The following is a 358,354-nucleotide window of genomic DNA, read 5'->3' as shown; positions in this document are numbered from 1 at the left end:
ATTATTCGATAATTTTAGCGACGACGCCAGCACCAACGGTACGGCCGCCTTCACGGATAGCGAAGCGCAGACCTTCGTCCATTGCAATCGGTGCAATCAACTGAACTGTCAGGTTCACGTTATCACCCGGCATAACCATCTCTGTACCGGAAGGAAGCTCAACATTACCTGTCACATCAGTTGTACGGAAGTAGAACTGTGGACGGTAATTCGCAAAGAACGGCGTGTGACGGCCACCCTCTTCTTTTGTCAGAATGTATGTCTCTGCAGTGAACTTCGTGTGCGGTGTGATTGAACCAGTGTGCGCCAGAACCTGACCACGCTCAATCTCTTCACGACCAACACCACGTAGCAATGCGCCAATGTTATCGCCTGCTTCACCTTGATCGAGAAGCTTACGGAACATTTCAACACCAGTTACTGTTGTTTTCGCAGTTTCCTTGATGCCAACGATTTCAATCTCTTCGCCAACTTTCACGATACCACGCTCAACACGGCCAGTAGCCACTGTACCACGACCAGAGATAGAGAACACGTCCTCTACAGGCATCAGGAACGCACCGTCAACAGCACGGTCCGGCTGTGGGATGTACTCATCAACAGCAGCCATCAGCTCAAGGATTTTCTCAGCGCCGATGTTTGCGTCACGACCTTCAAGAGCCGCAAGTGCTGAACCAGCAATGATTGGAATATCATCACCAGGGAAATCATACTCGCTTAGAAGCTCGCGAATTTCCATCTCAACAAGCTCTAGAAGCTCTTCGTCGTCTACCTGGTCAACTTTGTTCATGAAAACAACAAGTGCCGGCACACCAACCTGACGCGCAAGCAGGATGTGCTCGCGTGTTTGTGGCATTGGGCCATCTGCTGCGTTCACAACAAGGATACCACCGTCCATCTGTGCCGCACCAGTGATCATGTTCTTCACATAGTCAGCGTGACCCGGGCAATCAACGTGTGCATAGTGACGTGCTGCTGTTTCATACTCAACGTGAGCCGTTGAAATAGTGATACCGCGCTCGCGCTCCTCTGGAGCTTTGTCGATGTTCGCAAAATCTACAGCTTCACCGCCGCTTGATTCCGCCAATACTTTCGTAATCGCTGCCGTCAATGTCGTCTTACCATGGTCAACGTGACCAATCGTTCCAACATTACAGTGCGGCTTATTACGTTCAAACTTCTCTTTTGCCATTGCCCGTTTTTCCTTGCAAGCAATACGCCCCGCTAGCTGTCTCACGAAAAGAGAAGCGCGCGTGGGCGAACATTTAAGTTAACCCGGCAGCTATCCAATACGGACATCTGCGTGACATTTGCCCGAGAGGGACTGATTGGAGCGGGTGAAGGGAATCGAACCCTCGTCGTAAGCTTGGAAGGCTTCTGCTCTACCATTGAGCTACACCCGCATAAGATCAAGCCGCTCTCTCGAACACAAAGAAACCTTCCCGGTACGCAACATCGGGGAAGATCTATGGTGGAGGGGACAGGATTCGAACCTGTGTACTCATACGAGGCCAGATTTACAGTCTGGTGCCTTTAACCGCTCGGCCACCCCTCCATCGAACACACCCGAAAGCAAGGGCGCGACAGTGAGGCCGCAATATGCCCATATCTTATCCCTTGTCAACACCAACTTTTTCCAGCTAAGCACTTTTTTAAAAGTGTTTTAAATTAACGCAAACATTGCGGCACAGCCTTTATACGCAGGGAACCCAAAAAATGAAACGCCAACATAAAAATGCTGCCCATCCCAGCAAAGGTAAACCGAGCCACAAACCTCGTGGAAATAACCAACCCTCTGATCGACGAAGAAACGAGGCTACAGCCAGCTCAACCAACACTTCTCCGAGAGAAAACGCATTTAAATTTGCACGAAAAGATAGCTACCTGCTTTATGGACGCAACTCGGTTGAAGCGGCTCTCGCTAACCCAGAAAGAGAATGCCTGCGCCTGTTCGCAACAAAGAAAGCGCTGACAAATCTATCAGGCATAAAGTCTGTGCATAACACCCCCACGCACGAGATTAACGATACTCAGGCATTTGAGCACATCATTCCTTCAGATTCTCCCCATCAAGGTATCTTTCTTGAAACAAGACCTTTGCCAGGATGTGCGATCGAAGATTTGATTCCCATCTCAGAAGAGAAGAATATTATTCTTATGCTGGATCAAGTGACCGACCCACATAATGTAGGGGCATGTTTACGCTCTGCTGCAGCTTTTGGTGCTCGCGCAGTCATAACACAAGATCGCAATAGCCCAGGAGAGAGTGGTGTTTTGGCCCGCGCATCAGCCGGAGGCTTAGAAACAGTACCCTGGGTTCGAGCAGCGAATCTCTCCCAAGCTCTAGATACCCTGCGATCTATGGGATACTGGCACATTGGTTTGGACGGGAATACTGACATGGCCATCAAAGACGCAGATATAGGCAACAATGTTGTTGTGGTAATGGGGTCAGAAGGCAGCGGCCTGCGCCCACTCGTACGCAAAAACTGCGATTTGATTACAAAAATACCTATGTCTGGAAAAGTCGAGAGCTTGAATGTGTCAAATGCCGCAGCAATAGCGTTGTATCAATTATCAAATTGAAAATTCGCATAGTTAAAAAGTAACAAAGGGAAAAGCACCATGGCAAACCATCTTATTTTTTGGCCGATGATTGGACAGGTAGTACTGACAATCGCCCTCTATTTTATACTAGCCTACAGGAAGAAAACGGCTAGCGCAGAGGGTCGTGTAGATCAAGAGCGACGAGGGCTGTATGATGATGCGTGGCCCACAGACGTAATCCAAGTAAACAATTGTATTCGCAACCAATTTGAAGTGCCTATTCTATTCTATGTAGTCATACTGATGCTATGGTCACTCAATGGCATAACTATCGCTACTCACATTTTTTCATGGATATTTTTAATCAGTAGAATAGTACATGTTTATGTTCATATAGGAACGAACTATGTACCCTTAAGGCGCTCAGCCTTTACAGTTGGTGCATTACTAACAGCTTTATTATCGGTGAATGTAATATACATTCTTGCCATTCAGTAAAATCATATGAACAGCGTTTCAATTTAAACCGTTTGTACGTCAGCAAGGAAACCTTCAACATCGGTTTTCAGCTGCTGCAACACACCGCCTAGATCGCTTGTTACCTCCAGGACCTTGCCGGCGGCCCCTTGCGTCTGACTACTGCCCTGACTGACATCTGCGATATTCTCGGTTACCAAATGTGTGCCGCGCGCTACCTCGCGCACATTCTCAGACATCCGATTGGTTTGCTCTGCCTGCTCATCAACGGTTATGCCAATCACTTCAGATAACTCGCCAACCTTCTTGATAACACCAGCAACGTCATGCATTGAAGATACTGTTTCCTGTGTTGTGGACCGCATGGTCGCAATACGTTCAGCAATTTCATCTGTGGCACTAGAAGTTTGACTGGCCAAATTCTTGACCTCAGAAGCAACGACAGCAAATCCACGCCCCGCTTCGCCAGCTCTGGCCGCTTCTATTGTTGCGTTTAAGGCAAGCAGGTTTGTTTGATTTGAAATATCGGTAATTAGCTGCACAATGTTGGCAATATCTTCAGTAGACTTTGCGAGTAAGTTAACGTGCTCCGTGCCGCGCTCAGACTTGTTAACCGCTTCATCAGAGATGGTTCTGCTTTCCATAATTTTTTCACGTACATCCAGCGCAGAGGCAGATAAATGCTCGGCAGCCTCCGCCACGGCATCAACACTGGAGTTGGTTTCCTCAGCTGTCATGGCAACAATGGAAGATTGCTGAGACGCCTCATCTGCAGTTGATAGCATGAAACGCGATTGCTCATTCATTGTCATAGATGCATCACTGATCTTCGCCATTGTTTCTGCCATTTGCTGTCCAAATGCTGAAACTAGCGCGTGCAACTTTTCAGCGCGTGCTTCCTTTGCTTGAATATCAGCTTGTTCTCGCTCACGTTCTACTCTGGCACGTTGTTCTTCACGCTCACGTGCCGCGGCCTCTTCTTCTTTCTTAAGCTCTTCAGCGTGGTGGGCCTCGGTTTCCAGCTTTTCACGCTCCACAGCATTCTGCTTAAAAACAAGCAAGCCGGACGCCATTTTACCAACCTCGTCACCCCGTCCACTGTAGGGAATATGAGCATTCACATCGCCTTGAGCCAAACGATTAATAGCATCAGTAATAAAGTTAAGAGGTCTCATCACAACAACCTCGGTCAGAAAAATCATTGCGCCGCCAATAATGAGTGAAACCAGCAAAATCATTAATGCTAGCTGTTTTGCACTTCCAGCTTGATTGGCAACGATATCTGCCGAATCTTTTGCCTGTTCGCGTGCTTGTTCAATACGCCGATCAAGAACAGCGCCAATGGCTGTGATCAATGCGCGCACCTGCGTCATTTGCGTGTCGCCCTGGTCACGATTTTCCATCGCATACTCTTCCAGCGCAAATAACGAAAGCTCACTGATCTCTTTTATTTTGCCCTCAAAGTCATTGACCTCATCAGCGCTGAGAGCGAGAGGTTTCTCAAGCAAAACCAAAAGCGCGTCTCTGCTAGCACCAGCCTGCATTTCCGACTCTTCCGATAAAGAGTTTGCAAGATCAGTGTACCAATAGCTCATACTACTGAAGGTTTTTGAAAAATTCTGAAGGTATGCCAGTCGCTCTAGCGCACCAGATTGGTCTTCAATTGCTACAGCAACACTTTTTGTGGCGTTCTGCAAAAACAGCATTCCAACCGACACAGTAACAACAAGTGACAACAGCATTGCATACTGTTTCACTCGAACTGATAGGTCAGATATCTTCATTTGCGCCCCCAATATATGCTGCTTAACCTTGTTCGAGTATCAAGAAGAAAACTTCAACAATACCTTCACACCTTCAGGCTCGGTGCCTTTGCTCTCAATAATACCAACGGCACCAGGTTCACGCTTAATTAGACGTAGAAGAATGCTGTCAGACCCCACTGCCCTTGGCGGTGTATCACCTGTTGTTTGCTTCAAACGTGCCCAATGAGCACCGTGTTCGGTGTCAGTCATCATCAGGATTGAGCCCAATAACGCAGTATGCGCGGTGTTGCTTGCTTTCCGTGCAAAAGGAATCGCTGTCGTGCCGCCCGGCCAATTTTTCGCTGTCTTCAAATATACACGGCGCAACATGGCTTTCAGCTCGTCTTCACCGGCATTAAAGTTGTTTTCCGTATTAACAACCACATAATAATCAGCGGCATTGATCGCACTCGCACTGAGTATCGATACAGTTAGCATGGAGCCAAAACCGGCAATAAGTGCACTAAAGAGTTTTATTTTCTTATTCATGCCAGCCTCCTAAAACGAGTATGTTGAAGACAATTGATACAGCTGCGCATCAGCTTCACCAAAGCCGCCAATACCACTATCAAAATGACGGAAAGTAGCTGTGCTTCGAATACGGACATTTGGAATTGGGTTAAATGCAAGACCGAAAGCGTGCTCACGCCGATCGCCTCTTATAGTACCGTCGTCCAAATAATCGTATCTGTAGAAAGCTGTCCATTTGTCATTTATTCGCCAAGCAGGCTGTGAATAAAATGCTAGACGATCTTCACCGAGGTCTTCATCAGTCTTGAAAAATTCAGTTTTCCAAAGAATTGGGCCTTTATCATACAACAGGTCTGCACCAAACAATCTATATTCGGAATCACCCACTTCGGCCCGGCGTCCAAACGCGCCGTTCAACCCCACAGTAACGCCTGATTGGCCAAATGTATAACCAACCCGCCCACCAACGTTGAAGTTGTCTTGGTTGCCGCCAAAGTTACCAACGTAAAAGGCATAATTCAGCTCATTTTCGCCGCTTGCTCCAAGAAACTGTCGGCCATGAACCTGCACACCCGTTTGGAAGTTGGCAAAAATAGTTTGCCCACCAAAAGGCCTTAAAAATTGAGGCTGCTCTGTATCAAGTAAAATAGCGGGGAAATGTTCAATATTAATAATACCGTGGGGAGCAACCCATTTACCTACACGCACATTAAATGCATCGTTTAGGCGATAATTTGCCCAAGCAATCGGTGTCGGTGAACCGGTCCCCAAATTGAAATCAGGGCTCCGTCGCCCGGCCGGATCAGTAAATATAGGTGATGCTTCGCGTGTGAAAGCCTGTGCAACAAAGAAGGTGAAATCATCGGAAAGTTTTCCGTTGATTAAAAGTTCGAATACTTGACGATTAAAACTTGTGGTGCTGCCATCTTCACCGTTCACATGCGTGAGTGTTGATAACAAAAACCCACCAATATCCAAACGTTCTGCATCAAAGACATTGGCAACTGCACGCGATCCAATGCGGTCTTCCACGTCCACCACAACGCCTTCAATTTCGTCAAGCCGCTCAGTAACTTCACTCATTTGACGCTGAACAACCTGTACAGTTTCCAAGTCATCGGAGTTACTGTTTTCAGCTTTTGCCGATTTCAACAGCTTTATCTCGCTCGACAATTGCTGAATAAGCGCCATCGCTTGATCAAGCCTGTTGGAAAGCTCTGCAACCTTACTGTCTTCATCCGCTGACTGCGCAATAGCTGGCGCACTAATAAGAGCGCTGGTCATCATCAAGCTTGTAATTAATGGACGATAAGTTTTCTTATTGTTGTTGATCAATTTCATTCGCAACTACCTTTGTGTGTCAATGTTCAACTTAAAATTGATTGAACACTTTCATAATCAGAGTTGAAGACAACAATGATTAAAAAGGTTTAATTTTGAATTAAGATAGTAAGCTCAATTATTTTGATATAAATTGTTATACATCAAATAGTTAAGGTTAATTAATTAAGGATTTATTCATATTTACTTATCACAAAATGAGAGGGATGCCTGAACATACATGCTGCACAGAAAAACCCATACGCTCACGCCAGCAATGTGATGCCTGCAATGAAACAAACCTGAAAACTACTTGTAGTTATTGTAGGCTAATAACGTATGGGCAATAGTGGTGTCTTACGTTTTTTTCGTGCTAAAGCCCAAGCATCTTTAACCCAAAGCCTCTTGTAACTGGAATGCTGGCCAACCAGTAACTCCCAAGTCCGCTCGACAGGGCTTGTTCGCTTTTCTTCCTCGGGCCATGCGCTGGCCCAGTCTTTACCTTCAGCCGTCCACGTGAAATCATCAAAGAGTATAAGTCCACCATCAACCAACAGTTTATCGACCAAAAAGAATGCAAACCCTGTGTCACCCCAATTGTGTCCGCCATCAAGGTAACAGAAATCAAACTTGCGCCCTTCTTCTATAAACTTCATCAATCGCCACAAGTATGTGCGTTCTTCGAAAATAGCTTCAATACGACTGCTTAGGCCCAGCTCCTCGGCAAGTTGATTGATGTTAGGGTTGTTTTCTTTTGCTATAATTTTATCGATGGTTGTTATAGAGCGGTTACCGCCTAGTTCATCAAGGGTCGCTGCCATATACATGGTAGATACGCCGTGATAAAATCCCAATTCAAGCAGGTTCTTGCAATCATACTTTGTGATTATCTTCTTGAGCTTTTGTGCTTGCGTCAAACGCATGTACGGGAGTGCGCCTACATGCTCTGCGACCGTTTCCAATTTCATTACTAAAACTCGCTCATTTTATTACATCGTATGATTGAAATCTGAGTGTTACTGCGGCACCATTAGCGACAGTATAGGCATTCTGCAACAAATACATGGGCATGACACATGCAAAGCAAGCAAGATATTATCCGCACTTTAGCGTTAGAGCCACATCCGGAAGGCGGTTACTACCGACGCACATATAAAAATCAGGACGGGCCATTAACCGAAGGTGGCACCAGCCGCGGATACGCAACAGCTATCTATTATCTGGCAGAAGGTGATAGATTCAGTCGCTGGCATAGAACTGATGGTGACGAACTTTGGTTCTGGCATGCTGGCGCGCCCCTTACACTTGAGATCAAAGGCGATGACGATACGGTCACTCAAAAACAGCTTGGAGACAATTACTCCGTAGGCGAATTACCTCAACAACTAGCCCCTAAAAACCAATGGCAACGTGCAAAAAGCGCTGGTGAATGGACTTTGGTTAGTTGCTCGGTAAGCCCAGGGTTTCTTTTTGAAACGTTTGAAATGCTTGAAGACTAACGCTTCAACATTAAACCTGTCACGGCAAGTGCGCCCATTTTCTATTATTGATTAACACATTGGCTAACCTCGGTTTCAAAGTTACTGCCCAATGCCTTGAGCGTTACTAAGCCTAATCGGGGTAAGCTTTCATCTTTATCAGAGATTAGCGCATACCGGCCGACGATTGCGCGTGCTGGTTGTTGCAAAAAGCATAAAAGAACGCCGAGTCCATCATGGGCCTCAACCGTATCGAAAATTACAGCACCGACGGCATAAAACGGTGCATCAAAACTACCCGATAATCCTATGTTATTCACGACATCATAGGCCGTCATATTTGGGTTTTCATAAAGATAAACAAGAGCCATCTCCAACAAGTCAAAATTTTGCTGAATACGCCTTGCGTTTTTTTGGATACTTTGCTGGCTTTTAACCGTGTAACTACCGTCACTTTCAAGATCGGAAAAGTCGGCTATTGCTGTTGCACTGCCTTCTCGCATCATCGCAGACAGCAACCTTCCCAATGGGTCATTTGCTACTGACGCAGGCATGAACTTCTCTTGTATGCCGTGATAGCTCTCGTGAGCGAATAAATATTGCAAACCAGGTTGATCTCCAGCAATGCATGGCAAATCGACATAAAAATCATCACCTGAAGACCAACCACCGCAAGACGGTGTACCGACAGCAATAGTCGCCCGCCCCTCATACTCAATGCCCTTAGGCGTGTAAGCTGACAACATAGAGGTAAGTTTACCTGAATAACCTTTCTGGTTACTCTTCATCGCGTTTACCTCGGCAACCAATCGCTCCTTATTATCGATAACATCATTAAACCGGAAGATATCCCGATCTGATTTTTCGCAATTTGCCGCGGTTTGCCTTGCATTGATATAAGCGTCCATCGTGAAGTAGTCACGAAACTGACTAAAATGAGAAAGCATGCCCTTAACCGCGGTTGATGCCTGTATTGACTTTTCATCAATCAACGCGCCTGAGCAAACATCTGTCAGGACACTCTCGGCAAAGCCTGTATCCAGTGAAACATTAATATCCGCCTTGGCCGGTGCTGCAATGACAAGGAAAGCATAAATAATGGGAAACTTGATTTTCATGATATTCTCGCTCTTCAAAATAATGGTTAACAACTATTTTGGATAATAAAAAGCCGCCCTCAATATATGGAGCGGCTTTTCTTTCGACAACATGATTGGGAGTACATGGTCGGTTGTTTAAGTAGCCCGTTTCCGCATTTCGGTAGCTCCAAAGAAGAAACCTACTGCGATGATTGTGCCGAACCAGAAGCTACCGCTTGTTAGCGTGTAGCTAAGAGCTTCGCCCTGCCAACCACTCGTCATCATACGGAATAACTCTTGTGGTCCGTCAATATCGACATCTCGACCAAATCCATCGAAAGCGAACTCTTGCCAGCCACCCATATGAATAGCAATCCAACGCACAAGTTCGGTTGTCTCAAAGAACATAGCTTCGATCGCAATCAATACTGCTGGTGTCAACAAAGCCCACAAGAAAGGCATACGATTAGCGAATGAAGACACAAACAACAACCAGGCGAACAATGGTAAAGCCCATACCGCTAAAATCAAGTAGTGCATGAACGCTGTAAACCAGCCAACAATCATCAACCCAACAGGCCATAGTTCAAGTACAGGGCCACCCTGGAACAAAGTTACCACGCTGATAATCAATGCAATCGTCAACTGGGCAGCAATCGTCACAGCCAAGAAAGTAGCAGGCGCGATAAACACTGGTGCCAACAACTTAGCGAGCACTTCCTGCCAATCATCAACCGGCATAGACTTCCAGAACAAGATAGACCGGTCACGGCGCTCTTCGTAAAGCGAACCCAGAAGTGAGAAAAACACAACAAACGGAAACGCCATCCAGGTAATCATGCTCAGTGCCCAGTAACCAACTGTCACAGCAGCAGGTAGCTCGTCACCCTCTTCCTGTTGTGCCAATGAGAGAGCATCGCCAAAGTTTTCAACTTCATGGTGATCCATTGAGTTAACAAAGTTCAACTCACCGACACCAAGCATTGCCAAAATAACAAGTGAGATGGTGATGCCTGCTAGAATTACTGGAACACGAATATAGCCATTTTGGTTTTCCAATACTTCGCGTTTCATAAGGGTCAAGAATATATTCATTGTCCCTCTCCTGTCATTGTCGCCACGAATATATCAGCAAGCCCAAGGCGGCGCGTTTCGCCTAATTTAGCCAGTGTTTCGCGATCTTTATTTTTGTATACGCACGTTGATTTTCCAAAGCTTACACCTTTGTATATTGGTCCCAGTGCCATTGCCTCTTCTTCATTGTCTTTGGCAACCATCACTTCAATATATTGCTGTGTAAGGGTTTCCATATCTTCATCAACAACGATGTCACCATCTTTGATAAAGATCACATCAGTCAAAATATGCTCGATTTCTTCAACCTGGTGTGTGGTCACAACAATCGTACGGTCTTCATCGAAATACTCTTCGATAAGGCTTGCGTAGAACTGCTTTCGGAAAATGATATCAAGACCAAGCGTTGGTTCATCAAGTACCAGTAACTTTGCATCTATTGACATAACAACAGCCAAGTGCAGTTGCACTGTCATGCCTTTCGACAACGCCCTTACCTTACGGTCCAGCGGCACCTTTGTGCGGCCAAGGTATGACATGGCTTTAGAGCGATTAAATTTTGGATGTACGCCTTCGACGTAATCCAGAACTTCTGCAACTTTCATCCATTTTGGCAAAGTTGCAACATCTGCAATGAAGCAAACTTCTTGCATCAATTTACCGCGCTCTTTGGAAGGGTCCAGGCCCATAACACTTAATTCGCCGTCAAAGCTCATTAAGCCCAAAACTGCGTTTAACATTGTAGTTTTACCCGCACCATTTGCGCCGATAACACCGACAATCCGACCAAGCGGCACCTTGAAATCAACAGGCTTGAGAGCCTGAAAATCACCGTACGCTTTTGAGAGGCCGCGCGCTTCGATAACATAATCAGTCATTGTACAGCCCCCTAGTTAGTCGTGCTGTTTTTCAACAGCTCTTTTGTGTCTAAACCAAGCCTACGAATAGTTTCAACTACACGTGGCCACTCTTCATTTAAGAAACGATCACGCTCTGCTTCCATCAATTTGGAACGTGCGCCCTCGATCACGAACATGCCAAGTCCGCGTTTCTTTTCAACTAAACCGTCCATAACCAGCTCCTGATAGGCTTTTGAGGCAGTGATTGGATTAATCTGCATATCCACAGCAACATTTCTAACTGATGGCAGGGCTTCGCCTTCGCGCAGTGACCCTTCCATTATCGCTGAGACTACCTTGTCCTTCAGTTGCCGGTAGATCGGCTGGTCTTCCGTCCAATCCGGCGTCATACTTCCTCCCTCCGCTTACGCAAAAATTGCTGTGTGGGAACCCACGCCAGCAACACTGCGAAACGTGTTAGTGAGTGCCTGTGTATCGCGTGCAACACGGCGGCTCCTACGAACATTACGTTTAGTTTTTTGATAAACACGGGTTGTCATCGGTTTTCTCCTCGCTTTTGGCCTGTTTTCAGGCTCTGTTATCTGACCTTTTCGGCCTATTTTAGTTTTACTGTCGTTCGTTTTTTTATTTTTAAATAAGGGGGCCGGCTTTTGCCGGTTCCCCCTTTAGTTCCTCGCTCATGCGGCCAATTACTGGCTCTTTTATAATCTCGTGTCGTACTCGGGCCGTTTTGTTTTTTTATTACCCTTTACCGGCCTTACCTCGCTGCGCTTGCCTGCTTATTGCTGTGTACCTTTTGGTATCTGCTTGGGCGCTCTATCGTTCCGGTGTATTAGTTATGTAGTACACCATATCAAACATGACAAGAGAAAAGTTAAAGGAATTATAGAAATTATACTTAAGTATTTATAATTATTACATAATAATATGATCTATTCATAGCGAGAATGATGAAAAGGGTGTTATACTAGGTGTAATACACTACCGATATGAAGCATACATAGGTAGTAAGATTCGGTATTACGCAGCAGTCACACCTAAACGGAGTTCGCCCTTCAGTTGGCTTATGCTTATTGGCCAACCTTTACTTTTGACCAAACATAACGATGGTCACTTGAGATTGATTTACTATCACCCCTTCCAACACGGGGATCATTAAACAACAAACGACCCTCTGCGCCTTCTGGTTGCCAGTATGTACCTGCATCAATAACTTCCAGGTCCGAGGACGGTACAGAATAGTCAACCCTACTTCCAAACACTGCTGAGCGAATTTCAGGGTAAGGATGAATTCCCGACCAAGAGCTTGCAGGATTTAGGGCTTCTGCTGCCCCTTGACTGTTGGGGGCAAACTTCCCTGTTGCTTGACTAACAGAATGATTAACTCTTTTGTTATTCATCAACTTGCGAATTCCGTTATAACCAGCCTGAGACCCGGTTCCCTGTATTGCATCAGCGTTCAAATCGCCCATGATTACAAAGCTTTTTCCAGAGAACCCGCCATACTTTCCCTCGTCGTCATAGATAAATTCGGAGCCCTCGATGTAACGAAGCCAGAACTCAATTTCCTGACTATTGCGGAGCTTGTTGTTGTCAGATGCTTTGTCAAAACCTGACGGCGTAGGATGTGATAGGAGCACGTTGATAGTCTTTGTACCATACTTTGTTGGGATCAAAATTGGGGCATCAACATGGTTTTTTGAAGATAACCGAACCTCTTTCCACTCTTCTTCTGAGTACCAAGTCTCACCGCACCTCACAGCATACTTGCTTTCAATTTCTGAGCATGTTTGAGCATCGTTAATAGGAGATACAGTTGGGTTTTTCGCCCCTTCAAAGTCGGATCGCTTGAATGTTTGGAATGTACGTGTATTTGCAGTATCGATCTCATATCTTGACATCAACGCAAATGCGTAATGCCCATGATAATAACCAAACCCATGGGCATCATCTGGGTCAGTATCTTCAGCTGTAACGTTGTTTGCCAAGTCATGACCAGAGAACAATCCAGTATTCGTTGGGTAATTCTGCACAAATGGGTAGGAGATCGCTTCCAGCAAGTCACCACCATCAACACTATTCATACTTTGGGGGTGCGCTAGATAGTTAACTTGAAAACCAACCAGTGCTTCATAGCTTTCTGCTACGCCGTCATTGTTAAACTCCGTCAACAACAGCACATCTGGGCGTTGCTTTTGAATGATTGCTGCAATATTGCGAATCTGAATTACACGCTCAGCTAGCTTTAACTCAGAACCCTCCAGATTTCCTGTTCTCCATACTTCAAGCAACTCTTCCTGTCTCTCCACAGACAGCTTCATGAACATAACCCACTGTGCAAAGGTCTCGGCCGTATCGTTATCATGCGCAAAAGATACGTTAAAAGAAGCGAATGTTACTTCAGATGGAGCAAGCGGCATATCATCACTCTGCTCACAACTAGTAACAATCAAAGCAGTCACTAATCCTGCCAACAATTTCTTTTTCATTATTCACCTTAATAATGTGGTTAGTCGCAGATATTAGAACATTATAGAATCTATAAAAGCTCCGTATTATGCAGTAGTCACACCTAAACAGAGTTCGCATTGCAATCTGCTGCGGCATGAAGAAGAAAGGGTCCCTAGTAATTGGTTTATGCTACATCATTTAAGCAAGAAGGCTAGCCATTTACTCACCCTCGTTACGGCGTTTAAAATCTGCGATAATTTCTGCTTCGCGCTCCGTATTTAAAGGCCCATATGTAAATTGAAAGCTATCATCAGGGTAGCGGTCCCGATAACCAGCGATCTGATCCGAAATCAACTGGGTAAGTGAGCGGTTTACAAGCCCCGCGCTCTTGGCCCGGGAGACGTCAAAACGATAGGCTCCCGCTGGGTTTGGGCGCCATAAAGGCATGGTTCGATACGGCTTTACTTTATAATAGGCGAGAGTCTGGGGGTCCATGGGTACATATATCACTTGGGGGTTAAGAACCTTCTCGGCTTGCTGTAGATAATCGCTGAACCGAAAAGGGCTGTAAGCGACATTGAAAGGCCCAGTCTTGCCTGTCTCGCCGCAATGAACCATAAAAGAGGCTAGCGACTTGATATCCGTCACCTGGGCAAAATGATCAGCGGCATCAGGAATAATCACTTCGCCACCGCGCATAAGTCTTACTGGCCAATAGGCTTCATAAATGGGATCGTCCTGGTGATATGCCCGCATTCCGTGGGAACGAAATAAGACATGGTTTTTAGGATAATGCTCTCTGACGGCAGCCTCACCAAGCGTTTTACGTATTGCGTACCGGTATTCCATGGATCGATCGAAGGATCCAGCGCTTAGGTCTTTTATGGGATAGTTCTCAGAAATACCGACCTTATTCCAGTCGCGGTAAACGGAGATAGTCGAAACATAGTGATAAAAGGGGATATAATGACTTAGGAGCCGGGCTGTATCACGCACCGCAGCTGGGTGCTTTTGCCAAGTATCAACCACCCAGTCGAATTTTTCCAGCTTCACTCTCTCCAATAGTGCCGCCAAACCGATCGCTTGATCTTGTTCCCTGTCACACCATACATAAGAAAGTTCAGGAAAGAGATGCGGGTTGGTAATTCCACGATTGCTTATCGTCACCTCATGACCAGCCGCAATCAAGGCTCGGACCATATATGGCCCCGCATACAAGCGACCACCCAAAAACAGTACCTTTTTGGGTGTCTGTAAGTGGCTACGCGCTGGAAGGCTGGCAGCAGCTGACAGACCAGCTGCGCAAGATACCGTCTTTATAAAATCCCGTCTATTCATCGTCCTCTCCCTAATAAAGAGGTGATGTTCTGGGTGTTGAAAACCCCAGTTAAAAGAGCAATGGGACGAGTGTCGTCACTTCAGTGGCGAATGTCGCTTTAGTAAATTTAAGCGTGATATTGACGCCAGGTTGCCAGCTTGTCAGCAAGGTCTGTGGCATAGGTTCTACCGACATTGAGATGGACGCCAGTGGTTAGCTTCACATGTTTGCTGTGCCTACTGTATGGTTCGACAGCTTCCAAAAATGCCGAATTGACAATAACGGATCGACTGACACGAACAAAACCCATACCGATCAAACGTTCTTCAAACTTTTTCAGTGTATCTCTTACGAGCAGACTACGCGAGGTCGTATTGACGGTGACATAGTTTCCCTCAGCTAAGATGTGTGTCACTTCTGACGCCTTCAGCCAATAGTGTGCACGACCATCACGTATCTCGATAGTCGCTTCGTGCCCATCAGAATTAGAAGTAAAGGCTGAAGCATGAATGTTTCTAAAGAAATGCCATAGTGCAAAGGCATATAAAAGATGCTGAAACCACCTTTTATCGAAAAGATATAGCCATTCTGCGATCAAACCTTCACTTGGCGGCGCAAAAGGCACGTAGATCAAGGACGACAAAATAATCTGGCATGGACCAGCGAGGATAACGATAAGCATTAGGAAGGTAATTCGATGCCAGCCCTCTAATGATCGAACAATGGGGCTTATTTTTGAATAAACCAAACCCATAAAGAGAAACCAGACGGTCCAATCGACGCTAGACCACAGCAATGACTCGCTAGCAGATCGATCAAAGTAAAGATAAAAGTGTAAGAATTGCAGAAAGATAGCAGTGACCAGCGCAAGTATAGTCAGGCGAACAGTGCGATGGTTCGTGAGTGTTGCGATTTTCATCGAACGCAGGCCTTTCTATCCGTTAGGGCTTTTCACGGTTTCAGTACCGCCTGTCATAGCAAGTGGCACTAGGTCAAATCAATGCTGATAACCCAACAGAACAGAATAACGAGCAGTAATTGCTGGCTGCTTTAGGTGTGAAGGCCACATAATACCGTACACAAACGATAAGACTCGGTTTCCCAGACGCTTTAGTTAGAGAATTCTTCATCTAAACTATCCAAAGCCTTTGCGATAGAAGATAACGCATCAGCGCCAACAGCTTTTTCGATTCTGGCATTAATCGAAGCAAAAGGTTCTGCAATACGCCCCAAAACTTCATTACCAGCCTTCGTCAAGCTCAGCACCCAGGCACGTTTATCGACCACAGACCGAGAACGTTCAAGGTAACCGATCGCCATTAAGCGAGTGACCATTGCAACCACAGCAGACTCGTTTAACCCTAATTGATGGGCAACCAACCTTTGTGTTGTGCCCGCTTGCTTGGCCACAACCACCAACACAGCGGCCTGAGCAGTGGTAATATCAGCCACCGCCAGCAATTCTTTATCGGCTGCTTTCTTCAGCAAATGCGCACTGCGTTGCAGGCGCGAGTATATTTTAAGTGTTGATGCATCCATCATATGATCATTGCATATTGCCATATGTTCTCAACTTCTATATTACTTCACTAATGAAGTATATGGAGCTGTTACATGAAAATAATCGATGTGTGGGGACAAATTACGACTGACCGTATGGCCCGTGAACCCTGGATGGAAACTCTGCTTAGGTGGACTGGTAGATCCGGAGATTTTTCAATCCCGACTGTTGAGACAACACTCGCAGAAATGGATGCCGCTGGCGTTGACATTACATTGTTGTCGGCGTGGCATGGTCCAAATGGTTCCCTTATTAGTAACGAAGAGGTTTCCAATTACATTGATGCAGCGCCAGAACGTTTTCGCGGGCTGGCGACAGTTGATCTAACCAACCCGATGCAAGCCGTTCGTGATATACGAAGATGGGTAGACGGGAAAAAATTTGTTGGCGTGCGTGTAGTACCCTGGCTTTGGGACCTGCCGCCCAATCACCGGCTCTATTATCCAGTATATGCGGCATGCATCGAAGCAAACGTTCCCTTTTGCACGCAAGTTGGTCATACCGGGCCACTCAAGCGTTCAGAAACCGGACGCCCAATACCATATCTGGAAGATGTACTGCTGGATTTCCCGGAGCTTGTTGTAGTGGGCGGCCATGTAGGCTTCCCCTGGGTAGATGAGCTTGTTTCGCTTACAGTCAAATTTCCAAACTTTTACCTCGACACATCAGCATACGCTTTGCACCGTTTACCTTCAAATTTCGTAGATTACATGAAAGGGCCCGGCAGGAACCGCGTTATGTTCGGGACAAATTGGCCAATGCTGTCACCATCATTGTGCTTAAAAGGCCTCGCAGAGCTTGGGCTTGATAAAGAAGATGAAGCTGGGTTTCTATATAGAAACGCTACTAAGATTTTTGATTTAGATAGATAGCTAAAAGAATGAAGGAATACTCGAATCCGCGCTTAAGTCTTGCTCTCTATGGTACAATTCCGCCAGCACCATAGACCATAGAACAGCACTTCTTTCGTCGCCTTCCAACCTCAATTTGTTTATATGGTGGTCAACAAATTGAACAGCGTTTGCTCCTCGCTCTTTGATAACTTGGTCAGAAAGAACAAAAACATCTTGATGCGTGATAGGCATGCGTAAAGCCTCCTTTATAACACGACCACCACTTCGTATCATTTCAAGGGCAACAATTTAACTACTCTAGCGTATACATTAATAACCAAAAGTAAAAATTTTATACTATTATAAAAATACTACTTCTTGTTGATAGAAATAAACTTAACGTAACAAACTTATTAATTTTCATACAACCAGAACAATATTTCACTAGACGAGAAGCGCAATCATGGTCGCACTATTGGATGGCTTGCAAGAACGCAAACACTCGGCCCCATGCTGTATCCATTTCTACACCGGTAGACGATTTTAAAAGCATCCGCGAGCCATGCACGCCGTCCTTGACCTCAATGTAAGGTAACCTTTTTGCTCTGAATAACTTTGCTTGCTCAATGACACTGCCATACTCCATCTCAATGGACGGGCGAAATGTTAACAAAGGCACGGTTAACTGATCTAAAAATGCATCCGGTCTGCAAGCTGCCATTGGACCACCGGACGCAGGTGAGAACGCAAGCGCCGCAACAACATCATCTCCATTTTTTGCAATTAACTGTATGCCAAGTGTTGCGCTGTAACTGCTACCCCATACAATAACGGCACCCAAGTTTTTATTTTTTACCCAATCCAAACTAGCCTCCAAGTCAGGATATGTATCACAATAGGGAATATCAACATTGCCCAAACGTTGCATTGTTTGATTAGGTGCTCCGAGGCGATCACCACCGCCGCGCAGATCCACCGCTAAAGTATTAAACCCTTCCGCATTCAATATAGGTGCTATTTCAGCATACTCTCCGCGTGCAGAAGCACCACCCATATGAAATAGAATTATGGTTGGGGTTTCATGACCAGCATTCACCTGCTGCCAGTATCCAGTGATAATCGTGCCATCACTCGAATCGAAGTTTACTACTTCCCCAATGTCTTGCGCTTTTAGCCCGACTGCACAAAACGATAGAAAAACCCATGCTGTAAATCGAAGGACGAATCTATTTTTCATGGAAAATTCCTACTTTGCTAAACGACCACAAGTGATACTATATAACATACACTGTATTTTCTGCCTAGAATAACTTTTTTGTTACGTTCAAGGCCACAAATTGGAAAATAAACTCTGAAAACCAATGCCAACCACTAACATTGGTCACGCAAGTTTCATTTCGTGTTTATTATTTCATTTACCTTTCTCCCTTTATCTTATCGGTTCCAATTTGAACGGCACTGTATCTATTTTCGGGGCAAAGGGGCTTCTCATGGACTTCATCAAAAACGCAAAAATTAACACGCGTCTAATCTCAGGTTTCAGTATTGTTCTGTTACTGATGGTCGTTCTCACTTTTATTGGCATCCGCCAAGTAAGTATTATCAATGATGAACTCACGCTGATTAACGATGTAAACAGCGTGAAACAGCGATACGCAATTAATTTTCGCGGTAGTGTTCATGACAGAGCCATTGCCGTGCGCGATATGGTTATTTTAACAGCAGCTGACGATGTTCATGCTACACGGGCGGAAATCAACCAGTTATCTCAGGATTATATCGACTCTGCTGAATTAATGGACGACATCTTTGCGACACGCGATGACATTGAACCTCAAGAACGCCGTATTCTGGAAAGCATTAAAGAAATTGAAGCCCAAACACTTCCACTTATAAAAGCCATCCTCCAGCACGAAGCTAACGGCGAGCGTGAACCAGCAACACAGATATTAGTTAATGATGCACGCCCTGCCTTTGTTACCTGGCTAGCCCGCATTAATCAGTTTATCGACCTTCAAGAAGAAAAAAACAGGATGGAAACATCTATGACACGTGACATCACTGGAAATTTCGAATTTCAGATGATTACATTCACTATTTTCGCAATTCTCATTGGTGCCATTGGTGCTGCATGGACAATTGTGACTATCAGGCCTTTGTCTTCGCTGACTAAAAACATACTCGCTTTGGCAGACGGCAATCTCGACATCAGCATCCCCGAAACACACAGGCAGGATGAAGTCAGTATTATTACTGGGGCAACACGCGTGTTTAGAGACAATGCTATCGAAGCAAAACGCCTGCAGGCAGAAGCATCAGCACGTGAAATAAATGAACGCGAAGAGCAGGAAAAACGACGGGAGGAAAGAACACGCCTCGAAGAAGAGCGCCGCACTCAGCGGCAGGAAGCAGACGACCGAGCGCGGGAACAACGCCGGGCAGAGATGTTAGACCTTGCCAACAAATTTGAAGCATCAGTTATGGCTCTTGTGGAAGAATTAGCTAGCGCCGCAAACGAGATGGAAGCATCCGCTAGTCACATGACCGCCAATGCCGAAAGCACCATAGAAAATGCGCAGACCGTCGACACGGCAGCCAGTGTCGCCAGTGAAAATGCACAAATGGTTGCGACAGCCGCACAAGAATTATCCAGTTCTGTTCGCGAGATTACAACCCAAACAAACCAGTCTTCCGGTGCTGCACGCGAGGCAGTCGATCAAACCGAACAAGCTGGTAACGACATTGTGGAACTTGAAGGCGCAGCACAAAAAATTGGTGATGTTGTTAAACTAATCAGTGACATCGCTGAACAAACGAACTTGCTGGCTCTTAATGCCACAATCGAAGCGGCGCGTGCCGGTGATGCAGGTAAAGGCTTTGCTGTTGTGGCAAGCGAAGTGAAGTCCCTTGCTAATCAAACAGCGACTGCCACGCAGGAAATCAGTGAGCAAGTCAGCGGGATGCAAACAGCAACCAAAACAGCAGTTAGTGCAGTCAATCAGGTAAAAAGTAAGATCCGTCAGATCGGGGATACAACAGTATCCATCGCATCAGCCGTTGAAGAACAAGACGCATCAACACAGGAAATCGCAAGGAACATTAACGAAGTATCCAGCGGCACAAATGACGTAACCAGAAACATAAGTAGCGTAAGTAGTGGTGCCGCGGACACAGGAAATACAGCACGCGACGTTCTTGAGGCGGCAAAGATGTTAAGTGCCAAATCCCAGGAAGTGCGTGAAAATGTCCAGTCTTTCCTCGCAACGGTTAGAGCAGAATAAACCTGAAGGGCAATCACTAATCAATTCCACTTCAACCTTTGCAATTGACTTGAGCGCCTATGTCTAGTTTTGTCGTGAAAACAAAACTTAACCAATATGGCGGTATTCGTGCTTTCTCATTTAATCACCAAAGGTAAAAAACCGACCGCTTTGGACCGTGACCTGTCTGCTGCTTATGTGGCACTTGGTATTCGCGACGCAAACACAGTGGCAGAAGCCGGTTTAGCACGTAAAACTTTAATTGATATCTTGACCCGTCATGCAGACCTTCTCAATCAACAAGGTGAATCAATAAAAGCTGGCGGTTTGTTTTCATTGGCGATCCAGCTCGCAGACGAAAGCTATATTGATGAGTTAGCAAGCGAAAACGAAGAAGCTTCCGTTGCCGAACGAGGACAGGCCTTAATGCGTCGCGGCCATTTTGTCCTCGCCATTAAACTTCTTGAAAAAGTCGTTCAGGCAACACCTGAAGACGGAAATGCACAAAAAAACCTAGCGGCCCTTTATCACCGCGTTGGTGAAGGTGATCGTGCGCGAACATCGCTAACAAAATATTATGCAGACTACCCATTGGAAGTTGGCAATCTAGCAGATGAATCAGCGCCAGCAATCTTATGTATGTATGGGTATGATAAAACCCAGATTAAACTCGGACTTAAGGATGAAAGCGGGTTTCGCAGGTATCGGTCTGGCGGGCATTTCATGCTGCAACATCTGCTCGATCAGTCTGCATACAACTTATTTCGCTACACAATTGCTGCTGATAACATCAACGATAAACTGCCACCAACAGACCATGCTATAATGATCAACAGCATTGCAGACGCAGATACAGAGTATAACTCGTTAAAATCGCTGGAAGTATATCTAGCGAACCATCCCGAAATAAAAGTTATTAATGACCCTACGTCTGTTCTTGCAACAACTCGAGATGATAACTACGAAAAACTTAATGCCCTTCCCGGTTTCAGGTTTCCTAAAACACAACGCTTTTCAACCGAGAATACTAGCCCTCAAGCTGTAGCTGACACCATTGAAAAGGCAGGTTTTACGTTCCCCTTTATCATCAGGGAAACCGGCACGCATACTGCTGTTTCAACAGTTTTGCTGAACAGCCGTTTTGACCTTGAGGAATATCTAACCATGGCCTCTCGTGGCACCGTGTATGCAATCGAATTTATAGAGAATGCGACGGTCGAAGGCTATTATTCCAAAATTCGCTTTTTTAGTATTGATGGGCAACTCTACCCCGTGGTTTACCACACAGATCAAGTCTGGAATGTACACGGCGGCAACCGCAAAACATTTATGGCCAGCCATGAATGGATGATTGAACGTGAGCAAAAATTCCTGAACAATCCTGCTTCAATCATAGGGGAAGAAGTATATAGACGATTACAAGAGTTGCCTGAATTAATTGGTCTGGATTTCTTCGGATTCGATTTTACATTGCTGGAAAGTGGTGAAATTTTAATCTTTGAATTAAATCCAGCAATGCGTCACAGCTTCAAACACGGAAAAACATTCCCCTATATGATGCCTCACTTAGAGGCTATTTCCGAAGCCTTCGATACCATGGTAAGAAAACGTATTGAGATAACGCAAAAGTAAACCCTATGGCCCTATTTATAACTGCGCCAGAATTTCACACCCCTTCTCGAATGTTTCATCAGTTGCACAGGTAATCATGCGCACAGACTGTGCACAAGACGGCCCGTAAACAAACCCTGGAATGGTCGCCAGTTTACACTCTTCCATAAGGTATTGTGCAACGGCTGCTCCAATACCATCGGCATGTAAGCGATATTTAGGCGCCAACTGCTCACCAAACGACGCAACATTTGGAAATGCAAACATGCTGCCGTGTGGCCGTCGCGGCCAATCAAACCCTTTTTCAGGCGTTAACAAATCCTGCAAACGCTTGGATCGCTGCTCGAGCATGCGCGCAGTTTCATCCATCCAATTATCTGCATCCTTGTCCATTATCATGCGCAAAGCGAACCGTTCAGCAAGCATATTAACACCCAAATACATATAATCATGCAGTTTTGCCGCTAGGTCAATTGCATCGGCTGGGCCACATAACCAACCAATCCGTAAACCCGGAACACCGTATTTTTTTGAAAAACTATTGATCATTAATGTACGGTCGCGCAGCGCTTCATTTTTTCGCGCTGGAATATGCGGCCGGTCAAAAACCATACTGTCATAAACTTCGTCGTGAATAACCCATGTATTGTTATCTTCTGCAGCCTTGGCTACCGCAGTCCAGTCATCATCATCAATCACATAACCGCTTGGGTTTTCAGGTGAATTTACCAACAAAGAGCGAACATTTGACAGGCACCTTTTTGCATCAGCAAACATACCAGCATATTCACTTCCGCCCTCAGGTCTTGTCAGGCAAACAGGCTGTCGCCCAAGCGTGCGAAAAGCACGTTGGTACAACATATAAGTTGGATCAGTAATCGCGATACGATCACCCGGCTCAGTCGTGATAAGAGCCGCAAGGTTAATGGCTTCAACACCGCCGTGCGTAATTAAAACCTCCCTTTCAGGATCAACATGTAAATTGTATCTGCGCCTGTAATAATCAGCCACGCCTTCACGCAATTCAAGCATACCTCTATTTTGCTCATAGGTTTTGCTTGTATGGTAAAAAGCGTCCCAAGTGAGATCTTGGTCAAGTATCGTTGCCTTAGATGTGTCTGGTGGTCCGAATGCTGGCTCACCGAAGGCCAAATTCACAACACCCGGTATTTCCCGCGCACGTGCAGCCATCGCTTTTGTCGCATAACCATCCAGAGAAAGAAGATCAGCACTCAATGGGGGGGTGGCCATGAAATTATCCTTGTCTCTGAAAGATTGCGTTGCATTTACAGCAATAAGCTTAAAGTCACTTTGACTTACAACATGCATTGATGCAATAAATCTATGCCCCATAATTATGTGAAGAATGCAAAATCAGAATGCCAAAAGACCATTCAAAATCAGGTACATATACAGCACCGCCAATAACAGGGCATTTACCGTTGGCGACACAGCTACGCCATATCATCTGTGGACCTGAAACCGGTTTTTTGATGGAGGCACACAATGCATTGTCCGCACGTATTGCTGAAAATGCCGGCTTTAAGGCGCTATGGGCTTCAAGCCTTACCATCTCAGCATCTATGGGGCTTCGTGATGCCAATGAACTGACGTGGACTCAAAGCCTGGATTTGATTTCAGGGATGATTGATGCAGTGGGCATTCCTATATTAATGGACGCTGACAGTGGTTACGGTGACTTCAATATCTTTTCACGGTTCGTACGCAAGGCAGGTGAGCGCGGCGTAGCAGGAGTATGCATTGAAGACAAGCTGTTCCCCAAAATCAATTCTTTTGCCAAAACTGAACAACATCTCGCATCAGTAAATGATTTTTGCGCCAAAATACGCGCAGCAAAAGACAATCAAATTCACCCCGACTTCATGCTGGTTGCCCGCACTGAAGCCTTAGTTGTTGGTGCTGATCTTGAAGAAACACTAGTGCGGGCAGAAGCATATTATGAAGCAGGCGCAGACGCTATTCTTGTTCACTCCAAATCAAACACTGCACACGAGATATTAGCCTTTGCGGATAAGTGGAGTAACAAAGCACCAATTGTCGTTGTGCCAACCACATATGCAGATACACCGACAGACACCTTAACAAATGCAGGTGTGTCCACACTGATCTGGGCCAATCATAGCCTGCGCGCAGCCATTCGCTCTATGGAAGACATAACCGCACGCATATTCAAACAACAATCCCTGAATGGTATTGATGCAGATGTTACGTCAATTGAAGATGTCTTTTCATTAACTGATATGAGCGAGTTGATTGCAGCAACCAAACGCTACCAAGGTCACTCCTAGACATGTTAGATGGGCACGCGTTTAACCAAGCCCTATCCAACGCCGGTATAGATTTCTACTCAGGCGTTCCTTGTTCTCTATTGGGCGCGGCTATGCAAGACGCGGCACAGCAACAAACATATGTCGGCGCCGCAAGCGAGGGTGAAGCTTTAGCCATCGCAGCGGGCGCATGGCTCGCAGGCTGCACACCAGCTGTGTTTTTGCAAAATTCAGGCCTCGGCAACCTCGTTAACCCGCTTACATCGCTTAACAATCCTTTTGGAATACCTTGTCTTTTAGTTATTGGCTGGCGCGGGATGCCCGGCAAACTTGATGAACCACAACATGAAGTCATGGGGGCCATAACATCAGCGCTATTGGACCTAATGGGCATTGCCCATCATGTACTGCCAGAAAATTTACCCGAAGCAACCAGTGTTATACAAACATCTGTACAACAAATGCACGAAACACGGATGCCCGTTGCTTTACTTGTGCGGTCTGGCACGTTCAAAAATGCTGTTGACAGCCATGACATTAAAGTCAGGTCCTTCAATGAACTAAGCTCTTGTAATCAAATACCACAAACTGGAAAACTGCCGACACGTTTCGAGGTTTTGCAGACCTTTGTTGATAATACGCCCGACAACGCAGCTGTCGTTGCAACAACAGGCAAATGCGGACGCGAGTTGTACACAATCAAAGACAGTTCTCAGCATTTATATATGGTAGGGGCAATGGGCTCCGCAAGCGCTGTCGGGCTCGGTATCGCACTAAAAAAAGAAAGCCCCGTCATCGTGCTTGACGGTGATGGTGCTGCACTCATGCGGCTCGGCACCTTCGCAACAATTGGCCGCGAGGCACCAAGCAATCTCGTTCATATTATGCTTGATAATGCCGCTCACGATTCAACTGGTGGGCAACCAACAGGGTCCGAGCATATGAACTTTTGCAGCATTGCTGCAGCGTGCGGGTATTTAACATACACACGCCCTATCGCCATAAACGATTTCAAAACCGCACTTTCTGTCTCACTAAGTACAAAAGGCCCTCACTTCATACATGTACCGATTGAAACTGGTTCAAAGGCAGACCTTGCACGCCCAAATATTCTACCGCGTGATGTGGCTACACGACTTGCCTCTTTCTTGAAAAATATACCATAAAAACAATACTTAAAGGCCGAAGTACTGAACACCACTACATGGTTTTCATAATTGAAAAGTGGCCTTCAATTATGATTATAGGTGATGTTTTTATTATATGATAACATATACCTTCACGACATATTATGGAGGAAAGTCTGTGTTAAAAAAAATCCTGATAATGATTAGCATTTCAATGTGTTCATATACCGCATACGCTGACGAAGCATCTGATAAAGCTGCAATTGAAGCCGCCGTTTACGATTATTTCCACGGCCAGGGCGAAGCAAGCCACGAACGGTTGTTCCGTGCCTTTGCGGCTGAACACACCACAATGGTCGGTGTCACTAAAGGCGATGATGGCCAGGACAACATCAGATCATGGAAAGATATGACGACCGTACTAAATGCTTGGGCTTCAAATGAAAATCCAGCAGGCGGTGACCGTGACGGCGAAATTATCAGCATGAATATGGTTGATGGCCGCTTGGCTGTGGTCCTCTTTCGTTCAACTAACCGTTTCTTTGACGCATTGACATTATCAAAGATTAACGATGAATGGAAAATCGTCGGTAAGGCTTTCGTCCTACAATAAAGACGAACTATATATTATGCCTCGCAGACGTTTTGCGAGGCATATGTGCTTACTTAAACGCTGGCTAATTCAACCAATTTTTCTTCTGCCTCTGAAACAGCCCGTTGGCGTTGCCACATTGCATAATATGTGCCTTCTGCTTCCATAAGTACCTTATGAGTACCGCGTTCAATAATACGGCCTTGCTCCATCACTAGAATTTCATCGGCATTCACAACCGTTGAAAGCCGGTGTGCGATCACAAGCGTTGTTCGACCTGTTGAAATTTCTTCAAACGCACTCTGAATTTCTTGCTCGGTTTGGCTATCCAGTGCCGATGTTGCTTCATCCAACAATAAAATAGCAGGGTTCTTCAAGATCGTACGCGCAATAGCGACACGTTGTTTTTCACCGCCAGACAATTTCAGGCCGCGCTCACCTACTTCGGCATCATATCCTTCAGGCAAGCTTTCAATGAAATCATGAATTTGTGCCAAACGAGCTGCCTCGAAAACCTCATCATCGGTTGCATCAGGCCGACCGTAACGGATGTTATAGAGAATGGTATCATTGAACAGCACTGTGTCTTGCGGCACAACGCCGATACAGGCTCGCAAGCTTTTTTGTGTCACCCCTCGTATGTCTTGTCCGTCTATCGTTACACTGCCATCGCTTATGTCGTAAAATCGGAACAGTATCCGAGAAATTGTTGACTTACCTGCACCGCTTGCTCCGACAATCGCAGTGGTGGTGCCGGCAGGCACTTCAAAACTTACATCGTGTAATATTTGTCTGTTTTCGTTATAGAAAAACGCCACATTATTGAACGCGACCGCACCACCTTCAGCAACAAGTGGTTCAGCGCCGGGCCTATCCAGCACATCAGGGTTTGTCGCCACTACTTCAAACATTTTCTCCATATCAGTTAGAGACTGTTTGATTTCACGGTACACAAACCCAAGGAAGTTCAGCGGCATATATATCTGGATCAACAGGCTGTTGATCAAAACAAACTCACCAATGGTAAACCTGCCTTCTGCAACACCGCTTCCGCCCATCCATAAAACGATCACGAGACCCAGAGAGATAATCAACCCCTGTCCCACATTGAGCATCGTCAGCGATAACTGGCTGCGAACCGCCGCACTTTCATATGCAGCAAGCGCACTATCGTAGCGGTTACTTTCATATGTTTCGTTGGTGAAATATTTAACTGTTTCAAAATTCAATAAGCTATCAATAGCTTTAGTGTTTGCCTTGGTGTCCTGATTATTCATCTCACGTCTGAACTTAAGGCGCCAGTCGGTCACGCTTGCGGTAAAATAAATGTAACTGACAAGACATACTAACGTAACAGCCGCATATGTAAGGCCAAACTTCACCCAGAAAATACCGGTAATAAGTGCGATTTCCAGCAGTGTTGGTAAAATGTTGAACAACATGAACCGCAGCAGAAAATCGATGCCGCGCGTACCGCGCTCAATTATGCGGCTAAGACCACCTGTTTTTCGCTCAAGATGATACTTCAACGATAGATTATGCAGATGTCTAAATGTAGAAAGCGCAATTTGGCGCAGTGCATGCTGCCCCACTTTTACAAAAACAGCATCGCGTAATTCACCGAACAATAGTGTAAGCACACGTGCAATGCCGTAGCCAACAATCAAACCGGTTGGCACAGCAAGTGCAATTGCTGAAACGGACGGCGCACCAGTAACAGGTGTTAAAGCATCCACCGCGTCTTTGAACAAAAACGGCACATAAACACCGATGAATTTCGCGAGCACGAGCAGCAACAACGAAATAATAACGCGTATACGCAAATCCCAGCGCCCCGGCGCCCACAAATAGGGCAGCAAGGACTTTACAGTCTGCCAATGATTGCTGTCGCCAGCTTTGTCTGGGTCTTCGTATTCTTGAGCTGGTCTCACGTTTACGCTTTCTTGATTATCAGAGGGCAGCAATAAGTGCGCCTCAATTGTTCATTTTTCAAGCCCGCAAGCAAGCTTATTCACTAACCACATACACAATACAGCCCAATTGCATAAACGATTGCTACTGCTATAGTCCCTTCACGGTTGTGGGGGCAATTAATGTTGGGGGATGTCAAAATGGCGAGCGCTACAAATGTATCCGGCACAGGGTGTTGGCAAAGTGGCTAAACGCAAACAAAATGCCCCCAGGAAATCAGGAAAGCTAAAGCACTCACGTTTTTTCTTTTACTACGCTGTCGCATCGTTAGCTGTTGTAATTGCAGGATTTGCTAGCCGTGCCATTGTACTGCCTGACTTGCTGCCACCTATAACGCCGACAATTGTATTTCACATCATACTTATGCTGGCATGGTACAGCCTTGTTATTGTGCAGGCTCAATGGATTGCAAAAAAGAATGCTGCATTCCATAAACAGGTTGGCAAGCTAAGTCCGCTCTTGGTTGCTGCAATCCTTATCACTGGTACACTCGTAACGTTGGAGACATACGCTCGCCGCATAGCTGCTGACGCATACGCACCGGAATTTGCTGTGTATCTTTCGTTTTCAAGTTTGTTGGGCTTCGTTATTTTATATGCACTCGCATATATCAACCGCGCCTCAGGTGATGATCACAAACGCTATATTGTCATGGCTGGTACCGCCATGATACTAGCCGCAACATTTCGGCTTGCTGCCGCTTTTGGTGCACCACAGCCAATCCCGATGGGCATTGTTATTCAGTTTGGCTTCTTAACGGCCTTGATGTTTTACGATCTTAAAAAGTTTGAGCGCATGCATGTTGCAACCATGTTAGGCATGTTAGTGCACCTCATTATAACAGCAGGCATCTTCACGCTTGGCGCTTCATCCATGTGGGCAGGCTTTATAAAAGAAGTTTTAACACCATAAGACGTAAATGGCATGAAACACTGACAATTTGCTATCGGCACGCCGCAAGTTAAGATAGCCAGCGAACAAATAGACTGGGGAGAGAAAATGAATAAGTACGTAAAAATTGCCGCCGCCTCTTTGCTGACCCTTGGCGCTACACTGGGCACTCATGCTAAAAACGGTGACCTCGGCGATGTATTAATGGACAACAATGAAGGCTGCATGACAGGCCCGGTTGAACAGTTTGGCCGTTACATCGGTGACTGGGACATAGCCGATCAAGGTCTTCAACAAGACGGTACAACTTGGCTACCAGGCAACGGTGCCCGATGGAATTTTACCTGCGTTGGCAATGGCATTGCCGTGCAGGATTTCTGGATGCCTAACGGTCCTGAAGGCGGACCACCACCCGGTGTTGGAACCAACCTGCGCATTTATGATTCGAAGGCAGAGCAATGGGAAATCGCATGGACAGCTACCAACGCGCCTGGATTTACTCATATACGCGCAAAGCAAAACGAAGACGGCAATATCGTCATGCATTTTGTTTCACCTGAACAAAACCCATCACGCCGCATTACATTTTTCACCCCCACTGATGAGGGTTGGGACTGGCTGATGGAAATGTCATTTGATGGCGGTGAAAACTGGACAGCCGTATACAAGATTAAAGCCACCCCACGCAAATGATCTTGCGAAAGATATATAGAAACATCCCTGCCCGCCAGTCACTTATCTCAGCGCTAATGATGCTATCGCTGGCCGCATGCGCAGAAAATACACCTGAAACGTCGCCTTCATTCTGCGCGGAAATTCCGCGCATTGATTGGGCAGCCTATGAAAAGCAGACAATCAGCAATGAATGGTTTCACGTTTATCGATTAAGTAAAAAGCTTTACGCTATTACCGAACCTTTCCAATGGCAGGAAGTAATCAGTTATCTGATAACCGGTGAAGAGAAAGCACTGTTGTTCGATAGCGGCAATGGCTTGGGTGACATAAGAGCCATCGTTGACAAAATCACCACACTGCCAGTTACCGTGCTCGCAAGCCACAGCCATATCGACCATGTGGGCGGTCACTGGCAGTTTGATACCGTGCTGGCACCAGACACCCCTTTCACCAACAATCGTGCGAAAGGTAAAAACAATGCTTTTGTCCGCGAAGAAGCGAGCAGCATTGCCTTGTGCAAAGGCTTACCCACAGGTGTCACTGTGGACAATCATCATACCAAACCTTTCACACCAACTATGCGCGTTGAGGATGGCAGTCAAATAGACCTTGGTGGCGTCACCCTAGAGGTTTTAGCTATACCCGGCCACACACCTGACAGCATCGCGTTGCTTGACCACAAAAGCGGCAGGCTTTTCACTGGAGACAGCTATTACAAGGGTCCTATCTGGCTTTATGCGGACGAAACTGACCTCGCCGCATACCGTTCATCAATTGCACGACTGGCTGCACTAGTACCCAACCTCAATGCCGTTCACGGCGCACATAATGTGCCCTTCAGCAATCCAGATGAATTGGTGAAAGTACGAGACGGATTTGAAGCCGTGTACACCGGCCATAAAACCTCTGACGAGAAAACAAAAACACAGGCTCGCTACCACTTCAAAAGTTTTGGTTTCATCTTGCAAGCAAATCATGAGGTAACACAATGATCCTGCGCCGTATGGCGGATGCAATCCGCACCCAGAACTGGTTTACGGTCATCATCGAATTTTTACTGGTGATCACAGGCGTGCTTGTTGCCCTGCAGGTTGATACCTGGAACAACGAGCGGCAAAACCGCGTTGAGGAACGCCGCCTTGCGTCTCAATTACTCAGTGAGTTAACGACCACGATTGAGACTAAAAACGCATGGATTGAGGAAATTGATACGCAGCGCAAAGCGCTCGAAGGTGCAATCTTTGTGGTGCAGGATACTGATCCAAATGCGCATATGAGCGACGAGCAATGCACCGCTGCATGGGCATCGCACATTATTGTTTTTACCACCTCACAGCTTGCAACGCTTGACGAAATCCTGTCTACAGGCGGGGTCCGCACCCTGAAAGATAAAAACCTACGAGACACGTTGCTGGCATTCAGTGACACCAGAAAAAGAGCCGCCGCAAACTTGGCTCTCATTCGTATTGACTTTGCCAATTTGATCGACAACTACCCAGACGCCTTCCCGCGCACCTTAACCCGTACCTCACCAGACACTTCCAACAATAGCAATCTATCTATTAGTTCTGAAGTGGTGTGTGATCTTTCGCTTATCCGTGCAACTCCTGCCATTCGAAACAAGTTGATAAGCAATCTTGGGCGCACAACAGGCGCCATAGATACGGCACGCGAGGAAGTGGTCGCCATGGAAAACCTGAAGATACGTCTGTCGGAGACAAGCCAATGATCCTGAGGAAACTGGCAGACGCGATCCGCGAACAAAACTGGTTTACGGTGATTGTTGAAATTTTCATCGTGGTGATCGGTATTTTCCTCGGCTTGCAAGTCACTGAATGGAATGAAAGCCGTAAAGACGGTGCACTTGAACAGAAGTACCTCACAAGGCTTCACAGTGAAATTGAAGACCTGATTCAAGCTGGTCATAATGCATCAGGCAACTTAGGTATCGGCGTTATCACAAACGAATTGTCCCGGTATGAACGGCTTCAAGAAGTGGGGCAATTTCTCATTGGCGAAGACACTGCAAAGCCAATGGAACAAAGACATTGCAGAGCGCTTTATAGGTCGCATATTTATTTCAGTGATACTGTGCCCATGCCAACCATCGATGAAATGTTGTCGACCGGTCGCATTCTTCTGATTGGCGATGACGAATTGAGAACCAAAATAATTCGGTTTAGTCAGGCAGGCATGGAATCATCGCTGTTGATGGATAATATTAGAAATGACCGATTGTTATTATCACGCATTCATCCTGAGCTTATCCAGTTGAAAGCAAACGACGCTGCTGGCAGTGATGCCTTCTGTGACTTTGAAGCGATGCGTGGCAAACGCTCCTTCATTAACGATTTTGCTGATAATCTGGGACGTTACCGTGCATACTCAGAGTTGATTTTAAAGCCACAACTAAGCAGGCAACAAACCCTTCATGAAAGGTTGGATACTGCACTTAATCTGGTTCATTAAACAGGCTTTCAAGCGCATGGGTGGGCATATCTTTGTTAGCGGCGAGATATGAGTTTAACTCACTAATTTTGTGCATTTTCACCAGCTTATTCGGGTCCAAACCATGACGTTTTGTTAGATCCTCATAAACTTTAGGGTCAAATACAGTATACTGATTACGCCCATTCATCATCAGCTCATATCGCTTTTGAACCGAAGCATCTTCAATACGCACAATAGATTTATTTTCAAAACCTTGCGTGGTCAGTATCTGGCATTGAATGGAATTTGTCCCACATGTTACCAGACCATCACTTGCAATAGCTTCGTCAAGACTAACGGCAGCAAGATCAGTCCCGGCTATTCCATACAAATAATATTCAGCAACAGCTAATGACTTAATCCAGTGAAATGCATCTTCACGTTCAGGCGTCCTATCCACTGGAAACAGCAACGCATGCTGATTAAGTTCCGTGCGCCTGTACGCGGCTGACCAAGGCAATAATGTTATTTTATGGTTTAACTGCCGGCCTTTCATGTACTCGCTGACAACAGAAACAAGTGTGCCGCTAACCTTATTGTCTGGCTCAGGTTGTGCGTAAGGTGGTACAAATGCCGTATATACATCAAAGGTAAATTCGAGAGACTGTGCGTTTGATCTGCTTGTAAGAGAGAGCTGTGTCATACCGATAACAATAGACAACCCTATTGCAATTACCTTGTAACGTGGTTTCAAATCTGTACTCATTTTCAATTTCCGTATCACCCCAAAATCAAACATATCATTAACACTAAATGTAAAAATTTCTTAAAGAACAAAAGCCTTTGCCTATAGAGGACACATATTATGCCCCTTCCTCACAAGCACACATGACAATTAAGATCATATCCGCTAGGGTTTTCCAAAGTCAGGGGAGAGACTAATGAGCGATGCAGAAACAACACCTATAGAGACCAAAGGTTTAAAGCCCTTTCTAAGGTTTTTAATTCCATCTGTTATCGGGATTATTCTGTTTCTTGCCCCCTTCCCCACAGACGACGGCGTGACCATTTTGTTTGGCATCTACTCTTCATGGATGCAGGAAACCTTTGGCTTCATCCTTCTTGATATTGTTGTCTGGGTTACCATTATCGCAGCCATTGGTAGTGCTTATGCGCTTGTGGTTAAGCCTGACTGGCAAGAAAAACATCCGGTATTGTATGCCATTTGCGACACGTCTATTGGATGGTTTGTGTTCCGTGTGATCGGTGCTGCCATTGGTGTGATGGTTCTGTACAATGTCGGTCCTGAAGTATTCCGCCTTGATGACACTGGTATTGCCATGTTCAACGATGTGGGCATTGGTTTTGCAATTGTCCTGTTTCCTGCATGTTTCCTTATGCCACTACTCACAGAGTTTGGTGCAATGGAGTTTTTCGGTACGTTCGTTGCGCCTGCATTCAGATCACTGTTCAAGCTACCGGGCCGCTCGGCGGTTGATGCAACTGCATCTTTTATCTCATCATCCAACATCGGTGTATTGGTGACCGGACAACAATACCGCCGCGGGTTTTACACAGGCCGCGAAGCCGTTACTGTTGCGACAAACTTCTCTGTTGTTTCATTGCCGTTTGCGCTCGTGATTGCTGATGTCAGCAAGATCGGTCATATGTTTTTCCCGTGGTATTTGACCGCTATTGTTGTGTGTATTGCCTGCGCCGTTATAACGCCGCGTATACCCCCTATTTCGAGCATTGCTCATACCTATAAAGACGGCATTGATAATTCTCATTCCCACGATGCATCCGAAGATAAGTCTCTTCTTTCACGCTGTATGGACAGTGCCCTCATTTCTGCCGCTAAAGCGCCGAACCCGCGCAAACTTGCCCGTGACGGTAGCCTGATGTTTATGGAACAGTTATTTGGTGTTTTAGGTCCAATGATGGCGCTTGCCACATTGTCTGCAATTGTTGCCTTCCATTCGCCGCTGGGCGAAATAATCACAACACCCATTGCATGGGCTTTGTCACTATTTGATGTTGCCGAAGCGCCGCGTGTCGCAATCGGCTTTTTGTTTGGCTACATGGATCAATTTATACCTGCAGTAATCGCTGGCGACCTTGCAAGCGAACCAATGCGGTTCATACTGGCGGGCTTGTCGTTAAGTCAGCTCATTTACATGTCGGAAACCGGCCTTGTGATGATGCGTGTTGGATTGCCAATTACCGTGTTCCAGCTATTTCAGGTATTTGTCATTCGCACCCTTGTTTCCATACCAGTTCTTGTTGGTGCGGCCATCATCCTGTTTTAGCGGAAGCAAGCGCAAAATGGCGTCAAGTGACACAGTAATCCGCAACGGCAAAATATGGCTGTTACTAAAGTTTTTACTGCCAACACTTATTGGCATACTGCTTTTTCTGACGCCTATAACATATGGCGGCAAGCAAACCATTTTGATGGCAATTATTACTGATTTTCTGCGTGCACCACTGGAGCCAATTTTGTTGGGTTTCATTGTAAGTGTTGTGGCACTCGGTGCAGTTGGCAGCGGCATATATGTTATATTCAAACCAAACTGGCAGGAAGAACAACCATCACTATATGCTGCGTTTCACGCAACTCCCGCATGGCTTTTCATTCGCACTTTAGGTGCGGTTATCGGCTTGATGGTTTACTTCCAGATTGGCCCTGAATTCGTTTGGAGCATAGCCACCGGCCAGACGGTTTTCATCGAGATTGGCGCGGCAGTATTTTTCATCTTGCTGGTTGCCTGCATGCTGATGCCTTTCCTTACCGATTACGGATTCATGGAATTTGTAGGTGTATTACTGCGCAAACCCTTTTCGATGTTGTTCAACTTGCCCGGGCGTGCCGCCATTGATGCCACCGCATCGTTGGTGTCTGCTGCGTCAGTTGGTATGCTGATCACTATAAACCAATATGAGAAAGGCTTTTATTCCGCACGGCAGTCAGCGTCCGTTGCCACCAATTTCTCTATTGTATCTATCCCTTTCAGTCTGGCTATCGCTGAAGTTGCAGGCTTGGGTCATTTGTTTTTCACATGGTATCTTGTTGTTATTGCAGCCTGCCTGATTTGTGCTGTTATCACGGTGCGCATACCGCCGCTTGCGCGCATTCCTGACACATATAATGGCAGTGTTGGCAAGCAAATTCATGAAGACACAATGCCCGAAGCGTCCCTGTTCACGACCAGTCTTCAAAACGCAATGCGGCGTGCTGAAAACGCCCCGGGGCCAATCCAGTTCATCAAGAATGGCTGGTATGCAAGCTTGGATGTTGTCTTCGGCGTTATTGGGCCTGCAATGGCGATTACCACAATTGCCACTATTCTGGCGGTTCACACCGAAATTTTCAGTACGCTCAGTTTGCCAATTTACTACATACTGGATGCTATCAATTTACCGGAAGCTCAAACTGCTGCACCCGGTTTCATTGTCGGGTTTCTCGATCAATTCATGCCGGCTTTGGTGGCAAAAGACATTGATAGCGAACTGACGCGGTTTGTCCTTGCTGGCCTGTCTGTCACTCAACTTATTTACATGGCTGAAATCGGTGTCATAATTCTACGCTCTAGCTTACCGCTGAATTTTGGGCATTTGGCCATTATATTTACGCTTAGAACAATCATTGTTTTTCCAGTGTTCCTGGCAGCAGGCTTTTGGCTTTTATAAAACACAATACGATCATTGATACGGAGAATGCACCGTGAATAAATTACTATTATCAGCCATAATAATAAGCACAGCGACGGTCGCGGCCTATTCGGAAAATATAGATGATGCGAGGCCAGAAGGTGTTACGGGAGCCACATGGCAATTTGGCCCATTAAACCGCTGGGCTTATACCCATATTCGTGAAATTTTGCCTACCAAGGACATTCCTAACGACAGTCTCAATATAAGACCCATGACGGGTATTGAAACGGCTGAAACTGACCTGAAGATCGAGCTTGATGGCAAAACAACGGCTTTGTCTGAAGCAATGAAAAAGCAATATATTGATGGCATTGTTGTCATGAAGAGCGGGCGTGTCATCGCAGAGTTATATGATGGCACACTCACACCTGAGCGAACGCATCTGATGTGGTCAACCAGCAAAACGGTGACAGGGTTAACGGCCGCCAGTGTTGAAGCCAGTGGTTTGATTGACCTAAGCAAAACCGTAGCAGATTATGTGCCGGAACTCGCGAAAACCGGTTGGGGCGACAATAGCCTGCGCACCCTGCTTGACATGCGGGACACATCAGACTGGAACGAGGATTACAGTGCGCCCGATAGCACGGTAAGACGGCAAGACTGTGCTGACGGATTACTTACTGGACCAAACTGCGCCGACACGCCTGTTGTTGGTAACTACAACTTTCTGCCAAATGTAGGGCGTGACGATAGTAGGTATGATCGTTTCAACTATAAATCCGGCACAACAGATGTCATTGCATGGGTTTTGGAAGCTGCAACAGGAAAGCGTTTTGCAGACTTGGTTTCTGAGCGACTATGGAAACCACTGGGCGCAGAGCGTAGTGCATATATTACCGTTGATGTATCAGGTTTCACACTAGCAAGCGGCGGCATGACGTCAACACTTCGAGACTATGCCCGCATCGGACAATTGATGCTTGATCGTGGCAAAGTCGGGGATCGGCAAGTTATCCCAGCACAGTGGATCGAGGATATCTTCAATCAACCTGGCGACCCTACATGGAACGGATACAAAGCAGACGGTACAAACCCGTATTACCGGTCATTTGTATGGGGTATCGGGGACGGCGAAGGCACTGTTCAGGCCCGCGGTGTACATGGTCAGGTAATTGACATTTCACCGTCCACAAATACCGTTGTTGCGGTGTTTTCATCGTGGCCTGACGCAGGTGGAGGTGCCCCCGGTGTTGGCGGCGAAGGTTTGGGCAAAATTATAAATGCTATTAAAAATGCAATTAAATAGGTTGTTTTCATCAGTTTTTAGTCGAAAATAACAACAAAACGAGGGGGAATTATCATGCGTTCGGTTCTTTTGAGCTTAATAGTAGCAGTTTTCACACTGTCAATCACAGCGCGAGCAGATCAATCTGGGCAATCAGATACGCTTGATACATTGCTAGGTCTCACCATCGTTCGCGATGCTTATATCGCGCCGGACGGTAAACATGTAGCGTTTATAACTTTTGAGAATGACTTTAAAAACAATAAAGACATGAGCCAATTATGGGTTGTTGGTACCGATGGCGGCGAGCCGGTGCAATTAACCCACGGAGAAGAGTCTGTTGGTGAGATTGAATGGTCCGCAGACAGTCAGTGGATCGCCTTTATGCGCAAAGGCAAGCTTGGCTTTATGCGTGCATCTGGCGGCGAAGCCAAAATGGCTGCCCTGGACATCAAAGGCATTAGCTCGCTGCGGTTCGCGCCTAATGGCCGCACGCTTTATTTCACCGCTGGCCCTGACAATAAAGACCTGATGAAAGCCCGCAAAGAACGCTACGGCGACTATAATGTCGTGCGCGAAGATGGCGGATACCAGCATATATGGCGCGTTGGCATAACGGCAGATATGGGAATTGACGGTGAACCAGAACAACTCACCGATGGACGGGACTTCTCTGTTACTGGATACGCAATTTCGCCGAACGGAAAACAACTAGCTTTCGCTACATGGCCCAGCCCACACCTTGCTGATCTTCTCAAGGGCCGCATGTATGTGATGGACACTACTGGTGGTGAACCTATACTGATTGATGATGCATACGGCGTAAAATCACGCCCAGTATGGCACCAAGGCGGCAACAAGCTTGCATATACCAACGCAACCGGTTTTCCCACGCTCAGCGATATCGTTATTCGCGATGCCAACGGACGGAACGCTAAAACCATCGAGATGCAGACTTATGACCCCTTCATCGTAAGGTTCGACGGCGACACCATCATGTTCAGCGCTAGTGAGCGCACAGATCTGGCTCTATTTCAAATCAACACCAAATCCGAAAATGTTAACCGTGTTAGCTCGCCGGATAATTTTTCATATGGTTTCAGCATATCTTATGATGGCAACGCCACTGCTTTTCTCAACGCTGCCAGCAACGGCATTACAGAAGTCACAACAGCCCAAGGGTTAACAATTACAAAGCTAACCAACTTCTCGGCCCAAACTGTCGAGTTGGAAAAACCAACCAGAGAGCTTATCACCTGGGTGTCTGATGAAGGCCTTGAGATTGAGGCTGTATTGACAAAACCCGTGGGATACGAAACCGGCAAACGGTACCCATTGTATGTGCGTACGCACGGCGGGCCAACCGGTACTGACAGACCCTGGATGGGAAGCGCTGCACGTTCCATATACCACCCTGACGTACTGGCCGCAGAAAATGGCGGCGCACTGGTCTTACAAACCAACTACCGCGGCAGTGCAGGTTATGGTGAAGCATTCCAAAGCAGCAACCTCAAAAACCTTGGTATCGGCCCTGCCCGCGATATTATCGCAGGCGTCAAGATGTTAACTGAAAACGGTATGGTTGACCCAGACCGTGTTGCCTGCCTGGGCTGGAGCCAAGGTGGTCATATCTCAGCAATGCTCGCAACATACTCTGACATCTGTACAGCAGCTATCATGGGAGCTGGTATCAGTGATTGGCGGACATATTATTACAATACCGACATTACCCAGTTCACGACCGAATATTTCGGCGCGACGCCACTGGCTGATGACGCTGTGTACGCAAAAACATCACCGGTGACATACATCGAGAACGCCCAAACACCCGTGTTAATTCAACACGGTGAGAATGATCAACGTGTACCTATAGCTAATGGTTACCAGTTTCGCCAACTACTGCTTGATAAAGGAGTAGACGCACGAATGGTTGTATACGGCGGCATGCAACATGGCCCCTCAAAGCCGCGAACACGGCGTGCAATCACTGAACACGCTTTAGCTTGGCTTCGAGAGCAGATGTTTGACAAGGAAAAGGCAAACTTTGTTACGCCAGTTTCTAAAACGGAAACAGATGAACAATAGCAATCGGAAACCGGGATCAACCCTCGCCTAAGCTAGCTAAATGTAACGCTTTTAAGCCATGAAGTTAATGAGTTAGGATTACAGAGAGAGGCGTTATGGATAACCTTGAAGCTACATTGGCAACAAAAACACAGGGTATCTATAACCGCCACGGTCAGCAATTTGATACCGAAAGGTCCAAATCACTATTTGAGCGAAAATGGCTAAAACGTTTCGAAGCCTTGATCAAGCCAAAGGCTCATATATTGGATGCTGGTTGCGGTGCAGGTGAGCCAATTGCTCAGTATTTTATTGAGAAAGGTCATGAGCTTACAGGCGTCGATTTCTCAAATACGATGATCAACATAGCTAAACAACGCTTCCCGCAGAATGACTGGCACATTTTGGATATGCGGGAGCTACAATTTGATAAGCGATTTGACGGTATTATTGGGTGGCATAGCTTTTTTCACCTAACAGCCAATGATCAACGCACGACGCTCAATCGGTTTGCCGTGCATTTGGTTAACGGCGGGGCCCTTATGTTAACTGTTGGTCCAAAATCCGGTGAAGAGGTTGGGCACGTATGCGGGGACCAAATATATCACGCAAGCCTTTCACCAAAGGAATACAGCGACATTTTACAAACGCATAACATGCAAATTGTTGAATTTGTAGCTGAAGACCCAGAATGTGACTATGCAACGGTTTTACTTGCGCAAAAAAGCAACACTTAACCCATTTTTACAAGACATGGTTACAGCAAGAGTTAAACCTCGAAACGTATGATTGTTGCAAACAAACCATAGTTAGTGTGACTGAATCAGCGCATTTCAGCTAAATAATGTCACCTGTCAATATACGTTTGTCCCAATCGACATTGATATACCGCCCCGTAAAGGTGTTTGTATGTGTAGGTTTCTATTTGATATCGATTGGGTGATGGCATGAAATTAACACGCCAAAGTATAGATAATCCGGCCGCTGTTGCAATTGTTGCCGCTGTAATAATGCTGCTTGGAATTGCATCCATATTCCAATTACCTGCCCAGCTGCTACCCCAAATCCAGAAACCGATAATTTCTGTGATAAATACCTGGCCTGGCGCCTCTCCTTCAGAATTAGAGAGCGAGATCACCGTACCTGTTGAAGAGGTACTTCAAGGCACACCAGGCATGACAGAGATGATGTCGTGGAATATGCCGAATTTTGGCTTCATGCAGCTTGAATTTGCTATCGAAACAGATATGACACGTGCGCTGATAGACATCATCAGTCGTCTCAATCGCCTGCGCCCCCTGCCTGCCAATGCAGAACAACCGCAAGTCATGATGGGTGAGTGGGGCGATGCAAACGATCAACTTATTGAATATTATGTGCAACAAATACCAGGTACGGAACAGCGCACATCAGAAAACATCAAATATCTACGTGACGTAATCAAACCAGAACTACAGTCTCTGTACGGTGTATCTGAGATCCAGTTTGACGATGGAAACGGCGGGCTCGGCGAACAACTTCAGATCATTTTTGATCCTTACCGCGCTGCAGAACTAGGCATAGACATCGCCCGTATTCCAGCACGTATTGGGCGTTCAGCTGACATATCCAGCGGCATGGTTGATGTTGGACGCAGGCAGTATACTGTTAGGTATGAAGGACGCTACGATGCAGATGAACTTGCAGACCTGATCCTCGAATGGCGCGACGGTCTCCCTATAAAATTGGGTGATATAGCACGCATTGAAATTGGACCTGGTCGTGCTGATGGATTTATCTACCAAAATGGTAACCGTGCCTTCAGGCTCGGCGTGTCGAAAACCAATGACGCAAATGTTTTGGAAGCATTAGCCACAGTCAAAGCCAGAGTTGATGAACTTAATGCTAATGAATTCAAGGAACGCGGCCTTGTTGCGCAATATAGTTTTGACCCCGGTCTATACATTGACCGTTCCATTAACCTGCTTGGTAGTAACTTGTTGATCGGTATGTTGCTTGCCATCACGGTTTTATGGCTTTTTTTACGCCAATGGCGTGCGACCCTACTAATAGCAATAGCAATTCCATTATCGTTACTGGCAACTTTTGTTGTTCTCAATCTAACTGGTCGAACACTTAATGTAATCTCGCTTGCAGGCCTTGCGTTCGCGACAGGCATGGTTCTGGATGCAGCCATAGTGGTCCTCGAAAACATTGTCAGGCTGCGTGAACGCGGCGAAACACCTAAAGAAGCGAGCAACCTCGGCACCACTCAGGTTTGGGGAGCACTGCTTGCCTCCACGGCAACAACCGTAGCTGTTTTTATTCCTATTATGTTTCTAAAAGACGCTATTGGGCAGATGTTTGCTGATCTGGCCCTAACAATCGCTATCGGCGTTGGCGTTTCGCTTTTGGTAGCCATTACCGTGTTACCTACGATGGCCCGCTTCTGGATGCGCAAACTTCCCGACACCAGCGATCGCAAAACCGTGTGGGAGAGCATGTCGGATAGATTAATGTCCCTCACAAACAGCACAGTAAAGCGGATGGCATGGATAATTAGTCTAGTCGGGGCATCTTTCACTCTATTTTTCCTGTTAATGCCGCAGCTGGATTACATGCCGCCTGTAAAAAGGGACACTGTAGACAGTTTCTTATTTTTCCCGCCCGGCACCAATGTCGAGACAGCGGATACGGAAATCGCTCAAGTTCTGGATGAACGAATTCAGCCATATTTAAATGGCGCAAAAGAGCCTAAGGTAAGGGACTATTTCCTTTGGTCTTTCCCAGGCGCAACGGGCGGCTGGCTTGCGCTAAACGCGGAAGATGGAACGCAAATAGAGACATTGCAAAATATCGTTCAAACCGAAATCATTACAGGCATTCCGGACATGTTTGGCTTCACACTAAGGCGCAGTCTGTTTGGCGGCTTTGGTGATGAAAACAGTGTAGAGCTGCGCATCAGTGCTCCAGACTTGGAGGCTGCAAGAAATGCTGCCATGCAAGGCATGGGCATGGTTATGTCGCAAATACCCGGCGCATCTGCAAATCCGCAACCTGATCCTTTTGCCGAGACAACAGAGTTACGGTTTGAACCAAATGACGTAAGGCTTGCCGAGGTAGGCTGGAACCGTGCTGACTTAACGCAGGTTATTCTCGAATTGGGTCAAGGGTCATGGCTTGGGGAATATTTTGATGGCACAGAGCGGCTAGATATTTATCTAAAATCTGAACGCTTCGATACACCAGAAAAAATATCAGCGTTGCCAGTACAAACCCCGCTTGGTGGTATAGTACCTTTGGGAGAGCTCGCAAATATCAGATCGGCACTCGGTCCAAATGCGATTGTGCGTGTTGATAGGGTACGAACATACAGTCTGTTGGTTAACCCACCAGAAGGTATGTCACTTGATACCTTGATTTCCGAGCTTAGAACAAAAATTGAACCAGGGCTTCTTGCAAGCTTACCGCCGAATGCCTCTATTAAATACGCAGGCAGTGCCGATGATCTTGCACAAGCACTCATTATACTGGGTAAGAACTTTGGCGTTGCTCTTGTTTTGCTGATGCTGATACTCGCCGGTCTATTCCGCTCTGTATCAGATGCCTTCATGGTTGTGATCACCATCATTACAGCAGTTGCAGGCGGCATGATTGGCATATTTGTTATCAACATGATCAAGTACCAATCCCTGGACCTATTAGGCATGATCGGTTTCATTATCCTGCTAGGACTGGTTGTTAACAACGCAATTTTGTTGGTTGCCCAAACGCGCAAAGCACAAACACGGGGAATGAACCGGCAAGAAGCTGTTCATGAAGCCTTACGTCTGCGCCTAAGGCCTATTTTCATGAGCACGTTGACGAGTTTGTTTGGTATGCTGCCACTTCTTCTGTTTCCCGGAGCCGGCAGTGAAATATACCGCGGAATGGCAGCCGCCATTGTTGGCGGTATGAGTGTCTCGACCATTTTCACGCTTGTATTGCTGCCAAGTCTGCTGCAATTAGCGAGCGGAAACATTAAAACTACACATTTAGGTGTGAACCAACCAACAGCGGCTGAATAAATAATAACATCAAAAAAACAGTGATAACCGATATGCGAAACCGTTCACCATTTCTTCTTAATTCTGCTGTTTTGGCAGCTGCAATTCTTGTGTCACTTAACGGCGCAAATGCGCAGCCACCGGAAATGCCACCCGCGCAAGTGGAGGTTGCTTTAGCGGAAGAACGGATCATGGCACCATTGATGGATGTCACGGGCACAGTTGTCAGCTTGAATGATAGCCAGATAGCTGCTGAGGTTGAAGGCGTATTAACCAGCATTGCAAATGTTGGCGCTCAAGTAGAACAAGGCGATATTATCGCTACCATCGACAGTCGCTTGCTGGATATTGCACTACGCCGCGCAACTGCTGCACTGGCCAGACTTGAAGCAGACATGGTTTTTCGCCGACAAGACGTAGAACGGTTTCAGGACCTTGCTGCCCGCGATAATGCATCACGGTCACGCCTGCAGGAAGTAATTGCACAGCGGGATATGATAGAACAAGATATCGCTGATGCTCGCGCTCGTGTTGAACAAACACAAGGCGACAAAAACCGTGCTCAAATTCGCGCACCATTTTCAGGCACTATTGCTGCACGCATCGCCAATAAAGGCGAATATGTGCGTATCGGTGCAAATGTTGTGCGATTGGTTGACACAAAAAACATCGAAGTTGCGATGCCTGCCCCTATCAGCATCATGCCTTACCTCATGGTTGGTAACAGTGTTGATGTAAGCACTGGTGAACAAATTACATCTTTACCAATCAGAACCGTTGTACCAGTCGGCGACAATGTTTCGCGCATGGTTGAAGTACGCCTGTCTGCGGCAAGCTCAGGATGGGTCACAGGCATGCCCGTTAAAGTAAGCTTACCGCGCGGTGAGGCACATACAAGCATTGCTGTACCTCGTGACGCTGTGGTGCTTAAAAGCGGTGCCATGTATGTATACAAAGTGACCGATAACATGACCGCAGAGCGTGTTAACACCGATTTACGGAACGCTATTGGTCTTTGGGTGCCAGTAACATCCGGCGTTTCAGCGGGGGACCGCATTGTCATACGCGGTGCAGAACGGCTTAACCCTGGCCAAAGTGTCGTTATTTCACAACCAGGCCGCTAACCCGCAGTACATTAAAATATTGTAGTCAGCCAAAGTGATGTTTGCTGGCTTGCCTGTTTTATCTACCTACCCTGAAAGCCTGCACGATATGTGCCTGCCTCTCGTATTGTAACTTGCCAACACACCACGAGCCGTAAAGATAGGTACAATATAGAAACCTAAAGAAATTAACATTCCCCCAACCATCTGCGACATTTGCCCTCATATATGATTGTTCTGGATTCGCCTTACAACTCTTCAGATAGCAAAGTAAGGACACCATAATCATGAATATATTTCTGATGTCGGCAGCCGCCATATGTACAGCAACAACTTTCATTCATTGTTATTTAGGGGGTAAAACCATTGCAGCGCCTTTGCTTCGAGCCAATGATATTAACGATGTCGCTAAATACACAAATTATTACTGTTGGCATCTAGTCTCAGCGACACTCGCAATGATGAGCGCTGCTTTTCTCTGGGCTGCTGTTAATCCGTCGGCATTTGAAGCAGCGATAATAGCCGAAATACTCGCTATCATCTTTCTGGTTTGGAATATCGGTTTAATTATCTGGAAAGGGCAAAGCTTTACCGGGATGCCACAATGGATTTTATTTGGGGTAATTTCCGTAACAGGCGGCATAGGCCTTTTTTCTTAAAGCTATAATTTAGGCTTTAAAAACTATCTAGATACATGAACCTTTTAAAACACGTCGCCATTATTATCTAAGATAAGGGTAATAATGGAATGCACGGGGCATAAAGTGGAAGATTTTACAGAAGACGATAAAAATAACATCCAGGAAACAGCCCTTAAATTTCCAACTCATACGCAATTATCTGTCGCTAAGATATGTGAGCAAAGCGTGCATTTCTACGGCACATGTGTCACCGGTAGCAAAACGACAGAACCAACAGATAACGCGCAGTGCCTGTTTGAAATAGGCTCAATCACAAAGGTTTTCACATCACACCTGTTGGCACAGTTGGTAACAGAAGATAAAGTAAACCTTGATGATCCTATTGATAAATACCTTGGGTATTCACTGAACAAGAATGCTGTCATCACGCTGAGAGAGCTTTCAAACCATACTGCCGGATTGCCCCGTTTGCCACTAGGCATGTTCTGGGAAGCCTTGTTTAAAAACAGACACAACCCTTATAAAGATTTCAGTACAGAACGGCTGGAACACTATCTAAAGCACGCATTAAAGCAAAAAAAGCGAGGCAAAAGCCGTTATTCAAACCTTGGTGCCGGCTTGCTTGGTTTTACACTCAGCAAAATAACCAACACTAATTATGAAACCATGTTGAAAAACCGTATATTCTTACCCTTGAATATGCACCAAAGCAGTACTCAAAGAGATACGCTTCAGGGGCAAATCGTTAAGGGCCGCAACAAAAAAGGATTAGAGACAAGCCACTGGGATTTAGCCTCACTGGAAGGGGCCGGCGCCATTCTATCGTCTGTGTCAGACCTGGCAAAATTTGTACAAGCCGGCTTTAACAAAAATAACAAGGCACACGCTCTGCAACACCGCCCCACCGTTAAGTTGAATGACTTTGAACAAATGGGGTTGGGCTGGGTTATCCGTAAACACAAAATAACTGAAAACAGATCATTACATTGGCACAACGGCGGCACGGGAGGATACTACTCTATCATGGTCACAGATATAGAGCACAAAACAGGCGTTGTTATCCTTTCGAATGTTTCAGGTTTGTTTTTAATGAAAGCCGAAAACATCGCACATCTTGCCTTCAATATATTGAAAGACATGTAACAAACCAAAAATCAGGGACAACTATTAAAACCCAAGATTAGGCCTTAGCCAGCGTTCAGCCGTTTCAATCGGTACACCTCGCCTTTCGGCATAATCTTCAAGTTGATCCTGATTGATTTTACCAACGCCAAAATAGTGAGAGTCTGGATGCGCAAAATAATATCCAGAAACTGCCGCCGTTGGCAGCATGGCGTAACTATTGGTAAGTGTGACCCCCACCGCTTCGGCTCCATTCAGGATACGAAACAGCTCTGTCTTCTCCGAATGATCGGGACATGCCGGATAACCAGGGGCCGGACGAATGCCCTGATACCGTTCCTTAATAATATCTTCGCTAGACAATGCTTCATTTGGTGCATAACCCCACAACTCTTTACGTACGCGTTCATGCATACGCTCAGCAAAGGCTTCTGCTAGTCGGTCTGCCAACGCCTTCAGCAATATCTCATTGTAATCATCGTGTGCAGCTTTGTAGCGCTGCACATGCTGATCAATACCGTGTCCGGCAGTTACGATAAAACCACCCATCCAGTCATCCGGGCCATGGGCTTCAGCTATAAGGTCAGCGAGGCAATCATTGGCACGCCCAGCCCGTTTCGTCACTTGTTGACGAAGAAAATGAACCTTCGATAAAGGCGTTTTACCATCCTGATCAAACAATAGAACATTATCACCGCACCGTTCCGCTCTCCAGAACCCAACTACACCTTTAGCGGTTAGCCATTTTTCATCAACGATGCGTCTTAGCATGGCCTGTGCATCCGCAAACAAATCACGAGCACTTTCCCCAACTACTGCATCGTTAAGGATTGCCGGATAGTTACCAGCCAGCTCCCACGTACGGAAAAACGGTGTCCAATCAATGCAGTCCACAAGATCATCAAGCGGGTAATCATCAAACACCTTGGTGCCGATAAAACTTGGCTCGGTCGGTGTATAATCAGCAAAGGAAACAGGCGCCGCATTTGCGCGAGCAACCTCAAGGCTTACCAGTCTGTCTACTTTGGGCTTCGCCAGTCTTTTTTCACGTATATCATCATAATCTGCGCGCACTTCATCAACATAAGCGGCCTTTTGATCATCCGAAATCAGCTTACTGGCCACGCCAACTGCGCGCGATGCGTCCAGCACGTGAACAACAGGTCCAGAATACTGCGGTGCAATCTTAACGGCGGTATGAACACGACTTGTTGTCGCGCCACCGATCAAAAGCGGCATGGTAAAACCAGACCGTTCCATTTCAGCGGCAACCGTTACCATTTCATCAAGTGAAGGTGTAATAAGTCCGGACAATCCAATCATATCGGCATCATGTTCTTTGGCAGCCTTGAGAATGTCTTGCCAAGGCACCATCACGCCCAGATCAATTACTTCAAAGTTATTGCATTGCAGCACAACACCAACAATGTTCTTGCCGATATCATGAACATCACCTTTCACGGTCGCCATAACAATCTTGCCCTTGGCTTTGGCGCCTTCTTCTTTTTCGTCTTCGATAAATGGCTGCAGATAGTTAACAGCCTGCTTCATCACACGGGCAGATTTCACCACTTGCGGCAGGAACATTTCACCAGCGCCGAACAAATCACCAACGACATTCATGCCGTCCATCAATGGCCCTTCGATCACTTGAATAGGACGATCAAACTGTTGCCGGGCCTCTTCAGCGTCTTCTTCAACAAAATCTGAAATGCCTTTAACCAGCGCATGTTCAAGGCGTTTCTCGATTGATCCTTCGCGCCACGATAGATCTTCGACGCGCTTTGCACCGCCTTGCCCTTTAAATTCTTCAGCAACATCAAGCAAACGCTCGGTTGCGTCAGGGCGACGATTAAGAATTACATCTTCAACGGCTTCCTTCAGGTTGGGAGGGATATCAGAATAAACCGTGAGCTGCCCAGCATTGACAATACCCATGTCCATACCCGCACGGACGGCATGATACAAAAATACACTATGCATGGCTTCGCGTACTGGGTTATTGCCGCGAAATGAGAAAGAAACGTTTGATACACCGCCAGATACCTTTGCATAAGGTAAATGCGTTTTAATCAAGCGCGTCGCTTCAATGAAATCCACGCCGTAGTTGTTATGTTCTTCGATACCAGTTGCGACAGCAAAAATATTCGGATCAAAGATAATATCTTCGGCTGGAAAACCAATTTCATTTACGAGGATGTTATATGAGCGCTTACAAATCTCAAACTTGCGCTCGACAGTGTCGGCCTGACCATCTTCGTCAAACGCCATAACCACAACAGCAGCGCCGTATCTCATGACCCGTTTGGCCTGTTGCACAAAGGGCTCGCGCCCCTCTTTCAAACTGATCGAGTTTACGATCGCTTTACCTTGCACACACTTCAAGCCAGCTTCAATAACTGACCATTTAGAACTGTCAACCATCACCGGCACACGTGCGATATCTGGCTCTGCCGCGATACGGTTCAAATATTTAACCATCGCATCTTCTGCATCCAGCATCGCATCGTCCATATTGATGTCGATGATCTGCGCGCCGCCTTCCACCTGGTGACGAGCAACCGATACTGCTTCTTCATAGTCATCTTCAAAGATTAGCTTTTTGAATCTGGCTGATCCTGCAACATTGGTGCGTTCACCAACGTTAATAAACTGCGCGATTGGCTTGCTCATAATGTTTGCTCAATTGGCTCAATAGCGGCGATTTGCACAGGGTCAATACCAGATAGTCGCATGATGGATTCCGATGTAGGCACTAACCGTGGCGGCATGTTCGAGACAGCGCCCGCAATCGCAGCTATATGATCAGGTGTTGTGCCACAACAACCACCCACAATATTCAGCAGGCTTTCCTCTGCCCATTCTTTTAACAGGCCAGATGTTACTTCGGGAGTTTCATCGTATTCACCCATCTCATTCGGCAATCCTGCATTTGGATAGACACAAATCCGCGTATCAGCAATACCTGCAATTGTTACCGCATGAGGGCGCAGAAGTTCAGCGCCAAATGCACAATTTAGGCCGACAGCAAACGGTTTTACATGCCGCACACTATGCCAAAACGCTTCAATGGTTTGGCCAGAAAGATTGCGCCCTGACATATCGGTAATGGTGCAGGACATAATAACCGGTAAGGTAATTTCCTGTTCTTCAAATACATCCTGAGCAGCAAAAATAGCCGCTTTTGCATTTAAGGTATCAAACACTGTTTCGATAAGAATGATATCAACGCCGCCTTCTATCAGCCCTTCGATTTGCTCTTTGTAAGCAGCAGAGACCTGATCAAAACTGACAGACCGAAAACCAGGATTATCCACATCCGGCGAAACTGAAAGTGATTGATTCATGGGGCCGATTGCTCCAGCAACAAAACGTGGTTTTTCAGGTGTTTTCGCAGTCCATTCGTCTGCTATTCGACGCGCAATTTTCGCACCTTCAACGTTAATTTCACGTGCCAGTTCCTGCATGCCGTAATCAGCCATCGAAATTCGCGTTGCGTTAAACGTGTCCGTTTCAATGATGTCTGCCCCTGCTTCAAGAAAATCGTTATGGATTTTCGTGATGATGTCCGGCTTTGTTAACACCAAAAGGTCATTGTTACCTTTAACATCGGACGGCCAATCCACAAACCGCGCGCCACGATAATCGGCTTCAGCAAGCCCTTCGCGTTGAATCATAGTGCCCATAGCACCGTCCATTATAAGGATGCGCTTTTTAGCTAGCTCGGATAATTGCTCGGTGACAGACGTCATCAACCTTGCTCCCCACTTTGAGCTCGCTCAGGGCGATGCCCCAGCATGTGACATACAGCAAAAGTAAGATCAGCACGGTTTAATGTGTAGAAATGGAAGTCTTTAACACCGCCCGCATAGAGCTTACGACACATCTCACCAGCAATCGTTGCTGCTACAAGGCTGCGCGTTTCAGGGCGATCATCAAGACCTTCAAACAGATGCCCAAGCCAATCAGGTACACTGGCACCTGTAGAAGCGGCAAAGGCTTTAAGGGTTTTAAAGTTAGAAACAGGCAAAATACCTGGCACAATTGGCACATCAATGCCGTATGATTGGCAGTGATCAAGGAAGCGGAAGTACTTGTCAGTTTCAAAGAAAAACTGTGTGATAGCCCGATTAGCACCGGCATCAATTTTACGCTTCAGATTATCAAGGTCTGCCGCCAAATTCGGGCTGTCAGGATGAATTTCTGGATATGCAGCGATTGAAATATCAAAATCGCCGATCCGCCTTATACCAGCCACCAACTCAGCAGCATTTTCATACCCGCCTGGGTACGGTGTGTAAGTGTCGGCACCGTCCGGCGCATCACCACGCAGAGCAACAATACTGCGCACACCCGCTGCTTTGTAGTCTCTGATCACATCGTCGACCTCATCACGTGTTGCTCCAACACATGTAAGGTGCGCTGCAGGCGACAGGCTTGTCTCATCGATCAGCCTTTTAACTGTGTTGTGCGTGCGTTCACGCGTTGAGCCACCTGCCCCGTATGTTACCGATACAAAAGACGGATTGAGGCTCTCAAGCTTTTTTATTGATGTCCATAGAGTGTCTTCCATTTTCGGCGTTTTAGGTGGGAAAAACTCAAACGAGATATTGGCGTCAGCAATCGGGGACGCAAAAAGCGATCCTGACCTCGCTGTCGTATCATTAAATGGAGACATAACTCTATACCTTACTCTTAACAAACTTCCAGATCGAAACGCGCAAATCACCACCGTCAAGATGTGTCACAGATACCGCTGCAAGGCCTGCAGCATCGCCCCACGCATTTACTTCATTATCAGCAAAACCAAGCCTGCGGTGTGCGTGTTCATCACGCAAAAACTCTTGCGCATGAGGGGCGAAATCAGCAACCAACAACACACCATCAACCGCCAATGCGTGTGCCGCTTCTGCGATAGCGGCTGATGGTTTATCTGCAAAATGCAGTACCTGATGAAAAACTATTAAATCCTGAGTGCCAGCAGGAACACCCATGTCGTACATATCACCGAGGCGAACCTGACAATGACTGAGATTTTGTGCAGCCAGTTGCGATCTAGCAATTGCAAGCATTTCGCGGGACACATCAATACCTAATGCTTGATCCGCAAGCGGTGCAAACAACTCAAGCATGCGCCCTGTACCAGTACCAACATCAATCATTGCCTTGATGCGCCTGTTGCCCAGTAAATCTAATAACGCTGATTCAACTTGTTCTTCAGCAACATAAAGAGACCTAATCTTGTCCCAGTCCGCTGCATTCGCCCGAAAATAATCTTGTGCACGCGCACTGCGCTCTACACGAATAGCATCAAGTGCAAAAAAATCTTGCAACAGATCACTGTCTTCACTGTCAATCAATGGGACAACAGCAGCATTCAACGCCCCGCCAACACCTGTTGGCGCTAAACGGTAAAACACCTGCGTGCCTTCCTGAAAACGGTCTAAAAGGCCAGAATCGCACATAAGTTTTAAGTGGCGCGACACACGTGGCTGACTTTGGTTCAATATTTGAACCAATTCCCCTACTGTCAACTCCCCTTTAGAAAGCAAGGCAATGATGCGCAGTCGGGTTGTTTCACCTGCGGCTCGTAATGATGTTAAGAGTGATTCCATGGTGTCCTCTATCGCTATCTCTCAACTATATAAAGAAATCTTTATATAAGTAAAGATCATTTTAAGAGTGACTCGTTATTGATTTGAACTATGTTTCAGTAAATTGTGAACCAATGCCCTCTATTGTTATGCGAAGTTTCTTGATACACGCAGGGCATAACACCGTTCGTATATGGCCAACATACGCGCGCTTTAATAACAGAGATATGTATGAAACTTTATTCCATTACGAAATTCAGCGCACTTGTGCCTCTCTTATTCTTGATCACAGCTTGCGCCACCAATCACCAGAGTGCTGAAAACAATCTGGATACAAGCGTTAATGACCCTTACGAGGAAATGAACCGCAAGATATTTGCTTTCAACCAATCTTTTGATCGGGCAATTTTACGCCCCATCTCGTCAGGTTATAAAGCGGTCCTTCCCAAGCCGGCGCAAGACGGTGTGAGTAACGCCATGCGCAACTTGCGTGAGCCCTGGGTTTTTGTGAATGATATTTTGCAATTTAAATTCAAGCGCGCCGCAACAACCTTGACACGGTTTGTTATGAATACAACCGTAGGACTGGCTGGGCTTTTCAAAGCGTCTGACGGCATTGGCATTCCTTATCATTCCGAAGACTTAGGGCAGACACTAGCTGTTTGGGGTATCGGTGATGGTGCTTACTGGGTTGTACCATTTTTAGGGCCATCCAATGGTCGGGATTTTGCAGGCCTTGGTGCCAGCTTCTTTCTTGATCCCGTTACTTATACGCTGGGTCAGGAAAACGAAACCACGCTGAACTACATTCGCACTGGCGTTGATGTTCTTGATGCACGTGTCCGTGTACACGAGGCATTAGACGGCTTATATGCAGAAGATGACCCTTATGTGGTTTTCAGATCGCTTTATCTTCAAAACCGCCGTTTTGAGATTCATGATGGCAACCCTCCCGCGAACCAAGAAGAAGAAGACTTCTTCGACTCGCTTGAAGATGACGATTTGAATTGATAGTCATATAAATAAAAAGGGACCTAACGGTCCCTTTTTATTGCCTGCCCGTATTGTTCATAAAGCATATTCGACCCAATTTAAGTCGGAACATTAACGCTGGACGGCAATATCTCGCTGGACTAGCTTATGATCATGACGTCCTAGAGTACACTTATTCACATTGCCAAGTCAGCACTCGGTATTGCGGCGGGGAAATAAAATATCATATGCTATTCAATTCTTATGAGTTCATTTTCTTCTTCTTACCAACCACTCTTCTTATTTTCTTTTACATAGGTCAAAAATTTAGTGGAAGAATCGCGTTAGCTAGCCTTGTTACGGCTTCGCTATTTTTTTATGCATGGTGGAACGCCATTTATGTGGCCCTACTGATAGCTTCAATCTTGGCTAACTACGGTATTGGCACTTTAATGGGTGAGCACGGGCCGCGAAAAAAAACATTCCTAACAACAGGGATAATATTCAATCTGTCCCTATTGGGTTATTTTAAATACGCTAACTTCTTCATTGAAAATGCGTCGTTCGTTTTTGGCGGCGAAGCATCAGTAACACCAATAATATTACCTTTGGCGATTTCATTCTTCACATTTCAACAAATAGCTTATCTGGTCGATGTTTATAAGGGAAAAACGCCGGGTTATAGCATTATCGAATATACATTGTTTGTAGCTTTTTTCCCCCAATTAATTGCCGGACCAATAGTCCATCACAAGCAAGTTATGCCCCAGTTTCTCAAGCAGTCTTTCGCCAAAGTTAATACTGCCAATTTTGCAATGGGAAGCTCAGTTTTTGCGATTGGGTTGTTTAAAAAGGTCGTTTTGGCAGATGGAATTGCAATTTATGCAAACACTGCCTTCTCCAACGCTGCAAATGGCGTATCTCTGGATTTTCTAGCTGCATGGGGCGGAGCCTTGTCCTACACTTTTCAGCTTTACTTCGACTTTTCAGGGTATTCGGATATGGCCATAGGTATCGCTTTATTATTTGGTATCCAATTACCTGTTAATTTCTATTCTCCGTACAAGGCAAGATCAATAGTCGACTTTTGGCGGCGGTGGCATATTACATTGTCCTCATTCCTACGAGATTATGTTTACATTCCACTAGGCGGCAACCGATCAGGTCAACACCGAAGATACATAAATCTATTCGCAACCATGGTATTAGGTGGCCTTTGGCACGGAGCTGCGTGGACTTTCGTATTTTGGGGGGCGTTACACGGCACATATTTAATGATAAACCATTGCTGGCGATGGGCTGTAAGCTATACAGCAATTGTAAAATTAACGCCTCAATTTATCGGAAATTTTCTATCTTGGGCTCTTACTTTTATTGCAGTTGTATTAGGTTGGGTATTTTTCAGGGCTGAAACCTTTGAAACAGCTATAACTGTTATCGAAGGCATGACTGGCAACAATGGATTAGCCATTCCACAGGCATTAGCTAGAAACTTAGCATATCTTATACCCGCATTTCAGGAAGTGTTTAACGTCGACATATATTTAGGCGGCGGTTCAAACTTTCTCTATATGTGGATGTGGATCATAATATTAGCGATCATAGCATTTTTCGCATCTAATACAGTTCAACTAATGGCGAAGTATAGTGATGCGTTTGCGAATATAATTACCTCGTTGGATGGAAAAAAGCCTGGCACCAAAGAATACTTTACTACAATGCGTTGGAAACCAAATACCATATGGGCATTATCGATAGGAATTGCTTTTGCCGTAGCAATTTTAAACCTTAACAGTGCTTCCGAATTCCTCTATTTTCAGTTTTGAATTTATGATTAATTTCACCAACTATATCAAAAAAATGCTGAGCATCACAATTGCTTTGGTAGTTTTAACCAGCGGTTTCAATATTATAATTGACCCTCATCGTTTATTCGACACGCCACTTATCAAAGGCATTAATGCCTATAGACCTGAAGCTATTAACGCAGCAGCACGCTCAAAAAAGTACAATGTTTTACGCCGAAAACCTCACACTGTTATTATTGGAAATTCCAGACCTGAAATGGGCTTGTCGCCAGAAAATATATGCTGGCCTAATAGCAAAAAACCCGTTTTCAATTCAGCCTTCAGTGGGGCAACGCTCTCTAGCCAGATCATAGCATTACAAAATGCCTACAAAAATAAAAATGTACGTTACGTTTTAATGGCCCTGGATTACACAGACTTTGTTCATCTAGACACATCAAGTAATGCTAAATACATTTTTCAAGACATAGAAAAAAGATACAGCGATAGCGCTATAACAACCTCCCCTGATTTTTCAACTGAGTATATGGCAGACTTTCTAGAATCTGCCATATCCTTCGACACATTTTTGGCAAGTGTGCAGACAGTTATCCGTCAAGGGCAAGAGGACACATCCTCCATAGCCATAAACGGTTTTCACAATGCAAGCCTATTGTATCGTCAATTAATTGCGGATGAAGGTCACCAAGCGATATTAACTCAAAAAACCATAGCAATAGACCAAAGTTTCAGAAACCTAATTAAACGAACCGAGCGTGCTGAAGATATTTCTGACGTGTCATACAAATTGATATCGTCGCTAATTAAACACAACAAAAACCAAGATATAAGAACTGTCTTTTTTATTAATCCATACCACGTTCAATATCTTAGTTTGATGAAAAAAGCCGGTATGTGGCAAGCCTTCAACAAATGGAAGAAGCGTTTAGCTGCACTGGCTAAAATAGAGAAAGTCGATCTTTGGGATTTTAGTGATATAGGCATATATTCAATACAGCCCATCGGCAAAACAAACAAGATGGCGCATGCTGTTGATTGGTTTTGGGAGCCGTCCCATTATAGTAAAGAGCTGGGTGACATAGTGTTAGAAACAATCCATCATGGTAGCTGTCCTAAGAACAATAGAATACAGCAAGATAGCTGGGGTAAGCTTATCAGTGCTTTATCGCCAAGTAAGCTTAATGAGTACCTTATCAAACAAACCAATGCTCTAATTGCATATGAAAATGACAGAAAAAGGTGATGCAACGCATTTAAAATGCATCACCTTTTATAGCATTCATCAAGTCACATAAATTGAACACTTACACAGAAAACTAGCGCGCGAACTTGCGGTATTTAATCCGGTGTGGCTGCGTTGCGTCAGCACCCAAGCGTCTTTTCTTGTCTTCTTCGTAAGCCTCAAAGTTACCTTCGAACCACTCAACATGGCTATTGCCTTCGAACGCGAGGATATGTGTCGCGATACGGTCAAGGAAGAATCGATCGTGACTGATGACCACAGCGCATCCAGCAAAATTCTCAAGCGCCTCTTCCAGTGCTGCTAGAGTTTCGGTATCCAAATCATTTGTTGGCTCATCGAGCAGAAGAACATTGCCGCCTTCTTTGAGCATTTTTGCCAAATGCACACGGTTGCGTTCACCACCAGACAGTAATCCAACCTTCTTCTGTTGATCACCACCCTTAAAGTTAAAGGCGCCCACATAAGCGCGTGTGCTTAACTCGCGTTTACCAAAAGTGAAAATGTCATGACCGCCGGAAATCTCTTCCCATACATTTTTGTTGTCATCAAGTGCATCGCGGCTTTGGTCAACATAACCAAGATTAACAGTGTCACCGATTGTAATAGAACCACTATCAGGTTCTTCCTGTCCGGTAATCAATTTAAACAGTGTTGTTTTACCAGCACCGTTTGCACCAATAATGCCTACAATACCGCCAGGAGGCAGACTAAAGGTAAGGTCTTCAAACAACAGCTTGTCACCAAATGCTTTAGTTAGACCATCAGCTTCAATAACTTTCCCGCCCAAGCGTGCTGGCGGTTGAATTTTAATTTGTGCTGGGCCACTAACGCGGTCTTCCTGCGTTTTAAGCATTTCATCATAAGCTTTAATCCGCGCTTTAGATTTTGCCTGACGCGCTTTCGGGCTTTGCCTAATCCACTCGAGCTCATCATTCATGGCTTTTTTGCGCGCAACATCAGCGCGCTCATCTTGCGCCATACGCTTGGTTTTCATTTCAAGCCACGCACTATAATTACCCTCGAACGGAATACCTTGGCCGCGATCAAGCTCAAGCACCCAGCCAACTACATTATCCAAGAAATAGCGATCGTGCGTTACCAGAATTACACAGCCTTTATAGTTTTGCAGATGGTTTTCCAGCCATGCAACAGTCTCGGCATCCAAATGGTTTGTCGGCTCATCAAGCAAAAGAATGTCCGGTTTTTCCAATAGAAGCTTGCACAGTGCAACCCGGCGTTTTTCACCGCCAGACAAGTTATCAATCTTCCAGTCATTTGGCGGACAACACAGTGCATCCATCGCCACTTCAGCTTCAGACTGCAGGTCCCATGCGTCTGCCGCATCAACCTTTTCCTGTAACTCACCCATCTGGGCAAGCAGGTCCATGTTTTCTGGGTCTTCGCCGTACGCCATGGCCACAGCATTGAACTCGTCAACCAATGCTTGGGTTTCGGCCATGCCATCCATAACATTGCCGAGCACATCCTTGGAGGAGTCAAGGTCTGGTTCCTGTGACAGGTAACCAACCTTAATACCTTCCGCGGCCCATGCCTCGCCGCCGAACTCTTGTTCCTGACCCGCGATAATACGCATCAGTGTTGATTTACCGGCACCGTTTTGACCAATAATAGCAATTTTGGCATCAGGCAGGAAATTAAGGCTAATACCCTTCAATACCTCTTTGCCACCAGGATATTTCTTGGTGAGCTTTTGCATTTGATAAACATACTGATATGCGGCCATGGAGCGTGATTCCTTAAATAGGTAATATTCATGCTTCTGTTAGCGCAGAATGCGCGCAGGAACAAGCGCGTTTGCCCGAAAACTAAAAGGAGAACTAATCGTCTTTAGCGAGCTTCATGCGCTTGGGTAAGTTGTCATCAAGATTCAACCAAGGCTGCTGGGTTTTCACATAGACATGACCTTGTGGTTCAAACATACCTGCATCATCAAGGAGCACCAAATGCAAGTGAATTTCACCTGGCCATGCTTCCCCTTCAAAAGACACTGCACTACCACAATTGCTACAAAACCGCCGCGTAACTCCGGGGCTCGAGCGGAATGTTTTTAATGTATCGCCGTTTATACGTACAGTTTCGGCCAGAAAACCAGCGTATGTTGCAAACGCTGCGCCCACCGCCTTCTGACAGCTTGGGCAATGACAATGACCCGCCCACCGTGGTTCACCGCTCGCTTCAATGGAAACGTTACCGCACAGGCAGTGACCCTTATGTAGATTAGGCGCCGCCATCAAGGCTTTCCACCAAAGAATTTGTCAAAAGACGCGTCAGCCCGAGCCTTACTGTCTTTGTACAAGTCTGTTCCTGTAACATGGTTCCAGTATGCTGACAGATTTGGATACCCGCCAAAACCATTAACACCAAACTCAGGCATCAATCGCTCAAACCAATAAAAGTGTGTCATCAAAGCAGCATCAGCATGGCTCCAGCTGTCCCCAACAGCATATTCACTGCCATTTATCAGTTTTTCAAGATATCCGAGTGCAGCTGGAATATCTATATCTCTGGCCTTGGCAAGCTCGTCATCTGTTGCGCTGCCACCAAATGCCACACGCCCCATTGGACCAATCGCATTGGTGTAATATATATCAAGCACACGACTGATCTGGCTTGCAGTTGCAGCGGCAAACGGATCTGTCGGTATTACTTTACGGCCATCCAACACGGCATCAAGGTATTCAACGATAACCTGACTTTCTGTTAATGATTGCCCATCATCAAGCAACAAGAACGGAATTTTACCTAAAGGATGATAAGTAAAATGCTCATCAGATTTGAAACCGCCCGGTACATCAGATAGAACAACGGCATCCGCGATGCCTTTCATCTCCAGCACAATCAAAATACGTTCCACATACGGTGAAACGCTATGTCCACAAAGTTGCACGATGATCCCCTTTTGTAACCTGTGTTTAAGGTAGTTTCAGATTATGTCTATTTCAACATTGCTCCGTAGTCTTTCAATGAAATAATGCTGCTCAATATAAGGTCAACAGCTATACGGCATCAATGTGAAGATAGCTGAAACATAACCAAATTAGCTGCAACCAGCAGCATGATGGCAGCTATGATGCTATCAAGTATGCGCCACGTTAGGGGCTTACTGAATAAAGGTGCTGCTTTTTGCGCACCGAATGCAAGGCCGTAAAACCAAACACATGATGCAATAACCGCACCCAGCAAAAACATTAAACGCAAAGCATCTGTTTCATAACGAACACTAACACCGCCGATCAGCACCATCGTATCCATATATACCCAAGGGTTTAATAATGAGAATGCCGCAGCATGCATCATAGCGACACGCACTCCGCCTCCCGCTGCATCACCCGCAGATTGCTCAATACTATCACCATCAAGACCTTCAGCACGGATAGCCGAACGAATACTTTTAGCGGCAAACCAAAGCAAGAAAACAACGCCACCCCAACCAAGCCACAAGGAAAATGTTGGACTCTCCGCGATCAAACGCCCTACCCCAATGACGCCCAGCGTTATGAGTATGGCATCAGCGACAAAACAAACTGATGCAACAGGCAGAGCATGGCGTCCGCGAATACCTTGGCGCAGCACATAGGCGTTCTGCGGTCCAATCGCGACTATCAAGCCGATTGAAATTATAAAACCTTCAACAAGAGTTATGATTGAGGACATAGAACTCGCTATCACTTATTCACTTTATGCCAGTATACATCATCGATTTTTTGTACACGGTCGCTTAAAGACGGATTTGGCAATTCATATAGCTTTCTATCACCTTTATCCACATATTGCAGTGCCTCTCTGATCAATAGGTTAGTATTGAACAACTCCATAAACTCACCGGATTTATATAAGTTTATCAGTCCCTGCTTCAGAATTTGAGCTCCCTCCACATCACCTTTTGAAACGTAGAAAAAAACATCAAATGGATAATGAAGCATTATGGTTTGTTCTGGAGCCAAACCGTCAGCATTCAGTTTATCTGCAAAACGTTTCACTTCAGCACTTATTTCAAGCACACTTCGAGGGTAAGCGTTAAATCTTCCTCTCGCAAGCATGTGCCACAAGTTACCATGTAATCCCTTCAAAACACGAAAACCGGCATTTTCAAGAATATCTGTATCAGGCCAACTAGAGCCAGACCCCATGGTTGTGCGGCTAATCAAATCGTCCAACGCCGAGATGTTATCAAACATAGGTTGGTTTTCACGGAGAATGGCAAATACGCGGTAGCCAAACAGGCCGCGTGTTAACGGAATGTCAATCTGATGGAAGTCCTTTTCTCGCTCGGGTGTATGCCCGGTAAACGTGACGTATGAAACCTCATCCGTACTGTGCATACTGCGCAACGTTCTGTTTTGAGGGTTGCCACCTTCACTCGGTAAATCTGTTAAAACATGAGAGCCATCCGCAGCCTCCAGGGCCGCCTTCAGAAGGTTCGCATAATAATCCGGGTCATTAGGGCTATGGATAAAAACAAACTCTTTTGCGCTCAGTCCACAAAACGAGGAAACAAACAGAAGAAATACAAACACGCTTGTCTTTAGAGCATACTTAATTCGTAATTTTTTCACTTACTCAGCACTCACCCAGTTACCACCCGGGACATATTCATGAGAGTTATTTGCAACAATACAACTATTTTTTTGCTAAATTTAACAGCTAATAAAACGTGTATAAATAACCATTTATATCATGATAAAACAACTCGTCAGAAATGCCTGCCAAGCCACTCAGTAAGTGCGGTATTTACATCATCTGCACGTTCATGCTGTGTCCAATGACTACACCCGGTATAATCAATACGCTCATATGGTTCGCATAACGCTTCCATCCCGTCAGCCAAACGAGGCGGGCACGGTAAATCAAGGTCTGCAGTAAACATCAAACACGGCTTTTCAATCTTGGGCAACATGCCATCAACCAGAAACCGTTTCTGCACTTCCCAGTTTGCACGCATATTTCGGTACCAATGCAATGGTCCGGTAAAACCGTTACGCGCGTAGGCCTTCATATAAACTTGCTTGTTCTCAGGGCTTAACAGCGCGCTTCCGCTCCACAAATCTTCGCCTGCTTCAAACATGGTAATTAGATCAAGGCTTTTGATCGCACTAGCAAATTCAGGTGTTATTGCACTACGTTCAAGGCGTTTACCGTGTGGCCCGCGATGGAAAAATTCAAATGTTTCCGCCAAATCGTGTTCCAGAATTGGCTCACATGCACCTTCTTCCTGAAAGCGCACAATATACATGTTCTTGCCGAGGTGTTTTTCAAACAGCGTAACCGGGTCTACTGGGTAATGCGGCATATGTGGTACATTCATACCAGCACATCCCTTAACGCGGTCTCCGATGTAAAAAGGCGTTTGCCACAAAACAATTGCCCCCCAATCATGGCCAACAAGCACGGCGTCTTTCATACCAAAATGATCTTGAACAGCGACAATATCGCTGGTGAGCTTTTCCATAGTATAGTTTTCGACACCCTCGGGCGCGTCCGACCACCCGTACCCTCTGCCATCAGCGGCAAAAACAGGGTAGCCAGCGCTCGCAAGCGCTTCCATCTGAGAACGCCAACTATAAGCAATATCAGGCCAGCCATGCAGAAATATTACCGCAGGCTTGTCTGTGTCATCCGGCACAGGACCACCACGATAGACCGCAAGCTTTACACCAGCATTGTCAACATAATCCGGGTTATTAAAGTCTATCATGTTTCTCTCTTATTCAAGCGATGGCCCTCAGCCTAAAATAGCCGATACCAACAAGGCAACCACTGCTACAGGCACCACATACCGAACGGCAAAATACCAGATAGTAAATAGCGCTCCATTATGCATTGGCAAGGATGCTTGAATACGGTCCCGCGGCAATGCCCACCCTACCATCAAAACAAAAGCAAGCCCCGCCATTGGCAAGAAGATGTTATTAACGCCGTCCTTGATGAGCTGGAACCATGTCAGGCCATCAAGCCCAATTGCTGCCAATGGGTAAAATTCACGCCATTCAGCAAATGACTTAATCGTTAATATGCTTAAGGTAAAAACAAGCAGGGCAACTAACGTAGCGGCAACTGGCCGCGAAACACCGCGCTGCTGCAGCTTTGCAGTTGTTGGCGCCATCAAAATAATCGACGATGTCAACGCGGCAAATGTCAACAGCAGGAAGAACACAAAAGCAACCAATGCACCAGCTGGAATGTCTGTAAACACCAATGGCAGCGTTACAAAAATCAAACCGGGTCCAACGCCTGGTTCTACGCCACCAGCAAACAACAATGGAAAGATGGCAAGTCCGGCCATTAACGCGACCGCTAAGTCCATCAAAATTATCCATAAACTGGCACGCGGCAAGTCTATTTCTTCGCCCATATAAGCGCCCATAACCATAACTGCGCACACACCAACAGATATAGTGAAAAATGCCTGTCCAACTGCGTCCAGAAACAAACCAGAAGTAAAAGTCTGATCATTGAAGCCAAATAAAAAATCTACTGCTCGGGCAAATTCGCCAGTAAATGCCGCATATATAACAAGACCGATAAGTATCAGGAAAAGAGCAGGCATCATCAATTTGCTGGCGCGTTCAATGCCTGTTTTCACATCAAAACCAACAATAAAAGCAGTGGCGGCACAAAAAACGGCGGTCCAAAACATGGGCATAATTGCATGCGCTTTAAACGCAGCGTCATATTCCCGAACTTGTTCATTGCTCCATCCAGCAAATCCACCTCGCAGCGCTTCAAATCCATACGCCATGATTTGGCCTGCAATAACACTATAGAAGCTAAGAATAAGCACCGTTCCAGCAAGCCCTGCCCAAGCAACCCACTGCCAAGGCAACCGGCTACCTACGCTACGTTGCAAACGCTTGAGAGAAGAAACGGGGTCATTTCCCCCCATACGGCCCAGTAGCAATTCAGCGATAAAAACCGGAGCAGCAATAAATGCTAGTGCCAACAGGTAAACCAGCATAAAGCCACCACCGCCGTTTTTTCCAGCAACATAGGTGAAGCTCCAGATGTTTCCGAGGCCAACAGCACCGCCAGCTGTTGCAATGATAAAACCAAAACGGCTTGAAAACTTTTGCGTGTTTGTGCCTGGTCTTTGCGCCATCTTTGTCCCCTTATCACCGAGCTACTTTATAGAAGCGTTCATTGATGAACACCGATAACAGCACACCACAGACGATCATGCAAAACATCAGTGTTGGAAGCATGCCCGTGATACGATATGAAGGATACGCACCGGGGAGGGTTTACATATGATTTTCAAGCAAATATCTACCGCAGTTATAGCCATTACACTTGGCTTCTCGCTTTCAACAACCGCCATGCAAGACAAGCGTCCTGCTGTTGGAGAAGAACGCGCACAGAACATAAAAAAGTTACCCACAATCGCTAGTCCGCGTGAAGAGCGTATCAGCGCTGGCCCCTACAAACGAATGGTTATTCGCGGCGCCACAATGGTCGATGGCACTGGTGCACCGCCAATCGGGCCTGTGGACATCGTTGTCGAAAACAATCGCATCGCGGCGATCAGGTTGGTTGGCAATCCGGGTGTGCCAATCAACGAAGCTGGTCGTCCAGCAAAAGGGGATCATGAAATTGATGCATCCGGCGCCTACATCTTACCCGGTTTAATCGACAGTCATAGCCATATGGGAAATGCGCTCTGGGGCTTAACCGGTGATATGCCGTCGATGGATTACGTCTTTAAACTGTGGATGGGCCACGGCATCACAACTAGCCGCGAAGTAGGTTGCGGCTTGGGTGCTGGTTATACCATTAGCGAAAAGCGCCGATCGGATCGCAACGAAATAACAGCACCTCGTATGATTGTACATTGTGGCTTCCCCACTGATTTCTCGGAAGCCAAACAAGCACGTGGCTGGGTAAAAGCACTTAAAAAACGCGGCGCTGATGGTATCAAGTTTTTTGGTGGCAATCCGCGCGTATTGGAAGCCGCATTTGATGAAGCAAAGAAACAGGGACTGCGCACTGCTTTCCATCATGCGCAGCTTTCAGTTAGCCGTGTGAACGTTCTTGATAGCGCCCGTTGGGGCCTAAACTCCATGGAACATTGGTACGGCTTGCCCGAAGCCTTGTTTGATGACCGTATCGTTCAGGACTATCCGCTCGATTATAATTATGCCAACGAGCAAGATCGCTTTGGGGAAGCTGGTCGTTTGTGGCGGCAAGCAGCGAAACCAGGCAGTAACAAATGGAATGCTGTGATGGATGAACTGCTCTCACTTGATTTCACACTGGACCCAACCTTTACAATTTATGAAGCCAACCGCGATGTCATGCGTGCACGCACCGCAGATTGGCACGACGAGTACACACTGCCGTCCGTATGGCGCTTCTTCCAACCAAACCGCATTCTACATGGCTCCTATCACTTTGATTGGACCACACAGGACGAAATTGACTGGAAAAACAATTTCGATATGTGGATGACATTCGTCAACGAATACAAAAACCGTGGTGGACGCGTAACTGCTGGTTCTGATAGCGGCTTTATCTTCAAATTATTCGGTTTTGACTATATCCGTGAGCTTGAATTGTTGCAGGAAGCTGGCTTCCACCCGCTTGAGGTTATTCAGTCCGCAACCATAAACGGTGCAGAGCTTATCGGTCGCGAAAAAGACTTGGGCAGCATTGAAGTGGGTAAACTGGCAGACATGATCATTGTCGATGAAAACCCGATCCATAACCTTAAAGTACTATACGGCACAGGGCATATGCGCCTTAATGATACGTCAGGTAAAGTGGAGCGTGTCGGTGGCATTAAATGGACAATTAAGGACGGCATCGTATACGACGCGAAGGCCATGCGCGCAGATATTCGTAAAATGGTGCAAGATGCAAAAGACGCGGAGCAAAACTGATAAACTGATTAACAAATAAACTAAAGCATGAGGCCCATATTGTCAGAACAAACACCCGTATCTATCACTTTTATGCTGTTTGACGGCATCACTCAGCTTGACCTTATGGGGCCGGCACAAGTTCTCTCGCGGCTTGGAAACACAACGGTTCACCTAGTGGCAAAGGACGTACGGCCGGTTTCGACAGATTCTGGATTTCCGCTTATGCCAACAGCATCAATGAATGAAGTTAAAAGCACTGATATTCTCTGCATTCCCGGCGGTTTTGGCACGCTTGAGGTCATGAAAGATACGCAGTCGCTGGACTGGGTTAAAGAAATTGCTGAAACAGCCACATGGATTACAAGCGTTTGTACAGGTTCACTTATTTTGGGCGCGGCCGGGCTGCTTAAGGGGTATAAAGCAGCCTGCCATTGGGCATCACGTGATCAGCTGTCATACTTTGGTGCCATTCCAACAGCAGAACGCATTGTCTTTGATCGCAACCGGGCCTCTGGTGGCGGCGTTACGTCAGGCATAGATTTTGGTTTGGCATTGGCAGCAAAAATTCGCGGTGAAGATTATGCCAAATTCATTCAATTAAGCCTCGAGTATGATCCAGCGCCGCCCTTTACTTCCGGATCACCAGACAAAGCATCTGAAGCAACGTTGAAGCAATATCAAGACATGGTGAACAAGTTTGCACCTGACAGAGATCAGACCGTACAAAAAATCGCGCAAGACTTGGGGTTTGATTAAAGCAATGCTTCAACCGCCTTGTGGCGTATCAATTTGACTATAAATTTAATGGACAGGTCTTAGTATTAAATATTTTCTCTTAAATTTATGAGAAAAGATGTTGATAGGCTGACAAAGTTGCCAATATCTTTTAAAAAGATACAACTATTTGTGCTCTCACATTACTGAACAGGTTAATCGCTAATGAAAAGCTTTTTCATCATCATACTTATTAGTATTTGCAGCTTACCAGCCTTCTCGAATGAGACGCTTTATACCGCACTAGGAGAGCACACCGGTATTCAAGCAATTATCCAAAGAGCGGTAAATCTTGCTGCCGAGGATGTCCGAACAGCTCAACAACTTAGACATACCAATAAAGAGCGCTTAGCGCGTTTAATAGCCGAACAAACGTGCGAATTATCTGGTGGCCCCTGCAAATACAAAGGCCTTACGATGAAGAAAGCACATTACAAACTATATATCACATCCTCTCAGTTCGACGCATTTGCCGAACATCTTCAGCAATCCATGCAAGAAGCTGACTTGGACATTACAATACAAAGTCAATTGCTGGCTGTCCTCGCACCTTTGAAAAAAGATATTATCAATCAATGATACGCATCATGTTGTTGGTAAAAACTATAGCAATACTTCAATTGAGCGTCGGATGGATGCTGGCGTATCTGTTGGTGCGAAACGCTTCACTACTTTACCGTCTTTACCGATAAGGAATTTAGTGAAATTCCATTTAATACGCTGACTACCAAGCAAACCTGGCTTCTCGGCTTTCAGGTACTTGTAAAGCGGATCAGCCTTCGGGCCATTAACATCTATCTTTGAAAACATCGGGAAACTAACGCCGTAATTAAGTTGGCAAAATTCACCAATCTCATCATTACTACCCGGGTCTTGACTACCAAACTGATTGCAAGGGAAACCAAGGATCATCAGCCCTTTGTCTTTTAAGTCTGCAAACAGCTTTTCCAAACCTTCAAACTGCGGTGTAAAACCACATTTAGACGCCGTGTTAACAACGAGCAGAACTTTACCTTTATAATCAGCCAGCGATTGTTCTTTGCCAGTTAATAGTGGTGCTTTAAAATCATAAACTACGGTCATGGCAAAGGCCTTTCAGGCTGAGTTAATCTGTTCCTTCACTCAAAGTAGCATTTTTGTCCCTGATGGCAAGTTCAACCCGTGTGATCGCACGCACTGACGATGCTCTGTTCATCTCCATCCATGTCCATAATTCAAGCCCGATCAGGATAATTCCCGACAGCACGGCCCAAACACCCCAGAATATCTGGTCCTCAACAGTTGCTGCCGTCCAAAAACGCCAAACGTCATAGATCAACCCGACAAAAACAATACCAGCTAAAACCAAAACAATGCGAACCGCCATGCCCATGTTACCCTTCAGCGCATTCTGCAACATCTTGGGCGCACCACCTTGTTCGCCGATAATTTCATCAAGCTCCAGGTTTTCATCCTCCAGTGCCTTTTTTATCCGTTCATCTATACTGTTCATGTTTTTCTCCAATCATTTACTGTCGCACTTCCGGCGTTATTCTTCAGCATTATCAACCGGCTCAATTTCAACCTTTAAACGTGCCCTCGCTCTCGAAAGACGTGACTTTACTGTACCCATTGGCACCCGCTGGATAAGTGCAACTTCTGCCACATTTAACTCTTCAAGATAGAAAAGATAAACGGCCTCACCTTCATCGACGGGCAGCTTAGCCAACAAGCTTTTCATCTGGTCAGATGTTGCCCATCTCTCCAAGGTCTCATCTGCAATCGTTTCTTCATTTAATTCCTCATGTGCGCGAGCACCGCGCCGAATGTAATCCAGCGTGCGCCAGCGTACGGCTTTAAAAACGCGTGCCCGAAAACTCGACACAGGAAACGCGCTCGACATGGATCGCAGTGTTTGCAACCACGCATCCTGTACGGCATCAACAGCGACGGTGTGGTCCCTACATATTCGAAAAGAAAACCGTAATAATGAAGGCTGATAGAGGTTATAAAGCACACCGAAGGCACGCACATCGCCTGCCTGTGCCTTAAGGATCAATCGTTCCTCTTTTGCTCTAACATCAACCAAGGACTATTCACATTCGCCGTATCATTTGCCTGCTATACTAACGCAAACAAATGATATTTGGTTCGCAGATTACCGCTTTTTTTCTGCAAGAACGGCAACCGCTAGCTCTAGCCGCTTAATTTCACGCATTAAAGAAGCTCTGTTCATCTCCATCCATTGCCATTGCTTCAGTGCTACCTGTGCCATGGCGCTAGCGATAAACCATACACCCCAAAAAATGCGCATATCTGAATTTTCAGCGCTGTAGAATTCAAATCCGCACCACACCATAACAGCCGTTGCAATTACAGTTACAACAGAAGTAACCCAAACCCAGCGCCGCATACTTCCCTTAAATGCTGCAGCAACCATGTCTGGCATACCACCATCATCACCTTCCAGCAGCGCATCAATTGCCGCTGTATCTTTTTCTAACTCCGCCTTAATACGGCTATCAATATCTGACATTATTCTTCTCCTGTCATTTGCTGTCGCAACTGGGACCGTGCGCGGCTTAGCCGCGATTTTACCGTACCAATTGGTATTTCAAGGATGCTTGCGATCTCGACTGTCTTTAGCTCTTCCAAATAAAACAGCGTGATAATCTGCCTGTCTTGGGGAGAAAGCCTCGCGAGTTGCGTTGAAAGCTGATCACTGGTCGCAGCCACTTCATTGTAACTGTCATACTCGCACTGCTCATCGCTAACTGCTATGACGGCTTTGTTTTCTTTGCTTTGCTTTCGCAGTAAATCATAAACACGCCAGCGCACAGTTTTATATGTCCAGCTTCTAAAGCTACGCGGATCATTGAGTTTGCGCAATGAAGCAGACAACGTTATCCACGCGTCCTGCACTGCGTCAAAGGCGAGTTGATCATCTGCACATATACGGTAAGCAAAGCGCGCCAACGGTATACGATGAAAACGATAAAGAGCCTCAAATGCTTGCCGGTTACCCTTTTGGGCGGCGATGACCAACAAATCTTCTTCTGCGCGTTTCATACTTTAGCATCCTCTTAGTACCCTTAGGACGCAAGTAATGATGAAAAGGTTCAGGTGATTTACTGTATAGGCACCGAAAGCTGCCCATACAGTACTTGTACAGCCTGACCACTGATGAGAATACGTTCATCTTTAACTTCCAGCCATAGATCGCCGCCACGCGGTGATATTTGCCGTGCAAATAAGTCCGCCTTACCCAACTTCGAAGCCCAATACGGTCCCGACACACAATGAGCAGAACCGGTTACAGGGTCTTCCCCAATACCATGATTGGGGAAAAAACAACGAGACACGAAATCAACATCAGAACGCGTGTCCTTAATGTTTTCAGATGCAGTCGCGATAAAACCGTAGGGAGCAAAAGCTTTCAAAGCTTCAAAGTTAGGTGTCAAAGTCTCAACTACTTCAATATCATTATACACCAACAGCAAATCCCTATCGCCGGTTTCACTCTTCAATACAGCATCTGGTTCTGCACCCATTGCTGCGCCTAAACCATCAGGTTTGTTATATGGCAAGGGCTTTAGGGCAGGAAAATCCATCTGATACCGATCACCGTTTCGCATAACGGTCAAAATGCCAGATAAAGTCTGAAACCGAACCCGCTCTATGTTTTGCTGTAAGTGGTTGAAAACGACATGAGCAGATGCGAGTGTTGCATGTCCGCATAGTGCCACTTCAACACCAGGTGTAAACCAACGCAGATGGTAGTCTGCACCCTCTTCATCATGCGGCACTAAAAATGCCGTCTCGGACAAGTTGTTTTCTAACGCAATTGATTGAAGCAAAGCGTCATCAAAGATTTTTTCCAGTACACACACTGCCGCCGGATTGCCGCCAAATGCATGGTCAGTAAACGCATCAACCTGATATATCGGAATTTCCTGCATGTGCTTTAATTTTTGAGCCATTCAGCGATACCAGTTTGGTCCTTAGCTGCGAAACCCAAACGGTACTCTCCGCCTTGTTGCCAAACCGGGCGCTTCACCAATGCATCATTAGCAACCATCAGGTCAATTGCCTTGCTTTCATTCATGTTCGCCTTTTCAGCGTCATCAAGCTTGCGCCATGTTGTACCACGTGTATTTAGCAATGCTTCCCAGCCGAGCGCATTGGAAAAAGCAGAAAGCATTTTGGCATCAATACCGTCTTTTCTGTAATCATGAAACTCATAAGCAATGCTTTCAGCATCTAGCCATTTCATGGCTTTTTTCATCGTATCGCAATTTTTGATGCCATAAAGTGTAAGCATGTTCATTCCTTTTTATGCTGAGTATCAATAGATAATTCTGCTTGCGTCAATTCGGTCGAAAGGTCACTCACCGGGTCCACATGAATAAGTATTTCCGCATCTGGGAATTGTTCACCAAGCGTTGCTTCAACCTCATCGCCAATCAGGTGCGCCGCTTTAACTGTTAGCGTGCCGTCAACTTCAATATGCATCTGGATAAACTTGTCGCGGCCTGCTGCGCGTGTTTTCAGGTCATGCAAGCCAAGCACACCAGCACTTTCCATCACGGTATTGAAAATGGTCTCGCGTTCGCTGTTAGAGAATTCTCTATCCATAAGCATATCTGTAGCTGGTCGGCTAATGCCGTACGCACCCCAGAGAATATACAAACCAATCATCAAGCCTATTGCCCCATCAGCATAGATGTAACCAACCCCCGCACCGTATGCCGCCACGACAACACCCAAATTCAGCAAGAGGTCACCCTTGTAATGCAGGTGGTCGCCTGAAACAGCCAATGAGCCCGTTTTTCTAATCACGTAGGATTGAAAAATGACAAGTAACAACGACATGGCTATTGCCAGAATTGATACCTGTATTACTTGATCAGATGCAGTTACCGGTGCAGGCGCCCATATACGCTCAATGGCATGCAGTACTATAAATACAGCAGAACCCGCCATGATCGCAGCTTGAAACAATCCAGCCAGAGCTTCCGCTTTACCGTGGCCAAAGCGATGCGCATCATCCGGTGGTGTGATGGCTGTGCGTATTGCTAACAGCGTCACAACAGATGCGGCCAGATCCAGTGCTGAATCGGCTGCAGAGCCTAGCATGGCTGCCGAGCTTGAAATAAACCACACATAGGCTTTAACAACCACCAACGTAACCGCGACCGAAACCGAAGCATAAGTCGCGCGCTTCATTAATATATCTGCCTGTGCTCTATTCATAGCACGGCGCACCTTGAGTATTCATTATTCAACGCGGCGACCTTCAGGCCCTGAATAAGCACGCTCAACCTTGGCAACACGCAATTCATAATGCTCGTACCATTGCTCGATACCCCGCTTTTGGGCAACCATATGCTGCGCAGATTTTTTCCATGCACTGATACTTTTTTCATCCTGCCAGTATGAGACAGTAATGCCTAGCCCTTGACTATCACGGCAGCTTTCAACACCTAAACAGCCTGGTTGTTCCAGTGCCATTTTAAACATAGCATTACCCATTTCTTCATAGCCTTGGTCGTTATCGCTAAGTTGATTGGTAAAAATAACAGCATAATACGGTGGTGGCGGCGCATTCATATACATCGCATTCACTCCCAAACAGTCATAAGGACATCAAGCTAAAATTCTCAATGCATACTTGTCGTGTCAAGTAAGTCTACTGACCCTCGTCACCTTAACAAAGTATGCTGCTGCACACACAATGTCCATTACACACAGCACAAAAAAAGCGCTCTTAAAGAGCGCTTTTCAAATTTGCATTTTCGAACTGTGTCTGGAATTAATGAAGTTTAGACTCGACTTCCTTAATCGCATCATTCACTAGCGCCGTTCCTGCCTTGCCTTTCATGGCATCAGTCAAAACAGAACTTGCAGCAGCAACAGCAACATCAACGGCAGCAGCGCGAACTTCTTTAATCGCGTTAGCTTCCGCCTGCGCAATCTTCTCAGCTGCCGCGCGTTCACGGCGCACCATCATGGCATCAAGGTCTGCTTTAGCTGCTTTCGCCATCAGCTTGGCATCTTCTTTAGCCTGTTCAACCATCTCAACAGCTTCTTTTTCAGCGTCACGTTGCTTGCGCTGATAGTCGATCAACATGTTTTCAGCTTCAGCACGCAGAGCTTTGGCTTCTTCTATCTGCTCTGCGATACCGTCAGCGCGTGCATCAAGCATCGCACCGATTGTTTTGTGTGTTTTGGCGTAAAGAAGACCCGCAACAAAAACAAAGAAGGCAACACCAACCCAAAATGTAGGGTTCTGGTAGAAAGGTTCTGCTTCAACCATCTTACGCTCCCTTCGCTGTTATTGCAGTTGCAACAGCTTTTTTCACATCAGCAGCAGATGGATCAGCACCAGACAGTTTGGCAATCATATCTGCAGCAACATCGGTAGCAATTTCATCAAGGCTTGCTAGCGCATCAGTTTTAGCCGCATCAATACGTGCTTCTGCTTCAGCAGAGTTAGCAGCTATCTTAGCATCCAACTTAGCTTGTGCTTTCGCAATATCTGCTTGAGCAGCATCTTTTGCCTTCTGGATTGTCTCCTGAGCACCGGCACGCGCCTGAGCAATTGCTTTCTCATAGCTTGCTCGGACTTCTTCGGCTTCTTTCTGCAAACGCGCCGCATCATCAAGATCACCGGCAATCTTCTCTTCGCGTTCACCCATGACATCTGTCACCTTAGGGACAATCATGCGTGAAACAACGATATAGAGAAGCGCAAACGTTAACACCAACCAGGCAATCTGGTTCGTGTATGTGCCGTCTTCAATTACATTCAACTGCGGTAAACCGCCTGCGTCCTGTTCAACAATTCCAGTAGTGGCGTCAGCCATCACAAACCTCTGTCGCTTTGTGTTCTCATGCTCGGCGCACCTAATAGCGCCGAACTATTCATCTAAGCGCTAAGCGCCGATAATCTTGTTCTTAAGTGAACAGGATCAAGAATGCGATAACCAGTGCGAACAGACCAGTTGCTTCTGTCAGTGCGAAAGCAATCAGCAAATTCGTGAACTGCTTAGGTGCAGCAGAAGGGTTGCGCAGCGCGCCAGAAAGGTAACTACCGAAGATGTTACCAAGACCAATACCGATACCCGCGAGAGCAAGCGTTGCAATGCCCGCACCGATCATTTTTGCAGCTTCGAGTTCCATGTTAAGTTCCTTTTATCAAGTGTCAGAAATAAGTTGTTTAAAAAGTTTAGTATTTGCTCGTATCTATCAGTGGCCTAGTGGCCCGGGTGCATAGCATCGTTCAGGTAGATACAAGTCAAAATCGTGAATACAAACGCTTGCAAGCAAGCAACCAAAATCTCAAGGCCTGTCAGCAAAACTGTTACAGCGAATGGTGCTACAGCGCCTAAAACACCAAATGCACCAAGCGCGCTAAGACTGATAATAAAGCCTGCGAAAACCTTCATCATAATATGGCCAGCAAGCATGTTAGCAAACAAACGTACAGCAAGGCTGATAGGGCGCGTACAGTATGAAATAATTTCAATTAAAACAATCAACGGCAGTAACCAACCTGGCACACCTGAAGGCACAAACAGTCTAAGGTATCCTGCACCGTTTTTAACAAAGCCAATCACAGTAACAGCCAAAAATACAAACAATGCCATGGCAAAGTTAACAGCGATGTGGCTGGTTACAGTGAATGAGCCAGGGATCATGCCTGCCAGGTTGCTACCTAGCACAAACATAAACAGTGTAAAGATAAACGGGAAGTAGCTCTTGCCTTCCTTGCCGACATTGTCACGTACCATGCCAGCAACAAACTCGTAAGCAAGTTCAACCATTGACTGCCAGCGGCCCGGTACTACTGAACTGCGGCGCATGCCGCCAATAAGAAATACTGACACCAAACCGAGCACAATAACCATCCACAAAGAACTATTAGTGAAGGATACATCAATACCAGCAAGCTGGAATTCTGCGATTGGTTTAACTTTAAACTGGTCAATAGGACTATGAGCCACGGCACTTGTCTCTTTTAACTTATGCAAAACGCGCCCTGCGCTTCGCCATCAATTTCCATTCGCCTTGTCAATCAGCGTTATCGTCCTGCATCTTATTTGCTTCACGAATAACGTTTCTGATCCCGCTGGCAAAACCCAAGATCAACAGCACGATAAGAAATACCGGCTTAGTATCAAACCACCGATCGAACCAGAAACCGATAAAGGCACCTACGCCACTACCAACAACAAGTTCGATTCCCATTTTGAAAGCGATCCCCATCGGAGACCCGGATTTATCTTCCGCATTCTCAAACGATGGCTTGTCGTCCGCTTTCTTCTGGGCACGATCCAAACGCTCATCAAACGATGGCTCTTCAGGGTTTTTTCTCGTGTCACCCATCAGAAACTATCTCCTGAATTGCGCTTTAACCGGGTCACAATGACACTCAATCAAAGCTCTGCCTAAGGCACGCGCAACATAGTGAAGCCCCTACCCTGTGTCAAGGAACAATAAAAATATGTTAACTCTTTGTTATTGTTATATTTTTAATGATTTACAGATTAACTTGCATCACGCAGGGCCTCGGCACGCTCTAGGTCAACGGAAACAAGCGTAGAGATTCCTCGTTCAGCCATCGTAACACCGAACAAACGCTTCATTCGCGCCATACTCACGGCATTATGCGTAACAATCAGAAAGCGTGTATCCGTACGGTCCATCATCTCATCAAGCAAATTACAGAATCGCTCCACATTCGCATCATCAAGGGGGGCATCTACCTCATCCAAAACACAGATAGGAGCAGGATTGGTAATAAACACTGCGAAAATTAACGAAAGTGCAGTTAATGCCTGTTCTCCACCTGATAGCAATGACAGTGCTTGTAGCCTTTTGCCCGGCGGACTGGCATATATTTCCAAGCCCGCATCCAGCGGGTCATCTGACTCTGTAAGTTTCAGATGCGCTTCACCACCGCCAAACAAGCTTTTGAAAAGCTCACCAAAGTGATTGTTAACAATATCAAAAGCCGCCAACAAACGCTCGCGCCCCTCTCTGTTAAGACTGCCGATAGCTTGGCGTAATCGAGCAATTGCGGTTTCAAGGTCATTACGTTCAGATGCCAGATGGTCCATCTGTTCCTGAATTTCATTCAATTCTTCGTCTGCACGTAAGTTGACAGCTCCCATACCGTCACGCTCACGTTTCAGCTTCTCAAGTTTGTGCTCAAGCACGCTTGCATCAGGCAGGCTATCACTAGACTCGAGTTCGACTTTTTCCAGTAACTGCGTAGGAGCACATTCAAACCGCTCCCCAATATGCGCCGCAATATCTTTCCGTCGTGATGTCGCATTTTCAACAGCAGCTTCCGCACGGATTTGCAGCTCTCTGGTGTTTGCTTGCGCTTCCTGGATATCTTTCAGAGCTTTGTCTTTTTCAGCTAACTCAGCTTCAGCGCGCATCAGGGTATCGCTACTTTCTGCACGCGCGGCTTCTGCTTTACCTATCTGGTCCAGCAAAGCATCACGTTGGCGAATCAAATCATCTGGTCCCGCTTCAACAGCAGCCAATTGTTGTTTCGCAGAAGTTTCACGTTCGTCAAGCTGCGCCAATTGCTTGACAGCACTGGAAACCCGCAGTTCCCACGCACCACTTTCTGTCGTAATGGCTGTCAGGCGGTCATTACGCGCGTCAGCTTCACGGCGTAATCCGTCATAGCGTGAGCGGGCCGATGACAAATCAGCACGCAACGATTCTACCTTGGCGCGCGCAGCCTGTAACTGCTCTTCAAGATCATCCATAGCAGGCAAGCTTTCAATGCTCTCAGCAATATCGGCCAGACGCGTGTCTACTTCTGACGTTTCACTTGCCAAACGAGCCATGGTTTCTTTCAGTATGGATGCTTTGCTTGTGCGCCGGCTTGCCTCTTGCTCTGCGGCGACAAATGCGCGTCGTGCTTCTGCAACAGCACGTTCAGCGTCTTGCCTCAATTGTCTTTGAGCTTGCTCGGCTTCTCTCGCCGCGGTGTGCGCTTGTTCTGCAGCTTGTGCCGCAATCACCATGTCATTTGCCCGTGCTTCTGCCTTTTTTAGGTCTTTCGACAAGCCTGCTAAGCGGTTTTTTTGTTCAAGCTTTAGTGCCGCTTGCGTTGGTGCATCTGCTCTGGCGGTGTACCCATCCCAGCGCCACAATGAGCCACTAAGGCTTACCAAACTTTGCCCGGGTGAGAGCTGGGGCGCCAAAGCGTCCCCTTGGGCATCACTTTCAACAACAGCGGTAGCGGCAAAAACACGACCAAGCGCATCAGGAGCATCAATATGATCCGATAATGGTTGAACATTATCAGGCCAGGTTATCTGCCCAAGCTTACCCAAGTCTTTCCAAAACCGGGTTGCGGCTTCGTCCAGACTTGCTTCTGCGTCCTCACCAAGTACAGCACCAACTGCTTTTTCAAAACCACGTTTCGCGCTTAATTGATCTGAGACAGGTCGGCCTTGTTCATCCTGGCCAGCTTCCAACATCGACTTGAGGCTCTCAACCTCAGCAAAAATAGCTTTAACGTGACCGTTTAATTCTGCTTGTGCAGCATCGGCCTCATTCCGGCGTGACCGTGCATCAACAGTAGCTTTTTCTGCTGCCTCTAGTGAAGCGACTGTAGTTTCCAGCCGATTTTCTTCCTCAGCCACTGTTTTTTCGGCCCGTTGCAAAGCAGCCAAACTGTCATCGCTCTGCATCAACGCATTCAACTCACTTTCCAGCCGCACTTTCTCGGAAGCTAATTGTTCAGCGCGTCTTGCAATAGCAAGTTTGTCGCTTTCCAAGCTTGATCTGCGTGCACGCGCACCTGCTGACTGCTCACTCACTTGATCAAACGTTGCTTCGGCTTCACCCGCAGCATTAACTGCCGCATCAAGGGCTTCGCGCGCTTCAATTTCCGCAGACTTTTCGGCATTTTGCGCCGCAACAAGCCTATCCTTCTCGGTATTCAAACGCTCAAGAGCAGCGCTCGCATCGGTTTTTATTTCAAGTTCGCGGCCTCGGTCACCAGTGATTTGCTCTAAAGATGCGCGCAATGCCAAAGCTGTTTCTTTGCGCCGCTCAGCCTCTGCTTCAAGGTTTTCACGCGCTATTGTTAACCGCTGCAATGTCGCAGCAGCGCCCACATCTATATCCCGCAGTGGCGGTAATTTGGCCGCTATTTCAGCCTGCATGGCAGAAAGCCGGGTAACCTGCTCAACAACCCCACCAGCCAGCTTTTCAGCATCACGCAAACCGCTTTCAAGGCGAATTACTTCTTCCGAAGCCAGTTTCCAGCGCAGATAAAGCAAACTCGCTTCAGCTTTACGAATATCACCAGAAATATTGCGGTACCTAACGGCTTGGCGCGCCTGACGTTTCAAGCTTGCGATCTGGCTTTCCATGCCCTGGATAACATCCTGAACGCGTACGAGATTATTTTCCGCACCGCGTAACCGGCTCTCAGCCTCTTTGCGTCTCGTGTGCAATCCAGAAATGCCCGCAGCTTCTTCAAGAATGGCGCGTCGGTCCTGTGGCTTAGCATTAATCAGACTACCAATACGCCCCTGGCTAACCAGCGCCGGTGAATGCGCACCTGTTGCAGCATCAGCGAATAAAAGCTGCACATCCTTTTGACGCACATCTTTGCCATTAATACGATATGCAGAGCCAGACTCGCGCTCTATGCGGCGCGTAACTTCAATCAGGTCATTTTCATTATAATCGGCAGGAGCGGTACGGTCGAAATTATCAATAACGAGAGTAACTTCAGCCATATTACGCGCAGGACGCCGATCTGTACCCGCAAAGATGACATCATCCATACCAGAGCCACGCAAGGACTTAGCGCGGTTTTCGCCCATAACCCAACGGATCGCTTCAAGGAGGTTTGATTTTCCGCAGCCGTTTGGGCCAACGACGCCAGTTAGTCCGGGCTCGATGTGTAACTCGGTTGGATCAACAAAAGATTTGAAGCCCGAAAGCCGCAACCGCGAAAACCGCATAAAGCCTTTTAACTCCCCCTAGATGCCCAGCTTTCTATTTCTTACATGTGGCTTATCCCCATAAGCCACACTATCACTGGACAAATCCCATTATTATTGCGCAAACAACGCTTCTTATTGCTCAGCTTCAATCAATGTTTGAAGATTTTCCAAGCCATAATTATCAACTTTATCACCGTTTAAAATAATAGTTGGTGTCGCATTAACTTTGTAGCGTGTTGAACCATCTTGCGTCATTTTAACCAGATGTTTCTGCATATCCTGATCAGAGACACAGCGATCAAACTGAGTCCGGCTTATACCACCAGCACGGCGCGCGAGAGCAGCCAATGCACCAGCCGGATCTTCCGAACGCGCCCAGTTATTTTGCTGTGCAAAAAACACAGACATCAAACGCTTTGCTATTTCTGGCGATTTACAGCGCGCCACAACAGAAGCAGCCATGTCGTACTTATTCATAATGAAGTTGCGGTATACAAACTTTACCTTGCCTGTATCGATGTAAGATTCTTTGATCTTAGGGAAGATCTGTGTCGCAAAACTAGCACAATGCGGGCAAGTTAAAGAGGCATATTCTATAATTTCAACTGGCGCATTTGGATCACCGTAAACGATATCCCCCCACGTGCCTTCAGCATTTGATACGCCTTCAGGGATTTCCGTCCCCGTGTCAGCTGATAACGTGCCGGTATCGCTAGATCCATTGTTAGCGGCATCGTCACCACCACTACATGCAGACAAAACCGCAAAGACAGCAGCCAACGCTGCAAACTTCATACTCTGAAAATAATTCTGGTAGCTCATTGAACCCTCACATACTAGATATTGTGTTTAACCCGATTGAAACAGGGATACGAGTCATTTTTTGATAATGACAGTTTTACCGCGTATTGCGCCTATTGATAGCCAAGCAATGGTTTATTGTTCAATTTTCGCAATCGCTTGGTTTATGCGCTCCTTAAGTGCATCGTATCCGTTAAATCCAAACGATGTACCGTTTAGAACCAATGTGGGAATACCCTTGATATCATATAGCTTTGCGCCGTTTTGAGTCATTTCCACAATATGTTTACGGACGCTCTGTTCTGACAAGCAACTGCTAAATTCTTCTTGGTCCAATCCTTCTCGTCCTGCAATTTCTGCAATTGCCGCAAAAGGGTTTTGTGCCTGCAACCAATCTTGCTGTTCAGCAAATAGTGCTTTCAAAGTGCGTTTTGTTGCGTCCTCCGATGACAAACAACGACTCGCAACAGCAGCAGCCAGATCGTAACGGTCTCGCACAAAATTCCGGAAAACAAATCGTAGCTTACCGTTTTTGATAAAATCTTCCTGCAGGCGAGGTAATACCTCGGCAGAGAAACTGGCACAATGCGGGCATGTTAAAGAACCATATTCGATAAGCTCAACACGGGCTGACGGGTCACCGTATACAATATCACCCCACACACCTTCGCGGTCAGGGATTGTTTCAGGTGTTGATAGTTGCTGTGCATGCGCGGCAACCGCAAGCGTAACAGCAACCACAGAGAAGCATATAAGCACAATCGCCTGTCTACAGGCTGCAAATATTCTCATGACCATTCCTTTATCTATTTGTTCTTATCGTTCTTTTGATTTGGCGACATTACATATTCACCCAAACTCTTTACAGCAAGCTGCAAGGGGCTAAGGTCATTGGTACCCACTATGCCATCAAGTGTTTTTTTAGCCCGCGGCTCAAGCGGTTTCTTTTCTTTTTGTTTCGGCAATACGGCAATATTAAGAGGGCCTTGCTTAACCTGAATACGTTCCACAGCACCGTAACCAAAATACCGATTTACCAACTCAATAATAAAATTGGTGCGTTGTTGCAGTATTGGCGCAAACGCTGATTCAGCTCTAACATGCAATGTGGCGCCTGCACGCTTACCACGCGGAAAGGCAAGGCGCAGCGGTATAGTTGTCCTCGCCAGATCAGGGCCAACAATACGTGCCCATTTAGTCACCACTTCTGCTTCAGCAAAACCTTTTGCACGCATCGCTGGTGAAATAAGCGCCGTAGCACTACGCGCAAGCTTGGTCGTACGACCTTTTCGCTTTGATGGAGCAGTGCTTTTTTTGGCTGGTGCCTTGGCCATTTGATGCCTTTTTTCCCTAAAGTCTGTATTCTTGCTAATGTAATGTAAGCAACACCGCAACCGCAAAGACTGCCTTTCAATAGCTTGTGATCAAACACGCCATGTAGCATAAATATATATATTAAATACAAGGTTGATACTTGACCCTCTCTCTTGACTAGTGTTCATGAACCAGATGCAGGAAATTTCACAACATCTTTTGAACTGGTATGACACAGAGCGGCGGCACCTTCCATGGCGTGCAGCCCCCGGTACGACTGCAAATTCATACCATGTCTGGTTGTCAGAAATCATGTTGCAACAAACCACGGTTGCCACGGTGAAAGCATACTTTGAAAAATTCACAAAACTATGGCCAACTCTTGAAGCATTAGCGGCAGCGCCTGTTGAAGAAGTACTCAAAGAATGGGCGGGGCTTGGTTATTATGCCCGAGCACGCAACTTACATAAATGCGCCAATGTTGTAGCGACAGAGTTCGCTGGAGAATTCCCTGCTGACGAGAACACACTGCGTAAACTGCCAGGTATAGGAGACTATACCGCAGCAGCGATTGCCTCCATTGCCTTTGGTCAACGCGCTGTCGTTGTGGACGGTAATATTGAACGCGTCGTTTCACGACTAAATCGCATCGAAGCGTTTTTACCACAGGCTAAAAAGCCCATCAAAGCAGCAACAGACTTGATCACCCCAACAGAACGCGCAGGCGACTTTGCCCAAGCAATGATGGATTTGGGGGCGATGATATGTACACCAAAATCACCAAAATGCTTGCTATGCCCAATACAGAAGTTTTGCAGTGCAGCCAAAACTGGCGATATGGAAGCGTATCCACGGAAAAAACCAAAGAAGGCCCTGCCAACACGGCGAGCTGTCAGCTTTTGGCTCATGTACAACGGTGACATTCTGCTTGAACGCAGACCAAACAAAGGCTTGCTAGGCGGAATGCCTGGTTTGTTTTCAACGCCTTGGGTAGAACGCAATAACTTCCCTCAACCCGATGAATGGCCAGAACATAGCCCTACAACCATTGAATGGAATTTGATAGAAGATGTGACCACGCATACTTTCACGCATTTCCGGCTCGAAACACAAATCGTAGTTGCGACAGTTAGCGATAAGTTAAATATTGAAAATGGCTTTTGGCATCCTGCCAAAAGTATAAACAGCGTCGGCTTACCGACCGTTTTCAGCAAAATGGTAAAATTGATTACCTAAGCGTACCCTTAATGCATTGAACGCGTCACATAAGACACTGGCTACCACCTGGCGCGATATTTAAAGCAATCACCTTAGCTGGTTTCGGCTGTTCAGCATCAGGATCAATAGAACCATCCTGCCCAATGGCATCCAATGAAGAATTCGCGATGTAATAAAGACACCCTTTATGCACAAACCCCGTTGTTGGCACGCGAAACTCAGGCCTGTCCACATCAAATGCTTTCACATCGCTGGTTTTCGGTGCTTCTGAAATATCCAGTGTTAACACCTTGAGAATACCCAGGTAGTTTTGCACGCCAACCAGTGTTTCATTGCTTAAATACAGGCCATCGATTCCACCGAAAGACACCCCTTTAGCGCTAATCAAACGTTGATGATTAACAGGGTTCTCTTTCTTCAAAGTGCTCACACCGCGAGAATCGGATACAAAGATTGTGTCTGTACCTTCATCACATGCAATACCATTAGGATAGTTTATATCTGTGTCTGCATAGAAGAGTGCCAGAACATCACTATTTACACTGCCTTTATATATCTTACTGGCGGTACTATCCGTGATATAAACATTCTCTCTGGTAAAACACAGGTCATTGAGCTCAACCGGCTGTTCACCTGATGTTTTATAGGTTTTAACGGCTTGGCCGTCATCGTTCAGAACGGTCAAGGCACCACGTAGCAGCGCACCATCTCGCCGGTTATGCAGAACCCAAAGCTCACGCCGTTCATCATGGTATTTCATACCATAAATGACGCCCCAGTTAACATTGTCTGCCAACGGCATATCGTCATTCATTGACGCATTATTCATGTGCACGCGCACAATGCGCGGCTCAACAAGACTGCCTGCGTAAAGCACGCCTTTTTCACTGTCATAAGCAATATTCTCAGGAACAAGCATCGGGTCGTCTATGCGCATCGCGTGTGACACCATACCTGTATCTGACTGCGGAATTCTTGTCGCATTCAATGCTTTAACCAGTGTTTGTATTTCAGATAATACCGATGTGTCTGATGTTAGGTGCTTAGCTGTAAAATCAGGCGCATCAATGCCCATCTTCCAATCAGATTTCTGGAGGACGGACAACCATTTTACTGTCTCAGAATATTGTTCAAGCGCAAAAGTAATCCGCGCCAAATGGTAGGCAATAGCAAGATCTTGAGTTTGCTCATAACTGTTGGTCAGCCGTTCAACAAGGCCACCATTTTGCGCGACAACAACAGTATGCAAGGTAAGGGTAAAGGTTATAATCAGTGCTATTTTTTTCAACATGATACTTACCTCCAATTACCCACACTCAATTCACGTCACGCACTTCATAGTGCACAGCGTGTTCATCCCACCGCTTCAGAACTTTTTGCGCTACACCTGGCACGTGAGCGCGCGTGTAATCATCACCTTGAAAAGCGATTACGTTTTCAAGAGAGTTAAATGTCATGATTGTTATGAATGCGACTTCACCTTGAACAGGGTCTGCCACACGCAGTAACTCAATACCTTGATATCCTGATATATTACTTGCCGCAATAGAAGGTGCGACATGCTCACGCAGCGTTTGCTCGTAAAGGTCAGCATTTTCTAAGGTGGTCCACCCATGCCAAACACGCTTTATCGCCATTCTTCTACTCCCCAAATACCTAAGCTACTTTAATCAGGTATATGGGGTTGTTTTTCAAGTAGAATGAGGCCCATTATCTCACGCTTTTATGAGGCGCTGAGGGACCGATACAATTCTGTACCTTCCTGAGCAAATTCGTTGGCACTCTGTACAGCGCTGGAAACAGAGCCTAAATTGGTGTTGATTGCATCGACCGCTGAGGTAGCCGCTTGCATGCTCGTTGTAATTTCCTGAGAAGTCGCCACTTGTTCTTCCACCGCGCTGGCAACAGTTGTCACACTTTCTTCAACCGACGCAACAGCGCCTTTAATGCTTTTCAGGCCAGACACAACTTGGCTGCTGATGTCTTGCATACCATTAATCTCTGTCGAGATTTGAGTTGTTGCACTTGCCACTTGATTAGCGAGTGACTTAACCTCGCTGGCTACTACGGCAAAACCTTTACCAGCTTCCCCCGCTCTTGCACTTTCGATTGTGGCATTCAGCGCAAGCAGGTTAATCTGACCCGCAATATCATTGATAACCTCCACGATGTTATTCATAGCGAGTGCCGCATCTGACAATTGCTGTGTTGACTGATCTGCTTCAGTCGCTTCTTCCATGGCCCGACCTACATCAAGGCGTGAAGATTCCATGCTCCGAGCGATCTCTTGCGCAGAGGACTGAAACTCCTCTGCCGCAGCAGCCACTGATTGGACTGTTTGCAGCGTTTGTCCCGACGCTGACGATGCACCATCCGTTTGTTGACCCGCTTCATTTACTGCAGTCAGAATTGCTTCCAGCTTTTCGTCGATCTATGCGCCGACTCGACTTGCCTTTTCACGAGCCACAACTTGTGCAGTAATATCCGTTGCATACTTTACAACCTTGAACGGCTTGCCATCAGGATCAAAGATCGGATTATAGGATGCTTGTATCCATATTTCATCACCATTTTTCCTAATGCGCTTGTATTCAGCAGCATCGAACTCACCGTGCCCAAGCTTTTCCCAGAAATTCTTATACTCGGCGCTGTTGGCATAGTTACCGTCAACAAACATACGGTGATGTTGCCCTTTGATCTCACTCAAAGAATAACCCACCGCATTCAGAAAGTTCTCGTTGGCGTTCATAATTGTACCATCCAGCTCAAACTCGATAACTGCCTGCGCTTTTCCAATAGCTGAAATCTGACCACTGAAATCAGCAGTTTGAATTATCTGTTCCGTAATATCCGTTGCATATTTTACGATCTTAAATGGCTTACCACTTGGATCAAAGATTGGGTTATAGGATGCTTGTATCCATACTTCACGACCACCTTTGCCAAGGCGTTTATACTGCGCCGCCTGGAATTTTCCTATGGCCAAGTCTTGCCAAAATTTAGCATATTCTTGACTGGCTGCAAGTTCAGGCTCAACAAACATACGATGATGTTGGCCTTTAATTTCACCCAAAGAATAACCCACCGTATTCAGGAAGTTCTCATTAGCGTTCAAAATCGTACCGTCTAATTCAAATTCGATAATAGCCTGCACTTTATTAATAGCTTTTATTTGGCCATCAAAATCCGCATTCTCCAATACCTGCTGAGTTATATCAGTGGCAAATTTAATGATCTTAATAACATTGCCATTTTTATCCAAAATGGGGTTGTAAGAAGCTCGTATCCATACTTCTTTATTACCTTTACCGATACGCTTGTATCTGGCTGCCTGAAATTCACCTTTTCTCAGTGTTGCCCAGAAATCCTTATATTCATTGCTACTTTCATAACCTTGCTCAACAAACATGCTATGATGGTTTCCAACAACTTCTGTCAACGTGTAACCAAGGGTTTGCAAGAAGTTTTCATTTGCATTCAGAATGTTACCGTTAACGTCAAATTGGATAACTGCCTGTGATTTATCAAGAGCCGCTAGAATAAGCTCCATCTCAGTAGAGTTAAATCGACTTCCTCTACTGGCACCACGGCTGATTTTTTCTGAGTTACTTGGTAAGCGCTGTAAAAACGAGTCAAACACAACTGAAACCTTTCCATTTGACCCCCACAATCAAAATGCACTAATTTAGTTAATAACCAGTTAGCGAAAAGACCAATCTATAGTTGTGTTAGTACACTAATTTACGATAGGCTTACTTACACAAAAAAGGCGCCCCTCTCGGGCAAGAGGAGCGCCAACGGAGGAGCCTAAAACTAACGCTTCAGGCTCTTGGAATTGTCTTAATGCATTTCTGCCCTTACTTGCTGGCGAAACACATCAATTGGTACAAGCTGACCTTTGGTCTCAATATGCCAGAAAGTCCATCCGTTACAGGCTGGCGCACCTTGAACACTGGCACCAACCTGATGAATAGAACCCTTACCTTCACCAGCTATAAGCGTGCCATCAGTACGTACACGCGCTGCATGGTTGCGGCGACTATCATACAGTGTTGTACCGGGCTGAATCATACCGCGCTCAACAATGGTGCCAAATGGCACGCGCGGCGCACTACGTTTACTTTCTGTGTAACCAAGTGCTTCGTTATCCAGCTCTTCAACAGCAGCAATACGCTCCCTCGCCACCTTGATGTACGCACCTTCACGTTCGATACCAATGTAATTACGACCAAGCTTTTTAGCGACAGCGCCTGTCGTGCCTGTACCAAAGAATGGATCAAGAACAACATCCCCCGGTTTGGTAGAAGACATCAACACTCTGTACAGTAGCGATTCAGGTTTTTGTGTAGCATGTGCTTTTTTGTCACCTGACTTCAAACGCTCATGACCTGAGCATATTGGCAATGTCCAGTCAGAACGCATTTGCGTATCTTCATTCATTGCCTTCATGGCATTGTAGTTAAACGTATAGCCGCCTTTGTCTGCCGATTTAGCCGCCCAAATCAGTGTTTCGTGCGCATTGGTAAAACGCGTGCCACGGAAGTTTGGCATCGGGTTTGTCTTACGCCAGATAACATCGTTCAACACCCAGTACTCAAGGTTTTGAAGCGCTGTACCAACACGGAAAATGTTATGGTAAGAGCCGATCACCCAAATAGTGCCTGTATCTTTCAGAACACGCTTGGCAGCAGTGAGCCATTTATATGTAAACTCATCGTAGGCATTAAAACTGGCAAATTTATCCCAAGCATCATGCACGCCATCGACCTTGCTGTTGTCAGGCCGCGCCAAAGTATCCTTCAGCTGCATGTTGTATGGTGGGTCTGCAAAAATCACATCAACTGATTTTTCCGGCAGCGCATTCATTACCTCGATGCTGTCACCTTGAATAATGCGATTTAGTTTGTTTTTAAGTGTGCCCGTTGCTGCTGATTTCACAGCAGATTTCGCACGGCTTTTAGCCGCCGGCTTCGACGCTTTTACCATTAATTCTCTCCGTCCCTATGCACCGGAATGGCCTCTTTTGAAGCCTGATTTTAAAGATATTTCCGGTTAATTCGGATAGAATCATGAGTCGAAATCGAATCGAGGTCAAGCGATTCTTTTCTATGAATCAATAAGTTGTGCTTTATTCTTCATCTAAAATATCTCGAATCGGCTTAAATGATCGGCGATGATGAACGCTAACACCTACAAGCTTTAGTGCATCCAAATGTTTGGGGACACCATATCCTGCGTTTTGCACCCATCCGTAAGCAGGTTCTATTCTATCCAATCCAGCCATCAAACGATCACGAAAAACTTTTGCGATAATGCTCGCCGCAGCAATGGAAAGAGACTTTGCATCTCCTTTAACAAGTGTTTTGGTTCGCAAATCACCCAAATCAGGGTCACGGTTACCATCCACCAAAGCACCTTGTGGTTTTATGCTCAAACCATCAACAGCACGCCGCATCGCAAGCATGGATGCTTGCAATATGTTGATTTCATCAATTTCGGAAACTGAGGCTTCCGCAATACATACTGCAATTGCATGCTCATGGATAATATCAAACAAAGCTTCACGGCGTTTTTGAGTTAGCTTTTTACTGTCATTCAAACCGTCGGGTATATTTTCTGGGTCCAGAATAACGGCGGCAGCAACGACAGGGCCAGCTAATGGTCCTCGCCCAACCTCATCAACACCGCAAACCATTGATGTTTCGACATCACCAAGGTGTTCTCCAATCTCAATTTTTAGCGCCTGCTCATATTCGTAATTAGGTAACATTGGACCCGCACTATTTGCCATTTTCACATATCCATTATCGTAAAATACCGCGATATACTTGCAAGACTCACCAGTTTGTGAAAGAGCATGAACTTAAAATATAAGCCATGATGACCCATTTAGGTTATGGTGGCGACTTGGTTTTACGAGATAACATCATTTATGGGCTAACATTTTAATGTCATCTGAACCGGTAAAATTGATGCACGATCAACTCGGGCCTGCCTTAAGGCGGTTGGCGCCGAATGCCACATGGCATATGTCAGGGCCAATTGGTCGTGCACGTAAATGCAATATTTTCAAAATTACCAATAATCAAGACACACATACTTTAGCGCTTAAAGTTTACCGCGACGGCAAAACCAACGCGCGTGGTCCGCAAAATCAGTATGAAGCGCTACAACAGTTAGAAAGAACAAGTGGCAGTGCCGCGATTAATGCGCCGCGTGCGCATGCTTTCTTGCCAGATGTTAATGCTATCGTAATGGACTGGGTAGACGCACCACCACTGCGAAATGCCTTGTGGCGCAGTGCTTTTTCAAGCGAGGACAAGCTGGCGTATGTTAAGTCTGCCGCACAGTGGTTGCGCCGTTTTCATGAAAATAGCGGTATCGAGAACAAGCCATTTGATGCCACAGCGCTTTGCAACCAAATAGAAAACAGGCTTGAACAAAGTCCTGCAAGTGCTGTGGATATGAGAGATAGCGCCTTATTCAAAAGCGCTTATGAACGCCTTAAAACCATCGCCAGTACAAACTCGGTATTAGCGCCGCACGCCAAACTTCACGGCGACTTCACTCCCACCAACATACTCATTAAAGATAACGACGCTGTTGGCATTGATATATGGGGGGTTCGGTATGGCACAATATATGAAGATGTTGCGCGAATACTGACATATCTGGGCATCAATTCACCGTTTGCATTGAAGCGTTCAGTACTAATGAATGAAGACGACCCTACACCACTGTTTCATACATTTGCGCAAGGTTACGGTGCAGACTATATGCGCTGCGACGCATCAGCTCTATGGTTCTCATTACTCTATCAGCAATTGCGACGCTGGTTGGTGTTTCTGGATTGGAAAAAACAAGGACGATCTGCGATCAAGGCCAAACTTGAAATTGAACGCGTAAAACGCCTTGTTATACAATCGCTCAGGCAAATTGAAAAACTTGATTAACCTTCAGTAACCGCCCGACTTTTTTGCTTTGTCAGTCAGTCGCTTTTTACGTTCGGCTTCAATCGCTTCATATTTAGCATTGCTTGCTGCTACATCCAGTAAGTGACCTTGCTTTTGCAGGCATTCGTTAACACTTGCACGGTAATCAGGTCGTGGCCCAACAAACGATTTATGCGCATCATAACAAGCGTCTAAATCATCATTGAACGAACCTTTTATATCACCAACAGTAATCGGTACATACTCACCAGGTGCATAACCAGATGCACATGCGGTTACCAAAAACATAAAACAAATCGCCATTACATGTTTCATGAACAACCCTCAATTGCTGAATTGTTCATTATGATACTGACATTGCAGTATTAAGCAAATGTGGCTGCCATGGTTAAGCAATTTCAAGGCTAACCTTTAGTTAAAGTTTTCATCTTATTTTAGCTATTCGAATCACAAAGGGTGGAATATGGACGACACTATAAAATGGCTCACCACCATGTTTAATGCTGGCGGAACGGACATGGCGATTGCCATTGCAATCATGGTTGTTTCAGGCTTATTGCTAATAAGCTGGCTTCTGTTGCCGTTCGCTGTGTTCGGTATTAAATCGCGTATAGGTGCCTTAACCCGTGCCACTAACTACAACACTGCTGAAGTGCGTGCGCTTAGGAACGACAACGCCAAAGCGGCAAAGCGCAACCTCCGCGCGGAAGTTATGCGCTAATAAGTTACCGTTTACAGTTTTTAACTGAAGAGTTTTCTAACACCAGAAAACAGGCCCATACTCGTGCGAGCTTGAGGTGCTGAATAATATTCCCGTTGTCTGCGCACTTCTGCTTTAGTTACACCGTACGGGACTGGTTTATTGCTGCTGTCGTTCATTTTTATTATCCTCTTCGCATTTTTGCGATTTTATTATGTAATTAATGTAGGTACTTTCTCAGCGTATACAAGCCTTCCTCTTATAAATAATTGTGTTTAGTTTAAAAAATAAAATCAACGATTATTACAACAACAAAACCCCCGCGCAACAAGAGGCATTCATGTTTACATGCATTGTTAAGTACACAGTAATCCCTGAAAGATTGGATGATTTCAAAGAATATGGAACAGCATGGATTGCACTCGTAAAAAAATACGGTGGTATTCATCACGGATATTTCTACCCACCAGTAAAAAGTGAAAAAGCGAAGATACCTAGTGCCAGTTTTAGTTTTGGTGGATTAGGAATAGAAGGTGAAGCAAACACAGCTTTCGCGATTTTCAGCTTTGAGACCGAACAGACGTACGACGAATACCGCGACACCGTCGCAGATGACCCTGATTGCATATCGATCACAGCAAAATTTGAAAAAGCACCAAGCTATTCATCATATGATCGATGGTTTTTAACGCCGCAGTTCAAATAAGATAAACGTTAATACGCTAAAAGGCATCCTTGGGAGGGATGCCTTTTGCTTGGGTGGTTCATCGAAATCCCCTTGGGAGAAGGGACATACTCAGTACTACACAGATAGGCACTTTCTTTGATGGGGTACCTACCCGATTCTTCTGTAGCGGCGTTCTTGTATCCATGAAACATGAACGTTTTATGGCAGCAGCCGCTATGATTTTCACTTCGTTACGCCTAACCAAAACTATTATGTTCTTCAGGCGGTGGTTAATAAGAAGGCCGGGCCACATGCGGACACTAGGGGCTAGGGTCAGGGGCGTGGTTCACACATAAACCCGGCCAGAATCTGCAATCGTTATAGGGCTATAAGAGTTAAGCCGAGGCTTATCGTGCGAGTGCAGACCCAAACTGAATTTATGCCGCGATCAAATGGCGACGGCTGCGTTCTGCCCGACGGCGATGGCGCCGTGACCGTGCAGTTGGCTTACTGACATGCCTATCTGCTTCAGGTAGGTCAGCGGTGCCCGTTGCGGCACCATCAATAAAATTGGTAAACATTTTTCTGTCCTCGCATTTTGAACCCACATTTTATTTTTGTTTAAAGGTTCGGTTACTGTCGTTTGGTTTTATCTCGCTTTGTAGCCGCTGCTTGTTTTCAAGCTTATTTCGTTGCTACACCCTTAATTTAGGGAGTGCCCTCAATGAGTTCAATAGCACCCAGCGCATTTCACGCACGCTTCGCCGCAAAGACTGTCAAAAAGCTGCCACAATTGAATTTTGAAAATTCAGGAAATACGCCGGAAGTTATCTGTCGACCCCAGCCTGAGTTACTACTCAAGCAGTTCATTGGCAGCGCTGTCTTCAATTTCGTCAACAGTTTTAAGGGCACGCAGCATAACGTTTTTCCGCGTCTCCAGTTTATCGATATGATTTTCGAGCGCTTTAACATTTTTACCCATAAGGTTGATTTGTTCACCGTATTTCCCAAACTCACTTTTCACAGCGCCCAGCACTTTCCATACTTCCGCTGCATGCTCCTGCATTGCCATTTGCTGATATCCCATTCGGAATGTGGTCAATAACACCTGAAAATTTGTAGGCCCTGTGACAGTGATGTTAAAATCACGCTGTAAATTCTCAACAAAACCTGGGCTACGAAGCAACTCGGCATACAAACCTTCTGTCGGTAAAAACAGAATTGCCGTTGTTGTCGTGTATGGAGGATTGATATATTTTGTCGAAATATCTTTTGCAAAACCACGTATGCGGTTCATTAACGTTTTTTGCGTGGTGGCGATAGCATCAACATCTCCGGCCTCGACAGCTGACAGCAATCGCTCATAATCTTCAGTAGGAAACTTCGCATCTATTGGCAGATATACTTCACCTTCAGTGCCTGGCATACGAATGCCGTATTCAACGCGCTGCTGACCAGACGGTTTACCACAATCATAATTTTCTACATATTGGTTCGGCGTCAATACATCCTGAATAAGAAGGTCTAGCTGAACCTCCCCAAACGTACCGCGTGATTTCACATTGGTTAGAACCCGCTTCAGGTCGCCAACACCCGTTGCAAGGTTTTGCATTTCGCCGAGTCCGCGTTGCACAGCCTCTAGCCGTTCAGACACCGTTTTGAAACTTTCGCTCAAACGGCGCTCAAGCGTCGTCTGCAGTTTTTCGTCAACAGTCTTGCGCATCTCATCCAGCTTTTGACTGTTTTCTGCGCGAAGTTCCTTCATCTTCTCATCAAGTTTGGTGCGAAATTGCTCCTGCTGATTAGCTTGATCATGGCCCAACTTGCGTACCGTATCGGATAAGTGATTGATAGACTTGGCTACCTCTTCGCGGTTGTCTTTAAACTCGCTGCGTATCGTCTTTTCCCGTTCATCTGCTTGGCGGGAGAAGTGTGAGAGCAATGTTTGGATTTCAACCAGTCTTTGATCAACCTCTGAGCCGTTCATATTGCGCGATAGGCCTGCCAGTCGGAACAGAACAACTAGGCTAATCAACAACGCAACCGCGATACCGCCGATAACGATATATTCAAACAAAGACACTGGGACAAACCTCCATCACACAATCAATCATATGAGTAACCCGCTCCCGCGGCGACAGCAAGGCTTGACCGATCATTTATGCTATGATTGATTATTCGCATCAAAGGTTTGCCTTAATCAACCTCCGTCAGACAAACGTCTAATCGGCGGGCAACCTTTCGGAGATCACCATGATACCCCGTTTTAATGCTACTGCTTTCAGCGGTTTAACAACGGAAATGCACAAAGCCTTCACTACAAACGGTGTCTTGGTTTTGGACGAGCTGGTTAGCCACCAAGACTGCGACAGACTAAGACTACATATGAACACCATGATGCAGTCTTTTGATGCATCTGAACACAGCACCGTGTTTTCAACAAAGAGCGAAGCACATGCACAAGACGATTATTTCTTATCATCAGGCCACCAAACACGCTTCTTTTTCGAAGAAGAAGCCTTTGATAACAATGGTCAACTCACGCGCCCACTGCCAGAGGCAATTAACAAAGTTGGGCATGCAATGCATGACACCGATGACATTTTTGCGGGCTTTGCACGGCAACCTGCCTTTAAGACCATTGCTACAGAACTTGGTCTTGTTGACCCAAGACTTGCGCAGTCCATGTATATATTCAAGCAACCCGAGATTGGCGGTGAAGTTGGCTGCCATCAGGACGCAACATTTATTCGCACAGAACCAAATTCATGTCTTGGCTTTTGGGTAGCCCTTGAGGATGCAACAGAAGAAAATGGTTGTCTCTGGGGGATACCAGGAGGGCATTTAGGCGATCAACCCAAGTCACTCTTCATTCGTGAAGGCACACAAACGCGAACAGAAGTATTGGATGATACGCCGTATGAAGAGGACAAGTGTGTTCCCCTTCTCGCCCCTAAAGGAACTGTATTGGTATTTGGTGGATTGTTACCGCACATGTCGCGGGCCAATAGGTCAAGCAAGTCAAGACACGCCTATACACTACATGTGATAGACGGTGCGGCGCACTACCCTGAAAACAACTGGCTACAACGCCCTGCATCCATGCCATTTGGACGCTTTTAAAACAAAACGGCCACCCGAGGGCAGCCGTTTACATTCTAGATCAATCAGTACCTGAAACAGGGCTTACTGAAGCGCTTTGTCAATTGCAGCGCGAAGCTCAGGTGATTCCGGCGTTACATCGCTCGGGAAATAAGCAACAGGCTTACCATCAGGGCCGATCAGGTATTTGTGGAAGTTCCACTTCGGGCGCGATTCTTCACCTAACTCTTGAGCCAAGTAATCATATACCGGCGCATTTTTTTCGCCGCCTTTAACAACCATTTTCTTGGTCATCGGGAAATCAACCTGAAAGTTCACTTTACAGAAGTTTTTAATATTGCCTTCATTACCTGGCTCCTGATCACCAAAATCATTGGCAGGAACACCAAGAACAACAAGACCTTTGTCCTTATACTCGCCCCAGAGCGCCTGCAAGCCTTCATATTGCGGTGTGTAACCACAATATGATGCAGTATTCACCATCAACACGGCCTTACCTTCATAAGAAGACATTGGCAGATCAGTGTAGTCGATCGATTGAACTGTAAAATCATGGACAGACTTTTCATCAGCCGCTTGTGCAGCTGTAGCCCAAACTGCAGCAACAGCAATAGTCAGAAATTTCTTCAAAATCATTGGCTATACTCCCTAACGCCAAATTAAGTGGTAACCCAGCCAGTTCCACAAATTGATACGCTTATATATCACGTTTGGTTTCGAAAAATAGAGACATAACTCTAACGTGATCACTTGAAACATGGAAACTGTGACCTAGCTATCTGTGCTACGCAATGCCTCGCAGCATTGAGCACAATACAAGGATTATCATGTCACAGTCTGCTTTATTTCAACCTTTTCAATTAGGCCAACTTGAACTCAAAAACAGAGTGGTTATGGCTCCGATGACACGGTCTTTTTCACCGGGCAATATACCAAATGACAAAAACATCGCTTACTATAAGCGCCGCGCGGCTGGCGGTGTAGGCCTCATCGTGACTGAAGGCACCTGTGTTGGGCATAAAGCCGCCAATGGTTATCCAAATGTGCCATATATATACGGTAAAGAAGCACTTGAAGGCTGGCGCAAAGTAGTTGAAGCCGTGCACAGCGAAGGCGGTAAAATTATGCCGCAGCTATGGCACGTCGGTTCACTAAGGCGCGAAGGCATGGAACCAGAGCCAGAAGTACCGGGCTTTGGCCCATCAGGTCTTGTAAAGCCCGGCAAGAAACGCTGCCATGAAATGACCGAAAGTGACATTGCTGATGTGATTGCTGCATTTGCAAAAGCTGCCGCTGATTCTAAAGCAATAGGTTTTGACGGCGTCGAAATTCACGGAGCACATGGCTATCTGATTGATCAATTCTTCTGGGCTGATTTAAACGAACGGACAGACAAATGGGGCGGTGACCTTTTTAGCCGCACTCGGTTTGCAACTGAAATTATAAAAGCTATCCGCGCCGAAGTCGGACCTGACTTCCCAGTGATGCTTCGTTGGTCACAATGGAAACAACAGGAATATAGCGCTCGCCTTGCAACGTCACCGCAAGAACTTGAAGCGTTTACAACGCCGTTAGTGGATGCTGGCTTAGATATATTCCATTGCTCTACCCGCCGTTTTTGGGAGCCTGAATTTGAAGAAAGTGATCTCAATCTCGCAGGATGGGTTAAAAAGATTACCGGCAAGCCAACAATTACAGTTGGTAGCGTGGGTCTTGATGCCGCATTTGCAGAGGAAGGCCAAAGTGGCTTTTCAGAAGCAAAGCCAGCAAGCCTGGACAATCTCATTAGCCGTCTAGAAAACAATGAATTTGATCTTGTAGCAGTTGGCCGCGCACTTATCGCCAACCCAGATTGGGCTAACCAGATTGCTGCAGGCGATAACGTAGCCTTGCAATCCTACACTAAAGAGATGCTTACATCACTTGTATAAGAACGATAAGCTCCGAATATATTATGGGCTTTGCATACGGTATGCAGAGCCCTTTCTTTTATGTGGCAGACTTTTATGTAGCAGGCGTGAAATCAAATCCAAACTGCCCTCCCTGACCAACAGGTGGAATAAATAAATCAGTACGCAGTTTCATATGCCTCTCGTTCAAACGAAGGCGTGCACAGAGCTTTTGAAAGCGCAATTTCATCAAATCAGCCTCCACACCTTTGCCCTTCATGCGGTGTTTGAAGCGTGGGTCATTAAAACGCCCACCCCGCATTGCCACCAGTCTGTTTAAAACACGTGATTTACGGTCAGGGTAATGAACGCTCAGCCACTCCTCGAACAAATTAACAAGCTCGAGCGGCAACCGAAGTAAGATAAAAGCGGCTTCCCGCGCGCCAGCATGAGCAGCGGCAGCCAAAACTGCCTCCATCTCATGATCATTGATCGCGGGAATCACCGGTGCGAACATCATGCCCACGGGTACGCCTGCGTCTGCCATTAGCTTAATAGCATCTAGGCGCCTTTGTGGCATCGCAGCACGCGGCTCCAGTTTTCGGCAAAGGCCCCGATCAAGCGTAGTTACAGAAAGCGCCACCTTAACCAAACCCTTTTCAGCCATGGGCACAATGATATCCATATCACGTACAATCAGGCGTGATTTGGTCAGTATAGTCACGGGGTGGTTATGAGCTGCAAGTACCTCCAGTATCTGACGCGTAATTTCTCGCTGCTTTTCAATTGGCTGATACGGATCAGTATTCGTTCCCATAGCGATGGGAGCTACTTTATAATTTGGACGAGAAAGTTCTTCCTTAAGTAATTTTGCCGCATTTGGTTTAGCAAATAGCTTACTTTCAAAATCCAGCCCCGGAGAAAGCCCCATAAAACTGTGGCTAGGACGAGCAAAACAATAGACACAACCATGTTCACACCCACGGTATGGGTTAATCGAACGATCAAAGGGAATATCAGGAGACGAGTTTCGAGCAATGATGGTTTTAGCTTGTTCGTCAGTGACGCTCGTTTTCAAGCGTGGTTTTTCCATATCTGTCTCTGAAGACCATCCGTCACGGAAAGTACCGCGCTGCAATGTTTCAAACCGGCCGCTCCGGTTTGAAATTGTACCACGGCCCTTCTGCGGTTTATCTTCCCTCACCAACCATGGGGAGTGTTCGACCTGATCGGAATTTACCGAGGTATGCTTTGTAGAAAAATGTTCCATAATCGGGATAATATCATAAGAACAAAACAAGAACAATAGTAATGCAACAGACCTCTTGACGCCGTAACGTAACACTATTACATTCTCCTCCGCAGAAAGAGTGCTTGAAGCTTAAAGGCTATTTCCGGCACAATTTGGGGTTTCGCAGAAGTAATAACGATGAAAAATGCGTTTTGGTTATTCAAACTGGTAGGTATCTGTGCCTTTTTATGGGTGCAAGGCCTTCAGCTTGACCATAACGCTGATCAGTCACTAGACAATCAACATACCAATTGCCTCGTATGTAAAAGCGCTGGTGACCCAATGGCATCTGCTGATGCCGTGTTCATTGCAGAAAACATTGTCTATAATTCCAGACAAGCTCGCCTCTTAAGCCACGTAGCACCAGCAAATGCACCCGACCGTAGCCTGTTAACGCACGGCCCACCTGCCCTCATCTAAACTAACTACGCCTAAACAGAACATTCCTGTCCCGCGTAATACACACATTAATATGAATATAATCACATGCTTAGCGCCCTAAGGTGCTGCATGTGTATGTTAGTTTACACTAGGGTATCATCATGACTACTACGTCTGCATTTAAAAACACATATCGATTTAAAGCGCTTCTTTTGACAACAGTATTGGCCTCACAAAACGCATATGCCGCCGAGTTAGGGGCTCCGCCACATGAAAATGAGCTGGAAGAGATTATCGTTTCAGGCGCTTTCGAAGGCCGTAAAGTTGGCGAAACCATTCTTGGTTCAACCGTGCTGCGGCAGGAAGAGATTCTACGCCAACTAAGCGGCTCCATCGGCGAAACACTACGCCGTCAACCAGGTATTTCATCAACATTCTTCGGACCCGGTGCTTCACGGCCTATTATCAGGGGACTAGGCGGGGACCGCATTCGCGTTCTGGATAACGGTATTGGCTCTATTGATGCGTCATCAACAAGTCCTGACCACGCTGTTGCAGTAGAACCTGCACTTGCTGAGCGTATTGAAATTCTGCGTGGTACAGCCATGCTTGTTTATGGTAGCTCAGCGGCCGGCGGTGTTGTCAATGTGATCGACAATCGTATTCCAAACAGCGTACCCGAAGACGGTTTTGAAGGCGCAGTAAGATACGGCTACACAACTGTTGATGAAGGACACGAGCTATCTGGCTCATTCAATGCACTTATTGCTGATACAGGCAGCGCTCAAGTAGTACTGCACGGTGATATTTCATACCGCGACACAAATGATTACGACATCCCGGGCTTTGCAGAAAGTGCCCGTTTGCGTGCACTTGAAGAAGCTGAAGGCGGTGAAGAAGAGGAAGGCGAAGAAGAGGCGTTTGGCACTGTTGAAAACAGTGCTACAGAAACAACAGCCGGCTCTGGCGGTGTTGGCTTTATCTTCGAAAACGGCTTCTTTGGTTTTAATATTAGACAACTAGACAGCCTTTACGGCGTTCCAGGTGCTCATCACCATGAAGAAGGTGAAGAGGAGGAAGAAGGCGAAGAGGAAGAAGAAGTAGTTCGTATCGATCTCGATCAAACACGCTATGATTTTAACGGTGAACTGCGCGGCGACTTCGGCTTATTCTCGAAAGCTAAATTCCGGTTCGGCTACTCTGACTATACGCACACAGAACTTGAAGGTGACGAGGTAGGCACTGTTTTCTCTAACGAAGGCTACGAAGCACGTGCAGATTTTGTTGAAAACCACTCCGGCAACTGGGGTGGCTCTACAGGCTTTCAACTTCGTAGTCGTGATTTTTCGGCTATCGGCGCAGAAGCTTTTGTTCCACCGACAGACAGCACACAATTTGGTATTTATACTGTAAAAGAATACACATCAGGTCCATGGTTATATGAATTTGGCGGCCGGTATGAAAACACGTCTTATGACGTTACTAATCAAAATGTAGAACGCTCGTTCGATGGCTTTAGCGCCAGCGTCGGTGCCGGGTATGATATTAGTGAAGAGTCTTTCTTTGGTGTCACTTTGTTCAGAACTGAACGTGCGCCTTCTACAGAAGAACTATTCTCAAATGGCCCACACTTGGCAACGAACGCCTTCGAGGTCGGCGATCCAAATCTGGGTCTTGAAACTGCTCTCGGCCTTGAAGCAACATTCTCGCATTCAACTGACGACTTCAGCTTCATCGCCAATGTGTATTACACGAGCTATGATGACTTCATTTATGAAGTGGCGACAAGCGGTGAAGAAGATGGTCTTCCTATCTTTGAGTTCCGCGCCAACGATGCACAGATCTATGGTTTTGAAGCAAAAACAGAGCTCAAAATTGGAACATACGACACCGAGATGTTTGATGACGTCGATATCCACATCGACGGTCAAATTGACCTGATCAAGGCAGACCTGGATCGAGGCGGTAATGACAATATCCCACGTTTACCTCCGCTAACGTTCCTTGTTGGCCTTGAGGCAAATGCTTCATTGTTTGACTTCAGAACAGAACTGGAATTTGCAGGTAGTCAGAATAATGTTTCTGATGTTGAGTTACCGACAGATAGTTATGCATTCTGGAATGTGTATTTGACTTTCCATCCATTCGAAAATTCAAATTACTCGTTTGAGCTACGTGGTAGTAATCTTAATGATGCAACAGGGCGGCAACACGCAAGCTTCCTGAAAGATGTTGCACCACTACCAGGCCGGAATATCAGAGCATCTTTCCGCGCACAATTTTAGGCGACAACGCCTCTAAATAAAGAGAAAATGAGCTGCATACTGTGGCTCATTTTCTACTCTCAGGATTTTTTGCTGTCGTTTTTTGTTTCGACCTATAATGTTAAAGCATTCTGAAACAACAAACTGGTGGGGCAAAATGGAAATCATTGAATTTGGTCTTGAGCGTATTCAATCACTCTATGAAAACACTGTTGAATATAATTTATCAGACAGTGGTGTTCACCCATACTCTCTCAGGGAGTTTCTAACACCTGATCAGATTGAAGAAATGCTTGATCTGGAAATCGGATATGGCTGGACTAATGGCACCGTTGAGCTTCGCAATTCCATTGCGCGCCTCTACAAAGGTAGAAATCAAGACAATGTCATTGTGACAAATGGTTCTGCTGAAGCTAACTTTTTGATGGTTATGTCACTCCTTAATCCTGGTGATGAATTGATCGTTTTTGTTCCCAACTATTTGCAAATTTGGGGTTGGGCAAAGTCATTAGGTATCAAAGTTGTAGAGGTTGAGCTGCGTGAAGACCAGAGCTGGCAACCAGATCTGGACGAACTTGCAAAAGCCGTTACACTCAAAACAAAAATGATAACGATTTGCCACCCTAACAATCCAAGTGGCAGCATTATGGACGAGGCGTCCATGATAAAGTTGGTTGAGTTTGCAAGGTCTCGTGACCTCTATCTGCACGGTGATGAGGTATACAAGGGATCGGAACTCAGCGGTGTTGAAAGCCCAAGTTTTGCAGACCTTTACGACAAGGCTATCGTAACATCAGGCTTATCAAAAGCATTGGCATTACCAGGCCTGCGCATCGGGTGGCTGGTTGGGCCAACGGACTTCATCTATAAAGCTTGGCAGTGCAAGGATTATACTTCGATTACCACCAACACTGTTAGCGAATATGTTGCTGACATTGCCTTGCAACCTCAAAAACGCGCTGAAATTTTGAGCCGCAGCAGACGTATCCTTAACGAAAATGTTGCGTTGCTAGGAGGCTGGCTCGAAACAAATGCCAATCTGTTTTCAAGCATTTTGCCTAAAGCTGGCGGCATGGCCTTTGTCCGCTATAATATGGATATAAACTCCACTGACTTGGTCCACAAACTACGCGAAGAACGCAGCATTATGTTGGTTCCGGGCGATGTGTATGGCAAAGATGGCTATATTCGCCTTGGCGTTGGTGCGCCCAAAGATCACATAGAAGCAGGACTTTCGCACTTGTCCGATTTTGCTCGCTCCAATTTCTGATTTATCACAGCCAATGCAGATATTTAACAAAACACAAATCGAAGCAGTCCTGTCACGTGATTTGCTTACTGATGCCGTAGCAAATGCTTTTGTCGCTTTCTCTAAAGGTAGGGTGACCATTCCGCCCGTGGGTTATTTACCTTTTACTGAACCATCAGGTGATATGCATATAAAATACGGGCATATCAAAGGTGATCCAGTATTTGTCGTGAAACTAGCAACGGGCTTCTACGATAATCCAAAACTTGGTCTGCCAAGCAGTAACGGTCTTATGCTTGTACTTTCTGCAGAAACCGGTGTTCCGCTGGCATTATTGCAAGATGAGGGCTTTTTAACCGATAGCCGCACTGCAGCAGCTGGAGCCATTGCCTCTAAGGCACTTGCACCACAAGGCGCCAAACATATTGGCATTGTTGGTACTGGGATACAGGCGCGTATGCAGCTTATGTATCATCGCAGTTTGATGCCTATTGCCAAAGTGTCTGTCTTTGGGCGCAACACTGACGCCGCGGCACTTTTTGCTAAAGATATGCAACAAAAAGGAATTGATGTCTGTCAGCTTGATAGCATTGAAGAACTGTGTGCAAACGCCAACATCATTATTACAACAACACCTGCAACAAGCCCTTTGATCATGTCAAGCTGGGTAAACGGTGGCACGCACATCACAGCAGTTGGCGCAGATGCGCCCGGCAAACAGGAAATTGACAACAACATATTTGAACGCGTTGCATTTACTGTTTTTGATTCCAAGGAACAATGCTTGCATCACGGTGAAACCTGCCATGCTTCTGTTGTATTTGATGACAGAAACTCTGCGGAACTTGGTGCGCTTATTGACAATCCAGCACTATATAAACGTGCAGACCAAGACATTACGGTAGCCGACCTAACTGGTATCGCGGCACAAGATATTGCCGCTGCCAAAATAGTATGGAATGCATTGAAAAGCGGATAAGACGTCAGGTCAAACCCGGTATGGTAATAACCCCGTCTTTATAGTCTTCTATCCAGATCAAAAATTCGCTGGAAGACATAGGCTTGCCGATAAAATAGCCCTGTGCAGTATCAACACCCATGCGCTTGGACATTGTCAATTGCGCTTCAGATTCGATACCTTCAACCGTGCAATTTAACTTAAGCTTGTGCGCCAATTCTACAGCCGTCTCAAAGATTATCTGCGCTGTCTCATCTTCAGCGGCACGCGAGAGAAAATCCCGGTCAATAACCAACTCATCAAATGGAATAGCCTTCAATCGTAACAAAGGGGCAAAACCTGTACCAAAGTCATCAAGCGCTAACCCAAAGCCACGCGCATGAAGCCGCGACAAATTTTCAAGAGGCACGCGCTCATCAACTTCAAAATCAGACTCGGTAATCTCAAGCCGCACCATAGAAGGCTCCACACCGAATTGTTCGGCCAAGCCAGTGACGACATCTGCAAAATCGGGTTTTCGTAAGTTCTCGCTGGATGTATTGATCGACAACGGAACATCCTGTCCCTCTCGGCGCCATTTGCCTTGCTGTTGCAGCGCCAACTCAAGCATGCGGTATGTCAAAACATCCATATAACCTTTTTCGCGTGCAACTTTAATAACGGCGCCTGCCCCCAGCAAACCACCCCCGGGTGCACTCCAGCGCGCGAAAGCTTCTGCACCCATCATCTTGCCTGTTTTCAAGTTTATTTTAGGTTGAAACACTGGTGACAAACCATCTGTCATGAGGCCGCGCATAAACTCTGTTTCAACAATGCCCGTTTCTGACGCCTGCCCATCAGAACCACCAAGGTTAGCAACTTCACTTAAGGCAGACAGCAAAAGTTCACCGTCTATCGGCGCAGACAAAACACCCAGAAGATTGACGCTGTATGCCATTGCTTGATCCCGGATTTCCTGACGCAAACGCGGATCTTCATCTGCCACCAGGATAACCGATGGGCGACGTTCCAGTTCAGATACATATTTAATGAGGTCAAAACCGCTAAAATCCGCAGTACGATTATTAGCGATAACTACGTCGAAACTCTCGGTATTCAGCACATCCAGCGCCTGCATGCCGCCAGCAACACCTGAGACAAAAAAGTCCGAAGATACCAGGTAGCTTGATAGTTTGTCTTTCAAGCTTGCTGTGTCATCAACAGTGAGAATGCGTTTAGTCACGCAGGCTTCCTTCCAAATGAACTACCTGCGCTAACGTGTAGCGCAGGCCTCACAATGAATAAAACCAAATGCGTTAATAAAGCTTTAACTATAACAATCTCTATTCCGCAGCTTCAGTAAAACGCAGCACAGGACGACGAGCGGCTTGTGTTTCATCGAGGCGCTTCCACGGCGCAAAGTAAGGCGCACCTTCAAATCGCTCCGTTTCTTTGCGCTTTGCCGTTTCAGCAAGTCCACGCATCGAACGGATAAACTGATCCATGTTGTATTTAGACTCTGTTTCCGTTGGCTCAATCAACATGGCACCGTGTACTACCAGCGGGAAATACATCGTCATCGGATGATATCCTTCATCAATCATCGCTTTGGCAAAATCAAGCGTCGTAACGCCAGTATCTTTTAGGAAACGATCATCAAACAAAGCTTCATGCATGCATGGACCTTCAAACGAGGCAGACATTACATCTCCGAGAGAAGCAAGCACATAGTTTGCATTTAACACAGCGTCTTCTGATGCTTGCTTCAGCCCATCAGACCCATGACTCATCATATAAGATAGCGCCCTCACATACATGCCCATTTGGCCATGGAATGCTGTCAAACGCCCAAGTGACTTGTCACCATCTTCAGGCCATTCATGCAACCGTTTGCCATCTGCGGTTTGTTTTACATATGGCAGCGGTGCAAAATCTTTAAGTGCATCAGAGAAAACAACCGGCCCTGACCCTGGGCCGCCACCGCCGTGCGGCGTAGAAAACGTTTTGTGCAAATTCAGGTGCATCGCATCAACACCCAAGTCACCAGGGCGTGCTTTACCCATAATCGCATTAAAGTTTGCACCATCACAGTAGAAGAACGCACCTGCCGCATGAATTGCGTCGGCTATTTCCTTAACTTCCGTCTCAAACAAGCCGCACGTATTTGGGTTTGTGATCATTACGGCTGCAACAGTATCATCTAATGATTCTCTCAACGCCTCAAGATCAACGCGTCCATTTTCACGGCCCGGTATTGATTTCACTTTGTAGCCACAAAACGCTGCGGTCGCCGGATTGGTACCATGTGCGCTTTCAGGGCATAGAATAACCTCACGTGCATCGCCGCGCGCCTCAAGTGCAGCACGAATAGCCATCACACCGCATAACTCACCGTGCGCACCTGCCTTGGGAGACATGGCGACAGCAGGCATACCTGTTATCGTCATGATCCAATGACTTAATTCCTCAATTAACCCAAGTGCACCCTGTACTGTTGATTCTGGCTGTAGTGGGTGAATATCCCCAAATCCCGGAAGGCGTGCCATTTTCTCGTTCAGTCGTGGATTATGCTTCATGGTACATGAGCCGAGCGGAAAAACGCCCATATCAATGCCGTAATTCCGGCGCGACAACCGCGTGAAATGGCGCACAGTGTCAGGCTCGGCCAATCCAGGGCAACCAATTTCTGTACTGCGCTCCAAACCACCGAGTGCCATTTCGAAATCGTCAACTTCAGCAACGTCAACACCCGTTGTATCGGTTGAGCCCAGTTCAAAAATTAATGGCTCATCGAGACGCAAGCCTTGGTGCCCAGAAAAGCTTTCAAATACTGGTTTCATTTCCTGCATATCTGACGCTTCAACCAGCGCAGTTGGGCGCCCTTGTGTATTCATGCTCATTGAACCGCCTCCGTCAAGTTAGACACTAATGCCTGAATATCTTCTTCGGTAACTACCTCGGTGACAGCAACAATAAGCATGTTTGCATGCTCATCGCCGGGATAAAGCCGAGACATAGGCACACCCGCAAGCACGCCAGCTTCAGCAAGTTTCTCAACCACAGGCGCAGCATCTTTAGGTAAGCGGACAGTAAACTCATTAAAGAATGTTTTGTTGAGAACCTCAACGCCATCAATTTTCTTTAACGCATCTCTTACAGTAACAGCATTGCGATGGTTTACTTTGGCTACAGCACGAATACCTTTCTCACCAAGCAATGTCATATGAATGGTAAACGCCAACGCACAAAGACCAGAGTTTGTACATATATTAGATGTCGCTTTCTCACGGCGAATATGCTGTTCACGCGTAGAAAGCGTCAGCACAAACCCTCGTGTGCCTTCCGCATCAACAGTTTCACCGCACAGGCGACCCGGCATTTGCCGGACATATTTTTGATTGGTTGCAAACAAACCCAGATACGGTCCCCCAAAGGTTAGACCATTACCTATTGATTGACCTTCGCCAACAACAATATCCGCGCCCATCTCGCCAGGGCTTTTTATCAGCCCAAGTGACATGACTTCTGTCACAACAACAATCAACAAAGCCTTATTTGCATGTGCCGCTTCTGCAACTGCACTAAGATCAAGAACATTACCGTTAATGCCTGGGTTTTGTACAACCACACAGCTTGTATTCGCATCAATAGCATCAATTGCGGCCTGTAGTTCAGCTTCTGCGTCCATTGGATTAGGTGCAAGTGTTACGATTTCATCGTCAGTGTACTGTGTCGTTGTTTCAACCACAGCACGGTAATGAGGATGTAAGCTACCAGCCATAACAGCCCGTTTTTTACGTGTTACACGCCGTGCCATCATCACAGCCTCAGCAGTGGCTGTTGAACCATCATACATGCTGGCATTTGCTACATCCATGCCTGTCAGTTGTGCGACTTGGGTCTGGAATTCAAACAGGTACTGAAGCGTCCCTTGAGCAATTTCCGGCTGATAAGGCGTGTATGCGGTCAAGAACTCACCGCGCTGTATCATGTGATCAACTGTTGCTGGCACATGGTGCTTGTATGCGCCCGCTCCAACAAAGAAAGGAACTGATCCAGCATGAGTGTTTTTAGCCGCTAACCGTGAAAGATATCGCTCAACAGCCATTTCACTCTGGTGTTTTGGCAAATCAATTTCCGGGTTCAAATCTTCTTTGGGAACATCCTTAAAGAGATCATCGATATGAGATACACCAATTTTAGCCAACATGGCCTGTCGGTCATCATTAGTAAGCGGTAGATAACGCATGCGCGCGCTCCTTGGTCACACGAATTTGTGCCTTCTTGGCTATCACGACAAGAACACACACACAAAAAAGGGCGCAAACCAGTGCGCCCCAATATTAATCTAAACCAGCAACAAACGTGTTGTAAGCTGCTTCATCCATCATGTCGTCTAAGTCACTGACAGCATTAAGCTTCATTTTAAAGAACCAGCCGCTTCCAGTCGCGTCAGTATTCACGAGAGCTGGACCATCTTCCAGCGCTTCATTAACTTCCACAATTTCGCCGTCAAGTGGTGCGTATACTTCGCTCGCTGCTTTTACAGACTCAACAACAGAAACTTCATCGCCTTTGGCAAAGCTTGTACCAACTTCAGGCAATTCAACAAAAACAACATCACCAAGTGCTTTTTGAGCGTAATCAGTAATCCCGATTGTTGCGATATCACCGTCCGCATCAATCCATTCATGATCTTCAGTGTATTTAATCATCATTTTTCCCCATGATTAGCGATTGTAGTTATTTGCGCTTGTACCGCTGCGCAACAAAAGGTGTGGATACGACTTTAGCAGGGTACGGTTTGCCGCGAATCATTAACTGAATTTCCGTACCAATAGATGAAAGCTCTTTCGGTACATAGCCACGTGCAACAGGCCCACCAAACGTGGGACCAAAGCCACCAGATGTAACCTTGCCGACAACAGTACCGTTCATGTCTGCAATTTCGGTACCTTCACGAGCTGGAGCTCGTCCTGCCGGCACAATGCCAACAAGTGACTTCTTTGGCCCATCCTGAAGCTGAGAGAGAATGCGTTCGCTTGCGATAAAGTCGCCTGCTTCCCTGCGCTTTTTACCAAGTGTAAATGAAAGACCGGCTTCTACTGGCGTTATCGAACCGTCAAAATCATGCCCCGAAAGACATAACCCTGCTTCCAGGCGCAAGCTATCCCTGGCACCCAAGCCGATCCATTCTACATCAGCATGGCGCAACAATCGCGCAGCAAAGGCAGCAGCATCAGCTTCCGGCACTGAAATTTCAAACCCATCTTCACCCGTATAACCACAACGGGATACCCAGCAAACGGCACCCTCCAAGGTAATCATGGTTGTTTCCATAAACACCATATCCTTCACTTCAGGAGCAAGCTCAGCGAGAACCGATTCAGCCTTTGGTCCTTGCAACGCCAGCAGCGCCCGGTCAGCTAAAGGTTCAAGAATAAGCCTGCCTGCGAAATGTTCCTCGATGATACGGTAATCTTTCTCTTTGCATGCACCATTAACAACCACAAAAAGTGTACCCTCTGGTTCAAAGGTACGAGCGATCATCAAGTCATCTTCAATGCCACCCTCATCATTCAAAAGTACTGTTAGCCGCATTTTTCCGGGCTTGAGCACGCTAAGCGCGCTTGGCATTAACTCTTCAATAATTTTTGCTGGGTCGCTACCATCTGTTGATCGGATATAACATTGACCCATATGTGATACGTCAAACAAACCCGCTTTTTCACGTGTATGGATGTGCTCTTTCATAATGCCAAGCGGATACTGGACAGGCATGCTATAACCGGCAAAAGGCACCATCTTGCCACCATATTCTAGCTGTAAATCGTGAAAAGGGGTCTTAAGAAGATTGTCGTCCGTCATGCTACACTCCGCGCGCAAGGGCACCGGTTAAATCCGGCTAAATGCGCCCCCTCTGTCACGGAACCTGAGAGATTTCACTAGCAGGATTTACTCCCTCTAGCTTACCCCGTCGGTGAGAAGCATAATGCTTCTGCTTTCCAGAGTGTCAATCGAATGCGCGGTCCTTTTGCCTGAGAGTTTCCGGGGCGGTTGCTCCTTCGGCGCCAGCAATGCTGAGCTCTCCCGCGCATGGCTGCAAAATACTTTTGCATGACCTTAACGTTGCGCCGGATAATAGGCGTAAAGATTTCAGAGTCAATCAGCTAATATGATAGATGAAGTAATCGTTATAAAAACAGAGATAACGACAAACTTAAGGCTGGCTTATATCAGCGCTCCATGTTGTAAACGACATCATTTACATCCAACTGAAAACCAATAAGTAATTCGTAGTTATAGCGGCGTGCCTGCTCAATTGTAGGGATAAACTGGCTTAATGTTTCCAGCGAGTCCGCAAAACCGTTTTCATCAAAATTTAGCGCGACATCATAAACGCGTTTAGTCACTATTTGACTATTATCTTTCAACACAACCACGAAGTACGGCACAGTTACTGTTTGATTGGTAACACGACCATCTGATTGAGCCCCTACATAGAAGCTGATAGCAGATGCAACAGCATCGCCTTCTTCACAACTAACTGAAACATCACTGATTGAAGCGGTATACAGAACATTCTCAACATTCCGGTCTTCACCATCAAAGCGCGTTAAAGTTCCAGCATCGCCGACAATTGCAACAGCTGGGCAACGAGAAATAGTTACTTCAAGCGGATTGGACGCACATGCGGAAAGTGCAAAAACCAGTATAAACAAACTAACAACGCGAGCGGACATACTGCCCCTTTCAAACCTAAGTAACATTGCCGTAAAGGCCTATTTTGCCGCGATCATAAGGATAAGCTTTTAAAAGAGCAACCCACCATCACAACGCATTTAAATAGCGAATTTAAGTAGTTGAAAAGGCAACATTATGACATCAGAAACTATATGCTATAATGCTCACCAATTTTGCCAGCAAGCACACTCGGCTCTAAAAGAAGAATATATCTTATCTTGTTGCATTCGCCGCACTTGACCCCCATCGCACTAAAGGTTAGCACATAGCTATTCCGTTTGTTTAAAGGCACCTTCATGTACGACATAAAACCAGTATCTGCAGCCGAAACAAATTCTGATATTCGCATTTTGCTTGCTAATCCTCGGGGTTTTTGCGCTGGTGTGGATCGTGCGATCAAGATTGTTGAATTAGCGATCAAGAAGTTTGGCGCGCCAGTCTATGTTCGCCACGAGATTGTTCATAACCGTTACGTTGTTGAAGGCCTGGAGGCTATTGGTGCTGTCTTTGTTGATGAATTAGACGAAGTTCCTGCAGATGCACCTGTTGTATTCTCGGCACACGGCGTTCCAAAGTCTGTACCGGCAGAAGCTGAAAAGCGTAAAATGGTTTATGTGGATGCGACATGTCCTCTTGTGTCCAAAGTTCACCGTGCCGTGGAACGACATCAATCCTCAGGCCGTCATATTTTAATGATTGGTCACGAGGGGCATCCAGAAGTAATTGGCACAATGGGCCAAATTGCAGAAGGCTCTATGTCTTTGATCGAAACTGTTGAAGACGCTGAAAGTTTCATGGCAGATGACCCTGCAGAATTAGCATACGTAACACAAACAACACTTTCGGTTGAAGACACCGCCGACATTGTCAGCACTTTGGAAAGGCGATTTCCTGAGCTCACCAATCCTAAAAAAGAAGACATCTGCTACGCCACAACCAATCGTCAAGTTGCTGTGAAAGAGGTCGCCAAACAGGCAGACCGCGTTATCGTTATTGGCGCTCCTAATTCTTCAAACAGTATGCGCCTTGTAGAAGTCAGCGAGAAGCGCGGCTGCTCTGCAAGATTGGTACAGCGTGCCGCAGATATCGATTGGGCATGGGTGAAAGGTGCAAAAACTATCGGCATAACAGCAGGAGCAAGTGCTCCAGAAGTACTGGTAGAAGAAGTCATTGAAGCCCTAAAAGAACGGTACAATGCAAATGTAGAACTTGTTACAACTGCTGAAGAGAATGTAGTCTTTAAGGTCCCACCAATATTGAAAGATATTACTTAATGGCAATATATACCCATGTTGACGAGCGTACGCTTGCGCGCTTTCTCAGCAGCTACAATCTTGGGTCAGCCGTCGCTTTCAAAGGTATTGCTGAAGGTGTTGAAAACTCCAATTACTTCCTGGAAACAGAAAAATCACGTCTCATTCTTACGCTTTACGAAAAACGTGCAGACCCTCAAGACTTGCCCTATTTTCTTGATCTGATGCAGCATCTTTCCAGTGATGGACTACCTTCCCCAGAACCTGTCAAGGACAAGAACGGTAAGGCATTGCAAACATTGTTAGACAAGCCGGCTTGTTTGATAAGTTTCTTGAACGGCGTAAGTACAGATGACCCCGATAAGCAACATTGTGCTGCTCTTGGCACCATGATGGCCAGGATGCATAGCTCATTAAGCAGTTTCAAACAGGTACGCCGCAATGATTTATCCATTTCAGGATGGCAGAAACTCATACGTGATATTGGGGACAAAGCAGATACCGTGAAACCTGGCTTGTCCAAAATTATTCATGATGAAATAGAATACTTGTCTACGCATTGGCCTGAAAACCTGCCAACCGGTCCCATTCATGCTGACTTATTTCCTGACAATGTGCTCTTTACTGGACATGAAATTACAGGCGTGATCGATTTCTATTTCGCCTGCACAGATACTCTAGCTTACGACATTGCTGTATGCCTCAATGCATGGTGTTTCGATAGCCAGCAACGCTTTGTGCCGGAAAAGGCCAAACGGTTGATTGAGATGTATGATGCTACGCGCTCTCTTTCTGGCGCAGAAGTGTCAGCCTTGCCTATCTTATGCCGCGGTGCTGCCTTACGCTTCCTGCTGACGCGCCTTTATGATTGGCTTAATCCTGTTGAAGGTGCGGTTGTACGCCCTAAAGACCCGATTGAATATCTTGCAAAACTATCCTTCCATCAAAACGTGAAAGATGCCGCTACATATGTCGTCTAAGCCAATAAATAATACTGTTCAAATTTATACTGACGGTGCTTGTTCTGGCAATCCAGGCCCAGGCGGTTGGGGTGTATTGATGCTGTACGGCGAAAATGAAAAAGAGCTCACAGGCGGCGAGTTTGAAACCACAAATAACAGGATGGAGTTGACAGCCGCGATTGAAGGTTTGCGTGCTCTCAAAAGGCGCTGCAAGGTGGAACTATACACTGACAGCACATATGTGAAAGACGGCATAACCAAATGGATCATTGGCTGGAAAGCCAAAGGGTGGAAAACAGCTGCGAAAAAGCCAGTGAAAAATGAAGACTTATGGCGCATGCTCGACGATGTATCTGCTAATCATGACATTGATTGGAAATGGGTAAAAGGCCATGCCGGCAATCCAGAAAACGAACGAGCTGATGCTCTCGCAAACCAAGGCATGTCACTGTATAAGGGCGATATTTAATTTGCGTAATTATAGATATGTTTTATAGATTCGCGCGCAAACAAGACCAACCAAAGTTTTGAAGTAACATTAATTATAAATCAGGAAATAAAAATGAGTAAAAAAGAAGGCGAGATTAATTTTGCCCACACAGTCATTGAACTGGAAATTCGCGTTGGCTTACTAGAAAGAATGCTTATCGCATCTGGCCGTGGCGGCACCATAACGCAAGATGATATTAACAAAATGCGCGACGAAGCAAAGCAGCAAGTTGCGGCTAAATATCCAGGCCTTGAGATCAAATAATATACCAAGCATTAGTGCAGGGATTTTTAGTGCTTTTGCGCACTTCCTGCACCAGCTGGAATACGAATATCATCCACAAGAGCTTGCACGGATGCAGGTGTTGCCTTGGTAAACCGGGCAACGGTCATCGCAACCACAAAATTAATAACCATCCCGATCGAACCAATACCTTCCGGCGAAATACCAAGCATCCAGTGCTCGGCGGTATTCACAGCGCCAAACCAGTCAGACTTGAAATAAGCGATATAGGAAACTGTGAACAACAGACCTGAAACCATGCCTGCAATTGCACCTTCACGGTTCATATGTTTCATGAATATACCCATCAAAATCGCTGGGAAAAGCGAAGACGCAGCCAAACCAAATGCAAGAGCAACAACTTGTGCAACAAATCCCGGTGGATTTATTCCTAGATAACCGGCAACAGCAATAGCAAGTACAGCAGCGCCGCGGGCTGCGAGCAGTTCCATTTTATCTGTTATATCAGGCATGAAGGTTTTCTTCAGCAGGTCATGACTGATTGACGATGAAATAACCAGAAGCAAGCCAGCTGCGGTTGAAAGTGCGGCTGCAATTCCTCCTGCTGCAACCAGTGCAATAACCCAACCAGGCAATTTCGCAATCTCAGGGTTTGCGAGCACCATTATATCTCGGTCAACATTCACTTCATTATGGTTAGCTGTTGGGTTATTTGTAAGCAAACGTTCACCACTCTGCCCCCGCTCGCCTGTATATTCTGCACGCCCATCAAATGGTGCGCCGGGTCCGTATTGAACGATGCCATCGCTGTTTTTATCAACCCAGCCAATCAATCCAATATCTTCAAACGTTTTGAAGAATTGCGGCGTGCCACCTTGATCTTCACTTTGTGCATACGTTGAGCCATTCACTGTCTCAATAAAATTAATACGCGCGAAAGCACCAACAGCAGGCGCTGTTGTATAAAGTAAAGCAATGAACACAAGCGCATAACCAGCGGAAACACGTGCATCAGAAACTTTTGGTACAGTGAAAAATCGCACAATCACATGCGGCAAGCCTGCTGTACCAACCATTAGAGCCAGCGTAATAGCAAATATGTCGATCATAGACTTGGACGGTAATGTATAGGCCGTGAAGCCAAGGTCGAGAAGTGTCGCGTCAAGTTTTTCAAGTACAGTCAGGCCAGAGCCGTCCAGCACCTCCGAACCTAAGCCAGCTTGCGGAACAGGGTTGCCCGTAATCAGCATTGAGATAAAAATTGCCGGTGTCATGTAAGCAAAAATCAATACGCAGTACTGCGCAACCTGCGTGTAAGTGATGCCTTTCATGCCTCCCAGAACGGCATAAAAGAATACAACGGCCATGCCTACAAGAACACCCATCGTTATAGGGATATTTAGGAAATGCGAGAAAACAACACCAACACCCCGCATCTGCCCCGCAATATAAGTAAACGAGATTGCAATCAAGCATACAACAGCAACGACACGCGCCGTACCTGAATAGTATCGTTCACCAATAAAGTCAGGCACTGTATATTGGCCAAATTTGCGCAAATACGGCGCCAACAACAATGCAAGCAATACATAGCCACCTGTCCATCCCATGAGGTAAACAGACCCGTCATAGCCCGCAAAAGCAATGATGCCAGCCATTGAAATGAATGAAGCTGCGCTCATCCAGTCAGCTGCTGTTGCCATGCCGTTAGCAATGGGATGCACACCGCCACCGGCAACATAGAAATCTTTTGTTGAACCGGCGCGAGACCAAACAGCAATGCCAATGTAGAGCACAAATGAAAAGCCAACAGTAAGGTATGTTAGAAGCTGTGTACTCACGTCACATCTCCTGTATCGTCACCCTCATCTCGTTCATCCACACCGTACCGACGCTCAATAGCTTTCATTTTGCGTGTATATACAAAAATTAAAATGACGAAAACGTATATTGAACCTTGCTGTGCAAACCAGAAACCGAGAGGAAAGCCAATAAACGTAAAATCATTTAGAACATCAGCAAACAAAATACCGGCACCAAATGATACGGCAAACCATACGACGAGCAGGCCCAGCAGCAGTCTTATGTTCGCGCGCCAATAAGCTTTGGCGGCTTCACTGTCTGCCGCGGCATTGTCACTTGTCTGCTTTGTCATTCCGCCAACTCCCCGTTAAATCGGTCCATACTTCTTAACGTCAATGGTTACACAAGTGCATCAACACTGCCAAGCCCACAAAAAAAGCGCCACCAGTGGTAGCGCTTTTTGAGCTTAATTTATCAGTTATTTCTTACGGCTACCGGCAAACGTACGACCGAAGAAATCACCTTCATTCCAGGTTGGTCTCTTTGGTGCATTAGCGATATCGCTTGCGATCAACCAATTAGCATAAGCAAACTTAGCCCCGGCATCGAAATCAATATCCTGCGTTATATCATCTGCAGGCGAATGGTATGTCTTACTAAGGAATTGCTGGAATATCTTACCACCATCTTTCCCACCAAGTCCTTTGTTCCATCCCGTCATCAAAAATACCGACGGCACACCCTGCTGCACAAACCGGTAATGATCGCTACGCGTAAAAATACCTTCTTGTGGGATAGGATCTGGGCTAAGTGCGACATCGAGCTTCGCAAGTGCTGCTTCGGTAATAGGACCAAGACTGCTGCGTTCAGCACCGAACGCAACAACGTCCGTGAAATCATACAAAAGCAAAGGCATGTCCAGATTCACATTTGCAACAATGGCTGGCTTCTCAACAGTTGGATAATGCGCAAAGTATTCAGCACCCAACAAGCCACGTTCTTCCCCTGTTACAATCGTAAACAAAATAGAACGCTTTGGCCTTTCGCCGCCTGCAACATAGGCTCTTGCCACTTCAAGCAATGTTGAAACACCGGAAGCATTATCCAGTGCGCCATTATTGATCTTATCGTCGCCTTTCGCGTTCTCACTAACGCCGATATGGTCTAGATGAGCAGATAAAACAACATATTCAGACTTAAGGTTAGCGTCGGAGCCTTCAAGAACCGCAACAACATTTGGTGTATCAAATGGATCGGTTAGAATACTTTCACGTTTCATTGTTACGTTGGCGGTTAAGTCAAACCCGTCCACTTTGCCTGTATCTGCTTGAGCTAGCACATCGTCTAATGAACTGGATGACCCAGCAAACAGTTTGCGCGCCACATCATGGCTGATGGCTGCTGTCGCTTTTACGGAGCCCGCTTCAGACGCATCGCTATCTGGTGCAATCCAATCAAAGCTTTCACGCCCAAGAAACCGTTTAAAACTTGCAAATGGGCGGCGCTTTTCATCTGACGCACTATTGAATGTAATGATACCGACAGCTCCGCGCTCTTCTATCGCTTTCAGCTTTGTTGCACCCGAACCATGATGTGCTCTAATTTCAGTATTAAACGTTGACGGCGCACCTGATAAAGCAACAACGATCTTGCCACTCAGATCAAGGCCTGCCAAATCATCATGACCCAGGTCCGGTGCGTGGACACCGTAACCAACAAAAACAACGTCAGCCGACACTTCCCCTGACGGGTTTTTAACACTGCCAGACATAAAGAAATCGTCGCCGAGCTCCAACTCCAATGTCTCGTCGCCGTTACGCACAGTCATTGCTGCCGTATCAACATTCACCTTTGCCTTGCGCATAGGTACTTCCTGGAAGTAACCGCCATTATCACCCATCGGAGCAACACCTAGACGAGCAAATTCAGCGGCAACATAATGAGCAGCAATTCGGTGCCCTTCAGAACCGGTATCACGGCCACGCAATAAATCCTGCGATAAAAAGGTAACATCCGCCTTAATCCGATCAGCACTGAAAAATGCGCGATCAATGTTTTGTTGTTCCGAAGTTGCACCTGGCTCTACATATGCAACATCACTATTTGTCGTGCTATAAGAAGCACAGGCACTAAGAGCGAGCATTCCGGTTAGGAAGCCTCCAGCCCTTAAAGCTAAATGAAGTTGTTTTTTCATGATTATCCTATCCCCATTTATATTATCATTTGAAACTTAACTTAAGTAGCCCGCAGCATATCCAGATTGCATTAGCAGTCAATCTGTAGCCAGTCGAAATAAACTAAAGTTTATTCTCTATTTCAATTGCAATGCTATTGCTTCAACGCATCCACAATAGCCCACATCCTGTCCTGGCCCCACACAGTTTCACCTTCAACGCGAAAAGTCGGAACGCCCCAACTGCCATAGCGAAACATTTCATTCTTGTTCAGCTCAGCACGCCGTTTGGTTTCTTCCCGTGACAAAGCCTGTTTTTCAAAATCGGTAGCAAGACCAGATTTTACCAGAATTTGTGCCATACCTTTATCCGTTGAAGCATCCACACCTTCTGACCACACGGCACGCATACATGTACGGAAAAAAGTCAGCGCTTTCCCACTTTCATATTGGCCATCCTTTTCGAGGTCCTGCAACGCATACCCTATTTGCATTGCGCGCCAAGTCGCTTCACCGAGTGGGTCCACTACCTTGCCAAAAGCCACACCTTCTAATCGCGCTTCACGCGCGGTGTCCTGAAAAATATAACCACGCTTCGCTGGCGGCACTTTCATACCACGCATCATCATTGGCAGTACTGGCTTTAACAATAACCTTACTCCCGTTTTTTCGGCGAGCTCAGAAATAAGTTCCAAACCAACATAACTAAACGGGCTTCGGACAGAGAAAAATACCTCAACGGTTTTGGCAGAAACAGACCGTTCAAGCTCTTCCAGATCATACCGCCACAACCGATGTATTTCGTAGCCGGTCTCATCATCCCCCAGACCGAGCGCGTTCAATCGTCGCTCCAGATGATCAAGACGGTCGACGCCTACATAAAACTCGCCGCCGTAACTCAGGCATGCGCTGGCATAATGGCCCAGTTCATGGAGTTTCTTCTCGTTTTCAGTCAAAGTGTCCTCAGAAACATCCGCTATTGAACACATATTGCGTACAGTCGCCAGATCCTGCCGCCATAATGCAGCACCGATTTCCTCTGCTAAAGTGAAGAAAGCAGGATCAGATTGCCTGCTAGCAAGAAATCGATTTGCCATTCCTACAGCCAACCGGTCCGGCACCGTTGCTGACAACGAAAAACCCAAGCCGTAAAGGCGCGCCAAACGGCTGGCGTCCAGGATTGTATAAGCTTCATAACGCTGCGGGTCTGGGTACATGTTAGCAGGTAGTTTTTCGACCACGAGTGGCTTAATCACTACATTAAACCGTGACGCAATATCAGGCAGCACTTGTACCATCAACTGACAGTATGGGTCATCCGCTCTATGAAAATAATATATGATATGGTCTGCACGCCTTACCTTGCGCACAAGTTCTGTCCTGAAGCGGGCAAATTTTAACCGCTTTTCGCTGCTAAGCCATCTTGCGACGCTTGCCTTCAAAAAATTAGCTATAGTCATTTAGTGTGTTGGTCCTGTTAGCCTTTAACAGGTTCTACCACCAAAACTGTTCCATCAACAGCAGTAACATGTACTTGCGCACCTTTTGCGGCATCAGGGCCTTCTGCAAGCCAACGACTATCTCCCACCTGCACATGCCCGCGGCCATTTTTTATGGCCTCAACCACAACAAAACGCTTACCTACAAAGCGCCTCTCGTTAACATTAACTTCAGTTTCATGAGTGTCCGAACTTTGTTTATAAACGAAACGATTGCCCACATATATTGAAATGGTCGCCAAGGCGGCAAAGATAAGGCCGTGCCCGGCAAAACCAAGCGATGGCAACATCCATGCGACAACACCTGTAAGAGCCGATGCAGCACCAAGCCACAAAAGGTAAACACCTGGCACAAGCATTTCACCTGCCAGTAACAGAACGCCTGCAGACCACCAAAGCCAGTGCGCGTTATCAATCATCCAGTTCAATGACAACTCCATTCACTTCACTCCTTTCATAGCTACTGCAACATTACTCAACTATTGGAACGCCGCCCGACCGGGCAGGTTTCGCGCCCTTGCTTCCTGCTGGGCCACCGCTATTAGTTCCTACTTCTTTGAACAATTCAGCAATGCCGCCTATAGAACCAATGACACTCGATGCTTCCATCGGCATAAAGACCAATTTTTCATTCGGAGACCTTGCAAACTCTTGCAGTGCCTCAACATACTTTTGAGCAACAAAGTAGTTAATTGCCTGAGCATCCCCTTCAGAAATAGCTTTCGAGACCATTTCGGTAGCCTTGGCTTCTGCTTCTGCCTCACGTTCGCGGGCTTCAGCGTCTTTAAATGCAGCTTCGCGGCGCCCTTCCGCCTCAAGGATTGCAGAACGCTTCTCACCTTCTGCACGCAGAATTTCAGAGTTACGCTCTCCTTCAGCTTCAAGAATAGCGGCACGCTTCAAGCGCTCCGCTTTCATCTGGCGAGCCATCGCATCAACAATGTCCCGTGGCGGCGCAATATCTTTAATTTCAATACGCGTAATTTTCACGCCCCATGGCTGTGTGGCACCATCAACAACATTCATGAGCCGGGCATTAATCTCATCACGTTTGGAAAGCAACTCATCCAAATCCATAGACCCCATTACTGTCCTGAGATTAGTCATAGTGAGATTAAGGATGGCTAGAGTGACGTTACTAACCTCGTAGCTAGCTTGGGATGCATTTAAAACCTGGAAGAATACGACACCATCTGCCGCAACCATGGCGTTGTCTTTTGTGATGACTTCCTGTGTTGGAATATCAAGCACTTGCTCCATCATGTTCATGCGCTGACCAATGCGGTCAATAAACGGAACAATCAGATGAAAACCTGGTGTAAGGGTCCTAGTGTAACGTCCCATTCGCTCTACGGTATATTCAAAACCCTGACGCACGGTAACAACAGCAGAAAAGACAAGAATGATGGCAAGAATACCAACTAAACCGGCAAATATGCTTCCAATTTCAATCATATAAAACACTCCCAATCCCAAATAATGTATTTTTCACTACCACTACATGTAGGGAATACAACCGCAAAATAAAAGGGGCAGCCGCTGGCCACCCCTTAAATAATAAGATGAAAATGTTGCTATAATTGGTTCAAAACATACTCTGCACTCGACACTTGAAACGCGCCAGGCTCTTCGATATTAAGCGTTGTTACAACACCATTTTCCACAATCATGGCAAACCGTTTTGACCGTATTCCCATACCAAAACCACGACCGTCCATTTCCAGATCAATCGCTTTGGTAAAGTCGCCATTTCCATCAGCCAGCATTATAACTTTGTCTTCAACGCCAGCGTCTTTACCCCATGCATGCATAACGAACACATCGTTCACAGACATACACGCAATTGCATCAACGCCTTTAGCAAGAATTTCATCTGCACGTGTTACAAAACCCGGTAGATGTTTAGCTGAACATGTAGGCGTGAAAGCACCTGGCACTGAGAAAAACACAACTTTTTTACCTGCAAAAAACTCATCAGTAACAACTGGGCCAGGACCGTCTGCTGTCATTGTTGTCATAGTAGCTGTAGGAATTTTATCACCAACTTGGATTGCCATTATCTGCTCCGTTTAAATGTTAGTTCACCCATAGAAGTTTTCGCGGGCAACCTTGCATAGCTACTTGCTATGGACAAGCTCTATCGACCACTCAGGTCAAAAAAGCGATCAATTGCATTACCGCGTCCATCAGTAAGCGTTACACGTACTTTACCTTGGCTAAGATCATAATTAGATTGCGCAGAAACAACAGGCAGCACAAAACGCGCGGAACGACCGTCACGTCTTAAGCGCACTTTCGGTGAGCGAAACTGCATGCTCTCATTCGCTTCTGCCAAGACATCAGCCTTAGTCAAAGGCGCAGCAGCGGTCGCATCAACAATTAGATTTTGATGGCCCGGTGTACCAGCAAGACGCACAGAATCGATCACTAGTCCACCAGGCGCCGCATCACCAACCTCCGGCACTTTCGCAAGCCAGCTTTGTACTCGTATATCAGAGGTAATATCACCAGCGTTTTCTATATCTACTGCTAAATTATATGATGCTTCAAAAGGTACACAGATATCTTTACACACCATGAAATCAGCCTTGAGGTCTAATGACCCGGCAACATCGGAAGCCTTTACCTGAAACGGAATAACAACTTGCTTGCTGTAGCCATATGTTTCCAAACCAAATAATTCAAAACGCTCAGGAAACGGGTACAAAAGCTCAATCTGATTATCATTGGCGAATAGACGCACAGGCAACCCAGCTTCACCGGGTGATCGCCAATAAGTTTTCCAACCATCAGTTAACTTGGCTTCCCAAGCCAATAAAACTGTATCCTCACCATTACTGACGCGCGTAGGAAATAACTGTGCTATATCAGGAGAGGCAACGAGAATACGTGTTGAAATCATACCCTGATGATCCTGCCAAGCAGACTGATTAGCACTGATTGCAGGCACCTCCATTATAAATATAGTAACCATAATGGTACAAAGTGAGGTAACAAAAATACGCATAAATCTATCCTTTACATGCGCAGTGTCTAGCAACACAGGTTCTCAATAGCTAATAGCAATGCTTCACATTAGCGTTAATTCAATATCAGGAAATATGATTGTATTCATGGTTAGTATCCGTGATTATCCTGACACATTGCGTCCTTATAACATTGAGGATAGAATTATCTAAAGTGAGAAATGAATGCCTCAGTCCACTTACTTCGAGAATAAACTACTACTGGCTATGCCGTCCATGAGTGACCCACGCTTTGAGCGTAGTGTTATTTACATTTGCTCGCATGACGCATCTGGAGCAATGGGACTTGTTATCAATGCTCAACATGAAGCGCTGGATTTTCAGGGATTACTTGAGCAATTATCAATTGATGTAAGTGAAGAAGTGCCCAATGTAACTATTCACGCAGGTGGTCCTGTAGAACCTGGTCGTGGGTTCGTTCTACATTCAGCAGATTATGTTCAAGATTCAACCATGATTGTCAGCCAAACCACAGCACTGACCGCAACCGTTGATATATTAAAAGCAATGGCAAGCAATGCTGGCCCTATTAATCACCTGCTGACTTTAGGCTACGCTGGGTGGGGTGCGGGACAATTAGAGTCAGAAGTCCAAGCTAACGGCTGGATGATTGCTGACGCGGATGAAGAAATCATTTTTCATACTGAATTAGAACACAAATGGTCACGTGCAATGGCAATGTTGGGTATTGATATAGCTATGCTTTCAAGTGATGCTGGTCATAGTTAAACCGTCACTTGAGAGCAGGCTGGAAAATAATTAATGCGCTTGTGTTGTAGGTAAGACGTCCGATGTGAAGCAAGGGAACCGTTTATTCTCCTGCATACCGGCAGCAACATCAGAATTTAATACTGCCTCAACATCCAGCACACGCAGCTCTACACTTTTATCCTGCAGCTTCGCAGAAAGGCGCTCCGACAATTGATCTTCAGATAGAAAACGTGGTGATGGCACCGACAGCAATTCATCAATGAATTGGTCAAAATTTGGCCTACGGTCCACAAAACCAGGATTATTGTAATCAAAAGGCTTCACCGCACCAACCATAACAACGCCTCCCATCGCGCGTTGATCTGCAAATGGCAATGCAAGAACCTGAAGGTCCATCGTGGTCTGATTATCTAATGTGAATGACCCGCTGCGAAGTAAACCGCTGCCTTGTACAAGAGAGAGAGCGTATAGTTCTTCAGTAATATTGGCATTTTGATTAACAGAAAATAAGTCAGCGTACGACTGGTCTGTCATACCGCATCCAAGTGCTTCTTCGATACACGAGCCCGCAAGTCTGAATTTTAGCAAGCCGCTTTCGTCCATCTCAAGTATAAACATCCACCTGAGAATAGATGCGAGCTGCCTTAAATCCAGGTGACTACGCTCTGGCGGATATTTTCCACCCCCTAGCGCATACCAGTATTCTAAAAATTGTCGTAGTTCGCGGCTCACCCCTGAAACACCCCACGTTTAACTGTTGCGAATTCGTATCATTTTTACACAAACACTTCAATAGGATGGCAGCTCAGAAAAACGCATAAGTAGCAAACTAAAGCTTATTGGCGTAATTACACTGCAAATACAGCTTTAATTTAGAAACTCTGTTGCAGTTTTATTACCAACCGCAGCAAGCGAAGGCGAAGAATCAGATAAGATGTTTGCTCCAACTGTAGCAACATCCTTCATTGTGACGGCATCCACATTAGCTATCATTTCTGAAATAGGGATGATTTTATCAAACACCAACATCTGACGTCCGATTTGTTCCATACGTGACGTCGTTGCCTCAAGCGCCATCATAAGGCCAGCTTTGAGTTGAGCTCGCGCAACATTAAACTCCTGCTCATTAGGGCCTGCTGCCAACAGTTCCATCTCGCCATTGATAACGGGCAGTAATTCATTAGCCATTTGTGGCCCCGTGCCCGCGTAGATACCAAATAAACCTGTTTCAGCATGGCTGCTGCTGAAACTATACACAGAGTATGCAAGACCACGATGCTCGCGCACTTCCTGAAATAAACGCGATGACATACCTCCACCTAAAATAGTGGAGTATAGTTGATGCGCGTAATAGTCATCGTCATGATAAGATACACCCTGCCATCCAAGTGTCAGGTGCATTTGCTCAAGATCTCGCACTTCTACATGCTTGCCACCAATATATTTAGCAGGCAGCGCAGGCACGCGGTTCCCGGTTGGTAAACGCGCAAACTTATCAGTAACAAGCTCTATTAATTTTTCGTGACTTAAATTACCAACAGCAGAGATAACAATATTGGACGCTAAATAATGCGTCGCCAAAAACTCAGTTAAATCATCACGCGTAAAGGCTCGAACATTGTCAGCCTCTCCTAAAATGGTGCGGCCAATAGGCTGACCTGCAAATGCTGCTGCTTGAAGATTATCAAAAACAACATCATCAGGTGTATCAAGTGTCTGACCAATTTCTTGCAGAATGACATCTTTTTCGCGCTCTAGCTCAGCACTATCACAAACACTGTTAACAACAAGATCTGCCAACAGATCCACGGCTAACTCCATGTCGTCTTTAAGCACCCTTGCATAATATGTTGTGTTGTCACGCGAAGTGTAAGCGTTCATGTGTCCGCCGACAGCTTCAATCTCAAATGCAATGTCGCGAGCTGTTCTTTTTTTTGTGCCTTTAAACAGCATGTGTTCCAGACAATGCGTCAAACCGTTCTGACGCTCCGTCTCAAAACGCGCCCCTACATCAACCCAAACACCTACAGTGACCGTTTCTACAGACTTGCGGCTTTCGCTAACGACACGCAAGCCATTCGAAAGTTTTGTTACTTCAACGCTCAAGGTGACACCCCGTCTCGCACGAGCGATTGAAGCGCTGCCTTATCGTTTGCGAGCGTAAGATATGCTTCTTTTCTGTCGAAAAGGTCACTCATATGCTCAGGAAGCTTTGGCTTAACACCGCATGCAGCTTCAACAGCCGAACCAAATTTAACCGGATGTGCTGTAGCAAGTGTAATGTGCGGTGCATTATTTTCTGGCAGTGTTTCCATCGCCTTTAAGCCAATTGCAGTGTGAGGGTCAGCAAGGTATCCACACGTATCGACATATGTTTTGATAACATGCTTTGTGGCTTCATCATCCACTTGTAACGCATTGAAAATCTGTCGCGCAGTCTCAAGTGCTTCTGAGGTTAAAGTGATGCTGCCATCACGTCCGAATGCATCCATAGACCGCTTAACAGCAGCACCATCTCTACTCGCGAGGTCAAACATCATACGTTCAAAGTTACTTGAAACCTGAATATCCATACTAGGTGACAGTGTTGCATGCACATCACCTCGTCCATAGGTGCCTGTTTGTAGCGTCCGCGCCAAAATATCATTGCTATTGGTTGCAATAACCAGCTTCTCGATAGGCAGCCCCATCTGGCGCGCTATATATCCTGCATAAATGTCGCCAAAATTACCTGTAGGCACACTAAAGCTTAACGTCCTATCCGGGGCGCCCAAAGCAGCACCTGTTGTGAAATAATATACAACCTGCGCCATAACGCGTGCCCAATTAATCGAGTTCACGGCAGTTAGCCCAACTTCATCGCGAAAAGACAGATCGTTAAAACATTCTTTTACAAGTGCCTGGCAATCATCGAATGTCCCATCAATGGCAATATTAACAACATTCGGTTCAATCACAGTTGTCATTTGACGGCGTTGCACATCTGAAACGCGCCCTTTTGGATGCAACATATATATGGTCACATTATCGCGGCCACGGCAGGCTTCAATTGCTGCCGAGCCAGTGTCACCTGATGTAGCACCAAGAATGGTTAATTTTCTTTCCTTACGTGCCGTGAAATGATCGAAAAAGCGTCCTAATAATTGCAAAGCAAAATCTTTAAACGCAAGTGTGGGACCATGAAAAAGCTCTAAAACCCAATCTCTCTCATTGAGTTGCACAAGCGGCGCAACAGCCGGATGTCGAAATGTATCAGTGCTATATGTTTCTTCCAACATACGCTTAAGGCTGGCATTATCAATGGTTGTTCCAACAAACGGTTTGATAACGCGGTAAGCAATTTCTGCATACGTGTTACCAGCCATTGCGCGTATTTCATCATGAGAAAAAGAAGGAACCATTTCAGGTACATACAGGCCGCCGTCGCGCGCCAGCCCGGTCAGAGTTACACCTTCGAAATCTAGTGTTTCCGCTTCACCGCGTGTAGAAATATATTTCACTGCATTACAACTTAACTAACTGATTATTGCGCAAATGACGGACAGTCATAAAAGGCAGCGCGCGGATATGCAAGCCTATAAGCAAGGACTGACTTGTATATAGCAGTATATTGCAATGCTTTGTGCCGCAAAACCACACCATGAAACCATGGTAACAGATACTAATCTTTCTTTTTAAGACTAAAAGCGAGAAATACACCAATTAAACCAAGCGCCAAACCATACCACGTCAGCATATATTCGAAGTGATCATTGGGAATATCCACCCGCACTTGGCCGCCTTGCGGAAACCCCGCCGTATCATCACTATGGTCCGCAAATATACGAAAATGATAGTATTCCTTGGAGCTCAGCCCAAAAAATTGGGCCATTTCATGAACGTTTGCTGTGTACCATTCATTTTTTTCAAGGTTATCAGGCGGCGTAAAGTCACCAGCAACAGCACTTTCCATCAACACACCGTTAACCGTGATCTCACCAACCGGCAGTATTGGCAATTTCTGCTGTGCCAATGGTATCCAGCCAAAGTTCACCATAACAGCCCGCCCGTGCTGCCGTATCACCGGCTTATAGAGTGAGTAACCTGGCTTTCCCTTTAGGTTGGTTCCAAAAACCTTAATTGCCGGTGCATCGGCCGCCACACCATCAAAAGAAACACGACGATACACCACTGATTGCGGATCATCCAAATGCACGGGCAATAGCATGGGGTCCGCTGACATGCCTTGCTCGATGGATTTTAGCAGCTGTGTTTTAGGGCCAATTTTTTGTGCTTGCCACGTACCAAGGAAAATAAGAATAGCCAGCGCCGATAATACAGCTGTCACTATCTTCCAGTTAGTTTCAAAAGCAATCCGGTTCATAATTAGGCACCTTTATCATCCAATTTGCCTTCATGGGCATCATGATGAAACTGCAAGGCCACCAATGTAGCCTTGAACACACGCAGCATCCAAATGCTACCAAATAAGATAACCATACCGAGCACAGCAGCAATCATCCACGGTGGCATAGAAAACGTTCCGTACAGGATGAAACCAAGCAAGGCGCAAACAAAACCCAGGATCAGAATAACAAAAACCTGCGCACCATCACCCGGATCTGCAGCACTCAGGTCAAAATCGCAGTGTGGGCATATTTCTCGTACTTCAAGCACGTTATGAAACAGCGGTGCTTCACCGCAATTTGGGCAAACGCACCTAAACCCTGCCCTATAAGGCGAAACCGACCGGCTATGCCGATCGGTTTCATGTTTCGTATTGAGTGTATCACTCATCTATAATTAGCCGCCCCAGATATAAACGGCAAAGAACAGGAAGAGCCACACGACATCAACAAAGTGCCAATACCAAGCCGCAGCTTCAAACCCAAAATGGTGATCTGCTTTAAACTGGCCTTTAATCGCGCGTCCCAAGCATACCGCTAGGAAGATCGTACCAATTAATACATGAAAACCATGGAAACCCGTCGCCATAAAGAATGTTGCGCCGTAAATACTGCCTGAGAAGCCAAAGGCTGCGTGGCTATACTCATAACCTTGCACCATAGTGAACACAGCGCCGAGTGCTACTGTCAGCCATAACCCTTTGATCAAACCTTCACGGTCACCGTGCACAATTGCATGGTGTGCCCACGTAACTGTAGTGCCTGATAACAGAAGGATAAGCGTATTAATAAAAGGCAGGTGCCAAGGATCAAACGTTTCAATACCCCTTGGCGGCCACACAGCTTCATTACCAACAACTTCCCAGAAAGTGCCAGGCTCGATAGGCAAGGCTGGATATAAAGACGCATTAAAAAATGCCCAAAACCATGCAACAAAGAACATTACTTCAGAAGCAATGAACAGGATCATGCCGTACCGAAGGCCAATACCCACAACAGGAGTATGATCACCTGTCTCAGCTTCATGAACCACGTCTTTCCACCATGCAAAAGCAGTGTAGATAAGCAGCAAGAAGCCACTACCAAAAGCCCATGAACCAAAACTGCCACCAGCAATACCAAAGAAGTTAGCTTCTGGTTTCATCGCAAAAACGGCACCAAACAGCATTACAAAAATTGCAAGCGAGCCAATAGCTGGCCATGGGCTTGGGTTTACCAGATGGTAGTCGTGTTTTACTTCGCCTGCCATTTATTCCTCCTCAAAAAGCACATTACATAGTGCCTTACATATTGGGCCCTAGCGCCCCGTTACCGTCTCAACCTTTTCGTCATCAATAACGAAAAAAGTATATGAAAGCGTTACTTCCGTAACTTCATTCAAATTACGATCCTCTTCAATTAGAGGGTCGATAAAATACACCACCGGCATCATCATACGCTCGCCCGGCTTAAGCGTTTGTTCTGTAAAACAGAAACATTCTATCTTGGCAAAATACTCACCAGCTTTGTGTGGCGTGACATTGTAGGTTGCCGTTCCTGTAATTGTTTTGCTGGTCGGATTGAAAACTTCATAATAGGCAAGCCCCTGCTCCCCCACCTTTAGTTTCTGAGACACCTGTTCAGGCGAAAATTCCCAAGGCATATCGCGGTGAACATTAGCTGCAAAACGGACTTTCATGTCGCGGTCGGTCGCTTGTGCATCAAACAAGGCTGCACGCTGTGTCGTACCCCCGTATCCTGTAACCTTACAGAACAGGTCGTAAAGTGGTACAGAAGCATACGCCAGACCGATCATGCCGACTACGACACCAACAACAATTGTTGCTACGCGGCTATTTTTTTGCGCCACATCTGTCACGGTGCAAGCCCTTTGATCCGAAAATAACTGATAACCATCAAAGCAACTACAAAGATACCAAGTGACAGGCCCATCACGCGGTTACGCTTCTTCATGCGCGCATGCATATCAGGGTCAGGCGTAGGGAAATTATTTTGATCTGTTTCATGTGCCATCAGGATAGCCATCCTAGCGTTATGCGTTCACCTGCAAGGGCAGCAAACACGCTAAATAAGTAAAAGATAGAAAACACAAACAGCTTCCTGTCTGCTTTTTCGACACCACGCCAAACATTTACGGCAAGATACATAAAGCCTGCACCAAGTGCGCTGGAAACAATACCGTAAAACGGTCCCGCAAATCCCATAAAGTATGGTGCGATACCGCACGGTACCATCAACAAAGTATATAGAAGTATCTGTTTGCGCGTTTCAGTAACGCCTGCCACAAGCGGCAACATGGGAACACCAACCTTGGCGTAATCCTTCTTGATAAACAATGACAGCGCCCAAAAATGCGGCGGCGTCCACAAAAAGATAATACCAAACAGAACAATGGATTCGATTGTAACACTGTCTGTAACAGCAGCCCATCCAATCATCGGCGGAAAAGCACCCGCAGCGCCGCCAATAACTATGTTTTGCGGCGTACGACGTTTTAGCCACATGGTGTAAACAACAGCATAGAAGAATATGGTCAGAGCTAACAACGCCGCAGACGTTACGTTGGCAACAAGACCAAGCAAAACGACAGACGCGACAGATAACGTAAGGCCAAAGCCGAGAGCGTCTCCAGCCGTTACCTTACCCGATGGCACCGGGCGTGAAGCTGTGCGCTCCATGACAGCGTCAATATCGGCGTCATACCACATGTTTAACGCACCAGACGCTCCTGCTCCAATCGCAATCAATGTAATTGCCGCAAGTGCAAGCACTGGATGCATCGTACCAGGTGCGGCAATCATGCCGACGAATGCCGTAAACACAACAAGTGACATAACGCGTGGCTTCAACAATGCGAAAAAGTCACGCGCTTCAGCCTCCTGCCCACCATAGGCAGAAGACCGAGCCGTTTGTTTTGTTATGTCTACAGTGTCACTCACACCTGTTTCCTTAAGGTCTACTGGATACAAACCCAGCGATTACTTGATTTCCGGCAACTCATTGAACTGGTGGAATGGTGGTGGTGAAGACAAAGTCCACTCAAGAGTATTCGCGCCTTCGCCCCACTGATTGTTGCCCAGTGTTTTCTTGCGTGAAAGGGTAATGCCCATCACAACAATAAACAGAAGCACGCCAACAAGTGTCACAAGATATCCGATACTTGATACCCAGTTCCACTGTGCAAACGCATCAGGATAATCCACATAACGTCGAGGCATACCCTGCAAACCAAGGAAGTGTTGCGGGAAGAAAATTAGATTCACACCAATGAAAGTAATCCAGAACTGAACGTTTGCAAGGAAGTTCGGATACTCTTTACCAGACATCTTACCCATCCAGTAATAAAGACCGGCAAAGATTGCAAACACAGCACCTAGTGACAATACATAATGGAAGTGCGCAACAACATAGTATGTATCGTGCAATGCCACGTCAGCACCAGCGTTTGAAAGCACTACGCCTGTAACACCACCAAGGGTAAACAGAAGAATAAATGCAATCGCGTAGAGCATAGGCACCGTGAAGCGCAGCGAACCGCCCCACATCGTCGCAATCCATGAGAAGATTTTCACACCAGTCGGCACCGCAATAACCATTGTTGCAGCGACAAAGTATGCCTTCGTGTCAACATCAAGGCCTACTGTGTACATGTGGTGTGCCCACACGACAAAGCCGATAAAGCCGATTGCTGCCATTGCATACGCCATGCCCAAATAACCGAAAATAGGCTTCTTGGAGAAGGTAGATACAATATGACTAACGATACCAAATGCTGGCAAAATCATGATGTAAACTTCAGGGTGACCAAAGAACCAGAACAGGTGCTGGAACAAGATCGGATCACCACCGCCGGCAGGGTCAAAGAATGTCGTGCCGAAGTTACGGTCAGTCAACAACATAGTAATCGCGCCAGCTAGAACTGGTAGAGACAATACAAGCAAGAAAGCTGTAATCAGAATTGACCATGAAAACAGTGGCATCTTGTGGATCGTCATGCCTGGTGCGCGCATGTTGAAAATTGTAGTGATATAGTTGATCGCACCCATGATTGATGACGCACCCGCAACGTGAAGCGAGAAGATCGCCAGATCCATCGATGGACCCGGGTGTCCAGTAGTTGAAAGCGGCGCATATGCTGTCCAGCCACCGCCGAAACCATTTTGACCAACTGGACCTTCAACGAAAGTCGAAAGCAGTAGCAAAATGAATGCAGGCGGCATCAACCAGAACGAAATGTTGTTCATACGCGGGAACGCCATATCAGGTGCACCAATCATCAGCGGCACAAAGTAGTTACCAAAGCCACCAATCAAGGCAGGCATCACCATGAAAAATACCATGATGAGGCCGTGACCTGTTGTCAGCACGTTAAACATGTGCCGCGCTTGTTGCTCGGTCATACCAAACAAATCAGGAATAAAGTTTACGCCCGGATTCATCAATTCCATCCGAATAATACCAGACATACCAAAACCGATCATGCCGGCGATAAAAGCAAACCATAGATACATCACACCGATGTCTTTGTGGTTTGTTGAAAACACCCAGCGTTTCCAGCCGGTTGGGTTTGCGTGAGCCATTGCTCTTCCTTTCCCTAACGTATCTTATCGGCCGAGCGTAGGTGAGAGCAATGAGGCTGTTGTGCCTCCTTGACGCTCTACCCAACGGGCGAAATCTTGTTTTGAAACTACTTCAACGGCTATTGGCATGTAAGCATGGTCTTTACCACAAAGCTCCGAGCATTGGCCGTAATAAGTGCCAACTTCACGTGCCTCGAACCAAGTCTCATTCAAACGTCCTGGCACTGCATCCAGTTTCACACCAAAGGCAGGTACCGTCCATGCATGCAACACATCAGACGCTGTTAGCTGCACTTTAATCTTCGTATTCACCGGCAGTACCAAGCGATAATCCGTGTCCAACAAGCGTGCATTAAGTTTCGCAGGCCAACCAAGGAAGTTAGACAGTTCAGCTTCAACGGCTTGACGCTCATTTGCGTTTTCAAACGCACTATTTTGAACAACGTTTGCCGTCAACTCAATATCACCATAATCAGGGTAGCTATATGTCCAGTTCCACTGATTACCAGTAACATTAATCGCCATGTCCGTTTCCGGTACAACGTCTTGCCAATATAGAAGCGGTAAAGAAATCGCTCCGATCACAACCAGAATAATGATCGGAACTACAGTCCACACTACCTCGATAAATGTGTTGTGACTTACCTTTGACGGAACAGGATTCGCTTTTTCGCGGAATCGCCACATTGTGTAAAACATCAATGCAAAAACGAAAATCGTGATTACAGTGATGATCCACATTAACAGTTCGTTGAAGTCACCTATCTTTTGTGCTTGTTCACTAGCAGCTTCCTGCAACCATAGACCACCAGCTGTGGGTTGACCCACTCGGCCTTGTGCGAAAGCGCCAACCGTCACACCGAAGACAGCTGCCCCTGCAGCCATTAGTCCGGCGGTAAGCCTTTTGACGTTCATAACTCTGCTTCCCTTTTGCTTTGCCCTATACGAGCACCCGATTGCGGTAATACTAACCGCTTTCTGGTTATCAAGCCAGTCACATAGCCAATCATATATTATGATTATTCAATGCTGGCCCCTATTGAATGCGCGCTTGTTATACCAGAGGTTTTCGCTGGCTCAAGTCCATGTCGCACTCTTAATGCATTTTTCTTCGCATTACCTATGTTAATTTCAGGTTATCAATCGCAGATAATCCCTGAAATACTTGAGTTTTGATCCTATAATAGTCAAAGTAATTTAAATTTCACGTATGAACGCGCGGCAATTAGCCGCAATTTACTGCGTGATTAATGCTTATGTTTTGATTAAAGGGACACCTGAATGGCCGAATCCACACCTGCTCTCAACTTTTTCTTCAACGAATCCGACCTGGATGAGAGCAAAACGCAATCTCTGATCGAAAAAAGCCTGCACGGGATGGATGATGGTGAGCTTTATCTTGAATCGACTCAATCAGAGGCCTTCAGCTTTGATGATGGACGGTTAAAAGCTGCAAGTTTTGATTCGAGTCAAGGTTTTGGCTTGCGTGCCGTTACAGGCGACTCAACAGGGTTTTCGCATTCAAACGAACTGTCTCATGCTGCCATAGAACGAGCAGGCGACACTGTGCGTGCGATTAAATCCGGCAACGGCGATGTTATGAGCAATGCTCCAGCGCGCACAAACAAGCAGCTGTACAGTCCGAACAACCCATTAACCGGCATAGATTTCGATAAAAAAGTAAAACTACTGGAAAACATCGACGCTTACACGCGCGCACAGGATGACCGCATCCGACAAGTTAGTGCCTCGCTGTTAGGTAGCTGGCAGGCTATTGAAATTATTCGCGCCGACGGTCACCGTGTGCGCGACGTACGCCCGCTTGTACGCTTAAATGTTTCTGTTGTTATGGGCGACGGCGAACGGCAGGAAATGGGATTTGAAGGCGCTGGCGGCCGTGAAGGATATGACTTCCTGTTTGATGAAGCTGTTTGGCAGGCTCAGGCGCGAGAAGCAATCAGGCAAGCGGATGTTAATCTGGAAAGCGTGGCTGCACCAGCAGGTGAAATGACAGTTGTCCTAGGCCCAGGCTGGCCCGGCATCTTATTACATGAAGCAATTGGTCATGGCCTTGAAGGTGACTTTAACCGGAAAAAAACATCTGCATTTGCAGGTTTACTGGGTGAACAAGTGGCTGCACCCGGCATTACGATCGTTGATGATGGCACCATTAATGCGCGGCGCGGTTCTCTAACCATAGATGACGAAGGAACACCGACAGAACGCACCGTGTTGATCGAAGACGGCATTTTAAAAGGCTACATGCAGGACCGGCTTAATGCGCGGCTAATGGGCGTTAAAGCAACAGGTAATGGCAGGCGCCAAAGTTTTGCGCATGCACCTATGCCTCGCATGACCAACACATTTATGTTAGCTGGCGACAAAGACCCAGCCGAAATTCTCGCAAGCGTCGATGACGGCCTGTACGCCGTTAACTTTGGCGGCGGGCAAGTAGATATTACGTCAGGTAAATTCGTATTTAGTTGTACTGAAGCTTACCGCATTCGTGGCGGCAAGCTGGCGGAGCCCGTTAAAGGCGCGACGCTTATCGGCAACGGTCCTGACGTGTTGAAACGTGTATCAATGATCGGAAATGACCTAAAACTGGATAACGGTGTTGGCACATGCGGCAAAGGCGGACAAACCGTCCCTGCTGGTGTTGGCCAACCAACGTTGCGTGTTGATGGTTTGACGGTCGGTGGTACCGCTGCTTAACAAACATGGTGTCCTCGACCTGAGTGATTGTATGACAAAGGCAAAGACTGATGATTAGTGAACTACAATCAGTTCGGGAACAGAATCTCCGCGAAATTGCGCACCCCATTACTCATGAGGAGGCAATGGCCACTGCATCATTCGCGGAGCCGTTTAAGTTGTTTGAGATTTGGCGTAAATTACCCGGTGACATTCCACACTACAGCCACGTCAAACCAACCCTTTTCAGGCCTAGTTTGCTCCCTTCCATGTATATTCTGGATGTATTGCCAGCGGATGACGACGAAAATGAAACCGGTGATGTCGATTTTCGATTTCGCCTATTCGGGACGGCAAACCGCGATAACTATGGTAAAGAGGCAACTGGCAACCGGTTGTCTCAATCTGCCCGTGAAGGGGCAGACCAGGGTGTAGCAAGCGGATTTGGCCTAACTCAACAAGCCTACCATAAACGTGTCGCTCAATTTCTGATGTGCGAATATTACAAGAACCAAACCATTATAAAAACCGTAAGCTTCGTTGTTTTGCCTCTATCTGACGATCAAGGTAATATAGTGCGCATGTTTGGTTGCGGCATATGGATGACACCTTAAGCATGTTGCTGGCATGAAACATCGATGAAATTATGGTAGAGTTACACCGCTAACATTACTTGGTGCACAACAATGATCGGCTCACTTAAAGCTATATTAACTAAAACTGAACGGAAAACTCACAGGTTTATGAAGATTCACGCTCAATCAGTTGTTGAAGACGAACTTAGGGAAGTATCGCGTGTTCTACCTTATGAAGAAATTACCGAGATCAGCTCATTTGAAGAACCGGTCAAGCTTTTCAGGCAATGGTTAGCGCTTCCAGGCGATATCCCGCATTATCGTGACATCAAACCCAACCTTTTCGATCCAAGTCTCTTACCCTTTATGCATATCCTTGATGTGATCCCTCTTTCCGATGAGACAAACGATACCGGCGACATTGATTTCCAATTCCGCCTGTTCGGCACCGGCGCCCGCGACCATTACGGCAAAGAAGGGACAAGCCGCCGCTTATCACACATGTCTCACGCAGGATCAGGCAACGGCTTTGATATCACAAAGCTTGCCTGTGAAACAAAAACTGCACAGTTTTTACTCTCTCATTATTACAAAAATGAAAGGCACGTAAAAACAGGGAGCTTTGTGATCATGCCGTTATCTGACGATAAAAATGAAGTTGTACGCATGTTTGGTTGCGGCATATGGACAACACCGTGATGATCACGGAACATAAAATATTTTTGAGCGTTAAAATACGAGGCTGTGTTGACTGAGTTCAGTACATATACACCCTGGAAGTCTGTTAAAGAACAAAACCTGAAGGCTGTGTCTTGTGAGGTATCCGAACGAAAAGCCTCCAACAACCGAATTTTTGAAAAGCCGCTTGAATTACTTGAAAAGTGGAAAGCGATGCCGGGGGACGTGCCGCACTTTAAAAACATAGACCCTGTAAAGATTGGCGCAGATATGCTGCCGATTCTTTTCATTCTGGATGTAATAGAACAGGAAGATGCCGCACCGGACTTTAAATGGCGGCTGTTCGGTACTAAAAACACCCAACGTTACGGGATTGAAGCAACAGGATACAGGCTATCCAAGGCCATGCATCTGGACGCTTCTATTGCACAGAGCCTGCGTTTGGCCCGCCTTGTATATCACACACATGAGCCGCGGTTCATGGAAACACATTTCGTGAAAAAGGCCGAAATCGTTTATCAGGCCAGCACAATTATTCTACCATTATCGGACGATAGCGGAAAAGTTGTTCGTTTATTCGGCTGCACAGACTGGCATTAAAATCACAAGAATCTGTATTTCTGCGCCAGCATTAATATTCAAACATGGTTAGAATAACCCGTCTGCTTTCGTTATTTTCACAAGGATAAATGCAACGGCGATTGAGCCGACAAGCGTTTGGATTAGCCACACTATAAAAAATGCATTTTTTTACTTGCAAGCTATAAAGCATAGCGATATACGATCCTCCGGTTCAGGGACACACTCCAATGAACCACACATCGTTGTGCTTCGCATATAGATGTTTGAAAAGATGCCGGTATAGCTCAGTTGGTAGAGCAGTTGATTTGTAATCATCAGGCCCCGAGTTCGAATCTTGGTGCCGGCACCACTTTCTCCTCTCTCATGTAAAACTGACATAGCTACAATGACGTTTATCCAAACGTTCGCTAGCTTGTCTATTTACATAGCTGGCATGCCTGCTCCTATGTCGATTGAGCTATATTGATCTGAGGAATTCACCACATTTTGCTCATCAGATTTTGTAAAAGATGAATGTGGTATAGGTCTTAATATTGCGGCAACTTGCATCAATTGCATAGGCGCATCATCTGTATTCGGCTGAATTGGTACTGAAACACCAACAATATCAATACTTTCATCTTTACTGGATACAATTGTTACGGCCCATGCAGCAATGCATGGGTGCTTGGCAACAACCATTAACCGTCTTGAGCGTTCCGCTCGCTCATCCGGATGTGTTAGGTCCAAATAGTTGTGACCGGTAAAGTCCTGACCGTATATATCCAGGAATGTACTGCCAATATAGCGGCAAATGATCCTGGTATCCGAGATCATATCAAACATAAGGCTGCTTTTTAACAGATTGGATACATCCGTCAGTTTAATATCAGCCCGCTTAGGCAACAAACTATCGCCGCGCCAATTATCCCAAGCAGCCAATAACTGACATATATCAGGGTGATCCGCATATTGCGGCAATTCAAAATTAGTTTCGGTCATTGCATAACCCTCAAACGGCTACCATGCTGCCAAAACTACAATGCACTGGATAGGATAACAAATTGATAATCTGGCGCTTAAAGAAGGCAGGCCTCTGTCTTGGCTCTAACTTCTTCCATTGAAATACCGGGCGCTAATTCAACAACCTTCAAACCACCAGCAACAACATCAAACACACCCAAGCCCGTAACAATACGATCAACCACCTGCGTACCTGTTAACGGTAACGTACATGCCTTCAACAGCTTTGGGTCACCAGCTTTGTTCGTATGATCCATGAGAACAACAACACGCTTCACACCAGCAACAAGGTCCATGGCGCCGCCCATACCTTTGACCATTTTGCCTGGGATCATCCAGTTTGCCAGATCGCCGTTTTCGGCAACCTCCATGGCACCCAAAATACTGAGATCAATATGACCACCGCGGATCATACCGAAGCTGTCCGCGCTAGAAAAGTAGCTGCTGGTCGGCAGTTCCGTGATCGTCTGCTTACCTGCGTTAATCAAGTCAGCATCAACTTCATCATCTAGAGGAAACGGTCCCATGCCAAGCATACCATTTTCAGACTGCAGCGTAACGTGCATACCATCCGGAATGTAGTTGGCCACAAGGGTTGGAATACCAATACCGAGGTTTACATAAAATCCATCTTGCAATTCTTGCGCTGCACGGGCAGCCATTTGATTACGGTCCCAACCTGATGCATTTGTCATGATCAAACCTCCGCTTTACTGGCAACACGAACTGTGCGTTGCTCAATACGTTTTTCAAAATCACCTTTGATAATACGCTGTACAAAAATGCCGGGCGTATGAATATTATCCGGGTCTAACGCTCCCGTTTCAACGATCTCTTCCACTTCAACAATCGTTACCTTGCCAGCCGTTGCCATCATCGGATTAAAGTTACGTGCAGTTTTACGGTAAACCAGATTACCTTCCGGGTCTGCCTTCCATGCCTTAACAATTGACACATCAGCAACAAGACCTGTTTCCATGATGTATGTCTCACCATCAAACTCTCTATGATCTTTACCTTCAGCGATCAACGTGCCGACACCCGTTTTGGTGTAGAAACCCGGGACACCTGCGCCACCAGCGCGAATACGCTCCGCAAGCGTGCCTTGCGGGTTAAATTCAAGCTCTAATTCGCCTTCAAGATACTGGCGTTCAAACTCTTTGTTCTCGCCGACATACGAGCTGATCATTTTCTTGATCTGTTTTGCATCCAGTAAAACACCGAGGCCAAAACCATCAACCCCGCAATTGTTTGATACAATTGTAATGTCACGTGTTCCGGCTTTATGGACCGCCGCAATCAAGTTCTCAGGAATACCACACAGACCGAAACCGCCTGCCATCATATTCATGCCATCAAAAAGCAAACCGTCCAGCGCACTTTCCGCACTATCATATATTTTCTTCATGTGGTTACTCCTTATACTCGGGTAATAATGAGGCGCTTCTTATAACAATACAACAGCCTAGGCAACATAGGCCAAACTAAGCTGCCTTGAACAAACCACAATGCATTCTTATATCTAATATTAATAATAAAAGAACGACAGCGAATTTGGAGAAATACAATGATGCGCATTTTATGCCGTGTAATCGGAAGCGCGCTTTGCTTTATTGGCTTAATCGGTATGCTAACACCGATACCATTTGGTTTGATTTTCTTTGTAATTGGCCTGTTATTTCTTATCCCAACAACACCGTCTGCAGTTACTGCTGTTCAGTGGGCACGTCGCAAAGTACGCCTTTTTGATCGCACCATGAGCGCGGTAACTAACCGCATGCCCTACCCTTATCGTCGTGTGCTTAGAAAAACTGAAGTAACGCCTGATTGGTAAAAATGGCTTATTTTTCATAAAGAAAGGCAATTAGTTTTTATTTACCTTTTTTGTGCCGGTTACTTCTTCTTTCCAGGCTGCCAGCAATCTTCCGTTGCCTCCGTCGTATTTGTCTGTCGTCACGTGAAAATGTGTAATTCTATCTGTCCTGAAATGACGAAATGCTGCGCGCAGTTCACACCAGGCGGAGAGAAGCGTGCTGCCAGCAAAAAAGGCAATGGCAACAGGCCATACTATACGTTTCGAAATCACACCATTGGCGTCACCGTACTCAATTTCGACTTTTGATTGGTTGCGGATGCAATCATTCACAACAGCCATGTCTATAATACCATGCCCGATACCAAACATCGGTGGCGCATAAAGTGCGACATTCTCCATTCGTGATTGCAGATTGTCCGGCACAGCTGATTTGATTTTGGCAAGCACACGGTCAGCAGTTTTCTCGATGCTGTCACCACCACGCTGTGCCGCCAAACGTGCGCCAAGAACAATCGTTTCGATTTCGTCCATTGTGAACATGAGTGGCGGCAAATGAAACCCTGGCCTCAGCACATAACCAATTCCAGCTTCACCTTCGATAGGGACACCCTGCCCCTGAAGTCCAGCAATATCCCTGTATATCGTGCGCTCAGACACACCAAGTTCGCGCGACAAACTAAGCGCCGTGACCGCACTGGGCTTCTCACGCATAATTTCAATTATCTCAAATAACCTGTCAGCACGGCGCATAAGCATTTCCTCTCTGAATGCGAATATACCCTATCACTCCTGACACAATATGTCAGGAGGCTGGCAGTATGATGATTTTGGTTCCGAGCACGACACGAACCAAAGAAGTGATTTTCTTTAAGAGGAATAAAAAATGTCATCAGAAAGCTTGACACTCTATACTTTTGAAACTCCCCAAGGCTTCTTCAATATGAGCCCTTTCTGCGTAAAAGCAGATATTCTATTAAAAATGGCAAACCTGCCTTTCAACACAGAACTGCCAGAGGATTATAAAGTTTTCTCAAAAGGAAAACTGCCTGTTCTCAAAGACGGTGATACTATTATTCAGGACTCTGAATTTATTCGCCGCCATATCACTGACAAATACGGCGAAACACTCGACGGCAACTTGACAGCACAAGACAAAGCAACTGGTCATGCACTGATACGTATGCTGGAAGAACGCACGATTATGGGCCTTGTTCAAGGCCGCTGGATTGAAGACGCTGGCTGGGAAGTGCTTGAACCTCTGTTTTTTGGCGAACTACCTGCAAATGAACGAACTGAAGTAGGAAAAACCGTTCGCGAGCAAGTCAGCGAGAGCTTGAAATCCAATGGTTTTGGTCAACACACGCATGATGAGCAGCATATACTTTTGTCTGCTGATATTGCCGCACTTGCAACCTTACTGAACAACAGAGATTGGTTTTTCAGCGACCAGCCAACCTATATCGACGCCGCCGTATTCGGCATGCTCGTTAATTTTTACGCGGCTCCCGTTCCAACACCAATGGCTGCTTTAATGGCTGCCCATGACAATCTGGTTGCATATGTGAACCGAGGTCTTGAGCAGTGGTACCCTGATGTATTGAAAATGATGGCAGCAGAATAATAGCGAAACCCCAACACATTAAACTGACAACAACAAAGGAGAGAGAAATGATTGGATATATTACAGTAGGCACAAATGACATGGCCAAGTCGGCAGCATTTTATGATGCATTACTCGGCGAAATGGGTGCAAAGCGCGCGATGGATGAAGAGAGTTTCATTGTATGGTCAAACGGTGCTGGCATGTTTTCCATCACCAAACCATTTAATCAAGAACCTGCAACAGTCGGCAATGGCGTGATGGTTGCCTTTATGGCTCAAGACCGCGAAAGCGTTGATCGTTTGTATGCAAAGGCAATTGAACTGGGTGCAACTGATGAAGGAAAACCGGGTGTACGCGGTGGTGATGAAAGCTCGTTTTACGCAGCTTACTTCCGTGACTTAGACGGGAACAAGCTAAACTTCTTCCATGCACCAATGCCATAAACATTGATATCGAGAAAAACATTAAAGACCCAGCATTGCTGGGTCTTTTTTGCGATATAAACCGTTCAACAGCTAGCTGGTCGTCCCACCTATTTGTGTTTTCGTATCTTTAATTATCCACATTTAAAGACTATTTAAAATAAAGCCTTATCATCCAACGCAAGATTAACAAAGCGGATGTCACAGTGAACGAGACACAACCAGCGAGAATAGAGCTACTGGACGTCATCAGAGGCGTTGCCGTCCTAGGTATTCTGTTGATGAACATCCGCATGTTTTCAGAGCCATCAGCGGCATATTTTAACCCAAATGCATATGGCAACTTCACGGGTATCGACAAAATATGGTGGACATTTCAGTATGTCTTTGCCGACCAGAAGTTTATGGCAATATTCTCAATGTTGTTCGGTGCCAGCACAGCGATAATTTGTGATGGACTAATGCGGCGCGGTGAGCCGGTTTTTGCGACTTATGCCAAGCGTATTATCGGTTTACTTCTTATCGGTCTAGCCCACGCGTATCTGCTATGGAGCGGCGATATTCTTGTTAGCTATGCATTGGCTAGCTTTATCCCATTCTTATTTCGCAATGTGAGATGGTATCTAACGGCACTTGCTGGGTTAGGCCTGTTAGCGTTCGGTGCACTCTCCAGTGTAGGAGCATATTACTATTTCATTGAATTACCGGCTGAGGCGATAAACGAAATATCACAGCAAATGTGGCAACCAACAGAAACAGCCTTGCTCGCTGAAGTTAACGCACATCAAGGGACATGGCTTGAGCACTTTGCCTATCGCATGCATCATGCCTGGGAGTTTCAGACCGATATTTTCCTAAGTTGGGGTATCTGGCGTGTTGGCGGCATGATGCTGTTGGGGCTTGCGTTATATCGCCAAGGGTTTCTTGCCGGTAAATGGACAGGTAAGGCATACGCAGTTACTGCACTTATCTTTGTAACATTAGGCCTTGGTCTGGTCGTTAACGGCTTTCTTGCCAACGAAGCAGCCATGTGGCAATTCCCATATTCATTTTTCCTTGGAAATATTTGGAACTATGCAGGGTCTGCCGTCACAGCTATCGGCTATATCGCCATCATCGGATGGCTACTCAATTCTACCAACTTCCGTTTTGGTTTCACGGCTTTCGCTAATGTCGGGCGCGCAGCCTTATCAAACTATCTGTTCCAGACCATCTTTTGCATTACCATATTCTACGGTTTCGGCTTGGGCTTATACGGCGAGCTTGTTCGCGCCCAAGCGGCTTTCATTGTATTTGCCGCATGGGCAACACAAATTACGCTGACCAGCTTATGGTTTAGGCACAAGTCTAAAGGCCCAATAGAATCCATTTGGCATCGATTTACCTATGCACGCTGGTTTGGCAGCGGCGCATAGGAAATTTCAAGTTTATTTGTTTAAGCTTGAGTACTTCCATCGCCAAGGCAAGCCCGTTGGCCCCATGATAAACTCAACAATCTGAGGAAACACACGGTCACCTTTGGCGGTATTAGATAAAAGAACAACACACTTCTTAGCTTCTATCAAACAAACCAACATATTATCTGTTTTTTCATTGTGCCCACCTTTAGCGAAACCCAACCCTTGCGGACCGTACCACGTTTCAGCGCCGAGGCCAGCCGACAGGCGCAACTGAACATTACGCGGGTCGATTGTATTATCTAAAGTTGGAAACTGACTGGGTGATGTAATGTTGATAACCGGCTTAAGCAGTTCATCAAAAGCAGCATTAGACAATATTTTGCCGCGCATCAATGCAGCCACCCATGCAGATAGGTCATTGAGAGTTGTATCCATTGAGCCTGCCGCACGCACATTTGATTGCATGTTGTGGCCAAGATTTTCACCATCAACAGCATAGCCTTGCGCAAAGTTAGGCCGAAAATCGTCGCGCCAAACCAAACTTGTCCGTGTCATGCCCAAAGGGTCAAAAAATCGCCGTTGTAGTTCACTGCCTGTTTTAATACCAAGTGCCTCTTCCACAACTAACTGGGCAATATAGTAGCCCTCGCCCGAATAGCCATATCGTTCACCAGGCTCATAAAAAAACTCCAGTTTTGCATCAGGGTCAAACCCGCCATCAGGGGTGAAGAAACGAAAATTGGGAAAACCGGTCGTGTGACCAAGTAGACTACGCAAAGTCAATTTGCGCCATCGCTCGTCCCCTTCCAGGTCTGAAAACCTTTCATATGTAGGGAGCGGATTTGGCAAAAGCTTGGCAATTGATGTATCCAAATCCAGTTTCCCCTCATGAACCAGCTGCATTACAAAAGTTGAAAATACAAATTTAGTAATTGAAGCACCATACATAACGGTATCAGCATCAAGTGCTGTTTCAGTCTCGGTCTCGCGAAAGCCATAGGCCTTTTTGTAAACAACCTTGCCATTTTCAATGACCGCAAGCGCTATTCCCGGCACATTCTCTTCCTGCATATGCGCATTCACTTTATCGTCAATAGCATTTGTTTCTGGCAACGCCGTAGCCGCCATCGCAGTCGATACTAAAAGTAATGATACAGACAGTAATTTTATGTAACGGGTAAACACCTTATTTTGCTCCTTGTTGTTGCTGTCGCAAGGAACATTCGCGAGAATTCACGCAATGCATACAAGATGAATATTGATGAATATTAATGAATATTCTGATTTCGGACACAAAAAAGCCCGGCGAAACCGGGCTTTTTAATAGTTATATGTTTTTATTACTCGCTAGCTGCTTCGGCTTTTATGCCACTTTCAATCAGTTCTGCGGCTTTTTCTGGACCTTCCCAGCCCATAATTTTCACCCACTTTCCTGATTCCAGATCTTTATAGTGCTGGAAGAAATGTGCGATTTGATCAAGGAATATTTTTGGTAGCTCCTCATAGCTTTGCACACCTTTATAGAACGGGTGTAGCTGATCAACAGGTACCATCAGAAGTTTCTCATCCATACCAGCTTCATCTTCCATGATCAAAACACCAAGAGGACGACAACGCACCACAGCGCCGGGCATAATCGGTGTTCTGTTAGCGATCAGTACGTCAACGGGATCACCGTCATCAGCAAGTGTGTGCGGGATAAAGCCGTAATTACACGGATAACGCATGCTCGTGTGCATAATCCGGTCAACAAACAACGCACCAGAGTCTTTATCCAGTTCATATTTCACTGGTTCTGTGCCTGCCGGCACTTCAATAATCACATTGACGTCCCAAGGTGGGTTTTCGCCAACGGAAATTTTCTTGATATTCATCGATAAGTTCCTTGATCGACGGGTTTGGGGAGGCGTTCAATCATCGCATCTGGTCAGGCTGTCAATTGCCCAGCAACAAGGCTGGCAAAAACAATCCAGCCAAACGCTATGTTTGAGCGGAAAACTTCTAAACAAACCACAGGTTCATCAATATTTACCCGTTTGATTTGTGCGCCGAGGTGTAAACCAGCCAGCGCGATGCCGACATAATAGATTATACCAAGGTTTGCAAGATATCCTGCATAAATAAGACCAAGAAAAAACACAGCGTAGAATCCGGTGAGCCAGAGGCGCGTATGCTGCCCTAGTGTCAAAGCGGTCGATTTCACACCGATGATGGCATCATCTTCCTTATCCTGGTGCGCATATATTGTGTCATACCCCAATGTCCAAAACAAACAGCCAGCATACAGCACCATAGGCGCTGTACTTAACTCACCCTTCAAGGCCGCCCACCCCATGAGCGCCCCCCAGTTAAACGTTAAGCCCAGCCATGCCTGCGGCCAACCGGTAATCCGCTTCATAAACGGATAAGCAGCAACAAGCACAAGCGAGCCTAAGCCAAGCCAAACAGCAAAAACATTCATGGTCAGAAGTACAGCGAGACCAATCAGACTAAGGGTAGTCAAAAACATCCACGCTTGCTTAACCGTAACCTCGCCAGCGGGAATGGGCCGCGTTCGTGTGCGCTCGACTTTGCCATCAAAATCACGGTCGATAATATCATTATAGGTACAGCCAGCACCACGCATTGCCAGCGCACCAATTGCAAATAGGGCAAACCATGTCGCAAGCGCTAACACAGCTTCGCCGCTGTATGCGAGCGTAACAGACCACCAACAAGGCCACAGCAACAGCCATGAACCAATCGGTCGGTCAAGCCGCGCCAACTTCAGGTAAGGCCGCATAAAAAACGGTGCCTGCCGGTAAACCCAGCTACCCTCAACTGCATCGGCCGCTTCCACTACTTTCTTTTTTGATCTCAAAAACATGCTCTGTCGCTACGCCGGGGCATACAAAGTGTCAAGCCTCGACATACAGTATGCTATGATTAAACATCCTGCCTAAACCTTACTTTGTAGGTTTGCGGGCAATAAATTGTGTCACAGCACTTGATCCAAAATGATGCTCGCCTTCGTGAATTTCGCGCACAATGTCCTGTGCCAAAATGAGGTCAAACTCTTCGAAGAATTCTTTAAGTTGGTCGAGCGACGCTAAATAGGAGGCATCGCGTGGTCCGCCAGTTCCATACTTCAACTGCTTTCTATTGTATGCTTCCAAAATAAAAACACCGCCCGGCTTTAATGCCTGCTTAACTGACTTATAAACAGTAAGCCGTTCCGTATCATGCAAATGACAAAAGATTGAAACGACAGCATCCCATGATGCAACCCCCATCTTATACGCTGTGAGGTCAGCGAGATCATATTCAATGACCACCTTATGCGCCTTAGCAAGCTTCAAGGCTTTTTCCTGTCCATTTAATGAAAAATCCACGCCGTGAACATGGTATCCTTGCTGCGCTAAATAAACAGCATTGCGCCCCTCACCTTCCGCAAGGCTCAACACCTGACCGCCATGACTTATAAGGTGAGCTTGCGCTTGCAGAAAATCGTTTACCTGCACCCCATACATATAACTTTCGTTTTTATATCGCTCATTCCAGAATTCTGATCCTGTAAACTCGTGTGTCATGGTTTTCTCCTGAAAATACCTATTGTTCTTCTATTCATAAACACTAGAATACAAGTTCAAGTTCACTTTAGGTCAAGAGAAAATGTTGGATATTTCTGAAGTATCAAAACAAGCTGGCATACCTGCATCTGCAATCCGTTTTTACGAAGAAAAAGGGCTGATTACGTCTACAGGGCGGCGTGGGTTAAAGCGTCTGTTTGATTCAACAATTCTTGAGCGCTTGTCGCTTATTGCTCTTGGCCAACGCGCAGGCTTTACGCTTGAAGAAATAGGTGGCATGTTTGCCGCTAACGGCAAAGCCTTGATAAATAGGCAAGTCTTATCCGACAAGGCGAATTCGATAGATCGTACCATCAAACACCTAAGTGCCATGCGCGACGGGTTGCGCCATGCGGCTAACTGCCCTGCAAAAAACCACTTTGAATGCCCAACTTTTCAGCGCCTGTTACGCATCGCCACCAAAAGAAGGGACTAATTGCATTAGCAAGCAGCGACGACAATCAAGCAAGACGAAACACAGATTATTTAATTATTTTCTATAAAAGACTATAGAGTTCCGATTGGTCTGCAATACCGAGGTCACCATGAACGACAAAGCCAACATTCGCCTTTATATAGAAGAAAGCCTCTCACAAGGCATGTCCATCACATTTGATAAAGACCAATCGCATTATCTGGCAAATGTGATGCGTAGTAAACTTGGTAGTGAAATTGCGATTTTTAATGGGCAAGATGGTGAATGGATTGGGGAAATTACGGACATTCAGAAACGAGCAGTTACACTGCAGCTGAATGAGCGTAGAAGAGAACAAGCAACTGAACCCGATGTTTGGCTGGTATTTGCACCTATTAAAAAAGCACGTATCGACTTTATTGCACAGAAGGCGACCGAACTTGGGGCCAGCCTCCTATTACCAATTTATACACGCCGAACAATTGTTGACCGTGTAAAGACAGACCGGCTACACGCCAATGCTGTTGAAGCAGCAGAACAATGCGAACGCCTCACTGTACCAACTATCGGCGAACCCGTTAAGTTTGAGAAATTAATGGCCGATTGGCCCGCTGATCGCCGCATTATGTTTTGCGACGAAACACTGTCTGGTAAGCCAGCGCACACAGCGCTTTCCAACTTTACAAAAGTGCCAAAAGAACCATGGGCTATTTTCATTGGGCCCGAAGGCGGGTTTGATGATAGTGAACGCAGCTTTCTACATAATCATAAAAACGCTGTTCCCGTTTCATTAGGGCCGCGTATTATGCGTGCAGATACAGCTGCAATGGCCGCTCTTAGCCTTTGGCAATCAGCATTGGGTGATTGGTAAGATCTTACAAAAATAACTCTATTATTAGAATGAACATCATAACTAAACGCCAATTAAATAGAATTTAAAAAACAAATTTCAGTTAATAATTGGTATATTCACCCACATATCCAGATTAATGTAAATTGAATAGGCTACTTATTATTATGGACGGAGCATTCTATTTTGAAAGCGACAAGCACTTATCTCGATTAATTGATGAAACCAGCAATGTTACACGTGCACTTGATGGCACAAACCATCGCATTACAGTCGCTTCACTATTACGCCTAGCACTACCGCATGTTGAAAAAATTGAATTAGATAATTCGCCCATCAATGAAAATGGATATTCACGCCATATGATATATGCTGATCCTGCTGGCCGTTTCAGCATTATTGCAGTCAAATGGATGCCCGGCGCATGCACACCTGTTCATGGTCACAACGCTTGGGGTTGCGTTGGTGTGGTCAATGGTGAAATCGGATGTGAAACATACGAGCATAAAAACGGAGGTTGTCCAGAAGGGTATGAACCCGAAAAAGAACTGGACGTTACCGACCTTGTTTCAACAGGGAAAATAATAGCCGGCCCCGGCAAAGTAGCGAGCGTAGAGCCCGACCCATGCGGCATTCACCGTATTTTCAACCCAACAAATGCGCCAGCTACAACACTACACATATACGGCATGAATTTATCCGAGAATCCAGACGGCCTTAACAAATGGTATGAACGTTAGAGCTTGATTAACGGCGAATATTTACCGCCCAAATAATATCGGATTAGCTCACATAGCTGTGAACATATTTTAAGTTGCTTGAAACAACGCGATCAAAATCCTATTTTCTCTGCTTACAGAGGATTAGGAATTCCCCCTTTTATGTCTAGCAGCACCACATCCGATAAAAATTCACTTATAGAAAATAAAGAGCAGCTTGTCTCTTATCTGGAAACCGGATGTAAACCGGACCGGTCATCATGGCGTATTGGCTGTGAGCATGAGAAGTTTATCTTCCACCGCAAAGATAACTCTGCATTGACATATGAAGGCGAAAATGGCGTTGCCGGTGTTCGCGACGTTCTGATGGAGTTTGTAGATCGTGGTTGGAACCCGGTTGAGGAAAATGGCAATGTTATTGCGGCTCTCAAGGACGGAGCGTCAGTGACATTGGAGCCCGGCGGCCAATTTGAACTTTCCGGCGCGCCGCTCGAAACAATTCACCAGACATGTAACGAGACATCTGAACACTTACGTGTAACTAGGGAAATTGGCGAGAAGTTTGACATCGGCTTCCTGGGGCTTGGTTTTCACCCAACCGCAACGCGGGCTGATATTCCTATCATGCCGAAGCCACGCTATGACATTATGCGTGCCTATATGCCAACCGTTGGTACAATGGGCTTGGATATGATGCTGCGCACATGCACTGTGCAGGTAAATCTGGACTTCGCTAACGAACGAGACATGGTTGAAAAATTCCAGATCAGCCTTGCTCTACAGCCACTGGCCACAGCATTGTTTGCCAACTCGCCGCTGAAAGAAGGTCGCCCAAACGGTATGCGTAGTTTGCGCAGCCATGTATGGACCGACACAGACGATGATCGTTGCGGAATGCTGCCTTTTGTATTCGAGGACGGTATGGGGTTTGAGCGCTGGGTTGATCACGTGCTTGATGTGCCTATGTATTTTGTGCGTAGAAATGGACAATATATTAACGCTGCAGGGCAGTCTTTCCGCGACTTCATGAATGGCAAACTACCCGCCCTGCCCGGTGAGCTACCAACACTTGCTGACTGGGAAGACCATATGACGACATTGTTCCCGGAAGTACGCCTGAAAACATTCCTTGAAATGCGTGGTGCAGACGGCGGACCTTGGTCAAGGCTGTGTGCATTGCCGGCTCTATGGGTAGGCTTGCTATATGACCCATCCGCACAAGCTGAAGCCTTAGCGCTAATTAACGGCTGGTCGTTAGACGATATGGAAAAAATGCGCGACGACGTGCCTAAAATGGGGCTTGCCACAGAAGTAGGCGGACAATCATTTCAAGACCTTGCGAAAGTTGTTTTAGGTATTGCTGACAGAGGTCTGAAAAATCGCGGAAAACTTTCTACTAGCGGCGAAACAGAACAAGGCTTTCTGTCGGACCTTTGGGAAAGCGCACAAACGGGCATGACACCAGCTGACCATATCCTAGCTGACGTAAACGGTAAATGGGGCGGCGACGTTTCTCGTATCTTTAAAGAATACAACTATTAAACTATAGTTTAATGCACAATTTTCACTCCTTTCGTTAGCGCATAAATTGCGACGAATAGACGTAAACTTGCGACTAGCTGGCAAGATTTTTGTTATCAAATAACGTATCTTACTTATCAACCACCATAACGCTGACGGCTATATGTCGGCTTTGATACCAATTGATAAGGGGGATAACATGGCAATTTCATTCACAATTAATGGCGCACGCAGAAGCTTTAACGGCGACGAAGAAATGCCGTTACTTTGGCATTTACGTGAAGAAGCTGGCCTGAAAGGAACCAAATTTGGCTGCGGCATCGGTCAATGCGGAGCTTGCACTGTTCATTTGGACGGCGATGCGGTCAGAAGCTGTTCTGTTCCCATGTCTTCATTAGACGGTGCTTCCATTACAACGATTGAAGGTTTAGCTGAAGGCGATGACCTGCATCCTGTACAAGAAGCATGGATTGAGGAAGATGTCCCGCAATGCGGCTACTGTCAGGCCGGTCAAATCATGGCCACCGTTGCTTTCCTGAAAGATACACCGAATCCGACCGATGATGACATTAATAATGGCATTACTAACCTGTGCCGTTGTGGAACGTACTACCGCATTAGAAAAGCGATCAAGCGTGCTGCTGAAAATATGCAAACCGCATAATTATCTTCATCAACATACGCCATCCTTAAATTGCGAAGGTTCGCTATGACCAATTTGTCCAGACGGTCTTTTCTTAAGACCTCTACTGCCGCTGCAACGCTTACCATTGCACTGTCAAACACACCACATCTAATTGCCCAAGCTACACAAGGTGGCCATGTGACACCGTGTCTTCGTGTTGATGAAAGCGGTAATATCACTGTTTGCGTTCCCATCCCAGATATGGGCCAAGGTATGATAACAACCGCCGCGCAAATGATTGCAGAAGAACTGTCCGTCAACCTTGATGATGTAAACGTTGAGCTTATGCCCTTTATCGGTCACACCAATGACCAGGGGCGGGCCGAATTTGGCCGCTTTTATCAAGGTGCCGGCGGTAGCGGCTCCACAGCACGTATCTGGTATGAAATGCGCCGCACTGCAGCTTACGCAAAAACTCTATTACTGGAAACAGCGGCGCGCCAATGGCGTGTACCTCGTGCTTCCCTCGAAGCACGCAATGGTGAAATCATTGAAACTTACGGCACAAGGAAAGCATCTTATGCTGCGTTCGTGAGCGATGCCAACGGCAAAGCACATGAGATATTTACAAATGGTGTCGAGACAAAACCTGTCAGTAAGTTTCGAGTTATTGGTAAAGATCAACGCAATGTAGAAGCACGTAAGATTGTAACCGGTGATCCTATCTTTGGTTTAGATGCTGATGTGCCTGACATGCTGCACGCTGTCATAAAACGCTGCCCGTACCTCAATGGTACAATGGTAAGCTATGACGACACTGCTGCCAAAGCAGTGCCTGGTGTGCGTGGCACAATGGCAATATCACGATCATCCTCAGATGGAGCTCAGCGCACAATTGCTGCAGGCGTTGCTGTCATTGCAGACAGTTTGTGGCAGGCTAAGAAGGCAGCTGAGTTGTTGGATATTCAGTGGGACGGGAGTATATCCGTTGATGACAGTAGCACAACTATACACAGCAAATGCATCGCTCAAACCAAAGACGGGTCCTCAGTAAGAACTGCGGTTCAAACAGGCGATATTGACGCTGCATTCGAGCAAGCAACAAATACCATAGATGTTACGTATGATCATCCAACCTGGGCACACACATGCCTAGAACCTCATAGTTGCATAGCACATGTAGATAATGACAAAGTTGAGATATGGGTTAGCCATCAATTTATGGACTCAGCTATCAATGCTGCAGCTGGTGCTCTCAATATCAGTGCTGATAATGTTAAAGCCAATTTTTACCGCATGGGTACAGGCTTTGGCCGTAAAGCAGAAGGTGATTTTGTCATCGAAGCCTGCATCATCGCTAAAGAGTTTGATGCTCCTATTAAAGTTACATGGTCACGTGAAGATGAAATGGAACAAGACTACCCTAATCATATGGGAGCTTACCGTGTAAGAGCAGCAACTGACGAACAAGGTAAACTTTCCGCATGGCATATACGCACTGCATTGGATACAGGCAATTCAACAATTGCGCGCCTGTTTCCTAGTGACAATGCACCAAACGTACTGGCAGAAGGAGCAAGAATTCCTAACAACATTAGCCGTGGTGCTTGGCGTGGACCATCGCACAATACCGGTGCGTGGGTTATTCAAAGTGCGTTAAGCGAAGCGGCCTACTCTGCAGGTCTTGATCCACTAGATTTCATGACAGCACTTTATAATGACGCTGGCACATTAAAGTCACCAACTTGGCCGTATCATGATGTTGATTATCGACGGCATTCTATCCTTTTAAGAAAAGCAGCCAAAGAAGCGGGATATGGCAAAGAAATGCCTGATGGCTGGGGGCAAGGCATTGCAGTTCACCACACGTTTGTGAGCGCTTGCGCGCATGTGGTTGATCTCGAGATGATCGGCGACAATGACTACCGCGTACATAAAGTAACATCAGCCATAGATTGTGGCCTCGCCGTTAATCCGCTTGGCATTAGGGCACAAGTGGAAAGTGGTATCATGGACGGTTTGTGTGCTGCGAAATACGGCAAGCTTGTTTTTGAGGCAGGTGTTCCTATCACCAACAATTTCGATACATACCAGAAAATGCGCATTGATGAGGCGCCGCCAATTGTTAACATACATATTATGGACTTCGGCGACACTGAACCACGCGGAACAGGTGAAGTGTCACTACCACCCATCATCCCAGCACTAACCAACGCCATCTTTGCAGCAAGCGGCAAACGCATAAGGTCTCTACCAATAAGCGAGAACCTTTAGATACACGATTATTAAAACACACGGATACACAGGAGAATGGTTATGACTAACCTCTCACGTCGTACTTTCATCAAATCGGGCGCAGGCCTTGCAAGTTTTGCTATTTTAGTATCAGCAAACCCAAGACTGGCTCGGTCCAACGACACTGGCCACATTACAGACATTGGTCCATGCCTCCGTTTCAGTGATGACGGATCAACGGTTCTTTGCGTCCCAACTCCCGATATGGGACAAGGCATAATGACTGCTGCAGCGCAAGTTATCGCAGAAGAAATGGACATTGACCTTAATGCTGTATCTGTTGAATTTATGCCCTTTATCGGCATAATTGACGATGAAGGCATCGCGCGAGACAAAGACCTGACACAAGGTGCAGGTGGCAGTCACTCAATGATGGACCTTTGGCCTGCCTTGCGTAAAACAGCTGCTTATTCACGCGCACTACTTGTCGAAGCCGCGGCACAAAAGTGGGGCATTGATGCATCCAAATTATCCACATTAGATGGTCATGTCATAGATGCAGGTGGGCGCAAACTTGCATACAAAGACCTTGTAGCAACTGTAGACATTAATTTGGACCAGTCCGCAGTTACGCCCAAACCAATAAAAGACTATAAAGTTATCGGTAAAGACGCACGCAACGTTGCGGCGCTTGATATCGTGACAGGCAAGCCTGTTTTTTCTCTCGATGTAGACGTTCCTGGCACCTTGCATGCCGTCATTCGGCGCTGCCCTCACCTTATCGGTAAAGTAAAATCCTACAATGAAGACGAAGTCGCTTCTATGGAAGGTGTAAAAGCTGTCGTTAAAATGGATCAAGTGCTAGAGGAAGACGGCTGGCGCACTATCGCCGACGGTGTTGCGATTATTGCCGATACATATTGGCATGCACGCCAAGCTGCCGATGCACTCACTATTGAATGGGATGGCTCCGCCGCTACAGAAGATGACACCAACATCATTCTTGATAAATGTGAAGCACTAACGAAAACTGAAAAACTAAAAGAAGTTGCTCGCAACGGCAATCCGGAAGAGGCGTTTAATGCAGCTGCAAAAGTTATAGATGTTACCTATACTCATCCATCATGGGCGCACGCATGTATCGAGCCACATAACTGCACTGCACATGTAAATGGCAACAGTGCAGAAGTATGGGTAGGCCATCAAAATACAACGCGGATAGCGAATATCGTAAAGCGTTTTGCCGATGTAGATGCAGCCAATGTAAACACGCACATGTACAGGATGGGTACTGGCTTCGGGCGCAAATATGTTCAAGATTTCGTCGCTGAAGCTGTAATGCTATCTAAGAAAATGCAAGCACCCGTAAAAGTAACCTGGTCACGCGAAGATGAAATCGAGCAAGACTATCCGAACCATATGGGCGCATACAGGGTGAAAGCAGCAATTGATAAAGACGACAACCTATCTGGATGGCATATTAAAACAGCGCTTGATACAGGGCGAGATTGGGTCGCCAAAGACTTTCCAACTACCGCTGTAGCAAATTCACTTGGTGAAGTTGTTTCTGTGCCCAACAACATCAGCCACGGAGCATGGCGTGGGCCATCCCATAACACCGGCGCATGGGTCGTCCAAAGCGCGTTAAGCGAGGCCGCTTACGCTGCAGGGAAAGACCCTTATGACTTTCTTATCGCACTTTACGGAAAATCTGGCACTATCCAAACACCAGACTGGCCAAACATGGATGTGAATTACGACAGACATGTTGCGTTACTTGAGAAGGTGGCCCTCGCTTCTGAGTACGGCAAAGAAATGCCTGATGGCTGGGGGCAAGGCATTGCAGTTCACCACACGTTTGTGAGCGCTTGCGCGCATGTGGTTGATCTCGAGATGATCGGCGACAATGACTACCGCGTACATAAAGTAACATCAGCCATAGATTGTGGCCTCGCCGTTAATCCGCTTGGCATTAGGGCACAAGTGGAAAGTGGTATCATGGACGGTTTGTGTGCTGCGAAATACGGCAAGCTTGTTTTTGAGGCAGGTGTTCCTATCACCAACAATTTCGATACATACCAGAAAATGCGCATTGATGAGGCGCCGCCAATTGTTAACATACATATTATGGACTTCGGCGACACTGAACCACGCGGAACAGGTGAAGTGTCACTACCACCCATCATCCCAGCACTAACCAACGCCATCTTTGCAGCAAGCGGCAAACGCATAAGGTCTCTGCCAATAAGCGAGAGCCTGGAAACAGCCTAAAGGAAGCGTAACCACTGAATAAGAAAATACAGACCAAATACTACTGCACCAAGCGTGACACTCCACAACAACGCAACAGGCAGGCTGGCAAAGCCAAGAGGTTGCTCACGGTAATAGCTCTCGCATTCAAGGCAATGGAACCAACCATCGCCGGGTTCTGCTTGTATCTTAAAACCCGGCACCCATGTGGCAACAGCGCCGGTATAAGCATGAACACGCATAGAACCGCAGTGTTGGCAGGCCCGCTCTTCGCCGTCTGCATCCAAGCGTCGAGGAAACTTCGACGCGGGGATAGCGTCAACCTTTGAGAGCAACTTTTCAGCAGCGTCTTTATCTATTGAACGCACCAAAAGGTCCGTATGAACAACATAATTCAGAGAACCAATGTGTTCATTTTCAAGAAAGGCTGCAATGCCGTGACCTTCAAGATTTGACTTAAACAGTCCTGCCTGATGACGGTCGAGGCCTCTGCGCACTACGACTAAATTATCCATAGCTTTTATTTCGCCTGCTATTTCACTTGTACATTCAGTCGTTCAAGCCAGTATCAAATCCATCGATAGATTTCAGGTTATTTTTCTGTTCGTATTCACGAATGACGGTTTCGCCTTTTTTCTCGACCCATTTCACGAGCGTATCGCGTGAAACCATATCATTAGCCAATGGCACCGCATATCCGCAGCTTGTTTGCGTGCTTTCAACGTCAATTAGCACAATCTGACGTGCAGGTAATTCAGCAGGAAACTGTTTGCGCAGATCAGCAAATTCATTGTGACCAGGGCGCACAACACGACCTTTTCCGTATAAACGATATATCAGTGGGTTGCGGGTAAAACTGTTGAACATCACAGTGATACGACCATCATTCTTAATATGCGCAGCGGTTTCATTGCCGCTACCACCCATATCAATATAGCCACACAAGTTTGGTGATATAACACGAAAACTATCGTTTCCCTTGGGGCTCAAATTAATACGGCCACTGGCACAGGCAGTCGCAGTGAAGAACATAGGTTGTTCAGCTATAAATTCAGCATGTTTTTCTGTTATATGGTCAAAGAAATCAGCCATGTCGCACCTCTTTTAACGCGACGCTTAGGTCGCCTTGATTACATAATGATAATGGATACTGATATCCTATTCATCAAACCACTTGTCACCGATATCTTGTCATAAATTATCAGTAATATCTGTGTAAAGACACAGATATGTTTTCACATCATAGAAAATCAAAACGTACAATAATACGCTGGATAGCGATACCTATCGGAATGGTTCTCTTTGTGCTTGGTTTACTTACCTTTCCATTACCCGTTCCAACAGGGCTTGTTTTAATGGTGTCAGGTATCGCCATTGCAATCATTAATCCGCTTGCACTGCGATGGTTCAAGCGCATGCGAAAGCGGTTCCCACGAATAAACGCGAGCATTCGCCGAGTAACGCCGCATATGCCAGTATTTCTGCAGCGCCTACTAAAACGGACAGACAACCACCAATGCTAGCACCGACCTTAGTCCAAATAGTCAAAAACTATTGTCAAAAATAGGCCGATCTGCACCAAGTTACTCAATGCGAATACGTAAAAACGGTGCATCACTCGGTTGTAGGTGCAGTGAATGATAGAATGTAAAACACGTAAACCGACATACGCCCAAGCAAGCTGAATACTGAGTTCATTGCCAAGTCCGGTGATCATAGCTGTTAGGCAAAGCACATAAAATAAAACAGGCGCCTCAAACTGGTGATTATAGTTTTCTGCAGCAAACCGTGCAGGCATAGGTAATTTGCTAGCAGACGCTTTATCTTGCATCATTTCATTGGTAGGCTTTATCGCAGCCATAGCTGGCAAGCGCCGTGCATACAGCAAGAAAAGCACCAAAAGTGTCAGTCCAATCTGCGCCAGCACCGGCCCTATGAAGCTTGTGTTTGCTATTATATTTGTCATCGTGAACTCCCGTAATATATTCTAGCCCAGCAATCTAAACATGCACCTTAGTCGCACACCACCCAAAAATATGAATAGCATACATCAGTATTTGATACGGTAACTTTGCAGGCTTGCACGAATGATAAATTCGATAAATACTGTGTAGGTACAGAGGATTTAACATGCTCAAAATCAGACCTTACAAGCCCACAGACTGGCCGGATGTTGAACGCGTATATGCTGAAGGCATTGCCACAAACCTTGCAACGTTTGAAACGAAACCCAAGCAACAAGCGTCATGGGAAACCGATAGCATAAATGGCAGTCGTTTTGTTTGCCTTGATAATACCGCAGATACCCTACCTATAATGGGCTGGGCGACTTTATGGCCGGTTTCTGACCGTTGTGCTTATGCAGGTGTTGCTGAAATCAGCGTATATGTTAGCGCAGATGCTCGCGGAAAAGGCGTTGGAACCGTGTTGTTAAATAAGCTTGTTACGGCATCAGAACAATTAAATATCTGGACATTGCAGGCCGGTATATTTGCAGAAAATACACCGTCCATATTACTGCACGAGAAATGCGGATTTCGGCGCATCGGCATTCGCGAGAAGCTAGGTGCATTACACGGCGAATGGAAAGACATTATGCTTATGGAACGCCGCAGCAAGACCGTTGGTATTTAGCGTTAGTTAAACAATATTTACGTTCCCCTTTTGTTCTGATACATTGCTTTTGATTCATTTGGGGAGTGATTATGCGTATTCTTTTCATTGTTGGTCTTTGTATAAGCCTAAACATTAGTGTTCATGCTCAAGATAATAACAAACCGTATACTGAAATGACCATTCAAGAGCTACGGTTAATCGAACCTGACTCCTTATCTAAATCGGACAAAAAGCAATACAAAAAGGCATTAAAAGCAGCCAGAAAAGCTGAAAAGAAGCGTATTAAGGCAGAGAAGAAAGCAGAACGTGCGCGAAAAAAGGCCGAAAAAAAGCGGTTAAAAGCTGAAGCGAAAGTACGCAAGAAAGCACTTAAGCAAGCTCGAAAAGTCTATAAGTATGCAAACACAATCTATGAAGACACCTACTTTATAAAAGATGATTTTGAAGCAACAATACAAATCCGCGGTGCCAACACTCAGAAATATGACATGCAAACCTTGGGAAGGCTGGGTAATGGTGGCAATATCACCTACTTCTTACGCAGTTTCTATAACCCATCCACCGGGCTTATCACCACACAGCTATATGCTACCGTCAAGTTCAGTGAAGCTGTTGTTAATGCTGATATGCAAAACCCGACAATCTCTCCGGAATTATACGCTGCACAGCATGGATGGTGGAAAGGCTTTCACTCTGCAAGTCTAAGAGGCGGAATAGCTTTGAGGTTCAATCCCATACGCCGCCGCGCAGATACTTACTGCGAATATTATTGTAGTTTTCATGAAGAGTTTGCCATTGACTTGCTTACGGCATCCGTCATTCAAGCAGCGAACACAGACACTTCGCTCGACATAAAGATCAATTCACAGCGTGCAGGCTCAATGATTTTATCAGTGCCATGGTTGTACCTTACAGCATATTTGGCACGTCTATCTGAGTTAGACACAACACTTGCAGACTATGGGGCCAAGGCTAAAGCAGAAATGGAAAAAATGAGGTTAGATGCATCCCCTCCCTAAGCATCAACATTCCCCTCGACACATTTCTCCCGCAAACTAGCCACAATTAACATTAAATCTTCTCACACCATGTTGAAGTAACTGACATTTGCAGGAGGAAAAAATGAATATCCAGAGGCCTATTTATATCATTTCTGTCATCATACTTTCGGGCTGCGCCAGCACGCCAGACAACACTGAAAAATTAGCATTTGAATGCAAACGTGTAGACACCTACCCCTCAACATGCAGAGAGCAATGCCTCAACAGCGATCCGTTCTCATCAGCAGACAATGCGCTACAATGCCAGCGTACATGTGATGCGGTTCAGCAAAATGTTTGCACAGCAAAATAAAGTGGCTATATCAGCCCCAGCTCACGTTGCTTCACTTTCGTCAGCTTGGCGGCAATGATGGCGTGTGCATCATCAATGTAACTGCGAATATCATCATCGGATAGCGCATCAGGTTCTGAAAGCTGCACCCATTTGCCGCGCGCCAAATACGGTGCGGGAACAATATCTGGCAGTTCGCACAATATCTCAAAACTCATATCTGCACACTTAAAACTAATTTTATCCTCGCGCCCCTCACCCCATATTGAGCAAATGGCAAAAATCTTGCCGCCCACTTTCCATACGGACGAATTGCCCCATTGAATTACATTTGTTGTCGCTTTCAAACTGCCGCAGTAAGCATCAAATTCATCTCGTGTCATGATATGCCCTCTAAATAGTGACAGGTATTGGCTAGTACATTTTCCTGTGACTTTTCGCTTTCTTGGTACGCGTGCCAGGCCGGCCACCAGTTGCACGTCCTTTGGGCCGTAACCGTTTATCAGGAATACCAAGCTCACCAGCTTCTAGGCGGCGAATATCGTCCCTAATTTTAGCAGCTTCTTCAAACTCAAGGTTTTCGGCTGCTTCACGCATCTTCTTGTTAAGCGCGGCAATATGTGTTTTCAGATTGGAACCAACCATGTGCCCATCATCAATACCGATATCAACCGTGACATGATCACCGGATGCTGCATGCTCGATAATATCGCCAACATTTTTGGCAATTGTTTTCGGTGTGATACCGTGTTTTTCGTTGTAAGCCACCTGCTTTTCCCGGCGGCGATCTGTTTCAGAAATAGCGCGCTCCATTGAGCCTGTAATTTTGTCAGCATACAAAATAACGCGCCCCTCAACATTACGCGCTGCACGCCCAATCGTTTGCACTAGCGATCGCTCGGATCTTAAAAAGCCTTCCTTGTCAGCGTCCAAAATAGCGACAAGCCCGCATTCAGGAATATCAAGCCCCTCACGTAACAGGTTAATACCCACCAACACATCAAATGAGCCAAGGCGTAAATCGCGTATAATCTCGATACGCTCCAGCGTATCAATATCTGAGTGCATGTACCGCACCTTGATGCCATTTTCATGCAGGTATTCGGTGAGATCTTCTGCCATACGTTTGGTGAGCGTGGTACACAGCACACGCATTCCTTTTTCGGCCATGATACGTGCTTCATGCATCAAATCATCCACCTGTGTTTCAACAGAACGAATTTCTATATCCGGGTCAACCAGTCCCGTAGGACGGATAACCTGTTCGGTATACACACCGCCGGTTTGTTCCATTTCAAAATCACCTGGGGTTGCAGACACATATACCGTCTGCGGGCGCATGGCGTTCCATTCCTCGAACTTCAACGGCCGGTTATCAATACAACTGGGCAAACGAAAACCATGGTCTGCCAACACTGATTTCCGCTTGAAATCTCCCCGGCTCATGCCACTAACCTGCATTACCCCAACGTGGCTCTCATCAACAAAAAGCAAAGCGTTTTCAGGTATATATTCAAACAATGTAGGCGGCGGCTCACCCGGGTTGCGACCAGTAAGATACCGGGAGTAGTTTTCAATACCAGCACAACTGCCTGTTGCTTCCAACATTTCAATGTCAAACGTAGCACGCTGTTCAAGGCGTTGAAGTTCAAGAATACGGCCCATTTTTTCGTATTCAGCCAAACGACCTTTCAATTCATGCTTTATGTGTTTCACTGCCTGATCAAGTGTTGGCCGCGGTGTAACGTAATGGCTATTTGCATACACTTTCACCGCATCAAGCATACGTATTTTCTCACCCGTCAATGGGTCAAATTCAACAATTTCTTCAACTTCATCACCGAACATCATAAGACGCCAGGCACGGTCTTCCAGGTGGCTGGGGAAAATATCGATGACATCACCGCGCACACGAAACGTTCCGCGTTGAAACGCCGCATCATTACGGGTGTACTGCATAGCAACCAGGCGGCGCAGCAGATCACGGTTATCAATCTCCTGACCTTTGTTAATACCAAAGGTCATAGCTGTGTATGTCTCTACGCTTCCGATACCGTATATACATGATACCGATGCAACAATGATCACATCATCACGCTCGAGAATAGCACGCGTTGCAGAGTGCCGCATGCGGTCGATCTGTTCGTTAATAGACGCTTCTTTTTCAACAAATGTATCTGTACGCGGTACGTATGCCTCAGGCTGGTAGTAATCATAGTAAGACACAAAATACTCAACAGAGTTGTTGGGAAAAAATGCCTTGAACTCACCGTAAAGCTGCGCCGCCAACGTCTTGTTAGGAGCCATAATCAAGGCCGGGCGCTGCGTCGCCTCAATCACTTTTGCCATCGTATAGGTTTTACCGGAGCCGGTAACACCAAGTAGAACCTGATCTTGTTCTTTACCTTTTATACCCTCAACCAATTCAGCAATGGCTGTTGGCTGGTCACCTGAAGGTTCGAAATCGGACACAACCTCAAACGGGACACCGCCCTCAGACTTTTCTGGCCGGGAAGGACGATGCGGTACAAAGGGGCTGTTTATGGGTTGATGAACGCCGCCGGCGTTTATCATTTTTGCATCAGTCATTCACGAAAGTTCCAATTCATTGAGGCACGCATGGTCGGATTGTGACGTCTAGCGAAGGGTGTTTCAATGCCTTTCTATGCAGAAGATTAAGGCTCCTGACATTTCCCTAAATGCTTATTTTTTAACCACAGATTAATATTTAGTCATAATTAATGCAGCAATACTGACCATTCAGTTCAAAAATATCAAAGTATTCAATCTTTTCAATAAGTTAAATAATTCAAAAATAATGGCACACACCTTGCTGCTAGAAACATGCAGGCGGGATTGAACGAATTTTATAATTAAAGAGATTTTATGGTACTTCTTGAGAACACTAAAACAAGACGCGTATTTCTTGCGTTTATGTTTATTTCATTACCCGTCGATCATGCGGTTGCACAAAACCAAGCCGCATTAACGCTCACAGGCAGCGCAACACTCACAACAGACTATCGTTTTCGAGGTTTGTCACTGTCTAATAAGGATACAGCGCTTCAAGGCTCTTTCAGCCTATCCCATGAAAGCGGGTTCTATATCAGCACATGGGGCTCTTCGATTGAAAGTTTCAACGGCGCGGAACTTGAGCTCGATATATACGGCGGGCATGCAGGGCAAATTGGCAATCTAAGCACTAACGTCGGTTTCTATGCCTACACCTATCCCGGCGCGACCGATAATACCGACTATTATGAAGTGTTTGGCTCATTGGGCGGCACCGTAAAAAACACCAGCTGGACACTTGGCACCAATTACGCCTTTGATCAGGATGGTACCGGCAACCAAGATAATATCTATATTTACCTAAGCACCAGCACCCCTATTGGTACCACGCCTTTTACCGTTACTGGAAACATTGCATACGAGGATGGCGCTTTTGGCACCAACAAATGGGATTGGCTTTTGGGCTTTTCATATTCATTCAACCGCTTCTCTCTATCCGTCAATTATATAGACACAGCCAATACGAACAGCAGCGCCGGCAGCGCTGGTGTGGTTGGCATGTTGTCAGCAAGCTTTTAGGAGGCGCCCGACACAAACATTATTAAGTATCTTCCTGTGCCCGATCTTCCCATATGCGGGCCAAATGTCGGCATGACAGCACAACACACTCTCCCCGTACGTGCTGTCATGCCAGACCACCACCGTATACAGTGACGCTTTATTATGTAGCGCTGTACTAGGCTTTTTAAAAAGAACAAAAATCGCCACATGCACGCAACTATTCGTTGCTCTCACATCATGACAGCCCTAAAGTTTGCTCAAATTATAAACATGCCTACCGCAACGGAAAACAATCATGACCCTGCTGTCCAAAACACTTGATCGTATCAAACCTTCACCCACAATGGCTGTAACGGCTAAAGCCGCAGAGTTAAAAGCCGCAGGTCATGATGTGATTGGCTTGGGCGCAGGCGAGCCTGACTTCGATACACCCGATCATATTAAAGGTGCAGCTATTGCAGCGATTAACGCAGGCGACACAAAATATACGAAAGTAGACGGCACACCAGCCTGCAAAGCAGCTGTTATCGAGAAGTTCAAGCGCGAAAACAACCTGTCGTTTGAGGCCAATCAAATCACCATAAACAGCGGCGGCAAACACACAATTTACAACGCCATGATGGCAACGCTAAATCCAGGTGATGAAGTTATTATTCCTACACCTTATTGGGTTAGCTATCCCGATATAGTGCTGTTGGCAGGCGGCACGCCTGTATTTGCGCATGCATCAATTGCAACAAATTTCAAAATGACACCGGAAACGCTGGAAGCCGCCATAACACCGAAGACAAAGTGGCTCATCTTCAATTCGCCATCAAATCCATCAGGCGCGGCCTATACAGCAGCAGAAACCAAAGCATTAGGCGAAGTTTTGAAACGTCATGAACATGTCTGGGTTTTCGCTGATGATATCTATGAGCATATAACTTATGAAGGCTTCACGTTTAAAACTATTGCGCAAGTGGTGCCAGAAATTGCCCACAGAACCTTAACCATGAACGGTGTTGCAAAAGCCTACGCCATGACAGGATGGCGTATAGGTTACGCTGGCGGCGATGCTACACTGATAAAGGCAATGGCCAAGGTTCAGTCACAAAGCACATCAAACCCATCATCCATTAGCCAGGCAGCTACTGTTGCGGCACTAACGGGCGTGCAGGATTTTCTGGCCGAACGGGCCGCCGTATTTCAGACGCGGCGCGATCTCGTTGTTGATATGCTAAATGCCGCAGACGGCATTACCTGCCCTGTCCCTGAAGGAGCATTTTATGTGTACCCCTCTATTCAGGAATGTATCGGCAAACAAACACCAAGCGGCAAACGCATCGAGACAGACGGCGATTTCGTGACATATATTCTGGAAGAATACGGTGTTGCAGCGGTACAAGGAGAAGCATTTGGCTTAAGTCCGCACTTCCGTGTATCTTACGCAACTTCGACCGAAGCTTTAACGGAAGCATGTTCGCGCATTCAGGATGCGTGTGCCAAGTTAAAATAGGATAATAGATGAACCGTCTATCAGGTATTATTATCGTCGTGGCAATGCTGTCGTACACAGCTAAAAGCGCCGAAATAGACGCTTCCTTATTGCCACAATGCCTACAAATAGCCGATGCACCAAATGATAGTAATCTACGATCCAGCCTTGAGCAGCATGAGAGTATCTTGCAGCTAAAAAAGAATCTCGGCGATGATTTTCACCTCTCATTTGAGCAAATCCAAGAACAAAAGAACCGACTTCAACATTATAAAAAGTCATTGCCTGACATTGAGGAATCCCTCCCCTCTCTCATTGAGCAAGCGACTATTTTCATAGAAAAAAGCGCATTACCTGATGATCAAAAAATATACTTTATATGCGGCGCACATGCCGATGGCTTTGGGTTTCAAGCTGAAGGGAAAACTCAGCTTTTTATTAACCTAACGCAGATTCAACCTGATTTTCTGCCTTCGCTTTTACGACATGAAATCTGGCACGCCGCCTTTAGAACTCAACATCAAGCAACCACAGATAGTTCCGTTTATCATAAAACCGCACTCAAAGAGCTTGCGTTCATTATGTTAAACGAGGGTGTCGGTCATTATTACTCTTTTCAACGACGCGTTGAACCAGCAATGGCCTATACAAATTGGACCGAGAGAACCGAAAAAATATTTTCATTATTGAACGAAAAAACAATGTTGCTTGCCCATGATATTACACCAGCGCAGCAACAGGAATTTTTATTTTCATCTCATGCTAACGTGCCATTTTGGAAAAAATGGGGTGCTGTACCCGGTGCAATCATTACATATCGCTTGAGAAAACTACTAGGAACAAAAACCTTAAGCAAAATCATTGCCGGTGGCCCGTGCGCGTTTTTAGCATCATATCAACGGGAAGCAAAAAGAAGAGATGATTGGCAGAGCCTTCCGCCACTATTAGTCAGCGGTGCCTGTCAAGATTAGAATGAAATTTCAAGCGCTCGTTAGCTTTAAATCAATTTAAATAATAATCCTATAAAAACGATTATTTTTATGAATTTAATTAATTTTACCAATTAATTAGTAGCCACTATGTTAATACTCAACAGCAACCAAGGAGTTGAAACATGGCTAACGAATTTAATGATGCAACACGAACAACAATTGCAAATGCACTGAAACCCATACTTGCTGAAAGCGTCCAGCTTTATGTTGCCACGCAAAATGTACACTGGAATGTAACAGGCCCATTGTTCCAGGCTGTTCATACACTTACCGAAGAACAGTATACTGAATTGGCGCCAGCCATTGATGAAATAGCAGAGCGCATTCGTACGTTGGGCGAAAAAGCACCTGGAACCATGACACAATATCAATCACTGGGTACAATCCCCGAAGCTAATGAAAATGCAAACGCAGAGGACATGGTGAAATCGTTAAAAGCAGGCCACAATACTATAGCCGAGCGTATTCGCCCGCTGATAGCTATGGCCGCAGATGCGACAGATGATGTAACTGCTGGACTGTTAACTGACCGCTTAACTGTGCATGAAAAAGCGCAATGGATGCTTGGCGCAATGGTGGCCTAACAAGATCAGCCAAATCAGTAAGGCATGTCTGTTTGGACATGCCTTTTTTATTATTCACAATAACGTGGTGACAATACAGCGCACTTGCCGCGCGCAAATCGCCATGCTACTAGCCTTGGGTAATTGCAAACGATTATCAATTACTGTTACTGAGGTTATAATGGCGGACATCAACGAAGGCACCTTGCTTGGCAACTTGAAAGTTGGTTATCACGGGCAAATCAAAGGCTTTGTCGGCCAAAATGCAGCCGCCTCAAACATGATAGACCAGTTGCGCGAAATGGGCTTTTCCGAAGGCCTTGATGTTTCAATTCTTCACCAAAATCCATTCGGGAAAGATCCCATCGCTGTTAAAGTTGGATCAATGACAATTGCACTGCGACGTCGCGAAGCCAATCTGATTGAGGTGATGGCGTCATGAGTGAGCAAATGTCAGAAACAAATGCGCCTCTTATCGCTGTCGTCGGCAATCCTAACTGCGGAAAATCAGCACTCTTTAACGCACTCACTGGGTTACGCCAGAAAGTCGCCAACTACCCCGGCGCAACAGTAGAACGCCGTGTTGGTAAAATAGACAATACAAACTTAACGCTAATTGATCTTCCTGGCTCATATGGCCTTGAGCCAAGAAGTGCAGACGAAGAGGTGACCTGTCAGGTCATAAAGGGCAAACACGCAACTGAACAAAAACCTGCGGTTATACTGAGTGTAGTTGACGCCACAAATTTAGCACAGCACTTGAGGTTTTCTCTAGAATTACGTTCGCTGGGTTTGCCAATAGTTATTGCGCTTAATATGACAGATCTTGCTGCGCGTGAAAAAATCAAGATTGATGCAGATGCATTGTCAAAAAAGCTGGGCGTTCCAGTGATTGAAACTGTGGCCGTACGTAAAAAAGGTTTAGATACATTGGTGTCTGCGCTGACAAAGGCATTGGACGCACCTGCACCGGATCAAATGGATATTGGTGATAGCGTACGTCAAAGACAAAAAGTAGCACGCAAGATTGCGTCTGACGCAACGCTTAGTGAAGGTATCGGCCACAAAACCACAAGAAACCTTGATCGTATTCTGCTTAATCCCATTGCTGGCCCCGTGATTTTGTTCACCATCCTATTCTTGATGTTTCAAGCTGTATTTTCTTGGGCACAGGCCCCGCAAGACATGATTGAAGGCGGCATAGGTGCGCTGCAATCTACGCTCGTTAATACGTTGTCAGACGGTTTGCTACTTAGTTTTCTTAACGATGGCATACTTTCCGGCGTTGGCGCTGTGATTGTTTTCCTACCGCAAATTTTGATCCTGTTTCTATTTATTCTGGTTTTAGAATCAACAGGATACATGGTACGCGCTGCCTTCATTATGGACCGCCTCATGGCATCTGTTGGCTTAAACGGCCGCGCCTTCATCCCGCTACTTTCGAGTTTCGCGTGCGCTGTTCCCGGTATAATGGCAGCTCGTTCAATTGCTAATGAACGCGATCGCCTCACCACTATTCTCATTTCGCCGCTAATGACATGCTCTGCCCGATTACCGGTATACACTGTTATCATTGCCGCTTTTATACCAAACAACACACTTACCGGTGGCATCGGCCTGCAAGGGCTTGTCATGTTTGCGCTATACGGTATCGGCATTATTGCAGCCTTGATCGTTGCTGCAGTCCTGAAACGTACTGTGGCGCAAGGCCAAGCCGACACTTTCATGCTGGAATTGCCTAAATATCAAGCGCCTAACGTGCGCTTTGTATTAATTGGCTTGTATGAAAGAGCACGCATATTCATTCGCAGAGCTGGTACAATCATCTTCGTTTCGACAGCATTATTGTGGTTACTGGCCATATATCCTAATGCACCTACAGGCTCAAACCAACCTGATATCGCTTATAGTTTTGTCGGTATTATCGGTGGCTGGCTGGAAGTCATTTTTGCGCCAATCGGCTTCAATTGGGAAATATCGGTTGCATTAGTACCGGGCATGGCTGCCCGTGAAATTGCTATTGCTGCTCTGGGCACCGTATATTCACTTTCAGGCAGTGAAGAGGTGATTGAAGCAGGTCTCGTGAGCGTTCTCAACAACGCATGGTCACTGCCGACCGCGCTTTCTTTTCTTGCTTGGTTTATCTTTGCACCGCAGTGCCTTTCTACAATTGCTGTCACCCGCCGTGAAACCGGTGGCTGGAAATGGCCTCTGTTTATGGTTGCGTACCTCTTCGCCCTTGCTTACGCTGCATCTTTCATAACCTTTCAGGTCGCTACCGTGTTGTTAACATAGTGCTGATCTCGAAAACTGAACGAATATATAGGCATGTGGTTGGGGCGTCTTTACGCAGTGCCTGCCAAGAGGGGGAAACTCGTGAATAAATTTCTAATGGGCTTGTCAGTGCTAACACTGGTTGCGTGCTCTGAGAACCAAGAGACAGCAGCACCGGATATTTCAGAAACAGCAAACCGAATTGCTCAGGAAACAATTATCATTGATGGTCACATTGATGTTCCTTACCGCCTCGCTGCAGGTTGGGAAGACGTTTCAAGTGCAACGGCGACAGGTGACTTCGATTACTTGCGTGCTGTTAAAGGTGGTTTAAATGCTCCGTTCATGTCGATCTATACGCCAGCGCAGTATGACGGCACAGAAAAAGCTAAAGAACATGCCGACGAAATGATCAACATTGTTGAACGCATTGCAGCAGAATCACCAAATAAGTTTACCGTGGCCAAGTCAGTTGCAGATGTAGAAAACGCCTTTTCAAAAGGCATGATCGCCTTGCCACTGGGAATGGAAAATGGGTCACCATTACTCGATGAATTAGATAACCTCGACTATTTTCATGAACGCGGTATTCGCTACATCACCCTTGCCCATTCAAAATCCAACAAAATTTCAGATTCGTCCTATGATCCTGAACGTCAATGGGATGGCCTTTCACCATTCGGCGAACAAGTCGTGAAGCGCATGAACGAGCTTGGTATTATGGTTGATATCAGTCACGTATCAGACGCAGCGTTCTGGGATGTTATGGACATAACCGCAACTCCTGTTATTGCTTCGCACTCATCTGCGCGGAACTTTACACCAGGATTTGAACGCAACATGGATGACGACATGATCAGGGCACTGGCCAAAAACGGTAGTGTGATCATGATAAACTATGGCTCATCGTTTCTAACCGAAGACGCGAACCAGTATAATAGCAAACTGGGTGTCGCATATACAAAACACATAACGGACAATGGACTTGAGGACACAGAGGAAGTGCGCCAAGCATTTCGTAAAGAGTATGCTGTAACTACACCTTATCCATATGCAACTCTTGATGATGTTCTGGATCATTTTGACCACGCCGTTAAACTGGCAGGTATTGATCACGTGGGCATCGGAACAGACTATGACGGTGTTGGTGATAGCTTGCCCACAGATCTGAAAGATGTTGCAAGTTATCCTAATCTCGTCGCAGGCTTGCTAGGACGAGGATATAGCGAAGACGATATCAAGAAAATTCTCTCCGGTAATGTATTACGCGTTTGGCGCACTGTTGAAGCATACGCTGCTGCCGATTAATATCTAAATTCGCTTATAAGTATTTTTGAAAGCTGCCTGCAAAGGCGGCTTTCTGTCTTTGTAGCTTTTCTAGGCGAATAAATCGTTCGCACTGTTTCAGCACATTTGGCTATTTTCTTGTAATTATCGGATCAAGAGCTATCGTTCTTACCTCATGCTAAAATCACACGTGAACTACATCAGACGTTTAACATCATTAAAGAGGATTATATGGCCGATAACCATAAACCGCTCTCAAGCAAACCACTCTCTAATGGTGTAAAATATTACACGCTGTTTATTCTCACAGTTGTATACGCATTTAACTTTATCGACCGTCAAATACTGGTCATCCTTCAGCCCTTGATTAAAGCTGAACTATCCTTGAGCGATGCACAACTAGGGCTTCTTTCAGGCTTCTCATTTGCAATATTCTACACTGTTCTGGGCATACCGATCGCCCGTCTGGCGGATAAAAGCAATCGCCGAAACATTATTTCCATTGCCCTTACAGTCTGGAGCGGCATGACTATTGTTTCAGGATATACACAGAATTTCATACAATTACTGTTGGCTCGTATGGGTGTGGGTGTGGGTGAAGCTGGTGGCAGCCCACCAGCGCATTCGATGATCTCAGACATCTTTACTGCCAAAAAACGCGCAACGGCCCTCGCTGTTTACTCCGCCGGTTTATATCTTGGTGTCGTTATTGGGTACTCACTCGGTGGCTACTTCGGAGAAATGTTTGGCTGGCGGCAGACATTTATGATTGTTGGTGTGCCGGGGATTATTCTCGCTCTTGTTCTTTGGTTAACGGTGCCAGAACCGCCGCGGAGTGAAGCATCAAAGAAATCCTCTCCCTCGTTCAGAGAAACATTAGACCGAATGCGTACGCTTAAATCTTTCCCGTTTATTGCTTTTGGATGTGCGCTTTCGGCTTTTGTTAGCTATGGCACAACAAACTTTATGCCAAGCTACATGGTGCGTTACCACGATGTACCACTAACAGAAATTGGTTTTCTGCTTGGTATTACAGGCGGCGGCGGCGGTATCATTGGCACATTTCTTGGCGGCTATTTGACAGATAAAATTGGCAGCAAAGATCCGCGTTGGTATCTGTGGCTTCCTGGTGCAACGGCAATTGTATGTGTTCCGTTTGCGATACTGGCATTTAACACAGACAACACCACATTGATGCTCGTTTCCTACACGATATTTGCAGTTCTTGGTACGCTTTACCTTGCACCCGCTATTGCTGTGACACACCGTTTGGTGAGCCCACGTATGCGTGCCATGTCGTCTGCAGTTCTTTTCTTTGTGCTCAATCTGATTGGTCTAGGCCTAGGGCCTGTAGCAGTTGGCCTGCTAAGCGATACTTTAAGAGAAATTAATGGAACAGACAGCCTTAGATTGGCACTAACAATTGGTGTCTGTGTCGCATTTCTAAAAGGATATCTTTTCTATGCCGGTGGCCGGCGGTTGCCAGAAGATATCGAAGCAACCATGATATTGGATCAGAAGTAGCGAAAGCAGCTAAAAGATGCACTCATTGCTAAAAATACGCATCGCATCCAATAGTTTTGAGATTGGTATCGTTGCTTTTTTATTAATTGCTGTAAGCTTTCGCGCTACCATAGGCTTAAGCGGCACTTTTGTGGCCATTACACACATAAGTGCACTTTTGCTCGCTTACATCCTGTCACAACACATCGTATCACTGATCAATAAAACTATTGGCCGCTTGTATTTTGCAAGCATAGTTATGCTTCTGCTTATTGAAGCAGGCATCCAGTTTTTAACAGGTTTGCACGTTAACTGGTTCGTCATTTCTCTTTTACTTGAAGATAACAGCAGTCAAAATATTGGCATTTCCTTTACAATCTGGATTGCCGCAATTTTCATTATTTTTGTACTGACTTTTATGCTTAGAACAAAAATAAGCCATCGCCGAAATATCTATATACCAATACATTTTATATTTTTAGGCGGTGCAATATCCATTGCATCCGGGCAAGCCGTATACAGCATTGCTCACTATAGTGGTGTTGCGAAAATTATGCATGTTAAACGCAATTTGCCATTTTTCTTTGCACCACACCCTTACCATATACGTTCAATACTTGAAGTTTTTAATGAACAGCACGACGAAGACACACCATTTTCAAGAGCTCAGGTCAAACGTGGAGAAGAACAAGGGCGCTCACATCAAAACGACGTATTGAAAGCAACGACAAACAAGCCAAATATCCTGTTTATTATAACTGACAGCGTAAGGGCCGCAGAGATAAAAAATTACCCTGCGCTAACACCAACGATAAATGCTGCAGCTACACGCGGCTACTTTTCATTAGGTCAATACAGCGTATCAAACTGTACACACTTTTCATTATACAGCATGTTCACTGGCCGCATACCAACCACGTTTGGAGAAGCACGACAAAATGCATCGGCACGTGGCCTTGTTCCTGAGCTTGCTGGTGCAGGATATAGTGTCAGCACCGCGGAAACCATATCCTTGAATTGGTACGATATTCAGAAAACAATTTTACCAGATTCAGTCAACCGCTGGATTGCTCCAAGCGAACTAGATGACAATACTATAAGAGATCAAGCAACTACAAAACGTACCATTGAAGAGCTGAATTCTTGGTCCGAGAATGATACACCGCGCCTGCATATTACATACTTTGAAGGTAGCCATTTCCCTTATAATCAAGCCATTACCAATGCAGGTGATACAATACAGGAGCGATACCGCGAATCCATCCGTTTATTCGACCAGCAACTATCAGATATCTTCACGGCACTTGAGGATCAAAACCTGATGGATAACACTCTCGTTATTGTGACATCTGATCATGGAGATGAACTTTTATCTGAGGGCCGTATGGGGCATTCAAGTGCTTTAAATGACAATCAGGTAGTTGTGCCTCTGCTCATATTAGGCGGTAATGAAAACACCGCCAACATCCGTAGTCATGCAGATATCAGGCAATTTGTACTTAATCAACTTTCACCGGAAGCATATCCATTTGAGCCTCCTGAGGCTATTTACCTAGCCAACTGTGACTACGATCACCCTAAAGACTTTCGTGTATTAACAGACACTGGTGAATATAATTTCGACTATGACGATGGCTATCTTGTCCCGATAGATGATAAACAAGAGCAATCCTTAAATGCAGCCAAACTTTTAATTAAAACAATCCAGAATGGCGGCATTCCAGCACAGCCCTAAACAAAGCCATCATACGCCCTGATTTAAGCCTGCACTTTGTACAATCATACGTATTACACAGGACTTAGCTTCTTCAAATTGAGCGTCCGATAACGGCGTTCCATCATTCATAATGTTAATTTGCGCAGCAAAGTCAGCATAGTTTTGAGTAGCAGCCCAAATCATATAGAAAAAGTAACGTGTGTTCATCGGTTGCAAACGGCCTTCTTTGATCCAGCCTTGCAAAACCTTCTCTCGACTTTCAAGCCATGGCTTCACTGTGCTTTCCAGATATGTTTTGAGAAACGGTGCTCCTGAAGCCATTTCTATGGCCCACAAACGTGATCCATTTGGCCGTGCACGTGCTAGGTCCATTTTAGCTGCAACATACCGCTTGATAGCCGTAGCAGGGTCATCTGTTTCATCAAAAGTATCTGCCGCCTGCAACCACATGGAACATACGTCCTCAATAACGCGGCGGTACAAATCTTCTTTGGTGCCAAAGTAGTAATAAACATTTGGTTTTGGAACATTTGCTCGCTCGGCAATCAAACCGACACTTGCACCATTAAAACCATTAACGGCAAACACACTTTCCGCTGCTTCGAGAATTTTATTCACGTTCTCACGGCGTATACCCGCCTTATGTGTCGTATTATTGTCAGCCGGATGAGACATATCTATTCCCCAAATTTATGCTCATAAGTGCAACCAAAACAACCACTCACCGAACCCCGTATAGCGCCTGTATTACATTATGGATAGCCTTGTTTGCACCATCTGTATAAATGTCAAAAAAAAACGCCCGGGCAAACCCAGGCGTTTATATATCTCAGTTCAAACTAAAGCTTAGAACTTGTATTTGATACCGAACTGAATGCGCCATAGCGTATCACCAGTATCAATGTCTTCGTTAATCGCAGCAGGGTTAAAGTCGCGGAATACGAAACGACCGTCAACGATATCTGTTGCAACAACGTCAATACCCTCACCTGTGTTACTTGTATTCACAAAACGCTGAACACCAGCACCACTATCGATGAAGTTAAGTACGTTCTCAAAATCGATGAACAACAGGAACTCGTCTTTGTCAGTGAAGCCAAAGCCAGGAAGCTCTTGTTGGAAACGAATATCAAGATCTGCGTTCCAAGGCTGTTCAAACGACGTCCGTGGTACAATGCCACCAGCAAACTGAGACAAGTTGTTTTCTTCGATAAAGTTGAAGAAAGCAGTTGTATCAATTGCAGAGAAATCTACCAGTGGATCATTCGGGCCAGTTGGAATGTATAGCAAGCTACGTGCTTCATCATCACTATCACCAAATGCATCACGCGATGTACGTGCATCAAACACAAATGATAGTGGACGACCAGAGTTGGCGCGGAAGAAGAAGCTTAAGCTTGACGTAAGATCATCAAAGAAGTCTTCACGGAAAGTCGTGCTAATTACAATGTTGTGCATGTTGGTGAATGTAGAATTGCCAACAGGAACATTGTTAAAGTCTGACGTTCCAACTTCTTCAAAGTTCGAACCCGCAGTAGAACTTGTACCTGGGTTACCAACATTTGCATCAGCATATGCATAACCAGCACGGAAGCTCATTGATGCAGTGTCAGAGAAATCAAACGTTTTAGCAAACTGTGCCGAGAATGAGTAGTTGTCGCCGTTGCGGCCATCAGCAGCATTCGTCAGAATGATGTTCTGACCAAAACCACCAGTGAAACACTCAGCAGTCGTACCTGAGTAACCACGAAGGTCATCGTTTAGTACAGCATTACATCCAGCAGCAGTCGGATCAATACGTCCATAAATTGGACGACCATCCGGTGCAGTACCTGTTTGCGCAATACTCAAATCAACGAAATCTACAGCGTTTCTGTTTTTACCGTAGATAAAGTCAAAGTTTACTTGCCAATCGTTGAAGAAGTCTGCGCTCCAGTCTTGCGTATAGTGTGAAATACCAAAGCTGAAACGATCTTGGCTTGGTGGCTTAAAGTTTGGATCAGTTGCCGCCACATCAGCAAGGTTTTGGCCAGCTTGTGCTTGCTGTTCAAGAGCCACACATGCAGGAATGCCTGTGAATGCGCCGCCTTGAAGAACTTGCAGATCAGCAGCTGTACATAAACCATTATCGTCGCTTGTTGCATTACCAAAACCAATGGCACCGCCAAAGTTCTGGAATGAGTTCGCAAACCAAACTGTTGGATCACCACCTGAGAAGCGAGCAAAGCCACCAGTTATCGATGTATCACCAAAGTTTTCAGGCAATTCCCAGCTGAAGCCGATGCGTGGCTGGAACACATCCAAACCATCGAATGCTTGCGTATTGGCAAAACCGAAACGGTTTTGGAACACTGGGTTATTGATTGGGCTATCGCTTGATTTATAGAAATCGTAACGCAGACCAGCAACAATGTTTAAGCTGTCTGTTGCCTGCCACTCGTCTTGTAAATAGATAGAGTGGATATCACGAGAAAATTCAGCAGCCCCATCAGCAGCATTACCGGTGAAAGAACCATTGCCAGTAATTTCACGGGCCAAACCAGCTTCAAGTGCATCAATATCATCAAACAGGATTGTGCCTGTTGCGTTGATAATGAACAGGTTAAACACGTCAAGGCTATCAAGCTCGTAACCAGCAGTGATAGTGTGGTTACCCGTTACATAGTCAGCTTTCAGCTTGATCTGATCAACTTCAGTATCTAGTTGGTTCGCACTACGGAAAACACCCGGGCCAGAAGCAAAGTCCTGACCAAAGAATTCGTTGCCGAATGGTCCAATAGCAATCCTTGGAATTGGATTAGCTTCTTGTGCTTCACCACCAAGTGTTGGACTTTGAATATCACCAACTGTGTTACGAGATGCGCGAATTTCAGTCGAGAAGTTATCTGTCCAGTTTGAGAACAAGCGAACCGCATACGTGTCAGAAACAGAACCACGATCCTGGAAGTTGTCTTCGAACGTAAACTCACCGCGGCCACTGCTAATATCATCACCAAGTAGTGCATTTTCTTCAAGGCGTGAGTATGACGCTTCCAGACGGTGCTGATCATTGATCTGCCAATCCAAACGACCGAAGAAACGACGGCTCGTTTGTGGCAATGTACGAATGATACCGCCCGGATCACGACCATAGCTATTGATCAAGATGTTACGAATACGTTCTGCTTCAGCAACAGTTACGCCGCTTTCGTTTGCAAAACCACCACCAATTGGGCCTTCATCCTGAATGCCGCCAGAGCTTGTTTCTTCATATGAACCATAGAAGAACAATTTGTCTTCGATAATCGGGCCACCAAGTTCAGCGCCCCAGTTATAGTTATTGAAGTCAGAGGCAATAGTGGTGTCTTCAATCTGGTCACCCGTGAAGTTATCACCAGTGTATAGGAAGAATGCAGAACCCGTGAAGTCGTTCGTACCGGATTTTGTAACAACGTTAATGTTACAACCGGTGAACTGACCATATTCAACATCAACAGGCGAGAACTCAACAGATGTTGCAGCAATCGTGTCGAATGGAATTGGGAATGTATTACGCGCCAGGTTACCAGATGAATTCAAACCAAATGGGTCTGCTGCACGCACACCGTCAATTGTGAAAGAGTTAACCCGGTTACTGCCACCAAGACATGAAATACCAAAACCTTGTCCCCCGCTACCACGGTCAATGTTTACGCGTGGATCAATACGGATAACGTCACGAATTTGACGGCTAACAGATGGAACAGCTTCAATATCAGTCAGGTTGAACGATGTACCAGGGCCAATCGCAAGGTTTGTGATAGACGCTGCAGAAGCAACAACAACGATTTCCTCAATACCTGATTGCGCATCAGATAGAGCAAGGTTGAAACTTGCTGTATTACCAAGAGACGTACTAACGTCTGTAACCAGGATATCTTCATATTGGCCACCGCTTACACGAATTGTGTATGGGCCACCAACTGTCAATGAGCGAACACTGAAGTTACCACTAGCATTTGTTGTCGTTGTTTGGCGAGCACCAGTACGCGTGTCAGTTACAACCACAGCATAACCACTTGCAGGATTACCTGCTGGTGTTGTCACTGTACCACGGATGGATGTTGTAATTTCTTGCGATATTGCTGGCACGGATGCTGCCATAGCAGCAAGCGCTACACTACTGCATAGCGTCGTTCTAAATAGGCGATTCATTCCCAAGCTCCGTTTATGAATGGTTGCATTCAAACCACAGGACGTTTTGAAAGCGACCAACTAACCTCTCACGAGAGGTCTCTAAAAAAAGATGTACACATAACCCCGACCTGTAGCTGATCAAATCTTGACCCAAAGGTCAAGTCCATCCAGAAACCGGCACAAAAGCTGGTGTGTCGCACCCTTCTAGGAGCGTTTCATTTCAGTTTTTTGACGAAAGTGTCAAGATTCGTTAAACCAATGATCAGTTCTGGGCACATCAAGTTCTAAACTGTTGCCAAAATGCGACATAGTTGCCGCTCAAGGAATACATCAACATGCCACATGTATGTGTGCACGCATCAAAATTCGCATTATCTAGCTAAATCCGCCCGAATCGACGCAAAATCGAACTATAGTTGAGAAAGGCTATGGTTAGCCTAGCTCACACGCCAATCTATTTAAAAACTTCGTTGAGATAACCAGCTAAACGCACACCGCCCTTTGACAATTGGCTTTTAATCAGCGGCATATATTTGTAGGCATAATCCCATGACAGGATACCATGGCTATTTGCGTAGATGTCATCACGCAGAACAATATCTTCATGCACCCAGTCAATCGGCTTGGCTTCTTGCCACCTAGTGATCATTTCAGGTTTGATCTTGCGATTGAGAAAGCGGGTCCATTCCGTAAAAGACAAATCACGATGATCAATAATATGCTCGTCCCAAACACGGTGTAGATTTGTTAGCTCTTCCATCCAAACAACATCAACCCGGTTACCGCCCCGATCTTCCGGATGGCCGACATGAAGCGGCTGATGCAAATCTCCAACGATATGAATCACAAACCAGATAGCACGGCGCTTGTCTTCTACACTGGCAGCATCATCTTTCAAAACTGCAGTAAATTTCTCAAGGGCCGTGAGTGCATCTCCTGCCGGATTTTTCTCACTTTCTTCGTATGTTTGCCCTGGCGAAACATTAATATAATGGTATGGGCCAGCTTCTCGCTGCCAAAATTCATCCGGGTTGGAACGCATTTCATCAGGCATGGTGGAAGCCTCAGCCATAAACTCGTCACCAAGAATGCGCTCAACTGCTGCCCGTGCTTCTGGTGTTAGGTGCAATGATGCCAACTCCGCAATGACACGGTGCCCTGTTGGGCCGTATGCGCTTACGTTGCTTGTAGCCAATGTGACAGCGAATAATAGAAATGCAAATTTCCGCACGATGAATTTCCTTGTTAAATGAAACCCCGAAAGTTTCTTGAATTGACGTACTTTAAATTACGCTTTCGCCTTCACTCAGAGGAGCGATTCCCAAATGACTTGCAACCGTTTGCCCAATATCAGCAAAGCTTTTACGTACGCCGCCACTACCAACCTTAAATGACGGGCCATATGCAACAAATGGTACATGTTCGCGTGTATGATCACTGCCGGGCCAAGTCGGGTCACAGCCATGATCTGCCGTTAATATAACAACATCATCGTCACGCATTTTATCTGTAAACTCAGGAAGGCGTGCATCGAAATATTCCAATGCAGCTGCATATCCCGCCACATTACGGCGATGACCATATGTTTGGTCAAAATCAACAAAGTTGATAAACGTAAGCGAGCCATCCTCGGCTTCGTTTTGCATTTTCAAACTTAAGTCAAACAATCCATCCAAACCGTTGGCTTTAACTTTTTTGGTTAATCCACTATGTGCGAAAATATCAGCAATTTTGCCAACAGATATAACTTCCCGACCCGCTGCTTTTAGCTTGTCTAACAATGTTTCTTCGTGCGGTGGTGTCGCATAATCACGGCGATTTCCGGTTCTGGCATAATCACCTTCATCACCAACAAACGGCCGGGCAATCACACGCCCGATATTATAGTCATCAACCAAAACACGTGCGGCTTCACAAACCTCATACAAGCGCTCTAACCCAAAATGTTCTTCGTGCGCAGCAATCTGAAAAACACTGTCCGCTGATGTATATACAATCGGCATACCGTTGCGCACATGCTCTGCACCTAATTCATCCAAAATCACGGTGCCAGAAGCGGCTTTGTTACCAATAACGCCGGGAATGCCGGTTTTTTTGATCAGTTTGGCTATTAAATCGTCCGGAAAACTCGGAAATTCTGCTGGGAAATAACCCCAATCATATTCAACTGGTAGACCTGCCATCTCCCAATGACCGGAAGGTGTGTCTTTACCATACGATCGCTCAGCACATGCAGCATAAAAGCCGCTAACCTGACCGTCATATTCAGTTCCAGCATGAACTTTTCCCGTTGCAATCTCAGCTGCTTTACCAAGACCAAGTTTCACCATATTAGGCACATTAATCGGACCAGCATTTGGACGGTCTTCGGCAGTATTGCCAGCAGCACACCATTCCGCAATATGACCAAATGTATCAGAGCCAACGTCGCCAAACTTTTCAGCGTCCGGAGCTGCGCCTATACCGAAACTGTCCAGAACCATTATAAATGCACGCGCCATAACTTAACCTTCAATCACTTCAGAAATAACAGGCAAAGGTGCCTCTTTTATATCAGCGACAACAACTGCCGACTGAACCGCCTTTATGGCCTCACGTGCTTGCTCATCAGAATGGCAACGCACAATTGCCAAAGGTGCATCCGCATCAACTTTATCACCAATCTGGCATATATCGGTGAACCCGACGCTATGATCAATGGATGCTTTCGGGTCGATACGCCCACCCTTCATCGCAACAACCGCCATTCCAATGCTGCGTGTATCCATGCCAGTCACTATTCCAGCTTGTTTTGGTTTAATGGCATATGCTTTCGCCGCGACTTTCAGCGTTGCTTGATAGTTTGACAGAATATTTGGTGTTCCGCCTTGCGCGGTCACCATCTGCTCAAACAATTCCGCCGCTTTCCCTGAAGCAAGGGACTGCCGCGCTTTTTCTGTAGCTATCTCAACACTGTACTCAATGCCCGCTATCACCAACATATGCGCTGCCAGCGCTAGCGTTACTTCCATCAAACGTGCATCGGCAGTAGCAGGATTTACAAGGAATTCAATTGCCTCAACAACTTCAACTGCATTACCAGCTGTTCGCCCTAAAACTTGGTTCATATCAGTTAACAGTGCCCGAGTAGGCGTGCCCGCCGCACAGGCTACCCGCACAATGTTTTCAGCCAATTCCTTGGATGCTGCATAGTTCGGCATGAATGCGCCGGTTCCGAACTTTACATCCATCACCAATGACCCCAATCCAGCCGAAAGCTTTTTGGACAAAATAGAGGCAGTAATCAGTGGTATTGATTCTACAGTCGCCGTGACATCCCGCACGCCGTAAAAGCGCTTGTCAGCAGGTGCTAGTTCCCCCGTTTGGCCAATAATGGAGCAACCAATTGTTCTGACAATCTCCGCGAACCTATCAATGCTGGGATATGGGTCGTAGCCTTCTATCGCTTCAAACTTATCCAACGTGCCACCTGTATGACCAAGCCCGCGACCTGAAATCATCGGCACCAAACCACCACACGCTGCAACAATCGGCGCAAGCATCAAGCTTACCTTGTCACCCACACCGCCTGTAGAATGTTTATCAACAATCGGTGCACCTGCGTCAAAGCCAAGCGATTGCCAATTCATCACATCCCCGGAATCGCGCATCGCAAGCGTGAGGGCAGCACCCTCCTCTGCTGACATACCATTGAAAAACACAGCCATAGCAAAAGCTGAGATTTGCGCATCGGCAACTTCACCGCTAGTGATGCCTGCAACAAATCGTTCGATATCAGCATCGCTGACTGTCTGGCCGTCACGCTTCTGGCGTATAATTTCTTGCGGTATAAAAGCACCCATACTCATGACTTATTACTTTCCATACTCGATACTTCAGCTACATTTTCCGGAGCAAATGAATGCGGCAACAAAGCCGACAAAGTTGTTTCGCTCACAATTGCGCCGGTTACATCGCAAACCGTTATCCTAATATCGTCCGCACCTGTAAATTCACGCAATTGCTGCCGGCAGCCCCCACACGGTGTACACACATGATACCCCGGGCCTGCGACCACCAAATGCCGGATGGTTTTACCGCCCCCCATAATCATATTACCAATGGCGTTTGGTTCACCACAAAACCCGAGTGGGTACGCAGCGTTTTCAACGTTACAGCCGCTATATATGTTGCCGTCATCAGCAAGCAGTGCCACACCAACTGGATGATTAGAGTACGGTGCATAAGCTTTCGCTCTTGCTTCAATCGCTGCTGCAATCAACTGATCCTGTTTCATGTCATCGATTCTTTTCATAAGGAATGCCGCTGGCTTTCGGCGCATCCATTTTACCTGCAAATCCAGCTAAAATCACTACTGTAAGAATGTACGGCAACATAATGGTAAACTGTACAGGAATTTCACCGATAAGCGGCAACTCAACACCTTGCAATCGTCCTTGAAGCGCATCAACAAAAGCAAACAAGAGGCAAGCCAGCAGCGTTGGTACGGGCTTCCAGCGGCCAAAAATCATCGCAGCCAACGCGAGATACCCTTTGCCAGCAGACATGTCTCGTATGAACCCAGCTCCAAGAGCTGTGGACAAAGAACTGCCCGCAATACCGCATAAAATACCCGCAATTATCATGGCTTGATACCGTAACAGAACAACTGAAATACCGGCTGTTTCGACAGCCTCCGGGTTTTCACCAACAGCACGCAAACGCAAGCCAAAACGTGTTTTATATAGTACCCACGCCACCACAGGTACGGACGCAAAGGCTACATATGTCAGCATAGAGTGACCGGATAATACATTACTATATACATCACCGATTACTGGCACCGAGCTTAATGTATCCGCAAGCGGTAATGTAATTTCGGTAAAGCGTGCCTCATTTCCCAGCAACGGTGTTTGGCCACCCCTGGAAAACCAGGCATTTGCTAGTGTTGGTGCAAGCCCTGCCACAAGAATGTTAATTGCCATACCTGATACAATCTGATTGCCACGCTGGTTGATGGAAACATACCCATGAATAAGCGCCAACAGTACAGATGCCATTATGCCCGCCAGCAACCCGGCCCATGGTGAGCCGGTTACAGCAGCAGCGCTTGCAGCAGCAAATGCAGCCGCCAGCATTTTACCCTCAAGGCCAATATCGACAATTCCCGCGCGCTCGGAACATAGTCCCGCCAAAGCAGCAAGTAATAACGGCGTTGCTACACGCAGCGTAGAATTCGAAAGCAAGACAAGGTCAGTGAGGAACTCCATCACACATTACCTCGCGTTTTAAACCGCGCTGACAATGCATCAATAGGTCGTTTGAACAAGTGCGGCATCGCGCCGGCGAACAGGATGACCAAGCCTTGAATTACAACACTCATGTCTCGTGTGATTTTGCTCATCTCAAAGCCAAGCTCTGCACCGCCTTGATAAATTGCACCAAACAATATGGCGGCGAGCACAATACCAAAAGGATGGTTACGCCCCATAAACGCCACAGCAATACCAACGAAACCATAGCCAAGAGTAAAATTACCAATCAGCCGCAATTGCTCACCCAGTAATTCATTCAACCCCATCATGCCTGCAAGAGCGCCAGACAACATAAGGGCTATAACGGTTACTTTCGGCACTGAAATTCCCGCGTATTTTGCTGCTTCCGCGTTTTGGCCAACCACACGCATTTCGTAACCAAATCGCGTCCGGCGCAATAAAAACCAAACAGCGAATGCCGCAAATAAAGCTATTAGAAACGAAACATTCAGTGGACTTTGTTCAAAACTGATACCGACCAACTCAAGTAATTCATCAGCCTTCGTTAGGGCTATACCATCTGGATAATCACTGCTTTCAGGCATTTGACCACCAGGCCGTTGTAATGGCCCCACCAACAAATAAGCCAACAATGCTGAAGCGATAAAGTTGAACATGATCGTCGTTATAACAATATGACTGCCGCGCTTAGCTTGTAATACTGCAGGAATATAGGCCCACCCGGCACCAAAAAGTGCGGCACCTACAATCGCCCCAATGATAGCAAGCAGGGGCGATACATCACCCAACCAAAACACGGCGAGTGTAAGCCCGAGCCCACCAAGCATTGCTTGTCCTTCACCGCCAATGTTGAAATGGCCAGCATGAAACGCGACAGATACGGCGAGGCCTGTGAAGATAAAGTTCGTAGCATAATAGAAGGTATATCCGATTGCTTCTTCATAACCAAAAGCACCTTCGATAAGAAAACCAAGCGCAGCAACAGGATCTTCACCGATTAACCACACCACAAAACCAGATAGCAACAGTGCCACAACAAGGTTAATTAGCGGCAATACAATCGCGGAAACAACCCCTGATATTTTAGGTGCAGCATTCATTACACGGACGCCTGAGTTTGCTGTTCAGCAGTACTGGCATCTCCGGCCATCATCAGGCCAAGTGTGCGTTCATCTGCTTGATCAACAGGAACAATCCCTGCTAATTTCCCATCACACATCACCGCTATACGGTCACTCACCACCATTAATTCATCCAAATCAGCCGAGACAACCAATAAAGCTTTGCCTTGATTACGAAGAGCTATGATTTGGTCATGTATTTTTGTAACGGCGCCAATATCGACACCCCGCGTTGGCTGCCCTATAACCATAATCTCAGGGTCACGCGCAATTTCGCGTGCAATCACCAACTTTTGTTGATTACCTCCTGACAGGGCCTCCAGCGGCAAATCCGGATCACGTGGTCTTACATCCTGCGTTTCATAGTAAGTATCAGCGGCATCAGCTATTGCATTTAGCTTGAGTAGCCCGCCTTTACTGAAATCATTTGTCCTTTGATAGCCCAGGACCGCATTTTCCCTACCAGTCATGCTTGATACAACGCCAGTTTTTAAACGGTCTTCTGCGATGTGCGCCAAGCCCATGTCACGTAACATTATTGGATCATACATATGATCCGATGTATTCGTTACTTTTCCTGAAATGGTAACTTCACCATCAGTGACACGGCGCATACCGGATAATACTTCCAGAAGTTCTGTCTGACCGTTACCCGCAACGCCCGCAACACCTAATACTTCACCGTCGTATAGTTCAAAGCTGATACTATCCAGCGCAGCATGACCCATATCCGACAAAGCACAAACATTGGTAAGCCTCAGGCGTGCCTGCGCTGCTCCGCCCCTATCTTCTGCTTCCACAGCACGCGTGATTTTCGCACCAACCATTGCCTCTGCCAGTTGATCAGGCGTGGTTTCACTCGTCGCCATACGCGTGATCACTTTACCACCACGGATAACGGTTACAGCATCCGTAACAGCAATAATTTCATGCAATTTGTGCGTTACAAACAACACCGTTTTGCCCTGACTCTTCAGCACATTAATCAGCGCAAAAAGCTGATCACATTCCTGAGGCGTTAACACAGCCGTTGGTTCATCAAGGATCAACGTTTCCGCACCGCGGTATAATGCCTTAAGTATTTCAACGCGTTGTCGTTCGCCGACAGAAAGATGTGACACAGGTGTATCTAAAGGCAGATTAAAACCAAACTCTTCTTCTAACTTTTTGATTTTTACTGATGCTTCGGCGCACGCACGTTTAAGCAAGCCTGCACCTTCAGCACCAAGAATAATGTTTTCTAATACCGTGAAAGGTTCAACCAGCATAAAATGTTGGTGCACCATTGCGATGCCAGCACTCATTGCATCGGTAGGATTGGAAAACCTGCAATGCTCACCATCAACTAAAATATCGCCGCTATTTGGTGTATAAAAACCAAACAACATCTTCAGAAGGGTAGATTTTCCAGCACCATTTTCACCAACAATGCCGTGAACAGACCCCTTATCAACGACCAGAGATATCTGGTCATTCGCTTGCACAGCGCCGAAACGTTTTGATATCTCTCGCGTCTCAATTGCTGGCTTCATGTCAGTCTCTATACTTCCGTTATCGTCAACGCGAATGCTTAATGCCCCGCGTTACTACCCGCAACATCTGAAACAATGATCTCACCTGCGATAATCTTGGCACGCGCATCATCAAGTCGCGCTTTCATCTCGTCAGTGATGAGTGACGCATTGTGCTCATCAAGAGCATAGTCAACACCGCCTTCAGGTAAACCAAGTATACGGTGGCCCGGTGCCCATGTGCCATCTCTGGCTTCCTGCATCGCTTGATATACAGCAAGATCAACGCGTTTTAGCATGCTGGTCAGCACCGACCCGGGCTGTACATGGTTCTGATTACTATCAACACCGATTGCCAGTTTGCCGTCATCTTTTGCGGCATTAATAACGCCAAGACCAGAGGGGCCTGCAGCAGAGAAGATAACATCAACGCCGCGCGCATATTGAGACTTCGCCATTTCGGCAGCCTTAATAGGGTCATTCCACGCTGCAGGTGTTGTTCCAACATAATTTTCAATGAAATCAACATCTGCGTTTGTAAAGGTTACCCCTTGCTGGTACCCCGCCTGAAAGCGACGAATAAGTGGAATGTCCATACCACCAATAAAGCCAACCTTACCGGTTTTAGTTGTCATTCCAGCAATCATTCCAACCAAAAACGATCCTTCGTTTTCTTTGAAAGTGATCGACTGCACGTTCGGCAGGTCCACAATACCGTCAATGATAGTAAATTTGATATCCGGGAAACGCTGCGCAGCATTACGCACAGCAACAGAGTATCCAACACCGACGGCTACAATGATATCCGCCTTGCGGCGTGCGAATCGCTTCAATGCCTGTTCGTATTGTGTTTCGCTATTTGGCTCAAAATCCCGAAACGCAATACCCGTTTCCTGGTTAAACCGTTCAACACCGCGGTAAGCAGCCTCGTTAAAGGATTTGTCAAATTTTCCGCCAATATCATAGAGCAGTACTGGCTTGAAGTCTTGCGCAGTGGCAGCACTTGCGTAAGCAATTAAAGATACAAATACAGCTAATATTTTGCTTATCGAAAGTTTCACTAATTTATACTCCTCAATGGCGTAAAAATGCCTATGCTCTCTTATGCATCGAATAGGGGTGCGGGCGCAAGGGAACCAGAGCAGACATCAACGGTCAACCATTTTTGACAAACTAGTCAAGATTGAGTCGACATTGCATGGTAAAATTGACTATTTAATCTTCTCGTTCGGCACAAGGAGAGCAAACGCATGAACACATCAGTAACCGTTGTTGACCATCCGTTGGTTCAACATAAACTCACCTTAATGCGCCGAAAGGAAGCAAGTACTGCGGAATTTCGTAAATTGCTACGAGAGATAGGTCTATTTCTGGGCTATGAAGTTTTACGCGACTTGCCCTTATCTGATGTACAGATAGAAACGCCCGTTTGCCCAACCAAATCACCTGTTTTGGCTGGAAAGAAGTTAGCATTCATTTCAGTCCTGCGCGCAGGGGATGGCCTGCTTGGGCCAATGCTGGATTTGGTGCCTTCCGCACGCGTTGGCCAGGTTGGACTTGCCCGTGATGAAGAAACGCTTCAGCCCACGCGGTATTTTTTCAAGGTGCCTAAAGGTATAGATAAACGGTTAACTGTTGTGCTGGACCCCATGCTTGCCACAGGCCATTCAGCCATACGCGCTGTACAAGAACTTAAAGACGCCGGTGCAAAAGATTTGCGGTTTGTATGTTTGCTGGCCGCACCTGAGGGAATTAAGGCCTTCACGGAAGCACACCCCGATGTACAGGTAGTAACAGCGTCTATTGACGAGAAATTGAATGACAAGGCTTACATTGTGCCAGGTCTAGGTGATGCCGGTGATCGGCTATTTGGTACGAAAGAAGGGTAAGCTATATGTCCGTTGAAAAGAAATATGTAACAGCGCAAGAACTCCTGGATGATTCGTTTGATCTAGGTATTCAGATCCTTAAAAGCGGATTTCGCCCCAAGTTCATCGTTGGTGTATGGCGCGGCGGCACACCAACCGGCATCGCTGTTCAGGAAATCCTCGACTATTACGGCGTAGATACTGATCATATCGCAATCCGTACATCAAGCTATGTTGGCATGCAGCAGCAAAAAGAAGTCAAGGTTCATGGCTTAGAGTACATCGTGAACAACATTAATGCTGAAGACAGCTTGTTAATAGTTGATGATGTTTTCGATTCAGGTCGCTCAATCGCAGCAACAATTGACCATATCCGGGCAAAATGTCGTCGAAACACGCCTGAAATCATCAAAATTGCTACGGTTTTCTATAAACCCACACGCAATGTCACTGATTTTGCGCCAGATTTCTATTGCCATGAAACTGATGATTGGTTGGTCTTCCCACACGAATTGTCTGATATGTCACGTGAAGAAATCAAAAAGCACAAAAATCTGGACCTGCCGGAAATAGAAATTTAATTCGGCCAAACATTCCAACACAAGTATTAAGGGGCACCGCCATGACATATAAAGATGTACAATCATGCGCAGCATACATCAAAGAACGTTTTGACGGCGACATACCAAGCATCGCAATGGTATTGGGCAGTGGATTGAACAGCCTTGCTGATGCAGTTAAGAACGCAACGGTATTTTCATTTCTTGATCTACCAGGTTTTCCCAAACCAACCGTTGAGGGCCATGCTGGCCGCATGCTGATTGGCACGCTGGAAGGAAAGCCCGTTATTTGTATGCAGGGCCGCGCACATGCATATGAAGGTAATTCACCGGAAAAACTTGCGTTTTCCACACGCGTTTTATGGGCACTGGGTGTTGAAATTCTGGTGCTTACTAACGCGGCAGGCAGTCTCATGAAAGACGCAGGCCCCGGCAGCTTGATGGCCATCACAGACCATATCAATTTCTCAGGCATTAACCCTCTTGTTGGTGTAAATGACGACCGCTTTGGCCCTCGGTTTCCAGATGTAACCAATGCCTGGGATAAAGAACTAACAAGTACCTTCGAAAAATGCGCTGATAAACTCGGATTTCCACTGCATAAAGGTACATATTTGATGGCAATGGGCCCTAACTTCGAAACACCTGCCGAAATTCAGGCTTTTCGTGTAATGGGCGCAAATGCTGTAGGCATGTCTACGGTGCCTGAGTGCTTAACCGCGCGCCATGTTGGCATGCGCGTATGCGGTGTAAGTTCTATCACCAATTATGCCGCAGGTATGACAGGTGATGAGCTAACGCATCACGAGACAATGGAATTCGGTGCAATTGCTGCAGTGAACCTTGAAAAGCTGCTACGTGCTTTCGTAGAGCAAATCGCCGCTTAGATAATAATTTAGTAGGTAAACACTTGAGATTAATCGCCAGTATCATCGCAATTATACTGATTTCATCTTCCGCTTTTGCGGATATGAAAATTATATTGCTTGGTACTGGTACTCCCTTTGCTGATCCTGAGAAATCGGGGCCAGCGACAGCTGTTATAATTAATGACAAAGCATGGATTGTTGACGCTGGGCCCGGTGTTGTGCGCCGCGCATCAGCCGCACATATTGCTGGTGAAAAGGCTTTGACCCAACCAAACCTTTCTCGCGTTTTGATCACGCATTTACATTCAGACCATACACTTGGCCTGCCTGACATCATGTATTCTCCGTGGACATTAAACCGCGTTGATCCGGTTCAAATTTGGGGCCCAACAGGCATCAAGGAAATGGTCAACGGTATCGAGACCGCCTATGCCGTTGACTTGCAAATGAGACTTGAAGGTGCTGAGCCAGCAAACGCAACAGGTTGGAAAACAGTTGTGAATGAAAGCACTGGCGGCATAATTTTTAATGATGACAACGTAACCATAGAAGCAATTCCTGTTTGCCACGGTGATTGGGAATTAGCATTCGGGTATAAATTCACCCACAACAACAAGGCCGTCGTTATTTCAGGTGACACAACATATTGCCCGGCGCTTGAAGCAGCGGCAAAAAATGCGGATATTCTTGTTCATGAAGCCTACGATGGCGCGGCGCTTAAAAAACGAAAACCAGAATGGCAAAACTATCACAGTAAAGCGCATACTTCTGCCAAAGATGTTGGCAAGCTTGCTACAAATGCTGGTGTAAAGTCGGTAGTGCTTTATCATCAACTCCCATTCAGTGGCAGCAAACAAGCCATGTTGAAACAAATTGGCTCTACCTACACAGGTCCAATTACATGGGGCGATGACCTCATGGTGATTGATGTTGAGTAACACTGCTAGAACTTAAACCCCCTTGATGCTCAATCTTATCCATGACACAGAGGTCGTGGTTGATGAAACGAGGGTAACATTGAGTGACAAAACTATCTGACAATATGCGCGGCGCACTTTTTATGGTGCTTGGCATGATGGGCTTTACCTTCAATGACGGCTTGATGAAGCTGATCTCTTCGGATTTGCATTTGTTTCAATCCATCTTCATTCGCGGTGTCATGGCAACTACGCTCATTGGCATTTTGGCTTGGCGGAACGGGGCTTTGTTGCACCCAAAAGCCAAAATGAGTCGCTTGCTCATTGTGCGAATGCTCGCAGAAATGGGAGGCACTTTTTGCTACCTAACGGCTCTGTTCAACATTCCTCTAGCAGACGCAACGGCCATTTTGATGGCTTCCCCGCTTGCCGTAACATTAGCAGCGTCTTTATTTTTGAGAGAACGTGTTGGCTGGCGTCGATACATCGCCATTGCCATCGGCTTCATTGGCGTTGTCGTTATTTTACGACCAAGCGCAGACGGCATAAACACCTTTTATTTATTTGCATTAGGTACCGTATTTTTCATGGTTTTACGTGACTTATGCACACGCCGTTTTGACCCTGAAATGCCGTCGCTATTCATCGCCTTTACAACCTCAACATTGATGACACTAGCGAGTGCCGCAATGATTCCCTTTGATGGTTGGCAGCAAGTCTCTACCAAAAACATAAGTGTGCTGGCAGGGGCGGCTATCTTTATATTCTTTGGTTATCTTTTCACCATTATGACAGTGCGGGTTGGCGAAATTAGCTTTGCTGCACCATTTCGTTATACAGCTTTAATTTGGGCAATGATTATTGGTGTCGTTATGTTTAATCACATACCTGACACAGCTGTTCTAATAGGCAGTACTATTGTGGTTACAACAGGCCTGTACTCATTACTGCGTGAACGCACTGCAAGCAGTTGGTCAGTCAGGAATACCCGGCCAAGTCTTTAAGCATTATGATTTTGCGGTAATAAACGCTGCAGCGCCGCCCATTGCAGTTGCGCCGATACGATTAGATAAGCGCAGCGCTCTCGGGCTTTGCAAATAGCGCCGGGCCCTGCTTGCCAACATAATGTAGGCAATATCAATACATGCCAAAGTAACAAGTGTTACAACGGACAGTATAAGCCACCCCGCAATCGTGATATTTTTCAGGTCAATGAGTGTGGGCAAAAGCGCCATATAGAAAATAACAATCTTGGGGTTACCCATTGTTACGGCAAAACCGGCAAGAAACATTTTAAAATTATTCTTCGCTTCGGGCGCTTGCAATTCTGCGGTGCCAGATGTTGGTGCCGTCCACATTTGCCAAGCCAAATATACCAAGTAAGCGACGCCGCAATATTTGATCAACGTAAATGCCCATGCGTATATGTCAGCGACAGCCGCTAGACCAGCGACAGCCAGTGTCATCCATATTACTTCACCAATCCACATGGCAGCCACAAAGGGCACAACGTCTTGCCAGCCCTTAGTCACAACGCGAGACACCATTGCAGCAATGCTAGGCCCAGGTGAACCCGCACTTATCAAAAGTGCGACCACAAACACAACAATCGCAGAAACATCAGGCATATATCACTCAATTTTCTCTTGCGAGCTAAACAACGACTCTATCACAGTTCCGTCTACGGGAGTTCCTGGATCAATGCCCAACCACGAGGCAACGGTTGGGTGAACATCAACTTGATTGAGCGTATCAATGGTAATTGCACGCTTAATACCGTCACCCCAAGCATAAAAAGCGCCATGCATTTCAACTACATCCGGCGGATAACCATGTGTGGATTGCAATCCACCTGTCGGGACCTGAAACGCAACGGGCCAGATGTGTGTCATACCTAACCAGTGAACGATATCGGGAAACTGATCAGGGTCTTCCAACCAATACGGCGGTTTCGCCTGCACTAATAAATCACCTACACGGCTACCCTTGCCAATCCGAGCATATGAAGGGAGCTCGTTCGAGCGGTACACATTCAAAAATTCATAATCTGAAAGAGCCGTAAACGCAGCATCTATTGCTGCTTCATTCTTGAAATATAAAAAACTGCTGGCGCCAGAGGAAGCGTAATCAGCTTCAATATCGTGTTTATTTAGTATCCTTTTGATATTTACATATTGTTCAACAGGCTTATGACCGTGATCAGCTCCTATGAACAACGCCTTTTCAACATCATCTGGTAACCCACCTAGCGCATTCAACACCTTTCCAATCGCAGCATCTAGATTAGACATCAAAGTCCTGACGATAGAGGTATCATAGTGGATTGAATGATCCGGCTCCTGAAAATATACAACAATCAGTGATGGCCGCTCTTCTTTTGGTTTCCTCAGTAAACGCACAACTTCATTTGCGCGCTCCGTATCGCTTGGGTAGTCAGACCATTTTGTTTCTTTTGATACAAAAGTTGCTCGCTTACCCTTACTAGAAGAAGCAAAACCCGTAATACCAATTGCAGCCGAGGTAACACCTTGACGTTCGGCAGCTTCAAAAATGCTCTCACAGCCGGTTCGCCAATCAGCATCGAGCGAGCTATCATACAAACCACGCTCAGGGTCGATAAATCTATTTGATAGTATCCCGTGATTTTCTGGCCAGCACCCAGTCGTGAAACTAGTATGGTTAGACATGGATACAGTTGGATAAACAGGGATCAAATGATCGCTTTTAACACCTTCACGAGCTAACCGGTCAAACGTTGGAGTGTCGACTTTATCAACGAATGCCGGTGCGAGCCCATCAACAAGTATAACCACCGCAAGTTTGTCTTTTGCATAGCTCGCGTTTGAAGTGCACACATAAGCAAAAAGGACTAAACATAAAGCTTTATAGAAAGGCTTCATTAATACGGTTTACCACCCTCGTTGGCATCACCGTATGGCACCCATATGTTTTTCACTTCTGACGCACGCTCCATCATAGTACGGGCACTAAATTGCGTCGCATCCATGAAATCATAAGTTTTCCCATAGTTAACCCATGTGCGTTTCATGTTCTCGGCAGCTTCGCGTTCAACCATTGTGCTACCGTCTTTTGTTCCAAAATACCACAGTCCATCAACACCGTAATGCTTGGCAAGCGGTAGTGTCATTGCCCCGCGTTCACCTGCAACAATGTTAATCACACCGCCGGGCAGATCAGATGTTTCAAGAATTTGATAGAAATCTGTTGCAAGTAGGGGATATCGCTCACTCGGTATAACCACTGTTGTGTTTCCGGCAGCAATTGCGTATGCGGCAAGCGTTACTAGCGCAAGCAACGGTGCTTCGTCAGGGCATACAATACCAATGGTGCCAACCGCTTCATTCATAGCGAGCGCAACACCGCGTATGGGTGGCTGGTGTACAGCACCGTCATGCTTGTCTGCCATTGCAGCAGCTGTAAACAAACGCTCGATCGAAACCGCGACTTCCTGCGCGGCTGCCTTTTTGCTGGCTCCCGTCAATGAAACAAGGCGTTTTTCAAATTCTTCTGCACGATAACCAAGATTTTCAGCGATATAATATAGAATTTGCGCCTTCAGATGCCCTGAAGTTGCAGCCCACTTTGCAGCACCGTTCGCTGCTTCAACTGCATTTCGAATATCTTTGTAATTACCTGCGCCAATCAAGCCTGCAAAATCACCTTTATGGTCAGCTACTACAACAGAGTCGCCGCCATCAGGCCGCGCTTGCTTGCCACCAATGTAAAACTTCGCTGTTTTATCAATGCCTGGCTCACCACTTGCCTTGGGCTTTTTAACGGCACTTGGCATTAGAGTTGATTTCATATCTTTAAGCGAAGCTTCATAGCGTGGTTTCAAATATGCAAGCATGCCTTCGCGGCCACCTTCGCGGCCGAATCCACTCTCACGGTAGCCACCAAAGCCTGCAGCGGCATCAAACATGTTGGTTCCGTTTATCCATACAATGCCTGCCTTTAACGCAGGCGCAACTTCAAGCGCACGACTTATGCTTTCAGACCACACTGTCGCGGCGAGGCCATAACGTGTGTTGTTAGCCAAGCCAACTGCTTCACCTTGGGTTCGGAAAGTAATTGCTGTCAGAACCGGACCAAACACTTCTTCTTTGAACAGAATGTTATCCGTACCCACACCTGTAACCAGTGTTGGTGGATAGAAAGAGCCAGCAGATGGCATTGGACAGTCTGCCTGAAAAATTTCAGCACCTTCATCAACGCCTTTAGCAATCAATTCTTCAATGCGTTTTTTCTGTACACTGTCAACAACGGCACCAACGTCGATACATTTATCAAGGCTGTCACCAATGCGCAGCTTGCCCATACGGGCCTTCAACTTCGCAAAGAAACGTTCAGCAATGCCTTCCTGAACCAGCAGGCGTGACCCTGCACAGCATACTTCACCTTGATTGAACCAGATAGCATCGACCAAACCTTCAACTGCACCGTCTATGTCAGCATCTTCAAAAACGATGAAAGGCGACTTGCCACCAAGCTCCAGCGTCAATTTTTTACCACTGCCTGCAATAGCGCGGCGAATGGCTTTACCCACACCGGTGGAGCCCGTAAAGGCAACCTTGTCCACATCAGCATCAACGATCATGGCACCAACATCACCAGCACCGGTAACAATGTTAACAACACCAGCAGGCAAGCCAGCCTCTTCACAAAGCTCGGCAAACATCAATGCCGTTAGCGAAGTAAATTCAGCCGGCTTCAATACAACTGTGTTACCGGCAGCAAGCGCTGGAGCCACCTTCCATGCCAACATTAGAAGCGGGAAGTTCCACGGAATAACCTGACCTGCAACACCTATTGCCTCGTGTGCCGGAAATTCTTCACCTAGAAGCTGCGCCCATCCCGCATGATGATAGAAATGACGCGCAACAAGTGGGATATCAATGTCTCGGCTTTCTCGGATTGGCTTGCCGTTATCAAGCGATTCTAAAACAGAAAGCACACGTGAATGCTTTTGCACCAAACGCGCCAATGCATACAGGTAGCGTGCCCGGGTATGCCCGCCTGACTTTGCCCATATCGGCTGCGCCTCGCGCGCAGCTTTAACAGCCGCATCAACATCTTCTTGGCGTGCGGCTGTAATTGTTGCCAGCTTCTCACCTGTTGACGGAGCGTAAGTATCAAAAGACTTAGCACCTTCTGGCTTTACCCATTTACCATCAATAAACATGCCGAAGGCATGATCATTTGACGTCAACCACGCATCTGCGTTCGCGCGACTTTCCAATGCTGGGCTATAGTCCATAGTTTCAAACTTTTCAGTAACACTCATGATTGCCCCCTAGCCCATCGGATGCCGATACGCGACGGAATAGCCGCCTGTTGCATGATATTCTAATTGTCGTTCCAGATCGCCTAGCAAGCTGGATGCACCAAACCGAAATAACTCCGGCTCCATCCACGCACGCCCCAACTCTTCTTTGATAAGAGACAAGTATAACACAGCTTGCTTCGCAGTTTTAATGCCACCAGCTGGCTTGTATCCCACCTTGATACCGGTGCGTTCATAAAAGTCTCTGATCTGGCGGATCATCACAAGGGACACCGGCAATGTAGCATTGATACCTTCCATCCCTGTGGATGTCTTGATGAAGTCAGAGCCTGCCATCATGGCTGTCATTGACGCTTTACCAACCTGTGTCAGGTTCCCATGTTCACCTGTTGCCAGAATGGTTTTCATGTGTGCGTGGCCACAAGCTTCCTTGAAGGCCTTAACTTCATCGTAAAGTGCTTGCCAATTGCCGTTAAGTACATGAGCTCGCGTCACAACAATATCTATCTCGCGAGCACCGGCAGCAACCGAACGGCGAATTTCTTCAAGACGTGTCTCCATTGGTGCAAGACCAGCTGGAAACCCGGTAGAAACAGCCGCGACAGGCACCCCTGAGCTACCAAGTGCTTTCACAGCCTCTTCGACCATTTCATGGTAAACACAAACTGCGCCTGTAGTTAGACGCATATCCTGCGCGCCAAAGGCAACAAGGACATCGCTACGTACCGGATGCATAGCTTTACCACAAAGGCGGCGAACACGGCCCGGCGTGTCATCGCCAGCAAGGGTTGTCAGATCAATGCAACTTACCGCCTTCAACATGAAGGCAACCTGCGCTTCTTTTTTTACAGCCCGGCGACCAGCTAGCGTATTCGTACGCCGCTCAACCGCACTTTTATTAACCCGGATACCATCCAGCCAATCAGCGTGAAATGCGGTTCCTTGATTTACAAAATTCTCAGTCACATCATTCGTCCCAAAACAGTATTAGCATGGTTAAACGCTAATACTGACTGTTTGGTCAAGATTTGTTTTCAGCCTCAGGTAAATTTTTCATTCGCCCAAAACCCAGTAACAACAAACCAGCAATTAAATATCCAGCAGCCAACCGGTGCGGCAGCACCTCAAGACCACCAAGATCAGGAATAGCCCACGGCAGATACATACCGGCTGATGGAAGTGCTGAGTGGATTAACCCAAACTCAGTGAATATTGCAGCGGTGATAGCCGCGAATGCAGCACGTTCCAACCGCTTGTCAATAATCCAGACAATCAAAGCTGCCCATATAATACTGGTTAAAATGTAGCCTCGCGACATCACACCAAGCAAGTGGTAACCCGCTGTCCAATCTGCTCCCAGCGCTTGTTGAACCGTGTTATCAATCCTGCCGTAAAGATCTGAAACCTTTGTGTATGTATAGTTCAATACACCCGGCACAATTGCAAACAATAGCGCAGGTGCGTGGCGCACATCTCCGCCTGTAAAAGCAAGTCGCATGATATCGCACGCAACAACAACCAGAATTGGTTTCAAAACGCCAGCAGGAATCATCTGCGATGCCAACGCAATAACACCAAGAAAGCCACCAACAGCAATAACACTGACAGCGCCAATGGCATAATTAGTGCGGGCACCCATACGTTTGTATGTCGCATGGCCAAAATAAGGTGTGGTTTGCACAACACCGCCAAACAAAGCACTTATAGCGGTTGTCAGTGCATCAATACGTACAACTTTACCCGCATCGTAATTATCGCCAATAACCCGCGCACCCGTCACAACATTGACACTGCTTGCCGCAATCAACAAAGCAAACGGTAGCACAATGCCCAAGTAATTGGTTGCATCCCCAAATAGAGCAAACAAACCACCAAGTGCAGGTTTTGGCAGCGCAGCAATAAGTTCAGGTGCTTCTCTCACTACATAGTTCTCGCCTGCACCAGCATAAGCGAGAATGTAGTAAAATACCGTTCCTGCAAAAATTGCGATAACCGCACCGGGCATATTAAACGGTAATCTGTGGCCTGCGATAAGAGCAAAGGCCATAATTATGAGGGAAACAATACCAACTTCCGGCAATTCAAAAATACCAAAGATTGCTTCAGCACCAAGCCATACTGTCGCAATACCTGCCATCGCACCAATGAGAGCCATTTGCGGCAATTCTGTTTGCATTGCCCGACCAAAGAAGGACAGGCCAAACTTAATAAGCGCCATCCATAGCGTGCATGCCATACCAACGATCCAAGCCTTTTCCGCTGCAGCATCAGGGCCTAGAGCTTCCAGGTTGAAAGTATAAATCGGGCCGATAATGAAGAAGCACATACCAAAAATTGTGGGGAGATCAATCCCAAGCGGGATACTGGTTAGTGCGTCATTTCCAATTTCTTTTGCCGTACGTTTGGCAAACCAGATATAGGCCATGTTACCAAACAAGATTCCGACAATAGCACCCGGCAAGATACGGCCAAATACATATTCTGAAGGGAAACTAAACGCCCCCAAAAGCACACCCGCCAGCACAAACATATTGACCACCGCATCCAGAAAAAATGCAAACCCTGCATTAATATCTGCAGACGTTTGTGAAGAAGGCGATGCAACAGCAAACGCTGTTGGTGTTTTATTGTCAGACATATACTCTCCCCTGAGGATCAGATTCTGATCCATCGTCATCAGTATTTAGCGCACGCAAGCAACGCTGAAATATTTTCATACTTAGTAAGCGAACAAATCACTATTCAAAAGAAGTTCTTTCTCTTTTTGGTATCTTTAAATTAGCTTCAAACACACGCAGCTTCTCTTCCAGCTTCCATTGCAGGCGCGCTTTTTCGCTCTGATCAAGCAATTGCTGACAAGTAACACTAGGTGCTTTTGCTTCAATTACGTCATGTGAACAGTCATCGGAAGTCCAGAGACTTTCGCCGTCAAGAAAGCTATAAGATAGTGAGTTGCGCGAAACATACCGAAGTTCGAAATAGCTTACGCCGAACGTTTGTGCCAAACGTATATATTCATGCGTCAGGTCAATACGCGATACACCTTCATCATCAGTGCTTACAGTATATGGCACGCGTAAATCACGGTATAATACAAGTGGGTGGTTTTGACCTTCAACGCCGAGAATAACCGCATTACTTGTGAGATTGATTTCAACCAAGATGTCGTCATCTACCATCTTTTGCAATAAGGCCTCATGATCATCTTCATAGGCAATAGCAACACCGTGCCCTATGCGCTTGGCGTGTCCGATTTCAATCGCCTCCCGAATATGAAACCTCAATTGCTTTGGACGCACCAAACCAAGCGCCAGCTCGCCTGCATGCAATGTTATGTTTTGCGGACCACGTGTTCTGTATAGATGATCAATCATCTCCATGTGATATGTATAGTCTCGAAGTGCCACATAACCGTCTTCAGGTGCGACAAGATTAAGACCAACGACCAGCGGATTTTGTTCCATCACGGCCCACCCGAGCATGATTTGGGCATAAACCATCGATGGGTCAAATTCACGTATAACCTGATGAAGGAACCTTATCTCAACATCACAACCAGCTTTAGCGTTTGGTGTACCGCAAAGAAGCAATTTGTCTTTCTTGGTCCGAGCGTCCGCGATTTGCCGGCCAATCGATGCAGCCAGCTTGTCAATTTCACGACCAAAAGCACTTTCAGATAAAGATTGATAATCAGTCGCCACATCACCCGACATATTGATGCCTGCAACCAGAGGGAACAGTTCCGGTAAAACCAGTGTTTCCATCAGCTCAAGGTACAGGATATTCTGTTTTCCTGCTCGCTCTGCGACAGCTGCTAGCTGATCACCCAAGCGGTGCGGCGCCACGTTAATACGGTTAAACGTTTCAAAAAACTGGTCATGGCCTGTCCAGCCATTGGTTGGCACATAGCTGCGCGTGCTCAAGGCGTCAATGATGCTGCGTCTATAATAAGGGTCAAGCCGAGCCGCCTCAGCCGTAATCCAACCACTTGCTTCACATGTGTTGGCCTGCTTGAAAACAATCGCGGGCACAGTAGTGTCAACGCACAATCCGTCTTCTGCGGCCCAGTCAAGCCAAGTTTCCGCATAAATTGCACCGCGCAAATGTGTGTGAATATCGCCGCCTTTGGGTAATTTCTCAAATGCCTGGCGTGCGCGACCGTTCTCCATATGCCAGTCAAGAGCCTGTCCTGCTACCCGCGCCAGTCTTGCCTGATCCTGCGCAAACAGCGGTAAAGACACAAAACCACTTAAGACAAAAGACAAAACAAATATAAACCCGCGCATTTATCTCTCCATGAAAGCTTGCGTTCATTGCTGGTCTTTTTTAGGTTCAACCAACTTAACGAAACCAGACACAGCCTAACCGAGCTGTAACAAAAAGAATATAGGGCAAAATCAATATGGCGAAGCTGTATTTCTACTATTCTGCAATGAACGCAGGTAAAACAACGACCTTGCTTCAATCCAGCTTCAATTATCAGGAGCGCGGCATGGCAACCATGCTGTTCACTGCAGCCATTGATAACAGGCACGGAATCGGGACGATTTCATCACGTATTGGCCTTGAAGCCGAAGCTCACCTGTTTGAACCTGATATTAACCTTCGTGAAGTTATTGAAAGCGAGCTAAAATACCGCACGGTTAATTGTGTTTTGATTGATGAAGCCCAGTTCCTCACACGCGATCATGTTTTTCAGCTTGCTGCGGTTGCTGATGAACTCGGTGTGCCTGTTTTATGTTATGGCTTACGGACAGACTTTCAGGCCAACCTGTTTGAAGGCAGCCAATGGCTACTAGCCGTTGCTGATGAATTGTTGGAGCTGAAAACTATTTGCACATGCGGCAGTAAAGCGAGCATGAATTTACGTATTGACGCAAATGGGAATGCCGTAAAGGAAGGTGCGTCTATCGAAATCGGTGGTAACGACCGCTACATTGCACTGTGTCGCAAGCACTTCATGGAAAAACTAAATGCAGTGTCTTAATTAGTTTTTCGTGCTCGCATACGCTGTACTTGAGGCCCGAACCGGAAGTACAGCAGTATAACACCGCTAATCACAAAGAGGGATGCCGTGATTGAGGCAACAATGATTAGTGGGTTATTGAAATCATCACGTGTTTCATAGTCCATGATATGTAGCATCCAGAAGAAATCGTATAAGCGCCAGTAATCATTACGCCGCGCCAGCACATCTCCAGTATCCGGTGATACATAAATACGTGTGCCATCAGGGTCGTCCAATGTAATTTGCCACACTGGTAATTTACGGCGAAAATCACCGGGCTCTTCTGTTAGAAGATATGCCGACAGTACAGCCACAGGAACATGCGTTTTCGCGGAGGAATGCTGATAATCATATACAGCAATTTGCGTTGCCATTATTTCATTGATAGGTGTTAAAAGCACACTCGTTTTCGCGTCATAAAGGCGCTTCATCCCGTCGGTTTGTTCCAACACAATTGCCGCCTGACCAGCCAAGTCTTTAATAGACACACGCTGCAGGTCTACAGCACCAACTTTCTCCAGTACTCTTGCCACTTCAGTACTACTCAATGGTGTCATTTTGCGATCCGCAATGTTGACCTCACCGCGCACAACTTCAATTGGGATAACGCTCATTATAACGCCGCCCACGCACCAAAATAGAAACTGAATGGCAATGATAAGCCCCACCCAATTGTGGATACTGAGCGAAACTCGACGCACCCGAAGAGAATTAATCATATAATATGACCATCGACCTGAAAAAATACGAAGAGCGGCGAAAACGCCCTTCGCATAAACGTATTATTTAAAAGCTAATTTACTCTGCCGCGTTGTAGCCAAGAACAGATTTCAACTCAAGGAAGTCGTTAAACGCATGTGCGCCCCATTCCCTGCCATTCCCTGATTGCTTGTAACCACCAAATGGTGCGTTCAAGTCACCATCCGCACCATTAATGTAAACCATGCCGGTGCGCATACGTGATGCAACACGTTTCGCACGCTCCGGATCACCGCTTTGGACAGCACCAGACAAACCATACAAGCTGTCGTTTGCTATACGAATGGCATCATCTTCATCTTTGTAACCAATGATTGAAAGCACTGGGCCAAAAATTTCTTCACGCGCAATAGTCATATCCGGTGTCACATTTGCAAACACAGTCGGTTTGACAAAGTATCCTTTTTCCAAACCATCAGGTCGGCCAACGCCGCCCGCAACAAGGCGCGCGCCTTCATCAATACCTTTTTGGATAAGTGCACCAACTTTACCGTGCTGTGTTTCGTTTGAGATGGGGCCCATTGTCGTTGTAGTATCTTGTGGATCACCAACAACAACACGCTCCACTGCCTTGGCAGCAATTTCTGCTGCTTCATCCATACGGTCCATTGGTACCAGCATGCGTGTAAGTGCTGTACAGGTTTGGCCTGTGTTGCTCATCACTTTGAGAGCTTCACGTTTCACTACTTTTTCAAAGTCAGCATCGTCTAAAACAATATTGGCCGACTTGCCACCGAGTTCCTGTGTCACGCGTTTAATTGTTTTCGCTGCATTTGCCTGTACCGCTGCACCCATACGGGTTGAACCTGTAACTGAAATCATATCAATATCAGGGTGGCCCGACATTGCTTCACCTACATCTGCACCTTCACCGTAAACAACGTTGTAAACGCCTTTAGGTACATCAGCCGCTTCCATAATTTCTGTAAATAACTGGCAACTATAAGGCGCGATCTCACTTGGTTTCAGTACCATTGTACAGCCAGTTGCTATCGCAGGTGCCACTTTACAAGTGATTTGATTGATCGGCCAATTCCACGGTGTGATCATGCCAACAACACCGATCGGCTCTTTGGCGATACGCGTTGGGCCTCTGTCTTCTTCAAAGTCAAAATTTTCCAGCACTTTGCGCGCTGTAATCAAGTGACCAATACCTGAAGGTGCATGTGCATTCGTAGACCAAGTAGTTGGCGCACCCATTTCTTCGGTGATGACAGATGCCATTTCAGCAGAGCGCTTTTTGTATTCACTGATAATTCTATTCAGCAAATCAATACGTTCCTCGCGGGTTGTTTGCGAAAAGCTCACAAACGCTTCTTTCGCAGCGGCAACAGCAGCATCAACATCAGCAGCTGTACCCAAAATCATCTGACCCGATTTTTCTTCTGTTGCAGGATTAATTAAATCACGAAAAGAGGCCGCACCAGACGCAACCCATTCGCCGTTGATATAATGCTTATCTAAGTTATGCATGTCAGTGCTCCTTCAAATCCCCGAAATATCAATTCATGCACTGTATGTAGTGGGCCAACAGCATTTACGCTAGAGGGAAATCACCCATATCAATCACAATGGCCTTAATTACGGTTTAGCAAACGCGGTAACAAACTGCGCCACCAATTGGGAAACCATCGCTGCATACGGTCTATAAAACGGGCATCCCCGCCAACCAATATACGGTACTGCGACTTTGCAACACCATTAAGGATAACGTTTGCTGCTTCATCTGGCGTTGTCTTGGCCATATTTTCATCAAAGTTTTTGACCATTTCTTGCCGGTCAGATTCGTTTGCTACTTCTTCGCCCTGCGCATTACGTATGTGGGTTCCGTTTTTCATAATACCGGTTTTAACACCACCCGGATGAACAGAGTGCACTTGTACATCTGTATCTTTCAACTCATGGAACAGCGATTCGTTAAACCCTTTTACGGCATGTTTTGCTGCACAATAAGCTGACTGACTAGGCACACCAATAATGCCAAAAATACTGGAAACATTGACAATATGTCCTTTACCGCGTTCCAGCATACGCGGCAAAACTGCCTGGGTTCCGTGCACAACACCCCAAAAATCAACATCCATGACTTTTTTAAAATCTTGAATGCTCATGCTTTCAACCATATCTGAAAATGATATACCTGCGTTATTAAACATACCATCAATGCTACCCATTTTCGCGGTAGCATCTTCAACTGCAGCAATGACATCATCACGGTTTGAAACATCAAGCACACGAGCGTGAACATTAGCTTGCTTTTGCTTCAACTCCGTTTCAACCTTGGCAAGGTTTTCGGCATTATTGTCTGCTATATATATAGCACACCCTTGTGCCACTAAGGCATGGGCAAGTGAGCGTCCAATACCTGAGCCTGCGCCAGTTATAAAAGCTGTTTCCATTAACGTTTTCGCACTCATTTTGCCACACCCTTTTTAACGTTTTCTTCAACTCCAATGTCCCAGTGGTCTTCCATAAATGTAGCCATTTCTTTAATTGCAGCACGAGCCTCTGGCACCATATTGGCGCTCATATGCCAAACATGATGCATTTTTTGCCATATCTTTAGTGTGAACGCGCCGCCACTAGCGGTAACGCTTTGTTCGAGGCGAACTGAGTCATCAAGCAATATCTCATCACTACCAACTTGTGCCATCATAGGTGGCAGGTTTTCATGCGAAGCAAACAGCGGCGAACAACGCGGATCATCCGCAGGCAAATCACCAATATAATCTTTGATGACAAAATTGATTGCTTCAGGGTCCAACATGACATCTTTATCTGCATTTTTACGGACACTGTCGCCTGACCCCGTCAGGTCAACGCCCGGGGCAATCAGGCTAAGTGCCACAGGTGTTGAGCGGTTGCTGTCTCTAATGGTGACCGCCATGGCAACAGTCAAGCTACCACCCGCACTATCCCCTGCCATAGCAATGGCTGCTTCAGGGTTGTTGGTCCGAATATAATCATATGCCGCAAGCCCTTCATTTATTTGCGTTGGGCATTTGGCTTTTGGTGCCAGCGTATAATCCAGCAAGAATACACGCGCTTTACATTGCCTAGAAAGTTGCCACGCTAGGTAGCGGTATTCTTTCGGACGACCCCAAACATAGGCGCCGCCGTGTGTATAAAAAATAATGCGATTATTATGCGCCGAAGGGTCTACCACCCATTCCCCTTTAAAAGGCATACCATCAAAATTGGCTGAAACAGGTACAGCCTTGATGTGCTTTGGTGGTTGCGGCAACAGCGCCTCAGAGCCCCTAAAGCCTGCCAGAATACTTTTTAAACGCTCCTCTATCGGCGCGTTTTTCAGTGCCTTAGGACGGAAAGTTTTGCGGATTTTTTTCCTGACCAACCATGCTCTTATCGACATAGACTTTATTCACCTCATCATATTTCACGCAAGCTTGAACATGCATATGCGCGATATGCTTGACACATTGCTCGCACGACATAGTAATGACATTCATTATATAGTCAATTGATCGGAACAGAGAATGACATCGCAGGAACCAATCACGTTTTATGGCTGCCCCGTTAGCTTGTACTCGGGTAAGGTACGCAGCTTCCTGCGTAAATCAGGCACCCCTTATTCAGAACGCCTGCAAAGTCACCCTGATTATTTAGGCCGTATTATGCCAACCGTTGGTCGCTTCGTCATCCCTGTGATTGAAACCGCCGCTGGCGATATCATACAAGATACAACCGAAATCATTGATTTTCTTGAAAACCGTGCCGCTAAACCTTTCAGTGTCTACCCTGAAGGCGCAAAACAAAGAATTATTGCCCTTATTCTTGAGGCTTTTGGTGATGAAGGCTTGTTGCGCGCGGCCATGCACTATCGTTGGAATTTCCCTGAGCAAAACAAACACTTTATTGCGATGGAATTTGGACGCACCGCCAACCCGACAGCAACAACAGCAGAGGCGCTCGAGTTTGCAACACCCGGCATGACGAAAATGCAAGCTTACTTGCCAGGTCTTGGTGTAACGCCAGAAACCATTCCTGCTATTGAGCAAAGCTACACTGACCTACTAGCCGCACTTGATGGTCACTTGCTAACACACCCTTACCTATTAGGCGGAAAACCAACGATTGGAGACTTCGGCCTATATGGACCCATGTATGCTCATCTGGCGCGTGACCCGGCACCTGAAATGCTCATGAAAACAACAGCTAACCGCGTTTGGCGCTGGGTCGAACGTATGACAGCATCTGACATGGATAAACCGGAATTCCCAGACCTCCCGGACACGACAACACAAGACGATACAATTCCGGAAACGTTGCTACCTGTGCTACAATTGATCGGTCAGGATTACGGCCCAGAGGTCGAGGCACTTACAAGCTTTATTAATGATTACCTAGATCAGAACTCTGATATCGAAAGCGGCAAACCTGTTATAGCAGATACCAACAAACGTGTTCTTGGAGGGTGTAGCTTCAAACTACGCGACACACAAATGAGCGTTGGCGCAAGACACTATTCATTGTGGATGCTGCAACGTATTCATGACGCTTATGACGCTTTGTCAGCACATGACAAAGCTGAGACCGACACACTGTTAAAATCAGTTAATCTGGACATGTTTGTCACATGCCGCACATCACGCCGCATCGCAAGACGCGGCTATAAAGAAGTATGGGAGTAAGCCCTCATACCTCACATATGATTACAAGTACTTTACTAAGCAGTGTCATAAATGTTTAATGGGCGAAACTGTAGATGCCAAATGCATATCCGGGGAGCATAATTTGGACGCTCAGATCAATGGTAAAGCCAAGCGCGCAGATGCAACGCGCACAGCACTTATACAAGCTGCAGAACGTCTGATCGCTAAAAAAGGTCTGGCGGATGTTTCAACACGTGAAATTTTACAAGAAGCAGGACAACGAAACCAATCTGCACTTCAATATCACTTTGGTTCCAAAAATGGTTTAATTAGTGCAACAATCAACGAACGCACCACTCAAATTGACCAAAAGCGTCAAGCCATGCTTGCTGAATTTGGCGACAAACCGACATTACGGCAAATATTTGAAGCTTTGATTGTACCTCTTGGCGATTTGCTGGTTGATCCTCCTGCAGGATCAAACTATCTAAATTTCTTGAGTCAGGCCATAACACAACCCAACTGGGAACTGCGCAAGGTTATCGAAGAATTTAATGTTATCGGTATGATGAGAGCGTATGAACTATTTGATAAAAAGCTTGTGCATATGCCTGAAAAAGAGCGTTTGATGCGCCAGTATGTTATTTTTGATTTTACAATACTTACACTAAAACGCTGGTGTCTTGAGGATGAACCTAAACGATCACTGGATGAAGTTTTTGAGTTTACGATCGAAGGCTCGATTGCTCTTGCTGGCTTGAAATAGGTTATTGATATCACATCCCAAGGACAGACATGCCTTTTTGGGTAGTCTGGTGTTGATTTTTAAATCATCGCGCCATCTTACTTCAATAACCATTCTTGAGAGAATTTAAATGACACTGACACTATGTGGCCTTATTGGCTCACCCTTTTACCGTAAAATCATGACACAATTGGCAGAAAAAGGTTTGCCGTTTGAAACAGAAAACCTTAGTCCATTTCAAGCCGATGATGCTTTTACCAAGCAAAACCCGCTTAGGCGTATTCCGCTATTAAAAGACACCGATGCCGGCGAAGGTTTTTTGCTGCCGGATTCAAGCGCAATTTTTCACTATATTGAACGCAAATACCCGACGCCTTCACTAACACCCGCTGATGTTAGTGAATACGGCCGTGCCTTATGGTTTGAAGAGTACGCAGATACTGAAATGGCAGGCACAATCGGGCTCGGTGTGTTCCGTAAGATGGTTTTCCCGCAAATGAATGGGCAAGCTCCTGATATTGACGGTGCAATGGAAGTAATCCGAGGAAAATTAATCACTGTTCATGACTATATTGAAGAAGCGCTTGAAGGCAAAAAATGGCTGGCTGGTGATGCATTCTCGGTTGCAGATATTTCAGTGGCTGTACAATACGGCAACCTCGCTTTCACTGGATATTCCCCTTCCGCCAAACGCTGGCCAAATATTACCGCATTTATGAAACGCGTTGGTGAAAAAGAAAGCTTTGCAAAACCACATATCAAGGCCATGACTTTGTTTGCATCCATGCAGCAATTAGAAATTGATCCGGTGGAAAACCTCTAATTATAGTCACCATCTGCGCCCAAAGGTGCTCGCAGATTCAAACAATAAAACAATGAGTATGCAGCTATGACGGCAAAATGGATGATATACGGCGCAACCGGTTACACCGGTCAGCTGATCGCACAAAAAGCAAAAGTCATGGGCCATACGCCCATTATTGCCGGCCGAAACGCAGAAAAAGTGCGCAAACTTGCAACTGAGTTAGAATTGCCTTGGTCGGCATTTTCTGTCGATGATCCAAATGCAGTACGTGCTGCGCTAAAAAACTGTTCTGCTGTACTCTCTGTTGCAGGCCCTTTTTCAGCAACAGCAGAGCATATGATGCGCGCCTGTATCGACACGAACACTCATTATCTTGATGTAACTGGTGAAATAGCTGTTTTCGAATGTGCTGCCAGATACGGCACCAATGCTGAAAAAGCAGGCGTAACTTTGCTGCCCGGTGTTGGCTTTGATGTTGTACCGAGTGACTGTTTGGCAGCTCACACGGCCAAACGTGCAAAGGCGCCAAAATCACTGGTCATTGCTATCCATGGTTTGGGCGGTCCATCGCAAGGCACGGCCAAAACGGCTGTTGAGTCGCTCGGTAATGGCACGATGGTTCGTGAAGGCGGTACAATAATAACGAAACCAGCAGGCAGTCTTAAGCGCGTTTTCACCTTAAACGATATTGAAAGTAACTACTTGGCTGTATCATGGGGGGACGTTTCTACAGCGTTTTACAGTACAGGCATTAATAACATTCAAGTATATTTTCCTGCTGAAGGTCCAATTAAAACAATGACAACACTTAGTCGTTTTATTGGCCCCATACTAAAATTAAACAGCGTACAATCGTTTTTCAAAAAACAAATCGATAAAATGCCTGCAGGCCCCACCGAAGAACAACGCATCAAGGATACATCAACCTTACTAGCAGAAGTTATTGATGCAGATGGCACCGAATATCGCAGCATACTTCATGCGCCAAACGGCTATACGCTTACGGCCGATTCAGCTGTAAAATCTGTATTAAAAATAATGGAAGGTAACATCAATGCTGGGTTCCAAACGCCGTCTTTAGCATTCGGCGCCAGTTATTACTCTGAACTAGACGGATGTAAACTAGAAGATATCTAATTAACCAACAGCTGCCTTTCTTGCTGCCATCAATCCATTTGTTGGCTTGCCGTAATAATAACCCTGGCCATAATCGACGCCAATTTCCTTCAGCAATTCGGCGTGTTCTTTAGTTTCAATCCATTCACCAACTGTTGTGATACCCAAGTCTTGGCAAAGTGTCACAATAGAACGCAAGAAAGCCCGATCTTCACGGCTCGTCAGAGCGTCTTTTATGTAGGAACCATCAATTTTAACTGCATCAACCCGCATGCTTTTCAGATATTGAAAACCTGCAGCCCCTGCCCCAAAATCGTCCAGATAAACCTTAAACCCAACACTTCTAATCTCATCAACAACTTCACCCAGCGCCTCCAAGTCATGGATTCTGGCACTTTCAGTAATTTCAATAGACAGATAGTTCTTGAGATCAAGGTTTCCTTTCAATGTTGAAATCAAGTCCAGGATAAATTCTGGATCTGATAACGACCGACCTGAAACATTGACAGCAATGCCGGGAGCGCCACCTTGTTGCATCAAGTCTCTGATTTTTCGCATCGCACGATTAATAACAGCACGGTCAAAATCGTCGATTAGACCAACATCTTCAGCAAACCTGATCATCTCCCACTGCGACTTCATCAGCGGCGGCAAGTCAAAACGGGTAAGAGCTTCAAAATGATGTGTCGTGCCGCGTCTCATATCAACAATGGGTTGGTAAACAAGTGTAAATGCACCTTCATCCAAAACCTTGCGAAATGCTGCCACGCGTTCCGTCGTTTCACAGATGAGAGCCGTGCAATTTTCGTCAATACTGTCTATGTCAAAACCTTCACCGTCTTCCGTAAACTGCTGTAAACTGAAGACCAGCGCCCGCATATTATCTTTTTCGCTCAACTTCGCCTGGGCCGCATCAATGGTTGCAGTTTTAACTTCAACACCTGCTGACTGTGAAATTGACTGACTAATAGCATCCGCACTTGCATTATCGTTTGAACGTTCGTGGACAACCGCAAACTTGTCATCACCAACTTGTGACGCGGCTTGCCCGCCATATGAAACAGACTTAAGCAATCTCTCAATGGAAGACTGTTGTTTCCGGCTTAATTCTTCACCGTGTCCGGCATCTACAACAGTGACCTGAACTTTATCTTCTGCACTGGGGTCTTGTTCAAACAAGTCCTCCAGAGACTGAAAGAACTCTCTCTTTTTTTCGACTGTAGGCCTTTCTTGGTCGAGCTGTTCTTTTAGGCCTAAGCGGGCAGGTCGTGACAGAACGATGTAAATCGCCTCATCATCTGCTGGTAATTTGGCCAAAAATGCGCCAAAAAGCTCTTTTTCATGTGCGGCGTGTCCGACATTGATCATCAGCGGGCCAACACGATTAGAGCCGGTCAATTTTACGACTGACCTTTTTATAAGGCCGCGTCCTTTTGTATCCAGTAAATCAAGAAAATTAGCGTTAACACCCGGCGTTACATTAATACCAAGCGTGCTTTTAACGGCACCATCAGCATTCTTGATGTCAAAAGACGTGTCTGCTTCAATGAGAAGGTCGCCTACGCAAAATGCATACCCCAGAAACCTGTTTGGCACCTTAACTGACATGAACTAACTATCCCACCGCAAACACAAACTTTACCTAGGTGAACGCAGACAAAGCGTTTAAGGCGTTTGATAACGCTTTTGTGACACAAACAGGGTTAGCAAATAGTAAATCTAATACAAAAAACCTAAAATACGACCTCTGATTGCTTATAGTCGCCGATACCGATTAGGTGGTAAAAGAATAAGCTTTTAAAGACATCTATTTGTCATGTTAAAGCTTTAGTGCTTTTATCGTAAATAAGCATGCATTACTTCAGCATACATTAATACGTAATGGGATCATTTATCACATGTCAAAGGCACGAAAAGCTGGCTCACTCAATATCAATCGACGACAAATCATTGGCGGCGCAAGCAGTATTGTCGGCACGGCATTGTTACACAACTTCGGCACGGCAAATGCTCAAGAAGATGAGACCGTTATCTTTACCCACGGTGTGGCCAGTGGCGATCCGCTGTATGATCGTGTTATTATATGGACACGCGTCGTTCCTGCGAACCAATCAGCAAAGAACATAAAATTGACGTGGGAAGTTTCACTTTCCGAACATTTTGACACTATTATTAGTCACGGCACGACATCCACAGGCCCCAAAACGGACTTCACCGTAAAAGTAGATGCACCGGGCCTGGAAGCTGGGCAAACATATTACTACCGCTTCATGTGCGAAGGTAACACTAGTCCTGTTGGACGCACAAAAACCATACCCACCGGCAAAGTTGATACCTTTGATGTGGCAGTGGTTTCCTGCTCAAATTATCCACAAGGATATTTTCACGTATACCGCGAAATCGCCAATAGAGATGTTAGTGCTGTATTGCATCTTGGTGACTACATCTATGAATACCCTGATGGTGAATACAGCAATGAAACAATGGTTAAAGAACATGGCCGTGCAGTTGCACCAAAAGGTGAAGTCCTTGCCCTTGAGGATTATAGAATTCGTTACGGTTTGTATCGCAGCGACCCTGATCTGCAAGCCGTGCATGCGGCTCATCCATTCATTTGCGTGTGGGACGATCATGAAGTAGCGAATGACACATGGCAAGCGGGTGCACAGAACCATAATGAAGGTGAAGGGTCGTTTGATGACCGAAAAGCAGCAGCTCTGCGCGCTTATCACGAATGGTTACCAATCAGGGAAAGCAAAACTGGTCAAACAGATATATACAGAGCATTTCAGATAGGCGACCTCGCAACATTAATCATGTTGGATACTCGCATTACAGGTCGCTCAAAAGGGTTGGACTATAGCGAAGACCTGCCACCTCGCACCATGGTGTTCAATATGTCACCAGGTCAGGAACCTGTCGCCATTACAGGCACTGACGAACTAGAAAGGCTCAAAAGCAACCCTGAGACAGCGAAATACCTTAAGCCTATCCCTGTTCCCTTTGAAATAAAGGACGGCAAATCAAGCCCTGTAACTGATTGGGAAACGATTAAAACAATAGACCCCAAACAATTACCTCAAGGCATGACCTATATGCCGGATATTGAAAAATTTCGCACCGCCATATTAAATGACGACACACGTACAATGCTGGGTGACGTCCAAGAAGCTTGGCTGGAAAAAACGCTTAAAGAATCTGCAGCTCAAAACACGCCGTGGCAGATTCTTGGCCAACAAGTTCTAGCTGGTAAAGTCGGGTTTCCAATCATTGCAGATGAGGACATTGATTTTGACTCTGCAACATACATAACTCCTGAGCAAGTAGCCCGTTTTCGTGCATTAGGGCAGCTCGGTTTGCCTCTGAATCTGGATGCATGGGATGGTTACCCAATAGCTCGTGAAAAATTATTTGCTACACTCAAGAGTAACGCCAACAATGCTGTTACTCTCGCTGGTGATACACACAATGCGTGGGCGTTTAACATGAAAGATAATGCTGGTGACGCCGTTGCCGTTGAATTTGCAACCGCCGGTGTCTCATCACCTGGTCTCGAAAACTATTTGCCGGTAGACCCAAGCGTCACGGCAAAAGCGCTTCACGAAGCAAGTCCAGAACTAAAGTATATTAACGCTGAAAATCGCGGCTGGCTTGAACTAAGCATCACAAAAAGTGAAATAGAGGCGACATGGCAATTCGTATCTACAGTTCACGACGAGAATTACCACTTGTTAGAACCTGTGACACTAACCACAAAAGCAAACACTCACATCATAACATGATGTGAGTGTTGTATTGTTCGCTGCTAAAAGAAAAACTAACCGCTTACTTTGAACGAGCACGACTATACTTCATCAGTAACCAGCGTTCTTCTGCTTTCTCAAGCGTGAACTTCAAACCACTACCCATCATGGCAGCCATACCCATGTTACGGCGCATAACAGGGTTTCCTGCACTTGCTTTGATAACAAGCTCCGCGTTCTCATCAACCAAGTCAGATGAAACAAACTGCCAGTTACGCGGTTGAATTTGAGAGAAAGCCATAATTGCACGGGATGAAGACTTGAGAGCATCTTGTGTAGGCGCCCAAAGCGGGGAAAGGTTTTGCTGTACTTGCGGTGTAATCTTCATACTTTCACGCGCTTTACTCGGCGCATAATAATGCTCAATTTTCTCCATATAGTCAGAGAACACAGCTTCAGGGCTAACATCATTTTTCACAACAAATAGTTGCTGCCAAGCAAGCCCTTCTGATGGTACAGCCCGCATATCAACGTAACCAACAATTTTCCAATCGTTTTGTGCTCTGTAAAATTTTAGCCCAAAAGGAATAGGATCAGGCCTGCCAGATTGAATAGATTGGAAAAACACTTTTGCATAAGCTGTGTTTCCTTCCACTTCCATTTCGGCAATTTGCCATGATTCAGGACCATGAATCCACAACTTCGAAATCAACCCTAGAGACGGATCAACCGGTACATCTTTGGTGGCAATCGCAGGCGTTGAATCAAAATTAGATTTTGTGTGACGCAGCAACGGTATCATTGCACGATCTTGAGAGCTGCCACGGCGGGCTTTGGAGAATTTAGCAAACCGCTCAAAGAACCCGTTCATAAACACTTCAACTTCAGCCGCAGGGCCAGTTAGCTGTACAGCGACCGGTACGACATCAGATTGAGCAACAGCATCATCCGCTACAACTGCTGTAGTTGCATAAAGCCCAGAGGCTACTATACACGTAAGAAAGCGACGATAACGCCGCTTCGATATTTTCCATTCCATACGACCACCGCTTCCACCCAGAAACACCATGGACCCCCACAGGCAGTAATGCCTGTTTAAGCACTATAGACACAAACTTATTAAAAAAAAAGACCAAGAAACAATTACTTGATATCAGCACGTACCTTATCAGCAATCAATTCGATTTTCTGCCTCACCTGCTCAATATCTATTGTCATCACCTTGCCATTCAACATAACAAGCTGACCGTCTATAATTGAAGTTTTCACATCAGCAGCTGTTGCAACATAAACCAAATGCGACACAACATTATATGTAGGCTCAAAGCGTGGGCTCTCAAAAGAGACTTGTATTATGTCTGCACGCGAACCGGGCTTAAGCGAACCAATATTATCACCAAAACCAGCTGCACGTGCGCCCATGCGGGTTGCCATATCAAGTGCTTGATAAGATGAAACCAGCGTCGCGTCGCGGTTAACACCTTTGTGCAACAAAGCTGCAAACCTCATTTCCTGCCATAGGTTCAAGTCATTATTAGAAGCGGCACCATCCGTGCCCAATCCCACTGTAACACCAGCTTCCAACATTTTGGGGACAGGAGAAATACCTGCCGCCGCCTTCATATTTGATGTCGGGTTGTGAATAGCGCCTGCTTTCGAGCCAGCTAGTTTAACAATATCACTGTCTGAAGGCCAAACGACATGTGCCGCAATGGTTGACTGCGTCAACATACCAAGCTCGGACAACAGTTCTATCGAACTTTTGCCGTATCGTTCATTGACAAACTCGACTTCTGCAAGATCTTCGGCAACGTGAATAGAAACAGGGACAGCTAAATCGCGCGCAGCCTTAAACGCACTATCCAAATGCTCTTTAGAAACTGTATAGGGCGCATGTGGTGCAAGGGCTGGAATGATGCGTGGATGCTTCCCTTTCCAGCGTTTCACAAATGCAACGCCCGCATCAAAGCTATCACTCCAGCCTTCAAACCCAGGACTGGGATAATCAATCATAGGCGCAGCAACAACAGCACGCATGCCGCATCGTACAACAACATCAGAAATTGTGTCCGGATAGAAATACATATCGACAAAACTGGTCACACCGGATTTAATCATTTCCCAACAAGCAAGCTCAGAGCCTGCCTCAACAAGCGACGCGTCGACATATCGGCCTTCCATTGGGAATATATAGTCTTGCAGCCATGTCATTAACGGCAAGTCATCCGCCATACCACGAAATAAAACCATGGCAGAATGTGTGTGCCCATTTACAAGACCAGGCAGTACCACCTTGCCCTTACCGTTAATTGATCGCTCTGCGTTATAAGCAGCATCAATCATGCCAGCCTTGCCAACGGCTATAATTTCACCGTCATGAACCGCTACGGCACCGTCTTGAATTGGCGCATCATCCGCCTGCATGGTAACGACGTGATCACCGTATACAATCATGTCGATCGCTTGTTTTTCTTGCGCCTGCAAATCCATTGTTAAAACAGCAACAAACGAAGCAAACCCAGCAAATCCTTTTAAAAACGCCATTTAACACCCTTAATAACTATCGTTTCGTGACCACAAAATATGTAACAGCAGGTAGCATCTTCTGTATTTAGTAAGCAATTGCTTTTGATTTCTAATGAAGGTCATTATAAAGAAACTTAAAGTGGGGAGAATGAGTATATGCTAGCCGATACATCTGTCGCAGAACCGGTAATGCTGGATGTAGACCCGCTAGTGCAATTATTTCTCTCTATATCACTTGCATTCATTATGTTCGCTGTTGCCACAGGTTTAAAGCCCGGTGATTTCAAATTTGTTCGCGAAAACCCCCTGTCCGTTATGGTTGGCTTCTTTGCTCAAATTATTGCCCTACCTCTTGCAACCTTAGCTCTTGTGAAGACCCTCTCGATCTCACCGGCACTGGCATTAGGAATGATTATCGTGAGCTGTTGCCCCGGTGGTTCCATGTCAAACCTCATTACTAAAATAGCTGGCGGCGATACGGCATATTCTGTGTCCTTGACGATGCTATCATCGATATTTTCGGCTGCGTTTTTGCCGTTCTCAATACTGTTTTGGGTTGGCATGCATGCACCATCTGACACACTAATCGAGCAAGTTAACATTGACCGAGCGGGCTTTATTGTCAGAACATGCCTTATTTTGGTAATTCCGCTTATTATTGGACTTTCACTGGCAAGCAAAAAACCAAATCTGGCAACCAAACTTCATCGGCGCTCTATGCCTGCCTCTCTGGCCATCCTTATAATTCTGATAATTAGTGGACTTATAACAAATTACGGTGTGCTGATTGCATACGGTGCCGTTATGGTTCCGCTCGTTATTTTGCACAACAGCGCTGCATTTCTTGTCGGCGCTTTATTTGGCTACACATTTATAAAAGATCGTAAGAAATCACGTGCCTTAGTATTTGAAGTAGGTATCCAAAACGCCGGTCTTGGCTTGATAATTGTCCTTGCTGAACTCGGCGGGTACGGCGAAGCGGTCATATTGGTTGGTATGTGGGGTATCTGGCATCTCATCGGCGGCTTTATTCTTGCCAATACCTTTAGGTTCATTGATTGGCGCAAAAAACAACTATCAGTTTGAAATACTCTCGTAGGGGAACAGAAATGACATTTGATCTGCTAATTAAAAATGGTTCAATCCATGACGGTGATGGATCAGACGCGTTTGAAGCTGATATTGGCATTACTGATGGTTTAATTACTGAAATTGGCCCTCTATCAAACGCTGCGGCAAAAGAAACTATTGATGCAGCAGGCAAAATCGTTACCCCCGGCTTCATCGATGTGCACACACATTATGATGGTCAGGTATCCTGGGATACAAAATTTGAACCCAGTGTATACCACGGCGTAACAACTGTCGTGATGGGCAGTTGTGGTGTCGGATTTGCACCGGTTCACGAAACAGACCATGAAAAGTTGATACGGTTAATGGAAGGCGTTGAAGACATCCCTGGCTCAGCTCTGTCCGAAGGGTTAACTTGGCAGTGGAAAAGCTTCACAGATTATATGGATGCCATTGATGTGCCGCATACTATCGATTTTGCAGCTCAGGTTGTACATGATCCACTACGTGTTTTTGTCATGGGTGAACGTGCCGTTTTTAATGAAGAAGCAACCACAGAAGACATTGAGAAAATGCGCACACTAACACGTGAAGCTCTGGAAGCCGGCGCTGTTGGCTTTTCAACTGGCAGGTCAGACGTTCACCGGTCTGCTGATGGTGAATGGACCCCATCTTCCGAAGCAACGATCGAAGAGCTTACTGGAATTGCTAAAGCATTTGACGGTTTAGACCACGGCGTCCTGCAAGCAGTGAATGATTTTGATCTGGAGCGCGGTGACGATGAAGCATTTGACCGTGAATGGGCATTACTTGAGAAATTTGCCGAAAGTGCTGGCGGAAGACCTTTGTCATTGTCACTTATGCAACGTGATTTTGCGCCAAAGCAATGGCGCCGCATTATGGAAAATACTGAACAAGCCAAAGCAAAGGGTATCAATATAAGCCTTCAGGTTGCCCCGCGTGGCATTGGTGTTATTCTGGGGTTACAATGCACATTCCATCCGTTCATCGGCTTCCCAAGTTATAAAAAGATAAGTCACCTGCCATTTGATGAGCGCGTTTCCACTATGCGTGACCCCGCTTTTAAGCAGCAACTTCTGTCAGAATCATCGGAAAAACTAGCTGGTGACGGTACACCTATTCCACCAATAGCTGATCAGCTGTTATCTCAAATAGCCTTTGTTTCATGCAAGATGTTCCGGCTGGGCGCAAATCCAGACTATGAACAACCAATTGAAAATTCAGTATATAAAGCTGCAGAAAAAGCGGGGGTCACTCCACTCGAGATGATCTACAACATTTTACTGGAAAAAGATGGCCGCGAGTTTCTTTACTTCCCTATCTATAACTACACAGACCTGAATTATAATGCTGTGTATGAGATGATGCAGCACCCGCAGTCAATTATGGGTCTATCTGACGGCGGCGCGCATGTGGGCACCATATGCGATGCAAGTTTTCCGAGCTATCTCATGCATTACTGGGCACGGGATCGCAAAAGCGATGAAACCATCCCACTGGAAGAAGCTGTCTATAAACTGACAGGCCAACTTGCTGACTATATGGGCTTTCAGGATCGTGGCCGTATCAAAGTAGGCCTCAAAGCTAACATCAATGTAATCGACCACAGCAAACTCAGGCTACACCCGCCTCGTATGGTGCAGGACCTGCCTGCAGGAGGACAACGCCTGCTTCAAAACGCAGAAGGATACGTAGCAACTATCGTTAATGGGATACCCGTGGTGAGAAATGATCAGTTAACAGGTGAGTTGCCAGGCAGGTTGGTAAGACTAGGAGATCGAGCATAGAACTTACTCGGCTTGCTGCACGCTATCTGCTGGCACGTATCCGAGAAGATCACGTTTTGTGAGAAGCCCAATTTTAGCTGAATCGATACTACCTGGATGACCAAGAACCAGATAGCCGTCCAGAGGTTTGGTGAGCTTTTTCATACGAGTCCGGGCAGAACCCAGCAATCCGTATGGTCGCCCGAACGGTGTTTTGGCTTCTTCACCGTTTATGTGCAAACGCCCCTTTCGAGACACTTCAACCATGTCACCCGGCATACCCCACAATTGCTTTATGATAGGCTGTGTGTTGCCGTTAACACGAAAGACAATATAGTCATATCTTTCAGGAACGCCGCAACCGAAGCCAAGCACTTCAATATCCTGCCCTTCCCATAGTTGCCCTTGAAGAGAGTCGCCGCTAACTGTTGTATTAACGCGCACACAATCGTCAGTCATGGTATTAAGCGAGATCAATACTAAGATCATCCATGCAAACATACGCGTTACCCTATACCGTCCTTGAGAAATAGATACACTTTAAGACAAACCACTAGTTGACAAAATTATAGAAGCCATAAAAACTTCTACTGCTTGCATCATATTATAATCATCATCGGAATTTTGTCATGCTCCGCGCGCTTATTGTTTCTTTGGCTATGTTCATCGTGACACCCAGCTTAACCGCACAACCACGCGAAGGTGTTAATCCACTGGATGACAGAGGTGGCCTGATGATTCCAGAAAATACTGAAGATCTGCGTGTTGTATCACTGGAACTATGGCTAAAATTTCAGCGAACCAATCAACGTCTATACAATTACATTCGTGAAGCCGCAGAATTCAGAGCTTATCTTCATGTATGTAAGCGCCACGACCTAAACGTAAACTTACGTCCTATCAACAAGTTGTCAGCCAGAAATTTACAGCAAATCATTTTGGCTCACTATGAAGAACCTGAATATGCCGTAATTGAAGCCCTGGACAGGCCCGCACAAGCCACTTTAATGGACGACATTGCAGGCGACATTTATGCGTTTGAGTACGGTCATCGCATTGCCGAACTGCGTGCAACAATAACAGCATCTGAACAGACAAATCAGTCTTTTTGCGCTACAATCGCCGATGAGCATTTTAAAAAATATGTTGCCTTATTAGCGACTGCCAAAAACATATTTGGCGCGAATAGCAATTAAAATTTCGATATTTAAGGTTGCTTTCCCGCCGTAAAGATGTATCAAAAATAACGTAATTAGTGTACATCTACAATAAGATGTATTCAACCATTCTTATGGTTGTGGGTGGTAACAAAATTTGGCTTTTTGCCATGATAGTTTTAGATGCAAGGTAGGGAAATACCGTATACGCATCTGAAGGATAAAAGAAATATGGCTTATACATATGAGTATCCTCATCCTGCAGTAACGACTGACATTGTCATCTTTACTGTTGAGGACGGCGCACTGAAAGTTTTGCTAATAAAACGCGGCATGGAGCCCTTCAAAGGGAAATGGGCACTTCCTGGTGGCTTCATCAAGATGGACGAAAGTCTCGAAGAATGCGCTCTTCGTGAATTGTCTGAAGAAGCTGGCATCGAAGGTATTTACCTTGAACAGCTATACAGCTTTGGTAGCGTAGATAGAGACCCGCGTGAACGGGTAATCAGCGTTGCCTACTATGCGCTTATTCCTGCAGGCAGTGTAGAACTTAAAGCAGGCACCGATGCAGATGATGCAGCATGGTTCAAAGTAGATGAACTTCCTAAACTATCTTTTGATCACAGCGAAATCATAAAGGTTGCACGTGAGCGTTTGGCGGCAAAGATGGATTACTCAACAGTTGGTCTAAAGTTAATGCCGCAAGAGTTCACATTATCTTACCTGCAAGATGTTTATGAGAAAGCGACAGACAAACCTCGTGATAAGCGCAATTTCCGCAAATGGATATTCTCTTTGAACGTCATTGAAGCGACAGGTAAAAAATATGCTTCAGGGCCACATAGGCCTGCAATGCTGTACCGTGTAATAGCGCCTGAAAAAGTTGAAAACATTCGGTAGCTTGATCAGTACAGTTATAAGACTGAATGAAAATAGGCATCTTAAAGATGCCTATTTTTTTTGTATGAATGCATTGCGTTTCGACATAATAATCAACTTAAATCTGATAATCTCTGTTCGCGATATTTTTAAGAGGGTAATATGCCTGCATGTGTTGAAGTACTCGAGGTAGGGCCACGCGATGGTCTTCAAAATGAGAAGGTCGTTTTTTCTACGGCTGACAAGTTGCACATGATCAATGGTGCAATTGATGCAGGCGTTAAACGGATCGAGGTCGCAAGTTTTGTTCACCCTGCGCGTGTACCACAAATGGCCGATGCTGAAGATGTGATATCAGGCCTGCGCGATCGTTCCGATGTTACCTACATAGGGCTTGTGCTTAATAAACGCGGGCTTCTCAGAGCCATAGCAACACGCGAAGCAGGCAATCGCGGCATTGATGAAGCTGGTTGCGTTGCAATCGCCAGCGACACATTCGCAGAAAAGAACCAAGGTCAAACCATGCGGTCATCTGTTGAAATTACCAAAGAAATGATCAAGCTTGCAAAATCTGAAGGAATGTCCGCACAAGCGACTATTTCCGTATCCTTTGGATGCCCATTTGAAGGACGTATCGACCAATCAACAGTTGTCGCCATGGCAGAAGATATTGCTGAAGCGGAGCCACGTGAAATTGCGATTGCAGATACAATTGGTGTGGGCTCACCGATACGTGTGACCGAACTTATACATAAGATCAAAGAACGCATTCCTAACATACCACTTCGCGCTCATTTCCATAACACACGCAATACGGGGCTCGCTAACGCATGGGCAGCATACCAAGCAGGTGTACAAACACTGGACGCATCAGTTGGTGGCCTTGGTGGATGCCCTTTTGCTCCAAAGGCCACAGGTAACATAGGCACTGAAGACCTGCTTTACCTACTGGCTGAATCAGATATCCAAACAGATATATCACTTAATGACATGATCAAGCTTGCAAAATGGACCGAAACAGTGCTGGGCCGAATACCACCTGCAATGGTTAGCCAGGCAGGCGGGTTTCCAATTGAAACCAGTTCCTAGTCAACATGCATCAGTATTGACAATATATAAATCGATCAAAAGCCAAGTCGACTAAACGCCAGCTTTCAGGTCAACATTCATTAGCGGCAACTTCCGCACTCTAATGTTCGTTGCTGCAAAAATAGCGTTAGTGATAGCAGGAGCAATAGGCGGCAAACCAGGCTCGCCCATACCGCCTAGGGGTGCACCAGACTCGATAATTTGCACATCAATTTCAGGTACTTCATCCATACGAACCATCTCGTAGTCAGGGAAATTGCCTTGAACAACGGCACCATTTTCAACGGTTATCTCTCCGTATAATGCCGCCGTCATACCGTAAATTATAGCGCTTTCAATCTGTGATTCGATATTGTCAGGATTAATAGCTTCACCGCAATCAACAGCACTAAATACTCTGTGCACACGCAATTGTCCGCTCTCATCAACAGATACTTCAGCGATATGGGCACAAATAGAGCCAAAGCTCTCATGAACAGCAGCTCCCATTGCACGCCCGCCGCGCTTGCCACTATACCATCCAGCTTTAACAGCTGCAGCTCGCAGCACAGCTGCATGGCGCGGAGCATCACCAAGTAATGACAAACGGTATTCCAGCGGATCAATACCTGCCTTGTACGCCAACTCATCAATGAAACTTTCGGTAAAGAAAGCATGCTGTGAATGATCAACACTACGCCACGGGCCCAGTTTCAAATGGCTTTGACTGACAACATAACCGATGGACTGGCCAGGAATACTGTATGGCACTAACGGTGCCTCAACTGGCTCACGCTTATCAGAATAGCGATTATACCACATAGATGGCTTGTTACCCTCGTCCAATACGCCTCGGAACCTACTGATAACGGCTGGTCGGTACTCATCAAACCGCATGTCTTCTTCGCGGGACCACACAGTCTTAACCGGTGCACCAACCATTTTCGATATTTCAACAGCGGGAGCAACATAGTCATTTTCTGCATGAATACGCCGCCCAAAACCGCCACCAAGCATAAAGCCATGAACAGTGACATTCTCTTCATCGACCTCAGCCGCATTTGCAGCGGTCGCGCGTGCCATCAACGGTGCCTGCGACCCTGTCCATACATCACACATACCGTCACGCACCCATGCTGTACAATTTAGCGGCTCCATACAGGCATGAGCCTGATAAGGCACCTCATATTGTGCATCATGTATATTAGACCCTGAAACACCTTCAAAGTTGACATCACCTTTTTCGATATCAAATTCAGGCTCCATTGTATCCAAATCACGTTCAAACTTTGCTGAAATAGCCGATGAGTTGAGTGTACTGGCTTCGCCGCCGTCAAACTCGAAATTAACAGCCTCAAGCGCCTTTTTTGCCCGCCAGTATTTGTCTGCAACGACAGCAACGCCGTAACCAAGATTACAAATCTTTTTAACACCCGGCATTGCAGCAGCCGCAACCTCATCAATTGATGTGACCGTACCACCGTGAACCGGCACACGGGCAATAGCAGCATACAGCATACCATCCACTTCGGCATCAATACCGTATTTGGCACTACCATCCACCTTGGACGGGATATCAAAACGTTTCCGTTTTGTGCCTACAATTGTATGCTCCGCCTTTGCTTTCAAAACGGGCGTAGGGTTGGGGTCAAATGTAGACGCAGCCTCTGCCAGTTCGCCGTATGTCAACGACCGGCCACTTGGAAGGTGTGTCACCACACCTTTGCTGGCAGAAAGCGAATTGAGCGAAACCTCCCATTCTTGGGCAGCAGCTCTCAAAAGCATCTCACGCGCAGCAGCACCAGCAACACGCATACCGTAATGCCCTGTAAATCGCACTGAGGTCGAGCCACCAGTAATCTGCAAATTCATAGCCTGCGCTATTTGATAGAAAGCTTTGTTAATAAGCGGTGCCAGAATATCTGGCACTGATTTACCACCAACAATAAAACCTTCACCGAGAGGCTCATTTGCATACTCGGACAAAGCTGGTGCTTGTTCCATGGAAACCAAATCCCAATCCGCATCCAGTTCATCGGCAGCCATCATCGGTAAAGCGGTATGAACACCCTGCCCCATTTCAGAATGAGGCACCATTACGGTTACTTTGTTATCAGGTGTTATTCTGATCCAGCCCGAAAGAACCGCGCCTGATCCTTTATTTGCTTTTGCCAAATCATTTAACTGGTTAGGCAGCGCAACATAACCAAGCACCAAACCACCACCTACAACGGCGCCTGAACCCATCAGGAATTTACGGCGCGTCAATTTCTTTGACATTACGCGTCTCCCTTACTGGCTGCAATTGCATGAATAGCTTTGCGTACTCTTGGATAACTACCACAACGGCATATGTTGGTGATGGATGCATCTATGTCATCATCTGTTGGATTAGGTATTTCATCCAGAAGCGCGCTAACCGCCATAATCATACCTGACTGGCAATAGCCGCACTGTGGTACTTGATGATCAATCCAAGCCTGCTGAACGCCGCTAAGCACATCCGCGTCAGCCAAACCTTCAATCGTCGTGATAGCCTCACCATCGATCGCATCAATCGGTAAAACGCATGTACGTGTTGCCGTACCGTCAAGATGCACGGTGCAAGCGCCGCATGCCGCAACACCGCATCCAAACTTTACACCTTTAAAACCCAATTCATCGCGCAAAACCCACAACAATGGCGTATCCGGCTCAACATCCACATCGTGGATTTGATCATTAACGTTGAGTGTAAACTTCATATCGCGCACCTTTTCCTGACAGATCGCTTCATATTGGCCTTATGTATGGATATATGTCGAATGTGGCCAATGTCACATAAACAGCGGAGTTACTGTGCGCTGTCTATGAACTCTGTTATTGGACTTATTGAGCCCAACCAGTCCAACCGGGACCACGCAACACGCGTCCTGGTGTTGATCCAGTATGCTCACCATTTTTCAATACGTGTACACCGTTAATGAAAACCTCGCTCACGCCAGTTGAATACTGGTGTGGATCATCAAAAGTTGCATGATCCTGAATAGTGGTGGGGTCAAAGATCACAATGTCTGCAAAATACCCAGCTTTCAAACTACCGCGCTCACGCAATTGCATATTGGCTGCAGGCAATGACGTCATTTTACGCACGGCCTCTTCTACGGACAACACTTGGTCTTCGCGCACATATTTTGCAAAAACACGAGCAAAGTTACCATACGCACGCGGATGTGTTCCGCTGAGTGTAAATGGCTCAGCAACAGTATATGAACCTGCATCAGAGCCAAAACTTACCCAAGGTAGTTGCACTTTCTTTCGCAAATTTTCTTCGGACATAATGAAATAAGCTGTTCCAACACGACTTCCATCTTCAATGACCAGCTCAATCGCCGTTTCTTCAGGGCTTTTTCCGCGCATCTGGGCCACTTCGGCAAGAGACTTTCCTGTCAATGGTTTCAAGGTGGCACTTTTAAACCCTGTTAGTAGCACTTTGTCAGCGCTACCCGCCGCCAGATAGAGGTTTTCCCAATCTTGTGGTGATGACATCTCTTCTATTAAACGCGGACGCAGCGACATATCCTGCAAGCGTTTGGACCATTCGCTAAAGCCACCTTCCTGTACCCATGGCGGCATCATTGCATCCAGACCTGTTGCACCAGCAACATAGCTATACATATCAGCAGTAATTTTCAGACCTTCAGCACGGGCTGCTTCTACTTTTTCTATGACCCGATCCATTTTATGCCAATTGCTTTTACCTGCTGCTTTTAAGTGATAAATCTCGGCCGGTGCATCTGTCGCCCGCGCAATAGAAATCAGCTCATCAACCGCTTCTTCAAACCTGTCACCTTCGCTCCGCATATGTGAAATATAACCACCACCATAACGGGACGCAGTTTGCATCAACGCAATCAGTTCTTCTGTATTTGCATAAGCTGCTGGCGCATATATGAGCGACGATCCTATACCTAGAGCACCCTCTTCCATCGCCTCGGCGACAATTTCCTGCATTCTTGATAGCTCTGCAGGCGTTGCGTGACGGTCTTCATAACCGAGAACATTGATGCGAACTGTAGTAGCCCCCAAATATGACGCTACGTTAGGCGAGATACCTTTTTGCTCCAGATGCATCAGATAATCGCCAAAACTTGTCCAGGCAACATCAAATTTAAGGTCACCTTGTCGTTCAATCATCTCGCGGCGCATTTCAGCATTGATAGGGCCCATGGTACTACCCTCACCAAATACCTCGGTTGTAACGCCTTGACGAATATCACCTTGACTTCGGCCATCAACCAACAACGATTCCGTTGCCCAGCTCAGAACATTGATAAAACCGGGAGCCACCGCCATACCACTTGCATCAATCACCAGATTGCTGCGTTTTGGATCAATATCACCGATTGCTACTATACGATCTTTACTGACAGCGACATTCGCTGTGTATGGGCTACCTCCGCTGCCGTCATAAACAGTACCATTAGCTATGATCAGGTCATACTGGATAGTAGGTGCAGAACGATCATATATAAACCAGGTGACAGCGCCAATCACCATCAACCCAATCAGTAATTTTGCAATACCATTCATGTTATCCAGCCCTCCGTTTGCTTCCAGTGTCACCATCAAGCTTGCCGTATACGCGGCACTCACGTCAACAACCCTTCAGTTATTCATAGCTGGCTGACAAAATTATAAATTTAAACTATAGTGTGCTTCGGGATTAATAAGGGGAGAGTTTCATGATCAGGCTACTGCATGCAGTTTCGACTGCTCTAGCTTTTGTTTGCATGATTGGATTTGCAGCAAACGCACAAACGATAACACCAGAAATTTATATGAATTGGGAACGCGTAACCGGCGCACAGCTGTCGCCAGACGGCAATCAGGTTGCCTATGTTCGCTCACGCGTTGACGAGATGAACGACCGCTGGGCATCAGAGATATGGCTGATGAACGCTGACGGCAGCAAAAACAGATTCCTCGTAAAAGGAACCGGTATGCGCTGGTCACCAAACGGCGATCGTGTTGCTTACATTGCAACTGCTGATGATGACACGCGGCAAGTATTTGTCCGCTGGATGGATGATGAAGGTGCCATTAGTCAGTTAACGCACGGTCAAAACCCACCTCAAATCATTCGCTGGTCTCCAGACGGAGAATCAATTGCGTTCCGCTCACGTGTTCCAACATCAACTGATTGGGATATCAAGATTGCAGCAGCGCCAAAAGGTGCAAAGTGGACCAAACCAGCAACGGTCATTGATACACTACACTACCGGCAAGACCGCGTCGGAGCGATCACAGGATATGACCATCTTTTCATCGTTCCTTCAGAGGGTGGAACAGCCAGGCAACTCACTGAAGGGCGCTGGCAAACAAGTTCGCTTTTCTCTGGTATGGTAAGCGGCACACCGTTTACTTTCACACCGGACAGTAGCTCAATTGTTTTTGACGGCAATGGTCCTGCTGGTAATACAAACGAAGCGAAATATAGCTCTCATATCCATAAGTTGGATATTAGCTCTGGTAATATAACCCAACTGACCACTCAGGAAGGTTACTGGACATCACCTGCAGTTAGCCCGGATGGCTCAACCGTTGTTTACGCTGGCAAGGTAGATGTAATAACGACTTACGGCACAGACGAAGTTCGCGCAGTTGGTGTTGATGGCGCAAATGAGCGCATGATCAGCAATGACCTGCCTGCAGGTGCTGGCGGGTTTATGTTCAGCCGCCGCAATGACCGTGTTTACTTTTCTGTTGCAACAGAGGGTGAAAACCAGATCATGCGACTACGCCTTAATGGCAATATGGAAGCCATTACAAAAGGCGACCACCGTATGACACTGGATAGCATGAACGCCGCTGGTAAATTTGTTGGTCGTTACCGTGATGCAATGACTGACTTCAATCTTGCAATCGGCGACGTGTCTAACGGTGAACTGAAACAGCTAACCGCACTAAACGCTGATGTCATGGCAGGCCTCACACCTGGCGCTGTAGAAGAAATCTGGTACGACAGCAGTGATAATACAAAAGTACAAGGATGGGTTATCACACCGCCGGACTTTGATCCGTCAAAAAAATATCCAATGCTGCTTTACATCCATGGTGGTCCTCACGGCATGTACGGTGTGAATTTCAACTTCATGTGGCAAGCATTGGCCGCCAAAGGCTATGTGGTTGTTTACACCAATCCGCGCGGATCAGTTGGGTACGGCTCTGAATTTGCTAATGCCATTGACAACCGCTATCCGGGCCGCCGTGATTTTGATGATCTGATGGCCGGGGTCGATACAGTTGTTAATCGTGGCTACATCGACGAAAAACAAATGTATGTAGCAGGCTGTTCCGGTGGCGGTGTACTGACAACCTGGGTTGTTGGTAATACTGACCGGTTTGCGGGTGCTGCTGCATTGTGCCCTGTTATCAACTGGATCAGCTTTGCAGGCACAGCTGATATCATTGCATGGGGTAACAAACGGTTCCGTACACCGTGGTGGGAAGACCCTTCACTTTGGATCAAACACAGCCCATTAACGCGCGCGCCGCATATCAAAACGCCAACACTCTTTATGACCGGCGACAAAGATTTGCGCACACCGCTGTCGCAAGCCGAGGAAATGTATACTGCCCTGAAAATGCTGGGCACCCCAACCAAACTGGTTGTTATCCACGGCGAGTATCACGGCACAACAAGCATTCCATCAAATATGCTGCGCACCATTGCTATCCTTGATAAATGGTTCGGTGAATGGAAGAAAGACTAGCTTGCTAGTATATGGTGGTGATGGCCAAGGTCATCACCACACAAACAGCTATTCATCGGCCGTGCGCCATCTCTGATGAAACGTGTATCCAATAGCTGCAGTAGAGCCTGTAATAAACGCACCCCAAATCATATCAGCAACCACAACTATAAGCGGCCAATCCGTGAGCGTTGCATAGTTCGTCAGGTCATATGTAGCATAGGCAATTAAACCAAATGTTGCCCCATTTAGAGCTGCAGCTTTCCAGCCTTTTGACGCATCCACAGTATTGATACCAAACTTTACAATACCGGCAATGTACAAAAGATAGAAAGCAACTGCCGCACCCCAATTAACATTTTCAGCCATAAGATGCCCGATATGAGTGGCATAAAAATCAGGAGCAACAACACCGAGCCACACTGCGTCAATGGCTGAAAATGCCAGTAACGTCACAATATATGTCTTGAAAAACGCCATACTTTATCTCCTTATATTTCAGCTCTTTAAACGCAAAAAACGGGTCATCAGATCATATCGGGCAAGTTCGAGTATATATTTCACGCAGGCCATTACCATTCTCAGCTCCAAAGACGACAAAACAACTATCGTATTTGACGGTGTATTCGCTATGATTTAACAGAAGTTGCTGCACAATAGATGTTTTCGCCTCTGGTGACATTGGACCAGATTTTTATGACACTGAAAAAACGTACAAAACTACGCTTATACATAAGAGCATTTTCTTGGTTAGCGCCTTTGTTATCCAGTTCTGTCATATCCGCTCAAACAAATAACGCTGAGCCAATAATAACATCCGTAGACTATTGTGCCGATCAATTTGTATTGGCGCTGGCACAGCCCGACCAGATCGATGCATTATCAAAAGATGCACATAGCCCTTTTTCATTTTATGCTGACCGTGCCCAAGCTATTGCAAAGACGCGTGGGACTGCAGAAGAAATTCTAATACGAAAACCGGATATTACTGTACGTCAATGGTTTGGTAGCTTTCAAACTGACACGTTATACGAGCGCGCTGGTATCAGTAGTGTGTCTATTGGCTTTGCTTCCACACCACAAGGCAACTACGACAACCTGATCTCTTTTTCCAAAAAGATTAACCGCGAAGCCGAAGCACGTGATTTTGTTACTAAACGAAAGAACATGCTTGAGCACCTTTCAGAGGAACCACCATATAAAGGCAAAGCTCTTTACATCACGGCAGGTGGGTTTTCAGCTGGTAAAGGAACGTTTGTAAACGACACAATTAATATGGCAGGCTTCACAACAATGGCTGATACATATGGGCAAACAGGGTGGTCTCCCTTGCCTCTGGAAGCCATAATAAAAACGCCGCCTGATGTCATTATCACTAGCTTTTTTGATTTAACCACTGTGCGCTCAAACTGGTCTTTAACGAACCATCCTATTGTTAGCAAACTGCTGGTTGGCATACCTGTGATTGACGTACCAAGTCGCTATCTGTCCTGTAATGCCCTGTTTGCTGCAGACGCAGCCATTTACATTAGGGAAGAAGCAGGGAAACTAGGATTGGCAGAGATGGCAACAGAGAAGAAGCCATAGGAAAAACACTGCCACCCACACCTTGTGGAGATAGTATTCAGGCCAGATAAGGCATGAGGTTTCAAATTATTATGTCACGATTAGTTGTTCAGCCTGTCTTTTTTTGTTCAGCCATCTATGTCTGATTAAGAACAAGAAAGGAACGCCATGTCTGTTGACATTACTCTTTATGGTTACACAACCAGTCCCTATGTCCGAAAAGTTTCGTGTTATCTTTATTACAAGGAACTCCCTTTCAAATTTGTGGGTGTAAGTCCGGTAGAGCCGGAAAAAACAATCGCTTTTTCTGGTGGCACACAAGTCCCTGTATTAAAAATTGGCGAAGAGTGGCGACGAGATTCCTCAAAGGTAGGTGTATGGTTAGACGAGCTTTTCCCAGCCAAACCGCTGCTTAGTCAAAATGATAAAGATCGTCAGAAAATAACTGCGATTGACGACTGGGTGAGTGATCAATTCATCCCCGGAATGATCTTTAGGTCTGCAATTGAAGCAGAAATGAACGATGCATTTAAAAAACGTGCATGGCGTTTAGCCGACATAGTTTCCAGCGGCGCCAAAATGCCTGACCACATCAAGGAAGCATGGCCCGAAATACTGAAAAATGCAGGCTTTATTAAAGATTTGGTCGCACACCTTGATATGAATGAGCCGTTCCAGGTTATGCAAATGCGCTTAATCGGGGAACTAGCCCAACACCTTGGTAATGGACCGTTTTTAGGTGGATATGATGCACCCTCAATGGCTGATTTAGCAGTCTATGGACAAATGATGTTTATGTACCAAGTTGGATTAACCGATGTGCTACCCTTGGGTGAGCACCCCACCTTGCGCCCTTGGCTTGAAAATGTGAGCACTCACCTACCCCGCAACCCTTGGTGTGTAGATGAAGCCTTTATAACCAACCCCTGGCCATTTGATTAAAGGTTCGATAACAATTTTAAATTAGTCGGAGCGGCTGGCAATACACCAACCGCTCCTGCTGCAAAGGCATAGGGGTTGCACCATGCGCAGCATATTAATGTTCGCCTGTTTCCTCTACGGACGTTCTCGTTATATTGCGTTCATGATTGCCTTCAACATCGATGGCAAAAATCTCTGAGGGACCATGACGATAGCTGGCAAACGTTATCGTCTTGCCATCTGGTGAAAACACCGCGCCATGATCAGATGATGCGGACACAGTTAGGCGCCTCAAAACTGTTCCATCAGTGCGTGCAAGAAGAACTTCACGCTCAGCAATCATTTTCCCGTCTTCTCCTAAAGTCCTCGCCGACATACCAAGAGTGAAAACAATCCAATCACCGTTGGCAGACAAACTAGTAAGAGGCGGGTCACCCTGTACATCTAAAAAGGGCCGCTCATGTTGACCTGTTAAATCATTTAGATAAATCGTTACACCGCTATCACTCCGGCGGGCATAAGAAACAACAGTGCCGTCAGCACTAACGGCTGGATGCAGGTTGTTATGGCGCGGATCATCAGGATAAGATGTGATCTCTTGTGTATTGAGATCAAGCAGCTTCAGCTCCCGCGGCATATCCATGCCAAACTTCTCTGATTCTGCATAAAGTACAATATTCTTTTCTGTCGCAACACTTGGCGCCGCAGCCCAGCGCCCGGTAGCTACATTAGTTAAATTATCAAAATCACCAGTCTTAATATCCAGAAGAAATAAATTGGAACCACCAAAAAGCCTGCCGGAATCGCGGTCAGACACAACAATCAATTTATCTGGGTCACTGAGCGATGCTGTCCACCAATTACTATAATCGCTCTCGGTTATACGGGTTTGATTTTCGCCGTCTGGTGTCATCCTATATAACTCGGCATTGCCGTGTCGGTATGTGTAAAAATAAATGAACTGGCCATCTCGGCTCCAGGTAGGTGCCGTGTCATATGGGTTTCCTTGTACTAAAGCCGCCGCTCCCGTTATTGCAATCAGCAGCATCGCGCTTAAAAGAGGTGTGGTTACTGTTTTAAACTTACCTATCATTCGAACGCTCCTCATTAATGCTTCTTTGCTCAACCATATCTTCGATTTCCAATGCCTGTTGCTGGCGCGCATTAGCCGGCAAAGCCATGATGCGCGTTTCCCCTTTTGCATTCAGGCCGCTGAAATAAACGGTCGTTCCATCAGCAGAAACTTCTGGAAAATACGCGGGGCTATTATTGTCTGATGTCATACGGACGGCTGCGCCGCCAAAAGCAGACACACGGTAAATATGCGATGGCCCATTATGTTCGTTCGCCATAAAGAAGATGGCTTTTCCATCTGGTGACCAGGACGTTTTATACTCTTCCATATTGTTGTGGGTAAGGCGGTCAGCTTCACCCCCGTTAATGTTGATGCGGTATAATTCGCCACCGCGTTCCTGCCCCAAAGGTTTGTGTGAAAAAACAAGATGCTGCCCGTCAGGGGACCAACTCGGGATAGTGTTTTGACCAGGCAGACCTGTTTCAATGGTATGCGTTGCTTCAGTGGAAGGATCATAAATCATCAGTTGAGAGACACCATTGTCACCATAAGGGGTACGCATCGTTAGAAAACGACCGTCAGGCGACCAATAAGCAGGGCCTTCGCCGCGACCATACGAAACACTTCGGCGTCCATTACCATCAGGTTTAATGACTTGCGTTGACAACTCAGCCATAGAGGGGCCACCAGCAAACTGGATTAAATCTCCATCCGGCAACCACACAGGCTCTATTTCCCATTGATCAGCTGTGTTGGTTAGTTGTCGTTCAACACCAGTCCGTACGTCATATATGTAAAGATCGGGGAAATCACTTGGTCTTCCGCGATATGAGTAATACACAACTTGATTACCATCTGGCGAAAAGCTAGGTGCAAAGTCACTTCGGAGATAATCATCATCGGCTGCAACACTGAAAGAAGCAGGTATAATCAACACAGTAAGTAATAAGGCAAATCTGCGAAGACAGCTTGCCCATTGAAATAGCAAATAACTAAGCATTAAACGTGCTCCAAAAACTCCAATACTGGATCAATGAGCACACTCTAATTCGTCATTTTAGTTATGAATTTACAAAGTGATGAAGTGGGTAAAACTGGTATAAACTGTCGAAAAACAAACCTGACAGGTATCTAACGATCCAACCATTTTCGGAAAGACGCCATTTTTTCACGGCTGACCCGAACAGGTGATGGTTCTGCCTCAATCTTGAGTTGATATTTACCGTCTTCAATACGAATATCTTCAATCGCATCAAAGGCAACTATCCTTTGACGATTAACCCGAAAAAAGACATCCGGATCCAACTTGCTTTCATGTGCAGTGAGTGTACCGTCAATATAATAGTCTTTTCCTGATCGAGTCATAACAATTACGTTGCGGTCTAGTGATTGTAAAAACGCGATATCCGCGACATTAACACCCAGAAGTCTATCTCCAGCACGTATCAGAAATCTTTTCTTAAACCCTGCATCATAATCAATATCGCTTAATTGCTTTGTCTCGCTTATGAACTGGGCTGCTAAACTGTCATACCTTGCAAACGCGCGCGCTATGTCTTCTGCACGTATTGGTTTTAGAAGATACTCAATGCCATTCGCTTTAAATGCCTGGATGGCGTAATCATCATATGCTGTGCAGAAAATCACCGGACAGTTAGGTTCAACAGCTTCAAAAATATCAAAGCACAAGCCATCCGCCAGCTGAACATCCAGAAAAATAAGGTCCACATCTTCCTTAAGTAAAAAATTCGCCGCACCATGAGCGGTTGCTTCAGTGCGCACAATTTTAGCGCCAGAGCGTTCATCCTTGATCAAACCGCCAAGTCTTGCAGCAGCGGCAGGTTCGTCTTCTACAACGAGAATTCTCACGATGAGTATCCAAGCAACGGTGTTTTTACAGTGAAGAATTTATCATTTTTTATTATCTCCAACCCTTTGTCTGACATCAGCCTGAAACGCCGATCCAGGTTATCAAGGCCGCTGCCAAGCGATGCTCGCGTGCGGCGTGGCTGCAAATTGTTTTCAACAACAAGGTGACCGTCATCATCAATGTTTATACGCACCGTTAAAGGTTGTTGCGGCGCAACGATGTTATGTTTCAACGCATTTTCCATCAATGTGTATATAGCGAGTGTTGGTATCCTTGCACGGCGTGCTCTTTCATCAATCGCCATATCCAGCACAAGACCGCCTGGCACACGCGCTTTTTGCACTCTCACCAGCGCTTCAACCGCCTTCAATTCATCCGCCAATACCACCGTTTCTTCTTCACGGTTTTGTAACACATAGCGGTAAACATCCGAAAGGTCGTCAACAAACTCAACCGCACTTTCCGCATCATCTTTGATAAATTGAGATAGCGTTGCAAAACTATTAAACAAAAAATGCGGGTTGATATGAGTACGCAGCGCCTCCAGTTCGGCTGCCAAAGCATGCCGGGCGCTTTCTTCATGTTGCAAACGTTCTTTTTGCCACGCACCATGATAATGAAAACTATCAAGCACACCGATAATGATCAGCGGCAGACCCGTTGCAATAACGGCCATGTCTATCATAAAACCCGTATCTGGCTCCATACCATACAAACCACGAAACCACAGTTGCAACGTACCAAAAACACCTAGAATTCCAACAAGCACAGAAAAACAATATTGAATGATAGCCAGTACTCTTGGAGAAAATGGGTTACTCAGGCTTCCGACTATCTTGTGAAGTACAGCGGTCGATAGTTCATGCGATATGATCAATGTGGTCGCAATGGCAAGGCCCAACATACCATCCGCACCAAAAAAATCGAAAACTATGGTCCAATCATAATCAGTTCGAAGGACAAGCTTGGTTTTGTAAAAAACATTTATCCCAAAGAAAACAAGCAACCACACTGGTATCAAAACGCTAAAGCGTGCTTTGGTAAAATAGCGTGGGGCAACGTTCACGTCTGCCGATATTATCTCATCAGTTAAAGCATCACTTTCTTTCGACATACCAATCACCTTTTAGACTTCGCTACACGCAAACTTTAAACCATCATCAACATGCTAAACATTAAAAACAACGAACAGTAGGCATATGAAGATAAATAGCTGATTTCAGACCATAACCGGTTAAATTACCTTGCAATACATATCAAAATGACATGTTAAGTAACTATTCGAACAATAAACGGGGGACAAACGTGACCGATGCAGAGACAAAATGCTTGTTTGTTTGCCCGCACTACCGCCCCCTTATCGGTGGTGCATTAGCCGTTTACGACGCATTAGCTACGTGTGAACCACAGCAAATTCAGGTTTTAACTGCGTACATCGATTATACGTCTGGCGAGGAAGTTGAGGCGTGGCGTCAGTTTGATGCAGGCGCGCCTTACACTGTTCGCAGATTGCCAAGATTGAGGCCAAATCTGACATCAGGGCATGTTTCAATCCCCGCCCGCATCAGAAACAAGCTTATAGCAACGAGCATACAGCGAAAAGTCTGGCAAAGAATTCAGGACATAGCTGCGCAGGAAGGCATCACTCATATATGCATCGGCGCACTTGATGCACTTGGTTGGTTGGCAAGCCGCATCAAAAAACATCCGGCCTTAAAATCTGTACTTTATGTACACGGGGAAGAAGTAACCCAAAAAACCCACTCTGCAACAGCCGACCGTGCACGCAAACAGGCATTTATGGCTGCAGATGCAACTGTTGTGGTGAGTAGCTTTACAGCCAATGCCGTAATCAATCTTTACGGTATTGACAGAGGCAAAATCAGTTGCATCACTAACGGTGTTGACTTGGAAATGTTCAAGTATCAAGCTCAACAAGCACACGAAAAACCTGCAACCATACCTGCTGGGCGCTTTGTCTTTTCTTGCGGACGTCTTGTTGCACGTAAGGGTTTCGATAAACTTGTTGAAGCATGGCCGATTATTAAAAAAGAATGCCCCGATGTCACATTATGCATCGGCGGTGATGGTCCCATGCGTGAAGCATTGGAAGACAGAATTGGTCAGTTGGAGTTACACCACAGTATCAAAATGCTAGGCCGCGTTGCTTCAGGCGACTTACCTGAATTTTACCGACATGCTGATGTGTTCGCATCCCCAAACAGAACAATGCCAGATGGTGACACCGAAGGCTTTGGCCTTGTGTTCTTAGAGGCCGCCGCAGTTGGAACACCATCCATCGGTGGTGACGCAGGCGGCGTGCCAGATGCTATTCAAGACGGTGTCACCGGCCTTCTCGTGGACGGCAACAATCCAGCAGACATCGCAGACGCTTTAATCAGGCTCCTATCTGACGAAGCTCTACTCAAGACCATGAGCAAGAACGCACTCTCCCATGCGCAAACACAAGGCTGGCAGTCAAAATCTGATGAGTTCATGACTGTTCTAAACAATATTGGATAACCAACCTTAAGGTTTATCGGTCACTAATTGATATGTCCAGCGCCCGTATATATACAGACCAACACCTGCAACAATCCCGACAATCGCCATAAAATGAAACAGCACGCCAACATTATGCGCAGTATATAATTGCTGTGTTAAAACATCTGCACTTGTACCTGTAATCTTGACAAGCGCACCAAAAGCTTCATCAGCGGGCACTGCATTCACAGCCTCTTGTGTCCAACCTTTTTCGGCCAGAGCCAAGCGTGCGACTTGGTCCTTAGAAGCATACTCACCGTAAAAATATTGGCCGACAAATCCCTCAAGTGTCCACCCCAGTCCAACAGGCAACTGTGTAAAACCAAGATACATTGCCTTCTTGTCAGGCGGTGCGATATTGCCCATATATTCCAGCAACTTCGGACTGGACAGCATCTCACCAACAGAGAAAACTGCAATAGCAGCAACAGTTATCCAGGCAGCATTCGTTCCGCCAATAATGATAAACGCACCTGCAGCCAGAAAAGTACCTATTGCCATCGAATTCGCAGCCCTAAGCCGCGCACTAAATCCAGCAATCAAAAAGCAAAAAACCATAATCAAAAGTGCGTTCACATTAATCAGGCCTTCAGGCAAAATATAGGTGCCTGTATCGTCCATAACCCAGAAACGTTTCGCAAGTGCTGATGGTTCAGAGCTTCCCCATATAGAGGAAACAAGGGTTTTAGTATTGACCCAATCATCAAAATAAAGCGGCCCTACGTCCCAGTATAGATAAAACATAAACCACCAACCCGAGAATAAAACCATGTACCAGATCAGCAAAGGTTGCTTAAGTTCGCTCAAAGCTTCTCGCCATAATGGCGCCTCGGTAATCTCGCCATTTTTCACGCGCTCGCGGTGATCAAGACGCGCTTGTTTGTCTGGTTCGCGGTACGTTGCAAGCAACAAAAAGTTGATCGATATTATGGCCGCACAGGCATAAAAAACATTCTCCCATGCAAGCTGCCTCATGTATCCCGCAACAATTGGCCCTAGAAAACCGCCAATGTTGACGGTTTGATAAAAGACACCCCAAGCAACAGAGCTATTACGGCGATTACTGGCCTTAACGATTGTTCCCTGAAGACCCGGCTTAAAAATACCTGTGCCAAAAGCCAACACCACAGCGCCGATAAGAAAGCCCCAAAAGGAGGCAAACCAAGCCATAATAAGATAGCCAAGTATCTTAAACACGGTAGAAGCAAAGATGGTTTCCTTGTAGCCATACCGATCGGACAAACCACCTGTTAAAACCGGCACCCATGCTTGCACCATCGCCCAAATGCTGAATATTATGCCAAGCTCGGCACCACCCAGACCCAAGCCTCCTTCTGCGATAGAGTCCCGACCATAAAGGCCAGCCACAGTACGAACACCATAAAAGGCGAGCCGCTCGATCATCTCCATACCGCCGCATATCCAGAACACATAGGAAAGACTGGCTAAGGCAGCAAAAGTACCAAGTTGCTCAACGTCCTTAACGCTGGTGGATTTAATATCAATGTTTTGTTCGCTCATAACCGCTCTTTACAATAGTGATATATGTATTCCTATCTGTGATGATAGAAACCGTTCTAAACCAGCAAAGTCAAAGAACATTGAGCTCAAGCGTTTGTATGCTGCGATTGATGCGCATATAATCTCACGCTTCAGCAATAATTTAAAAAGGTACGGACACACCAATTTTTTTATCTAAAGCTTCCCGGTATACAGCCCAGCCTGCATGTATATCCTGGGCTGCATTGCCCAAAGACTTGTATAAGGTGATTTGATCATCGCTTTCTCGACCCGATTTATTCCCAAGCAAAACATCGCCGATTTCACCAGCGATATCGTTGCGGCTAAAAACACCTTCTTGTTCAGGAATTATAAGATCACCCGCTTCTTTGAAAGCTGTATCGACAGTTTCCACATAAACTGCGCTGTTTAAGATCGTTTGTGTGTCGACTTCGCGTGCGTCCGCTGTATGTGCACCAACAATATTCAGGTGTGCTCCAGCCGTTAACCACTTGCCAAAGACCAACGGACTACTTGCTCCAGAAACAGTTGTCACAACATCGCATCTTGCAGCTTCTTTTTTGTCGTTGGTTGCGCGGACATACGTATTGAACTCATCAGATAGTTTGTTTGCCAGTTCCTCAGCTTTCATTTCATTACGTGCCCAAATAATTGTCTCTTTAACATTCGGGCGAGCAGCTAGAACAGCTGCGGCATGTGTACTGGCTTGAACACCGGCACCAAATATACCGTGCGTTTGGACATCTTTGCGGGCTAACAACTGTGTAGCCATGCCTGATGCTGCAGCAGTTCGTATAGCTGTAAGCGCAGCTCCATGAATAATGGCAATCGGCGCACCTGTTCCATGATCAAAAAGGCTGATAAAACCCTGAATAACAGGCAGGCCTCTATCTACGTTTGCAGCGTGCAGGCTAATCAGTTTTGCTCCATATGTATCCGGCCCAAGACTAGAGCCCGGCATAAGCAAGAGACTACCTGAACCATCATGCAACGACACGGATCGGCGTAGCGGTACCGTAACTGCTTTACGCGTAACAGCGACGGCAGCAGCTTTCATTGCATCCATACAAAGCGGCATGGTCAAAAGCTTACGCACACTAGGCGCATCTATAATCAGCAAATCAGACATCAGGCCTCCTTCGATAAGAACCTCAATGTAGCGCATTGCAAACAAAAAACACTACTATGAAACGGTTTGGGATTCTGAGTGATTGCGTTACTGTTGGTATGGGTTTGACGCACAAAGGGGATTTGCCATGGCTGGCTTCACGTTCAAGGTTATTATTGCTGTAGTTACAATAATAGCAGGATCAATAGGATTACAGGCGCAGAATAATACCGCTGAAACCATAGTTATCAAAGCCGGGCTTATACTAGATGGTCTTGGTCAGTCGGTGGCGGCGCGTGACATCATCGTACGCGATGGCAAGATTATTGACATAGTTGAAGCAGGCAAAGGCGAAGGTAGTCGTGTTCTGGATTGGTCTGAGTATACTGTAATGCCAGGCATTATTGATACGCATGTCCATCTTGGTTGGCACTTTGGCCCTGATGGCCGCTGGGACATTGATGCAAAACCGAAAGATCATGTTCTTTATGCAACTGAAAACGCATACAGCATGATGAAAGCAGGCGTAACAACTGTACAATCACTGGGTGGCCCCGAAGACGGTCCGGTACGTGACATGCTTAACCGCGGCTTAGTGCCAGGACCGCGTGTACTCACCTCAATGGGCGCACTGTTCGAGCGCACTGGAGACCCTGATGCCATGCGCGAGAGGGTACGCGAATTAAAAGCCGAAGGTGCTGACGTAATCAAAATATTTGGCTCCGAGAGCATTCGCACAGGTGGCGCACCAAACTTATCACAAGAACAACTTGATGCAGCTTGCGGCGAAGCCAAGCAACAAGGGTTGCGTGCTGTCGTTCATGCTCACGGCCCTGAAGCGGCGCTGCGAGCCAGCAGAGCAGGATGCAATGCTGTCGAACACGGCGCCCTACTTGACCGAAAAACTTTGGTTAGCCTTGCAGAGAACGGTACCTACTATGCGCCGCATACACATCTGATTTTCCAAAATTACTTCGACAATCAAGACCGTTACTCAGGCATTGGCAATTTTAATGAGGCTGGCTTTGAAGGTTTGCAAGCGGCTATTCCCAAATCATTAGAAGCATTCAAAGCTGCACTTACAGTACCAAACTTGAATATCTTGTTTGGAACAGATGCAGTAGCTGGGGCACATGGCCGCAATATGGAAGAGCTGATTTACCGCGTTAATGTTGGCGGGCAGCCTGCAATGGATGCTCTCGTGTCTGCAACCTCATTAGCCGCCACTTCGCTCAACATGGGCGATCAGATTGGTACAATCGCCCCTGGTTACTTGGCTGATTTAATAGCCATCAAAGGCAACCCTCATCAAGACATTGAAGCGCTCAATAATGTGGATGTTGTAATGATTAATGGTGAAATTCGCTGGACTAAATAACCAACAACAAACTGAGATAACTATGACAAAAAAAACACTTAAACCAGCTACTATTGCAGCACGAGCGGCAGGTGCTATTGATCAAACATCTGGCGGTGTCGTTCCATCTATTCAGCTATCCACCACATATGCACGCAACAGCGAATATGCGCTGATAAATCCAGATAATGCTTATGGGCGAGACGACCGAGACAACATCCGACTGGCGGAAACCATTCTTGCAAAACTTGAAAACGCAAAAGAAAGCCTGCTCTTTCCATCCGGCATGGCTGCCACTGCCGCAGTTTTCAGAACAATACCCAATAAGTCATGCGTTGTTGTGCAAACAAATATCTATTGGGGTACTCTTAAATGGATTCAAGCTTTCTGCGCGCGCCGTGAAATTGAGCTTCACGAATTGGATACGCCTGACAATAGCCAACTCAAAAACGCCTGTGAAAACTACAAGCCCGCTTTAGTTCTCATCGAAACACCGTCAAATCCATGGTTAAAAACAACCGATATTGTATTTGCATCCAAGTGTGCAAAATCAGTAGGTGCCCTTCTTCTTGTGGACGGCACAGCCGCCACCCCTATTCTCACAAAGGCGCTCGACCTCGGGGCAGACATTGTAATGCAGTCCGCAACAAAAGCGATAAATGGTCATTCTGACGTGTTGGCAGGTGTGCTTTCCACGAACGCTGTTGATACTCTCGTTTGGGAAGAAATCAAAACAGACCGCCACGATGCTGGCGCTGTACTGAGTGCATTCGACGCATGGCTTCTAGTGCGCGGCATGCGCACACTTCCGCTAAGAATGGAGCGCATGTGCAGTAATGCGCAAAAAGTCGCAGAATATCTTGAGAAACATCCACATATTTCCCGTGTGTTGTACCCGGGTTTGCCTAGTCATGAAGGATATAAATTGGCTTCCTCGCAAATGACCGGTGGATACGGCTGTTTGATGTCATTTCTGGTAAATGGTTCCCCTGACGATGCTCTTAAAGTTGCCGGAAATCTGCATTTGTTTCATCGGGCCACATCACTCGGGGGTGTTGAGAGCCTTGTGGAACATAGACATACTATAGAACCACACACCGGCATTCCGGAAAACCTGTTACGTATCTCTGTCGGTATCGAAGACGCAAGTGACCTGATATCTGACCTAAATCAGGCGCTTAATTCAGTTTTCGAATGATTGTATATTACCAATTTGATTAATAAATTTGCTTCACTTTATCATGCGCGCCTTAGCAATTCTGGTGCCGCGAAACGTGCCTATCCACGCCGTGTCACCAATCTGAATAGCTGTCGTTGCACCACCAAACAAATCCGAGGCTTCCTCATCGACAACCGTTTTTATCTCTAGTGTCCGAGGGTTAAATTTTGCTACCTGATAATCAAACGAGCAAACCTCAACTTCGGAGCGAATGCAGTCAAAAATAGCCTGCTTGCTCTCAACAACCTGCCCTGCAATCAACAGATCACCGTCAGGTGCATAACGAATATTGTCTGGCTGTAAGTTGCCCAAGTCTATTGTGCGAACGTCATACGTATCCCGCGTCAATACCCGCAGTGTATTATCCGCCCAACCAGCGATGTATAGAAACCGCCCGTCCTTTGATACTTCAATGCCGTTGTTACCGGAAAACTCACTATTGGGCAGGCGTTTCCAACCTTCAGCAGGCTGCCATTCCAAAACGAAACCACTAGGCTTCCCCGCGATCAGTTTTTTAAAACTATCTGGGTCAGTACGTGTTGTGATGCTGGTTGTGGCAAAACCACCAGCAGGCAAATAAGCAACCGAATTCAATGAAGCATCTTCAGGTGCAATCACGCAACCCGACCATGTTAATGTTGGTTTTATAGTGGTCGCATCAAGGTCAAACATTTCAATAGATTCGCGTTCACCGTGATTAACCACATACAGTTGATGAACACCGTCATTGCCATAACGAATGTTAATACCGTGCACTAGAAACTGTGCCGGATCAGGCGAAGAAGGACACGCAGCATACCTATTAGATGGCGCATTATTCCATTCAGGAACTATCGTTGAAAAAGAACTATCTTTGCTATTAATCAGATAAAATCCGCCAGCGGTTTGTCCTCGTTCTGGCAAGCTTCCCGCAAGTATCCAATCAGTACCTTCTATCCTGATAAGATCTTCAACGTTACGCACATCGCAGATATAAGTTACTGCACCTTCATCCTCGCACGTATCAATCTGCTCATCAGCAGACACAGACATGGTGCCGGCATAAGCCAGCACCATTACTTTTGAGAGAGCTAGCAAACCAGCGCTTCCGATTGCTGTATTAATCAAAGTTTTTCCTTCGCATCGCAGCAGCGACATCAGGAAGGTCTTCAGCACTATTCAGATATTGTGGTTCCGCCCTAAGGTTTGTTAGTTGTTCATAAGCATAACCATATGACAGAACCTTGGCATCTTCGTCTTTAGCGCCAATGAAAGAGAAACCAACTGACAGGTTATGAATGGTGCCGGCAGGTACAGTGATATGTGGATAACCCGCAATTGCAGCCATTGAGCCCGCGCCCGGGAAAGGCGGCCAAACATCACCGTTGATAGGGTCAATACGCGATGACGGGGCGCCTGTTGGTGCCACGAGAATATCAACGTTATTATCTGCCAGCAGCTTGTCTATGCCGCCAGCACGCGTTGCCGCCTGAATACTATCGCGCGCCTTAGTGTAAACCGGATCATTCAGATCAGTCGTTTCTTCTGAGGCATCGAAAATACTTTGATCATAGAGAGCAAGCTCAACATCGGCATTATCAAGATTAAACGCAATAACGTCCGACAGTGTGCGTGTCTTAACCGTATCAGGCGTGTCTGCCAGATACTCATTAAGTGTTGATTTAAACTCGTAATACAAAACATTGAGTGCTGACGTACCAAAATCACTTGGGAACTCTGGACGCTCATCAATTTCCACCAATACGGCGCCTGCATCTTCAAGAACTTTCAGTGCAGCATTAAATTTCTCGATCACATCGTTATTTCGGCCTTGCGAATAACGCAGCACACCAACGCGCTTACCACGCAACATGTCTACATCAAGTGCAGCGACATAATCTGTTTTTGCATCACCAGTTGCCATCGCATTCAGCATCATCGCCGCACCAGTCACAGATTTTGTCATCGGACCAGCCGTGTCTTGCGACGACGAAATCGGCACAATATATTGCTGCGAAACCAAACCAACAGTTGGCTTGAAGCCAACAATACCATTCGCATTCGATGGGCAGATCACAGAACCATTGGTTTCAGTGCCAACAGTCCCCGCCGCCATTGATGCCGCAGCCCCGGCCCCAGAACCAGAACTGGAACCACAAGGGTTACGGTCAAGCATATGCGGATTACGTACCTGACCACCAAGCGCAGTCCAGCCACTCATCGAATCGTTTGAGCGAAAGTTAGCCCACTGGCTTAGATTAGCCTTACCCAGAATGATTGCACCAGCATCACGCAAACCTGCCACTAATGGACTGTCACGACCGGTAATATTGTCTTTGAGTGCAAGAGCACCAGCCGTTGTGGCCACAAGGTCTTTAGATTCGATGTTGTCTTTAAGCAGGATAGGAACGCCGTGCAATAAGCCAAGAGTTTCGCCTCTCACACGTTTTGCATCAGCCGCACGGGCATCAGCAAGCGCATTTGGATTAAGCGACAAAACGGATTGCAGCGTCGGACCATCCCAATCAACACGGTTGATACGTGCGATATAAGATTGCACCAACTCCTCGGATGTTACTTCACCCGCTTTAATGCCTGCAGCAATTTCAGGAAGCGTTTTAGCTAACCAACCATGCGGCACATAGTTTGGTGTTTCAGCGACTTGTTCTGTCTGTGTTGTAGCAGAATCATTATTATTAGACTGTGGTGAACAGGCAATCAGTGGAACCGCAGCCCAAGCAGCAATCATTAAACGTTTCACGAGGCAACCCTTTGCAAATTTCTTTTTCACAGAATGCCCCCCAATAGGCATTCTTCAATTGTGAGGACATTATCGACATATAGTTCGCCAGCCCCTGCCCCCACAAGCCAGCTGACTTTATGCCGTGTAGCAACACTTTGTAAAGCACGTGTGTCACTCAAGTTTTGTTACAAATGAAACCAGATATAACTGCCTAATTTCCACTTGATACAATTTGATACATTTTATGACAAAGCATTACACGACATCAACGCAACTTTGAGCGATAACCATTTTGTAGCCGAGAGGCACACAGAATTTAAGCGATTGGCCCCAAGGCAAGTCGCAAACGGAACGACCACCCAAAATCAGTGAGCGGCCCCTCTTTCCCGAGCAGGCTGCTCACTGATTAATTTTATTAAAGCTACTTTTGCCCCTGAAGCGGGTAAATCCGACCTTCAAACACAGTACCCCAAATAGCAATTTCCTTCAGGTTAGACGCAGGCATAACAAACGGGTCTTGTTCCAAAACGGTAAAGTCAGCTCGCTTACCTGCAGCAATACTGCCAACCTCATCTTCCATCTGCATGGCAAATGCAGCATCAATGGTTACTGCCTTTAACGCCTGATGCACAGATAAGCGCTCTTCCGGCGCCATCAACGTACCTTCTGCTGTTATGCGGTTTGCAGCAATCCATGCCAATGTAAGCGGTGCAGCAGGTGCCATGGTAAAGTCTGAATGCAACGATGTCGGTATACCTGCCCTGACCATTGCTCCTAATCTGGACATTTGCGCAGCACGGTCAGTCCCCATTCCATGGCGTGCATACATATCACCAAGCGCCCACAAATAATTGGGCTGCGCAGAAATCAACACACCCAGTCTTGCTGCACGTGTAATTTGTTCATTTGTCGCAAACCCGACATGATGCAATGTAAAACGGTGATCAAATCGCGGTTTTTCATCAAGCAGTCGCGCCAATATATTCAGTACTGCATCCATCCCTTCATCACCGTTGACATGTACATGAACCTGATAACCACTGTTCCAATAAGGCTTAATCGCTTCATAAAGCTTTGACGGTTCTGTCATCCATTTGCCTTCATGTCCGTCCGTATAGCCCGGAAAATTCATCCGCATATTTTGGGCAAAGAAACCTCCGTCTGCCAGAAACTTTACATGTCGACCTACACGTATTTGCTGTGTTGACGCGCCAGAAAATATATCCACATCCTGAATAGTTGGCGGGTTAGCCATCAAACCTGGCGCAGGAACCAGCAACATGCGAAACGGCGTTTGTTCATTGCCAAACATCTGATTGTACAATCCGGCCTCTTTTTCCAAGCCAAGATAACCGCCAACTCCCATATCACCGATTGTAGTAATGCCACCATAATGAACAAACGCACGTAGCTGATTAAGACCTCTTGTCAAACGAGTTGGCTCAAAGAAATATGGCACCATGCGACCAAGAGCGAGATCGAGCCCCATCTCGGAAAAGAAACCAGTTTTAAGGTCAACATCCTGATGATCCGCTTCTTCACCAGGATCAAAGCCCATCCATCTGAGACCTGCAGTATTAGCAACAATCTCATGGAAGGAACGCTGCATGATAATGATTGGTCGTGTTGAAGATATTGCATCAAGGTCAACACGCCTTACCTTACCGTGCCATAACTCATGATATCCCCACGTAATGAAAGGACCATCACCCGCTGGCATACTGTCCACTGCATTACTCAGAGCTGCTTTATATGCACCTTCAGTTCTTACCGGTGCCGTTTCACGACCGAGCAAATTCCAGGGCTGCGGCGTAATCCATTCTGTGTTTAATACAATCGCCGCCAGAAAAGGGTGCAGATGGTTATCAATTAACCCCGGCATAATAATTTTATCAGCAAAACGATTATCGATAATGTGCGAACGCGCATCCATCCATGATTGCAGCGTCTCCAGGCTACCCACAGCCACAATACGGCCTTCGGTTACAGCAACAGCTGTCGCGCGTGGCTGTGAGGGATTCATTGTTATTACTGACTTGGCTGTATAGATGGTTAGTGGTTCATTAGCGGCAGGAGCAAAAGACACAAAAAAAAGAATGCAAATCCCAATTAATGCAGACAATCCAACATTACGCATACGCTAACCTTCCCAATTCCAGTTTGGCAGGATGGTCTTCAGCGGCAACCGCGTCAAGGGTCAGTACATTGAGCAAAAGAAGAAACTATAAAGCTAACCCACCAATGAAGGCAGGTCAGCCTTATGATTTCTGCGATCAAATTCTAGTCTTCGCTGGCAAAACCACGATCTCTCATTAATGCCTCGATACGCACATCACGCCCTCTGAAAGCACGATATGCATCGGCAGGATCCTTGGCATTACGAATTGCAAACAGGTTATCAACCAGCTTCTTGGCAACTGCTTTGTCATAGAAACCGCCTGGCGCTTCAGCAAATGCTTCAGCTGCATCAGACGTCAGTACATCAGCCCACATATAACTGTAATATCCAGCTGAGTATCCTTCACCGGAGAAGATATGCCCAAAATGAGGGGAACGGTGACGCATAACAAGCTCAGACGGCATACCAAGGTCGGCCAGTGTTTCACGCTCAAACGCGTCAGGGTCTATGCCTTCCGGGTCTGTCGTGTGAAACCTCATATCAACTAACGCTGATGCTAAATACTCCGTAGTTGCAAACCCTTGGTTAAAGGTATCGGCCGCTTTAATCTTGGCAATCAGTTCAGCAGGCATTGGCTCACCAGTTTCGTGATGCAGCAAATAGCTGTCGATCACCGCATCAGTAGAGAGCCAACGTTCTAAAAGCTGTGATTGAAATTCGGTATAGTCACGTACACCGCTGTTTAAGGTTGGATATTCAACGTTCGATGATAACGCGTGCAATGCATGTCCAAACTCGTGGAAGAAAGTGCTGGCATCATCCCAAGACACTAACAACGGCTGCCCTTCGGCAGGTTTCACAAAGTTTGAATTGTTCGAAGAAAGAACCGTGGCTTTACCATCAAATGTTTCATGGCTGCGATATGCAGTTGCCCATGCACCAGAACGCTTACCTTGCCGGGCAAATGGATCAAGATACCAAAGACCGATATGAGCGCCTGACGTTTTATCTGTAACTTCCCAAACTTTCACATCTTCATGAAAAACCGGAACAGTGCCTTCGGGCACAGGCGTGAAATTAAAATTAAATAACTCGCCAGCGACAAAGAACATGGCCTCAGTGAGTTTATTAAGCTCAAGATATTGCTTAACTTCATCGGAGTTCAGATCATATTTCGCCTTACGCACTTTCTCTGCATAATAGCGATAATCCCAAGGCTCAATTTTGATATCTGCGCCTTCACTATCCGCAATCGCCTGCATATCAGCAACTTCTTGTGCTACACGTGCCACAGCAGAAGGCCAAACAGCTTCCATCAGGCCAATCGCCTGGTCCGGTGTTTTCGCCATACGGTTCTGCAGCCGCCACGCTGCATAGTTTTCATACCCGAGTAATTGCACACGCTCGTGGCGCAGCTTTAGAATTTTGGCAATAATTGCATTATTGTCATACTCATCGCCGTGATCGCCGCGACTATAATACATATCCCAAACATGAAACCTCAGTTCACGGTTATCCGAGTATGTCAGAAATGGATCCATGGCCGAACGTGTATTTCGAACAGCGTATTTACCCGGGCCGGGCTTGGCTTCTGCGGCAGCAGCCGCTGCGGCTAAGAAGGTTTCAGATAAACCGCTGGCTTCTGCATCATCGAAGTAAATTGCGTACTCTTCTTCATCATGCAGTACGTTGTTGGCAAATTGAGTGTGTAAACCGGCTAGTTCCTGATTGATCGCCGCATAGCGCTCCTTGGCTTCACCTGTCAGCGTTGCGCCAAAACTTGCGAAACCGTCATAGGTTAACCAAACAAGTCGCTGCTGTTCTGGTGACAATGATTGCATCTCACTGCCTTCATATATCGCCTTAATACGCGCAAATAATTTGTCATTTTGGGTAATTTTTGAGCTAAATGCCGAGATTTTTGGCGCCATTTCCTGTTGAACAGCACGAAATTCCGGGGAAGATTTATTTGAACGCCAAATACCCCAGTATGTGAAAACCCGCCCAAGATCGCTTCCTGCTTTTTCCATAGCAGCAATTGTATTATCAAACGTCGGAGCAGCAGGATTGTTAGCAATTGCTTCAATTTCAGACAGGTTCTTTTCCATCCCTGCTTCAAGGGCGCCTTTAAGGTCAGCAATATTCATTTTATCAAATGCAGGAACACCGCCGTAGGGGCCTTGCCATTCAGTTAGCAGAACGTTGTCTGTCGTTCCTGCATCAGTAATGGCCGGTGTTTCGTTTGTTGATGTATTTGTCGCGTTATCTTCTGAACACGCTGCTGTTATTAGCAATGCCACCATACTAACCGTTTTCATGAAACCATGAGTCATAGAAACCTCCCTAATGTAAACTAATGCCCTTTTATCACGCACTATTGGTTTCTATTGATTGTTTGGCAACCGTGAAAAGAAAATGCGACGAATTCCCAATAGCGCACGTCGAAACGTTCAAAACGCATTTCGTTAATAACTACACCCAACAACGCCTGATAGGCGCAGATATCTTGACACAAAGAGAAACACCTGAATTAATGTTCATCATTAATGTTTATTGGAAAATATTTGGTATTTACCGATATTCATAGAGGGTGAATAAATGGGGAAAGTACAATGATGAAGCGTAGTCTTTTAGTGTCCGTCGTTTTTGCCAGCGCCACTACAGCATTCGCTCAAGACGAACCAACTAATGTATATTGGGGCGACACCCACCTACATACATCTTATTCATTTGATGCTTTCATGAACGGCAACAAAACTGCCGACCCGGACACTGCTTATCGTTGGGCCAAAGGGCAGCCCGTTATTCATCCTTACAACCGGGCACGGGTACAGCTAGCACGCCCGCTGGATTTCCTTGTTGTGGCTGACCACGCAGAGCTAATGGGCGTTATCCGTTCCATTAACGCTGGCACAGCAGAACTGCCGGAGATGAGCGTTTGGGACAGTATAAAAAGATGGTTTACCGTCCGCGTTCTCAACTCAAAAATTGAAGACGGCACCGCAGGAGAAGTCTTTCTAACATTGCTACCTGATGCTGCAAAAAACCCGGGCGGCGACCCTGTACAAGACCCCAACAACGCTTTACCAGGCCGTGCATTCGGCGATACAAACGCCATGGAAAAAATTGCGTGGGACGAAATCGTTGACGCTGCAGAAAGGCACAATAAACCCGGTACATTCACGAGTTTCATAGGGTGGGAATGGAGTTCGCTGCCAACAGGGGCCAACTTGCACCGTATTGTCTTCTCGCCAACAAACGGCAAAACCGCCAAAATGTTTCAACCATATGGTTCAGATGATAGCCAATATCCTCAAGATCTGTGGCAATGGCTCGATGATACGTCAACACGCACCGGGGCGGATTTCGTTTCAATCCCGCATAATTCAAACATTTCCAAAGGGTACATGTTTCAGGAAACTAACCTGAAGGGTGAACCCATGACACCTGCATACGCTGAGACACGCCTACGCTGGGAACCAGTAGTAGAAATCACACAGATTAAGGGGGACAGCGAAACACATCCATCCCTTTCTCCAAATGACGAATTCGCCGACTTTGAACAATATAGTTTCTACATCCAGAAAAGTGGCGGCAACGAATATACAGCGACCAAAGCAGACTTTGTAAGGCCCGCTCTCGGCACAGGCCTGAAAATTGAAGAAAACATCGGTGTTAATCCGTTCAAGTTCGGTGTTATTGGCTCAACAGACAGTCACAGTGGCATTGCTTCTGCGGATGAAGACAACTTTTGGGGAAAGATGGCACGCGATAGCATTCCAGAAAACAAAGGCTCTTTTGGTATTGGTCGCACTGTTAATGGCTGGAACATGGCGGCACAAGGTTTGGCAGCCGTGTGGGCGGAAGAAAATAACCGAACTGCCATATTTAACGCGTTCAAACGCCGCGAAGTATACGCAACCACCGGACCACGTATGCGCGTACGTTTTTTTGCAGGGTGGGACTTCAGCACACTAAACGAACAAAGAACAAACCTTGCTGAAATTGGTTACCGTGACGGCGTGCCAATGGGCGGCGATATCGTTCGCCCAACAAACCCCGATGCCATACCTCAATTCCTGATCCACGCGGTCAAAGATCCGATGGGTGCAAATCTTGACCGCGTACAAGTCATCAAAGGTTGGTTAGACGCGGACGGAATAAACCACGAGAAAATCTATGATGTGGCCTGGTCGTCTGATCGGAGCATCGGCGAAGATGGTACTTTGGGACCTGTTGCTGATGTCGTTGACCGCAAAACGGGCCGCTTAACACAAGACGTAGGGGCACCCGAACTGATCAGCTTATGGCAGGACCCTGAATTTAATGCAGACCAACGCGCCTTCTATTATGTGCGTGTACTACAAGTGCCGACTGCCCGGCATTCGCTGCTGGATTCCATCGCTCTACAAGAAGAGCCACCAAAAGAAGGCCCACCTGTGCAACAGGAGCGTGCATATACATCTGCAATTTGGTATACGCCCTAACGGTAGGTTACAAATAGCAGGCAAAACGATGACTAAACTCTTTAAAGAACCTCTTTTGCAATTCGTGCTGGGCGGCGCATTGCTGTATGCAGCACTATCATTATTCGCACCCGACGAAGGCGCCGAAGATGATCCGCTCTTTATCTATCTTGATGAGGGGCGCTTACTCACATACCTGCAATATCAAGATAAAGCGTTTGATACAGATCAAGCGCGCCGTATCCTTGATGGCCTCAATGAAAAGACAAGACAGCAACTGGAAAACGAATACATTCGCGATGAGATCATGGTGCGCGAGGCACTTGCGCTTGGCCTGGATCAAAACGACGATGTAATTGATCAACGCCTTATTCAAAAGATGGACTTTATCTTTCAGGGCTTTGCTGAGCCAGATCAATCTATTTCAGAAATGGAACTGGCAGCCTATTTTGATGCTAACAAAGTAACTTACACCACAGATGCCGAAGCTACATTTACCCATGTCTTTTTCAACACGAATGAGCAAACGCTTGCAGAAGCCACAACAAAAGCCACAAAAGCATTAGAAACATTACAAACCAACAATGTGCCCTTTGAAGATGCAGGCAAATACGGTGATCGATTTTACTTTCTTAAAAATTATGTCAATCGACCGGAACGCATGATCAAAACCCATTTTGGTGAAACCACAGCTGCTGAGATATTTAACCCAAAAGCTTTTGATACATGGCTTGGACCTCTGCAATCTGAATATGGGTTACACCTCATAATGGTGCGCGGCGTTAAAGCTGCTCAAATTCCAGAACTCTCGGAAATTACAGATCAAGTGCAAAGTGACTTGCTAAGAGAACGCCGCGATGCTGTTCGGCGCGCAGCATTTGAGAAAGTGGCACAAAAATACACCGTACAATACGCTACGGATAAATAGTAATGATGCATATTCTGACAAAAACTTTGACCGCATTGCTATTCTTGGCTGCACTATCATCTGAAGCTTTCACGCATGAGGGGCGCCCTATCTATGTTGAAGTAACGGAGAGTAATGACGGCACGCAATCTATCAGATGGAAAATTCCACCAGTCTTAGTCTCGGGAAATGAACCGACAATTGCTATAGCTAATCAGGCGTGTCAGCAAATAGCCGGATTAGAAAGGCCCACGCTTAGCGGTTCAAAGATATATAATTGCCAGCAAAACAACGATGCTCTAAAAATCTCGCTATCTTACAAAGGCATCAATCCCGTTTTATCGACGCTCGTTCTCTATCGTCGCGCGAATGGTAGTGAATACAGCATTATGGCTGGCCCCGAAGATAGGCTTATCACTTTACCTGAAAACGAAACGTTTGCGCGGATTGCAGGACAATATACGTCATCCGGGTTTGAACATATCCTTGAAGGTTATGATCATCTGCTGTTCGTATTCTGCCTCGTTTTGCTTGTTGGACAATTCAAACGCACCTTGATTGCCATAACCGGCTTCACCTTAGGACATTCGATCACACTGGGCATGTCAGCACTGGCACAGTGGTCATTGCCGCCAACTTTTGTGGAACCACTAATTGCGTTCAGTGTGCTAATCCTCGCGACAGAGAAAGCGTCAGGTAACAAGCAAACCTTAACACACCGACACCCGACCGTAATCGCAACTGGCTTTGGCCTACTGCATGGATTTGGCTTTGGCGGCGCACTGGCAGAAGTAGGATTACCGCAAACTTTGCAGTTACAGGCGCTGGCATTTTTCAATATCGGTGTTGAACTTGGTCAGGCGCTTTTTGTGCTTGTGCTGTTTGCGCTTTATGCGATTGCACGACCCGTGTTGAATACAGTTCAGACAGCGCCTTCTCTTGAAACGCTAGGGCGACTTGCGATTTACCCCGCAGGTCTTATGGCTGGTTACTGGACTGTTGAGCGCGTTATTGGCATCTGGGCATAATAAAAGGCTGTACTTTCGTGAAGCACAGCCTTTTAGATTGTTCATTGAATGTGCAAACCGCGCCTACTCAGGGCGTGGTATCGCAGCCCATTCCTTAATAAGCTCATCATAATCAACAGTGACACCTTGAGGTTTCTCATTAGAAAGCTTGGGTTTCGGAGAACCTGGTTGATTAAGCCAGTATTCCGGGTCACGCGGTTGATTAAGCTTGGGTCCACAAACATCCTGCACACCTGCGCGTTCAAGCCGGCGCAAGATACGATCCTGCGCATTTGCAAGACTGTCCATCGCCGCTTGCGGTGTTTTCTCTCCAGAAATTGCATCGCCGATATCTTGCCACCACAACTGCGCAAGCCTCGGGTAATCCGGTACATTATTACCTGTCGGCGTCCACAACACCCGAGAATTAGAACGATAAAATTCCACAAGGCCACCAAGAGATGCAGCACGTTCTGTCATGCTGTCATCCCATATATCGCTCTCGCGAATGAACGTGAGCCCCACATGGCTTTTCTTCAAAGACACGGTTTTTGATACCGTAAACTGTGCATAAAGCCAAGCCGCCTGAGCGCGTTTGGTTGGTGTAGACTTCATCAACGTCCATGCACCTGTGTCCTGATAACCTAGCTTCATGCCTTCTTCGTAATAAGCACCGCGCGGAGATGGTGCCATGCGCCACTTGGGCTTTTCACCGTCCATCACAGCAATGCCCGGCTTAACCATGTCTGCTGTAAACGCCGTGTACCAGAATATTTGCTGTGCAATCGCTCCTTGTGCCGGTACTGGGCCAGCTTCGCTAAAGGTCATACCGCCTGCAGTAGGCGGCGCATACTTCTTCAGCCAATCAATGTATTTTTCAACAGAATAAACAGCAGCTGGCCCGTTTGTGGCACCACCACGCGCAACGCTTGAACCAACAGGGCTACAACCGTCAACACGAATACCCCACTCGTCCACAGGTGTACCGTTTGGCAAGCCCTTATCGCCTGCGCCTGCCATTGAAAGCCACGCATCAGTGAAACGCCAGCCAAGTGATGGGTCTTTTTTCCCGTAATCCATGTGACCGTATACAGTCTCACCGTCGATTTCTTTCACATCATTGGTAAAGAAATTAGCAATATCTTCGTACGCAGACCAATTGACTGGCACACCGAGGTCGTAACCATACTTGGCTTTAAACTGCACTTTAAGGTCAGGATTTGTGAACCAGTCATACCGGAACCAATAAAGATTGGCGAACTGCTGATCAGGCAGTTGGTATAGCTTGCCGTCAGAACCGGTTGTGAAAGATCTGCCAATAAAATCTTCAATGTCCAAAGTAGGCGACGTAACGGACGCACCTTCGCCAACCATCCAATCCGTCAGGTTGCGCACCTGCTGGTAACGTGTGTGCGTGCCAATCAGATCGCTATCATTGATATAGGCATCATATATGTTACGGCCAGATTGCATTTGGGTTTGCAGTTTCTCAACTACATCTCCCTCACCGATAAGATCATGATTAACCTTAATACCGGTGATTTCAAAGAAAGCCTGCGCCAACACTTTGGCTTCATATTCGTGGGTTGTCAGCGTTTCAGAAACTACATTGATTTCCATGCCCCGAAATGGCTCTGCAGCTTTGATAAACCACGCAAGTTCAGCCATTTGCTCGGTGTTGGACAGCGTTGAAGGTTGAAATTCTTCAGCAGCCCACTTCTTTACTGCAGCTTCATCTGCTGTTGAGGGCGTTGCCAATAACAACACTAGCGCGGAAACAGTGGCTTTAAGTAACGCTTTCAATGGTCTCTCCCCAGAATTTACCCAAAACAAATACAATAGATGACTTAGTGCCAAGTGTAGCTAAACCCAGCGAAAAACTGCAAGGGCATAAAGCACTGACAGTCCCAGCGCCCACCACAGGTCTGTACCGCCGAAGAACAACCAACCTAAATGGATGAAGGCACTGCTTAGCAGAGTTACAAACAAACGATCACCGCGTGTTGTCTCAAACCTGAGCATACCAAACCGCGGTGCACCACCCGGCGACAACTTTTCCCAAACCATCATGACAACTAAAAGGCATGCGATGACGCTGAAGAATGTAGCAGTAAAAGGTGTCCATCCCATCCACGCTAAATCCATATCTGGCTCCTATACTCGCCCAAGGGCAAAACCCTTGGCGATATGATTTCGAACAAACCAAATAACGATAGCGCCAGGCACGATCGTGAGCACACCTGCGGCAGCCAGAACACCCCAATCCAGGCCAGATGCAGAAACCGTGCGTGTCATCACAGCCGCGATAGGTTTTGCGTCCACGCTTGTGAGTGTGCGCGCAATCAGTAGCTCAACCCAACTGAACATAAAGCAAAAGAAGGCTGCCACGCCGATACCTGAACCAATAAGCGGCATAAAGATACGCACAAAAAATGAACCAAAACTGTAACCATCAATTTGTGCGGTTTCGTCAATTTCCTTCGGCACACCCGACATGAAGCCCTCAAGTATCCATACAGCAAGTGGTACGTTGAACAAGCAATGCGCCAACGCCACAGCAATGTGCGTGTCGAATAAGCCAATGGAACTATAAAGCTGGAAGAAAGGCAGCACAAACACCGCAGGCGGTGCCATGCGATTACTGAGTAACCAGAAGAACAGATGTTTGTCGCCCATAAACCGGTAGCGAGAAAAAGCGTAAGCGGCTGGCAGTGCAACCGAGATAGAAATGATAGTGTTCAAGACCACATAAATCGTGGAGTTGATGTACCCTGAATACCAGCTTGCATCGGTTAATATAGTTTTGAAATTGGCAAGCGTCGGCTCCTTGGGCCACAAGGAAAATCCGCTTAGTATTTCAGTGTTAGTTTTCAGCGCCATCGTCAGCAACCAATACAATGGTAGCATCAGGAAGATGATGTAAAGCATGGGTGTTATGCGAATACTCTTAATCATGCTTCAGCTCCGTCACGCGCTGTCATAACCGTATAAAACACCCAACTCAGCAACAAAACTATAAGGAAGTATACCAACGAGAAAGCCGCTGCCGGTCCGAGGTCAAATTGACCAATCGCCATCTTGACCAGATCAATCGACAGGAATGTAGTCGCATTACCAGGACCGCCACCTGTTACCACAAATGGCTCGGTATAAATCATGAAGCTGTCCATAAAGCGCAACAAGACCGCAATCAACAGCACCCGCTGCATTTTTGGCAACTGTATGTACCGGAACACAGCCCAGCGCGATGCGCCATCAATTTTAGCCGCCTGATAGTAGGCGTCCGGTATAGAACACAGGCCTGCATAGCAAAGCAATACGACCAAACTGGTCCAGTGCCAAACATCCATCACAATGACGGTAATCCAGGCAGACAAAGATGATTGTGTATAATTATAATCAATACCCATCGCCGCCAGTGTATGGCCAAGAAGACCAATATCTGCACGGGCAAAAATCTGCCATATGGTACCCACCACATTCCAGGGAATAAGTAGCGGCAAAGCCATCAAAACAAGGCACACAGAAGCGCCCCAACCACGCCGCGGCATCGATAGTGCCACCCAAATACCAAGCGGAATTTCTATGGCAAGAATAATGCCCGAGAATAACAGCTGTCTACCTAATGCATCATGAAAACGATCAGAGTTCAGAATTTCAACAAACCACTCACTGCCAACCCAGAAAAATTCATTGTTGCCAAAGCTGTCTTGTACCGAATAGTTCACTACAGTCATCAATGGAATAACAGCCGAAAATGCAACAAGAAGAAACACCGGAAGTACTAAAAACCATGCTTTTTGATTGACCTTGCGCTGCATTAGCTGACTCCCTCAATCAATCGGCTATTTTGATATACATGCGTATGCGCCGGATCAAACTTGATGCCCATAGTACCAATAGGCACATGTTCATTTTCAGGAACAACGACAGCAAGAGTTTGCTCACCGAGTTGACATCGGGCAATTTTATGTCGCCCGACATCTTCAATAGAGTTGATGTGCACATGTATGTCACTTTTGTCGGCCGGTACAAGCTTCAAAAACTCTGGTCGGATACCAATTTCAACATCCCCGCTAAGCGCACCATAACTTTGAGTAAGCTTGATTGTCATAGTGTCTATAACTGCATCATTACCGTCCACTTTTGCAGGTAAAACATTCATACCTGGCGATCCTATAAAATAACCGACAAACGTATGTGCAGGCTTGGCAAACAGTTCTTCAGGTGTCCCTATTTGCACAACTTCGCCATCATGCATAACAACAACTTTGTCAGCGAACGTAAGCGCTTCAGTCTGGTCATGCGTGACATAAACCATGGTGAACCCAAACTGCCGGTGTAATTCCTTTAGCTTGGTTCGAAGTACCCATTTCATATGAGGGTCAATAACTGTTAGCGGTTCATCAAACAAAATAGCGTTCACATCAGACCGCACAAGGCCTCGACCCAGAGAAATGATTTGTTTCATATCAGCGGAGAGCCCAGAAGCACGATTATCGAGCTGATCACCAAGGCCGAGCATACCCGCGACTTCGTCAACGCGTTTGATAATCTCTTTTACAGGTACACCACGATTTCGCAGAGGAAACGCAAGGTTTTCACGCACAGTCATCGTGTCATAGATAACCGGAAACTGAAAAACCTGTGCAATATTACGCTGCGACGTGTCAGTTTCTGTAACGTCCTCTTCACCGAAAAGTACACACCCTTCGCTTGGCTTTAGAAGACCAGAAATAATATTGAGAAGTGTTGTCTTACCACACCCTGATGGTCCCAAAAGCGCGTACGCTCCGCCGTCCTCCCAAACATGGTCCAGTTGTTTAAGAGCAAAATCCGCCTGGCTCTTTGGCGACTCAATATAAGAGTGAGCAACATTTTTAAGGTGTATTGCTGCCATTTATGCCGCCTCTATCATACAGGCTTCACCCGACGCATCAAAAGTCAGAAAATTCCTTGGGTCCACATACACGGAAACACTATCACCGGCACTATAATGATGCACACCGTGCACAAGCGCAGTCCACTGCAAACCGGATGCATTGATATGCAGAAATGTCTCAGAGCCTGTTATCTCGGTTGTAACAACAACAGCCTTTATCTTTAACGCATTATCATGCGGTTTTTGCAGCATAAGGTGGTGTGCACGAAAACCAATCTGGTATGTGCCGTCAGCCAACACATCGGCACTTTCGTACGTAGTATCAATATCATCTATTTTCGATACGAACCCGGAACGTTTCACCCAAGCCGTATTTAACGGAGGGTCGGAAAAAGTTTGTGCGGCCTGTATTGTTCTTGGTGTGCGATATACCTCGGGCGTTGTGCCGACTTGCAGCAATCTCCCCTCATGCAACAGTATAGTTTGCCCGCCTAGCATAAGCGCTTCCTCGGGCTCAGTTGTCGCATAAACAACAATAGAGCCTGTTTCCTTGAAAAGCTTAGGCAACTCAGCGCGCAATTCTTCACGCAGCTTATAGTCAAGATTTGCCAGCGGTTCATCCAACAACACCAACTCGGCTTCACGAACCAACGCGCGAGCAAGCGCAACACGCTGTTGCTGACCACCTGAAAGCTCAAGCGGCTTACGTGACAACATTGGCATCAATCCCATTAAGCTTGCTATCTTTTCAACGCGAGCCGCAATATCTGAGCGCGACACGCCGGCAACCTTTAGAGGCGAGGCAATGTTATCAAAAACCGTCATACCGGGATAGTTAATGAATTGCTGATAAACAAAGGCAACACTGCGCTTTCGCACAGGAATACCGGTAAGGTCGGAACCATTAATAACGATGCTACCCGAGGTTGGTACATCCAGGCCTGCCATAATGCGCATTAATGTCGTTTTGCCTGACGCAGTAGGACCAAGAAGAACATTAAACGAACCAATATCAAAAGTGGCAGATACATCAGAGAGATGCATTTCATTACCTACCTGAACATTGATATCTGATAGTTCAAGCGCCACAAGGTCTCCCCTTCTCTCTACCTGCTTTTGCAGAATACTGCGTTAGCTATAAGCTAACGCTAGAAGGGTTTGAGGCAAGGATCAATCGGTTATCGTTTACACGCAATTTCCCAATCGATAGATATTTCGCCTGTTTTTTCAATAATGTTGGTACTGTGCCAGTTATAACTTGTGTCTGTTATGTTAAAAAACTCAAGGCGACTAAGAGTTTCTTCACCATCGGCGTCCTTATATTTTTGTTCGAATATCAAACGATCATCTTTTCCACCGCCAATCCACTCACCTGCATAATAGAACTGCTGCCCAAGAAAATACCATACATGCCATTGTTTGGTTGAAGGGTTATAAAACCGCTGGCTGACAGGCGCTGCTTCGCCGTATCTGAATTTATCACGGACAGCGTATCCGTTCATATCGTATTCCCAAGTCCATGTAGCCTCAGATTCTGTAATCTGCTTTGTTTGCGGATTAGTGCGTTTTTGCGTGCAATTGTATGTCCCGATAAACTGATCAAACACTCGCGCTTCTGCATCCTTTTGTTCAGGATTAGGTCGGCCATACGGATGATTTTCACTAGGGTCATACGGACCAGCTTTCGCGATACCGAATGCTGCATCGGCAAAACCTAATGTCAATAATGTTATAAAAGCAGCCGTATTCTTTAAGGGCATGAAAGAGCCTTCCTAATATATTTTCCATCTACTAGAAATATATCACCGACAAAGATAGAAACAGGCATCATGAAAATATAAAAAATAAATTCTTTTTTACTTTCAAATAGTAAGGAAGGGCTCAACAACCAAAACAAGTTTAACTGGCGATCTCTGTTCGCACATATCCACGGTAAATCATCTTAAAAAGCGATGTACCATCTTCAACCTTACGGTAATCCCATCCATAAAAATATGGAGCCTTATCGGAAACATAGAAGCTGATTATGGAAGTGCGGCTGGGTGCTGCGGTTTGCACTTCCAGTACATTATAGCGGGCGCCTTTTGTATCGACAACTTCTGCAGGCCCAATAACTTTAACATCCAAAAATTGAATACCACCCGCACCCGATTGCTGATACGCATTGAGGCGCATACCTTGACCCGGCTTCAAATCCATAAAGGGCAGCACAAAAGGCAATCCTCCAAAATCAAAGACTGAATTATCAATTTTTACCTTTTCTGTTTGTGCAGAACCATCTTCCAGGAATACCGTTCTTTTCATCGCTTCCGAGCTAACGCCGATAAAGTTGTATAAATGGTCCCATTCGTCACTGCCTTGACCTGCTGGTAACATGCGAAACCGTAAACCACCTGTTTTCTTGTCCATGATCAGCAAATCCAGATTGGGTACACCATCTCCGCCTTCTTCTTCGCTCGTAAACGACCACTGCATCCATTGTGCCGGAATGCCTTTGTACATTACATCCGATACATCAATATATGTAGCAAGTTTGAGTGGCCCTTCAGGCGACTGAAAAATGCCATCATAAGCAACGCGAAAGTTTCCGATCTTGTCGTTGTTCAACTTAATCTCACCTGCAGAATACACTGGCCATTCTTCTGCGTTGGCGAAGTTTTCTATTGAAAGCCGCGTTTGCGCCGATGCAACGTTACCTACCCCACAAACAACAATCCAAGACATGAATACTGCATTTCTGAAAGTATGGAAAAATTCTAATCTCATAGAAATAGTCCTTATTTATGAACGAAAATCAATGGAACGTAACTTGGAGGCATCAGCTTGAATCAGCGAATAATACCGTCCCAAGAAATAACACTTGTGTCGTTTGCATATTCAATTACATGCGGCATGCCAGGCTCAGGAATTGCGGCAATATAATACACACCGCCCGACCCATCACGACCGGAAGGGTATATATCGCCGTCCGTCAGATTCAACCAATGAGCTTCCACTTCCCAGACATCAATATCACTACGTTGCCCAGCAGCTATCTTCCGCCTGCTAACAACGGTTACCTCAATCCAGTAAACACCTAAATTAGGAATAATCATCGGTAGCGTCGCTGAATAGCCCTGCTTTAATGGTAGTGCTGCAATTGTTACGCCCGCGATTTGACCATCAAACATTGGAATAGCTTTGAAGCGACTTTGGCCTTTTTGCTTCCGCCCGTCAGCAAATGTTACGTCAGCCGCAAACTCCGTTTCAGTAAGATCGTAGTACACTTTTGATGGCTGACCTTCTGCCGGGTTTTGGAACAACAACTCTAAGCTTAGAACTTCTAATGTTTGCCTATCCAAGGTACGTATACCACTACCATTCAGTACGCCGCCTGTTGTCACCGTTTGCGTATGCAACCAATTGCCGTCTTCATCCAGTGATAATGTTTCTTCAAAAACCACTGGCGTGCTGACGAATTGACCCTCGTCTCTTACTAATTGTGTCCATTTTGCTGAATAAGGCTTTAGACGATCAGAATTGACATCGCTCGAACCGACAGGAACGCTATAGCAAGCCTGTGTTTGATAACAGACATCCTTATGGTTTTCAGGGTATTGCACAACAGCCAAGGTCTGAGCATTGAAACTTGTACAAAGCACTAGACTAAGCATAAAACTAAAAACAGTAATACGTGAGGTTGCCTGACTTGAGATCATAAGAGTTCTTTCCGTGGTGTATTAGATCCACAGAAATGCTGACTTACATGACTATATAAACGAAGTCATTCGTTCTCAAAAAACCTCAAAAAAACATTTAATGCTTGAACAAATAATCAAAAATCAAAGAATACCTCGTTTTTTGATCGTCATATCGACATTCTTTGATATTGGATCTTCCCTAAATTCATCAAACCTTGGGTCAACCTGATAAAAAAGCACACCGGACTCTCCACCACGCATTGCTTGTTCTAGAAAATGTGCAGTCTGGTCATATTGCCCGCATTGGGCCATAAATGCCGCCATTTGCGCAGACGGAAACTGGCCAGCTTCAACACGAGGTTTCAATCTCTCTGCTATCTCACAAAAAATAGCTCGGTAAGCAGCTTTATTATCAGTGTACGCATCAATGTCTAATTTATCAGTATCCGCTTCTTTTTTGTGCTCGGTCATACTCGGTAGAATAGACATAAGTATATCAAGAGCTTCGCCGTGTCGCCCTAACCTTTCCAGCGCAGCAACCAAACCAATCTGCGCCCAATTATGCCCTGGCGATAACTCCAGCACCCAGTTACACGCTGTTACAGCTTCTGTATTTCGCTTTGCAGCACCCAGATACCAACATCGATCTGACGTTATCGACATAGATAGCGGGTCAAGCTGTACCGCAATATCTGCTGCACTTGCTGCAGCAGTTGCATCACCAGCAGCAGCTAATGTGGCAGCACGCCAGGAATGAACAACAGCGTTACCCGGTGCTAATTCCACCGCAATATCAAATGCACGCTTCGAACGTTCAATATCCCAGTCATGATAAAGGAAAATAAATCCACGCACTAATTCAGAATGCACCGTTGGGCCAGCTGCTATCCTGATCTCTTCCGTCAAAGTTAATGCTTGCGTATATGTATCAGCAACAGGAAACCCTTCCCGCCCAGCAAGCAATGCCAGTGTTAATGCCTTGCCTCCTTTGGCATCAACAGAATTAGCACTCAGGCTTAATGCCGTATCAAACCACTTCAGACTATCTTTAAGTGTTTCAGGGTCACCAATTTGAAATGCACGCTGCGCACGCACCATCGCATCATAATAGGCAGGCAAATGTTCTTCATAGGGCTGCGGCATCTGAGTAGCATTAGAGCCAAACAACTTCGCAGACCACCGTGCAATCTGATCAGACAGATCAGACAAGCTTTTCACATCCAGCGTATCGGCGCGAAAGATTTGATGATCAAATATGGTGCCTGCTTTTGCATTGATCACATTTGCGTCTAACTGATATGACCCTGAAGGCTGGGGCGAAACACTGATAAACAAGCTATAATCAATGTTTAACTGCGACATGCTTGGGTCGAGATCTTTCCATAAACTGACACCATTTAATGTTTGTATAATCTCAAGGTTTTCACTTGCAAGCCGGTCAACAGTCCCTAACCGCAGAGCATATTGAACGATACTATCCAGTTCGCGGTGTGCATCTCCCTCAATCACCACAGGTGCAACATAAATACGCGTAAGCTTCGGTGTATCCTGCATCCAATAAAATAAACCAGCAATCACCAGCAGCCCACATGCAACAAGTGCCGTGTATCCATGATTAAATACATCCGATTTCTTAGAGCCATCTATTGTTACATCAGCAACAAATTGATACCCGCGTTTAGGTAATGTTTTAATGAACTTGGGGTCACGGGCTGTATCACCAAGTGCGGCACGTAGTTGGTTAACACAAGCGTTCAGGCCATGCTCAAACTCAACCGTTGTACCATTATCCCATATCCGGTCTTGTATATCCTGCCGGGAGACTGTCTTCGGTGCATTTTCAAGCAGAACCAACAACAAGCGTGCAGGTTGAAGTTTAAGCGGCACACTTTCACCGTTTCGCCATAGCTCAAGCTTCTCTTTATCGAAACAAAAGTCACCAAATATTATGCGTTTTCCCATGCCCATTCTAACTTTTATTTCTTGTTTATCAGCGGCAATATTGTATCATGGTCGTAATTTGCACCACATAGCAACACCACATTTACCTGACCCTCACATTCTTCCTGTATAGCTGTAAGACCTGCTAATGCTAAAGCCGCCGCACCTTCTACAAGTTGATTTTCTAAATTGGCCATCACACCTACAGCACTTGCAATCTGGTCTTCCGAACAATGAACCACACGGTCAATTACAGACATTGCCAGAGGCAATGTCAGGCTGCCCTCGTCAACACCGCCAGCCACACCATCAGCGAGGGTTTGTTTATGTTCAGTTTCAACAACTTTACCAGCTGCGATTGACGCAGCAAGAGCACAAGAATGATCTGCAGCGACCCCTATTACTCTTGTTTTAGGGGAGTGCGTCTTAAGAACAGCACCTATACCACTAACGAGCCCACCACCGCCAAGGGAGATAAAGATATTATCGATATGATCGGCTTGCTCTAACAGCTCAAGGCCAATGGTACCTTGCCCGGCAATAATTTCATTGTCGTTATAGGGCGAGACATAGATATGGCCTTTTTCTTCCGCCAGTGCTCGGGCATGTAGCTCTGCCTGCCCTGACTCTGCACCAAAAAGCACAACGTTTGTGCCCATGGACTGAATAGCTTCAAGTTTTGCCCGTGCAACGGTTTCCGGCAGCACAATTGTGAGCTCTTGTCCAATAGCGGTAGCTGCGCGGGCACAAGCAATACCGTGGTTACCTGACGAAGCAGTAATGATAGGCTGCTTATCTGATAAGGACGTCATTTTTGACGTTGCGCCACGAATTTTAAATGAGCCAGTTAACTGGAAATTTTCAGCCTTGAAATGTAAACCACCTTTGCAGCCAGCAGAGTTTTGCTGGGAAGGTAACAAAGGGGTTTCATATATGTAGGGCTTAATCCTTGTACGTGCAGCTTCTGACCGCACTGCAGAATCTGACACAAGCTTGCCCGCGCTGTGGCCATTGGCAGTATTTTTCATTGCTTACCCTTTTCGCGTTGTACACTTTGCACTACCTTGCAACAGAATGGCTTTTAAAGCGCTTAAAAAGCAACTAGCTTTTCGCTTATTGCAACACTCCAACCAGATCGGAATACAGCTGTGAAACCATTGAACGCTCTTGTTTTCGGCAGTGTAACTATTGATATCATCACTTCAATTGCATCCCAGGCAATCGAGCGTGTCACCATGCAAAACGCGACAACATCATTTTTGATGCTGGAGCAAGGCCGTAAAATAGAAGCTGATAAAATCAGCACATTCATTGGTGGTGGCGCTGCAAATGTCAGTGTTTCAATGGCACGGCAAGGTGTTTCTGCACGCATACTGTCTCTTACCGGGCGCGACTTAAATGCCAAGAAGATCAAAGAGCGCTTGCTGGAAGAAAATGTAAACACCAATACATTAATCTCAATTGACGGATATGATACAGGTATTGGGGTATTGATTTCTGCACACGACCATAATGCAGCAATCTTTACACATCGGGGGGCTAATACGCGTTTAAATGAGCAAATACTTATCGACGCACCGTTTAATGGCAGCGATCTTGTTTATATTGCCCCACTTTCAGACGACAGCGCAGACTGTTTCCCTTCAATTGTATCAAAAGCAAGGTTAGCAGGCTCTTTCATTGCCACTAATCCAGGTATTCGGCAGCTAAGCTCACGGCCGGAAGACTTCATGCGCGTCATTAACGACGTTAACTTGCTTACGCTCAACAAAGTGGAACTACTGGCGCTATTTCCTTATTTGGCCGATAAAATCACCAAACATACCTCGCACGCAGCTACTAGCGGTGACAAACCTTTACCTAATCTTCTCAAAACCGGGTTAAAAGTTGGCGCACTTTCCGCATCCCTTGTTGATACAATAAATGCTATTTTAAGTGCTGGCGTTACATATGTTGCAGTTACAGACGGCGCAGACGGCGCCTATCTGATGAACAGTGAAACCATCTATCATGTACCGCCTCGAAAAGTGAAACTGAAAGGCACAGCAGGCGCTGGGGATGCTTTCGCATCCACGCTTGCGGCGCAATTAGCCACAGGGATTTCTCCTGAAAAAGCATTAACACGCGCCAATACCAACGCAGCCTCTGTTGTCACTGAAACAGATACAATGACAGGGCTGATGCATAGAAAAGATATCGAAGATATTGATGTCTGCCAGGATATCCAGATGTGGCCGGTTAAATAAAGACAGCATCCAATGATTGGTAGCATAGCAAAAGAACCTTGCGGGCTATTCATTTGCGTGGTTAAAGCATGCGAAAACATAGCGTCAACTGTGCTTGACGTAACGCTAAATCGAACCACATGCTTCAAGTATAGCCGCCAACCATACTGGCTGCATAATCAGATCGCATTATTCGCTGGAAGAGTAAGCCATGACAGATATTTCAAAAACGACAGACGTAGAATATGCATCCATCAATGCTGCGTTAGAAGCGTTTTCCAAGGGTAGCTTTGTTATTGTAACAGATAATGAAGACCGCGAAAACGAAGGCGATCTGATCATTGGCGCTGAATTTGCCACTGAAGAAAACATCGCATTCCTGCTGCGCCATAGTACAGGTATTGTTTGCGTGCCTATGCAAGGAGAGCGTCTCGAAGCGCTTGAATTAGAGCAAATGGTGCAAAAAAACACCGATGCACATGGCACTGCGTTTACCGTAACAGTTGATGCAAAAGCAGGTACCACAACTGGCGTATCCGCAGCTGACCGGGCAGCAACAATTCGCGCACTTGCAGACGAAACACTGACCGGTGAGGACTTTCTACGTCCTGGGCATATATTCCCGCTGATGGCACGCCCTGGTGGTGTACTAATGCGTGCGGGTCACACCGAAGCTGCGGTCGATCTATCATTATTGTCAGGCATAAAGCCTGCCGCGGCAATTTGCGAAATGATGAATGATAAAGGCGTTATGATGAAAACGCCTGAACTGGCTCAGTTTTCCAAAGATCATAATATTCCATTTATCACTATCGGCCAATTAATCGAATACCGCCGTGCACGCGACAAGCTTGTCGAACGCATCGCTGATGACATCGTAGAGACGCGTTACGGTAAACTACGCGCAGTCCAATATATTTCGCCGATTGATGGCACACGGCATATGGCATTTGTAAAAGGTGCACCAGACAGGGAAAAACCAACATTGGTAAGAGTACACCGTTTACGTGGTATTCTTGATCTGATTGGGTACAAGTCAGACATAGTATTAGATAGTTTCGATCTGGCAATGCAGGCAATCATGGAAGCCGAGTGTGGCATTCTGGTTATGCTTAGCAATCAGATGGATTATGAAGCCACGCAAAGCGTGTTTCCTTCCAAAGAAGATGTGGCAAACCATCGCAAGAAAGCCTCTGAGGGCGGTACAACCAAATCATGGCGCGAAACCGGCATTGGTTCACAAATCATTCGGGATTTGGGTGCACGCAAATTGCGTATTCTGGCAAGCAGTGAATATGTTTACACAGGCGTTCACAGCTTCGGCCTCGAGATTGTTGATCAAATTCCTCTCGTTGAAGCCTGATAAGCATGTACTGACAACAATACATTTGCCTGCGTCAACCGGCTATGTGATGATATTGACGCCATTATACGCGAGAAAGCTTTAATACATAAAATCAGGAGACCAGCATCATGACCAGCAGCAAACTCGATCGCTTGCGCGCAAAATATGATGGCAAAGGCGTTTTCGATAATCAAAGCGAAAAATACAAAGATATTGCCCAACAGATTGCTGGCGATGAACATGATGGCTCGCGACCAAAACCATACAGCGGCATCTCCACATTTATGGACCTGCCTGAACAACAATCAATGGATAACCTTGATGTTGCTGTAATTGGCATACCAATGGACCTCGCTGTATCCAATCGTCCAGGCGCCCGCTTAGGGCCACGCGCTGTGCGTGATATAGAACGTATTGGTCCTTATAACCATCAAACAGATGTTATCCCATCAGCCATGTGCCGTGCTGCCGATGTGGGCGACGTACCCTTTCGCTCACGCTTTAGTCTTGATCAAAGCATGGAAGATATCGAGGCTTACTACAAAGACATCAAAGCAAAAGGCATAATACCCTTATCTGTTGGTGGTGATCATTCGGTCACCTACCCAATTCTCAAAGCATTAGGCGCTGAGGAACCTGTTGCACTCATCCATATCGATGCACACTGTGATACAGGCGGCGTTTTCGATGGTTCGAAATTTCATCACGGTGGTCCATTCCGCATGGCAGTGTTGGACGGTGTACTTGACCCCGAAAAAACAATTCAGATCGGTATTCGCGGCGCAAGTGAGGTGATTTGGGAATTTTCATACGAGTCCGGTATGACGGTTGTTCATATTGAAGACTTTATGAAAATGGGCGTACCTGCATTAATTGACAAAACCCGTGACCTAATCGGCGATATGCCAGTGTATGTATCCATTGATGTCGACGGATTTGATCCGGCCTATGCACCCGGCACTGGAACGCCGGAGGTTGGTGGCTTGCTACCACGCGAAGGCATTGATTTTTTAAGAGGCTTAATGGGCATGAACGTCATTGGTGCCGACGTTGTTGAGGTTGCACCTATGTATGACCCAACAAGCAATACCGCGCAATTAGGCGCTCAGTTACTATTTGAAGAATTTTGCCTGATCGCAGAGGCACATAAGCAACGCAAAGCATAAGACAACACATTTGTAACACCCGACCAACGATCTCAGGTATTACTTAAGTGCTTAAACTTCTATGATATTGATGGCGGTGTATTGCGGCAATCCTTACACCTGAACTCAATAAGACTTCCGTCTTTATGAGTAAAATACATACCAAGCCAATTGCCATCTGTGCCGTATATTGAATTAATGTCCAGCTCACCGCGCACGTTGTATATGTTAGCGTCATCATACTGGAGTTTCCTGGGTGTAATGGTGTTCTCACCTTCAGGAACAATGTAAGGATTGATCGAAACCTCGTTTAATTCACCAGTTAATGTGTTGTACAAAAGCTCATGATTAATCACATTTTTATCCCAGTGATTTGTAGTAAAAAGCTCCTGGGTTATATGATTTTCAATCTCATCAGTTTCGATATGGAATCCGCCAGCATTACGCACTGCCGCAGTGGACCATTTTTTGCCATTATCATCAATGTAAGCTTTAAGGCTCTTTAGTTCGCCGTCACGGTATATTTCCTTTGAAACATACCAATACCGATACGCGGTAATGAACAGGAATTTCACCTTCATTTTTGTTTCAGCAATCACGTGAAACTCGCCATTTATTTTTGCAAAACAAACACGGTGAGTACCGATTTCTTTTCCTTTACGGAAAATTTCGTACTCATTTACTCCTTCGGCAACACTGCATGTTGGCTCTGGGTCAATGATTGTAGGTTCTAATGCTAAAACAGGGGAAACATGAACAGTGATAAGCAGTAAAATTACTGAAAAAAGTCGATAATTTCTCATTAAATGTACTCACCATTACCTTTATTAGTACCCACTTTATTTTCTACGTGGTGCATTCCGTTTGGTTCATTCGAACAAATACGTATAAGATCAACCTATATACTCTTAAGTGGCCTCAATAGTTTTTCATGTTTAGTTTTTCGGCCACTCACTCGCTTGCGCCATAAACGAAAACTCGCTGGTTTTAGGTTTTGCCTCATGATTCTTATCACACCGGCTTCAGTAATACCTGTCTGTTTCAGGATCGTTTCGAAAGAAGCCTGATCGTCCCAAGCAAGGTCGATAATTTCACTGATTTCTTTGGTTTTCATATTGACCTAAGTATTTATTAGCGAAGAACAATAATAAATACGAAGCAGACTATGCATTAGGTCATAATATTTTAGCATTTAAAGAAAATAATGAGAAACCACCAACTTAGAACCAAAACTGCCCAGTTATACGATAATATTCAATCAATAACGTATCATGATCTCGTTGCGCTTGCAGCAAACGAAACTTACTGTTTGCCAGCGCTGTTTCTTGCGCATTAAGCCGAAAAACGTCACTTGCTCCCTGCAAATACCGCGACTGTTCAGCCACCTGTAATGTTTCAGCCACTTTAATTTCCGATGCACCAATAACAAGTTGCTGCTCGGTTATCGTCAACGCCTGCTGATTAGCATGAAGCGCAAGTTCAGCACGTTCTTCTCTAATACGAATTTCAGCTTTCAGAGCTTTTATCTTGGCACGCGCCGCCGCAATTTGACCACGGGCTTGCGCAAACTGCAATGGCACCCGGAGCGCCAAACCAACCTTATGATCCGTCCCCGCGCGGATTTCGTCTCCTCGACCAAAATCACGCCTTACTTCATAGTTAAATGTAAGGTCCGGTTGCTGATCATTTTCAGCTAATCGCTGCTCAGCAAGCAATTGTTGCATATCCAACTGCAGCGCTACAATATCAGGCCGGCTTTCATGAATGCGTTGCACAAGCTCAGCTACAGGAACACTGTGGTATGGGTCGTTCTGAGGCACCATGGAATTTGCGCCAACAACTGGCATTTTAGTTGCCCCATCATCATCGCGCAGGAAAAAGCCCAAACGCGCTTTTTGCTCTAATACGATTTGTTCAGCTTTCAAAAGCTGACTTTGACGCGTAAGCAACAATTGCTGATTTTCATCTCGCGTTATTTCAGCGAGTTGTCCCGCAGCAATTGATTTCTCAATATCTTCGACACGCATCTCTGCAATTCTGAAAAGCTCGAAATAAACATCTCTAATTTGCTCTGCATACAGCCAGTTTACAAACGCTGTAGCCGCATCTGATTTAATATTAATCGTCTCTGACTGAGCAGACTGGACTACCTCATTTACTTTTAAACGCGCATTGCTTAATCGTAGCCTTACAGGGTCAATTGTTCGGCCGCGGAGCAGTTCGATACTGGCCCCTGCTCTGAATTCACCGTCATTATTTGTAAGATACTGGTCCTCATAAACAGGCAATCGACCTTGTGATATGCTGTAGCCACCATAAACTTCCGCGTTGAGACCAGATAAACGTTGCTGTACTTCAACGTCTCCAACCTGACCACCGTAAAAACCAGTTAAACGGCCACTGTATCTGGCAGCAATGACCGGATCAAAACCACTAGATGCTGAAAGTTCATTTGCTTCAGCAATAATAATATCACTTTGTAACTGGATTATCTGAGGCGCGTGAACATCTACTGAGTGCAAAACATCTTCTAAGGTTGTGCCAATTCCGTTTGCCCGCAACATAGAAAACATCAGCTTTTTTGAGGCAGCTGGCGCCTGATATGTTTCCTCAACTACAGGCACTAATGAGAGCGGCTCGTCTTCTAATGAGCTTGACTGACCAATTGCTGTCAGGGGCGTACCCATTATCGTGGCTAAACCAATTAGAAGCTTAAATGAAAATTTCATCGCTAGTACGCCCCACTCGTGCCAGAGTCAGGCTGCGCTATATTAGCAGGAAACTCGGGCGGGAAGTTATTCAACTGACGCCACAGTTCGTAAGCAACAGACACCTCATCAAGCAATACCCATCCACGCACATTTGTGCCAACGCGGAGAATATTATTCGGTGGCCATGCAGGTCCGTCACTTGACCGCTTAACAACAACACGAAACAAACCGTTGGGCGCTGCAATAGGGTCAACATAGGACACTTCACCAGAAAAGGTTCCAACAGCTACAGATGGCCATCCACTAAATTGCACAACGGGCCATCCCTCAAATTGAAGGCGCGCGGGCTTACCAATAGACACTAGGCTCGCATCACGTCCGTCTACGTATATTTCAACAGCGCTCTCGATATTATCTGGAACGAACTGCGCCAACCTATCACCAGCCTTCACAAAGGTAGATGTGCCGCCAGACATTACTCTTGTAATCACACCTGCACGCGGCGCTAGCAACTCCTGGCTGCCTTCACGCGACAAGGCCAGTTCAGCGCGGTTCAGGTCATCAGCTGCACCTTGAGCACGCACTTCAAAATTTGCGAGCGCTATTTGTGCTTGCTCCATCTCCAACCGAGAAACCAAACCATCTGCAAGTAATTTTTCTTTACGTGTCGCATCCAACTGCGCTGTTCGCAGTGCTGTTTGCGCGCTTGCAAGCCGCTCACGTGCCAGGCTCAATTGCGTGTTGAGACGTTCAACCAACCGCGGGTCGTTATCAACAATCAGTGCAATCGGATCTCTTGCTTGCACACGGCTACCTTCTCTAACGTACCACTTCGCGATACGACCAGGAACAAGCGCACTAATCGCTTGCTCGCGGTCAGAAGGATCCAACGCGACAATCTTTCCTGCCCCTTGAATGGTTTGAACCCAAGGCACAAACGTGATGAACAACACGATACACACAGCAATCAAACTACTGATAATAGCAAAAACCCGCATTGCTGATGGTATTCGATGCTTTTTCAGCACCGACAACATGTGCAGTTGGCGTTCGTCATACTTATCTTCGAACGAATAGCTTTTCATGACTGCACCTCATTTGAACCAGCTTCATGCAATTGCTCATTAGCCAACAATTCTTGTGTTGAAAACTCATCGAGGTCATCTAGCTTTCTGATAATAACAACACTGATCTGACGTTTTTGTCGCAATGCTTTAACCGCAGCGTTGATATATTCCGGAGCGACCAAATCATATACATCAGTCAGCAACAATAGGCGCGGTGCATCAACTATTGCTGCCGCAAGCTTAAGTCTTAATGCTTCCTCAATGGCAAGAGGCCAGCCACTTGGTGCAATAATGGTATCAATACCCTGTGGCAGAGAGTTTACACGATCACCAAGGCCGACAGCCTCAATGGCCGCATGTATCTGTGCTCGGTCAATTTCAGGATGACCGTGCTGTACATAAGAAAGTAACTCCATCTGTGGCAAGGTTGGTCGATCAAGAACACGTACCTCACCATTCAACGTTTGATGGTGCCAATCTTGAACATCAACCCCGTCGATTTCCACCTGCCCAGACGCAACTGTTATATGGCCCTTTAGTACTCTTGCTAAAGCACGCCGCTGAAACGGAGAACAATCAGCAATACGAACGGACGCACCAGCATCCATAGCAAAGCTAATTGTTACATCATATCCAGAATCAATAATTCTCGCGCTTCTGATATTAACCTTGCCGCCGCCAGCGGGTGTCATATCAGCACGTGCTGGCAACCGCGAGGGAATGGCACGAATACGGTTTAATTCTTCGGCTGCGGCGCACAGGCTATAATATTCTTTCATATAGTGGCCTAACAGCGCAAAACCGCTAAAGATGGCTGACAAAATCAATTCGGCGGCCACTAATTGCCCCAGCGATAGCTCACCAAGAATAACCAACCAACCACCAAGGCCAAGCAGTGCGGCGCTCGCAATTGCATATAACAATAATAAGGTAATGAGCTGCCTGAAAGTAATCCGGAAGTATTCTTTCATCATGTCAACATGATGCTGAATAACATTATTAGTTTTGCGAATAGCATCGTCACCATTAGGACCGGCTTTAAAGAAATCCGCATTGTGAGATAACGCTTCAATCCAGCTAGCTGCGTCGTATTTGGCTTCACTCATATGGAACGCATTTTCTGTTGCGCGCCAGCCCCAAAGCTTCCAGACGGCATAAAGTAGCGAGATTAGAACAGCGTTGAACAATAAAAAGATCGGATGGTACAAACTTGTAACGGTAAAACCGATAAGAGCCTGAAAAAGAAAAGAAAACAAACCAATCAACAAGGACGGCAAAGCCTTTTTGACCGTCATAATATCGAAATATCTATTAATAAGATCGTCCCGCCGACGCTGGTCAAAAAAGGACGTTGGTGAATTTACAATCTTGAGCGCAATCTCAGATGCAAGACGCGAGAAAACGCGACGCTCAAACAACTCCAAAACATACTCACGTGCTGCGTAAAATATTCCTGCGAGCGCAAGTAAAGAAAACAAAGTTACCGATAGTATGATGACAGGCTGCAACAGAGCCGTGTTTGCTACCTGGTCTATCAACATCTGAATTGAAATTGGCACAGCAAGTGTTAGCAAGCTTATGAAAGCACTTAGCAATATAGCAAGTCTATAATAGGGCGTCTCTGGTGAAAGGATGCTCCGGAATATATGCCTGAAAGCATCTTTATGCGGGAAGTGACTAGCGGTTTTCATAAGACGAAACCAACCTTTTTCTATAATTACAGACACGTTAACACAACAAAAGCCGCGCTAGCAAAAAAGAGTAACTAATACTCTGCAGTCGAAATAATCATTTTATAAAAACTTTCAATGATTATATTTAAATATAGATAAAAACTATCACTCTTTTAACAAAGAGGTATGACACGAATTAAGTGTCAACAAGATTAAAAAGCCAGGATTCTTCCACGAACACATCTCAGTAACCGAGAACTGATCAGCGCTTAAAACAGGAAAACTGGTCCGTTTAATGAGAGTTACGTGGCGTTTTGCTAACCAGATTAGAAAAGCTTGGCATCGTTTTAAAAGTAGCCCCTTCACTCAGCTCTGTAACCTCTTGCTGATAAAGTGCCTGCCAGTATGTTTGCGGTGCTGGCATATCGCTGACTGCTGTGACTTTGCGTTGCGCCAAGTCATCATCACTCACTAGCAGGTCAATGCGACAAGCGCGCAAATCGATCTGCAAAACATCTCCATTTTGTATCAACGCAAGACCACCGCCTGAAGCAGATTCAGGTGACATATTCAATATAGACGGCGCACCAGAGGTACCACTTTGTCGACCATCACCCATTGTCGGCAACTCGGTTATACCCAGGTTCATCAATTGGCTCGGCGGCTGCATATTCACCACCTCAGCTGAACCAGGGTAACCCTTTGGCCCAACACCACGCATTACGAGAATTGTATTGGCATCAATTCCAAGAGATGGATCGTCTATACGGTGATGATAATCTTCAGGACCTTCAAAAATCACTACTTTGGCTTCAAAAACATCTGGTTTGTCAGGGTTCTGCAAATACCGCGCTCGGAATGTGTCTGTTATTGCTGAAGCTTTCATAATCGCACTATCAAAGAAATTACCAGACATAACGATGAAGCCTGCACGCTCGGCTACAGGGTTGGTAACTGGCCTGATCACCCGTTCATCTTGTGTGCTAACATTTTCAAGGTTCTTTCGCACGCAACTGCCACTAACGGTCTGTGCATCACCTTCTATAATACCCGCCGTCAATAGAGCTGCCATAACAGCTGGTACGCCGCCTGCACGGTGATATTCTTCAGACAAATATTCACCAACCGGCTGGCAATTAACAATCTGAGGTACATCCGCACCCGCCCGTCGCCAATCATCCATAGACACATCAACACCTGCATGAGCGGCGATCGCATTTATATGAATAGGCGCGTTTGTTGATCCACCAATAGCGGCTGTAACCTTAATCGCATTCTCAAAGGCTGCTTTTGTCATGATGTCTGTTGGCTTCAAGTTTTCCCAGACCATGTCAACGATGCGTTTTCCGGTTTTATATGCTGCTTGCTGACGTTCACGGTAAGGTGCCGGAATAGAGGCTGTTCCCGGCAACATCATACCAAGAGCCTCAACCAAGCTGTTCATCGTTAACGCGGTACCCATGGTATTGCAGTGTCCAGCTGATGGTGCAGAACCCGCCGCCATATCCATAAATTCGGCATAATCAATTTCACCTTGTGCATATTTGCGCCGAGCTTCCCATATAATGGTACCAGCCCCTACACAGCGCCCAAGATAATTCCCGTTCAACATAGGCCCGACAGACAGTGCAATAGAGGGCATATTGACACTCGCGGCACCCATCAGCATCGCAGGTGTAGTTTTATCGCACCCCGTGGTTAAGACAACGCCGTCAATGGGGTACCCATGCAATACTTCAGTTAATGATATACACTGAAGATTACGATCAAGAGCCGCAGTAGGCCGCCTACCTGTTTCTTGTATGGGATGAACAGGAAACTCGATTGGAATGCCACCAGCATCGCGAATACCGTCAGATACACGATCAGCCAAAATAATATGATGGCGGTTACACGGTGACAAATCTGAACCGGTTTGCGCAATACCGATTATAGGGCGGCCAGATTGCAACTCCTCGGCGGTAAAACCAAAGTTCAGATATCGCTCCAGATAAAGTGCTGTCATTCCCGGATCATCAGGATTATCAAACCATTGGCGACTACGAAGCGTATCTTTATTTTTTTTCATTGATATTTTTCACTTAAACGCTTTAGCACAGGCAGCCATGGCATCCTGCGCATTAGTAGATACTTGCTGAAGGGTCATGCCCGGTTTATACAAATTACTACCGAGACCAAAACCGGCAGCACCAGCTTGTACAAAGGCACTCATATTGCCCGGTCCAACACCGCCTACTGGGTATACCGGAATATGACTTGGCAAAACTGCCTTTAAAGCACTGAGCAATTCAACACCGTTAGGGCCAGCAGGGAAAAGCTTCAGTCCATCTGCGCCAGCATGAATAGCCGCAAATGCCTCCGTTGGAGTCATGAAACCCGGCAATGAGATCATGCCTAACGCTTTAGTTTTGCTGATAACATCAACGTTTGTATTCGGCGACACGACCAAACGCCCACCAGCAGCATGCACTTTCTCCACATCAGAAACGGTCAAAACTGTACCTGCACCTATAAATATATCGCGACCATATTCATCAGCGAGCTTCCGAATAGATACAAAAGGATCAGGGGAATTTAATGGCACTTCAATGGAGTGAATGCCTGCTTCAACAAGAACACGGGCAACGTCAATCACTTCTGTAGCTTTAACGCCTCGAATGATCGCTATAATCTTGGCACTCAACTGTTGTTGCTGGCTCATGTACGCGCCCTCACGCTAACTAACGCAGTAAATCATGTGTGTATTTCTATTTATCATATAAATGATATTAAAAAAACATCATAGAAATGCTATATAAATAGCGTAAGAAACAATCATTGTTCGCAATTCACCTTTAACACTGGGTAGTTCATGAGCGAAACCACAGATATTTTCATTATAGGTGGCGGCATCAACGGCGCTGGCATTGCAAGAGATGCTGCAGGTCGTGGACAAAAGGTAGCATTAGTCGAACAAACAGATCTTGGCGGCGCAACATCATCTGCTAGCTCAAAACTTATTCATGGTGGATTGCGTTACCTTGAGAACTATGAGTTTCGTCTCGTGCGAGAATCGCTACTGGAACGCGAGACGCTATGGAAAATTGCACCACATCTCATAACACCACTTCGTTTTATATTACCTCATCACAAAGGATTAAGACCTGCTTTTATCTTGAGATTAGGCCTTTTTCTTTATGACTATATCGGTGGTCGCAAGTTGCTGCCTCCGACAAAGCGCCTAAATCTTCTAAAAGATAACATCGGCACATGCTTGCGCGACGACCTGACTATTGGCTTCGAATATTCCGATTGTTGGGTCGATGATGCTCGCCTTGTTGTTCTTAATGCGTTAAGCGCAGCAGAAATGGGCGCAAAAATATTAACGCGGCATACATTCCTCGGCGCAGTGCAAAAGAATGGCCTGTGGAATATTGATGTTAAAACACCTGATGGAAGTATAAAGAACTATACCGCAAAAGTGCTTATAAACGCATCTGGCCCTTGGGTCGATAAGTCCCTCAACGCTTGCAATATAGGCCAGAAAAACACCCCAACCGTACGCTTGATCAAAGGCAGCCACATCATTGTTCCAAAGCTTCATGATGATAATCGGGCTTTGACATTTCAGCATGCTGACGGGCGGGTAGTTTTTGCAATCCCATATCAAAAAAAATACACACTTATCGGCACAACGGACACACCTTTTGAAGCTGACCCACGGAACGTTAAAGCTGACAGTGATGAAATAAAGTATTTATGTGAAATCGCGTCTGAGTATTTCAAGAAAACGATAATTCCAAGTGATGTCGTGTGGACTTATTCCGGTGTCAGACCGCTTTACGATGACGGTGCTAAAAATGCCTCCAAAGCAACACGCGATTATGTACTTGACCTAATAGGTGAACAAAGCAAAGCGCCCCTGCTTAATATATACGGCGGGAAAGTGACAACATACCGCTGCCTCGCCGAAGAAGCTCTCGAGAAAGTAAGCCCTTATATTGATTTGGAAAAAGACTCCTGGACCGCTGATACTGCTTTACCAGGGGGAGACCTTCCTGGGCGCCAAGACCCAGCTAAAGCACTCAACAGCTATATTGAAAAAATTGTAGAAGATTACCCCTGGCTTGATCAGGCCACTTGCATACGCATGGCTTGCGCTTATGGCACGCGCCTTGAGAAAATGATGATAGGCGTATCATCGCTGAACGACATGGGACAGCACTTCGGCGCAGGCTTATACGCCAAGGAAATAAATTACCTTATAAACGAAGAATGGGCGAAAACCGCTGAAGACATTTTATGGCGGAGAACAAAACTAGGCCTGCATATGTCAGAGCAAGAGCGTGAAACAGTTGCCGCGCATATCCAGCAGCAATCTCAAACTTAATCTCTATCAGTCGCTAAGACTATGCCAGTTTATCAACGAAGCTTGCTTTACGGCCAAAAACAAACTTGTTCGCAGCCAGCGCCACAACCATACAGAAAATCAATGTCAGGAACATCGAATGTATGTAGTGGAACGGCGACCACGCAAACGAAAATATGGCATATAAAGTTGTGCCTGAGATAACTGCAAATATCATGGCACGCGCATCAACATTGTTGAACAACAACCCTACCAGAAAAGTTGATAATATTGGCATGCTTAGCAGCCCATATAATTGCTGCACCGTATTAATAATACTGTCTGCTTGTGCATAAAGTGGCACCAAAGCCAAACCAACAATTACAAACACACCAGTAACCCATGCGCTAAGAACTTTAACGTTGGGTTCTGCCGAAATATATTTTTCGTGGATATCACACACATAAAGTGCTGTTGAAGAGTTCAAAATACTGTTGAAGGTTGTCAGAACTGCTGCGGCGATAGCAGCAGCAAAAGCGCCAGATAACCAAACCGGTAATACGTCGCCCACGATCCGGCCATATGCAGCATCACCAACATCACCGTATAGCTTGTATGAAACAATGCCCGGCAACACGATCATTGGCGGAATAATAACGAAACGAATAGCCGCAGCGGCCAGAACTCCTTTTTGTGCTTCTTTTATCGTTGGGGATGCCATAGCGCGCTGCGTAATGGTTTGGTTGGTACTCCAATAAAAAATCTGAATGAAGATCATGCCGGTCAAAAGTGTGTGCCACGGAATGGGGCTATTATTGTCACCAATTAACGTAAGGCGCTCTGTCGGTATGCCGCTAAAATCAAAATCAATGGCTATTAAAGCGAGAACCACAACCAAAACGCCCATACCCAGCAACATTACGCCGCTGTATGTATCCGAGATCGCAACCGCACGCAGGCCACCAAAGACAGCATAACATGCGCCGACCACAGCAAAGGCAACAGAGAGAACCATTATATGCAGATCGACGCCGAACATTGACTGCATAAACAGCGACCCACCATACAGAATGGTAGGAATAAAAATGAAGATGTTACCAAGCAAGAACATTATGGAGATTGTTGCGCGTATATGCTTGTTATTATAACGCTTCTCTAACAATTCAGTCGTAGTCGTGCAGTTGTTGCGGTAATAAACTGGCAAAAAAACCTTAGCTAAAATAATCAGACCGCATACTGCTGCAAATTCCCACCATGCAAGCAATGCCATCTGATTGCCGTTCATACCCACAAGCTGGTCTGTACTGAGGTTGGTAAGTGTTATAGACCCCGCCACAAACACCCATGAAAGGCCACCGCCTGCAAGAAAATACTCTTTATTTGAATCTACAGCTGCTCTGGCACCGCGACACTTCAAATATGTGGCTAGCGCAATGGCTGCTGTGAATAAAAAGAACACAGCAACCTGTATTGTTTGAAGTGACATAAAGTACCTCCGTATTTAGCTAGCTTCAGGCAGGCGCCAAACCGCAACACCTTGGGGTGACAGCAAACGTTCCCCGAGTTGAAAAACAGCATTTTCCGGCGCAGGTACGTGGCAAACTTGGTCACCGTAATTAAATGCAAACGCAAGCTGGCCTCGATGACAAACCCTCAAGTCCTTGGGTAAATCGTATGTTTTAATATCTGTCGCTGCACATAATGAGTGGAAAAAGTCTCGCAAAAATGCATCACACGTGAGCGTTCCGATGTATGTCGTATTTTCAGACTGCAAAATCGCTGGATTACCATCCTTATATGTTGCAATGACATCCTGAACTTTCGCGACATCCAATTGCTCGCACCAACTGTGCGCGACATAGGTTTGATCATTCCAATGAAGCTTTTCCCGACAATCCGGTCGCAGCGTTTCCACAGACGAAACCTTAACAGGAATGATATCTTGCAAGGGGCCAGGTGCCAAATCATGCGGTATACTGAACTCTGTCGTTTTACTACCTGATCGAGGCCCAAAAACAATAGGCAGATTAGCAGCCTTGCAGCGTTCAACGAATGTATTGTTACACACCGGCAGGCACGGCACTATTATCAGCTTATACCCTTTGATATCTGCATCAGGTGATACGAAATCAACATCGACACCCAATTGCCTGAACGCGCTATAGTATGCAAACTCGACTGCCTTGAAATCATAGCCAGCACCTTGACGCTCAATATCGGAAACCCAGAGGGATTGCACATCGGTGACAAATGCTACAGGCGATTTAAGTTTAGACTCTTGTGTAATATTGAGTGCATCAATTTCGCGGCGTACCGCTTCAATTTCTGGCCAAACCTGCGCTTTGCCATTATTTGGTAATTTCAATCCAGCATGCATTTGCTCTTGAGCAAACGGCACTTGCCTCCAACGAAAGTAGCTAACGCATGCAGCGCCGTGAGCAAACGCTTCAAGTGACCACAACCGAACCATCCCAGGTAATGGATACGGGTTGTGTGGCGCCCAGTTAACAGGCCCCGGTTGCTGCTCCATTACCCAAAAAACACCCGCAGAAAAGCTACGCGTCGTATCATGATAGAAACTAGCCAGGTCCGGATGACCCGTGCGCATGTATTTGCTGGCTTTCTCGGCAGATGCATCAGCAAAAGCCATATCTGTGCGGCCTAGTGGGTAATTATCATAAGAAGCGAAATCTAATGGTGCACCCAGAGCATATGTGTCCACCGACATATCTTCTTTTGGAATAAAGTTATGGGTAATCCATTTTCCCGGTGCAAATCTCCGGATGATGGCCACCATCTCATCATGGAAAGCGATAACCTGGTCAGACGAATACCGCCTGTATGCAAGTTGGTGTGCCGGGTTAGCCTCTGTAACTGTTCCGATTGGTAATTCAATTTCATCGAAAGAGTTATATTCCATCGACCAAAAAACGGTACCCCACGCAGCATTCAAATTATTGATATCGCTATAACGTTTTTTACACCATTGCCGGAAACCATGTTTCGCACTCTCAGATCCGCTTAATGTTGTATCATGACAGCACAACTCATTGTCAGTTTGCCATCCTACAATTGCATCATGAGACCCATAGCGCTTTGCCAAAACTTCAGTAATCCGTGCCGCTTCACGCCGGTATACTTCACTCGAGAAATCATAGTGTCGCCTTGAGCCAAAACCGCGTGTCTTACCTGACACAGGATCAATTGGTAAAATCTCTGGGAATTCATCAATCAGCCACTTGGGCGGTGTTGCTGTCGGTGTGCCAAAGACAATCTTCAAACCAACACTGGACAAGATATCAATTACCTTATCCAGCCACAGGAAATCGAATTGATCACGATGCAATTCAATGCGAGACCAGCAAAATTCACCGATCCTGACATAATCAAGACCCAGCGATTTCATATCAACGGCATCACTGTGCCACAAGTCTTGCGACCAATGTTCGGGATAGTAACAAACCCCTAACATCACTCCCCCTTTTCTTGTATGTGCTTTTCTTTGTCATCTAAAAATATTATTTATATGACTAATATATAGCACCCTGAAGTTAGTATGATCACTTGCACCCGTCAATAGGACCAGTCAGATTAGCTTATGCAGACATAACAACCACTGAAGGTTCAATTTACAAAGTATAATACGAAATTGACAACTGTTTGATACAGGATCGTTCATATGACCATAAGCCAAGGTAACCTTATCGTTCTTGAGAGTAAGGACACAAACTTTGTTCTTAACATGACCGCAGATGGTCCCTGTGTTTTGTATTGGGGCGAAAAGTTAAGCGCTTCAACTATTGCCATGACCGCCACCCTGTTAACACGCCAAACAAGCCACGGTGTTGCCTCAAAGGAAGCGAGTATATCACTCTGCCCGACACGTGGCTCTGGCTTCACAGGGCTTGACGGCATTCAACTGCACCGTAATGGGCGAAATTGGGATAGCCATTTCATCGGTGCTGAAATTGTCAAACACACTAAAAATACAATAGAAATCCTGTCATCCGACAAAAGCGCCAGCGTGTCACTCGCACATAAAATTATACTCGACCACGATAGTAATGTCTTAAGCATTGCAACCTCTGTTACTAATGGGATTAGCGCACCTCTTACTATTGATTGGTGCTGCGCCGCTACGATACAACTGCCCTCACGCATTAATCAAATCACTGGATTTCACGGTAGGTGGGCAAACGAATTTCAAACTCAAAAGATTGATCAATTCACAGGCGCATATGTGCGGGAGAATGTGCGCGGACGCACGTCACATGACAATTTCCCGGGTCTTCTGGCTCACACAAAATATACGACAGAGTTGGACGGCCATGCCTATGGCTTCCATTTGGGATGGAGTGGCAACCACCGTACTGTGTCAGAACGTATGTTTGACGGCAGATCATTTGTTCAAATGGGCGAGAAACTACTGGCAGCCGAAGTTATCTTGCAAGAAGGAGAACGGTATCAGTCGCCAAATCTTTATGCTTCATATTCTGCCGCTGGTTTTTCTGGTTTATCGCAAAACTTCCACCGCTTTGTCCGCAGTGAAATACTAAGGGATACAGTTAAAGCGAGACCACGCCCGGTTCATTACAACACATGGGAAGCCGTCTATTTCAATCATGATGTAAACACCCTAATAACGCTTGCAAACAAGGCCAAAGCAATTGGTGCCGAGCGGTTTGTCTTGGACGATGGCTGGTTCAAGGGAAGGCGAGATGACACGGCAGGACTTGGAGACTGGTACGTTGATACCGCCATATACCCTGATGGCTTACACCCATTAGTGAACCATGTTCTGAATGCCGGGATGGAATTTGGCCTGTGGGTCGAACCTGAAATGGTTAACCCCGATAGTGACTTGTACCGCAAGCACCCCGATTGGGTATTGAAAGCGGAAACTGCACCACAAATACCGTTCAGAAATCAATTAGTGCTTGATCTCACCAAACAGGAAGTACGCGATTATCTTTTTGAAAGGCTGGATAGCCTACTGACAGAATATCATACTTCATACCTAAAGTGGGACATGAACCGTGATATTTACCACCCCGGCAGCAATGGATACGCGGTAACAGGCTTGCAAGTGCGCGCCCTATATGGGCTTCTGGATAAACTGCGTCTAAAACACCCGGATGTAGAAATTGAAAGCTGCGCTTCTGGCGGCGCGCGCATCGACTATGGCATTCTGTCGCGTACAGACCGCCTATGGACTTCTGATAGTAACGACGCACTCGATCGCCTGAATATTCAGCGCGGCCTTTCATTCTTTTTTCCCAGCAATGTTATGGGTGCCCATGTTGGCCCAAGAGATTGTCACATTACGCGGCGCGTTTTACCTGCGGACCTTCGTGCTGCAACAGCACTGTTCGGCCACATGGGCATGGAGCTTGATTTAAACGAGCTAACAGACGATGAAACCAAAGTATTGACCGCAGCTATCACATTTCACAAAAAGCACAGACATCTTATACACCATGGAAACCTAGTACGCTTAGACAGTGAAGATCATGCAAGCACATTTGGCATTGTTTCCGAGAATGGTGATGAAGCACTATTTTCATACACACAGACAAAAACGCGCGATGTTACAACACCAGAAGTTCTTTATTTTGCCAAGCTGGCGCCGCTACGGACCTATAAACTGGACCTGCTTTGGCCACTTGATTTTGACAAGAAAACAACCAGCCAGCTTGATTACCTCGATGGGCACACCTTTACAGGTGAAGCACTGATGAAGATAGGTTTGCAATTGCCGCACATGCATCCTGCTACCACTCTGGTTTTTGGCTTAAAAGCTACGATTAGTTAGCCGCCTCGTCTGCAGCAGTCTTAATACGTTCACGCGCCAATTTTATTAATTCATCGGCTTCTTTTATGAGAGAAAGGCTGGCCTGGTGTGCATTGGGCGCATCTCCTGCTGCAATGGCATCATATATTTTTCGATGATCAGCCACACTCGCCAACGCAACTCCTTTATACTGATTTGTTAAACGAATACTGATACGCAGCGCTGTATCAACCAAGTCTTTCAACTGACTAAAAAACCTATTGCCACTCGCTTCCAATATGGCCACATGAAAAGCTATATCGGACAACAAAGGATCATCATCACCCAATTCTGCTGCCTGCATACGCTCCAGTGCGTCCAATATCTGGCTTTTCTCCTTCTCGGTTGCTCGCATTGCCGCAAAGGCTGCGGCTTGAGGTTCTATAGCCATGCGAATCTCTGTAAAATCACTTAGCAAATCAATGGAAAACTTTCGTTCAAGTAACCAGCGCAGTACGTCTGGGTCCAGTAAATTCCACGACTCTTCGGGCTGCACCCACGTACCCTGGCGCGGGCGGGCCCGCAGTAACCCCTTGGAGGTTAGCATCTTAACAGCCTCACGCAGCACACTACGACTAACACCAAATTGCTCACATAAAGAGGCTTCGATAGGAAACACATTTTCGCCGCCATATTTTCCGCGCACAATCTCAAGACCTAACTCATTGACAATTTGCTGCGTCAGGCTTTGCGTTGACACTATCATCCCGTTATCCTCATCTCACACGCTGGCTAGTACAATACCGTGGCTCAATGAGCCCGGTTACACTAGTTTCATATACAAACACATTGCCTGCTGAAGGCTCATCAGCCAGTTGCTTTTCTAACATTCCTTCTTTCGCAGACGTTACAAATAATAAATCCAGATTTTTACCGCCAAAGGCTACACAACTTGGCTGACTAGTGGGTATGGAAACTTCTGCAACGATATCGCCCATTATATCGAAACAAATCACTTTCCCGAGGCCCCAATGCGCTGACCAGACATTGCCTGCCGCATCAACTGTTGCACCGTCTGGTGACCCACCTTCGAGAGCTTCCGCAAATATCCGCTTGTTAGCAAGTGATCCATCTGCGGTATTAAAATCAAACTGATAAATCTTACCTGGCAAAGAATCTGCGAAATACATAATTTGGCCATCAGGGCTCCAACACAAGCCGTTTGAAATATTAATACCTTCCAAATGTGATGTTAGTATTAGCTCACTATCTACGCTAAAAAGTCGCCCAGAAGCATGCGTTTCAACATCAGGTCTAGCCATCATCGAGCCACACCAAAAGCGACCTTGTCGATCAGCCCGGCCATCATTCAAGCGCCCCTCACCGGTCAAAAACTTGAGCCGATGAAGCCACTGCAAAGCTCGTTTTTCAAGATCATAAAATGCAAACCCAGTAGCAAAACCTGCAATAATAACCTCATGACTATCCGTAAATGCAAAAGAACCTAAAGGTTCCGGCATTTCATATGATGTCAGCTTTTTTGTTGGCCACTCTAACCGATAAAGTGTGCAGCCTAGAATATCAGTCCACCAAACAGTCTGATCAGAACCTCGCCACTGAATTCCTTCGCCTAATTCATTCGAAACCGGTAGTTCTTCTATTAATTTTGTTTGAATGACCACCTGTGCCTCTCCCATGGCAGATGCTGCCAAGAGGCCAGAAAAGCCAGCACCGAATAAGCCTTATTTGTATTTATAATTATGATATATATGATTTAAATACAAAGCAAAATTATACCCGCAAACGGTGCGACCACCCCAGACAGGCATGTGTAATATGACGTATCCAATTTATAATGACCTTAATGGAAAAACAGTTTTTATTACCGGCGGTGGTTCTGGCATTGGTGCCTCTTTTGTGTCTGCATTTGCACAGCAAGGCGCACAGGTTGCTTTTGTTTCTCTGTCAACTGACCCTGCAGAGTTGGTTTGCGATACAGTTGAAAACAACACAGGCCATCGGCCATTATATATTCAATGCGACATTCGCAACATCAATGCATTGCAAGCAGCTATTAACCAAGCCCGTGATGCATTTGGGCCGATTGACATACTGATTAACAACGCTGCACGAGATGATCGACATAGCGTTGAGAACTATACGGCTGACGCGTGGGATAGCGCGATGGACACAAACCTGCGCCCGCATTTTTTTACGGCACAAGCTTGCCTGAATGATATGCAAAAGAACGGTGGCAGCATCATTAATTTAGGGTCAAATTCTGCAATATTAGGCTTGGCGGGATATGCATCCTATGTGACTGCCAAGGCAGGTATCATTGGCCTGACCAAAGCACTCGCGCGAGAACTTGGTCCCAGCAACATTAGAGTTAATGCCCTCATACCCGGATGGGTACTCACTGAGCGCCAAAAGGAACTTTGGGCAACCCCCGAAACGGTAAAAGAATGCTTAAGCCAGCAAAGCCTGAAGAAAACAATAACCGAAGACGACGTTTCAAACGCTGCACTGTTTTTGGCTTCCAATGCCTCAGCTATGGTTACAGGCCAATCATTAATTGTTGATGGCGGTCGGGTCTAATGGGTGCAGCTTCTTTAATAGCAATAGACTGGGGATCTAGCTCGTTTCGCGCTTTTTTGCTTGATGGATCAGGTAATGTCATTGATCGCATAAGCAGTAATGACGGCATCCTCCAATCTAACCCTAAGCCTTTCGATCAAACCTTGAACAAGATGTGTGGCCCTTGGCAAGAACAACATGGTGTAATACCCGTGATTATGAGTGGTATGATTGGTAGCCGTAATGGCTGGATCGAAACTGAATATCTGTCATGCCCAGCATCTATCATCGACCTAAAAAATGCCTTGATACCAGTTCCAAATCATGCATCCACTATACATATAGTGCCTGGTGTACGCGGTGAAAATCTATTTCACGAACCAGACGTCATGCGCGGTGAAGAGATACAGGCTTTTGGCGCATTAAGCGTTTTAGACATTAAAGATGCCTTAATTTGCTTGCCTGGCACCCATAGCAAATGGTGTGTAATTAAAAACCATCAAATCCACTCACTCACAACCTTTATGACTGGCGAATTATTTGCACTAACCCGCACCAACAGTTCTATTGGGCCTTTGGTAACTGGTGAAGCTTTCGATCACTCGAGCTTTATTACCGGTATAAAAGCGAGCCGTTCTGATGCCAGTTTACTCAACAAGCTATTCTCAATCAGAGCAAGAACATTATTGGATGAACCTCAGTGCACCTGCATGGCTTCATATTTGTCCGGTATATTTATCGGAACTGAAATCAAGGCAGTGGTTGATACATTAGAAAATATCGAAACAGTTATATTAGTCGGTAACGATAGCCTCATTCATCGATATGCATCAGCCCTAGAAATGGAGAAAATCCATACAGTGCAAGTGACCGGCGAACACGCTTTCTTGCATGGCATTGCCCAATTGACCATTTAACAAGACAAATACATTTTGCATGCGATAAGATTGATGATTTAAGAGGCGAAATGCACATACAATCAAAAAAGCCTAATTTCTATTGTGCATTAACTTTGGCATAAGAATAATCGACGCCTGTCAGATTTTACAGAGCAACAAATGAAAAGAACAATTATACTTTATGCAGGCACTTTATGCTTGGCTGTATTCATACTGGAATGGATAGAATACAAGTATATCACTCGTGTTTTAACAACCGAAATGTATATCGTTCTTCTAGCAATTATTTTTACCGCACTTGGTGTATGGGCAGGCAAACGCCTGACTGGCAAACAACAAGACATAACTTTTACCCACAATGAAGCCGCAGTAAAAACAATTGGCCTGACCAGGCGTGAACAAGCAGTGCTGGAGTTAATGGCCGTTGGACAGTCTAACAAGGAAATTGCAAAGCATTTATCCGTATCACCTAATACAGTTAAAACCCACGCGGCCAACTTGTTTGAAAAACTCGAAGTTAATGGTCGCGTTGAAGCCATAAATCAGGCGCGATTTCTCAAAATTATTCCTTAAATCACAATATATTCGCCAATATCACCCATGTGGGTGATATGAAAAGCAATCAAGTTTCGTTACATTTGCATGGTCAACAAGGGTGCAAATCATGCGAAAGATAATTTTAGTATACGGCACGATCGCAGGCTTAATCATTATAACAACGATGCTCATCGGTCTGATCGCATCCAACAAAGAAGGCATATTTTCTTCCGAAGCTTTCGGGTACCTTACGATGCTCGTTTCGCTATCATTGATTTTCTTTGGCATTAAAAGATACCGTGACAACGAACTTGGCGGCGTAATTCAGTTTACCACTGCTCTTTGGATGGGGCTCGCAATCGCTGGGCTAGCCAGTGTCATGTATGTTGCCGTATGGGAAGTGTATCTTGCGTTTACAGATCACGCCTTCATTAATGAATATGTAGAAAGCACCTTAGCGCAATACAAAGCAGCGGGTGTAAGTGAAACAGCGTTGCAGCAACATGTTACCGACATGGAAGAAATGAAGGTGATGTATGCAAAGTTTTACTATCGATTACCGATAACATTTCTGGAAATATTCCCTGTCGGCATGCTGATTGCTTTTATATCAGCTGCCCTTCTCCGCAACCCCCGCGTACTACCAGACTAAAGCTTCATTGAATAACAACACATGTGCCAATGAAGCATTCTTCTTAAAACAGTCATCCGTTAAACAAAGGATTTCATCATGATTCTCGGCGCATTTTCCTTAAGCCTTACTGTAAAAAATATAGAAATCTCTAGGGACTTTTATGAGAAACTAGGGTTTGAAAAATTTCACGGTGATGAAGAACAAGGCTGGCTTATCATGAAAAGCCCAAGCGTTGTCATTGGCCTGTTTCAAGGCATGTTTGACAAGAATATGCTCACCTTCAATCCAGGGTGGGATAATAATGCAAACGAAGTGAATCCTTTCACAGATGTCCGTGACATTCAAAAAGCCATGCTTCAGGCTGGCATTACAGTTGAAAATGAAATTGATGGCCAATCAAATGGCCCTGCCAACTGCATGATAACCGATCCAGACGGCAATCCTATTTTGATCGATCAGCATAGATAATATTATTATGTATTAAGCTGACTACCCGTTGCCAAAATATACTTTTTAAGCTTCAATGCTTACGTGCATCTTCTTTTGGATGCGACAGGGTGGCGCATGGTAAAATTAAAAATAACATTCTACTATTGTAGCTATCATTAATTGACCTGTAATACATACCGCCAGAAAAAGAGAATACCATGGCTGAATTACTACATATCAGTGAACACCGTGATACGAAACGCAGTGATGCCATTACGGCATTAGCCCGACATTCTCTCTTTAGCAACATGCCTGAGGAAATTTTTGCGGAATTTTCAGCAGCAGCGCAGTTAATGGAATCAGAAAAAGGGCAAATGCTTTTTTTGCAAGATGATCCATCAGAATGGTTCTACTTCGTTGTCTCTGGCTGGATTAAACTGTTCCGCGAAACGGTTGACGGTGGCGAAGCTGTTCTGGATGTCTTAACATCCGGGCATATTTTTGGCGAAGCTGCTATCTTGGATGGTGGCATACATACACTTGGGGCCGCCGTAGTAGAAAAAACTACGCTACTTAGGTTACCGGCCACAATTCTAAAAAATGCCATTACTAAAAATCATACAGTAGCTCTCGGTATGCTCGCATCTGTTTCAAGGCAGCGGCGTCAACAAACCCAAGACATAGAAAAATTGAGCTTACAAAATACATCCCAGCGCATTGGATGTTTCCTTTTGCGCATGTGTAAAACAAGCGATGTTACTTCTGCAGAATTTAAATTGCCTTATGACAAATCGTTAATCGCGGCTCGTCTTGGCATGCAATGTGAAACATTTTCGCGGGCACTCAACAAACTACGTAAAGAGACATCAATTACCGTTAAAGGTTCATCCGTCGGCATACCAGATGTATCAGAACTTGCCTCATTTTCGTGTAGTAATTGTTCTCAAGAATTTCCTTGCCACGACCTTCACTGAGACTCCACCTCAACGCAAACGGATAACGTTAGTATCTGTGTCCAGACACCAATCAATCAGCGTTGGGTTTGCGATGTAACGGGCAGGCTTATCTATAACAGATTGAATATACAACCAATCGAATGTTTTGGGTATCCGCATACCAGCGTTGCATTGTGGACGATTGATAATTCTAATTTTCTGATCAATAAATATCGCGGTCAAGCAAGCTAGATTTTGGTCCTGAGTAACACGGTATTCAATTAATCGTCCTGCCAGTTCTTCTTCCAGAGCTTGCCATATATGAGCAAACGGAAACCGCTCTGTGTTGGCACTCATAATAGTATTACAAACGCCAATATAGTCACTCAAACCATTTTGCAGCATCATTGTTGATGAACTGTCGTAGTTACCGTCCATTACACTCTCCGTAATTCAGACAGATTAAACATCCTGGAACAGGCGTATTTGACCAAGGTCAAATACGCTTGATGATTGAGAGGTTAATCAGAAAATAGGAGAAATACGGGAAGATATTATGCAAGAGCACCTTCACTGCGCGCTATTAAAACACAATCAACAAACACCGCGCTATACCAGCTATCCAACAACACCAAATTTCACATGTGCTGTTGGGAATGATCAAGCACTTTCCTGGCTCAAACAAGTCGACAACAGTAAATCTGTATCACTATATTTCCACATCCCGTTTTGCAAAAAATTGTGCTGGTATTGTGGATGCAACACCAAAGCAACACGCCAGTACAATCCAGTCAAAGAATTTCTCATAGACCTGAAACAGGAAATAAGTCTGGTATCAAAAAGCCTGAAAGAAGGATGTCGTGTTTCACACATACACTTTGGTGGCGGCTCTCCAAGCTACCTGTCTCCAAGCGACTTTGCAGAGCTGGTTGATCATTTACATCAATGTTTTTACGTCGAAAAAACAGCCGAATTTGCCATTGAACTAGACCCGCGTGAAACAACAGAAGCCAAAATTGCCGCCTATGCCAAAGCAGGTGTTAATCGTGCAAGCTTAGGTGTTCAGGATTTCAATACAACAGTACAGAAAGCGATAAACCGAGTGCAGCCGTTTCATCGTGTTTATGAAACTGTACAAACACTAAAAAGCTACGGCATTACTGCCATCAGCTTTGACTTACTTTATGGATTGCCTCATCAAACCAAAGAAACAATACTGGAAACAGTGGACCTGACAGCCGCAATCAGCCCTGACCGCGTATCTTTATTTGGATATGCCCACGTGCCCTGGATGAAAAAACATATGCGGCTGATTGACGAAACAACCCTTCCAAACGCCGATGAACGCCTTCAGCAATTTGACGCAGCAAGGTGCGCTCTTCAATCTCATGGATACAAAGCGATAGGGCTGGATCATTTTGCGAAACCATCCGATAAGCTCACAAAAGCTCGGAAAATAAATCAATTAAGTCGGAACTTTCAGGGCTACACAACAGACGACGCAGAAACCCTCATTGGGTTTGGTCCGTCTGCGATAAGTACCTTTCGCCAAGGTTATACTCAAAACACACCTGATCAACGCAGCTACTCACAAGACATTAAATCAGGAGCAAGCGCGGTTAAAAAAGGCATTTTACTAACAGATGACGACAGAATTCGGCGCGATATAATCTCCAGAATTATGTGTTTTGGCGGTGTAAACTTAAGGGCCATTGAAGAGTTATACAGCATGCCAGCTAATAGCTTTTCGAATGAAATATCCCGGCTTCGCGGTTTAGAAGAGGACGGTCTTGCAAGGGTAAATGACCAACATATTTCTGTTAACGCAAACGCTGCGCAAGCCGCAAGATTGGCCGCATCATGCTTTGACACATACCTTAGACCAACTTCTCAACAGCACTCACAGGTTGCATAAAAAAGGTGCAGATCTAAAACACCTGCACCTCGGAATATATTAAATTTTCAGTACGGCTAGAAGCGATAAGCAAAGCCTGCCCCAAACACCCATGGATCCAGATCAACGTCTGCAGTTACACCGCCACCATTAATACTAACATCAGTATTCAGGAACAGCTTCTTCACATCCAGATTGAATGCCCACTTATCAGTCAAACCAATATCCATTCCAGCCTGGAACGCATAACCAAAACCATTGTCATACGAAATATCATTAACTGCGCCAGATTCTTCACTGTGGAAGATCGTATAGTTGATACCCGCCCCAATATATGGTCGCCATTTACCGTCCGGGTTAAAATGATACTGCGCCAATAATGTTGGTGGCAAAACCCAGACTTCCCCAAGGTCCACATCACCAATGGCAGTACCAAGTGCTGCCATATCATGAGGGCTGGTTGCTAAAATCAACTCAGTAGCAAAATGGTCAGTCCAAAAGTAACTGATATCAAGTTCTGGCACCACACTATTGCTGGCAGTTGCGCGTCCTCCAATCGAAACTGTGCTGGATTCTTCTGGTGCAACATCAATCAGGCGCAAACGAACGAGCCAAGGGCTTTTATCGTCCTGTGCTGACACCGCAACACCTGTAAACTGCATTGCTGCAGCACATAAAAGACAAGCTAGAACAGATTTCTTAGACATGTTTTTTCCTCTCTATAATTCATGAGAGAAATATGCCGGAAATCGCATAAGGTTGATTTGACAACTGTCAAATTATTTCTTTTATTTCAAGATATTAATGATTTTTAGCTAGTCTTCGTCATCATCCAGCAAAATGCGGTGAGCGGCACCATCCAAATCATCATATTGGCCATTTTTCATAGCCCAGAGAAAGGCACCCAAACCAAGGACACCTAACATTAAAGCAATCGGGATCAGATATAATAAAACACTCATGGACGAGCTTTCTGTAATCGTAACCGAAATGCATTAGCTATCACAACAAGCGAAGAACCTGACATAGCCACAGCCGCAATCATAGGCGTCACAAAACCCATCACAGCCAACGGAATCGCAAAAATATTATAAACCACTGCCAAGCCAAAGTTTTGTTTTACTAACTTATTCGATTGTCTGGCCGTAAGCAATGTACCGAAAACCGGCTCAAGTTGCTCTCCTTGAAACACAATATCGGCAGTATTTTGTGTAATATCCAATGCTGATGAAGGCGACATAGAAACATGGGCAGCAGCAAGTGCTGGCGCATCATTAAGCCCATCACCAACCATCAACACATTATGCCCATGTTCTTTCAGTTTTTCGATATAAGCACATTTATCAATCGGAGATGTTTCAGCCGAAACATGCTGAATGTTAAGCGTCAACGCAACCTGATTAGCAATTTCTGTTCTATCACCAGATAGTAAATGCGTTTCAATTCCTAATTGATGAAGCGATGCTAGAACTTTCTTCGCATCTGAACGAATTGCATCAGAAAATTCAAAACAGGCTTGCGGCTTATCATCTATAGAGAGCCATAATTCCAGTATATTGTCTGAAGTACTTTCATGTTCCTTATCGCCGCACCAGGCCTTACTTCCAAGGCGGACAAGCTTGCCGTCCACATTTGCCTGTAATCCTTTACCTGGCAACTCTTGCACATCCAGTTTCTCGACCGTTCCTTCCCAGGAAGCATAAATTGCTTTCGATAACGGATGCTGACTATTAGATGCCAATGATGCAGCAAGCTGTTTATGTTCACTGGTATATTCACCGCTAACAAGTAATGGCTTACCAACCGTCAGCGTGCCGGTTTTATCAAAAACAATTGTATCAACGCAGGCTAATCTTTCTAGCGCATCGCCTGACCTTAGTAAGATACCATTTTTAAGTAGTTCGCCACTTGCAAGAACCTGCACAACAGGCACAGCAAGCCCGAGAGCACAAGGGCATGTAATAATCAAAACCGTCACTGCATTCAGAAGTGCAACCTGCCATTCAACACCCAGCGCAAGCCAGCCAATGAATGTAAGCGCACCAAACAAGTGTACAACAGGTGTATATAAACTGGCCGCCTTATCAGCAAGACGGACATATCTTGCCGCACCTTGCTCTGCAACCTCCATCATACGTACAATTTTACTCAGCAAGCTTTCATTGCTGGCTTTTTCAACATGTACTTCTATCGGCGCAGTAATATTCAGTGTACCAGCTAATGTTTGTGTTCCTATTGCTGCGTGCTGAGGTAACGTTTCACCTGAAATAAGCGACAGATCAATATCAGTTTCGCCTTTGGTAATGTGGCCGTCTGCAGGGATACTTTCCCCAGCAGCAACAAGCACTGTCATGCCTCCCGTTAACTCTTTTATAGGGATCCGTTTTAACACACCGTCAATATAAACTGCTGCGGTACCAGCTAGTTTGGACAAAAGCCGAGATGCTGAATCGCGTGCTTTACCTTTAGCGCGAGCGTCGAGATAGCGGCCAATAAGCAAGAAAAACAAAAGCATTACGGCAGAATCGAAATAGACATGCTCCCCTTGGCGCATGGCCTCCGAGATACTCATCAATGACGCTAAAATAACCGCAATTGAAATGGGCACGTCCATATTAGTTTTGCCTTGCTTCAAAACAGCTATTGCTGATTGGAAGAATGGCCTGCCAGCGTAAACAATCGTTGGCAATGCAATAAGCGCAGATACCCAGTGCAATAATTCCCGTGTTGCAAAGCCCATCGTTTCCGATGATGTAGACCAAAGGCCAATCGAGAGAAGCATCAAATTACCCGCGGCAAACCCAGAGACAGCAATGGCTTTAAGCAGTAGCTTTTCATGATTTTCAACACGCTCATCTGCACGCCCATCATTGGGTGCGTGCAATTTGTAACCCAGCTTGGTTACTTGCGCCGCGAGGACATCACCCTGAATTGCATCACCGCGCCACTGAAAGCTTAGGCGCTCTGTTGTCATATTCACGCGAACATATGTCACTTCATCATTAGCAGATAATGCATTTTCGATAAGGCGTATGCATGCTGCACAGTGAATACCTTCAACAGCAAGCTCTAATTGGAACTCACCATTTTCAAGATGCTGAGCTAAAGATGAAAAGCTTGTTGTCATGCTCATAACGTCTATCGCTTTACTGGCAGCCTCACAACCAGAGCAACAATAGTCACCGCTTTCACAGTTTCCACCGCAATGCTTACAGGTCAGTTCGGCCGAACAACAATCCGTTTCGCTGATTGAAACTGTTTTTGCTTCCACGTTACATAAATCCTGACATCCCATTGCCCCATTGGCACAGAGACTGGTTTTTCATAAATTCCCGGCGATTGTTCAGCGACAGATATACGAAAATCACCACCATCTTGCGTTGGGCGAACAAATAGTGCTTCAACTACAGCGCCCTGAATAGCAGTATCGTTATCATCGACAAGCGCAACAGATAACGTATCGCTTTCATAACTTACATTGGCGCCCCAACCGAGCCGGTCTTGCGCTTCAGCTGCGGCTATTGTTTGGTTATAGCGCAATCCTTCATTATAGGCATTCTCGGTTACCACACCAGTGTGGGTACTGCTCGCGATATATACAAACACCCCATCAAGGATGGCAAGCACAACAAAAAAAGCAACAAAATACCACGGAATCCACTTATCTGAATCGCGCATACCCGTCGTTTTCTCATCGCGTGTCACTTGATTAAGCTGCACCATTATTCAATCCTTCAAGGCTTGCTGCTCACGAACACACTTTCATATGTCAAAGCAATTTCACCTTGTTCATCCGTCAGTTTAAAATAAACTTCTTTGCGTTTCTGTTGTTCTTTTGAGGCAGTAACAAACGCGCGAAAATGCCCAATACTATCCGCAAAAACAGGAAGCGCTGTCGCATCTTGCTGACCTGCACCCTGCATTCTGATTTCGGCACCTTCAATGCCCTCAATTGTCAGGCTGTATATACGGTCTTCCAACGTTTTATTCAGTATCTTGATATCATACCCATTTCTTATGCGACCATCTGACAACTGAACAAACAATGGATTACGGTCATGCAAAACATGTAACTCTGCCGCGCTTCTGGTTAGCAATCCATATAAAATGCCTGCTCCAACAATTGCGATGATAGCAGCATAATAGAATGTACGTGGCCGAAATATCGAGAGCTTGGTTTCAATACCTTGCTTACGTGTTGCCTGCATGTGCGTCGTATCATAACGAATGAGATCAGGCGGCAACTCCAATTTATGCATCACATCATTACATGCATCGATGCACAAACCGCAGGCAATACATTCCATTTGCAAGCCATCACGGATATCAATACCCATTGGGCAAACTTGAACGCAGGCAGTGCAATCCACACAATGCCCTCGCCCTTCCCAACTTTCACCTTTTTTATGCTTACCGCGCGCTTCACCACGCTCGGTATCATATCCAATAATAAGCGTGTCTTTATCAAACATGGCAGACTGAAAGCGTGCGTAAGGGCACATGTAAGTGCAAACCTGCTCCCGCGCAAAGCCAGCCATCACATATGTTGAGCCTGTTAAAGCGACCATCCACCCAAGCACAGACCAAGGCACATCAAAATGGATGATCTGCTCCAGCAGCGTTGGTGCATCGTTGAAATAAAAGACCCACGCACCGCCCGTCATCATGCCAATGACTATCCACAAAAAATGAGTAAGCGTTAGTTTCCAAAGCTTTTCAAACGACCATTTGGATTTATAAAGCTTAAGGCGTTTGGCGCGATCACCCTGTATAATGCGTTCAACCCAAACGAAAAGGTCTGTCCATACCGTTTGCGGGCATGCATACCCGCACCAGACACGACCAAACAAACTTGTCGCTAAAAATAACCCGATAGCTGCAAGGATGAGAATACCGGTAAGGTAGTAAACTTCTTGAGGCCATATCTCTATGAAAAAGAAATAAGCCCGACTGGACGACATATCTATCAGTATCGCCTGATCAGGCGCATGTAGTCCGCGGTCCCATCTAAGAAATGGTGCCAGGTAATAAATACCAAGCAAAGCAACCATCGCAACCCATTTGATTTGACGATATTTTCCCCAAACACGCTTGGGGAAAATGCGTTCTTTTTTCTCAAATAATTTGAGTGGAGGCTGGCCGTCATCCATGAGATTTTGCGCTTTCTATTGCCCGCCACCGAGAGAATGCACATATATGGTCAACTGCCGTAATGTGCTTTCGCTGAGACGATCTTCCCATGCAGGCATCACACCGTGTTTTGGTTTTTTGATCTGTAGTTCGATCTCGGCTTTACTGCCGCCGTAAAACCAAATGGCATCACGCAGATTTGGTGCGCCAAAGTCTTGACCACCCATTCCTGTATCGCCGTGACACACTGCACAGTTTTCTTCGTAAAGTGTTGCGCCAACAGATACATTGCTTGCGTCTTCCTCAACAAGATATGCGGCAATTGAACTCACTTCATCAGTAGATAACATTTCACCAAAAGCAGGCATCTCAGCAAAACGTGTTTCCGGATGATTACTACGAATGCCATACCGAAGTGTTTGATAAATATCATCAACACTGCCACCCCATAACCAATCATCATCATTCAGATTTGGATACCCCGGGGCACCAGCCCCACCCGTACCGTGACAGGTCGCACAATTGTCACCGAACGCCGACTTACCCCCAGCAATTGCATAGGCATATAGTGTCTCATCAGACTGTACGTCGCTGAAGCTCGCACTTTCAAATTGCTGTTGATACTGTGCGCGAACAGCCATAATTTCAGCTTGTTGGTCTTCCAGCTGCTTATACTGCGTCCACTCTGCCGACCCAACAGTACCGCCACGCTCCCCTTCACCGGAGAAAGTTGGCCAGGTTGGGTAATAAAACCAATAGCCGATAGACCATATTATCGTGACGTAGAAAACAATCAGCCACCAGCGGGGCATTGGTGTATCAAGCTCCGTGATACCATCCCATTCATGGCCAGTTGTTTCAGTGCCAGTAATTTCATCAACTTGTCTATTTTCAGTTTTCATTGTTCATCCCCTTCTAAAGGAATGTATTTGTGGGATTCCATATTCTCTTTTGCACCAGGCCTATATGACCATCCTGCGATACAAAGAAACACGATGAAGAAAAAAAGCAGCCCCGACATGCCAGCATTATTTGTAAGCCAATCAATCATTACTCTGTTCCTCCAGTAGCGGGAGCAGGTTTATAATCCTTAAGTTCTGCCATCGTTCCCAAGACTTGCAGATACGCAATGAGCGCATCCATTTCTGTCGTGACATTTTGGCCATCGAAATTACGCGCATTTACTTTGTCGCCGTAGCGCTCATAAAGGCCGTCATGAAAATCGCTTTCAGCTTCCGCTTGGGCATAGCCATCTTGTGATGCATTCCCGATCATCTCATCGCTATAGGGCACGCCTACCATTTTCAGTGCGCTTAAATCATCACCTGCATTCCCAAGATTAGCAACGCGCGTCATAAGATGTGGGTATGCAGGCATAATGCTTTCTGGAACCAAAACCCGCGGATCAATCATATGCTGAATGTGCCACTCGTCAGAGTATTTGCCGCCCACACGGGCCAGATCCGGCCCTGTACGTTTTGAGCCCCACTGAAATGGGTGATCGTACATGCTTTCAGCAGCTAAAGAATAATGTCCATAACGCTCAACTTCGTCGCGCAGTGGCCTGATTTGCTGACTATGGCAGTTGTAACACCCTTCACGGATATAAACATTGTAACCGGCAAGCTCCAAAGGTGTGTATGGCCGAATACCTTTCACTGGCTCAATGGTTGTTTCCATGCGAAACAGAGGCAATATTTCAATGATACCACCAATAGAAATTACAATTACGGTACAAACCAGCAGCAATATCGAGTTTTTTTCGAGCTTTTCATGATGTTTAAGCATGGGCTGTCTCCCCAACTTGAGTGGCTTCAGGTGCTTTATCACCGCGCACTGTCCGATAAAGATTGTAAGCCATGATAAGTGCGCCAATCAGGAACAAACTGCCACCAAGGGCGCGAATGACATAGAAAGGGTGCATCGCCATTACAGTTTCAACAAAGCTATACTCAAGGAAGCCCATTGAATCGTATGAACGCCACATCAAGCCTTGCATAATCCCTGAAACCCACATGGCTGTGATATAGAGAACAATGCCAAGCGTCGCGATCCACAGATGCATGTTCACAAGCTTCATGGAATACAAACCGTCACGCTTCCAGAGCACAGGTACCAGATGGTAGATTGCACCAAAGCTAATGAAGGCAACCCACCCCAAAGCACCAGAATGCACGTGTCCAATCGTCCAGTCAGTATAATGGCTAAGAGCATTTACCGTTTTGATTGACATCAATGGACCTTCAAACGTGCTCATGCCATAAAAGGCCAAAGATATAATCATGAACCTGAGGACCGGATCTTCACGCAGTTTATGCCATGCACCAGATAAGGTCATCATGCCATTGATCATCCCGCCCCATGAAGGCATCCACAACATAATAGAGAATGTTGCACCTAGCGTCTGTGCCCAATCAGGTAAGGCCGTGTAATGCAGGTGGTGTGGACCGGCCCATATGTAAATGAAAATCAAGGACCAGAAATGCAAAATAGATAAACGGTAACTATAAACCGGTCTACCTGTGCGCTTCGGTACGAAATAATACATTATGCCCAAGAAGCCGGCTGTCAGGAAGAACCCAACTGCATTGTGGCCATACCACCACTGTATCATAGCAGACTGAACACCACCCCAAGCAGGATAGCTTTTAGCGCCCAAGAATGACACAGGAATGGAGACATTGTTTGCTAGGTGCAACACGGCAACTGTCACGATAAACGCAAGGAAGAACCAGTTGCCGACATAGATATGAGGTTCACGGCGGTCTTTTAGGGTCATCAAAAAGACAATGAGATAAGCAACCCAGACAAAGGTTAACCAAAGATCCGCATACCATTCAGGTTCTGCATACTCTTTGGCTTGCGTTATGCCTGTTACATATCCGATCGCCGCAAGCACGATGAAAAATTGATAGCCCCAAAAAGTAAATTTGGCCCAACCATCGCCCCACAAGCGCGCACGGCATGTACGCTGTACAGAGAAATAACTGGTCGCAAACAGTGCATTGCCACCAAAAGCGAAAATCACCGCTGAAGTATGCAACGGCCTTAGTCGCCCAAATGTCAGGTATTCACCAATATTCAGTGAAGGAAATGCCATTTGAAGCGCGATGAACAACCCTACGGCAAAACCGACGATCCCCCAAAAGACAGTTGCAATCGTAAACAGTTTTACGATTTCATCATTATAAATTGGTTTTTCATTGAGCGTGTTCATTCACATTCCCTCACGTAACCATACCGCCAGCAAGAACCATCAAGCCGACGCCGTTAATTGCCATTATTCCCGTAGAAATCTGTCGCATGCCCTGAGGCCAGTATGCCATAGCTGTGCGCGCACCGGCACCAACCATAACAAGTGCTGGTATCGTGCCTATACCAAACATAGTCATGCCAATCGCTGCTGTAAGGGGTGAACCAGTCGCCACAACCGCCATCACAGCTGCAATCACCAATGCACAGGGAATAAACCCTAACAAAGTGCCAAGTAGATATTGATGCCCTGCACTCTTTTTCATAAAAAATGGCCGGGCTACTTTTCCAATAAATTCACCTAAAAGGCGCACAATATTTAACTGCCCCTTTTCATTACCGTGTTGTGTAAAGAAAGGAGTAAACATGGCTTTTATACTAGGCACAGCGCTGCATAAAAAAAGCAATCCAGCCACGGAAAGTAAAGTAAAAGCTATGCCGCGCTGAACAGGCGACCCAACAATGTATTGGGACAAACTTGCGCCCGCAATGCCGAGCAATACATAGGTTGTTAAACGGCCCAAATGGTACGGCAGTAAAGCTGCGCCCTTTAAACGCTTAAACGGTGAACCACCGCTTTGCTCACCACTGTGGCGCTGCGGTTCGTTTAGTTGTGCCACAACAAAAGGACCGCACATGCCCGCGCAGTGGTTCACACTGCCCAGCAAGCCAGCTAGAAACAGTGACAGTAAAATACCGCCGTTACTTTCAATAGCCACCTGACACTGCCAGATTAAATATTCCACGCCCATTGCCCTTCAATGACATTTCAGAAGCAACGTAATATGGATGATACGGTGAACGTTTGACAAAAGTCAAAACGAGGAACAGTAAATGCTAAATATCAAATTTTTCAGTATAATATCTATACAGGCCTCAATCTAACCGCGGTTGATTATCGTATTTAGACCTATCCAAGGAAAGCGACCCTAATGTCTCTCATGAATAAGAAAGTTGCGATTATCGGTGCTGGCATGACTGGCATTGCATGTATGAGATCACTGAAAGCGGCAGGTGCGAAAGTCAGTATCTTCGAGAAAAGCCGCGGTGCAGGTGGACGAATGGCCACAAGGCGTATGGGAAATGGCATTTCAGCTGATCACGGCGCTCAGTTTTTTACCAGCAGATCGCAAGAATTTACCAACACATTAAATGAATGGATTGCTGATGGATTAGTCGCGTCATGGGTCAAGAGTAACAATGAGCAAAAGTTCGTTGGTTCTCCCGCCATGAACAGTCCGTTGAAATTTGGTATCCCGCCAGGAAAACTACACTCCTCTACTCACATCACTCACCTAGAGAAAGTTGGCAACAAATGGACACTTTGTAACGGCGACATACAGTATGCCAGCTACGACTACGTCGTTTGCACTGTTCCGGCACCGCAAGTTCCTGCAATTATCGGAACGACCGCATCAGAGCTGATTGAGCAGATTAATGCGGTTACGATAGCACCGTGTTGGGCTTTAATGCTTGTATTCAACAGCCCATTGCATACCGATTTGAATTACTGGCGAGACCGGAACGATATTGTTAGCTGGATTGGCCGAAATTCAAGCAAACCAGGTCGTGATTTTGTCCAAGATAGCTGGACAGTACACGCCACGCCTGAATGGAGCGCTGAAAACCTTGAATTACAACCTGAAGAAGCCGTCGAAGCTGTTTATGCCGCATTTTCTAGGATCATAAGCATAAAGACCCAAGACCCCATCATTAAAACTGCTCATCGCTGGCGCTATGCAAAAACGCTCAATCCGCTCGGTGAACCATTCCTGATCAACAACGATAACAGTTTATTTGTGGGTGGGGATTGGTGCCTTGGTGCACGCGTTGAGCATGCGTTCGAGAGTGGTCGATTAATCGCAGAAAACCTCATAAAAAATCACTGCAAATAAAAGCGTGCCATTCAAAACCCTGATAAAGCGAATATACGAGGTCAGTTACGCCTGGTGAATGTAAGCCCACTCAAGGTAAGAGCGGAAACGCGCCCCTCATCATTCACAATAATGCCTAAATTATTATTACTTGGAAGGTCAGGGTTTTCCGGGTCGACAAGCAAATAACTGTTGTCAGCCTGACGCACTAAATCAGTTCGCGTAACACCAAGGTGAGCCACTAATTTACCCCCATTATCACGGATGATAAGAGGATAGCTACCTTTCAAGTCATATGTTCCTTTAAGAGCATCGATGCTTACATCAGGGTGTTCAGTTACTTTCCCGCCTGTTGGGGCAGATTGTGCTTCTGGGTGGTAAACATCATAAAGCGTGCTCGACCAATCATTACCTTCATTTCCAAGGAAAAGATCAAAAACCTTATACATCAATGCATGACGATACTCGATATGATCACTGTTAATAAAAACATAAACACCAATGTTATGGTCCGGGATTAACCCAAGGATCGCAGACATACCGTTGATACTGCCCGTATGCATTGCAACCTTTTCACCTGCATAATCATGAACAAACCATGCAAGACCATATGCATAATAGTCGTGAGTATAACTTGCCGCAGCAGGATAGATACTTTCTGGCTTCAACAACATTTGCGGTGACATCATTTCTCGCACATGCGCTTCCGAAACTAATCGCTCACCTTCCCAAACGCCACCAGCGGTTAAAAAGGTCATCCATTTCGCCATATCATTTGGTGTGGAGTTCAACATACCGGCAGCTTGGCTGTATTCTATATAAGGGTATATGATTTGATAATCTTGACCATTTATTCGCTGATGCGCTTCTGCCCGATTTTTGGCTGTTGCAACTTCAGCATCCAATAGAAGACTGTTATTCATGCCGAGAGGTCTGAATATCCGTTCTCGCACAAATTGATGAAACGGCTTGCCCGTTACTCGCTCAACCACACGCCCACTTAATGCAAATATGGTGTTATTATAATCCCATACACGACGAAAACTGGCCTGCTGATTGTTAGCACTCATCATACCCCATGCACTATCGAGGTTCTTACTCAAGAACATGTTGACGTTACTCAGGAATGAAACACCACTGTTGTGGCTGAAGGCGTCTCGAAGAGTAAGATTATTTTGTACGTATTTGTCTTTCATTTGAAATTCAGGAATATGTTTGATGATAGGGTCGTCCCAAGACAAAACGCCATCATCAATCAGCATGGCAACTGCCATTGATGCGAATGCTTTTGTAGTTGAACCTGCCTGAAAAACTGTATCTGCATTGACCAGCTCATTGGTTTTAATCGATTTAATACCATATCCTTTTGCAAGCAGCGTCTTTCCATCCTTAACCACAGCAAGGCCTAAACCCGGTGCATGCCACTTTTCCATTTCGGCCAAAACGGTTGTATCAAAATCATCTGGCAGCGCGTTATCCGCATTGACATAAAACGTGGATACAATTGCTATCAACAATGTCAAACTAAGGTTTCTCATGTTTACACCTTTCACGGAATTATCGCTTTTATCAAAATCGAACCTAACAATGCGCGTAGCGGCAAAGCCTCGTCATACCTCTATATTTTCAGGTCTTGCGTATAAAATTGGTCATGCGCAAAAATGGCATTAAGAATTCTCTCTTCAGTTTGGGTTAGCATATCGAGAATGGCTTTTTGCGTCTTGCTGCTGCCGCCATTTTTCATAACTTCAAAGGTAGCTTGCTGATATTCACTGGAATACGGAAAACTCTTCTGAATCTTTATGTAAAGCCAATAGATACGCATAGTCATATCTTCTAGCTGCTTAACCCAATCATACATCATTGGGTAACCAGCCGTACTGCACAGCTGCAGGTTTAATTGCCTGTTTGCCTTCAAAGTAACAAGTGCAGAATGGTCATCCTCAACTGGTAACATATCTTGAATTTTATCATTAATTGCATGCAAGCTGTCATAGTCAGCAGTCGGAGCCGCCATTGCTATGACGCTTGGCAAAATCATTTTACGCAAAGCAAAGTTCTGCTTGATTTCCATCAGCGTCAACGGCGTTACTTGCGTTACGCGAGGTGAAATTGAAACAAGGAAATGCTTCGCTATAAGCCGCTCAATAAGGTTTCGTGCAATTGTCCGGCTAATGCCAAAAGTATCTGACAAAATATTCTCTGACACTTTCTGACTAGGCGCCAACTGCTGCGTCACAATTGCATCGAGGATAATATTATATGCTTCATCTGCATCATTAATAATGGAATCGCCTCTGGGCATTATCATCGCCTTTTCGATTAACTGCTCAGTTAACACTATATAGAACGCAGACTGAATCAAGTTTTATTATGTTTATTAATAAAATAAAACAGCCTTAATATTAATTTAAGGCTGTACAAATTTACATGCACATGCTTCTCTAATGAAATGATTCACAGCTATGGTCAACGTTATCGTTAATGACCAAAGCTATGAACATCAATGGGAACAGCAAAAATGGCATTCTTTCGGCTATATATATTGCCAGGCTTCATACTTCAGTCCGTCGTAATCGGCGGCGGATATGCCACCGGTCGTGAGTTAATTGAATTTTTCTTTTCCAAAGGCCCGCTTGGTGGCATCCTCGGCTTAATCGTTTCAGGGATAGTGTTTGGTGTCGTCGCGGCGGCAGGATTTGAGTTCGCACGTACGACCAAAACTTATGATTACCGGCAATTTTGCCGTGCGTTATTGGGGCGTGGCTGGGTAATTTTTGAAATAGCTTTCGTATGCCTATTGTTATTGATCTTGTCAGTAATAGGTTCGGCCTCTGGTGAAATAACTGAGAAGGCTTTCGGATTACCGCCAATCATCGGCACCATCATATTGATGAGTATAATAGGTGTTCTGACATTCACCGGATCAAGTGTAATCAAACGCGTGTTGGCCGGCTGGTCTTTTTTACTTTACGGTGTGTATAGCCTTCTTTTTATACTAGCGTTTGCAACATTCGGACCGGAAATACAGCATACATTTACCAGCACACATGTTGGAGATGGCTGGATAACAAGCGGAATTCTATATTCAGGCTATAATCTGGCGATACTGCCAGCAATTCTCTTTGCTGTAACGCACCATAAAACTCGTAAACAAACGGTATGTGCTGGGCTGATGGCTGGCTTAATTACCATTCTGCCAGCTATTCTATTTTATACAGCGATGATGGCACAATATCCATCAATTGGCGATCAGCCCGTCCCTGCCACATACTTAATGGCAGCGATGCAAAAGCCCTGGCTAGAGCTAGTTTTCCAAATCGTTGTTTTTGGCACTTTCATCGAAACAGGCGCGGCCTTACTTCACGCTGTCAATGAACGGCTAGACAGCAACTTAAAGGAACAAGGGCGAACCTTGCAGCGTGCAGCAAGGCCTTTGATAGCCATTGCATTTCTTTGTTTTGCAATTTTTGCCGCAGCCAATTTCGGCATCATCGAACTTATTGGCCAAGGGTACGGGTTTTTAACACTTATATTTATCGCTGTGCTCATCATTCCCCTGCTGACAAAGGGGCTTTGGATTATTGGCAAGAGAGGACAACAGTAATGCGGCTGCAAAAAGTACTATTCATTATCATAAGTTTATCAATCGCATATGGATCCACTTCATTCGCTACAAGCGAGGCCTATGACATAATCATCAGAAACGGACGCGTCCTAGACGGCGCAGGAAATCCATGGATCGCCGCTGATATAGCAATCGACGACGGAAAAATTGTAAAAATTGGCCGTATCACCAATTCAGCAAACCGCGAGATTGATGCCTCTGGCCGCTATGTCTCGCCCGGCTGGATCGATATGATGGACCAGTCTGGTCAAGCATTGCGAGAAGTTGGTTATGCGTCCAATAAAATCAATATGGGCGTAACAACTCTGATTGGCGGCGAAGGCGGGACGCCCGTTGATGCGGCAAATATCAGCGCATATTTTGAAGAACTGCAAAACAAAGGCATCTCGGTCAACTTCGGCACATACTATAGTGCGACGCAAGCACGTGTAGCCGTTATGGGCGATACATCGATTGATCCCACTACAACGCAACTAGATGAGATGGAAGCCTTGATCGAAGAGGCTATGCTTTCAGGGGCCATGGGCATTACGACAGCGTTGATTTACCCACCATCAGCATACCACAAAACTGAAAACCTGATCGAAATGGCGAAGGTTGTGGCCAAATACGGCGGCATCTACGCGAGCCACATACGCGGAGAAAGCGCAGAATTACTAACCTCGATAGCTGAAGCAATTGAAATTGGCGAAAAGAGCGGCGCGGGCGTTGAAATATTCCACCTAAAAGCCGCCTACTTTCCAAACTGGGGTAAAGACATGCCACGCGCCTTAAACTTAATAGCAGAGGCCCGAGCAAGAGGTGTTAATGTTGCAGCCGATTTATATCCATACATCGCAGGCGGAACAGGCCTTGAAATAACGGCACCCAACTGGGTTTATGCAGACGGCATAGAAGAAGCCGTTAAACGCCTCAATGATCCCAAGGTGCGTGAGCAGATCAAGAAAGAGATCAGCGCTGGACCACAGGAAGGTTGGACTAATCTTGTTTATTCATCTGGCGGATGGAAGAATGTTGTACTCGCCAACTCATACCTTGATGAATACGCAGGCTTCCACGGTGAAAACTTTGAAACTATAAGCCAAACACTCGGCCGCGACCCAGCTGATATAGCGTGGGATATAATGCTGGAAGCACAACCCAATCGGCCAGTCGCTCTCTACTTCATGATAAGCGAAGAAGATGTTCAGCTTGCGCTGAAAAGCCCATTTACCAGTATTGGCAGTGATGCAGCATCTACCCTTAAAGAAGGTGACATAGACGCAATTGGTCTGCCACATCCACGCAGCTATGGCACCTTCCCCAAAATTATCGCTGACTATGTAAGAGACCAGAAGGTTTTAAGTCTGCCAGAAGCAATAAGAAAGCTGACAAGCTGGCCAGCAGCACGCATGGGTTTAACCGACCGCGGGGTCATACGTGAAGGTCTAGCCGCAGACATAGTTATTTTTGATTTAGACACGATCGAAGACACCGCCACTTGGGCGAACCCAACAGCAAAACCAACAGGAATAGACTTTGTCATTGTTAACGGTGAGCTTGTTTTGGATGCTGGCTTTCATACTAAACGCACACCCGGGCAGGTTTTCTTTGGTCCCGGTTACCAGAATAAGTAAAGCGAAGTAGATAATGAACAGAATTGAAATTAAGCCACCATACCTGATTTTCCTAGGCAACGAGACCGAGCTTACTTACGCGAAAACAGGTGCCGGTCTAGTGGAGTGGCGCCCTGAACTGTGCAAAGGTCAAATCAGGCTTGAGGGCGGCACCATTGATCTCGGCATTCCGGACATGACACTTGATCAAGCTGTTACCGCAGGGATTAAATCCCTCATTGTTGGCACAGCCTCCGTTGGCGGCGCCATCCCTGATCAATGGATTAGTCTACTTGAACAAGCGATTAATAAAGGTATGGACATCGTTGCCGGCGTTCACTCGAAACTGAATGATCACCTTCTTCTCAAACAAGCGGCAGATACGTCAGGTTCAAAACTCATAGATGTACGTGTGCCGCCACCAAACTTACCTGTAGGTACTGGCGTCAAGCGCACAGGAAAAAGACTGTTAACAGTTGGAACTGATTGCGCGCTTGGTAAGAAATATACCGCCCTAGCAATTGAGCGTGAGCTGAAAGCAGCCTCTACCTCTATTAACGCCACGTTCCGTGCCAGTGGGCAAACAGGCATTATGATTGCCGGTGAAGGTATTCCAATTGATTGTGTCGTGGCTGATTTTATATCCGGAGCAGCGGAACTACTATCGCCCAATAATAAAGAAGATCACTGGGATATCATTGAAGGCCAAGGCAGTATCTTTCATCCTGGGTATAGCGCTGTCAGCATGGGCTTGTTAATTGGGTCACAACCAGATGCTTTTGTAGTTTGTACAGAAGCTGGCCGCACTCACATCGAAGGTTGGCCAGAGTTTAAATTACCAAGCATAGAAGAAGTTATTGAACGTACGATACAAATCGGAAGCCAAGTCAATCCTGACATCAAGTGCGTTGGCATCAGTGTAAACACTTCAACAATTCCTGACACACAAAGGCAGACCTATATCGAGGAGCTATCCAAGCGTACAGGGTTTCCATGTTTCGATCCCATGATTGATGGAACAAGCAGAATTATAAACAATATGATGGAGCAATCATAAGATGAAAATGTCCATCGAATGTAAATCATTCCCCCTTACCAAACCATTCGCCATTACAGGCTATGTGTTCGAAAATACAGAAGCGGTTTGGGTCACACTTGAAGATAAAGGTTTTTGCGGTCGTGGTGAAGCAATTGGCATTTACTATAAGGATGAAACAAAAGACACGATCATAGAACAACTGGAAGCAGTGCGCAGCGACATTGAAGCTGGATTAACAAGGAACAAAGTTCAAGCGTTGTTGCCTGCAGGTGGTGCGCGCAATGCTCTGGATTGTGCGTTTTGGGATCTACAGGCCAAACAAAATGCACAGCCCATATGGCAAACACTCCGGATAACTCCAAAGCCGCTTATAACAGTTGCGACAGTAGGCATCGACACGCCCGCGAAAATGGCACAATCTGTCCTCTCTTTATCCAAATATCGGCACCTGAAAATTAAGCTGAGCGCTGATGATCCAATCGCACGATTGAAAGGCATAAGAGAAGCCAGGCCTGATGCTGTCATGGTGGTTGACGTGAACCAAGGTTGGTCATTTGATGAATTAAAACGCTACACACCAGCCCTTCAGGAATTCGGCATTGCAATGATTGAGCAACCATTGAAACGAGGCCGTGACGAGGAACTGGAAGGATTTCGATCGCCTGTTCCTTTAGGTGCAGATGAAAGCTGTCTCAATCTTTCCGAATATGGGAATGCTGCGAAACGTTATGATGTCATCAACATCAAGCTCGACAAATGCGGGGGCCTTTCCGAAGGCCTTGAGATTGTTAAACGCGCACAAGCTGACGGCAAGCAACTCATGGTCGGCAACATGACCGGCTCATCACTTTCGATGGCACCAGCCTATGTCATTGGACAATTTTGTACATTTGTAGACATCGACGGCCCTCTATACTTCGAACACGATATTGAAAATGCACTTGAATACGTTGAAGGCGGCGTTGTCTCAATACCAGAACCTGCATTGTGGGGATAAAAATGCAGGGCAAAAACACAGGAGGATAAAATGAGTAAACTCATAATGGGCAGTTTCTTGGCCTTTTTGTTAACGTTTACGGTCAATGCCGCAACACAGGAAGAACCGAGGCCGCCGATTGATCAAATTGCCCGCACCAGCTTAGCGGATCTAGAGACCTTTATGGATGCAGCAGTTGATACGCAGATGAAGGCGCTTGATATCCCTGCCGTTTCAGTATCAATCGTTAAAGACGGGAATATACTACTCTCTAAGGGATATGGTATAGCAGACCAAAGCCAAAATTCACCTGTCACCGGCGACACAATGTTCAGACCAGGTTCCATTTCCAAACTGTTTACATGGACAGCTGTCATGCAGCTGGTAGAGTCTGGTAAACTAGACCTAAATACGAACGTAAATAGCTATCTCACCAGCTTTCAGATTCCAGACACATACGATGAACCTATTACGCTTACGCATATCCTGACACACACTGCAGGGTTCGAAGAAGGGGCCTTGGGCTATCTGATTGCGGATAGTCCCGATGCGATTATCCCGCTTAATGAAGCTTTAGCTAAATATATACCGCGACGCATCAACAAGCCCGGTGCTTATTCATCATACTCAAATTACGCAACCGCATTAGCAGGTTTAATCATCTCTAATGTTTCTGGACTATCTTTCAATGAATATATTCAGCAGAATATCTTCGATCCACTAGGAATGACGCACTCCAGCTTCTTTGAACCACTTCCTGATCATCTACAAGATGTTATGGCTGAGGGTTACACACGTGAAACAGGAGTTTTCAAAGAAAAACCATTTGAGATCATCGCTAACTTTGGTCCAGCAGGGTCTTTGTCATCATCAGCGTCAGACATGGCCAAATTCATGCTCGCCTTCCTCGATGAAGGTCAACTAAACGGTACTCAAATTCTACAGCCCGAAACTGTTAAGCTCATGCACAGCCGGCTCTTTGCTCCCGATGAACGTTTAGCGAGTATGGCACACGGGTTTTATGAAAATTCTATCAATGGCCACCGCCTTGTCGGCCACGGCGGCGACACTACACTTTTCCATTCAAACCTGATGCTTGATGTAGAAGAAAGGCTAGGCATTTATGTTTCATACATGGGTGCACGAGGCGGCAAAGCACGCGGGGAAATTATGCAAATTTTCTATGATCGTTATTACCCAGATCCACTAGAGAAACTGACGCCTCCAACAGATTTTACAGAACGAGCCAGCAAGTACGCAGGCAATTACAAATTCTGGCGTCATAATCAGTCTACTATTGAAAAAGCAGGCGCTCTGGCAGGTGCTTTAACTGTCACGCCAACATCAGATAACACACTACTGATTTCAGGTTTGGGCCAAGCCAGACAATTCACTGAAATTGGTGAAAACCTTTTCCGCCAAGTAGACGGTCGAATGAAGTTGGCTTTTGGTGAAAATGAGAGCGGCGCCATTCAGGATATATACTTTGATGGCATTCCATTCTTAGCTGCTAGTCGAGCCCCAACTGCAGAAAACGGGTTATTTGCAAAAATACTCCCGCTCATCTCATTCTTGATGTTTATCACAGTTTGGACCGGTTGGGCTTACCGCCGCAAGGAATACAAAACCATGCAAAACGGCGAGCGCACAGCAGTTCAACTTTCCATGGCGGTAAGTGGCCTTAATCTATTGTTTGTAATCTCTCTGGCAATCATCCTGACTATCTATCAAAACACAATTGTATTTAACATACCAACCGCGCTCAAGGTTGCACTTTGGCTCCCTGATATCGCGTCAATTACTGCTTTGGGTGTGTTGTGGTTTGCTGTGCAATCGTGGCGCGATGGATATTGGCGTCTTGGCCGCCGCATTCACTATACACTTGTAGCATTGAGCGGCCTCTTCATGCTGTGGTTCTATTACTATTGGAACTTCTTTGGCGTTCAAATTGCCTAACCTAAACAGTAAGGCAGCACATAAGCTTTTGTGCTGCCTTACGAATAATGTGCTGTCACTTAAAATCGAATGAAACGAGGCAACAATGAAACTTTCACGGCGCAAATTCATGCACGGTACAGCCACTATACTGGCGTTTCCTATGATCAACTCAGGTGCATTCAAAGTATTCGCGAATGAAGAAAAAACATACAGTACACGTGCAGTTGATTTGGTGAACAGCACGCAAGTATTCGACATGTTATCTTTGCCTTATTCATTGGGCACATGGATGACAGCCGCATTTAGCGAGAACCCAAAACAACGTGACGGCTTGGAAATCACCAACACACAGCTAAAGCGCATTCTTTCATGTGGTATTGATGTTTTTCATCCCGCCGCTGGTGTTGGTGCCAACGAAGCCGCAACCTTTATCGCACGCACAAACGCTTTAGCAAACGAACATCCGGACCATTTGCGCAGAATTGACTCTATCGAAGACCTGAACATGCTGAAAAAGGGAGAGCGTGTTGGTTACATTGTAGGCATACAAAATGCTGATCATTTTCATACACTAGATGATGTTAACCAATATTACCATTTAGGTCAGCGGGTCAGTCAGCTTACCTACAACAGCCGTAACCTAATTGGCACAGGTTCTACAGATCGCAGTGATGGCGGGCTTAGCGATTTCGGCGTCAACATCATTGAACGCATGAATGAAGTGGGTATGGCAGTTGATGTGTCTCACTGCGGCGACCGCACAACCCTAGATGCTTTCGAGGTATCCGCAAAGCCAGTTCTTATTACACATTCAAACGTCAGAAAGCTGGCTGGCGGGCATGTACGCTGCAAACCTGACGACGCTATTATTGCCATGGCTAAGGCTGGAAGCGTGATGGGTATTACTGGCGTCCGGCAATTTGTCAGCGATAAGGAACCGACCGGTATTGCTCAAGTCATTGATCATGTCGATTATATTGCCAAGCTAGTTGGCATTGAACACGTGGGTGTTGGTTCCGATATGGACCTGGATGGCTATGACGACATTCCTGAACCAGCATATAGTGCCCTTAAAGGAAGCTATAGTTCCAGCTATAAGTTCCGCGGCAAAATTGATGCAGACGATTTCAATCATCCAAAACGAACTTTTGACCTCGTTGACGGACTAATTGATCGCGGGTACACGGATGCACATATTCAGATGGTTTTAGGCGACAATTTCAAGCGCGTGCTTGCTGATATTTGGATTTAGCACTTAAGACTTTCGCACGTAGTATGCGTATAAATAACTGAGGGTAACAGGCGAAGGTCACGCACTGCCTATTACCCTCAGAAAATCAACTATTACTATAGATCGAACCGACCAAGGTTCATCACTTTCGTCCATGCAGCAACAAAATCTTGCACGAATGCTTCGCGAGAGTCTGCAAATGCATAGTATTCTGCAACTGCACGCAACTCAGAGTTAGAACCAAACACAAGATCAACTTCTGTTGCTGTCCACTTAACATCACCAGTGGTACGATCACGTCCTTCGTATACATGTTCAGACGTTCCAGATGCTGTCCACTGCGTAGACAAATCAAGCAAATTAATGAAGAAGTCGTTGCTAAGCGTTCCCGGGCGTTCGGTTAAAACACCATGCTGTGATTGATCAACATTTGCATTTAATGCACGCATACCACCAATCAGCACTGTCATTTCAGCTACATCTAAAGAAAGCAAATCTGCCTTATCAACAAGCAGGTCTGTTAGTGGTCTTTCCAGATCACTGCCAGCATAGTTGCGGAAACCGTCAGCACTTGGTTCTAGAACTTCAAACGATTTCGAATCTGTTTGTTCTGCTGATGCATCCATACGGCCAGGCGTAAACGGTACAGTTACATCATGACCTGCTTTCTCAGCTGCTTGTTCAACAGCCGCTGAACCACCAAGAACGATCAAGTCCGCAAGAGATATACGTTTTCCGCCCTTTGCCGAGCGGTTAAATTCATGCTGAATTCCCTCTAGAACCTTCAGCACTTTATCCAATTCCGCCGGGCTGTTTGCGTTCCAATCTTTTTGCGGTGCTAGACGGACGCGCGCACCATTAGCACCACCACGCTTGTCAGAATCCCGGAAACTAGATGCAGAAGCCCAAGCCGTTCTGATCAATTCAGGCTCCGTTAAACCGGAATTTAAAACTTGTGCTTTTAAACTTTGAACATCTCCATCAGAAACAAGTGGATGATCAACAGCAGGTATTGGATCCTGCCATGCCAGCGCTTCCTCAGGCACCATATCACCTAGATAACGCGCACGTGGGCCCATATCGCGGTGCGTTAACTTAAACCATGCACGTGCAAAGGCCCGCTCGAATTCTTCCGGGTTTTCATGGAATCGTTTTGCAATTTTACGGTATTCCGGATCAAACTTCAGAGACAAATCTGTTGTCAACATGATTGGTGCATGACGTTTCGATGGATCGTGTGCATCAGGAACAAGTTCAGATGCAAACTCTTCCTTGGGAATCCATTGGGTTGCACCTGCTGGACTTTTAGTTTTAACCCACTCAAAACCAAACAGGTTATCCAAAAACTGTGTTGTCCATTCTGCCGGGCTTGATGTCCAAGCGCCTTCTAGCCCACTCGTGATTGTGTCAGCGCCTTTGCCAGTGCCGCAACTATTTTTCCAGCCTAGACCTTGGTCTTCAACACCGCCTGCCGCAGGTTCAACACCGACACACTCTTCAGGCCTTGCTGCACCGTGCGCTTTACCAAACGTGTGACCACCAGCAATCAAGGCAGCCGTTTCTTCATCATTCATTGCCATACGACCAAAAGTTTCACGAATATCTCTTGCAGCAGCAAGTGGGTCAGGATTGCCATTAGGTCCTTCAGGGTTAACATAAATCAACCCCATTTGAACGGCGGCAAGTGGTCGCTCAAGTTTCCGGTCCCCAGTATAACGCTTGTCACCAAGAAACTGTGCTTCCGGTCCCCAGTAAACAAGTTCAGGCTGCCAGTCATCCTCGCGCCCGCCTGCAAAACCAAAGGTCTTAAAGCCCATTGACTCCATTGCAACATTGCCCGTTAACACCATCAAATCAGCCCATGAGACTGAACGACCATACTTCTGCTTGATTGGCCACAACAAACGGCGGGCCTTATCAAGATTTGAATTGTCCGGCCAACTGTTCAGCGGTTCAAAACGTTGCTGACCGCCTGCGGCACCGCCGCGCCCATCGCCCACGCGGTATGTACCCGCACTGTGCCATGCCATGCGGATGAAAAACGGACCATAATGACCATAGTCAGCCGGCCACCAATCTTGCGAAGTGGTCATCACTTCTTCGATTTCTTTTTTAAGCTCTTTCAGGTCCACTTTTTCAAATGCTTCCGCGTAGTTAAAATTGTCACCCATAGGGTTTGATTGCGTAGCATTTTGACGAAGTGATTGAAGATTAACTTGCTCGGGCCACCAAAACTGGTTTGCTTTAGGCGCCCCTTCAGCAGTGGCTGAAGATAACGGCGATAAAGTCATCGCCAGCACGGCAAAGTAAGGTAACGTTTTTCTGAACATAGCAGTTTTCCCTATAATTTGAGTTGAGTTCCGAGCTGCTTGCCACAACGCATTGTCCCTAAATGAGAAACGTGACAAAGATCGCGGAACGGCACATACACCTACTGTTAACTGCTGAAACGATAAGCGCCCGCAAGTAAGTGGTGAAATTGAATTATTTGAGAAGAGTTATCGTTAATTTCGATTTCAAGATATTAATAGAACATCTGTCGTAGATATTCCTGTCCTTTACCTCAGTGAATATCGCTATAGTTATTGCTTATGGTCACACATAATCTAATCGCAGTACGGAGCAATCAAATGACGAATGATCTATATCTTGGCTCACGTAAAACAGAGAGAAAACAGTTCCATGATCGCGCAAGACGAATAGCAAGCATTCTAATTAACAACGGTATCAACGAAGATGACGTTGTCGCTGTTCTACTTCGCAACGATACAGTTTATGTTGAAATGATTGAAGCTTGCCGCCATGTCGGCGCTTATTATGTTACGCTAAACTGGCACGCGTCACCCGCTGAGATCATGGAGATTGTCAATGATTCAGGTGCTAAGTTATTGGTGGGCCATAGTGACCTCACCGCCAAGCTAACCTCACATGCGCCCTGCGAAATACCTATAATGGCGGTCCCAACACCATCAGAAATTCTCAAAGAATATACAGTTGATCCAACGTTAGCTTCTGATCATTCAGACCTTAATGAACTGATATCGTCAACAAATCCAGTTGAGACAGCACCGCTAAGGTTTCGCGGCATGATGTCATACACATCAGGCAGCACGGGGCGGCCCAAAGGGATTAGGCGCGCGTTAGAAGAAAATAAGCCGGACACTTATGAAACATATGCCGGATTGGCTGAAGTTCTTGTTAAATTATCTCCGGGTGCACGTTTCTATACTGCTGCGCCGTTGTATCACAGTGCACCTAACGCTCTCAGCACCATATGTATGGCAACCAACTATACCGAGCTATATATTTCACCTAAGTTTGACCCTGAAACGTTTCTCGCAGATGTCGAGCGCTTCGGTATCACCCACTGCTATATTGTGCCTACTATGATGGTACGACTGCTGAAGTTACCCAAGCCCATTCGCGAAAAATATGACACATCAACTTTACGCTTCGGTCTATCTACGGGTTCGGCGTGGCCGCGTGATGTTAAGCAAGCAATGATTGAATGGTTTGGCCCCATTTTCTACGAGACATACGGCGCAAGCGAAATCGGTTTCATGACATTGGTATCATCCGAAGAATCTATGGAAAAGCCTGAATCGGTTGGAAAGGTTCTACCTGGCGGGTCTATTAAAATCATTGACGACGAAAACAATGAATTATCGGCTGGAGAAGTCGGCTCTATCTTTGTTTACTTGCCGATGTTTGCAGACTTTACCTATTCAAATACAGAAGGTGACCTGAAAGGACAACGTCACGGACAACACGCAACTGTCGGCGATATTGGATATCTGGATGAAGATGGTTACCTTTTCATAACAGACCGAAAAAAAGATATGATTATATCTGGCGGCGCAAACATCTTCCCCGCCGAGATTGAAGCTGCGTTAATTAAGATGCCGGAAGTGCTGGATTGCGCAATTTTTGGAGCCCCGCATCCTGAATTTGGGGAAATGATCGTGGCTGCTGTTCAATGCGTACCAGGAAATAATGTATCACTGGAAAGCATTAAGACCTTTCTGTCTAGCCGTATTGCAAGCTTCAAAATTCCAAGAAAACTTGATATTCATGATAAATTACCAAGAGAAGATAGTGGCAAAATATTCAAGCAGCGACTTAGAGAACCTTATTGGAGCGAAACAGGCCGTCAAGTATAACTCTGGATGGAAAACACTTAACGCTGAGGTCGAAATTTATCTCAGGTGACTTTCTCTCGCTTCATAAAAGCAGGCTCACGCCAAACTTCGCTGCGAAGAATTTCTTCCAGTTTTTTGGTTGCGTTCAGCACATCTTCGTAACCGAGATATAGCGGTGTAAAGCCAAATCGAATGATATCTGGCGCACGAAAGTCGCCAATAATACCCTCAGCAATAAGAGCCTGCATAACGGCATACCCATCCGGGCAACGAAACGACACTTGACTGCCCCTGCTATCTGCATCACGCGGGCTAGCTAAGGTCAATCCAAACTGTGTGCAACGGCTCTCTACTTCGGCAATAAATAGCTCGGACAAAGCAACCGACTTCATTCGGACTTCTGACATGTCAACATCAACCCAAACATCAAGCGCGGCATCAAGTGCAGACAGCGCAATTACAGGCGGTGTGCCAACATTCATGCGTTTTATACCTTCAGCAGGCTGATATCCAAGTTCGAAAGCAAATGGTGCTTTGTGACCAATCCAGCCACTCAAGATTGGTTTGATATTATCCTGATGGCGCGGCGCGACATAGATGAATGCCGGAGCACCCGGACCACCATTGAAATATTTGTATGTACAGCCCACTGCCAAATCCACATTGCAGCTTGTAAGGTCAACTTCAAAAGCGCCTGCAGAATGTGCCAAATCCCATACGGTGATTGCTCCCACCGCGTGCGCGCGTTCCGTAAGTTGCTTCATATTATGTCGACGGCCAGTTCTATAATCCACCTGCGTTATCATCATAACAGCAATAGTTTCATCCAATGCCTCATAGACATCTTGCGGATTTACAATCCTGACCTCATGTCCTTTATCTACCAGGTCAGCGATACCTTGAGCCATATAGATGTCCGTTGGAAAATTGCCGTTATCCGTCAAGATCACCTTGCGCTCAGGATTGAGTGCCATCGCCGCTGAAACAGCTTTGGCAACATTGAGAGACGTTGTGTCGACAGAAACAACTGTACCTTCTTCCGCGCCTATAAGCTTGGCAATTTTTGCGCCTACCTTTTCTGGCAAATCCATCCAGCTGTGGCTGTTCCACGCACGGATCAGACTATTCCCCCATTCATTTTCAACGGTTTCAGCAACGCGGTCCTTAACGGAAACAGGTAATAACCCTAGTGAATTACCATCCAGATATATAACCCCTTCTGGTACATGGAACTCAGCACGTTTACAGCGCAAAGGGTCAGCAGCATCCATTGCTTTTGCGTCATCATTTGTCATTTCACTAGGCATGGTGCATTCTCTTATATCAATAGGGCTATGTAGCCATTTAAGCCGTAAACTTAATTTAAGTTTGCACACGAATACATTAGTGTCGTCAATAGATATTCGATGTGATCAGGAATGAAGAGAAACCATATGCTGTTCGATATTGTTGATTGGGATGATGCCTATTCAAATGCCAAATATATTCAAGGTTCTGACACCATCGTGAGTGAATGGAACAGCGCTGCCCAAGCTTTCCGTGAACAAGCTAAATCTAATTTGAATGTCGAATACGGTGATAGAGAAAGAGAAAAATTTGACCTTTTTCTACCCAAAGAAGAACCATTAGGCCTTGTTGTGTTTATACATGGCGGCTACTGGCTTGATTTTGACAAATCCTCTTGGTCACACCTCGCAAATGGTTCTGTTAAAAATGGATGGGCTGTTTGCATGCCTTCATACGACTTGTGCCCCAACATCAGAATTGCAGGTATCACCAAACAAATTGGTGCTGCAATTAATACGGCAAGCGAGATGGTCAAAGGACCAATCAATATCACGGGTCATTCAGCTGGCGGGCACCTTGCAGTCAGAATGGGGTGTATATCATCTCCGCTGCGCAGCAACACAGTAAGCCGCGTGAAAAATATTGTTGGAATAAGCGGTCTTTACGACCTCAACCCGCTTATGGCCACCAGCATGAACAAAACACTCCGCATCGACGAAGCTGAAGCTGCAAGCGAGAGTCCTGTGTTACTGGAACCTGCAAAAGCAATTAATTTCACAAGCTGGGTGGGATCTGATGAGAGACCCGAGTTCCTGAGGCAAAGCAAACTTTTGCAAACATCATGGTACAAAAAGAATGTATCTGTAGATTATGTTCAAGCGCCAGCAAAGCATCATTTCAACGTTATCGCACCATTGGCTGATGGAAACAGCGAACTGGTAAAATCACTATTGGAATAGCTAACCTATTTATTCTTGAGGCCAGTGTCGCGGGTAAATGGATTAAAACAGATTGTAGTAGTCGTTTCCTTAACGCCTGGTATCTTCTGCAAGCCTTCACAAATTTCGCGGCCAATGTCTGCATCATCATCAAAGCGTACGAGTGCAAACAAGTCATATTCGCCCGATACAGAATAGACAGTAGGACATAGATCTGTTTCCACTATTTCAGCAGCCACATCATAGGTTTTGCCAAGTTCACACTTAATAAAAACAAGAACATTTCTCACTGTCTTCTCCGTAAATAAGAACGCTATCCATCAGCATTATCTATAGACATACTGCTCAGGTTACACCTTACTTCAGCTCACATAACTTTGCCATTATGAAAGTAAACAAAGCACACATATGGAAGATTAGCCGCTACGTTATTTTGGCATCGTAACAATTTCACGCCGTTCAGCGCTCGCTTCTACGTCTGCATGATAAAACAGGATATCACGAAGCATGCTCAAATTAAGCGTGTCTTCAATATCCGATACATGCAAAACATCATCTCGCCGGATACCGGACTTGCCTTTTTGATGGCTTAGACTTTTTAAAACTATGCCGCCAAATTTCTCCGGGCCATCTGATTTCAGCACGGCGCTGCACAGGCAGATAAACCGCGGTATATAGAGTGCCGAAGCCTTTTGAAAAATTTGTTGAGTAAAGAGGAGGCTTTAAAAAGGCTTTAATGAATTTTTCCGCGGGCTCATCGTGAGCTGTTAAGCGCTGGAGCAGGAAACGCTCGCGTTCAACCGTAGCCGTTGCAAGGGCATGTCCATGCCATTCCACGTGTTCCTGATGGTTCGTCGCAACACGCGTATCTTTCACAATCACTTCTTTGTCCGGAGACAAATAAACGGTTGCATACTGACCTGTTTGATCGACAATTGTGATATTGTAAGCCATATGACAGGGCACACGTTTGAGGACATCGGTTGCCTCTTTAACGGTTTCACAGAATTCAAGAATATACCGCAAAATTAACGGTATACCGAAACCATCGCCAACGACACGTCGCCCGCCAAACGTTAAAGACACAACAAGACCGGCATCATTCATGCCATCAACAACACCCCACATACCATCAGATGTGGCGATCACACGTTTGCCATTCCACCGCGTATCAAGAACTATGCCGTCCGATAGTTCTGGCGCATAATCATAATTGCGTACAAGCATCGGGTATTCACCGAGCCAAATAGCTTGCGAACAGCCAGACAAATACAGAGGCGGCCGATAAAAACTGAGAAAACGCGCCGCAAGATCACCGCCACCAGCTAATTCACACAAACGTTCATAAGTGGGCAGAAGTTCCGGCATATGGGCTTTCAAAGCACGCAATCCCGCCAAATACGTTTGACGAGCAGCGATTCCTTCACTCAGAAACCATTTCCGGTAAGCAGGCCATAAGCGCAAAAAATGGCTTTGCCAAAGATCGCCAGCCTGGGCCTCAACGACCTTTTCAAAGATTACGTCCATTATATCCACATAGTGCGCATTAACGGCTGTCGTATTAATATAAAACAGCCGTCAGGGCATCACATAATTTTAAACGCCGGTTCATTCACAGCAACTGTTTCTGTAGCTTGAAGCGGATCAGCTTTAAACTGCGCCTTGATACCATCGATCCATTGTTTCGAACGATTGCGCAATCGGAAACCTTTGCCCATTGCACGTCCACGTGTAACCAAAATACCCAAGTCAGCGCCCTCGTATCTATAGTCGCCCGGTTTAAGAATACGCAGGAAAAACGCCTCACTGTCGCTTGCAACTGCCCTTCTGTGATAATCAAAGCGATCAAACTCAACTGACCCATCCGGTGACATACGCCAAATACCAGTTTCCGGCGCTTCCCTAAGCAGGTCTACAGTATCATCCGTGTGCTTAATCACCATTTGGCACCAATCATCAATGTTATCAGCATTCGACCAACGCTCATTTAATTTATCTACATCAAGTTCGAACGGCACGCCTGAAAACTCAAGTAAGTGGAAAAGGAATAGAGGCGCATCAGCATGTGCAAAGGCGGCATGATTTGTCATAGAGCTTGCGCCAGTGATCCTTGGATTACACTCACCTAGATACACTTCGCCGTCATCAATATCGATGAGGTAGTCGATCTCAAAATATCCGCGATAACCCTCCTTAACAAGCTGGTCACCAAACTGTTGCGTATACTCTCTGGTTTTCTGGCGTGTGGCTTCATCAAATGCATCAGGAAATATTTCGTTACCACACCAACCACCACGGTACGGCGTTAATTGCTTGAACCCAACAAGCTCTGTCATAAGCGGGCCAACCACTGTACCTTTTTTGGTCGCACATGCCTCAACAGCCGCACCACGATTGCGGATACGTTTCATTATTTTGATTTCGCCCTGTCCAACAATTTCCTGCTTATGCCGGTTGAAATCTGCCTCATCTTTTATGAAGAAAGTTGTATGGCCACTGTCACCAAATGCGGATTGAAGAACAAGATCATTGCCCAAGCTTTTGGCAACTTCGCACAAGTGTTTCCAATTTTTAACCTTGCTTAAGATATTTGGCACACTTGGCACACCAGCAGCATTACCAATGCGCACTGTTTCAATTTTGTGATCAACCTTTTCGCGCAGAGATGCCTTTGGGAACCAGACATCTACGCCTAGTTCCTTACATATCTTTTCGACACGCTTGTCGAACATAAGAAAAACAACTTTCGGTCGACGACCACTGGACTTCAGTAGGTCTACAACCTCCTTATGCTCAAGCAGATATGCATTAATGTCTTCAATACTTTCAAACTCGGGATGCTCAGTTTCTGTGGGCACAAACACGTTTGGATGCCGTCCATCAAAGCAATCAATATAACTAATGAACTTGAAGTTACGGCACCATTCATCAATACCTAACAAGTTAAAATTTGTTGCACTGATGAAGAATATAGGTTGCTCATTACGGTGAAAGAAACGACGAATATCTGACATCGTATCGAGTGTATTTATCGTCTTTTTTTTCCGCTTAGGCATGGCAACAGTCTTCCCCTTGGCTGTCTTACTCATGAGCTAGTTCCCCTTTCGCTTACTTGTTTCTTTCTCGAGAGCTTCAGGTGTAAACATTCTCAGACCCAGCTCTGGACGATATCCATGTATTTCCTCTACATCCAATTTCCTCAAAAACAGAATAATATCGGATGTAACAACTTGACCTGGCACCAATATTGGAAACCCTGGCGGATACGGTATGACAAAAGAAGATGACACAAATTCGCGACCTTCTTTGAAGCCGTCGTCAAGCGCACTATCATTTAGTCCGATGTACTCACAATTATCAGCATCATAAGCCAAGAAAAACGCTGACCGCGAATCTCCTTCAGCCACGGCGCCTGTGACATCTTCTCGAAATGCATCATGAAATCTGGAAAAGTCTGGCAAAGGTGGTAAGTCTTCCACAATTGATTTCACATTCGCATCATGAATTTTCTTTTCGGATGGACTCAGGTCTTCCATTCGCATTTCTATTTCTGTTGCAATTTTGACCAAAACTTCAATGAGATAAGCAATTGAACTGCGTGTTGTGCCAATATTTGTCATGAACAAAACAGAATTACGGGACGTTTTGTTCACCTGAATACCATACTTATCCATCAACACCTTGGTCTTGAAGGTATTGCCATCCATACCAGTCTTGCCGACAAAAAGCGTAACTCGTGTGGCATCAAGGCAAAATTCATCGCCTTCCCAAGCGCTCCAGATGTCATTCCAGCCATGCTCGGGCTCATAGTAGCTTTCAATACCGCTTTGGCGGTATTGCTCAGGCACCATATTGCCAACAGACAAAACACGAAAATATTTAGAAAGCATCGGATGGGTTCGTATCGCTTGACGCAACACCATAGCCATTTCGACCTGCTTTTGTACAAACTCAAATGCTTCAAGTTCGACCTGTCTACGCCCTACATCCAGTGATGCTAAAATCTGGTAGTTCGGTGAGGTCGAAGTGTGCGTCATAAAGGCTTCGTGGAATGGTTCTTCCACCTTTGATTTATAATCCTGATCATAGATGTGGATCATGGAACCCTGACGCAGTGCAGTTAATGTTTTATGCGTCGATTGAGTGGCATATACTCGAACACGGGCTTTATCCGGATCAGGATACAAACGCATATCCAGTAAACTCCCAATATCATTTTCATCGAGAGCCTTTATGGTATCCTGATGTGCTGCATATTCCTTGCGGTATTTTTCAGATTTAAAGCGTCTGCGCAAACTACCTGCAGAGTACATTGCCGTGCGCTGACGGTACGTAGGATCAAATCTTGCAAAACCAAACCAGGCTTCATCCCACAAAAATACGAGGTCAGGTTTGATCGCCAAACATTCTTCCATAACGCGCTGTACATTATAGACAATACCGTCAAATGTGCAGTTGGTAAGAAGCAACATTTTAACGCGGTCAAGCTTGCCTTCCTTCTTGAGTAACAACAATCTTTCTTTAATTTCCCTGAGCGGTACAGCACCGTACATAGAATATTCACTCAGCGGATAGCTATCCAGATAAACAACACTGGCGCCAGATAACACCATCCCGTAGTGGTGTGATTTGTGACAATCCCTATCAACAAGAACAATGTCGCCGCTTTTCACTAACGCTTGCACAACAATCTTATTACAGGTCGATGTACCATTGGTTGCAAAGAAGGTATATTTAGCGCCAAATGCTCTTGCGGCCAAATCTTGAGATCGTTTTATTGGACCACTGGGTTCCAACAAGGAATCGAGACCACCAGACGTTGAAGATGTTTCGGCAAGAAATATATTCAGGCCGTAAAACTCTCCCATATCCTGAATCCAGTGAGATTTAATGATCGACTTACCACGCGATATGGGAAGAGCGTGAAAAACCCCTGTAGGTTTGGCTGAATAATTCTTGAGCGCAGTAAAAAACGGCGTTTGATATCTTTCTTCAACACCGCGCAGGATGTTGAGATGTAGTTCAAAAAAATCTTCACTGCCATAAAATACGCGGCGACACGTCTGACCCACTGAGCCGCCCATGTCTTCCACAGATTGGTCGGTAACAAGAAACAAATCAAGCTCAGGGCGAATATGTGCAATTGTATCTGCTAAAATTCTTCCATAATCGCTTTCGTAGGCGTCTTCAATTTCGTCCGAACGCACGTGGTCAACATATTTGTTGAGTATTGGCATATCATTGTCTGAATATAGGTCGAAACCAAACCTGATAATGACGGACTGAATATTATGATTGAGTGATACCGCTATAAGAGCATCATCAAAGTTGGATACAAAAACCGGTGAATATGTGAATGGGTCTTCATCTCGCCGCATCGACACAAGCGTAGCACGCTGACTGCATCTTTTATCTTTACTTAATGCATCAACGATTAACACTTCAAAGTATGGTCGTGAACGCGCCCGGTCAAAACTGCTGTGTACAAGAGGATCGTCCGCGGTACTTTCTTTGACCTCCTCATCAGCAAGAGATTCAAGGTCGATATGTTTACGCCGATATTCGTCGCTTATTAATGCTGTTGCAATGCGCGTTGCTTTACGTGAGAGGGTAACAAAATCGCCAGTTTCTTCGCATTTTATAAGCGCGCGAATTATGCGAGGCCCAGGGAAAGCCCAATATGTTTCTACTGGCTCAAGGTATTGCATAAGAGCCCGCGCTTTTTCGCGCAACTTCGTTTTATCAGCCGCTTCAGTTGCTTTGACTAATTGCTGGGCCGTTGATTTTAATTTGTTCCAAGTGTCATTTCGGAATTGGGAGGCATTGTAGTATTTATTGATTAGCTTTCGTTCTTTTTTATCATTCCCCGATGAAGCCATATCCACGTTTCCCCTCGTTTATTCATTAGTCCCTTTTTATCCTAACACCATATTTTATCGAATAGCCAAGCTAAACCGTTCAATAATAATGAATTACTCTACTACTGGCGTTTTCTTCTGAACATGAATATTGCGTTGAGGCATGTTTAATGCACCCAAGCTGTCATGATACGAATGGTCAAATGCCGCATTGTCGTAAACATTGAAATCCACTTTACGGTCTCTGAAGCTCTTTAAAACCTGACCTAAGCCATTTTGGCCCTGAGCACGTTGACGACGCACAGCATCCAGATCAATTTCGATTGGAATAATTTCTTCATTACCCCGTGCTTCATAGAGCATGTCGCCGCCCGGCCCAACGATACAAGAGCGCCCAATACCGCCGGCCCCGATACCATTGATATCTACAACATAACACTGGAACTGGGCCGCTGTTGAACGCGCAATCGCCAACTCAACATCACGGTCCGTAGTACCGGTTAGCACGGGATGAATAAGGACTTCAGCACCCATAGCACTAAGTGTACGCGTAGTTTCAGGAAACCAAATATCGTAACAAATCGAGAGGCCAAAACGCCCTATTTCAGGTACATCAAAAACCAGAAAATTATCACCGCCCGTAACGCCAACTTCATATGGCATAAAAGGAAACATCTTGTCATAACGCCCGACGATGTTACCTGCAGGGTCAATAACAACCGATGTATTGAACACGCCTGTTTCACGGTGTTCAAACATTGATCCCGGCACCAGCCAAACCTTGAGACGTGCTGCCAGTTCCTGAAAGCGCTTGATTGTCTCATCCAATGATTTTGGATGTTGGCCAATCAGCGGCCCGAAAGGAGACAACTCACTGAAAACCAGCATATCCACCCATGGAAAGCGCGTTAACGCTAGCTCGGCACGCTGCTGCATAGCAGCAACATTTTCTTCCGTTGCCGATACGTACATTTGTATGCCTGCGATGGAAAATGGTCTCATTCAGCAGAACCTTTCAAGAAATTTACTCATACTATTTACTATGAAAAAGGGGTGTTACAGCACCCCTTTTCAATCTTTCAGCAACATCATGCCGCTTGAGAGCGTTCCGCACACTGCATTAATGACGTTTCAAGAAGGGACAATCCTTCTTCCAGAAGGTCTTTAGAGGCAGTCAATGGCAGCAAAATACGAACCGTATTTCCGAATGCCCCACAAGAAAGCAGAATGAGCCCATTAGCAAGTGCCTTAGTACATAATAGCTTTGTCATATCTGCATCAGGTTCAGAATCATCAGGCCCTGTCATTAACTCAAAAGCAACCATAGCACCCAAACGTCTTACATCGCCAATAGCAGGCATATCAGTACGGGCTTTAAATTGATTGATGCGTTCAACCATCTCTGCACCCTGTTGTTCCGCCTTTTCATTGAGTTTCTCTTCCTCAATAACATCAAGCACGGCGAGTGCAGCAACACAGCCAATAGGGCTTCCGCCAAATGTACCGCCCAAGCCACCTGGTTGCGGCGCATCCATAATATGCGCTTTGCCAATCACACCGGACAGCGGAAAACCACCCGACAAGCTTTTGGCAATTGTTATCATATCAGGTTCAATACCTGCATGTTCGACAGCAAATGTACGGCCCGTGCGCGCAAAGCCTGTTTGAATTTCATCTGCGATTAACAAAATTCCATGTTCATCGCACAAAGCCCTTAACGCTTGCATAAAAGACGGCGAAGCGATGTAAAACCCACCCTCTCCCTGAACAGGCTCAATGATAATAGCAGCCACAGTTTCGGGAGCAATATCGGCTTTGAAAAGCTTATGAATTGCTTTGAGCGAATCTTCTTCGCTTACACCATGGTTCACCATTGGATAAGGAGCATGAAAGATTTCAGCAGGAAACGGTCCAAAGCCAACCTTATAAGGCGCAACCTTTCCTGTGAGCCCCATTGTGTAATGAGTGCGCCCATGGAAACCACCGGAAAACGCAATCACACCTGACCGGCCCGTATGAGCACGCGCAACCTTAATGGCATTTTCAACAGCTTCTGCACCTGTTGTCAGAAACACTGTTTTCTTAGGCGTTGACCCTGGCGCAAGGTCATTGAGGCGTTCTGCAAGAGCCACATATGGTTCATATGGGATAACTTGATACGCTGTATGCGTATAACGCTCCATCTGCTCCTGAACACGCTGGATTACTTTTGGGTGTCGATGGCCAGTATTAAGAACAGCAATCCCGCCGGCAAAATCAATATAACGATTACCTTCAACATCCCACAATTCAGCATTTTCTGCGCGATCGGCAAACACATTGGTTGCGGTCGCTACACCACGCGGCACGGCGTTATCACGCCGCGCCTGAAGAGATTTATTATTCATATATTTGCTCCATACTCATATGGCTGAGGCACATTCACTGTAGCGTTGTATGTGCTTCAATTGTGTTTGCGGTATACGTTGCGTCAGTAGCGATTGCTTCACTAATATCTACAAGCTTGACTGCTTCGTCCGCATTATCAGGACTCAAAACTTCTAAAGATTCTTCTTCTACAGCGTCGACTGGAGTGCCGTATAAGGTATTGAAGCGTGCTTCTAGTTCCGCAGCGGAAACCTCTTCCACTTTTTTGGCAATTGTCCAGACATGGCCATATGGGTCGATCAACTTGCCTGTACGCTCGCCCCAGTAAGCATCTTCAAGGGGTAGAAGCACAACTGAAAGAGCTGCAACAGCGCGCTCCCATGTTGCGTCAACATCCTCAACATACACTTGCAAGGCGCTAGCAGTGCCGCCAATTGATGTTGGTGAAACAATGCCATAAAGCGGCATTTCATCACTGATATGAATAATAGAGTCACCGACTTTTAGAGCCGCTGTCAAAATCGTTATACCATCCATGCCATAAGTACGGCTAAGTTCCGTTGCGCCGAAAACATCCGCATAGAATGCAATTGCGTTTGCAGCATCACGCACAATTAGTGACGGTGTTACTGAATTATAACCTTTTGGCATATAGTCCGACGCTTTTGATGAGGCCACTGCTTTTGCTGCTGCTTTTCTCTTTGACTTTGCTGCCGCAGCTTTCACGGTTTTAACTGGCTTTGTAGCTTTCGGCTTCGCTGGTGTTTTTACGCCTGCTTTTGCCTGTGTTTTTATTTGAGGTTGCTTTTTAGCTTTTGTCTGGCTAGTTGAAGCAGCTTTTTGAGCCACCTTTTTAGCGCGAGGTTTTGTTGTTACTGTTGCTTTTGCCTTTTCGGCAGATACCTTTGGGGAGGCTGAAGTAGGACGTGTCATTGCAAGCAGTTCCTTTTTGCTGATAAATGCGGTCTGACGACGATTAAAACTAAATTTCATATAGATTTAAATTTGAGGCAATGTCAACACCATGGATCAAGATGTAGCTTTAGGCGTTACCATGACAATCACACAATCAGATCTGGCAAGCCTTAGGGAGGCAGGAAGATTAGGTGACTTTCCAGTGGTTTACCGCGTTAATCGTCAACAAAAAGGCGGCGGATACGGTGACCAAACCAAGCATCCATTTGCTTGGGGAATATTGGTTTATGTTGATGGTCAGTTAGCGCGCATCAATAGCGCTCGTGGATTTGGCCGTGAATGGAACGACTTGGATCGTGCCGAAAAATGGATCCGTACACATGGTTTCTGGTATTGGTGGACACGAAATGATTTGGAAGTAACTGGAACTGGCGAAAGCGAACCTGATGAGTCGCTAGATGAAACAGAACAAATTCCAGCATGGCCTCAACCTAATGCTATATAAAGACCTATGCTCAACAAAAGTGCTGGGATCTTATTAGAAAGCTACAGGTACACGAGGATCAATTTTCAAGCGCAACACGGTACGGTGCAGTTGTGTTCTCAGCAATTTTCTCCAATGAAACCTCTGGCAACAACTTAACCAGGACCATGCCATCTGCATCAAATCGGAATACAGCCATATCTGTAATAAGCACATCAACCACATTTCGTGCAGTTATCGGCAAATCGCAACTTTCAACCACTTTAGAGCTCCCGTCCCGAGCGCAATGAGTCATAGTTATAATTAACTTACGAGCACCGGAAGCCAAATCCATAGCGCCGCCAACACCTAAAAGGGGCCGTCCCGGCACAGCCCAGTTTGCCAGATTTCCATCCGCGTCGACTTGTAGCCCCCCCATTATTGCAACATCAACATGCCCGCCCCTGATCATGCCAAATGACGCTGCACTATCAAAGTAACTGGACCCTTGCAAAGCCGTGACAGGAATTTTGCCTGCATTAACCGGATAATCCATAGCGCCGCCACTTTCCGGTTCAGGACCAACTCCCAGCATGCCATTTTCAGAGTGTAAAATAATGCCATCATCAGGCCCTATATAATCAGCGACCAATGTCGGAATGCCTATACCCAAATTAACAATATCACCGCAATTTAACTCTGCTAATGCTGCCCGCGCCATATTTTCACGAGCCGGATCAACTTTCTTCGCACTGGCGGATATAGAGGCCGATGACCCTAAATCATCAAGCGTCACCTTCGCTTGTATCAAATAATCAACAAAACAGCCCGGTGTATGCACCTGATCCGGGTCTATTTCGCCTACAGGAACAATTTCTTCCACTTCTACAATAACAGTATCAGCTGCAGTTGCTGCGGCCGCGTTAAAGTTACGCTCGGTCAGGCGGTATTGCAGATTGCCCGCCGTGTCTGCACGCCATGCACGCACAAGTGCCACATCACCGTGTATAGGCTCGATAAAAACCATACGCTTACCATTGATCTCTCGAACCTCACATCCCTCGGAAAGAGCTGTATCAGCCGCCGTCGGCGTAAAGAAGCCACCGATACCAGCACCACCAGCACGGATAGCTTCTGCCAACGTGCCTTGCGGCAAAAGTGTTACGTCCATATCGCCTGATTGAGCCGCTTCCACAGCTTCCTTGTTACTGGTAAAATAAGAACCGACAGCGCTCTTAATCTGCTTGTTACGCAACAAACGACCACCACCCAAACCCGGCTCTCCGATGTTGTTACCAACGAAGGTTAAACCATCCACATCATGATTGGCGAGCGCATGCAGAAGATGCACCGGCGCACCCGTCATGCCAAAGCCGCCAACAATCAAGGTGTTTCCTGATTGTACTTTTTCAGCGGCTTGTTCGCACGTTATAATAGGGACAGTTTTCATTTTTGATCTCAAATAAATATAAGGCAGATAAAGAGCTGATTAAGTAATAGCTTGAGGCGGCACACCTTCATACGCATTTTGCAATAAAGTGCGCAGCCGTTCAAAGCTTACAGGCTCAGCATTATGAAACGAATTCTCCAACGTGATTTCAGCTGCTTTATCAATTTCAGCTTCACTGAAGCCCAAGTCCTTTAGGCCAAGTGGCAACCCTAATTTTTTCATTAAATCATATATTGCATCAGCGGCATTGTTTGCCCTCATTGCTTCGGCCAAACGTGCAGAACCTTCAGGTGTTGCTGCAGTATTATATGCAACAGAATGAGGTAGTATAACTGCATGTGTTTCAGCGTGCGGCATATTGAATGTGCCGCCCATTGTATGACAAATTTTATGATGAAGACTCGTTGCACCAGTACCAAGTGCTCCGCCTGCTAGGCATGCGCCGTATAGCGCTTTTGAACGTGCCTCCATGTCATCCGGCTTATCCATAATAACCGGCAAACTTTCATAGAGAGACCGCACTGCATCAACAGCTAAGCAAGATACGATTGGATTGACCTTATCCGTTGCAATATTAACAACTGCCTGTGCCATAGCGTTCAGGCCGCTTGCTGCAGCAAACTTGGGTGGCAGTGTTAAAGTCAGTTCAGGATCATAAAGAGTTAGTGTTGGAACTGCTTCATTGTCCCGGGCGGTAACCTTACGCCCCTCGTCTGTAATCGCCCAAATATTCGTCATTTCTGACCCTGCATAGCTGGTTGGAATGACTATATTTGGCAAATTCATTTGCACAGCGAGAGCTTTACCAAGCCCTGTGGTACTGCCTCCACCAAGCGCAACGGTACAATCTGCGCCCAACTCTCGCGCACGGACTGAGGCAGCAGTAACAGTTTGTTGCGGCACATGCATAACACACTGGTCAAACAAGCCAGCGGCACGGTCATCAAGCAAATCCAGAACGGTTTCCCCGCTATCGGTTTGATTAGGAGTGGTGAGAACGAGTGCTCGTTTCATACCAAGCTTGTCAAGCTCACCTGGTAAGCGCGCTAAAGCACCGGCACCGAAGACGATGTTCCATGGTAGTGTTTGATATTCAAATTCAATCATCTCAAGCCTCTCCAAAGTTGGCTACACTCTCGGCCACAACATCTGTTTTATATAACCAATCATAGCGAGCATCGAACCTTGAGGGTGATATACGCGATGTCCACCACATAGGTGCATAGGTCTTCAATTGTCCTAACAATGAGCGTTCATGGTTGCTATGCATACGGGCTCGGGCAGCATTCTGTACTTTTGATGTTCTAGGGTGACGCATTTCCTTGTACCGCAACAATGCCGCAGGAATATTTCCGCCTGCACGCGCAAGCGACTGGACGATAACCCACGCATCCTCGATACCCATCGCTGCACCTTGTGCTAAAAATGGCAACATTGGATGACAAGCGTCACCTATTAACGCAGCATTGCCATCCGTCCATTCAGGCATAGGATCGCGATCAAATAATGCCCAGCGAGTACAATCTTTAGCAGCATCAACCACGGCAGAAATCGGTTCGCACCACCCGCCAAAATCAGCTACAAAGTCCTGTTTGGGTCCTGGCTCTACCCAGCTTTCCTGCGTCCAGCCATCTCGTTCAACTGCGCCAACAAAGTTTAATGTTTTTCCGTCCCGCAACCAGTAAGTGACACAGTGTTTTTCAGGCCCAACCCATATACACATTGAATTGGGGATCAGGCGCTTTAATTCACTTGTAGCTGGTAACATCGCACGCCAAACAACATTTCCGGTAAAGCGCGGCTTTTCAGGCCCGAACATAGCTTCACGAAGCGTGGAATGGATGCCATCTGCACCGATAAGTACATCGCCCGCTACATAACTGCCATCTGCAAAACCAAGCTTTACACCATTTGCTGTGTTCTCATAGCCAGTGACCGACTTCCCAAGTTTTAGAGCGTCAGGTGCCTTTGCATTTAGTACATCGCCAAGCACATCTATAAAATCTGCCCTATGGACAAGATAATACGGTGCACCGTATTTTTGTGTAGCGTAAGTACCAAGCTTTGATCTGAAAATATTTTGATTAATCTGACCCAAACGCATTTCTTGATAGTCAGGTACAGAGGAAACTTTGGCAAGAGCATCACCAACACCAACTGCATTCATAACCCGCGCTGCATTTGGGCCGATTTGGATGCCCGCACCAATCTCAGATAATGCGTCAGCACGTTCAAATACCTGAACATTAAAACCAGCTTTTACACAAGCTAATGCTGCCGTTAGCCCTGCAATACCACCGCCTGCAATTAAAACTCTCAGCGTCATATACTTCCCCTGACCTTGATAGGCACTGCTTATAAAGCGATCATTACGGTTTTAGTTTCCATATATGCGCGGATACCGTCTTGCGCCTGTTCACGTCCAAGACCTGATTGCTTGTATCCACCAAATGGCAAAGCAGGGTCTACTTTTGCATTACAGTTACCCCATACTGTGCCTGCTTTAATGCTTGCGGCAAGTCGGTGCATTGTCGACAAATCTTTGGTCCAAACGCTTGCACTAAGGCCAAACGGTGTTGCGTTTGCTGCTTTAATCACTTCATCCAGATCGTCAAAGCGCTGCGCCACGAGAACAGGGCCAAAAATCTCTTCATCCACCACCTTCATACCCGGTGAAACGTCTGCCAGCACGGTGGGGCTGACATAATATCCATCAACTGATGGTGCGTCGCCGCCGGCCATAATGGAAGCACCATCTTTTTTGCCGCTATCAATATAGCTCATTACACGCCCAAACTGCTCGTCGGATACAAGTGGACCCATTCTACTATCTGGTGCCAGTGAAGGCCCCATTTTCCAGCCAGCGGCTTGACTGGAAACTCCTTCAACTACTTTGTCGAACACAGACCGATGGGCAAACAGACGTGAACCTGCAATGCAAATTTGGCCACTGTTAAAGAAAATTGAACCTGCAGAACCTTCTGCGGCAGCGGCGATATCAGCGTCAGGCATTACAATTAATGGCGCCTTTCCGCCTAACTCAAGCGTAACGCGCTTAAGCGTATCTGTAGCAGCACGATTAATCATTTTCCCGGTTTGCGTTGAGCCTGTGAACGCTACCTTGTCTACATCAGGGTGCCGTACGAGCTGATCTCCGCATGCTTCGCCGCGGCCAGTTATTATGTTCACAACACCAGCAGGTATACCTGCCTCGGCAATCAAGTCAGCTAAACGCAGTGCCGAAAGTGATGTTTGCTCAGCAGGCTTAAGCACCACTGTACAGCCAGCAGCAAGTGCGGGAGCAATCTTCATGACTGCCATAAACAATGGCAAGTTCCATGGTACAATCTGAGCTGCAACACCGATAGGTTCACGGCGAACATATGCGTGGAATGTGCCAGCTGGTGCCGCAAGCGGGTCTTGTGCATCGCCTGTCACCTTGGCAATCCAGCCCGCCATGTAACGCAAAATTTCCGCGCAGCGTGGTATGTCAAAACCGCGCGCTATTGTTAATGGCTTACCATTATCTACCGCTTCAAGCTCTGCCAGAGAGTCAGCGTTTTCATCTACAAGGTCAGCCAGTTTTAATAAGAACTTTTGACGTGCTGCAGGTGGCAGTTTTGTCCAGCGCCCATCATCAAAAGCACAGCGTGCTGCAGCTACGGCGCGATTAACATCTGTCTCACTTGCATCTACAATATGTGTGATAACCTTTGCCGTAGCGGGATCATAGACCGGCACCGTCTTATCATGACTGGATGCACACCACTCACCATCAACAAACAGTTGTGGCGCTTTATTTAAAACAGCTTGCAAACGTTCAGAGTAAGTCAGTTGCGGTGTAATAACTGTGGTCATCTTCTCTATTATCCTCTCAAGTGCAATGTTCGCGCACTCTCTACTTGCTGGCACCAAACCGAGCCAAAAACGTATCTGTCAGACGCGTCGCCTTCTCTTCCATCTCTTCGTCGCTCTTCTTCTCTGCCATACCGAAAAGGCTGGCGAGCAGATTGAGCTGCAACAAACCACCTAAAAAATCTTCGGTAGCAGCATCAATATCATCAATAATCAATTCGCCTCGTATAGTCGCCTGCGATAGATATTCATGTAAAACAGCGTAAGTTGGCTCTGGCGCGTTACGGAAATACAGTTCAGCAATACCAGGCTGGCGTGCTGCTTCCGCAATAACAATGCGCATAATGCTAATGTTTAGATCAGAGAAAACGCGCTTTTGACGATCCAATGCAAATGCAGACAATTCATCTCGAATATTGCCGTTTCTAACAGGGAAATCGAGGCTATTTGAAGCATGACCAAAATTACGAATTACTGCCGCAAAAAGCCCCTCCTTGTTCCGAAAGTGACTATAGATTGTTGATTTTGAGCCGCCAAGTACATCAACTATCGAGTCAACGCTGGTGCCTGCAAAACCATTCTTCAAAAACTGTTGCCGAGCAATTTTAATAATTTCATCGCGCTTGGCTTTTGCCCGCGTTTCTCGCTTTGGGCTATTTTTAGGCAATGTCTTTGCCTCACTAGCCTGAAAGGGCTTTTGTTCTTGCAAAACATTACCTATAGCAACTTCATCATCACCAAATTTTAGCCAAGTCGCAGTCATTTTCACTCACACAATCGCTGTTTAAATATGGATAGGGTTACCTTTTGGCACCGCGATATCTTATCCGTTTCATTAAAAAAATAACATGTTTTTAAAAACTGTACTGGACAGTACGGTACTGTGATTGTATGTCAAGTATAAATGCAGCCACAGCGACAATGCGCTGACGGTTAACCGGAGGGACATGTTATGGAAAATATTAAACCAGTATTAATCGTTGGAAGTGGACCAACAGGCCTTATTCTTGCTGCCGAACTCACCAGAAGGAACGTACCGTGCCGCATCATAGATCGCAAAGAGAGCCCAACCACCAGCTCTCGGGCGTTTACCATTCATGCGCGGACCCTGGAAATATTCGAGACGATGGGCATTGTTGACCGCTATCTCGACACAGGCATCAAAAGCTTCGGCTTTCTATTCAATTTTGAAGGCTTGGAAAAAAAGCCTGTACTTGATTTCCGTATCCTGCGCTCCCGCTACCCCTACATATTGGTCTATAGTCAGGCTGAAACCGAGCGTCTTCTTCGTGAACACCTCATCGAAGATCACAAGATTAAGATCGAATGGAATACTGAGCTTTCCAGCCTTGTCAAAAATGATGACAACACCTTACACGTGGAAATCAAAGACCGCGCAACAGGCGACATCACAACAATGGACCCTTCATATGTCATTGGCTGTGACGGCGTACATAGCTTTGTAAGGAAATCAATGGGCCTGCCTTTTGAAGGCGAAGCATATGAAGGCATGATCATGCAGATGATGGACACCAGCACAAAAGGTTACGACTGTGACCCTGACTGGATCCAGTATTTCATGAAAGATCAAAACTTCCTGCTAACCACCCCCTTACCGAACGGCAACCACAGAATCTTGATCAGCGACATGGGTGAAACCGCGAAAACTGAAGGATCCCGCGTTGAAGCTTATCAGGAAGTGATTGATGGGCACGGGTTGGACTTTAAAGTTGTTGAGCCTGAATGGGTCACACAGTGGGTCATCTGGAAACGCCTCGCCAACATATACCGTGAAGGCGATGTATTCTTATGCGGCGACAGTGCGCATGTACATTCACCCTCTGGTGGCCAGGGCATGAACAGCTGTATTCAGGATGCCTGGAATTTAGCCTGGAAACTAGCCATGGTATTACGCGGCGAGGCGCAACCTGCCCTGCTTGATACATATGAAGTTGAACGTAAGCCAATCGCACAACAAGTCATTGATGGCACAGACGCCATGCACGATATCATCATGGCACATGGGCGCGGCATGACAGAGCGCATGGCACTGACCGAAACACCGGGCTGGCAAACTTCTGTAACTGAACTGGTGGCAGGTATCTCATATACGTACCGCGATCATATGGAACATGTTGAAGGCTTGGTAGATTTATCGGACGGGCCAGCGGCAGGTGATCGTGCGCCTGACGTAAACCTATCAAGTGGCCGGCGCTTGTTTGAAGCATTCCAGCACACTGGCTACACACTTATTTTAATGCCGAGTGACAGTGACCAAGACAGCGCTAAGAAAATCAGTGATCAAGTTTCCGAACTATATAGCTCAAGTATCAAGTCAGAAATAATTGACGCAGAAAGCAGAGAGGCAGTCGCTGAAATATACGGCAGTGATAACAATGGGCGCATGTATCTGGTACGCCCAGACGGTTATATCGCATTTCGGTCGTCAATGAATGACGCAAAAGTATTGCATCAATATTTAGCCGATCACCTGATCGCAAAATAGTAAATTGATATAGCCCAACAAGACTTAGGAAAGAAGCATACTATGGGACAGATTTTAGTAACTGATTATAGCGGAACAGAACAAACACTGACTTATGATGACGGCGACAAGCTGATGGAAGTTCTGCGGGATAATGGTTTGGTTAGAGCGGAATGTGGCGGCATGCAGATATGCGCAACCTGTCATGTAATGCTATCCCCTGAAGCGTATCAAAAAACTGGCCCCGCAACAGATATTGAAGTTGAAATGCTCGACGGCACAGGAGACTATAAAGCAGACAGTTCGCGCCTTAGTTGCCTCATTAAGCTTGACGCCAACCATGATGGCATCAAGCTTGAGTTAGGGCCAGAACTATAAAAATGAGCGTTAACCATCGCGCTACTTTGGACCAGCAACAACCCGACAATCAGATGCGTTGGGGCACAGCTTAATAGCATCGGCCCCAACAAATATGCGCATCAAATCCGCACCAGCCTCAACCGGACCATCCCAAACAGCTTTCGTTTCAGCCAGCAAACGTTTATTCGATTGCGGCGCACTCAGGTAATGCGAATATACCGCCAACCGCGGTTGCGTAGCCTCCAATATCTGCCCCACTTCAGCTGCCTTCGTATGATGGTCAACAATTTTCTGCACTTGCTCAGCAGTATAGAGCGCGTTTAACCGTTCAATTAACAGTGGCGGGATAACTTCATGAATGATGACGTCAGCACCTTTGCCGTATACCATTAAATTATCTGTAGCCTTGGTGTCACCTGACAACATAACGCTATAGTCATTGTAATCGACCCGGTATCCATAAGCTGGTTTCGCACCGGCATGATCGACAAGAAAGGCCGTTACTTTCACACCGCCCTCGTCAAATACAAGCCCGCCATCAGTTGAATTTTCTATAATATTCAGCATCAATCCCTGTGTGTTTGGCGGGAAGCCTTCTAATACGCTGCGCGTATATATATCTGGCTGAAAAGCTGTTTTAATGCCATTCATAAAATGTGCTGTGCCCTTTGGACCGTATGCGTGAAACGTATCTGACCTTCCAAGTAACCAGCCATTCATATACAAGTCAGGGACACCAACCATATGATCAGAATGCATGTGTGTCAGAAAAAGATGATTTACGGTTTCGTATAATTCTGGACGGGACTGCATTAGCCGAATACCGCACCCACGACCACAATCGAAAACAAGAGCCTGGCCACCAGCTTCGATCAATGTTGATGCTCCAAATTGCGTAGCGCTTACAGGCGGCGTGCCTGTTCCCAGCAAAGTAATCGCTATTTCAGTAGTATCAGGGCGCAAAGTATCTTCCGCAACCGTGACGGATGAGAAGAACATCAATGTAAAAATGCAGCACAGCGCCTGCTTTACAGTGTCAAAATACTGCTTTTGGCAATCAGGTTTGGAAAACATAAGGTACCTTCTTAAGCGGAAAAGTCTCATATACGCACAGTTATGCGCATATCGCACGAAAATGCAATATTGCTGAATTCCCGTTTATTAGTGGGTAAATTTGTGCGGCTAGCGCACAACAGCGCTTGCAATCAATGCTAAAGACGTTATTTTCAAATCCATAGATTAAAGGAAATACTGTGACTGATACGCTGAATCAGGAAAAATCTGAATCAAAGAATTTCATCAATTCTATCGCACGTTGCTTTTCAGTTATTCGTAGTTTTGGCCCAAATCAAGAAGCCATGACATTATCCGAAGTTGCCGAGATTACAGGTTTAACGCGCGCAACAGCACGGCGTATACTCTTAACACTTGAAGCACTTGAATATGTAACACAAGACAGGCGACGTTTTCGCCTAACGGGTAAAGTTCTTGATCTGGGTTATGCCTTCTTATCGTCCAATCGGCTGCTTGAAACAGCACAAGCACACCTACAAACAGCCGGTCAACGCAGCGGCGAATCTGCTTCAATGTCGGTTCTTAGCGGCACTGAAATTATTGTTAACGCCAGAGTACCTAATGCACGGCTTGTTTCTTCAGCAATAAGTATCGGAACCCGCTTGCCTGCATACGCTACTGCCCCAGGCAGAACACTTATGGCACATCTTGATGATGATAAAATCGAAGCCACACTGGAAGCGTCTAAACTAACACTTTTCACACCGCACACCGTTACCCAGGTCAATGCACTCAAACAGATCCTTGCTCATGTGCGGAGCGAAGGGCATTGTTTTGTAAAAGACGAGCTTGAAGTTGATCTATCCGCGATTGCAGTGCCTATTTCAGATAGGGCCGGTAATGTTTTGGCAGCTATTAGTTTTGACGGGCCAACCACGCGGCTAAGTGACAAAACACAACAAGAAAAATACCTCGCTATTTTACTAGAAACATCGCGGAACATTACACGCGACCTACCAAACTAATTCTTCTTTTATCCAATTTATATATTCAACCCACGGTAAGCGTTTGTCGCTTTCGACTCTAGATGCTTGCGCACTTCTTTTGAAATTGATAATATACGCACATGTGTACGCATAGCGAACAATATGTTCGCACAGAGCACAATTTAAACTTACCAAGAACAAAGAGAGGGATGATTATGGGAAGTACAAACAACGGTGTTTCTTATCCAGATGTACCATTTAAATCGACCGGCATGCACCATATGGCGCTGGTTACACGCAATATGGATGAAACAGTTAAATTTTGGTCCGGTGTACTTGGTTGCAAAATGAGAGTAATGCTAAAGTTACCAGACCCAGACCCATATGCAGACAACACGTGGGGGGAACCGTTTGGAGACCTGTCCGGCAGTCGCCACTACTTCTTCGATATCGGTAACGGCGATTCCGTAGCTTTCTTTGATATTGGTGAACAAGAAGTTGTCCCCAACTCAATGCATTCTGGTTTTGCCCATCATGTGGCCATGGGTGTTGCGTCTCTCGAAGATCTGGAACGAGCCAAAGAACATCTGAATGCACACGGCATTGAAACATCCGAAGTTGTGGATCATTTGTTCTGTAAATCAGTATATTTCAACTCACCAGAAGGTCATTACCTTGAGTATGCTGTTCATACCGGCCCATGGGAAGGTGATGCACCGTTCATTCAGGATGTTGACCTTGTACCAAATGCGAAAAACATGATCGGGCAAGAAATGTTCGACAAGAACTTACGCGTTTATACGGCAGGCGTTTCAGATACATACGACGGTGTGGAAGGTTAAATAACGCCGTTTACGATTTTTAAATCCTGTATTGAGTAAAATAATCGGATCGATGTCAGTGTGTTGGAAGTGTGCACTGACATCTACGGAGCTTAAGCTCTTACTTCTCCGAAACACGTTCAGGGAGAGAACAATGATACAGTTACAAAATAAAACAGCTGGAAAATCCAGTTTTAGCGGGAAACTACGAAACTCTGCGAGTGCTATAGGACTTATAGCAATCTCATCTGCACCTGTATTCGCGCAAGACGAAGACGAGGATTTCTTTACACTTGAAGAAATCGTTGTAACCGCACAAAAGCGTGCCGAGAACATCCAAGATGTTCCGATCGCCGTTACAGCGCTGAGCTCCTCTGCGCTTGAAGTTACAGGCTTCGATAATCTTTTTGATCTATCAAGATTAAGTCCTTCGCTACAACTCAGTAATTTTGGACCAATCGCCTTTGTCACATTACGCGGCATTGGTAATGAAAACACCACAGCTGGCGGCGACCCCAGCGTAGCCTTGCACTATGATGGTGTATATATTGGACGACCATCTGGCACACTGTTTACTGCGTTTGATAGTGAACGAGTCGAAGTTCTACGTGGTCCTCAAGGTACATTGTATGGTCGTAACGCCACTGGTGGTTCAATCAATTACATTACAAAAAAACCAACGCAGGAAACTACGTTTGAAGGCGACCTAACCTACGGTGATTATGATCGTAAACGCGTCAGGCTGGCAGCTAATTTACCTGTAAATGATGTCGTTTCCACACGCGTTGTTGGTTTTTGGGAAGACCGCGATGGTTTTACAGAAAACACATTTGCTGGTGGACGTAATGCCAATGATGCAGACAATTGGGGTCTTCGCGGCCATCTGCTTTATGATGCAGGTGAAGGCTTTAGTGCATTGATCTCTGCTACTTATATAGAAAGTGGCGGTGTAGGCAGCGCCCCGGAACTACGTGAGCCATTTCCTGGCTCCACCACAGGCCAGAACATTGCTGGCCCGCCAATCCCGGGCACCAACAACTATATTGTTAACGGCACGCCTCTCGTAAATGATTTGCGACCATTCGTAGAAAGTGAAAATACTGATCAGTCACAAGACAGTGAATTTCTGGTTTTATCTGCAACGCTTGAATATGACTTTGAGAGTGTAACCCTAAAAGCAATTACCGGTTATGTTGAGTCTAGCTACGACTCTCTAACTGATCAGGATTATTCTCCTTTGCCGCTTGCGGAACTAAGACTGCAGGAAACATCAGAAGCATTCTCGCAGGAAATTCAGCTGCTATCCAATAATGATGGCCCGTTTAACTGGATTTTAGGTGGTTTCTATTTCCATGAAGACGCAACACGTCAATCACAGTTCTTTGGTAGTCGCTATGATATCATTGCTGCCGGTGCAAGCGCTGCAACAGGCCTCAATATCCCAAGCGGATTTGATGTTGGCGGCGATATTACGTCTGAATCGTATGCTTTCTTCTATCAGGCCACGTACGAGGTAAATGACCGTCTGGCTTTGACAGGTGGTATTCGCTATACGAATGATACGAAAGACGGCGTTAACCGCGGCTTCCAGTTCGCCTTCCCTTATGAAGGTGATGTAAATGCTGATTTTGACAGGGTCACTTACCGCGTTGCTGCTGATTATGATGTGTCTGACGATGTACTATTATACGCCAGCTTCTCTACAGGCTACAAGTCAGGTGGCATTAACCAGGTATCAATTCCAGCGCTGACCAATCCGGTTTTTGCCCCTGAAACAGTAGAAGCACTTGAGGTTGGCCTAAAGTCTCAACTGCTTGATCGTCGTTTGCAGTTCAATACATCAGTGTACCGCAATAAATATAACGATCTACAGTTTCAGGTTTTCGGACTGTCCGGCCCTGAAGCATTTAATGCAGACGGTGCAACCGTTCAAGGTTTTGAAATTGAGGTTGTAGCTCTACCTGCCGAATGGCTCCAGTTTGATGGCTCTCTTGGCTATACTGATGCAACATTTGACGATCAAATAGTGCAAGGCCAGCAACTGGGTGGCAACCGCGTGCAACGAACGCCTGAATTTACCTATAATGCTGGTGCTACTGCAAGCTGGGATCTTGAAGACGGCAATGGCAGCATGCGTTTGCGGGCTGAAATAAACCATACCGGCAGCATTTTCTATACAGCCTTTAACAGGAATGGCGGTTTCAACGATCCGGGTGGATCTGACTTTGCTGAAGGGTATACCAACGCAAACTTCCGCCTATTTTGGTACAGTGAAGATAGTCGCTATTCACTAGAGGCATATCTGACCAATGCATTCAACACTGTACAAATAGGTAACGTTTTCCGCGATATTGGGTTCCTTGACATCCCTGGCGGCGGCGGCCCTGAAAACATCACATACAAACCACCGCGGCAGTTTGGTGTGACATTTGGCTTTAACTTCTAAAAGTTAAAGCTTTACACAGAGATCGAAAAACCCGTCTTCTGGCGGGTTTTTTTATTACGTCACATTAAAATTAGAAGCTTATGGCTTTCATAAGCAGCAATAAAATATATGCCTTTGTCAATGCGTGGACTTTATCTTCCCTACCAACCAATAACGTTCTATTATTTCATCAACACCTAGGTACTAATTTAGGTCGAATAATCACATGGCTCACGGTATCAGATAAGAATAATGCAACAATCACAACAACAACTCATGCATATGCTCAATCAAGGCGCACAAGCGCTAAACAGTGGTGATGCATACACAGCAGAAAAAAATTTTCTCAATGTGCTTAAATACGTTCCTAACGAGCCAAATGCATTATTTCTACTCGGAGGAGTCAGGAAACAAAATGGAGATATGGAAGACGCAAAAAAACTGATGCTAAAAGCGTTAGATGCTCACCCCAATCCGGCTCAAGTACATAATAGTTTAGGGAATATTTATCGAGAAACCGGGGAAACCTCAGACGCAGTATCCTCATATAATGCTGCAATCAAATGTGACCCTGAATATGCAGAAGCATTTTTTAACCGTGGGCTGATGCATCATGCCGATGAAAAGTATGCTGATGCCGCAAAAACCATCGAAACGGCTTTATCAAAATCCCCGAGAAACCCTTCATTCATGAACGCACTGGGCACGTCTTACAAAGAACTGTCACGCATGGATGATGCTGAAAGAATGTTCAAGTCTGCAATAAGCCTGCAGCCCAATTATGTCAAAGCGCTGAATAACCTAGGTGCACTGTTACGCAAACAATACCGCTTTGAAGAAGCCATCGAGTTTCTTCAAAAAGCTATCCAGATTGCGCCAAAGGTTGTGGAACCACGCTTTATTCTTGCAAACATATATTATGAGCTAGGCGATTTCACACAGGCCGATGAGGCATATAGAACGATCATTGCAATTCAACCTGATTTCCAAGATGCACACGAATCTCTCAACCGGCTTTATTGGGAACACGGCAAAACAGACCTTTATGGTAAATCATATATTGTCGGCATTAAAGCGTGCCCACACACAGTAGAGCTATGTGAGAAACATTTGCTGGCACTGGAGAATGTTGGACGCATTGAAGAGGCGCTGGATTATGCAAAAGTATACTTGGACACTTTCCCCTCGCATGCCGGGCTACACCAAAAGGCAGCGAGACTTTATGCTTTTAATGGCAATGCAGATACTGCAAACGATTTCTATAAATCAGCCATAGACCTTGACCCTGACAGCCCATCAATACGCATGGATGCAAGCAAACATATGCTGCAAACTGGAGAGTTTGAAAAAGCCTTAACAGAGCTATCGGTTGCGGAAAACTTTGAGCCAGACAACCAACGTTTGTGGGCATATCGTGGCTTATGTTGGCGTATGTTAGGTGACGAGAGGCACGAATGGCTCAACAGTTATAACACATATATTAGACCAGCCATGATTGAGGCACCTAAAGGCTTTTCCAATAATACTGAATTCCTGCAGGCATTAAAGGCAGACCTTAAAAAATACCACACCACAATCCAGGCACCTGTTGACCAGACCTTACATGGCGGCTCTCAAACACACGGGATGCTATTTGATAGACCTGACACAACAATTCATCAATTAAAGCAAGCCCTGCTAAAGCCTATAAACGCATATATTAATGCACTTCCCGGTAAGGATAGTCGCCATCCATTGCTGCGCAGAAACACTGGCGTCGCAGACTTTGCAACATCATGGTCCGTTTGGCTGAAAGACGGCGGGTTTCACGTAAACCATGTTCACACCATGGGCTGGGTCAGTTCGTCGTTCTATATAGACGTTCCGCGCAATAGCACTGAACAAGACACTCAGCACGAAGGATGGATAAAGTTTGGCGAAAGCGGACTTATGCTTGGTGGAGACGATCTGCCGGTAAAATATATTAAGCCGGAACCTGGAATGTTAGTGCTGTTTCCATCTTATATGTGGCACGGGACAATAGCACACCGTCAACCTGCAAATCGCATAACTGCGCCGTTTGATCTTTTACCTGTTTGACTTTGTGCGCACCATAGTGAAACGGTAATTAATATTGAGCTTTGTCTTTTAGCCACTTTGAAAGCAACCATTTCTCACCTGAAAGTGTCGGCAAACCAGCATGTAAACTGTCAGAGATCAGGTTACCTTTATCATCAACATTATCAAATACGATAGCCTCACCAACCTTACCCTTATACTTCCAATCCAGCTTAGGAAAACACGTTTCCCCACCTGCAAAACCATCGTTTAGATAAACAAGAAAAGTTTTGATACGCTGCCCGCCACTCTCGAGGTGTGGCACATGAGCGGGATAATCCGGATTAAAAAAATCATAGTGATCCTGATATGTTTGACCTGGCGTATAGTGTAATGCCGAAAGAGGTTCTCCGTGTGCAACAGGGCCGCCAAGAAATGCTGCTATCTTCTTGTTAACGCTTTGAATAACAAGATCATTATCAAGCGGAAAGAAGCTCATTGCGGAATTTGTACGCGTGGTATCCAACACAGCGCCGCCTTCACCGTCATTCACATAAGCGCGCTGCAACAGCGGCGTTGCCTGTTTAATGATGTAAGAACATGTTCGGGCATCCAGAAATCCTTCCAGGGTTCTTATATGCGGCTCCTCAAAATGAGAAGTAGCATTGTTCACTTGAAGGCTAACAATTTCACCCAACCTGTTTCGAACATCCTGCCATGTCATCTTGCACGCTGGGTTAGTAAGTTCAGGTATAAAGTGTGTAACCTGCCCTATGGCTTTTGGGTCACCGTTTTGTGCCGCAACAACAAGCCAGTTATAGGCTTCGTTCCAATCTTCATCTGTTCCCAGTCCTGATGCATAAAGCGTTGCAAGCAGTGTTTGTGATGCAATTTCACCATTTTCTGCCGCCTTGCGAACATTCTGGAACCCACGTTTAACGTCGCGTGAAACCTGATGCCCCAACAAATAGTATACACCTAGTTGCGCAAGGGCATGCAAATCGCCACTCTTTGAGTTTTGCTCCATGTCATACAGATTATCCGGGGTATTGTTTGTCAATTTTTTCGCTCTGTTTAACCGTTGTTCAACATATCAATATACTTGAACTATACGCGATATGAATTTCAAATTCTGCTCAAAAAAAACGCCGGGCCGAAGCCCGACGTGCCATAGCGATTTAGTTTAAACCGTTGCTTTAGAAGCGTGTGCGAACACCGAACGTAAAGCGACGACCAAGTACATCATATGTACCCGCATCTGTGTTAAACTGGCCTGCAGCACCGCGACCAATAAGTGGTGGGTCGTTATCGAACAGGTTGTTAACAGTTGTGTAAAGCGTGAAGTTCTCACCCAACTTATAAGAGAATGTCAGGTCAACATAGTGCTCAGCACCGATCTCTGGAATGAACAGAGTCGGGATTGGGTCACCGTTGGCTTCAGCCAAATTGATACGCTCATCCGTCACACCGCCAACATAGCGATACAATAGTGACGTAGTAAGGTTATCCATTGTGTGCGTTAAGCGAGAAACAAAGCGCCATTCTGGATTTGCACGACCACAAGTACCACGTACACCGACAGTGCCATCACAGTTCACCGCATTAACAAATGGACTAGACCTTGTTGTTGCTTCGATGAGATATGAACCAGCAAGGAACCATGAGAAATCACCGTAGTTGTCAGTGTCGAAACCGTAATCTACACGGAAATCAACGCCCTTAGCAGTACGCTGCGCAATATTTTGACGGAACAATGGAACTTCTTCCAATTGGCCATCCGAACGTCGAGCTGTTAGAACCTGACAGAATTCGTTATTCAAGCTCAAGTCACTACGACAAGCATTAATGGTAGGTGACAATCCACCACCAAATAAAGCAATCGCGTTATCAACCTTGATGCTGTACAGATCGGCGGTAAACGACAGACCTGGCACCTGTGAAGGCTGGTAAACGAAGCCAACAGACCATGTATCTGAAGTTTCTTCGAACAGGTCAGGGTTACCACCATTCAACGTTTCAATCTGCGCATTTTCCTGCTGGAACGTTGCAATAGCAGATGCAGGTACACCCAGGGAGTTTACACAGAAGTCAGCTTCTGCCTGACTGCGGTTAGCTGTAGCATTACACAAATCTTGCGCACCAGGGAAAGCATTCGTTTGACCTTGGAACAGTTCAAGAATGTTAGGCGCACGTACTGCACGCTGATAAAGGCCGCGGAACTTAAGTTCGTCAAATGGACGCCACTCACCACCAAGCTTGTAACTCGTTACACCGCCTGCTGTTGAATAATCCGAGAAGCGAACACCGAGCTCAAGACCCAAATATTCAGCGCCTTCAACACCAGAGAGAATTGGAATAATTGATTCCGCATAAATCTCTTTAACGTCAAAGCTACCAGCAGTTGGTTGACCAGCATTAAAGCCATCAATATCGCCAGAAGCAAGGAATGTATCAGGCGTAAACGCTGCTGTTTCCTTGCGGTATTCGGCACCAAGGGCGATACCAACTTCACCAGCAGGAAGTTCAAATATATTACCTGCGATGTTACCACCAACTTGTTGCTGCTCAACCTGAGTAAGGTTGGTTGCGCCCGTAACAATGAAATCAACCATTTCTTGTGTCAGGTTGCCTTGGCCAAACGGGTTCAAGACAACACAACCACCTGATGGATCCAGACACTGTGTTGGGTTATTCGGGTCAACAAGAAGCCCTTGCTGGAACTTAGAGATAACAATGTTACCGTCTTGGCGCTGCGAGTTCTCGTTACGACCGTAGTTGTAGAACAACTCCCAAGCCATGCCGTTTTCAAGCTCGCCGTCAAATCCGCCTACAACCCGGAAAAGATTACGGCTGTCACGGCTTACGCGGCCGCCAGCTTCAAGCGTACGACGACGAACACCAGTTGTAACAATGTTATCACCATCCTGATCAATCTGAGCAAACACTGCACGCACGGCGTCTGTAATGAACGGGTTACGAAGATCAACCTGGAAACCGGTTTCCGAGAACGGTGTTGCTGCGAGTTCACGCTCAATTGTGTTGTTAGCAAAAGTAACTTCACCAAAGAAGCGAATGCCATCTGTTATCTGATAACTACCCATACCGCTGAACGTATAACGCTCAAGTGGCAACAGAAGGTTGTTAACTGGCGCAAAGTTGTACTCGTCTTGTGGGCGTACGACAGCGCGTGCCTGGCCATCGTCAGTCACCAAGAAGCCGTTTGAACCAATTGGGTTGCCGAACGAGTCAAGACCACCAATGCTAGGCAGTGCGTTGGAATTGAAACGACCCTGCGGAATTGTGGTACTGCCACCAGGTGCCAGACCTGCACCGCCAGCAAGCTCATTGAACTGCACAGCCGAATGATCGCGTGCACCAGCGAGTACCTGATCACGTTTCAAATAGTTGGCATTCAGTGTGATGTTGCCGCGACCGTCGCCTGTGTTGACACCCATAGTAATGTCAGCGCTTATACGTTCGCCGTCACCTTCCTGCGTGATGCCGTACTGTGTGTTGGTTGCCAAGCCTTCAAAATCACGACGTGTGATAAAGTTGACAACGCCAGCCATCGCGTCTGAACCATAAACAGCAGACGCGCCACCAGTCACAACTTCAACACGCTCTATCAGAGCCGCTGGAATGTTGTTCAAATCAACAACACCGTTTGTGGCTGCGCCAACAAAACGACGCCCATTAACCAGCACAAGTGTGCGCTGTGTGCCAAGGTTACGCAAATCAACGTTTGCTTGCCCGTTACCGGGGTTGTTTGTGCTTGCACCGTTACTGGAAACAACTTGTGGCAGTGTGTTCAGTAGCGCTTCAACTTCGGTAAAGGAGCCGAGGCGAAACTCTTCGCCTGTGATAACATTCACAGGGCTGTTGGCGACAAGGTCCTTACGCGGAATACGCGAACCCGTTACGACAACTTCTTCAAGATCAGCTTCTGTATCTGTGTCCTGAGCGGCAACAGAAGTTGCAGCCCCTGACATCATAATAGCGGAGACAACAGACAGGGCCGTCGTACTCCTTAAGTGTTCAATATAAGACATAGTTAATGTCCTCCCTAGAGATTTACGAAATGCATACAGCACAAGCCTGAATTTTAATTTTCAGGTCATTTTATTGTTATGAGAACGCATTAATGCAGAGGGTACGGAATCAGAATGGCCTGAGCATTTTCACATGCATCACACCTTAATTGACTCGTATTAGATTAAACCCCGCAGTTCACCCGTGTACTCGTTAAATAAAATACCGAATATCATCGGGTTTCGGGAAAGGTTAATATGGAATAGAAGTATTCATTATTTGCATAATGCTATAAATAGTTGTATTTTCCAACCAATAAACTTTTGTTCAGGTAGCGCAAAGTCGCAGTTTTGCTGCAATAAACAGTGAAAATTCATAAGTATTAATCTTACGTACTGTGGACAAACTATAAAGATAACTAACAAAAATAATGCAAAAAATAGAATAAACTGTCGATTTTCTAGGGGAAACACGTGGACATTAAGTGGATTGAGGATTTTTTACACCTTGTAGAAACAAAAAACTTCTCATTGGCGGCTGAAAAACGTTGTGTAACTCAGTCTGCTTACAGTCGTCGCATCCGCGCGCTTGAAAACTGGATTGGTGCCGAACTTTTTGATCGAAGTTCTATTCCAATAAAAATAACAGAACAGGGGCAAAAATTCCTGCCTTATGCTGAAAAAGTACTGGCCGACATAAATCAGATACAAGCAAAGTTTCGTCCACATTCCAACCCGATAAAGAATGAAATCAAAATAATAACGCAGCACTCACTCATGTTACATTTTCTACCTGATTTTTTCATGAGTTTTGACTTCAAAAACACTAAAATGAACGTCACATCTAATCTGAATAGCTTTGAATCTTACTTTGAAGACATCACAACAGGATCTTCAGATTTATTCATTTCCTATGAAGTACCTGACTTACATAAAAAGCTAATCGCAGTGCCACACATAAAAAGTATTGTTGTTGGCTCGGAGAATATGGTTCCTGTTGTTTCTTCTCAATTTAAAGATAAATTCAACTGGGAAACATCTGGCACAATCCCTCATCTAACGTTAAACAATCGCGCTTTTATAACGGCGATCGTCCGTGACAAACTCATGGAACACTATGAAAAACTGGATACCGTGTATGAAGCAAATCTATCCGAATCTCTGCTTCAAATGGCGAAACAAGGTAAAGGCGTGACCTGGTTACCGTACTGTGTATGTAAAAACGAATTAGACGCGGGAAACATTATGGTTTTAGAAGGCCCCAACCTAGTTGTTCCTTCTAATATTATCGCATATGTAAACTCGAAAAATGCAGACACAGTTACAAGAAAACTGTGGCAGCATATGCAACATCAAGTGCAGTAGTGGCTGGTATGTATATGCTAACCCATCAGTGAATGTAATGTTGATATACATCAAATCACTCGGTTAGAGACCCATATGGTAAACATCATAGATAGCTATGAATTAAAATATGTACGCTCGCTATTCTAGATCATAGTTTCGAAACCAAATTAGTGCCAAAACTTACTCCCACATCGTACCAAAATGATATGAAAGCTGATTAATACAGTCTTCATCTTCAGGGGCTACCAAACAAATCATTTGCCGATTGTGTTTATCTTGGGAGAACGAAGGAAACAAACCAATAATGACAGGTATGCTATCGCCGTAGTTGTCACTCAAACTACCTTTCAAGTAGCTTGGCCCCTTCTCTTCAAATGCATATAATAGCGCCAATTCCTGAACGCGTTTCGTGTGCATATCCAGCCAGGACCCAAAATCCTGACCTGTAAGATTGAAGCCTGCCATGCTCGTTACGCCAGACCCAACCAGCCTGTAACGATAACCGCCATACGCGCTATCAATAGCTTCAATAATGACTATCCATGGTAATAGCTGTGGTATACGCATTGGGTTAAAAGCTTTACGGTCAACTAACAAACCGTCTGACGATATTTCACGCCAGTATTTTCCAAATTGAATAACAGGATGAGCTTTTGAAATATTTACATCAGTAATTTTTGTCAGCTTATATCCAAGAACCAGCCTCGGCTTTCTTAATACTAATTTGGCATAATTCAAATTCGAATGTTCCCCCAAACCCATTCTTCAACTCCAGATTCATTTTTGTACTCAGTAGCGCGATCTTTAATCTCAAACCCATGTGACGATACATGATGTTATGCACTCATGCTGGAGCAGGTATCTGTGGGGGGCAAAAGTGTCAAATAACGCTTAAGTGAGTATTTTCAGGCGATAACAAACAAGAAAGATCAGGCTCCACTTTGGGGTTAGCCCATACGGTGTATGACATCTTGCCTACCTTTAACAAACGCAGGCGTATCATCAGCATTAGCGACTAGGTTAATTTCCCGCATTACCGCCGCATAATTTGTTGCATTAACCGCACTTGGAATTAGCTCAGACAAATTACACATTTCATCAGTGTGTTTTATCTTGTTGCTTTCAAATTGGGTCAACAACATGATGTCACTAATCATGGCCTCTAAATGCTTACCACTTGCGTGTATCAACCTGAGGTTTTCAGCCATATCGTTATTTGATGTGACTTGATCAAGAAGTAATTCTGAAAGGCCAATAATAGCGTTGAGCGGGGTGCGCAAATCATGGCTCATGTTTGATAGAAAAGCTGACTTGGCTTCGTCTGCGGTTTGAGCTTTGTCTCTAGCCTGCTTTAGCTCAATTTCAAGTTTGCGCGTTTCACGCACATAACGAATTGTTCTTTCAAGCCGGCTTTGATCAAAATCTGCTTTACACAAGTAATCATACGCCCCAGCCCTCATTGCTGCGACATCTGCTTCATGCTGATTATTGCCAGTGAGCATAATTACCGGTGTAGCGCTTCACGTCCGCCACATGCAACAAGCAAATCCACGCCAGAGTATGCTCCGATCGCGTAATCGACTAGCGCTATATCAAAAGTTTGATCACACAGGAGGCTTCGACTTTCCGCGTATGTTTGTGCCCATGTAATTTCAAATTTAAAATGAGGTATGCGCTTCAAAAGCGCCTGAATCCAATCCTTATCAAGTTTATCATCTTCAACTAGTAGAATTTGACATACAGATTCTTGCGGATAGTCCACTTTGGGCAAGCCGTTCATACCGCACTCCACAATCTTACTTTCATTTTAGATAATACTATAAGTTGCAAAATGCGAACTCAAAAGATGTAAACCAGAAACGATTATCTAAGTCATAGTAAAGCCTGGAAAATTAAGATTAGCGGCAATAGATTAAGTTTTAGTAAAATGCCCTATTAGCTATGCGCCCAACTGATAGATCAATTGGTATCATGCTGGACATTTCTCAATGAGACGATGGAGAAAAGCAAAAACTGACGGGCTAAAAGAACAGAAAAAGCAGAAAAGCACATGCATAGCTTCTAGCCTAAATGATTATCTAGAGAAGCTGAATTACAGTGCGCTGACAACAAAAGAAGCGGATGAATATCATGAAACCGTCCGCAAAATAACAACTCTTCCCTAACATATGAAGATTACGAACGCCTATGTTCGACACTATAAAGAGAAGAGGTTATACCCAAGGCTGGAATGCGTGGCGAAGAAGGTTGAGGTTCTGAGAACGAAGCCCTGAAAACTTTCCTCCCAAATGGTACGGTAATAGAGCTATATGGGAACCCAAGGTGGCAACACTATGAATACAAGGCGCTGCTGGAAGTTCTTGACCCCGACACGTTAATTTACGTCTCTTTTTCAGAAGAGTCAGTTGCCATTGAAATCAACTATCTTGCTTTATTTTATTACCAGCTTCCACCAAGAGCGAGATTAAGGTTAATCCATTCATCAAGGCGCGCACGCTCCGCTGAAACAAGATTACTTTCAGCAGTGAATACACGTTGTTGAATGTTCAAAACGTCAATCAAATCTGTTTCACCTTCATTGTAACGTATGCGTACAATATCAAGTGCGCGGTTCGCATGCTTGGCCGATTGGCGCAGCGCTTCCTCTCTGTCTCTTAAAACACGTGTTTGGTTTAAGCTTGTTTCAACTTCCTGAAACGCCGTTAAAACAGTTTGCGCATAGGCTGCGACTGCCTGCTTTTGCTCAGCTTTTGCCTGTGCAATTTGGGCATTGTTCAAACCACCATCAAACAGCGGTGCTGTAATACTTCCTGCTATATTCACGAGAATATTAACCGGATCAAATATGTCTTCAAACCGGCTAGCTAGAGCACCTGTATTTGCTGTGAGTGTAAGTCTCGGCAGGTTAGCCACCTTCACTTGATCAAGCGCATAGAAACTTGCAGCAACATTACGTTCTGTCGCAATGATATCGGGTCGTCGTTCCAGAAGTTCAGAAGGCAAACCTGTAGGTGGCATCTGAGGCACATCAGGTAGTGACGTGCGCGTTTCCAGATCACCGCTTGGGTATCGACCGATTAACACCTGCAATGCATTAATCGCATCACGGTATGAACCCCGCGCCGTAATAAGCGAGGCCTGTGTGGAGGAAACATCAGAAGCAGACAACGCCACGTCCTGCGCCATCGCAATGCCTTCGTCATACTGAACATTCACAATACGGTCAGTGTCGGAGAGTGTTTCCAGCGTTTTGCGTGCTACATCTGTTTGCAATGAGGCCTCAATAGCAATGAAATAGGCATTCGCAACAGCCGCTGCGATTGAATACTGCGTAAAGCGATAATCAGCCTCAACTGACTGTGCGCTAGCGACAGCTGCTTTTTGCCCTGCCCTGATCCGGCCCCATATATCTGCCTCCCAGCTTGCCTGTATGCCCCAATCAAATTGACTGGTATCCGGCACGGGGCCATCAAGAAAAGCTTGCCTGTTGCCGCCTAGGGAAACACCAACGTTCGGCCTTAATGCTACACCAGCCTGGCGTGCAAGTGTCCAGGAACGTTCTACATTTGCGGCTGCAACTTGCAGGTTACGATTGTTACTTTGCGCTTCTTTAACCAGGCCCGACAAGACAGGGTCATTCAACGCGTCAATCCAGCCAACCTGAACGTCACCAACTGTTGATTGCGCAGTTTGCCATTGCTCAGGAATGTCCGTGACACTTTGCACAAGGTCAGCTCTTATGGTTCCGTCTGCCGTTCCTGAATTCAGGTTTAACGACGCGCATCCGCTCAACGCCAACGATACGGCCACCAAGCCTATGGAATTGAATAACCTCATACCGCCACCTCGGTTTTTTTGATGCGGAAAAATAATGCGTACAGCACAGGTGTGATCAGGAGCGTAATTAGCGTTGCAAAACTCAAACCGAATGCCAGCACAACAGTCATCGACTTGAAAAACGCATCGAAATACAGCGGTATGATACCCAGCACTGTGGTAAAGGCCCCCATCATCACAGGGCGCAACCGGCTTGCTGCAGATTCAACAAGTGCATCAAAACGCGGCATGCCATCTGCAATCAAATTGTCTGTGTTATCGACAAGAACAAGCGAATTTTGAATTAGTAAGCCAGAGAGGGAAAGCAGTCCCAATAGCCCCATAAATTCGAGCGGTGTGCCAGTTATAATGAGCCCGAAAACCACGCCAATTAAGCCGAGTGGCACCACCGCCCAAATGATAATAGGTTGGCGAATGCGATTAAATAGTATGACAACGACAAGAACCATAGCAATGAAGCCTAGCGGTATTGATGTTGCCAGGTTGCTTTGCGCTTCAGACGAGCTTCCAAACTCTCCGTCCCACTTCATATTATATCCGGCAGGCAAGGCAATGCCTTCGATTTGAGGCTTCAATCGATTGAACAAATCATCTGCCAGCACACCAGAAGCAGGATCTGCTTGTGCTTTAATTGTTAAAACACGGTCTTCACGCAGAAGGCGTCCATCGCGCCACTTTACGTTCACGCCTTCAAGTAATTGACCCAACGGAACTGTTTTATTGGTTGTTGGACTGAGAACCTGGATAGACGCCATGCTCCAAGGCCGCGCCCGCTCTACTTCCGGCGCTCTAAAAATAATCGGGATCAAGTCATCGCCTTCGCGAAACACACCGCGCTGCTGACCTGAAAAGTTGGATTGCAGCGCATCAGAAAATTCCTTGCGAGTAATACCAACACGCTCACCTTTACTCTGGGAATATATGGGTTCAATGTAACTGACGGCCCGACGCCAATCATCTTTAATCAATACTGCATCACTATCAGCAGCCATAATTGCTTTGGCTTCATTCGCGAGGCTGCGCAGTACCTTTGCCTCAGGTCCATAGAAAACAGCTTCAATTTTTGAACCACCGCCTGGACCCAGCCTGAATTTCCATGCCTTACCCAGACCGCTTGGAAAGTTATCGTCCATATAGACTTGTAGCTGCGGAATGATTACATCGCCTTTACGATAGTCATCTATCTTTATCAAAAGCTGTCCGTCAGCAGAGTTGTTTGAGCCTGCATCATACGTCAGCATATAGCGCAAGGTTTTACCACCAATTAGAGTCTGAACATGCTTGACCCCGTCAATTCCCTGGACGTACTTTTCAAGGCGGAGCATATCTTGTGTGGTCTGAGAAATATCAGTGCCTTCTGGCAATTGATAATCAACGACAATTTGCGGCGAAGTTGAAGCTGGGAAAAACCCGCCCTTTACAAATTGAAAACCCCACATAGAGAAGGCGAAAATACCAACAACTATGGCTAGCGATACAAGTTTTTGTTTGAGAGCACTCCGAATTACACCTTCGTAAAGGCTAATAAAACGCCCTTTTGGCGCTGACTTCGAGCTTGGCTGAGCTGTTTTAAGTTCAGGAAACAACCAATAACAGAATAAAGGCGTGATAGTGAATGCAAAGAACCAGCTGAGCGCAAGCGCAATACCAACTACCCAGAAAAGAGAATTAGTAAACTCGGCAGTATCACCTGGTGCAAACCCGATCGGTGCAAAAGCGATAATGCCGACAAGCGTGCCACCGACCAAAGGTTTCATGTTGCTTTTGGCAACCTCTATTGCAACATCAAGCTTCTTACGGCCTTCTTGTACACCAACAAGAATACCATCCGTTACAACCACGCCGTTATCAACCAGCATACCGAGAGACACAACCAAGGCTCCAAGTGAAATGCGGTGCATGGGAATACCACCAAGCCACATAATCAGAAGTGTGGCTGCCATTGTGATCAGCACTGTCGCCCCCATAACGATGCCGGAGCGAAACCCCATGAAAATCAACAATGTTACAAATACGATAACCAACGACATAACGACATTTGCAGCAAAGTCTTTAATGGCAACATCAACAACCTTGCCTTGATGGTAATATTCGTGAAGCTCCATACCAATAGGGCGCAGGTTAGCTACTTCTTCAAGCTTCGCATCGATGTCTTTTCCCATTTGCACAACATTGACGCCTGATACATTTGATATGCCAATGCCTAGTGCAAGTTCGCCGTCATAACGTATAACTTTTTCAACAGGGTCTTTGTAGCCACGAGTGATGGTTGCAACATCCTTCATGCGCATGACACTACCACTGGTAGGATCATTGATAATCAGGTTGCGAAGAGACACAAGCGTAGAAAGACCGCCTGTTGGCTGTATAACCAGTCTTTCACTGCCTATATGGAGATTACCTGCACTTGATATGGTATTTTGCTGCGCAAGGGCATTATAGACATTGTTAAGAGACACACCAAGAGCAGCGGCTTTCTCTCTTGAAATCTCTACATAGATAACTTCGGCTTGCTCGCCTGTGATAGCAACCTTACCAACCCCTTTAACTTGCAGAATATCGCGGCGAAGCTCTTTGGCATAAGCCAAAAGTTCTGGGGGTGTAAAACCTTCTCCGGTGAGAAGGTAGTACACACCGTAAACGTCACCAAAATCATCACTCACGATAGTTGGTCCTGCGCCAGGCGGCAGATTGTTCTGTATGTCGTTTATTTTGTTGCGTAACTTGGTCCATACAATTTGGAGATCACCCTTGGACGGTGACGCCTCAAATTTAATTTCAACCGAGATGTCCGACATCCCAGGCGAAGATTCAGACGTGACGGTTTTAACTTCAGCCAGTTCCTGAATAGCGGTTTCAACAACTTCGGTTACTTCGGTCATTACTTCTTCAGGACTAGCCCCAGGGTATTGGGTGATAACTTTCGCGATGCGAATTGTAAATTCAGGGTCTTCAAACCGCGGCATATTTTCATAAGCGAGCCAACCGCCAATCAATGAAATGATTATGCCAATACTACAAATGAGCGGATTTTTTATTGAAAATTCTGCAAGGGTCATGTGTCTTCACCTAGTTCGCTTGCCAAGCACGAACTTTCATGCCGCTGTGTAAAAACGAACCGCCCGCTGCGACAATGAGATCATCTTTATTCAACCCACTAGTAACGATAACTTCTTTTTCTGACATACCTGTGCCTGTTACAATCAAGGCCTTAGATATCTCCATTGTTGCCTTATCAACCCGCCAAACAAAAAGCGTATCTCCTTCAGCAACCACGGCGGCAACAGGCACCGCAATGCCTGAAGGCACAATGTCTGAAGATCCATTAAACTGAAAATCTGTGCTCACTGTGGCTGTCATACCCGGTAAAACAATAATATTGTCAGGTGCAGAGAACTTAAAACTAATCTGGTATGTCTGCGTTGCAGGGTCAGCTTGACCTGATGCCTCTTTAAAGACCGCGGAAATAGAAACATTAGGCGCAGCGTCAAGCATAACAGCCGTATTCTCCGGTTCAAACTGAGGAGAGCGCGCAACAATATCCGCTGGCGCATTCACTAGGGCAACAACCTCATTGCTTTGAAGGTTCGCAATCACTTCTTTCGCTTGAATATTTTGAAACCGTTCTACAAAGATCTTTGAAATAAATCCTGAAAACGGCGCTCTTAAAACTGTATCTGTCGCTGCTTTCCTCGCAGTGTCCAAAACAGCCTGCGCAACATCACGGTTGGTTTTGCGTGTTTCCAGAACACTCCGCGATATTGCATCCTGCTCTACTAAGCGTTTAGCGCGCTGGTACTCAGTTTCGGCGTTATCATATTGCGCTTGTGCCTGCACAAGTGAATTTTGATAATCCCGCTCTTCAACGCGAGCAATGACCTGCCCCTCCTCAACTGGATCACCTTCAAGAACACTAAGCTCTATAATCTGACCGTTGACCTGAAAAGTAAGCTCCGAAGAATTTTCAGCTTCGATGATTGCCGGGAAACTTATAGACCGTGATGTGCTGGCATCACTAACTGTAACAAGCTTAGCTGGCCTAACCTTTGGCGTGTCAGACACCTCATCTTCCGAAGAAGAACAAGCCGCCAGAATAAGTGCCGACGTGAAAAGAATGCAAATCTTGGATTTCATGTTATTTGTCCTGAGCAGTTTCATATGATGACCGGGAAAGCGCGGCAAAGTCTGTGGCGCGACCTGCTGGCATACCCATCGCAGTAAACAGGCACTCCAGATAAATGGAAGCTTGGGGCAACGTTATCTTTTCTTCAAGCAATGATCGTAAAACCCTATCCAATGTCCCATTCGCAAAGTCGAGCGCTATAGTATCATTATTCAAAGTGATAAGCCCGTGAGACCGACAGGCATGAATATCTTCCAGAAGTTTCGATTTAAAAATATCTTCAAACTTTCCGGGATGTTCAGTACCTGCTGCAAATAGAAATATCTTCGCCATTACAGGATCAGTTTTAGTAAGCTGACACACCCAGGCAAATACGATAGCCATTCTTTCTGGGCCTGCTTGAACACCTTTTGCCTGACCCACAAGCTTTGTCTCTATACTATCGCGAAACCTCTCGAGCACTGAGATAATCAAGTCATCCATATCGTTGAAATAATTGTAAAATGTCCCACGAGAAACACCGGCAGACTTGCAAATATCATCCGTCGTTATCGTAGAAACCGTGTTTTCGGCGAAGCATTCCATTGCCGAATCAATCAAAAGATCGAGCGTGCGCGCTCGCCTTTTTTCACCAATTTCCGCACGTTTTTTCAAATCAATATTAGCCATGAATTGACAAGTATGTCAAAATGACAAAACTGTCAATTTAATAATTATATTGCACACTTGGCTGGCCAAAGCTTCGATATTGTTGAGATACTCAGTAAAAGCGACAACAAAATAATTAAAGATATCGCTTATATAACTTCATGATAAAATAATGTACAAACAAGACTCATAAAATAAGCGGCAACTTGCCGCTTATTTATACAGTATCTATGTCATTTATAATCGCGGTGTTCGTTTATCGATAAGGCCAAACACTAGCGAAATCACGAGCAGAGCAACAAAGATAAAGAATAGTAACTGCGCAATATCAGCAGTTGCTGCCGCAATACCACCAAAACCAAAAAGCCCAGCAATAATAGCAACAATAAAGAACATAAGAGCGGCGCGTAACATAGATATCTCCTCTTGGATAATTCAACCATCATTTGGCATAAGAGGAAGAGTATTGAGCGCCGCATCAGAAGTCGATTTGACTGGCAGTGATAGTTATAAAATCAACATAAATATTCGCATACTCACCACTTAAATTAAGTCAAACAGCAACTTTCTCACTTATTCATCCATAACTTCCATACGGTATCCAATGCCTGGTTCCGTCATTATGTAGTCAGGGCTTGATGGGCCCAATTCAAACTTTTCACGTACCTGACTAACATAAACCCTTAAATACTGCATATCATCGCCGTGGGCCGGGCCTCAAACCTCACTCTATTTGAGTGAGATTATCATTGGAGTTTCGATCAATCAATTTATTGTATGGGTCTAAACCAGCAAAAACCGGCTTAGTTTCAACAATAATTTCAATCGTTTTAGTCTCAGGCGTTATGTGATGCTTTTGAAGATAGATAACATTGTTATCATTAAATTCAGCTTCACTTGGATTAACAGTAAACAGACCAACATCTATAAAGTTATTAATTTCCAAGGCTGTTTCAACACCTTCCGCATCTGCTTCAAACTTTGCAGCATCAAGAGTTAACGTTACCTGGAATTTTCCATCGGGCAGTTCAACAACATTCGCCTGTTCAGTTTTCACATCAAACAATGTTATTCTCTCGAATAGATCAGTGATTAGTGTGTCATGTTCAGAGCCAGCTTCTTCACGAATGATACGAATGAGATCAAGCGTAGTAGGATACGGTGTCCGAAAAGCTGTTTCTTTAATAAGGCGCGACAACGCCCTATTGACGGTATCCTTTCCGATGTAATCCGCCAAAGCATACATAACAACTGAGCCTTTATTATAGTGAATGTATTGCTGGTTTTCCACGCGGTACAACGGTAATTCACCTTCAGGGTCATTGGATCGCCCGCGCAGATAGTTTTCAAGTTCGTACTTCAAAAACTTACGCATCTTATGAGCCCCGTATTTCTCTTCCATCACCATCAATGCACTGTATTCCGCAAGCGTTTCTACAAGCACTGTTCCACCTTGCGTATTGGCAGACATAACCTGATGGCCCCACCATTGGTGTGCAACCTCATGTGCGGTAACGTAATACGGTAGATCAATCTCATCATCATCTGAGATATCCGCAATGAATCCTAAGCCTTCAGAATACGGAATTGTATTAGGAAATGATTGTGCAAAACCACGGTACGCAGGGAATTCCAATATACGCACCTGACGGTGTTGATAAGGACTAAACGCTTTCGTAAAGTAATTTATACTGTCTTTCACGCTTTCTATCATTCTTGCCACATTATATGTGTGTGGTGCATGATGATAAACCTCAATGGATACACCATTCCACTCTTCACTCACCACCTCATAGTCTGCAGAGAGATAAGAATAGAAATTCAGGATTGGGGCATCCATTGCATAGTGAAAGTAATGTCGGCCATTTTCTTGCCATTCTCGCGTTAAGTACCCCGGTGCAATTGCCGTTTGCCCATCGACTGTTGAGACTGTTGTTTCGAATGTAATGAAATCAGCGTCTTGGCGTATATAATTCTCGTCGTATTTACTGGCATCTTCAAGTTTTGCAACTCTTGGCAACGGCTCGAGATCATACTGTCGGCGTGTATTTCTATCTTGCAACATAAGGCCTGCGAAGAAACCTATATGAGGTGCAATTTCACGGTTATTCAGAAAAGTACCGTTCCGCACAAGAGTAACACTGTTGTTTCCACCATGACGAAATCCCTTGTTTTCAATTAATGTCTCAAAGGATAGGTCTCGCTGTTCGCCGCTGGTCATTGGCTCATCCAGCTCAAATATATAGTAGTTAAAATCAGCGTCTAAGCTTTTCAGTTGCGCACCTTCAAGAATGACCGATGGCTGAGATGTATTTGCCGGAAACAATATGTGCACTTCGTTAATTGGCGCTTTTGTTTTGTTTTCCAGAACATGTGTACCGCGAGTGTGTACACGCTGCTGAAACGGGAACAAGTCAACATTCATTTTCACATCGACTGTGCGCGGCTGCGGAAGATTTTCATATTGACGGAAACGCTCTTCGTAAAGCACCGCTATGCGCTCTGCTTCATCAACCGTCACATACTCGTTCAGAATATTGATATTATAATAGATATAACCACCCAGAGACACAAAACCCGCAAAGCAAATAGCTGTCACTGTAGCTGCCACAGGCTTCTTGAAAGCAACTAATGCTCTCAGTCTATAGGATAAAGGCTGCAATGTTCCCCTATTCCAAAGCATATAGCTTATCATCAACAACAATACAGCGAAGAAAGACCAATAGAGCTGAAACCAGAAATCTGATTCAACAAAACGATCATTACTGTTGAGGTCAGAAAGCGGTGTATCAACGCCACCACCATACTGATATAACGGATGCTCAAAGCCAAGCTGGTTCAGCGCTATTGAACTAATCAGATAAACAACCATTACCATCATGCCAACAAACCGGTTTTTACAAACCACTTGCAAAAACACAGCAAGGACAGCGACCCGAATAAAGGGATACAACGCTAACACAAACCCACGATTGAAATAGAGTCCTCCTTCAATCGCTGCCATGCCATTCGTCACCTGAATAACAACAGCACTCGCAATACCCATCATTGTGATAATCGTGAGGATAACAGCGAGCGATATAAGTTTACTGGTAACAAACACGATATTGGGCACAGGCGCAGCATCGATAATCTCATGAATACCAGATGTACGTTCACGCCAGATAATGTCACTGCTGTAGAAGATAACCACAACAAGGAAGGCAAGAGAAAGGCCGTCAAGCGCCTCAATCATCAACCGTGTTACCGGTAATGCTTGTACACCATACCCGATATCCGTATTGAGAAGAGCCAGCACGACTAGAAACAAGTTAAATCCAACGATAATGCTGAAAGGCACACTCTTAAGAACGGCAAACACTTCAAAGCGTGTGCGCATCAAAAACTGTTGGAAATAACCGCCATAGCTCCAATCAGGCACCACACGCGGCGCCTTCAAAACGACAGGCACTTCGTTCTTTTTCTTACTGTCCTTTTCCTTCGGCAGGCGCGCCGCCACGCGAAATGAAAACAGCTTGTAAGACAAACCAATAAGAACAAGTGAGATACCACTCCAGAGCAACCGGTTGTATAATGTGAGCCCCTCATAACCAAGCAGCAATGTATTGCGTTCAACTGCTGTCCAGTAACGCGTCACTTCCCTTAAATTCCGTAACATAAACGGGTCAACAACGGCCATGATCTCACTATACTGTGGGTCGTTGAAAAGACGAACGCCAACAAAGTAACCGATCAGCAACGCCATTGTTGCAAGGTACGTATACATGATACTGCGTGTCATCACTGCAACCGCGAAGATAATAGTACTTAACGCAAGCAAGCTGGGAGCAATCAGCGCGACATAGGTGTAGGCATAATGATATAGATTTGTTGGACCTAATGTTTCCGGGTCAATGGTCCACCAAAACGTACCAACAAACATACCAAGTGGTGTCGCTGACATCGCAACAAAAAGAGCTGCAAAGGCACCAAAAAACCTTCCAAACAAGTAAGCTGGTTTTGTAATAGGAGTTGAATAAATGATGCCATCCATCTTGTGGTCAACATCTTTCAAAATAGTGTTAGCCATGTAAGCTGGTATTACAAAAATACCAAAGACACTCATGATCATCAACGTTTGCACAATCGCAAACGGAGAGTTAACGTTCACGTTTCCTCCGCCACCAATCTGCACATTGGTGCTGATCATGGCAAAGAACGGCAACAGGAAAAAGATAGCAAACGCAACAAAGGTTTGCGGCGACTTAAGCATATAGCGAAATTCATTTCGCGCTATTGAGAATAACATGTCTAATTTCCTTATTTGACGCTATGCAGCTTGTTGAGCGGCGTTTTTACGGCTTGTGTAAAGCGTCGAGAAATAGACATCTTCAAGATCAGGTGTTGCAGCAACAAAACCATCTTGTGGTGCTGAATCTGAAAATACATGAATAAGTGTTTGGCCTGCGGAAAGTCTTGATGAAATCACAGCATGACTAGCTTTATATGTATCAAGTTCTTCTTTTTTTACGGCCTTGCGCCATATCTTACCTTCAAGGGCTGCGATCAAATCTGATGGCTCACCGCCGGCAACAATCCTGCCATCCGCAATCACCACCATATTGGGGCAAAGGTCCGCAACATCTTCCACGATATGCGTAGATAATATTACCACAACGCTTTCGCCAATTTCTGCGAGCAAATTATGGAAGCGATTACGTTCTTCCGGATCAAGACCTGCAGTAGGCTCATCAACGATTATCAGTTTAGGGTCACCGATAAGAGCTTGTGCAATGCCAAACCGTTGACGCATACCACCTGAATATGTAGACAGCTTTTTCTTGCGAACTTCAAAAAGGTTAGTTTGGTTCAATAACCCTTCAACCACCGCTTTGCGCTCACTCCGATTTGTGATGCCTTTCAGCACCGCCATATGGTCTAGCATTTCATATGCTGAAACACGCGGGTAAACACCAAAATCCTGCGGCAGGTAACCCAATTGCCTGCGCAGTGCATCAGGCTCTTTTAATACATCAATCCCGCCAAAAGTGACGGTACCCGAAGTTGGTTGCTGCAATGTCGCAAGCGTGCGCATCAAGCTTGATTTTCCTGCGCCATTGGGGCCTAAAAGGCCAAACATGCCTTTGGGAATTTCCAGATCAATGTTTTTGAGTGCCTGAACACCGTTTGGATAAGTGTGGTTCAAGCCTTTGATATGTAACATTTTAGTGTCCTCGCTCTATTATTTTTGTTGTTGGTTTTATTACTGAATATACCAACCAAGGCCATAATTTATAGAACGATTGTGCAGATTAGAGCGTAACGGTGCGTAGCCAAGACTTCGGAGGTAATCCATACGCCTTTTTAAACTGCCGCCCAAAATGACTTTGATCGGCAAATCCACAAAGTGTCGCAACATCCACGATTGATGAACCATCAAGCAACAAAGTTCTCGCTTTATCTAATCGGCGTAAAATCAAATACCGGTATGGGCTAGTCCCCAAAAGAGCGCGAAAATCTCGTGATAATTGCCAACGGTCATAATCGGCTACCTGCTCAAGATTATCTAGAGAGAGATTTTCATCCAGGTTATCATCAATACATTCTTGAGCAAGCTTGACTGCATCATAGTTCACATTGCCAGGCACAGTACTTCGGCTTGAAATAGCATCAAGCGTGACAGCTAAATCATACAAAGCATCTTGATATTGGAAAGTGCTTAGTGCCTGGTCATAATCTTCAAGTAACGGACTTAATGCATTGCTTAGTCTAATGTCAGTAGACACACCGCCTGCAATGAAAGGTAACGGTTTGCCGCCAAGAACATCTTGAATATCAGAAGGTTTGATATAAACGGTCTTATACCGAAACCCTTCATCGGTACCCGCACGCCCATCGTGCAGCTCGTCAGGATGCAACACCACCATCTGACCCGATATAGAATGCCTGGTTTCACCGCAATAGTCGAAAGATTGGACACCGCTGAGTGTTAGGCCTATTGCATAAGTATCGTGACGGTGAGGCGCATAGGCTCTCCCCTGAAGCATGGCTTCAATACGATCAAGGTTGCCTGCACCCTTTATGATGCAATTTTCTTTGGCTCTCAATGTGCTACGAATATTCATGCTTATCATTCGATATGCCTATGCGTGAACCCTGTCAATTGATGAAACTTGATTTAAAAATTAACCGTTGCAGTGTCATGCGTCCTTGTGTTGTCTTCGTTCCGCCTTTAGCAAGCGGCAAGTTTCAATAGAGACAAGACTTTCAGGTTATAGTTCTGACTAATGGGTGTATAAATTATTGAAAAATAGTGTTATAGAAACTGTGATGAAATTTATTCTACTATGACTCGTTTTAAAGCTTGTCAGTGGCCATTATCAGTTTTGAGCCTTCCCGAGTTGTATTTTCTCAGTAAGGCAATTTCTATAGATTTTGCTCATTCAATCTTTTGCTAAATGACCACCTGCCCTGCATCAAACAGTGCTTGCAGTTCGGTTTGGTTGATGCCTTCGAGGGTCAGTGTACCATGGGTACCGATGGTGAGCGTGGCACCGCTCGCATCAAACGTGGCTGAGGATAGCAGGTCAGCCAGCACAAGGCCTTCGATCTCGGAGAAGTCGAGCGTGTCACTGTCACCGTCCGCTGTGCCAAAGTCAGTGATCGTGTCATTGCCAAAGCCTGTGATGAAAGCGAACGTGTCATTACCGTCACCACCAGTGATATTGTCATCACCGGCACCGCCGAAGATCAGATCATTGTCATCACCGCCGTCAACTGTGTCATCGCCCGCGCCGCCAAACAGGGTGTCATTACCAGCACCACCGTTAACCATATCATTGTCTGATGCGCCAAATGCCTGATCATCGCCGCCGCCACCAAAAAGTGTGTCTTCACCAGGGCCACGACCACCATAGATAATGTCACTACCCATACCGCCAGTGACACTGTCATCTCCGTTGCCGCCACCAAGCGTATCGCCACCATCATCACCAATGATGCTGTCATTACCAGCACCAGCATAGATGGTGTTACGGCCGCCGTTTCCGTTCACTGCCATATTTGTTGTCGTATCGAACGAACCACCAATGATGACATCATCACCATCACCACCAAACAGGCTGTCATTACCTGATGCATCTGTGCCATTACCGTCAATGTCACCACCAACGATAAAGTCATTACCGGCACCGCCGCCAACAACATCATTACCGCGGTTACCTTCAACCGTATCATTGCCTTCGTCGTCAGGACCAGCAAACACACGGTCATCACCCGAACCACCAGATATACTGTCATCACCCGCATCACCGCGCAGGAAGTCGGCGTTACTGCCACCATCAATGGTGTCGTTACCCGCGCCTCCAAGCACCGTGTCATCACCCTGATCACCACGCAGAGCATCATTGCCTGCGCCGCCGTCAACACTGTCTGTGCCAATGCCGCCAGACACCGTATCATCACCACCACC

The 358,354-nt window shown here is 45.9% G+C and carries 322 protein-coding genes, 3 tRNA genes, 2 pseudogenes and 1 riboswitch; of the genes and pseudogenes, 125 read left to right on the top strand and 202 right to left on the bottom strand.

The features are described 5' to 3' along the window. Nucleotide 1: 1 nt before the first annotated feature. The 3 genes from tuf to OEU88_RS14740 all read right to left on the bottom strand — a co-directional run bounded on the left by tuf (nucleotide 2) and on the right by OEU88_RS14740 (nucleotide 1,555). Nucleotides 2-1,192: an elongation factor Tu gene (tuf, locus tag OEU88_RS14750; RefSeq protein ID WP_262695641.1), complete on the bottom strand. Its 1,191-nt coding sequence runs from the start codon at nucleotides 1,190-1,192 to the stop codon at nucleotides 2-4. Between the two features lie 137 nt (nucleotides 1,193-1,329). Next, nucleotides 1,330-1,403 (bottom strand) — tRNA-Gly (locus OEU88_RS14745). Between the two features lie 66 nt (nucleotides 1,404-1,469). Beyond that, nucleotides 1,470-1,555: transfer RNA gene (locus tag OEU88_RS14740), tRNA-Tyr, on the bottom strand. 161 nt (nucleotides 1,556-1,716) lie between these two features. Between OEU88_RS14740 and rlmB the strand changes: the two genes are divergently transcribed. After that, on the top strand, nucleotides 1,717-2,586 hold the full coding sequence (gene rlmB / locus OEU88_RS14735; protein ID WP_262695974.1) for a 23S rRNA (guanosine(2251)-2'-O)-methyltransferase RlmB: 870 nt from the start codon (nucleotides 1,717-1,719) through the stop codon (nucleotides 2,584-2,586). Between the two features lie 39 nt (nucleotides 2,587-2,625). Then, nucleotides 2,626-3,045: an MAPEG family protein gene (locus OEU88_RS14730; RefSeq protein ID WP_262695973.1), complete on the top strand. Its 420-nt coding sequence runs from the start codon at nucleotides 2,626-2,628 to the stop codon at nucleotides 3,043-3,045. Nucleotides 3,046-3,068: 23 nt separating this feature from the next. On the opposite strand, the gene OEU88_RS14725 is transcribed toward OEU88_RS14730, so the two are convergent. The 4 genes from OEU88_RS14725 to OEU88_RS14710 all read right to left on the bottom strand — a co-directional run bounded on the left by OEU88_RS14725 (nucleotide 3,069) and on the right by OEU88_RS14710 (nucleotide 7,588). Beyond that, a complete protein-coding gene (locus OEU88_RS14725; protein WP_262695972.1) occupies nucleotides 3,069-4,808 on the bottom strand; it encodes a methyl-accepting chemotaxis protein in 1,740 nt (579 codons plus the stop codon). 39 nt (nucleotides 4,809-4,847) lie between these two features. Continuing rightward, complete coding sequence (locus OEU88_RS14720) at nucleotides 4,848-5,318, bottom strand: hypothetical protein (RefSeq protein WP_262695971.1); 471 nt, start codon at nucleotides 5,316-5,318, stop codon at nucleotides 4,848-4,850. Nucleotides 5,319-5,327: 9 nt separating this feature from the next. Continuing rightward, entirely contained in the window at nucleotides 5,328-6,641 is a 1,314-nt protein-coding gene (locus OEU88_RS14715) for an OprO/OprP family phosphate-selective porin (RefSeq protein ID WP_262695970.1), read from the bottom strand. A 308-nt stretch (nucleotides 6,642-6,949) separates the two neighbouring features. Beyond that, a complete protein-coding gene (locus tag OEU88_RS14710; protein WP_262695969.1) occupies nucleotides 6,950-7,588 on the bottom strand; it encodes a class I SAM-dependent methyltransferase in 639 nt (212 codons plus the stop codon). 108 nt (nucleotides 7,589-7,696) lie between these two features. On the opposite strand from OEU88_RS14710, the gene OEU88_RS14705 reads away from it, so the two are divergent. Then, a complete protein-coding gene (locus OEU88_RS14705; RefSeq protein ID WP_262695968.1) occupies nucleotides 7,697-8,119 on the top strand; it encodes a cupin domain-containing protein in 423 nt (140 codons plus the stop codon). Nucleotides 8,120-8,163: 44 nt separating this feature from the next. Here OEU88_RS14705 and OEU88_RS14700 read toward each other — a convergent pair whose 3' ends face one another. The 9 genes from OEU88_RS14700 to OEU88_RS14660 form a co-directional block, all read right to left on the bottom strand. Beyond that, a complete protein-coding gene (locus tag OEU88_RS14700) occupies nucleotides 8,164-9,216 on the bottom strand; it encodes a DUF5700 domain-containing putative Zn-dependent protease (protein ID WP_262695967.1) in 1,053 nt (350 codons plus the stop codon). Between the two features lie 117 nt (nucleotides 9,217-9,333). Beyond that, nucleotides 9,334-10,272 carry a hypothetical protein gene (locus OEU88_RS14695; protein ID WP_262695966.1) on the bottom strand — a complete coding sequence of 313 codons (939 nt, stop codon included), beginning with the start codon at nucleotides 10,270-10,272 and terminating at the stop codon, nucleotides 9,334-9,336. Continuing rightward, on the bottom strand, nucleotides 10,269-11,129 hold the full coding sequence (locus tag OEU88_RS14690; RefSeq protein WP_262695965.1) for an ABC transporter ATP-binding protein: 861 nt from the start codon (nucleotides 11,127-11,129) through the stop codon (nucleotides 10,269-10,271). Before OEU88_RS14690 ends, OEU88_RS14695 begins: the two co-directional genes overlap by 4 nt. A gap of 11 nt (nucleotides 11,130-11,140) precedes the next feature. Continuing rightward, the gene (locus OEU88_RS14685; protein ID WP_262695964.1) at nucleotides 11,141-11,500 is read right to left on the bottom strand and encodes a GntR family transcriptional regulator; all 360 of its coding nucleotides are present in this window, start codon (nucleotides 11,498-11,500) and stop codon (nucleotides 11,141-11,143) included. A gap of 15 nt (nucleotides 11,501-11,515) precedes the next feature. Continuing rightward, nucleotides 11,516-11,650, bottom strand: coding sequence for a hypothetical protein (locus OEU88_RS14680; protein WP_262695963.1), 135 nt, complete (start codon nucleotides 11,648-11,650; stop codon nucleotides 11,516-11,518). A 531-nt stretch (nucleotides 11,651-12,181) separates the two neighbouring features. Then, nucleotides 12,182-13,600, bottom strand: coding sequence for an endonuclease/exonuclease/phosphatase family protein (locus OEU88_RS14675; RefSeq protein WP_262695962.1), 1,419 nt, complete (start codon nucleotides 13,598-13,600; stop codon nucleotides 12,182-12,184). A 181-nt stretch (nucleotides 13,601-13,781) separates the two neighbouring features. After that, complete coding sequence (locus OEU88_RS14670) at nucleotides 13,782-14,900, bottom strand: twin-arginine translocation signal domain-containing protein (RefSeq protein WP_262695961.1); 1,119 nt, start codon at nucleotides 14,898-14,900, stop codon at nucleotides 13,782-13,784. Between the two features lie 107 nt (nucleotides 14,901-15,007). Further along, complete coding sequence (locus OEU88_RS14665; RefSeq protein ID WP_262695960.1) at nucleotides 15,008-15,799, bottom strand: LytR/AlgR family response regulator transcription factor; 792 nt, start codon at nucleotides 15,797-15,799, stop codon at nucleotides 15,008-15,010. A 191-nt stretch (nucleotides 15,800-15,990) separates the two neighbouring features. Next, a complete protein-coding gene (locus tag OEU88_RS14660) occupies nucleotides 15,991-16,443 on the bottom strand; it encodes a MarR family winged helix-turn-helix transcriptional regulator (protein ID WP_262695959.1) in 453 nt (150 codons plus the stop codon). A 51-nt stretch (nucleotides 16,444-16,494) separates the two neighbouring features. Here OEU88_RS14660 and OEU88_RS14655 point away from each other — a divergent pair, with 51 nt between their 5' ends. Then, nucleotides 16,495-17,313 carry an amidohydrolase family protein gene (locus tag OEU88_RS14655; RefSeq protein ID WP_262695958.1) on the top strand — a complete coding sequence of 273 codons (819 nt, stop codon included), beginning with the start codon at nucleotides 16,495-16,497 and terminating at the stop codon, nucleotides 17,311-17,313. On the opposite strand, the gene OEU88_RS14650 is transcribed toward OEU88_RS14655, so the two are convergent. Continuing rightward, a complete protein-coding gene (locus OEU88_RS14650; protein ID WP_262695957.1) occupies nucleotides 17,314-17,526 on the bottom strand; it encodes a hypothetical protein in 213 nt (70 codons plus the stop codon). 220 nt (nucleotides 17,527-17,746) lie between these two features. After that, nucleotides 17,747-18,511: an alpha/beta hydrolase gene (locus OEU88_RS14645; RefSeq protein WP_262695956.1), complete on the bottom strand. Its 765-nt coding sequence runs from the start codon at nucleotides 18,509-18,511 to the stop codon at nucleotides 17,747-17,749. A gap of 253 nt (nucleotides 18,512-18,764) precedes the next feature. On the opposite strand from OEU88_RS14645, the gene OEU88_RS14640 reads away from it, so the two are divergent. Together OEU88_RS14640 and OEU88_RS14635 are read left to right on the top strand one after the other, a co-directional pair. Beyond that, nucleotides 18,765-20,555, top strand: a complete 1,791-nt coding sequence (locus OEU88_RS14640) for a methyl-accepting chemotaxis protein (protein ID WP_262695955.1) — start codon at nucleotides 18,765-18,767, stop codon at nucleotides 20,553-20,555. A gap of 108 nt (nucleotides 20,556-20,663) precedes the next feature. Next, entirely contained in the window at nucleotides 20,664-22,166 is a 1,503-nt protein-coding gene (locus OEU88_RS14635; protein WP_262695954.1) for a hypothetical protein, read from the top strand. A gap of 15 nt (nucleotides 22,167-22,181) precedes the next feature. Here OEU88_RS14635 and OEU88_RS14630 read toward each other — a convergent pair whose 3' ends face one another. After that, nucleotides 22,182-23,396 (bottom strand): pyridoxal phosphate-dependent aminotransferase, encoded by a 1,215-nt coding sequence (locus OEU88_RS14630; RefSeq protein WP_262695953.1) that lies wholly within the window; start codon nucleotides 23,394-23,396, stop codon nucleotides 22,182-22,184. 128 nt (nucleotides 23,397-23,524) lie between these two features. Between OEU88_RS14630 and aepX the strand changes: the two genes are divergently transcribed. The 3 genes from aepX to OEU88_RS14615 all read left to right on the top strand — a co-directional run bounded on the left by aepX (nucleotide 23,525) and on the right by OEU88_RS14615 (nucleotide 26,173). Then, on the top strand, nucleotides 23,525-24,454 hold the full coding sequence (aepX, locus tag OEU88_RS14625; RefSeq protein WP_262695952.1) for a phosphoenolpyruvate mutase: 930 nt from the start codon (nucleotides 23,525-23,527) through the stop codon (nucleotides 24,452-24,454). A 2-nt stretch (nucleotides 24,455-24,456) separates the two neighbouring features. Continuing rightward, complete coding sequence (aepY, locus tag OEU88_RS14620) at nucleotides 24,457-25,599, top strand: phosphonopyruvate decarboxylase (RefSeq protein ID WP_262695951.1); 1,143 nt, start codon at nucleotides 24,457-24,459, stop codon at nucleotides 25,597-25,599. 139 nt (nucleotides 25,600-25,738) lie between these two features. Next, nucleotides 25,739-26,173 (top strand): nuclear transport factor 2 family protein, encoded by a 435-nt coding sequence (locus OEU88_RS14615; protein ID WP_262695950.1) that lies wholly within the window; start codon nucleotides 25,739-25,741, stop codon nucleotides 26,171-26,173. Between the two features lie 53 nt (nucleotides 26,174-26,226). Here OEU88_RS14615 and OEU88_RS14610 read toward each other — a convergent pair whose 3' ends face one another. Then, nucleotides 26,227-28,083 (bottom strand): ABCB family ABC transporter ATP-binding protein/permease, encoded by a 1,857-nt coding sequence (locus OEU88_RS14610; RefSeq protein ID WP_262695949.1) that lies wholly within the window; start codon nucleotides 28,081-28,083, stop codon nucleotides 26,227-26,229. A 172-nt stretch (nucleotides 28,084-28,255) separates the two neighbouring features. On the opposite strand from OEU88_RS14610, the gene OEU88_RS14605 reads away from it, so the two are divergent. From OEU88_RS14605 to OEU88_RS14585, 5 genes are all read left to right on the top strand, one after another. Continuing rightward, nucleotides 28,256-29,035, top strand: a complete 780-nt coding sequence (locus OEU88_RS14605; RefSeq protein ID WP_262695948.1) for a hypothetical protein — start codon at nucleotides 28,256-28,258, stop codon at nucleotides 29,033-29,035. 87 nt (nucleotides 29,036-29,122) lie between these two features. Then, nucleotides 29,123-29,707, top strand: coding sequence for a hypothetical protein (locus OEU88_RS14600; protein ID WP_262695947.1), 585 nt, complete (start codon nucleotides 29,123-29,125; stop codon nucleotides 29,705-29,707). 2 nt (nucleotides 29,708-29,709) lie between these two features. Then, a complete protein-coding gene (locus OEU88_RS14595; protein ID WP_262695946.1) occupies nucleotides 29,710-30,681 on the top strand; it encodes an MBL fold metallo-hydrolase in 972 nt (323 codons plus the stop codon). Then, nucleotides 30,678-31,418: a hypothetical protein gene (locus OEU88_RS14590; protein ID WP_262695945.1), complete on the top strand. Its 741-nt coding sequence runs from the start codon at nucleotides 30,678-30,680 to the stop codon at nucleotides 31,416-31,418. The genes OEU88_RS14595 and OEU88_RS14590 overlap by 4 nt, the downstream gene beginning before the upstream one ends. After that, nucleotides 31,415-32,158, top strand: coding sequence for a hypothetical protein (locus OEU88_RS14585; protein ID WP_262695944.1), 744 nt, complete (start codon nucleotides 31,415-31,417; stop codon nucleotides 32,156-32,158). The genes OEU88_RS14590 and OEU88_RS14585 overlap by 4 nt, the downstream gene beginning before the upstream one ends. Here OEU88_RS14585 and OEU88_RS14580 read toward each other — a convergent pair. After that, complete coding sequence (locus tag OEU88_RS14580) at nucleotides 32,142-32,885, bottom strand: type 2 periplasmic-binding domain-containing protein (RefSeq protein ID WP_262695943.1); 744 nt, start codon at nucleotides 32,883-32,885, stop codon at nucleotides 32,142-32,144. The two genes, OEU88_RS14585 and OEU88_RS14580, sit on opposite strands and share 17 nt — an antisense overlap. A gap of 175 nt (nucleotides 32,886-33,060) precedes the next feature. Here OEU88_RS14580 and OEU88_RS14575 point away from each other — a divergent pair, with 175 nt between their 5' ends. From OEU88_RS14575 to OEU88_RS14535, 9 genes are all read left to right on the top strand, one after another. Next, nucleotides 33,061-34,428: a YjiH family protein gene (locus tag OEU88_RS14575; RefSeq protein ID WP_262695942.1), complete on the top strand. Its 1,368-nt coding sequence runs from the start codon at nucleotides 33,061-33,063 to the stop codon at nucleotides 34,426-34,428. A gap of 16 nt (nucleotides 34,429-34,444) precedes the next feature. Beyond that, nucleotides 34,445-35,809: a YjiH family protein gene (locus tag OEU88_RS14570; RefSeq protein WP_262695941.1), complete on the top strand. Its 1,365-nt coding sequence runs from the start codon at nucleotides 34,445-34,447 to the stop codon at nucleotides 35,807-35,809. Between the two features lie 34 nt (nucleotides 35,810-35,843). Continuing rightward, nucleotides 35,844-37,079, top strand: a complete 1,236-nt coding sequence (locus tag OEU88_RS14565) for a serine hydrolase domain-containing protein (protein ID WP_262695940.1) — start codon at nucleotides 35,844-35,846, stop codon at nucleotides 37,077-37,079. A 54-nt stretch (nucleotides 37,080-37,133) separates the two neighbouring features. Further along, a complete protein-coding gene (locus tag OEU88_RS14560) occupies nucleotides 37,134-39,143 on the top strand; it encodes a S9 family peptidase (RefSeq protein ID WP_262695939.1) in 2,010 nt (669 codons plus the stop codon). A gap of 95 nt (nucleotides 39,144-39,238) precedes the next feature. Next, nucleotides 39,239-39,859: a class I SAM-dependent DNA methyltransferase gene (locus OEU88_RS14555; RefSeq protein ID WP_262695938.1), complete on the top strand. Its 621-nt coding sequence runs from the start codon at nucleotides 39,239-39,241 to the stop codon at nucleotides 39,857-39,859. A 210-nt stretch (nucleotides 39,860-40,069) separates the two neighbouring features. Continuing rightward, nucleotides 40,070-43,168, top strand: a complete 3,099-nt coding sequence (locus OEU88_RS14550) for an efflux RND transporter permease subunit (protein WP_262695937.1) — start codon at nucleotides 40,070-40,072, stop codon at nucleotides 43,166-43,168. Nucleotides 43,169-43,200: 32 nt separating this feature from the next. Continuing rightward, a complete protein-coding gene (locus tag OEU88_RS14545) occupies nucleotides 43,201-44,271 on the top strand; it encodes an efflux RND transporter periplasmic adaptor subunit (RefSeq protein WP_262695936.1) in 1,071 nt (356 codons plus the stop codon). A 266-nt stretch (nucleotides 44,272-44,537) separates the two neighbouring features. After that, nucleotides 44,538-44,909 carry a hypothetical protein gene (locus OEU88_RS14540; RefSeq protein ID WP_262695935.1) on the top strand — a complete coding sequence of 124 codons (372 nt, stop codon included), beginning with the start codon at nucleotides 44,538-44,540 and terminating at the stop codon, nucleotides 44,907-44,909. Between the two features lie 105 nt (nucleotides 44,910-45,014). Beyond that, nucleotides 45,015-46,034 (top strand): serine hydrolase domain-containing protein, encoded by a 1,020-nt coding sequence (locus OEU88_RS14535; protein WP_262695934.1) that lies wholly within the window; start codon nucleotides 45,015-45,017, stop codon nucleotides 46,032-46,034. Between the two features lie 24 nt (nucleotides 46,035-46,058). Here OEU88_RS14535 and metH read toward each other — a convergent pair. From metH to OEU88_RS14515, 3 genes and pseudogenes are all read right to left on the bottom strand, one after another. Then, a pseudogene (gene metH, locus OEU88_RS14530) lies at nucleotides 46,059-49,765 on the bottom strand (methionine synthase). After that, complete coding sequence (metF, locus tag OEU88_RS14520; protein ID WP_262695931.1) at nucleotides 49,765-50,691, bottom strand: methylenetetrahydrofolate reductase; 927 nt, start codon at nucleotides 50,689-50,691, stop codon at nucleotides 49,765-49,767. The pseudogene metH and the gene metF overlap by 1 nt, the downstream one beginning before the upstream one ends. A gap of 4 nt (nucleotides 50,692-50,695) precedes the next feature. Next, complete coding sequence (locus OEU88_RS14515; RefSeq protein ID WP_262695930.1) at nucleotides 50,696-51,628, bottom strand: ArsR/SmtB family transcription factor; 933 nt, start codon at nucleotides 51,626-51,628, stop codon at nucleotides 50,696-50,698. Between the two features lie 210 nt (nucleotides 51,629-51,838). On the opposite strand from OEU88_RS14515, the gene OEU88_RS14510 reads away from it, so the two are divergent. The 3 genes from OEU88_RS14510 (at nucleotide 51,839) to OEU88_RS14500 (ending at nucleotide 55,630) form a co-directional block, all read left to right on the top strand. After that, nucleotides 51,839-52,618 carry an MlaA family lipoprotein gene (locus OEU88_RS14510; RefSeq protein ID WP_262695929.1) on the top strand — a complete coding sequence of 260 codons (780 nt, stop codon included), beginning with the start codon at nucleotides 51,839-51,841 and terminating at the stop codon, nucleotides 52,616-52,618. A gap of 209 nt (nucleotides 52,619-52,827) precedes the next feature. Next, nucleotides 52,828-54,405, top strand: coding sequence for an MBOAT family O-acyltransferase (locus OEU88_RS14505; protein ID WP_262695928.1), 1,578 nt, complete (start codon nucleotides 52,828-52,830; stop codon nucleotides 54,403-54,405). Nucleotides 54,406-54,409: 4 nt separating this feature from the next. Beyond that, nucleotides 54,410-55,630 (top strand): hypothetical protein, encoded by a 1,221-nt coding sequence (locus tag OEU88_RS14500; RefSeq protein ID WP_262695927.1) that lies wholly within the window; start codon nucleotides 54,410-54,412, stop codon nucleotides 55,628-55,630. Between the two features lie 73 nt (nucleotides 55,631-55,703). On the opposite strand, the gene ettA is transcribed toward OEU88_RS14500, so the two are convergent. The 7 genes from ettA to OEU88_RS14465 all read right to left on the bottom strand — a co-directional run bounded on the left by ettA (nucleotide 55,704) and on the right by OEU88_RS14465 (nucleotide 62,747). Beyond that, nucleotides 55,704-57,374 (bottom strand): energy-dependent translational throttle protein EttA, encoded by a 1,671-nt coding sequence (ettA, locus tag OEU88_RS14495; RefSeq protein WP_262695926.1) that lies wholly within the window; start codon nucleotides 57,372-57,374, stop codon nucleotides 55,704-55,706. A gap of 94 nt (nucleotides 57,375-57,468) precedes the next feature. Next, nucleotides 57,469-57,882: a GFA family protein gene (locus OEU88_RS14490; RefSeq protein ID WP_262695925.1), complete on the bottom strand. Its 414-nt coding sequence runs from the start codon at nucleotides 57,880-57,882 to the stop codon at nucleotides 57,469-57,471. Beyond that, nucleotides 57,882-58,538, bottom strand: a complete 657-nt coding sequence (locus OEU88_RS14485; protein ID WP_262695924.1) for a glutathione S-transferase family protein — start codon at nucleotides 58,536-58,538, stop codon at nucleotides 57,882-57,884. The genes OEU88_RS14490 and OEU88_RS14485 overlap by 1 nt, the downstream gene beginning before the upstream one ends. Nucleotides 58,539-58,657: 119 nt before the next feature. Next, a complete protein-coding gene (locus OEU88_RS14480) occupies nucleotides 58,658-59,305 on the bottom strand; it encodes a LysE/ArgO family amino acid transporter (RefSeq protein ID WP_262695923.1) in 648 nt (215 codons plus the stop codon). A gap of 11 nt (nucleotides 59,306-59,316) precedes the next feature. Next, on the bottom strand, nucleotides 59,317-60,207 hold the full coding sequence (locus OEU88_RS14475) for a hypothetical protein (RefSeq protein WP_262695922.1): 891 nt from the start codon (nucleotides 60,205-60,207) through the stop codon (nucleotides 59,317-59,319). 137 nt (nucleotides 60,208-60,344) lie between these two features. After that, nucleotides 60,345-61,346, bottom strand: coding sequence for an alpha/beta fold hydrolase (locus OEU88_RS14470; protein ID WP_262695921.1), 1,002 nt, complete (start codon nucleotides 61,344-61,346; stop codon nucleotides 60,345-60,347). Nucleotides 61,347-61,373: 27 nt separating this feature from the next. Beyond that, nucleotides 61,374-62,747, bottom strand: coding sequence for a sodium-dependent transporter (locus OEU88_RS14465; protein WP_262695920.1), 1,374 nt, complete (start codon nucleotides 62,745-62,747; stop codon nucleotides 61,374-61,376). 148 nt (nucleotides 62,748-62,895) lie between these two features. Here OEU88_RS14465 and OEU88_RS14460 point away from each other — a divergent pair, with 148 nt between their 5' ends. From OEU88_RS14460 to OEU88_RS14450, 3 genes are all read left to right on the top strand, one after another. After that, complete coding sequence (locus tag OEU88_RS14460) at nucleotides 62,896-64,524, top strand: amidohydrolase family protein (RefSeq protein ID WP_262695919.1); 1,629 nt, start codon at nucleotides 62,896-62,898, stop codon at nucleotides 64,522-64,524. A 39-nt stretch (nucleotides 64,525-64,563) separates the two neighbouring features. Next, a complete protein-coding gene (locus OEU88_RS14455; RefSeq protein WP_262695918.1) occupies nucleotides 64,564-65,262 on the top strand; it encodes a DJ-1/PfpI family protein in 699 nt (232 codons plus the stop codon). A gap of 183 nt (nucleotides 65,263-65,445) precedes the next feature. Beyond that, a complete protein-coding gene (locus OEU88_RS14450) occupies nucleotides 65,446-65,859 on the top strand; it encodes a group I truncated hemoglobin (RefSeq protein WP_262695917.1) in 414 nt (137 codons plus the stop codon). Between the two features lie 24 nt (nucleotides 65,860-65,883). Here OEU88_RS14450 and OEU88_RS14445 read toward each other — a convergent pair whose 3' ends face one another. The 18 genes from OEU88_RS14445 to OEU88_RS14360 all read right to left on the bottom strand — a co-directional run bounded on the left by OEU88_RS14445 (nucleotide 65,884) and on the right by OEU88_RS14360 (nucleotide 79,384). Next, nucleotides 65,884-66,363, bottom strand: coding sequence for a glutathione peroxidase (locus OEU88_RS14445; RefSeq protein WP_262695916.1), 480 nt, complete (start codon nucleotides 66,361-66,363; stop codon nucleotides 65,884-65,886). A gap of 22 nt (nucleotides 66,364-66,385) precedes the next feature. Next, nucleotides 66,386-66,772: a DUF6768 family protein gene (locus OEU88_RS14440; protein ID WP_262695915.1), complete on the bottom strand. Its 387-nt coding sequence runs from the start codon at nucleotides 66,770-66,772 to the stop codon at nucleotides 66,386-66,388. 36 nt (nucleotides 66,773-66,808) lie between these two features. Then, the gene (locus OEU88_RS14435; protein ID WP_262695914.1) at nucleotides 66,809-67,348 is read right to left on the bottom strand and encodes an RNA polymerase sigma factor; all 540 of its coding nucleotides are present in this window, start codon (nucleotides 67,346-67,348) and stop codon (nucleotides 66,809-66,811) included. Between the two features lie 69 nt (nucleotides 67,349-67,417). Next, nucleotides 67,418-67,795, bottom strand: a complete 378-nt coding sequence (locus OEU88_RS14430) for a DUF6768 family protein (RefSeq protein ID WP_262695913.1) — start codon at nucleotides 67,793-67,795, stop codon at nucleotides 67,418-67,420. After that, entirely contained in the window at nucleotides 67,795-68,328 is a 534-nt protein-coding gene (locus OEU88_RS14425; RefSeq protein ID WP_262695912.1) for an RNA polymerase sigma factor, read from the bottom strand. The genes OEU88_RS14430 and OEU88_RS14425 overlap by 1 nt, the downstream gene beginning before the upstream one ends. Before the next feature lie 59 nt (nucleotides 68,329-68,387). Next, a complete protein-coding gene (locus OEU88_RS14420) occupies nucleotides 68,388-69,239 on the bottom strand; it encodes a PhzF family phenazine biosynthesis protein (protein WP_262695911.1) in 852 nt (283 codons plus the stop codon). Then, nucleotides 69,224-69,580: an ArsC family reductase gene (locus OEU88_RS14415; RefSeq protein WP_262695910.1), complete on the bottom strand. Its 357-nt coding sequence runs from the start codon at nucleotides 69,578-69,580 to the stop codon at nucleotides 69,224-69,226. Before OEU88_RS14415 ends, OEU88_RS14420 begins: the two co-directional genes overlap by 16 nt. A gap of 2 nt (nucleotides 69,581-69,582) precedes the next feature. Continuing rightward, entirely contained in the window at nucleotides 69,583-70,512 is a 930-nt protein-coding gene (locus OEU88_RS14410) for a cation diffusion facilitator family transporter (protein WP_262695909.1), read from the bottom strand. A gap of 24 nt (nucleotides 70,513-70,536) precedes the next feature. Then, nucleotides 70,537-70,875: an antibiotic biosynthesis monooxygenase family protein gene (locus tag OEU88_RS14405; RefSeq protein ID WP_262695908.1), complete on the bottom strand. Its 339-nt coding sequence runs from the start codon at nucleotides 70,873-70,875 to the stop codon at nucleotides 70,537-70,539. Between the two features lie 196 nt (nucleotides 70,876-71,071). Continuing rightward, a complete protein-coding gene (locus OEU88_RS14400) occupies nucleotides 71,072-71,575 on the bottom strand; it encodes a F0F1 ATP synthase subunit B family protein (protein WP_262695907.1) in 504 nt (167 codons plus the stop codon). Between the two features lies 1 nt (nucleotide 71,576). Next, the gene (locus OEU88_RS14395; RefSeq protein ID WP_262695906.1) at nucleotides 71,577-72,125 is read right to left on the bottom strand and encodes a F0F1 ATP synthase subunit B family protein; all 549 of its coding nucleotides are present in this window, start codon (nucleotides 72,123-72,125) and stop codon (nucleotides 71,577-71,579) included. A gap of 91 nt (nucleotides 72,126-72,216) precedes the next feature. Further along, nucleotides 72,217-72,441, bottom strand: coding sequence for a F0F1 ATP synthase subunit C (locus OEU88_RS14390; RefSeq protein WP_262695905.1), 225 nt, complete (start codon nucleotides 72,439-72,441; stop codon nucleotides 72,217-72,219). Nucleotides 72,442-72,515: 74 nt separating this feature from the next. After that, on the bottom strand, nucleotides 72,516-73,265 hold the full coding sequence (locus tag OEU88_RS14385; protein ID WP_262695904.1) for a F0F1 ATP synthase subunit A: 750 nt from the start codon (nucleotides 73,263-73,265) through the stop codon (nucleotides 72,516-72,518). A gap of 67 nt (nucleotides 73,266-73,332) precedes the next feature. After that, the gene (locus OEU88_RS14380) at nucleotides 73,333-73,647 is read right to left on the bottom strand and encodes an AtpZ/AtpI family protein (RefSeq protein ID WP_262695903.1); all 315 of its coding nucleotides are present in this window, start codon (nucleotides 73,645-73,647) and stop codon (nucleotides 73,333-73,335) included. Nucleotides 73,648-73,808: 161 nt separating this feature from the next. Beyond that, nucleotides 73,809-77,267 (bottom strand): chromosome segregation protein SMC, encoded by a 3,459-nt coding sequence (smc, locus tag OEU88_RS14375; RefSeq protein ID WP_262695902.1) that lies wholly within the window; start codon nucleotides 77,265-77,267, stop codon nucleotides 73,809-73,811. Nucleotides 77,268-77,381: 114 nt separating this feature from the next. After that, nucleotides 77,382-78,071: a DsbA family protein gene (locus tag OEU88_RS14370; protein ID WP_262695901.1), complete on the bottom strand. Its 690-nt coding sequence runs from the start codon at nucleotides 78,069-78,071 to the stop codon at nucleotides 77,382-77,384. 114 nt (nucleotides 78,072-78,185) lie between these two features. Continuing rightward, complete coding sequence (locus OEU88_RS14365) at nucleotides 78,186-78,842, bottom strand: DsbA family protein (protein ID WP_262695900.1); 657 nt, start codon at nucleotides 78,840-78,842, stop codon at nucleotides 78,186-78,188. Nucleotides 78,843-78,856: 14 nt separating this feature from the next. Then, nucleotides 78,857-79,384, bottom strand: a complete 528-nt coding sequence (locus OEU88_RS14360; RefSeq protein ID WP_262695899.1) for a DUF721 domain-containing protein — start codon at nucleotides 79,382-79,384, stop codon at nucleotides 78,857-78,859. 175 nt (nucleotides 79,385-79,559) lie between these two features. Between OEU88_RS14360 and mutY the strand changes: the two genes are divergently transcribed. Beyond that, a complete protein-coding gene (gene mutY, locus OEU88_RS14355) occupies nucleotides 79,560-80,600 on the top strand; it encodes an A/G-specific adenine glycosylase (RefSeq protein ID WP_262695898.1) in 1,041 nt (346 codons plus the stop codon). Between the two features lie 25 nt (nucleotides 80,601-80,625). Here the strand turns inward: mutY and OEU88_RS14350 are convergent, their stop codons facing one another. The 5 genes and pseudogenes from OEU88_RS14350 to rnhB all read right to left on the bottom strand — a co-directional run bounded on the left by OEU88_RS14350 (nucleotide 80,626) and on the right by rnhB (nucleotide 86,373). Continuing rightward, nucleotides 80,626-81,873, bottom strand: a complete 1,248-nt coding sequence (locus tag OEU88_RS14350) for a hypothetical protein (RefSeq protein WP_262695897.1) — start codon at nucleotides 81,871-81,873, stop codon at nucleotides 80,626-80,628. 25 nt (nucleotides 81,874-81,898) lie between these two features. Further along, entirely contained in the window at nucleotides 81,899-82,219 is a 321-nt protein-coding gene (locus OEU88_RS14345) for an antibiotic biosynthesis monooxygenase family protein (protein ID WP_262695896.1), read from the bottom strand. Between the two features lie 86 nt (nucleotides 82,220-82,305). Then, nucleotides 82,306-84,132: pseudogene (locus OEU88_RS17695) on the bottom strand (methyl-accepting chemotaxis protein). Nucleotides 84,133-84,422: 290 nt separating this feature from the next. Continuing rightward, entirely contained in the window at nucleotides 84,423-85,448 is a 1,026-nt protein-coding gene (locus OEU88_RS14330; RefSeq protein ID WP_262695975.1) for a site-specific DNA-methyltransferase, read from the bottom strand. Nucleotides 85,449-85,710: 262 nt separating this feature from the next. After that, the gene (gene rnhB, locus OEU88_RS14325; protein WP_262695893.1) at nucleotides 85,711-86,373 is read right to left on the bottom strand and encodes a ribonuclease HII; all 663 of its coding nucleotides are present in this window, start codon (nucleotides 86,371-86,373) and stop codon (nucleotides 85,711-85,713) included. Between the two features lie 181 nt (nucleotides 86,374-86,554). Here rnhB and OEU88_RS14320 point away from each other — a divergent pair, with 181 nt between their 5' ends. Beyond that, a complete protein-coding gene (locus OEU88_RS14320) occupies nucleotides 86,555-87,535 on the top strand; it encodes a phosphotransferase family protein (protein ID WP_262695892.1) in 981 nt (326 codons plus the stop codon). Between the two features lie 3 nt (nucleotides 87,536-87,538). On the opposite strand, the gene OEU88_RS14315 is transcribed toward OEU88_RS14320, so the two are convergent. Further along, nucleotides 87,539-87,850 (bottom strand): hypothetical protein, encoded by a 312-nt coding sequence (locus tag OEU88_RS14315; protein ID WP_262695891.1) that lies wholly within the window; start codon nucleotides 87,848-87,850, stop codon nucleotides 87,539-87,541. Between the two features lie 148 nt (nucleotides 87,851-87,998). Here OEU88_RS14315 and OEU88_RS14310 point away from each other — a divergent pair, with 148 nt between their 5' ends. Then, the gene (locus OEU88_RS14310) at nucleotides 87,999-88,256 is read left to right on the top strand and encodes a hypothetical protein (RefSeq protein WP_262695890.1); all 258 of its coding nucleotides are present in this window, start codon (nucleotides 87,999-88,001) and stop codon (nucleotides 88,254-88,256) included. Nucleotides 88,257-88,276: 20 nt separating this feature from the next. Here OEU88_RS14310 and OEU88_RS14305 read toward each other — a convergent pair whose 3' ends face one another. Then, a complete protein-coding gene (locus OEU88_RS14305) occupies nucleotides 88,277-88,414 on the bottom strand; it encodes a hypothetical protein (protein ID WP_262695889.1) in 138 nt (45 codons plus the stop codon). Between the two features lie 161 nt (nucleotides 88,415-88,575). Here OEU88_RS14305 and OEU88_RS14300 point away from each other — a divergent pair, with 161 nt between their 5' ends. Then, a complete protein-coding gene (locus OEU88_RS14300; protein WP_262695888.1) occupies nucleotides 88,576-88,941 on the top strand; it encodes an NIPSNAP family protein in 366 nt (121 codons plus the stop codon). 398 nt (nucleotides 88,942-89,339) lie between these two features. On the opposite strand, the gene OEU88_RS14295 is transcribed toward OEU88_RS14300, so the two are convergent. Both OEU88_RS14295 and OEU88_RS14290 read right to left on the bottom strand, forming a co-directional pair. Continuing rightward, the gene (locus OEU88_RS14295; RefSeq protein WP_262695887.1) at nucleotides 89,340-89,483 is read right to left on the bottom strand and encodes a hypothetical protein; all 144 of its coding nucleotides are present in this window, start codon (nucleotides 89,481-89,483) and stop codon (nucleotides 89,340-89,342) included. Between the two features lie 272 nt (nucleotides 89,484-89,755). Then, the gene (locus OEU88_RS14290) at nucleotides 89,756-90,985 is read right to left on the bottom strand and encodes a DNA recombination protein RmuC (RefSeq protein WP_262695886.1); all 1,230 of its coding nucleotides are present in this window, start codon (nucleotides 90,983-90,985) and stop codon (nucleotides 89,756-89,758) included. Nucleotides 90,986-91,155: 170 nt separating this feature from the next. Here OEU88_RS14290 and OEU88_RS14285 point away from each other — a divergent pair, with 170 nt between their 5' ends. Next, on the top strand, nucleotides 91,156-92,025 hold the full coding sequence (locus OEU88_RS14285) for a phytanoyl-CoA dioxygenase family protein (RefSeq protein WP_262695885.1): 870 nt from the start codon (nucleotides 91,156-91,158) through the stop codon (nucleotides 92,023-92,025). Between the two features lie 63 nt (nucleotides 92,026-92,088). On the opposite strand, the gene OEU88_RS14280 is transcribed toward OEU88_RS14285, so the two are convergent. Beyond that, nucleotides 92,089-92,640, bottom strand: coding sequence for a glutathione peroxidase (locus OEU88_RS14280; protein ID WP_262695884.1), 552 nt, complete (start codon nucleotides 92,638-92,640; stop codon nucleotides 92,089-92,091). Nucleotides 92,641-92,831: 191 nt separating this feature from the next. Between OEU88_RS14280 and OEU88_RS14275 the strand changes: the two genes are divergently transcribed. Further along, nucleotides 92,832-93,935 carry an NADH:flavin oxidoreductase gene (locus OEU88_RS14275; protein WP_262695883.1) on the top strand — a complete coding sequence of 368 codons (1,104 nt, stop codon included), beginning with the start codon at nucleotides 92,832-92,834 and terminating at the stop codon, nucleotides 93,933-93,935. Between the two features lie 73 nt (nucleotides 93,936-94,008). Here OEU88_RS14275 and OEU88_RS14270 read toward each other — a convergent pair whose 3' ends face one another. After that, nucleotides 94,009-95,163: a PA0069 family radical SAM protein gene (locus OEU88_RS14270; RefSeq protein WP_394805277.1), complete on the bottom strand. Its 1,155-nt coding sequence runs from the start codon at nucleotides 95,161-95,163 to the stop codon at nucleotides 94,009-94,011. A gap of 159 nt (nucleotides 95,164-95,322) precedes the next feature. Here OEU88_RS14270 and OEU88_RS14265 point away from each other — a divergent pair, with 159 nt between their 5' ends. The 4 genes from OEU88_RS14265 (at nucleotide 95,323) to OEU88_RS14250 (ending at nucleotide 100,057) form a co-directional block, all read left to right on the top strand. Then, nucleotides 95,323-95,604, top strand: coding sequence for a hypothetical protein (locus OEU88_RS14265; protein ID WP_262695881.1), 282 nt, complete (start codon nucleotides 95,323-95,325; stop codon nucleotides 95,602-95,604). A 122-nt stretch (nucleotides 95,605-95,726) separates the two neighbouring features. Then, nucleotides 95,727-97,850 (top strand): TonB-dependent receptor, encoded by a 2,124-nt coding sequence (locus OEU88_RS14260; protein WP_262695880.1) that lies wholly within the window; start codon nucleotides 95,727-95,729, stop codon nucleotides 97,848-97,850. Between the two features lie 97 nt (nucleotides 97,851-97,947). Continuing rightward, the gene (locus tag OEU88_RS14255; RefSeq protein ID WP_262695879.1) at nucleotides 97,948-99,099 is read left to right on the top strand and encodes an aminotransferase class I/II-fold pyridoxal phosphate-dependent enzyme; all 1,152 of its coding nucleotides are present in this window, start codon (nucleotides 97,948-97,950) and stop codon (nucleotides 99,097-99,099) included. A gap of 13 nt (nucleotides 99,100-99,112) precedes the next feature. Further along, the gene (locus tag OEU88_RS14250) at nucleotides 99,113-100,057 is read left to right on the top strand and encodes a Rossmann-fold NAD(P)-binding domain-containing protein (protein WP_262695878.1); all 945 of its coding nucleotides are present in this window, start codon (nucleotides 99,113-99,115) and stop codon (nucleotides 100,055-100,057) included. A gap of 4 nt (nucleotides 100,058-100,061) precedes the next feature. Here the strand turns inward: OEU88_RS14250 and OEU88_RS14245 are convergent, their stop codons facing one another. From OEU88_RS14245 to OEU88_RS14220, 6 genes are all read right to left on the bottom strand, one after another. Then, nucleotides 100,062-101,258: an EAL domain-containing response regulator gene (locus OEU88_RS14245; RefSeq protein WP_262695877.1), complete on the bottom strand. Its 1,197-nt coding sequence runs from the start codon at nucleotides 101,256-101,258 to the stop codon at nucleotides 100,062-100,064. Between the two features lie 100 nt (nucleotides 101,259-101,358). Next, on the bottom strand, nucleotides 101,359-102,915 hold the full coding sequence (gene gcvPB / locus OEU88_RS14240; protein ID WP_262695876.1) for an aminomethyl-transferring glycine dehydrogenase subunit GcvPB: 1,557 nt from the start codon (nucleotides 102,913-102,915) through the stop codon (nucleotides 101,359-101,361). Next, nucleotides 102,912-104,264: an aminomethyl-transferring glycine dehydrogenase subunit GcvPA gene (gene gcvPA, locus OEU88_RS14235; RefSeq protein ID WP_262695875.1), complete on the bottom strand. Its 1,353-nt coding sequence runs from the start codon at nucleotides 104,262-104,264 to the stop codon at nucleotides 102,912-102,914. Before gcvPA ends, gcvPB begins: the two co-directional genes overlap by 4 nt. 94 nt (nucleotides 104,265-104,358) lie before the next feature. Then, a complete protein-coding gene (gene gcvH / locus OEU88_RS14230; protein ID WP_262695874.1) occupies nucleotides 104,359-104,733 on the bottom strand; it encodes a glycine cleavage system protein GcvH in 375 nt (124 codons plus the stop codon). A 25-nt stretch (nucleotides 104,734-104,758) separates the two neighbouring features. Then, nucleotides 104,759-105,883, bottom strand: coding sequence for a glycine cleavage system aminomethyltransferase GcvT (gcvT, locus tag OEU88_RS14225; protein ID WP_262695873.1), 1,125 nt, complete (start codon nucleotides 105,881-105,883; stop codon nucleotides 104,759-104,761). Nucleotides 105,884-106,031: 148 nt separating this feature from the next. Continuing rightward, nucleotides 106,032-106,118: riboswitch (glycine riboswitch) on the bottom strand. 133 nt (nucleotides 106,119-106,251) lie between these two features. Further along, nucleotides 106,252-106,758: a hypothetical protein gene (locus OEU88_RS14220; protein ID WP_262695872.1), complete on the bottom strand. Its 507-nt coding sequence runs from the start codon at nucleotides 106,756-106,758 to the stop codon at nucleotides 106,252-106,254. Between the two features lie 297 nt (nucleotides 106,759-107,055). Here OEU88_RS14220 and ispH point away from each other — a divergent pair, with 297 nt between their 5' ends. The 4 genes from ispH (at nucleotide 107,056) to OEU88_RS14200 (ending at nucleotide 109,728) form a co-directional block, all read left to right on the top strand. Then, nucleotides 107,056-108,033, top strand: a complete 978-nt coding sequence (ispH, locus tag OEU88_RS14215; RefSeq protein ID WP_262695871.1) for a 4-hydroxy-3-methylbut-2-enyl diphosphate reductase — start codon at nucleotides 107,056-107,058, stop codon at nucleotides 108,031-108,033. Beyond that, a complete protein-coding gene (locus OEU88_RS14210) occupies nucleotides 108,033-108,992 on the top strand; it encodes a homoserine kinase (RefSeq protein ID WP_262695870.1) in 960 nt (319 codons plus the stop codon). The genes ispH and OEU88_RS14210 overlap by 1 nt, the downstream gene beginning before the upstream one ends. Beyond that, complete coding sequence (gene rnhA, locus OEU88_RS14205) at nucleotides 108,982-109,443, top strand: ribonuclease HI (protein ID WP_262695869.1); 462 nt, start codon at nucleotides 108,982-108,984, stop codon at nucleotides 109,441-109,443. The genes OEU88_RS14210 and rnhA overlap by 11 nt, the downstream gene beginning before the upstream one ends. Before the next feature lie 93 nt (nucleotides 109,444-109,536). After that, entirely contained in the window at nucleotides 109,537-109,728 is a 192-nt protein-coding gene (locus OEU88_RS14200) for a hypothetical protein (protein WP_262695868.1), read from the top strand. Nucleotides 109,729-109,754: 26 nt separating this feature from the next. Here OEU88_RS14200 and OEU88_RS14195 read toward each other — a convergent pair whose 3' ends face one another. The 8 genes from OEU88_RS14195 to OEU88_RS14160 all read right to left on the bottom strand — a co-directional run bounded on the left by OEU88_RS14195 (nucleotide 109,755) and on the right by OEU88_RS14160 (nucleotide 118,189). Continuing rightward, on the bottom strand, nucleotides 109,755-111,548 hold the full coding sequence (locus OEU88_RS14195) for a sodium:solute symporter family protein (RefSeq protein ID WP_262695867.1): 1,794 nt from the start codon (nucleotides 111,546-111,548) through the stop codon (nucleotides 109,755-109,757). Then, nucleotides 111,545-111,862: a DUF4212 domain-containing protein gene (locus tag OEU88_RS14190; RefSeq protein WP_262695866.1), complete on the bottom strand. Its 318-nt coding sequence runs from the start codon at nucleotides 111,860-111,862 to the stop codon at nucleotides 111,545-111,547. The genes OEU88_RS14195 and OEU88_RS14190 overlap by 4 nt, the downstream gene beginning before the upstream one ends. Nucleotides 111,863-111,988: 126 nt before the next feature. Further along, the gene (locus tag OEU88_RS14185) at nucleotides 111,989-113,704 is read right to left on the bottom strand and encodes a M28 family metallopeptidase (protein ID WP_262695865.1); all 1,716 of its coding nucleotides are present in this window, start codon (nucleotides 113,702-113,704) and stop codon (nucleotides 111,989-111,991) included. A gap of 134 nt (nucleotides 113,705-113,838) precedes the next feature. After that, entirely contained in the window at nucleotides 113,839-115,143 is a 1,305-nt protein-coding gene (locus tag OEU88_RS14180; protein WP_262695864.1) for a DsbA family protein, read from the bottom strand. 17 nt (nucleotides 115,144-115,160) lie between these two features. Further along, a complete protein-coding gene (locus OEU88_RS14175; RefSeq protein WP_262695863.1) occupies nucleotides 115,161-115,622 on the bottom strand; it encodes an NfeD family protein in 462 nt (153 codons plus the stop codon). 31 nt (nucleotides 115,623-115,653) lie between these two features. Next, a complete protein-coding gene (locus tag OEU88_RS14170; RefSeq protein ID WP_262695861.1) occupies nucleotides 115,654-116,637 on the bottom strand; it encodes an SPFH domain-containing protein in 984 nt (327 codons plus the stop codon). Nucleotides 116,638-116,756: 119 nt separating this feature from the next. Next, nucleotides 116,757-117,239: a peroxiredoxin gene (locus tag OEU88_RS14165; RefSeq protein ID WP_262695860.1), complete on the bottom strand. Its 483-nt coding sequence runs from the start codon at nucleotides 117,237-117,239 to the stop codon at nucleotides 116,757-116,759. An 80-nt stretch (nucleotides 117,240-117,319) separates the two neighbouring features. Beyond that, on the bottom strand, nucleotides 117,320-118,189 hold the full coding sequence (locus OEU88_RS14160; RefSeq protein ID WP_262695859.1) for a protein-disulfide reductase DsbD domain-containing protein: 870 nt from the start codon (nucleotides 118,187-118,189) through the stop codon (nucleotides 117,320-117,322). A gap of 184 nt (nucleotides 118,190-118,373) precedes the next feature. Here OEU88_RS14160 and OEU88_RS14155 point away from each other — a divergent pair, with 184 nt between their 5' ends. After that, on the top strand, nucleotides 118,374-118,937 hold the full coding sequence (locus OEU88_RS14155; protein ID WP_262695858.1) for a YqgE/AlgH family protein: 564 nt from the start codon (nucleotides 118,374-118,376) through the stop codon (nucleotides 118,935-118,937). Nucleotides 118,938-118,967: 30 nt separating this feature from the next. On the opposite strand, the gene OEU88_RS14150 is transcribed toward OEU88_RS14155, so the two are convergent. The 11 genes from OEU88_RS14150 to coxB all read right to left on the bottom strand — a co-directional run bounded on the left by OEU88_RS14150 (nucleotide 118,968) and on the right by coxB (nucleotide 128,799). Further along, nucleotides 118,968-119,651 carry a PAS domain-containing protein gene (locus OEU88_RS14150; RefSeq protein ID WP_262695857.1) on the bottom strand — a complete coding sequence of 228 codons (684 nt, stop codon included), beginning with the start codon at nucleotides 119,649-119,651 and terminating at the stop codon, nucleotides 118,968-118,970. A 135-nt stretch (nucleotides 119,652-119,786) separates the two neighbouring features. Continuing rightward, the gene (locus OEU88_RS14145) at nucleotides 119,787-121,025 is read right to left on the bottom strand and encodes a M16 family metallopeptidase (RefSeq protein ID WP_262695856.1); all 1,239 of its coding nucleotides are present in this window, start codon (nucleotides 121,023-121,025) and stop codon (nucleotides 119,787-119,789) included. Beyond that, nucleotides 121,022-122,419, bottom strand: a complete 1,398-nt coding sequence (thrC, locus tag OEU88_RS14140; RefSeq protein WP_262695855.1) for a threonine synthase — start codon at nucleotides 122,417-122,419, stop codon at nucleotides 121,022-121,024. Before thrC ends, OEU88_RS14145 begins: the two co-directional genes overlap by 4 nt. A gap of 161 nt (nucleotides 122,420-122,580) precedes the next feature. Further along, nucleotides 122,581-123,282, bottom strand: coding sequence for an SURF1 family protein (locus tag OEU88_RS14135; RefSeq protein WP_262695854.1), 702 nt, complete (start codon nucleotides 123,280-123,282; stop codon nucleotides 122,581-122,583). Nucleotides 123,283-123,284: 2 nt separating this feature from the next. After that, nucleotides 123,285-123,695, bottom strand: coding sequence for a DUF983 domain-containing protein (locus OEU88_RS14130; RefSeq protein ID WP_262695853.1), 411 nt, complete (start codon nucleotides 123,693-123,695; stop codon nucleotides 123,285-123,287). A gap of 6 nt (nucleotides 123,696-123,701) precedes the next feature. Continuing rightward, entirely contained in the window at nucleotides 123,702-124,553 is an 852-nt protein-coding gene (locus tag OEU88_RS14125) for a cytochrome c oxidase subunit 3 (protein WP_262695852.1), read from the bottom strand. A 48-nt stretch (nucleotides 124,554-124,601) separates the two neighbouring features. Next, nucleotides 124,602-125,162 (bottom strand): cytochrome c oxidase assembly protein, encoded by a 561-nt coding sequence (locus tag OEU88_RS14120; RefSeq protein ID WP_262695851.1) that lies wholly within the window; start codon nucleotides 125,160-125,162, stop codon nucleotides 124,602-124,604. Then, complete coding sequence (locus OEU88_RS14115) at nucleotides 125,159-125,317, bottom strand: hypothetical protein (protein ID WP_262695850.1); 159 nt, start codon at nucleotides 125,315-125,317, stop codon at nucleotides 125,159-125,161. The genes OEU88_RS14120 and OEU88_RS14115 overlap by 4 nt, the downstream gene beginning before the upstream one ends. Next, nucleotides 125,317-126,243: a heme o synthase gene (locus OEU88_RS14110; RefSeq protein ID WP_262695849.1), complete on the bottom strand. Its 927-nt coding sequence runs from the start codon at nucleotides 126,241-126,243 to the stop codon at nucleotides 125,317-125,319. Before OEU88_RS14110 ends, OEU88_RS14115 begins: the two co-directional genes overlap by 1 nt. 39 nt (nucleotides 126,244-126,282) lie before the next feature. Beyond that, entirely contained in the window at nucleotides 126,283-127,884 is a 1,602-nt protein-coding gene (gene ctaD, locus OEU88_RS14105) for a cytochrome c oxidase subunit I (protein WP_262695848.1), read from the bottom strand. A 24-nt stretch (nucleotides 127,885-127,908) separates the two neighbouring features. Continuing rightward, nucleotides 127,909-128,799, bottom strand: a complete 891-nt coding sequence (gene coxB / locus OEU88_RS14100) for a cytochrome c oxidase subunit II (protein WP_262695847.1) — start codon at nucleotides 128,797-128,799, stop codon at nucleotides 127,909-127,911. A gap of 366 nt (nucleotides 128,800-129,165) precedes the next feature. Here coxB and tldD point away from each other — a divergent pair, with 366 nt between their 5' ends. The 5 genes from tldD (at nucleotide 129,166) to OEU88_RS14075 (ending at nucleotide 132,762) form a co-directional block, all read left to right on the top strand. Next, on the top strand, nucleotides 129,166-130,599 hold the full coding sequence (gene tldD, locus OEU88_RS14095; RefSeq protein ID WP_262695846.1) for a metalloprotease TldD: 1,434 nt from the start codon (nucleotides 129,166-129,168) through the stop codon (nucleotides 130,597-130,599). A 50-nt stretch (nucleotides 130,600-130,649) separates the two neighbouring features. Then, nucleotides 130,650-131,192, top strand: a complete 543-nt coding sequence (locus OEU88_RS14090; protein ID WP_262695845.1) for a PAS domain-containing protein — start codon at nucleotides 130,650-130,652, stop codon at nucleotides 131,190-131,192. Nucleotides 131,193-131,264: 72 nt separating this feature from the next. Further along, nucleotides 131,265-131,852, top strand: a complete 588-nt coding sequence (locus tag OEU88_RS14085) for a PAS domain-containing protein (protein WP_262695844.1) — start codon at nucleotides 131,265-131,267, stop codon at nucleotides 131,850-131,852. Nucleotides 131,853-131,900: 48 nt separating this feature from the next. Then, nucleotides 131,901-132,431: a PAS domain-containing protein gene (locus tag OEU88_RS14080; protein ID WP_262695843.1), complete on the top strand. Its 531-nt coding sequence runs from the start codon at nucleotides 131,901-131,903 to the stop codon at nucleotides 132,429-132,431. 255 nt (nucleotides 132,432-132,686) lie between these two features. Further along, nucleotides 132,687-132,762, top strand: a tRNA-Thr gene (locus tag OEU88_RS14075). A gap of 71 nt (nucleotides 132,763-132,833) precedes the next feature. Here the strand turns inward: OEU88_RS14075 and OEU88_RS14070 are convergent. From OEU88_RS14070 to OEU88_RS14060, 3 genes are all read right to left on the bottom strand, one after another. Beyond that, entirely contained in the window at nucleotides 132,834-133,394 is a 561-nt protein-coding gene (locus OEU88_RS14070) for a PAS domain-containing protein (protein WP_262695842.1), read from the bottom strand. A gap of 77 nt (nucleotides 133,395-133,471) precedes the next feature. Beyond that, nucleotides 133,472-134,110: a CoA transferase subunit B gene (locus OEU88_RS14065; protein ID WP_262695841.1), complete on the bottom strand. Its 639-nt coding sequence runs from the start codon at nucleotides 134,108-134,110 to the stop codon at nucleotides 133,472-133,474. Nucleotides 134,111-134,112: 2 nt separating this feature from the next. Next, entirely contained in the window at nucleotides 134,113-134,823 is a 711-nt protein-coding gene (locus OEU88_RS14060; RefSeq protein ID WP_262695840.1) for a CoA transferase subunit A, read from the bottom strand. 159 nt (nucleotides 134,824-134,982) lie between these two features. Between OEU88_RS14060 and OEU88_RS14055 the strand changes: the two genes are divergently transcribed. Further along, a complete protein-coding gene (locus OEU88_RS14055; RefSeq protein WP_262695839.1) occupies nucleotides 134,983-135,249 on the top strand; it encodes a hypothetical protein in 267 nt (88 codons plus the stop codon). Between the two features lie 30 nt (nucleotides 135,250-135,279). Here the strand turns inward: OEU88_RS14055 and OEU88_RS14050 are convergent, their stop codons facing one another. Continuing rightward, nucleotides 135,280-135,981, bottom strand: coding sequence for a helix-turn-helix transcriptional regulator (locus OEU88_RS14050; protein WP_262695838.1), 702 nt, complete (start codon nucleotides 135,979-135,981; stop codon nucleotides 135,280-135,282). 133 nt (nucleotides 135,982-136,114) lie between these two features. Here OEU88_RS14050 and OEU88_RS14045 point away from each other — a divergent pair, with 133 nt between their 5' ends. The 3 genes from OEU88_RS14045 to OEU88_RS14035 all read left to right on the top strand — a co-directional run bounded on the left by OEU88_RS14045 (nucleotide 136,115) and on the right by OEU88_RS14035 (nucleotide 138,671). Then, on the top strand, nucleotides 136,115-136,852 hold the full coding sequence (locus OEU88_RS14045) for a glutathione S-transferase family protein (RefSeq protein ID WP_262695837.1): 738 nt from the start codon (nucleotides 136,115-136,117) through the stop codon (nucleotides 136,850-136,852). A 47-nt stretch (nucleotides 136,853-136,899) separates the two neighbouring features. Beyond that, complete coding sequence (locus OEU88_RS14040; protein WP_262695836.1) at nucleotides 136,900-137,277, top strand: VOC family protein; 378 nt, start codon at nucleotides 136,900-136,902, stop codon at nucleotides 137,275-137,277. Nucleotides 137,278-137,462: 185 nt separating this feature from the next. After that, nucleotides 137,463-138,671, top strand: a complete 1,209-nt coding sequence (locus tag OEU88_RS14035; protein WP_262695835.1) for a DUF418 domain-containing protein — start codon at nucleotides 137,463-137,465, stop codon at nucleotides 138,669-138,671. A gap of 12 nt (nucleotides 138,672-138,683) precedes the next feature. Here the strand turns inward: OEU88_RS14035 and OEU88_RS14030 are convergent, their stop codons facing one another. From OEU88_RS14030 to OEU88_RS14015, 4 genes are all read right to left on the bottom strand, one after another. Then, complete coding sequence (locus OEU88_RS14030; RefSeq protein WP_262695834.1) at nucleotides 138,684-139,841, bottom strand: serine hydrolase domain-containing protein; 1,158 nt, start codon at nucleotides 139,839-139,841, stop codon at nucleotides 138,684-138,686. Between the two features lie 155 nt (nucleotides 139,842-139,996). Next, entirely contained in the window at nucleotides 139,997-140,530 is a 534-nt protein-coding gene (gene ppa, locus OEU88_RS14025) for an inorganic diphosphatase (protein ID WP_262695833.1), read from the bottom strand. Nucleotides 140,531-140,583: 53 nt separating this feature from the next. Continuing rightward, nucleotides 140,584-141,522 (bottom strand): 4-hydroxybenzoate octaprenyltransferase, encoded by a 939-nt coding sequence (gene ubiA / locus OEU88_RS14020; protein WP_262695832.1) that lies wholly within the window; start codon nucleotides 141,520-141,522, stop codon nucleotides 140,584-140,586. A gap of 79 nt (nucleotides 141,523-141,601) precedes the next feature. Further along, complete coding sequence (locus OEU88_RS14015; protein WP_262695831.1) at nucleotides 141,602-142,225, bottom strand: class I SAM-dependent methyltransferase; 624 nt, start codon at nucleotides 142,223-142,225, stop codon at nucleotides 141,602-141,604. Between the two features lie 82 nt (nucleotides 142,226-142,307). On the opposite strand from OEU88_RS14015, the gene OEU88_RS14010 reads away from it, so the two are divergent. The 7 genes from OEU88_RS14010 (at nucleotide 142,308) to OEU88_RS13980 (ending at nucleotide 150,900) form a co-directional block, all read left to right on the top strand. After that, complete coding sequence (locus tag OEU88_RS14010) at nucleotides 142,308-142,700, top strand: helix-turn-helix domain-containing protein (protein WP_262695830.1); 393 nt, start codon at nucleotides 142,308-142,310, stop codon at nucleotides 142,698-142,700. A gap of 109 nt (nucleotides 142,701-142,809) precedes the next feature. After that, the gene (locus tag OEU88_RS14005) at nucleotides 142,810-143,550 is read left to right on the top strand and encodes a 16S rRNA (uracil(1498)-N(3))-methyltransferase (protein ID WP_262695829.1); all 741 of its coding nucleotides are present in this window, start codon (nucleotides 142,810-142,812) and stop codon (nucleotides 143,548-143,550) included. Nucleotides 143,551-143,696: 146 nt separating this feature from the next. After that, nucleotides 143,697-144,269: a cysteine dioxygenase family protein gene (locus OEU88_RS14000; RefSeq protein ID WP_262695828.1), complete on the top strand. Its 573-nt coding sequence runs from the start codon at nucleotides 143,697-143,699 to the stop codon at nucleotides 144,267-144,269. A 141-nt stretch (nucleotides 144,270-144,410) separates the two neighbouring features. Further along, nucleotides 144,411-145,790, top strand: a complete 1,380-nt coding sequence (locus tag OEU88_RS13995; RefSeq protein WP_262695827.1) for a glutamate--cysteine ligase — start codon at nucleotides 144,411-144,413, stop codon at nucleotides 145,788-145,790. A 178-nt stretch (nucleotides 145,791-145,968) separates the two neighbouring features. After that, a complete protein-coding gene (locus OEU88_RS13990) occupies nucleotides 145,969-146,433 on the top strand; it encodes a (2Fe-2S)-binding protein (protein ID WP_262695826.1) in 465 nt (154 codons plus the stop codon). Between the two features lie 45 nt (nucleotides 146,434-146,478). Beyond that, on the top strand, nucleotides 146,479-148,668 hold the full coding sequence (locus tag OEU88_RS13985; protein ID WP_262695825.1) for a xanthine dehydrogenase family protein molybdopterin-binding subunit: 2,190 nt from the start codon (nucleotides 146,479-146,481) through the stop codon (nucleotides 148,666-148,668). A gap of 42 nt (nucleotides 148,669-148,710) precedes the next feature. Next, nucleotides 148,711-150,900 carry a xanthine dehydrogenase family protein molybdopterin-binding subunit gene (locus tag OEU88_RS13980; protein ID WP_262695824.1) on the top strand — a complete coding sequence of 730 codons (2,190 nt, stop codon included), beginning with the start codon at nucleotides 148,711-148,713 and terminating at the stop codon, nucleotides 150,898-150,900. On the opposite strand, the gene OEU88_RS13975 is transcribed toward OEU88_RS13980, so the two are convergent. From OEU88_RS13975 to OEU88_RS13960, 4 genes are all read right to left on the bottom strand, one after another. Next, nucleotides 150,897-151,394 (bottom strand): hypothetical protein, encoded by a 498-nt coding sequence (locus OEU88_RS13975; RefSeq protein ID WP_262695823.1) that lies wholly within the window; start codon nucleotides 151,392-151,394, stop codon nucleotides 150,897-150,899. The genes OEU88_RS13980 and OEU88_RS13975 overlap by 4 nt on opposite strands. A 34-nt stretch (nucleotides 151,395-151,428) precedes the next feature. Then, on the bottom strand, nucleotides 151,429-151,971 hold the full coding sequence (locus OEU88_RS13970) for a pyridoxamine 5'-phosphate oxidase family protein (RefSeq protein WP_262695822.1): 543 nt from the start codon (nucleotides 151,969-151,971) through the stop codon (nucleotides 151,429-151,431). A gap of 148 nt (nucleotides 151,972-152,119) precedes the next feature. Beyond that, nucleotides 152,120-152,296, bottom strand: a complete 177-nt coding sequence (locus OEU88_RS13965; RefSeq protein ID WP_262695821.1) for a hypothetical protein — start codon at nucleotides 152,294-152,296, stop codon at nucleotides 152,120-152,122. Nucleotides 152,297-152,410: 114 nt separating this feature from the next. Further along, nucleotides 152,411-152,845 carry an MAPEG family protein gene (locus tag OEU88_RS13960; RefSeq protein ID WP_262695820.1) on the bottom strand — a complete coding sequence of 145 codons (435 nt, stop codon included), beginning with the start codon at nucleotides 152,843-152,845 and terminating at the stop codon, nucleotides 152,411-152,413. Between the two features lie 164 nt (nucleotides 152,846-153,009). Here OEU88_RS13960 and OEU88_RS13955 point away from each other — a divergent pair, with 164 nt between their 5' ends. Together OEU88_RS13955 and OEU88_RS13950 are read left to right on the top strand one after the other, a co-directional pair. After that, nucleotides 153,010-153,513, top strand: a complete 504-nt coding sequence (locus OEU88_RS13955; protein WP_262695819.1) for a GNAT family N-acetyltransferase — start codon at nucleotides 153,010-153,012, stop codon at nucleotides 153,511-153,513. A 71-nt stretch (nucleotides 153,514-153,584) separates the two neighbouring features. Further along, nucleotides 153,585-154,514 (top strand): remorin family protein, encoded by a 930-nt coding sequence (locus OEU88_RS13950; protein ID WP_262695818.1) that lies wholly within the window; start codon nucleotides 153,585-153,587, stop codon nucleotides 154,512-154,514. Between the two features lie 339 nt (nucleotides 154,515-154,853). On the opposite strand, the gene OEU88_RS13945 is transcribed toward OEU88_RS13950, so the two are convergent. Next, complete coding sequence (locus OEU88_RS13945) at nucleotides 154,854-155,210, bottom strand: MmcQ/YjbR family DNA-binding protein (RefSeq protein ID WP_262695817.1); 357 nt, start codon at nucleotides 155,208-155,210, stop codon at nucleotides 154,854-154,856. A gap of 31 nt (nucleotides 155,211-155,241) precedes the next feature. After that, a complete protein-coding gene (uvrB, locus tag OEU88_RS13940) occupies nucleotides 155,242-157,416 on the bottom strand; it encodes an excinuclease ABC subunit UvrB (protein WP_262695816.1) in 2,175 nt (724 codons plus the stop codon). 297 nt (nucleotides 157,417-157,713) lie between these two features. Between uvrB and OEU88_RS13935 the strand changes: the two genes are divergently transcribed. The 9 genes from OEU88_RS13935 to OEU88_RS13895 all read left to right on the top strand — a co-directional run bounded on the left by OEU88_RS13935 (nucleotide 157,714) and on the right by OEU88_RS13895 (nucleotide 168,231). Further along, complete coding sequence (locus tag OEU88_RS13935) at nucleotides 157,714-158,418, top strand: TorF family putative porin (protein WP_262695815.1); 705 nt, start codon at nucleotides 157,714-157,716, stop codon at nucleotides 158,416-158,418. Nucleotides 158,419-158,695: 277 nt separating this feature from the next. Then, entirely contained in the window at nucleotides 158,696-159,898 is a 1,203-nt protein-coding gene (locus OEU88_RS13930) for a pyridoxal phosphate-dependent aminotransferase (RefSeq protein WP_262695814.1), read from the top strand. 8 nt (nucleotides 159,899-159,906) lie between these two features. Further along, on the top strand, nucleotides 159,907-160,848 hold the full coding sequence (locus OEU88_RS13925; protein WP_262695813.1) for a DUF5700 domain-containing putative Zn-dependent protease: 942 nt from the start codon (nucleotides 159,907-159,909) through the stop codon (nucleotides 160,846-160,848). A 143-nt stretch (nucleotides 160,849-160,991) separates the two neighbouring features. Continuing rightward, on the top strand, nucleotides 160,992-161,453 hold the full coding sequence (locus OEU88_RS13920; RefSeq protein ID WP_262695812.1) for a Dps family protein: 462 nt from the start codon (nucleotides 160,992-160,994) through the stop codon (nucleotides 161,451-161,453). 160 nt (nucleotides 161,454-161,613) lie between these two features. Next, nucleotides 161,614-161,874, top strand: a complete 261-nt coding sequence (locus OEU88_RS13915; RefSeq protein ID WP_262695811.1) for a FeoA family protein — start codon at nucleotides 161,614-161,616, stop codon at nucleotides 161,872-161,874. After that, complete coding sequence (feoB, locus tag OEU88_RS13910) at nucleotides 161,871-163,727, top strand: ferrous iron transport protein B (protein WP_262695810.1); 1,857 nt, start codon at nucleotides 161,871-161,873, stop codon at nucleotides 163,725-163,727. The genes OEU88_RS13915 and feoB overlap by 4 nt, the downstream gene beginning before the upstream one ends. A 96-nt stretch (nucleotides 163,728-163,823) precedes the next feature. Further along, nucleotides 163,824-165,014 carry a dipeptidase gene (locus tag OEU88_RS13905; protein ID WP_394805276.1) on the top strand — a complete coding sequence of 397 codons (1,191 nt, stop codon included), beginning with the start codon at nucleotides 163,824-163,826 and terminating at the stop codon, nucleotides 165,012-165,014. Between the two features lie 210 nt (nucleotides 165,015-165,224). Next, nucleotides 165,225-166,517 (top strand): spinster family MFS transporter, encoded by a 1,293-nt coding sequence (locus OEU88_RS13900; protein ID WP_262695808.1) that lies wholly within the window; start codon nucleotides 165,225-165,227, stop codon nucleotides 166,515-166,517. Nucleotides 166,518-166,533: 16 nt separating this feature from the next. After that, nucleotides 166,534-168,231, top strand: coding sequence for a sulfatase-like hydrolase/transferase (locus OEU88_RS13895; RefSeq protein WP_262695807.1), 1,698 nt, complete (start codon nucleotides 166,534-166,536; stop codon nucleotides 168,229-168,231). A gap of 9 nt (nucleotides 168,232-168,240) precedes the next feature. Here the strand turns inward: OEU88_RS13895 and OEU88_RS13890 are convergent, their stop codons facing one another. The 10 genes from OEU88_RS13890 to OEU88_RS13845 form a co-directional block, all read right to left on the bottom strand. After that, nucleotides 168,241-168,888, bottom strand: coding sequence for a TetR/AcrR family transcriptional regulator (locus tag OEU88_RS13890; RefSeq protein WP_262695806.1), 648 nt, complete (start codon nucleotides 168,886-168,888; stop codon nucleotides 168,241-168,243). Nucleotides 168,889-169,059: 171 nt separating this feature from the next. Continuing rightward, the gene (locus OEU88_RS13885) at nucleotides 169,060-172,386 is read right to left on the bottom strand and encodes a TonB-dependent receptor (protein ID WP_262695805.1); all 3,327 of its coding nucleotides are present in this window, start codon (nucleotides 172,384-172,386) and stop codon (nucleotides 169,060-169,062) included. Between the two features lie 436 nt (nucleotides 172,387-172,822). Continuing rightward, nucleotides 172,823-173,599 carry a S1/P1 nuclease gene (locus OEU88_RS13880; protein ID WP_262695804.1) on the bottom strand — a complete coding sequence of 259 codons (777 nt, stop codon included), beginning with the start codon at nucleotides 173,597-173,599 and terminating at the stop codon, nucleotides 172,823-172,825. Between the two features lie 52 nt (nucleotides 173,600-173,651). Further along, nucleotides 173,652-174,869 carry a phosphopentomutase gene (locus OEU88_RS13875; RefSeq protein WP_262695803.1) on the bottom strand — a complete coding sequence of 406 codons (1,218 nt, stop codon included), beginning with the start codon at nucleotides 174,867-174,869 and terminating at the stop codon, nucleotides 173,652-173,654. Nucleotides 174,870-174,872: 3 nt separating this feature from the next. Beyond that, nucleotides 174,873-176,210, bottom strand: a complete 1,338-nt coding sequence (gene deoA / locus OEU88_RS13870; RefSeq protein ID WP_262695802.1) for a thymidine phosphorylase — start codon at nucleotides 176,208-176,210, stop codon at nucleotides 174,873-174,875. A 2-nt stretch (nucleotides 176,211-176,212) separates the two neighbouring features. Further along, the gene (locus OEU88_RS13865; protein WP_262695801.1) at nucleotides 176,213-176,662 is read right to left on the bottom strand and encodes a cytidine deaminase; all 450 of its coding nucleotides are present in this window, start codon (nucleotides 176,660-176,662) and stop codon (nucleotides 176,213-176,215) included. Then, the gene (locus OEU88_RS13860; RefSeq protein WP_262695800.1) at nucleotides 176,646-177,617 is read right to left on the bottom strand and encodes an ABC transporter permease; all 972 of its coding nucleotides are present in this window, start codon (nucleotides 177,615-177,617) and stop codon (nucleotides 176,646-176,648) included. The genes OEU88_RS13865 and OEU88_RS13860 overlap by 17 nt, the downstream gene beginning before the upstream one ends. Further along, nucleotides 177,617-178,723: an ABC transporter permease gene (locus tag OEU88_RS13855; RefSeq protein WP_262695799.1), complete on the bottom strand. Its 1,107-nt coding sequence runs from the start codon at nucleotides 178,721-178,723 to the stop codon at nucleotides 177,617-177,619. The genes OEU88_RS13860 and OEU88_RS13855 overlap by 1 nt, the downstream gene beginning before the upstream one ends. After that, complete coding sequence (locus OEU88_RS13850; protein ID WP_262695798.1) at nucleotides 178,723-180,276, bottom strand: ABC transporter ATP-binding protein; 1,554 nt, start codon at nucleotides 180,274-180,276, stop codon at nucleotides 178,723-178,725. The genes OEU88_RS13855 and OEU88_RS13850 overlap by 1 nt, the downstream gene beginning before the upstream one ends. A gap of 38 nt (nucleotides 180,277-180,314) precedes the next feature. Further along, nucleotides 180,315-181,316, bottom strand: coding sequence for a BMP family lipoprotein (locus OEU88_RS13845; protein ID WP_262695797.1), 1,002 nt, complete (start codon nucleotides 181,314-181,316; stop codon nucleotides 180,315-180,317). Nucleotides 181,317-181,505: 189 nt separating this feature from the next. Here OEU88_RS13845 and upp point away from each other — a divergent pair, with 189 nt between their 5' ends. The 5 genes from upp (at nucleotide 181,506) to OEU88_RS13820 (ending at nucleotide 185,473) form a co-directional block, all read left to right on the top strand. Further along, entirely contained in the window at nucleotides 181,506-182,144 is a 639-nt protein-coding gene (gene upp, locus OEU88_RS13840) for a uracil phosphoribosyltransferase (RefSeq protein ID WP_262695796.1), read from the top strand. 5 nt (nucleotides 182,145-182,149) lie between these two features. Continuing rightward, nucleotides 182,150-182,704 (top strand): phosphoribosyltransferase, encoded by a 555-nt coding sequence (locus tag OEU88_RS13835; RefSeq protein ID WP_262695795.1) that lies wholly within the window; start codon nucleotides 182,150-182,152, stop codon nucleotides 182,702-182,704. Nucleotides 182,705-182,745: 41 nt separating this feature from the next. Beyond that, a complete protein-coding gene (locus OEU88_RS13830) occupies nucleotides 182,746-183,570 on the top strand; it encodes a purine-nucleoside phosphorylase (RefSeq protein WP_262695794.1) in 825 nt (274 codons plus the stop codon). Nucleotides 183,571-183,593: 23 nt separating this feature from the next. Then, nucleotides 183,594-184,490: an MBL fold metallo-hydrolase gene (locus OEU88_RS13825; RefSeq protein ID WP_262695793.1), complete on the top strand. Its 897-nt coding sequence runs from the start codon at nucleotides 183,594-183,596 to the stop codon at nucleotides 184,488-184,490. 83 nt (nucleotides 184,491-184,573) lie between these two features. After that, nucleotides 184,574-185,473, top strand: a complete 900-nt coding sequence (locus tag OEU88_RS13820) for a DMT family transporter (protein WP_262695792.1) — start codon at nucleotides 184,574-184,576, stop codon at nucleotides 185,471-185,473. Nucleotides 185,474-185,476: 3 nt separating this feature from the next. Here the strand turns inward: OEU88_RS13820 and OEU88_RS13815 are convergent, their stop codons facing one another. From OEU88_RS13815 to OEU88_RS13790, 6 genes are all read right to left on the bottom strand, one after another. After that, nucleotides 185,477-186,097, bottom strand: coding sequence for a LysE family translocator (locus OEU88_RS13815; RefSeq protein WP_262695791.1), 621 nt, complete (start codon nucleotides 186,095-186,097; stop codon nucleotides 185,477-185,479). A gap of 3 nt (nucleotides 186,098-186,100) precedes the next feature. Next, complete coding sequence (locus OEU88_RS13810; RefSeq protein ID WP_262695790.1) at nucleotides 186,101-187,282, bottom strand: alkaline phosphatase family protein; 1,182 nt, start codon at nucleotides 187,280-187,282, stop codon at nucleotides 186,101-186,103. An 86-nt stretch (nucleotides 187,283-187,368) separates the two neighbouring features. After that, nucleotides 187,369-189,774, bottom strand: coding sequence for an aldehyde dehydrogenase family protein (locus OEU88_RS13805; RefSeq protein WP_262695789.1), 2,406 nt, complete (start codon nucleotides 189,772-189,774; stop codon nucleotides 187,369-187,371). Nucleotides 189,775-189,783: 9 nt separating this feature from the next. Continuing rightward, a complete protein-coding gene (deoC, locus tag OEU88_RS13800; protein WP_262695788.1) occupies nucleotides 189,784-190,740 on the bottom strand; it encodes a deoxyribose-phosphate aldolase in 957 nt (318 codons plus the stop codon). A 55-nt stretch (nucleotides 190,741-190,795) separates the two neighbouring features. Then, nucleotides 190,796-192,412 carry a hypothetical protein gene (locus OEU88_RS13795; RefSeq protein ID WP_262695787.1) on the bottom strand — a complete coding sequence of 539 codons (1,617 nt, stop codon included), beginning with the start codon at nucleotides 192,410-192,412 and terminating at the stop codon, nucleotides 190,796-190,798. Between the two features lie 100 nt (nucleotides 192,413-192,512). Further along, nucleotides 192,513-194,060, bottom strand: a complete 1,548-nt coding sequence (locus OEU88_RS13790; protein ID WP_262695786.1) for an adenosine deaminase family protein — start codon at nucleotides 194,058-194,060, stop codon at nucleotides 192,513-192,515. A 116-nt stretch (nucleotides 194,061-194,176) separates the two neighbouring features. On the opposite strand from OEU88_RS13790, the gene OEU88_RS13785 reads away from it, so the two are divergent. Continuing rightward, on the top strand, nucleotides 194,177-194,761 hold the full coding sequence (locus tag OEU88_RS13785; RefSeq protein WP_262695785.1) for a thymidine kinase: 585 nt from the start codon (nucleotides 194,177-194,179) through the stop codon (nucleotides 194,759-194,761). Here the strand turns inward: OEU88_RS13785 and OEU88_RS13780 are convergent. The 4 genes from OEU88_RS13780 to OEU88_RS13765 form a co-directional block, all read right to left on the bottom strand. Further along, nucleotides 194,758-195,501, bottom strand: a complete 744-nt coding sequence (locus tag OEU88_RS13780; RefSeq protein WP_262695784.1) for a PepSY domain-containing protein — start codon at nucleotides 195,499-195,501, stop codon at nucleotides 194,758-194,760. The two genes, OEU88_RS13785 and OEU88_RS13780, sit on opposite strands and share 4 nt — an antisense overlap. Before the next feature lie 79 nt (nucleotides 195,502-195,580). After that, nucleotides 195,581-197,014 (bottom strand): aldehyde dehydrogenase family protein, encoded by a 1,434-nt coding sequence (locus tag OEU88_RS13775; protein ID WP_262695783.1) that lies wholly within the window; start codon nucleotides 197,012-197,014, stop codon nucleotides 195,581-195,583. 104 nt (nucleotides 197,015-197,118) lie between these two features. Continuing rightward, nucleotides 197,119-197,958, bottom strand: coding sequence for an SDR family NAD(P)-dependent oxidoreductase (locus tag OEU88_RS13770; RefSeq protein WP_262695782.1), 840 nt, complete (start codon nucleotides 197,956-197,958; stop codon nucleotides 197,119-197,121). Beyond that, nucleotides 197,955-198,914 (bottom strand): alpha/beta hydrolase, encoded by a 960-nt coding sequence (locus OEU88_RS13765; RefSeq protein WP_262695781.1) that lies wholly within the window; start codon nucleotides 198,912-198,914, stop codon nucleotides 197,955-197,957. The genes OEU88_RS13770 and OEU88_RS13765 overlap by 4 nt, the downstream gene beginning before the upstream one ends. A 124-nt stretch (nucleotides 198,915-199,038) precedes the next feature. Here OEU88_RS13765 and OEU88_RS13760 point away from each other — a divergent pair, with 124 nt between their 5' ends. The 4 genes from OEU88_RS13760 to OEU88_RS13745 all read left to right on the top strand — a co-directional run bounded on the left by OEU88_RS13760 (nucleotide 199,039) and on the right by OEU88_RS13745 (nucleotide 202,841). Beyond that, the gene (locus tag OEU88_RS13760; RefSeq protein ID WP_262695780.1) at nucleotides 199,039-200,193 is read left to right on the top strand and encodes a glutathione S-transferase family protein; all 1,155 of its coding nucleotides are present in this window, start codon (nucleotides 199,039-199,041) and stop codon (nucleotides 200,191-200,193) included. Nucleotides 200,194-200,296: 103 nt separating this feature from the next. Continuing rightward, nucleotides 200,297-200,920, top strand: a complete 624-nt coding sequence (locus OEU88_RS13755; RefSeq protein ID WP_262695779.1) for a TetR/AcrR family transcriptional regulator — start codon at nucleotides 200,297-200,299, stop codon at nucleotides 200,918-200,920. A gap of 109 nt (nucleotides 200,921-201,029) precedes the next feature. Then, entirely contained in the window at nucleotides 201,030-201,722 is a 693-nt protein-coding gene (locus OEU88_RS13750) for a glutathione S-transferase family protein (RefSeq protein WP_262695778.1), read from the top strand. Between the two features lie 66 nt (nucleotides 201,723-201,788). Beyond that, complete coding sequence (locus OEU88_RS13745) at nucleotides 201,789-202,841, top strand: saccharopine dehydrogenase family protein (protein ID WP_262695777.1); 1,053 nt, start codon at nucleotides 201,789-201,791, stop codon at nucleotides 202,839-202,841. Here OEU88_RS13745 and OEU88_RS13740 read toward each other — a convergent pair whose 3' ends face one another. Continuing rightward, on the bottom strand, nucleotides 202,842-204,428 hold the full coding sequence (locus OEU88_RS13740; RefSeq protein ID WP_262695776.1) for an EAL domain-containing protein: 1,587 nt from the start codon (nucleotides 204,426-204,428) through the stop codon (nucleotides 202,842-202,844). A 290-nt stretch (nucleotides 204,429-204,718) separates the two neighbouring features. On the opposite strand from OEU88_RS13740, the gene OEU88_RS13735 reads away from it, so the two are divergent. Then, nucleotides 204,719-206,602, top strand: a complete 1,884-nt coding sequence (locus tag OEU88_RS13735; protein ID WP_262695775.1) for an alkaline phosphatase D family protein — start codon at nucleotides 204,719-204,721, stop codon at nucleotides 206,600-206,602. Nucleotides 206,603-206,645: 43 nt separating this feature from the next. Here the strand turns inward: OEU88_RS13735 and OEU88_RS13730 are convergent, their stop codons facing one another. Together OEU88_RS13730 and OEU88_RS13725 are read right to left on the bottom strand one after the other, a co-directional pair. Further along, nucleotides 206,646-207,632 (bottom strand): hypothetical protein, encoded by a 987-nt coding sequence (locus tag OEU88_RS13730; protein ID WP_262695774.1) that lies wholly within the window; start codon nucleotides 207,630-207,632, stop codon nucleotides 206,646-206,648. A gap of 74 nt (nucleotides 207,633-207,706) precedes the next feature. Next, nucleotides 207,707-209,107, bottom strand: a complete 1,401-nt coding sequence (locus tag OEU88_RS13725; protein ID WP_262695773.1) for an amidohydrolase — start codon at nucleotides 209,105-209,107, stop codon at nucleotides 207,707-207,709. Nucleotides 209,108-209,245: 138 nt separating this feature from the next. Between OEU88_RS13725 and OEU88_RS13720 the strand changes: the two genes are divergently transcribed. Continuing rightward, on the top strand, nucleotides 209,246-210,175 hold the full coding sequence (locus OEU88_RS13720; RefSeq protein ID WP_262695772.1) for a bile acid:sodium symporter family protein: 930 nt from the start codon (nucleotides 209,246-209,248) through the stop codon (nucleotides 210,173-210,175). A 23-nt stretch (nucleotides 210,176-210,198) separates the two neighbouring features. Then, complete coding sequence (locus tag OEU88_RS13715) at nucleotides 210,199-211,968, top strand: N-acyl-D-amino-acid deacylase family protein (protein ID WP_262695771.1); 1,770 nt, start codon at nucleotides 210,199-210,201, stop codon at nucleotides 211,966-211,968. A gap of 3 nt (nucleotides 211,969-211,971) precedes the next feature. Here the strand turns inward: OEU88_RS13715 and lepB are convergent, their stop codons facing one another. Next, nucleotides 211,972-212,448, bottom strand: coding sequence for a signal peptidase I (lepB, locus tag OEU88_RS13710; protein ID WP_262695770.1), 477 nt, complete (start codon nucleotides 212,446-212,448; stop codon nucleotides 211,972-211,974). Between the two features lie 128 nt (nucleotides 212,449-212,576). Between lepB and OEU88_RS13705 the strand changes: the two genes are divergently transcribed. The 3 genes from OEU88_RS13705 to OEU88_RS13695 all read left to right on the top strand — a co-directional run bounded on the left by OEU88_RS13705 (nucleotide 212,577) and on the right by OEU88_RS13695 (nucleotide 215,072). After that, the gene (locus OEU88_RS13705) at nucleotides 212,577-213,143 is read left to right on the top strand and encodes a hypothetical protein (RefSeq protein WP_262695769.1); all 567 of its coding nucleotides are present in this window, start codon (nucleotides 212,577-212,579) and stop codon (nucleotides 213,141-213,143) included. Between the two features lie 192 nt (nucleotides 213,144-213,335). Next, complete coding sequence (locus tag OEU88_RS13700; RefSeq protein ID WP_262695768.1) at nucleotides 213,336-214,004, top strand: NUDIX hydrolase; 669 nt, start codon at nucleotides 213,336-213,338, stop codon at nucleotides 214,002-214,004. Between the two features lie 141 nt (nucleotides 214,005-214,145). Beyond that, entirely contained in the window at nucleotides 214,146-215,072 is a 927-nt protein-coding gene (locus tag OEU88_RS13695) for a hydroxymethylglutaryl-CoA lyase (protein WP_262695767.1), read from the top strand. A gap of 51 nt (nucleotides 215,073-215,123) precedes the next feature. Here OEU88_RS13695 and OEU88_RS13690 read toward each other — a convergent pair whose 3' ends face one another. The 3 genes from OEU88_RS13690 to OEU88_RS13680 all read right to left on the bottom strand — a co-directional run bounded on the left by OEU88_RS13690 (nucleotide 215,124) and on the right by OEU88_RS13680 (nucleotide 219,590). Then, nucleotides 215,124-217,331 carry a xanthine dehydrogenase family protein molybdopterin-binding subunit gene (locus tag OEU88_RS13690; protein WP_262695766.1) on the bottom strand — a complete coding sequence of 736 codons (2,208 nt, stop codon included), beginning with the start codon at nucleotides 217,329-217,331 and terminating at the stop codon, nucleotides 215,124-215,126. Then, entirely contained in the window at nucleotides 217,331-217,795 is a 465-nt protein-coding gene (locus tag OEU88_RS13685; RefSeq protein ID WP_262695765.1) for a (2Fe-2S)-binding protein, read from the bottom strand. The genes OEU88_RS13690 and OEU88_RS13685 overlap by 1 nt, the downstream gene beginning before the upstream one ends. Before the next feature lie 124 nt (nucleotides 217,796-217,919). After that, nucleotides 217,920-219,590 carry an N-acyl-D-amino-acid deacylase family protein gene (locus OEU88_RS13680; protein ID WP_394805275.1) on the bottom strand — a complete coding sequence of 557 codons (1,671 nt, stop codon included), beginning with the start codon at nucleotides 219,588-219,590 and terminating at the stop codon, nucleotides 217,920-217,922. Between the two features lie 185 nt (nucleotides 219,591-219,775). Here OEU88_RS13680 and OEU88_RS13675 point away from each other — a divergent pair, with 185 nt between their 5' ends. Further along, the gene (locus OEU88_RS13675; protein ID WP_262695763.1) at nucleotides 219,776-221,806 is read left to right on the top strand and encodes a S9 family peptidase; all 2,031 of its coding nucleotides are present in this window, start codon (nucleotides 219,776-219,778) and stop codon (nucleotides 221,804-221,806) included. A 48-nt stretch (nucleotides 221,807-221,854) separates the two neighbouring features. Here OEU88_RS13675 and OEU88_RS13670 read toward each other — a convergent pair whose 3' ends face one another. Further along, entirely contained in the window at nucleotides 221,855-222,265 is a 411-nt protein-coding gene (locus OEU88_RS13670; protein ID WP_262695762.1) for a DUF2177 family protein, read from the bottom strand. 216 nt (nucleotides 222,266-222,481) lie between these two features. Between OEU88_RS13670 and OEU88_RS13665 the strand changes: the two genes are divergently transcribed. Together OEU88_RS13665 and OEU88_RS13660 are read left to right on the top strand one after the other, a co-directional pair. Then, complete coding sequence (locus OEU88_RS13665) at nucleotides 222,482-223,372, top strand: ABC transporter substrate-binding protein (protein WP_262695761.1); 891 nt, start codon at nucleotides 222,482-222,484, stop codon at nucleotides 223,370-223,372. A 147-nt stretch (nucleotides 223,373-223,519) separates the two neighbouring features. Then, nucleotides 223,520-224,293, top strand: coding sequence for a glutathione S-transferase family protein (locus OEU88_RS13660; protein WP_262695760.1), 774 nt, complete (start codon nucleotides 223,520-223,522; stop codon nucleotides 224,291-224,293). A 94-nt stretch (nucleotides 224,294-224,387) separates the two neighbouring features. On the opposite strand, the gene OEU88_RS13655 is transcribed toward OEU88_RS13660, so the two are convergent. The 4 genes from OEU88_RS13655 to OEU88_RS13640 form a co-directional block, all read right to left on the bottom strand. Beyond that, entirely contained in the window at nucleotides 224,388-225,365 is a 978-nt protein-coding gene (locus tag OEU88_RS13655) for a TolB family protein (RefSeq protein ID WP_262695759.1), read from the bottom strand. Next, nucleotides 225,355-226,347 (bottom strand): TolB family protein, encoded by a 993-nt coding sequence (locus OEU88_RS13650; RefSeq protein ID WP_262695758.1) that lies wholly within the window; start codon nucleotides 226,345-226,347, stop codon nucleotides 225,355-225,357. Before OEU88_RS13650 ends, OEU88_RS13655 begins: the two co-directional genes overlap by 11 nt. Before the next feature lie 131 nt (nucleotides 226,348-226,478). Continuing rightward, the gene (locus OEU88_RS13645) at nucleotides 226,479-227,216 is read right to left on the bottom strand and encodes a LytR/AlgR family response regulator transcription factor (protein WP_262695757.1); all 738 of its coding nucleotides are present in this window, start codon (nucleotides 227,214-227,216) and stop codon (nucleotides 226,479-226,481) included. Next, nucleotides 227,213-228,331 (bottom strand): sensor histidine kinase, encoded by a 1,119-nt coding sequence (locus tag OEU88_RS13640; protein ID WP_262695756.1) that lies wholly within the window; start codon nucleotides 228,329-228,331, stop codon nucleotides 227,213-227,215. The genes OEU88_RS13645 and OEU88_RS13640 overlap by 4 nt, the downstream gene beginning before the upstream one ends. A 191-nt stretch (nucleotides 228,332-228,522) precedes the next feature. Here OEU88_RS13640 and OEU88_RS13635 point away from each other — a divergent pair, with 191 nt between their 5' ends. Continuing rightward, the gene (locus OEU88_RS13635) at nucleotides 228,523-229,740 is read left to right on the top strand and encodes a glycosyltransferase family 4 protein (protein WP_262695755.1); all 1,218 of its coding nucleotides are present in this window, start codon (nucleotides 228,523-228,525) and stop codon (nucleotides 229,738-229,740) included. A gap of 6 nt (nucleotides 229,741-229,746) precedes the next feature. On the opposite strand, the gene OEU88_RS13630 is transcribed toward OEU88_RS13635, so the two are convergent. Both OEU88_RS13630 and OEU88_RS13625 read right to left on the bottom strand, forming a co-directional pair. Beyond that, on the bottom strand, nucleotides 229,747-231,282 hold the full coding sequence (locus tag OEU88_RS13630; protein WP_262695754.1) for an MFS transporter: 1,536 nt from the start codon (nucleotides 231,280-231,282) through the stop codon (nucleotides 229,747-229,749). A gap of 142 nt (nucleotides 231,283-231,424) precedes the next feature. After that, nucleotides 231,425-232,411: an ornithine cyclodeaminase family protein gene (locus OEU88_RS13625; protein WP_262695753.1), complete on the bottom strand. Its 987-nt coding sequence runs from the start codon at nucleotides 232,409-232,411 to the stop codon at nucleotides 231,425-231,427. Between the two features lie 127 nt (nucleotides 232,412-232,538). On the opposite strand from OEU88_RS13625, the gene OEU88_RS13620 reads away from it, so the two are divergent. Both OEU88_RS13620 and OEU88_RS13615 read left to right on the top strand, forming a co-directional pair. After that, nucleotides 232,539-233,768 (top strand): amidohydrolase family protein, encoded by a 1,230-nt coding sequence (locus tag OEU88_RS13620; RefSeq protein WP_262695752.1) that lies wholly within the window; start codon nucleotides 232,539-232,541, stop codon nucleotides 233,766-233,768. 22 nt (nucleotides 233,769-233,790) lie between these two features. After that, nucleotides 233,791-234,945, top strand: a complete 1,155-nt coding sequence (locus tag OEU88_RS13615; RefSeq protein ID WP_262695751.1) for a trans-sulfuration enzyme family protein — start codon at nucleotides 233,791-233,793, stop codon at nucleotides 234,943-234,945. Nucleotides 234,946-234,978: 33 nt separating this feature from the next. Here OEU88_RS13615 and OEU88_RS13610 read toward each other — a convergent pair whose 3' ends face one another. The 4 genes from OEU88_RS13610 to OEU88_RS13595 all read right to left on the bottom strand — a co-directional run bounded on the left by OEU88_RS13610 (nucleotide 234,979) and on the right by OEU88_RS13595 (nucleotide 242,140). Further along, nucleotides 234,979-236,073, bottom strand: a complete 1,095-nt coding sequence (locus OEU88_RS13610) for a YncE family protein (RefSeq protein WP_262695750.1) — start codon at nucleotides 236,071-236,073, stop codon at nucleotides 234,979-234,981. Continuing rightward, the gene (locus tag OEU88_RS13605) at nucleotides 236,066-237,694 is read right to left on the bottom strand and encodes an amidase (RefSeq protein ID WP_449543913.1); all 1,629 of its coding nucleotides are present in this window, start codon (nucleotides 237,692-237,694) and stop codon (nucleotides 236,066-236,068) included. Before OEU88_RS13605 ends, OEU88_RS13610 begins: the two co-directional genes overlap by 8 nt. Nucleotides 237,695-238,109: 415 nt before the next feature. Further along, nucleotides 238,110-239,825: an amidohydrolase gene (locus OEU88_RS13600; RefSeq protein WP_262695748.1), complete on the bottom strand. Its 1,716-nt coding sequence runs from the start codon at nucleotides 239,823-239,825 to the stop codon at nucleotides 238,110-238,112. Between the two features lie 143 nt (nucleotides 239,826-239,968). Continuing rightward, complete coding sequence (locus tag OEU88_RS13595) at nucleotides 239,969-242,140, bottom strand: M3 family metallopeptidase (protein WP_262695747.1); 2,172 nt, start codon at nucleotides 242,138-242,140, stop codon at nucleotides 239,969-239,971. 279 nt (nucleotides 242,141-242,419) lie between these two features. Between OEU88_RS13595 and OEU88_RS13590 the strand changes: the two genes are divergently transcribed. The 3 genes from OEU88_RS13590 to OEU88_RS13580 are packed head-to-tail and all read left to right on the top strand — an operon-like array spanning nucleotide 242,420 to nucleotide 246,208. After that, the gene (locus OEU88_RS13590; RefSeq protein WP_262695746.1) at nucleotides 242,420-244,294 is read left to right on the top strand and encodes a DUF3604 domain-containing protein; all 1,875 of its coding nucleotides are present in this window, start codon (nucleotides 242,420-242,422) and stop codon (nucleotides 244,292-244,294) included. A gap of 28 nt (nucleotides 244,295-244,322) precedes the next feature. Beyond that, nucleotides 244,323-245,201: a peptidylprolyl isomerase gene (locus tag OEU88_RS13585; protein ID WP_262695745.1), complete on the top strand. Its 879-nt coding sequence runs from the start codon at nucleotides 244,323-244,325 to the stop codon at nucleotides 245,199-245,201. A gap of 2 nt (nucleotides 245,202-245,203) precedes the next feature. After that, nucleotides 245,204-246,208 (top strand): HupE/UreJ family protein, encoded by a 1,005-nt coding sequence (locus OEU88_RS13580; protein WP_262695744.1) that lies wholly within the window; start codon nucleotides 245,204-245,206, stop codon nucleotides 246,206-246,208. A 63-nt stretch (nucleotides 246,209-246,271) separates the two neighbouring features. Here OEU88_RS13580 and OEU88_RS13575 read toward each other — a convergent pair whose 3' ends face one another. The 11 genes from OEU88_RS13575 to OEU88_RS13525 form a co-directional block, all read right to left on the bottom strand. After that, nucleotides 246,272-247,954: an ABC transporter substrate-binding protein gene (locus OEU88_RS13575; RefSeq protein WP_394805274.1), complete on the bottom strand. Its 1,683-nt coding sequence runs from the start codon at nucleotides 247,952-247,954 to the stop codon at nucleotides 246,272-246,274. A gap of 96 nt (nucleotides 247,955-248,050) precedes the next feature. Then, the gene (locus OEU88_RS13570; RefSeq protein WP_262695742.1) at nucleotides 248,051-248,332 is read right to left on the bottom strand and encodes a DUF2160 domain-containing protein; all 282 of its coding nucleotides are present in this window, start codon (nucleotides 248,330-248,332) and stop codon (nucleotides 248,051-248,053) included. Nucleotides 248,333-248,341: 9 nt separating this feature from the next. Further along, nucleotides 248,342-249,142 (bottom strand): carbohydrate ABC transporter permease, encoded by an 801-nt coding sequence (locus tag OEU88_RS13565; protein WP_262695741.1) that lies wholly within the window; start codon nucleotides 249,140-249,142, stop codon nucleotides 248,342-248,344. Continuing rightward, a complete protein-coding gene (locus tag OEU88_RS13560) occupies nucleotides 249,139-250,008 on the bottom strand; it encodes a carbohydrate ABC transporter permease (RefSeq protein ID WP_262695740.1) in 870 nt (289 codons plus the stop codon). Before OEU88_RS13560 ends, OEU88_RS13565 begins: the two co-directional genes overlap by 4 nt. Continuing rightward, nucleotides 250,008-251,087 (bottom strand): ABC transporter ATP-binding protein, encoded by a 1,080-nt coding sequence (locus OEU88_RS13555; protein WP_262695739.1) that lies wholly within the window; start codon nucleotides 251,085-251,087, stop codon nucleotides 250,008-250,010. The genes OEU88_RS13560 and OEU88_RS13555 overlap by 1 nt, the downstream gene beginning before the upstream one ends. Further along, nucleotides 251,088-252,113, bottom strand: a complete 1,026-nt coding sequence (locus OEU88_RS13550) for an ABC transporter ATP-binding protein (protein ID WP_394805273.1) — start codon at nucleotides 252,111-252,113, stop codon at nucleotides 251,088-251,090. It abuts the gene before it with no gap. A gap of 134 nt (nucleotides 252,114-252,247) precedes the next feature. Beyond that, nucleotides 252,248-252,829, bottom strand: a complete 582-nt coding sequence (locus OEU88_RS13545; RefSeq protein WP_262695737.1) for a hypothetical protein — start codon at nucleotides 252,827-252,829, stop codon at nucleotides 252,248-252,250. 139 nt (nucleotides 252,830-252,968) lie between these two features. Beyond that, nucleotides 252,969-253,835, bottom strand: coding sequence for a hypothetical protein (locus OEU88_RS13540; RefSeq protein WP_262695736.1), 867 nt, complete (start codon nucleotides 253,833-253,835; stop codon nucleotides 252,969-252,971). Nucleotides 253,836-253,897: 62 nt separating this feature from the next. Further along, nucleotides 253,898-254,767: a hypothetical protein gene (locus OEU88_RS13535; protein ID WP_262695735.1), complete on the bottom strand. Its 870-nt coding sequence runs from the start codon at nucleotides 254,765-254,767 to the stop codon at nucleotides 253,898-253,900. 123 nt (nucleotides 254,768-254,890) lie between these two features. Further along, nucleotides 254,891-256,711: a winged helix-turn-helix domain-containing protein gene (locus OEU88_RS13530; protein ID WP_262695734.1), complete on the bottom strand. Its 1,821-nt coding sequence runs from the start codon at nucleotides 256,709-256,711 to the stop codon at nucleotides 254,891-254,893. Between the two features lie 14 nt (nucleotides 256,712-256,725). After that, nucleotides 256,726-257,718 carry a pyridoxal-phosphate dependent enzyme gene (locus OEU88_RS13525; protein ID WP_262695733.1) on the bottom strand — a complete coding sequence of 331 codons (993 nt, stop codon included), beginning with the start codon at nucleotides 257,716-257,718 and terminating at the stop codon, nucleotides 256,726-256,728. Between the two features lie 120 nt (nucleotides 257,719-257,838). On the opposite strand from OEU88_RS13525, the gene OEU88_RS13520 reads away from it, so the two are divergent. From OEU88_RS13520 to speB, 3 genes are all read left to right on the top strand, one after another. Continuing rightward, on the top strand, nucleotides 257,839-258,936 hold the full coding sequence (locus OEU88_RS13520; protein ID WP_262695732.1) for a carbohydrate kinase family protein: 1,098 nt from the start codon (nucleotides 257,839-257,841) through the stop codon (nucleotides 258,934-258,936). A gap of 190 nt (nucleotides 258,937-259,126) precedes the next feature. Continuing rightward, the gene (gene ribB, locus OEU88_RS13515; protein ID WP_262695731.1) at nucleotides 259,127-260,278 is read left to right on the top strand and encodes a 3,4-dihydroxy-2-butanone-4-phosphate synthase; all 1,152 of its coding nucleotides are present in this window, start codon (nucleotides 259,127-259,129) and stop codon (nucleotides 260,276-260,278) included. Nucleotides 260,279-260,388: 110 nt separating this feature from the next. Beyond that, entirely contained in the window at nucleotides 260,389-261,426 is a 1,038-nt protein-coding gene (gene speB / locus OEU88_RS13510) for an agmatinase (protein WP_262695730.1), read from the top strand. Between the two features lie 59 nt (nucleotides 261,427-261,485). Here speB and OEU88_RS13505 read toward each other — a convergent pair whose 3' ends face one another. The 7 genes from OEU88_RS13505 to OEU88_RS13475 form a co-directional block, all read right to left on the bottom strand. After that, entirely contained in the window at nucleotides 261,486-262,208 is a 723-nt protein-coding gene (locus OEU88_RS13505; protein ID WP_262695729.1) for a DUF6134 family protein, read from the bottom strand. 95 nt (nucleotides 262,209-262,303) lie between these two features. Then, a complete protein-coding gene (locus OEU88_RS13500; RefSeq protein ID WP_262695728.1) occupies nucleotides 262,304-262,519 on the bottom strand; it encodes a TIGR03643 family protein in 216 nt (71 codons plus the stop codon). A gap of 106 nt (nucleotides 262,520-262,625) precedes the next feature. After that, entirely contained in the window at nucleotides 262,626-264,134 is a 1,509-nt protein-coding gene (locus tag OEU88_RS13495) for a TolC family protein (protein WP_262695727.1), read from the bottom strand. Between the two features lie 2 nt (nucleotides 264,135-264,136). Then, on the bottom strand, nucleotides 264,137-265,201 hold the full coding sequence (locus OEU88_RS13490; RefSeq protein WP_262695726.1) for an efflux RND transporter periplasmic adaptor subunit: 1,065 nt from the start codon (nucleotides 265,199-265,201) through the stop codon (nucleotides 264,137-264,139). Then, entirely contained in the window at nucleotides 265,198-266,910 is a 1,713-nt protein-coding gene (locus OEU88_RS13485) for an ABC transporter transmembrane domain-containing protein (protein WP_262695725.1), read from the bottom strand. Before OEU88_RS13485 ends, OEU88_RS13490 begins: the two co-directional genes overlap by 4 nt. A gap of 238 nt (nucleotides 266,911-267,148) precedes the next feature. Next, nucleotides 267,149-268,924 (bottom strand): IlvD/Edd family dehydratase, encoded by a 1,776-nt coding sequence (locus OEU88_RS13480; protein ID WP_262695724.1) that lies wholly within the window; start codon nucleotides 268,922-268,924, stop codon nucleotides 267,149-267,151. Nucleotides 268,925-268,933: 9 nt separating this feature from the next. Beyond that, nucleotides 268,934-269,557 carry a 2-dehydro-3-deoxy-6-phosphogalactonate aldolase gene (locus OEU88_RS13475; RefSeq protein ID WP_262695723.1) on the bottom strand — a complete coding sequence of 208 codons (624 nt, stop codon included), beginning with the start codon at nucleotides 269,555-269,557 and terminating at the stop codon, nucleotides 268,934-268,936. 150 nt (nucleotides 269,558-269,707) lie between these two features. Between OEU88_RS13475 and glpD the strand changes: the two genes are divergently transcribed. Beyond that, entirely contained in the window at nucleotides 269,708-271,225 is a 1,518-nt protein-coding gene (gene glpD / locus OEU88_RS13470) for a glycerol-3-phosphate dehydrogenase (RefSeq protein WP_262695722.1), read from the top strand. A 19-nt stretch (nucleotides 271,226-271,244) separates the two neighbouring features. Here glpD and OEU88_RS13465 read toward each other — a convergent pair whose 3' ends face one another. Together OEU88_RS13465 and OEU88_RS13460 are read right to left on the bottom strand one after the other, a co-directional pair. Next, entirely contained in the window at nucleotides 271,245-272,669 is a 1,425-nt protein-coding gene (locus OEU88_RS13465; RefSeq protein ID WP_262695721.1) for an SLC5 family protein, read from the bottom strand. Between the two features lie 15 nt (nucleotides 272,670-272,684). Continuing rightward, complete coding sequence (locus tag OEU88_RS13460) at nucleotides 272,685-274,655, bottom strand: beta-galactosidase (RefSeq protein WP_262695720.1); 1,971 nt, start codon at nucleotides 274,653-274,655, stop codon at nucleotides 272,685-272,687. A gap of 207 nt (nucleotides 274,656-274,862) precedes the next feature. On the opposite strand from OEU88_RS13460, the gene OEU88_RS13455 reads away from it, so the two are divergent. Beyond that, complete coding sequence (locus OEU88_RS13455) at nucleotides 274,863-276,995, top strand: alpha-galactosidase (RefSeq protein WP_262695719.1); 2,133 nt, start codon at nucleotides 274,863-274,865, stop codon at nucleotides 276,993-276,995. On the opposite strand, the gene OEU88_RS13450 is transcribed toward OEU88_RS13455, so the two are convergent. After that, the gene (locus OEU88_RS13450; RefSeq protein ID WP_262695718.1) at nucleotides 276,988-277,719 is read right to left on the bottom strand and encodes a FadR/GntR family transcriptional regulator; all 732 of its coding nucleotides are present in this window, start codon (nucleotides 277,717-277,719) and stop codon (nucleotides 276,988-276,990) included. The genes OEU88_RS13455 and OEU88_RS13450 overlap by 8 nt on opposite strands. A gap of 10 nt (nucleotides 277,720-277,729) precedes the next feature. Next, nucleotides 277,730-278,635, bottom strand: a complete 906-nt coding sequence (locus tag OEU88_RS13445; protein WP_262695717.1) for an SMP-30/gluconolactonase/LRE family protein — start codon at nucleotides 278,633-278,635, stop codon at nucleotides 277,730-277,732. 154 nt (nucleotides 278,636-278,789) lie between these two features. Between OEU88_RS13445 and OEU88_RS13440 the strand changes: the two genes are divergently transcribed. The 6 genes from OEU88_RS13440 to OEU88_RS13415 all read left to right on the top strand — a co-directional run bounded on the left by OEU88_RS13440 (nucleotide 278,790) and on the right by OEU88_RS13415 (nucleotide 283,003). Beyond that, nucleotides 278,790-279,551, top strand: coding sequence for an SDR family NAD(P)-dependent oxidoreductase (locus OEU88_RS13440; protein ID WP_262695716.1), 762 nt, complete (start codon nucleotides 278,790-278,792; stop codon nucleotides 279,549-279,551). Then, on the top strand, nucleotides 279,551-280,447 hold the full coding sequence (locus tag OEU88_RS13435) for a 2-dehydro-3-deoxygalactonokinase (RefSeq protein ID WP_262695715.1): 897 nt from the start codon (nucleotides 279,551-279,553) through the stop codon (nucleotides 280,445-280,447). The genes OEU88_RS13440 and OEU88_RS13435 overlap by 1 nt, the downstream gene beginning before the upstream one ends. A 141-nt stretch (nucleotides 280,448-280,588) precedes the next feature. Continuing rightward, on the top strand, nucleotides 280,589-281,002 hold the full coding sequence (locus tag OEU88_RS13430) for a LuxR C-terminal-related transcriptional regulator (RefSeq protein ID WP_262695714.1): 414 nt from the start codon (nucleotides 280,589-280,591) through the stop codon (nucleotides 281,000-281,002). 91 nt (nucleotides 281,003-281,093) lie between these two features. Further along, complete coding sequence (locus tag OEU88_RS13425; RefSeq protein ID WP_262695713.1) at nucleotides 281,094-281,618, top strand: DUF4199 domain-containing protein; 525 nt, start codon at nucleotides 281,094-281,096, stop codon at nucleotides 281,616-281,618. Between the two features lie 78 nt (nucleotides 281,619-281,696). Beyond that, nucleotides 281,697-282,068, top strand: a complete 372-nt coding sequence (locus OEU88_RS13420) for a VOC family protein (protein WP_262695712.1) — start codon at nucleotides 281,697-281,699, stop codon at nucleotides 282,066-282,068. Between the two features lie 179 nt (nucleotides 282,069-282,247). Further along, nucleotides 282,248-283,003 carry a Crp/Fnr family transcriptional regulator gene (locus OEU88_RS13415; RefSeq protein ID WP_262695711.1) on the top strand — a complete coding sequence of 252 codons (756 nt, stop codon included), beginning with the start codon at nucleotides 282,248-282,250 and terminating at the stop codon, nucleotides 283,001-283,003. 9 nt (nucleotides 283,004-283,012) lie between these two features. Here OEU88_RS13415 and OEU88_RS13410 read toward each other — a convergent pair whose 3' ends face one another. Then, the gene (locus OEU88_RS13410; RefSeq protein WP_262695710.1) at nucleotides 283,013-283,402 is read right to left on the bottom strand and encodes a hypothetical protein; all 390 of its coding nucleotides are present in this window, start codon (nucleotides 283,400-283,402) and stop codon (nucleotides 283,013-283,015) included. Between the two features lie 118 nt (nucleotides 283,403-283,520). Here OEU88_RS13410 and hemN point away from each other — a divergent pair, with 118 nt between their 5' ends. Beyond that, nucleotides 283,521-284,879, top strand: coding sequence for an oxygen-independent coproporphyrinogen III oxidase (gene hemN / locus OEU88_RS13405; protein ID WP_262695709.1), 1,359 nt, complete (start codon nucleotides 283,521-283,523; stop codon nucleotides 284,877-284,879). A 56-nt stretch (nucleotides 284,880-284,935) separates the two neighbouring features. On the opposite strand, the gene OEU88_RS13400 is transcribed toward hemN, so the two are convergent. The 10 genes from OEU88_RS13400 to OEU88_RS13355 form a co-directional block, all read right to left on the bottom strand. Beyond that, nucleotides 284,936-285,565: an OmpW/AlkL family protein gene (locus OEU88_RS13400; protein WP_262695708.1), complete on the bottom strand. Its 630-nt coding sequence runs from the start codon at nucleotides 285,563-285,565 to the stop codon at nucleotides 284,936-284,938. A 108-nt stretch (nucleotides 285,566-285,673) separates the two neighbouring features. Continuing rightward, a complete protein-coding gene (gene ccoS, locus OEU88_RS13395; protein ID WP_262695707.1) occupies nucleotides 285,674-285,820 on the bottom strand; it encodes a cbb3-type cytochrome oxidase assembly protein CcoS in 147 nt (48 codons plus the stop codon). Further along, a complete protein-coding gene (locus OEU88_RS13390; RefSeq protein WP_262695706.1) occupies nucleotides 285,817-287,991 on the bottom strand; it encodes a heavy metal translocating P-type ATPase in 2,175 nt (724 codons plus the stop codon). The genes ccoS and OEU88_RS13390 overlap by 4 nt, the downstream gene beginning before the upstream one ends. An 83-nt stretch (nucleotides 287,992-288,074) precedes the next feature. Continuing rightward, nucleotides 288,075-288,581: a FixH family protein gene (locus OEU88_RS13385; RefSeq protein ID WP_262695705.1), complete on the bottom strand. Its 507-nt coding sequence runs from the start codon at nucleotides 288,579-288,581 to the stop codon at nucleotides 288,075-288,077. Between the two features lie 11 nt (nucleotides 288,582-288,592). After that, nucleotides 288,593-290,008 carry a cytochrome c oxidase accessory protein CcoG gene (ccoG, locus tag OEU88_RS13380; RefSeq protein WP_262695704.1) on the bottom strand — a complete coding sequence of 472 codons (1,416 nt, stop codon included), beginning with the start codon at nucleotides 290,006-290,008 and terminating at the stop codon, nucleotides 288,593-288,595. Nucleotides 290,009-290,023: 15 nt separating this feature from the next. Then, entirely contained in the window at nucleotides 290,024-290,890 is an 867-nt protein-coding gene (gene ccoP, locus OEU88_RS13375; RefSeq protein ID WP_262695703.1) for a cytochrome-c oxidase, cbb3-type subunit III, read from the bottom strand. Further along, nucleotides 290,887-291,039, bottom strand: coding sequence for a cbb3-type cytochrome c oxidase subunit 3 (locus OEU88_RS13370; RefSeq protein WP_262695702.1), 153 nt, complete (start codon nucleotides 291,037-291,039; stop codon nucleotides 290,887-290,889). Before OEU88_RS13370 ends, ccoP begins: the two co-directional genes overlap by 4 nt. Then, the gene (gene ccoO / locus OEU88_RS13365) at nucleotides 291,039-291,776 is read right to left on the bottom strand and encodes a cytochrome-c oxidase, cbb3-type subunit II (RefSeq protein ID WP_262695701.1); all 738 of its coding nucleotides are present in this window, start codon (nucleotides 291,774-291,776) and stop codon (nucleotides 291,039-291,041) included. Before ccoO ends, OEU88_RS13370 begins: the two co-directional genes overlap by 1 nt. Continuing rightward, nucleotides 291,769-293,205: a cytochrome-c oxidase, cbb3-type subunit I gene (gene ccoN / locus OEU88_RS13360; RefSeq protein ID WP_262695700.1), complete on the bottom strand. Its 1,437-nt coding sequence runs from the start codon at nucleotides 293,203-293,205 to the stop codon at nucleotides 291,769-291,771. The genes ccoO and ccoN overlap by 8 nt, the downstream gene beginning before the upstream one ends. 10 nt (nucleotides 293,206-293,215) lie before the next feature. Further along, entirely contained in the window at nucleotides 293,216-293,986 is a 771-nt protein-coding gene (locus tag OEU88_RS13355) for a sulfite exporter TauE/SafE family protein (RefSeq protein WP_262695699.1), read from the bottom strand. Nucleotides 293,987-294,172: 186 nt separating this feature from the next. Here OEU88_RS13355 and OEU88_RS13350 point away from each other — a divergent pair, with 186 nt between their 5' ends. Then, nucleotides 294,173-295,135 carry an NAD(P)/FAD-dependent oxidoreductase gene (locus OEU88_RS13350; protein WP_262695698.1) on the top strand — a complete coding sequence of 321 codons (963 nt, stop codon included), beginning with the start codon at nucleotides 294,173-294,175 and terminating at the stop codon, nucleotides 295,133-295,135. Nucleotides 295,136-295,176: 41 nt separating this feature from the next. On the opposite strand, the gene OEU88_RS13345 is transcribed toward OEU88_RS13350, so the two are convergent. Together OEU88_RS13345 and OEU88_RS13340 are read right to left on the bottom strand one after the other, a co-directional pair. Beyond that, nucleotides 295,177-296,652 (bottom strand): serine hydrolase domain-containing protein, encoded by a 1,476-nt coding sequence (locus OEU88_RS13345; protein ID WP_262695697.1) that lies wholly within the window; start codon nucleotides 296,650-296,652, stop codon nucleotides 295,177-295,179. An 80-nt stretch (nucleotides 296,653-296,732) separates the two neighbouring features. Beyond that, nucleotides 296,733-297,419, bottom strand: a complete 687-nt coding sequence (locus tag OEU88_RS13340; RefSeq protein ID WP_262695696.1) for a GntR family transcriptional regulator — start codon at nucleotides 297,417-297,419, stop codon at nucleotides 296,733-296,735. Nucleotides 297,420-297,635: 216 nt separating this feature from the next. Here OEU88_RS13340 and OEU88_RS13335 point away from each other — a divergent pair, with 216 nt between their 5' ends. From OEU88_RS13335 to OEU88_RS13310, 6 genes are all read left to right on the top strand, one after another. Continuing rightward, nucleotides 297,636-298,721, top strand: a complete 1,086-nt coding sequence (locus tag OEU88_RS13335; protein ID WP_262695695.1) for a YkvI family membrane protein — start codon at nucleotides 297,636-297,638, stop codon at nucleotides 298,719-298,721. Beyond that, nucleotides 298,721-300,358 (top strand): N-acyl-D-amino-acid deacylase family protein, encoded by a 1,638-nt coding sequence (locus OEU88_RS13330; RefSeq protein ID WP_262695694.1) that lies wholly within the window; start codon nucleotides 298,721-298,723, stop codon nucleotides 300,356-300,358. The genes OEU88_RS13335 and OEU88_RS13330 overlap by 1 nt, the downstream gene beginning before the upstream one ends. A gap of 13 nt (nucleotides 300,359-300,371) precedes the next feature. Then, the gene (locus OEU88_RS13325) at nucleotides 300,372-301,394 is read left to right on the top strand and encodes a DUF1611 domain-containing protein (protein ID WP_262695693.1); all 1,023 of its coding nucleotides are present in this window, start codon (nucleotides 300,372-300,374) and stop codon (nucleotides 301,392-301,394) included. Nucleotide 301,395: 1 nt separating this feature from the next. Then, nucleotides 301,396-302,373, top strand: coding sequence for a dipeptide epimerase (locus OEU88_RS13320; protein WP_262695692.1), 978 nt, complete (start codon nucleotides 301,396-301,398; stop codon nucleotides 302,371-302,373). Between the two features lie 30 nt (nucleotides 302,374-302,403). After that, nucleotides 302,404-304,308 carry a serine hydrolase domain-containing protein gene (locus tag OEU88_RS13315; protein WP_262695691.1) on the top strand — a complete coding sequence of 635 codons (1,905 nt, stop codon included), beginning with the start codon at nucleotides 302,404-302,406 and terminating at the stop codon, nucleotides 304,306-304,308. A gap of 85 nt (nucleotides 304,309-304,393) precedes the next feature. Then, the gene (locus OEU88_RS13310; RefSeq protein ID WP_262695690.1) at nucleotides 304,394-305,542 is read left to right on the top strand and encodes a dipeptidase; all 1,149 of its coding nucleotides are present in this window, start codon (nucleotides 304,394-304,396) and stop codon (nucleotides 305,540-305,542) included. A 95-nt stretch (nucleotides 305,543-305,637) separates the two neighbouring features. Here OEU88_RS13310 and katG read toward each other — a convergent pair whose 3' ends face one another. After that, complete coding sequence (katG, locus tag OEU88_RS13305) at nucleotides 305,638-307,851, bottom strand: catalase/peroxidase HPI (RefSeq protein WP_262695689.1); 2,214 nt, start codon at nucleotides 307,849-307,851, stop codon at nucleotides 305,638-305,640. A gap of 300 nt (nucleotides 307,852-308,151) precedes the next feature. Here katG and OEU88_RS13300 point away from each other — a divergent pair, with 300 nt between their 5' ends. Next, nucleotides 308,152-309,681, top strand: coding sequence for an AMP-binding protein (locus OEU88_RS13300; RefSeq protein ID WP_262695688.1), 1,530 nt, complete (start codon nucleotides 308,152-308,154; stop codon nucleotides 309,679-309,681). Nucleotides 309,682-309,722: 41 nt separating this feature from the next. Here OEU88_RS13300 and kynU read toward each other — a convergent pair whose 3' ends face one another. Then, the gene (kynU, locus tag OEU88_RS13295; RefSeq protein WP_394805272.1) at nucleotides 309,723-310,931 is read right to left on the bottom strand and encodes a kynureninase; all 1,209 of its coding nucleotides are present in this window, start codon (nucleotides 310,929-310,931) and stop codon (nucleotides 309,723-309,725) included. Nucleotides 310,932-311,093: 162 nt separating this feature from the next. Between kynU and OEU88_RS13290 the strand changes: the two genes are divergently transcribed. Beyond that, nucleotides 311,094-311,906 carry an alpha/beta hydrolase gene (locus OEU88_RS13290; protein WP_262695685.1) on the top strand — a complete coding sequence of 271 codons (813 nt, stop codon included), beginning with the start codon at nucleotides 311,094-311,096 and terminating at the stop codon, nucleotides 311,904-311,906. Nucleotides 311,907-311,911: 5 nt separating this feature from the next. Here the strand turns inward: OEU88_RS13290 and OEU88_RS13285 are convergent, their stop codons facing one another. The 7 genes from OEU88_RS13285 to OEU88_RS13255 form a co-directional block, all read right to left on the bottom strand. Beyond that, a complete protein-coding gene (locus OEU88_RS13285) occupies nucleotides 311,912-312,175 on the bottom strand; it encodes an Lrp/AsnC ligand binding domain-containing protein (protein WP_262695684.1) in 264 nt (87 codons plus the stop codon). 262 nt (nucleotides 312,176-312,437) lie between these two features. After that, nucleotides 312,438-313,412 carry a C45 family autoproteolytic acyltransferase/hydolase gene (locus tag OEU88_RS13280; protein ID WP_262695683.1) on the bottom strand — a complete coding sequence of 325 codons (975 nt, stop codon included), beginning with the start codon at nucleotides 313,410-313,412 and terminating at the stop codon, nucleotides 312,438-312,440. 59 nt (nucleotides 313,413-313,471) lie between these two features. Beyond that, a complete protein-coding gene (locus tag OEU88_RS13275; RefSeq protein WP_394805271.1) occupies nucleotides 313,472-314,941 on the bottom strand; it encodes a biotin carboxylase in 1,470 nt (489 codons plus the stop codon). A 36-nt stretch (nucleotides 314,942-314,977) separates the two neighbouring features. Further along, complete coding sequence (locus OEU88_RS13270; protein ID WP_262695681.1) at nucleotides 314,978-317,764, bottom strand: aminotransferase class I/II-fold pyridoxal phosphate-dependent enzyme; 2,787 nt, start codon at nucleotides 317,762-317,764, stop codon at nucleotides 314,978-314,980. A 93-nt stretch (nucleotides 317,765-317,857) separates the two neighbouring features. Then, a complete protein-coding gene (locus tag OEU88_RS13265; protein WP_262695680.1) occupies nucleotides 317,858-318,745 on the bottom strand; it encodes a carbon-nitrogen hydrolase family protein in 888 nt (295 codons plus the stop codon). An 86-nt stretch (nucleotides 318,746-318,831) separates the two neighbouring features. After that, nucleotides 318,832-320,130 carry a 4-aminobutyrate--2-oxoglutarate transaminase gene (gene gabT, locus OEU88_RS13260; RefSeq protein WP_262695679.1) on the bottom strand — a complete coding sequence of 433 codons (1,299 nt, stop codon included), beginning with the start codon at nucleotides 320,128-320,130 and terminating at the stop codon, nucleotides 318,832-318,834. A 34-nt stretch (nucleotides 320,131-320,164) separates the two neighbouring features. Next, entirely contained in the window at nucleotides 320,165-321,043 is an 879-nt protein-coding gene (locus tag OEU88_RS13255) for a VOC family protein (RefSeq protein ID WP_262695678.1), read from the bottom strand. A gap of 121 nt (nucleotides 321,044-321,164) precedes the next feature. Here OEU88_RS13255 and OEU88_RS13250 point away from each other — a divergent pair, with 121 nt between their 5' ends. Further along, nucleotides 321,165-321,530: a hypothetical protein gene (locus OEU88_RS13250; protein WP_262695677.1), complete on the top strand. Its 366-nt coding sequence runs from the start codon at nucleotides 321,165-321,167 to the stop codon at nucleotides 321,528-321,530. Nucleotides 321,531-321,588: 58 nt separating this feature from the next. Here OEU88_RS13250 and OEU88_RS13245 read toward each other — a convergent pair whose 3' ends face one another. From OEU88_RS13245 to OEU88_RS13225, 5 genes are read right to left on the bottom strand one after another with little or no spacing between them, the layout of a single operon-like run. After that, nucleotides 321,589-322,938 carry a 3-oxoacid CoA-transferase gene (locus OEU88_RS13245; protein WP_262695676.1) on the bottom strand — a complete coding sequence of 450 codons (1,350 nt, stop codon included), beginning with the start codon at nucleotides 322,936-322,938 and terminating at the stop codon, nucleotides 321,589-321,591. A 39-nt stretch (nucleotides 322,939-322,977) separates the two neighbouring features. Then, nucleotides 322,978-324,045 carry a maleylacetate reductase gene (locus OEU88_RS13240; protein WP_262695675.1) on the bottom strand — a complete coding sequence of 356 codons (1,068 nt, stop codon included), beginning with the start codon at nucleotides 324,043-324,045 and terminating at the stop codon, nucleotides 322,978-322,980. Between the two features lies 1 nt (nucleotide 324,046). Continuing rightward, nucleotides 324,047-325,264 carry an FAD-dependent monooxygenase gene (locus OEU88_RS13235; RefSeq protein WP_262695674.1) on the bottom strand — a complete coding sequence of 406 codons (1,218 nt, stop codon included), beginning with the start codon at nucleotides 325,262-325,264 and terminating at the stop codon, nucleotides 324,047-324,049. Nucleotides 325,265-325,293: 29 nt separating this feature from the next. Continuing rightward, a complete protein-coding gene (locus tag OEU88_RS13230) occupies nucleotides 325,294-326,796 on the bottom strand; it encodes an aldehyde dehydrogenase family protein (protein WP_262695673.1) in 1,503 nt (500 codons plus the stop codon). Between the two features lie 40 nt (nucleotides 326,797-326,836). Next, on the bottom strand, nucleotides 326,837-327,556 hold the full coding sequence (locus tag OEU88_RS13225; RefSeq protein WP_262695672.1) for a TetR/AcrR family transcriptional regulator: 720 nt from the start codon (nucleotides 327,554-327,556) through the stop codon (nucleotides 326,837-326,839). Between the two features lie 189 nt (nucleotides 327,557-327,745). On the opposite strand from OEU88_RS13225, the gene OEU88_RS13220 reads away from it, so the two are divergent. Together OEU88_RS13220 and OEU88_RS13215 are read left to right on the top strand one after the other, a co-directional pair. After that, nucleotides 327,746-329,299, top strand: a complete 1,554-nt coding sequence (locus tag OEU88_RS13220; RefSeq protein ID WP_262695671.1) for an FAD-dependent monooxygenase — start codon at nucleotides 327,746-327,748, stop codon at nucleotides 329,297-329,299. A 42-nt stretch (nucleotides 329,300-329,341) separates the two neighbouring features. Beyond that, entirely contained in the window at nucleotides 329,342-329,656 is a 315-nt protein-coding gene (locus OEU88_RS13215) for a 2Fe-2S iron-sulfur cluster-binding protein (protein ID WP_262695670.1), read from the top strand. Nucleotides 329,657-329,677: 21 nt separating this feature from the next. Here OEU88_RS13215 and OEU88_RS13210 read toward each other — a convergent pair whose 3' ends face one another. Beyond that, entirely contained in the window at nucleotides 329,678-330,712 is a 1,035-nt protein-coding gene (locus tag OEU88_RS13210) for an MBL fold metallo-hydrolase (RefSeq protein WP_262695669.1), read from the bottom strand. Nucleotides 330,713-330,891: 179 nt separating this feature from the next. On the opposite strand from OEU88_RS13210, the gene OEU88_RS13205 reads away from it, so the two are divergent. From OEU88_RS13205 to OEU88_RS13190, 4 genes are all read left to right on the top strand, one after another. Further along, complete coding sequence (locus tag OEU88_RS13205; protein ID WP_262695668.1) at nucleotides 330,892-331,677, top strand: IclR family transcriptional regulator domain-containing protein; 786 nt, start codon at nucleotides 330,892-330,894, stop codon at nucleotides 331,675-331,677. Between the two features lie 176 nt (nucleotides 331,678-331,853). Beyond that, on the top strand, nucleotides 331,854-332,480 hold the full coding sequence (locus tag OEU88_RS13200) for a VOC family protein (protein WP_262695667.1): 627 nt from the start codon (nucleotides 331,854-331,856) through the stop codon (nucleotides 332,478-332,480). Nucleotides 332,481-332,613: 133 nt separating this feature from the next. Further along, on the top strand, nucleotides 332,614-334,905 hold the full coding sequence (locus OEU88_RS13195; RefSeq protein WP_262695666.1) for a TonB-dependent receptor: 2,292 nt from the start codon (nucleotides 332,614-332,616) through the stop codon (nucleotides 334,903-334,905). Between the two features lie 231 nt (nucleotides 334,906-335,136). Next, nucleotides 335,137-336,963 (top strand): tetratricopeptide repeat protein, encoded by a 1,827-nt coding sequence (locus OEU88_RS13190; RefSeq protein WP_262695665.1) that lies wholly within the window; start codon nucleotides 335,137-335,139, stop codon nucleotides 336,961-336,963. Nucleotides 336,964-336,991: 28 nt separating this feature from the next. On the opposite strand, the gene OEU88_RS13185 is transcribed toward OEU88_RS13190, so the two are convergent. Both OEU88_RS13185 and OEU88_RS13180 read right to left on the bottom strand, forming a co-directional pair. Further along, nucleotides 336,992-337,981: a 2OG-Fe(II) oxygenase gene (locus OEU88_RS13185; protein WP_262695664.1), complete on the bottom strand. Its 990-nt coding sequence runs from the start codon at nucleotides 337,979-337,981 to the stop codon at nucleotides 336,992-336,994. A gap of 136 nt (nucleotides 337,982-338,117) precedes the next feature. After that, nucleotides 338,118-340,970, bottom strand: coding sequence for a TonB-dependent receptor plug domain-containing protein (locus tag OEU88_RS13180; protein ID WP_262695663.1), 2,853 nt, complete (start codon nucleotides 340,968-340,970; stop codon nucleotides 338,118-338,120). 453 nt (nucleotides 340,971-341,423) lie between these two features. On the opposite strand from OEU88_RS13180, the gene OEU88_RS13175 reads away from it, so the two are divergent. Then, nucleotides 341,424-342,314 (top strand): LysR family transcriptional regulator, encoded by an 891-nt coding sequence (locus OEU88_RS13175; protein WP_262695662.1) that lies wholly within the window; start codon nucleotides 341,424-341,426, stop codon nucleotides 342,312-342,314. Between the two features lie 162 nt (nucleotides 342,315-342,476). Here the strand turns inward: OEU88_RS13175 and OEU88_RS13170 are convergent, their stop codons facing one another. The 13 genes from OEU88_RS13170 to OEU88_RS13110 form a co-directional block, all read right to left on the bottom strand. After that, nucleotides 342,477-343,058 carry a PAS domain-containing protein gene (locus OEU88_RS13170; RefSeq protein ID WP_262695661.1) on the bottom strand — a complete coding sequence of 194 codons (582 nt, stop codon included), beginning with the start codon at nucleotides 343,056-343,058 and terminating at the stop codon, nucleotides 342,477-342,479. A 185-nt stretch (nucleotides 343,059-343,243) separates the two neighbouring features. Beyond that, nucleotides 343,244-343,798 carry a sensor histidine kinase gene (locus tag OEU88_RS13165; protein ID WP_262695660.1) on the bottom strand — a complete coding sequence of 185 codons (555 nt, stop codon included), beginning with the start codon at nucleotides 343,796-343,798 and terminating at the stop codon, nucleotides 343,244-343,246. A gap of 2 nt (nucleotides 343,799-343,800) precedes the next feature. Next, nucleotides 343,801-344,076: a response regulator gene (locus tag OEU88_RS13160; protein ID WP_262695659.1), complete on the bottom strand. Its 276-nt coding sequence runs from the start codon at nucleotides 344,074-344,076 to the stop codon at nucleotides 343,801-343,803. Between the two features lie 659 nt (nucleotides 344,077-344,735). Then, nucleotides 344,736-346,133, bottom strand: coding sequence for an efflux transporter outer membrane subunit (locus OEU88_RS13155; protein ID WP_262695658.1), 1,398 nt, complete (start codon nucleotides 346,131-346,133; stop codon nucleotides 344,736-344,738). After that, on the bottom strand, nucleotides 346,130-349,192 hold the full coding sequence (locus tag OEU88_RS13150) for an efflux RND transporter permease subunit (RefSeq protein ID WP_262695657.1): 3,063 nt from the start codon (nucleotides 349,190-349,192) through the stop codon (nucleotides 346,130-346,132). Before OEU88_RS13150 ends, OEU88_RS13155 begins: the two co-directional genes overlap by 4 nt. 10 nt (nucleotides 349,193-349,202) lie before the next feature. Continuing rightward, on the bottom strand, nucleotides 349,203-350,267 hold the full coding sequence (locus tag OEU88_RS13145; protein WP_262695656.1) for an efflux RND transporter periplasmic adaptor subunit: 1,065 nt from the start codon (nucleotides 350,265-350,267) through the stop codon (nucleotides 349,203-349,205). A 1-nt stretch (nucleotide 350,268) separates the two neighbouring features. After that, nucleotides 350,269-350,925 carry a TetR/AcrR family transcriptional regulator gene (locus tag OEU88_RS13140; RefSeq protein ID WP_262695655.1) on the bottom strand — a complete coding sequence of 219 codons (657 nt, stop codon included), beginning with the start codon at nucleotides 350,923-350,925 and terminating at the stop codon, nucleotides 350,269-350,271. Between the two features lie 216 nt (nucleotides 350,926-351,141). Continuing rightward, nucleotides 351,142-351,318, bottom strand: a complete 177-nt coding sequence (locus OEU88_RS13135; RefSeq protein ID WP_262695654.1) for a DUF1328 domain-containing protein — start codon at nucleotides 351,316-351,318, stop codon at nucleotides 351,142-351,144. Between the two features lie 159 nt (nucleotides 351,319-351,477). Next, complete coding sequence (locus tag OEU88_RS13130) at nucleotides 351,478-351,600, bottom strand: winged helix-turn-helix domain-containing protein (protein WP_262695653.1); 123 nt, start codon at nucleotides 351,598-351,600, stop codon at nucleotides 351,478-351,480. A gap of 28 nt (nucleotides 351,601-351,628) precedes the next feature. Beyond that, complete coding sequence (locus OEU88_RS13125) at nucleotides 351,629-355,192, bottom strand: ABC transporter permease/M1 family aminopeptidase (protein WP_262695652.1); 3,564 nt, start codon at nucleotides 355,190-355,192, stop codon at nucleotides 351,629-351,631. A gap of 21 nt (nucleotides 355,193-355,213) precedes the next feature. Further along, entirely contained in the window at nucleotides 355,214-356,107 is an 894-nt protein-coding gene (locus OEU88_RS13120; protein ID WP_262695651.1) for an ABC transporter ATP-binding protein, read from the bottom strand. A gap of 88 nt (nucleotides 356,108-356,195) precedes the next feature. Beyond that, entirely contained in the window at nucleotides 356,196-357,008 is an 813-nt protein-coding gene (locus tag OEU88_RS13115; protein ID WP_394805270.1) for an AraC family transcriptional regulator, read from the bottom strand. Between the two features lie 329 nt (nucleotides 357,009-357,337). Next, nucleotides 357,338-358,354: calcium-binding protein (locus OEU88_RS13110; protein ID WP_317279140.1), on the bottom strand; the 1,017-nt coding region annotated here is incomplete at its 5' end.

It is taken from the genome of Kordiimonas aquimaris (assembly GCF_025574485.1).
GTDB lineage: Bacteria > Pseudomonadota > Alphaproteobacteria > Sphingomonadales > Kordiimonadaceae > Kordiimonas > Kordiimonas aquimaris.
The sequence above is the reverse complement of the archived record's forward strand: the minus strand, read 5'-3'. Positions and strand labels throughout refer to the sequence as shown.

Bases quoted from the DNA above. Each gene is read 5' to 3' on its own strand.
- tuf (WP_262695641.1), bottom strand. From the start codon at position 1,192: ATGGCAAAAGAGAAGTTTGAACGTAATAAGCCGCACTGTAATGTTGGA.
- rlmB (WP_262695974.1), top strand. From the start codon at position 1,717: ATGAAACGCCAACATAAAAATGCTGCCCATCCCAGCAAAGGTAAACCG.
- OEU88_RS14730 (WP_262695973.1), top strand. From the start codon at position 2,626: ATGGCAAACCATCTTATTTTTTGGCCGATGATTGGACAGGTAGTACTG.
- OEU88_RS14725 (WP_262695972.1), bottom strand. From the start codon at position 4,808: ATGAAGATATCTGACCTATCAGTTCGAGTGAAACAGTATGCAATGCTG.
- OEU88_RS14720 (WP_262695971.1), bottom strand. From the start codon at position 5,318: ATGAATAAGAAAATAAAACTCTTTAGTGCACTTATTGCCGGTTTTGGC.
- OEU88_RS14715 (WP_262695970.1), bottom strand. From the start codon at position 6,641: ATGAAATTGATCAACAACAATAAGAAAACTTATCGTCCATTAATTACA.
- OEU88_RS14710 (WP_262695969.1), bottom strand. From the start codon at position 7,588: ATGAAATTGGAAACGGTCGCAGAGCATGTAGGCGCACTCCCGTACATG.
- OEU88_RS14705 (WP_262695968.1), top strand. From the start codon at position 7,697: ATGCAAAGCAAGCAAGATATTATCCGCACTTTAGCGTTAGAGCCACAT.
- OEU88_RS14700 (WP_262695967.1), bottom strand. From the start codon at position 9,216: ATGAAAATCAAGTTTCCCATTATTTATGCTTTCCTTGTCATTGCAGCA.
- OEU88_RS14695 (WP_262695966.1), bottom strand. From the start codon at position 10,272: ATGAATATATTCTTGACCCTTATGAAACGCGAAGTATTGGAAAACCAA.
- OEU88_RS14690 (WP_262695965.1), bottom strand. From the start codon at position 11,129: ATGACTGATTATGTTATCGAAGCGCGCGGCCTCTCAAAAGCGTACGGT.
- OEU88_RS14685 (WP_262695964.1), bottom strand. From the start codon at position 11,500: ATGACGCCGGATTGGACGGAAGACCAGCCGATCTACCGGCAACTGAAG.
- OEU88_RS14680 (WP_262695963.1), bottom strand. From the start codon at position 11,650: ATGACAACCCGTGTTTATCAAAAAACTAAACGTAATGTTCGTAGGAGC.
- OEU88_RS14675 (WP_262695962.1), bottom strand. From the start codon at position 13,600: ATGAAAAAGAAATTGTTGGCAGGATTAGTGACTGCTTTGATTGTTACT.
- OEU88_RS14670 (WP_262695961.1), bottom strand. From the start codon at position 14,900: ATGAATAGACGGGATTTTATAAAGACGGTATCTTGCGCAGCTGGTCTG.
- OEU88_RS14665 (WP_262695960.1), bottom strand. From the start codon at position 15,799: ATGAAAATCGCAACACTCACGAACCATCGCACTGTTCGCCTGACTATA.
- OEU88_RS14660 (WP_262695959.1), bottom strand. From the start codon at position 16,443: ATGGCAATATGCAATGATCATATGATGGATGCATCAACACTTAAAATA.
- OEU88_RS14655 (WP_262695958.1), top strand. From the start codon at position 16,495: ATGAAAATAATCGATGTGTGGGGACAAATTACGACTGACCGTATGGCC.
- OEU88_RS14650 (WP_262695957.1), bottom strand. From the start codon at position 17,526: ATGCCTATCACGCATCAAGATGTTTTTGTTCTTTCTGACCAAGTTATC.
- OEU88_RS14645 (WP_262695956.1), bottom strand. From the start codon at position 18,511: ATGAAAAATAGATTCGTCCTTCGATTTACAGCATGGGTTTTTCTATCG.
- OEU88_RS14640 (WP_262695955.1), top strand. From the start codon at position 18,765: ATGGACTTCATCAAAAACGCAAAAATTAACACGCGTCTAATCTCAGGT.
- OEU88_RS14630 (WP_262695953.1), bottom strand. From the start codon at position 23,396: ATGGCCACCCCCCCATTGAGTGCTGATCTTCTTTCTCTGGATGGTTAT.
- aepX (WP_262695952.1), top strand. From the start codon at position 23,525: ATGCCAAAAGACCATTCAAAATCAGGTACATATACAGCACCGCCAATA.
- aepY (WP_262695951.1), top strand. From the start codon at position 24,457: ATGTTAGATGGGCACGCGTTTAACCAAGCCCTATCCAACGCCGGTATA.
- OEU88_RS14605 (WP_262695948.1), top strand. From the start codon at position 28,256: ATGTCAAAATGGCGAGCGCTACAAATGTATCCGGCACAGGGTGTTGGC.
- OEU88_RS14600 (WP_262695947.1), top strand. From the start codon at position 29,123: ATGAATAAGTACGTAAAAATTGCCGCCGCCTCTTTGCTGACCCTTGGC.
- OEU88_RS14590 (WP_262695945.1), top strand. From the start codon at position 30,678: ATGATCCTGCGCCGTATGGCGGATGCAATCCGCACCCAGAACTGGTTT.
- OEU88_RS14585 (WP_262695944.1), top strand. From the start codon at position 31,415: ATGATCCTGAGGAAACTGGCAGACGCGATCCGCGAACAAAACTGGTTT.
- OEU88_RS14580 (WP_262695943.1), bottom strand. From the start codon at position 32,885: ATGAGTACAGATTTGAAACCACGTTACAAGGTAATTGCAATAGGGTTG.
- OEU88_RS14575 (WP_262695942.1), top strand. From the start codon at position 33,061: ATGAGCGATGCAGAAACAACACCTATAGAGACCAAAGGTTTAAAGCCC.
- OEU88_RS14570 (WP_262695941.1), top strand. From the start codon at position 34,445: ATGGCGTCAAGTGACACAGTAATCCGCAACGGCAAAATATGGCTGTTA.
- OEU88_RS14560 (WP_262695939.1), top strand. From the start codon at position 37,134: ATGCGTTCGGTTCTTTTGAGCTTAATAGTAGCAGTTTTCACACTGTCA.
- OEU88_RS14555 (WP_262695938.1), top strand. From the start codon at position 39,239: ATGGATAACCTTGAAGCTACATTGGCAACAAAAACACAGGGTATCTAT.
- OEU88_RS14550 (WP_262695937.1), top strand. From the start codon at position 40,070: ATGAAATTAACACGCCAAAGTATAGATAATCCGGCCGCTGTTGCAATT.
- OEU88_RS14545 (WP_262695936.1), top strand. From the start codon at position 43,201: ATGCGAAACCGTTCACCATTTCTTCTTAATTCTGCTGTTTTGGCAGCT.
- OEU88_RS14540 (WP_262695935.1), top strand. From the start codon at position 44,538: ATGAATATATTTCTGATGTCGGCAGCCGCCATATGTACAGCAACAACT.
- metF (WP_262695931.1), bottom strand. From the start codon at position 50,691: ATGTCTCCATTTAATGATACGACAGCGAGGTCAGGATCGCTTTTTGCG.
- OEU88_RS14515 (WP_262695930.1), bottom strand. From the start codon at position 51,628: ATGGAATCACTCTTAACATCATTACGAGCCGCAGGTGAAACAACCCGA.
- OEU88_RS14510 (WP_262695929.1), top strand. From the start codon at position 51,839: ATGAAACTTTATTCCATTACGAAATTCAGCGCACTTGTGCCTCTCTTA.
- OEU88_RS14505 (WP_262695928.1), top strand. From the start codon at position 52,828: ATGCTATTCAATTCTTATGAGTTCATTTTCTTCTTCTTACCAACCACT.
- OEU88_RS14500 (WP_262695927.1), top strand. From the start codon at position 54,410: ATGATTAATTTCACCAACTATATCAAAAAAATGCTGAGCATCACAATT.
- ettA (WP_262695926.1), bottom strand. From the start codon at position 57,374: ATGGCCGCATATCAGTATGTTTATCAAATGCAAAAGCTCACCAAGAAA.
- OEU88_RS14490 (WP_262695925.1), bottom strand. From the start codon at position 57,882: ATGGCGGCGCCTAATCTACATAAGGGTCACTGCCTGTGCGGTAACGTT.
- OEU88_RS14480 (WP_262695923.1), bottom strand. From the start codon at position 59,305: ATGTCCTCAATCATAACTCTTGTTGAAGGTTTTATAATTTCAATCGGC.
- OEU88_RS14470 (WP_262695921.1), bottom strand. From the start codon at position 61,346: ATGATAGACTTTAATAACCCGGATTATGTTGACAATGCTGGTGTAAAG.
- OEU88_RS14465 (WP_262695920.1), bottom strand. From the start codon at position 62,747: ATGGCGCAAAGACCAGGCACAAACACGCAAAAGTTTTCAAGCCGTTTT.
- OEU88_RS14460 (WP_262695919.1), top strand. From the start codon at position 62,896: ATGATTTTCAAGCAAATATCTACCGCAGTTATAGCCATTACACTTGGC.
- OEU88_RS14450 (WP_262695917.1), top strand. From the start codon at position 65,446: ATGAAAAGCTTTTTCATCATCATACTTATTAGTATTTGCAGCTTACCA.
- OEU88_RS14445 (WP_262695916.1), bottom strand. From the start codon at position 66,363: ATGACCGTAGTTTATGATTTTAAAGCACCACTATTAACTGGCAAAGAA.
- OEU88_RS14440 (WP_262695915.1), bottom strand. From the start codon at position 66,772: ATGAACAGTATAGATGAACGGATAAAAAAGGCACTGGAGGATGAAAAC.
- OEU88_RS14430 (WP_262695913.1), bottom strand. From the start codon at position 67,795: ATGTCAGATATTGATAGCCGTATTAAGGCGGAGTTAGAAAAAGATACA.
- OEU88_RS14425 (WP_262695912.1), bottom strand. From the start codon at position 68,328: ATGAAACGCGCAGAAGAAGATTTGTTGGTCATCGCCGCCCAAAAGGGT.
- OEU88_RS14420 (WP_262695911.1), bottom strand. From the start codon at position 69,239: ATGGCTCAAAAATTAAAGCACATGCAGGAAATTCCGATATATCAGGTT.
- OEU88_RS14415 (WP_262695910.1), bottom strand. From the start codon at position 69,580: ATGCTTACACTTTATGGCATCAAAAATTGCGATACGATGAAAAAAGCC.
- OEU88_RS14410 (WP_262695909.1), bottom strand. From the start codon at position 70,512: ATGAATAGAGCACAGGCAGATATATTAATGAAGCGCGCGACTTATGCT.
- OEU88_RS14405 (WP_262695908.1), bottom strand. From the start codon at position 70,875: ATGTATATGAATGCGCCGCCACCACCGTATTATGCTGTTATTTTTACC.
- OEU88_RS14400 (WP_262695907.1), bottom strand. From the start codon at position 71,575: ATGGTTGAAGCAGAACCTTTCTACCAGAACCCTACATTTTGGGTTGGT.
- OEU88_RS14395 (WP_262695906.1), bottom strand. From the start codon at position 72,125: ATGGCTGACGCCACTACTGGAATTGTTGAACAGGACGCAGGCGGTTTA.
- OEU88_RS14390 (WP_262695905.1), bottom strand. From the start codon at position 72,441: ATGGAACTCGAAGCTGCAAAAATGATCGGTGCGGGCATTGCAACGCTT.
- OEU88_RS14380 (WP_262695903.1), bottom strand. From the start codon at position 73,647: ATGGGTGACACGAGAAAAAACCCTGAAGAGCCATCGTTTGATGAGCGT.
- smc (WP_262695902.1), bottom strand. From the start codon at position 77,267: ATGCGGTTTTCGCGGTTGCGGCTTTCGGGCTTCAAATCTTTTGTTGAT.
- OEU88_RS14370 (WP_262695901.1), bottom strand. From the start codon at position 78,071: ATGAGCTACCAGAATTATTTTCAGAGTATGAAGTTTGCAGCGTTGGCT.
- OEU88_RS14365 (WP_262695900.1), bottom strand. From the start codon at position 78,842: ATGAGAATATTTGCAGCCTGTAGACAGGCGATTGTGCTTATATGCTTC.
- OEU88_RS14360 (WP_262695899.1), bottom strand. From the start codon at position 79,384: ATGGCCAAGGCACCAGCCAAAAAAAGCACTGCTCCATCAAAGCGAAAA.
- mutY (WP_262695898.1), top strand. From the start codon at position 79,560: ATGCAGGAAATTTCACAACATCTTTTGAACTGGTATGACACAGAGCGG.
- OEU88_RS14350 (WP_262695897.1), bottom strand. From the start codon at position 81,873: ATGTTGAAAAAAATAGCACTGATTATAACCTTTACCCTTACCTTGCAT.
- OEU88_RS14345 (WP_262695896.1), bottom strand. From the start codon at position 82,219: ATGGCGATAAAGCGTGTTTGGCATGGGTGGACCACCTTAGAAAATGCT.
- OEU88_RS14330 (WP_262695975.1), bottom strand. From the start codon at position 85,448: ATGAATGCGCTGCCGGAAAAATCAGTTGATGTGATTTTTGCAGACCCA.
- rnhB (WP_262695893.1), bottom strand. From the start codon at position 86,373: ATGGCAAATAGTGCGGGTCCAATGTTACCTAATTACGAATATGAGCAG.
- OEU88_RS14320 (WP_262695892.1), top strand. From the start codon at position 86,555: ATGCACGATCAACTCGGGCCTGCCTTAAGGCGGTTGGCGCCGAATGCC.
- OEU88_RS14315 (WP_262695891.1), bottom strand. From the start codon at position 87,850: ATGAAACATGTAATGGCGATTTGTTTTATGTTTTTGGTAACCGCATGT.
- OEU88_RS14310 (WP_262695890.1), top strand. From the start codon at position 87,999: ATGGACGACACTATAAAATGGCTCACCACCATGTTTAATGCTGGCGGA.
- OEU88_RS14305 (WP_262695889.1), bottom strand. From the start codon at position 88,414: ATGAACGACAGCAGCAATAAACCAGTCCCGTACGGTGTAACTAAAGCA.
- OEU88_RS14300 (WP_262695888.1), top strand. From the start codon at position 88,576: ATGTTTACATGCATTGTTAAGTACACAGTAATCCCTGAAAGATTGGAT.
- OEU88_RS14295 (WP_262695887.1), bottom strand. From the start codon at position 89,483: ATGTTTACCAATTTTATTGATGGTGCCGCAACGGGCACCGCTGACCTA.
- OEU88_RS14285 (WP_262695885.1), top strand. From the start codon at position 91,156: ATGATACCCCGTTTTAATGCTACTGCTTTCAGCGGTTTAACAACGGAA.
- OEU88_RS14280 (WP_262695884.1), bottom strand. From the start codon at position 92,640: ATGATTTTGAAGAAATTTCTGACTATTGCTGTTGCTGCAGTTTGGGCT.
- OEU88_RS14275 (WP_262695883.1), top strand. From the start codon at position 92,832: ATGTCACAGTCTGCTTTATTTCAACCTTTTCAATTAGGCCAACTTGAA.
- OEU88_RS14270 (WP_394805277.1), bottom strand. From the start codon at position 95,163: ATGGAACATTTTTCTACAAAGCATACCTCGGTAAATTCCGATCAGGTC.
- OEU88_RS14265 (WP_262695881.1), top strand. From the start codon at position 95,323: ATGAAAAATGCGTTTTGGTTATTCAAACTGGTAGGTATCTGTGCCTTT.
- OEU88_RS14260 (WP_262695880.1), top strand. From the start codon at position 95,727: ATGACTACTACGTCTGCATTTAAAAACACATATCGATTTAAAGCGCTT.
- OEU88_RS14255 (WP_262695879.1), top strand. From the start codon at position 97,948: ATGTTAAAGCATTCTGAAACAACAAACTGGTGGGGCAAAATGGAAATC.
- OEU88_RS14250 (WP_262695878.1), top strand. From the start codon at position 99,113: ATGCAGATATTTAACAAAACACAAATCGAAGCAGTCCTGTCACGTGAT.
- gcvPB (WP_262695876.1), bottom strand. From the start codon at position 102,915: ATGAGCATGAATACACAAGGGCGCCCAACTGCGCTGGTTGAAGCGTCA.
- gcvPA (WP_262695875.1), bottom strand. From the start codon at position 104,264: ATGCGTTATCTACCGCTTACTAATGATGACCGACAGGCCATGTTGGCT.
- gcvH (WP_262695874.1), bottom strand. From the start codon at position 104,733: ATGATGATTAAATACACTGAAGATCATGAATGGATTGATGCGGACGGT.
- gcvT (WP_262695873.1), bottom strand. From the start codon at position 105,883: ATGACGGACGACAATCTTCTTAAGACCCCTTTTCACGATTTACAGCTA.
- OEU88_RS14220 (WP_262695872.1), bottom strand. From the start codon at position 106,758: ATGTCCGCTCGCGTTGTTAGTTTGTTTATACTGGTTTTTGCACTTTCC.
- ispH (WP_262695871.1), top strand. From the start codon at position 107,056: ATGTACGACATAAAACCAGTATCTGCAGCCGAAACAAATTCTGATATT.
- OEU88_RS14210 (WP_262695870.1), top strand. From the start codon at position 108,033: ATGGCAATATATACCCATGTTGACGAGCGTACGCTTGCGCGCTTTCTC.
- rnhA (WP_262695869.1), top strand. From the start codon at position 108,982: ATGTCGTCTAAGCCAATAAATAATACTGTTCAAATTTATACTGACGGT.
- OEU88_RS14200 (WP_262695868.1), top strand. From the start codon at position 109,537: ATGAGTAAAAAAGAAGGCGAGATTAATTTTGCCCACACAGTCATTGAA.
- OEU88_RS14190 (WP_262695866.1), bottom strand. From the start codon at position 111,862: ATGACAAAGCAGACAAGTGACAATGCCGCGGCAGACAGTGAAGCCGCC.
- OEU88_RS14185 (WP_262695865.1), bottom strand. From the start codon at position 113,704: ATGAAAAAACAACTTCATTTAGCTTTAAGGGCTGGAGGCTTCCTAACC.
- OEU88_RS14180 (WP_262695864.1), bottom strand. From the start codon at position 115,143: ATGACTATAGCTAATTTTTTGAAGGCAAGCGTCGCAAGATGGCTTAGC.
- OEU88_RS14175 (WP_262695863.1), bottom strand. From the start codon at position 115,622: ATGGAGTTGTCATTGAACTGGATGATTGATAACGCGCACTGGCTTTGG.
- OEU88_RS14170 (WP_262695861.1), bottom strand. From the start codon at position 116,637: ATGATTGAAATTGGAAGCATATTTGCCGGTTTAGTTGGTATTCTTGCC.
- OEU88_RS14165 (WP_262695860.1), bottom strand. From the start codon at position 117,239: ATGGCAATCCAAGTTGGTGATAAAATTCCTACAGCTACTATGACAACA.
- OEU88_RS14160 (WP_262695859.1), bottom strand. From the start codon at position 118,189: ATGCGTATTTTTGTTACCTCACTTTGTACCATTATGGTTACTATATTT.
- OEU88_RS14155 (WP_262695858.1), top strand. From the start codon at position 118,374: ATGCCTCAGTCCACTTACTTCGAGAATAAACTACTACTGGCTATGCCG.
- OEU88_RS14135 (WP_262695854.1), bottom strand. From the start codon at position 123,282: ATGAACCGGATTGCTTTTGAAACTAACTGGAAGATAGTGACAGCTGTA.
- OEU88_RS14130 (WP_262695853.1), bottom strand. From the start codon at position 123,695: ATGAGTGATACACTCAATACGAAACATGAAACCGATCGGCATAGCCGG.
- OEU88_RS14125 (WP_262695852.1), bottom strand. From the start codon at position 124,553: ATGGCAGGCGAAGTAAAACACGACTACCATCTGGTAAACCCAAGCCCA.
- OEU88_RS14115 (WP_262695850.1), bottom strand. From the start codon at position 125,317: ATGGCACATGAAACAGATCAAAATAATTTCCCTACGCCTGACCCTGAT.
- ctaD (WP_262695848.1), bottom strand. From the start codon at position 127,884: ATGGCTCACGCAAACCCAACCGGCTGGAAACGCTGGGTGTTTTCAACA.
- coxB (WP_262695847.1), bottom strand. From the start codon at position 128,799: ATGAACGTCAAAAGGCTTACCGCCGGACTAATGGCTGCAGGGGCAGCT.
- tldD (WP_262695846.1), top strand. From the start codon at position 129,166: ATGGCCGAATCCACACCTGCTCTCAACTTTTTCTTCAACGAATCCGAC.
- OEU88_RS14090 (WP_262695845.1), top strand. From the start codon at position 130,650: ATGATTAGTGAACTACAATCAGTTCGGGAACAGAATCTCCGCGAAATT.
- OEU88_RS14085 (WP_262695844.1), top strand. From the start codon at position 131,265: ATGATCGGCTCACTTAAAGCTATATTAACTAAAACTGAACGGAAAACT.
- OEU88_RS14070 (WP_262695842.1), bottom strand. From the start codon at position 133,394: ATGACCGAAACTAATTTTGAATTGCCGCAATATGCGGATCACCCTGAT.
- OEU88_RS14065 (WP_262695841.1), bottom strand. From the start codon at position 134,110: ATGACAAATGCATCAGGTTGGGACCGTAATCAAATGGCTGCCCGTGCA.
- OEU88_RS14060 (WP_262695840.1), bottom strand. From the start codon at position 134,823: ATGAAGAAAATATATGATAGTGCGGAAAGTGCGCTGGACGGTTTGCTT.
- OEU88_RS14055 (WP_262695839.1), top strand. From the start codon at position 134,983: ATGATGCGCATTTTATGCCGTGTAATCGGAAGCGCGCTTTGCTTTATT.
- OEU88_RS14050 (WP_262695838.1), bottom strand. From the start codon at position 135,981: ATGCGCCGTGCTGACAGGTTATTTGAGATAATTGAAATTATGCGTGAG.
- OEU88_RS14045 (WP_262695837.1), top strand. From the start codon at position 136,115: ATGTCATCAGAAAGCTTGACACTCTATACTTTTGAAACTCCCCAAGGC.
- OEU88_RS14040 (WP_262695836.1), top strand. From the start codon at position 136,900: ATGATTGGATATATTACAGTAGGCACAAATGACATGGCCAAGTCGGCA.
- ppa (WP_262695833.1), bottom strand. From the start codon at position 140,530: ATGAATATCAAGAAAATTTCCGTTGGCGAAAACCCACCTTGGGACGTC.
- ubiA (WP_262695832.1), bottom strand. From the start codon at position 141,522: ATGTTTTTGAGATCAAAAAAGAAAGTAGTGGAAGCGGCCGATGCAGTT.
- OEU88_RS14015 (WP_262695831.1), bottom strand. From the start codon at position 142,225: ATGACACACGAGTTTACAGGATCAGAATTCTGGAATGAGCGATATAAA.
- OEU88_RS14010 (WP_262695830.1), top strand. From the start codon at position 142,308: ATGTTGGATATTTCTGAAGTATCAAAACAAGCTGGCATACCTGCATCT.
- OEU88_RS14005 (WP_262695829.1), top strand. From the start codon at position 142,810: ATGAACGACAAAGCCAACATTCGCCTTTATATAGAAGAAAGCCTCTCA.
- OEU88_RS14000 (WP_262695828.1), top strand. From the start codon at position 143,697: ATGGACGGAGCATTCTATTTTGAAAGCGACAAGCACTTATCTCGATTA.
- OEU88_RS13995 (WP_262695827.1), top strand. From the start codon at position 144,411: ATGTCTAGCAGCACCACATCCGATAAAAATTCACTTATAGAAAATAAA.
- OEU88_RS13990 (WP_262695826.1), top strand. From the start codon at position 145,969: ATGGCAATTTCATTCACAATTAATGGCGCACGCAGAAGCTTTAACGGC.
- OEU88_RS13985 (WP_262695825.1), top strand. From the start codon at position 146,479: ATGACCAATTTGTCCAGACGGTCTTTTCTTAAGACCTCTACTGCCGCT.
- OEU88_RS13980 (WP_262695824.1), top strand. From the start codon at position 148,711: ATGACTAACCTCTCACGTCGTACTTTCATCAAATCGGGCGCAGGCCTT.
- OEU88_RS13975 (WP_262695823.1), bottom strand. From the start codon at position 151,394: ATGGATAATTTAGTCGTAGTGCGCAGAGGCCTCGACCGTCATCAGGCA.
- OEU88_RS13970 (WP_262695822.1), bottom strand. From the start codon at position 151,971: ATGGCTGATTTCTTTGACCATATAACAGAAAAACATGCTGAATTTATA.
- OEU88_RS13965 (WP_262695821.1), bottom strand. From the start codon at position 152,296: ATGCGCTTGAACCATCGCAGTGCAAGCGGATTAATGATTGCAATGGCG.
- OEU88_RS13960 (WP_262695820.1), bottom strand. From the start codon at position 152,845: ATGACAAATATAATAGCAAACACAAGCTTCATAGGGCCGGTGCTGGCG.
- OEU88_RS13955 (WP_262695819.1), top strand. From the start codon at position 153,010: ATGCTCAAAATCAGACCTTACAAGCCCACAGACTGGCCGGATGTTGAA.
- OEU88_RS13950 (WP_262695818.1), top strand. From the start codon at position 153,585: ATGCGTATTCTTTTCATTGTTGGTCTTTGTATAAGCCTAAACATTAGT.
- OEU88_RS13945 (WP_262695817.1), bottom strand. From the start codon at position 155,210: ATGACACGAGATGAATTTGATGCTTACTGCGGCAGTTTGAAAGCGACA.
- uvrB (WP_262695816.1), bottom strand. From the start codon at position 157,416: ATGACTGATGCAAAAATGATAAACGCCGGCGGCGTTCATCAACCCATA.
- OEU88_RS13935 (WP_262695815.1), top strand. From the start codon at position 157,714: ATGGTACTTCTTGAGAACACTAAAACAAGACGCGTATTTCTTGCGTTT.
- OEU88_RS13930 (WP_262695814.1), top strand. From the start codon at position 158,696: ATGACCCTGCTGTCCAAAACACTTGATCGTATCAAACCTTCACCCACA.
- OEU88_RS13925 (WP_262695813.1), top strand. From the start codon at position 159,907: ATGAACCGTCTATCAGGTATTATTATCGTCGTGGCAATGCTGTCGTAC.
- OEU88_RS13920 (WP_262695812.1), top strand. From the start codon at position 160,992: ATGGCTAACGAATTTAATGATGCAACACGAACAACAATTGCAAATGCA.
- OEU88_RS13915 (WP_262695811.1), top strand. From the start codon at position 161,614: ATGGCGGACATCAACGAAGGCACCTTGCTTGGCAACTTGAAAGTTGGT.
- feoB (WP_262695810.1), top strand. From the start codon at position 161,871: ATGAGTGAGCAAATGTCAGAAACAAATGCGCCTCTTATCGCTGTCGTC.
- OEU88_RS13905 (WP_394805276.1), top strand. From the start codon at position 163,824: ATGGGCTTGTCAGTGCTAACACTGGTTGCGTGCTCTGAGAACCAAGAG.
- OEU88_RS13900 (WP_262695808.1), top strand. From the start codon at position 165,225: ATGGCCGATAACCATAAACCGCTCTCAAGCAAACCACTCTCTAATGGT.
- OEU88_RS13895 (WP_262695807.1), top strand. From the start codon at position 166,534: ATGCACTCATTGCTAAAAATACGCATCGCATCCAATAGTTTTGAGATT.
- OEU88_RS13890 (WP_262695806.1), bottom strand. From the start codon at position 168,888: ATGTCTCATCCGGCTGACAATAATACGACACATAAGGCGGGTATACGC.
- OEU88_RS13885 (WP_262695805.1), bottom strand. From the start codon at position 172,386: ATGAATCGCCTATTTAGAACGACGCTATGCAGTAGTGTAGCGCTTGCT.
- OEU88_RS13875 (WP_262695803.1), bottom strand. From the start codon at position 174,869: ATGGCGCGTGCATTTATAATGGTTCTGGACAGTTTCGGTATAGGCGCA.
- deoA (WP_262695802.1), bottom strand. From the start codon at position 176,210: ATGGGTGCTTTTATACCGCAAGAAATTATACGCCAGAAGCGTGACGGC.
- OEU88_RS13865 (WP_262695801.1), bottom strand. From the start codon at position 176,662: ATGAAAAGAATCGATGACATGAAACAGGATCAGTTGATTGCAGCAGCG.
- OEU88_RS13860 (WP_262695800.1), bottom strand. From the start codon at position 177,617: ATGGAGTTCCTCACTGACCTTGTCTTGCTTTCGAATTCTACGCTGCGT.
- OEU88_RS13855 (WP_262695799.1), bottom strand. From the start codon at position 178,723: ATGAATGCTGCACCTAAAATATCAGGGGTTGTTTCCGCGATTGTATTG.
- OEU88_RS13850 (WP_262695798.1), bottom strand. From the start codon at position 180,276: ATGAAGCCAGCAATTGAGACGCGAGAGATATCAAAACGTTTCGGCGCT.
- upp (WP_262695796.1), top strand. From the start codon at position 181,506: ATGAACACATCAGTAACCGTTGTTGACCATCCGTTGGTTCAACATAAA.
- OEU88_RS13835 (WP_262695795.1), top strand. From the start codon at position 182,150: ATGTCCGTTGAAAAGAAATATGTAACAGCGCAAGAACTCCTGGATGAT.
- OEU88_RS13830 (WP_262695794.1), top strand. From the start codon at position 182,746: ATGACATATAAAGATGTACAATCATGCGCAGCATACATCAAAGAACGT.
- OEU88_RS13815 (WP_262695791.1), bottom strand. From the start codon at position 186,097: ATGCCTGATGTTTCTGCGATTGTTGTGTTTGTGGTCGCACTTTTGATA.
- OEU88_RS13805 (WP_262695789.1), bottom strand. From the start codon at position 189,774: ATGAGTGTTACTGAAAAGTTTGAAACTATGGACTATAGCCCAGCATTG.
- OEU88_RS13795 (WP_262695787.1), bottom strand. From the start codon at position 192,412: ATGTCTGACAATAAAACACCAACAGCGTTTGCTGTTGCATCGCCTTCT.
- OEU88_RS13790 (WP_262695786.1), bottom strand. From the start codon at position 194,060: ATGCGCGGGTTTATATTTGTTTTGTCTTTTGTCTTAAGTGGTTTTGTG.
- OEU88_RS13785 (WP_262695785.1), top strand. From the start codon at position 194,177: ATGGCGAAGCTGTATTTCTACTATTCTGCAATGAACGCAGGTAAAACA.
- OEU88_RS13780 (WP_262695784.1), bottom strand. From the start codon at position 195,501: ATGATTAATTCTCTTCGGGTGCGTCGAGTTTCGCTCAGTATCCACAAT.
- OEU88_RS13775 (WP_262695783.1), bottom strand. From the start codon at position 197,014: ATGCATAACTTAGATAAGCATTATATCAACGGCGAATGGGTTGCGTCT.
- OEU88_RS13770 (WP_262695782.1), bottom strand. From the start codon at position 197,958: ATGAGTGCGAAAACGTTAATGGAAACAGCTTTTATAACTGGCGCAGGC.
- OEU88_RS13765 (WP_262695781.1), bottom strand. From the start codon at position 198,914: ATGTCGATAAGAGCATGGTTGGTCAGGAAAAAAATCCGCAAAACTTTC.
- OEU88_RS13760 (WP_262695780.1), top strand. From the start codon at position 199,039: ATGACATCGCAGGAACCAATCACGTTTTATGGCTGCCCCGTTAGCTTG.
- OEU88_RS13750 (WP_262695778.1), top strand. From the start codon at position 201,030: ATGACACTGACACTATGTGGCCTTATTGGCTCACCCTTTTACCGTAAA.
- OEU88_RS13745 (WP_262695777.1), top strand. From the start codon at position 201,789: ATGACGGCAAAATGGATGATATACGGCGCAACCGGTTACACCGGTCAG.
- OEU88_RS13740 (WP_262695776.1), bottom strand. From the start codon at position 204,428: ATGTCAGTTAAGGTGCCAAACAGGTTTCTGGGGTATGCATTTTGCGTA.
- OEU88_RS13735 (WP_262695775.1), top strand. From the start codon at position 204,719: ATGTCAAAGGCACGAAAAGCTGGCTCACTCAATATCAATCGACGACAA.
- OEU88_RS13730 (WP_262695774.1), bottom strand. From the start codon at position 207,632: ATGGTGTTTCTGGGTGGAAGCGGTGGTCGTATGGAATGGAAAATATCG.
- OEU88_RS13725 (WP_262695773.1), bottom strand. From the start codon at position 209,107: ATGGCGTTTTTAAAAGGATTTGCTGGGTTTGCTTCGTTTGTTGCTGTT.
- OEU88_RS13720 (WP_262695772.1), top strand. From the start codon at position 209,246: ATGCTAGCCGATACATCTGTCGCAGAACCGGTAATGCTGGATGTAGAC.
- OEU88_RS13715 (WP_262695771.1), top strand. From the start codon at position 210,199: ATGACATTTGATCTGCTAATTAAAAATGGTTCAATCCATGACGGTGAT.
- lepB (WP_262695770.1), bottom strand. From the start codon at position 212,448: ATGTTTGCATGGATGATCTTAGTATTGATCTCGCTTAATACCATGACT.
- OEU88_RS13705 (WP_262695769.1), top strand. From the start codon at position 212,577: ATGCTCCGCGCGCTTATTGTTTCTTTGGCTATGTTCATCGTGACACCC.
- OEU88_RS13700 (WP_262695768.1), top strand. From the start codon at position 213,336: ATGGCTTATACATATGAGTATCCTCATCCTGCAGTAACGACTGACATT.
- OEU88_RS13695 (WP_262695767.1), top strand. From the start codon at position 214,146: ATGCCTGCATGTGTTGAAGTACTCGAGGTAGGGCCACGCGATGGTCTT.
- OEU88_RS13690 (WP_262695766.1), bottom strand. From the start codon at position 217,331: ATGTCAAAGAAATTGACGCGCCGTAAATTCCTGATGGGTTCAGGCGCC.
- OEU88_RS13685 (WP_262695765.1), bottom strand. From the start codon at position 217,795: ATGAAGTTTACACTCAACGTTAATGATCAAATCCACGATGTGGATGTT.
- OEU88_RS13680 (WP_394805275.1), bottom strand. From the start codon at position 219,590: ATGGTGATTGGCGCTGTCACCTGGTTTATATATGATCGTTCTGCACCT.
- OEU88_RS13675 (WP_262695763.1), top strand. From the start codon at position 219,776: ATGATCAGGCTACTGCATGCAGTTTCGACTGCTCTAGCTTTTGTTTGC.
- OEU88_RS13670 (WP_262695762.1), bottom strand. From the start codon at position 222,265: ATGGCGTTTTTCAAGACATATATTGTGACGTTACTGGCATTTTCAGCC.
- OEU88_RS13665 (WP_262695761.1), top strand. From the start codon at position 222,482: ATGACACTGAAAAAACGTACAAAACTACGCTTATACATAAGAGCATTT.
- OEU88_RS13660 (WP_262695760.1), top strand. From the start codon at position 223,520: ATGTCTGTTGACATTACTCTTTATGGTTACACAACCAGTCCCTATGTC.
- OEU88_RS13655 (WP_262695759.1), bottom strand. From the start codon at position 225,365: ATGATAGGTAAGTTTAAAACAGTAACCACACCTCTTTTAAGCGCGATG.
- OEU88_RS13650 (WP_262695758.1), bottom strand. From the start codon at position 226,347: ATGCTTAGTTATTTGCTATTTCAATGGGCAAGCTGTCTTCGCAGATTT.
- OEU88_RS13640 (WP_262695756.1), bottom strand. From the start codon at position 228,331: ATGTCGAAAGAAAGTGATGCTTTAACTGATGAGATAATATCGGCAGAC.
- OEU88_RS13630 (WP_262695754.1), bottom strand. From the start codon at position 231,282: ATGAGCGAACAAAACATTGATATTAAATCCACCAGCGTTAAGGACGTT.
- OEU88_RS13625 (WP_262695753.1), bottom strand. From the start codon at position 232,411: ATGTCTGATTTGCTGATTATAGATGCGCCTAGTGTGCGTAAGCTTTTG.
- OEU88_RS13620 (WP_262695752.1), top strand. From the start codon at position 232,539: ATGGCTGGCTTCACGTTCAAGGTTATTATTGCTGTAGTTACAATAATA.
- OEU88_RS13615 (WP_262695751.1), top strand. From the start codon at position 233,791: ATGACAAAAAAAACACTTAAACCAGCTACTATTGCAGCACGAGCGGCA.
- OEU88_RS13605 (WP_449543913.1), bottom strand. From the start codon at position 237,694: ATGATTGCTGCTTGGGCTGCGGTTCCACTGATTGCCTGTTCACCACAG.
- OEU88_RS13600 (WP_262695748.1), bottom strand. From the start codon at position 239,825: ATGCGTAATGTTGGATTGTCTGCATTAATTGGGATTTGCATTCTTTTT.
- OEU88_RS13595 (WP_262695747.1), bottom strand. From the start codon at position 242,140: ATGACTCATGGTTTCATGAAAACGGTTAGTATGGTGGCATTGCTAATA.
- OEU88_RS13590 (WP_262695746.1), top strand. From the start codon at position 242,420: ATGATGAAGCGTAGTCTTTTAGTGTCCGTCGTTTTTGCCAGCGCCACT.
- OEU88_RS13585 (WP_262695745.1), top strand. From the start codon at position 244,323: ATGACTAAACTCTTTAAAGAACCTCTTTTGCAATTCGTGCTGGGCGGC.
- OEU88_RS13580 (WP_262695744.1), top strand. From the start codon at position 245,204: ATGATGCATATTCTGACAAAAACTTTGACCGCATTGCTATTCTTGGCT.
- OEU88_RS13570 (WP_262695742.1), bottom strand. From the start codon at position 248,332: ATGGATTTAGCGTGGATGGGATGGACACCTTTTACTGCTACATTCTTC.
- OEU88_RS13565 (WP_262695741.1), bottom strand. From the start codon at position 249,142: ATGATTAAGAGTATTCGCATAACACCCATGCTTTACATCATCTTCCTG.
- OEU88_RS13560 (WP_262695740.1), bottom strand. From the start codon at position 250,008: ATGCAGCGCAAGGTCAATCAAAAAGCATGGTTTTTAGTACTTCCGGTG.
- OEU88_RS13555 (WP_262695739.1), bottom strand. From the start codon at position 251,087: ATGGCAGCAATACACCTTAAAAATGTTGCTCACTCTTATATTGAGTCG.
- OEU88_RS13550 (WP_394805273.1), bottom strand. From the start codon at position 252,113: ATGCATCTCTCTGATGTATCTGCCACTTTTGATATTGGTTCGTTTAAT.
- OEU88_RS13545 (WP_262695737.1), bottom strand. From the start codon at position 252,829: ATGCCCTTAAAGAATACGGCTGCTTTTATAACATTATTGACATTAGGT.
- OEU88_RS13540 (WP_262695736.1), bottom strand. From the start codon at position 253,835: ATGAGATTAGAATTTTTCCATACTTTCAGAAATGCAGTATTCATGTCT.
- OEU88_RS13535 (WP_262695735.1), bottom strand. From the start codon at position 254,767: ATGATCTCAAGTCAGGCAACCTCACGTATTACTGTTTTTAGTTTTATG.
- OEU88_RS13530 (WP_262695734.1), bottom strand. From the start codon at position 256,711: ATGGGAAAACGCATAATATTTGGTGACTTTTGTTTCGATAAAGAGAAG.
- OEU88_RS13525 (WP_262695733.1), bottom strand. From the start codon at position 257,718: ATGAAAAATACTGCCAATGGCCACAGCGCGGGCAAGCTTGTGTCAGAT.
- ribB (WP_262695731.1), top strand. From the start codon at position 259,127: ATGACAGATATTTCAAAAACGACAGACGTAGAATATGCATCCATCAAT.
- speB (WP_262695730.1), top strand. From the start codon at position 260,389: ATGACCAGCAGCAAACTCGATCGCTTGCGCGCAAAATATGATGGCAAA.
- OEU88_RS13505 (WP_262695729.1), bottom strand. From the start codon at position 262,208: ATGAGAAATTATCGACTTTTTTCAGTAATTTTACTGCTTATCACTGTT.
- OEU88_RS13500 (WP_262695728.1), bottom strand. From the start codon at position 262,519: ATGAAAACCAAAGAAATCAGTGAAATTATCGACCTTGCTTGGGACGAT.
- OEU88_RS13495 (WP_262695727.1), bottom strand. From the start codon at position 264,134: ATGAAATTTTCATTTAAGCTTCTAATTGGTTTAGCCACGATAATGGGT.
- OEU88_RS13490 (WP_262695726.1), bottom strand. From the start codon at position 265,201: ATGAAAAGCTATTCGTTCGAAGATAAGTATGACGAACGCCAACTGCAC.
- OEU88_RS13480 (WP_262695724.1), bottom strand. From the start codon at position 268,924: ATGAAAAAAAATAAAGATACGCTTCGTAGTCGCCAATGGTTTGATAAT.
- OEU88_RS13475 (WP_262695723.1), bottom strand. From the start codon at position 269,557: ATGAGCCAGCAACAACAGTTGAGTGCCAAGATTATAGCGATCATTCGA.
- glpD (WP_262695722.1), top strand. From the start codon at position 269,708: ATGAGCGAAACCACAGATATTTTCATTATAGGTGGCGGCATCAACGGC.
- OEU88_RS13465 (WP_262695721.1), bottom strand. From the start codon at position 272,669: ATGTCACTTCAAACAATACAGGTTGCTGTGTTCTTTTTATTCACAGCA.
- OEU88_RS13460 (WP_262695720.1), bottom strand. From the start codon at position 274,655: ATGTTAGGGGTTTGTTACTATCCCGAACATTGGTCGCAAGACTTGTGG.
- OEU88_RS13455 (WP_262695719.1), top strand. From the start codon at position 274,863: ATGACCATAAGCCAAGGTAACCTTATCGTTCTTGAGAGTAAGGACACA.
- OEU88_RS13450 (WP_262695718.1), bottom strand. From the start codon at position 277,719: ATGATAGTGTCAACGCAAAGCCTGACGCAGCAAATTGTCAATGAGTTA.
- OEU88_RS13440 (WP_262695716.1), top strand. From the start codon at position 278,790: ATGACGTATCCAATTTATAATGACCTTAATGGAAAAACAGTTTTTATT.
- OEU88_RS13435 (WP_262695715.1), top strand. From the start codon at position 279,551: ATGGGTGCAGCTTCTTTAATAGCAATAGACTGGGGATCTAGCTCGTTT.
- OEU88_RS13430 (WP_262695714.1), top strand. From the start codon at position 280,589: ATGAAAAGAACAATTATACTTTATGCAGGCACTTTATGCTTGGCTGTA.
- OEU88_RS13425 (WP_262695713.1), top strand. From the start codon at position 281,094: ATGCGAAAGATAATTTTAGTATACGGCACGATCGCAGGCTTAATCATT.
- OEU88_RS13420 (WP_262695712.1), top strand. From the start codon at position 281,697: ATGATTCTCGGCGCATTTTCCTTAAGCCTTACTGTAAAAAATATAGAA.
- OEU88_RS13415 (WP_262695711.1), top strand. From the start codon at position 282,248: ATGGCTGAATTACTACATATCAGTGAACACCGTGATACGAAACGCAGT.
- OEU88_RS13410 (WP_262695710.1), bottom strand. From the start codon at position 283,402: ATGGACGGTAACTACGACAGTTCATCAACAATGATGCTGCAAAATGGT.
- hemN (WP_262695709.1), top strand. From the start codon at position 283,521: ATGCAAGAGCACCTTCACTGCGCGCTATTAAAACACAATCAACAAACA.
- OEU88_RS13400 (WP_262695708.1), bottom strand. From the start codon at position 285,565: ATGTCTAAGAAATCTGTTCTAGCTTGTCTTTTATGTGCTGCAGCAATG.
- ccoS (WP_262695707.1), bottom strand. From the start codon at position 285,820: ATGAGTGTTTTATTATATCTGATCCCGATTGCTTTAATGTTAGGTGTC.
- OEU88_RS13390 (WP_262695706.1), bottom strand. From the start codon at position 287,991: ATGAGCATGACAACAAGCTTTTCATCTTTAGCTCAGCATCTTGAAAAT.
- OEU88_RS13385 (WP_262695705.1), bottom strand. From the start codon at position 288,581: ATGGTGCAGCTTAATCAAGTGACACGCGATGAGAAAACGACGGGTATG.
- ccoG (WP_262695704.1), bottom strand. From the start codon at position 290,008: ATGGATGACGGCCAGCCTCCACTCAAATTATTTGAGAAAAAAGAACGC.
- ccoP (WP_262695703.1), bottom strand. From the start codon at position 290,890: ATGAAAACTGAAAATAGACAAGTTGATGAAATTACTGGCACTGAAACA.
- OEU88_RS13370 (WP_262695702.1), bottom strand. From the start codon at position 291,039: ATGATTGATTGGCTTACAAATAATGCTGGCATGTCGGGGCTGCTTTTT.
- ccoO (WP_262695701.1), bottom strand. From the start codon at position 291,776: ATGCTTAAACATCATGAAAAGCTCGAAAAAAACTCGATATTGCTGCTG.
- ccoN (WP_262695700.1), bottom strand. From the start codon at position 293,205: ATGAACACGCTCAATGAAAAACCAATTTATAATGATGAAATCGTAAAA.
- OEU88_RS13350 (WP_262695698.1), top strand. From the start codon at position 294,173: ATGTCTCTCATGAATAAGAAAGTTGCGATTATCGGTGCTGGCATGACT.
- OEU88_RS13345 (WP_262695697.1), bottom strand. From the start codon at position 296,652: ATGAGAAACCTTAGTTTGACATTGTTGATAGCAATTGTATCCACGTTT.
- OEU88_RS13340 (WP_262695696.1), bottom strand. From the start codon at position 297,419: ATGCCCAGAGGCGATTCCATTATTAATGATGCAGATGAAGCATATAAT.
- OEU88_RS13335 (WP_262695695.1), top strand. From the start codon at position 297,636: ATGGCATTCTTTCGGCTATATATATTGCCAGGCTTCATACTTCAGTCC.
- OEU88_RS13330 (WP_262695694.1), top strand. From the start codon at position 298,721: ATGCGGCTGCAAAAAGTACTATTCATTATCATAAGTTTATCAATCGCA.
- OEU88_RS13325 (WP_262695693.1), top strand. From the start codon at position 300,372: ATGAACAGAATTGAAATTAAGCCACCATACCTGATTTTCCTAGGCAAC.
- OEU88_RS13320 (WP_262695692.1), top strand. From the start codon at position 301,396: ATGAAAATGTCCATCGAATGTAAATCATTCCCCCTTACCAAACCATTC.
- OEU88_RS13315 (WP_262695691.1), top strand. From the start codon at position 302,404: ATGAGTAAACTCATAATGGGCAGTTTCTTGGCCTTTTTGTTAACGTTT.
- OEU88_RS13310 (WP_262695690.1), top strand. From the start codon at position 304,394: ATGAAACTTTCACGGCGCAAATTCATGCACGGTACAGCCACTATACTG.
- katG (WP_262695689.1), bottom strand. From the start codon at position 307,851: ATGTTCAGAAAAACGTTACCTTACTTTGCCGTGCTGGCGATGACTTTA.
- OEU88_RS13300 (WP_262695688.1), top strand. From the start codon at position 308,152: ATGACGAATGATCTATATCTTGGCTCACGTAAAACAGAGAGAAAACAG.
- kynU (WP_394805272.1), bottom strand. From the start codon at position 310,931: ATGGATGCTGCTGACCCTTTGCGCTGTAAACGTGCTGAGTTCCATGTA.
- OEU88_RS13290 (WP_262695685.1), top strand. From the start codon at position 311,094: ATGCTGTTCGATATTGTTGATTGGGATGATGCCTATTCAAATGCCAAA.
- OEU88_RS13280 (WP_262695683.1), bottom strand. From the start codon at position 313,412: ATGGACGTAATCTTTGAAAAGGTCGTTGAGGCCCAGGCTGGCGATCTT.
- OEU88_RS13275 (WP_394805271.1), bottom strand. From the start codon at position 314,941: ATGCCTAAGCGGAAAAAAAAGACGATAAATACACTCGATACGATGTCA.
- OEU88_RS13270 (WP_262695681.1), bottom strand. From the start codon at position 317,764: ATGGCTTCATCGGGGAATGATAAAAAAGAACGAAAGCTAATCAATAAA.
- OEU88_RS13265 (WP_262695680.1), bottom strand. From the start codon at position 318,745: ATGAGACCATTTTCCATCGCAGGCATACAAATGTACGTATCGGCAACG.
- gabT (WP_262695679.1), bottom strand. From the start codon at position 320,130: ATGAATAATAAATCTCTTCAGGCGCGGCGTGATAACGCCGTGCCGCGT.
- OEU88_RS13255 (WP_262695678.1), bottom strand. From the start codon at position 321,043: ATGACACGTCCTACTTCAGCCTCCCCAAAGGTATCTGCCGAAAAGGCA.
- OEU88_RS13250 (WP_262695677.1), top strand. From the start codon at position 321,165: ATGACAATCACACAATCAGATCTGGCAAGCCTTAGGGAGGCAGGAAGA.
- OEU88_RS13245 (WP_262695676.1), bottom strand. From the start codon at position 322,938: ATGAAAACTGTCCCTATTATAACGTGCGAACAAGCCGCTGAAAAAGTA.
- OEU88_RS13240 (WP_262695675.1), bottom strand. From the start codon at position 324,045: ATGATTGAATTTGAATATCAAACACTACCATGGAACATCGTCTTCGGT.
- OEU88_RS13235 (WP_262695674.1), bottom strand. From the start codon at position 325,264: ATGACGCTGAGAGTTTTAATTGCAGGCGGTGGTATTGCAGGGCTAACG.
- OEU88_RS13230 (WP_262695673.1), bottom strand. From the start codon at position 326,796: ATGACCACAGTTATTACACCGCAACTGACTTACTCTGAACGTTTGCAA.
- OEU88_RS13225 (WP_262695672.1), bottom strand. From the start codon at position 327,556: ATGACTGCGACTTGGCTAAAATTTGGTGATGATGAAGTTGCTATAGGT.
- OEU88_RS13220 (WP_262695671.1), top strand. From the start codon at position 327,746: ATGGAAAATATTAAACCAGTATTAATCGTTGGAAGTGGACCAACAGGC.
- OEU88_RS13215 (WP_262695670.1), top strand. From the start codon at position 329,342: ATGGGACAGATTTTAGTAACTGATTATAGCGGAACAGAACAAACACTG.
- OEU88_RS13210 (WP_262695669.1), bottom strand. From the start codon at position 330,712: ATGTTTTCCAAACCTGATTGCCAAAAGCAGTATTTTGACACTGTAAAG.
- OEU88_RS13200 (WP_262695667.1), top strand. From the start codon at position 331,854: ATGGGAAGTACAAACAACGGTGTTTCTTATCCAGATGTACCATTTAAA.
- OEU88_RS13195 (WP_262695666.1), top strand. From the start codon at position 332,614: ATGATACAGTTACAAAATAAAACAGCTGGAAAATCCAGTTTTAGCGGG.
- OEU88_RS13190 (WP_262695665.1), top strand. From the start codon at position 335,137: ATGCAACAATCACAACAACAACTCATGCATATGCTCAATCAAGGCGCA.
- OEU88_RS13180 (WP_262695663.1), bottom strand. From the start codon at position 340,970: ATGTCTTATATTGAACACTTAAGGAGTACGACGGCCCTGTCTGTTGTC.
- OEU88_RS13170 (WP_262695661.1), bottom strand. From the start codon at position 343,058: ATGGGTTTGGGGGAACATTCGAATTTGAATTATGCCAAATTAGTATTA.
- OEU88_RS13165 (WP_262695660.1), bottom strand. From the start codon at position 343,798: ATGCTCACTGGCAATAATCAGCATGAAGCAGATGTCGCAGCAATGAGG.
- OEU88_RS13160 (WP_262695659.1), bottom strand. From the start codon at position 344,076: ATGAACGGCTTGCCCAAAGTGGACTATCCGCAAGAATCTGTATGTCAA.
- OEU88_RS13155 (WP_262695658.1), bottom strand. From the start codon at position 346,133: ATGAGGTTATTCAATTCCATAGGCTTGGTGGCCGTATCGTTGGCGTTG.
- OEU88_RS13150 (WP_262695657.1), bottom strand. From the start codon at position 349,192: ATGACCCTTGCAGAATTTTCAATAAAAAATCCGCTCATTTGTAGTATT.
- OEU88_RS13145 (WP_262695656.1), bottom strand. From the start codon at position 350,267: ATGAAATCCAAGATTTGCATTCTTTTCACGTCGGCACTTATTCTGGCG.
- OEU88_RS13140 (WP_262695655.1), bottom strand. From the start codon at position 350,925: ATGGCTAATATTGATTTGAAAAAACGTGCGGAAATTGGTGAAAAAAGG.
- OEU88_RS13135 (WP_262695654.1), bottom strand. From the start codon at position 351,318: ATGTTACGCGCCGCTCTTATGTTCTTTATTGTTGCTATTATTGCTGGG.
- OEU88_RS13130 (WP_262695653.1), bottom strand. From the start codon at position 351,600: ATGCAGTATTTAAGGGTTTATGTTAGTCAGGTACGTGAAAAGTTTGAA.
- OEU88_RS13125 (WP_262695652.1), bottom strand. From the start codon at position 355,192: ATGTTATTCTCAATAGCGCGAAATGAATTTCGCTATATGCTTAAGTCG.
- OEU88_RS13120 (WP_262695651.1), bottom strand. From the start codon at position 356,107: ATGTTACATATCAAAGGCTTGAACCACACTTATCCAAACGGTGTTCAG.
- OEU88_RS13115 (WP_394805270.1), bottom strand. From the start codon at position 357,008: ATGAATATTCGTAGCACATTGAGAGCCAAAGAAAATTGCATCATAAAG.